314 protein-coding genes, 10 tRNA genes, 3 rRNA genes, 1 other RNA gene, 3 pseudogenes and 2 riboswitches (1 of these 333 running past the window's edge) are annotated in these 332,461 nt (G+C 68.9%); of the genes and pseudogenes, 130 read left to right on the top strand and 201 right to left on the bottom strand.

Features of this window, described 5'->3' with window-relative positions; all coding sequences use genetic code 11:
- From guaB1 to ACU6XJ_RS08135, 3 genes are all read left to right on the top strand, one after another.
- Nucleotides 1-1,192: the 3' portion of a GMP reductase gene (gene guaB1, locus ACU6XJ_RS08125; RefSeq protein WP_476308188.1), read on the top strand. Its footprint begins 251 nt before the window's first position; the window shows 1,192 of its 1,443 coding nt (coding positions 252-1,443); its start codon lies beyond the left edge, outside the window; the stop codon is at nucleotides 1,190-1,192.
- A gap of 203 nt (nucleotides 1,193-1,395) precedes the next feature.
- The gene (locus tag ACU6XJ_RS08130; protein ID WP_476308190.1) at nucleotides 1,396-1,599 is read left to right on the top strand and encodes a cold-shock protein; all 204 of its coding nucleotides are present in this window, start codon (nucleotides 1,396-1,398) and stop codon (nucleotides 1,597-1,599) included.
- Nucleotides 1,600-1,721: 122 nt separating this feature from the next.
- On the top strand, nucleotides 1,722-2,747 hold the full coding sequence (locus ACU6XJ_RS08135; RefSeq protein WP_476308191.1) for a fatty acid desaturase family protein: 1,026 nt from the start codon (nucleotides 1,722-1,724) through the stop codon (nucleotides 2,745-2,747).
- A gap of 55 nt (nucleotides 2,748-2,802) precedes the next feature.
- On the opposite strand, the gene ACU6XJ_RS08140 is transcribed toward ACU6XJ_RS08135, so the two are convergent.
- The 3 genes from ACU6XJ_RS08140 to ACU6XJ_RS08150 all read right to left on the bottom strand — a co-directional run bounded on the left by ACU6XJ_RS08140 (nucleotide 2,803) and on the right by ACU6XJ_RS08150 (nucleotide 6,408).
- Complete coding sequence (locus ACU6XJ_RS08140) at nucleotides 2,803-4,179, bottom strand: PhoH family protein (RefSeq protein ID WP_476308193.1); 1,377 nt, start codon at nucleotides 4,177-4,179, stop codon at nucleotides 2,803-2,805.
- Between the two features lie 343 nt (nucleotides 4,180-4,522).
- Nucleotides 4,523-5,158, bottom strand: coding sequence for a nucleoside/nucleotide kinase family protein (locus ACU6XJ_RS08145; protein WP_476308194.1), 636 nt, complete (start codon nucleotides 5,156-5,158; stop codon nucleotides 4,523-4,525).
- Complete coding sequence (locus tag ACU6XJ_RS08150; protein ID WP_476308196.1) at nucleotides 5,158-6,408, bottom strand: DUF885 domain-containing protein; 1,251 nt, start codon at nucleotides 6,406-6,408, stop codon at nucleotides 5,158-5,160. The genes ACU6XJ_RS08145 and ACU6XJ_RS08150 overlap by 1 nt, the downstream gene beginning before the upstream one ends.
- Before the next feature lie 376 nt (nucleotides 6,409-6,784).
- Here ACU6XJ_RS08150 and ACU6XJ_RS08155 point away from each other — a divergent pair, with 376 nt between their 5' ends.
- The 3 genes from ACU6XJ_RS08155 to ACU6XJ_RS08165 all read left to right on the top strand — a co-directional run bounded on the left by ACU6XJ_RS08155 (nucleotide 6,785) and on the right by ACU6XJ_RS08165 (nucleotide 8,268).
- Nucleotides 6,785-7,075: a hypothetical protein gene (locus tag ACU6XJ_RS08155; RefSeq protein ID WP_476308198.1), complete on the top strand. Its 291-nt coding sequence runs from the start codon at nucleotides 6,785-6,787 to the stop codon at nucleotides 7,073-7,075.
- Between the two features lie 375 nt (nucleotides 7,076-7,450).
- On the top strand, nucleotides 7,451-7,687 hold the full coding sequence (locus tag ACU6XJ_RS08160) for a hypothetical protein (RefSeq protein WP_476308199.1): 237 nt from the start codon (nucleotides 7,451-7,453) through the stop codon (nucleotides 7,685-7,687).
- Between the two features lie 338 nt (nucleotides 7,688-8,025).
- On the top strand, nucleotides 8,026-8,268 hold the full coding sequence (locus ACU6XJ_RS08165; RefSeq protein WP_476308200.1) for a hypothetical protein: 243 nt from the start codon (nucleotides 8,026-8,028) through the stop codon (nucleotides 8,266-8,268).
- 522 nt (nucleotides 8,269-8,790) lie between these two features.
- Here ACU6XJ_RS08165 and ACU6XJ_RS08170 read toward each other — a convergent pair.
- Entirely contained in the window at nucleotides 8,791-9,585 is a 795-nt protein-coding gene (locus tag ACU6XJ_RS08170; RefSeq protein ID WP_476308202.1) for an isoprenyl transferase, read from the bottom strand.
- A 453-nt stretch (nucleotides 9,586-10,038) separates the two neighbouring features.
- On the opposite strand from ACU6XJ_RS08170, the gene trhA reads away from it, so the two are divergent.
- Entirely contained in the window at nucleotides 10,039-10,719 is a 681-nt protein-coding gene (gene trhA, locus ACU6XJ_RS08175) for a PAQR family membrane homeostasis protein TrhA (RefSeq protein ID WP_476308203.1), read from the top strand.
- Between the two features lie 76 nt (nucleotides 10,720-10,795).
- Here trhA and ACU6XJ_RS08180 read toward each other — a convergent pair whose 3' ends face one another.
- Together ACU6XJ_RS08180 and ACU6XJ_RS08185 are read right to left on the bottom strand one after the other, a co-directional pair.
- Complete coding sequence (locus tag ACU6XJ_RS08180) at nucleotides 10,796-11,392, bottom strand: hypothetical protein (RefSeq protein WP_476308205.1); 597 nt, start codon at nucleotides 11,390-11,392, stop codon at nucleotides 10,796-10,798.
- A gap of 105 nt (nucleotides 11,393-11,497) precedes the next feature.
- Complete coding sequence (locus ACU6XJ_RS08185) at nucleotides 11,498-13,513, bottom strand: thioredoxin domain-containing protein (RefSeq protein ID WP_476308206.1); 2,016 nt, start codon at nucleotides 13,511-13,513, stop codon at nucleotides 11,498-11,500.
- Nucleotides 13,514-13,616: 103 nt separating this feature from the next.
- On the opposite strand from ACU6XJ_RS08185, the pseudogene ACU6XJ_RS08190 reads away from it, so the two are divergent.
- Nucleotides 13,617-14,318, top strand: a pseudogene (locus ACU6XJ_RS08190) (metallophosphoesterase); the annotation flags it as partial.
- Nucleotides 14,319-14,402: 84 nt separating this feature from the next.
- On the opposite strand, the gene ACU6XJ_RS08195 reads toward ACU6XJ_RS08190, so the two are convergent.
- Together ACU6XJ_RS08195 and mca are read right to left on the bottom strand one after the other, a co-directional pair.
- Nucleotides 14,403-14,678, bottom strand: a complete 276-nt coding sequence (locus ACU6XJ_RS08195) for a hypothetical protein (protein WP_476308208.1) — start codon at nucleotides 14,676-14,678, stop codon at nucleotides 14,403-14,405.
- A complete protein-coding gene (mca, locus tag ACU6XJ_RS08200) occupies nucleotides 14,675-15,556 on the bottom strand; it encodes a mycothiol conjugate amidase Mca (RefSeq protein ID WP_476313856.1) in 882 nt (293 codons plus the stop codon). The genes ACU6XJ_RS08195 and mca overlap by 4 nt, the downstream gene beginning before the upstream one ends.
- Before the next feature lie 148 nt (nucleotides 15,557-15,704).
- Between mca and ACU6XJ_RS08205 the strand changes: the two genes are divergently transcribed.
- The gene (locus ACU6XJ_RS08205; RefSeq protein WP_476308210.1) at nucleotides 15,705-16,139 is read left to right on the top strand and encodes a DUF4307 domain-containing protein; all 435 of its coding nucleotides are present in this window, start codon (nucleotides 15,705-15,707) and stop codon (nucleotides 16,137-16,139) included.
- A 170-nt stretch (nucleotides 16,140-16,309) separates the two neighbouring features.
- The gene (greA, locus tag ACU6XJ_RS08210) at nucleotides 16,310-16,804 is read left to right on the top strand and encodes a transcription elongation factor GreA (RefSeq protein ID WP_476308212.1); all 495 of its coding nucleotides are present in this window, start codon (nucleotides 16,310-16,312) and stop codon (nucleotides 16,802-16,804) included.
- A 141-nt stretch (nucleotides 16,805-16,945) separates the two neighbouring features.
- On the opposite strand, the gene ACU6XJ_RS08215 is transcribed toward greA, so the two are convergent.
- Complete coding sequence (locus ACU6XJ_RS08215; RefSeq protein WP_476308214.1) at nucleotides 16,946-17,449, bottom strand: Lrp/AsnC family transcriptional regulator; 504 nt, start codon at nucleotides 17,447-17,449, stop codon at nucleotides 16,946-16,948.
- Nucleotides 17,450-17,639: 190 nt separating this feature from the next.
- Between ACU6XJ_RS08215 and hppD the strand changes: the two genes are divergently transcribed.
- Nucleotides 17,640-18,800, top strand: coding sequence for a 4-hydroxyphenylpyruvate dioxygenase (gene hppD / locus ACU6XJ_RS08220; protein ID WP_476313858.1), 1,161 nt, complete (start codon nucleotides 17,640-17,642; stop codon nucleotides 18,798-18,800).
- A gap of 58 nt (nucleotides 18,801-18,858) precedes the next feature.
- Here hppD and ilvA read toward each other — a convergent pair whose 3' ends face one another.
- Complete coding sequence (gene ilvA, locus ACU6XJ_RS08225; RefSeq protein WP_476308215.1) at nucleotides 18,859-20,070, bottom strand: threonine ammonia-lyase; 1,212 nt, start codon at nucleotides 20,068-20,070, stop codon at nucleotides 18,859-18,861.
- Nucleotides 20,071-20,210: 140 nt separating this feature from the next.
- On the opposite strand from ilvA, the gene ACU6XJ_RS08230 reads away from it, so the two are divergent.
- On the top strand, nucleotides 20,211-20,468 hold the full coding sequence (locus ACU6XJ_RS08230; RefSeq protein ID WP_476308217.1) for a hypothetical protein: 258 nt from the start codon (nucleotides 20,211-20,213) through the stop codon (nucleotides 20,466-20,468).
- Nucleotides 20,469-20,542: 74 nt separating this feature from the next.
- Here ACU6XJ_RS08230 and ACU6XJ_RS08235 read toward each other — a convergent pair whose 3' ends face one another.
- The 4 genes from ACU6XJ_RS08235 to ACU6XJ_RS08250 form a co-directional block, all read right to left on the bottom strand.
- On the bottom strand, nucleotides 20,543-21,682 hold the full coding sequence (locus ACU6XJ_RS08235; RefSeq protein WP_476308219.1) for a cystathionine gamma-synthase: 1,140 nt from the start codon (nucleotides 21,680-21,682) through the stop codon (nucleotides 20,543-20,545).
- Between the two features lie 23 nt (nucleotides 21,683-21,705).
- Nucleotides 21,706-22,479 carry a hypothetical protein gene (locus ACU6XJ_RS08240; RefSeq protein WP_476308221.1) on the bottom strand — a complete coding sequence of 258 codons (774 nt, stop codon included), beginning with the start codon at nucleotides 22,477-22,479 and terminating at the stop codon, nucleotides 21,706-21,708.
- A gap of 110 nt (nucleotides 22,480-22,589) precedes the next feature.
- Nucleotides 22,590-23,795, bottom strand: coding sequence for an RDD family protein (locus tag ACU6XJ_RS08245; protein ID WP_476308223.1), 1,206 nt, complete (start codon nucleotides 23,793-23,795; stop codon nucleotides 22,590-22,592).
- 136 nt (nucleotides 23,796-23,931) lie between these two features.
- Complete coding sequence (locus ACU6XJ_RS08250; RefSeq protein ID WP_476308225.1) at nucleotides 23,932-25,311, bottom strand: cystathionine beta-synthase; 1,380 nt, start codon at nucleotides 25,309-25,311, stop codon at nucleotides 23,932-23,934.
- 144 nt (nucleotides 25,312-25,455) lie between these two features.
- Here ACU6XJ_RS08250 and ACU6XJ_RS08255 point away from each other — a divergent pair, with 144 nt between their 5' ends.
- The 3 genes from ACU6XJ_RS08255 (at nucleotide 25,456) to ACU6XJ_RS08265 (ending at nucleotide 29,438) form a co-directional block, all read left to right on the top strand.
- Nucleotides 25,456-27,081, top strand: a complete 1,626-nt coding sequence (locus ACU6XJ_RS08255; RefSeq protein ID WP_476308227.1) for a DUF6119 family protein — start codon at nucleotides 25,456-25,458, stop codon at nucleotides 27,079-27,081.
- Nucleotides 27,082-27,199: 118 nt separating this feature from the next.
- Nucleotides 27,200-28,120, top strand: a complete 921-nt coding sequence (locus ACU6XJ_RS08260; protein ID WP_476313859.1) for an SGNH/GDSL hydrolase family protein — start codon at nucleotides 27,200-27,202, stop codon at nucleotides 28,118-28,120.
- 97 nt (nucleotides 28,121-28,217) lie between these two features.
- Nucleotides 28,218-29,438, top strand: coding sequence for an acetyl-CoA C-acetyltransferase (locus ACU6XJ_RS08265; RefSeq protein WP_476308229.1), 1,221 nt, complete (start codon nucleotides 28,218-28,220; stop codon nucleotides 29,436-29,438).
- Between the two features lie 99 nt (nucleotides 29,439-29,537).
- Here the strand turns inward: ACU6XJ_RS08265 and ACU6XJ_RS08270 are convergent, their stop codons facing one another.
- The 12 genes from ACU6XJ_RS08270 to ACU6XJ_RS08325 form a co-directional block, all read right to left on the bottom strand.
- Complete coding sequence (locus ACU6XJ_RS08270) at nucleotides 29,538-32,537, bottom strand: bifunctional [glutamine synthetase] adenylyltransferase/[glutamine synthetase]-adenylyl-L-tyrosine phosphorylase (RefSeq protein ID WP_476308230.1); 3,000 nt, start codon at nucleotides 32,535-32,537, stop codon at nucleotides 29,538-29,540.
- Complete coding sequence (locus ACU6XJ_RS08275; RefSeq protein ID WP_476308232.1) at nucleotides 32,534-33,280, bottom strand: type 1 glutamine amidotransferase; 747 nt, start codon at nucleotides 33,278-33,280, stop codon at nucleotides 32,534-32,536. The genes ACU6XJ_RS08270 and ACU6XJ_RS08275 overlap by 4 nt, the downstream gene beginning before the upstream one ends.
- Before the next feature lie 24 nt (nucleotides 33,281-33,304).
- Nucleotides 33,305-34,159, bottom strand: coding sequence for a GNAT family N-acetyltransferase (locus ACU6XJ_RS08280; RefSeq protein WP_476308234.1), 855 nt, complete (start codon nucleotides 34,157-34,159; stop codon nucleotides 33,305-33,307).
- Nucleotides 34,160-34,304: 145 nt separating this feature from the next.
- Nucleotides 34,305-34,421, bottom strand: a 5S ribosomal RNA gene (gene rrf, locus ACU6XJ_RS08285).
- 74 nt (nucleotides 34,422-34,495) lie between these two features.
- Nucleotides 34,496-37,607 (bottom strand): 23S ribosomal RNA (locus tag ACU6XJ_RS08290).
- Nucleotides 37,608-37,948: 341 nt separating this feature from the next.
- Nucleotides 37,949-39,465 (bottom strand): 16S ribosomal RNA (locus ACU6XJ_RS08295).
- The 16S, 23S and 5S rRNA genes sit together here, the layout of an rRNA operon.
- A gap of 486 nt (nucleotides 39,466-39,951) precedes the next feature.
- A complete protein-coding gene (locus tag ACU6XJ_RS08300; protein ID WP_476308236.1) occupies nucleotides 39,952-43,875 on the bottom strand; it encodes an FkbM family methyltransferase in 3,924 nt (1,307 codons plus the stop codon).
- A 52-nt stretch (nucleotides 43,876-43,927) separates the two neighbouring features.
- The gene (locus ACU6XJ_RS08305) at nucleotides 43,928-44,707 is read right to left on the bottom strand and encodes a maleylpyruvate isomerase family mycothiol-dependent enzyme (RefSeq protein WP_476308238.1); all 780 of its coding nucleotides are present in this window, start codon (nucleotides 44,705-44,707) and stop codon (nucleotides 43,928-43,930) included.
- A 28-nt stretch (nucleotides 44,708-44,735) separates the two neighbouring features.
- Nucleotides 44,736-46,232, bottom strand: a complete 1,497-nt coding sequence (locus ACU6XJ_RS08310) for an amidase (protein WP_476308240.1) — start codon at nucleotides 46,230-46,232, stop codon at nucleotides 44,736-44,738.
- 112 nt (nucleotides 46,233-46,344) lie between these two features.
- Entirely contained in the window at nucleotides 46,345-47,688 is a 1,344-nt protein-coding gene (gene glnA, locus ACU6XJ_RS08315; RefSeq protein WP_476308241.1) for a type I glutamate--ammonia ligase, read from the bottom strand.
- Between the two features lie 211 nt (nucleotides 47,689-47,899).
- A complete protein-coding gene (locus ACU6XJ_RS08320; protein ID WP_476308243.1) occupies nucleotides 47,900-48,439 on the bottom strand; it encodes a GNAT family N-acetyltransferase in 540 nt (179 codons plus the stop codon).
- Between the two features lie 40 nt (nucleotides 48,440-48,479).
- A complete protein-coding gene (locus ACU6XJ_RS08325) occupies nucleotides 48,480-50,063 on the bottom strand; it encodes an alpha/beta hydrolase (protein ID WP_476313861.1) in 1,584 nt (527 codons plus the stop codon).
- 98 nt (nucleotides 50,064-50,161) lie between these two features.
- Here ACU6XJ_RS08325 and ACU6XJ_RS08330 point away from each other — a divergent pair, with 98 nt between their 5' ends.
- Nucleotides 50,162-51,883, top strand: a complete 1,722-nt coding sequence (locus ACU6XJ_RS08330) for an NAD+ synthase (protein ID WP_476308245.1) — start codon at nucleotides 50,162-50,164, stop codon at nucleotides 51,881-51,883.
- A gap of 56 nt (nucleotides 51,884-51,939) precedes the next feature.
- Here ACU6XJ_RS08330 and ACU6XJ_RS08335 read toward each other — a convergent pair whose 3' ends face one another.
- Entirely contained in the window at nucleotides 51,940-52,344 is a 405-nt protein-coding gene (locus ACU6XJ_RS08335; protein WP_476308247.1) for a DUF4383 domain-containing protein, read from the bottom strand.
- Nucleotides 52,345-52,656: 312 nt separating this feature from the next.
- Between ACU6XJ_RS08335 and panB the strand changes: the two genes are divergently transcribed.
- Nucleotides 52,657-53,532, top strand: a complete 876-nt coding sequence (gene panB / locus ACU6XJ_RS08340) for a 3-methyl-2-oxobutanoate hydroxymethyltransferase (RefSeq protein WP_476308249.1) — start codon at nucleotides 52,657-52,659, stop codon at nucleotides 53,530-53,532.
- A 102-nt stretch (nucleotides 53,533-53,634) separates the two neighbouring features.
- Here the strand turns inward: panB and ACU6XJ_RS08345 are convergent, their stop codons facing one another.
- Complete coding sequence (locus ACU6XJ_RS08345; protein WP_476308251.1) at nucleotides 53,635-54,612, bottom strand: glutathione S-transferase family protein; 978 nt, start codon at nucleotides 54,610-54,612, stop codon at nucleotides 53,635-53,637.
- 198 nt (nucleotides 54,613-54,810) lie between these two features.
- On the opposite strand from ACU6XJ_RS08345, the gene pip reads away from it, so the two are divergent.
- Complete coding sequence (gene pip, locus ACU6XJ_RS08350) at nucleotides 54,811-55,770, top strand: prolyl aminopeptidase (RefSeq protein WP_476308252.1); 960 nt, start codon at nucleotides 54,811-54,813, stop codon at nucleotides 55,768-55,770.
- A gap of 105 nt (nucleotides 55,771-55,875) precedes the next feature.
- Here the strand turns inward: pip and ACU6XJ_RS08355 are convergent, their stop codons facing one another.
- Nucleotides 55,876-56,667, bottom strand: a complete 792-nt coding sequence (locus ACU6XJ_RS08355; RefSeq protein WP_476308254.1) for a Bax inhibitor-1/YccA family protein — start codon at nucleotides 56,665-56,667, stop codon at nucleotides 55,876-55,878.
- 352 nt (nucleotides 56,668-57,019) lie between these two features.
- Here ACU6XJ_RS08355 and ACU6XJ_RS08360 point away from each other — a divergent pair, with 352 nt between their 5' ends.
- Nucleotides 57,020-57,631, top strand: a complete 612-nt coding sequence (locus ACU6XJ_RS08360; protein ID WP_476308256.1) for a class F sortase — start codon at nucleotides 57,020-57,022, stop codon at nucleotides 57,629-57,631.
- Between the two features lie 13 nt (nucleotides 57,632-57,644).
- On the opposite strand, the gene ACU6XJ_RS08365 is transcribed toward ACU6XJ_RS08360, so the two are convergent.
- Nucleotides 57,645-58,682 carry a PQQ-dependent sugar dehydrogenase gene (locus ACU6XJ_RS08365; protein WP_476308258.1) on the bottom strand — a complete coding sequence of 346 codons (1,038 nt, stop codon included), beginning with the start codon at nucleotides 58,680-58,682 and terminating at the stop codon, nucleotides 57,645-57,647.
- A gap of 199 nt (nucleotides 58,683-58,881) precedes the next feature.
- Here ACU6XJ_RS08365 and pqqA point away from each other — a divergent pair, with 199 nt between their 5' ends.
- Entirely contained in the window at nucleotides 58,882-59,016 is a 135-nt protein-coding gene (gene pqqA, locus ACU6XJ_RS08370) for a pyrroloquinoline quinone precursor peptide PqqA (RefSeq protein ID WP_476308260.1), read from the top strand.
- A gap of 86 nt (nucleotides 59,017-59,102) precedes the next feature.
- Nucleotides 59,103-59,402 (top strand): pyrroloquinoline quinone biosynthesis peptide chaperone PqqD, encoded by a 300-nt coding sequence (gene pqqD / locus ACU6XJ_RS08375; protein WP_476308261.1) that lies wholly within the window; start codon nucleotides 59,103-59,105, stop codon nucleotides 59,400-59,402.
- 8 nt (nucleotides 59,403-59,410) lie between these two features.
- Here the strand turns inward: pqqD and ACU6XJ_RS08380 are convergent, their stop codons facing one another.
- The 8 genes from ACU6XJ_RS08380 to ACU6XJ_RS08415 all read right to left on the bottom strand — a co-directional run bounded on the left by ACU6XJ_RS08380 (nucleotide 59,411) and on the right by ACU6XJ_RS08415 (nucleotide 68,097).
- Nucleotides 59,411-60,160, bottom strand: a complete 750-nt coding sequence (locus ACU6XJ_RS08380; RefSeq protein ID WP_476308263.1) for a (2Fe-2S)-binding protein — start codon at nucleotides 60,158-60,160, stop codon at nucleotides 59,411-59,413.
- 70 nt (nucleotides 60,161-60,230) lie between these two features.
- The gene (locus tag ACU6XJ_RS08385; protein WP_476308264.1) at nucleotides 60,231-61,004 is read right to left on the bottom strand and encodes an ABC transporter ATP-binding protein; all 774 of its coding nucleotides are present in this window, start codon (nucleotides 61,002-61,004) and stop codon (nucleotides 60,231-60,233) included.
- A complete protein-coding gene (locus ACU6XJ_RS08390) occupies nucleotides 61,001-62,068 on the bottom strand; it encodes a FecCD family ABC transporter permease (RefSeq protein WP_476308266.1) in 1,068 nt (355 codons plus the stop codon). Before ACU6XJ_RS08390 ends, ACU6XJ_RS08385 begins: the two co-directional genes overlap by 4 nt.
- Nucleotides 62,065-63,258, bottom strand: coding sequence for an ABC transporter substrate-binding protein (locus ACU6XJ_RS08395; RefSeq protein WP_476308267.1), 1,194 nt, complete (start codon nucleotides 63,256-63,258; stop codon nucleotides 62,065-62,067). Before ACU6XJ_RS08395 ends, ACU6XJ_RS08390 begins: the two co-directional genes overlap by 4 nt.
- A 48-nt stretch (nucleotides 63,259-63,306) precedes the next feature.
- A riboswitch (cobalamin riboswitch) is annotated at nucleotides 63,307-63,503 on the bottom strand.
- 213 nt (nucleotides 63,504-63,716) lie between these two features.
- A tRNA-Leu gene (locus ACU6XJ_RS08400) sits at nucleotides 63,717-63,790 on the bottom strand.
- A gap of 168 nt (nucleotides 63,791-63,958) precedes the next feature.
- Nucleotides 63,959-65,092 carry an ATP-grasp domain-containing protein gene (locus ACU6XJ_RS08405; RefSeq protein WP_476308268.1) on the bottom strand — a complete coding sequence of 378 codons (1,134 nt, stop codon included), beginning with the start codon at nucleotides 65,090-65,092 and terminating at the stop codon, nucleotides 63,959-63,961.
- Nucleotides 65,093-65,483: 391 nt separating this feature from the next.
- On the bottom strand, nucleotides 65,484-66,809 hold the full coding sequence (locus tag ACU6XJ_RS08410) for an NAD(P)/FAD-dependent oxidoreductase (protein WP_476308270.1): 1,326 nt from the start codon (nucleotides 66,807-66,809) through the stop codon (nucleotides 65,484-65,486).
- A gap of 568 nt (nucleotides 66,810-67,377) precedes the next feature.
- Complete coding sequence (locus tag ACU6XJ_RS08415; protein ID WP_476308272.1) at nucleotides 67,378-68,097, bottom strand: uracil-DNA glycosylase; 720 nt, start codon at nucleotides 68,095-68,097, stop codon at nucleotides 67,378-67,380.
- A gap of 37 nt (nucleotides 68,098-68,134) precedes the next feature.
- Between ACU6XJ_RS08415 and ACU6XJ_RS08420 the strand changes: the two genes are divergently transcribed.
- The 4 genes from ACU6XJ_RS08420 (at nucleotide 68,135) to ACU6XJ_RS08435 (ending at nucleotide 72,341) form a co-directional block, all read left to right on the top strand.
- Nucleotides 68,135-69,607, top strand: coding sequence for a S10 family peptidase (locus ACU6XJ_RS08420; protein WP_476308274.1), 1,473 nt, complete (start codon nucleotides 68,135-68,137; stop codon nucleotides 69,605-69,607).
- Nucleotides 69,608-69,671: 64 nt separating this feature from the next.
- Nucleotides 69,672-70,727: a GTP 3',8-cyclase MoaA gene (gene moaA, locus ACU6XJ_RS08425; RefSeq protein ID WP_476313863.1), complete on the top strand. Its 1,056-nt coding sequence runs from the start codon at nucleotides 69,672-69,674 to the stop codon at nucleotides 70,725-70,727.
- Nucleotides 70,728-70,729: 2 nt separating this feature from the next.
- The gene (locus tag ACU6XJ_RS08430; RefSeq protein ID WP_476313865.1) at nucleotides 70,730-70,984 is read left to right on the top strand and encodes a MoaD/ThiS family protein; all 255 of its coding nucleotides are present in this window, start codon (nucleotides 70,730-70,732) and stop codon (nucleotides 70,982-70,984) included.
- A 709-nt stretch (nucleotides 70,985-71,693) separates the two neighbouring features.
- Complete coding sequence (locus tag ACU6XJ_RS08435) at nucleotides 71,694-72,341, top strand: transglycosylase family protein (RefSeq protein ID WP_476308276.1); 648 nt, start codon at nucleotides 71,694-71,696, stop codon at nucleotides 72,339-72,341.
- Between the two features lie 660 nt (nucleotides 72,342-73,001).
- Here ACU6XJ_RS08435 and ACU6XJ_RS08440 read toward each other — a convergent pair.
- From ACU6XJ_RS08440 to ACU6XJ_RS08455, 4 genes and pseudogenes are all read right to left on the bottom strand, one after another.
- Nucleotides 73,002-73,905 (bottom strand): annotated as a pseudogene (locus tag ACU6XJ_RS08440) (molybdenum cofactor biosynthesis protein MoaE).
- Nucleotides 73,887-74,363: a cyclic pyranopterin monophosphate synthase MoaC gene (gene moaC, locus ACU6XJ_RS08445; RefSeq protein WP_476308277.1), complete on the bottom strand. Its 477-nt coding sequence runs from the start codon at nucleotides 74,361-74,363 to the stop codon at nucleotides 73,887-73,889. The pseudogene ACU6XJ_RS08440 and the gene moaC overlap by 19 nt, the downstream one beginning before the upstream one ends.
- Nucleotides 74,364-74,367: 4 nt before the next feature.
- On the bottom strand, nucleotides 74,368-75,765 hold the full coding sequence (locus ACU6XJ_RS08450; RefSeq protein WP_476308279.1) for an NAD-dependent malic enzyme: 1,398 nt from the start codon (nucleotides 75,763-75,765) through the stop codon (nucleotides 74,368-74,370).
- Between the two features lie 75 nt (nucleotides 75,766-75,840).
- Entirely contained in the window at nucleotides 75,841-76,020 is a 180-nt protein-coding gene (locus ACU6XJ_RS08455; RefSeq protein ID WP_476308280.1) for a hypothetical protein, read from the bottom strand.
- A 107-nt stretch (nucleotides 76,021-76,127) separates the two neighbouring features.
- Between ACU6XJ_RS08455 and ACU6XJ_RS08460 the strand changes: the two genes are divergently transcribed.
- Nucleotides 76,128-78,377, top strand: a complete 2,250-nt coding sequence (locus ACU6XJ_RS08460) for a helicase-associated domain-containing protein (protein WP_476308281.1) — start codon at nucleotides 76,128-76,130, stop codon at nucleotides 78,375-78,377.
- A 41-nt stretch (nucleotides 78,378-78,418) separates the two neighbouring features.
- Here the strand turns inward: ACU6XJ_RS08460 and ACU6XJ_RS08465 are convergent, their stop codons facing one another.
- Genes ACU6XJ_RS08465 through ACU6XJ_RS08480 form a run of 4 tightly spaced genes read right to left on the bottom strand, consistent with a single transcriptional unit; the run spans nucleotide 78,419 to nucleotide 83,201 of the window.
- Entirely contained in the window at nucleotides 78,419-79,021 is a 603-nt protein-coding gene (locus ACU6XJ_RS08465; RefSeq protein ID WP_476308283.1) for a GTP-binding protein, read from the bottom strand.
- Nucleotides 79,002-79,661: a DUF742 domain-containing protein gene (locus tag ACU6XJ_RS08470; RefSeq protein WP_476308284.1), complete on the bottom strand. Its 660-nt coding sequence runs from the start codon at nucleotides 79,659-79,661 to the stop codon at nucleotides 79,002-79,004. Before ACU6XJ_RS08470 ends, ACU6XJ_RS08465 begins: the two co-directional genes overlap by 20 nt.
- Nucleotides 79,662-79,680: 19 nt before the next feature.
- Entirely contained in the window at nucleotides 79,681-80,100 is a 420-nt protein-coding gene (locus tag ACU6XJ_RS08475; protein WP_476313867.1) for a roadblock/LC7 domain-containing protein, read from the bottom strand.
- A gap of 2 nt (nucleotides 80,101-80,102) precedes the next feature.
- A complete protein-coding gene (locus tag ACU6XJ_RS08480; protein ID WP_476308286.1) occupies nucleotides 80,103-83,201 on the bottom strand; it encodes a sensor histidine kinase in 3,099 nt (1,032 codons plus the stop codon).
- A 528-nt stretch (nucleotides 83,202-83,729) separates the two neighbouring features.
- Between ACU6XJ_RS08480 and ACU6XJ_RS08485 the strand changes: the two genes are divergently transcribed.
- From ACU6XJ_RS08485 to ACU6XJ_RS08495, 3 genes are all read left to right on the top strand, one after another.
- A complete protein-coding gene (locus tag ACU6XJ_RS08485; RefSeq protein ID WP_476308288.1) occupies nucleotides 83,730-84,704 on the top strand; it encodes an ABC transporter substrate-binding protein in 975 nt (324 codons plus the stop codon).
- A gap of 73 nt (nucleotides 84,705-84,777) precedes the next feature.
- On the top strand, nucleotides 84,778-86,439 hold the full coding sequence (locus tag ACU6XJ_RS08490; protein WP_476308289.1) for a DNA repair helicase XPB: 1,662 nt from the start codon (nucleotides 84,778-84,780) through the stop codon (nucleotides 86,437-86,439).
- 198 nt (nucleotides 86,440-86,637) lie between these two features.
- A complete protein-coding gene (locus ACU6XJ_RS08495; RefSeq protein ID WP_476308291.1) occupies nucleotides 86,638-87,246 on the top strand; it encodes a Uma2 family endonuclease in 609 nt (202 codons plus the stop codon).
- Nucleotides 87,247-87,279: 33 nt separating this feature from the next.
- Here the strand turns inward: ACU6XJ_RS08495 and ACU6XJ_RS08500 are convergent, their stop codons facing one another.
- Nucleotides 87,280-88,398, bottom strand: a complete 1,119-nt coding sequence (locus tag ACU6XJ_RS08500) for a CapA family protein (protein WP_476308293.1) — start codon at nucleotides 88,396-88,398, stop codon at nucleotides 87,280-87,282.
- Between the two features lie 111 nt (nucleotides 88,399-88,509).
- Here ACU6XJ_RS08500 and ACU6XJ_RS08505 point away from each other — a divergent pair, with 111 nt between their 5' ends.
- Complete coding sequence (locus ACU6XJ_RS08505) at nucleotides 88,510-88,734, top strand: PspC domain-containing protein (RefSeq protein ID WP_476308295.1); 225 nt, start codon at nucleotides 88,510-88,512, stop codon at nucleotides 88,732-88,734.
- Here ACU6XJ_RS08505 and ACU6XJ_RS08510 read toward each other — a convergent pair.
- The 10 genes from ACU6XJ_RS08510 to ACU6XJ_RS08555 all read right to left on the bottom strand — a co-directional run bounded on the left by ACU6XJ_RS08510 (nucleotide 88,706) and on the right by ACU6XJ_RS08555 (nucleotide 98,860).
- The gene (locus ACU6XJ_RS08510; RefSeq protein WP_476313869.1) at nucleotides 88,706-89,902 is read right to left on the bottom strand and encodes a low temperature requirement protein A; all 1,197 of its coding nucleotides are present in this window, start codon (nucleotides 89,900-89,902) and stop codon (nucleotides 88,706-88,708) included. The genes ACU6XJ_RS08505 and ACU6XJ_RS08510 overlap by 29 nt on opposite strands.
- A 73-nt stretch (nucleotides 89,903-89,975) precedes the next feature.
- Nucleotides 89,976-90,950, bottom strand: a complete 975-nt coding sequence (locus ACU6XJ_RS08515; protein WP_476308297.1) for an AsnC family transcriptional regulator — start codon at nucleotides 90,948-90,950, stop codon at nucleotides 89,976-89,978.
- Nucleotides 90,951-91,205: 255 nt separating this feature from the next.
- Nucleotides 91,206-91,814, bottom strand: coding sequence for a methylthioribulose 1-phosphate dehydratase (mtnB, locus tag ACU6XJ_RS08520; protein ID WP_476308298.1), 609 nt, complete (start codon nucleotides 91,812-91,814; stop codon nucleotides 91,206-91,208).
- Nucleotides 91,811-92,818: an S-methyl-5-thioribose-1-phosphate isomerase gene (gene mtnA / locus ACU6XJ_RS08525; protein ID WP_476308300.1), complete on the bottom strand. Its 1,008-nt coding sequence runs from the start codon at nucleotides 92,816-92,818 to the stop codon at nucleotides 91,811-91,813. The genes mtnB and mtnA overlap by 4 nt, the downstream gene beginning before the upstream one ends.
- Before the next feature lie 10 nt (nucleotides 92,819-92,828).
- On the bottom strand, nucleotides 92,829-93,023 hold the full coding sequence (locus ACU6XJ_RS08530) for a DUF397 domain-containing protein (protein WP_476308302.1): 195 nt from the start codon (nucleotides 93,021-93,023) through the stop codon (nucleotides 92,829-92,831).
- Nucleotides 93,024-93,040: 17 nt separating this feature from the next.
- The gene (locus ACU6XJ_RS08535) at nucleotides 93,041-93,898 is read right to left on the bottom strand and encodes a helix-turn-helix domain-containing protein (protein WP_476308303.1); all 858 of its coding nucleotides are present in this window, start codon (nucleotides 93,896-93,898) and stop codon (nucleotides 93,041-93,043) included.
- A 510-nt stretch (nucleotides 93,899-94,408) separates the two neighbouring features.
- Nucleotides 94,409-96,034 (bottom strand): chaperonin GroEL, encoded by a 1,626-nt coding sequence (groL, locus tag ACU6XJ_RS08540; protein WP_476308304.1) that lies wholly within the window; start codon nucleotides 96,032-96,034, stop codon nucleotides 94,409-94,411.
- 327 nt (nucleotides 96,035-96,361) lie between these two features.
- Nucleotides 96,362-97,678 (bottom strand): serine/threonine-protein kinase, encoded by a 1,317-nt coding sequence (locus ACU6XJ_RS08545; RefSeq protein WP_476308305.1) that lies wholly within the window; start codon nucleotides 97,676-97,678, stop codon nucleotides 96,362-96,364.
- A 161-nt stretch (nucleotides 97,679-97,839) separates the two neighbouring features.
- On the bottom strand, nucleotides 97,840-98,043 hold the full coding sequence (locus tag ACU6XJ_RS08550; protein ID WP_476308307.1) for a cold-shock protein: 204 nt from the start codon (nucleotides 98,041-98,043) through the stop codon (nucleotides 97,840-97,842).
- Nucleotides 98,044-98,176: 133 nt separating this feature from the next.
- Complete coding sequence (locus ACU6XJ_RS08555; RefSeq protein ID WP_476308308.1) at nucleotides 98,177-98,860, bottom strand: TIGR00266 family protein; 684 nt, start codon at nucleotides 98,858-98,860, stop codon at nucleotides 98,177-98,179.
- A gap of 142 nt (nucleotides 98,861-99,002) precedes the next feature.
- On the opposite strand from ACU6XJ_RS08555, the gene moeA reads away from it, so the two are divergent.
- The 4 genes from moeA (at nucleotide 99,003) to pssA (ending at nucleotide 102,872) form a co-directional block, all read left to right on the top strand.
- On the top strand, nucleotides 99,003-100,232 hold the full coding sequence (gene moeA, locus ACU6XJ_RS08560; RefSeq protein ID WP_476308310.1) for a molybdopterin molybdotransferase MoeA: 1,230 nt from the start codon (nucleotides 99,003-99,005) through the stop codon (nucleotides 100,230-100,232).
- A complete protein-coding gene (locus ACU6XJ_RS08565; protein ID WP_476308312.1) occupies nucleotides 100,232-100,804 on the top strand; it encodes an orotate phosphoribosyltransferase in 573 nt (190 codons plus the stop codon). Before moeA ends, ACU6XJ_RS08565 begins: the two co-directional genes overlap by 1 nt.
- Before the next feature lie 401 nt (nucleotides 100,805-101,205).
- Nucleotides 101,206-101,916 (top strand): phosphatidylserine decarboxylase, encoded by a 711-nt coding sequence (locus ACU6XJ_RS08570; protein ID WP_476308314.1) that lies wholly within the window; start codon nucleotides 101,206-101,208, stop codon nucleotides 101,914-101,916.
- Nucleotides 101,916-102,872 (top strand): CDP-diacylglycerol--serine O-phosphatidyltransferase, encoded by a 957-nt coding sequence (gene pssA / locus ACU6XJ_RS08575; protein ID WP_476308316.1) that lies wholly within the window; start codon nucleotides 101,916-101,918, stop codon nucleotides 102,870-102,872. The genes ACU6XJ_RS08570 and pssA overlap by 1 nt, the downstream gene beginning before the upstream one ends.
- A gap of 119 nt (nucleotides 102,873-102,991) precedes the next feature.
- On the opposite strand, the gene ACU6XJ_RS08580 is transcribed toward pssA, so the two are convergent.
- Both ACU6XJ_RS08580 and ACU6XJ_RS08585 read right to left on the bottom strand, forming a co-directional pair.
- Entirely contained in the window at nucleotides 102,992-103,624 is a 633-nt protein-coding gene (locus ACU6XJ_RS08580; RefSeq protein ID WP_476308317.1) for a LytR C-terminal domain-containing protein, read from the bottom strand.
- Between the two features lie 21 nt (nucleotides 103,625-103,645).
- Nucleotides 103,646-103,948, bottom strand: a complete 303-nt coding sequence (locus tag ACU6XJ_RS08585) for a DUF3263 domain-containing protein (RefSeq protein WP_476308318.1) — start codon at nucleotides 103,946-103,948, stop codon at nucleotides 103,646-103,648.
- A gap of 155 nt (nucleotides 103,949-104,103) precedes the next feature.
- Between ACU6XJ_RS08585 and ACU6XJ_RS08590 the strand changes: the two genes are divergently transcribed.
- A complete protein-coding gene (locus ACU6XJ_RS08590; RefSeq protein ID WP_476308320.1) occupies nucleotides 104,104-104,691 on the top strand; it encodes a peptide deformylase in 588 nt (195 codons plus the stop codon).
- 75 nt (nucleotides 104,692-104,766) lie between these two features.
- Here the strand turns inward: ACU6XJ_RS08590 and ACU6XJ_RS08595 are convergent, their stop codons facing one another.
- Nucleotides 104,767-105,609: a PhzF family phenazine biosynthesis isomerase gene (locus ACU6XJ_RS08595; RefSeq protein ID WP_476308322.1), complete on the bottom strand. Its 843-nt coding sequence runs from the start codon at nucleotides 105,607-105,609 to the stop codon at nucleotides 104,767-104,769.
- A 215-nt stretch (nucleotides 105,610-105,824) separates the two neighbouring features.
- Between ACU6XJ_RS08595 and thiC the strand changes: the two genes are divergently transcribed.
- The 4 genes from thiC to ACU6XJ_RS08615 all read left to right on the top strand — a co-directional run bounded on the left by thiC (nucleotide 105,825) and on the right by ACU6XJ_RS08615 (nucleotide 109,663).
- On the top strand, nucleotides 105,825-107,474 hold the full coding sequence (gene thiC / locus ACU6XJ_RS08600; RefSeq protein WP_476308324.1) for a phosphomethylpyrimidine synthase ThiC: 1,650 nt from the start codon (nucleotides 105,825-105,827) through the stop codon (nucleotides 107,472-107,474).
- Entirely contained in the window at nucleotides 107,474-108,322 is an 849-nt protein-coding gene (thiD, locus tag ACU6XJ_RS08605) for a bifunctional hydroxymethylpyrimidine kinase/phosphomethylpyrimidine kinase (protein WP_476308326.1), read from the top strand. The genes thiC and thiD overlap by 1 nt, the downstream gene beginning before the upstream one ends.
- A 14-nt stretch (nucleotides 108,323-108,336) precedes the next feature.
- On the top strand, nucleotides 108,337-109,146 hold the full coding sequence (locus ACU6XJ_RS08610) for an ion transporter (protein ID WP_476308328.1): 810 nt from the start codon (nucleotides 108,337-108,339) through the stop codon (nucleotides 109,144-109,146).
- 109 nt (nucleotides 109,147-109,255) lie between these two features.
- Nucleotides 109,256-109,663 (top strand): DUF1707 SHOCT-like domain-containing protein, encoded by a 408-nt coding sequence (locus ACU6XJ_RS08615; RefSeq protein ID WP_476308329.1) that lies wholly within the window; start codon nucleotides 109,256-109,258, stop codon nucleotides 109,661-109,663.
- 95 nt (nucleotides 109,664-109,758) lie between these two features.
- Here the strand turns inward: ACU6XJ_RS08615 and thiG are convergent, their stop codons facing one another.
- From thiG to thiO, 3 genes are all read right to left on the bottom strand, one after another.
- The gene (gene thiG, locus ACU6XJ_RS08620) at nucleotides 109,759-110,520 is read right to left on the bottom strand and encodes a thiazole synthase (protein WP_476308330.1); all 762 of its coding nucleotides are present in this window, start codon (nucleotides 110,518-110,520) and stop codon (nucleotides 109,759-109,761) included.
- Between the two features lies 1 nt (nucleotide 110,521).
- Nucleotides 110,522-110,722 (bottom strand): sulfur carrier protein ThiS, encoded by a 201-nt coding sequence (gene thiS / locus ACU6XJ_RS08625; RefSeq protein ID WP_476308332.1) that lies wholly within the window; start codon nucleotides 110,720-110,722, stop codon nucleotides 110,522-110,524.
- A complete protein-coding gene (gene thiO / locus ACU6XJ_RS08630) occupies nucleotides 110,722-111,831 on the bottom strand; it encodes a glycine oxidase ThiO (protein ID WP_476308333.1) in 1,110 nt (369 codons plus the stop codon). Before thiO ends, thiS begins: the two co-directional genes overlap by 1 nt.
- A riboswitch (TPP riboswitch) is annotated at nucleotides 111,830-111,940 on the bottom strand. (Overlaps the previous gene by 2 nt.)
- A gap of 127 nt (nucleotides 111,941-112,067) precedes the next feature.
- Here thiO and thiE point away from each other — a divergent pair.
- Nucleotides 112,068-112,754 carry a thiamine phosphate synthase gene (gene thiE / locus ACU6XJ_RS08635; RefSeq protein ID WP_476308334.1) on the top strand — a complete coding sequence of 229 codons (687 nt, stop codon included), beginning with the start codon at nucleotides 112,068-112,070 and terminating at the stop codon, nucleotides 112,752-112,754.
- Nucleotides 112,755-112,780: 26 nt separating this feature from the next.
- On the opposite strand, the gene ACU6XJ_RS08640 is transcribed toward thiE, so the two are convergent.
- Nucleotides 112,781-113,917 (bottom strand): S1 family peptidase, encoded by a 1,137-nt coding sequence (locus ACU6XJ_RS08640; RefSeq protein WP_476308336.1) that lies wholly within the window; start codon nucleotides 113,915-113,917, stop codon nucleotides 112,781-112,783.
- A gap of 330 nt (nucleotides 113,918-114,247) precedes the next feature.
- Nucleotides 114,248-115,009: a GntR family transcriptional regulator gene (locus tag ACU6XJ_RS08645; protein ID WP_476308337.1), complete on the bottom strand. Its 762-nt coding sequence runs from the start codon at nucleotides 115,007-115,009 to the stop codon at nucleotides 114,248-114,250.
- 240 nt (nucleotides 115,010-115,249) lie between these two features.
- Between ACU6XJ_RS08645 and ACU6XJ_RS08650 the strand changes: the two genes are divergently transcribed.
- The 6 genes from ACU6XJ_RS08650 to ACU6XJ_RS08675 all read left to right on the top strand — a co-directional run bounded on the left by ACU6XJ_RS08650 (nucleotide 115,250) and on the right by ACU6XJ_RS08675 (nucleotide 122,080).
- Nucleotides 115,250-116,515 carry a sugar ABC transporter substrate-binding protein gene (locus ACU6XJ_RS08650; protein WP_476308339.1) on the top strand — a complete coding sequence of 422 codons (1,266 nt, stop codon included), beginning with the start codon at nucleotides 115,250-115,252 and terminating at the stop codon, nucleotides 116,513-116,515.
- Nucleotides 116,516-116,528: 13 nt separating this feature from the next.
- Entirely contained in the window at nucleotides 116,529-117,512 is a 984-nt protein-coding gene (locus tag ACU6XJ_RS08655) for a carbohydrate ABC transporter permease (RefSeq protein ID WP_476308340.1), read from the top strand.
- Nucleotides 117,509-118,342: a carbohydrate ABC transporter permease gene (locus ACU6XJ_RS08660; RefSeq protein ID WP_476308342.1), complete on the top strand. Its 834-nt coding sequence runs from the start codon at nucleotides 117,509-117,511 to the stop codon at nucleotides 118,340-118,342. The genes ACU6XJ_RS08655 and ACU6XJ_RS08660 overlap by 4 nt, the downstream gene beginning before the upstream one ends.
- A gap of 7 nt (nucleotides 118,343-118,349) precedes the next feature.
- Entirely contained in the window at nucleotides 118,350-119,807 is a 1,458-nt protein-coding gene (locus ACU6XJ_RS08665; protein WP_476308343.1) for a glycoside hydrolase family 3 N-terminal domain-containing protein, read from the top strand.
- Between the two features lie 28 nt (nucleotides 119,808-119,835).
- Nucleotides 119,836-120,852: an SIS domain-containing protein gene (locus ACU6XJ_RS08670; RefSeq protein ID WP_476308345.1), complete on the top strand. Its 1,017-nt coding sequence runs from the start codon at nucleotides 119,836-119,838 to the stop codon at nucleotides 120,850-120,852.
- Between the two features lie 145 nt (nucleotides 120,853-120,997).
- Nucleotides 120,998-122,080 (top strand): hypothetical protein, encoded by a 1,083-nt coding sequence (locus ACU6XJ_RS08675; protein WP_476308346.1) that lies wholly within the window; start codon nucleotides 120,998-121,000, stop codon nucleotides 122,078-122,080.
- A gap of 93 nt (nucleotides 122,081-122,173) precedes the next feature.
- Here ACU6XJ_RS08675 and nagA read toward each other — a convergent pair whose 3' ends face one another.
- Nucleotides 122,174-123,367 carry an N-acetylglucosamine-6-phosphate deacetylase gene (gene nagA / locus ACU6XJ_RS08680; RefSeq protein WP_476308348.1) on the bottom strand — a complete coding sequence of 398 codons (1,194 nt, stop codon included), beginning with the start codon at nucleotides 123,365-123,367 and terminating at the stop codon, nucleotides 122,174-122,176.
- A 509-nt stretch (nucleotides 123,368-123,876) separates the two neighbouring features.
- Here nagA and ACU6XJ_RS08685 point away from each other — a divergent pair.
- On the top strand, nucleotides 123,877-124,941 hold the full coding sequence (locus ACU6XJ_RS08685; RefSeq protein ID WP_476308350.1) for an N-acetylglucosamine kinase: 1,065 nt from the start codon (nucleotides 123,877-123,879) through the stop codon (nucleotides 124,939-124,941).
- Here the strand turns inward: ACU6XJ_RS08685 and ACU6XJ_RS08690 are convergent.
- Nucleotides 124,850-125,524, bottom strand: coding sequence for a DUF3159 domain-containing protein (locus ACU6XJ_RS08690; RefSeq protein WP_476308352.1), 675 nt, complete (start codon nucleotides 125,522-125,524; stop codon nucleotides 124,850-124,852). The genes ACU6XJ_RS08685 and ACU6XJ_RS08690 overlap by 92 nt on opposite strands.
- 297 nt (nucleotides 125,525-125,821) lie before the next feature.
- On the opposite strand from ACU6XJ_RS08690, the gene ACU6XJ_RS08695 reads away from it, so the two are divergent.
- The 6 genes from ACU6XJ_RS08695 to ACU6XJ_RS08720 are packed head-to-tail and all read left to right on the top strand — an operon-like array spanning nucleotide 125,822 to nucleotide 132,493.
- Entirely contained in the window at nucleotides 125,822-127,009 is a 1,188-nt protein-coding gene (locus ACU6XJ_RS08695) for an ROK family transcriptional regulator (RefSeq protein WP_476308353.1), read from the top strand.
- A 44-nt stretch (nucleotides 127,010-127,053) separates the two neighbouring features.
- On the top strand, nucleotides 127,054-128,385 hold the full coding sequence (locus tag ACU6XJ_RS08700) for an extracellular solute-binding protein (protein ID WP_476308355.1): 1,332 nt from the start codon (nucleotides 127,054-127,056) through the stop codon (nucleotides 128,383-128,385).
- Between the two features lie 8 nt (nucleotides 128,386-128,393).
- Nucleotides 128,394-129,371 (top strand): carbohydrate ABC transporter permease, encoded by a 978-nt coding sequence (locus tag ACU6XJ_RS08705; RefSeq protein WP_476308357.1) that lies wholly within the window; start codon nucleotides 128,394-128,396, stop codon nucleotides 129,369-129,371.
- A complete protein-coding gene (locus tag ACU6XJ_RS08710; RefSeq protein ID WP_476308359.1) occupies nucleotides 129,368-130,195 on the top strand; it encodes a carbohydrate ABC transporter permease in 828 nt (275 codons plus the stop codon). The genes ACU6XJ_RS08705 and ACU6XJ_RS08710 overlap by 4 nt, the downstream gene beginning before the upstream one ends.
- Before the next feature lie 10 nt (nucleotides 130,196-130,205).
- Nucleotides 130,206-131,483 carry a 6-phospho-beta-glucosidase gene (locus ACU6XJ_RS08715; RefSeq protein WP_476308361.1) on the top strand — a complete coding sequence of 426 codons (1,278 nt, stop codon included), beginning with the start codon at nucleotides 130,206-130,208 and terminating at the stop codon, nucleotides 131,481-131,483.
- Complete coding sequence (locus ACU6XJ_RS08720; RefSeq protein WP_476308363.1) at nucleotides 131,480-132,493, top strand: N-acetylglucosamine kinase; 1,014 nt, start codon at nucleotides 131,480-131,482, stop codon at nucleotides 132,491-132,493. The genes ACU6XJ_RS08715 and ACU6XJ_RS08720 overlap by 4 nt, the downstream gene beginning before the upstream one ends.
- Here the strand turns inward: ACU6XJ_RS08720 and ACU6XJ_RS08725 are convergent.
- The 10 genes from ACU6XJ_RS08725 to ACU6XJ_RS08770 all read right to left on the bottom strand — a co-directional run bounded on the left by ACU6XJ_RS08725 (nucleotide 132,481) and on the right by ACU6XJ_RS08770 (nucleotide 139,779).
- Nucleotides 132,481-132,903: a hypothetical protein gene (locus ACU6XJ_RS08725; protein WP_476308365.1), complete on the bottom strand. Its 423-nt coding sequence runs from the start codon at nucleotides 132,901-132,903 to the stop codon at nucleotides 132,481-132,483. The genes ACU6XJ_RS08720 and ACU6XJ_RS08725 overlap by 13 nt on opposite strands.
- A gap of 206 nt (nucleotides 132,904-133,109) precedes the next feature.
- A complete protein-coding gene (locus tag ACU6XJ_RS08730) occupies nucleotides 133,110-133,796 on the bottom strand; it encodes an ESX secretion-associated protein EspG (RefSeq protein WP_476308366.1) in 687 nt (228 codons plus the stop codon).
- A complete protein-coding gene (locus ACU6XJ_RS08735; protein WP_476308368.1) occupies nucleotides 133,796-134,677 on the bottom strand; it encodes a hypothetical protein in 882 nt (293 codons plus the stop codon). Before ACU6XJ_RS08735 ends, ACU6XJ_RS08730 begins: the two co-directional genes overlap by 1 nt.
- 212 nt (nucleotides 134,678-134,889) lie before the next feature.
- Nucleotides 134,890-135,399 carry a hemerythrin domain-containing protein gene (locus tag ACU6XJ_RS08740; protein ID WP_476308370.1) on the bottom strand — a complete coding sequence of 170 codons (510 nt, stop codon included), beginning with the start codon at nucleotides 135,397-135,399 and terminating at the stop codon, nucleotides 134,890-134,892.
- Nucleotides 135,400-135,528: 129 nt separating this feature from the next.
- Nucleotides 135,529-136,455 (bottom strand): ectoine hydroxylase, encoded by a 927-nt coding sequence (gene thpD / locus ACU6XJ_RS08745; RefSeq protein ID WP_476308372.1) that lies wholly within the window; start codon nucleotides 136,453-136,455, stop codon nucleotides 135,529-135,531.
- 27 nt (nucleotides 136,456-136,482) lie between these two features.
- Entirely contained in the window at nucleotides 136,483-136,881 is a 399-nt protein-coding gene (locus tag ACU6XJ_RS08750) for an ectoine synthase (RefSeq protein WP_476308373.1), read from the bottom strand.
- Nucleotides 136,882-136,897: 16 nt separating this feature from the next.
- On the bottom strand, nucleotides 136,898-138,154 hold the full coding sequence (ectB, locus tag ACU6XJ_RS08755; RefSeq protein WP_476308375.1) for a diaminobutyrate--2-oxoglutarate transaminase: 1,257 nt from the start codon (nucleotides 138,152-138,154) through the stop codon (nucleotides 136,898-136,900).
- A gap of 26 nt (nucleotides 138,155-138,180) precedes the next feature.
- Nucleotides 138,181-138,708 carry a diaminobutyrate acetyltransferase gene (gene ectA / locus ACU6XJ_RS08760; RefSeq protein ID WP_476308376.1) on the bottom strand — a complete coding sequence of 176 codons (528 nt, stop codon included), beginning with the start codon at nucleotides 138,706-138,708 and terminating at the stop codon, nucleotides 138,181-138,183.
- Nucleotides 138,709-139,059: 351 nt separating this feature from the next.
- Nucleotides 139,060-139,608 carry a GNAT family N-acetyltransferase gene (locus tag ACU6XJ_RS08765; RefSeq protein WP_476308378.1) on the bottom strand — a complete coding sequence of 183 codons (549 nt, stop codon included), beginning with the start codon at nucleotides 139,606-139,608 and terminating at the stop codon, nucleotides 139,060-139,062.
- 95 nt (nucleotides 139,609-139,703) lie between these two features.
- Nucleotides 139,704-139,779 (bottom strand) — tRNA-Thr (locus ACU6XJ_RS08770).
- A 199-nt stretch (nucleotides 139,780-139,978) separates the two neighbouring features.
- On the opposite strand from ACU6XJ_RS08770, the gene ACU6XJ_RS08775 reads away from it, so the two are divergent.
- The 3 genes from ACU6XJ_RS08775 (at nucleotide 139,979) to otsB (ending at nucleotide 146,059) form a co-directional block, all read left to right on the top strand.
- The gene (locus tag ACU6XJ_RS08775; RefSeq protein ID WP_476308380.1) at nucleotides 139,979-141,439 is read left to right on the top strand and encodes a threonine/serine exporter family protein; all 1,461 of its coding nucleotides are present in this window, start codon (nucleotides 139,979-139,981) and stop codon (nucleotides 141,437-141,439) included.
- Nucleotides 141,440-141,671: 232 nt separating this feature from the next.
- Nucleotides 141,672-143,159, top strand: a complete 1,488-nt coding sequence (locus tag ACU6XJ_RS08780; RefSeq protein WP_476308382.1) for an alpha,alpha-trehalose-phosphate synthase (UDP-forming) — start codon at nucleotides 141,672-141,674, stop codon at nucleotides 143,157-143,159.
- A gap of 359 nt (nucleotides 143,160-143,518) precedes the next feature.
- A complete protein-coding gene (gene otsB / locus ACU6XJ_RS08785) occupies nucleotides 143,519-146,059 on the top strand; it encodes a trehalose-phosphatase (protein WP_476308384.1) in 2,541 nt (846 codons plus the stop codon).
- A gap of 65 nt (nucleotides 146,060-146,124) precedes the next feature.
- Here the strand turns inward: otsB and ACU6XJ_RS08790 are convergent, their stop codons facing one another.
- A complete protein-coding gene (locus ACU6XJ_RS08790; protein ID WP_476308386.1) occupies nucleotides 146,125-147,225 on the bottom strand; it encodes a LacI family DNA-binding transcriptional regulator in 1,101 nt (366 codons plus the stop codon).
- A gap of 291 nt (nucleotides 147,226-147,516) precedes the next feature.
- Here ACU6XJ_RS08790 and ACU6XJ_RS08795 point away from each other — a divergent pair, with 291 nt between their 5' ends.
- From ACU6XJ_RS08795 to ACU6XJ_RS08810, 4 genes are all read left to right on the top strand, one after another.
- Complete coding sequence (locus tag ACU6XJ_RS08795) at nucleotides 147,517-148,623, top strand: ABC transporter ATP-binding protein (protein WP_476308388.1); 1,107 nt, start codon at nucleotides 147,517-147,519, stop codon at nucleotides 148,621-148,623.
- Between the two features lie 188 nt (nucleotides 148,624-148,811).
- Nucleotides 148,812-149,762 (top strand): metal ABC transporter solute-binding protein, Zn/Mn family, encoded by a 951-nt coding sequence (locus ACU6XJ_RS08800; protein ID WP_476308389.1) that lies wholly within the window; start codon nucleotides 148,812-148,814, stop codon nucleotides 149,760-149,762.
- 11 nt (nucleotides 149,763-149,773) lie between these two features.
- Nucleotides 149,774-150,619, top strand: coding sequence for a metal ABC transporter ATP-binding protein (locus ACU6XJ_RS08805; protein ID WP_476308391.1), 846 nt, complete (start codon nucleotides 149,774-149,776; stop codon nucleotides 150,617-150,619).
- Nucleotides 150,616-151,455 (top strand): metal ABC transporter permease, encoded by an 840-nt coding sequence (locus ACU6XJ_RS08810; RefSeq protein ID WP_476308392.1) that lies wholly within the window; start codon nucleotides 150,616-150,618, stop codon nucleotides 151,453-151,455. Before ACU6XJ_RS08805 ends, ACU6XJ_RS08810 begins: the two co-directional genes overlap by 4 nt.
- Here ACU6XJ_RS08810 and ACU6XJ_RS08815 read toward each other — a convergent pair.
- Nucleotides 151,452-152,735, bottom strand: a complete 1,284-nt coding sequence (locus ACU6XJ_RS08815; protein WP_476313871.1) for an alginate O-acetyltransferase AlgX-related protein — start codon at nucleotides 152,733-152,735, stop codon at nucleotides 151,452-151,454. The genes ACU6XJ_RS08810 and ACU6XJ_RS08815 overlap by 4 nt on opposite strands.
- An 84-nt stretch (nucleotides 152,736-152,819) precedes the next feature.
- On the opposite strand from ACU6XJ_RS08815, the gene ACU6XJ_RS08820 reads away from it, so the two are divergent.
- The gene (locus tag ACU6XJ_RS08820; RefSeq protein ID WP_476308393.1) at nucleotides 152,820-153,347 is read left to right on the top strand and encodes an NADAR family protein; all 528 of its coding nucleotides are present in this window, start codon (nucleotides 152,820-152,822) and stop codon (nucleotides 153,345-153,347) included.
- Nucleotides 153,344-153,703 (top strand): MmcQ/YjbR family DNA-binding protein, encoded by a 360-nt coding sequence (locus ACU6XJ_RS08825; RefSeq protein WP_476308395.1) that lies wholly within the window; start codon nucleotides 153,344-153,346, stop codon nucleotides 153,701-153,703. Before ACU6XJ_RS08820 ends, ACU6XJ_RS08825 begins: the two co-directional genes overlap by 4 nt.
- Here ACU6XJ_RS08825 and ACU6XJ_RS08830 read toward each other — a convergent pair.
- From ACU6XJ_RS08830 to ACU6XJ_RS08860, 7 genes are all read right to left on the bottom strand, one after another.
- Nucleotides 153,700-155,133 (bottom strand): MBOAT family O-acyltransferase, encoded by a 1,434-nt coding sequence (locus tag ACU6XJ_RS08830; protein ID WP_476308396.1) that lies wholly within the window; start codon nucleotides 155,131-155,133, stop codon nucleotides 153,700-153,702. The two genes, ACU6XJ_RS08825 and ACU6XJ_RS08830, sit on opposite strands and share 4 nt — an antisense overlap.
- 75 nt (nucleotides 155,134-155,208) lie before the next feature.
- Nucleotides 155,209-156,165 (bottom strand): 23S rRNA (guanosine(2251)-2'-O)-methyltransferase RlmB, encoded by a 957-nt coding sequence (rlmB, locus tag ACU6XJ_RS08835; RefSeq protein ID WP_476308398.1) that lies wholly within the window; start codon nucleotides 156,163-156,165, stop codon nucleotides 155,209-155,211.
- Complete coding sequence (cysS, locus tag ACU6XJ_RS08840; protein ID WP_476308400.1) at nucleotides 156,165-157,565, bottom strand: cysteine--tRNA ligase; 1,401 nt, start codon at nucleotides 157,563-157,565, stop codon at nucleotides 156,165-156,167. Before cysS ends, rlmB begins: the two co-directional genes overlap by 1 nt.
- Nucleotides 157,566-157,656: 91 nt before the next feature.
- Complete coding sequence (locus ACU6XJ_RS08845; protein ID WP_476308402.1) at nucleotides 157,657-158,052, bottom strand: TIGR03618 family F420-dependent PPOX class oxidoreductase; 396 nt, start codon at nucleotides 158,050-158,052, stop codon at nucleotides 157,657-157,659.
- A gap of 46 nt (nucleotides 158,053-158,098) precedes the next feature.
- On the bottom strand, nucleotides 158,099-158,584 hold the full coding sequence (ispF, locus tag ACU6XJ_RS08850) for a 2-C-methyl-D-erythritol 2,4-cyclodiphosphate synthase (RefSeq protein ID WP_476313873.1): 486 nt from the start codon (nucleotides 158,582-158,584) through the stop codon (nucleotides 158,099-158,101).
- Between the two features lie 2 nt (nucleotides 158,585-158,586).
- Nucleotides 158,587-159,279: a 2-C-methyl-D-erythritol 4-phosphate cytidylyltransferase gene (gene ispD / locus ACU6XJ_RS08855; RefSeq protein WP_476308404.1), complete on the bottom strand. Its 693-nt coding sequence runs from the start codon at nucleotides 159,277-159,279 to the stop codon at nucleotides 158,587-158,589.
- A 32-nt stretch (nucleotides 159,280-159,311) separates the two neighbouring features.
- Entirely contained in the window at nucleotides 159,312-159,800 is a 489-nt protein-coding gene (locus ACU6XJ_RS08860) for a CarD family transcriptional regulator (protein ID WP_476308406.1), read from the bottom strand.
- Between the two features lie 324 nt (nucleotides 159,801-160,124).
- On the opposite strand from ACU6XJ_RS08860, the gene ACU6XJ_RS08865 reads away from it, so the two are divergent.
- The 3 genes from ACU6XJ_RS08865 (at nucleotide 160,125) to disA (ending at nucleotide 163,459) form a co-directional block, all read left to right on the top strand.
- Nucleotides 160,125-160,808 carry a copper chaperone PCu(A)C domain-containing protein gene (locus ACU6XJ_RS08865; RefSeq protein ID WP_476313875.1) on the top strand — a complete coding sequence of 228 codons (684 nt, stop codon included), beginning with the start codon at nucleotides 160,125-160,127 and terminating at the stop codon, nucleotides 160,806-160,808.
- A 104-nt stretch (nucleotides 160,809-160,912) separates the two neighbouring features.
- Nucleotides 160,913-162,292, top strand: a complete 1,380-nt coding sequence (gene radA, locus ACU6XJ_RS08870) for a DNA repair protein RadA (protein ID WP_476308407.1) — start codon at nucleotides 160,913-160,915, stop codon at nucleotides 162,290-162,292.
- An 84-nt stretch (nucleotides 162,293-162,376) separates the two neighbouring features.
- A complete protein-coding gene (gene disA, locus ACU6XJ_RS08875; RefSeq protein WP_476308409.1) occupies nucleotides 162,377-163,459 on the top strand; it encodes a DNA integrity scanning diadenylate cyclase DisA in 1,083 nt (360 codons plus the stop codon).
- A gap of 82 nt (nucleotides 163,460-163,541) precedes the next feature.
- Here the strand turns inward: disA and ACU6XJ_RS08880 are convergent, their stop codons facing one another.
- Complete coding sequence (locus ACU6XJ_RS08880; protein ID WP_476308410.1) at nucleotides 163,542-164,243, bottom strand: hypothetical protein; 702 nt, start codon at nucleotides 164,241-164,243, stop codon at nucleotides 163,542-163,544.
- Between the two features lie 199 nt (nucleotides 164,244-164,442).
- Here ACU6XJ_RS08880 and ACU6XJ_RS08885 point away from each other — a divergent pair, with 199 nt between their 5' ends.
- From ACU6XJ_RS08885 to ACU6XJ_RS08905, 5 genes are all read left to right on the top strand, one after another.
- Complete coding sequence (locus ACU6XJ_RS08885; RefSeq protein WP_476308412.1) at nucleotides 164,443-164,967, top strand: beta-class carbonic anhydrase; 525 nt, start codon at nucleotides 164,443-164,445, stop codon at nucleotides 164,965-164,967.
- Between the two features lie 27 nt (nucleotides 164,968-164,994).
- The gene (locus tag ACU6XJ_RS08890; protein WP_476308414.1) at nucleotides 164,995-165,870 is read left to right on the top strand and encodes an HhH-GPD family protein; all 876 of its coding nucleotides are present in this window, start codon (nucleotides 164,995-164,997) and stop codon (nucleotides 165,868-165,870) included.
- On the top strand, nucleotides 165,870-166,397 hold the full coding sequence (locus tag ACU6XJ_RS08895; protein WP_476308416.1) for a 2'-5' RNA ligase family protein: 528 nt from the start codon (nucleotides 165,870-165,872) through the stop codon (nucleotides 166,395-166,397). Before ACU6XJ_RS08890 ends, ACU6XJ_RS08895 begins: the two co-directional genes overlap by 1 nt.
- A gap of 82 nt (nucleotides 166,398-166,479) precedes the next feature.
- Nucleotides 166,480-166,893 carry a nuclear transport factor 2 family protein gene (locus ACU6XJ_RS08900; RefSeq protein WP_476308417.1) on the top strand — a complete coding sequence of 138 codons (414 nt, stop codon included), beginning with the start codon at nucleotides 166,480-166,482 and terminating at the stop codon, nucleotides 166,891-166,893.
- A 9-nt stretch (nucleotides 166,894-166,902) separates the two neighbouring features.
- Entirely contained in the window at nucleotides 166,903-167,220 is a 318-nt protein-coding gene (locus ACU6XJ_RS08905; RefSeq protein ID WP_476308419.1) for an antibiotic biosynthesis monooxygenase family protein, read from the top strand.
- A gap of 481 nt (nucleotides 167,221-167,701) precedes the next feature.
- Here ACU6XJ_RS08905 and ACU6XJ_RS08910 read toward each other — a convergent pair whose 3' ends face one another.
- The 3 genes from ACU6XJ_RS08910 to ACU6XJ_RS08920 all read right to left on the bottom strand — a co-directional run bounded on the left by ACU6XJ_RS08910 (nucleotide 167,702) and on the right by ACU6XJ_RS08920 (nucleotide 172,372).
- On the bottom strand, nucleotides 167,702-168,901 hold the full coding sequence (locus ACU6XJ_RS08910) for a cytochrome P450 (protein WP_476308421.1): 1,200 nt from the start codon (nucleotides 168,899-168,901) through the stop codon (nucleotides 167,702-167,704).
- Nucleotides 168,902-168,941: 40 nt separating this feature from the next.
- Complete coding sequence (locus ACU6XJ_RS08915; protein ID WP_476308422.1) at nucleotides 168,942-169,643, bottom strand: TetR/AcrR family transcriptional regulator; 702 nt, start codon at nucleotides 169,641-169,643, stop codon at nucleotides 168,942-168,944.
- A 170-nt stretch (nucleotides 169,644-169,813) separates the two neighbouring features.
- Nucleotides 169,814-172,372 carry an ATP-dependent Clp protease ATP-binding subunit gene (locus ACU6XJ_RS08920; protein ID WP_476308424.1) on the bottom strand — a complete coding sequence of 853 codons (2,559 nt, stop codon included), beginning with the start codon at nucleotides 172,370-172,372 and terminating at the stop codon, nucleotides 169,814-169,816.
- Nucleotides 172,373-172,777: 405 nt separating this feature from the next.
- Between ACU6XJ_RS08920 and ACU6XJ_RS08925 the strand changes: the two genes are divergently transcribed.
- A complete protein-coding gene (locus tag ACU6XJ_RS08925) occupies nucleotides 172,778-173,596 on the top strand; it encodes a (2Fe-2S)-binding protein (protein ID WP_476308426.1) in 819 nt (272 codons plus the stop codon).
- Here the strand turns inward: ACU6XJ_RS08925 and ACU6XJ_RS08930 are convergent.
- From ACU6XJ_RS08930 to ACU6XJ_RS08940, 3 genes are all read right to left on the bottom strand, one after another.
- Nucleotides 173,593-174,651 carry a FecCD family ABC transporter permease gene (locus ACU6XJ_RS08930; RefSeq protein WP_476308428.1) on the bottom strand — a complete coding sequence of 353 codons (1,059 nt, stop codon included), beginning with the start codon at nucleotides 174,649-174,651 and terminating at the stop codon, nucleotides 173,593-173,595. The genes ACU6XJ_RS08925 and ACU6XJ_RS08930 overlap by 4 nt on opposite strands.
- Complete coding sequence (locus ACU6XJ_RS08935; RefSeq protein ID WP_476308430.1) at nucleotides 174,648-175,664, bottom strand: FecCD family ABC transporter permease; 1,017 nt, start codon at nucleotides 175,662-175,664, stop codon at nucleotides 174,648-174,650. The genes ACU6XJ_RS08930 and ACU6XJ_RS08935 overlap by 4 nt, the downstream gene beginning before the upstream one ends.
- Before the next feature lie 283 nt (nucleotides 175,665-175,947).
- A complete protein-coding gene (locus ACU6XJ_RS08940) occupies nucleotides 175,948-176,301 on the bottom strand; it encodes a histone-like nucleoid-structuring protein Lsr2 (protein WP_476308432.1) in 354 nt (117 codons plus the stop codon).
- A 1,115-nt stretch (nucleotides 176,302-177,416) separates the two neighbouring features.
- Here ACU6XJ_RS08940 and ACU6XJ_RS08945 point away from each other — a divergent pair.
- On the top strand, nucleotides 177,417-178,181 hold the full coding sequence (locus ACU6XJ_RS08945; protein WP_476308434.1) for a class I SAM-dependent methyltransferase: 765 nt from the start codon (nucleotides 177,417-177,419) through the stop codon (nucleotides 178,179-178,181).
- Nucleotides 178,182-178,189: 8 nt separating this feature from the next.
- Here the strand turns inward: ACU6XJ_RS08945 and ACU6XJ_RS08950 are convergent, their stop codons facing one another.
- From ACU6XJ_RS08950 to ACU6XJ_RS08970, 5 genes are all read right to left on the bottom strand, one after another.
- Nucleotides 178,190-178,975, bottom strand: coding sequence for a type III pantothenate kinase (locus tag ACU6XJ_RS08950; protein ID WP_476308436.1), 786 nt, complete (start codon nucleotides 178,973-178,975; stop codon nucleotides 178,190-178,192).
- An 18-nt stretch (nucleotides 178,976-178,993) separates the two neighbouring features.
- On the bottom strand, nucleotides 178,994-179,476 hold the full coding sequence (gene panD / locus ACU6XJ_RS08955; protein ID WP_476308438.1) for an aspartate 1-decarboxylase: 483 nt from the start codon (nucleotides 179,474-179,476) through the stop codon (nucleotides 178,994-178,996).
- 11 nt (nucleotides 179,477-179,487) lie between these two features.
- Entirely contained in the window at nucleotides 179,488-180,468 is a 981-nt protein-coding gene (gene panC, locus ACU6XJ_RS08960; protein WP_476308439.1) for a pantoate--beta-alanine ligase, read from the bottom strand.
- The gene (locus ACU6XJ_RS08965; protein ID WP_476308441.1) at nucleotides 180,465-181,355 is read right to left on the bottom strand and encodes a Rossmann-like and DUF2520 domain-containing protein; all 891 of its coding nucleotides are present in this window, start codon (nucleotides 181,353-181,355) and stop codon (nucleotides 180,465-180,467) included. Before ACU6XJ_RS08965 ends, panC begins: the two co-directional genes overlap by 4 nt.
- Before the next feature lie 119 nt (nucleotides 181,356-181,474).
- Nucleotides 181,475-182,605 (bottom strand): PrsW family intramembrane metalloprotease, encoded by a 1,131-nt coding sequence (locus ACU6XJ_RS08970; RefSeq protein WP_476308443.1) that lies wholly within the window; start codon nucleotides 182,603-182,605, stop codon nucleotides 181,475-181,477.
- A gap of 268 nt (nucleotides 182,606-182,873) precedes the next feature.
- On the opposite strand from ACU6XJ_RS08970, the gene ACU6XJ_RS08975 reads away from it, so the two are divergent.
- From ACU6XJ_RS08975 to ACU6XJ_RS08995, 5 genes are all read left to right on the top strand, one after another.
- The gene (locus ACU6XJ_RS08975) at nucleotides 182,874-183,722 is read left to right on the top strand and encodes an SAM-dependent methyltransferase (RefSeq protein ID WP_476308445.1); all 849 of its coding nucleotides are present in this window, start codon (nucleotides 182,874-182,876) and stop codon (nucleotides 183,720-183,722) included.
- Between the two features lie 61 nt (nucleotides 183,723-183,783).
- Entirely contained in the window at nucleotides 183,784-184,134 is a 351-nt protein-coding gene (locus ACU6XJ_RS08980; RefSeq protein ID WP_476308447.1) for a type II toxin-antitoxin system RelE/ParE family toxin, read from the top strand.
- Nucleotides 184,131-184,430, top strand: coding sequence for a helix-turn-helix domain-containing protein (locus ACU6XJ_RS08985; RefSeq protein WP_476308449.1), 300 nt, complete (start codon nucleotides 184,131-184,133; stop codon nucleotides 184,428-184,430). The genes ACU6XJ_RS08980 and ACU6XJ_RS08985 overlap by 4 nt, the downstream gene beginning before the upstream one ends.
- A gap of 79 nt (nucleotides 184,431-184,509) precedes the next feature.
- Nucleotides 184,510-184,857, top strand: coding sequence for a hypothetical protein (locus ACU6XJ_RS08990; RefSeq protein ID WP_476308451.1), 348 nt, complete (start codon nucleotides 184,510-184,512; stop codon nucleotides 184,855-184,857).
- A gap of 56 nt (nucleotides 184,858-184,913) precedes the next feature.
- The gene (locus tag ACU6XJ_RS08995; RefSeq protein WP_476308453.1) at nucleotides 184,914-185,375 is read left to right on the top strand and encodes a DUF1203 domain-containing protein; all 462 of its coding nucleotides are present in this window, start codon (nucleotides 184,914-184,916) and stop codon (nucleotides 185,373-185,375) included.
- A gap of 12 nt (nucleotides 185,376-185,387) precedes the next feature.
- Here ACU6XJ_RS08995 and ACU6XJ_RS09000 read toward each other — a convergent pair whose 3' ends face one another.
- From ACU6XJ_RS09000 to dacB, 11 genes are all read right to left on the bottom strand, one after another.
- A complete protein-coding gene (locus tag ACU6XJ_RS09000) occupies nucleotides 185,388-186,884 on the bottom strand; it encodes a DUF6779 domain-containing protein (protein WP_476308455.1) in 1,497 nt (498 codons plus the stop codon).
- Nucleotides 186,885-186,920: 36 nt separating this feature from the next.
- Nucleotides 186,921-187,391, bottom strand: coding sequence for a DUF3180 domain-containing protein (locus ACU6XJ_RS09005; protein WP_476308457.1), 471 nt, complete (start codon nucleotides 187,389-187,391; stop codon nucleotides 186,921-186,923).
- A 37-nt stretch (nucleotides 187,392-187,428) separates the two neighbouring features.
- A complete protein-coding gene (gene folK / locus ACU6XJ_RS09010) occupies nucleotides 187,429-187,920 on the bottom strand; it encodes a 2-amino-4-hydroxy-6-hydroxymethyldihydropteridine diphosphokinase (protein ID WP_476308459.1) in 492 nt (163 codons plus the stop codon).
- A complete protein-coding gene (gene folB / locus ACU6XJ_RS09015) occupies nucleotides 187,917-188,339 on the bottom strand; it encodes a dihydroneopterin aldolase (RefSeq protein WP_476308461.1) in 423 nt (140 codons plus the stop codon). The genes folK and folB overlap by 4 nt, the downstream gene beginning before the upstream one ends.
- Complete coding sequence (gene folP, locus ACU6XJ_RS09020; RefSeq protein ID WP_476313877.1) at nucleotides 188,332-189,156, bottom strand: dihydropteroate synthase; 825 nt, start codon at nucleotides 189,154-189,156, stop codon at nucleotides 188,332-188,334. Before folP ends, folB begins: the two co-directional genes overlap by 8 nt.
- Before the next feature lie 39 nt (nucleotides 189,157-189,195).
- Entirely contained in the window at nucleotides 189,196-189,864 is a 669-nt protein-coding gene (folE, locus tag ACU6XJ_RS09025) for a GTP cyclohydrolase I FolE (RefSeq protein ID WP_476308463.1), read from the bottom strand.
- Between the two features lie 25 nt (nucleotides 189,865-189,889).
- Nucleotides 189,890-192,241 (bottom strand): ATP-dependent zinc metalloprotease FtsH, encoded by a 2,352-nt coding sequence (gene ftsH / locus ACU6XJ_RS09030; protein ID WP_476308465.1) that lies wholly within the window; start codon nucleotides 192,239-192,241, stop codon nucleotides 189,890-189,892.
- A gap of 227 nt (nucleotides 192,242-192,468) precedes the next feature.
- Nucleotides 192,469-193,017, bottom strand: a complete 549-nt coding sequence (gene hpt, locus ACU6XJ_RS09035) for a hypoxanthine phosphoribosyltransferase (protein ID WP_476308466.1) — start codon at nucleotides 193,015-193,017, stop codon at nucleotides 192,469-192,471.
- A gap of 45 nt (nucleotides 193,018-193,062) precedes the next feature.
- Nucleotides 193,063-194,043: a tRNA lysidine(34) synthetase TilS gene (gene tilS / locus ACU6XJ_RS09040; RefSeq protein ID WP_476308468.1), complete on the bottom strand. Its 981-nt coding sequence runs from the start codon at nucleotides 194,041-194,043 to the stop codon at nucleotides 193,063-193,065.
- Entirely contained in the window at nucleotides 194,040-195,101 is a 1,062-nt protein-coding gene (locus ACU6XJ_RS09045) for a zinc-dependent metalloprotease (protein ID WP_476308469.1), read from the bottom strand. Before ACU6XJ_RS09045 ends, tilS begins: the two co-directional genes overlap by 4 nt.
- A 46-nt stretch (nucleotides 195,102-195,147) precedes the next feature.
- Nucleotides 195,148-198,045 carry a D-alanyl-D-alanine carboxypeptidase/D-alanyl-D-alanine endopeptidase gene (dacB, locus tag ACU6XJ_RS09050; RefSeq protein WP_476308471.1) on the bottom strand — a complete coding sequence of 966 codons (2,898 nt, stop codon included), beginning with the start codon at nucleotides 198,043-198,045 and terminating at the stop codon, nucleotides 195,148-195,150.
- Nucleotides 198,046-198,220: 175 nt separating this feature from the next.
- Here dacB and ACU6XJ_RS09055 point away from each other — a divergent pair, with 175 nt between their 5' ends.
- On the top strand, nucleotides 198,221-198,727 hold the full coding sequence (locus tag ACU6XJ_RS09055) for an inorganic diphosphatase (RefSeq protein ID WP_476308473.1): 507 nt from the start codon (nucleotides 198,221-198,223) through the stop codon (nucleotides 198,725-198,727).
- A gap of 58 nt (nucleotides 198,728-198,785) precedes the next feature.
- Here ACU6XJ_RS09055 and ACU6XJ_RS09060 read toward each other — a convergent pair whose 3' ends face one another.
- The 3 genes from ACU6XJ_RS09060 to ACU6XJ_RS09070 form a co-directional block, all read right to left on the bottom strand.
- On the bottom strand, nucleotides 198,786-200,462 hold the full coding sequence (locus tag ACU6XJ_RS09060) for an MDR family MFS transporter (RefSeq protein WP_476308475.1): 1,677 nt from the start codon (nucleotides 200,460-200,462) through the stop codon (nucleotides 198,786-198,788).
- Nucleotides 200,459-200,977, bottom strand: a complete 519-nt coding sequence (locus tag ACU6XJ_RS09065; RefSeq protein WP_476308477.1) for a MarR family winged helix-turn-helix transcriptional regulator — start codon at nucleotides 200,975-200,977, stop codon at nucleotides 200,459-200,461. Before ACU6XJ_RS09065 ends, ACU6XJ_RS09060 begins: the two co-directional genes overlap by 4 nt.
- A 165-nt stretch (nucleotides 200,978-201,142) precedes the next feature.
- Entirely contained in the window at nucleotides 201,143-201,943 is an 801-nt protein-coding gene (locus ACU6XJ_RS09070; RefSeq protein ID WP_476308479.1) for a S1 family peptidase, read from the bottom strand.
- Nucleotides 201,944-202,050: 107 nt separating this feature from the next.
- On the opposite strand from ACU6XJ_RS09070, the gene ACU6XJ_RS09075 reads away from it, so the two are divergent.
- The gene (locus ACU6XJ_RS09075; protein ID WP_476308482.1) at nucleotides 202,051-202,764 is read left to right on the top strand and encodes a hypothetical protein; all 714 of its coding nucleotides are present in this window, start codon (nucleotides 202,051-202,053) and stop codon (nucleotides 202,762-202,764) included.
- 152 nt (nucleotides 202,765-202,916) lie between these two features.
- Nucleotides 202,917-203,219, top strand: a complete 303-nt coding sequence (locus ACU6XJ_RS09080; protein WP_476308484.1) for a hypothetical protein — start codon at nucleotides 202,917-202,919, stop codon at nucleotides 203,217-203,219.
- Between the two features lie 70 nt (nucleotides 203,220-203,289).
- Here ACU6XJ_RS09080 and ACU6XJ_RS09085 read toward each other — a convergent pair whose 3' ends face one another.
- The 7 genes from ACU6XJ_RS09085 to ACU6XJ_RS09115 form a co-directional block, all read right to left on the bottom strand.
- A complete protein-coding gene (locus ACU6XJ_RS09085; protein WP_476308486.1) occupies nucleotides 203,290-203,811 on the bottom strand; it encodes a hypothetical protein in 522 nt (173 codons plus the stop codon).
- 140 nt (nucleotides 203,812-203,951) lie between these two features.
- Nucleotides 203,952-204,028: transfer RNA gene (locus tag ACU6XJ_RS09090), tRNA-Thr, on the bottom strand.
- 51 nt (nucleotides 204,029-204,079) lie between these two features.
- Nucleotides 204,080-205,300, bottom strand: a complete 1,221-nt coding sequence (locus ACU6XJ_RS09095; RefSeq protein WP_476313879.1) for a DNA polymerase III subunit delta' — start codon at nucleotides 205,298-205,300, stop codon at nucleotides 204,080-204,082.
- Nucleotides 205,301-205,307: 7 nt separating this feature from the next.
- Complete coding sequence (locus tag ACU6XJ_RS09100; RefSeq protein ID WP_476308487.1) at nucleotides 205,308-207,338, bottom strand: bifunctional MFS transporter/dTMP kinase; 2,031 nt, start codon at nucleotides 207,336-207,338, stop codon at nucleotides 205,308-205,310.
- A gap of 64 nt (nucleotides 207,339-207,402) precedes the next feature.
- Nucleotides 207,403-207,867, bottom strand: coding sequence for a hypothetical protein (locus ACU6XJ_RS09105; protein ID WP_476308489.1), 465 nt, complete (start codon nucleotides 207,865-207,867; stop codon nucleotides 207,403-207,405).
- A 48-nt stretch (nucleotides 207,868-207,915) separates the two neighbouring features.
- On the bottom strand, nucleotides 207,916-210,666 hold the full coding sequence (gene topA / locus ACU6XJ_RS09110; RefSeq protein ID WP_476308491.1) for a type I DNA topoisomerase: 2,751 nt from the start codon (nucleotides 210,664-210,666) through the stop codon (nucleotides 207,916-207,918).
- A 311-nt stretch (nucleotides 210,667-210,977) separates the two neighbouring features.
- Complete coding sequence (locus tag ACU6XJ_RS09115) at nucleotides 210,978-211,508, bottom strand: hypothetical protein (RefSeq protein ID WP_476308493.1); 531 nt, start codon at nucleotides 211,506-211,508, stop codon at nucleotides 210,978-210,980.
- A gap of 158 nt (nucleotides 211,509-211,666) precedes the next feature.
- Here ACU6XJ_RS09115 and ACU6XJ_RS09120 point away from each other — a divergent pair, with 158 nt between their 5' ends.
- Entirely contained in the window at nucleotides 211,667-212,239 is a 573-nt protein-coding gene (locus ACU6XJ_RS09120; RefSeq protein ID WP_476313881.1) for a hypothetical protein, read from the top strand.
- Between the two features lie 526 nt (nucleotides 212,240-212,765).
- On the opposite strand, the gene ACU6XJ_RS09125 is transcribed toward ACU6XJ_RS09120, so the two are convergent.
- Nucleotides 212,766-215,096: a sodium-translocating pyrophosphatase gene (locus tag ACU6XJ_RS09125; RefSeq protein ID WP_476308495.1), complete on the bottom strand. Its 2,331-nt coding sequence runs from the start codon at nucleotides 215,094-215,096 to the stop codon at nucleotides 212,766-212,768.
- 394 nt (nucleotides 215,097-215,490) lie between these two features.
- On the opposite strand from ACU6XJ_RS09125, the gene ACU6XJ_RS09130 reads away from it, so the two are divergent.
- Nucleotides 215,491-217,806 carry a DEAD/DEAH box helicase gene (locus ACU6XJ_RS09130; protein WP_476308498.1) on the top strand — a complete coding sequence of 772 codons (2,316 nt, stop codon included), beginning with the start codon at nucleotides 215,491-215,493 and terminating at the stop codon, nucleotides 217,804-217,806.
- 150 nt (nucleotides 217,807-217,956) lie between these two features.
- On the opposite strand, the gene ACU6XJ_RS09135 is transcribed toward ACU6XJ_RS09130, so the two are convergent.
- The 8 genes from ACU6XJ_RS09135 to ssd form a co-directional block, all read right to left on the bottom strand.
- A complete protein-coding gene (locus tag ACU6XJ_RS09135; protein WP_476308501.1) occupies nucleotides 217,957-218,589 on the bottom strand; it encodes a bifunctional DNA primase/polymerase in 633 nt (210 codons plus the stop codon).
- A gap of 302 nt (nucleotides 218,590-218,891) precedes the next feature.
- Entirely contained in the window at nucleotides 218,892-219,344 is a 453-nt protein-coding gene (locus ACU6XJ_RS09140; RefSeq protein WP_476308504.1) for an Rv3654c family TadE-like protein, read from the bottom strand.
- 3 nt (nucleotides 219,345-219,347) lie between these two features.
- The gene (locus ACU6XJ_RS09145; RefSeq protein ID WP_476308507.1) at nucleotides 219,348-219,707 is read right to left on the bottom strand and encodes a TadE family type IV pilus minor pilin; all 360 of its coding nucleotides are present in this window, start codon (nucleotides 219,705-219,707) and stop codon (nucleotides 219,348-219,350) included.
- The gene (locus ACU6XJ_RS09150; RefSeq protein WP_476308510.1) at nucleotides 219,707-219,898 is read right to left on the bottom strand and encodes a DUF4244 domain-containing protein; all 192 of its coding nucleotides are present in this window, start codon (nucleotides 219,896-219,898) and stop codon (nucleotides 219,707-219,709) included. Before ACU6XJ_RS09150 ends, ACU6XJ_RS09145 begins: the two co-directional genes overlap by 1 nt.
- A 78-nt stretch (nucleotides 219,899-219,976) precedes the next feature.
- Nucleotides 219,977-220,699 carry a type II secretion system F family protein gene (locus tag ACU6XJ_RS09155; protein ID WP_476308513.1) on the bottom strand — a complete coding sequence of 241 codons (723 nt, stop codon included), beginning with the start codon at nucleotides 220,697-220,699 and terminating at the stop codon, nucleotides 219,977-219,979.
- Nucleotides 220,696-221,529 (bottom strand): type II secretion system F family protein, encoded by an 834-nt coding sequence (locus ACU6XJ_RS09160; protein WP_476308516.1) that lies wholly within the window; start codon nucleotides 221,527-221,529, stop codon nucleotides 220,696-220,698. Before ACU6XJ_RS09160 ends, ACU6XJ_RS09155 begins: the two co-directional genes overlap by 4 nt.
- Nucleotides 221,526-222,689 (bottom strand): TadA family conjugal transfer-associated ATPase, encoded by a 1,164-nt coding sequence (locus ACU6XJ_RS09165; protein ID WP_476308518.1) that lies wholly within the window; start codon nucleotides 222,687-222,689, stop codon nucleotides 221,526-221,528. The genes ACU6XJ_RS09160 and ACU6XJ_RS09165 overlap by 4 nt, the downstream gene beginning before the upstream one ends.
- Entirely contained in the window at nucleotides 222,686-223,774 is a 1,089-nt protein-coding gene (ssd, locus tag ACU6XJ_RS09170) for a septum site-determining protein Ssd (protein ID WP_476308521.1), read from the bottom strand. The genes ACU6XJ_RS09165 and ssd overlap by 4 nt, the downstream gene beginning before the upstream one ends.
- Before the next feature lie 498 nt (nucleotides 223,775-224,272).
- Here ssd and ACU6XJ_RS09175 point away from each other — a divergent pair, with 498 nt between their 5' ends.
- The 7 genes from ACU6XJ_RS09175 (at nucleotide 224,273) to ACU6XJ_RS09205 (ending at nucleotide 233,827) form a co-directional block, all read left to right on the top strand.
- Complete coding sequence (locus tag ACU6XJ_RS09175) at nucleotides 224,273-225,112, top strand: HAD family hydrolase (RefSeq protein WP_476308523.1); 840 nt, start codon at nucleotides 224,273-224,275, stop codon at nucleotides 225,110-225,112.
- Nucleotides 225,113-225,745: 633 nt separating this feature from the next.
- The gene (locus ACU6XJ_RS09180; protein WP_476308526.1) at nucleotides 225,746-227,050 is read left to right on the top strand and encodes an ABC transporter substrate-binding protein; all 1,305 of its coding nucleotides are present in this window, start codon (nucleotides 225,746-225,748) and stop codon (nucleotides 227,048-227,050) included.
- A 166-nt stretch (nucleotides 227,051-227,216) separates the two neighbouring features.
- Nucleotides 227,217-228,926 (top strand): glycoside hydrolase family 3 protein, encoded by a 1,710-nt coding sequence (locus tag ACU6XJ_RS09185; RefSeq protein WP_476308529.1) that lies wholly within the window; start codon nucleotides 227,217-227,219, stop codon nucleotides 228,924-228,926.
- On the top strand, nucleotides 228,923-230,179 hold the full coding sequence (locus tag ACU6XJ_RS09190) for an exo-beta-N-acetylmuramidase NamZ family protein (protein WP_476308533.1): 1,257 nt from the start codon (nucleotides 228,923-228,925) through the stop codon (nucleotides 230,177-230,179). The genes ACU6XJ_RS09185 and ACU6XJ_RS09190 overlap by 4 nt, the downstream gene beginning before the upstream one ends.
- Complete coding sequence (locus tag ACU6XJ_RS09195) at nucleotides 230,176-231,915, top strand: serine hydrolase domain-containing protein (protein WP_476308536.1); 1,740 nt, start codon at nucleotides 230,176-230,178, stop codon at nucleotides 231,913-231,915. Before ACU6XJ_RS09190 ends, ACU6XJ_RS09195 begins: the two co-directional genes overlap by 4 nt.
- 107 nt (nucleotides 231,916-232,022) lie before the next feature.
- The gene (locus ACU6XJ_RS09200; RefSeq protein WP_476308538.1) at nucleotides 232,023-232,901 is read left to right on the top strand and encodes a MurR/RpiR family transcriptional regulator; all 879 of its coding nucleotides are present in this window, start codon (nucleotides 232,023-232,025) and stop codon (nucleotides 232,899-232,901) included.
- Nucleotides 232,902-232,906: 5 nt separating this feature from the next.
- Nucleotides 232,907-233,827, top strand: a complete 921-nt coding sequence (locus tag ACU6XJ_RS09205; RefSeq protein ID WP_476308541.1) for an N-acetylmuramic acid 6-phosphate etherase — start codon at nucleotides 232,907-232,909, stop codon at nucleotides 233,825-233,827.
- 91 nt (nucleotides 233,828-233,918) lie between these two features.
- Here ACU6XJ_RS09205 and ACU6XJ_RS09210 read toward each other — a convergent pair whose 3' ends face one another.
- On the bottom strand, nucleotides 233,919-234,671 hold the full coding sequence (locus tag ACU6XJ_RS09210) for a Fic family protein (RefSeq protein ID WP_476308544.1): 753 nt from the start codon (nucleotides 234,669-234,671) through the stop codon (nucleotides 233,919-233,921).
- Nucleotides 234,672-234,793: 122 nt separating this feature from the next.
- Here ACU6XJ_RS09210 and acs point away from each other — a divergent pair, with 122 nt between their 5' ends.
- On the top strand, nucleotides 234,794-236,782 hold the full coding sequence (gene acs, locus ACU6XJ_RS09215; RefSeq protein WP_476308546.1) for an acetate--CoA ligase: 1,989 nt from the start codon (nucleotides 234,794-234,796) through the stop codon (nucleotides 236,780-236,782).
- Nucleotides 236,783-236,821: 39 nt separating this feature from the next.
- Here the strand turns inward: acs and ACU6XJ_RS09220 are convergent, their stop codons facing one another.
- Complete coding sequence (locus ACU6XJ_RS09220; RefSeq protein WP_476308548.1) at nucleotides 236,822-237,301, bottom strand: hypothetical protein; 480 nt, start codon at nucleotides 237,299-237,301, stop codon at nucleotides 236,822-236,824.
- 56 nt (nucleotides 237,302-237,357) lie between these two features.
- The gene (locus tag ACU6XJ_RS09225) at nucleotides 237,358-238,140 is read right to left on the bottom strand and encodes a sulfite exporter TauE/SafE family protein (RefSeq protein ID WP_476308550.1); all 783 of its coding nucleotides are present in this window, start codon (nucleotides 238,138-238,140) and stop codon (nucleotides 237,358-237,360) included.
- Between the two features lie 172 nt (nucleotides 238,141-238,312).
- Here ACU6XJ_RS09225 and nhaA point away from each other — a divergent pair, with 172 nt between their 5' ends.
- The 3 genes from nhaA (at nucleotide 238,313) to ACU6XJ_RS09240 (ending at nucleotide 241,087) form a co-directional block, all read left to right on the top strand.
- Entirely contained in the window at nucleotides 238,313-239,512 is a 1,200-nt protein-coding gene (gene nhaA, locus ACU6XJ_RS09230; protein WP_476308552.1) for a Na+/H+ antiporter NhaA, read from the top strand.
- A gap of 68 nt (nucleotides 239,513-239,580) precedes the next feature.
- Nucleotides 239,581-240,114 carry a phage holin family protein gene (locus ACU6XJ_RS09235; protein ID WP_476308554.1) on the top strand — a complete coding sequence of 178 codons (534 nt, stop codon included), beginning with the start codon at nucleotides 239,581-239,583 and terminating at the stop codon, nucleotides 240,112-240,114.
- 13 nt (nucleotides 240,115-240,127) lie between these two features.
- Complete coding sequence (locus tag ACU6XJ_RS09240) at nucleotides 240,128-241,087, top strand: alpha/beta fold hydrolase (protein ID WP_476308557.1); 960 nt, start codon at nucleotides 240,128-240,130, stop codon at nucleotides 241,085-241,087.
- Here ACU6XJ_RS09240 and ACU6XJ_RS09245 read toward each other — a convergent pair.
- The 4 genes from ACU6XJ_RS09245 to nth are packed head-to-tail and all read right to left on the bottom strand — an operon-like array spanning nucleotide 241,084 to nucleotide 244,324.
- Entirely contained in the window at nucleotides 241,084-242,268 is a 1,185-nt protein-coding gene (locus tag ACU6XJ_RS09245) for a MarP family serine protease (protein WP_476308560.1), read from the bottom strand. The two genes, ACU6XJ_RS09240 and ACU6XJ_RS09245, sit on opposite strands and share 4 nt — an antisense overlap.
- A 21-nt stretch (nucleotides 242,269-242,289) precedes the next feature.
- On the bottom strand, nucleotides 242,290-243,024 hold the full coding sequence (locus tag ACU6XJ_RS09250; RefSeq protein WP_476308563.1) for an NUDIX hydrolase: 735 nt from the start codon (nucleotides 243,022-243,024) through the stop codon (nucleotides 242,290-242,292).
- Nucleotides 243,024-243,629, bottom strand: coding sequence for a TlpA family protein disulfide reductase (locus ACU6XJ_RS09255; protein ID WP_476308565.1), 606 nt, complete (start codon nucleotides 243,627-243,629; stop codon nucleotides 243,024-243,026). Before ACU6XJ_RS09255 ends, ACU6XJ_RS09250 begins: the two co-directional genes overlap by 1 nt.
- Complete coding sequence (nth, locus tag ACU6XJ_RS09260) at nucleotides 243,626-244,324, bottom strand: endonuclease III (RefSeq protein WP_476308567.1); 699 nt, start codon at nucleotides 244,322-244,324, stop codon at nucleotides 243,626-243,628. The genes ACU6XJ_RS09255 and nth overlap by 4 nt, the downstream gene beginning before the upstream one ends.
- Nucleotides 244,325-244,492: 168 nt before the next feature.
- Between nth and ACU6XJ_RS09265 the strand changes: the two genes are divergently transcribed.
- The 3 genes from ACU6XJ_RS09265 (at nucleotide 244,493) to ACU6XJ_RS09275 (ending at nucleotide 247,340) form a co-directional block, all read left to right on the top strand.
- On the top strand, nucleotides 244,493-244,747 hold the full coding sequence (locus ACU6XJ_RS09265; protein WP_476308570.1) for a hypothetical protein: 255 nt from the start codon (nucleotides 244,493-244,495) through the stop codon (nucleotides 244,745-244,747).
- 94 nt (nucleotides 244,748-244,841) lie between these two features.
- Nucleotides 244,842-245,516 (top strand): Crp/Fnr family transcriptional regulator, encoded by a 675-nt coding sequence (locus ACU6XJ_RS09270; RefSeq protein ID WP_476308573.1) that lies wholly within the window; start codon nucleotides 244,842-244,844, stop codon nucleotides 245,514-245,516.
- 540 nt (nucleotides 245,517-246,056) lie between these two features.
- The gene (locus ACU6XJ_RS09275) at nucleotides 246,057-247,340 is read left to right on the top strand and encodes an MFS transporter (RefSeq protein ID WP_476308576.1); all 1,284 of its coding nucleotides are present in this window, start codon (nucleotides 246,057-246,059) and stop codon (nucleotides 247,338-247,340) included.
- 342 nt (nucleotides 247,341-247,682) lie between these two features.
- Here ACU6XJ_RS09275 and ACU6XJ_RS09280 read toward each other — a convergent pair whose 3' ends face one another.
- From ACU6XJ_RS09280 to ACU6XJ_RS09290, 3 genes are read right to left on the bottom strand one after another with little or no spacing between them, the layout of a single operon-like run.
- Nucleotides 247,683-248,396: a YwaF family protein gene (locus tag ACU6XJ_RS09280; protein ID WP_476308578.1), complete on the bottom strand. Its 714-nt coding sequence runs from the start codon at nucleotides 248,394-248,396 to the stop codon at nucleotides 247,683-247,685.
- 17 nt (nucleotides 248,397-248,413) lie between these two features.
- Nucleotides 248,414-249,226, bottom strand: a complete 813-nt coding sequence (locus ACU6XJ_RS09285; protein WP_476308580.1) for an MBL fold metallo-hydrolase — start codon at nucleotides 249,224-249,226, stop codon at nucleotides 248,414-248,416.
- Nucleotides 249,219-250,025: an NUDIX hydrolase gene (locus tag ACU6XJ_RS09290; protein WP_476308582.1), complete on the bottom strand. Its 807-nt coding sequence runs from the start codon at nucleotides 250,023-250,025 to the stop codon at nucleotides 249,219-249,221. The genes ACU6XJ_RS09285 and ACU6XJ_RS09290 overlap by 8 nt, the downstream gene beginning before the upstream one ends.
- A gap of 23 nt (nucleotides 250,026-250,048) precedes the next feature.
- Here ACU6XJ_RS09290 and ACU6XJ_RS09295 point away from each other — a divergent pair, with 23 nt between their 5' ends.
- Both ACU6XJ_RS09295 and ACU6XJ_RS09300 read left to right on the top strand, forming a co-directional pair.
- Nucleotides 250,049-250,957 carry a Gfo/Idh/MocA family protein gene (locus ACU6XJ_RS09295; RefSeq protein WP_476308585.1) on the top strand — a complete coding sequence of 303 codons (909 nt, stop codon included), beginning with the start codon at nucleotides 250,049-250,051 and terminating at the stop codon, nucleotides 250,955-250,957.
- An 80-nt stretch (nucleotides 250,958-251,037) separates the two neighbouring features.
- Nucleotides 251,038-252,267: a tetratricopeptide repeat protein gene (locus ACU6XJ_RS09300; RefSeq protein WP_476308588.1), complete on the top strand. Its 1,230-nt coding sequence runs from the start codon at nucleotides 251,038-251,040 to the stop codon at nucleotides 252,265-252,267.
- Here the strand turns inward: ACU6XJ_RS09300 and ACU6XJ_RS09305 are convergent, their stop codons facing one another.
- Together ACU6XJ_RS09305 and ACU6XJ_RS09310 are read right to left on the bottom strand one after the other, a co-directional pair.
- Nucleotides 252,268-252,723, bottom strand: coding sequence for a RidA family protein (locus ACU6XJ_RS09305; RefSeq protein WP_476308590.1), 456 nt, complete (start codon nucleotides 252,721-252,723; stop codon nucleotides 252,268-252,270).
- A 2-nt stretch (nucleotides 252,724-252,725) separates the two neighbouring features.
- Entirely contained in the window at nucleotides 252,726-252,884 is a 159-nt protein-coding gene (locus ACU6XJ_RS09310; RefSeq protein WP_476308592.1) for a hypothetical protein, read from the bottom strand.
- A gap of 96 nt (nucleotides 252,885-252,980) precedes the next feature.
- Between ACU6XJ_RS09310 and ACU6XJ_RS09315 the strand changes: the two genes are divergently transcribed.
- The 3 genes from ACU6XJ_RS09315 to bagB all read left to right on the top strand — a co-directional run bounded on the left by ACU6XJ_RS09315 (nucleotide 252,981) and on the right by bagB (nucleotide 255,443).
- Nucleotides 252,981-253,232 carry a hypothetical protein gene (locus tag ACU6XJ_RS09315; RefSeq protein WP_476308594.1) on the top strand — a complete coding sequence of 84 codons (252 nt, stop codon included), beginning with the start codon at nucleotides 252,981-252,983 and terminating at the stop codon, nucleotides 253,230-253,232.
- 70 nt (nucleotides 253,233-253,302) lie between these two features.
- A complete protein-coding gene (gene bagA / locus ACU6XJ_RS09320; protein WP_476308597.1) occupies nucleotides 253,303-254,304 on the top strand; it encodes an ATPase BagA in 1,002 nt (333 codons plus the stop codon).
- Nucleotides 254,301-255,443 carry an ATPase BagB gene (gene bagB / locus ACU6XJ_RS09325; RefSeq protein WP_476308600.1) on the top strand — a complete coding sequence of 381 codons (1,143 nt, stop codon included), beginning with the start codon at nucleotides 254,301-254,303 and terminating at the stop codon, nucleotides 255,441-255,443. The genes bagA and bagB overlap by 4 nt, the downstream gene beginning before the upstream one ends.
- 7 nt (nucleotides 255,444-255,450) lie before the next feature.
- Here the strand turns inward: bagB and ACU6XJ_RS09330 are convergent, their stop codons facing one another.
- The gene (locus ACU6XJ_RS09330; RefSeq protein WP_476313883.1) at nucleotides 255,451-255,765 is read right to left on the bottom strand and encodes a WhiB family transcriptional regulator; all 315 of its coding nucleotides are present in this window, start codon (nucleotides 255,763-255,765) and stop codon (nucleotides 255,451-255,453) included.
- Nucleotides 255,766-256,009: 244 nt separating this feature from the next.
- On the opposite strand from ACU6XJ_RS09330, the gene ACU6XJ_RS09335 reads away from it, so the two are divergent.
- Entirely contained in the window at nucleotides 256,010-258,472 is a 2,463-nt protein-coding gene (locus ACU6XJ_RS09335; protein ID WP_476308602.1) for a penicillin-binding protein, read from the top strand.
- A gap of 39 nt (nucleotides 258,473-258,511) precedes the next feature.
- On the opposite strand, the gene ACU6XJ_RS09340 is transcribed toward ACU6XJ_RS09335, so the two are convergent.
- Nucleotides 258,512-258,985 carry a GatB/YqeY domain-containing protein gene (locus tag ACU6XJ_RS09340; protein ID WP_476308605.1) on the bottom strand — a complete coding sequence of 158 codons (474 nt, stop codon included), beginning with the start codon at nucleotides 258,983-258,985 and terminating at the stop codon, nucleotides 258,512-258,514.
- Nucleotides 258,986-259,047: 62 nt separating this feature from the next.
- Here ACU6XJ_RS09340 and ACU6XJ_RS09345 point away from each other — a divergent pair, with 62 nt between their 5' ends.
- The 3 genes from ACU6XJ_RS09345 to ACU6XJ_RS09355 all read left to right on the top strand — a co-directional run bounded on the left by ACU6XJ_RS09345 (nucleotide 259,048) and on the right by ACU6XJ_RS09355 (nucleotide 260,669).
- Nucleotides 259,048-260,004 carry a metallophosphoesterase gene (locus tag ACU6XJ_RS09345; protein ID WP_476308608.1) on the top strand — a complete coding sequence of 319 codons (957 nt, stop codon included), beginning with the start codon at nucleotides 259,048-259,050 and terminating at the stop codon, nucleotides 260,002-260,004.
- 17 nt (nucleotides 260,005-260,021) lie between these two features.
- Nucleotides 260,022-260,095, top strand: a tRNA-Pro gene (locus ACU6XJ_RS09350).
- 139 nt (nucleotides 260,096-260,234) lie between these two features.
- Nucleotides 260,235-260,669 (top strand): nuclear transport factor 2 family protein, encoded by a 435-nt coding sequence (locus ACU6XJ_RS09355; protein WP_476308611.1) that lies wholly within the window; start codon nucleotides 260,235-260,237, stop codon nucleotides 260,667-260,669.
- Here the strand turns inward: ACU6XJ_RS09355 and ACU6XJ_RS09360 are convergent.
- Nucleotides 260,637-260,858, bottom strand: a complete 222-nt coding sequence (locus tag ACU6XJ_RS09360; protein WP_476308613.1) for a DUF2277 domain-containing protein — start codon at nucleotides 260,856-260,858, stop codon at nucleotides 260,637-260,639. The two genes, ACU6XJ_RS09355 and ACU6XJ_RS09360, sit on opposite strands and share 33 nt — an antisense overlap.
- A 97-nt stretch (nucleotides 260,859-260,955) precedes the next feature.
- Here ACU6XJ_RS09360 and ACU6XJ_RS09365 point away from each other — a divergent pair, with 97 nt between their 5' ends.
- Nucleotides 260,956-261,384 carry a nitroreductase family deazaflavin-dependent oxidoreductase gene (locus ACU6XJ_RS09365; RefSeq protein ID WP_476308616.1) on the top strand — a complete coding sequence of 143 codons (429 nt, stop codon included), beginning with the start codon at nucleotides 260,956-260,958 and terminating at the stop codon, nucleotides 261,382-261,384.
- A gap of 36 nt (nucleotides 261,385-261,420) precedes the next feature.
- Nucleotides 261,421-263,280 carry a S9 family peptidase gene (locus ACU6XJ_RS09370; RefSeq protein WP_476308618.1) on the top strand — a complete coding sequence of 620 codons (1,860 nt, stop codon included), beginning with the start codon at nucleotides 261,421-261,423 and terminating at the stop codon, nucleotides 263,278-263,280.
- A 97-nt stretch (nucleotides 263,281-263,377) separates the two neighbouring features.
- Here ACU6XJ_RS09370 and ACU6XJ_RS09375 read toward each other — a convergent pair whose 3' ends face one another.
- Both ACU6XJ_RS09375 and ACU6XJ_RS09380 read right to left on the bottom strand, forming a co-directional pair.
- Nucleotides 263,378-263,860, bottom strand: a complete 483-nt coding sequence (locus tag ACU6XJ_RS09375) for a Dps family protein (protein ID WP_476313885.1) — start codon at nucleotides 263,858-263,860, stop codon at nucleotides 263,378-263,380.
- A gap of 91 nt (nucleotides 263,861-263,951) precedes the next feature.
- Nucleotides 263,952-264,509 carry an NADPH-dependent FMN reductase gene (locus tag ACU6XJ_RS09380; RefSeq protein WP_476313886.1) on the bottom strand — a complete coding sequence of 186 codons (558 nt, stop codon included), beginning with the start codon at nucleotides 264,507-264,509 and terminating at the stop codon, nucleotides 263,952-263,954.
- 139 nt (nucleotides 264,510-264,648) lie between these two features.
- Here ACU6XJ_RS09380 and ACU6XJ_RS09385 point away from each other — a divergent pair.
- Nucleotides 264,649-265,698: pseudogene (locus ACU6XJ_RS09385) on the top strand (alpha/beta hydrolase); the annotation flags it as partial.
- A gap of 519 nt (nucleotides 265,699-266,217) precedes the next feature.
- Here the strand turns inward: ACU6XJ_RS09385 and ACU6XJ_RS09390 are convergent.
- On the bottom strand, nucleotides 266,218-266,787 hold the full coding sequence (locus tag ACU6XJ_RS09390; protein WP_476308621.1) for a Fur family transcriptional regulator: 570 nt from the start codon (nucleotides 266,785-266,787) through the stop codon (nucleotides 266,218-266,220).
- 187 nt (nucleotides 266,788-266,974) lie between these two features.
- Between ACU6XJ_RS09390 and ACU6XJ_RS09395 the strand changes: the two genes are divergently transcribed.
- Nucleotides 266,975-268,156: an MFS transporter gene (locus ACU6XJ_RS09395; protein ID WP_476308624.1), complete on the top strand. Its 1,182-nt coding sequence runs from the start codon at nucleotides 266,975-266,977 to the stop codon at nucleotides 268,154-268,156.
- On the opposite strand, the gene ACU6XJ_RS09400 is transcribed toward ACU6XJ_RS09395, so the two are convergent.
- From ACU6XJ_RS09400 to ACU6XJ_RS09415, 4 genes are all read right to left on the bottom strand, one after another.
- Entirely contained in the window at nucleotides 268,078-268,518 is a 441-nt protein-coding gene (locus ACU6XJ_RS09400; RefSeq protein ID WP_476308627.1) for a VOC family protein, read from the bottom strand. The two genes, ACU6XJ_RS09395 and ACU6XJ_RS09400, sit on opposite strands and share 79 nt — an antisense overlap.
- 126 nt (nucleotides 268,519-268,644) lie before the next feature.
- Nucleotides 268,645-270,123, bottom strand: a complete 1,479-nt coding sequence (locus tag ACU6XJ_RS09405; RefSeq protein ID WP_476308630.1) for a gluconokinase — start codon at nucleotides 270,121-270,123, stop codon at nucleotides 268,645-268,647.
- A 93-nt stretch (nucleotides 270,124-270,216) separates the two neighbouring features.
- Nucleotides 270,217-271,284: an aspartate-semialdehyde dehydrogenase gene (locus ACU6XJ_RS09410; RefSeq protein ID WP_476308632.1), complete on the bottom strand. Its 1,068-nt coding sequence runs from the start codon at nucleotides 271,282-271,284 to the stop codon at nucleotides 270,217-270,219.
- A gap of 5 nt (nucleotides 271,285-271,289) precedes the next feature.
- A complete protein-coding gene (locus tag ACU6XJ_RS09415; RefSeq protein WP_476308634.1) occupies nucleotides 271,290-272,555 on the bottom strand; it encodes an aspartate kinase in 1,266 nt (421 codons plus the stop codon).
- 379 nt (nucleotides 272,556-272,934) lie between these two features.
- On the opposite strand from ACU6XJ_RS09415, the gene ACU6XJ_RS09420 reads away from it, so the two are divergent.
- Both ACU6XJ_RS09420 and ACU6XJ_RS09425 read left to right on the top strand, forming a co-directional pair.
- Nucleotides 272,935-274,008 (top strand): hypothetical protein, encoded by a 1,074-nt coding sequence (locus ACU6XJ_RS09420; protein ID WP_476308637.1) that lies wholly within the window; start codon nucleotides 272,935-272,937, stop codon nucleotides 274,006-274,008.
- An 8-nt stretch (nucleotides 274,009-274,016) separates the two neighbouring features.
- Nucleotides 274,017-274,610: a nitroreductase family protein gene (locus tag ACU6XJ_RS09425; RefSeq protein ID WP_476308639.1), complete on the top strand. Its 594-nt coding sequence runs from the start codon at nucleotides 274,017-274,019 to the stop codon at nucleotides 274,608-274,610.
- On the opposite strand, the gene ACU6XJ_RS09430 is transcribed toward ACU6XJ_RS09425, so the two are convergent.
- The 4 genes from ACU6XJ_RS09430 to ACU6XJ_RS09445 all read right to left on the bottom strand — a co-directional run bounded on the left by ACU6XJ_RS09430 (nucleotide 274,611) and on the right by ACU6XJ_RS09445 (nucleotide 276,122).
- Complete coding sequence (locus ACU6XJ_RS09430) at nucleotides 274,611-274,904, bottom strand: hypothetical protein (RefSeq protein ID WP_476308641.1); 294 nt, start codon at nucleotides 274,902-274,904, stop codon at nucleotides 274,611-274,613.
- Between the two features lie 173 nt (nucleotides 274,905-275,077).
- Nucleotides 275,078-275,407 carry a hypothetical protein gene (locus ACU6XJ_RS09435; RefSeq protein WP_476308644.1) on the bottom strand — a complete coding sequence of 110 codons (330 nt, stop codon included), beginning with the start codon at nucleotides 275,405-275,407 and terminating at the stop codon, nucleotides 275,078-275,080.
- 52 nt (nucleotides 275,408-275,459) lie between these two features.
- A complete protein-coding gene (locus ACU6XJ_RS09440) occupies nucleotides 275,460-275,858 on the bottom strand; it encodes a hypothetical protein (RefSeq protein WP_476308646.1) in 399 nt (132 codons plus the stop codon).
- Nucleotides 275,859-275,900: 42 nt separating this feature from the next.
- Complete coding sequence (locus ACU6XJ_RS09445) at nucleotides 275,901-276,122, bottom strand: hypothetical protein (RefSeq protein ID WP_476308648.1); 222 nt, start codon at nucleotides 276,120-276,122, stop codon at nucleotides 275,901-275,903.
- A gap of 351 nt (nucleotides 276,123-276,473) precedes the next feature.
- On the opposite strand from ACU6XJ_RS09445, the gene leuA reads away from it, so the two are divergent.
- Nucleotides 276,474-278,264 carry a 2-isopropylmalate synthase gene (leuA, locus tag ACU6XJ_RS09450; RefSeq protein WP_476308651.1) on the top strand — a complete coding sequence of 597 codons (1,791 nt, stop codon included), beginning with the start codon at nucleotides 276,474-276,476 and terminating at the stop codon, nucleotides 278,262-278,264.
- A gap of 253 nt (nucleotides 278,265-278,517) precedes the next feature.
- Here the strand turns inward: leuA and ACU6XJ_RS09455 are convergent, their stop codons facing one another.
- Both ACU6XJ_RS09455 and ACU6XJ_RS09460 read right to left on the bottom strand, forming a co-directional pair.
- Nucleotides 278,518-278,724: a DUF397 domain-containing protein gene (locus tag ACU6XJ_RS09455; protein ID WP_476308654.1), complete on the bottom strand. Its 207-nt coding sequence runs from the start codon at nucleotides 278,722-278,724 to the stop codon at nucleotides 278,518-278,520.
- Nucleotides 278,725-278,749: 25 nt separating this feature from the next.
- On the bottom strand, nucleotides 278,750-279,604 hold the full coding sequence (locus ACU6XJ_RS09460; RefSeq protein ID WP_476308656.1) for a helix-turn-helix domain-containing protein: 855 nt from the start codon (nucleotides 279,602-279,604) through the stop codon (nucleotides 278,750-278,752).
- Between the two features lie 211 nt (nucleotides 279,605-279,815).
- Between ACU6XJ_RS09460 and ACU6XJ_RS09465 the strand changes: the two genes are divergently transcribed.
- Nucleotides 279,816-280,067 carry a hypothetical protein gene (locus tag ACU6XJ_RS09465; RefSeq protein WP_476308659.1) on the top strand — a complete coding sequence of 84 codons (252 nt, stop codon included), beginning with the start codon at nucleotides 279,816-279,818 and terminating at the stop codon, nucleotides 280,065-280,067.
- Here the strand turns inward: ACU6XJ_RS09465 and ACU6XJ_RS09470 are convergent.
- The 9 genes from ACU6XJ_RS09470 to ACU6XJ_RS09510 form a co-directional block, all read right to left on the bottom strand.
- Nucleotides 280,045-281,175, bottom strand: coding sequence for an ABC transporter ATP-binding protein (locus ACU6XJ_RS09470; protein WP_476313888.1), 1,131 nt, complete (start codon nucleotides 281,173-281,175; stop codon nucleotides 280,045-280,047). The genes ACU6XJ_RS09465 and ACU6XJ_RS09470 overlap by 23 nt on opposite strands.
- Nucleotides 281,176-281,192: 17 nt before the next feature.
- Nucleotides 281,193-282,191 carry an ABC transporter ATP-binding protein gene (locus tag ACU6XJ_RS09475; RefSeq protein ID WP_476308662.1) on the bottom strand — a complete coding sequence of 333 codons (999 nt, stop codon included), beginning with the start codon at nucleotides 282,189-282,191 and terminating at the stop codon, nucleotides 281,193-281,195.
- 5 nt (nucleotides 282,192-282,196) lie between these two features.
- Nucleotides 282,197-283,126, bottom strand: coding sequence for an ABC transporter permease (locus tag ACU6XJ_RS09480; protein WP_476308664.1), 930 nt, complete (start codon nucleotides 283,124-283,126; stop codon nucleotides 282,197-282,199).
- A 9-nt stretch (nucleotides 283,127-283,135) separates the two neighbouring features.
- The gene (locus ACU6XJ_RS09485; protein ID WP_476308667.1) at nucleotides 283,136-284,146 is read right to left on the bottom strand and encodes an ABC transporter permease; all 1,011 of its coding nucleotides are present in this window, start codon (nucleotides 284,144-284,146) and stop codon (nucleotides 283,136-283,138) included.
- Between the two features lie 23 nt (nucleotides 284,147-284,169).
- Nucleotides 284,170-285,840 (bottom strand): ABC transporter substrate-binding protein, encoded by a 1,671-nt coding sequence (locus tag ACU6XJ_RS09490; RefSeq protein ID WP_476308670.1) that lies wholly within the window; start codon nucleotides 285,838-285,840, stop codon nucleotides 284,170-284,172.
- A gap of 216 nt (nucleotides 285,841-286,056) precedes the next feature.
- The gene (locus tag ACU6XJ_RS09495) at nucleotides 286,057-287,331 is read right to left on the bottom strand and encodes a KamA family radical SAM protein (RefSeq protein ID WP_476308673.1); all 1,275 of its coding nucleotides are present in this window, start codon (nucleotides 287,329-287,331) and stop codon (nucleotides 286,057-286,059) included.
- Between the two features lie 235 nt (nucleotides 287,332-287,566).
- A complete protein-coding gene (recR, locus tag ACU6XJ_RS09500) occupies nucleotides 287,567-288,178 on the bottom strand; it encodes a recombination mediator RecR (RefSeq protein WP_476308675.1) in 612 nt (203 codons plus the stop codon).
- 11 nt (nucleotides 288,179-288,189) lie between these two features.
- A complete protein-coding gene (locus tag ACU6XJ_RS09505; RefSeq protein WP_476308678.1) occupies nucleotides 288,190-288,513 on the bottom strand; it encodes a YbaB/EbfC family nucleoid-associated protein in 324 nt (107 codons plus the stop codon).
- Nucleotides 288,514-288,649: 136 nt separating this feature from the next.
- Nucleotides 288,650-290,863: a DNA polymerase III subunit gamma and tau gene (locus ACU6XJ_RS09510; protein WP_476308681.1), complete on the bottom strand. Its 2,214-nt coding sequence runs from the start codon at nucleotides 290,861-290,863 to the stop codon at nucleotides 288,650-288,652.
- Between the two features lie 149 nt (nucleotides 290,864-291,012).
- On the opposite strand from ACU6XJ_RS09510, the gene ACU6XJ_RS09515 reads away from it, so the two are divergent.
- Both ACU6XJ_RS09515 and ACU6XJ_RS09520 read left to right on the top strand, forming a co-directional pair.
- On the top strand, nucleotides 291,013-291,804 hold the full coding sequence (locus ACU6XJ_RS09515; RefSeq protein ID WP_476308683.1) for a DUF418 domain-containing protein: 792 nt from the start codon (nucleotides 291,013-291,015) through the stop codon (nucleotides 291,802-291,804).
- Nucleotides 291,804-292,199 carry a DUF418 domain-containing protein gene (locus ACU6XJ_RS09520; protein ID WP_476308686.1) on the top strand — a complete coding sequence of 132 codons (396 nt, stop codon included), beginning with the start codon at nucleotides 291,804-291,806 and terminating at the stop codon, nucleotides 292,197-292,199. Before ACU6XJ_RS09515 ends, ACU6XJ_RS09520 begins: the two co-directional genes overlap by 1 nt.
- Nucleotides 292,200-292,207: 8 nt before the next feature.
- Here the strand turns inward: ACU6XJ_RS09520 and ffs are convergent.
- An RNA gene (ffs, locus tag ACU6XJ_RS09525) (signal recognition particle sRNA small type) lies at nucleotides 292,208-292,304 on the bottom strand.
- Nucleotides 292,305-292,445: 141 nt separating this feature from the next.
- Between ffs and ACU6XJ_RS09530 the strand changes: the two genes are divergently transcribed.
- A complete protein-coding gene (locus tag ACU6XJ_RS09530) occupies nucleotides 292,446-293,639 on the top strand; it encodes a DUF418 domain-containing protein (RefSeq protein WP_476308689.1) in 1,194 nt (397 codons plus the stop codon).
- Here the strand turns inward: ACU6XJ_RS09530 and ACU6XJ_RS09535 are convergent.
- Together ACU6XJ_RS09535 and ACU6XJ_RS09540 are read right to left on the bottom strand one after the other, a co-directional pair.
- Nucleotides 293,628-294,212, bottom strand: a complete 585-nt coding sequence (locus ACU6XJ_RS09535) for a hypothetical protein (protein WP_476308693.1) — start codon at nucleotides 294,210-294,212, stop codon at nucleotides 293,628-293,630. The two genes, ACU6XJ_RS09530 and ACU6XJ_RS09535, sit on opposite strands and share 12 nt — an antisense overlap.
- A 268-nt stretch (nucleotides 294,213-294,480) precedes the next feature.
- Nucleotides 294,481-294,663, bottom strand: coding sequence for a hypothetical protein (locus ACU6XJ_RS09540; protein WP_476308696.1), 183 nt, complete (start codon nucleotides 294,661-294,663; stop codon nucleotides 294,481-294,483).
- A gap of 103 nt (nucleotides 294,664-294,766) precedes the next feature.
- Between ACU6XJ_RS09540 and ACU6XJ_RS09545 the strand changes: the two genes are divergently transcribed.
- From ACU6XJ_RS09545 to speB, 3 genes are all read left to right on the top strand, one after another.
- Nucleotides 294,767-295,675 carry a DUF5753 domain-containing protein gene (locus ACU6XJ_RS09545; protein ID WP_476308698.1) on the top strand — a complete coding sequence of 303 codons (909 nt, stop codon included), beginning with the start codon at nucleotides 294,767-294,769 and terminating at the stop codon, nucleotides 295,673-295,675.
- Complete coding sequence (locus ACU6XJ_RS09550) at nucleotides 295,623-295,823, top strand: DUF397 domain-containing protein (protein WP_476308701.1); 201 nt, start codon at nucleotides 295,623-295,625, stop codon at nucleotides 295,821-295,823. The genes ACU6XJ_RS09545 and ACU6XJ_RS09550 overlap by 53 nt, the downstream gene beginning before the upstream one ends.
- A gap of 234 nt (nucleotides 295,824-296,057) precedes the next feature.
- Nucleotides 296,058-297,023 carry an agmatinase gene (gene speB / locus ACU6XJ_RS09555; protein WP_476308704.1) on the top strand — a complete coding sequence of 322 codons (966 nt, stop codon included), beginning with the start codon at nucleotides 296,058-296,060 and terminating at the stop codon, nucleotides 297,021-297,023.
- Here the strand turns inward: speB and ACU6XJ_RS09560 are convergent.
- From ACU6XJ_RS09560 to ACU6XJ_RS09585, 6 genes are all read right to left on the bottom strand, one after another.
- Complete coding sequence (locus ACU6XJ_RS09560) at nucleotides 297,010-297,339, bottom strand: PASTA domain-containing protein (protein ID WP_476308707.1); 330 nt, start codon at nucleotides 297,337-297,339, stop codon at nucleotides 297,010-297,012. The two genes, speB and ACU6XJ_RS09560, sit on opposite strands and share 14 nt — an antisense overlap.
- Nucleotides 297,340-297,452: 113 nt before the next feature.
- Complete coding sequence (locus tag ACU6XJ_RS09565) at nucleotides 297,453-298,016, bottom strand: hypothetical protein (protein WP_476308709.1); 564 nt, start codon at nucleotides 298,014-298,016, stop codon at nucleotides 297,453-297,455.
- A 123-nt stretch (nucleotides 298,017-298,139) separates the two neighbouring features.
- Nucleotides 298,140-298,655, bottom strand: a complete 516-nt coding sequence (locus tag ACU6XJ_RS09570) for a hypothetical protein (protein ID WP_476308712.1) — start codon at nucleotides 298,653-298,655, stop codon at nucleotides 298,140-298,142.
- Nucleotides 298,656-298,690: 35 nt separating this feature from the next.
- Nucleotides 298,691-299,827 (bottom strand): hypothetical protein, encoded by a 1,137-nt coding sequence (locus ACU6XJ_RS09575; protein WP_476308715.1) that lies wholly within the window; start codon nucleotides 299,825-299,827, stop codon nucleotides 298,691-298,693.
- Nucleotides 299,824-300,135, bottom strand: a complete 312-nt coding sequence (locus tag ACU6XJ_RS09580) for a hypothetical protein (protein ID WP_476308718.1) — start codon at nucleotides 300,133-300,135, stop codon at nucleotides 299,824-299,826. The genes ACU6XJ_RS09575 and ACU6XJ_RS09580 overlap by 4 nt, the downstream gene beginning before the upstream one ends.
- Before the next feature lie 11 nt (nucleotides 300,136-300,146).
- Nucleotides 300,147-300,647, bottom strand: coding sequence for a YbaB/EbfC family nucleoid-associated protein (locus ACU6XJ_RS09585; RefSeq protein WP_476308721.1), 501 nt, complete (start codon nucleotides 300,645-300,647; stop codon nucleotides 300,147-300,149).
- Nucleotides 300,648-301,187: 540 nt separating this feature from the next.
- On the opposite strand from ACU6XJ_RS09585, the gene ACU6XJ_RS09590 reads away from it, so the two are divergent.
- Complete coding sequence (locus ACU6XJ_RS09590; RefSeq protein ID WP_476308724.1) at nucleotides 301,188-302,339, top strand: hypothetical protein; 1,152 nt, start codon at nucleotides 301,188-301,190, stop codon at nucleotides 302,337-302,339.
- Here the strand turns inward: ACU6XJ_RS09590 and ACU6XJ_RS09595 are convergent, their stop codons facing one another.
- Nucleotides 302,340-302,969, bottom strand: a complete 630-nt coding sequence (locus ACU6XJ_RS09595) for a TetR family transcriptional regulator (RefSeq protein WP_476308727.1) — start codon at nucleotides 302,967-302,969, stop codon at nucleotides 302,340-302,342.
- Between the two features lie 158 nt (nucleotides 302,970-303,127).
- On the opposite strand from ACU6XJ_RS09595, the gene ACU6XJ_RS09600 reads away from it, so the two are divergent.
- The 4 genes from ACU6XJ_RS09600 to ACU6XJ_RS09615 all read left to right on the top strand — a co-directional run bounded on the left by ACU6XJ_RS09600 (nucleotide 303,128) and on the right by ACU6XJ_RS09615 (nucleotide 306,331).
- On the top strand, nucleotides 303,128-304,717 hold the full coding sequence (locus ACU6XJ_RS09600) for an MFS transporter (protein ID WP_476308730.1): 1,590 nt from the start codon (nucleotides 303,128-303,130) through the stop codon (nucleotides 304,715-304,717).
- 339 nt (nucleotides 304,718-305,056) lie between these two features.
- Nucleotides 305,057-305,146 (top strand) — tRNA-Ser (locus tag ACU6XJ_RS09605).
- A 61-nt stretch (nucleotides 305,147-305,207) separates the two neighbouring features.
- Nucleotides 305,208-305,561: a nucleotide pyrophosphohydrolase gene (locus ACU6XJ_RS09610; RefSeq protein ID WP_476308733.1), complete on the top strand. Its 354-nt coding sequence runs from the start codon at nucleotides 305,208-305,210 to the stop codon at nucleotides 305,559-305,561.
- Nucleotides 305,562-305,572: 11 nt separating this feature from the next.
- Nucleotides 305,573-306,331 (top strand): LamB/YcsF family protein, encoded by a 759-nt coding sequence (locus ACU6XJ_RS09615; protein ID WP_476308738.1) that lies wholly within the window; start codon nucleotides 305,573-305,575, stop codon nucleotides 306,329-306,331.
- On the opposite strand, the gene ACU6XJ_RS09620 is transcribed toward ACU6XJ_RS09615, so the two are convergent.
- The 5 genes from ACU6XJ_RS09620 to ACU6XJ_RS09640 all read right to left on the bottom strand — a co-directional run bounded on the left by ACU6XJ_RS09620 (nucleotide 306,332) and on the right by ACU6XJ_RS09640 (nucleotide 309,737).
- Nucleotides 306,332-308,188 (bottom strand): endonuclease/exonuclease/phosphatase family protein, encoded by a 1,857-nt coding sequence (locus ACU6XJ_RS09620; RefSeq protein ID WP_476313890.1) that lies wholly within the window; start codon nucleotides 308,186-308,188, stop codon nucleotides 306,332-306,334.
- 143 nt (nucleotides 308,189-308,331) lie between these two features.
- Nucleotides 308,332-308,421: transfer RNA gene (locus ACU6XJ_RS09625), tRNA-Ser, on the bottom strand.
- A 44-nt stretch (nucleotides 308,422-308,465) separates the two neighbouring features.
- Nucleotides 308,466-308,678: a CsbD family protein gene (locus ACU6XJ_RS09630; RefSeq protein WP_476308741.1), complete on the bottom strand. Its 213-nt coding sequence runs from the start codon at nucleotides 308,676-308,678 to the stop codon at nucleotides 308,466-308,468.
- Between the two features lie 100 nt (nucleotides 308,679-308,778).
- Nucleotides 308,779-309,222, bottom strand: a complete 444-nt coding sequence (locus ACU6XJ_RS09635) for a nucleoside deaminase (RefSeq protein ID WP_476313892.1) — start codon at nucleotides 309,220-309,222, stop codon at nucleotides 308,779-308,781.
- Nucleotides 309,223-309,248: 26 nt separating this feature from the next.
- Nucleotides 309,249-309,737, bottom strand: coding sequence for a tRNA adenosine deaminase-associated protein (locus tag ACU6XJ_RS09640; RefSeq protein WP_476308744.1), 489 nt, complete (start codon nucleotides 309,735-309,737; stop codon nucleotides 309,249-309,251).
- A gap of 79 nt (nucleotides 309,738-309,816) precedes the next feature.
- Here ACU6XJ_RS09640 and ACU6XJ_RS09645 point away from each other — a divergent pair, with 79 nt between their 5' ends.
- The 3 genes from ACU6XJ_RS09645 (at nucleotide 309,817) to ACU6XJ_RS09655 (ending at nucleotide 313,338) form a co-directional block, all read left to right on the top strand.
- Entirely contained in the window at nucleotides 309,817-311,031 is a 1,215-nt protein-coding gene (locus tag ACU6XJ_RS09645) for a M20 metallopeptidase family protein (protein WP_476308747.1), read from the top strand.
- 76 nt (nucleotides 311,032-311,107) lie between these two features.
- Complete coding sequence (locus ACU6XJ_RS09650; protein ID WP_476313894.1) at nucleotides 311,108-312,085, top strand: prephenate dehydrogenase; 978 nt, start codon at nucleotides 311,108-311,110, stop codon at nucleotides 312,083-312,085.
- Between the two features lie 53 nt (nucleotides 312,086-312,138).
- On the top strand, nucleotides 312,139-313,338 hold the full coding sequence (locus ACU6XJ_RS09655) for a thiolase family protein (RefSeq protein WP_476308750.1): 1,200 nt from the start codon (nucleotides 312,139-312,141) through the stop codon (nucleotides 313,336-313,338).
- Nucleotides 313,339-313,434: 96 nt separating this feature from the next.
- Here the strand turns inward: ACU6XJ_RS09655 and ACU6XJ_RS09660 are convergent, their stop codons facing one another.
- The 9 genes from ACU6XJ_RS09660 to ACU6XJ_RS09700 all read right to left on the bottom strand — a co-directional run bounded on the left by ACU6XJ_RS09660 (nucleotide 313,435) and on the right by ACU6XJ_RS09700 (nucleotide 320,679).
- Nucleotides 313,435-314,052 carry a putative glycolipid-binding domain-containing protein gene (locus tag ACU6XJ_RS09660; protein ID WP_476308752.1) on the bottom strand — a complete coding sequence of 206 codons (618 nt, stop codon included), beginning with the start codon at nucleotides 314,050-314,052 and terminating at the stop codon, nucleotides 313,435-313,437.
- A gap of 187 nt (nucleotides 314,053-314,239) precedes the next feature.
- Complete coding sequence (locus ACU6XJ_RS09665) at nucleotides 314,240-315,325, bottom strand: thioester domain-containing protein (protein ID WP_476308754.1); 1,086 nt, start codon at nucleotides 315,323-315,325, stop codon at nucleotides 314,240-314,242.
- Between the two features lie 628 nt (nucleotides 315,326-315,953).
- Nucleotides 315,954-316,688, bottom strand: a complete 735-nt coding sequence (locus ACU6XJ_RS09670) for a response regulator (RefSeq protein ID WP_476308757.1) — start codon at nucleotides 316,686-316,688, stop codon at nucleotides 315,954-315,956.
- Nucleotides 316,663-317,850, bottom strand: a complete 1,188-nt coding sequence (locus ACU6XJ_RS09675) for a sensor histidine kinase (protein ID WP_476308759.1) — start codon at nucleotides 317,848-317,850, stop codon at nucleotides 316,663-316,665. Before ACU6XJ_RS09675 ends, ACU6XJ_RS09670 begins: the two co-directional genes overlap by 26 nt.
- 83 nt (nucleotides 317,851-317,933) lie before the next feature.
- Nucleotides 317,934-318,416, bottom strand: coding sequence for a hypothetical protein (locus tag ACU6XJ_RS09680; RefSeq protein WP_476308762.1), 483 nt, complete (start codon nucleotides 318,414-318,416; stop codon nucleotides 317,934-317,936).
- Between the two features lie 701 nt (nucleotides 318,417-319,117).
- Entirely contained in the window at nucleotides 319,118-319,651 is a 534-nt protein-coding gene (locus ACU6XJ_RS09685; protein WP_476308764.1) for an SHOCT domain-containing protein, read from the bottom strand.
- Between the two features lie 182 nt (nucleotides 319,652-319,833).
- A tRNA-Arg gene (locus tag ACU6XJ_RS09690) sits at nucleotides 319,834-319,913 on the bottom strand.
- On the bottom strand, nucleotides 319,894-320,274 hold the full coding sequence (locus ACU6XJ_RS09695; RefSeq protein WP_476313896.1) for a very short patch repair endonuclease: 381 nt from the start codon (nucleotides 320,272-320,274) through the stop codon (nucleotides 319,894-319,896). Before ACU6XJ_RS09695 ends, ACU6XJ_RS09690 begins: the two co-directional genes overlap by 20 nt.
- 63 nt (nucleotides 320,275-320,337) lie before the next feature.
- Nucleotides 320,338-320,679, bottom strand: coding sequence for a hypothetical protein (locus ACU6XJ_RS09700; RefSeq protein WP_476308766.1), 342 nt, complete (start codon nucleotides 320,677-320,679; stop codon nucleotides 320,338-320,340).
- 231 nt (nucleotides 320,680-320,910) lie between these two features.
- Here ACU6XJ_RS09700 and ACU6XJ_RS09705 point away from each other — a divergent pair, with 231 nt between their 5' ends.
- On the top strand, nucleotides 320,911-321,954 hold the full coding sequence (locus ACU6XJ_RS09705) for a DNA cytosine methyltransferase (RefSeq protein ID WP_476308769.1): 1,044 nt from the start codon (nucleotides 320,911-320,913) through the stop codon (nucleotides 321,952-321,954).
- Here ACU6XJ_RS09705 and ACU6XJ_RS09710 read toward each other — a convergent pair.
- The 7 genes from ACU6XJ_RS09710 to ACU6XJ_RS09740 all read right to left on the bottom strand — a co-directional run bounded on the left by ACU6XJ_RS09710 (nucleotide 321,924) and on the right by ACU6XJ_RS09740 (nucleotide 328,761).
- Nucleotides 321,924-323,201: an HNH endonuclease gene (locus ACU6XJ_RS09710; RefSeq protein WP_476308771.1), complete on the bottom strand. Its 1,278-nt coding sequence runs from the start codon at nucleotides 323,199-323,201 to the stop codon at nucleotides 321,924-321,926. The two genes, ACU6XJ_RS09705 and ACU6XJ_RS09710, sit on opposite strands and share 31 nt — an antisense overlap.
- 435 nt (nucleotides 323,202-323,636) lie before the next feature.
- A tRNA-Arg gene (locus ACU6XJ_RS09715) sits at nucleotides 323,637-323,709 on the bottom strand.
- A 40-nt stretch (nucleotides 323,710-323,749) separates the two neighbouring features.
- Nucleotides 323,750-323,840, bottom strand: a tRNA-Ser gene (locus tag ACU6XJ_RS09720).
- A gap of 98 nt (nucleotides 323,841-323,938) precedes the next feature.
- A complete protein-coding gene (locus ACU6XJ_RS09725) occupies nucleotides 323,939-324,139 on the bottom strand; it encodes a hypothetical protein (protein WP_476308773.1) in 201 nt (66 codons plus the stop codon).
- Between the two features lie 41 nt (nucleotides 324,140-324,180).
- Nucleotides 324,181-325,842 carry a phosphatidylglycerol lysyltransferase domain-containing protein gene (locus ACU6XJ_RS09730; RefSeq protein ID WP_476308776.1) on the bottom strand — a complete coding sequence of 554 codons (1,662 nt, stop codon included), beginning with the start codon at nucleotides 325,840-325,842 and terminating at the stop codon, nucleotides 324,181-324,183.
- A gap of 86 nt (nucleotides 325,843-325,928) precedes the next feature.
- On the bottom strand, nucleotides 325,929-327,938 hold the full coding sequence (locus tag ACU6XJ_RS09735) for an acetoacetate--CoA ligase (RefSeq protein ID WP_476308779.1): 2,010 nt from the start codon (nucleotides 327,936-327,938) through the stop codon (nucleotides 325,929-325,931).
- Nucleotides 327,939-328,065: 127 nt separating this feature from the next.
- Complete coding sequence (locus tag ACU6XJ_RS09740; RefSeq protein WP_476308783.1) at nucleotides 328,066-328,761, bottom strand: dienelactone hydrolase family protein; 696 nt, start codon at nucleotides 328,759-328,761, stop codon at nucleotides 328,066-328,068.
- Nucleotides 328,762-328,976: 215 nt separating this feature from the next.
- Here ACU6XJ_RS09740 and hisC point away from each other — a divergent pair, with 215 nt between their 5' ends.
- Nucleotides 328,977-330,044, top strand: a complete 1,068-nt coding sequence (hisC, locus tag ACU6XJ_RS09745) for a histidinol-phosphate transaminase (RefSeq protein WP_476308785.1) — start codon at nucleotides 328,977-328,979, stop codon at nucleotides 330,042-330,044.
- Nucleotides 330,045-330,047: 3 nt separating this feature from the next.
- Here the strand turns inward: hisC and ACU6XJ_RS09750 are convergent, their stop codons facing one another.
- From ACU6XJ_RS09750 to ACU6XJ_RS09770, 5 genes are all read right to left on the bottom strand, one after another.
- Nucleotides 330,048-330,518 carry a PIN domain-containing protein gene (locus ACU6XJ_RS09750; RefSeq protein WP_476308788.1) on the bottom strand — a complete coding sequence of 157 codons (471 nt, stop codon included), beginning with the start codon at nucleotides 330,516-330,518 and terminating at the stop codon, nucleotides 330,048-330,050.
- Complete coding sequence (locus tag ACU6XJ_RS09755; RefSeq protein ID WP_476308790.1) at nucleotides 330,515-330,775, bottom strand: hypothetical protein; 261 nt, start codon at nucleotides 330,773-330,775, stop codon at nucleotides 330,515-330,517. The genes ACU6XJ_RS09750 and ACU6XJ_RS09755 overlap by 4 nt, the downstream gene beginning before the upstream one ends.
- Nucleotides 330,772-331,275, bottom strand: coding sequence for a hypothetical protein (locus ACU6XJ_RS09760; RefSeq protein ID WP_476308792.1), 504 nt, complete (start codon nucleotides 331,273-331,275; stop codon nucleotides 330,772-330,774). The genes ACU6XJ_RS09755 and ACU6XJ_RS09760 overlap by 4 nt, the downstream gene beginning before the upstream one ends.
- A 29-nt stretch (nucleotides 331,276-331,304) precedes the next feature.
- Nucleotides 331,305-331,392: transfer RNA gene (locus ACU6XJ_RS09765), tRNA-Ser, on the bottom strand.
- 41 nt (nucleotides 331,393-331,433) lie between these two features.
- Nucleotides 331,434-331,865, bottom strand: a complete 432-nt coding sequence (locus ACU6XJ_RS09770; RefSeq protein ID WP_476313898.1) for a MarR family winged helix-turn-helix transcriptional regulator — start codon at nucleotides 331,863-331,865, stop codon at nucleotides 331,434-331,436.
- Nucleotides 331,866-332,160: 295 nt separating this feature from the next.
- Between ACU6XJ_RS09770 and ACU6XJ_RS09775 the strand changes: the two genes are divergently transcribed.
- Nucleotides 332,161-332,427: a hypothetical protein gene (locus ACU6XJ_RS09775; protein WP_476308794.1), complete on the top strand. Its 267-nt coding sequence runs from the start codon at nucleotides 332,161-332,163 to the stop codon at nucleotides 332,425-332,427.
- The last annotated feature ends 34 nt before the right edge of the window (nucleotides 332,428-332,461 follow it).

The following is a 332,461-nucleotide window of genomic DNA, read 5'->3' on the forward strand; positions in this document are numbered from 1 at the left end:
GATCGTCGCCTGGGTCAAGAACCGGCACCTGGTCTGGGACACCCCACTCGTGCTGCGTCCCGGCGACGCGGTGGCCGACGCGCTCAACCTGCTGCCCAAGCGTGCCCACGACGCGGTCGTCGTGGTCGATGCGGACAACCGCCCGATCGGCATCGTCGACCACGCCGCCTGCACCGGCGTCGACCGCTTCACCCGGCTCGGCGAGATCTGCGAGCGCGAGGTCGCGGTGCTGCCGCTGGACACCCCGCCCGCCAAGGTCTTCGACGAACTGCACGGCCGCCGCGCCCGCATCGCCCTGGGTGTGGAGACCGACGGCCGCCTGGTCGGCGTGCTGACCGAACTGGGCGCTCTGCGCTCGGAGATCTACCAGCCCGCCACCGACGCCGCGGGCAGGCTCCAGGTGGCGGCCGCGATCGGCGTCAACGGTGATGTCGCGGCCAAGGCCGACGCACTGTTGGGGGCGGGCGTCGACGTGCTGGTGGTGGACACCGCGCACGGCCATCAGGAGAAGATGATCAGCGCCCTGCGCGCGGTGCGGTCGGTGCACACCGACGGCGCGCCCGTGGTGGCGGGCAACGTCGTTACGGCGGAGGGGGTGCGCGACCTGGTGGCCGCGGGCGCCGACATCGTCAAGGTCGGCGTAGGCCCAGGTGCCATGTGCACGACGCGCATGCAGACCGGCGTCGGGCGCCCGCAGTTCTCCGCGGTCCTGGAGTGCGCGGCGGCGGCGCGGGAACTCGGCAAGCACATCTGGGCCGACGGCGGCGTCCGGCACCCGCGCGATGTGGCGCTGGCGCTGGCGGCCGGTGCGGGCTCGGTGATGATCGGCTCCTGGTTCGCGGGCACCTACGAGTCACCGGGTGATCTTCGTCACGACGAGGCGGGTCGCCCCTACAAGGAGTCTTTCGGCATGGCGTCCAAGCGTGCGGTGTCGGCCCGCACCCGAGGCGACGACGCGTTCGCCCAAGCCCGCAAGGCCCTGTTCGAGGAGGGCATCTCCACCTCGCGGATGCTGTTGGACCCGCTGCGACCTGGAGTGGAAGACCTGATCGACGGGATCTGCGCGGGGGTCCGATCCGCCTGCACCTACGCGGGAGCACGCACGATGGAGGAGTTCCACCGGCGCGCGGTGGTGGGCATCCAGTCCGCGGCGGGCTTCGCCGAGGGCCGTCCGCTGCCCGCCGGGTGGTGACCATGGTGGGAATTTCCTCGGTGCTGTAGCGTTGTGCTCATTGGTCGTACGTTTTGCCGTGTTGTGTTATCCACGCTCTGCAGAACCTCGGTGCAGGCGTGTTGCTTGTCTTCGCGATAGCTGGAGAAGCCGCCGTCTAGAACCCGGCCATCCGTTCCCCGACAGACGGGGGGCGGGGCAACCAGCTACAAAAGGAGACACCCATGGCAGAGGGAACCGTCAAGTGGTTCAACGGCGAAAAGGGCTTCGGCTTCATCACCCCGGATGGCGGCGACGCTGACGTCTTCGTGCACTACTCGGAGATCTCCGGCGCGGGCTTCCGCAGCCTGGACGAGGGTCAGCGCGTGTCGTTCACCGTCGGCCAGGGCGCCAAGGGCCCGCAGGCCACCGGCGTGCAGGCCATCTGAGCCACGCTAATCGTTTTCACGGTGGGCACCGCGTCCTCTGGACGCGGTGCCCACGTGTTTTCCGGCCGCTTCACCAGGGCTGGCAGTTTGTTTTCCCCAGCCCCTGAAAGGCGGTCGCCATCATGACCGTGATGGAACCAGCCCATCTGACCCAGGGCAGTGATTTCGCCGAGCTCTCCCGCACCATCAAGCAACTCGGCCTGCTCCAGCGGCGTCGTCGCAACTACATTCTCAAATTCACCGTCAACGGCCTGCTGCTCGCCGCGGGCTGCACGGTGTTCGCCCTGGTCGGCTCCTCCTGGTGGCAGATGTTCACCGCGGTGTTCCTCGCCGTCGTGTTCACCCAACTGGCGTTCATCGGCCATGACGCGGGCCACAAGCAGATCTTCCGCGGCAGGCGCGCCAACGACTTCGTCGGCTTCCTGCACAGCGGCATCGTCGGCCTGAGCTACGGCTGGTGGAACGGGCAGCACAACCGGCACCACGCCAACCCCAACCACGAAGACGAGGATCCCGATATCGAGATCCCCGTGCTGGCCTTCAGCGCCAAACAGGCCGCCGAGAAACGCGGCTTCACGCGCTGGATGGCGAAGTACCAGGCGTTCCTGTTCTTCCCGCTGCTGACGCTGGAAGGCCTGAGCCTGCGCGTGTCCAGCGCCAGGACGCTGCTGCGCCGCGAGGTCAAGGCGCTGCGCCTGGAGACGGTGCTGTTCGTGCTGCACATCGCGGTCTACCTCACCGCGGTCTTCCTGGTGCTCTCCCCGTTGCAGGCGGTGGTGTTCATCCTGGTGCACCACGCGGTATGGGGTGTCTACATGGGCTGCGCATTCGCGCCCAACCACAAGGGCATGCCGATGCCGACCGCGCGGGACAAGCTGGACTTCCTGCGCAAGCAGGTGCTGACCTCGCGCAATGTGCGCGGCGGCCCGGTGACCGACTTCGTGCTCGGCGGTCTGAACTACCAGATCGAGCACCATCTGTTCCCCAGCATGCCCAGGGTGAACCTGCGCCGGGCGCAGCCGCTGGTGGAGCAGTTCTGCCGGACGAGGGGCATTCCCTACCTGGAGACCAGCGCCGTGGGCTCCTACGCCCAGGTGCTCTCCCATCTGCACAAGATCGGCGCGCCGCTGCGCGCCCGAACCGCATAGCGAAGGTGGGCGCCCCCACGGACGGGGCGCCCACCTTGGCGCGGAGACTACCGGGTCAGCCCGCGTAATCCCCTTCCAGCATCTCGGTGACGAGCGCCGCGATCGGCGAGCGCTCCGAGCGGGTCAGCGTGACGTGGGCGAACAGCGGATGACCCTTGAGCTTCTCGATCACCGCGGCCACCCCGTCGTGCCTGCCCACCCGCAGGTTGTCCCGCTGGGCCACATCGTGGGTGAGCACCACCCGCGAGTTGGTGCCCAACCGGGACAACACGGTCAGCAGCACGTTGCGTTCCAGCGACTGGGCCTCGTCGACGATCACGAACGCGTCGTGCAGCGAGCGTCCGCGGATGTGAGTGAGCGGGAGCACCTCGAGCATGCCCCGGTCGATCACCTCGTCGATGATGTCCTGGCTGACCAGGGCGCCGAGGGTGTCGAACACCGCCTGCGCCCAGGGCATCATCTTCTCGTTCTCGGTACCCGGCAGGTAGCCGAGCTCCTGGCCGCCGACCGCGTAGACGGGGCGGAACACCACCACCTTGCGGTGCTGGCGGCGCTCCATCACGGCGTCCAACCCGGCGCACAGGGCCAGCGCCGACTTTCCGGTGCCCGCCCTCCCGCCGAGTGAGACGATGCCGATGTCCGGATCGGTCAGCAGGTCCAGCGCGACCCGCTGCTCCGCGGAGCGACCGTGCAGTCCGAAGACGTCCCGATCACCGCGAACCAGCTTGACCTGCTTCTCCGGGGTCACCCTGCCCAGTGCGCTCGCGGTCCCGGCAAGCAGCCGCAGACCGGTGTTGCAGGGCAGTTCTCGTGCCTCGTCCAGATCGATCGTGCCCTCTTTGAAGAGCTGATCGACCAGATCCGGCGTCAGTTCGACGTCCACCATGCCGGTCCAGCCGGATGGCGTGACGTCCTGTGCTCGGTACTCGTCCGCGGCAAGGCCGACCGCACCGGCCTTGACCCGCAGCGGCATGTCCTTGGTGACGAGCGTGACGTCCCTGCCCTCAGCCGCCAGGTTCAGCGAGCAGGCCAGGATCCGCGCGTCGTTGGAGTCGGTGCGAAATCCAGGTGGCAATACCTCCGGGTCGGAGTGGTTGAGCTCGACATGCAGCGTGCCGCCGTGCTCCCCGATCGGTACCGGCGCGTCCAGCCTGCCGTGCCGCACCCGCAGCTCGTCCAGCAGTCGAAGCGCCTCACGTGCGAACCAACCTAGTTCCGGGTGGTGTCGTTTCCCCTCCAGTTCACTCACAACCACGAGCGGCAGTACCACCTCGTGCTCGGAAAAGCGGGTAGCAGCCCATGGATCGGACAAGAGCACCGAAGTGTCCAGCACATACGTACGGACTGCCGGTTTGGAGGCCCGGCGCTTGGTGCTACGGGGGGAGCTGGTGGGACGGCCGGTGGCGCGTCCCTGGGAACGACTCGCACTCACAGCAACTCCCTGCGACCGCGACACCGCAGCCGCTTGTCGGTGGGCCAGGCACCGCCCCGGTTGATGTCGGTTTCCGCCTCGCCTAGCAGGCGAGGAGGAACCCTCCATCGTGAGGGCCGGGTGCCGGCCCCCTCGTGCAGACGTACGACACGACCAGGGCCTCCCGGAGCGAGTCGCCTCCGACACGACCCGCCACTTCGGACGCTACCCGCGGTGAAGGCCGGCGGGCAGGCAGCCACACAGGTGATTCGCCAACTTGTCACCAGTACGCTACGTGCGGCGATCATCCCCACGCTGGGTATTGACAACCTGCCGTCTGGATCACTAGGGCCACCCGACCGGGCTACTCCCCGGCCTCCTCGGGAAGGTCCTCGGCGGAGATCACCAGGTCGGCGCGTCCCCGACCGGGCAAGATCAGCTCCGCGTTGCGTTGATCGGGCCCGTTCGCCCAGGCCACGGCCTGTTCGAGGGTCTTGCCGTGCACCCGGTGCCGACGCACCAGCCGGTCCAGTCGGACGGCCTCGTCAAGATCGACGAACCACACCTCGTCCAGCAGCCCGTGCACCCCTGACCACGGCGGACTGTTCAACAGAAGGTAATTACCCTCGGTGATCACGAGCGGCACTGTGGCGGGTACGGCGACCGCCCCGGCGATCGAATCCTCCAGGTCACGATCGAATATCGGCGCGTAGACCACGGGTTCGTCGGCCCGCCGCAGCCGGGTCAGCAGCGCCAGGTAACCGTGGCCGTCGAAGGTGTCGGGGGCGCCTTTGCGATCCCGGCGGCCCAACCGGACAAGCTCGGCGTCGGCGAGGTGGAAGGCGTCCATACCGACCAGCACCGCCCGCTCCGGTCCCAGCCTGGCCGCCAGCGCGGCGGCCAGGGTGGACTTGCCCGCTCCGGGCGCGCCGGTGATCCCCAGCAGCCGCCGCCCGCCCGCATCCGCCAGCGCCGCGGCCCTGCGCACCAGCCCGCGCATCAGCGCTCGTTGGACAGCGCCCCGGCGGCGATCGGCGAACAGGCCTCGGCCAGTTCGGCCCGGACACCCGAGGGCACCAGCGGCTCGTCCAGCAGCCTGGTGTACCGGCCGATCAGCGACTCGACCGGCGGGCGGGCGTCCAGCCAGCCCTTGAGCAGCCGGTAGCCCTCGACGTAAGTGCTGGTGTAGGCCCGCCACAGCGGATCGGACAGGAACCGCAGCAGCTGCCGGGCCCGCTGGTCGGAGACCAGCAGCCAGCGCTGGAGGTAGGCGACCACCTCGTCGGGGTCGGCGCCGCGGTCGTGCAGCAGCAGGGCGGCGTCCTGCCGCACGGAGAGCAGCTTGGTGGTGGCGCGCTCCAGCCGTTCGGCCAGCTCACCGTCCATCCGCAGGCCGAGGTCGGCCAGGATCTCCTCGGTCCAGGCGCCCCAGCCCGCGCCGACCGAAGCATGCAGCCCGAGGTCGGCGAGGCCCTCGGCCATCAGGCACTGCGGGGTGTTGACCAGGAAGATCGTCTGTTCGGCCTGGCCCTGTCGGCCGACCAGCCCGGCCTCCTTGCGGCAGTGCTCGGTGTGGTGGCCGGGATAGGACTCGTGTGCCACCAGGTGCGGCAGATGCGCCATCCGGTGGCCGAGGTCGGCGTTGATCGCCACCCTGGAGCGGTAGTCGCCGAGGTAGTAGTTGAAGCCGCTCCACGGCTTGTCGGTGACCACCTCGTACTCGACGGTCTCCTGCTCGGGCAGCCCGTACTCGGCGCGCACCCTGTCCCGTAGCGCGCTGGACAGTGCGTGCACGCACGCCTCCAGCCGCTCCGGCGGCACCTCGTCGCGGGTCCGCACGGCCGCCAGCCGGTCCGCCAGCGGACCGTCGCCCGGCAGCAGCCCGCCCAGCTCGGCGTGTGCCTGGCGGTACTCATCCTGGTCCCCCGGTGCGATACGGACCTGGAAGTAGGCCTCGACTTCCGCGACGAAACCGATGTCCTCCCCCGCCAGCTTGCGGCCCGAGCACTCCAGCGCGATCAGGTGGGCGTCGAGGAAGTCATGGCGCTGCGCGCTCAGCTGCGCGCTCGGCAGCTCCGCCCGCAGCGTCCTGGCCCGCTCGGCCAGCTTCGCGGGATCGGGCCGCGGCTCGTTGTCCACCTGCCTGCGCAGCGCGGGGTCACCGGTATAGGCATCGACAAAGCCCTCGACCAGCCGATCGAAGCGCAGTCCCAGCAGGAGGTACTCCCGTACCAGGCGATTCGCGTCCATAACGTGGGAAGGGTACGGGGTGCCCTCGGACGGCCCCGACGCCGTCGGCCAAGTGGTGATCGAGGGACCGACCTGAAGAGGTTCCCTGGCGTCAGCCGACTATTCCTTCTCGATCAGGTGGCGCCACGACGACAAAGTGATCTCGCAGTAGTTGTTATTCCACAGAAATATCGTTCAGGGGACCCGATTTTGAACACAAATGGGTAGGTAGGTAGTCGGCATCACACAATGGTGTTTCTGCGATATCGGAATGACAACGGCGGCGGTAGCTTCGATCGCGTAGCACCACCCGACCACGAACCGGCCACTTTCTCACATCGCACAGTGCCCACAGGCACCGGGGTGGCCCGGAGGAACTACAACAGGAGCGTGAGAAGTGCTTAAGAAGGCAATCGTGACTGCGGCTATCGGACTGCTCGCATTGGCGCCCATGGCGGCTGCCCACGATGGATGGGGCCACCACCACGGCTGGCCTCACGGCCACGGCCACGGTCACCCCCACTGCCACACCGGTGACGGCATCGGCATCCTCAACAACAACGATGCGAACATTGCCAACATCCAGCTGACAGGCAACGACGTCGCGGTTATCGGTGGTGTCCTCAACCTCGACAGCCCTGAGGCCAACAACGCCGTGAACTCTCCGCTCGTCGACCACGGCTGCTAAGCTGCGTATCTCCAAGCAAGTTCTCGTGCCGGGCGGCAGGTTTCCCAACCTGTCGCCCGGTCCGTTTTTGTGATGCGCTCCTTTTGGTCGATGACAATCATTCGATGTGTGGATTGACCTACTGAAAGCGCGGCGCTTCGCACAGTCTCTGGACGCGCTGTGACCACCCTCTGGCAGGTTGATCACTATCAGGTGATCAACTCCGGCACCCGTTCCAGTGGCTAGGTAGCCTTCTTAACTCAATGCGGCGCCGTGATTTTTGGCGGATCGAAGCTGAGCGCTACTTTTCCCGCCATACCCCCGAGCCACCACCGTGACCTTTGCGGTTTCCACGGTGACATACGGGAATCCCGCGCACCCGAGGAGCGAACACACGTGAAGAAGACAGGCTTCATCGCCGCTGCGGCGGCCGGTCTGATGATCGCGGCCCCGCTGGCCATGGCGGACAGCAGCCACAACGACGGCATCAACATCCTCAACGACAACAACGCCAACATCTTGAACATCCAGGCCTGCGGCAACGACATCGCGGTCATCGCACTGATCCTGAACCTCGACAGCCCCGAGGCGAGTGACTGCGTGAACTCCCCGCTGCTGGACCACACCAAGTAGGAGCGGGATCCCGCACCGGGTTTTCCTCCGCGAGGGGCGGCAGGCCGACAGCCTGCCGTCCCTCGTTTTTTGTGTCCGGTCGCAAGCAGGATCACCATCGGGGAATTTCGTGACTATCCGTAAAACAGCTTGCCGATTCGTTCATCAACTTGGATGACCCGCTTGCTTCACTTTCGAGAAAAGCGTTATCGCCTTGGCTATTGCGGACCCCCGGTGACAACCCCGAAATCAGGTCTGGTTAAGTTGTTCGAAGCACCGCCCCCGATACCCGGAAATGAACTTGTTGGGGTCGTGTGCCACGGGAACCCGTGAAAACCCCAAGGGAGTGTGAACACAAAGTGTTGAAGAAGGCAGCCGGCGTTCTCGCCGCTTCCGCGGCCGGCCTGATGATGGCCTCGCCGCTGGCCATGGCCGACACGCACGACAACAACGGCGTCAACGCCATTGACGACAACAACGTGAACGCCGTCAACATCCAGGCGTGCGGCAATGACATCGCTGTCATCGCCGTCATCGCGGATGTCCTGTCGCCCGAGGCCAACAACTGCGTCAACTCGCCTCTGCTGGACCACGCGGGCTGAGTCCGCGTCGCCGTTAGCGGCAACAGCGGGGCGACGGTTTCGGCCGTCGCCCCGCTTTTTGCTGTGCGCCCACCCTTTCGAGTGATCAAATCTGAGAGTTAACTCTTCCGCGCCAATACCGGCTTCTTGACTCGGTGGCAATCATTCAGCTTTCACGGGCTGCACCGACTCGACTCAACCGCCCACCGTCGGTGGGGCGAGTGCGGAATCGTGCGGCGAACCCGTGCGGAGTGTGGAGTTCTGCTCAAGAAGACACCAGGGCTTTCCGCCGCTTCGGCGGACGGTCTGGTGGCCACCTCATCGCCCGCCCTACAACGGCGGTCTGAAGGCGGTGGTGGACAACAATGTGCATGCTGCGCACATTCAGTCGTGCGTCCAGGTCCTCGGCGCCGCCGTGAACATCGCCAACCCGCAGGCACCGGAGTGCGAGAACGCACCGTCCTGGATCATTCGGGCGGCTGAGCGGGTGGCTCAGCCGGAGCGGCAGTGCCCTCCTACTGCTTCGTTGCCGATCCGGGGAAATCAGGAGCCGAAGCGGCGGTGCCGGATCGCGTAGTCCCGCAGCGCTCGCAGGAAGTCCACCTTGCGGAACTCCGGCCAGTAGGCCTCGGTGAACCAGAACTCCGAATGCGCGGACTGCCAGAGCATGAAGCCCGACAGCCGCTGCTCCCCCGAGGTCCTGATCAGCAGGTCGGGATCGGGCTGTCCCGAGGTGTAGAGGTGCTCGGCGATGTGGTCGACATCGAGGACCTCGGCAAGCTCCTCGATGGTCGTTCCCGACTCGGCATGGCTCTGCAGCAGCTTGCGGACCGCGTTGGCGATTTCCTGCCTGCCGCCGTATCCGACAGCGATGTTGACCTGCACCCCCGTCTTTCCGTTGGTGCGCAGCGCCGCGGCCGACAGCCGGGCCGCGGTCTCGGTGGGCAGCAGGTCCAGAGCGCCCACGATGCGCAGCTGCCACGGCGTGCCGGGCTCGGTCAGCTCATCGGCGACATCGGCGATGATGCCCAGCAGCGGGTTGAGCTCCTCGGGCGGCCGGTTGAGGTTGTCCGTTGACAGCAGCCACAGGGTGACCACCTCGACGCCTGCCTCCTGGCACCAGCCCAGCAGGTCCGCGATCTTGCGCCCGCCGATCCGGTGGCCGTCGTTGACATCGGTGAACCCGGCTTCCCGCGCCCAGCGGCGGTTGCCGTCCAGAATCACGCCGATGTGCCGCGGCCGCCGCTGCCCGTCACGCTGGCTTTCCAGCTGCTGGCGCAGCCGCCAGTGGTAGGCGCCGTAGACAAGGCGGGAAAGACGACGACGGAGGCGGCTCACGGCGGCACAGCGTACGCCCACCGGGAAGGTACGGAAAACGTGCCTTACCGCCCGCGGCCGCCCGACGGCTGTCGGCGGGGCGAACGCGAGGGAGCCTGCTCGACAGCCGGTACGGGCCGGGAACACGGCGAGCCATGGCACTCGATACGGATCACGTAGCCGTAATCACATCGACGCGGGTGGCGCAGCCGCGGTCGGCCCGGGAATGGCCCGAGGATGCCGATGCGCAGTTCGACCCTCATCCACCGAGTGACACCGAATCGCCCAGCGGCACTTGGCTTTTCGGTGGCAGGCGGCGGGCTCGGCGGAGTGTTCCCGGCCGGTGTGCGTCCTACGGCGTTCGTCTGCTCGCTGTCGACAGCGGCGCCATCGGCGTCCCAACAGGCGGACGATCTTAGGCCGGAAGGTTGATGGCTGCGGCCTGCCGGGCGAATGTCGACTTAATCTGGTGATGTGCCCGCCGAGACCCTGAACTCGCAAGTCCCGGATGTCCCGGTCAAGCCCAAGCTGCGCGGCTGGATCCACTTCTGGTCCTTCCTCGCCTCGGTCGCCACCGGTGCCACCCTCATCTCGCTGGCCGCCGCCACGGTGTCCGCCAAGGCCGCGCTGGCGACCTCGGTGTACGGCGCGACCGTGCTCGGCCTGTTCGGGGTCAGCGCGCTCTACCACCGCCGCAACTGGGTCTCCCGGTCCGCCCGCATCTGGATGAAGCGCCTCGACCACTCGATGATCTTCGTGTTCATCGCGGGCACCTACACGCCCTTCGCCCTGCTGGCGATGAGTCCCACCACCGGCAAGGCGGTACTCGCCGTGGTGTGGGGCGGCGCCCTGGCCGGAGTGCTGCTCAAGCTGGTCTGGCCCTCCGCGCCCCGCTGGCTGGGCGTGCCGATCTACATCGCCCTCGGTTGGGTGGCCGTGTTCGTCCTGCCCGAACTGCTCGCCAACGCGGGCGTCGCGGCCCTGGTACTGATCATCGCGGGCGGCCTGCTCTACACCGCGGGCGCCGTCTTCTACGCCACCAGCTGGCCGGACCCCTGGCCCAAGATCTTCGGCTACCACGAGTTCTTCCACGCCGCCACGGTCCTGGCCGCCATCTGCCACTACATCGCGATCTGGTTCACCCTCTACCCCTGACCTCCCCGGGCTTAGTGTCCCAAGTCTTTTTCATGACGCCGTTACCCCAGACTTAGGACACCAAGTCGGAGTTCGGCTACGTCAGGTCGGGGCCTTTGGCGCGGAGTTCGTCGACCTTGGTCATGGCCTCGCGGAGTTCGGCGAGCCAGGACTCGGCGTGGGTGCCGACCAGCTTGACCGCCCAGGCCAGTGCCTCGGAGCGGGAGCGGGCGACGCCGGAGGAGACCAGGGTGTCCAGCACCAGCCGCTCGGGCTGGCGGAGCCTGGTCATCACCGGGACCGACATGGCGGTGAACAGCTCCTCGGTGCCGCCGAGGCGGGCGCCCCAGGCCACTTTGCGCGCGTAGCGATGTTCGGCCTGGCGGGCGATTTCGATGCGCTCCTTGCGGGTCTGCTCCCGGAAGCGGGCGATCCGGCCCGATTCCGCGGCGGCCCGCTCGGCCTCGTCGGCGAACTCCTCCTCCAAGGCGGGCAGCTCCCCGATGACGATGATCTCCTCGCGGTCGACCGTCACCTCGGGCCTGCCGGTGAACCAGCCCTCCGGCAGCCTGCCGATCAACCAGGCCGCGGCGTCCTCGGCTCCCGGCTGGTGCTCGACCTGGAGCCAGCCGCCCCTGGCCGGACCGCCGCCGCCCTCGCGGCCGCGGTGTAGATGGGCGAAACGACCATGCATTGCAACCTCCCCGCGTTACAGAAGCAATGGTGCTTACACCATTACACCGCTTACAACGGGCGTCCGGCAGAAGCTGTTCCTTTTCTGTTTCCGCCAGTGGCGAACTCAGCTCAGCTGGTCAAGCAGCTCGCGATCACTGGTCACGGGCCGCTCGCAGACGTAGCCGCGGCAGACATAGGCCGCGGGCGCGCCTTCGATCAGCGTCCGGCCCGTCAGCAGCGGTACGCCCTCGGTGTCCGCGGTGCCGCCGACCACGACCCCGCCGCCGGGCACCAGCCGGCGCGCGACTTTCAGCATGCCGATGGTGTCCGCATGCTCGGGCGGCCCCACCACGGCGACCTGTACCGGCCCGTGCGCCAGCGCCTCCCCCGCCGCCAGCCACCAGCCCGCGAACCGCGGCACCCGGCGGGCCAGCAGCGCGGCACGGCTGATCGCCAGTCGCGCCTGCTCCCGGTACTCCTCCGACCGCTCCGGGCCGGCTAGGGCGCTCGCGGTGAGCAACGCGCTCGCCAACGCGGAGCCGCCGGACGGGCTGGCGTTGTCGGTGACGTCCGCGGGCCGGTTCACCAGCGTTTCGGCGTCGTCGGCCGTGTCGTGGAAGACGCCGGGCTGATCCGGGTCGGCGAAGCGTGCCAAGGCGGTGTCGAGCAGCTCACAGGCTGCGGTCAGCCAGCGCGGTTCGCCGGTGACCTGGTGCAGCACCAGGAACGCCTCGGCGACGCAGCCGTAGTCCTCCAGCACGCCCGCGGCATCGCCGACCACCCCGCCGAGTGAGCTGCGCAGCAGCCTGCCGCCCACGAAATGCCGTGCCAGCAGGAACTCGGCGGCCTCGACGGCGGCGGCCACCCACTCCGGGCGGCCGTGAGCGGTGCCCGCCTCGGCCAGCGCGGCGATCACCATCCCGTTCCAGGAGGCGATGACCTTGTCGTCCCTGGCGGGCTGCGGCCGCTTGGCCCGTGCTGCGAGCAACGCCGACCGCACCCGCTCGAACCGCTCGGCGTCACCGTGGTCGGCAAGGAGCTGGAGTACCGAGGTGCCGTGTTCGAAGGTGCCCTCGGCGGTCACCGAGAACACCTCGGCGGCCCAACGGCCGTCGTCCTCGCCGAGCACCTCGACCAGCTGAGCGGGCGTCCACACGTAGGTCAAGCCCTCCACGCCCTCGGTGTCGGCGTCCAGCGATGCGGCGAACGCCCCCTGTTCGGTACGCAGCTCACGCAGCAGGAACCCCGCGGTCTCGGCGGTGACCTTGGCCGCCATCGCGCTGTCCGCACCGCGGCGGGCCAGGTGCGAGTAGACGCGCAGCAGCTGGGCGTTGTCGTAGAGCATCTTCTCGAAGTGCGGCACGACCCACTGCCCGTCCACGCTGTACCGGGCGAAGCCGCCCGCGAGCTGGTCGTAGATGCCGCCGCGGGCCATGCCGTCGCAGGTGCGCCCGGTGATCTCCAGCGATCGGGCGTCGCCGGTGCGGTGGTGGTGGCGCAGCAGGAACTCCAGCAGCATCGACGGCGGGAACTTCGGCGCACCGCGGAAGCCGCCGCTGTCGGAGTCGAAGTCCTCGGACAACGCGCCGACCGCCTCGGTCAGCGCCTCGGGCGGCAGCTCGCCCTGGGGGAACGGCCGCGCCTGCTCCGCAAGCTGGGCGACGATGGACCTGGCCTGTTCGGCGACCTCGGTGCCGCGCTCCCGCCAGGCCTGCGCGACGCCCGCCAGCAGCTGCGGGAACGAGGGCATGCCGTGCCGCGGCGTCGGCGGGTAGTAGGTGCCGCAGTAGAACGGCTCGCCGTCGGGGGTGAGGAAGCAGGTCATCGGCCAGCCGCCCTGGCCGGTCATGGCCTGGGTGGCCTGCATGTAGACGGCGTCGATGTCCGGGCGTTCCTCGCGGTCCACCTTGATGTTGACGAAGTTGTCGTTCATCACGTTCGCGGTGGCGTCGTCCTCGAAGGACTCGTGCGCCATCACGTGGCACCAGTGGCAGGCCGCGTAGCCGACCGACAGCAGTACCGGCACGTTCCGGCGCCGCGCCTCGTCGAAGGCCTCGGGACACCACGGCCACCAGTCGACCGGATTGTCCGCATGCTGACGCAGATAGGGGCTGGTGGACTGGGCAAGCCGGTTGGACATAAATCAAGTCTCCCGCACAGACTGGTGGGGTGCGTGGTCTTGTACCGACCGACGCGGAGGCGGCCCGGTGATCGCCTCGGCGCTGGATACCCTCGACGATCCCGGCCCATTCGATGTCATCGGCGATGTGCACGGCTGCCGCCGTGAACTCGTCACCATCCTCGGTCTGCTGGGCTACCGGCTCACCGGTGACGGCGTCCACCACCCCGACGGCAGGCGGGTGATCTTCCTCGGCGATCTGGTCGACCGCGGTCCGGACACCCCCGGCGTGCTGCGGCTGGCGATGGGGATGGTCACCGCGGGCACCGCGCTGGCGGTGGCGGGCAACCACGACGACAAGCTGGCCAGGGCGCTGCTCGGCAACAAGGTCCGCATCACCAACGGACTCGAACTGTCACTGCGCCAGCTTGACGCCCAACCGCCCGAGTTCCGGCACGAGGTGCGGGACTTCCTCCGCGCCCTGCCCGACCACCTGCTGCTGGACGGCGGACGGCTCGTGGTGGCCCACGCCGGGCTGCCCGAGGAACTGCACGGCCACGACTCCCCGCGCACCAGGGCCTTCGCGCTGCACGGGCAGCCGACCGGCGAGTACGACGAGAACGGCTACCCCGTGCGCTACCCGTGGGCGCAGGACTACCGCGGTGACGCGGTGGTCCTGTACGGCCACACCGTGGTCCCCGAGTCGGTCTGGGTGAACAACACCCTCTGCCTGGACACCGGCTGCGTCTTCGGCGGCAGCCTCAGCGCCCTGCGCTACCCCGAACGCGAACTCGTCTCGATCCCCGCCGAGCGCACCTGGTACGAGCGCACTCCGCGCCCGGACCTGGTGCCCTAAGTCTGCGATTACCGCGTTATAGAACGGACTTGGGACACCAAGTCGGAGTGTGGACTAGCGGGCGCCCGCGTTGTTGGGCTTGGGGTTGTCCTGCTCGGTGGGCGGCTGCGGGTCCGACTGGGGTTCGGCGGGCTTGTCGAAGCTCTGGGGAACTCGCTTGAGGTGCTTGTTCATCGAGCGCACCAGGAACGCCACCGCGATGAAGAACAGGATGAGCACCAACAGGCCGATCGGCGATGCCTTGCCGAAGTCCTCACCCCGGCCACCGGGGTCGTCCGGCTGGGGTGGCTGGGCCACCACCAGCGCGGTCGTCATCGCATACGGGCTCATGCCCCCACTCTCTCACGCACCCCCGCGAACAGGTCATCCTCGGGCAGGGTCGTGTCCACCGAGGACTTCACCAGCTCGTACTCCTCGGTCGGCCACACATCGCGCTGGACCTCCAGCGGAACGGCGAACCAGCGGCTGGTCGGGTCGATCTGGGTGGCGTGCGCCTTCAACGCCTCGTCCCGAACCTCGAAGTAGTCGGCGCACTCGATCCTGGAGGTGACCCGATCCATCACATCGGCCTTGTCCGGGTCCCAGCTCTTCAGCCACTCGCCGTAGGGCGACTCGATGCCCCTGGCGGTCAGCTCCTCGTGGAAGATGGTGAGCTTGGCGCGGGAGAAGCCGTGCGAGTAGTACAGCTTCAGCGGCTCCCACGCCGGACCCGCCTCCGGATAGCGCGCGGGGTCGCCCGCGGCCTCATAGGCGGCAATCGAGACCTCGTGGCAGCGGATGTGGTCGGGGTGCGGGTAGCCGCCGTTCTCGTCGTAGGTGACCACCACATGCGGCCGGAACTCGCGGATCGCCTCGACCAGCTTGGGCACCGAGACCTCAAGCGGGACAAGGGCGAAGCAGTCCTCCGGCAGCGGGGGCAGCGGCTCGCCCTCGGGGAAGCCGGAGTCGATGAACCCCAGCCAGCGGTGCTGCACGCCCAGGATCTTGGCCGCGTCGGCCATCTCCTGGCGGCGGATTTCGGAGAGGTTCTCGACCACTCCCGGTTTGTCCATCGCGGGATTGAGGATGCTGCCCCGCTCACCCCCGGTGCACGTGACCACCATGACGTCATGGCCCTCGGCCACATAGCGAGCAGTGGTGGCGGCACCCTTGCTTGCCTCGTCGTCGGGGTGTGCGTGCACTGTCATCAGGCGAAGCTTCTCGGCCATATCCGAGTGCATTCCCTCCTCCCCTGGCCGCGGCCCTCGTCGCGGGCTGCCCACACGGCGCGGGGATACTCGTCAGGTAGTCAACCGCTGACTCCCACGTTCCATTCCATTGTCCAGGCAGCACCGACACGTTCCGCGAAGAGGTGACATGAGCACGCAGCTTCCCGCCGGGCGGTACGGCTCGCGGGCCGGGCGGGCCCGGCCGCGGTGGGTCCACCCCGTGCTCGTCACGGTCGTGGTCGCGATCGGCCTGGCGGCGGCCGTGCTGGCCTACCGCAACCTTGGGCCCGCGCCGATCGAGGCCAAGCAGACCGCCTTCGATGTGCTCGGCAACGATTCGGTCAAGGTCACATTCCAGGTCGTCCGGGATGAGCCCGATCGGGCGGCTGTGTGCATCGTTCGATCACGGTCCAGGGACGGCGACGAGACCGGCCGAAAGGAAGTCCTCATTCCACCGGGAGGGAGTTCCGTTGAGCTTTCCACGCTTATGCGGACTTCCAAACGGCCTGTTACCGGTGAGGTCTTCGGCTGCTCATACCAGGTACCGGAATACTTGTCACGTCAGCAGCGGCCAAGCGGGTGAACTAACACCGGCAGAGGTATTTAACATCGTTAATCCGGCCCATTGATGTTGCCGGACGTGTACCCTCGCTTCCAGCACGGTCCCCACGTGGGCCGTGTTTTTCAGTTCCTAGCCCGCCGGCTCAGGAAAGACCGGCTCGAAACCGCGAGCACGGAGGAGACGAGGAGTTGGTGACCGTGAGCGACGCCCAGGTGACCTGGCTGACGCAGGAGGCCTTCGACAGGCTCAAGCATGAGCTTGACGAGCTTATCGGCAAGCGCCCGGTCATCGCCGCGGAACTGCAGGCCCGCCGCGAGGAGGGCGACCTCAAGGAGAATGGCGGATATCACGCCGCCCGAGAGGAGCAGGGCCAGAACGAGGCCCGTATCCGCCAGTTGCAGGAACTGCTGCGGACGGCCAAGGTCGGCGAGGCTCCGAAGGCCAACGGTGTGGCGGCGCCGGGCATGGTCCTCACGGTGAAGTACCACGGAGAAAACGAGACCGAGCAGTTCCTCCTGGCCACCAGGGAAGAGGGCACGCACGGTGGGCTCGAGGTGTACTCGCCCAGTTCTCCGCTGGGGCAGGCGCTACTGGGCGCCAAGGAAGGCGAGAGCCGTGAATACGAGCTGCCCAACGGCAACACCATGTCGGTGAAGCTGGTCAAGGCGGTTCCATACTCGGCGTGAACGACCACAAACGCGCCGTGCCCGGCATTGACGGGCACGGCGCGTTTTTATTTTCAGTTTCCCCGCGCTCTATCCCATTGCTTTCGGCGCTTGCCGCCAATTACCGAAACAACTGCAGGCGAACCCGCGTGGGAATGGGGATCATCCGCGGCGCGGGTCGGAGTCGACCAGGCGTTCGAGCAGCGGCCGGACCCGCGGCGGCACCGGGGTTGACAGCGCGATGGCGGTGGAGGTCCGCTCGACACCCTGCACCCGGACCACCTCGTCGATGACCCGCTGGAGGTCAGCGTTGGACCTGGCCACCATGCGCACCAGCAGGTCGCCCTGGCCGGTGGTGGCGTGCACCTCGCAGACCTCGTCGATCGCCGCCAGCCTGCCCGCCACCTCGCCGCGCCTGCCCTGCGCGATCTCCAGGATCGCGAAAGCCGTCAGCCCGTAGCCCAGTGCGCTGAGATCCAACGCGGGCGGGAACCCCTGTAATGCTCCCCGGCGCACCAGCCGGTCCAATCGGGCCTGCACGGTCCCGCGGGCCACGCCGAGGCGGCGGGAGCACTCGAGGACGCCGAGGCGGGGTTCATCGGTGAGCAGCAGGAGCAGTCGGGCGTCCAGTTCGTCGATCGGCTCTTCGGAGCGGTCGTCAGCCACGTCACATCCTCCTGGTCAGAGTGTCCACCCTGTCGCGCTGAAACGAGGATGCGCTGTACAGATTGCCCAGTCAATTTCGGTACTGTTGCGCACGCTGACCTGCGCTGCTCATCCTGGGCTTACCGAACGCACTGCCGCACGCAGGAGGAGACCGGTGACCAAGGCGATTGACCGCAGTCAACTCGACGATGTGAGCTTCGATCAGCTCAAGCAACTGGTTGGCCTCGTGGACTACGACGAGACCAAGGACCCGTTCCCGGTCAAGGCGATGGATGCCGTGGTGTTCGTGGTCGGCAACGCCACCCAGACCGCGCTCTTCTACCAGACCGCATTCGGCATGGAGCTTGTCGCCTACTCCGGCCCGGAGAACGGCAACCGCGACCACAAGTCGTATGTGCTGAAGTCGGGCTCGGCCCGGTTCGTGGTCAAGGGCGGGGTGCGGCCGGACAGCGAGTTGCTCGACCACCACCGCAAGCACGGCGACGGCGTGGTGGACCTCGCGCTGGAGGTCGCCGATGTGGACAAGTGCATCGAGCACGCCCGCAAGACCGGCGCCACCGTGCTGGACGAGCCGCACGATGTCTCCGATGAGCACGGCACGGTGCGGATGGCGGCCATCGCCGCCTACGGCCAGACCCGGCACACCCTCGTCGACCGCTCCCGGTACCAGGGCGTCTACCTGCCCGGCTACCAGCCGCGGACCGGCAGCTACACCAAGCCCGCGGGCGCGCCCAAGCGCATCTTCCAGGCCGTCGACCACTGCGTCGGCAACGTGGAACTGGGCAAGATGGACGAGTGGGTCGGCTTCTACAACCGCGTCATGGGCTTCGTGAACATGGCGGAGTTCGTCGGTGACGACATCGCCACCGACTACTCGGCGCTGATGAGCAAGGTCGTCGCCAACGGCAACCACCGGGTCAAGTTCCCGCTCAACGAGCCCGCGGTCGCGCAGCGCAAGTCCCAGATCGACGAGTACCTGGAGTTCTACGACGGCCCAGGCGTGCAGCACATCGCGCTGGCCACCGGCGACATCCTGGCCACCGTCGACTTCCTGCGCGCGGCGGGCGTGGAGTTCCTGGACACCCCCGACTCCTACTACGACGACCCCGAGTTGCGGGCCCGCATCGGTCAGGTCAGGGCGCCCATCGAGGAGCTGAAGAAGCGCCGCATCCTGGTCGACCGCGACGAGGACGGCTACCTGTTGCAGATCTTCACCAAGCCCGTCGGCGACCGCCCCACGGTGTTCTACGAGTTCATCGAGCGCCACGGCTCGCTGGGCTTCGGCAAGGGCAACTTCAAGGCCCTGTTCGAGGCCATCGAGCGCGAGCAGGAAGCCCGCGGCAACCTCTGAGACCCCCTGGCGGGACCAGGCCGGGTGAGCGCCCAACGGTGTGCGCTCACCCGGTTTCTCACGTGTGCAGCGCCACGGAGTAGCCGGCCTCGGTCAGGCCCGCGATGAGCTGGGCGCGCTGCTCGGGCCCTCGGGTCTCCAGGTTCAGGTTGACCTCGGCCTCGCCGATGGTCAGCGCGGCCGACAGCCGGGAGTGCTCGACGTCGACCACGTTGGCGCCGTAGTCGCCGACCTTGGTCAGCAGCGCGGCCAACGAGCCGGGGCGGTCGGGGATACGCACCCGCAGCGAGAGGTAGCGGCCCGCCGCGGTCATGCCGTGCTGGATGACGTGCAACAGCAGCAGCGGATCGATGTTGCCGCCGGAGAGCACCGCCACCACCGGGGCCGGGAAGCGGCCCGCGTGCTCCAGCACCGCCGCCACGCCCGCGATGCCCGCGGGCTCGGCCACCAGCTTGGAGCGCTCCAGACACAGCAGCAGCGCCTTCGACAACGACTCCTCGGTCACCGTGACGACCTCGTCGACCAACTCCGCGACGTGGGCGAAGGTCACCCCGCCGGGCTGGAGCACGGCGATGCCGTCGGCCATGGTGGCCACCTCCTCCAGCCGGTCGGGTGCGCCGAGCACCAGCGAGCGGGGCCAGGCCGCGGCCTGCTCGGCTTGGACGCCGACCACCCGGACAGCGGGCTTGAACGCCTTGACCGCGGCGGCCACACCCGAGAGCAGCCCACCGCCGCCCAGCGGGACCAGGATCGTGCCGACCTCGGGTAGCTGCTCCAGGATCTCCAGGCCCACCGTGCCCTGGCCCGCGATCACATCGGGATGGTCGAAGGGGTGGATGAACTCGGCGCCGGTCTCCGCGGCGAAGTCCAGCGCGGCGGTGAGCGTCTCGTCGAACACGCTGCCCGCCAGCCGCACCTGAGCGCCGTAGGAGCGGGTGGCGGTGAGCTTGGGCAGCGGCACCCGCGTCGGCATGAACACCGTGGATGGCGCCTTGAGCAGAGTCGCGGCGAGCGCGACGCCCTGGGCGTGGTTTCCCGCGCTGGCCGCGACCACCCCGGCCTGAAGCTGCTCGGCGGCCAGCCCCGCGATGCGCACGTAGGCGCCGCGGATCTTGAAGGAGCCGGTGCGCTGGAGGTTCTCGCACTTGAGGTGGACCTCACCGCCGTAGCGGCGGTCGAGCACCCTGGAGTGCTCGAGGGGCGTATGGCGGATGACGCCGCTCAGCAGCTTGCGGGCGGCGTGGATCGCGTCGACGTTGACCAGGTCCATGGGGCTGATGGTGCCAGTTCAACCCGAATGGCCCACAACTGTCTCCCGGCCAGGTACTGTAATCATGGGCGAGACACACGCACCGTAGTTGGCGGTGGATCGTTGTCCAGCGTGGAGTCCCCACAGCGCAGGAGGTCGGCATGGCGGAACGCATGCGCGGCGCCGGGCTGCTCTCCCTGATCGGCGGCCTGACCGCGGCCGCGGCGCTGACCGGCGTCGCGATGTTCTCGGTGACGAACGCAGGCTGTCAGGACCCGGGCAGCTATGTCCGCGATGGTGATCGGATTCAGCTGATCGGTGGCTGTATCGACCCCGCCGACCTGCCCGCGCAGCCCGCTCCCCACGGCCCGGCCGACCACGAGCCGATCAGCGGCAAGAACATCAGCTTCACGCCCTGATCCGGCGTCTCTCTTTCATCGTTCAGCGACCCCACTCCCCAGGCGGTACTCGCCTGGGGAGTTTCGGCGCGGTCTCAGCCGAGGGCGGTGAGGAGGTCCTGAAGGAGGTCCTCGCCGTCCTCGATGCCGACGGAGAGGCGGACCAGTTCGGCGGGGACCTGGAGTGCGGAGCCCGCGACGCTGGCGTGGGTCATCTTGCCGGGGTGCTCGATGAGCGACTCGACGCCGCCGAGGGATTCGGCGAGGGTGAACAGCCGGGTCTTGGCGCAGACGTCCAAGGCGGCCTGCTCGCCGCCGTTGACGGTGAAGGAGACCATGCCGCCGAAGCGGCGCATCTGCTTGGCCGCCACCACATGGCCCGCGTCGTCGGGCAGGCCGGGGTAGTAGACCTTGCCGACCCTGGGGTGCGCGCCGAGCGCCTGGGCGATGCGCTCGGCGTTGTCGCAGTGCTTCTCCATGCGCACGGCCAGCGTCTTGACGCCGCGCAGGGTGAGCCAGGAGTCGAACGGGCTCGCGGTGGCGCCCGCCGAGTTCTGCAGGAACGCGAACTGCTCGTCGAGTTCGGCGTCGGCCGTGACCAGCGCCCCGCCGACGACGTCGGAGTGGCCGCCGAGGTATTTGGTGGTGGAGTGGTGCACCACGTCGGCGCCCAGCGCCAGCGGGGTTTGCAGGTACGGCGTGGCGAAGGTGTTGTCCACCACCAGCTTCGCGCCCGCCTCGTGGGCGAGGTCGGCCAGCGCGGCGATGTCGGCGATGCCCAGCAGGGGGTTGGTGGGGGTCTCGCACCAGATCAGCTTCGTGGTGGGCCGGAGAGCCGCCCGCGCCGCGTCCACATCGCCGAGCGCGACCGGGGTGTGCTCGACGCCCCAGAGCCGGAACACCTTGTCGACCAGCCGGAAGGTGCCGCCGTAGGCATCGTCGGGGATGATCACGTGGTCGCCGGGCCGCAGCACCGAACGCAGCAGCACGTCGGTGGCCGCCATGCCGGAGGCGAACGCACGGGCGTGGGTGCCGCCTTCGAGAGCCGCCAGACACTGCTCCAGCGCGGTGCGGGTGGGGTTGCCGGTGCGGGAGTACTCATAACCCTCCCGCAGTCCGCCCACGCCGTCCTGCGCATAGGTGGAGGTCGCGTAGATCGGCACGATCACCGCGCCGGTCGTGGCGTCCGGTTCCTGGCCGACGTGAATAGCCCTGGTGGCAAAGCCGTCACTCATGGGCCCAGCCTACGTAGGACTGCTCACCACTGTTGGGGCGGCTGCTGCTGCCCGTAGCCCTGACCAGGCGGCGGGAAGCCCTGCGGCGGGTACTGCTGCTGAGGCGGCTGCCCGTACTGGCCCGGCGGCGGGAACTGGTCCGGCGGAACCTGCGGACTCTGCGGACCCTGCGGCCCGAACTGGCCGGGCTGCGGCGCGAAGCCGGGGGCCTGCTGCCTGGGCGGCTTGGGCGTGGTGAGGTAGGTGACCGTCTGCGGGAGCAGTGCCAGCACCAGGACCGCCAGCGTCATCAGCAGGCCAAGCGCCTGTAGGAGGTTGACGCCCCGCAGCACGCCGACCGCCAGGCCGACGCCGACGGCCAGCAGCACGATGCCCGCACCCACCACGAGCAGCCAGCGGCCCATGGGCTTGCGCAGAAACACCATGATCGCACCCGTGAACAGGATCAGGCCCGCGATCGGCCCGAGCAACCACATCACCAGCAGCAACGGCTTGTCCAGGAAAACGTCGATGTAGCGGAACCCGCCCAGCGCGGACAGCAACTGGATCAGCCCGACCACGATGCCCAGCCCGGCGGCGGTCATCGCGGTGCCCGCCGATGGCCCGCTCAGCGGCGCCTGGCCGAGTGGCTGCTGCGGGGCGTAGCCCGCGGGTCCGCCCTGTTGCGGATAGCCAGGTGGCGGGCCGAAGCCCTGCGCGCCCGGCGGCGGCGCGAACGGCGGCCCACCCTGCGGCGGCCCGAAGTTCCCCGGTCCCTGCTGTCCCGGTGGCGGGAAGCCAGGCTGTTGTGGTTGCACGACTGTAGAAGCTACCGGCAACCGGCGACAAAGGACCGCTAGTCGAGCGATCGTGGACAAAAGAGAACCGGCACGGCGGGAGGCCGTGCCGGTTCCGGTGCGACTGCGGGTTACTTGGTGGCGATCACCACGGTCTTGGCGACCTTGTCGTGCCAGCCCTGCCGACGCTCGCTGTCGAACAGCGGCGAGAGGTAGCAGGCCAGCATGTAGAGCGGACCGACGCACGGGATGAAACCCGGACCGAACATCGTGCCCCAGCGGGCGAAGGCCTTGCTGTTGCCCGGCACCTGGCCGTGCTCGATGCTCACGACCTTCACGCCGATGACCTGCTTGCCGATCGTGGCGCCCTTGGAGCCGATCAGGAAGATCTCATACGCCGCGGTGAGCACCAGCTGGCCGAGGCCGAGCAGGAAGAAGAGCAGCAAGAAGCTCGGCCCCGCCACCGATTCGCCGCGTTCGATGGACCGGCTGATCTCGGCGGAGCTGGGGGTCAGCGCCGCCGCGATGATGAAGTACAGGATCGCTATCGGGATGCCGATGATGACCGCGTCGATCAGCCGCGCCAGGAACCGCTTGCCCATATCGGCCAGCGGGACGGTGCCGATGCCGGGCAGCATGATCTGCTGGCCGTCACCGGGAGGCGCGTACTGGCCGTACTGCTGCTGGCCGTAGGCGGCGTGTGCACCGGGCTGCTGGCCATAGCCGGGCTGCTGCCCGTACTGCTGCTGCTGACCCCATTGGGCCTGGCCCGGCTGCTGGCCGTAACCCGGCTGCTGCCCATAGGGCTGCTGCTGGCCGGGCTGCTGACCCCACTGCTGCTGGCCGCCCGCCGGCGTGCCGTAGGGCTGCTGCGGCTGGCCGTAAGGCTGCTGAGGCTGTTGGCCCCACTGCTGCTGACCAGGCTGCTGGCCATAACCGGGCTGCTGCTGCCCGTACTGCTGCTGGCCCGGCTGCTGACCCCACTGCGGAGCGCCGGGCTGGCCCTGGGCGGGCGTGCCAGGCTGCTGGCCCCACTGCTGGGGCTGGCCCTGCGGGGTCTGCGGGGCGCCATAGGGAGACTGGCCCGCGGACGGTGTCGCCCCTCCGCCCGGCACGACCTGCGTCCGATCCGAGTCGGCGCCCGCCGGTGCGGCGGGCGTGGACGGCGGGGTCTGACCCGGACGCACCACCTGGGTGCGGTCGGCGTTGTCCGCGGCGCTCTCGCCGGTCGCGCTCGGCGGGGCAGACGGCGTGCCCTGCGGTTCCGACTGGTCGCCGGAATTGGGCGGTGTTGGATTGCCCTGGGGCTCGTTGCTTGGCGGCTGCGGAGCGCTCATCGGGTTTTCAAACCCCCTTGGCTTGGCCCTTGACGGTGTTGCTGGGCAACGCTATCGGATGACCGGTTCGGACCTGTCGGCACCGCGCCGATCAGACCAGTGCTTTTCCGTTCCGTGGTGGGGTGTTCACCCATGGTCAACTCGCCGCCCGACCCGCGATGAAGCCAAGCACGTCCTGCCGGGTGACCACGCCCGCGGGCTTGCCGTCGACCAGCACCATCGCGCCGTCGGCCTTGGCGAGCGCGTCCATGGCCGCCGACACCGACTCGCCGGCGCCGATGGTGGGCAGCGGCGGGGACATGTGCTTCTCCACCCGGTCGGCCAGATGCGCCTGCCCGGTGAACAGCCCTTCCAGCAGATCGCGCTCGTTGACCGCGCCCGCCACCTCGGCCGCCATGACGGGCGGCTCGGCGTTGACCACCGGCATCTGGGAGACGCCGAACTCCCGCAGGATCGACACCGCCTCGGCGACGGTCTCGTTGGGGTGTACGTGCACAAGCTGCGGCAGCGTGCCGTCCTTGCGGCGCAGCACATCGCCGACCGAGGCACCGGAGTGGTCGGGCGAGAGGAAGCCGTAGGAGGCCATCCACGGGTCGGAGAAGACCTTGGACATGTACCCGCGGCCGCCGTCGGGCAGCAGCACCACGATCACGTCGTCGGGCCCGGCGCTGCGCGCGATGTGCAGCGCCGCGGCGGCCGCCATACCGCAGGAGCCGCCGGTCAGCAGGCCCTCCTCCATGGCGAGGCGGCGGGTCAACTCGAAGGACTCCGAGTCGGAGATGGCCACGATCTCGTCGCAGATGCCCCGGTCGTAGGTGTCCGGCCAGAAGTCCTCGCCGACGCCCTCCACCAGGTAGGGGCGGCCGGTGCCGCCGGAGTACACCGAGCCCTCCGGGTCCGCGCCGATGATCTTCACCTTGCCGCCGGAGACCTCCTTGAGGTACCGGCCGGTGCCGCTGATGGTGCCGCCGGTGCCGATGCCCGCAACGAAGTGGGTGATCCGCCCGTCGGTCTGCCGCCAGATCTCCGGCCCGGTCTCGGCGTAGTGGCTCGCCGGGTTGGCCGGGTTGGCGTACTGGTTGGGCTTCCAGGCGCCGGGGATCTCCCGCACCAGCCGATCGGAGACGTTGTAGTAGGAATCGGGGTGCTCCGGTGCGACCGCGGTGGGGCACACCACGACCTCCGCGCCGTAGGCCTTGAGCACGTTGCGCTTGTCCTCGCTGACCTTGTCGGGGCAGACGAACACGCACTTGTAGCCCTTGCGCTGCGCGACGAGCGCCAGCCCGACTCCGGTGTTTCCCGAGGTGGGCTCCACGATGGTGCCGCCGGGCCGGAGCTCTCCGCTCGCCTCGGCCGCCTCGACCATGCGCAACGCGATGCGGTCCTTGACGCTGCCGCCGGGGTTGAAGTACTCGACCTTCGCCAGCACCAGTGGCGCCAGCCCTTCCGCGACCTGGTTCAGCTTCACCAACGGCGTATTGCCGACGAGATCGACAATGTGCTCGGCGTATTCCACGTGGGGTTCCTCCACAGCCCTCGGGATCTGATGACCAGCCTAAACACACTCGGTCGGCGGTAGGTATTCACCCGTGGAGGGGTGTCCGGACGGTGCAGCGGCTTCCTACCTTGGAACCATCCGGCGCGAACGGGGTGCGTGCCCATGCGGCAGCTGACCGTGTACCTGTTCACCAAAGAGGCCACCTCCTTCGACCAGCTGGTGCGGTTCCGGGACACCGACGACCCGCGGCGCCCTGAGCTGCTCGGTGACCTCGGCTTCCCCGCCGAGCTGATCACCCTCCGGCGGCACAGCCTGGCGCCGGACTGGTCGGACTACCTCGACCGCTACTACGAACTGTCCGATCTGCGCACGAGCGCGTTGTCGGCGGTGCTGCTGGCGGAGGTGGACGGCCGGTTCTTCGCGGTGACCTTCGGCCGCGGCGCGAGCCTGCTGCGCACCGAACTGGTCCAGCCGGAATTCGGGCTGCGGGTCACCGCGAACTGGGTGGAGCCGGGCAGCCTCCGGTCGCTGGCCTCCCGCACCATCGACCTGCGCACCAGGCAGCAGACCGTCTCGCTCAACGTGCCGAGCAGGCTGGGCGAGTTCGCCATCGACACCAGCGCCGAATGGGTGCGGATGCTCTCCGGTCACGTGGCCGACCGGGAGTGGGCCACCACGCTGCGCGGCACCGACGGACTGACGCTCCGCGCGGGCAGCGAGTTCGCCGATCTCGGCAGGCTGCCCCGGCTGCTACGGGAGCTGCTGCGCAGGTTCGAGGCCGAGGACTACCGCCGCGATTTCGGCTTCCTGGACGCCAGGACACCGCTGCCGCCGGGCGACTCGCTGGTCGCCCAACTTGATGCCGAGGTGACCGCTCTGCTGCACGCGGGCAGGCACCAGGAGGTCGCATTGGCGGTGCCCGACGCCGAACTCGACCTCGCTCGGGTGTCGAGCTTCCTGGTGCGCACCAGGAACGCGCCGGGCGTGCAGACCGCGAGCATCACCGACCTGGACACCGAGCAGTTCGCCTTCCGGCTGGCCAACACCGCCGATCCACTGTGGCGCATCATGCTCACGGCGGTGGACAGCCGGGGCGAGCCGCTGCATCGGGACCGGCCGCTGCGGGACTACCTCGTCGCCCAGGTCGGCCTCGGCGGCACCCAGTTCACGCTGTCGCTTGGCCGCTGGTTCCGGATCGACGCCGAGTTCCTCGCCAGGGTCGAGGCCACGCTCGCCGAGGTGCCCGATCTGACCGCCGAGCTCGCGCTGCCGCCATGGCACCTCGGCGAGAACGAAGGCGACTACAACATCCGCGCCGCCGACCAGCTCGGCTACCGGCTGATGGACCGGAACACCTTCTCCTTCGGCGGCAATCAGCAGGTGGAGATCTGCGATCTGCTGACCAGCGGGATGCACCTGATCTGCGTGAAGAAGATGAGCAGTTCGGCGACGCTGTCCCACCTGTTCGGCCAGGCGACGGTGTCGGCGCACCTCTACAACCAGGAGCTCGACTACCGCACCAGGGTGCACGACCTGCACGCCGAGAGCTGGCCCGGCGCGGAACGCCCCGATCCGGTCTTCGTCTACGCGATCGGGACGAAGAAGCCACCGCCCCTTGCAGGCGGCCTCTACTTCTTCAGCAAGGTCCACCTGTTCAACCACGTGCGCAACTTCCGCGCCCGCGGGCAACGCGTGGCGCTGGCCCACATCCCGATGGTGCACAAGAGGCACCGCCCTGGGCGTCCGTCTGCCGGTCCGGTGCGCGGTGAACAGCTCCCGCTGATCTAGCCGCCCCATCGGGTGACACTCCGCCCGGTTACCTCGCCGCATGGCTGCCTTCGTAATGTTGGACGCTTGGTCCACACCGAGACGGGCACCATGGGCATGAGGGGGTGGAGAGGTGCGGATGTACAAGACCGCGGCGTTCGCCGCGGGTGCGCTGGGCATGTTGTCGGGGATGACCTGGGGACTGCTGATGGAGCAGTCACGCAGAGCGCGGGTGGTGATCGGGGTTCCCGCCGAAGCGCCGCCGCGTGCCGATGGTGTCTACCTGCCCGACGGAACCGGTCCGCTGCCGCTGGAGGACCCGCGGGCGGGCGGCCGACCGCTGCACTTCGCGGTGCTCGGGGACTCCGCGGCGGCCGGGCTCGGCGTCGACGACCCCGACCAACTGCCGGGGGTGCAGTCGGCGCGGGGGCTCGCCGAGGAGTCCGAGCGGCCGGTGTGGCTGGAGACGGTGGCGGTGAGCGGGTCCACCACGCTGGAGCTCGCGGGCCAGGTCGACGCGGTGCTGCACGGCCCGCTGCCGGACGCCTGCCTGGTGATCATCGGCGCGAATGACGTGACCACGCGGCTGCGGGTGCCGACCTCGGCCGCGTTGCTGGGCTTCCAGGTCCGGCGGCTGCGTGACGCGGGTTGCGGGGTGGTGGTCGGCACCTGCCCGGATCTCGGCGCGATCCAGCCGATTCCGCAGCCGCTGCGGACGGTGGCCCGGCAGTGGAGCCTGGCGCTGGCCAAGGCGCAGCGGGCGGCGGTGATCCAGGCGGGGGCGCATCCGGTGGCGCTGGGCGACCTGCTGTCGCCGGAGTTCCTGGCCAGGCCCAAGGACCTGTTCAGCTCCGACCAATTCCACCCGAACGCGGCTGGCTACGAGGCGGCCGTGTCGGTGCTGCTGCCCGCGCTGTGCAAGGTGGCGGGCGTCTGGGGCGGCGGACCGCTGCCGCGACCGCCGCGGCGCTCCAGGGCCGCCGACGCGCGCAGGCCGCTCTACCGGCTGGCCGGGTACCTGAACCGGATTGTCCGGCGGGCGTCTTTCGCCAGGTATTGACCTCAAGTTACTAAGCGGTAGTTTAGCTCTCGCGGAGCGTTGTTCTCCGACGTAGGCTTTCCTGTCGTCACCCCTATCTCGCTGGAGGAGTCCCGCCATGCCGGAAGCCGTCATCGTCTCTACCGCGCGGTCCCCGATCGGGCGGGCAGGCAAGGGGTCGCTGGTCAACGTGCGGCCCGACGACCTGGCCGCGCAGATGATCACCGCCGCGCTGGCCAAGGTGCCGCAGCTTGATGTGAAGCAGATCGACGACCTGATGCTGGGCTGCGGCCTGCCCGGCGGCGAGCAGGGCTTCAACATGGCGCGGATCGTCGCCGTCCTGATGGGCCACGACGAACTGCCCGGCACCACGGTCACCCGCTACTGCGCCTCCAGCCTCCAGACCACCCGGATGGCGCTGCACGCGATCAAGGCCGGTGAGGGCGATGCCTTCATCAGCGCGGGCGTGGAGACCGTCTCGCGGTATGTCAAGGGCAACTCCGACTCGCTGCCCGACACCCAGAACCCCGTCTTCACCGACGCCGTGGCGCACACCGCCCAGGTCGCCGAGACCGGCGCCGACGCCTGGACCGACCCGCGCCTGGACAGCCGGGTGCCCGACGCCTACATCGCGATGGGCCAGACCGCGGAGAACCTGGCGCTGGCCAAGGGCGTGAGCAGGCAGGAGATGGACGAGTTCGGCGTCCGGTCGCAGAACCTGGCGGAGAAGGCCATCAACGACGGCTTCTGGGCCACCGACATCACCCCGGTGACGCTGCCCGACGGCAGCACCCTGGCCAAGGACGACGGCCCCCGCGCGGGCGTCAGCTACGAGAAGGTGTCCGAGCTCAAGCCGGTGTTCCGCCCCGACGGCCGGGTCACCGCGGGCAACTGCTGTCCGCTCAACGACGGCGCCGCCGCGGTGGTCGTGATGAGCGACACCAAGGCCAAGGAGCTGGGCATCACCCCGCTCGCCCGCATCGTGTCCACCGGCGTCTCCGCACTGTCCCCGGAGATCATGGGCCTCGGCCCGGTGGAGGCCTCCAAGCGCGCACTGGCCAGGGCGGGCATGACCATCGACGACATCGACCTCGTCGAGATCAACGAGGCCTTCGCCGCCCAGGTGATCCCCTCCTACAAGGACCTCGGCATCCCGCTGGACAAGCTCAACGTCAACGGCGGCGCGATCGCCATCGGCCACCCCTTCGGCCAGACCGGCGCCCGCATCACCAGCACCCTGATCAACTCCCTGAAGTGGCACGACAAGCAGTTCGGCCTGGAGACCATGTGCGTCGGCGGCGGCCAGGGCATGGCCATGGTCATCGAGCGCCTCTCCTAGAGCGCTTTTCTCCGGTTTAGCGCCCTAATCCAGGCATGACACCGTCGTGGAACGGGTTCAGGGCGCTAAACATGGGGTCGTGTCCGGTGATCGACCGGCTCAGTCGCCGTAGAAGTTGCGTTCCACTGCTGCTCGGGCTCGGCGGGTGGTGCGGCGGTAGTCGTCGACGAACTCGCCGGGGTCCGCCTGCACCGGGTAGCCCAGCGCCAAGGCGACCGAGGCCAGTTCGCGGCCCGGCCGGGGTAGCTGGTCGCCGGTTTTGCCGCGCACCAACATGATCGCGTTGCGGGCGCGGGAAGCCATGGTCCAGCCCTCGCGCAGCGCGGTGGCGTCGGCCTCGCTGAGCAGGCCCGCCTCCGCCGCCGCGGTCAGACCGTCCAATGTGGACTGTGTGCGCAGGTCGGGTACGGCATGCGCGTGCTCAAGCTGGAGTAGCTGCACCGTCCACTCCACGTCGGCGAGACCGCCGCGGCCCAGCTTGGTGTGCGTGGTCGGATCGGCCCCTCGGGGCAGCCGCTCGGCGTCCACCCTGGCCTTGATCCGGCGGATCTCCCGCACCTTCGCGGGCCCGAGGCCACCGTCGGGATAGCGGATCGGGTCGATGACCGCCTCGAAGCGCCGCCCCAGGTCGGCATCACCCGCGATGGGCCTGGCCCGCAGCAGCGCCTGCGCCTCCCACACCTCCGCCCAGCGGGTGTAGTAGGCCTGGTAGGAGTTCAGCGTGCGCACCAGCGGACCGGACTTGCCCTCCGGCCGCAGATCCGCGTCGACCTGTAGCGGCGGGTCCTGGCTGGGGGCGCCGAGCAGGTTGCGGACCAGTTCGGCCACCGAGGTGGCGAAGCGCACCGCCTCTTGATCCGAGGCACCGTCTTTCGGCTCGCAGACGAACAGCACATCGGCGTCCGAGCCGTAGCCAAGCTCGGAACCGCCCAGCCTGCCCATGGCGATCACCGCGATGGCGGCGGGCTCGGCGCCGGTCTGCCCGCGGACATGGACGATCGCCGCGTCCAGCGCCGACTCCAGCACCGCGACCCACACGCTGGTCAACGCGTGGCAGGTGGCGGGCAGCGGGTTCAAGCCCAGCAGGTCGGCGCAGGCCACCCGCAGCACCTCGTGCCTGCGCAGCGAGCGCGCCGCGGTGACAGCCTTGCGCAGGTCGGTGTGCCGGGCCACCGCCCGGTGCAGCGAGATCGCCACCTCGGCCGGGTCGCGTTCCACCAGGCTGGTGGTGTCGGCCAGCAGCCGCAGCACCTCGGGCGCCCGGATCAGCAACTCGGGCACCAGCTTCGAGGTGCCCAGCAGCAGCGCCAGCCGCTGCGCCACCGCGCCGGAGTCCCGCAGCAGCCGCAGGTACCACGGCGTCTCGGCGAGCGCCTCGGACACCTTGCGGTAGGCGAGCAGCCCCCCGTCGGGGTCGTGGGTGTCCGCGAGCAGGTCAAGCAGCACCGGCAGCAGCGTCGTCTGAATGGCAGCCCGCCGGGACACACCGCTGGTCAACGCCTGTAGGTGCCGGAGCGCCCCATCAGGCGAGACGTAGCCCAGAGCGGCCAGCCGCTCGGTCGCGGACTTCGTGGTGAGCCGCAGCGCCTCCGTCGGAACCCTGGCCACCGCCTCCAGCAGCGGCCGGTAGAACAGCTTCTCGTGCAGCCTGCGCACCCGGTTGCCGTGGTGACGGAAGTCCGCGAGCAGCACCTCGCCGACGCTGTGCCGCGCGTCCGCCCGCAAACCGACCGCCCTGGCCAGCCAGCGCAGCCCGGCGACATCGTCGGCGGCGGGGAAAGTGTGCGTGCGCAGCAGCCGCTGAAGCTGAAGCCGGTGCTCCAGCAGCCGGATGAACCGGTAGGAGTCGGCCAGCCCGGCGGCGTCGGCGCGCCCGACGTAACCGCCCCTGCCCAACGCGGCCAACGCGTCCACAGTGGACTTCACGTGCAGGGTGTCGTCGGTCCTGCCGTGCACAAGCTGGAGTAGCTGGACGGCGAACTCCACGTCCCGCAGCCCGCCGGGACCGAGCTTGAGCTCGCGTTCGCCGAGTCCGCCGGGGATGTGCTGTTCGACGCGGCGGCGCATGGACTGCACGTCCGCGACGAAGTTCTCGCGTTCCGCCGCGGTCCACACCATCGGCGCGACGGCCTCGACGTACTGGCCGCCGAGTTCCTCGTCGCCCGCGGCGACGCGTGCCTTGAGCAGTGCCTGGAACTCCCAGGTCCGCGCCCAGCGGCGGTAGTAGGACAGGTGGCCCTCCAGCGTCCTGACCAGCGCCCCCGCCTTGCCCTCGGGCCGCAGGCCAGCGTCGACCTGGAAACAGGCTTCGCCCGCGATGCGCATGGTGGCCGAGGCCAGCCTGCTGGCCAGCGGAAGCTCGGCATCGGGTTCGGCGACGAACACGATGTCCACATCGCTGACGTAGTTCAGCTCGCAGGCCCCGGACTTGCCCATGGCGATGACCGCCAACCGGCAGGGCAGGTCGTCACCGGACGGGGACACCTCGGTGGTCGCCACCGCCAGCGCGGCGGCCAACGCGGCATCGGCGAGTTCGGAGAGCTTCGCGGTGATCTGCTCGAACGCACACACCGGCAACGACGGCTCGGCGATATGCGCCAGATCGATGGCGGCGATGACCAACAACTGGTTGCGGTAGGCCAGGCGCAGCGCGCGGATGGCCTCGGCGCCGGTGACATTGGAGCGCAGCGCGCCTTCCTCACGCAGCACCCCGACGGCGGCGAGCAGTTCGGCCCGCGGGTCGCGGCCCGCGTCCTCGGCGGGCCGCAGCAGCCGCCAGTCGGCCCGGCCCGCCACCAGGTGGTCGCCCAGCGCGGTGGACGCGCCGAGCACCCCGAGCAGCCTGCCGCGGAGCCCGCGGTCGGTGCGCAGGGCGGCATCCAGCGCGGGCCAGTCCGATTCGATCGCCGTCCGCAACCGGTCAAGCTGCCGCAACGCGAGGTCCGGGTCGGGGCTGTGCGACAGCGCGGTGAGCAGGTCCTCGGTGTCCGCGTCGTGCTCCGGTGGCCACCAGCCGAGCGCGCGAAGCTCGGATTCGGCCCGCGGGTCGGTGAGGCCGAACCTGCTGGGGGACAGGGTGCCGCGGGCGGGATCGGTCACGACAGCACGGGCAGGGTTCGAGCCGACACCGCGGGCGCGAGTTCACCGGAGGCCAGCTTCACGAAGTTGGCCGCGACCGGTCGCCAGGTCTCGGCGAGGTCGATGTGCCACTCCCGAAGGTGCTCCGGGTCGATGTCGCGCGGCCGCGCTGAGGCCGCTATGCCGGGTGCGTCGGCCACCCATTCCAACACCAGCTCAGGTGTGGTCTCGATGTGGAACTGCACCCCGTAGGAACAGGTGCCCGCCCGGAACGCCTGGTTGGCGCAGCGCGGCGACGAGGCGAGCAGCAGCGCGCCGGGCGGCAGGGTGAACTCGTACTCGTGGAACTGGATCACGTCCGGAGTGAGCGGCAGCCCTGCGAACAGCGGGTCGTCCGCGGCGGCATCCCGCTTGGCCACCAGCATCGCGCCCACCTCGGGCTGCTCCGCAGGCCCGGTCCGCCCGCCAAGGGCCTCCGCCAGCAACTGGCCACCGAGGCAGATCCCGAACACCGGCATCCGCCGAGAGTGCGCCACCGCGAGCAGCCTGCGGATGTCGGCCAGCCAGGGATGGCGGTCGTCCTCATCGCAGTTCATCCCGCCGCCAAGGCAGACCACGCCCGCGAAACCGTCGAGCGTGGTCGCCGGGATGTCCGGCGGCTCCACGACCGTGAGCTCGGCACCTGCCTCTCTCAGCCAATCGCCCAGCGGCCCCAACGGATCATCCTGGGAGGGCTGCAAGACGAGTATGGGTGTGGTGGGCACCTGCCAAGCCTATCGGCGCGCTCTCTACGCCGCGTGCAGGCTGATCGACGCGAAATCCTCCACCGGCCGATAGCCGATCTTCTGGTAGATCGCGTTGGACGTGGGGTTATCCAGATCGGTGAACAACACGACGTGCTCAGCACCCCGATCCTTCGCCCACTCCGAGGCTGCCGCGGTCACTGCCGAACCGTAACCACGCCCGCGCTCCTCGGGAGGGGTGTAGACGTAGCCGAGCCGGCAACTCCCCGCGACTACCGCGGTAGGGCTCGCCAGGCTCACCGGCCTGCCGTCCACCTCCCACAGCAGGAACTCCCGTCCCGCTGCCCACCCGGTGCGAACCTGCTCGGCCGCCGCAGGCAGCACCGACTCGTCGGTGTGAATATCTCGCGAGAACTCCCACACGAACTTCTCAAGAACCGTGAAGTCGTCTTGCCCGCCGACCCGGAGGACACCGCCGATCCCAGTGGGCGGCACGAGCTCGCCCAGGCTGTAGAGACGCTGCGACTCCATCTCCACCACACGGCCTCCGGTGCAAGCCGTCCAGGCGGCGGCCATGGCGTCGACAACCGACCTGGGCCCCATCACGCCCGGCACCTCGAGACCCCGCTCGACGATGAACCGCACCAGGGCGTCCACGGCCTCCACCGGAACCGCACTCACCAGCAGGTACGGCCAAGGCGGGAAGCGTTGGGTGACGCCCACCAGGTCGCTGCCGTCGCTGATGCTCAGCAACTGGGGCGCGGGCCTGTCCTCGCTCGGGTTGTTCACGGCCCCGAAGAGCGCGGTCAGCCCCACGGTGTGCCGCAGTGGATTCGCCACCAGCACCGGGCAGGCAAGGTCGAAGAACTCCGGGAGGTTGCCGTGCAGTCGAATCTCCATGGCAGCACGATGCCGAACCGCAGAAGCATCCGCGACCGATTTTCGGTCGGTGCCCGCACAGTGGACGCAGAAATACACGCGAAAAAGCAGAAGGGGTTCTGGGAGCCTTTCGGCTGCAACCAGAACCCCTTCCGTATCAAGTTATGTTCGGCGGTGTCCTACTCTCCCACACCCTGTCGAGTGCAGTACCATCGGCGCTGGAGGGCTTAGCTTCCGGGTTCGGAATGGGACCGGGCGTTTCCCCTCCGCCATAACCACCGAAACTCTTCGAAACAACCAACCACACAAATCGTGGTTGTTGTTTCAGATACCGCACAGTGGACGCGTAGCATGTTTGTGAGCAAGCCCTCGGCCTATTAGTACCCGTCAACTCCACCCCTCACGAGGCTTCCATTTCGGGCCTATCAACCCAGTGGTCTGCTGGGGGCCTTAACCACTCGAAGGTGGTGGGAGACCTCATCTTGGAACGAGCTTCCCGCTTAGATGCTTTCAGCGGTTATCCCTTCCGAACGTAGCCAACCAGCAGTGCTCTTGGCAGAACAACTGGCACACCAGAGGTTCGTCCGTCCCGGTCCTCTCGTACTAGGGACAGCCTTCCTCAAGTCTCCAACGCGCGCGGCGGATAGGGACCGAACTGTCTCGCGACGTTCTAAACCCAGCTCGCGTACCGCTTTAATGGGCGAACAGCCCAACCCTTGGGACCTACTCCAGCCCCAGGATGCGACGAGCCGACATCGAGGTGCCAAACCATGCCGTCGATATGGACTCTTGGGCAAGATCAGCCTGTTATCCCCGGGGTACCTTTTATCCGTTGAGCGACACCGCTTCCACAAGCCAGTGCCGGATCACTAGTCCCGACTTTCGTCCCTGCTCGACCCGTCAGTCTCACAGTCAAGCTCCCTTGTGCACTTACACTCAACACCTGATTGCCAACCAGGATGAGGGAACCTTTGGGCGCCTCCGTTACTCTTTGGGAGGCAACCGCCCCAGTTAAACTACCCACCAGGCACTGTCCCTGAACCAGATCATGGTCCGAGGTTAGACACTCAGAACGACCAGAGTGGTATTTCAACAACGACTCCACAACCACTGGCGTGGCTGCTTCACAGTCTCCCACCTATCCTACACAAGCCGAACCAAGCACCAATACCAAGCTATAGTGAAGGTCCCGGGGTCTTTCCGTCCTGCCGCGCGTAACGAGCATCTTTACTCGTACTGCAATTTCGCCGGGCCTGTGGTTGAGACAGTAGGAAAGTCGTTACGCCATTCGTGCAGGTCGGAACTTACCCGACAAGGAATTTCGCTACCTTAGGATGGTTATAGTTACCACCGCCGTTTACTGGCGCTTAAGTTCTCAGCTTCGCCCCGAAGGACTAACCGGTCCCCTTAACGTTCCAGCACCGGGCAGGCGTCAGTCCGTATACATCGTCTTGCGACTTCGCACGGACCTGTGTTTTTAGTAAACAGTCGCTTTCCCCTGGTCTCTGCGACCAACAACCCCTAGCCCGCAAAGGGGCTTCAAGGCCACTGGTCCCCCTTCTCCCGAAGTTACGGGGGTATTTTGCCGAGTTCCTTAACCACAGTTCACCCGATCGCCTCGGTATTCTCTACCTGACCACCTGTGTCGGTTTGGGGTACGGGCCGCTTGGACACTCGCTAGAGGCTTTTCTCGGCAGCATGGGATCACCCTACTTCGCCTCAATCGGCTATGCATCACGTCTCAGCCTGTATGCAGCACGGATTTGCCTATGCTGCGGCCTACACGCTTACACCAGTACTACCACTCACTGGCGGAGCTACCCTCCTGCGTCACCCCATCGCTTGGCTACTACCGGATCAGATCCCGCGCTCACCCCTCAACCCCCGAAGGAGCCTTGGGGCTTGGGCGGTTAGTATCACCGGCCTCGCCAGGGACGCGTCCACGCGGGTACGGGAATATCAACCCGTTGTCCATCGACTACGCCTGTCGGCCTCGCCTTAGGTCCCGACTTACCCTGGGCGGATTAGCCTGGCCCAGGAACCCTTGGTCATTCGGCGGCAGAGTTTCTCACTCTGCTTTCGCTACTCATGCCTGCATTCTCACTCGCGCAACCTCCACGGTTGGTTCACACCACCGCTTCTCTGGTTGCACGACGCTCCCCTACCCATCCACACCACTGCACCAATCACTCAAGGCAACTGGCGGATGTATGTGTGTGAATGACACGGCTTCGGCGGTGCGCTTAAGCCCCGCTACATTGTCGGCGCAGGACCACTTGACCAGTGAGCTATTACGCACTCTTTAAAGGGTGGCTGCTTCTAAGCCAACCTCCTGGTTGTCTGGGCGACCCCACATCCTTTCCCACTTAGCGCACACTTAGGGGCCTTAGCCGGTGTTCTGGGCTGTTTCCCTCTCGACTACGAAGCTTATCCCCCGCAGTCTCACTGCCGCACTCTCACTTCCCGGTATTCGGAGTTTGGTTGATTTCGGTAAGCTTGTAGGCCCCCTAGACCATCCAGTGCTCTACCCCCGGAAAGAAACATGCGACGCTGCACCTAAATGCATTTCGGGGAGAACCAGCTATCACGGAGTTTGATTGGCCTTTCACCCCTAACCACAGCTCATCCCCCAGGTTTTCAACCCTGGTGGGTTCGGGCCTCCACGAAGTCTTACCTCCGCTTCACCCTGGCCATGGCTAGATCACTCCGCTTCGGGTCTAGAACATGCTACTCAAGCGCCCTATTCAGACTCGCTTTCGCTACGGCTACCCCACACGGGTTAACCTCGCAACATGCCACTAACTCGCAGGCTCATTCTTCAAAAGGCACGCCATCACCCGAAGGCTCTGACGGATTGTAAGCGCACGGTTTCAGGTACTATTTCACTCCCCTCCCGGGGTACTTTTCACCTTTCCCTCACGGTACTTGTCCGCTATCGGTCACTAGGAAGTATTTAGGCTTACCGGGTGGTCCCGGCAGATTCACAGCAAATTTCACGAGCTCGCTGCTACTTGGGAACACGACACGAGAGGTGCTGGATTTTCGGTTACGGGACTCTCACCCACTACGGTCCAGTTTCCCAAACTGGTTCACCTAACCCAACACTTTCTGACTCTCGGCCCGGCTGGTAGACCGGACGAGTCGAATCCCACGACCCCCAATATGCAACCCCTACCAGGTATCACACATATCGGGTTTAGCCTCTTCCGCTTTCGCTCACCACTACTCACGGAATCACGGTTGTTTTCTCTTCCTACGGGTACTGAGATGTTTCACTTCCCCGCGTTCCCCCTCATACCCTATGTGTTCAGGCATGAGTGACACCCCATAACGGGTGCCGGGTTTCCCCATTCGGATATCCTCGGATCTCAGCTCGGTTGGCAGCTCCCCGAGGCCTTTCGCGGCCTCCCACGTCCTTCATCGGCTCCTAGTGCCAAGGCATCCACCGAACGCCCTTAAAAACTTGGCCACAAAGATGCTCGCGTCCACTGTGCAGTTCTCAAACAACAACCACACAAACCCCCACCACCAAGCACTTACACCCCACCAGGAGGGCAGTCTGCTCGCGGAGATTTGGTGACCCATCAAGAGCACACACTGACGCGTGTTCCCTCAGGACCCAACAGCGTATCGACACTCAACCCGCGCCAACCCCAGACAGGGCAGGCAACCGGTCGGCCAGTAGTCCACAATTCCTTGAGCACCCGGCCATCACCACAAACGGATGATCAGACCAGGAACCCCACTCGGTTTCCACGACCGCTGTTGTGCTCGCGGCCAGTACTCGAAGTGGAATCAGTTGCTCCTTAGAAAGGAGGTGATCCAGCCGCACCTTCCGGTACGGCTACCTTGTTACGACTTCGTCCCAATCGCCAGTCCCACCTTCGACAGCTCCTCCCCTTACGGGTTAGGCCACCGGCTTCGGGTGTTACCGACTTTCGTGACGTGACGGGCGGTGTGTACAAGGCCCGGGAACGTATTCACCGCAGCGTTGCTGATCTGCGATTACTAGCGACTCCGACTTCACGGGGTCGAGTTGCAGACCCCGATCCGAACTGAGACCGGCTTTATGGGATTCGCTCCACCTCACGGTTTAGCAGCCCATTGTACCGGCCATTGTAGCATGTGTGAAGCCCTGGACATAAGGGGCATGATGACTTGACGTCATCCCCACCTTCCTCCGAGTTGACCCCGGCAGTCTCCCATGAGTCCCCACCATTACGTGCTGGCAACATGGAACGAGGGTTGCGCTCGTTGCGGGACTTAACCCAACATCTCACGACACGAGCTGACGACAGCCATGCACCACCTGTGCACAGACCACAAGGGGGCCTATATCTCTACAGGTTTCCTGCGCATGTCAAACCCAGGTAAGGTTCTTCGCGTTGCATCGAATTAATCCACATGCTCCGCCGCTTGTGCGGGCCCCCGTCAATTCCTTTGAGTTTTAGCCTTGCGGCCGTACTCCCCAGGCGGGGTGCTTAATGCGTTAGCTGCGGCACGGAGGACGTGGAAGTCCCCCACACCTAGCACCCACCGTTTACGGCGTGGACTACCAGGGTATCTAATCCTGTTTGCTCCCCACGCTTTCGCTCCTCAGCGTCAGTATCGGCCCAGAGACCCGCCTTCGCCACCGGTGTTCCTCCTGATATCTGCGCATTTCACCGCTACACCAGGAATTCCAGTCTCCCCTGCCGAACTCAAGTCTGCCCGTATCGACCGCAAGCCCAGGGTTAAGCCCCAGGTTTTCACGGTCGACGCAACAAACCGCCTACGAGCTCTTTACGCCCAATAATTCCGGACAACGCTCGCACCCTACGTATTACCGCGGCTGCTGGCACGTAGTTAGCCGGTGCTTCTTCTGCAGGTACCGTCACTTGCGCTTCGTCCCTGCTGAAAGAGGTTTACAACCCGAAGGCCGTCATCCCTCACGCGGCGTCGCTGCATCAGGCTTTCGCCCATTGTGCAATATTCCCCACTGCTGCCTCCCGTAGGAGTCTGGGCCGTGTCTCAGTCCCAGTGTGGCCGGTCGCCCTCTCAGGCCGGCTACCCGTCGTCGCCTTGGTAGGCCATTACCCCACCAACAAGCTGATAGGCCGCGGGTCCATCCCATACCGCCGGAACTTTCCACCCTCAACCATGCGGAAGAAGGTCGTATCCGGTATTAGACCTAGTTTCCCAGGCTTATCCCAGAGTACAGGGCAGGTTACCCACGTGTTACTCACCCGTTCGCCGCTCGTGTACCCCGAAGGGCCTTACCGCTCGACTTGCATGTGTTAAGCACGCCGCCAGCGTTCGTCCTGAGCCAGGATCAAACTCTCCAACAATGAATGTAAGGAGAGAAATCATCTAGCAATAATTTCTCAAAGGAACCCACATGGGGTTCAAATATACAAGCTCTACTGGCTATGTATCGACACGCTGTTGAGTTCTCAAAGAACACACGCACACCATTGCTTTGTCGTGATCGACTCGGCGCCGGGGCTGGTGATGCTCAGGCATTCAAGTTTTCGTTTTTTGGTGCGAGCCGAAACGCTACCAGAGGCAGTTTTTCGGGCTTTCACCGGGGGGCACCCACTCTACCAACCTGCTGGCTGGGAGCTTGGTTCGTGTCCCTATCGGCCGCTGGAGCTTACCGGTTCGGTTCTGCGGTGTCAACCCGCTCGACCCGGTCTGAATCCCGCTCGCTAAGTGTTTAGCCTTAGGAGCGTGTTCCTCACCGTCCGGTTTGGGCTTTTCGGCCCGTTCTGTCCGGTGCTCCGTGCGACATGGAGAAAGTTACTCAGCGCCAAAACCGAAGTCAAATCGGCTGGTCAGAGCCTTGCGGCCCGCGGACGCAGCCACAAAACCGCAGGTCGCGCCGTTCCGTTTTCCGCATCGGCAACCAACAGCTCCAAAACTTTTTCTGAAGAAAGCGGCTCGGGACTTCCCAGCGGCACCAGGTCGTATCCCCAGGTGGTGAATTCCCGCAGAACAACGCCGGGATCGGCGCCCATCGCGCGGGTCTTCACCGCGTCGAAGGTGCACACCACATGCGGGCGGTCCCTGCGCAGCAGGCGCACCAGTCCACCCAGCGCGCGGTGCACCGCTCCCGGCACGTCCACGCGCACCACGGAGAGCGGCATGCCTGCCAGTCCGGCGATGGCGTCGAGTTCCTTGTCCAGCCGAACGGCGTTCACTGTCAGCCCCGGAACCTGCTCCTCAACCGAGTCCTCCGGCGGGCTGCCCTCCGCGCCCGGCGGGGTGATCCGCACCCCTCCGGTACCCGCGCTCTCCACCCCGAGTTCGGTGACCGAGTCCCATGCGGCGGCGCCGATCACGGCGAGCCGCTGGCGCACCGCGAGAGGCACGTTGACCTCGACGTTTCGCTCCAGCAGCTGCCTGCTTCTGGCACACGGCTCCACCGCGACCACGGTGCCCGAGGTACCCAGCCTGGTGAGCACCCGCAGGGTGTGGTAGCCGACGTAGGCCCCGATGTCCAGGAACACCCCGCCGGGCTCGACGAGGGAGTCGATCAGCTCCCCGAGTTGGCGTTCCCAGGTGCCGTGCGTTGACAGCCACGGCAGCATCGCGTTGTCCTCGGCGGGCAGCCGGAGCAGGCCTGCGTCGCAGAGAACCATCGAGGTCGATTCCGGCTCGGTGAGCTGGGTCGCCAGGCCGCCTTCGGTGCGTTCGTGCTCCCGCACCACGACCCGGCGCAGCGCGTCGATGGTCTGCACGGCGGTCGCCGCGGCCCGCAGCCCCGACTCCACGCTCTGGTCGCGTTCTCGCAGCGCGGCGGCCATCCGGCTCTCCACCCCGTCGATGCGGTCCAGCGTCTTGGTCAGCGCCTCGGTGAGCCGGTCGATGCGGTTGGCGAGCGTGTCCACCTGCTGTCCGCGCTGGATGGCCTCCTGGGTGAGCAGTTCCTCCAGCGACCTGATCCGTCGGGTGTGCCCGGACAGCTCCGACCGCAGCCGGACCACCCCGTCGTCGGCGGCCACCAGCCGGTCGGCCTGTCCCGCCTGCTGGTCGACCAGCCTGGTCAGCTCGGCCCGCAGCGCCTCAAGCTCGGCTCCGCCGAGACCGCCGGACAGGTTGCGGATGTCCTCCTGCTGCCGCATGAGTTCCACCGCTGCGCGTTCCACCCCGTCCACGACGGAGCTCATCACATCGCGCAGGTGCGCGTCGTAGTGCGCGAGCACCCGCAGCACCGCCTTGCGCAGCGCGGGCGCCCCCGGCGTCCTGCTGTCTGCGTCCACATCCGGCCGCCGCAGCAGCGCGTGCCGCGCCACCATCAGCGGTTTGCGGGGGTCGTCCTGGCCCGCGGGCTTGGCCGCCCGCCTGGCCCGCCAACCCCGGTAGGCCGCCTCCACCCGTTCCCGAAGCTGTCGGGCCGCGGGTTCGACGCCGTGCTGCTCCAGAATCTGCCGTTGTCGTTCCGGTGCCTGTTCGCGCAGGTCATCGAGGTTTTCGGCGATCTCCCGCAGCAGCCGCGCGGCGGCGTCGGCATCGGGTTCGCCGCCACCGTGGCAGGGCACCGGCACCGCCGCGTTGCGCAGCAATTCCGCCGCGACGCCGTGGCTGGCGACCAGCACCGGCACCCCGCGGGCCGCGGCGCGCAGCAGTTCGTGGACCCGCAGGTCCTCCTCCGGCGCCTCGGCGGCGGAGTCCGGCCGGTGCAGCGAGACCAGACAGTCCGCGGCCTCCACCAGCGCCGCCTCCAGTTCGGCCGCGTCCTCCTCGGTGCTCTCGACCAGCGCGATCCGCGTGTCGGTGCAGGTGACCAGGCGCAGCCGCTCGGCGGCCTCCGGATGCTCGGCCGCGCCGCGCACGCCGAGTGCCAGCTGGATGTCGGCGCGGTCCGGGAAGGCCGCGAGGAACGCCGAGACCACGCCGAGGCCGTTGCCCGCGTGCTCCCGCGCGTGGTCCACGATGGACACGAAGGTGGGGGCGTCGCTGAGTCCGAGGCGGGCCAGCGCGGCCTTGCGGGTGGGCAGGTCGACCAAGCCCTCATCGGCCAGCGGCAGCCGCACCACCCGCACCGGCGCCCGCCTGCCGCGTTCGGTGGCGCGCTTGGCGGTTTCCGACAGCACCCACAGTTCCGCGAAGGCATCCGCGTTGGCGCGGAAGGCATGCGGCCCGACGCCGATCACATGCCGGTTCTCCGGCAGCGGCGCATCGGCGGCGCAGTGCAGGACAACGGGGTAGGCGGCCTCCTCCGAACTAGGCACCCCGGAGGACCGGACGGCCTCCCGCAGGGCATCCGCGATGGGGCCGGTACCCAGCACAGCGACACCAAGCTGGTCCACGAGCGCGGGCGTGCGCGGGCCGTCGGCCTTGGTCGGGACCGCGTCGGGATGAAGCAGGCCGGTGGACACACCGACGCCCGCGCACCACTCGCGGAAGCCCGTGGCGTCCTCGCCCAGCGGGTCGGGATAGGCGTGCTGGAGTTTGTCGTCCTCCCGCCACAGCGCGTAGGCCCAGCGGCTCACGCCGTGTGGGCCCGCGGCGAATGCCCAGTCCAGGAAATCCTCGGCGACCTGCTGGGCGTCCTCGTGCGGGGCGGCGAACGCGGTGGGCGGGAGTTCGCCGCCTGCCCGCTCGGCGGCCAGCCATTCCTGGTGGAAGGCGGCGCGCAGGGCGGGGGGCAGCGGGGTTCCGTCGGGCAGCGTGTCGAAGCGGTAGCCGACCTGCTGCTGTCCGCCGAAGCGCACCAGGTCGTTGCGGTAGCCCGCGCACAGTTCGGCGAGCACCGGATGCTGGGACAGCAGGGTGCGGGGGCGGTCGGTGATCGCCGAGGAGAACAGCCAGGGTCGGGCGGCGTCGAAGGCGGTGAAGTGCACGGTGCGCAGCGCGGCGCCGGCCACGGTCAGCCTGCTGCCGCCGTCGGCGCGTTGTTCGCGGTGCAGCGGACGCTGTGCCGCGTTCCACACCGAGAAGCCGATGCCGGGATCACGCAGCACCTGGTGGTCGACCAGCGCGGGCACCCCGTCCAGCAGTTCGCCCGCCCGGGACGGCGCGGAGCGGAGCTGGTCGGCCAGGCCCGCGAGGAACGGTTCGGCGCCGGGTGCGACGGCGAGGAAGCCGGGTTCGAACATGCCCGCGGCCAGCAGTTCCTCGTTGCTGGGGCGCATCCCGTCGCGGGGCAGCGGGGCGAGCACCCTGGGCAGCAGCACGATCGGCCTGCTGCTCATCGCGGTCAGCACCTGCTCGGCCAGCGGTGCGAGGACCAGGACGGCCGGGTCCAGGTAGAGCACGGGTGAGCCGGAGCGAAGCTGGTGTTCCAGGAAGCGGGGCAACAGCACCGTGCACAGCTGCGCCTCGGTGCACGCGGTGGCCAGCATGAGCAATTCGCGGTGCGGCACCCCGATGTCGGCGGGGGTAAGCACACCGGCTTCAGCGCCCTGCTCGCCGTCGACGAGCAGCACGGTGAACTCGGCGCCGGGATGGGCCTTGAGGTAGGACTCCCGCAGCACACGCACCGCGGGCAGGGTGCTGGCGCCCGCGATGGTGCAGGCGGTCAACGCGAGCTTGGGTGCGAGCAGGTTGTCGGCGGCGGGCAATGTGCCGCTGACCACCGGCATTCGCTCGGTGCGCTCACCTGGCGGGCGCACCCCCTCGTAGTGCAGCACCCCGGTTCGCTCGAAGTCCTCGGTGGGCTTCATCACGTCGGGTTCCTCGCGCTGGACGGTCCCGTCGGGGCTGTTCTCGACGGGACTGTCTGTCGCCTGGGGACCGGGGGTGCGCTCGCTCACGACGGGAAACCTATCGAGCGGGAGTCGATCTTCGGCGGCTGCGGGGTCGGGATCAGCCAAAGGCGACCCGTTCCAGCCAGAAGTCCAGCAGCCGCTCATCGCCGAGTACCTCGACCTCGCCGCCGCCGATGGGCCTGCGCCGGTAGAGGATCAGCAGCAGTTGGGTGAGGGGCCCGCGCACGGCGACGGCGCACTTCTCGTGGGCTCGGCGCCAGGCGAGCAGGTCGCCGGTGAGGTCCACCACCCATTCCCCGGCCGCGTCGGTGGCATGGAAGTGCAGGGTTCGGCCGGGGCCGAGCAATTCGCGGCGGTGCGGGTGGAAGTCGAACATCATCGGCAGCGAGCCGAGTTCCATCCATTCGTCCACGCCATCCAAGGCGACCTGCTCGTCGACGGTGAAGTCCCGGCCCAGTGCGAGCACCGCGTCCGCGCGGTGGATCACCGTCTCGTGCGCGAAGCGGCGGGCGAAGAACGCCGAGGCCGTGCCGGGTACCGGGGTCCACACCGGGGCGTCGGGGCCCGCGGCGCGCAGGGTGTCGGCGAGCCGGGCCGCGCCCTCGGTGAGCCAGTCGCCGACCGCGGCGGGGTCGGCGCTGTCGTCGCCGTCGAGCTTGCGGATCTGGTCGTCGGGCAGGAACTCGCGTGCCTTGGTGCGCACGATCTCCTCGGCCCAGCGGTGGCCGCCGCCGATGTGCCGCAGCAGTGCGCCCACGGTCCAACCCGGGCAGGACGGCACCGACGTGCGAAGGTCCGCGCCCGCGAGGGCGTCGCGGAGCAGGTCGGTCTGGGTGACGATCTCGGCGCAGTACCGCTCGAAGCTCAGCCCGCTCATGCGCCCACCGTAGATCGCGGCACCGACATCAGGGCAGGGTCGGCAGGTAGCCCGGTGCCTTGCGGGCCTTGGTGAGCTGCTCGAACGCCGCCGCCAACGCGAGCATCCCGGCATCGGTGCGGTTGGCGCCGAAGAAGGACACCCCGATGGGCAGCGGCCCGGCGAAACCGGCGGGCACCGTCACGTTGGGGTACCCGGCGACGGCCGCGGGGGACGACGAGCCGAGCACGAAGGCATCGCCCGTGGCGTAGTCGGTCTTCCACGCGGGGCTGTTCGTCGGCGCCAGGATGGCGTCCAGCCGGTGCGCGGCAAGGGTTTCGTCGATGGAGGCCTTGGCCGCGTCCGTCGCGGTCTTGCGATGGGCCTGGTAGACGGGGTCGGTGATCGGCGGGGCGGCCAGGGACTGCTCGAACAGCTCCTGGCCGAACTTGGACAGCTCGATCGGGTCGTTGCGGTTGAACTCGATCAGTTGGGCGAGGGTGTCCGGGCCGTCGGGCCGGTTCGCCAGGTAGCGCTCCAGGTCGTGGCGGAACTCGCTGAGCAGCGCCGGGTACTCGTTCTCGGCGATCTTGTCCTGGTACGGCAGGTCCACCTCGACCACGGTGGCGCCGTTGGCCCGCAGAACGTCCACTGTGGAGTTCACCACGCGGTCGACGTCGGGGTCGAGGCCCGCCAGTCGCCATAGGCCGATCCGGGCGCCGCGGAGTGCGTTCGCGGGCTGCGCGTACTCGGCGCGGCCCTGGAGGGCGGCGAGGGTGATCGCCACGTCCACCACGTGCCGGGCCATCGGGCCCGCGGTGTCCTGGTGGGTGGACAGCGGCACCACGCCTTCGCCGCTGACCAGGCCGAGGCTGGGCTTGTGGCCGACGATGCCGTTGGCGCCCGCGGGGCAGACGATCGAACCGTCGGTCTCGGTGCCGATGGTGACCTGCGCGAGGCTCGCCGCCGCCGCGGCGCCCGAGCCGGAGGAGGAGCCGCAGGGGTTGCGGTCCAGCACGTGCGGGTTGTTGGTCTGGCCGCCGATGCCGGACCAGCCCGAGGTGCTTCGGGTGGAGCGGAAGTTGGCCCACTCCGACAGGTTGACCTTGCCGAGGATCACCACGCCCGCCTCGCGCAGCCGCCGAACCAGGGCGGCGTCGGCGGGCGGGCTGCCGGTCAGCGCGCGGGAGCCCGCTGTGGTCGGCATGCCGGCGGTGTCGATGTTGTCCTTGAGCAGCACCGGGATGCCGTCCATCGGGCCGAGCGACCGGCCCGCCTTGCGGCGCCGGTCGCTGGCGGCGGCTTCCTGCCGCGCGGTCTCGCTGACGTGGGTGACGGCCCGCACCTTCGGGTCGACCTCGCGGATCCGCCGCAGGTAGACGTCGGTCAGCCGGACCGCGGTCAGGTCGCCGTCGGTGAACTGGCGCTGGACGGTGGGGATGGTCAGCCGGTCGACGTCGATCTCCTGCGCCTGCGCACCGGCGGGGACCACGGCGGCAGCGGTTAGCACGGCGGCAGCGGACAGCCGCAAGGCGAGTGAGCGCACCCTTCAACAACAGTCGCGCGGACCTTGCGAATCAATCAGCCGTTCGCCCCCAGTGCCGTTAGGTCATGGGGGCTATGTACGCAGTTCTTCCGGACCCCGCGTCGAAGCGCCATCACATGACGGGGAGGTAGGTGCGCAGCTCGTAGGGCGTGACGTGGCGGCGGTAGGCGTCCCATTCGGCGCGCTTGTTGCGCAGGAAGTAGTCGAACACGCCCTCGCCGAGGGTCTCGGCGATGAGTTCGCTGTTCTCCATCTCGCTGAGCGCCTCGGTGAGGTTGTGCGGCAGACCGGTGTAGCCCGCGGCGCGGCGCTCCGGTTCGGTCAGCGACCACACGTCGTCCTCGGCCGCGGGCGGCAGTTCGTAACCTTCCTGCACACCCTTCAGACCTGCCGCGAGGATCACCGCGTAGGCCAGGTAGGGGTTGCAGGCCGAGTCGACGCTGCGCAGCTCGACCCGGCGGGATGAGGCCTTGCCCGGCGAGTACATCGGCACCCTGACCAGCGCGGACCGGTTGGCGTGGCCCCAGCACACCGCGGTGGGCGCCTCGCCGCCGACGATCAGCCGCTTGTAGGAGTTGACCCACTGGTTGGTGACCGCGGACATCTCCCTGGCGTGCTTGAGCAGCCCCGCAACGAAGGCCTTGCCGGTCTTGGACAGCTCATGCGGGTCGGTGTCGTCGTGGAAGGCGTTCTGGTCGCCCTCGAACAGGCTGACGTGGGTGTGCATGCCGGAGCCGGGGTGCTCGGAGAACGGCTTGGGCATGAACGAGGCCCGCACGCCCTGCTTGATCGCCACCTCCTTGACCAGGTACCGGAACGTCATCACGTTGTCGGCCATGGTCAGGGCGTCGGCATAGCGCAGGTCGATCTCCTGCTGTCCGGGTGCGCCCTCGTGGTGGCTGAACTCCACCGAGATGCCCATCGCCTCCAGCGCCTCGATCGCGTGCCGCCGGAAGTGCGGGGCAGCGTCGTGGCTGGCCTGGTCGAAGTAGCCGCCGGAATCCGCGGGCGTCGGCTCGCTACCGTCGTTGGGCAGGTCTTTGAGCAGGAAGAACTCGATCTCGGGGTGCACGTAGCAGGTGAAGCCCGCCTCGCTGGCCTTGGCCAGCGTCCTGCGCAGCACGTGCCGAGGGTCCGCCCAGCACGGTGAGCCGTCGGGCATGGTGATGTCGCAGAACATCCGCGCCGAGTAGTGGTGGCCGTCGGCGGTCTCCCACGGCAGCACCTGGAAGGTGGCCGGGTCCGGCTTGGCCACCACATCGGACTCGTACACCCTGGCGAAGCCCTCGATCGCGGAGCCGTCGAAGCCGATGCCCTCCGAGAACGCTCCTTCGAGCTCCGCGGGCGCGATGGCGACGGACTTGAGGAAACCGAGCACGTCGGTGAACCAGAGCCGGACAAACCGGATATCGCGTTCCTCAAGCGTGCGCAGCACGAACTCCTGCTGGCGATCCATGGGCGCCAAGAGTAGGTGCGGCTCGTTACCGGCATGTTTCATACCGTGCGCGGTCGTGCGAATGTGAAACCCAAACGGCTATTGCGCCGCGCCCGCACCCATCTTCGGCCGGTGCACCGCCGATGTCGAGGCCGCCCCGCTCGAGGGCGTCTCCGCCGGTCGAGTGATGCCGCTGGTCAAAGGGTGCGAATCCGCCGTCGTGTTCCCGGTCTCAGTCGGCGAGCACCGCCATGATGATCACGTCGTGCCACTGCCCGGCCCAGCGCAGGGCGTCCCTGCGCACGCCCTCCCGCACGAAGCCACATTTCTCGTAGACGCGCTGCGCCCTCGGGTTGTAGTCGTAGACCTCCAACTCGACCCGGTGCACCCCCGCCGAGAACGCGTAGTCCACGGCCAGCCGGGTCGCCTCCGTGCCGTAGCCGCGCCCGAACACCTGCGGTCCCGCGAGCGCGATGCGGAACTGTACGGAGAAGTTGTCGGTGTCCAGGTCGCACAGCACGACCTCGCCGAGGAACTTGCCGTCGGAGTCCAGCACCGCCCAGTCCGCGCGGTCTGCGTGCTCCTGCACGCCCGCCAACCGCCGCCGGACAACCTCGGGGTCGAAACGGCGGGTGGTGCCGGTCATCCGCAGCGTCTCCGGATCGTGCAGCATCGCCCACACGCCGTCGAAGTGCTGCTCGCCCAGCGGTTCCAACACGATGCGCTCGCCCTGGATGCGGGAGACGTCGGTGAATGCGGAGATGTCCACCATGGACCCAGTCAACCCGCGTCGCGGCGCGGTCCGCCCATCCCTACTGGGTACAGCGCGGGTCCTGGTCGGGGAGCCGCAGCGTGAGCAGATAGCCGGTGCCGAGGTCGTCGACGCACTTCTTGCCTTGGAGGAACACCGTGTGCTGCTCGCCCTGGAAGGTGAGCAGGCGGGCGCCCAGCGCCTTGGCCAGGTCGACGCCCGCCTCGTACGGGGTGGCCGGATCGCCGGTGGTGGAGATCACCAGCAGCGGCGGCAGGCCCGCGGCCTGCGGGACGTGCGGCAGGCTGGTGGGCGGCGTTGGCCAGAACGAGCAGGCGTCCAGCGCGCCGCCCGGTGTGTTGCCGTCGTCGGCGAACGGCGCGGCCTCGCGGTAGCGGCGGTCGGCCTCGGTGAGCATCGCGCGGTCGGTGATGCGCTGGTCGTCGACGCAGTGCACGGCGACGAACGCGTCGGTGATCGTGGAGTACTTCCCGTCGGCGCCGCGACCGTAGTAGTTGTCGGCGAGTTCCAACAGCTGATCGCCCTCGCCGTCGGCCAGCTGCTCAAGGCCGGTGGCGAGCTGATCCCACAGCTGCTCGGTGTAGAGCGCCTGGAGCACGCCGGTCATCGCGTCGCTGTAGGAGAGTTTGCGGCCGTCGCGGGTGTCGGCGGGCTCGCCGACCAGCGGATCGACCAGGTCGCGGAACCGTTGCACCGCGTCCGCGGGCTGGTCCCCCAGCGGGCAGCCGCCGTCGCCGACGCAGCGTTTCGCGAAGGCCTCGAAGGCCTTCTGGAAGCCGCGGCCCTGCTCGACCGCGCTGTCCACGGCGTTCTCGTCGGGGTCCACCGCCCCGTCGAGCACCATCGCGCGGACGTTGGCGGGGAACATCTCCGCGTACGTGGTGCCCAGCCGGGTGCCGTACGAGTAGCCGACGAAGGTCAGCTTCGCGTCACCCAGCGCGGAGCGGAGCAGGTCGATGTCCTTGGCGGTGTCCCTGGTCCCGACGGTCGCCAGGAAGTCCTTGCCGGTGCGCTCGGCGCATTTCGCGGCGTAGTCGCGGTTCTCCCGCTCGGTCTGCTCGATGCCCGCCGGTGAGGTGTCGGTGTCGATGTCCAGCCGGTCGGCGTCGCGTTCGGCGTCGGTCAGGCAGCGGATCGGCGGTTCGCTGCCGCCGATGCCGCGCGGGTCGAAGCCGACCAGGTCGAACCGGCGGCCCAGTTCGGTGTTGCGGACCAGCGCCGACATCGACGACGCGGCCGCGGTGCCGGAGGCGCCGGGCCCGCCGGGGTTGACCACCAGCGAACCGATGCGGCGGCCCGGTTCCTCGGCCTGCCTGCGCAGCAGGGCCAGCGTCACGGTGGTGCCCGCGGGATTGGCGTAGTCCAGCGGCACGATCAACCGGGCGCACTGGATGTCGCGCCGCGCGAAGGAGACCTTGTCCTCCGCGGTCTTGGCGTAGGGACGGCAGTCGCCCCAGCCAAGCTGCTGTCCGTAGAAGCGCTCCAACCCGGGCGGCACCGCTCCCGCCGGACCGCGTTGTTCGATGCTCACCGGCACCGGTCCCTCGCCGGGTCGCACCGCGGTGCAGCCGGAGAGCACCAGCAGGCAGGCCAGGACACGCGTGACGGTCAACACGCCGGTGATCCTGCCAGTAGGCCGAACGGACACCGTCGAAAGGACCACGTCCGTCACCTTGACCACCTCCGTGACCATTCCGCGGGCGCGGCGGGGAAGATGGCGGTATGCCCCAGTTGCGTCTGGCCATGGCCCAGGTGAACTCCTGCGTCGGCGATCTCATCGGCAACACCGACCTCGTGCTGGAGTGGACGCGGAAAGCCGCGCAGTCCGGCGCGCATCTCGTGGTGTTCCCGGAGATGGTGCTGACCGGCTACCCGGTGGAGGACCTCGCGCTGCGGCGCTCCTTCGCCGAGGCCTCGATGCGGCAGGTGGAGGTGCTGGCCGGGCGGCTCGCCGAGGCGGGCTGCGGGCAGATCGTCGCGGTCGTCGGCTACCTCGCGCTGGACGAGGTCGGCCCGCGCAACGCCGTCGCGGTGCTCCACGAAGGCCGCGTCGTCGCCACCCAGTACAAGCACCACCTGCCCAACTACGGCGTGTTCGACGAGCGCCGCTACTTCCGCTCCGGCGACTCGCTGACCATCCTGCGGCTGTACGGGCTTGAGGTGGGCATGGTCATCTGCGAGGACCTCTGGCAGGACGGCGGCCCGATCGCCGCGCTCGGCAAGGCGGGCGTCGACCTGGTCGTCTCGCCCAACTCCTCCCCCTACGAGCGCAACAAGGACGACGTCCGGCTGCCGCTGGTGGCGGGCCGGGCCCGCGAGGCGGGCGCGCCGCTGGCGTACGCGAACCTGGTCGGCGGGCAGGACGAACTGGTCTTCGACGGTGACTCGCTGGTGGTGGCCGCGGACGGAACCCTGCTGGCCAGGGCCCCGCAGTTCGTCGAGCACCTGCACCTGCTGGACCTCGACCTGCCGGGCGGCGCGCCCACCGAGGCAGGCCTGATCGAGGGCTTCCACGTCTCCAGGCTGACCCTGACCGCCGACACCAGCCCCAGCTTCCAGCCCACACCCGCGGCCGAGCCCGCCGAGCCGCTCTCCGACGAGGCCGAGGTGTGGTCGGCGCTGGTCACGGGGCTGCGGGACTACGTGCACAAGAACGGCTTCCAGTCGGTGGTGCTGGGTCTGTCCGGCGGCATCGACTCCGCGGTGGTGGCCGCGCTCGCGGTGGACGCCCTCGGCGCCGACGCCGTGCACGGGGTGTCCATGCCGTCGGACTACTCTTCCCAGCACTCCCGCGACGACGCCGAGGAGATCGCCCGGCGCACCGGCCTGCACTACCAGGTGCAGCCGATCGCGGACCTGGTGAAGGTGTTCGTCGAGCAGCTTGGCCTGACCGGGCTGGCCGAGGAGAACGTGCAGGCCCGCTGTCGCGGGGTGACGTTGATGGGGCTGTCCAACCAACACGGCCACCTGGTGCTGGCGACCGGCAACAAGACCGAGTTGGCGGTGGGCTACTCCACGATCTACGGCGACGCCGTCGGCGGCTTCGCGCCGATCAAGGACGTGCCGAAGATGCTGGTCTTCCGGCTGGCCAGGTGGCGCAACGCCGAGGCCGAGAAGCACGGCGAGGTGCCGCCCATCCCGGAGAACTCCATCGCCAAGCCCCCATCGGCGGAACTGCGCCCCGACCAACTGGACAGCGATTCGCTGCCGCCTTATGAACTGCTGGACGAGGTGCTGGGCGACTACATCGAGGGCGACAAGGGCTACGCGGACCTCCTCGAAGCGGGCTTCGACCCGCAACTGGTCGAACGCGTCCTGCTGATGGTCGACCGCGCCGAGTACAAGCGCCGCCAGTACCCGCCCGGCACCAAGATCACCTTCAAGGCGTTCGGCCGCGACCGCCGCCTTCCCATCACCAACTCCTGGCGCGAGCGCCAGGCCTGATTTCGGACCGGGTGCCCCGAGTCGTGATCGGCTGGGGCACCAGGTCGGGAAAATCGTCAGGCCGTCGTTGTCGAGCGGGTGCCGACGCCGAGGCCGACCAGGAGCAGCACCGCACCGCTGACGAGGTGCAGGATGTTGTCCGCTCCGTTGATCGCGAGGATGTTGGCCGAGCTGTCACCGATGAACAGGCCGATGATGCCGACCAGCAGATACACCGCGCCAACCAGCGTGTTGATCTGTGCCGACCTGGCGGCGCCCGCGTAGGCCCCGTAGACCAGCAGCGCACCGATGAGCAGGTGCACGACGTTGTGCAGATGGTTCACGCTGAACAGACCGAGCAAGTCACCGCCGGTGTGGCCGGCGAACGCGTGTCCGCCGGAGACGGTGAATCCCAGCAACCCGACGACGATGTAGACCCCGCCGAAGATGTATCCGAGCAACTGATTTGGCGTGCGGGACATGGTTACCTCCCTGCGTGGTGCCTTTGCTCAATTGTTCGCATCCAAGGTCAAAACGGATGTCCTATTTCGCACGCATTACGGTGATTTTTCCGCCGGATACCCCTTCAACCGGTAACGCCCGGTAAGGGATACTCACCCGCTTGGGTTTGCATCATGCAATTACGTCGCTGACCTGCGCCGATGGGTTCGCGCTGTGAGGTCGCTCGCACAACCGCTGCCGCGCTCGGCCGAAAGTGTCACGCTGGATTCAGCACCATCCACCACGAACCCAGGGACCTGCCTGCACAGGCCTTGAGGGAAGGACGGTCGACGATGACTGTGCACGGAGAATCCACCGGCGAGGTAGCCGCCCCGTACGGCACCGGAGCCGCGAAATCGGATGGCACTCCCAAGCGGCGCATCCGCATTCACCACCTGCGTGAGATGAAGGAGCGCGGGGAGATCTTCCCGATGCTCACCGCCTACGACATGTACACCGCGCAGATCTTCGACGAGGTCGGCATCCCGGTGCTGCTCGTCGGCGACTCGGCGTCCAACAACGTCTACGGCCACGAGACCTCGCTGCCGGTGACGGTCGACGAGCTTTTGCCGCTGACCAGGGCGGTTACCCGCTCGGTCAAGCGCGCACTGGTCGTCGCGGACCTGCCGTTCGGCTCGTACCAGCTGTCCCCAGAGCAGGCGCTGGCCACCTCGGTGCGGTTCATGAAGGAGGGCGGCGCGCACGCCGTGAAGCTGGAGGGCGGCCGCCGGTTCGCCCCGCACGTCGAGGCCATCACCGCCGCGGGCATCCCGGTCATGGGCCATATCGGCTTCACCCCGCAGAGCGAGCACAACCTCGGCGGCTACCGCGTCCAGGGCCGCGGCGACACCGGTGACGACATCGTCGCCGACGCGGTCGCGGTTCAGCAGGCGGGCGCGTTCTCGGTGGTCATGGAGATGGTGCCCGCGGAGGTCGCCAAGCGCGTCACCCACGAACTGCGCATCCCCACGGTGGGCATCGGCGCCGGTCCGGACTGCGACGGGCAGGTGCTGGTCTGGCAGGACATGGCGGGCCTGCGCCGCGGCAAGACCCCGCGCTTCGTCAAGCGCTACGCCGATATGGCGGGCGTACTGGCAGGCGCCGCGCAGTCCTTCGCCGACGAGGTACGCGGCGGCGACTTCCCCGGCCCGGAACACTGCTTCCACTGATGTCGTTCCACGGGAGTGCGGCGCATGGCCCATGTGCCGCACTCACCTCATAACAGACCCGTGGCCTGCGCCGATGTTGGGAGTCGGCGCAGGCCGCGTTCGTCATTCCGGCGGGGTGCCGGTGCCGAACGGGGAACCGCCGAGGGTTTCCCGGCCGTGCGGCTGGTGCCACCAGGACAGGTCGGGGCCCGCGGGCACGATGCGGCTGGGGTTGAGCTGCTCGTGGGTGCAGTAGTAGTGCCGCTTGATGTGGTCGAAGTCCACGGTGTCGCCGAAGCCCGGCGTCTGGAACAGGTCGCGGGCGTAGGCCCACAGCACCGGCATCTCGGCGAGCTTGTTGCGGTTGCACTTGAAGTGACCGTGGTAGACGGCGTCGAAGCGGACCAGCGTGGTGAACAGCCGCACATCGGCCTCGGTGATGGCATCGCCGACCAGGTAGCGCCTGCTCTCCAGCCGGGTGCTGAGCACGTCCAGTGCGTTGAACAGATCGCGGAACGCCTCGTCGTAGGCCTCCTGTGATGAGGCGAAACCGCAGCGGTAGACACCGTTGTTCACATCGCGGTAGACGTCGGCGCTGATCGCGTCGATCTCGTCGCGCAGCGGCTCCGGGTAGAGATCGGGCGCACCGTCCCGGTGGAATTCGCGCCACTCCCCCGACAGGTCGAGGGTGATCTGCGGGTAGTCGTTGGTGACGACCAGCCCGGTGGTGGTGTCCACGATGGCGGGCACGGTGACCCGGCCCGCGAAGGACGGATCGGTGGCGAGGTAGGCGTCGGAGAGGAACTCGATGCCCAGCACCGGGTCGCGGTCGTCATCGTCCAGGGTGAACCGCCACCCGCGTTCATCCCGGATGGGGTCCACCACGCCCAACGAGATGGCCTCTTCAAGCCCGAGCAACCTGCGGACGATCACCGAGCGGTGCGCCCATGGGCAGGCCAGGCTCACCACCAGCCGGTATCGCCCCGGCCGAGCCTGGTGACCGGAGGAGCCATCCGCGGTGATCCGGTCGGTGAAGTGGTTGGTCTGACGTTTCCATTCGCCCTTGGCCGAGGTCTCGGCCACGAACTGCGCACGACCCATACGTCGAAAGTAGAGGAGAACCCCGACAATCGCGCGCTGCCTGCTCGCCTGGGACGGAGATTTCGCGGCTTTCCGACGTTAAAGACTCACGCCTGCGTCCGGGTCATCGATATGGCGCGCGTCTCGTCCGACCGGTGGTGCGCCGTACCGGCCACTAGGTGTTTAGCTGCTGTCACATCGGAACAGGGGAGGACACTGATGCGCGCGCTCTACCCGGAGATCGAGCCCCACCAGACCGGCATGCTGGCGGTTGGCGACGGCCAGCAGGTGTACTGGGAGGTCTGCGGCAACCCCGCGGGCAAGCCGGTGGTGTTCCTACACGGCGGTCCGGGCGGTGGCTGCAACGCCAAGCACCGCAGGCTGTTCGATCCCGCCGCCTACCGGATCGTGTTGTTCGACCAGCGCGGCTGCGGCCGCAGCACGCCGCACCTCTCCGACCCGGCCGCGGACCTGGCCACGAACACCACCTGGCACCTGATCTCCGATATCGAGAAGCTGCGCGAGCACCTGGGCATCGACCGCTGGCAGGTCTTCGGCGGCTCCTGGGGCTCCGCTCTCGCCCTGGCCTACGCGCAGACGCATCCCGAGCGGGTGGCCGAACTCGTGTTGCGCGGCATCTTCACGCTGCGTCGCGGCGAACTGGACTGGTTCTACCAGGGCGCGGCCGGGCAGATATTCCCGGAGAAGTGGCATGAGGTGACCAGTCTGCTGACCGAGCAGGAGCGCGGCAACGTGCTGGCGGCCTACCACCGCCGGGTCAACGATCCCGACCCCGAGGTGCGGCTGCCCGCGGCGGTGGCCTGGAGCACCTGGGAAGGATCGACGGTCACGCTGCGCCCCAACGCCGAACTCATCGAGCACTTCGGGGGCGCGGAGTACGCGGTGGCCTTCGCCAGGATCGAGACGCACTACTTCATCAACGGCGGCTTCTTCGAGGAGGGCAGGCTGATCAGGGACGCGGGCAAGCTCGCGGGCATCCCCACCGTGATCGTGCAGGGCCGCTACGACGTGGTGACGCCAGCGGTCTCGGCGTGGGAACTGCACCGGGCGCTGCCGGGCTCCGAGCTGGTGATCGTCGACGACGCCGGGCACTCCGCGGACGAGCCCGGAATCCAGCACCACCTCATCGAGGCCACCGACCGTTTCGCCCGGTCCTAGGAGTATCCGGAGATCGCGCTACTGGCCGAGACGACCGACCGGTGCCTATGACAGCGAAAAGGGGCGCCCCCCACGGGGAGGCGCCCCTTTCCTGCCGATCTCGGATCAGTCGCTGCTGAAGTAACTGAGCAGACGCAGGATCTCCAGGTACAGCCAGACCAGCGTGACGAGCAGGCCGAAGGCGATGTACCAGGCGTACTTCGACGGGGTGCCGGACCGGATGGCCTGGTCGGCGGCGTCGAAGTCGAGCAGGAAGCTGAACGCCGCGATGCCGATGAACAGCAGGCTCACCGCGATGCCAAGCGGGCCGGGCGTCCTGATGCCGATGCCGTCCTGGACGAAGAAGCCTGCGACCAGGTTGACCAGCATCAGCGCGGCGGCACCGATGGTGGCGCCGATGATCCACTTGGTCAGCCTCGGGGTGACCCTGATCGCACCGGTCTTGTAGATCACCAGCATGCCGATGAACACGGCCGCGGTGCCGATGATGGCCTGCGGCACGATGCCGTCGAACTTCTGCGCGAAGATGTAGGAGATGCCGCCGAGCACCACGCCCTCAACGGCGGCGTAGGCCAGCACCAGCGGGGGGCTGGGCTTCTTCTTGAAGATGATGACCATCGCAAGGACAAGGCCGATGATCAGCGCGGGCAGCGCCAAGGCGTACGCGCCGGTGAAGAACGTGAGCGCACCCGTGGCGATGGTCACCGCAAGCGTGATCGCGGTCTTGGTGACCACGTCGTCGATGGTCATCGGCCGGTCGCCGGTCTGCGCCGGTGCCTGACCCGCGTATGGGTCATAGCCCGCGGTCTGGGCACCCGGGTAGTTGTTGAACGTCGCGTAGCCGCTCTGTCCGCCCTGCGGCAGATTGCGGAACGCGGGGTTGCTGGTCGAGCGCACCTCGTCCTCCTGGGAACCATTGAGCGCATTCACCGGGTTAAACGGCCAGACCCCTCGGCCGGTTCCCGCCTCGCGCCTGCAGACTTTACTCCGGATCCTCCGATGGATGCCGTTGGTCTGCTCTGGCGACGATAAGGAGGCGGTTGCTCGCGGGAAGTAACCAACTGGCATCCTCAATCGATGGCAGGATAGGTACAAGGCGGGTTTTGTCGGGTTTGCCCTGACGTTCCGGCTAGATTGGTCCCCTACTGGGGCGAGTCAGTTCACGACCGGGCAAGGTTCCGGCGTTCACGAAGTTTCACGGCTCCCCCGTCCGCTGTCCGGATTGGCGCGAGGAAGGTTCGGAGAAGAGGTGGCGCTGCGATTCCGGGCCTCTGCCGAGGAAGGCAGCGGCCGATCCGGGCCTCTGCTGCTGATCGCGATCGCGATCGGCGTCGGGGTCACCGGCGGAATCCTCGCGACCGACGAGATTCGCGACCGGCAGCAGGCGGTGCTCGCCGCAGCGGGCCCCACCTCCGAGCCTGTTAAGGCCATGCGGACCATCACACTGCCCGGCGGGCGCAAGGCGACGCTGGTCAGGGCGGTGCCGGACGAGGCGGCCAAGGTTCCGATGCCCGCCGAACTGGACCAGGCGAACTGGTGGGGCGTCGAGCCCACCGCCACCGAGGGCGCGACCCTGCTGGCGAGCCGCGCCCACGTCGGCGAGGTGACCGGACCGTTCGCCGAGCTGTACACCGTGCGGCCCGGTCAGCTGATCACGCTCCAGGACGAGAGCGCCCACCAGCGGCTCTACCGCATCGCCGAAGTGCGCGACGTGCCCAAGAGCGATCTGCCGGGGCTGGCGAGCAGCGCGATCAACCGGCGCGGCAGCCACCAGTTGGTGCTGGTCACCTGCGCCCCGCCGGACGCTCCGGGAGGGCCGGTCAACGGCAAGAACAGGGTCGTGATCGCCCAAGCCTCCTGACCGGCCCCGGAACTCACCCGTCGCTGCTGATGATCCGGTCGTCGTCCGCGGTGGGACTGCCCCGGCCGTCCCGGTTGGACGTCAGGAGCCACAGCGTGCCGTCGGGCGCGACCACCGCGTCCCGCAGCCGGCCGTAGGTGCCCTGGTACATCGCCTGCGGGTTGCCGACACTGCCGTCGGAGTTCAGCGGCACCTTCCACAGCCGGGTTCCGCGCAGCGCGGCCACGTAGATGCTGCCCTTGTACACCGCGATCCCGGCGGGCGAGGCCTGCGAGGTAGACCACGTGCGCAGCGGGTTGGTGTAGCGGCTGTCGTTGCAGGGGCCCTCACAGGTCGGCCAGCCGTAGTTGCGGCCGGACTCGATCCGGTTGAGCTCGTCGAGGCGGTTGTTGCCGTGCTCGGAGGCGTACATCCGGCCCGTGGGGTCCCAGGCGATGCCCTGCACGTTGCGGTGGCCGAGGGTGTAGACCAGCGAACTGGCGCCCGGGGCGGGCTTGCCGTCCGGGGTCATGCGCAGGATCTTGCCGCCCAGCGAACTCGGGTTCTGCGCGTTGGACGAGTTGCCCGCGTCGCCGGTGCTGGCGTAGAGGAAGCCGTCCGGGCCGAAGCCGAGGCGGCCGCCGTTGTGGATGCTCGCCTTGGGGATGCCGGTGACGATCGGCTGCGGGGTGCCGCCGAGTGTGGTCCTGGCGATCCGGTTGTCCGAGGACGAGGTGTAGTAGACGAAGATCGTCTTATCGGTCTCGTAGTTGGGGGACACCGCGATGCCGTGCAGCCCGCCCTCGCCGCTCGGGGCGACGCCGGGAATGCGCATGGCCTCGCTGACCTGGCCGTTGCGCACCGACACCACCCGGCCACCGCGTTCGGTGACCAGAGCGCTGCCGTCGGGGAGAAACGCCGCGCTCCAGGGAACGACGAGCTTGGTCGCCACCACCCGTTCCGCGGCTGGGCCGAGATTGTCGGCGGGCACCGCGGAGGCGCTGGGGATTGTTGCCGCGATGGCGGCTGCTGACACAGCTGCGTAGGCGGCCCAATGACGCAGGGAAGTCATTTGCCCTCCTCCAAGCGGTCGCAGGGTACGACCGCGCGGGAAAACGCTATGAAACTGTCAGTACACCGAAACACGCCCGCCAGGACTTCGCTAGGTCCGCTTGGACTAGACCAGTCGGCGCACTCACTCCAACGGGGGTGGCGTGCTGGGAAAACGGTTCTTAGCGTTGGGGCAAAGCCCCTGCCGCTCTGGAGGAATCGTGTCGACACCCACCAAGCCCGCCAACCGCGCCGCCAACGACACCCAGTCGAAGCCCAAGCCGCGCTGGGAGAAGCCCGACTTCGCGACCGTCGAGACCGCCATGGAGATCACCGCCTACGCCGCCCGGCGTTAACGGGCACGCCCATTCAAATGCGCCCTCCGGCGTGCCATCCTGGACGCCCTGTTGTCCTTGACAGACCTTGACACCGAGGGGGCGGGATGGCACCGATCGCCGCGCATACGGTTCCCCGGCTGGCCCCCGGTGTCAGGCTGCGGTACGACCCGGTCCGGGCCTGTCACGTGCTGCTCTACCCGGAGGGCGTGCTGGTGCTGAACCGGACCGCCGCCTCGGTGCTGACGCTGTGCGACGGGGTGCGTTCCGTCGGCACCATCGCCGAGGACCTCGGCGAGTCCTATGAGGACGCCGACCCCGACGAGGTCGCCGACCAGATCCTCGAACTCCTGGACCGGTTGAAGGGCCTCCGCCTCATCGACGCCGCCGAGACCGCCGCCTCCTGAGGGCGGTGTCAGCGGCGGGCGGCGGGCAGGCCGCAGTCTCCGCACATGCCCGCGCCGGGGACGCGGTAGTACAGGCAGCAGTTGCGGCGGCGGAACGCGGTGATGCCCGCGACGTGGTGGAACACGCCGCTGCCCTGGAGCGGCGGCACCGCCAGCAGGGCCTCGGTGAGCTGGATCGCCGGGCCCGCCGGGAACGGGCTCGACTCCAGCATGCGCGTGACGCCCGCCAACGAGGACGCGGCGTTGCCCCACATGAGGTTGTCGGCGAGCCGCACCTCGGCGCGGATGGCGGTCAGCAGGGGGCGGAGGTTGCGGTCGATCACCTGCTCGACGAGCAGGGCCGCGATCCGGTCGCGGTCGGCGCCGGTGAGTTCGGCGGGTGCCCGCGTGCCTGCCCAGGGCAGTTCGGTGCCCGTCAGGGCTTGGGCGTGCAGGGCGACCGAAGCGCCGGGCGCGGCCCGCCAGCGCAGGGACCGCGGGTCGAGGTCCGGCAGTACGCCACGGGCCAGGGCCGCGCCCAGCGCGGGCGAGAAGATCCTGGCGGCGTGGCCCTGGAACAGGATCGAGGCGGCCACCCGGCGTTCGGCGGTGCCCATGCGCCGGGCGAAATCGTCGATCAGCCCGCCCAGCTGGTCACCGGAGTACAGCTCGGCCAGGGTGCCGCCGCGTTCGCCGTCCCGGCGGCGGCCATCGGTGCCGACCTCGAAGAACGAGCCAAGCACGGCGATCTCGCGGAACGCCTCGGCGACCAGACTCACACCGGCACCTCGATCTCGCGGAGCGCCTTGGCGTCCAGGCTCACGCCCGCAGCTTCCACGGCCATCCCGCTCATACTGGCTCCTCACGCAGCCGAAACGAGCCGGTGCCCGCGTCGAAGGCCAGCTCGGGGGTGTCGAAACTGGCGGCGATCAGCCCCCGGTCGGTCAGCTCGGCGGGCGTCCCGCTGTGCAGCGCGCCCGCGCGGTCGACCAGCCAGGCGTGGTCGGCGACGCGCAGCGCCAGTTCCAGGTCGTGGGTGGACACCACGATGGTCAGCCCTTCCTGCCGGGCCAGCCTGCGCAGCAGACCGAGCAGCGCCACCCTGGACGGCGCGTCCAGGTAGGCGCTGGGCTCGTCTAACAACAGCATCCTCGGCTGCTGGGCCAACGCCCGCGCGGTCAGCACCCGCTGGCGCTCGCCGTCTGACAACTCGCCGACCAGCCGGTCGGCCAGCGCGGTCACGCCGACGGCCGTCATCGCCCAGTCGACGACCTGCCAGTCCTGCTCGTCCAGCGCGCCGAACAGCGAGGTGTGCGGGTAGCGGCCAAGCCCGATGAGCTCCCGCACCGAGAGCAGCCCGACGTCGATCCGCTCGGTGAGCACCACCGCGATGCGCCGGGCCCGCTCGGCGGGGCTCAGCCCGTCCAGGGGCTCCCCGGTCAGCAGCGCCCGGCCGCCCAGCGGTCGCTGCAACCCGGCCACCGTGCGCAGCAGCGTCGACTTCCCGGTTCCGTTGGGGCCCAACAGCACGGTGAGCCGCCCGCCGGGCGCCTCCGCGTGCAGGTCGGCCAGCACGGTGCGGCCGGGGTAGCCGACGCCGAGCCCGTCCAGCCGCAGGCTCATGTGACCGCCCCCGCCGCGAGCCGCTTGCTGCGCAGCAGCACGGTGACCACGATCGGCGCGCCCAGCAGCGCGGTGACCACGTTCAGCGGCAGCACCGCACCCCCACCGGGCAGCGCGACGGCGATCGAGCAGGCCAGCGCGATCACCGAGCCCATCAGCAGCGTGGTGGGCACCAGCACCCGGTGGTCGGAGGTGCCGACGGCGATCCTCGCCAGGTGCGGCACGGCGATGCCGAGGAAGGCGACCGGCCCGCAGAACGCGGTCACCGCCCCGGCCAGCAGCGACGAGCTGACCAGCGTCAGCGCCCTTGCCCCGCGCACCGGCAGGCCCATCGTGCGGGCGTAGCTCTCGCCGAGCAGCAAGGCGTTCAGCGGTTTGACCATGAGCAGCCCGATCAGCAGCCCGGCCGCCACCGTCGGCGCGAACACGGCCAGGTCGGACCAGGTGTTTCCGGCGAAGCTGCCCAGCCCCCAGGCCAGGAACTGCTGGGCCCGTTCGGGATTGGTCAGGTTCAGCAGCAGGCTGACCACGGCGCTGGTGGCCGCGCCCACCATCACCCCGATCACCAGCAGCGTCACCGCCGAGCGCACCCAGCGGGAGAGCACCAGCACCCCCGCGAGCACGACACCAGCGCCGAGCGAGGCGGCCAGCACCATGCCGATCCGGCTGGTCGGCGCGAGTCCCGCCGTGAACATGCCGCCGACGCTGACGGTGCCCATGATCGCCAGCGCCACGCCGAGGCTCGCCCCGGCGCTGACCCCCAGCACGTATGGCTCGGCCAGCGCGTTGCGGAACAGGGTCTGCAACTGTAGGCCCGCGACGCCCAGTCCAGCGCCCGCCAGCGCGGCGGTGATCGCCTTGGGCAGCCGGACCGTGCCGATCACGACCTCCCAGCGCGGATCGTGCGTCGGCAGGCCGAACAGCACCCGCACCGTCTCGTCCACCGGGACCGAGACCGAGCCGATCGCGGTGGCCAGTACCAGTCCGATGCCGGTGGCCAGCAGCAGTCCCAGCAGCGTCAGCCTGCGCCGCAGCCGGGTACCGGCAGGCAGGCCGTTGGTCACGGCCGCGGCACCGGGCGGTAGAAGGCGAATTCGTGTCCCGGCGACAGCTCGGGGTGCAGGATGGCGACCAGGTCGCCGAGCACGAGGTCGGGCCTGGTGACGCCGCGCTCGTAGTAGTCGGTGCCGCCCGAGGGCGTGGTGACCTTGGCGTTGGTCCACACCGCACCGGACTTCACGGCGGCCAACTCGGCGTAGCGGCCGTCCTCGGCGATGGCGTCGGCGGTGGTGGCCCAGGTGCGGTCGACCAGCCAGACCGGGGCGGCGCCCGCGGCGGCGAAGACCGTCTCGAAGTCCAGCTTCAGGCTGGCCGTCTCCGGCCGGTCCGCCCACGGGTAGCTGCCGCCCGCGTCGGCCAGCAGCGTGCCGAGGAAGCTGCCGCCCGCAGGCGCGACCCAGGTGCCCTGGAGCATCACGCCGGGGAGCACGGGCGTCTTCTGCGCGCCTTTGGCCTTGGCCGCGGTGCTGTTGTAGTCGCGTTCGATGCGGTCGAAGGTCTCCCGCGCCGTGGCCTCCGAGCCGGTCAGCGCCGCCATGGCCTTGAGCCACTCGGCGCGGCCCAGCGGGGTGGCCTCCAGCCATTCGGCGTTGGGCAGCACGGGGATGCCCGCGTTGCGCAGCGCGCCGTAGCCGGGGTCGTCGAAGCCGCCGGTCATCAGCAGGTCGGGCTTGGCCGCGATCACCTTCTCGGCGTCCAGCTGGTTGGCGGGCGCGTACTCGGCGACCTTGCCCGCGGCGATGCGTTCCCGCACGGCGGGCGAGATCACGAAGCTCGCGCTGGACACGCCGGTCAGCACGTCTACCTTGTCCAACTCGGCCAGCAGCGGGAGGTGGGTGGTGGAGGCGGAGAAGAGGCTGCGGATCGGCGTCTGCACGACCGGGGCGTTCGCCAACTCGGCGGGCAGCGTCGGCTTGGGCGCACCGCAGCGCAGCAGCACGTAGGACTCCGGCTTTCCGCCGGGGTAGGGCTGGTTGACGGTCAGCACCTGGTAGCTGCGGTGGTAGCTGAGGCTGAGGTTGCGGGCATGCCGAAGCTCGGACTTGACCGGGAAGTAGTCGGTCGAGGCATCGAAGGAGGTGATGCAGTCCTGGCCGTTGACCGGTGCGGGCGCGCCTGCGCCGCCCGTGCAGGCGGTCGAGCCGATCAGCACCGCCGCGGCCAGAGCCGCGAGACGCCCCAAGGGTGCCGACATGGTTGCCGCCCTCTCTCGGGGAAGTCCGCCCCGATGTCCGTGGTGAGGAGGCGAGTGGCTCCAGTCTCCTGGCTGCCGGATCGACACGTTCCCGGCCTTCCCATCCCCTCGAGGGGACAGTGGCTGTCGGTGGGTTCGTTCCCCGGTCACAGTGGCGGCACCGCGCCGGATTCACACCGGCTTCCTGGTTGCCATCGCCTGCTTTCATCATCGCATCCCGCTGCGGCGGTAATGCGAAACGGGTAATGCGCGACGCGGTCGAAAGCCCACCAGACCGGACACAAATTGATCACAACAAGATCACAATGTGTATTGGGCGCGACCGTTTGGGCGCGTCGCACAGATCACTTCAGGGTGAGCGCTGGACAACGCAGGAGAGGCCGCCGAGTCGCCTACGCCCAGGCGACTCAGGCAAAACCGCAGGTGAGGCGGGTTCTTCTCTACCGAGACCCGCGCTGTGCCCCCGGACGGATTCGAACCGTCACTTGGACCCTTTTAAGGGGCCTGCCTCTACCGATTGGGCTACGGGGGCGGAGCGCAGCCTAGAGGCTCAAGCCCGCCGAACGGGAGCGAACGCGAAAAATCGCCCCAGCCGGACCAGTGGGAAGGAGTCCATTCGACCGCGGGCGTAACCGCCGACGCCTCGGCGTTACGCCATTCCAGCGCCTGAAGATAATTACGAACTGCGCCCGTCCAACGCTCAGCTTATGTGACTTGTTTCACGAAGTTGTTCGAACTTCGTGGCGACCCAGTCATGCAGCAGGTCGGAGACGTCGGTCCGGTCGGCGCGGTGCTCGAACCAGCGCCAGTCGCAGTTCACGTTCACCTCGAGGAAGACCGGCTTGCCGTCCACGACGAGCAGGTCGAAGGCCGCGACCGACAGCCGCCAGCGCTTGGCCAGCCCGAGTAACTGCTCCCCGAGGAACGGGGGCACCTCGGTGGGTTCGACGCTCACCGCGTCCGGGTCGACCCAGAGCTGGGCCGGATCGTGCTTGACCACCCGGTAGGCGAACAGCTCCTCGCCGATGACGAACACCCTGAGCTCGCCGTCGGACTTCAGGTACTGCTGCACGATGACCGGTGCGGGTTCCGGCGTCTCACTCGCCCTGCGGGCGTCCAGAGGCCGGGGAAACAGGCCCTGTAGCGAGCCGGGCTTGGGTTCGAGCAGGTGGTGGCCGATGGTTTTGACGATGCACCGCCCGCCGCCCGGCCTGCTCCGCCCCGGCCGGGTGGTGACGGCGGTGCGGGGCACGTCCAGTCCGGCCGCGGCGGCGTCGGAAAGCTGGGTGAGCCGGTCCAGGGTGCTGCTCGGCTGGTTGGGGTTGACCTGGGCCCAGTCGGTGCGGCCCGCCAGCCAGTTGACCACCGCCCGCCACTGGTCGATGGCGTAGGCACCGTTCATCGTGCGAGGGTCGACCGGGATGGCGGTGACGTCGAAGTGGCGCCGCCACACCAGCAGCGGCCGCAACAGCCTGCGGTCCAGCTCGAGGATGGGCGCGTCGGTGTAGATCGTGAGATCGAGGTCGAGGCACCGGTCGGCATCGATGCGGGCCATCCTGATGCCGCGCTCGGCCAGCGCGAGGGAGAGCTCGTTCATCTCCATATCGGCCGCCCTGGACAGCACCAGGACGCAGGGCAGCGGATTGCCGCTGGGGTCATCGCCCGACAGGCCCTGCCGGTGCACCTCCTCCTGGAAGTCCAGGCAGGTGTCGGCGGCGCGGAAGAAGTAGTCCTGGCCCTGCAACAGCAGCGGCACGGACTTGGAATTGCTCCCCTGACGCGACGGATCGGGCGGGTGCGGGCCGTCCTCCCGCTCCCGCCCGATCTCAGTCATCAGTCATCCTTCTTGCGAAAGATCTTCTGTGCTCGGGCATACTCTGCCGCGAAGTCGGCGAGCTGACCGTCCTTGAGCTCGCCCTTGCGGATCCGAGCAGCCATTTCCTCGATGGACACCGGGTTCACCTCGTCTCCCCAGCGCTCTCACGCTTTCAGGTGATGATCCCCTATTGCGTCAGACTACGGTAACAGAGCGTCAGAGAACGCATAGCCTGAGGTCATAGGTGAGACAGGTTTTTGTGACCAATTCGACACCTTTGAAGAATATTCGCATCGAATGGCCTAATGCTTTGTGACCACTGAGAGCGACGCTGACCCGCAACCGCCAAGTGGGCTACCCAGAGCCTACTACTCTGTGTAGTCCATCTTTGAGCTCTCAAACACTTCGGTCAGCTGGCAGCGGCCCGGGCGAAGTCCGCCTTGGGGTCGTTGATCTGGCCCAGCGCCACGACCTCGCGCTGGAACAGCAGCGCCAGCATCCAGTCCATCACGATGCGGAACTTGCGGTTGAAGGTCGGCATCCGGCTCACGTGGTAGGCGCGGTGCAACAGCCAGGCCGGGAAGCCCTTGATCTTGATACCGAAGATCTCCGCGACACCCTTGTACAGCCCGAGGCTGGCCACCGAACCCGCGTAGGCGTGCTTGTACGGCTTCAGCTTGGTGGACCGGATGCTCGCCACCACGTTGTCCGCCAGCACGAAGGACTGCCGCACCGCGTGCTGCGCCGACGGGCTGCACGTCGCCTTGGGGTCCTCCTCGACGCGGGTCAGGTCCGGCACCGCCGAGCAGTCACCGGAGGCGAAGGCGTCCAGGCTGCCCTCCACGTTGAGCTGCGCGGTGCAGCGCACCCGGCCCCGCTCGTCCCGCGGCAGATCGGTCTGCGCCAGCACCGGGTTGGCCTTCACACCCGCGGTCCAGACGATGGTGTCGGTGTCGAACTCGGTGCCGTCGTCCAGCACGACGTGGCCGTTCTCCATGGTCTTGACCCTGGTGTCCAGGAAGACCTGGATGCCGCGCTCCTCAAGCCGCTCCACGGTGTAGACGCCCAGCGGCGCGCTCACCTCGGGCATCACCCGGCCCGCGGCCTCAACGAGCACCCAGCGCATGTCCTTCGGCTCGATGTTCTCGTAGTACCTGCTGGCGTAGCGGGCCATGTCCTCAAGCTCGGCCAACGCCTCGATACCGGCGTAGCCGCCGCCGATCACCAGGAAGGTGAGCAGCCGCCTGCGCAGTTCCGGGTCGATGGTGGAGGCGGCGAGGTCCAGCCGCGAGAGCACGTGGTTGCGGAGGTAGATCGCCTCGCCGACGGTCTTGAACGCGATGCCGCGCTCGGCGAGGCCGGGGATCGGCAGCGTGCGGGCGATCGAGCCAAGCGCCACGATCAGCACGTCGTAGCCAAGCTGCTCGACGTGCCCGTCCGGCACCTCGACGGTGGCCACCTTGTCCGCGTGGGAGACCTTGGTGACCCGCCCGGTGAGCACGTGGCAGCGCTTGAGCACCCGGCGCAACGGAACGACGACGTGCCGCGGCTCGATGGAACCGGCGGCGGCTTCCGGCAGGAACGGCTGGTAGGTCATGTGGGGCTGCGGGTCGACCACGGTCACGGAGGCCTCGCCGCGGCGCAGTTTCTTCTGCAGACGCAGGGCCGTGTACATCCCGACATAGCCGCCACCCAGGATCAGGATCCGGGTCGGCTCAGAACGACGTGCTGCCATGGCTTCATCGTCGCACCCATCAATATGCGGGGCTTGCCAACCCGGCCCTGTTGTGACCCCGGTCGCCGGTGTCCTTCACCACGCTGACCTGCTACGGGACGTTGAAGAGCCGGTCGGCGACCTGCACTGGATCAGACCAACTGGACGCCGACGTGCGCATACTCACGGAGTACCCTTCGCCGCTGTGCGATCCATGACCGTTTCCTCCGCGGCGGCAGCTGCGTGTCTTCACCGCGGCTCCGATGACAACAGGAAAAGCAGGACGCCCGCACCCGGACGCACCGCGAGATCGACCACAGCAGCCAATACAACGGATGCGTCCCTGAAATGGGTCCAGGCAGGAGTCCATGCGTCGTACAGCGTCTGAAAGCGAACGGGACGAAGCAATGCAACAGGAGATCATCCGGTGTCGCGTATCGGAGATCGCTCCGCTCGGGCTGCCGCGAGCAACACAGCGGCATCAGGGGCGTCTGCTGCCGCGCCGCCACCGTCGGCCGGTTCCCGTTCGATGTTGACCAAGAGCCGACGGTTGTGGTGGAACGCAGCGGGGCAATCGGTCATTTCCCGGTCATAGCAGCCCAGCGGCGGTGCCCGCCTCTGTGAGGACGGCTTCGACCATCGCGGGGGTCAGCCTTCCGGTGAAGGTGTTCTGCTGACTCACGTGGTAGCAGCCGAAGAGTTCGACCGGCGCGTCTTCGCCGTCGAAGTCGATCGTGTACCTGACGCCGTGGCCGAACTTGGGCCGGGGGCGCGGCACCAGGTAGCCGACACTGCTCAGTACCGGCATCAGGGCCTGCCAGCCGAAGGCGCCTAGGACCACTATCGCCCGCGCCTGCGGGCGGAAGAGGGTGAGTTCCCGGCGGAGCCACTGGGAGCAGGTGTCCCGCTCCTCCACCGTCGGCTTGTTCTCCGGGGGCGCGCAGTGGACCGGCGCCGTGATCCGGGTGCCATAGAGACGGAAGTCGTCGTGGCGGTGCTCGGAGACCGGCTTGTTCGCCAGGCCGACCGCATGCAGGGCGGCGTAGAGGACCTCTCCAGAACGGTCGCCGGTGAACATGCGGCCGGTGCGGTTGGCGCCGTGGGCGGCCGGGGCTAGGCCGACTATCAGCAGCCGAGCGTCCGATGGGCCGAAGCCGGGCACCGGTGCACCCCAGTACTCTTGATCACGGAAAGCGCTTCGCTTCACCCTGGCGACCTCCTCCCGCCACGCGACAAGGCGGGGACATGCGCGGCAGGTGATGAGCTGCTCATCCAGAGCACATAGTTCCCGAGCAATATTCACATTCACCTCCCTCTGATCGGTGACACAACCCTAGGGTTTCCTTATGGATGCGAGCGCACAGCAGGAGAATTCGGCGGAGGACGAGACACCGGAGCCGAAGGACGATCTGGTCACCACGTCCCACACCCTGGTCGTCAATGGCCGCGAGCTGAACTACACGGCCACCGCGGGCAGGCTGGTGCTCCGCGAGGAGATCCTCGCCGATGGCAAGTTCGACGGCTACCAGCCCAAGGCCGAGGTGTTCCTTACTTCTTATGTGCTCGCGGGCTGTGACGCCACCACCCGGCCGGTCACCTTCGCCTTCAACGGCGGCCCCGGCTCGGCCAGCGTGTGGCTGCACCTTGGTCTGATGGGACCGCGGCGGGTGGACAGCGGGGACGCGGGCGATTCGGTGCCGCCGCCGTACCGGCTGCTGGACAACGCCGAGACCCTGCTGACCCACAGCGACCTTGTCTTCATCGACCCGGTGTCCACCGGCTACTCCCGCCCGGTGAAGGGCGTCAAGCCCGCCGACTACCACGGCTACGAGCCCGACATCTCCTCCATCGGCGAGATCATCCGGCTGTGGACCTCGCGCAACGGGCGGTGGATGTCGCCGAAGTTCCTCGCGGGCGAGTCCTACGGCACGCTGCGCGCCGCCGCGCTGGCCGAGCACCTCCAGCACCGGTTCGGCTTCTACCTCAACGGGCTGATGCTGATCTCCTCGGTGCTGAACATGGGCACCATCCGCTTCGCCGACGGCAACGACCTGCCCTATCCGCTCTTCCTGCCCACCTACGCGGCCATCGCGCACTACCACGGGCTGCACGGTGACCGGCCGCTGTCCGAGGTGCTCGCCGAGGCCGAGGAGTTCGCCGAGCGGGAGTACCCGTGGCTGCTCGCCAAGGGCAACCGGCTCACCCCGGCGGAGCGGGCGGGGGCGGTGCGGCGGATCGCGGAGCTCACCAAGCTCAGCGAGGACTACGTCGACCGCGTCAACCTGCGGCCCGAGCACGTCCGCTTCTTCACCGAGCTTCTGCGTGACAAGCGCAAGGTGGTCGGCAGGCTGGACGGCCGGTTCACCGGCTGGGAGGCCGACGCCGCGGGTGAGCACTTCACCGAGGACCCCAGCCTCACGGCGATCATCGGGGCGTACTCGGCCGCGCTGAACCACTACGTCACCCAGGAGCTGGAGTACACCAGCGACCTGCCATACGAGGTGCTCACCGACAAGGTGCGGCCGTGGTCCTACAAGGACTTCGAGGGCACCTCGGTGTCGGTGGCGGACAAGCTGGCGCAGGCGATGCGGCACAACCAGCATCTGAGGGTGCACGTCGGCAGCGGCTACCACGACGGCGCCACCCCGTACTTCGCCGCCGAGCACATCCTGGCCTCGCTCCGCATCCCGGCCGAGCTCCGGCGCAACATCGAGGTCCGGTACTACGAGGCGGGCCACATGATGTACGTGCACGAGCCGAGCAGGCTGCGGCAGGCCGCCGACCTGCGGGCTTTCATCGAATCCGCGACCACTGGATGAGACCTAGGTCCTGCGACGGGACCAAAACGTCCGATGGGCGGTTAGCCTTGACAAGGTGACAGCGGTGAACCTCGGCATCCCCGTCGTGCCCGGCGGGGCGCACCCAACGGCCCATGACCGGCCGGCATCGCCGCTGCTCATCGACCGTTTCGGCCGAGTGGCCACCGATCTGCGCGTCTCCCTCACCGACCGGTGCAATCTGCGGTGCTCCTACTGCATGCCCGCCGAGGGCCTGTCCTGGCTACCCGGCGCGAACGTGCTCACCGATGACGAGCTGATCCGACTGATCGGCATCGCGGTGGTCCGGCTCGGTGTCACCGAGGTGCGGTTCACCGGCGGTGAGCCGCTGCTGCGGCCCGGTCTGGAACGGATCATCGCCGAGACCGCGGCGCTGTCGCCCGCCCCGCAGGTTTCGCTGACAACCAATGGCATCGGCCTGGACCGGCGGGCCGCCGGGCTGGCGGCGGCGGGACTGCGGCGGATCAACGTCTCGCTGGACTCGCTGGACCCGGCGACCTTCCGCGAGATCACCCGCCGGGACCGGCTCGCCGATGTGCTGGCCGGGATGGCCGCCGCCCGCGAGGCCGGGCTGAACCCGGTGAAGGTGAACGCGGTGCTGCTGCGCGGCGTCAACGACGATCAGGCTGCCGAGTTGCTGCGCTTCTGTCTGGCAGGCGACTACCAGCTTCGGTTCATCGAGCAGATGCCGCTGGACCCGCAGCACGGCTGGGACCGCGAGCAGATGATCACCGCCGAGGAGATCCTCGCCCTGCTGCGGCAGGAGTTCGAACTGACTCCGCATCCCAGCGAACGCGGCTCGGCTCCCGCCGAGCGGTGGCTGGTGGACGGCGGACCGGGCAGCGTGGGCATCATCGGCTCGGTGACCCGACCGTTCTGCGGGTCCTGCGACCGCACCCGGCTCACCGCGGACGGCTCGATCCGCTCCTGTCTGTTCTCGCACACCGAGACCGATCTGCGCACGCCCTTGCGCACGGGCGCAGAAGATGAGGACATCGCCGCACGGTGGCGGGATGTCATGTGGGCCAAGGGACCGGGGCACGGCATCGGCGGCACCGGCTTCAGCCAGCCGGACCGGCCGATGAGCGCGATCGGAGGGTGAGCTTGTCGTCGGTGAGCGTCCGCTACTTCGCCGGGGCCAGGGCCGCGGCCGGCGTGACCGAGGAGAACGTGCCGGTGCCCGCGGCGGCAACTGTGGCCGCGCTGTTGGAACTGGTGGCCCAACGGCATGGCGCGGCGCTCGGCAACATCATCCCGGCCTGCAGTTTCCTGCTGGACGGGGTGGCGGTGCGGGACCGGTCGACGCCGGTGCCCGCGGGCTCGCAATTGGACGTACTGCCGCCGTTCGCGGGCGGCTGAGCACTGTCCTCTTAGTACTTGGGGTAGGCCAGTGGACGGCGCGGACCCTGTGGCCCACGACGACCCGGTCGCGGAGGGCGGCTGCCTGCGTTGGCCCGCACGGGCCTCGGCTGAAGAGTCGTCTGCTGCACGTCTTCGATTCGACTCGTTCGACCCGAAGATGGCAACCGGTGATCACCTGCGTCACACGTATTGGTGTACGCCGCACCCGATCAGACCAAGACCCAAAACGCCTGTTCGCACGCATTAGTCTGGATGGCTTATTACCTTGCGCCGCCTGGCGGCGAGCTGTTCGGAGGCTCTGCGTTGATCACGGTGGGCTAGGACACGTGCAACACACCTCACAATGAGTGATGGTGAACCCCTGGAAAACGAACCGGTAACGTAGGGGTGAGCAGCCAAAACCGGGGTGATCGGGGCGTCCCCCACCAGTGTTACTGTGATCACGGTCACACAATTCCGGTTTCCGAATCCCCCGATGGTTACGTACCGTCGCTTCCGGTTGGCCTTCGGGCTGATCGCACAACAACGGGAGGCCGCCGCGTCGGAACCTGTCCAGCGGGCTCCCGAAACATCCCCGAGCGAAACCAACTCGGGACAGGTGAGCGGGACCATGCACCACCCGGTGCGTGGAGTGCAGCCCCGCGCGGTCGCTTGCGGCCGCGTGTGGTCGCACGCTCCAATGCAGACGCAGAGGCGAGAGAGAGTCATGGCTCGACATCTCAAGCACCGCACGTCCAGCATTGCGCGCAACGCTGCCCGTCTGCTCCTCGCAGGCGCCGTGGTGAGCGCACCCCTCGCGTTCTCGGCTCCCGCCCAAGCGGTCCCGGGAAGCACCTGGGACAAGCTGGCGCAGTGCGAGAGTGGCGGTAGGTGGAACGCCAACACCGGTAACGGCTACTACGGAGGGTTGCAGTTTAACCCCCGCACGTGGCGCGCTTACGGCGGGGTCGGCATGCCCCATCAGGCCAGCAGGGCTGAGCAGATCGCGGTCGCCGAGCGAACTCTTGCCGGACAGGGTTGGGGCGCATGGCCCGCCTGTTCCCGCAAGCTCGGCCTGCGTGGCGGTGCCACGGGCGCTGCTCCCAAGCCTGCCCCGAAGGCGGTGAAGGTGGCCCCCAAGAAGGCCACCGCGCCGCAGGTCGCCCCCAAGGCGGAGGCCCGCAAGGCCGCTCCGCAGGCTCCGGTGACGCCGAAGAACGGCGCCGACTACACCGTGGTGCCGGGCGACAGCCTGTCGCAGATCGCACAGGCGCAGGGCATCACAGGCGGCTGGCAGGACATTTTCAACCGCAACAAGGATGTCATCCAGGACCCGAACCTGATCTTCCCGGGTCAGCAGCTCGACATCAAGTGAGCTGCCAGCGTTGAGCAGTCCACCATGGACTGACCAAGCGCAGAATCAAGCAGGCTGCCCCTGTCCACACCGGACAGGGGCAGCCTGCGTTCCACAGCCATGAAGACCACCCCCTTCGAGTGGCCTGCTCAAACCCCAATCGCCCCAAACCCGCATCATGTCGCCCCGCGAGCGCATGATGTCGCCCAAGGGGGGAGATCGGGTGGCACCGTCTACGAGTTTCTCGTTGGCACCGTCCACAATCGACCGACTAGGTTCGATTCGGGGGGCGCTCGATCCGGTTTCTCCCCTGGGGCGACATCATGCGCACCGGGGGCGACATCATGTCGACGCGGGACGACATCATGCGGGTTCCGGGAGATCGGTGTCGCGGTGAGAGTTCAGATCTTGCGGTGTGCCGACATGGGTGATCTGCGGTTATGCGCGCTGGATGGCGCTTGCTTGACCGGGTCGTGGTGTGGTCCCAAGCTGGAGCACGTCAGAGGGGGATCTGGACGTGTGGGACCAACGGCAGGCGGCGAACGATCGGCTTGGGCGAGGCGCCTCCGCGCGGGGACGGTCGGCGGACCGATACTCGACGCCGTTGGTCGCTAGGGTCTGGCGTGATGTGATGAGCTTGGTCCCGCGGAAAACCCCGAGCATTCCGCGGGACCGTCCATCTCAGGGGCAGTTGACCCATTCCTCGGTGCCGTCGGAGAAGACCTGGCGCTTCCAGATCGGCAGGCGGTGCTTGACCTCGTCGACCAGTTGGGCGCAGGCGGTGAACGCCTGGCCGCGGTGGTCGGCGGCCACGGCGCAGGCCAGTGCGACATCGCCGATGGCGAGCAGGCCGATCCGGTGGCTGACGGCGAGCGCACGCACTCCCTCGCTGCGGGCCGCGATCTCGGCGGCGACCTCGGTGATCACCTGATCCGCGCTGGGATGGCCCGAGTACTCCAGCTCGCGCACGGTGCGGCCCCCGTCGTGGTCGCGCACCACGCCGCCGAAGGTCACCACGGCACCCGCCGCGCGGTGGCCGACGATGCGGCCCAGTTCCTCGATGTCCAGCGGGGTCTCCACGACCTCCGCACGCAGCACCTCAGCCATGGTCGCCTCCGCGGAGCTGGTCCACGGCGTGGTCGAGGACCTGCGCCAGCACGCCGAGACCGTCGCGAACGCCGCCGGTGGAGCCGGGGAGGTTCACGATCAGGGTGCGGCCTGCCACGCCTGCCAGGCCGCGGGAGAGCACCGAGGTGGGCACCCCGGGGAGCCCGGAGCGCCGGATGGCGTCCGCCAGGCCGGGGATTTCGAAGTCCAGTACCGACCTGGTGGCCTCCGGCGTCCGGTCGGTGGGGCTGATGCCGGTGCCGCCGGTGGTGATCACCACGTTCGCGCCATCGGCGACGGCCGCGCGCAGCGCCTCGGCGACCGGCTCGCCGTCGGGAACGACGACGGGGTCGGGCACGGCAAAGCCGCGTTCGCGGAGCCAGGCGGCGATGACCGGACCGGTGCGGTCGGGGTAGACACCCGCCGCGGCCCGGTTGGATGCCGTCACGACATGTGCGGTCAGCTCGGACGAGTCCATGTGCCGCCCTTTCCGCCGTCCTTGCGTTCGACCCGGACCCCGTCCAGCACGGCCGCGGGGTCCACCGCCTTGATCATGTCGTGCAGCGTGAGCCCGGCGACGGCCACCGCGGTGAGCGCCTCCATCTCCACGCCGGTGCGGTCGGTGGTCTTGACGGTCGCGGTGATCTCGACGGCGTCCTCGGCGAGCACGAGATCCACGACGACACCCGACAGCGCGATCGGATGGCACAGGGGCACCAGGTCGGGTGTCCGCTTGGCTCCCATGATGCCCGCGATCCGCGCGGTGGCCAGTGCGTCGCCCTTGGGCAGGCCGTCCCTGCGCAGCAGCGAGATCACCTCGGCGGTGGTGCGCACCGTCCCGGTCGCGACCGCGCTGCGTGCCGTCGGCTGTTTGCCGGAGACGTCGACCATCCGCGCGGCGCCCGCCGCGTCGACGTGGGTGAGCTCATCGGCCACCTCGTCAGCCTACGGCGGTGCCACGCGCAGCGACCGAGCGGACCGCCTCGGCGACCGCGGGGGCGACCGCCGAGTCGAACACGCTGGGCACGATGAAGGAGGCGTTGAGCTGTTCGGCCTCCACCACGTCGGCCATCGCGTTGGACGCGGCGAGCAGCATGTCGTCGGTGATGGTGTTGGCGTGCGCGTCGAGCAGGCCGCGGAAGACACCGGGGAAGGCCAGCACGTTGTTGATCTGGTTCGGGTAGTCGCTGCGGCCGGTGGCGACCACCGCGGCGTGCTGCTGGGCCTCCAGCGGGTCGATCTCCGGGTCGGGGTTGGCCAGCGCGAACACGATCGGCTTCGCGGCCATCGTCTCGACCTGCTTCGCGCCGAACAGGTTCGGTGCGGACACGCCGATGAAGACGTCGGCGTCGACCAGCGCCTCGTGCAGTCCGCCGGTGAGGCCCTCGGAGTTGGTGAGCGCCGCGATCTGCTTGCGGTTGTCGTCGAGGTCCTCGCGGCCGGGGTGCACGATGCCGCCGATGTCCACGGCGAGGATGTCATTGGGCTGCTTCTTGAGCAGCAGCCGGATGATGGCCGAGCCCGCGGCGCCGACCCCGCAGACCACGATGCGGCAGTCCGCCATGTCCTTGCCGACCACCCGCAGCGCGTTGCGCAGGGCGCCGAGCACCACGATGGCGGTGCCGTGCTGGTCGTCGTGGAAGACCGGGATGTCCAGCTTCTCCCGCAGCCTGGCCTCGATCTCGAAGCAGCGGGGCGCGGCGATGTCCTCCAGGTTGATGCCGCCGTAGACCGGCGCGATCAGCTCCACCGCGCGGATGATCTCCTCGGTGTCCTGGGTGTCCAGGCAGACCGGCCAGGCGTCCACGCCCGCGAACTTCTTGAACAGCGCGGCCTTGCCCTCCATCACCGGCAGCGCGGCGGCCGGGCCGAGGTTGCCGAGGCCCAGCACCGCGGAGCCGTCGGTGACCACGGCGACGGTATTGCGCTTGATGGTGAGGCGGCGGGCGTCCTCGGGGTTGTTGGCGATGGCCATGCAGACCCGGGCGACACCGGGGGTGTAGGCGCGGGAGAGGTCGTCACGGTTGCGGAGCGCGACCTTGGAGTTGACCTCCAGCTTGCCGCCGAGGTGCACCAGGAAGGTGCGGTCGGAGACCTTCCGCACGATGACGCCGTTGAGCTCGCCCAGCGCGTCGGTGATGTCCTTGGCGTGGTCGGCCGAGAGCGTGTTGCAGGTGATGTCGACAACGACCTTCTCGGCGTGCGACTCGACGACGTCGAAGGCGGTGATCACACCGCCGACGCGGCCGACCGCCGAAGTGAGGTCACCGGCGGCACTGGCCGACGGCGGCGCCTCGACACGCACCGTGATCGAATAGCCGGGACCGGGAACCGGCATCGTTGCCTCCTACCCACCGAATGTGCGGAATCGACAGGGTAGTCCGCTGATCGGGCCGGGCAGACGCGCCCTTGGCTAGCGGTTGATCTCGGTCACCGGGTGCTCGTAGGGCAGGCTGGCCGCCTCGAGGGGGAAGGTGAGGTCGCCGTACGGGGACAGCGCGCCCTGGATCGGGCTGGCCAGCTCGCTGACCGGGTGCTCGCCGTCGGGCAGCTGGGGCCAGGTCGGGTCGGTGCGCTCGGTGCGGGCGGCCACGATTCCTCCTCGATATGTCCTCGGACGGGCCAAAGTGTACGTGAGCAGGCTCGCACGCCGGCTGGGACGGCGGTCTCACTTCGCACCGCTTCGGTACCGTGGAGGGGATGCCCGGTACCTCTCTGGCCGACTGGCTGCGCGACCGCGACGAGCTCACGCTCGCCGGACTGCTGCGCGCCCGGCCGGATCTGGCCACCCCGACACCCGCCGACACCAGTGTGCTGGCGACCCGCGCCGGTATCCGGGCGTCGGTGGCCAAGGCCGCCGAGACGTTGGACGCTTTCACCCTCCAGGTGCTGGAGGCACTGGTCGTCGCGGGTGCGGACAAGGCACCGGCCCCACTCGGCTCGGTCGCGAAGCTGCTCGGCCCGGATGTGCCGTCGCCCGCGGTGCGCGCGGCGGTCGGTCGGTTGACGGCGCTGGCCATCGCCTGGGGTGAGGAGGACGCGCTGAGCGTGGTCCCCGCGGCCAGGGAAGCGGTGCCCGCGTTCCCCGGCGGCCTCGGCCGGGAGAGCGCCGACCTGGCGGGCGCCGACCTGCCCGCCGTGCTGGCCGCGTTGCCGGAGGCCGAGCGCAAGGTGCTGGAGGCCTTGGCGGTCGGCCCGCCCATCGGCCGCACCGTGCAGGCCGGGTCGCCGCTGCCGCCCACCGCCGAGCAGAGCCCGATCCAGCGGCTGCTGGCCAAGAAGCTGCTGCTGCGCAGCGACGCCGAGACCGTTGAGCTGCCAGGACAGCTCGGCATCGCGCTGCGCGGCGATCGTCCACTCGGTCCGGTCGAAGTGGACGAGCCTGCGCCTGCCACCGCGGCCAGGGACCAAGCCAGGGTGAACGCCACCGCTGCGGGTGAGGCGCTGGAGTTATTGCGGCACACCGAGATCCTGCTGCACCTGTTCTCGATGGAGCCGCCGCCGGTGCTGCGTTCCGGCGGGCTCGGCGTCCGCGAGCTGCGCAGGCTGGCCAAGGAGTTCGGCGCCGATGAGCGCCGCGCGGCGCTGGTCGCCGAGCTGGCGGCGGGGGCGGGCCTGATCGCGGACAGCGAGATGTCGGAGTCGGAGTGGGTGCCGACGCACCTGGCCGACAGCTGGCTGGGCAATCCGCCGGAGCACCGGTGGGCGACGTTGGCGAAGGCGTGGCTGGAGCTGCCGCGGCTGCCAGGGCTGGCCGGTTCGCGGGATGAGCGGGACCGGCTGCTGGGCGTCCTTTCGGAGGAGCTGCGCCGCCCGCTGGCCGGTCGGGAGCGGATTCGCATCCTGGAGCTGATCGCGGAGCTACCCGAGGGCACGGCCCTGACCGACCCCGGTGACGTGGCGAAGGTGCTGGCCTGGCGGGCGCCCCGACGCGGCGGCAGGCTGCGGGACGAGGTCGTGTCCTGGACCATCGGCGAGGCCACCCAGCTTGGGGTGCTGGCCCTCGGTGCGCTGTCCACGGCGGGCCGGTCACTGTTGGCCGACGGCGCGGTGGGGGCGGCCAAGCACATGGCCGAGGCCATGCCCGATCCCGTCGACCACGTGTTGGTGCAGGCGGACCTGACGGTGGTCGCGCCCGGTCAGCTGGAGCCGGAACTGGCCACTGAGCTGAACCTGGTCGCCGACGTGGAGTCCGCGGGGTCGGCCACCGTGTACCGCATCTCCGAGACCAGCCTGCGGCGCGCGCTGGACGCGGGCCGCAGCGCGTCAGAGCTGCACGAGATGTTCAAAACCCGTTCTCGCACACCGATTCCGCAGTCGCTGAGCTACCTGATCGACGACGTCGCGCGGCGGCACGGTGTGCTTCGCGGCGGCACCGCGGGCTCGTTCCTGCGGTGTGACGACGAAGTGGTGCTGGCCGAGGTGCTGCGCAACCCGGCGGCCGCGCAACTGGAACTGCGCAAGATCGCGCCGTCGGTGCTGGTCAGTCCGCTGCCGCTGATCGAGGTGCTGAACACGTTGCGGGAGGCCGGTTTCGCGCCTGCCGCCGAGGGCCCCGACGGCCAGGTGATGGATCTGCGGCCGGGCGCGCGGCGGATCCTGCCCAAGGTTCGCCAGAACCGACGCGTCACCCCGACCGAGCCGTCGCAGGAGCAGTTGCTCGCGCTGGTGCGGCAGATCCGCGCCGCTGACCGGGCCGCCAGCGCGCCCCGCGGGTCGGCCGTGTCCGGGGCGGGGGTGTCGGCGACGCTGGCGCTGCTGCAGGATGCGGCCAGCGAGCAGCGCACGGTGTGGCTGGGTTTCGTGGACTCGCACGGCGTCGCCACCCAGCGGATCGTCGCACCGATCAGCGTGACCGGCGGTGTGCTGCAAGGCTTCGACCACACCGCGGGCGAACTCCGGCGCTACCCCCTGCACCGCATCAACTCGGCGGCCCTGGTCGAGGACTGACCCCATCAACTCGGCGGCCTCGGGCAGGTACGGATCGCCTGTCAGCCTGCCGGAACGGACATCCAGGTGCGCATCGCGTGTTCCACCAGCGTGATCAGCGCTTGTTTGGTGGATTCGCGGTGGCGGGCGTCGACGGTGATGACCGGTACCGAGTGGTCGATGGTGAGCGCCTCGCGGACGTCTTCCAGCTCGTGGTGGAGCATGCCGTTGAAGCAGTTCACCGCCACCACGTAGGGCAGTTTGCGGTCGTCGAAGAAGTCGATCGAGGCGAACGCGTCGGCGAGCCTGCGGGTGTCGACCAGGACCACCGCGCCGATGGCGCCCTTGACGAGGTCGTCCCACATGAACCAGAAGCGGTGCTGGCCCGGGGTGCCGAACAGGTACAGGATCAGGTCGCTGTCCAGCGACACTCGGCCGAAGTCCATGGCCACCGTGGTGGTGGTCTTGCCGGGCGTGGCGGACAGGTCGTCGACGCCGACGCTGGCCGCGGTCATGACCGCCTCGGTGGTCAGCGGAACGATCTCCGGCACCGAGCCGACGAACGTGGTCTTGCCGACGCCGAACCCGCCGGCGACCACGATCTTTGCCGACGTCGTGGCGTGACGGGTGTCGGGAGTCGTACCACTAGAGCCTGCGAAGCCCACTGAGCACCCTTTCCAGGAACGCGAGAGACGGTCGGTCCCCAACGACCACCCCGCTCTGGTGCACCGACACCAGGCCCATGCCCGCCATATCGCCGATCAGCACCCGCACGACGCCCAGCGGCAGTCGCATGTGTGCGGCGATTTCGGCGACCGAGCGCGTCTCGGTGCACAACCCACAGATCGAACGATGTTCCGGCAGGGCAGCGGCATCGGCCTCCCGGCCGAGCTCGCTGGTGGAGATCAGGGCCTCGATGGCGAGATCGTAGTCGGGACGGGTGCGGCCACCCGTCATCGCATACGGCCGGACCAGCGTGCCCGAGTCGTCCAAGCCTGCCAGCTCGGACTCGGTGAACTCCTGGCTGGCCGCCCGGTAGCGGTCACGCGGGTCCAGCTCGCCCTGCGGCGTGCGGTAGCTCGCCTCGTACTGGCTGTCGTACCCGTCGTAGCCGTCGTCGTAGCCGTCCTGAGCCAGCGAGGCCTGCATGCCGGTGCCGAAGAGCGTGGACGCTGGGCCGCCGAACAGCCCGGCGCCGAGCGCGGGTGTGCGCTCGTCGAACCGCTCGTCGGAATACTGCTTGTAGCGCTCTTCAGGGTAATGATCACCGACGTCCGCGTTCACCACCGGCTGCTCACCCCCCATCTCTGCTCAGGCCAACACATCACCGACGCACCGCTCCCTGGAGTTGAGCGCGAAGCTCCGGCGTCATCTGCTGGCCGACTCGCTCCACCAGCAAGGTCATTTCATAGGCAATCAGACCGATGTCACAGTTCGGCGCCGCCAACACTGCGAGGCAGGAACCGTCGCTGATCGACATCAGGAACAGGTAACCCCGCTCCATCTCCACCACGGTCTGGGTGACATCACCCGCCTCGAAGCAGCGCGCCGCGCCCTTGGTGAGGCTGACCAGGCCCGAGGAGACCGCAGAAAGCTGCTCGGCGCGGTCCCGTGGCAGTCCCTGCGAGCTGGCAAGGAGGAGACCGTCGGCGGAGACCACCACAGCGTGCGCCGCACCGGGCACCCGGCGGACGAAGTCGGTGATCAACCAGCTGAAGCTGCTGCTTGACGACTGGATAGACACGCTCACTCCCGTTCCTCACTGCCCTGCCCACGCGGCGGACGGGGCGAATCGCCCTGTCCCCGCTCGCCCACCGCCGCGTCGACCATCGCATGTCGACCCCGGCGAAGACCAGACTGGAAATTAGACATCCTGCCGCGCACGTCGTCGGCGGATCTGGTGGTGATGGCACCCACAGCCGCGGGCGGCGTCGCCTGCTGCTTCGGGGTGGCCGAGCCCGGCACCAGGTGCTGCTTGGGCACCCGCTTCGGCAGGCCCGCCGAGGTCAGCTTCGCGGGCTTGGCGGCGGGGGTGCTCAGCGCCTGCGCCGCCCGCCAGCCGTCGTCACCGGGCGAGGTCCACGGGTCAGCCGCGGGCTCGGGCTGCGGGGCCTGGGTGGCGACCGGCTGCGGCGCGGGCGCCGGGGCGGGCTGCCGCGGCTGCGCCTGCGGTTGCGGCTTCGGTGCGACGGGCCTCGGCTGCACGCCGTTGCCGCCGGTCTGCGGTTGGTTCAGCACGCCGTTACCGCCGGTCGGCGGCTGGTTCAGCGCGCCGACGGGGCCGGTGACCGGCGGCTCCTCGGTGTCCATCGACTTGAACCACTGAGAGAGCATCGCTTCGTAGATGGGCAGCCGCTCGGTGGGAGCCTCCACGTACTCCCGACGCGGCGGCGCGCCGACTCCGTTTCCGTTGTCCGAGGTGGCCGGGGCCTGCAGCGGCGCCTCCACCGGTCCGGGCAGGCCTGGCAGGTGCCTGGTCGGCACATCCTGCACCGGCTCGGGCTCCACATCCGCCTGCTGGGAGTGGGTGTCCGTGAACAGCCAGTCGTCATCGTCGGCGGTCCGGGCGGGGGCGGAGCCGACCGGGGCCGGTCGTGGCGGCTCCGGTTCCAGCTCGTAGTCCTGCTCGGGCGCCTGCTCCGCTGGCGTCGCGCACTGGCCGGTGAACTCCTGAGCACCCGCTGGTTCGGGCTGCTCCGGTTGCCGTTCGTCGAGCACGGGTGGGCCATCGACCACGGTGGGAACGTCGGTGACGGTGCTCTCGCCGCGTCCCTGCAGAAGCTGGAACGGCGGGGTGACCGCCTCTTTGCCCGGCCCCAAGGGCATGCCCGTCGGGGTGCCGAACTGGATGCCGGTGGAGGGGCCGCCTCCCGGCTGGTTGAGCAGCGGTGCGGGCACCAGCACGAGTGCGGTGGTACCGCCCGCGACGCCTTCGTTGTTGCGCAGCCGCACCGTGATGTCGTGCCGCTTGGCCAGCCGACCGACCACGTACAGGCCCATTCGGCGGGCCACCGAGACGTCCACCTCGGGCGGGTCGGCCAGGCGCTCGTTGATCTGCGCCAGTTCCGGCTCGGGGATGCCGAAGCCGTTGTCCACGATCTCGATCGCGAGGTCGCCGTCCCGGTTCACCGCGGTGTGGACCTTGATGTCGGTCTGCGGGTCGGAGAACGTGGTGGCGTTGTCCAGCAACTCGGCCACCAGGTGGATGAGGTCGTTGGCGGCGCGGCCCGCGAGTGCGACCTCCGGCACCGCGACGACCTGCACCCTGGCGTACTGCTCGATCTCGGACTTGGCCGCGCCGAGCACCTCGTTGACCGCGATCGGCTTGCCCAGCCGCCGCGTCATCTCGGTGCCGGAAAGCACCAGCAGGTTCTCGCTGTTGCGGCGCATGCGGGTCGCGAGGTGGTCCAGCTCGAAGAGGCTGGCCAACTGATCGGGGTCCTGCTCGTCGCGCTCCAGCCGGTCGATCAGGCCAAGCTGGCGTTCGACCAGCGCCTGACTGCGGCGGGAGAGGTTGACGAACATCGAGTTGATGTTGTCGCGCAGCAGCGCCTGCTCGGCGGCCAGCCGGACCGCTTCGCCGTGCACGGCGTCGAAGGCCCTGGCGACCTCGCCGACCTCCTCCGAGGAGTGGATCGGCACCGGGGCGATGGCGTGCTTGGAGGCCGCGACCGGGTCCGGCGAGGCGAGGATGCCCTCCACCGCCTGCGGCAGCCGGTAGTCGGCGACCTCCAGCGCGGTGGCGCGCAGGGTGCGCAGCGGACGCAGCAGCGAGCGTGCCACCACCAGCATCATGATCAGGCCGATGAGCAGCACCGCGAGCACGATCGACGCACCGATGATGGCGGAGTTGCGGGCACCAGCGGCCAGCGAGTCGGACCGGGCGGTGAGGTCCTTGAGCAGCTGGTCCTCGACCTGGTTGATCCGCACGCTGCGGTTGGTCGCCATCGAGTCCCAGCGGTTGGCGTTCTCGGTCTGCTCCTGCTGCGCCAGACTTCGCTGGATGGCGGTTTCTTCCATGCCGTTGGCGGTGTCGACGCTGGAGCCGGTGAACGTGTCGTCGAACTCCTGCCGCTGCTCGGGGCTGGCGGCGTTGAAGAAGGACTGCTTGGCCGATTCGGTGACGGCCGCGGCCGCGACCAGCTCGTTCGCCTGGGCGGGCGGCAGGCTCTTCTTCTCCAGGGCCACGTAGAGCAGCGCCCTGCGCAGCGAGAGCTGCTCCTGCATCTGGGAGATCGCCGAGGTGGCCAGCTGGATCCTGGCGATCTCGGGGTCGTCGCTGGTGGCGACGGAGAGCTGGCTGAGTTCCAGCAGGGAGGCGACCAGACCGGAGTAGGCGTCCAGCAGCGCGTCCTCGGTGTAGCTCGTGCCGAGCGTCGCCTTGCGCAGCTCCTCGATGCGGCCCAGCTGGGACACCGACTGCCGGTAGCTCTCGGCGACGTTGCCGGGCAGGCCGGGACCGATGCGGTCGACCTCGGAGCGGAACTTGTTGGCCGCGTCGTCGACGCGCTGACGCTGCCGGACGAAGGTGGCGCCACCGGCGGTCACCTCGCCGCCGGGCCGGTCAGCAGGCCTGCCCGCCGCGACGTATCGGGTGGCCTGGTCGCGTTCCTTCTGAAGTTCGTTGGTCAGCTTGGAGGCGCTGGTTTGCAGGCGGGCAGCCTGCGCGAGGTCGGCCAGCCGGTTCGCCTCGTCCACATCCGAGTAGAAGCGCAGGCCGCCCAGGATGAGCGCGGCCACCGTCGGAATGATCATGACCCACAGCAGTTTGGTCCGCAGCCGCCAGTTGCGCAGCCGCCAGCGCTCGGTCGACCCACCCGAGGTGTCCACCATGGGTTGGCTCATCGGCTCTTCAGGATCCGCTGGTCCCTGAGCACCACGCATCAGATCGCTACTCTCCGCAACCAATCGTTCGCCCGATCCGGTCGATCCTGCCCGACTCCCGCTGTCGGCCCAAGACCGTCCGGAGTTCTCCTGCGACCGGCCACTCCTGGCTTCCTACATCCACCACGCCCGTGCCGGCGGGCGTCCCAACTCGACGCGACGCCCAACCGGTAATCGGCCGAATTGCAACACAGTACCTAACGTCCGCGCCATAGTCGCCGTTACGAACCGAGCGCCACATTGCACCTTGACTACCTGTAAAGAAGATCGATAAAGAGGTGATCGGTACCACACTCGGCAGACAATCTACAGCACGGAACGTGTCCGTCTCTCGCTCTGTTCGTCAGCCTTATGGATGGTTACCATCACCGGACTGGCCTGTCGGTCGGCGACGCATCGACGGTGTTCGCGCCGGCGGAGTTGACTGGACCGGCATGCCGATGAGCGAACTTCGGCCCCGATACGCAGCGAAGGACAGAAATGAGCGGTGTGGCCACCAGACGTGCGGTCAGGCTGACGGCGAGCCTCGTAGCCGCCGCGGCGCTGGCCATCTCCTCGACGTCGTGCAGCCTGATCCCCGGCCGCGGGGAGGCGGAGCAGCTGGAGGTCAGCAGCCTGCGGGTCGGCGTGCTGCCCAGCATCGACGCGGCACCGCTCTACATCGCGCAGAACAACCGGATCTTCAACGACGCGGGCCTGTCTGTCGAGCTTGTGACCATGCCCTCCACCGAGGACGCCATCCGCCAAGTGGACGCGGGCACCGTGGACGTCGCGCTGGCGAGCTATGTGGCGATGGTGAAGGCGGTGGCCAACAACCTCGAACTCGAGCTGCAGGGCGAGGCGTACCAGGCGGGACCGAACTCCATGGCGCTGGTCACGCTGAACAAGGAGTACACGACCCCGACGTTCAAGCCGAACCCCCGGATCGCGGTCAACGCGCTCGCGGATGTGGCGACCCTGACGACCACCGCTTCACTGGAGCAGGCGGGCGTGTCAAAGGACCAAATAACCTACATCCCTATGCCATTCGCCAATATGACTGATGCGCTGAAGAATGGAACGGTCGACGCCGCCTGGATGATCGAGCCGTACATTACGAAGATCCGCGTGCAAAATGGTGCTCAGATCGTTATTGACACGGCTCGCGGCGCGACCCAGGATTTCCCGCTCACCGGCTACGTCTCAAGTCGGAAATTCACCGAGTCACGTCCGAAGGCGATGGCGGCTTTCCGTCGGGCGCTTTCCGAGGCTCAGCGCCGGGCCAGCGACCGGATGGCGGTGCAGGCGGTACTCCCCCAATACGCCGATGTGGAGAGCATGGACGCCGCGCTGGTGTCGATCGGCGTCTTCCCCACCACGCTGGACCGGGAGCGCCTCCAGCGGGTCAGTGAGCTGGTGCACATCTACCAGCTCACGCCGGGCCGGATCGAGATCAGACGGATGATGCCGCCGGGTGTCGGCTGAGCTGTCGCCGCTGCCCGGCAGGGTTCTTGGCACACTGGTCGGCACAGCTGTGGAGTAGCAACCCGGGAGACACGTGACCGACGGACCCCTGATCGTTCAGTCTGACAAGACGCTTTTGCTCGAGGTGGACCATCCGGCGGCGGATGACGCGCGGATCGCCATCGCGCCGTTCGCCGAGCTGGAACGCGCTCCCGAGCACGTGCACACCTACCGCGTGACGCCGCTCGCGCTGTGGAACGCCAGAGCGGCGGGCCACGACGCGGAGCAGGTGGTGGACGCGCTGGTGCGCTTCTCCCGCTACCCCGTTCCGCAGCCGCTGCTGGTCGACGTGGTGGACACCATCGGCCGCTTCGGCAGGCTCCAGTTGACCAACCACCCCGCACACGGCCTGGTGCTGGTGTCGCTGGACCGCGCGGTGCTGGTCGAGGTGCTGCGCAACAAGAAGATCACGCCGATGCTGGGCGCACAGCTCGACGACGACACGGTGATCGTGCACCCCTCGGAGCGCGGCAGGCTCAAGCAGGCGCTGCTGAAGGTGGGCTGGCCCGCCGAGGACCTCGCGGGCTACGTCGACGGTGAGCACCACGACATTTCGCTCGCGGAGAACGGCTGGCGCCTGCGCGACTACCAGCGGCAGGCCACCCAGGCGTTCTGGGCGGGCGGCTCGGGTGTGGTGGTGCTGCCCTGCGGCGCAGGCAAGACGATGGTCGGCGCGGCCTGCATGGCAGAGGCGTCGGCCACCACGTTGATCCTGGTCACCAACACCGTGGCGGGCAGGCAGTGGAAGCGCGAACTGATCGCGCGGACCTCGCTGACCGAGGAGGAGATCGGCGAGTACTCCGGCGAGCGCAAGGAGATCCGCCCGGTCACCATCGCGACCTACCAGGTGATCACCCGCAAGAACAAGGGCGAGTACCGCCACCTGGAGTTGTTCGACTCCCGGGACTGGGGCCTGGTCATCTACGACGAGGTACACCTGCTGCCCGCTCCGGTGTTCCGGATGACCGCCGACCTCCAGTCGCGGCGCAGGCTCGGGTTGACCGCGACGCTGGTCAGGGAGGACGGCCGCGAGGGCGATGTGTTCTCGCTGATCGGGCCGAAGCGCTACGACGCGCCGTGGCGGGATATCGAGGCGCAGGGCTGGATCGCGCCCGCGGACTGCACCGAGGTGCGGGTCACGCTGACCGATGCCGAGCGCCTGACCTACGCGACCGCGGAGCCGGAGGAGAAGTACAAGACCTGCTCGACGGCCCGCACCAAGGTGGCGGTGGTCAAGTCGATCCTGGAGCGGCACAAGGGCGAGCCGACGCTGGTCATCGGCGCGTACCTGGACCAGTTGGAGGAGTTGGGCGCCGAGTTGGACGCGCCGATCATCCAGGGCTCCACCAGGAACAAGGAGCGCGAGGTGCTCTTCGACGCGTTCCGCCGCGGTGAGATCCGCACCCTGGTGGTGTCGAAGGTGGCGAACTTCTCCATCGACCTGCCCGAGGCCTCGGTGGCCATCCAGGTGTCGGGCACATTCGGCTCGCGCCAGGAGGAAGCCCAGCGACTTGGACGCGTCCTGCGACCCAAGGGCGACGGTCGGCAGGCGCATTTCTATTCGGTGGTGTCGCGCGACACACTCGACACCGACTATGCCGCGCACCGCCAACGGTTCCTTGCCGAACAGGGTTATGCGTACACGATCGTCGACGCTGATGACCTGCTCGGTCCGAAACTCCCCGAGGTCGGGTAACCCTTTCGGGTAACAATTCGGTATCACGGTCCGGATTGGCCCGCGGCCGCCTCTGTTTCGGGTGGGAGGCAATTCCGCCTCCCGTTTCGAAGGGGGTTGGAGTGTGTACAGATCCGAATGTTTTTCACCTCACCCGGGTGTCTATGCGCCGGGTCCACCGAGGTGGGACGCTGGTAACCACATTGGAGGTGAGCGCCGATGGCCGCACCGGCCCACAACACCGATCCTGAGCACGAGGGTCCCTGGACGACCGACGACCTGTTCGCGATGGAGCACGACACCAGCAGGTTCTACGAGATCGTGGACGGGGCGCTCATCATGAACCCCCCGCCCAACGTGGGTCATCAGGGCACGGAGTACATGCTGGAGTTCGCCCTGCGGTCCGCGGCGGCCAAGGTGCAAGACCGTCCGTTCCGGGTCAAGCACGGAGTCGGCATCTTGTACAGCGAGGAGCGTTGGTTGGTGCCGGATGTCGTTGTGCTTCGATCCGACACCTACAACGGGTCTTCGTGCTGGGTGCAGCCTGAGGACGTTCTGTTGGCGGTTGAGATCGTCTCGCCGGGTTCACGAGCACAAGATCGAACTCTGAAGCCGTTCCTCTACGCCGAGGGGAGGGTGCCCTACTACTGGCGAGTTGAACTGAACAACTTCAGGGGACGGGAGCATCCGCTGCCGGTTGTGATGGTGCACAAGCTCAACGAGAACGATGAGTACGAGCTCATCGCCATCGGTGGGGCGGGACAGACCCTGCGCATCGAGGAGCCGTTTCTGATCGAGTTCGACCCGGCTCAACTGCTGGACGAGTAGTGGATGCGGGGTGCGTGGATCACGCACCCGTCATCAAGGCGCTGGGCGGGTGAGGCCGTCTTCTTTGCCGCCGCGGCTGTTGATGATGCGGTCGGTGCGTTGAAAGGCTTCGGTGCGGCGCTTGGTGGGTTGGGCCTCGGAGAGGTCGATCAGGCGGATCGGGGGGCCGAGCTCGACCAGGGTGGGCACGAACTCCGCTTTGGTGACCTTCCAGCCGGTGCCCTGGCGGGTGAAGGTGAAGCGGGCGATGGCGCCTTCCTCGGTGGTGCCGCGGGGCTGCTCGTGCTTGGCGACGAGGTTGCCGAGGCCGTAGGTCACCCACTTGTCGCCGAACTTCTCGAAGGGCTGCACCACGTGGGCGTGGTGGCCGATGATCAGGTCGATCGCGGGGTCGGCGAGAAGCTGTTTGGCGATGCTGCGCTGCTCGGCGGTGGGCTCGTGCTTGTGCTCGATGCCCCAGTGCAGGCTGGCCAGCACGACCTCGGCGCCCGCCTGGCGGGCCTTGCGGGCCGCGGCCAGCACCTTGGCGGGGTCCAGCTTGTTGGTCAGCCAGGGCTTGTCGGCGGGGATCTCGCGGCCGTTGAAGCCGTAGGTGTAGGAGATGTGGCCGACCTTCACGCCGTTGACCTCGTAGATCAGCGGTTTGGCCGCTTCGGCGGGGTTGCGGGCGGAGCCGGTGTGGTCCAGGCCCGCGGAGTCAAGTGCGTCCAGGGTGCGCTTCACGCCATCGGCGCCCTTGTCCAGGGTGTGGTTGGACGCGGTGGTGCAACTGTCGTATCCGGTGGCGGCCAGCGCCTTGGCGATCTCGGGCGGGGCGCTGAAGTCGGGGTAGCCGGTGAACGGGCCGGTCGGGGGCGCGATCGGCACCTCGAGGTGGCAGATGCCGAGGTCGGCGCCGGAGACCGCGCGTTTGATGCCCGCCAGCAGTGGCCCGAAGTCCCGCTCCGACTCGCTGCCCGCGTCGGCCTCGGCCTGGGCGGTGAGGGCGGGGTGGATCAACACGTCACCGCTGGCGGCGACGGTGAACCGGTCGCGTTGGGCGGGCTGGGCGGTGGGCGCCTTGTCGGGTGTCGTGGGGGCGGGGTCGGCCGACGTGCAGCCCGCCACCAGCGCGAGCACGCCGACGGCCACCGCGAGCAGACGAGAGGTCACCGCGCCATCCTGCACTTTGTCCGATTGGCCCTGTTGAGCTACCCGGGTTTCCGGGTCGGCTCATGGTTCGCCCCAATGCCGGGGGTACCGGCGAGAGCACAGCATAGGTGCATGACAACAGAGCACAAGACACTCCGGCGCAGCCGGGATGACCGGATGGTGAGCGGGGTGTGTGGCGGCGCGGCGAGGCTGCTGGACGTGGACCCGACGCTGGTTCGGCTCGGGTCGGTCGCGTTGACCGTGCTCGGGTTCGGCATCACCGTCGTCGTCTACGTCGCCTGCTGGGCGCTGGTGCCGGAGGAGGAGGTCAGTGCTGTGAGTGGACCTTCCGCCTGATCGCGGCGCGGGCCTCGCGGAAGAGGACCACCTCGACGGCGACCAGTGCCGCGAGCACCCCGACGAGGGCGGTGAGCGCGGCGATGGCGGGCACCAGGGGCACCAGCGGGATCGACAGCAGCAGCACGGCGGCGGTGACCGTTCTCGGGACGTTCCAGGTGCCGAGGTTGCGGAGGCGGAACCCGATCAGCCCGATGAGGTACAGCGCGGGGCCGAGGACCAGCGCCGCCGCGGCGAAGCCTTTGAGCGGGTCGTCGAGGCCGTGGTCGGCGACGTAGAGCGGCACTTTCTTCAGGCCGAGGGCGAGCAGCACGATGCCCGCGACCATGGGCAGGTGCAGGTAGGTGTAGGAGTCGCGGGCCAGGGCCATCCGCTCGACGCCGGACTTCTCGGCCAGCACGTGTTCGCCCACGGGGGCGACCACGTCGAAGTAGAGCCACCACAGTGCGACCGCGGCGAGCAGGCCCAGGACGGCGGCGATCACTATCGGCAGGGTGGTCGGCTTGTCCTGGACGCCGACGCCGATGGACACGATGGACTCGCCGATCGCGATGATGATGATCAGGCCATGGCGTTCGGCGAAGTGGCCGGGGGACTTCAGGCGCCAGCCCGCGGCGCCGATGACCTGGGTGAGCAGGTAGTCGGCTGCCAGCGCGGCGGCGAACAGCGCCAGCCGGTACCAGCCGTCGACGAGCGCGGCGGCCAGCAGCAGCGCGGCGCCGACCCCGGTGGGCCAGAGGAACCGCACGATCTGGCATTTGAGCGTCTCGTCGTTCTGCGCGGCGTGCCAGAACAGGGTCAGGTGCACTCCGCGGACCACGATCATGCAGATCGCGACCACGAGCGGGCCGTGCAGTCCGCCGGGGAGGTCGTGGAAGGTCTCGGGGACGGCGATGGAGAACACCAGCAGCGCGGCCATGGCCACCACGATGAGCAGGCGGAGCAGGCCTTCGTCGGCGCGGACCACGGCGCCCAGCCAGGAGTAGCCGACCCAGCACCACCAGAGCAGGGTCAGGATGAGCAGGCCCTCGAGGACGCCGCGGGCGCTGAGGTGCGCGGCGAGGTAGGCCGTCACCTGGGTCATCGCGAACACGAAGACCAGGTCGAAGAACAGCTCGAACGGGGTTACCCGATGCGTTTCGTCCACATCGACCGGCCGCAGCCGCATTCTGACCACACCGCACTCCCTCACTCAGCGGGCGAACGGGTGAATCCTACGCTTTTGACCTGCGGATACCCGCTCAAATCGAGATGCGGTGACCATCCCGGGACACCCCGGCGCATTTGAGCGTCGCGGTGGTCGGGGCGAGTTCGGTGCGCAGCACCCCGGGCAGCGTGCCGACGGTCTTGGTGAGGAACTCATACAGCGCGAAGTTGTCCGGCATGGCGACCACGGCGAGCATGTTGGTGCTGCCGGACACCGCGCCGACGAAGCGGCAGCCGGGCTGGGCGTGCAGGGCGGCGCCGACGGATTCGATCGACCCGGGGTGCACGGTCAGCCACAGCGCGGCCTCGGCGTCGAACTCCAGCAGCGGCAGGCTGATCTCGGTGTGCAGTTCCACCACCCCGGTGCCCAGCACCTTCTGTAGCCTGCGGCCGACGGTGGCCTCCGAGGCGTAGGTGTGCCGGGCCAGGCTGCGATGGCTGGTTCTGGCGTCCTGCTCGATGAGCGCGATCAGCCGCCGGTCCAGTTGGTCCAGGGCGGCGGTGGGTTCGCCGGTGTCCGCGGGCTCCCCGCCCAGCGCATCGGCCTCGTCGGGGGCGAGCAGCCCGGCGTGCCAGCGGTGCGGCGCGGCGAACAGCATGAGGATCTCGTGGACGCCCAGCACTTCGGGCGCGTGCGCGGCGATCACCGAGTCCAGCCAACGTGCGTTCTGGGCCTTCTCGATGGCGACCAGGCAGGCCACTTCCTGACCGAGGTTGAAGCTCGCCACCCACCAGGTCTCGGGCCGGTCCATGAGGGTGCGGACGAGTTGGGCGCCTTGGCCGTTGTGCACACCGAACCGCACCAGCACCCGCGGTGAGGTGGGTCGGAGGTTGCTGGCGGCGACGACCCTGAGCAGCGCGTCGTCGTAGAGGCGGCGGGCCCGGCGGGCGACGGTGCGTTCCGAGGTTTCCAGCACCTCGCCGAGGCGGGCCCAGCTTGCTCGCGGATTGATCTGCAACCCGCAGATGATCCTGCGGTCCAACTCGTCCAGCGCGACCGATGTGTGCATCGCATCCCAGCGTAATGACGGAAACCAGCACAACCAACCGTCTGTGTTCCGTTCCCGGGGTTCGCGGTGTCAACATCGGCGTGCGCCGTGACTGACATCCGGCGTCGAGGGGACCGGACCGGGGGTTCGCCCCGAACCCACACTGCACAGCGGGTTCGGGGCGGGGTCCCCCATCGTTCGGCGGAGTGAAGGACATCCAGTGGCTGGGACATCCAAGCCGGAGACCGGCGACCCGTTCGGTGACGGCCGCGCCGACTAGCGGCTCAGCAGCACCTCAAGCTGGCAGAGCGCCTCGAGGCATTCGAACCGGTTGCGGGCGGTGTCCAGGTCGGGCCCCCAGACGAACGCGCCGTGGTTCGCGACCAGCAGCACGGGCGGCAGGTCCGTCCGGGTGGCCAGCGCCGTGCCGACCTCGCCCGCGATCCGGGAGACCTCCAGCCAGTTGGTGAAGACCGGCATGCTGATCTTGGTGGGGTCTTCGGTGCCGAGGCCTTTGATGAACTGGAGATCGTGGATCTCCACGGCGCTGCCGCCGTCCCGGGCGGTGCGGGTGGCCAGCACGGTGGCGTAGGGGGTGTGCAGGTGCACCACCGCGCCGCAGTCGGGCCGCTCCCGGTAGATGGCGGTGTGGATGCCGGTGTCGCGGGAGACGGCGGGTCCACCCGGCTCGACGGCGGTGCCGGTGTTGATGTCGACCAGCACGATGTCGGCGGTGGTCAGTTCGCCCTTGCAGCACGCGCTTGGCGTGATCAGCACCCGGTCCGGGTCGCTGGTACGGACCGAGAGGTTGCCGGAGGTGCCCTCCATCCAGCCGCGCTGGTAGAAGAGGTGGGACAGTTCGGTGAGCCGTGCGACAGAGCTCATGACGCCCGCCGAAGCTGCTGGTAGGCGCCGTCTTCGGTGACGATCGCGGTGATCAGGTCGGCCGGGGTGACGTCGAAGGCCGGGTTGTAGACGGGGGTGCCCTCGGGGGCGATCGGCACGTCGGCGATGGCGGTCACCTCGGTGGCCGCGCGCTCCTCGATGACGATGCCGTCACCGGAGGGCAGCGAGGTGTCGATGGTGGAGGCGCCCGCGACGACGAGGAACGGGACGTCGTGGCGCTTGGCTGCCAGCGCCAGGCTGTAGGTGCCGATCTTGTTGGCGGTGTCGCCGTTCACGGCGATCCGGTCGGCGCCGACGATCACGCAGTCCACTTGTCCGGTCGCGATCGCGGCGGGCCCCGCGCTGTCGACGCACAGCCGGTGCGGGATCTTCTCCTCGGCGAGTTCCCACGCGGTGAGCCGGGCGCCCTGCATGAGGGGGCGGGTCTCGCCCGCGAGGACGCTGTCCAGGCGGCCCCGGCCGTGCAGGTCGCGGATGGTGCCGAGCGCGGTGCCCCAGGCGGCGGTGGCCAGGCGTCCGGTGTTGCAGTGGGTCAGGACGCGCAGCTTGTCCTTGGCGCAGAGCTCAAGAAGGAGGTCGGCGGCGTGCCGGGCGGCGCGCTGGTTGGTTTCGACGTCCTCCCAGATGAGGGCGAACGCCTCGGCCAGCACGGCATCGGCGCCTTCGGGAAGCCGCATCAGCGCGCGCTGCACACCGTCGGCGAGGTGCACGGCGGTGGGCCGGGCGGACGCGATCCGCTCGGCGTCGGCGTGGACGGCGGCGGGGTCGGAGTTGACCCGCGCCGAGATCGCCACGCCCAGGGCTCCCGCGATCCCAATGGCGGGCGCTCCCCGCACGGCCAATGTGCGAATCGCGTCGATGACGGCATCGACGCTGTTGAGGCGCATGGTGAGGTGCTTGTGCGGCAACCCCCGCTGGTCGAGCAAGACGACGGCGTCGTCCTCCCAGCGGATGGAAAGCCGGATGTTCGCGGAAGAGTCCACGCCAGCGAGCCTAGCTGCGCTTGAGCTCTCCAACGAACCTTTCCCACGACGCCCTCGAGAAGATCAAAACGCCCGAGATGGGGGCCTTCGAGTCCCGAACGCCGACGCTGTGAGACGTCAGCACCACCTCGACGCAGTCGCCGCCCTGAACGCCGCTTCGGCTTGACTTACGCCATCCTGGGCCGCCAAGGTCCCCAGTCTTCATGGCTGGCTCCTCTGCTCTCACACACCAGAAGCCACCCTATCAATAAAAGCAATCGATGCTTGCGGGTCAAGCGCCTGCCTTGCAACGCGATCAAAAGACGAACGAAACCAATCCAGTTTACGACGCTCATCGCTATAAGCAGCTCCGCCGAAATACTCCATGTAAATCAGATCGAGTTCGGGCTCGGCAAACTCCAACATAATCGTGGAGCCGATCATCAACGGATGAGGACCCACATCAAAGGGTATTATCTGCAAACAAACATGGTCGAGGGATGTCAGCGAAAGCAAGCGTTCCAGCTGCTCACCCATGAGATTCCGATCCGGAACACCGCGCCGGAGCGCCGCCTCGTTGACCACAAAATGAAGGCTAGGCTCAGGTCCGCCCAAAAGCCGCTCCTGGCGTGCAGCTCGAAAGTCGATCACCTGCTGGATCTGGCGAGCTGAGATCTCGCCCGGCTCTACATCGAACAGCGCACGCGTATAACCTTCGGTCTGAAGCAATCCAGGGATGAACTCGGCCTGATAGGTCATCATGCGGACCGCGTCAGCTTCCAATCCCACCATCAGACGGAACCAGTCAGCAACCGAATCTCCATATGAGGCCCACCAATCCGCCCGGGGCTCCGCGGCCTGCTCGGCTAGGCGCTTCAGGGTCTCTGCTGTGTGCGGATCGACGCCGTACATGTCGAGCATGATGTCGACGTAGACACGGTTGATGCCTTGTTGGCCGCTCTCCATCTTGCTGATCGCCGGTTGCTTGACGTACAGCGCTTCGGCAACTTCGGCCGCCGTGAAGCCAGCGTCCTCCCGGAGCTTGCGCAGCCGCAGCCCAAGTTGGCGGCGCAGGGCAAGTGGTTCTGGAGGTATCCCCATCTCGCACCGTTCCATTTATTCCTGGAATTAGGAATACCAGGAATCCGTCAACGACTTATTGAGCATACTGATCGCCTCTGACTTTGCTTGGAGAACACATCGCGCTACTTTCAATTCAGCGCGAGGTTCCGCTCTCACACACCCGCTGCGGGCCGAGCGCGGGTGGTCCCGCTTCCCCGAACGGGACCACCCCCCAATCTTCCCAGGAGCGACCGATGACGGACGTGAGTCACCCATTCGAGGAACAGGGAGGCGAAGAACTGCCCTTGGTCATCCGCGCGCAGATCGCCCGCCAGATGGTCGCCTGGGAGCTGGAACGCCAACAAACAACCCGGCCCGCCGAGAAGACGCCCTGCGTTGGCTCGACTACCTCTACACCATCGCCATCGTCGGATAAATCGATCGGGAAACCGCAACCGTGTTTATGTCCTCCGCGCAAGCGAAAGGGGCCGGTCCGCTGGTGCGGGCCGGCCCCTTTCGGGACTTGCGGTTCCTAGCTGGGGGCGTGGATCAGAAGTCCATGCCGCCCGCGTCGGGAGCGCCGCCTGCGGGAGCCTTGTTGGCTTCCGGCTTCTCGGCGACGACTGCCTCGGTGGTGAGGAACAGCGCCGCGATGGAGGCGGCGTTTTGCAGTGCGGAGCGGGTGACCTTGGCGGGGTCGATGATGCCCGCGGCGATGAGGTCCTTGTACTCGCCGGTGGCGGCGTCCAGGCCCTCGCCCGCCTTGAGGTTCTTGACCTTCTCGACGACGACTCCGCCTTCGAGACCGGCGTTGACCGCGATCTGCTTGAGCGGGGCCTCCAGGGCGACCTTGACGATGTTGGCGCCGGTGGCCTCGTCGCCTTCCAGGCCCAAGCCGCCGAAGGCGGTCTCGGCGGCTTGCAGCAGCGCGACGCCACCACCGGCCACGATGCCCTCTTCCACAGCGGCCTTGGCGTTGCGGACGGCGTCTTCGATGCGGTGCTTGCGTTCCTTGAGCTCGACCTCGGTGGCGGCACCGGCCTTGATCACCGCGACACCGCCCGCCAGCTTGGCCAGGCGCTCCTGCAGCTTCTCGCGGTCGTAGTCGGAGTCGCTCTTGTCGATCTCGGCGCGGATCTGGGCGACCCGGCCCGCGATGGCCTCGCTGTCGCCGGAGCCCTCGACCACGGTGGTCTCGTCCTTGGTGACCACGATCTTGCGGGCGCGGCCCAGCAGGGACAGGTCGGCGTTGTCCAGCTTGAGGCCGACCTCCTCGCTGATGACCTGGCCACCGGTCAGGATCGCCATGTCCTGCAACATCGCCTTACGACGGTCACCGAAACCGGGAGCCTTGACGGCAACCGACTTGAAGGTGCCGCGGATCTTGTTCACGACCAGGGTGGCCAGGGCCTCGCCCTCGACGTCCTCGGCGATGATGACCAGCGGCTTGCCGGACTGCATGACCTTCTCCAGCAGCGGGAGCAGGTCCTTCACAGTGGCGATCTTGGAGCCGAACAGCAGGACGTACGGGTCCTCGAGGACCGCTTCCTGACGCTCGGCGTCGGTCACGAAGTAACCGGAGATGTATCCCTTGTCGAAGCGCATGCCCTCGGTGAGCTCAAGCTCAAGACCCAGGGTGTTGCTCTCCTCGACGGTGATGACACCTTCCTTGCCGACCTTGTCCATCGCCTCGGCGATCAACTCACCGATCGTGGTGTCAGCGGCCGAGATCGAGGCCGTGGCAGCGATCTGCTCCTTGGTCTCGACCTCCTTGGCGGTCTTGAGCAACTGCTCGGCGACAGCCTCGGTGGCCTTCTCGATACCACGCTTCAAAGCCATCGGGTTGGCACCCGCGGCCACGTTGCGCAGACCCTCCCGAACCAGGGCCTGAGCCAGCACCGTGGCGGTGGTGGTGCCGTCACCGGCGACATCGTCGGTCTTCTTGGCGACTTCCTTGACGAGCTCGGCCCCGATCTTCTCCCACGGGTCCTCAAGCTCGATCTCCTTGGCGATCGAGACACCATCGTTGGTGATGGTGGGCGCGCCCCACTTCTTCTCAAGAACGACGTTGCGGCCCTTGGGGCCCAACGTCACCTTGACGGCGTCGGCGAGGGTGTTCATGCCGCGCTCAAGGCCCCGGCGGGCGTCCTCGTCGAACGCAATCATCTTGGCCATGCGGTGTGGTCCTCCGGTGGTAGCCCGGGAGCGGGTGTCCCAGGGCTTGGAATGACTACGGTGCTCGGCCAGGCTCGGTGCCCGCGACGGACGGCCACGACCGGTTGTTACCCGGTGCGAGGCCTCACCGTCCCGACCTGATGCGGCTGGAAACCCGTGATCAGCCCTGCCGTCTTCAACTTCAGCGCGCTGAAGGCGACAGGCCGCTGATCACGCAGCATCCGGGGCCGCGGTTGGCACTCAGCTGTTCCGAGTGCCAATGCCTGTTTAGCACTCTCGGAGGGCGAGTGCAAGCAGAGGCACCCGGAAAGGATCAAGAAAGCCAGGTCACGAGAAGGCGATCGCCAGGATGATGACCAGCAGCACGACGGCCGTTCCGATGAGCACCGGGCCGAGCCACTTCGCGCCCGCTCCGGTGTCGGCGAACGCGGTGGTCTGCACCGGCATCGGCGGCCGCAGGCGCATGGGCTCCGCGGACACCGGCGGCGGGGCGGGCGGCAGCTGCTGCGGCCTCGGGCGGTTCGCGTACGGGCCGGTCGGGTACGGGCCGCTGGGCTGCGACTGCTGCTGGTGCGGCACGCGCTGCGGACCGGTCTGCGGGTTCCACTGCGGCTGCACCGGGTGCGGTCCGCTGACCGGGCCGGGCACCGGCTGGGAGACGCCCGCGCCGCTGTGGCCGCCGCTCACTCCGGCCCTGCCGCTGTGTCCGCCGCTCACGTTGGCCCGGCCGCTGATACTGCCGCCGCCACTGACCGGCGTCGAGGCGTGCGCCGAACCAGGCTGGCGCAGCGGAGGCGGCTGGCTCGGGTTCTGGGCGTTGATCAACGCCGACCGCGCGGCCGAGAGCATCTCCCGGCAGGAGTCGTAACGCTGCTTGGGGTCTTTGGCCATGCCCTTGCGCACGACCGCGTCGATCGCGGACGGCAGCACGACGACCGAGGTCACCGCGGGCGGCTCCAAGGCCAGGTGGCCCTGGATCACCTCGGGCACCTTGCCCTGGAACGGCGGCCGTCCGGTCAGGCAGGCGAAGAGAACGCACGCCAGCGCGTAAAGGTCGGTGCGGCCGTCCACCGGTTCACCGCGCAGGTGCTCGGGGGCGGCGTAGGTGGGCGAGCCGAGGAAGTCGCCGGTCTTGGTGCGGTGACCGGTGGCGCCGCGGCGGGTCAGGCCGAAGTCCGCGACATAGACGTGCTCGCCGCTGGTCTCCTTGTTGGTCACCAGCACGTTGGCGGGCTTGACGTCCAAGTGCACCAGCCCGCGCCCGTGCACCATGTCCAACGCGTCGGCCACCTGGCCGAGCAGGATCAGCGCCCTGGCGGGCGAAATCGGCCCGTCCTTGATCAGACCCGCCAGATCCGAACCGTCCACCAGCCGCATCGCGATGTAGAGCAGCCCGTCGACCTCGCCGAAGTCGTAGAGCGGCACCACATGCGCGTGGTCGATGGCCGAGGTGTTGCGTGCCTCGTCGACAAACCGCTCGCGGAACTCCGGGTCCTCGGTGATGTGCTCGGCGATGACCTTGAGCGCGACCTTGCGCCCCAGCCGGACGTCGGTGGCTCGGTACATCACGCTCATACCGCCGCGGCCCAGCACACGATCGATTCGGTAGTGGCCAAGGCGGCGTCCGGTCAGGTCTTCCGACACGTCCCGCAGCCTAACGCCCGCGCAATTCGCCGTGCGGGCGGTTCGGCTGATTCGCTGTCAAAAAGACTATGGCGGCCCTGCCCGCACACTCCCCTGGGACAAGACCGCCACGATGCGGTTCGAAGCTTTGGATCCGCTGTGCACCTGACGATGCGGGGTGCCTAGACCTTCTGGACGGCGTCGGCCTGGTTGCGGCCGTCTCTGCCCGCCTTCACCTCGAACTGGACCCGATCCCCTTCCGCCAGTGTGCGAAAGCCCTCCATCTGGATAGCCGAGTAATGCACGAAGACATCGGGGCCGCCGTCCTGGGCGATGAAGCCATAGCCCTTTTCGGAGTTGAACCACTTGACCGTGCCGACCGCCACGGCATCCTCCTCGTTCGGTTCATAGCGCCACAGCGCCAAATGCGCACCGCCACGCTACCCGAACTCTCCGTGACCGGAAGGGGGTTAAATCCGAGTGGAGTAGTGCCGATTAGTCCGTTGTTAACACGGAAACTCAACTTCGCGATGCAACCCAGTTGGTCTGCATCCACGCCACCAGCGATCTTGGGTTACGAGTTTGTGTCAATACCTGTCCGGGGCCCGCGAAATCGAATACCAGGCCAGCACCGTTCTTGATCGATTGCGCAGTTCCGTGACTGACCGTGCGAAGACGGGTGTGGACGGTGTCGGTATATGCCACGACATGTCCTGTGTTGACCGTCACCAGCTCGCCGGGACTCAGCGTGACCAGGTCCAATGCGCCGTAACACGACAGCACCAACGCGCCTTGGCCGCCCGCGTGCACCAGGAAACCGCCTTCACCGCCGAACAGGTTGCGAAACCCGGCCCACTGGGTGTCCAAGACCACCGTCGCCGACGAGGCGAGCCATGATCCTTTCGTTACACACCAGTTCTGGACGCCCGCCAGCTCCAGCACATGAAGATCACCCGGCAGATTGGCTGTGACATCGACCCAGCCGCCCTCCGGCGGCGCGGTGAAGGAGGCGACCTGTTTCGGCTCGCCGGAAATCACCGCTTTGGCAAGTGCTTTCAGGAAACCGTCCCGCAGCTTGTTCTCCACCGCGACGCCGTAACTGGTGGCCAGCATGGCGCCGCTGTCCACGAGAACCTGCTCCCCCGGCGCCAGCAGCAACCGCGCGACCCCGAAGGAAGGAGTGTGACGGGTGCGAACCTGCACTGCGGTCTCCTCACAGCGGTACGAAGATCGTTAACGGCTACGTGACAACAACAACTCGGCGACCAATCGGTCGATGAACGCAGTGTGGCACGGAGGCGGCGAGACATCTGGTGGGATAGGGGCTGTGGGAGCACAACGGCACGTGCGGAAGAAGAACTCGACCGGTCGCCGGGTCAGCGTCGAGCAGCACCTGGAGCGGGTGCGCTCCCTGCTGACCCCGACGGCGTCCGAGAGCCGCCCGCTGGGCGAATGCCTCGGCAGAGTGCTGGCGGCGGACGTCGTCTCGACGATCCCGCTGCCGCCGTTCAACAACTCCGCGATGGACGGCTATGCCGTGCGTGCCGTCGACCTCACCGGCGCCACCGACGATGAGCCGGTGACGCTCACGGTGGCCGAGGACATCCCGGCGGGCAGACTCGACATCCCGCCGCTGCTGCCCGGCACGGTGCACCGGATCATGACCGGCGCCCAGGTGCCCTCCGGTGCCGACGCCGTGGTCCAGGTGGAATACACCGACGGCGGGACCGGCGAGGTGCTGGTGTACGAGCCGGTGCGGCTCGGCGCCAACATCCGGCGCGCGGGCGAGGACGTCTCCGCGGGCCAGCGGGTGCTCACCGCGGGCTGCGTGCTGGACGCCTCCCAGCTTGGGCTGGCCGCGGCGGTCGGCGCAGGCGAGCTCACCGTGCGCAAGGCGCCTCGGGTGCTGGTGCTGTCGACCGGCTCCGAACTGGTGGAGCAGGGCCGTCGACTGCAACCCGGCCAGATCTATGAGTCCAACGGCGTGATGCTGGCCGCCGCCGTGACGCAGGCGGGCGGCGAGGCGCGGCTGCTGCGCTTCGTGCCGGACGACACCGACGCCTTCCACGCCGCGCTGGCGCCGCACCTTGACTCCGTCGACCTCGTGATGACCTCCGGCGGGGTCAGCGCGGGGGCCTACGAGGTGGTGAAGGAGGCGCTGGCGGGGACCGGCGTCGAGTTCACCAAGGTCGCCATGCAGCCCGGTATGCCGCAGGGCGCCGGGGTGTACCAGGGCAGCGTTCCGTTCGTGGCGCTGCCGGGCAACCCGGTGAGCGCGCTGGTGTCCTTCGAGGTGTTCGTGCGGCCCGCGCTGCGGGCCGCCGCCGGATATCCGCAGCCGGAACGGCCGAGGTTGACCGCGGTGCTGACCGAGGAACTGCGGGCACCCGCCGGGCGGCGGCAGTACCGGCGGGCCAACCACGATCCCGCGCTGGGCACGGTCACGCCCGTCGGCGGGCAGGGCTCGCACCTGCTCGCGGCGCTGGCGGCGTCGAACTGCCTGCTGGAAATCCCGGAGGAGGTCACCGACCTGCCAGAAGGCGCGGAGGTCACCCTGTTCCGGACGCGGGACTGATGGACCCGACGACGTTGATCCCCGCGCGGCGCGGGCATTTCCAGCTGGAGTCGGGGCACCACGGCGAGCTCTGGCTGGAGCTCGACGCGTTGTTCCTGCGCCCGCGCGCGCTGCAACCGCTGATCAGGACGCTGGCGGAGCGGCTGGCCGAGCACCGGCTGGACGCGGTCTGCGGTCCGCTGCTCGGCGGCGCGTTCGTCGCCCAGCAGCTGGCCATCGAACTGGACGTGGAGTTCTTCTTCAGCAAGCGGCAGGAGACCCGGCCGGGCCTGTACGCGACGCGGTACACCGTGCCGCAGGTGCTGCCGACGCTGGGCAAGCGGACCGCGGTGGTCGACGACGTGATCAGCGCGGGCTCGGCGACCAGGGCGACGGTGGCGGCGCTGCGGGCGGGCAACGCGGTGCCGGTGGCGGTGGGCGCGTTATTCGTCCTCGGCGACACCGCGGCGCCGTGGGCGGCCTCCCAGCGGCTGCCTCTGGAGGCGGCGGGTCGGCTGGACAGCCGCATCTGGCCACCGGAGAAGTGTCCACTCTGCGCGACCGGCCGCCGGTTGGATGTGTTGTTCGGTTAGGCGCGTCAGCCCCATTGGTCGTGCGCGCGATACACCCGATAGTCTCTTTTTGGGCACCAGAATCATGACACTTCGGGCAATTGGACGTGGTCCAGTGACACAGTGCCCGCGAGTTGTGACCTATTGTGACCAACCACTCATCGCTCAGACCTGTTCACGGCCTGTGACAGGAATTACACTCGGAACCACGTGATGAGTCGCCCCCAACGGCGTCTCATCGTCGACACGGGATCGTGAGTCGTCGGGGGACACATGAGCCCGTAACGGGGAGGACCGACTGGGCGCGTCACGCGCGCCCGACGGTCCCGGGTCGGGACCGGTGCGCTCGGGGCACCGGTCCCGACTCGCTTTTTCCGGCGGCGTACGGTGAGGGGCCAATCCCGGAGCACGCACGGAGAACGATGTCCGCGTCACGTCCTTCTGGCCCCAACCACCTGCTCGAGCTCATCCGCGACACGGTGCCGCCGATGAACAAGGCAGGAATCCCCTTCGTCGTCGGCGCCGCCGCGCTGTCGCTGCTGCTGCGGCGCTTCTCCCGCAGGCTCGGCGCGATCGGCTTCGTGCTCACCGCCTGGGTCGCCTGGTTCTTCCGCGAGCCCAAGCGCACCACCCCCAGCCGTCCCGGCGTCGCGGTCGCGGCAGCCGACGGCATGGTGTCGCAGGTCCTCCCGGCCGTGCCGCCCGCCGAACTCGGCCTGCCCCAGGACCGGGAGATGATCCGCGTCAGCGTGTTCCTCTCGGTGTTCGACGTGCACGTGCAGCGGATTCCGGTGGCAGGACTGGTCGACGAAGTGTCCTACCGCCCCGGCAAGTTCCTCTCCGCCGACCTGGACAAGGCCAGCGAGGACAACGAGCGCAACTCGGTGCTGATCACCTCGGTGGACGGCCACCAGCTTGCCGTCGTGCAGATCGCCGGGCTGGTCGCGCGGCGGATCGTCTGCTCGATCACGGCGGGCGAGAAGGTCGCCGCTGGCCAGACCTACGGGCTGATCCGCTTCGGCTCCCGGGTGGACGTCTACCTGCCCGCGGGCAGCCGGGTGCTGGTCGAGCCGGGCCAGCGCACCATCGGCGGTGAGACGGTGCTGGCCGAGCTTCCCTCGGCCACCGTCTGATGCACGCCCGCAACGCCCCCGGCGTCCGCCTGCTGCCCAATGCGATCACGGTGCTGGCGCTGTGCGCCGGGCTATCGTCGGTCCAGTTGATGCTGGCGGGCAACCACATGGGCGCGGTGGCCGCCATCGGCATCGCCGCGATCCTGGACGGCCTGGACGGGCGGCTGGCCCGCATGCTCGACGCCACCAGCAAGATCGGCGCCGAGTTGGACTCGCTGGCCGACGCGGTGTCCTTCGGCGTCGCGCCCGCGCTGGTCCTCTACTCATGGCAGCTTGACGAGCACCGCGTCGGCTGGCTGGTGGCGCTGCTGTTCGTGGTGTGCATGGTGCTGCGGCTGGCCCGGTTCAACACGCTGCTGGAGGACGTCGACCAGCCGCCGTTCACCAAAGAGTTCTTCGTCGGCGTGCCCGCCCCGGCGGGCGCGCTGCTGGCGCTGCTGCCGCTGGTGGTCGTGCTGGAGGTCGGCGAGGGCTGGTGGAGCACCCTGCCCGCGGTCGCGGCGTGGACGGTGGCCGTCGCGGCGCTGGCCATCAGCCGCATCCCGACGCTGTCGGTGAAGAAGGTGTCGGCGCCCCCCGGCGCGGTGGCGCCCCTGCTGATCGCGGTGGCCCTGATCGCCTCCGCCATCGTGATCTTCCCGTTCGCCGCGCTGGCCGTGGCGATGGTGCTGTACCTGGCTCACCTGCCCTACGCGGCGCACCGCTACCGCTGGCTGGCCCGCCACCCCGAGGCGTGGGACGTGCCGCCGCGCGAGCGCCGTGCCATCCGCCGCAGCCACCGCCGCCTCGGCCTGCGCCCCCCGCTGCGCCGCCGGGTCGCGGGCGCGGCGATCAAGATGAAGGCGGTCCGCCTCCCCCGCCGCAATGGCCACGGCCGCCCCCACCCCGACCGCCCCTGGCGCCAAAACTGGCGCAGCCTCGGCCTACGCAAGTCGGACCGCCGCGACAACCGGTAGCTCGGGCTGTCCTCAGTGGACGTGGTTCGGTGTCTTCGCCTTGAAAGATTGGCGGGCCTGCGAACCAAACTCCCCCGGCAAGGCGTATGACGGGGGAGTTTTCGCTGCCGAATCCGGGGCTAGTTTTTACCGGCGGGGCCGCGGTAGTCGTTGGTGACGATGATGATCAGGCCGGGGCTGGAGCCCGCGATGCCGTCGAAGCGGGGTTCGGCGCGCATGTTGAAGTTGGTGGCCAGGGTCTGCGCGGCGGCCTGTTCTTCGGTGCCGGGGCGGAAGTAGACCGTGGTGGTGGGGATTCGGCCCGCGGAGTAGTTGCCGGTTTCGACGACCTGCCAGCCCGCGCCGGAGAGGTCGCTGGCGGCGCGGGCGGCGAGGCCCTTGATGGTGCTGTTGTTGTAGACGCGCACCTGGACGTTCTGGGCCGCGGGGACCGTGCCGTCGCCGGGGCCGTTCGGGCCGCCGGGCTGGTTGGGGTCCGGCGGGGGCGTCGTGGTGACGGGCGGCGGGGTTGTGGTCGTGGTGAACAGCGAACTGGGCACCGGCAGCGACCAGGTGGTGGTCTCGCCATGAGAGGTCTGGGTGGTGCTGGTGGCGGCCGAGTCGCCGGGGGGCTGGGCGGAGTTGCCGTCGCCGGAGCCGCCGCCGGTCAGCGAGACCAGGCCAAGCACAAGGGACACCGCGGCCAGCCCCAACAGGATGACGCCTGCGATGCGCAGCGGTCGGTACTGGTTGGAGGGATCGACGGAGCTCATGGCTGACCTTTCGGCGCTCGCTTAGCTGAGCTCGAAGCCCAGCCTTTTGGCTACGCGCGTCCGCTTCTTTCCGACTCGGACCCTGCGCAGACGCTTGATCAGCATAGGGTCGAACCGGAGGGCGGCCTCGTTGTCGATCAGCCTATTGAGAACCTGGTAGTAGCGCGTCGCCGACAGGCCGAAGATCTCCCGAATGGCTTGTTCCTTCGTGCCCGCGTACTTCCACCACTGCTTCTCGAACGCGAGGATGGCGAGATCGCGATCGGTCAGGCCGGTTGGCTGTTGTTGCTGCTCAACCGGGACCAACGACTCCGCATGGTCCATCGGACTTCCTCGCATCGCAGCGTTGTGCGCTCGGGAGGCCGGGGCGCTTGCCGCGCGACCTCATTCGGACATTCAACCACGGTCGGGGGACACTCCGAAGCGCAACTGGCGATTGCGCGGCGGACCCGCCGGTCTGCCGTCGTTAAGGTGGTCGCATGGCGATTCACCCCATCCGGATCGTGGGCGATCCGGTGTTGCACAACCCCACCCGGCCGGTCGAGAACTTCGACGCAGAGCTCAAGAGTCTAGTCGAAGACATGTTCGAGACAATGGGTGCGGCCAACGGAGTTGGGCTCGCTGCCAACCAGATCGGCGTCGACCTGCGGTTGTTCGTCTACGACTGCCCCGATGACGGCGGCAATCGTTTCCGGGGTGTGGTGGTGAATCCCGTGCTGGAGACCTCGGAGGTGCCCGAGGGCATGCCGGACCCGGTGGACGATTTCGAGGGCTGCCTCTCGGTGCCGGGTGAGGCGTTCCCGACCGGGCGGGCGAACTGGGCCAAGGTGACCGGGGTGGACCCGGACGGCACGCCGATCACCGTGGAGGGCACCGGGTTCTTCGCCCGCTGCCTCCAGCATGAGACCGACCACCTCGACGGGCTGCTCTACCTGGACCGACTGATCGGCCGCAACAAGCGGGAGGCCCGCCGCGCCGTCAAGGCCAACGAGTGGGGCGTGCCCGGCCTGAGCTGGGACCCGGCCACCGCACCTGACCCGTTCCGGGATGAGGACGAGGACGACTAGAGCCGCCTCCAAACCGGCTGTGCGCGGCCGACCTGCGACCCGGGCCACCGCACCAGACCCGTTCCGGGATTAGGACTAGAGGCGCGTCGCCGTCCCGGTCACCCGCACTCGCTCGTCGGCGGGGTCGACATCCACCAGGAGTTCGCTGGGGCTGCCCATGTCCTCGCCTTGGTGCAGCACCAGCCTGGTGGGCTTGGTGATCCGCTCCAACGAACGCAGGTAGCCACCGAACGCCGCGGCGGCGGCACCGGTCGCGGGGTCCTCGACCACGCCGCCGACCGGGAACGGGTCGCGCACGTGGAAGGTGGTCTCATCGGCCCGCCACACCAGTTGCAGCGTGGTCCAGCCCGCTCGTTCCATCAGGTCGCGCAGGCCGTCGAAGTCGTAGTCCAGTTCGGACAGTCGCGCCCGAGTCCGCGCGGCGAGCACGAGGTGCTCGGCGCCCGCGTAGGCCACATGCGAGGGCAGGTCGGGGTCCAGTTCGTCCTCCCGCCAGCCCAGCAGGTCCAGGGTGGCCAGCAGTTCGGCGCGCCCCGCTGGGCGGCTGCGGGTGGGGACGCTGGTCAGGGTGGCGCGCACCAGGCCGTCCTCGCCGCGCGTGGTGCTGACGGGCACCTCGCCCTGGCCGGTGTGCAGCAGGATGTCGCCGGGGCCGTCCCGGTCGGCGAGCGCGACCGCGGCGGCCACCGTGGCGTGGCCGCAGAAGCTGACCTCCGCCGCCGCGCTGAAGTAGCGGATGCGGTAGTCGCGGGCCTTGCCGGTGGGGAACAGGAACGCCGTCTCCGAGTAGCCGAGTTCGGCCGCGAGCGCGCGCATGCGCTCCGGTGACATGCCCTCGGCGTCCGGGACGACGCCCGCGCCGTTGCCGCCCTCGCCCGCCACCGTGAAGGCCGAATAACGCAGCACCTCTGCCGACATCGCCGTCCCCCTTTCCCTCGCCGTGCACAACGCCTGCCGGACGTGGTGTCTTCCCGCACGGTGGCGCGATGGCACGCCGGGCATTAGCCTCGCCTGAAGACAACTGCAGACCACGGGAGCTCGCACCTACAGCGGGCTGAGAGGGCGGCTGGGTAACCGGGGCCGCCGACCGAAGGAACCTGTCCGGGTAATGCCGGCGTAGGGAAGGGAACTCCATGACGGCTCTTGCCGATCGCTCCATCACGCCCAGCGTCACCACCGGCCCCATCAGCGGGTCACGCAAGATCTACGTTGACACCCCTTCCGGCCTGCGGATTCCGCAGCGGCGGGTGGAGCTGACCAACGGTGAGCACCTCGATCTGTACGACACCTCCGGCCCCTACACCGACGACGCCGTGACCATCGACGTGCAGAGCGGCCTGCCGAAGCTGCGGCAGCCGTGGATCGACGAGCGGGAGCCGATCAAAGGCTCGGTGACCCAGCTCACCTACGCCAAGGCCGGGATCATCACCAAGGAGATGGAGTACATCGCCGCCCGCGAGGGCATGGACCCGGAGTTCGTGCGCAGCGAGGTGGCCATCGGGCGGGCCGTGATCTGCGCCAACCGGAACCACCCCGAGATCGAGCCGATGATCATCGGCAAGAAGTTCTGCGTGAAGATCAACGCCAACCTGGGCAACTCCGCAGTCACCTCCTCCATCGAGGAAGAGGTGGAGAAGATGGTGTGGGGCATCCGCTGGGGTGCCGACACGATCATGGACCTGTCCACCGGCAAGCGCATCCACGAGACCCGCGAGTGGATTCTGCGCAACTCGCCGGTTCCGGTCGGAACGGTGCCGATCTACCAGGCGCTGGAGAAGGTCAACGGCGATCCGGCGAAGCTGTCCTGGGAGGTCTACCGGGACACCATCATCGAGCAGTGCGAGCAGGGCGTCGACTACATGACGGTGCACGCGGGCGTGCTGCTGCGCTATGTGCCGCTGACCGCGAAACGCGTCACCGGCATCGTCTCCCGCGGCGGGTCGATCATGGCCGCCTGGTGCCTTGCGCACCACAAGGAGAGCTTCCTCTACACCAACTTCGAGGAGCTTTGCGAGATCCTGCGGCGCTACGACGTGACGTTCTCCCTCGGTGACGGGCTGCGGCCGGGTTCCATCGCGGACGCCAACGACGAGGCGCAGTTCGCCGAGTTGCGCACGCTGGGCGAGTTGACGCACATCGCCCGCGGCCACGACGTGCAGGTGATGATCGAGGGCCCCGGCCACGTGCCGATGCACAAGATCGTGGAGAACGTGGCGATGGAAGAGGAGTTGTGCGGCGAGGCGCCGTTCTACACCCTCGGCCCGCTGGCCACCGACATCGCGCCTGCTTACGACCACATCACCTCGGCCATCGGCGCGGCGATCATCGCGCAGGCGGGCACCGCGATGCTCTGCTACGTCACGCCCAAGGAGCACCTGGGTCTGCCCAACCGGGACGATGTGAAGCAGGGCGTGATCGCGTACAAGATCGCGGCGCACTCGGCGGACCTGGCCAAGGGCCACCCCCGGGCGCAGGAGCGCGACGACGCGTTGTCCAAGGCGCGCTTCGAGTTCCGCTGGACCGACCAGTTCAACCTGTCGCTGGACCCCGACACCGCGCGGGCCTACCACGACGAGACGCTGCCCGCCGAACCCGCGAAGACCGCGCACTTCTGCTCGATGTGCGGGCCCAAGTTCTGCTCGATGAAGATCACGCAGGACATCCGGGACTACGCGGCCGCACGCGGTCTGGACAGCGTCGAGGCGATCGAGGCCGGGATGGCCGAGAAGTCGGAGGAGTTCTCCGCGCAAGGCAACAAGGTCTACCTGCCGATGGCGGACTGATGTTCGAGCTTTCGCTGCCCGCACCGGGGGTCACTCCGGTGCGGGCGTTGACCATCGCCGGTTCCGATTCCGGTGGCGGCGCGGGCCTACAGGCCGATCTGCGCACGTTCCTGGCCTGCGGCGTGCACGGCATGACCGCCATCACCGCGGTCACCGTGCAGAACTCGGTGGGCGTCAGCGGTTTCGTGGAGATCCCGCCGGAGACCGTCGCGGCGCAGATCGAGTCGGTGGCGGGCGATATCGGGGTGAACGCCGCGAAGACCGGCATGCTGGCCTCGGCGGCGATCATCGAGGCCATCGGGGACGCCTGCGACCGGGTGGGCATCGGGCGGCGGGGTTCGGTGCCGTTCGTGGTCGATCCCGTTGCCGCGTCCATGCACGGTGATCCGCTGCTGCACGAGGACGCCATGACGGCGCTGCGCAAGCTGTTCGCGCGGGCCACGCTGGTGACGCCGAACCTGGACGAGGTGCGGCTGCTGGTGGACGTGACGGTGGATTCCCGGTCATCGCAGCGGGAAGCGGCGAAGGCGCTGCACGCGCTGGGCCCGGAGTGGGTGCTGGTCAAGGGCGGGCACCTGCACACCGACCCGGAGTGCGTCGATGTGCTCTACGACGGCGCCGACTTCATCGAACTGCCGGGACCGCGGTATGTCACACCGCACACTCACGGCGGCGGGGACACCATGGCCTCGTCGATCACCTCGGCGCTCGCGCAGGGCGCCTCGGTACCTGACGCGGTGCAGTTCGGGAAACGGTATGTCACCCGAGCGGTGGCAGCGGCCTACCCGTTGGGGTCAGGTGTGGGGCCGGTGTCGTCGTTTTGGCGCGTCAGCGGGGAATCCGTCTGAAAAAGTCTGCGCACATGTGGTCTCGTGCTCGGCTTCGCGCCTTGGTGGACTCCGCCCGCTTCCAGAACTTCATCATCGGCGTCATCGTCGTCAACGCCATCGCGCTCGGTCTGGAAACCTCGCCGACGCTGGTGGCCCGGCACGGCGGGCTGCTCGACGTGGTGGACCGGCTGGCGCTGGCGATCTTCGTCATCGAGTTGGCAGTGCGGTTCTACGCGCACGGTTTGCGCTTCCTGCATGATCCGTGGAACTGGTTCGACCTGGTCATCATCGGCATCGCGGTGGCACCGACGAGCAGCGCGTTCAGCGTGCTGCGCTCGCTGCGGGTGCTGCGCTCGCTGCGGCTGGTGTCGGCGATTCCCAGCATGCGCCGGGTGGTCACGGCCCTGCTCACCGCCGTGCCTGGGATGAGTTCGATCATCGCGCTGCTGGGGTTGGTGATCTACCTGTCCGCGGTGATCGCGACGAAGCTGTTCGGCGCCGCGGCTCCCGAGCAGTTCGGTGGCCTCGGCACCTCGCTGTTCACGCTGTTCCAGGTGATGACCGGTGAAGGCTGGGCGGAGACGGCGGAAAGCCTGATGGTGGTCCAGCCCTGGGCCTGGATCTTCTTCGTGGTCTACATACTGGTGTGCACGTTCATCGTGCTGAACCTGTTCATCGCGGTGGTGGTGAGTGCCATGGAGTCCCAGTTGGCCGACGAGCGGCAGGCCGACGAACTCGCCTTCGAAAACGCCAACCACCAGGCGGTGCTCACCGAGTTGCGCGAGTTGAAGGAGCAGGTCGCGGCGCTGCGGTCGGAACGCGAGGACGCCGTCCGCGTCTGATCCGCCGAACCTGGTGCGCGGAAGTCCCGCCGTGGGTACCTCGGAAGGGACTTCTGCGCGCCAGGCTTTATTTGATACAGTCGTGTTGCAAACTAGGTGGGGGTGGAAGATGAGCAAGGCCGAGGTGCGGGCGTCCGACGCCGACCGGCAAGGCGTGGTGGAGCGGCTGCAAGAAGGGTTCGCCGAGGGCAGCCTGGATGTCACCGAGTACGACCGGCGGTTGCAGTTGGCGCTGCAAGCCACCACGCGGCGGGAACTGGTGCCGTTGACCGAGGATCTGCCGGTGTCGGCGGAGCGGGTCAAGGCCGAGACCAAGGCCAGGGAGCGGCTGGAGTGGCGCAACGAGTGGAGCTACTGGCTCGGCGGCGCCTTCATCATGATCACGATCTGGGCCATCCAGTCGATCACCAGCGGGGACCTGCGCTTCTTCTGGCCGGTGTGGCCGCTGACCATCTGGGGGCTGATTCTCGTCTCCTACCTCTTCTGGCCCGAGAAGCGGCAGGAGTGGAAGCTCTAGCCCTGCGCCAGACGGCGAATCGCGAGCACCAGTCCAGATGGGTGGCCGCATCACAACGGCCGAGCGCGGCCACCCACTCCGAATCGCCGTGCGGGTCAGTCCCGCGACGGGCTTGAGGCCTGCGCCCAGTACCGCTTGGGAATCCGCCCGGCGAGCTTGGCCAGCCGTCCACCGATCACGGCGTGGCGCATGGCAGTCGCCATCCGCTCCGGGTCCTCCGCCCTGGTCACGGCGGTGGCCAGCAGGACGGCGTCACAGCCCAGTTCCATGGCCAGCGCCGCGTCCGATGCGGTGCCGAGGCCCGCGTCCAACACGATCGGCACACCCGCCCTGGCCACGATGAGCTCGATGTTGTGCGGGTTGCGGATGCCCAGGCCGGTGCCGATCGGTGAGCCCAGCGGCATCACCGCGGCGCAGCCGATCTCCTCCAGCCGCAGCGCGAGCACCGGGTCGTCGTTGGTGTAGGCCAGCACCGTGAAGCCGTCGGCCACCAGCTGGTCAGCGGCGTCGAGCAGTTCGACCGGGTCGGGCAGCAGGGTGCGGTCGTCGGCGACCACCTCCAGCTTCACCCAGGAGGTCTCCAGCGCCTCCCTGGCCAGGCGGGCGGTGAGCACGGCCTCGGCGGCGGTGCGACAGCCCGCGGTGTTGGGCAGCGTCTCGACGTTCAAACGCCGCAACAGGTCCAGTACGCCGGTGCCGCCCTCGGCGTCCATGCGCCGCATGGCCACGGTGGTCAGCTCGGTGCCCGATGCGACCAGCGCACGCTCCAGAATGGACAGGTTCGCCGCTCCCCCGGTGCCCATGATCAGGCGGGAGCCGAACTTGCGGTCGGCGATCAGCAGTGGGTCGTCCAGCATGTCAGCCTCCCTGCACGGCGGTCAGCACTTCGACCACGGCGTCATCGGTCACCGGGGTGGACGGCCAGTCCGCCCGCGGCACAAGCTCGTCGTTCACCGCGACGGCCACCCCCGAGGCGGGCACGCCGATCTCGGCCAGCACCTGTGCCAGCGTGATGCCCGGCGCGACCTCGCGGCGGGAACCGTTGAGCCGTATCCACATCAGTCCGAAACCTCCACAGTGAACCTTTCGGGGCCTGCCGCCTCGGCCGCGGCCACCGGCTCGCCGGTGAGCAGGCCGAGCACGGCGTCGGCGGTGACCGGGGCGAGCAGAATGCCGTTGCGGTAGTGGCCGGTGGCCACCAGCAGGCCCGGCTCCAGTTGGCCGATCACCGGCAGGTTGTCCCTGCTGCCGGGACGCAGCCCTGCCACGCTTTCGGCGATGGCGAACTCGGCGAGGCCGGGCATCACGTGCTCGGCGCCGAGCAGCAGATCACGCACGCCTGCCACGGTGACGGCGGTGTCGAAGCCGCGTTCCTGCGAGGTGGCGCCGAGCACCACGCCGTGTTCCCCGCGTGGCACCAGGTAGATCGGGCGGCCTTCCACCAGCGCGCGGACCGTGCGGCGGGGCGGCGGCACCGAGTATCTGGTGCGCTCCAGCCGCAGGATCTCGCCCTTCACCGGACGGATCACCGCCGCCAACGCCGGATGCAGCGCGGCGCTGCCGACACCGGCGGCGATCACCGCCGTGTCGCAGCGCAATTCCCGCCCGGACAGCCGCACCGAACCCGCCGTGACCTGCTCGGCGGGTTCGCCGATCAGCGTCACGCCGTTGCGTTCGCAGGCCCGGCGCAGGGCCGCCAGCAGGGCGCGGTTGTCCACGGAGAAGTCGCCGGGCACGGACAGCCCGCCGCGCACGGCGGGGCCGATACCGGGTTCCACGGCGCGCAGTTGGCGCGGCGTGAGGCGTTCCACGTCACGGCCGAGGCGGGCCAGGAACTCGGCGTGCCGGTCCAGTTCGGCGCGGTCGGCGGGATCGCCCGCGACGACCAGCGTGCCGTCGGTGCGCAAGCCGGGATCGGCGCCCTCGGCGGCGAGTTCCTCGGCGAAGGAGGGCCAGCACCGCACGGCGGCCAGGCCGAGGTCGAGCAGTTCCTCCTCGCCGTGCCAGGCCTCGGTGACCGGGGCGAGCATGCCGCCCGCCACCCAGGACGAGCTTCCGGATTCATCGGGGTCCACGACGGTGGTGGGATGCCCCGCCCGCGCCGTGCGCCAGGCGACGGACAGCCCGATGACGCCGCCACCGACGACCACGACATGCTGACTACACACGATCGACCACCACGCTCCCTGCGCCGGCATGACCCGGATCAGGTTCGACGGTCGGGGTCGGCAGACCCCCTCTCAGCCCGGTCCATTCCGGACTCCCGTGCGGACCCTGCGGCCACTCCACGGCCGCTTCCCCTCCACCGTAACCCAGCGGACCCGCCGAGTGCAGGCCTGTGACCCCGCGCACCGGCGCCGGCCGGCTACATTTGCCGCCAACAGCGTCGTGTGAAGGGAAGGTCATGCCCGGACTCAGCGGGGAGCGGATTCGAACCAGGCTGGCCGATGCCCGGCTCTATCTGTGCACGGGCGCCCGCCGCCGGGAGGGCGACCTCGCCGAGTTCGTCGACGCCGTGCTGGCGGGCGGCGTGGACATCATCCAGCTTCGGGACAAGGGGCCGGACGGTCCGCTGGAGGCCAGGCAGGAGCTTGCCGCGCTGGAGATCATGGCCGAGGCCTGCGCGCGGCACGGTGCGCTGCTGGCGGTGAACGACCGGGCCGATATCGCGGTGGCGGCCGGGGCCGATGTGCTGCACCTCGGTCAGGACGACCTGCCGGTGCCGCTTGCCCGCCGAATCGCGGGCGAGGAGATCGCCATCGGCCGCTCGACGCACGACGCCGCGCAGGCCGACGCGGCCGCGGCGGAGCCGGGGGTGGACTACTTCTGCACCGGTCCGGTGTGGCCGACGCCCACCAAGCCGGGCCGTTCGGCGCCGGGGCTGGACCTGGTGCGGCACACCGTGGCGCAGGGCACCGAGCGGCCGTGGTTCGCCATCGGCGGGATCGACGAGGACCGGTTGGACGAGGTGATCGCCGCGGGCGCTGACCGGATCGTGGTGGTGCGGGTGCTGACCGAGGCCGAGCACCCAGAGGACGTCGCGCGGCGCATCGCCCAGACGCTGCGGCGGGCACCCACCCGGGTTGGGTGAGTGCCCGCCGGTGCGGCGTTGAAGCGTCAGCCGCCGGTGATCAGACGCAGGTTGTAGACCTGAAGCGCCTCGTTGACCGGCTGGAAGAAGGTGGTGCCGCCGCTGGAGCAGTTGCCGGAACCACCGGAGGTCATGCCCTGGGCCTGCGAACCGGCGAGCAGCGAGCCGCCGGAGTCACCAGGCTCGGCGCAGACGTTGGTGCGGATCAGGCCGGACACGGTGCCCTGCGGGTAGCTCACCGAGGCGTTGCGGGCCTGGATGGTGCCGCAGTGCCAGCCGGTGGTGGACCCGGAGCGGCACACCGAGGCGCCGACCGCGGCATCGGTCGAACCGGCGACCGAGACGGTGCTGCCGTTGTACCGGTTGACCAGGCCACGCGGGGTGTTGCCCGCGGCGACCCGAACCCAGGCGTAGTCGTTGCCGGGGAAGCTGGACCCGGCGAAGGTGCCGCTCGGACTGGTGGTGGCCGCACCCTGGCGTCCGCAGTGGCCCGCGGTGACGAAGCCGCCCTCCACCGAGAAGCCGATGGAGCAGCGCGAGCTACCGATGCGGTAGGCGTTGCCGCCGATCACGTCGATGAACGTGCGTGGCTGCTCGGCCGACTCGGTGAACGTCACCTTGGCGGCGTCCACGCCGCTGGCGGCGACGAAGGACCTGGCGATGTCGCCCGCGCCCTTGTGGTTGAGCACCACGACGCGGTTGGCGGCCACGTCGGCGTACCAGCTCGGCACGCTCTGCGGCGCCGACTGGGCCTTGGAGTCCAGCTTGGCGACCGCGGCATCCAGGTCGGAGGTGCTGTAGTCGACCTTGCGGGGCTCCGCGCCTGCTTCGCGCACGGTGGCCTCGTCGGCGGTGTCGACGACGCCGACCACGAGCTTGCCCTTGGCCGCGTCGAAGTACGCGCCGCCGAAGTCGGCGCCGAGCACCTTGGCCAGCGTGGCCTGTGCGGTCGACGCCTTGTGCTCGTCGATCAGCCGGTGCCGAAGCTGCTCGGCGGTCAGGCCGAGGTCGCGCTGGAGCGCGGGGATCATGTCTGCGGAGGCGACAAGCTCGTTCAGCGAACTGCTGTCGATGGTGTCGGACGCGGTGGCCGGCAGCGCGAGGGCCGTTGCCGTACTGGCCGCGAGAACAATGGAACCGGCGATCTTCGATACTCGCCTCATATGGTTTTCTCCATCCGTCATATGCAGGGGGAACCCGTAGAGCACGGCAGGGGTGTGCTCATGGGTCTATTTCGGATGTCGGGGGTGACCGCGCAATTACTTGCCGTCACCCTCGGGTGTCCTCGGAAGGACGTGTCTCACCATACGATGCGATTTATTGAAACGTAACCCTCATAGGTCGCAAACTGTTGCCGCCGATCGTAAGTCCTCGAAACCCCAGCTCATCCTGGTCATAGGAGATCGCAAGAGGACAGGCGGGTTATGGCTTAGAAGAGAAGTTTGCGACCCAACCACGCCAACCCGGCATACCTTCCCAATACCGGAAATCGGTCACGCGCGAGGTGGATTGAGGCTGGCCACGAACTTGTAGCGATCTCCGCGGTAGACCGCTCGCACCCATTCGACCGGCTTGCCTTCCACGTCAAAGGAATGACGAGACAACAGCAACATCGGCATGCCGACATCGGCGCCGAGCAATTCCGCTTCCTCCGGGGTGGCCAATGCGGTCTCTATCGTCTCCTCGCCGTGGCCGAGTTCGACGCCGAACCGGTCGCGCAGCACCTGGTACAGCGAGCCGCCCGCCGCGATGTAGCGGCGAAGCCCCCGGAACCGGCCAAGCGGCAGGTGCGTGGTCTCGATGGCCATCGGCTCGCCGTCGGCAAGGCGCAGCCGCCGCAGCCGCAGCACCCTGGCGCCGGGACGGATGCCCAACCTGCGGGCGAGTTCGGCCTCGCAGGCCTGTTCGCTGGCCTCCAGCAGCCGTGAGGTCGGCTGGCGGCCCTGGGCGCGCATGTCCTCGGTGTAGGACGAAAGCTGGAGTCGCAGCGCCACCTTGGGAGCGGCCGCGAAGGTGCCCTTGCCCTGGACGCGAACCAGTCGCCCCTCCACCGTCAGTTCGGACAGCGCCTGCCGGACTGTGGTGCGGGACACGTCGAACTCCGACGCGAGCGAGCGCTCGGTCGGGATGGGCGATCCCGGCGGCAGTGAGCGGAGCATGTCCAGCAGGTGGCGCTTCAGGCCCCAGTACTTGGGTTCTTTCGCGGCCCTGACCGGCAACGCACCGCCGACATCAGCCGGCTCAGTGTCGAGCATCGTCTCCTCCTCTGGCCACATTCTCCCCTTAACGCTCCAGGATGCACCGGGGCCAGGTTCCAAGGCGATCACGGGCCGTGTCCAGCCCGGAAAACCTGAATCCGTTTTAGCAACGGCTTGGCAACGACCTTGACAGTGCCAGTGACGCGGACCACCCTTCCACCATTGGTCTACACCACTTTGGAGTGGCCAGACGTACCCGCCCGGAACCACAGGCCCGGGTGAGAAATGGGGTTGAGAGTGAGGCGCTGGACAAAGCTGGTGGTCGGGGCCACCGCCATGGTGCTGGCCGCTGCCGGTTGCGGAGGGGGTTCCGAGAGCAGCGGCGGCGGCAAGGAGCTGACCGTCTGGTTGATGACCGGTTCCGCTCCCAAGGAGCTGACCGACCAGCTGAACAAGGAGTTCGAGGACAAGCACGGCGTCAAGGTCAAGTACGAGGTCCAGCAGTGGACCGGCATCGGCAACAAGCTGACGGCAGCGTTGGCCAGCAACAACCCGCCGGACATCGTGGAGCTTGGCTCCACGCACGCGTCTAAGTACGCCTCCGCGGGCACGCTGACCGACCTCACCGGCTCGGCCGAGGACCTTGGCAAGGCCAAGTGGAACCAGGCGCTGACCGAGGCGGGCACCTTCGAGGGCAAGACCTTCGGCGTCCCGTTCTACGGCGGCAACCGCTTCGTGATCTACCGCAAGGACCTGTTCCAGGCGGCGGGCATCACCGCGCCGCCGACCAGCCGCCAGGAGTGGCTGGCGGCCATCGACAAGCTCAAGGCGGCCAACGCGGCCGACCCGCAGTTCCAGGCGCTGTACATGCCCGGCCAGTACTGGTACGCGCTGTCGTCCTTCATCTGGGACGAGGGCGGTGACATCGCCAAGCAGGAGGGCGGCACCTGGAAGGGCGTCCTGGACACCCCGCAGGCCAGGGCGGGCGTGTCGTTCTACAAGCAGCTTGTCGACCAGTCGGGCACCAAGGCGCCCAAGGACGGCACCGAGGCCGAGCCCAAGCAGGCCGATGTCTTCGCCCAGGGCAAGGTCGGCATGTTCATCGGCATGCCCTACGAGGCGACCGGCGCCCTCAAGACCGCGCCCGACCTGAAGGACAAGCTCGGCGCGTTCCCGATTCCGAGCAAGGACGCCGGTAAGAGCGCTCCGGTGTTCCTCGGCGGCTCGGTGCTGTCGATCCCGGCGAGCAGCAAGAACGCCGACAAGGCCAAGGAGTGGATCAAGCTCCTGAACGAGGCCAAGTACCAGGACCAGGTCGCCAAGACCGGCTGGGTGCCCGGTGTCGGCGAGTCGGAGTCGCTCAAGCAGGACCCGATCTTCAGCGTGATGGCCAAGGCCGCCGAGAACGGCAAGAGCACGCCGGTCACCCCGAAGTGGGTGGCGATCGAGGAGGGCCAGAACCCGTTGCTGGACATGCTCACCGCGGTGCTCACCGGGCAGAAGACCGTCGAGCAGGCGACGACCGACACCTCCAACACCATCACCCAGTTGATGTCGCAGTAGCGGAAAACTTCAGATGACAGCGACCGTCAACTCAGCGGCGCCGACGGGGAAGCCCCCGTCGGCGCCGCGCCACGCCGCGGCCAAAAAGCCGCTGCGCAGTCGTTTCAAGGTCGGTAACCAGCTGATTCCCTACCTCATGCTGGCACCGGCGCTGATCGCCATTCTGTGGCTGATCGGCTATCCCGCCGTCAACGTCGTGATCACCAGCTTCCGCAAGCTCGGCCTCGGCGAACTGTTCCGCGGCGAGGTCATCTTCGTCGGCATCGACAACTACCTGACCGTGCTCCGGGACCCGAAGTTCGTGCAGGCCACCATCCGCACGCTGGTGTTCACCGCGGCCTGCGTGGTGGTGACCATCGGCGTCGCGCTGCTGCTGGCCCTGCTCATGCGACAGATCCCCAAGTGGACACGGCTGATCCTCCAGCTCGCGCTGGTGCTGGCCTGGGCGACGCCCTGGGTGGCGGCGGGCACCGTGTTCCTGTGGATCTTCGACCAGCAGTACGGCATCCTCAACAAGACCCTGGTGCTGGCCGGGCTGGACTTCGCGGGCCACTCCTGGTTCGCCAGCGGAACCTCGACGCTGGCCGTGATCGTGCTCTACGTGGCCTGGCAGGCCATCCCGTTCGTCGCGTTCACGCTCTACGCCGGGCTGCTCAGCATCCCCAGGGACCTGTACGAGGCCGCGGGCATCGACGGCGCTAGCCCATGGCAGGCGTTCCGCACGGTCACCTGGCCCTCGCTCAAGCCGATCCTGCTCATCGTGGGCTTCTTGTCGGTGCTGTGGGACTTCAAGCTGTTCACCCAGGTCTGGGTGACCAAGCGCGGCGGCCCGAACGGGGAGAGCACGACCCTGCCGGTGCTGCAATACCTGCGCGGCTTCGCGAGCAGCGACTTCGGCGTCGCCTCCGCGGTGGCGGTGCTGATGATCATCGTGCTGGTCGCGGTGACGGCCCAGTACATCCGCCTGCTGCTGCGTTCCCAGGAGGTGGAGCTGTGAACGTGAAATCGCTGCGACGCACCGTGCTCACCGGCCTCACGCTGGTGATCGCCCTGCTGTTCGCCTTCCCCACCTACTGGATGGTGGCCAGCTCGATCAAGCCGACGATCCAGATCGTGTCGCCCGACTACGACCTGGTGCCGTTCGGCTTCACGCTGGAGCACTACGGCCGGGCGGTGTCCATGCCGGGGTTCGTCCAGTACGCATCGAACAGCATCATCGTGGTGCTCACGGCGGTGGCCTGCTCGCTGGTCGCCGGGCTGATCGCCGCGGTGCCGCTGGCGCGCTTCAGGTTCCGCGGGCGCAAGGGATTCCTGCTGCTGGTGCTCATCGCGTTGATGGCACCGTTCGAGGTGCTGGTGATCCCGATGTACTTGATGATGCGCGACCTCGGGCTGCTCGACCAGCTTCCGGCGGTGATCCTGGTGTACTTCGCGGCCACGCTGCCGTTCACGCTGTGGACGCTGCGGGGCTTCGTCCACGGCATCCCGGTGGACCTGGAGGAATCCGCGATGGTCGACGGCTGCGGCCGATTCGAGGCGTTCCGCAAGGTGACGCTGCCGCTGCTGGGGCCGGGCATCGTGGCCACCTCGGTGTTCGGGTTCATCACCGCCTGGAACGAGTTCCTGATGGCGCTGGTGCTGACCACCGGAGATCAGAGCAAGCAGACACTGCCGGTCTGGCTGTCCTCGTTCCAGACCGCGTTCGGCACCGACTGGGGAGGCACCATGGCGGCGTCCACCCTGTTCACCATCCCGGTGCTGGTCTTCTTCCTGGTCGTGCAGAAGAACCTGGTGTCCGGCGCCACCGCCGGTGCCGTGAAGGGATGACTCGAGAGTGAGCGGAACGGACGCGGACCTGTCGCGACTGGCGGCCGGGGTGCTGCTGCCGGGATTCGACGGCACCACCCCGCCGGACTGGGTGCGGCGCTCGGTCGCCGAGGGTCTCGGCGGGGTGGTGTTGTTCGGGCGCAACGTGGTTGACGACGCCCAGGTGGCCGAGTTGACGGCGACGCTGCGCGCGGAACGGCCGGACGTGGTGATCGGCATCGACGAGGAGGGCGGCGATGTCACCAGGCTCGACGCCGCCCGCGGCTCGGTGGTGCCCGGCAACTACGCGCTGGGCGTCGCGAACGATCTCGCGCTGACCGAGCGGGTGGCCGAGTCCCTCGGCCGCAGGCTCGCGGGCTGCGGGGTCACGCTGAACCTGGCCCCGTCCGCGGACCTCACGCTCACCATCGACGACCCGATCATCGGGGTGCGCTCCTTCGGCAGCGACCCGGTGAACGCGGGACGACAGGTCGCGGCTTTCGTGCGCGGGTTGCAGGCACACGGCGTCGCCGCCTGTGCCAAGCACTTCCCGGGGCACGGGGCCGCGACCGCCGACTCGCACCACGAACTTCCCGTGCTGCCGCGCACGGTGGCCGAACTCACCGATACCGAACTGGTGCCGTTCCGGGCCGCGGTGGAGGCGGGGGTGGCCGCGGTGATGACCGGGCACCTGGTGGTCCGGGAGTGGGGCAGCTACCCGGTGACGCTGAATGCCCGCGCGGTGGAGGGCGCGCTGCGCGAGGAACTGGGCTTCGGCGGCGCGGTGATCACCGACGCGCTGGACATGGGCGCGGTGGCAGGCACCGTTGGCATCGGCCAGGGCGCCGTGCTGGCGCTGCTGGCGGGTGCGGACGCGCTGTGCGTCGGCGGCTCGCACACCGACCCCGGCCATGTCGCCGACCTCGTCGACGCCATCGTGCGCGCGGTGGGATCGGGTGAGCTTCCACTGGAACGACTGCGGGAGGCGGCCGGGCGCTGCCGTGGCCTCGGCGGGCCGATGGTGGCCGACCCGGTCGAGGTGGACACCGGGCTCGGCATGGCGGCGGCCGCCAGGGCGCTGCGCGTGCGGGGCTCGCCGCGGCTGTCGAGGCCGCCGCTGGTGCTGGACATCGAGGTGGCGCCATCAGTGGCCGTCGGGCCGGTGCCGTGGGGTCTTGGGGTCCACCTGAGCGGGCTGGTACCGGGCACGGTGGTGCGGCGGGTCGACGCCAACGTCTCCGCCGAGGAAGTGGCGGCGGAGGCGGCGGGCAGGCCGGTTGTCGCCGTCACGCGTGACGCCCATCGCCATTCCGGGGTGCGCGATCTTGTCCTGTCTCTGGGTAAAATTGGTCTAGACCTAATCCATGTCGAAACGGGCATCCCTGGGCCAGACTTGGGAGCCGCGGCACGGATCGACACCCACGGCGGATCGCAGGTGAGCCTGCGGGCCGCGGCGGAACTGCTGGCAGGCCACATCAGGGAGTAGGAGCGACATGCCGAACCCGGGGCAGCACATGAGGCACGAGATCGACGAGCAGCCCCGGGTATTCGCCCAGCTGCTCGAGCGGCAGGCCGAGATCGGCGAGGTGGCGCAGCGAATCGTCCGGCGCAAGCCGCGGTTCGTGCTGTTGACCGCGCGGGGTTCCTCCGACCACGCCGCGCTGTACGCCAAGTACCTGATCGAGGTGCTGCTGGAGCTGCCCGCGGGCCTGGTCTCGCCGTCCACCGCGACGCTGTACGGCGCCAAGCCCGACCTGACCGATGTGCTGGTGCTGACCGTCAGCCAGAGCGGCGGCTCGCCGGATCTGCTGCGGGTCACCGAGAACGCCCGCGACCAGGGTGCGCTGACGCTGGCCGTCACCAACGTGCCCGGCTCGCCGCTGGACACCGCCGCCGAGCTGTCCATCGATTTGGGCGCCGGGGTCGAGCAGGCGGTGGCCGCCACCAAGAGCTACTCCGCGCAGCTGGTCGCGCTGTACCTGCTGATCGACGCCATCCGCGGCGGCGACGGCAAGGACGCCCGCGCGCTGCCCGACCTGGCGCGGCGCGCGTTGGATGAATCGGCGCCGTTGGTGGAGGAGATCGTGCAGCGGTTCCGGTTCGCGGGCCGGGTGGTGACCACCGGCCGCGGCTACTCCTCGGCGACCGCGGCCGAGGCGGCGTTGAAGCTGGCGGAGACCAGCTACCTGTCGGCGCGGTCCTACAGCGGCGCGGACCTGCTGCACGGCCCGATCGCCGCGCTGGACGCCGAGACCGCGGTGCTGGCGGTGACCAGCAACGGCCGCGGTGGCACCGCCATGCAGGAGGTGCTGGAGGCTGTCGGCGCCCGCGGCCCGGAGATCTGCGCGGTGGGCTCGGCCGCCGGGCTGATGCCCGCCGAACTGTGCATCCCGCTGCCGGACTGCGCCGAGGAACTCGCGCCCGCGCTGGAGATCCTGCCGATTCAGCGGCTCGCGCTCGGGCTGGCGCTGGCCCGCGGCGGCGACCCCGACCGGCCGCGGGGCCTGGCGAAGGTCACCAAAACGCTGTGACCGGAGAGTTCGATTCGACGCGATTCGGACAGAAGTGGTTCAACCACAACAGAATTGTGTGTGATCTGTGAAGAACTCCGGCAACCATGCAACTCGTGGGCAGGCGATCGCCTCTTTATGAGACGTGAGGGTTTTCCTGACCACGATGTTGATCTTGGCGGCGGTTGGTGCGGTGGGCTGCGGGTCGTCGGTCACCCCCGAGTTGCTGGGCCAGCCCGGCATCCGGTTGGGCAAGGACCGGCATGCCATCGAGGCGACCCGGTTCTCGGCGACCGTCGATCCGTGTGCGCCGCTTCGGAACGGTGTGCTCGCTCCGTTCCGGACCGGGCCGGTCGAGCGCGGCGAGAAGGACGTCAAGAGCTGCTACGGCGCCGCTGACTTCGACGGCATGAAGGTCAGGTTGTCGGTCGCGGTGCTCCAGGACTACGGCCAGGCGCAGCGGGTGACCGAGGCGCCGATCGAGATCGGCGGCTTCCGCGCCTACCGCGGCCACTTCGGCGTCAATGACCAGCGGCCCGAACAGTGCAGGGTCCGGCTGCCGATCAGCTTCACCCGTGCCATCGAGTTCGACGCCCAGCGTTGGAACCACGACGAGATCGACGATCTCTGTGCCAGGGTCCGGGACTGGACCGCCGCGGCGGCCCCCGCCCTCCTGGGCGCGCGGCGCACGCTGGGCTTCGCACCCGGCGAGAACGACACCGAGCAAAGCGGCGGCTGTGTGCACTCCGCGCGGCCCGCCCAGTGCCGCGAGCCGGTGGCCGCCCAGCTAGCCAAGGGCGAGCGGAACCTCCAGGCGCAGGGCAACGCCGACCGGGCGTGCGCGATGGCCCGCGGGCCGCTGGGCAGGCTGACCGGCGGCACGATGGTGTTCCGGGTGGAGGACGACACCTGTCACGGCACGACCCCCGACCACACGCTGACCGCCGAGATCCAGCTGAGCGCCCAACCGACCTCGGCCTTCGCGCAGGATCAGGAGGCCAAGCCCGAGGAGGTCTCCGTCGGCGAGCGCAAGGCCCTGCGCCTGCATCCCGGTGACAGCACGGCCCGCGAACTGGCCATCCCGCTGGGCACCGACCCCAACGCCGCGGGCACCCTGCGCATCAGGCTCGCCGCGGGCCATCCCCGCGGGGAGCGCCCCGCGCCGTGGATACGACCGGACACGACCCGCCTGAACGCCACCGACGTGGTCGCCAACCACGTGCTGGGTGAGTACTTCCCCACCACCTGACGTGGGCTGATCGGCTCCCCCGGTCGATCAGCCCACCCCGCGACGAGGTTTGGTGCCCCGACCCCATCGATGGGTTCACGGCGCTGAACGACGTCAGGGGGCCAATACGGATGCGGCCTGCTCCACGACCTCCGGGACGGCGTCCCGGTCGAAGACGAGTCGCCCCGCGACCCAGACCTTGCGGGGTCGCCAGGCCTCGTCCCACCAGACCAGGTCGGCGACGGCGCCGGGTTCGATGCGGCCGAGTCCTGGTTCGCCGAGCACGTCGGCGGGAACCGCGGTCGCCGCGCTGAGGACGGCGGCAGGGGGAACGCCCACCGAGATCATGTTGCGCACGGCGCGGTCCATGGTGAGCGCGCTGCCCGCGATGGTGCCCGCGGGCGAGCGCGGCACGCTGTCCTCGCCGAGGACGATCTCCGCGCCGCCCAGCCGGTAGCAGCCCGGCGGCATGCCCGCGGCGGCCACCGCGTCGGTCACCAGCGCCACCCGCTCGCCCGCGGCGTTGAACACCAGACGGCACACGTCGGCCGAGACGTGCGCCAGGTCGGCGATGAGGCCCAGGGTGTACCGGTCGTCCACCAGCGCGGCGCCGGGCACCCCGGGTTCGCGGTGGGCGAGGCCGCGCTGGGCGTTGAACAGGTGCGTGATCATGCGGGCGCCGGCGTCCCCGGCCTGACGCACCTGCTCGGCCCGCGCGTCGGTGTGGCCGACCGCGACGAGCACACCCGCCTCGGTGAACCGGCGCACGGCGGCCAGCCCGCCGGGCAGTTCCGGAGCGAGGGTCACCTTGCGGAGCGCGGCGGCGACCCGCGCGTCGCCCAGCAGTAGGTCCAGCAGTCCCGGCTCGGGCAGGGCCATCAGCTCCGGGGAGTGGACCCCGGCCCGCACCGGTGAGAGGAACGGTCCCTCGAAGTGCAGGCCGAGCGGCTCGGCGCCCACGCGGTCGGGAAACGCCGCCAGCAGGGCATGGGACTGCCGGAGCAGTTCGGGCACGGGGGTGGTGATCAGGGTGGGCAGGAACCGGGTGACGCCGGTGGCGGGCAGGGCGCCGCAGACCGCGGCCATCGAGGCGGGGTCCGCCGCGGCGAAGTCCAGGCCCGCGAAGCCGTTGATCTGGAGGTCGACCAGCCCAGGGGTGAGGGTGCCCGATTCCAGCACCAGGTCGGCTTGGCCGTCCGCCTGCTGCTCGGTCACCTCGGCGATGCGGCCGGACCGCCACCGGACCACGGTCGATCCGACGATGCGGCCGCGCAGCAGTGCGCGGGAAGCCCTGACGGCGCTGTCCACTGGTCCTCCCGAAAATGGTTTAGACCATTCAAACCCGGAGGGCTGCCACGAGTCCAGTTCGCCACTCGATGCGCCTAGTCGCACGCGTCGCGAAACGCCCACCTCACCGAGGGGCGGGGTGAGGTGGGCGCCGAGCGCGATGTTACGCCGAACGGAGCAGTGATCACGTCGGCCGTAATGGTCTTGTGACGGCGGGTCATGCCCGGTCGGTCCGCGTCGACCGGTTTGTGTACTTCTTCCGCGGCCGGGTGGCGCATACTGGTCAACGGAACAACGGAGCACGCGGGGGTGCTGTGGCCGTCACCGGCGACGTGACCACGTCCGACCGGGATCCGCACACGGTCTGGCGTGTATGTGACATCTCGGACAGGCTGGGCGTGAACGAGTTGAACACCAGGTATCGGGGGCTAGCCCGATGGCGGGGAGCGGCGGCATGATGACGCGCCGACGTAATCCCCTCGCCGCGGAGGCCTCATGAACAGCGCCGCACCTCTCCCCCCGGAGGCGGCATGGCCTACGTGATCGGAGTCGACCTCGGCGCGAGCACCACCCGCGTCCGCCTGGTCGACCTCACCACCGGCGAGGCCCGCAAGGCCAATGCCGCGGGTGGCAACCCCAACGCGCATCCGCCCGACCTCGCCTCGCACCAGCTTCGGGCCGCGATCTCGGAGACCCTGCGCGATGTGGACCCGGCCGAGGTGCGCGCGGGCGTGCTCGGCATGGCGGGCCTGCGCAAACTCTCCGACGCCACGGTGTGGGCGCTCTACGAGCAGGCCTGGCGGGCCACCGGCCTGCGCTGTCAGATGCAGACCGTCAGCGACTGCCAGGTGGCCTTCGCCGCCGGTACCGAGGCGCCCGCGGGCAGCGTGCTGGTGGCGGGCACCGGCTCCATCGCCGCCACCATCAGTAACTGGAACCTGACCGGGACCTTCGGCGGGCACGGCTGGCTGCTCGGCGACGAGGGCTCGGCGTTCTGGCTGGGCCGAGAGGCGCTCCGGGCCACCCTGGCGTGCATGGAAGGCAGCGGCCCGCACAGCCTGCTGTGCTCCGCGGTGGTGTCCAGGGCGACCGGCGAGCACGTCGGGGAGCACTGCGAGGTCGGCGCAGAACGACGCGACGCGCTGCTTGCCAGGATCACCACCGCCGTGCACACCGCGCCGCCGATCCGACTCGCCGAGTACGCGCCGCTGGTCACCTGGTGCACGGCTCGGGCGGACGCGGTGGCGCAGAACATCGTGCGGCGCGGCGTGGCCGCCCTGCTCGAACTGGTGGAATCGGCGCATCAGGACACGAGCGGCCCGCTGGTACTGGGCGGCAGCCTGACCAAGGCGGGAAACGCGCTGGGCGACGAACTGCGCTGCGGCCTGGCCACTCGGGGTTACCTGGTGCGCACGGCCACCGATGCCGCGGCAGGCGCGGCCTGGCTGGCGGCGCGGCCGCTGCTGTCGGAGTGCGAGGCGCTGACGTTGCACTCGCGGCTGTTCAGCTTCGCTCCGGAGCAGGTGCGGGCGTACGGGGGTATCGAATCCCCGGGTGTCCCGCAGGCAGGACTCGCTTCAAAACCCACCAGCTGACGGCGAGGCAGGCCGCGATCAGCGGCCAGGTCAGCGCAACCCTGGCGATTCCCAGCGCCACCACGGCACCGGCCCACCAGAGGGTGCCGAACACGACGATGCGGATCAGGTACTGGCACACCCAGACCCACGACGCCAGGCTGTAGGCGCGGAGCAGATCGGGATCGCGGCGCCAGCGGGTGCGTTGGCCGAGAGCGGCGCCCGCGACCACGCCCAGCAGCGGCCAGCGCAGCAGGATGCTGCCCAGCCAGGCCACCGCGCTGCCCACGTTCGCGGCCAGTTGCACCAGGAAGAAGTCCTCCGGGCGGCCGGTCCAGAGGACCACCGCGACCGCGACCAGCACACCGAGCAGCCCCAGCAGCACCGCCCGCGGCTTCTCGCCGCGACGCATCCGCCAGCCGCCGAGCAGCGCCGCGGTGACCAGCGCGGCGATCGAGCCGATAAGCAGGTCACGGCCGCTGAGCAGCCAGCCGAGCACGAAGGCGACCGGGGGGAGGGTGGCGTCCACCGTGCCCTTGCGTCCGCCGAGCAGCGTCGCCAGCGATTCGCCGTCGGCATGACCTGCCACCCGCTGATCAGTCACGAACATAGCTTTACCTAAGTCGGTCCAAAGGGGTAGCCGCTGTGGGCAATGCGGTCTCGGGCCGGTACTGCCGATCAAGATTGCGCAAGAGTAGGGTCGCCAGGACCGAACGGCCGTATCACGCCGCGATAATGTTGACCTATAGCGTGGACGGGCGTGGCGATAACTCGCAGATAACTAGTGCAATGTAAACAGCTCAACTGTTGACTTCACGTGGCACGATGTACCCGATCGGGAGAACCGTCTGGGAAGTGTACTAATCGGGGTGATCAGTTGCGCGCGGGTAGCCCACGGCTGTTGCGGGAAATCAATGACCGCGCGGCGATAGAGGCCCTTCTCGCCAGGGGTCCGCTAACCCGCGCCGAGTTGGAGCAGCTGATCGGGCTGTCCAAACCGGCCACCGCGCAGTTGCTCGCTCGGCTGGAAGCCACCGGCACCGTGGTGCGCAGCGGACAACGCGGCGGCAGCCGCGGCCCCCGCGCCCAGCTCTGGGCCGTCAACGGCGCGCTGGCCTACGTCGCCGCCGCCGACCTGACCCCCGCCGCGGTCAACGTGGCCATCGCCGACATCACCGGCGCCGTGCTGGCCGAGCACCAGGCCGAGGTGCCAAGGGACAACCAGGCCGAGGCGCTGGACGCCTTCACTTCCGCGGTGACCGAGGCCGCCCGCATCGCGGGCCTGACCACCCGCCAGCTGCACCACCTGGTGGTCGGCTCGCCGGGCGCGGTCGACCCCGGCACCGGCCACCTGCGGTTCGCCCCGCACCTGCCCGTCTGGGAGGGCTTCGACCTGCCAGGCCAGCTCTGCCAACTGCTCGGTGTCGACGTCTCGGTGGAGAACGACGTCAACCTGGTGGCCCTGGAGGAGATGACCGGCGGACGGGCCGCGGACGTGCGTGACTTCGTGCTGATCTGGCTGAGCCACGGACTCGGCGGGGCGGTGGTCATCAACCGCACCCTGCTGCGCGGCGCCACCGGCGGCGCGGGCGAGTTCGACTGGATGCCCGTGCCCGATCTGGCCAAGCAGGACACCGGGATCAGCCGGGACGGTACCCGGCTCGGCAAGCTGCTCAGCTCCCGCTCCATCACCACGCTGGCCAGGGAGCACGGGATCACCACCCGCAACTCCTGGACCGCGGTGAGCAAAGCGCTGACGCTGGGCAAGGACGGCAGGCCGTTCCTGGACGACCTCGCCCGCTGGATCGCCACCGGGGTGGCAGGCGTGATCAGCGTGGTCGACCCGCAGCTTGTGCTGCTGGCGGGCGAGACCGGGCAGGCGGGCGGCACCACGCTGTGCAATCTCGTCTCGGCGGAGTTGGGCAAGCTCATCCAGCCGACGACACCGGTGGAGCCCGCACAGATCACCGGTCAGCCGGTGCGGGCGGGCGCCCTGCACGCCGCACTCGGCGTGGCGCGTGAGCAGGTGTTCGGATTGCCGAGCGCCCCCGCGGAGGTCTATCCGGCCGTGCGAAGTTCAGCCCTGTAACGGCTCCCGCCCCTTCTCCCCCTGCGACCCGTCAGGAGCACGATATGTCTGGCAACTTTACTAATAGATCGCTGCTTGCCGCGGCGGCCGTGTTCACGCTCGCGGCGTGCAGCGCGGGGTCGGGCGACCAGCAACCCGCCGCGGCGCCCGGCGCGAACGAGCAGGTCACCGTCAAGGTCTGGAACCCCTTCACCGACGAACGCGAACTCGGCGCGCTGAACTCGGTGCTCAAGGACTTCGAGAGCAAGCACCCCAACATCAAGATCGAAAGCCTGGGCGCCCAGGACGACGACAAGATCACCCAGGCCATCCGCAGCGGGAACGCTCCGGATGTGGCCATCTCCTTCTCCACCGAGAACCTCGGCCAGTTCTGCGCCAGCGGCGCCTGGCAGGACCTCGGGCCCTACGTCCAGCGCGACAAGGTGGATCTGGACCAGATCCCGCAGGCGGTGCGCACCTACACCGAACACAAGGGCAAGCGCTGCGCGATGCCGCTGCTGACCGACGTGTACGGGCTCTACTACAACAAGGAAATGTTCGCCGCGGCCGGAATCCCCGCGCCGCCGAAGACGATTTCCGAACTGACCGAGGCGGCCAAGAAGCTCACCAAGTTGGCCCCGGACGGTTCCATCGAGGTCGCCGGATTCGTCCCGACCATCGGTTTCTACAACCACCGTCCGCATATCCTCGCCCCGTATTTCGGCGCCGACTGGGAAACCGCCGACGGCAAGTCGACCCTGGATGCCAACCCCGGCTGGCGGGAACTGTTCAGCTGGCAGAAGCAGCTCACCGATTTCTACGGCCACGACAAACTGACCAAGTTCACCGCGGGCGCCGGACAGCAGTACTCCGCCGACAACGCCTTCCACCGCGGCAGGGTCGCGATGATGCTGGACGGCGAGTACCGCACGGCGTTCCTCGGCGCGCAGGCCCCGCAGCTTTCCTACGGCACGGCGCCGTTCCCGGTGCTGGACTCCCGCAGCGACCTCCACGGCGGCGGGTACACCACCGGCACCATCGCCGGACTGCCCAAGGGCGCCAAGAGCCCCGGCGCGGCCTGGGAGGTCGTGAAGTACCTGACCACCGACACCGAGGCGCTGGTCAAGCTGGCCAACGGGCTGAAGAACGTGCCGACCACCAAGGCGGCGCTGGGCAGCGACAAGCTGGAGATGACCGAGCAGTTCAAGACGTTCACCGACATCATCAACAGCCCGCACCTCGCGGGCACGCCCGCGAGCGCCAACGGCGCCCAGCAGATCAAGTTCGTGCAGGACTTCGCCGCCTCCTGGCAGGCGGGCAAGGTCGGCGACCTGAACGCGGGCCTGCGGGACGTGGCCAAGCAGATCAACGACAGCGCAGCCGTCGGCGGCAAGTAGCACCGCCGATGACCGCGACCCTCCAGCGGACCGCCCCGCCGCCCGCCCCGGCGCCGCGGCGGGCGGCCCGCGCCCGCCGCAACCGGCTGGTGGTGCTGGCCTTCCTGAGCCCGGCGATCCTGGGATTCCTGCTGTTCTTCGCCTACCCGCTGATCGCCACGGTGATCTTCTCGTTCACCAGCTACGACCTGATCAACGCCCCGGTGTTCGTCGGCCTGCGCAACTACGAATACCTCTTCGGCGGCGACAAGGTGGTGCGCACCGCGGCGTACAACACCCTGTGGCTGATCGTGGTGCTCACCGTGCTGCGGGTGATCTTCGCGCTCGGCGTCGCCTCGGTGATCGCCCGGCTGCGCAGCGGCGTCGGGCTGATCCGCACGCTGTGCTACCTGCCGTCACTGGCCCCGCCGGTGGCGGCGACGCTGGCGTTCGCGTTCCTGTTCAACCCCGGTGCCGGTCCGGTCAACTCGGTGCTGCGGTGGCTGGGCATCGAGGGTCCGCTGTGGTTCAACGACCCGGCATGGGCCAAACCGGCGCTGACGCTGCTCACCCTGTGGGGCAGCGGCGAGCTGATGATCATCATGCTGGCGGCGCTGCTGGACGTGCCGCACGACCTGTACGAGGCGGCCGAACTGGACGGTGCCGGGTCCGTCGGACGGTTCTGGCACATCACGGTGCCCTGCATCGCTCCGGTGCTGGTGTTCGGCGTGATCAACTCCATCATCTTCGCCCTCCAGTACTTCACGCAGTCGCTGGTGGCGGGCTCGGTCGCCTCCGGCGCGGCGGAGTTCACCGGCAACAGCAGGCTCATCGGCTACCCGGACAACTCCACGCTGACGTTCCCGATGTGGCTGTACCAACAGGGCTTCAAGTACTTCCAGATGGGCTACGCGGCCGCCATGGCGACGGTGTTGTTCATCGTCTCCTTCGCCTGCACCGCGGTGCTGATCCGGCGCATGCGGGTGGCAACCGAGGAGGCCTCATGAGACGCGGCGGAGCGCTGTACTGGATCGCGGTGCACTCACTCGGCATCGCGCTCGCCCTTGGCTTCCTGCTGCCGGTGGTGTTCATCCTGCTGACCGCGGTGATGTCGGACCACCAGTCGCTGACCTCGGAGCTGTGGCCGCGGGAGTGGCACTGGGAGAACTTCGTCACCGTCTTCACCAAGGTGCCGCTGCTGGCCTACCTCGGCAACAGCCTGATGTACTCGCTGCTGGCCACCGCGGGCATGCTGCTGTCGGCGATCCCGGCCGCCTACGCGCTGGCCCGGCTGCGCTGGCGGGGAAGGGCGACGGCGTTCGTGCTGGTGATCGGCACGATGCTGCTGCCGCCGCAGGTGGTCGCGGTGCCGCTGTACGACCTGTGGTCCAGCCTCGGCCTGACCGGCACCCTGGTGCCGCTGATCGTGCCGTATTTCCTCTTCGACGCCTTCTCGGTGTTCCTGCTGCGTCAGTTCTTTCTCACCATCCCGCAGTCCTATGTGGACGCCGCGCGGGTGGACGGCTGCTCGGAGTGGCAGATCCTGCTGCGGGTCGTGGTGCCGATGGCCAAGCCCGGCATCGCCGCGGCCGCGTTGTTCTGCTTCCTCTACACCTGGAACGACTACTTCGGGCCGCTGCTCTACGCGGGCGAGCGGCCCGACAACTGGCCGCTTTCGGTGGCCCTGGCCTCCTTCCGCGGTGCCCATGCCGTGCAGTGGAACCTGACCATGGCGGCGACCGTGCTGGTCCTGCTGCCCGCCGTCGTGTTGTTCCTCTTCGCCCAGCGCTCCTTCGTCAAGGGCATCACGTTCACCGGGATCAAGGGATGAAGGGACTGGCATGAGACTCACCGTTGTCGGTGGCGGTTCGACCTACACGCCCGAGCTTGTCGACGGCATCGCGGGCCGTCGGACCAGCCTGGACGTCAGCGAGATCGTGCTCGTCGATCCCGACGCCGAGCGGCTGGCGGTCATCGGCGCGTTCTGCCGCCGGATGCTGGCCGCCGCCGACCACCCGGCCACCGTGCTCACCACCGCGGACCTGGAGTCCGGTGTGGACGGTGCCGCCGCGGTGCTGCTCCAGCTGCGGGTGGGCGGCCAGCGGGCCCGGCGCTCCGACGAGACGTTCCCCCTGGCCTGCGACTGCCTCGGCCAGGAGACCACCGGCGCCGGCGGGTTGGCCAAGGCGCTGCGCACGGTGCCGGTGGTGCTGGACATCGCCGAGCGGGTGCGCCGCCGTTGCGGTGCCGGCACCCCGATCGTGAACTTCACCAACCCGGTGGGCATCGTGACCAGGGCGCTGCTCCAGGCCGGTCACCAGGCCGTCGGGCTGTGCAATGTGGCGATCACCTTCCAGCGCTGGGTCGCCGAACTGCTGGCCATCCCGCAGCACACGGTGCGACTGGACCACGTCGGGCTCAACCACCTGACCTGGGTGCGCGGCGTCCGGGTGCAGGGCCCCAACGCGACCGCCGACGTGCTGCCCGCGCTGCTCGCCGACCGCGCCGAGGAGCTGGCCAAGCATGTGAAGCTGCCCGCCGACCTGCTGCGGCTGCTCGGCACGGTGCCCTCGTACTACCTGCGGTACTTCTACTGCCACGACGAGGTGGTCGCCGAACAACGCACCGAACCACCGCGCGCCGACCTGGTCGCGGGAGTGGAGAAGGAGCTGCTCGGCATCTACGCCGACCCCGCCGTGCACACCAAGCCCGCGGAGCTCTCCCAGCGCGGCGGCGCCTACTACTCGGAAGCCGCCGTCCAGCTCGTGCATTCCCTGACCAGCGGCGCACCCGCCGAGGAACACGTGGTGAACCTGCCCAACAACGGGACGCTGCCGTTCCTGCCCGACGACGCGGTGATCGAGGTGCCCGCGATGGTCGACGCCGCGGGCGCCCGCGCCCTGCCCGTCCGGCCGTTGGAACCGGCCTACGCCGGGCTGATCGCGCAGGTCACCGCTTATGAGCACCTGGCGTTGGAGGCCGCGCTGCACGGCGGACGAGACCGGGTGGCCCGCGCGCTGCTGGCCCATCCGCTGGTCGGCCAGTACAGCCTGGCGGACCGGCTGACCGACGAGTTGCTGCGGGCCAACGCCGACCACCTGCCCTGGGTGACACGGTGAGCCCGCCGGTCGCGGTGCTGGCCATCGACGGTGGCAACAGCAAGACCGATGTTTTGCTGGTCGCGGGCGACGGGTCGGTGCTCGGGTCGGTGCGCGGCCCCGGCGGCTGTCCGCACGCGGTGGGCGTGCGACGCAGCTTCGAGATCTTCGAGGAGCTCATCCAGGACGCCGCCCGGCAGGCGGGCACCGTGTTCGGCACCGAGCCGATCGCCCTGCACACCGCGGCCTACCTCGCCGGGGCGGACCTGCCCCGGGAGGAGGAGATGCTGCAACAGGCCGCGATCCGCCGCGGCTGGTCGCTGACCACCACCGTCGGCAACGACACCTTCGCGCTGCTGCGCGCGGGCACCGACACCGGGGCGGGGGTGGCCGTGGTGTGCGGCGCGGGCATCAACTGCCTCGGGGTGGCCCCGGACGGCCGGGTGCACCGCTTCCCCGCACTGGGTCGGATCTCCGGGGACTGGGGCGGCGGGGCGTTCCTGGGCAGCGAGGCGCTGTGGTGGGCGGTGCGCGCCGAGGACGGCCGCGGTCCGCGCACCGCGCTGCTGCCCGCGGTGCTGGCGCATTTCGAGGTGGACAGCGCGGCCGTGCTGGTGGAACAGCTGCACTTCGAGGAGATCGGCCGGGACGCGCTGCACGCGTTGTGCCCGCTGCTGTTCGAGGTCGCCGCGCTGGGCGACAAGGTCGCCCGCGAGCTGATCGACCGGATGGTGGAGGAGGTGGCGCTGATGGCCACGGTCAGCCTGCGCAGCCTCGACCTGCTGGCCGAGCCCATCGATGTGCTGCTCGGCGGCGGTGTGCTGACCGGCGCGGGGCCCGAGGTCATCGCCGCCATCGAGGAACGCTGCGTCGCGGTCGCACCGCTGGCCAGGGTCAAGGTGGTCACCGCCCCGCCGGTGCTGGGTGCCGCCCTGCTGGGCATGGACGCCATCGGCGCACCGGAGGAGGCCAAGCAGCGCCTGCGGTCAAGCGTGTCGGCGCCGCTGGTGAACTCGGCTCAGTGCTGCTGAGGCGCCTCGAGGGGTGCCGTGGTGGTGGTGGTCTGCGTCGCCGGGGTGGACACCGGCGGCGCGGTGGTGGCCTCGGCGGGCACCGCGGTCGGGCCGAGCAGGCTGGTGGTCGCGGTGGTGGGCACCGCGGGCGAACTCGGCGCACCCGCGAGGTGCTTCTGCGCCACGGTGATCGTGCCGGGTGTCGGCGTGCTCGATGGCCGCCTGGCGGGAACCGCGATGGTCGGACTGGTCTGGTCGGCGGGCGCCCCTGACGCGGGCTCGCGATGCTGCGGGGCCGTGTGCTGGCCGACGCCGAAGCCCACGACCATGCCGATCACCAGCGCGAGGGAACCCGTCGCCGATAACGCGGGTGCCGACAGCCTGGGCAGACGCCGCTGCTGGGGCGGTACTGTCGACCTGCTCGGCACCGCCACTCCGCTCGGCCTCGTGGAGAAAGTAAGGGAGCGCGGTCGGGGGGCGTGCCGCGCTCAGGGTGTACATCGATTGAGCGGTTCGCGACGCTACGCCGATTGCACCCGATTCACTCGATTGATCCATACCTTTGGGCCATAGCCTTGCGACGCTTGGCCTCATCGGCGGTCTGGACCACCAGACTGAATGGGTTAGACCACCCTCACCCGTACGCCAGCACGCCCAGAAGCCCGTTCAGTTGCGCGGTCATCCGCACGGTATCCGTCCTGGCATAGGTGACGCCCGCCTGGCCGCTCGTCTCGTCGTGCTGGAAGTTGATGTAGCGGCCGTAGGGAGTGTCCAACCAGGACACCGGCGGCATCGGCATCGGCTCGCCCGCGGCGTCGGTGCCGATGACCAGGAACTGGCCGAGGCCGGTGATGTCCTGCTGCGCGGGCGTCTCCGGCGCCTCCTCCACCTGGTGGACCTGCGGCAGCAGCGCCACCGCGGCGGCGGCGATCTCGCCGGGCGACAGGAACGTCACCCGCAGGCCAAGCGGGTCCAGCACCCCGCGCACGGCGTGCTCGTGGTCGGCGGCGAGCCTGCCGGTGAGCAGCGTCCGGCTCTCCAACTCGGTGACGCCCGCGACCGCGATGGTGACCGGGGCGCCCGCCAGCATCCGCAGCGCCCGCCCGACGGTGGGGTCCAACTCGCCGCCGACGGCCAGGCCGCGGTTCTGCAGATCGAGGAGCACCTGCTCGCCGAGCGCGGCCCGCTCGTCCTCCGTGGCGCCGTGATAGGGCACGTCCAGCGGAAAGGGCCTGCCGTGCACCTCGAGGTACTCCCAGAGCACATCCAGCGCGGCGGGGGAGAGGTGGAACCCCGACTGGGTCGGTGCGGCGGGCTGCATCACCGGTTACCCGGGAAACCGCCGATGACGGGCGGGGAGACCAGGTCCGCGCCGAAAACGTCGTCGGCGGGCGCCATCCAGTCCACCCGGGGGGCCGTGGGTCCGCGGCCGCCGACGGCGACCAGCCGGTCGCCCTCGGGAACCATGGCGTTGGCACGCAGGAACATCTCCCCCGGCGTCACCGGGGCGTCGTCGACGTCGTCGACTCGGGTGGGGCGGGTGGGGCCGAAGCCCGCCTCGGGTCCGTAACCCCTGGCGTCGTCCGCCGTGGTCTCGCGAGGGAACGGGGAGGGCGCGCGGTCCACCGGGCGCAGCACGGTGGTGGTCTCCGACGGGGTCTCCGCGGGCACCGGCTCGGGCGGCGCGGGGGTGGTGTCCTCGCCGGTCAGGTAGGGCCGGATGCGGCTGGGCTCGGCCAGGTGCAGGTCGCGCAGGTCGACGGTGAGGTCGGCCGAGTCCTCCACATGCGCCGCGCTGACCATGGCCTCCAGCGGGGACACCGGCTCGGCCTCCGGCCGCACCGCGTCGAAGCGGGCCGTCTCGTCCAACGCGGGCTCGGGCTCTGCCGCGCCCGGCGGCAGCACCCCGGTCTCCGCAAGCTGGATGTCCATTGAGGACAGGTAGTGCGCGGCTTCCCAGTGCGCCCGCTGGCTGTTGGCGTACTTGGCGTGCAGCGCGGTCGCCCTGCGGTGCAGCGTCAGCGGGTCCGGACTGGCCGCGATGACACGCAACTCGTCGGCGAGATCGAAACGCACCGGCTCCGGCATCTGCTCGGCCAGCGGGGTGCCGCCGAAGTTCTCCGCCACCCAGCGGCTGAGCGTGAAGTGATCGAAAGCCAGGTAGTTCGTACCCGAGCCCTGCGACCTCGCGGGCGCGCCCATCGCTGTCCTCCCCCGGATTCCTTACCTGTAGCCCATCGGGACGGTAGCAGCGAAAGTCCACCCACTGGGAGCCCTTGACACAACCACTAAGTCATCGGGTGTTCAGGAAGCGGACACAAACCAGCGGGTCAACCACCCAATTGCCACAGAAACCGGATCAGGATCTACAGAAAGTAGTGATAGCTGGATCACATCCCTTAGTGATCAACTTCTTAGTGATCAACCCGATCCTTGGTGGCGGCAACAACCTGGCGCACCTTGTCGATGTCGCCGCAGCCGCTCTCCATCATCGCGTCCCGCACCCGCTTGAAGGCGGCACCGAGTTCGGCCCGGCGCTTGGCGTCGACGCTGTCTTTGGCTTCGGACAGAATCGTGCGCTCCTCCTCGTCGACGTGGTGGTTGATCGACTGGACCAGTTCCTCCAGCTTCTCGTCCCACTCCTCGTCGCCCGAGTCCCTGGCCTCCAGCAACGCCAACAGCGCCTGGTGCCCCTCGGCGTGCTCCTCCGCACCGTGGTCGACGTCCTCGGCGTCGATGTCCTTCTTCCGCCGCAGCACCGGGTAGACCTCGGACTCCTCGGCCTCGGCATGCGCGACCAGCAGCGCGGACAGCTCATCCAGCGCCTTGCCCCGGTCCTCGTTCATCCGGAGGTTGCGGAACAACGCCTCGAACCGGCGGTGGTCGTCCAGGATCAATTCGATGACATCAGTGTCGACGGACATGGATCTCCCCTAGGTGCTTCGTGGTGGTGCACCTATCCCACACCGGCAGAGGGGAGTTCGCATGATGAAACCCCGCTCAAACCTGTGAGCGGCAACCGGGGTGACACCCTGGCTGCCGCTCACGGGTGTTCAGCGGCTGAGTGGGGTGAAGTCGCGGCCCGCGATGAACGTCGGCCGCGGCGTGGCCGCCGCGAACGGCTTCACCAGGGTGTTCTCCACGCTGTTGAACACCAGGAAGATGTTGGAGCGCGGGAACGGGGTGATGTTGCTGCCAGAGCCGTGCATGGAGTTCGAGTCGAACATCAGCGCACTGCCCGCGGGGCCGGTGAACTGGTCGATGCCGAACTCGGCGGCCAGCTTGGTCAGGCTGTTCTGGTCCGGCACCCCGATCTCCTGCTCCTGCAACGAGGACCGGTAGTGGTCGTCCGGGGTCTCGCCGACGCAGGAGACGAAGGTGCGGTGCGCGCCGGGCATCAGCATCAGCCCGCCGTTGTACGGGTAGTTGTCGGTCAGCGCGATCGACATGCTGACCGCCCGCATCGCGGGCATGCCGTCCTCGGCGTGCCAGGTCTCGAAGTCCGAGTGCCAGTAGAAACCCTTGCCGGTGAAGCCCGGCATGAAGTTGATCCGGCTCTGGTGGATGTAGACCTCGGAGCCGAGGATCTGGCGGGCCCGGTCCAGCACCCGGGGGTCGCGGGCGAGTTCGGCGATGACCTCGCTGATCCGGTGCACCTCGAAGATCGAGCGCACCTCCCGCGAGGTCTTCTCGACGATGACCCGCTCGTCGTTCTTCAGCTCATCGTCCGAGGCGAGGCGCTGAAGCTCGGCCCAGTAGCTCTGCACCTCGGCCGGGCTGAGCAGGCCCTCGATGGTGAGAAAGCCCTTGGCGTCGTAGGACGCGAGCGTGGTCGGGTCGATCGGGCCGCTGTTCACCCCCGGCCACACCGTCGGGTCGGTCCGGCCGATCAGCTCGGGCCGGGCCGAGACGCGGGTGCGGTAGCGGTCCTCGGTACTGCTTCCGGCCATGAATCCGCCTGCGGAGTCCATGACGGTCATCGCGGTGTTCCTCCCCTATCGCAAAGATCAGGACGTGGTCTCTTCCACGACGAGCGGGTAGACGCCGTTCTCGTCGTGGACCTCGCGGCCGGTCACCGGCGGGTTGAAGACGCAGACCATGCGCATGTCGGTCTTGCAGGTAAGCCGGTGCCGCTCGTTGCCGTCGAGCAGGTAGAGGGTGCCCGCGGAGATCGGGTGGACCTGGTCGTTCTCCTTGTCCAGCAGCTCACCCTCGCCCTCGACGCAGTACACCGCCTCGATGTGGTTGGCGTACCACATGTCGTTGACGGTGCCCGCGTACAGCACGGTGTCGTGCACGGAGAAACCGACGCCCTCCTTGGCCAGCACCAAGCGCCTGCTGCGCCAGTTCGGCGTGCGCACGTCGTACTCGGTGTCCTCGATCTCGCTGAGCGAGCGGACGATCACGATGGGCTCCTCTCCCTCAGTTTTTGCAGACCGCGGCCACCGACTCGTCGAGCAGGTGCAGTCCGTGCTCGACCTCCTCGTCGGTCAGCGTGAGCGGCGGCATCAGCTTGACGACCTCGCTGTTCGGGCCCGAGGTCTCCATCAGCAGGCCGCGGTCGAACGCGGCCTTGCAGACCTTGCCCGCCAGGCCCGGGTCGCCGAAGGAAAGCCCGCGTGCCAAGCCGCGGCCCTTCGCGCGCAGTTCCGCCTGCGGGTAGAAGTCGACGATGCCTTGCAGCGCCCGGCCGATGTGCTCGCCCTTGGCCAGGGTGCTCTTCTCCAGCTTGTCGCTGGTCCAGTACTCCCGCAGGGCGGCGGTGGCGGTCACGAAGGACGGGTTCTGACCGCGGAAGGTGCCGTTGTGCTCGCCCGGCGCCCAGATGTCCAGCTCGGGTTTGAACAGGGTCAATGCCAGCGGCAGGCCGTAACCGCCGATGGACTTGGACAGGCAGACGATGTCCGGGGTGATGCCCGCGGCCTCGAAGCTGAAGAACGGGCCGGTTCGGCCGCAGCCCATCTGCACGTCGTCGACGATCAGCAGGATCTCGTGCCGCTTGCACAGCTCCGCGAGGTTGTGCAGCCACTCGACGCGGGCCGCGTTGATGCCGCCCTCGCCCTGCACGGTCTCCACGATCACCGCGGCAGGCTCGTTCAGGCCGGAGCCTGCGTCCTTCAGCAGCCGCTCGAACCACATGAAGTCGGGCATGGTGCCGTCGAAGTAGTTGTCGAACGGCATCGGCGTGGCATGCACCAGCGGAATTCCGGCGCCGCCGCGCTTCATGGAGTTTCCGGTGACCGAGAGCGCGCCCAGGGTCATGCCGTGGAAGGCATTGGTGAAGTTGATGACCGCCTGCCTGCCGGTCACCTTCCGCGCCAGTTTCAGGGCGGATTCCACCGAGTTGGCCCCGGTCGGGCCGGGGAACTGCACCTTGTAGTCCAGTTCGCGCGGTTTGAGCACGACCTCGTTGAAGGTCTCCAGGAATTCGCGTTTGGCCACCGTCGCGGTGTCCAGCGAATGTACGACGCCGTCGCGCTCGAGGTAATCCAGCAATGCGCGTTTCAACACCGGGTTGTTGTGCCCGTAGTTCAGAGCACCGGCACCGGCGAAGAAGTCCAGATAGCGCCTGCCGTTTTCGTCGTGCAACCAGGTTCCGGATGCGTAGTTGAAAACAGTCGGCCAGCTACGGCAATAACTGCGGACTTCAGATTCCAGGTCTTCGAAAACGTTGAACACGAATCCTCGCCTCCGAACGGCCTTGTCTATGCGGGGTCGCTCAGCGGGCCGATACGGTAGAGTTCTTCCGGGTCATGCCCGTCTGGGAACATTTCTCTCTCGAACAGCCCGCGCCGCTCCAATGCGGCGCCGCGGTCGTCGGCCAGTGCCGAGAACAGCCTGATCGACGCGGCATTGTCCCTGGTGATGGTGGTCTCCAGGTAGCGGGCACCGGTATGCGCGAGCAGCTGGTGCAGCAGCCGTGCGGCGATGCCGTGCCCTCGGTGGGCGGCATCCACCGCGATCTGCCACACAACAATGGTGTCGGGCGCTTCCGGACGAATGTAACCGGTCACGAATCCGCCGATTTCCCCGTCAATCCGGGCAACCAGGGACGTCTGGGAAAAGTCGCGACACCACAGTAGATAGGAGTATGAAGAGTTGAGGTCGAGCACGCCTGAGTCTCTGGCGATTCGCCAGAGTTCTTTTCCATCGGCCGGGGTTGGGAAGTCAATTACCAGGTCGGGCGTGAAAACCTGACCGGCGGCCTCGGGGCTTGAGTGCTCGTCGGACATGAAAGGGAACGTAACAGAGCCACTGATGTGTCGCAGCTTTATCCCGGGGTAATCCCGTTAAGAGCCTGTCAACACGCCGGTAATTTAGTGATTGCTACCACAAGTTATAGCGAAAAGGCGACCTTGATGTTATTGCCGGGAAATTTGTCGTGCGGCGAATGTCGCCGGAAACCTGCGATCGACCAGCGGAAATCCCGAGGCCGTTCTCGCCATAACCTATGGCGCCCTTGTCGCCGTCGAACTCATCGCGGAAATGCGGAGCAGCGTTACAGGCCACATTTCGAAAAGGCGCTAGTGACCTTGGTCACCCAATTGTGTTACGCCGGGGTTTCCGGAAGATCGAACGCGGGCTCAGCGCGACTGCCGGACCGCGGCCTGCAGCCGGGCCTTGGCCGGGTCGGTTCCCCGCCCCGCCCTCGCCGGCCGTTCCGAAGCTGGACCCGCCGCGTGCCGTACGAACAACGTCACGGTGACGCTGTCGGTGAAGCCCACCCGCCGCATCAGCCCGGCCGATGCGGCGTTTGTCTGCTCGACGTCGGTGATGATCCGCGAGGCACCGGCCTGGAACAGTGCCGCGCACGAGCGATCCACCAGCTGCCGGGCCAGACCCTGACCCTGGAACGCCGGGTCCACCGCGATCCACTCCAGATAGCCCCAGTCGTCCCGCTCGTCGTAGGACATGGAGCCGAGCACGAAACCCGCTACCCCGTGCTCGCTCTCGGCGACCCAGCAGGCGTCCGGCTGGGCGTCCAGGTGCACGGCCACGCTGGACAGCGACCAGGAGGTGTAGGGCATGGCGGAGACGTCGAACACCCGGTTGCCCAGGTCGAGCACGGCGGCGAGATGTTCCAGGCGCATCGGCACCAGTGCCCGCGCGTCTTGGCCGATCACGACCAGCACTTCCCATCGTCGGACTCGATCACACACCTGACGTGTCACCGAGCGCTGTACGAACTCCCGTCCGACCCCGACCGCTGTCGCAGGTCACAGGGTGTTGGAGCCGGCAAGGGGAATCGAACCCCTAACCTTTCGCTTACAAGGCGAGTGCTCTGCCGATTGAGCTATGCCGGCGCTGTCCACAACGTCTCTCATCGTAAGCCAGAGCGCACCCGAGTTCTCGCACCGGCCGCTGGAAGATCATTCTCGCTGGGTGGAACACCCGGTGTGACTTGCGTCGTCGATGTGACGCCCGAGCACTCCCGTGCGATGGTCGAATTGGAACCGGACCGTTACGCCGCCCGCCGTGGGCGGACTCAACCAGCAAGGAGAGGTGGGCAGAGCCGTGGGTTTCGCCGGTAGGGCCAGAGTCGTCCGGCGTGGTCGCGACCTTCCGGTCGAGACCACGTGGCGGTCGGTGCCCGCCCAGCGAGATCTCGACGTGTCGGACCAGCTGCACGGTCCGGACCTGCCCGACGACTCCCGCATCCACCTCGTGCTCGACCTCGCGCTGCGGGTCGGCGAGGTGCAGATGGCCAGCGGCGCGGGCGCGGCCGATGTGACCGCCACCGTGCTCGCGGTGGCCAACGCCTACGGCCTGCCGCACTGCGAGGTGGACGTCATCTTCACCTCCATCACGGTGTGCTGCCACCGCGGTACCGACGCCGCGCCGATCACGACCCTGCGCGTGGTGCGCAACCGGTCCATGGACTACAGCAGGCTGGCCGCGACCGAGCAGCTACTGCGGCTCATCACCGCGGGCGAGGTCGAGGCGGGTGAGGCCTACGCCGAACTGGAACGGATCACCTCGGCCCGGCACCCCTATCCCCGCTGGGTCGCCACCGCGGCCTGGGCCGCGATGGCCGCCGCCATCGCCGTGCTGATGGGGGCCAAGCTGCCCATCGTGCTGCTCGCGGCGGGCGTCACCGGCGTCATCGACCGGATCGGCAGGCTGCTCAACCAGCGCGGGCTGCCGTTCTTCTTCCAGCAGGTGGTCGGCGGCGCGGTGGCCACCGGGGCGACGCTCGGGCTCTACTCGGCGGGTCTGATCAACCTCCAGGAGTCCTCGCTGGCGGTCGCGGCGGCCATCGTGGTCCTGCTGTCCGGGCTGTCCGTGGTCGGCACCGCCCAGGACGCGATCACCGGCTACAACGTCACCGCCTCCGGCCGGGCCATGGAGATCCTGCTGATGACCAGCGGCCTGGTGGCAGGCGTGGTGCTCGCGGTGCGGTTCGGCGTGGAACTGGGCGTCCAGGACGCCTCGGTGGCCGAACCGCTGCCCGCCACGGTGGCCAAGGTGCCGTTGCAGGCGCTGGCCGGCGGCGCGGCCGCGGCCTTCTTCGCGCTGGCCAGCTATGCCACCCCGCGGCTGTTGGTGGTCTCCGCGACCGCGGGCGCACTCGGCGCCGCCACCTACGCGGCCCTCACCGTCGGCGGTGTGGGGCCGCTGCCCGGCACCGCCGGTGCGGCACTGGTGATCGGCTTCGCGGGCGGGGTCATCTCCCGCCGGTTGAAGATGCCGCCGCTGGTCGTGGCGGTGTCCGGTATGACGCCGCTGCTGCCCGGTCTGGCCACCTACCGCGGCCTGTTCCACCTCGCGGTGGAGGGCAAGGTGTACGAGGGCGTGACGACGCTGATGCTGGCGGTCGGTATCGCCATCGCGCTGGCGGGCGGCGTGGTGCTCGGCGAATGGCTGGCGCAGCCGGTGCGCACCGGAATCGGGCGGTTGGAGCGCCGCTTCACCGGACCCAGGATGGCGGGTCCGCTGCGGCCTGCGCGCAGACGTCTGGACTAAACGCGATCCGCCATGGATAGTTGATTTTGCGCACAAATGTGTGCCTGCGCCGCAATGCGGGTATCAACCGCACATCCGGCCCTGCGGATGAACGCTTCACAAGGCGCCAACCGGGCATGAACGGTCCAGTGTGATCGATGCGACGCCATTAAGCCATGCCGTCGAAATGCCGTTAGCCTCAAAAGCGAATCACCGCGTAGCAGCCCGTGTTCGACAAGGAGGCGTAGACCCGGTGAGCGGCCCCAGTGGGAACATTCGCGGCGGAGTGCAGACGGGAGCCGATTTCATCGTGGTGGCCAACCGGCTGCCCGTTGACCTGGTCTGCGCCGAGGACGGCAGCCAGCGCTGGAAACACAGTCCCGGCGGCCTGGTGACCGCGATGGAGCCCATGCTGCGGGCCCGTAAGGGCGCGTGGGTCGGCTGGCCCGGCGTCTCCGACGTCGCGGTGGACCCGTTCGAGGACGACGGCCTGCACATCCACCCGGTGATGTTGTCCGCCACCGAGGTCGCCGACTACTACGAGGGCTTCTCCAACGCCACGCTCTGGCCGCTCTACCACGACGTCGTCGCGCCGCCGGTGTTCGAACGCCGCTGGTGGGACGCCTACGTCAAGGTCAACCAGCGCTTCGCCGACGCCACCGCCAAGGTCGCCGCCGAGGGCGCCACCGTCTGGGTGCAGGACTACCAGCTCCAGCTGGTGCCCGCGATGCTGCGTGAACAGCGGCCGGACCTGCGGATCGGCTTCTTCCTGCACATCCCCTTCCCGCCGGTGGAGCTGTTCATGCAGCTGCCGTGGCGGGCCGACATCATCCGAGGCCTGCTCGGCGCCGACCTGGTCGGCTTCCACCGCCCCGGCGGCGCGCAGAACTTCCTGTGGCTGGCCCGCAGGCTGGTCGGCCTCGAACCCACCAGGGGCGCCGTCGGCGTGCGGACCAGGCCGGGCGTGGTGCAGGTCGGCGACCGGCCGGTGCGGGTTGGCGCGTTCCCGATCTCGATCGACTCGATGGCGTTGGACCAGCTGGCCAGGCGACGGGACGTGCAGTTGCGGGCCAAACAGCTCCGCGAGGAGCTGGGCAACCCGCAGAAGATCATGCTCGGCGTGGACCGGCTGGACTACACCAAGGGCATCGACGTCCGGCTGACCGCGCTGCGCGAGTTGCTCGGCGAGGGGCGGATCAAGTCCGAGGACGTGGTGATGATCCAGCTCGCCACCCCCAGCCGGGAGCGGGTCGAGCATTACAAGCAGATGCGCGAGGACATCGAGCGCGAAGTCGGCGGCATCAACGGCGAATTCTCCAGGGTCGGTTATCCGGCGGTGCACTATCTGCACCAGTCGGTGGACCGGGCCGAGCTCGCCGCGTTCTACTCCGCGGCGGACGTCATGGTGGTGACTCCGGTGCGCGACGGGATGAACTTGGTATGCAAGGAATACGTGGCCTGCCGGTTCGATCTGGGCGGCGCGCTGGTGCTCTCCGAATTCGCCGGTGCCGCGGCGGAGTTGACCAGTGCATTCCTGGTGAATCCACATGATTTGGACGGCGTGAAGAACGCCTTGGTCGACGCGCTCTCGATAGACCCGGCCGAGGGGCGCAGGCGAATGCGCGCATTGCGCAGGCAGGTGCTCACCCACGATGTCGATCGGTGGGCTAGATCGTTTTTGGAGGCACTCGGCTCGCATATCGCCGACGACGCCGTCGAGACCGAGTCGATCGTTACCTGAATCGCTCCTAGCTGGGAGGTTCCCGGGGTCGGCGAGCCGCCGCCCCGGTGACCGATTCGTCACGTTATGCATTCATGCACGGTCCGGGCGTGGCGACGGAAGCCGAAAACTGTTCGTTTCCAACAAGATCGTAAATACAACAGTAAATCTCAGAATACGGACGCCGGGCAAATTGCCGACCGGGACTCAAGTGTGCCAATAGCGCGTCGTAGTATGCGCGATCTGCATGTCACAACGCCTCCGACGCGCTCGCGAGGAAAGTCACGGAGAAGGTGCCGGGCCGACTCCCGCAAGTGCCTTCGGGACTGGGACACTGCAAGCGTCGCTGTTATCTGGAACACGCATCTCAAGGAGACGGGTTGACCGCCGAAGCCCTGCCCGCGGAGTTGCGCCGCAGCCTGGTCCAACTGGCCAGAACGCCGCGCCTGCTCGTGGCCTGCGACTACGACGGCACGCTCGCACCGATCGTGGAGGATCCGGACAAGGCGTTGCCGCGCACCGAATCTGTCGGTGCGCTGCGAGCCCTTGCCGGTCTGCCCGCCACGACCGCTGCGGTCATTTCGGGCCGGGCACTACGAGATCTGGCCACCCTTTCCCGGCTGCCGTCGGAGGTGAACCTCGTCGGCAGCCACGGTTCCGAGTTCGACGTCGGCTTCATCCACGAACTTCCCCGCGCCGCCACCGAACTGCTGCACCACCTCGGTGAGGAGCTTCGGGTCATCATCGAGGGCGCCGAGGGCGTCGCGCTGGAGACCAAGCCCGCCAGCATCGCGGTGCACGTGCGCCGCGCCGATCCCGAGGTCGGCGAGCGGGTGCTTGACCTGGTCCGCACCGGCCCGGCCCAGCGGGAGGGCGTGCAGGTCACCGAGGGCAAGGCCGTCATCGAGTTGGCCGTCGTGCAGACCGACAAGGGCCACGCGCTGGACGTGCTGCGGCACCAGGTCGGCGCCACCGCGGCCCTGTTCGTCGGCGACGACGTCACCGACGAGAAGGCCTTCGCCCGGCTGCACGGCCCCGACCTCGGCATCAAGGTGGGTGGCGGCAGCACGCTGGCAGGCGCACGCATCGACGACACCGAGGACGTGGCCATCATGCTGGCGTTCCTGGTGGAGGAGCGGCGGCTGTGGCTCTACGGCGAGCAGGCCCCGCCCATCGAGCGGCTGTCCATGCTGGCCAACGAGCGCTCCGTCGCGCTGCTCACCCCGGACGCCCGCCTGACCTGGCTGTGCCACCCCGAGCCCGATTCGGCCGCGGTGTTCTCCGACCTGCTCGGCGGCACCACCGCGGGCCACTTCTCGATCAAGCCGGAGCGCAACGGCCTTCCGCTGGGCCAGCGGTACCTGCCGGGCACCATGACCGTGGAGACCCGCTGGTCGCGGCTGCTCGTCACGGACTACCTCGACCACGCCTGCGACAGCCACCGCACCGACCTGGTGCGGGTCATCTCGGGCAGCACCACGGCGGTCGTGGAGTTCGCGCCGCGGCCGGAGTTCGGCCAGGTGCCGGTCCGGCTGCACCGCGAGCCCGACGGCCTGCGGGTGCTTGGCACCTCCGAGGTGATCGTGCTGCGCTCGCCGGGGGTGGACTGGGAGATCACCTCCGACGGCATGCACGAGACGGCCCGCGCGGTCGTGCAGCCCAGCGGGGACGCCGACTCCTCGGGCGTGATCGTGCTGGAGCTTCGCTGCGGCACAGACGACCTGTCCGCCGCGCCCGTCAGCGAAGCGGACCGCCGCCGCGCCGTGGGCCGGTACTGGTCGGAGTGGCTGAGCGGCCTGTCGCTGCCCGGTGTGGAACGCGACCTGGTCGCCCGCTCCGCGCTGACCTTGCGCGGGCTGTGCCACACCGACACCGGCGGCATCATGGCCGCCGCCACCACCTCGCTGCCCGAGGAGATCGGCGGCGTGCGGAACTGGGACTACCGGTACTGCTGGCTGCGTGACGGCGCGATGACCGCGCAGGCGCTGGTGACCCTGGGCTCCACCGGTGAGGCGGAGGCCTTCCTCGGCTGGCTGCACCGGGTGCTGCAGACCATCCCCGGCCCGGAGCGGCTGCACCCGCTGTACACGCTGGCGGGCACCAACCTCGGCCCGGAGGCCGTGATCGACTCGCTGCCGGGTTACGCCGGTTCGCGGCCGGTCCGCGTCGGCAACCTGGCCAACCAGCAGGTCCAGTTGGACGTGTTCGGCCCGGTGGTGGAGCTGATCGCCACCCTGACCGACACCACCGGCGAGCTGTCGGAGGGCAACTGGGAACTGGTGCACGCGATGGCCGATGCCGTGCAGCGGCGCTGGTTCGAGCCCGACCACGGCATCTGGGAGGAGCGGCACGCGCCGCGCCACCACGTGTACTCCAAGGTCATGTGCTGGGTGACGGTGGACCGCGCGCTGCGGCTGGCCGAGCGCTACGGCAGGGACATCGACCCGAATTGGATCCAGCTCCGCGAGACCATCGCCACCGATGTGCTCAAGAACGGCTGGAACGACGAGGTCGAGTCGTTCACCACCGCCTACGACGGCACCGACCTCGACGCCGCCTCGCTGCACGTCGGGCTGACCGGCCTGATCGACCCGGCCGACGAGCGGTTCCAGTCCACGGTGACCGCCATCGAGGCGGAACTGCGCAGCGGCGCCACGGTCTACCGCTACCGCCGCGACGACGGCCTGCCCGGTGACGAGGGCGGCTTCCACCTCTGCGCGGCGTGGATGATCGAGGCCTACCTGCTCACCGGCCGCCGCACCGAAGCCGAGGAGCTGTTCGAGCAGCTTGTCGACTGCGCGGGCCCCACCGGCCTGCTCCCCGAGGAGTACGACCCGGTGGCCGAACGCTCCCTGGGCAACCACCCCCAGGCGTACAGCCACCTGGGTCTCATCCGCTGCGCCCAACTGCTGGCCAGCTAGCTCTGCCGGAAAGGGCCTTCGGTACGCCACGGCGTACCGAAGGCCCTTTCCTGTTGGCTACCGGTTCAGGGTCCGTACCAGGTTTGGGTGGCGCTCTTCGGCGGGGCCGAGGTGATGCCGGGGATCAGCTCGGTCTCCAAGGTGACGTTGCGGGGGCGGCCGGGGTCGGTGCCGTCCATGAGGAGGCGGCCCGCGGCACGGCCTTTTTCCATCACCGGTTGGCGGACGGTGGTGAGGCCCGCGCGCTCGGCCTCGGTGATGCCGTCGAAGCCGGTCACTGTGATGTCCTGCGGGACGCGCAGGCCGCGGCGGCGGATCTCGGTCATCGCGCCCAGCGCCAGGATGTCGGAGGTGCAGATCAGGGCGGTGATCTCCGGGTCGCGGTCGAGTACCTGGGCGGCGGCGGAGGCGCCGCAGGCCATGGTGTGGTCGAAGCGCTCGGCCACCGGCACCCGGTTCCAGTCGACGCCCGCCGCGGTGAACGCCTCGGCCAGGCCCGCGAGGCGGGCGCGCTGTACGTGGAAGTGCGCGGCACGCTGGCGTTCCAGCGAGACGAAGTCGTCGTTGCGGTCGCGGCCAAGCCGCATGCACACCACGCCGATCCGTCTGTGTCCCAGCTTGATCAGGTGCTCGGCCAGCCGCAGCATCGCGCCGTGGTCGTCGATCTCCACCCTGTCCACACTGGACAGCTGGGGCTGGTCGCAGACCACGGTCGGCACCGGCCGCTGCATCACGGCGGCAAGGTGCGGGTCGTCATCGGGCACCGAGTACACGACGAAGCCGTCGACGCCTGCCCGGTGCACAGCGGCCACGTCCTCCCGCTCGGGGTTGGCGGGCACCAGCAGCAGGCCTTGGCCCGCGTCCTCGCAGGCCAACGCGAGGCCTTCCAGGAAGCCGACGGCGGCGGGATCGCGGAACGCGTAGGAGAGGTTCTCGGTGAGCAGCAGCCCGACCGCCCCGGCCTTGCGGGTGCGCAGCGAGCGCGCCACCGGGTCCGGACCCGGGTATCCCAACCTCCGCGCCGTCTCCAACACCCGCCGTCGCAGTTCAGGGGAAAGTTGATCGGGACGGTTGTAGGCATTGGAGACCGTCGTCCTCGACACCCCTAGCTCAGCGGCAAGGGACGCCAAAGTCGCCGGACGCCGTGAGTTCGCAGGCCGGACCATGGAGCGACCGTAACGGTTCAGAACTTACTGGTGAAGCATTGACGACATCGTTGCCCTAATGAATGTGTATTGAGGCCGGACGGCGGCGAATGATCACCTGTTCGGGCGGCTTTCTGTGGAAGCGGTCCGCGCTGGATTCCAAACCGAGTCACACCAACTAGTGACGCGGCCAACAGGGGCGGGTTACCGTGTCGCGTGGTCTAGACCTTACGGTCGTCGTGCCCTGCGGGGCCTACCGTGAGGTGTGAGTTGGATGGCTCTCCAGCCCAGGTAGCAACTAGGGGAAAACAGATGGCCGAAGTCGCCTACGTCAACGCGTCCCGGGTGTTCGACGGCAGCCCGCCGGTGCGTGCCGTCGACCAGCTTGACCTCACGGTCGCCGACGGGGAGTTCCTGGTGCTCGTCGGGCCGTCCGGTTCCGGCAAGTCCACCGCGCTGCGGATGCTGGCGGGTCTGGAGGACATCGACGAGGGCGCCATCCACATCGGCGGCAAGGACGTCACCAACACCCCGCCCAAGGGCCGCGATATCGCCATGGTGTTCCAGTCCTACGCGCTGTACCCGCATATGACGGTCGCCGAGAACATGGGCTTCGCGCTCAAGCTGCGCGGCGTGCCCAAGGCGCAGATCCGGGAGAAGGTCACCGAGGCCGCCCGCATGCTGGACCTGGAGCGCTACCTGGACCGCAAGCCCAAGGCCCTGTCCGGCGGTCAGCGGCAGCGGGTCGCGATGGGCCGGGCGATCGTCCGCGAGCCCAGCGTGTTCCTGATGGACGAGCCGCTGTCCAACCTCGACGCCAAGCTGCGGGTGGAGACCCGCGCCAACATCGCCGCGCTCCAGCAGCGGCTGGCGACCACCACCATCTACGTGACCCACGACCAGGTCGAGGCCATGACCATGGGCCACCGGGTCGCGGTGCTCAAGGACGGCCTGCTCCAGCAGTGCGACACCCCGCGGGCGCTCTACGACCGGCCCGCCAACGCCTTCGTCGCGGGCTTCATCGGCAGCCCCGCGATGAACCTCAAGACGGTGCCGCTGACCACCGAGGGCATCGCGCTCAACGGCACCACCGTGCAACTGCCGCGGGCGGCGCTGACCGCGGCCACCGAGGAGCGGCTGAGCGAGGTCACCTTCGGGGTGCGCCCGGAGTCGCTGCGGCTGGCCGGGGAAGGCGAGGAGGGCATCGACCTGAAGGTCGGCCTGGTGGAGGAGTTGGGTGCCGACGCCTACGTGTACGGCACCGTGCACATCACCGGCGAGGAGCAGCGCTTCATCGTTCGGGTGGACGGCCGCAAGCCCCCGGTGCTCGGCGAGACGGTGCGGGTGGTGGTCCGCGACGGCCACGATGTGCACCTGTTCCACCCGGAGACCGGACAGCGCCTCTCCTACCAGGCCTGACCCGTTCGAGCTCACCCAGGCGTGTTGCCGGCACAACCGGCGACACGCCTTTGTGCTTTCCGCAACAAGATGGCAACAGCAGGTATCAGCCAGGTCTCCCCCGTGGAGTCGAACAACGATTCGGGCGTATGGTGAATGCGACAACGGTTTCCATTACCTAAAAGCGTCACCACCCGAGGAGTGACCTGATGACCGTGCGTTTCCGGCGGCTTCCCGCGGCGCTGGCCTGCGTGACCACCGCGGCACTCGCCCTGGCGGGCTGCGGCGGCGACAACGCGCAGGCACCCGCCTCGGACAAAATCCAGGTGGTGGCCTCCACCAACGTCTGGGCGAGCGTGGTGCAGGCCGTCGGCGGCGACGCGGTCGAGGTGCGGTCGATCATCAGCGACCCCTCGGGCGACCCGCACTCCTACGAAAGCTCGCCCGCCGACGCGGCCGCGGTGAGCAAGGCGGCGCTGGTCGCGTTCAACGGCGGCGGCTACGACGAGTTCATGACCAAGATCCTCGCAGGCGCGGGCGACAAGCGGACCGTCGAGGCGGCGGCACTGGCCGAGCAGGACAAGCACGCCCCGGCGACCTCTGAGCCCAGCCCGGCCCCCGACGCGCACGATCACGGCAACGAGCACTTCTGGTACGACCTGCACGTGGTGGACGCCTACGCGGGCGAGGTCGCCGCCAAGCTCGGCGAGATCAAGCCCGAGGCCAAGGCCGACTTCCAGCGCGCCGCCGAGGAGTTCGGCACCAAGCTGGACGGGCTGGAGGCCAAGCTCGACGAGATCGGCCAGGCCAGGAAAGGCGCCAAGGTACTGCTGACCGAGCCGGTGGCGGTGGCGCTGATCGAGGATGCCAAGCTCGTCAACGTGACCCCCGAGGCCTTCGCCGAGGCCATCGAGGAGGAGACCGACCCGCCCGCCGCCGCGGTGGCCGAGATCCAGCAGCTGATCAGCGGCAAGGGCGCCCAGGTGCTGATCTACAACCCGCAGACGGAAAGCCCGGTGACCAAGCAGCTTCGGACGAAGGCGGAGGAAAGCAAGCTCCCCCTCGTCGAGATGACCGAGACGCTTCCCGATGGCAAGAACTACCTGGACTGGATGGCCGACCAGATCGCGAAGCTGAACGCGGCTCTCGCCGCAGCCTGAAACGGACGCCGATGATCACCGAGACCAGCGCGACCACCCGCGACGGCCGATGTAGCACCACCCCGGCCGTCCAGCTCAGAGGTGCCCGGCTCAGCTACGGCAGACGGGTGCTGTGGGAGGAACTGGATCTCGACATCGCGCCCGGCGAGTTCCTCGCGGTGCTCGGCCCCAACGGCTCCGGCAAGACCAGCCTCATCCGCGTGCTGCTGGGACTCCAGCCGCTGTCCGCGGGCAACGCCATGATCGGCGGCCGCGAGGTCGGCCGGGGCGCCACCAACCGGCGCATCGGCTATGTGCCGCAGCAGCGCGCGGTGGACCCCACCCTCACCGTCCGCGGCCGCGACCTGGTGGGCCTCGGCCTTGACGGCCACCGCTGGGGCCTGGGCTGGCGCGGTCGCGCCGAGCGCAGGGAGAAGGTCGCCGCGGCCCTGGCCGCGGTCGACGCGGGCGCCTACGCCGAGGCGCCGGTGGGGCTGCTCTCCGGCGGTGAGCAGCAGCGGCTGCGGGTGGCGCAGGCGCTGGTCGGCGACCCCGATGTGCTGCTGTGCGACGAGCCGCTGCTGTCGCTGGACCTGTCGCACCAGCGCATGATCAGCCGCCTGGTGGCCGACCGCTGCCGCGAGCGCGACGCCGCGGTCCTGTTCGTCACGCACGAGATCAACCCGGTGCTGCCGTTGGTGGACCGGGTGCTGTACCTGGTCGACGGGCGCTTCCGGATCGGCACCCCGGACGAGGTGATGACCTCGGAGACGCTGTCCCAGCTCTACCGCACGCCGGTGGAGGTGCTGCGGGTCCGTGGCCGGATCGTCGTCGTCGGCGCCGATGACCGCCCCGACCACCACGTGGAGGGGTCGTGAGCCTCTTCGACGTCACCACCACGCTGGACCTGCTCGGCCTGGACTTCGTGCAGCAGGCGCTGCTCGCCGCGGCGGTGCTCGGCCTGGTGGCCGGGGTGCTGGCGCCGCTGATCGTGGCCAGGCAGATGTCCTTCGCGGTGCACGGCACCGCGGAACTGGCCTTCACCGGCGCCGCCGCCGCGCTGCTGCTGGGCTTGAGCACCGGCGGCGGTGCCCTGATCGGCGCGGTTCTGGCGGCGCTGCTGCTGGGCCTGCTCGCCCTGCGCGGCCGGGAACGCGATTCGGTGATCGGCGCCGTGCTCGCCTTCGGACTGGGCCTCGGCGTGTTGTTCCAGGCGCTCTACAAGGGCCGCACCAGCAACAAGTTCAGCCTGCTGATCGGCCAGATCGTCGGCGTCGACTCGACCGATGTGCTGCTGCTGACCAGCTGCGCGGTGCTGGTGCTGATCGTGATGACGATGATCTACCGCCCACTGCTGTTCGCCAGCGTGGACACCGAGGTCGCCATCGCCCGCGGCGTGCCGGTACGGCTGCTCGGCCCGCTGTTCGCGGTGCTGGTCGGCATCGCCACCGCGCTGGGCGTGCAGACCGTCGGTGCCCTCCTGGTGCTGGCCCTGATGGTCACCCCTGGTGCGGCGGCCGCACGGGTCACCGCGAACCCCGTGCTGGCCACGGTGTTGGCGGTGGTCTTCGCCGAGGTCTCGGTGCTGGGCGGCATCCTGCTCTCGCTGGCACCCGGCCTGCCCGTGAGCGCGTTCGTCACGGCGATCTCGTTCGTGATCTACCTGGCCTGCCGGGTGATCGGCGGAAGCCGGACGCGCACCGTGGCGGTCTAGCGCAGTGGGTGCGTCCGCAGGTCGTTGATCAGCACGTCCACCGCGTCGGGGCGCACCACCAGGTTGAAGCCCGCGGCGAGGTTGCGTTCGGCCATCGCGACCACCACGACCTCGCGGTCCCGCAGCTGCTCGGCGGCCTTGGTGGCCTCGGTGTCCATCATCCCGTAGTGCACCAGCCGCACATCGGTGAAGGCCGCGTTCAGGTAGGGGCCCGCGGCGGCGGTGTAGGAGTCGCCGAGCCAGCCGACCTTCGCGGCCAGCATGCCGGGCACGGCGGGCTGCGTCAGGTGCTGCGGCGCGCGGCTGTAGTCGATGATCGAGGCCGCCGCCTTGTCCGTGCTGCCGTCGGGCTTGAACGAGTACCACAGGTCCTCGTTGGTCTCCGGGTGCTTGATCAGCTTGGACAGGTCGGCCTCCCAGGTCCACTTGCGCTCCCCGGTGATCACCCACCCGCTGGTCGAACCGGGCGCGAGCTGTTCGGCCACCCGCCGGATCATGGTGATGGCGCCGAGGGTCCGCCAGTGCGACTCCTTCGCCGACCACATCGGGAAGCTGTTCTTGCTGTCCGCCTCGGTCAGCAGCTGCCGCAGGTCGATCCCGTTGTTGGCCTTGGCCAGTTCCCAGAAGCGCCTGGTCTGCTCGGCGTGGCAGGTCCGCCCGACGAACCGGTCGGGCAGCTTGTCCGGCACCATGGTCGACTTGTCCGGCGGGATGACCAGCACGAACTTCCGGCCTGAGGACTCCACCGCCGCCCGAAGGCGGTTGAGCTGCCGGAACGACTCCTCATGCGGCTGGGTCGGCCTGCACTTGCCCTCGACGTCCGGCCCGTAGTACAGCCAGCCGTCCTTGCCCTCCACCACCTTCGGGTAAGGCACCGACTTGTCCAGCTCGTCCTGGTTGGCAGGCGGCGCGACCGGGCCCACCGGCCCCCCGCTGCTGCCGCCCGGCACGTCCGGCAGCGCCTCGCCGAAGATCCCCCGGCTGATGCCGTCGGCCGCGGAGACCGCGTCACCGCGGAACACCAGCTGGTCGGTCGCCCACTGCGACAGGGCGGGGAAGAACTGGGCGCCCTTGCTCAGGCTGGGGAACTCGGCGAGCTTGCGGTTCTCGAACTCGCCCGCCCGCGCCCCCAGCCCATAGCTGAGCAGCGGCACCGCGAAGAACAACACCGCGATCACCAGGGCCGTGGTCTGACGCACGCCGTGCCGAGGCCGGTACATGGGGTGCTCGGTCGGCAGCCACGCCTCGTGCACATAGAAATTGGCAGGCTCCTGCGTCATCACCCGAACAAGGTAACCAATTACCGATTTCGCCGAGGTGAGTTCCGCTCATTTCCGTCGGTGCCCGCCGCCACACTGGTGGCCATGACCACCGTGGAGGCACTGATCGCCGCGGAGCGCCGCGGCGAGACACCCGACTACCTGTTCTTCTGGGGGCACCGCGCCCTCGCGCCCGGCTGCCTCAGCCAATGGTGGCCCGCGCCGTTCACCGTGGACGGGGTCCGCTATCCGACCGCCGAGCACTACATGATGGCGGGCAAGGCCCGCCTTTTCGGCGACGGGGAGATCGAGCGGCTGATCACCACGGGCGAGGACCCCGCCGAGGCCAAGCAGCTCGGCAGGCGGGTCCGCGGCTTCGACAAGGCCGTGTGGGTCGAGCACCGGTTCGACCTGGTGGTGCGCGGCAACGAGGCCAAGTTCGGGCAGCACCGCGAACTGGGCGACTACCTGCTCGGCACCGGTGACCGGGTGCTGGTCGAGGCCAGTCCCGAGGACACGGTGTGGGGTATCGGCCTGGCCGAGGACGACCCGCGGTGCGCCCGCGCGGCAAGCTGGCGGGGTGAGAACCTGCTCGGTTTCGCGTTGATGGAAGTCAGGAGCCGAATCGCATGAGCGAGAACCCCTTGGAGCGGTTGCGGCGGCTGTGCCTGGCGCTGCCGGAGACCACCGAGCGGCTCAGCCACGGTGAGCCGACCTGGTTCATCCGGGGCAAGAAGACCTTCGTGACCTACGCCGACCACCACCACGACGACCGCCTGGCGTTCTGGTGCGCCGCCCCGCCCGGGGCGCAGGAGGCGCTGGTCGCCGCGAACTCCGACCGCTTCTTCGTACCGCCCTACGTCGGCGTCCGCGGCTGGCTCGGCGTGCGGCTGGACGTGCCGGTGGACTGGGACGAGATCGCCGAATTGGTCACCGACGCCTACCGCTGTGTGGCGCCCAAACGCCTGATCGCCGAACTCGACGCCTAGAACTGGTAGTAGAGGAACGGGCTGAAGGTGCCGGTGGCCACCAGGATCGCCGCGTAGGCCAGGCCCACCGTCATGACGCTGAGGCGGACCACGGTGGCCGGGGTGCTGCGGACCGACTCCAGGTAGGGGCCGGTGACCGGCTGGGCGGGCAGGACGAAGATCAACGCGGCCACCAGCAGCAGGAGCAGGCGCTGGTTGGTCAACGCGGTGGCGACCACGTCGTTGAGGCCGGTGACGTCGGGGACCAGCATGTGCCACAGCACGTTCAGCGCGGTCTGGATGTCCGGGGCGCGGAAGAAGACCCAGCCGACGATCACGATCAGCAGGGTGCCCGCCCGGCGGGCCCACACCACCCTCGGGTTGGTCGGTGCCCGGTCGAGGCCGAACAGACGCTCGATCACCAGCCAGGCGCCGTGGTATAGGCCCCACACCAGGAACGTCCAGTTGGCGCCGTGCCAGAACCCGGTCAGCACGAACACGATGCCGAGGTTGCGGTACGTCTTCGCCTTGCCCTGCCGGTTGCCGCCGAGCGGGATGTAGACGTAGTCGCGGAACCAGCGCGACAGCGACATATGCCAGCGGCGCCAGAATTCGGTGATGGTGACCGAGGAATAGGGTCGGGCGAAGTTCTCCGGGAGGCGGAAGCCGATCATTCTGGCCAGTCCGATCGCCATATCGGAATAGCCGGAGAAGTCGAAGTACAGCTGCAACGTGTAGCCGATGGCGCCGAGCCAGGCGATGGACCAGGTCATCTGGTCCGCCGGGGTTTGGAAGCAGGCGTCGACCAGCGGCGCCAGCGAGTCCGCGATGACGACCTTCTTGGTCAGGCCGAGCGCGAACCGGGGAAAGCCCGCGGCGATGTCGTCCAGCCGGTGTTCGCGGCGCTGCGGAAGCTGGTCGGCGATTTCCCGGTACCGCACGATGGGGCCCGCCACCAATTGCGGGAACATCGCGATGTAGGTGATGAACGAGACCGGGTTGCGCAGTGCGGGACGTTCACCGCGGTAGATGTCGACCACATAGGAAATGTGGTGGAACGTGTAGAAGGAAATGCCGATCGGCAGGGCCAGTTCGATGACCGGGAATCCCCCGCCGAGCCAGCCCGCGATGGTGTCCGCCTGCTGGGTGGCGAAGCCCGCGTACTTCCACACCACCAGCACGGCCAGATCGAAGCCGATCACGCCCAGCAGCAGGTTGCGGCGGCGCTTGCGGTCCAGCGCCCACTCGTCGGGTTCCAGATGCGACCCGACGAGGTAGTTCACCAGGATGCAGGCCAGCAGCAGGAACGTGGTGCCGCCCGCGCCGCTGGCGTAGAACAGCAGGCTGGCCACCGCGACCACGCCGTTGCGCCAGCTTCTCGGCAGCAGCAGCACGCCCACCAGCACGAGGGGCATGAAGTACCACAGGAAAAGCGGACTCGCGAACGACATGGCTGGACAGGCACCCCCGGAACATCACCGACGGCTGAGCCTAACGAACCCGTCACCCGTCTGGTGGAGGAACCGCTACAGACGTCCTGCCTTTCGGCGGGCGCGGGCGATCTCGGCGAGCACCACGCCCGCGGCGACCGAGGCGTTGAGCGACTCCACCCCGACGGCCATCGGGATGGACACCGTCAGATCGCAGGTGTCCCGCACCAGCCGCGAGATACCCCGACCCTCCGAGCCGACCACCAGCACCATGGGGCCGGTGGCGATCGGGATGTCGTCGGAGGTGGCGGTGCCGTCGGCGTCCAGGCCCGCGATCATCAGGCCCTGCTTGGCGTACTCCTTGAGCTGCCTGGTCAGGTTGGTGGCCTGCGCGATCGGCAGCTTGGCGGCGGTGCCCGCGCTGGTCCGCCAGGCCACCGCGGTCATACCCGCGCTGCGCCGCTGCGGCAGCACAACGCCATGCGCGCCGAAGGCGGCGGCGGAGCGCACCACGGCGCCCAGGTTGCGCGGGTCGGTCACGCCGTCCAGCGCGACCAGCAGCGGCGGCTCGTCCTTCTCCGCGGCATGCGCCAACAGGTCCTCGGGGTGCACGTACTGGAACGGCGGCACCTGGAGGCCGAGGCCCTGGTGCACGGCCTTGTTGGTCAGCCGGTCCAGTTCGCCGCGCGCCACCTCCAGCACGGAGATGCCGCGGTCGGCCGCCAGCCGGACCGCCTCGGCGACCCGCTCGTCGGCGTCGATGCCGATCGCCACGTACAGCGCGGTGGCGGGCACCTGCGCCCGCAGACACTCCACGATCGGGTTGCGGCCCGCGACCAGTTCGGGGGCGTCGCTGTCCTGCTTGCGGCGGGTCCTGACCACATCGGCCTTGGCCGCGCGGCGCTGGGCGGGGTGGCCGGGGCGCATCTCCGCCCGCGGCGTCGGGCCCTTGCCCTCCAGCCCCTTGGACTTCTGGCCGCCGGAGCCCATCACGGCGCCCTTCTTGGTGCCCGTCTTGCGCATCGCGCCGCGGCGCTGGGAATTGCCTGCCATCAGTGACCCTTCAGAGTCCACACTGGACCGTCAGGAGTGTCCTCGACGGCGATGCCCGCGGCCACCAGGCGGTCCCGCACCGCATCGGCCGCCGCGAAGTTCCGGTCCTTGCGCGCCTGCACCCGCTCGTCCAGTAGCTGTGCGACCAGCGCCGACAGCGCCTGCTGGGCGCCTTCGTCGGCTGCCGACCCCTCGGCCCAGGTCTCCGACAGCGGGTCGAGCCCGAGCACGTTCAGCATGGCCCGCACCGATGCCGCCGCCGACCGGGCGGCATCGCGGTCGCCGGCGTCCAGGGCCGTGTTGCCCTCGCGGACGGTGTTGTGCACGGCGGCCAGCGCACCGGGCGTGCCGAGGTCGTCGTCCATGGCGCGCACGAAGTCGGCGCACAGCACGGTGTTCGCGTCGGGGGACGGCGCACCGGCGCGCTCGGTGACCCGGCGCAGGAAGGTCTCGATGCGGCGGAACGCGGCGACCGCCTCGTCCAGCGCTGCCTCGGAGTACTCGATGGCGGAACGGTAGTGCGCGGCGACGAGGTAGTAGCGCAGTTCGACCGCGCGCACCCGCTCCAGCATGGCCGGGATGGACACGGTGTTGCCCAGCGACTTCGACATCTTCTCGCCGGACAGCGTGACCCAGGCGTTGTGCAGCCAGTACCGGGCGAACCGCTCACCCGCCGCCCTGGACTGGGCCTGCTCGTTCTCGTGGTGCGGGAAGATCAGGTCAAGCCCGCCGCCGTGGATGTCGAACTCCGCGCCGAGGTAGGTCGAGGCCATCGCCGAGCACTCGAGGTGCCAGCCGGGCCTGCCCGCGCCCCAGGGGGTCGGCCAGGACGGCTCGCCGGGCTTGGCGCACTTCCACAGCGTGAAGTCCTGCGGGTTCCGCTTGCCCGTCACGCCTGTCTCGCCCTGCTGCATGTCCTCCGGCCGCTGCCCGGACAGGGCGCCGTAGGAGGGAAAGCTGCGCACATCGAAGTAGACGCTGCCGTCGACGGCGTAGGCGTGGCCGCGCTCGATCAACCGCCCCATCAACTCGATCATCTGCGTGATGTGGCCGGTGGCCCGCGGCTCCACCGAAGGCGGCAGGCAGCCGAGCGCGTCGTAGGCGTCCGCGAAGGCGCGCTCGTGGATGGTCGCCCACTCCCACCACGGCTTGCCCGCCTCGGCGGACTTGGTGAGGATCTTGTCGTCGATGTCGGTGACGTTGCGGACCAGCGTGACCGCCAGGCCCTGGTGCGTCAGCCAGCGGCGGAGCACGTCGAAGTTGAGCCCGCTGCGCACGTGCCCGATGTGCGGCACGCCCTGCACCGTCGCACCACAGACATAGATCGACGCCGTACCAGCCTGAAGCGGATGGAACTCCCGCGTACTGCGGGTCGCCGTGTCATAGAGGTGCAAGCTCACGCCCCAAATCGTACGGGCAATCGCCTAGCAGAATTCGCCGACCGTTGCCATCACGCCGGATCAATGTCACCTCTGCGCGATTCGGCACGGATCAACCCACCCCGCGGACGGTCAGCGGGCGGACCCTGATCACGGTCCACCGGCCGTCCGGCGGCGCGTCGAAGCGGGTGCCCCAGTACTGCCGGGCCAGGTCCGTGAGCAGCTTGCCAGCATCGGCCTCGGCGTCCTCCTCGGCGCGGCCGCGGATCTCGGCGTACCGGTAGGGGTCGGCGGAGTCGAAGACGGTGATGCTGACCCTCGGCTCGGTGAGCAGGTTGCGCTGCTTGCGTCGGCCCTGCCGGGTCACGAACACCACATCGTCGCCATCGCGACAGATCCAGATCGGCGCGGAATGCGCACCGCCCGCGTGGTCGACGGTGGCCAACACGGCCACATGGGGCCCGTCGATGAGCTCTCGTGCCAGGTCGGACAGATCGGTGGCCGCCATGACAGACAGCCTAGGTCACCCGATCAGGTGAGGAATGCCCCCGTTTTCACGATTGGGCCGCGCCCATCGGGACCAACAGGGCGGTCGCGACGGCGGCGATGCCCTCGCCGCGGCCGGTGAGGCCGAGTCCGTCGGTGGTGGTGCCGGAGACCGAGACCGGGCCGCCGAGGGCCGAGGACATCGCCTGCTGGGCCTCGTCCCGGCGGGGGCCGATCTTGGGGCGGTTGCCGATCACCTGGACGGCGGCGTTGCCGAGCAACCAGCCCGCGGATTCGATCCGTCGTCGCACCTCGGTCAGCAACTGCACGCCGTGGGCGCCGGACCAGCGGGGGTCGCCGGTGCCGAAGACCGCGCCGAGATCGCCGAGGCCCGCCGCCGACAGGACCGCATCGCACAGCGCGTGTGCTGCGACGTCCCCGTCCGAGTGACCGGCGCAGCCGTCGACGCCGGGGAACAGCAGCCCGGCCATCCAGCACTCGCGGCCAGGCTCCACGGGGTGCACGTCGGTGCCGACACCGACCCTGGGCAGCACGGTCACCGGGTCTCCTCTGGGGTGACGAACAACGTTTCGGCGACCGCGAGGTCGAAGGGAGTGGTGATCTTCATGGCATGAGCATGCCCGGGCACGGTCACCACGGGTTCGCCGAGGCGCTCCACCAGACCGGCGTCATCGGTCGCCGCACCATTGGCGGCGTCGTGGGCGCGTCGCAGCAGATCGACGGTGAAGCCCTGGGGGGTTTGCACGACGCGCAGTTGGGAACGGTCCACAGTGTGTGCGACGACACCCGAGGAGTCGACCTGTTTGATGGTGTCGACCACCGGGAGGACCGGGACCACGGCGGCGGCGCCTGCGCGCAGCGCGGTGACAACGCCGGTGACGACCTCGGCCGGGGTGAAGGCCCGCGCGGCATCGTGGACCAGCGCGAATGCGGCGTCGGGCACCCTGTGCAGGGCAGCGTCCAGCGCCATGCGCACCGAGTCGGTGCGTTCGGCTCCGCCCGTGATGACGTGCACCGCCGGGCCGAAGCGTGCCAACAGCAGCCGCATGGCCTCCGCCTCCGCCGCGGGTGCCGCGACGACGACATGGGAGATGCAGCCAGCACTCAGCAGCCGTCGTACCGCGTGCACCACCAGGGGTACACCGGCTACGGCGACCAAAGCCTTGGGTATGCCTGCACCGAGACGTTCACCGCGCCCGGCTGCGGGCACGAGCGCGACAACACTCATTCGAGCGCCTCGGTGGCAGGCCTACGCCAAGATCAGGATGCGGTGGCCAGGACCTCGTCGAGGAGCGTTTCCGCCTTCTCCTCGTCGGTGCCCTCGGCCAATGCCAGTTCACTCACCAGGATCTGTCGCGCCTTGGCGAGCATGCGCTTCTCACCAGCGGACAGGCCGCGGTCTTTTTCCCGTCGCCAGAGATCGCGCACCACTTCGGCAACCTTGTTCACATCGCCGGAGGCGAGCTTCTCGAGGTTGGCCTTGTACCGCCGGGACCAGTTGGTTGGTTCCTCGGTGTGCGGAGCCCGGAGCACATCGAAGACCCGGTTGAGACCTTCCTGCCCGACCACATCCCGGACACCGACGATTTCGGCGTTGTCGGCGGGAACGCGAACGGTAAGGTCACCCTGCGCGACCTTGAGGACGAGGTACTTCTTTTCCTCGCCCTTGATCACACGAGTCTCGATTGCTTCGATGAGAGCGGCACCGTGGTGCGGGTAGACGACGGTCTCTCCGACCTTGAAAACCATGTGTCCTCTGCCCCTTTCGCTGGACCCATCCTAGCACGTGCGGCAAACGCACTTCGACCGGCTAACGATCCGTAATCGCAGGTCAACGCCTGCGTGAGGGTTGACAAGAGACACCTGGGCATGCATCGCGGCCTCGCACCGAAGACCTGGTACTCCACTGTAGACGGTAGCCGTAACGGTGCGCTGTGAGCTGCGTCGGGCCGAGCGGCCGGGGCGCGTACTCGCAAGTTAAGCTGCCGCGAGTTGTCATGCGGGTCCGTCACCCGCCCCGGAGCGGGGCAATCCTGGCGGACAGGGCAAGGAGGATGTCGCACCGTGAGCAGCATGGTGGTCACTTGGCGCCGAGCCGTCCTGCCGGTTCTGATGGGGCTGACGGTCGCCCTGACAGGCTGCGGCACGAGCCAGGTCTCCGGGACCGACACCCAGGTCGCGGCCGTCAACGGTGCCGCTGGTCAGGCGGGCACCATCGCGGTGCGCGAGGCCCAGCTGGCCTACCCGCCGTCGGGCAAGGCGTACTACTCGCCCGGCGAGGACGCGGTGCTGTTCGTGGCGCTGATCAACGAGGGTGATCTCCCCGACCAGCTGGCCTCGGTGACCAGCCCCGTCGCGGCGCAGGTCACCGTCGAGGGCACCAAGGACCTGCCCGGCCACACCTACGTCAGCACCGAGCGGGTCGAGCAGACCCGTCCCGGCGGGCACGGCGACACCAGCGCGGCGCACCCGACGCCGACCTCGCCGAGCCGTCCGCCCGCGGAGGGCTCCCGGCTGCCGGTGACCAGCGCCTCCCCGACCAGCGCGGCGGCGGGCGGTCCCGGCGAGGCCCGCTTCGGCGTCATCAAGATCGTGCTGAAGGGCCTCAAGCAGCAGGTACACGCGGGCCAGACGATCCCGGTCACGTTCCTGTTCAACAAGGGCGGCGAGCTGCTGCTGAACGTGCCGATCGAGGCGCCGCAGGCGCCGCGCACCGCGACCAGGCACGAGGAGAACAAGGCCGAGGGCGGCCACTGATCTCGAAGCCTCACAGGCGGCGCCGTCGGGAAACCGGCGGCGCCGTTTGTCATCCATGACGCGTGGCGCGCGCCGAATGTGTCGGTGCACGGCCATAGGGTGCGGTGGTGGCGAAGAACACCAGGAGCGGCTTTCACTGCACCGGCTGCGGGCACACCGTGGCCAAGTGGGTCGGCCGCTGCCCGGAATGCCAGGCCTGGGGCACCCTCGAGCAGTCGGCGGCACCCCAGCGCAGCGCGCTGACCAGAGTGGCCGCGGGCGCACCAGCGACACCCGCCCGCCCGATCGCACAGGTGGACCTGGAAAGCGCGCGGGCCAAGCCCACCGCGATCGGTGAGCTGGACCGGGTGCTCGGCGGCGGGCTGGTGCCCGGAGCGGTGGTGCTGCTGGCGGGCGAGCCGGGGGTCGGCAAGTCCACGCTGCTGCTGGCGGTGACGCACCGCTGGGCGGAGCGGGTGGACAACGCCCCCGCCCTCTACGTCACGGGTGAGGAGTCCGCCGGTCAGGTGCGGCTGCGTGCCGAGCGGACCGGGGCCGTGCACGACAACCTCTACCTCGCCGCCGAGAGCGACCTGTCCGCGGTGCTCGGGCACGTGGACGACGTGAAGCCGGGTCTACTGGTGGTCGACTCGGTGCAGACCATGGGCAATCCGGAGGCCGACGGCAGTCCCGGCGGCGTGACCCAGGTCAAGGCCGTCACCACGGCGCTGGTGGCGCTGGCCAAGGAGCGCGGGCTGCCGGTGATCCTGGTCGGCCACGTCACCAAGGACGGCAACGTGGCCGGGCCGCGGGTGCTGGAGCACCTGGTGGACGTGGTGTTGCAGTTCGAGGGCGACCGGCACTCCACGCTGCGGCTGGTGCGCGGTATCAAGAACCGCTTCGGCCCGGCCGACGAGGTGGGCTGCTTCGAGTTGTTCGACGGCGGCATCGCGGGCGTGGCGGACCCGTCGGGGCTGTTCCTCAACCGCCGGGAGCAGGCCGTGCCCGGCACCGCGGTGACCGTGGTGGTGGAGGGCAAGCGGCCGCTGCTCGCCGAGGTGCAGGCGCTGGTCGCGCCGACCAACCTGCCGCAACCGCGGCGCGCGGTGAGCGGACTGGACTCGGCGCGAGTCGCGATGATCCTGGCCGTGCTGGAGCGGCGGGGGCGGATCTCGCTGGCCAACGCCGATGTGTTCAGCGCGACCGTTGGCGGCATGAAGGTCACCGAGCCCGCCGCCGACCTCGCGCTGGCGCTGGCGGTTGCCTCGGCCAGGCTGGACATCGCGATCCCGGCCAACGTGGTCGCGGTCGGCGAGTTGGGGCTGGCGGGCGAGGTACGCCGGGTCAACGGCCTATCGCGGCGGCTGGCCGAGGCGGGACGGCTGGGCTTCGACATCGCGCTGGTGCCGCCGGACCCCGGTCCGATTCCCGCCGGTGTGAAGGCCATGCCGGTGCCGCATGTCGGCGTCGCGCTGAGCCTGCTCCGCGAACTCGGCAGCGGTTGAGGCCTGAACTGCGAAAACCTCTGGATCGGTTCGTAGACTGGGGCCGGAGACCCGCTCGTTGAACCGGAGGAGGCGGAAAGGTCGGTGGTCGGCGAACGCGCGCAGTCGGAACTGCTGCGGTCCACCCTGACGCGGCTGGCACCGGGCACGGCGCTGCGCGACGGCCTGGAGCGGATCCTGCGCGGTCGGACCGGTGGCCTGATCGTGCTCGGTCACGACGACGCGGTGGCCTCGGTCTGCGACGGCGGTTTCCGGCTGGACATCGAGTTCAGCGCCACCCGGGTCCGCGAGCTGTCCAAAATGGATGGCGCCGTGGTGCTGTCAACGGAGGCCGACCGCATTCTGCGGGCCAATGTGCAGCTCGTGCCCGATCCCACCATCCCCACCGAGGAGTCGGGCACCAGGCACCGCACCGCGGAGCGCACCGCGATCCAGACCGGCCACCCGGTCATCTCCGTCAGCGCCTCGATGAGCCTGATCAGCGTCTACGTCGACGGCAGGCGCCATGTGCTGCGCGACTCCGCGACGATCCTCTCGCACGCCAACCAGGCGCTGGCCACGCTGGAGCGCTACAAGGCGCGGCTGGACGAGGTCACCCACGCGCTGTCCGCGTTGGAGATCGAGGACTTCGTCACCCTCAAGGACGTGTTGTCGGTGGTGCAGCGGCTGGAGATGGTGCGGCGCATCTCCGAGGAGATCGCCTGGCACATCGTCGAGTTGGGCGCCGACGGCAGGCTGATCACCCTGCAGCTGGACGAGTTGGTTGGCAACCTCGACACCGACCGCGAGCTGCTGATCAGGGACTACCTCCCCGAACCTGCCGGTGCGCCGGGTGTGCGGGAGGTGGGTGATGGCCTGGACGAACTGGACGGCACCGCTCTGCTGGACCTCGCCGAACTGGCGGGCGTGTTCGGGTTGCCGGGCACGCCCGAATCGCTGGAGAACCAGCTTTCGCCGCGCGGCCACCGCCAGCTTGCGCGGGTGCCTCGCCTGCCGGAGCCGGTGCAGGCGGCGTTGGTGGAGCACTTCGGCTCGTTGCAGGCCCTGCTCGCGGCCACCGCCGACGACCTGCAGATCGTGGAGGGCATCGGTGACGCCAGGGCCCGGGTGGTCCGCGAGGGCCTGTCCCGCCTTGCGGAGTCCTCCATCGTGGAGCGCTACGGCTGACCTGCGGCTGATCAGCACGACCGGTCCGCCCGCCGATGTCGGGCGTCGCGGATCTCCCTGGATCAGGATCTATCCGCCGCGGCTAGGGCACCACGGCGAAGGGGGTGGCGGCGCCGGTGAGGGGGCCGAGTTTGGGCAGTACCACGTAGCTGCCCGGGGTCATCCTGGTGCGCGGGCCGGTGCAGCCGGGCTGCGAGCCGAGGCCGGACCAGGTCACCGACGAGCTGACCTGCTCACCGGGCTGGAGCAGGCGTTCCTCCGAGCGGCTGGGGTCGAAGCAGTCGTCGCTGGACCAGAAGCGCGTGCCGTCGGCGGTGGCGACCACCAGTTCCTGTTCGCCCGCGCTGACGTTGCGGAAACAGGGCACGGTTCCGGTGTTGGTGGTGATCAGCCGGAACACCGGCCGCTGCGCCACCCGGTACTGCGGGGCGCCGACCTCCGCGGTGAGCAGGATGATCGCGTCCGGACACGGTCCTGGCGGCCCCGGCGGCGGTGGCGGCGCGCTTGCCGACTCCGGGTTGGGCGGGGGTGCGCCGGGCAATGCGGTGCCGCTCGCCGTCGGCTCCGCAGAGGTGGTCGGCGCGTCGAAACCGCGGGACAGCAACGCGGCCGAACCCGTCCCATCGGGCTGTGCCGTATCCCGAACCTCCGGCTCGTCCTCGCCGCCCGCGATGGCGGCGACCAGCCAGATGGTGAGGACCAGCACAGCCACTCCGCCGCCCGCCGCGGCGGCGCGTCGACGCAGGTAGACCGACTCCGGGAGAGGTCCTACGGGATCGAACATGGATCAACGTTAATCCCCGATATGACCCAAATGGCCTAACGCCACGGCGACACGAACGGGTCATATCCGGGCGTGACTTGTCTCCAAGAGCCCTTGTCAGTGGCTCTCCAGCACGCTTACATCGTAGGTGGACAGGCTATGTACAGGGGACCCTTTCAGGACGCCGCGATGCGGCGGCCGTGACCATCTAGAAGAGGCCATGACCGCCATTGACGAACTGCTGCAGCGCAACGCGAATTCGGCGCTGCTGGGCACACCGACGATCAACACGCCGGTGCCGAGCCTGCACCTGACGATCGTGACCTGCATGGATGCTCGCATCAAGGTCTTCGACGTCTTCGGCCTCCGACACGGAGAGGCCCACATCCTGCGCAATGCGGGCGGCGTCGTCACCGACGACATCATCCGCTCGGTGGCGATCAGCCAGCGCAAGCTCAAAACCCGCGAGGTCATCGTCATGCAGCACACCCAGTGCGGCCTCGCGACGTTCACCGAGGACGAGTTCAAGGACGAACTGGAAAGCGACACCGGCCTGCGGCCCACCTGGTCGGTGGAGACCTTCCGCGATGTGGAGGCCAGTGTCCGCACCTCGGTGGCCAGGATCCGGCTCAGCCCGTTCCTGTTGCACAGCGACAAGATCCGCGGCTTCGTCTACGACGTGCGCAACGGTTCGCTGACCGAGGTGGACACCACGCCCGCTGAGTTACGCGGTCGCAGCGCCTGACGCGCGGCCTGCCACCATAGGCAGGCCATGACGACTGCGCTTGCTCCCGACGTCCTGCTGGACTGGTTCGACGCCAACGCCAGAGATCTGCCTTGGCGCAGACCGGAAACGACCGGCTGGGGTGTGCTGGTCAGCGAGATCATGCTCCAGCAGACCCCGGTGGCCAGGGTCGAGCCGATCTGGCTGGACTGGATGACCCGCTGGCCGCTGCCGTCCGCACTGGCGGCGGCCAGCCAGGCCGAAGTGCTCCGAGCCTGGGGCAAACTCGGCTACCCCCGCCGGGCGCTGCGGCTGCACGCCGCCGCGACGGCGATCGCGACCGAACACGGTGACGTCGTGCCCGCCGAGGTGGACGTGCTGTTGGCGCTGCCCGGCATCGGTGCCTACACCGCGCGGGCGGTGGCGGCCTTCGCCTACGGCCGTCGCTGCCCGGTGGTGGACACCAACGTGCGCCGGGTGGTGGCCCGCGCCGTGCACGGTGCGGGTGACGCCGGTCCGCCGTCGACGACCCGCGACCTGGCCGATGTCGAGGTGCTGTTGCCACGGTCGCGGGCCGACCGGTATTCGGCCGCGTTGATGGAACTGGGCGCGGTGGTGTGCACGGCACGGGCGCCCCGCTGCGCGGAGTGTCCGGTGCTGGCGGGCTGCGCATGGCACCGGGCGGGCCGTCCCGCCTACGCGGGCCCCGCCAAGGCGGTGCAGCGGTTCGCGGGCACCGACCGCCAGGTGCGGGGCCTGCTGCTGGACGTGCTGCGTGGCACCTCCGGCCCCGTGCCGCGGGCCGCGCTGGACGCGGTCTGGTCGGACGCGGGCCAGCGGGACCGCTGCCTGGACTCGCTGCTGGTGGACGGCCTGGTCGAGCAGACCGCCGACAACCGGTTCGCACTGCCGGGTGAGGCCTGATGGCCGAGGCGCTGGAATTCTTCTTCGACGCCGAGGCCGATGACGCGGTGCGCGCGCTGTGGCAGCGGTTGGAATCGCGTGGTGTGCCGAGCCTCGCCACGACCGGCCACCGGCGGCACCGGCCCCATGTGACCTTCGCGGTGGGCAGCGTGATCCCGAAGGCTTCCCGCGAGGCGTTGCGGGCCGAGTTGCGGCTGCTGCACCTGCCGAGCCTGTGGCTGCACCACCTCGGCGCGTTCAGCACCACCCAGAACGTGTTGATGATCGCGGCGGTGGTGGACACCGAACTGCTCGCCGTGCACTCCGCGGTGCACGATGCGCTGGCGGGCCGGGTGAAGCAGCCCTCGGCCTACTACCTGCCTGGGTCCTGGACCCCGCACTGCACGCTGGCCATGGGTGTTCAGACCGCGGAGCTTGGCGCCGGGTTCGCCGCCTGCCTGCCCTTCGAGCCGATCAGGGCCGCCGTCACCGAGGTCGGCGTGGTGGACACCAAGACCGGTGAGACCGACCCGATCTGGACGGCCTGACCGCGCGGACAGGTCGGGCGGGCCTGAACACGGTGGCCGATCGCCGCCGGCCTGGCCAGGCCCACGGCGGGAGACTCCGGTTGTGAACGATTTCGACGTGCTGACGGGGATGTACGCGGCGGAGGCTCGCTATCTCGCCGCGGGCGGACCCGGCCGGGCGAACTTCGCGACGCTCGCGCCGTACTTCTCCCCCGATGTCGTGCTGCACCAAGCCGATGGGCTGCCCTACGGCGGAACCTGGCGCGGGCATCAGGGCATGGAGCGCTTCTTCCTCGCGATGAGCCGGACCTGGGAGTCGTTCGAGTTGGTCGAGCAGCGGTTCCTGGCCACCGGAAGCCCGCTCGTGGTGTGGACCCTGGTCCGGGCTCGGACCAGGGCGGAAGGCACCGAGTTGGAGTTCCCGATCCTGCAGACGATCACCGTGACGGACGGGCGGATCTCCGAGGTGCATCCCTTCTACTGGGACACCGCCGCGATCGCGGCCGCGGGTACGTAGGCTGGTGGCATGGCAGTGGTGAAGATCAACGCGATCGAGGTCCCCGAGGGCGCGGGCCCGGAGCTGGAGAAGCGGTTCGCGGCTCGGGCCGAGGCGCTGAAGGACTCCCCCGGCTTCCTCGGCTTCGAACTGCTCCGGCCGGTGGCCGGGGAGAACCGGTACTTCGTCTACTCCCGGTGGGAGACCGAGGAGGACTTCAACGCCTGGCGGAACGGCCGTGCGCACGACGCACACGCGGGCGAGCGGAATGCCAACCGGGTGTCCACCGGGGCGAGCCTGCTGGAGTTCGAGGTGGTGCTCAGCACCTCTTCGGACGCCGCGAAGTAGCAGGCTCCCAGCGGAGTGCCGAACGCCGATCCAGCCGGCACCGCGCTGATCCGACCGGCTGTCTCCAGCCTCCCCGGACTACTAAACACCCGGCCCGGCTTGGGACTCCTTACCCCACGCTGACCCGACCGGGCTGCCGCCTTCCCGGATCACCGGACGTCGCCGCCCGCGCCGCGCGACTCTTCGCGCCCACCGCGTTGTCCTGGCTGGCCTCTCGCTGCCTCCACCGCTCTGGACACCACCCGAGCCGGCCATCGTGCTAACCCGACCGGGTTGTCTCCAGGCTGTCTCCAGGATCGCTGGACGTTGGCTGCCTAGCATCGAAACGTGTTGACGCTGAAGGACTTCGCGCTGGCTGCCCTGCACGGGGCCGCGGACGCGCACCCGCTCACTCCGATGGTGCGTGGCCTGGGGGCCGGAGACCCCGTGGATCTCCGGCCCGGACCCGATATCCCGGCTCAGCGCACCGAGTCAGACCCGCTCAGGCGGCCTTGACCTGGAGGGGCAGGCTCTTCGCGCTGGTGATGCCGAGCGAGTCGTAGTAGCGCACCGCCGAGTCGTCAACGACGATGTCGGCGTAGCGCTCCAGCAGCAGCGGCACCGCCACCTTCGCCTCCAGCCTGGCCAGCGGCGCTCCGATGCAGATATGGATGCCGTGACCGAAAGCGATCTGCTTGCCGGTGCGGTGGGGATCGAACCGGTCCGGCTCGGGGAAGTGCCGGTCGTCGCGGTTGGCCGCGGCCAGCCACAGCGTGACGATGTCCCCCTTCTTGATCGCCTGCCCGGCCAGTTCGGTGTCCTCCAGCGGAATCCTGGCCAGCCGCGGGAACGGGCTGCGGAGGCGCAGCACCTCCTCCACGGCAGCGGGCACCAGCGAGGGATCGGCCCGAAGCTCGGCCGCGGCCTCGGGGTTCTCCTGGAGGCACAGCACGGTGTTGCCCAGCATGGCCGTGGTGGTGATGTGGCCTGCGAGCAGCAGCAGCGCCGCGAAGCCCACCATCTCATCATCGGAGAGCCGCTCGCCGTCCGCCTCGACCGTGCACAGCCTGCTGATCAGGTCGTCCTGCGGATTGGCGCGCTTGAGCGCGATCTGCTCCAGCAGGTAATCGGCCATCTCGTGGAATACCGGCTCCATGGCGTCGATGGCCGCGGTGTCGGTGAGGTCCTCCGGCTGCTCGACGTCCAGCAGCGCGTCCGCCCACTCGCGGAACCTGTCGCGGTCCTCGATCGGGACGCCGATCATCTCGGCGATGACGATCACCGGCAGCGGATAGGCGAAGTCCGTCACCAGGTCGAACCGCTCGCGGCCCGCGAGGTCGTCCAGCAGTTCGGTGGCGATCTCCCGGATGCGCGGCTCCAGCCCGGCGATCATGCGCGGGGTGAACGCCTGGCCCACCAGCTTGCGCAGCTTGCGGTGCTCGGGGTCGTCCTTGTTGACGAAGTTGCCCTTGAAGAACCGGTCCCGGCCCGGCATGGGCGGGATGAACTCTTGGAAGTCCGACGAGTACACGGTGGGGTTGGTCAGCACCCGCATGATGTCGTCGTAACCGACGACATGCCAGCTCCGCGCCTTCTCGTCGTAGCTCAGCGGCTTGTCCTTCAGCTGCTCCAGCCAGGCGATGAGCGTGGCACCCCCGTCGGTCATCGACCGCGGCATGGACGTGGTGGTCGCTTCGGTCATGGAATCCCCCTCTGTTCAAGCCCCCCAGCTCAGGGGGCGGCTACTCGCGCAGCAACTCCGCCAGCTGCGCACCGAAATCCGAGAACAACGCGATGATCTTCGGCGCCACCTCGGCCACCGCCGGGTTCCGCTCGGCGTCCGGCGGCTCGAACGTGGCGCGGATGACCGTGGCCAGGCATTCGGCCTTCTGCTCGATCGGGATGTCGAAAGTGGGCACTATCCCCGGGTGGGTCAGGTAGAACCCGGTGGTGATGCAGGCCAATGTGTAGAACTGGGTGTCCACGTCCTGCTCCGTGAGCAGCAGCCCGTGGTCGCGCAGCAGACCGAACTGCTGCCGGGTGGCGGCCAGCTTCATCTCCTGCACTTTGACGCCCTCCGGTTCCTTCACCAGCGAACCGAGCATGTCCAGGTCGCCGGTGAACATCGCCTTCGTGAGCGGTCGCTCCATGGTGATCACGAAGGCGTGCCTGAGCAGTCGGTGCAGCAGGACGTTGCGCGGGTCCTGCCGCATCCAGTCGAGCAACTCGTTGAGGTACCGCAGGGACTCCCGCATCAGAGCGGCCTGGAAAAGCTGCGTCCGGGTCTTGTAGTGCAGGTAGATGGTGCCCTTGCCGACGCCCGCTTCCCTGGCCACGTCCTCGATGGTGGTGCGCTTGTAGCCCCACCGGAGCACCAGCTGCTCGGTGGCATCGAGGATGCGCTCGGCCCTGGCCGACCGCTCCGACCTCGTTTCGTTGTCCATGCGTTCCGCTTCTCCCGACTCGTGACTGGATTTGAAATGTGGTCACGGGTCAACGTTCAAGGTAGACCTGGGTGACCTTCGGGTCAATCGAATATGGTCGCTCGGCTATGCCCAAACACGCAGTGGCCCCCGTGGGAAGTCCACGGGGGCCACTGTCGGTCTTGCGGTGATCAGCCTGCGTCGCGCTCGGCGCCGTTGTCACCCTCACCGGTCGCCGGTCCGGCGGCGACCTCGACCGGTGGGGTGTCGGGCACCCTGGCGGGCTTGGGCTCGCCGCGGAAGGTGAACCGCGCCTTGTCCTCCGGGCCCTCGCCGTTCCAGCCCTCCACATCGCCGATGATGATGTGGCCCGGCTGCAACTCGCCGAAGAGGATCTTCTCGGAGAGCTGGTCCTCGATCTCGCGCTGGATGGTGCGGCGCAGCGGCCGGGCACCCAGCACGGGGTCGAAGCCCCGCTTGGCCAACAGCTTCTTGGCCACGTCGGTCAACTCCAGCGACATGTCCTTGTTCCGCAGCTGAGTCTCCACCCGCCCGATCATCAGGTCGACCATCTCGATGATCTGCGGCTCGGTGAGCTGGTGGAACACGATGATGTCGTCGATACGGTTGAGGAACTCCGGCCGGAAGTGCTTCTTCAGCTCGTCGTTGACCTTGTTCTTCATCCGCTCGTAGTTGGAGCCGGAATCCGCGCCGGTGGTGAAGCCCAGGCCCACCGCCTTGGAGATGTCCTGCGTACCGAGGTTCGAGGTGAAGATGATCACGGTGTTCTTGAAGTCCACCGTGCGGCCCTGGCCATCGGTCAGGCGGCCGTCCTCCAGCACCTGCAGGAGGGTGTTGTAGACCTCCTGGTGCGCCTTCTCGATCTCGTCGAACAGCACCACGGAGAACGGCTTGCGGCGCACCTTCTCGGTGAGCTGGCCGCCCTCCTCGTAGCCCACGTACCCGGGAGGGGCACCGAAGAGCCGCGATGCTGTGTAGCGGTCGTGGAACTCGCCCATGTCGATCTGGATGAGCGCGTCGTCCTCGCCGAACAGGAAGTTCGCCAGCGCCTTGGACAGCTCGGTCTTACCCACACCGGACGGACCGGCGAAGATGAACGAGCCGGACGGGCGCTTGGGGTCCTTCAGACCCGCGCGGGTGCGGCGGATGGCCTGCGAGACCGCCTTGACGGCGTCCTCCTGGCCGATGATCCGCTTGTGCAGCTCGTCCTCCATGCGGAGCAGACGGGTGGTCTCCTCCTCGGTGAGCTTGAACACCGGGATACCGGTCCAGTTCGCCAGCACCTCGGCGATCTGCTCGTCGTCGACCTCGGCGACCACGTCCAGGTCGCCCGCCTTCCACTGCTTCTCCCGCTCGGCCTTCTGGTTGAGCAGGGTCTTCTCCTCGTCCCGCAGCCTGGCGGCACGCTCGAAGTCCTGCGCGTCGATGGCCGATTCCTTCTCCCGGCGCACGTCGGCGATCTTCTCGTCGAACTCGCGCAGGTCCGGCGGGGCGGTCATCCGGCGGATGCGCATCCTGGCACCGGCCTCGTCGATGAGGTCGATGGCCTTGTCCGGCAGGAACCGGTCGTTGATGTACCGGTCGGCCAGGGTGGCCGCGGCCACCAGCGCCGAGTCGGTGATGGAGACGCGGTGGTGCGCCTCGTAGCGGTCCCGCAGGCCCTTGAGGATCTCGATGGTGTGCTCCAGCGAGGGCTCACCCACCTGGATCGGCTGGAACCGGCGCTCCAGCGCGGGGTCCTTCTCCACATGCTTGCGGTACTCGTCGAGCGTGGTCGCACCGATGGTCTGCAGCTCACCGCGGGCCAGCATCGGCTTGAGGATGCTGGCGGCGTCGATCGCGCCCTCGGCGGCACCCGCACCGACCAGCGTGTGCAGCTCGTCGATGAACAGGATGATGTCGCCGCGGGTGCGGATCTCCTTGAGCACCTTCTTCAGGCGCTCTTCGAAGTCACCCCGGTAGCGGGAACCGGCGACCAGCGAACCCAGGTCGAGGGTGTAGAGCTGCTTGTCCTTCAGCGTCTCGGGCACCTCGCCCTTGACCACCATCTGCGCCAGGCCCTCGACCACGGCGGTCTTGCCGACGCCGGGCTCGCCGATGAGCACGGGGTTGTTCTTGGTCCGGCGGGACAGCACCTGCATGACCCGCTCGATCTCCTTCGAGCGCCCGATCACCGGGTCAAGCTTGCCCTCACGCGCGCTGGCGGTCAGGTTCCGGCCGAACTGGTCCAGCACCAGCGAGGAGGACGGCGTGCCCTCACCCCGGCCACCGGCCTCGGCGGGCTCCTTGCCCTGGTAACCCGACAGCAGCTGCAGCACCTGCTGACGCACCCGGTTCAGGTCGGCGCCCAGCTTCACCAGCACCTGCGCCGCGACACCCTCACCCTCGCGGATCAGGCCCAGCAGGATGTGCTCGGTGCCGATGTAGTTGTGACCGAGCTGCAGCGCCTCGCGCAGCGACAGCTCGAGCACCTTCTTGGCCCGCGGCGTGAACGGGATGTGCCCGCTCGGCGCCTGCTGGCCCTGGCCGATGATCTCCTCGACCTGCTGGCGCACGCCTTCAAGAGCGATGCCCAGCGATTCCAGCGCCTTCGCGGCGACACCTTCACCCTCGTGGATCAGACCCAAGAGGATGTGTTCGGTGCCGATGTAGTTGTGGTTGAGCATCCTGGCCTCTTCCTGGGCCAGGACCACCACCCGCCTCGCGCGGTCTGTGAACCTTTCGAACATTCGCACTCCCTGACTGCTGCGCCGGCGGTTCTTCGTGCCGTTAGACGATCTTGACGGGAACGTTCACGACATCGACGTCAACACGTGCTGTCGACGAGCGCGGCACCGTGAGACCACTGTAGTCGTCCGCACGGTCGCTCTCAGGTCACGCTCGCCGCTCGGTGTCCCAACAGCGTATGGACTAATCCGATAACGGCGGTACAGCCAGCAGGATTCCCCGGCGACCTGCTTGTCCGCTCACCGCGAACATAGCCCGCCACCCCACCCGAACCAGTGATCACCGCTACATATTTCACGTCCTGCAAGAGGTTAGGCAAGGCTGACCTATGTCATATAGGATCGATCCAGAACAGGCCGTGAGGAGAACGCCTTGCCACCAGAGACACGCACCGCTGGCGGCCCTCGATGACGTCCTCTCCGGCCGCCCTGCTCAGCGCCCCGCTCACCGAGTCGATCGAGCGCGCGGCAGCCATGAGCCCGTACACCGAACTGACCGCGGGCCTGCCCGACTCCGCGCAGTCCGGCTGGTACCGCTGCGCGGGCCTGCTGGCCGCCCCGGTGCGCTTCGACGAGTGGCGCGGGCACCTGGCCGACTGGCTGACCGCGGCCTACCGATGCCCCGTGCCCGAGCGGACCACGGCCGGGTACGTCCTGTCCTGGTACCTCGCGGTGCCCGCGTTCGTCGGCAGCCTGCTGTTCCACACCGAACGCAGGGTGATCTCCCTTCGGCCCGAGGACCTGGCGTTCCGGCTGGGCGAGGACCGTCCGCACCCGGTCGCCATCGCCGTGCTGGCCGCCGAGTTCGCCTGCCTGCCCGACGACCCGGCCGCGGGCACGCCGGGAAGCACTGTCGTCGCCGACGAGGCCGCGCTGGCCGCGCTGCTACGCGCCCGGTTCGCGGGCCACGCCGCGCACTTCGTCCGGGCCTTCGGCCCCACCTGCCGGTTCGGCCCCCGCACCCTGTGGGCGGCGGCCACCGACGCGCTGGACAGCGCGATGTGGCAGGCCGGGCGGATCTGCGGCGACGAGGGCGCCGCCGTCGCCGATGCCGCGATGCTGCTGCCCGCCGCGCTGCCGCCGTTCACCTCGGCGTCCACCCTGTTCCGCACCGTCGGCGCCGACGGGCGGCCCGAATGGGCCCGCAGCAGGCAAAGCTGCTGCTACCACTACGCGCTCGCCGACCAGGCGCCCTGCGATGGCTGCCCGCGCGCCGCGCGGGGCTAGGCCGTCACCGTTCGGTTGCGACGCGCCAACAGATAAATAAGGTAGGGCGCTCCCAGCACCGCAGTGACGATGCCGACCGGCATCTCGAAGGCGCCGAACGCGGTCCTGGCCATCAGGTCCGCGCCCACCGTCAGCAGCGCGCCGAGCACCGCGGAGGCGAACAGCGGCGGATGGGCGGCCCCGGTGAGCCGCAGCGCGATCTGCGGGACGGCCAGTGCGACGAAGGCCACCGGGCCCGCGGCGGCGGTCGCGATGCCCGCCAGTGCCACCGCGGCGCCGAGCAGCACCAGCCGACTGCCCTCCAGCCGCACGCCGAGGCCGCGCACGGTGTCGTCGTCGAAGTGCAGCGCGCCGAGCAGGTGCCCGCACGCGACGGCGACCGGCAGCAGCAGGCCGAGTGCGATCGCCAACGGCACCACGTGTTCCCAACCGCGGCCGTTGAGGCTGCCCGCCAGCCACACCATGGCGCGGCCCGCGTCGGTCACGTTGCCCGCGCTGAGCAGCCAGTAGGTGAGGTTGGCCAGCAGCAGCGACGCACCGACACCCACCAGCACCAGCCGGTAGCCGTCGATGCCGCCGCGCCAGGCGATGGCGTACACGGCGGCGGCCGCCACCAGGGCACCCAGCAGGCCCGCGACGGGGACGCCGACCTCGGCCAACAGGCCGCCGACTCCGCCCGCGGAACCGCCGAGAACCACCACCGAGACGGCAGCCGCCGCACCGCCCCAGGTCACGCCGAGGATGTCGGGGCTGGCCAGCGGGTTGCGGGCGATCGTCTGGGTGATCGCACCCGAGACGCCGAGTGCGGCGCCCACCAGTACGGCGGTCAGCGACCTCGGCAGCCGAAGCTGCACGACGATGAACTCCGTCGCCTGGTCGGTGGAGGTGAACAGCGCCCGCAGCACATCGGCGGGGGGCACCGGGAACTCGCCGAGTCCGACGTTGACCGCCATCGTCAGCAGCATCGCGGCCAGGCCGATCCCGCAGACCAGCGCGGACCGGGGACGCAGTCGGAAGGAGATGCCGCCGACGCGGACGGCCTTCACCGTGGTCACAGCCGCACCAACTTCCTGCGCCGCACCAGCACCACGAAGAACGGGGCGCCGATGATCGCCAGCATGATGCCGACCTGGAGTTCGCCCGGCCGGGCCACGAACCTGCCGATGACGTCGGCGACCAGCATGAAGATCGCGCCGAGCAGCCCGGAGAACGGCAGCACCCAGCGGTAGTCCGGACCGGTGATGGCCCTGGCCACATGCGGCACGGCGAGCCCGATGAAGCCCAGCGGACCGCAGGCCGCCACCATCGCGCCGGTCAGCAGCGTCACCGCGGCCAGCCCGGTCAGCCTGGTGAGCAGCACCCGCTGGCCCAGCGAGCGGGCGACGTCCTCACCCAGCGACAGCGCGTTGAGACCGGGGCCGTTGAGCAGCGCCAGCACCAGCCCGGCGACTACGAACGGCACCAGCTGGCCGATCAGCGCGGGGTCCCGTCCCGCGATCGCCCCGACCTTCCAGAACCGGTAGATCTCCAGGCTCTGCTGATCCAGCAGCACCAGCCCGGAAGTCAAGGCGTGCAACAGATAACTCAGCGCGGCGCCCGCCAGCGCCAGCGCGACGGGGGTCGGGCCCGCGCTGCCGATGAAGCCGAGCGCGAAAACCAGTGCGCCCGCCAGCAGGGCGCCGAGGAAGCCGAACCACACGTAGCCGTAGAAGCTGCCGATGCCGAAGACGAAGATGCCGAGGACCACGGCGAAGGCGGCGCCATAGGTGACGCCGAGCAGTCCGGGATCGGCGAGCGGGTTTCGGGTGTGGCCCTGCATCAACGCGCCCGCGACGCCGAGGGCGATCCCGGCGGCGATGCCGAGCAGCGTCCTGGGCACCCGCAGGGTTCGGATCACCACATCGTCCTCGGTGAGCCCGGAGCCGGTGACCGCGTCCCACACCGCGGTGGGCGGCATCGACTTGGCGCCGAAGGCGATGCTGGCGAAGGACGCCACCAGCAGGGCCATCAGCAGCAGGCCGAACCAGCCGATTCTGCTGCGTGCTCGGGCCTTCGCCGTGTCGGTCACGTTCCCCCTCAGCCCGTCGCCTGTCGCTGCTCGAAGATTAGGGCAACCTAACCAAGGCGTGCGGGCGGGGCGGGAACGGCAACCGATAACCGGCTGAACACGAGAATTGCCAAATCAGGCAACTTCGACATAAACATTGTCCGTTGTTCGACCACCGGACAGAGTTGGCATATATCCGTTCGCCACAACCGGCCTGAGGCTGTCGCGGGCACAAACACAAGGCGCCCCACCCACTTGGTCTACGCGGGTGGAGCGCCTGAGGTATTGGTCAGCGGTTCGCGACCTACGCCTCGCCGCTGGCGTGGTAAGCGTCCAGAACCTCGGCGGGGATACGACCACGATCCGACACCTTCATCCCACGCTTACGCGCCCAGTCGCGGATTGCCTGGTTCTGCTCCCTATCCGCAGCAGCCGGGCGAGCCGGACGGCCACCACCAGAACGACCTGCCAAACGACGACGACCGCCGGTACGGCGAGCGGCCTCAACAAAGTCGGCAAGCGAGTTGCGCAGCTTCTCCGCGTTGTTTGAGGAAAGGTCGATCTGGTAGGTCACCCCGTCGACCGCGAACTCGACGGTTTCCTCAGCTTCGGACCCGTCGAGGTCATCGACGAGGGTCCGGATGACCTTCTCTGCCATGCGTGTTGTCCCTTCTGAAATCGCCCGTTGCGAGCAGGCAAGAGTAAGTAGCCCACCGGCACCTGGCTGAAGCCTACGTTGCGCACATTAGCGCATAAGAACTGGATTTAGCAGATCCTGCGACCCCGTCGTGTCCAAGACGTCATTCTGAACGTTCTACTCCGAAGAGGGGGTGCGGCTCGATTGCAAGTCACGAACGGCTCAAGAGCCGCATTCACAACAGTGCCGAGTCGGCCGTTTGTCCACATGGTGGTCATCGCGGAAGTGGACATCGGTGTGCGCCTGCGCTTGTAGCGCATGCACCCGATGGCCGAGTTGACACCCCGTGCCGCAATAGCGGGCCTATAGCTCAGTTTTTCGGCAAAGCCCAGGTCAGAGCGACGGTCTGGCTTAGTGGGCGTGGCGGTGACGAGGATATCGCGGACAAATGACATCCCTGGTAGAGGTTCTCGCGGTCCTCCCTTCAACTCCTGGCCAGGCCCGTGGACACCCGGGTAGCCCGTCTCGAAATGGTCTTGTCCGCTACCTTATCCCTCGTGCCGATCACCGGACTTCTTCCCCCAGTCGGGGGGTTGTAAAAAGCACCGGCAGGCGCGCGACAGATCCACTATATGGGCGGCAGCCGGTTGCCCCCGACCCGGCGTCCACACAGAACAATCGGCCTTTCCGCTGCTCACAAGCGGGGCGGGCCGCCCACCGGCCGCGGGTTCACCGACGTGGGAAGCATCACCCCGCGGCGGGACTGACCGCCGGTAAACACACATAAGGTCCCTGCACCGACATTCTTGTGCGGCAGGCACAGGCCTTTGAGACCACAGGTTTTCCAAAAGTGGGCAGGTCGGAACGATTCACGCGGTAACCACCCGACTGCGACCGGCCACCAGCAGGTCAAGCCGCTCCGACCAAGACGAAACGGATTCATCCCCCACGTTGTCGCCTGGTGAGAGCTCCGAGGAGCAAGTAGGCCAAGGCGTCCACGCCGCGCTCCGCCGTTTGTGCGGACGCACCCACACAATGCCTGCGACTGGAAGTGAGTGACAATCATCGTGCTTCCCACTACTCCCGACGAGGGATGCGAGGCCCGCGTGGTGCGCGATACGAACCAAGCCGATGACGTGACTGAGAACGGCGAGGAGGCCTTCGCCCGGCGTTCCCGTTCGTTCGGCAGCATCGCGACTGAATATGCAGACCGCCGTCCCGGTTATCCCGATTCCGCGGTTAAGTGGGCGCTGGCCCCGGTGGCGGGGCGCAGGAACCTCCGGGTACTGGATCTGGGAGCGGGCACCGGAAAACTCACCGAGGTGTTGCTCCGCCTGGACTGCAATGTGATCGCGGTGGAACCGGACGAGCGAATGCGGGCGGAATTCGTGCGCCGGGTGACCGGTGCGGCGGCTTTGGCGGGCAGCGCCGAGGCCATTCCGCTGCCCGACGGGCGGGTGGACGCGGTCCTCGTGGCGCAGGCATTCCACTGGTTCCACAAAGACAAGGCGCTGGCGGAGATCGCGCGAGTGCTCAGTCCTGGCGGCGTGTTGGCCGCGCTGTGGAACACCGACGACGACCGAACGCCCTGGGTGGCCGAATTCAGCGCCCTGTACCGGTCCGTTGGCTACTCGAACCTGCTGGCGGACAATCCACTGCCCGCGGGCGAGAACTTCCCCGAGTGGGAGCGCCAGGTCTTTCCCAACCCGCAGCGGCACACCGTGGACAGTCTGCTCGACGTCATTCGAACGCATTCCAGCACGTTGGCCACCCCGGAACCGCAGCGCAGCGCATTGCTGGACCGGCTGCGTGCCTTCCTGAGCACGCACCAGGAGAACGCGGACAGCCATTTCCACTGGCCGATGGTGACCTTGGTGGAACGCGGCCTACTGCGGGACTGAGACGTCTTTCAGCGCGAGTTGCGCTCGAACACCAGCCGCAGGCCGAGCAGGGTCAAATCCGGAACGTGGTGCGAGATCGTCTCCGACTCGGGCACGATCAGCGGCGCCAACCCGCCGGTGGCCAGCACCGTGATGGGGCCGGGGTGGCTTGCCTCCAGCTCGCCGCTGATCCGCCGGACCAGGCCGTCCACCTGGCCCGCGAAGCCGAACAGGATGCCGGACTGCAGGGACTCCACGGTGTTCTTGCCGATCGCCGAGCGGGGCCGCACCAGCTGGACCTTCACCAGCTGGGCCGCCCTGGCCGCCAACGCGTCCAGCGAGATCTCCACCCCTGGCGCCAGCGCGGCGCCGAGCAGCTCGCCCTTGGCCGAGACCACGTCGATGTTGGTGGAGGTGCCGAAGTCGACCACGACGCAGTTGGTGCTGTAGAGGTGGTGCGCGGCCAGCGCGTTGATCACGCGGTCGGCGCCTGCCTCCTTGGGATTGTCGATCAGCAGCGGCACCCCGGTGCGGACGCCGGGCTCCACCACCACCCTGGGCACGTCCGCCCAGTACCGCACCAGCATGCTCTTGAGCTCCCGCAGCACCGCTGGCACCGTGGACAGCGCCGAGATGCCGGTGACCCCGTCTACGTGCTCACCGAGCAGCCCGCGGACGGTCAGCGCCAGCTCATCGGCGGTCATCCGGGGGTCGGTGCGCATCCGCCAGTCGCTGACCAACTTCGCGTCGTCGCCACGCCCGGTGTACAGGCCCAGCACGATGTTGGTGTTCCCGACGTCGATGGCGAGCAGCACCGAATTCCCCTGTTCTCGTCAGTTCTCGGCGTTGATCAACGCGTCCAGTTTGGCGGCGTCCGCCGTCTCGGCGGCGGGCACCACCGCAGGCGCGATCACCGATCCGCTGATCAGGCCCGACCCCTCGGGGGCGTGCCCTGGATCGGCACCGGCCTCCAGCACCCTGTTCTTCTCGTCGACGAACAGCACCTTGGGCCGATAGGTGCGGGCCTCGGTCTCGTCCATCTGCCCGTAGGAGATGAGGATGACCAGGTCGCCGGGCTGGATCAGGTGGGCCGCGGCACCGTTGATGCCGATCACACCGCTGCCCCGCTCGCCGGGGATCACGTAGGTCTCCAGCCGCGCGCCGTTGGTGATGTCCACGATCGCGATCTGCTCGCCCGAGAGCAGGTCGGCGGCGTCCATCAGGTCCTCGTCCAGGGTGCAGGAGCCCACATAGTGCAGGTCAGCCTGGGTCACCGTGGCACGGTGGATCTTGGACTTGAGCATGGTGCGGAACATTCCAGACCTCCTCATCCGGCCTGTTCGCGGACGTTCGGGGCGGGCGAGTCCGCCCGTGGGGAAGAGAGTGTCTCGGTCGAGTGATATGCCGGTGCTTCCTCGGTGTCGTGCGTCACGTCGCCGAGCAGCACGGCGGCGTTGTCGATCAGCCGGGTGCTGCCGACCTTCGCCGCGACAAGCAGGCGGGCATCTCCCCTGGCGGGCGCCGGGCCCAGCGTCGGGTCACGCAGTTCCAGGTAGTCCAACTCCACCAGCGGGTGCTCGGCCAGCACGGCCTTGGCCGCCGCGAGCACAGCCTCGGCGCCGCCCGCGCCCACGCGCGCGCCCGCGGCCAACGCCGCGGAGAGCGCCACCGCGGCCTCCCGCTGCTCCGTGGTGAGGTACCGGTTGCGGGAGGACAGCGCCATGCCGTCGGGCTCGCGGACGGTCGGGATGCCGACCACCTTGGTCTCGAAGTCGAGTTCGCGGGCCATTCGCTTGATCAGCGTGAGCTGCTGGTAGTCCTTCTCGCCGAAGAACGCGTAGTTCGGCCGCACGATGTTGAACAGCTTCGCCACCACGGTCAGCACGCCCGCGAAATGGCCGGGTCTGCTGGCGCCTTCCAGCTCATCGCCCAGCGGGCCGGGGTGGATGCCGATCTGCGCGTCGTCGCCGTACATCCCCGTGGCGTCGGGAGCGAAGACAAGCTCCACATTCTCCTCGCGACAGGCCGCCAGATCGGCCTCGAGGGTGCGCGGGTAGCGCTCCAGGTCCTCGCCGGGCCCGAACTGCAGCGGGTTGACGAAGATCGACACCACGATGACGTTGTTGCCGAGTCTGCGGGCCCTGCGGATCAGCTCGCGGTGGCCATCGTGCAGCGCCCCCATCGTGGGCACCAGCGTGACCTGGCGGCCGACGCCGCGCAGGGCCCTGGTGACCCTGGCCAGTTCGGCGGGCGAATGGTGCACGGTCAACTCGCCGGGGTTGAACAGCTTGGCGGCGGTCGCGGTCATCGGGCCTCCTCGTCGAGAACCTTGCGCACCTCGGCGGCGGCGTCCGGGCGGAGCAGCCCCGCCGCCAGCGCACGCTCCGCGGTCCGGTCCGCCAGCGCGCGGTAGCCGGGCAGCACATCGGCGGCCCGCTCGCCTAGCACCCGGAGGTGCTTGCCCACGGTGCCTGCGTCTCCCCTGGCCACCGGGCCGGTCAGCGCGCGGTCGCCGTGACGCAGCGAGTTGTCCAGCGCCGCCGACAGCAGCGGCCCGAGCAGCCTGCGCGGGTTGCCGACGCCTGCCGTGGTCAGCAGGTCGGCGGCCTCGTTGACCAGCGTGATCAGGTGATTGGCACCGTGGGCCAGCGCGGCGTGGTACAGCGCACGCGCGGCCTCGGGCACCCGCACCGGCTCGGCGCCGATCTCCACCACGAGCGCCTCGCCGACGTTCCAGGCGACCTCGTCGTCGGCGGTCACCCCGATGCAGCAGTCGGTGAGCCGGTCGAGGTCCTCGGCGCGACCGGTGAAGGTCATCACGGGATGCAACGCCAGCGGCAGCGCGCCCACCTCGGCGGCCGGGGTCAACACGTCGACACCGTGGGCGCCGGAGGTATGCACCACGATCTGGCCGGAACGCAGCGACCCGGTGGCCACCAGGCCGCGGACCAGGCCGGGCAGCACATCGTCCGGGACCGCCAGCAGGACGAGGTCGGCCTTGACCGCGGCCTCGTCGGGCGGCAGCAGCGGAACCCCCGGCAGCAGCGTCTCGGCGCGCCGGAGGGAGTCTTTGGAAACGCCGGTGGTGGCGACGACGGTGTGGCCCGCACGGGCGAGCGCGGCACCCAGAACCGAACCGACCCGGCCCGCGGAGACCACTCCGATACCGAGCCGAGCGGGACGCCCGACACTCATGGTTGCACCCTCCATGCTGTTCCAGTCCCGCCAGGACGCGGGTACCAGACGGCAAACCGAGGGTAACCAGTGCCGCGCGACGCTGGGGCATTCAGGTGATGCGCTTCACCCACGGTCGATCAGCCGCCGTTCCGCTGCGCGGCGCCCAGCGCACCGGGTGAGTTCACCGCGGCCTCCCTGGCCTTGGCCAACTCGGCGAGTAGCCGCTCATGGCGTTCCTGCGCGTCCGGCCCGGCGCTGTCGCGTTCCATCCGGTGGCGCAGGAAGGCGAGTTCGGTCGCGGCCGCCTGGTACCCGGCGACGGCCTTGGCCGCGCCGTCGCCCGCGTATCGCTTGACCACCGCCCGCCAGCCCCGCCTGCCCACCAGGCTGGCCAGCAGCCGCACCTCGCTGCGCGCGATCCAGCCATTGGCCGCCATGGTCGGAAGCTGGCCCGCCACGATGCGCTGCTCGCGGCGGCGCTGCCACACCACCAGCAGCACCATTCCGATGAACAGCGGCACCATGACCAGGAAGTACATGTTGAAGAACGCCCCGACCCCGCCGATGATCGCCGAACCGTTCCACAGCGCGTGCAGCACCACGGCGGTCACATAGCCCGCGATCGGCCCGAACAGCCGCAGCCGCTTGTTCTTGGTCATGATCGTCGCGCCGAGGCCGATGCCGAACATCGTGGTGAACAGCGGATGCGCGAACGGCGTGAGAATGCCGCGCAGCACGAAGACACCGAGGAATCCGCCCGGCCCCGCGGTTTCCGGGGTGCCACCGGCAAAGGCGGAGCCGAAGTAAAGGATGTTCTCGGTGAAGGCGAATCCGGCGGCGGTCATTCCGGCGTAGACGATTCCGTCGACGACCCCGTCGAACTCGTGCCGCCGCCACCACAGCAGCCCGAGCACAAAGGCGCATTTGGTGGCCTCCTCGACCAGCGGCGCGGAGACCACGGCGCTGACGAGCTTGTCGGGGTCCTGTCCCCCAATGAGATCCGCCACCGCCTGCGCGCTGTTGTTCACCAGCAGCGAGGTGATGGTGGCGACGCAGGCGCCCCACATGAACGCGGCCAGCAGCAACTGGGCGGGTTCCGGTTCCCACCGGTCGACCCACATGTACGCGGCCACGACCAGGCCGACCGGCACCAGGGCGGCCAACGCGCCGATGATCACGGCGGGCGCGCCGACCCTGCCGATGAGCAGCCCGAGGACGGCGAGTCCGCAGACGCCGACAACGATCATGCCGATGACGGGGAGCAGCACCGCACGACGACGGGTACGAGCACGCTCCTCATGTGATTGCGGCGGAGGTATCGCAACGGTCACAGAGAGCACCCTACGGCTGCCGTAACGTATTCAAACGCGTGCAGTACCTGTTATTGGTGAACGCCGGTTCTGCTAGCAGACTGGGCTGATTGTGAGTGGCGCTCAAGACTGGGAGCTCGCGTGGCACCGGACCCTCCACGGTCCCGGTGGATTTTCCGCACGCGACGATCCGAAGGCGCAGCATTTCCGCCCCATCCGCCGAGAAATGGCAGAAGCCTTGGCGATTCTGCTGTGCCGCATAGACAACGCACTGGGCAGCCCCGACCCGCTCGACCTCGTCGAGTTAGGCAGCGGCCGGATCTCGGCGGCGCTGCCTCCGCTACTCGCTCCGGCGCACGCGTCCCGCCTGCGCGTCACCGTGGTCTCCGCGCACCCCGGCTCGGCGGCGTCCGGGGAACTCACGCTGCCCGCCGGGATCAACGGCCTGCTGGTGGCCGACGAGTTCCTGACCGCGGTCCCGTCGCCGGTGGTCGGCGTGATCGACGACGAGGTCCGCCGGATCGCCGTCGACGAGCGGGGCGAGGAGACCGTGGGCGCGCCCGCCGACGACCGCGACCTCGACTGGCTCCGACGCTGGTGGCCACTGTGGACACGAGGCGCCCGCGCCGAATGCGGCGGCACCCGCGACCACGCCTGGCGCGAGGCCGTCTCCCGACTCGACCACGGCGTCGCCCTGGCCATCGACCGCGGGCACCTGCTGCCGGACCGCAAGTCGGGCAGGCACGCCACGGGCACCCTCACCGGCCACCGCGACGGCAGGCAGGTGCCACCGGTGCCGGACGGCACCTGCGGCCTCACCGCCAGGGTCGCGCTGGACGCCTGCGCCGCCGCCGTCGGCGACCTGGTCGACCACACCTGCCTGCTCCCCGAGTCCGACGCCCTCCGCGCCCTCGGCCTCGTCACCGAGCGCCCCCTCCGCAACGGCCCACCCACCGGCAACACCCGCCTGGCCACCGCGCGAACCCCCACCACCAACGCCGACCCGCTCTGGCTCGCCCACGCCGTCGGCATCAGCCCCGACGTACTGCCGCGGCAACCCAGCGCGACCATTTAGAGACACACCGTGTTCACGCCGAAGCGATCGAATGTTTGATCTATACCATTCATGGTATGCGGTGGGTACTGTCGAACTGGAGCCTGAAGTACGAGATTGGCTGGAGCAGTTATCCACCAAGCGATTCGCCACAACGGCGTCCTACATCGACCTGTTGGGTGATCAAGGCCCGCTGCTGAGCGAGCCGTACACCAAACAGCTCGACGGCAAGCTGCGAGAACTTCGCTTCCACTTGGAGGGGCCGCCGTGGCGGATCACCTATTGGATCGCTCACGACAGACGGATCGTTCTGCTGACGGTGTTCCGCAAGACCACAATGCGCGAGGGGCGAGAGGTGGACCGGGCCAGACGGGTGTTCGCCGACTGCATCGCCCAGCGGCACACGGTGGATGAAGGGAACGAGGAGTCATGAGCGAGCGAGGCGACGGGGACAAGCTCCGGGATCGCCGGCTGGCTGAGCCAGGAGCGGGAGAGGCATACAAGGCCGCTCGCCTGGCCTTCGAACTCGGCCGGGCGGTCCGGGAACTCCGCGAACAGCAGGGCCTGACCCAGGCCGAGTTGGCTGCCGCGGCGGGGATGACGCAGCCGGGCGTCGCGCGTTTCGAGGCGGGTGGCACGGTACCCACACTTCCCGTCCTGGAGCGCCTCGCGGACGCCCTTGGTGTTCGGCTGGAGGTCCGCCTCGCACCCAAGAACACCGCGGCGTAGCCCAGCCTCCACCCCCTGACCGGGCGAAACACGGGTCTGAACCGCACGGAGCGCCGCTCGGCGGGGTAGGTCTCAAGGCATGCGAGTACTTCGGATCTTTCTGGCGATCGGGTTGTCGGTGTGTGCGGCCGCGTCGGTGTCCAGCGCCGCGGCGCGGGAGGCGCAGAGCGTGTCGTTCTCGCCGCTGGAGGCGGCGGCGGGACGGCTCGTCACCGTGTCGGCCATGCACTGCCCGGTGGGCACCGAGTCGGCGGAAGGCAGCAGTGAGATCACCGACGACTTCCTCTTGGCCCACCCCTACGGCGGACCCCTGATGGGCGAGTTCGCCGTCAAGGACGACGCCAAGCCGGGGAGGTACCTGGTGAAGGTCAAGTGCGGCGAGAAGACCGCGAGCGGCGAGTTCACGGTGATCGACGCCGAGTCCTGAGGCGCGGCGTCGGTAAACCGCCGGCTCCGGCCGAGTGCCGGTCGCAGGCTGGGTTCATGACGATCAGCGGTATCAGGGTGCACGCCATTCCGGCCGAGGTCTGCGAGCAGGCCAGGGCTTTGGCGCGGCAGGGCACCGACGAGCGGTTCGAATGGCATGCCGAGGCCGTAGGCATGCCGTTGCGGTGCTGTCTGCGGATGGCGGTGGCGGGTGAGCCCGCCGTGTTGTTCAGCTACGCCCCGCCGGGCACCGGCGGGCCCTACCGGGAGGTCGGGCCCGTGTTCGTCCACGGTGTGGCTTGCAGCGGCCCCGCGGACGACGGGATTCCGGCGGCGTGGGTGGGCAAGCGCGGCATCGTCCGCGGCTACGACGATGCGGGCCGCATCGTGTTCGGGCTGCCGCACGACGGCGCCGTCGAGGAGTCCATCGAGAAGGCCTTCGCTCAGTCTGACGTGATCATGGTGCAGCACCGCGCCGTCGGTTACGGCTGCTTCCACTTCGCGGTCACGCGGGAGTGACCGCGGCGGGGCTCAGTCCTCGCGGCGGCGCCTGCGGCGGGGGGTGCCCGTGTTGCCGTAGGCGGCGAGCAGATCGCTCACCGAGGTGCCCGCGGCGTGCGCGCCCGTCTGCTCCGACTCCGACACCGCGTGACCGTTGCCGTTGCCCGCGGGCGTGCTGTGCCGCCCGCTGGGTTCCGGACGCTCCGGCGTCCACGAGCCCAGCGGGTTGAAGCTGGTGCCCTCGGGGCGCCTGCGGCGACCGCCGCTGCTGGGCGTCGGATCGGCCTCGGCGGGACGGTCCTGGCCCGAGTAGGGACTGGGGTCGCCGTAGCGGCTGATGACCGCGTCGGGCTCCGGGTCGCGGCGGGGCGGGGTCGGCCGCTGGTTGCCGCCCAGCACCGCGTCCAGCGCCGCGCCGGGAGCGTCGGAGTTCTCCCAGGACGGCGTCCAGTTCTCGTCCAGCACAGTGCCCAGGCCCGGCCCCCGGTCCTGCTCGCGTGGATCGGGCTTGGGCTGCTTGGTCTCCTCGAAGCCCGCGGGCCGGTTCGGCGGCGTGTCCTGCGGCCTTGGTGCGGGCCTCGGCTGGACGCGGGGGCCTGCGCCTTCGGGTCGCTGGGCGCGTACCGGCGGGATGAGTTCGGTGCGCGGCTCGGTGGGGGCCTGCGAGATCGGCTGGGGCCGCTGCTGCCCCGCCAGGCGCTGGCCGCTGGGGTGGGCCTGCTTGCCCAACGGCGCGGGCGGGGTGGCTCTGGTGGGGCCGAAACCGCCGAGCGCCGCGGCGGGGTTGAGGCCCTGCTGCTGCGGTCTGGCGGCGGGCTGCTGCTGAGGCTGAGGGGCCTGTTGCCTGCCGACGGCCTGGTTCTGCTCGGGTTGGGCCGGGCGGGGTGGCACCACGGGCTTCATGGTCGGGCGGGACTGCTGGGCGGCCGCGCCGCGCTGGTCGCCTGCGCCGGGCTTGGCGTTGCCCGCGGGAAGCCTGCGGCGGTCGTTGGTCTGGCTGACCACGCGATCCTCGCCGAGGGCGAGCATCCGCGACTGGTCGGACAGCGAGCGCATCCTGGTGGACTCCGCCCGCAGCGCGACCCGCTCCACCAGCACCTCGCCGCCGAGCAGCGCAGCGAGGTTCTCCCGCAGCGTGCGCAGTTCGGCGCGAAGGTCGTCGAGGTCCACCTGGGTCTGCTCGGCGACCTCGGCCTCCACCCGGCGGCGGGTCTCGGCCTCGACCTCAAGCTCGTATTCGCGGCGGGCGGCGACCTCGCGCTCCAGCTCAAGCTCGTAGATCTCGCGAAGTTCCGCGGCCCGGTCGTCGCCGGAAATCGCCTGGCGCCGGTAGCGGGTGGCCGCGAAAGCGCCTACCAACGCCGCCCAGAGACCGGCCACCACGCCGAAGCGCAACCAGCGGGCGTCATCGCTGAGCACCAGTACGGCCGCCGCGCCGACGGCAAGCAGCAACACGATGATCAGCAGTGCCTGCCCGACACGACGACCACCTGACTGCTCTTCGAAAGAGCCGCTGGGGCCGGTCATGGGCCCTACGGTACCTGGCTTGAAAATGCCTGAAAGCTAGTCGCGACGTCCATGACTCTCCGCTTCGTCCGGATTGCGAGGGGCTTTACAGCAGTACTCCAACCACAACGCGGCCGCGATGAGAGCCGCCGCACAGACCATCCCGATACCGGCTGTAACCGAATCCTGGGCTGCCGCGGCCACCTCGCTCCGCTGGGGGAGGGTGTGTGCGAGCACGCCAAGCCAGCAGCCGAGCATCACCGCTCCGACCAGCGATGACGACTTCGCCAATGCCACCGCGCGGGCCGCGGTGAGCGGCTGGACCGGTCGGTAGCCCTCCTTGTGCTGGATGCGGGAGCGGAGCCCGAAACCCAGCACCGCCTCCACGACCGCGATCAACAGCAGGGTGGTTCCCGCCAGTTCCGGCAGCGGCGGGAGATCGCCGTAGAAGATCCTCACGAGGATGTAGAGGACCACCGCGGAGATCAAACCGGGGAGCAGCAAATCCGTCGCTCGGGTGAACCTCATACACGCTCCTGTGGGTCAGCCGCCCGGTCGGCCGCCGTCACGCCGCCCCCAGACTGAGATCATCCCGGCGTCGACACCCCTGCGTCGACACCGACGCCAGCAGATCACGCACCGGGCCCCGCCCCGGCAGGACCGCGGCGGGCTCGACATCCGACCACGGCAGCAGCACGAAGGCGCGCTCGGCGGCCGCCGGATGCGGCAGCGTCAGCCGCGGATCGTCGGAGCGGACCCCGTCGACTGTGATCAGGTCCACATCCAGGGTGCGCGGCCCCCAGCGGCGCTCCCGCACCCGCTCGGCCCGCTGTTCGAGTTCCTGGCCGCGCCGCAGCCATCCCCAGGCGTCGGTGGCCTCATCCGCCACGATCACCACAGCGTTGAGGAAGTCATCCTGGTCAGTGACACCCCAAGGGCTGGTCTCATAAATCGGGGAAAACGCTTCCACCGCTGGTCCCAGGCCTGTGACGACTGATCGGAGGTGAGCAAGACGATCACCCAGATTGGAGCCTATGGACAAAACGGCTCGGCTCATCGCAGGCCTTCCGGCCACAGCGCGGCGGCATCGGCACGCGACACCAGTCGCCCATTGGCCCGCCGCGAGCGCCGAGCGGTCACCATCACGTCGGAGAAGGCCTGCGCCAGCGGTGCCGACGGCTTGTGCACGGTCACCTCGACGGCGTACAGCCGCTTGTCGACCATGATCTCGTCGGCCAGTTCAGCGGCCACCGTCTCGATCAGCTTGCGCGGTGTTCCGCCCACCACGGCCTCGGCCCGGTCGGCCAGCCAGCTGTAGTCGACGGTGTTGCGCAACTCGTCGGTGGCGGCCGCCGTGCGGGTGTCCAGCCAGACCGTGATGTCCACGACGAAGTCCTGGCCGTTCTGGAGTTCGTGGTCCAGCACGCCGTGTCTGCCGTGCACGCGCACGCCTCTGATGCTGATCCGGTCAGCCACCGGCCGCCTCCATGTTCCGCCGCTCGCCGTGTCGCCAGGCGGCCGCCACCAGCACGGCGTCCCTGGACGGTGCGGCCTCGTGCACCCGCACGCCCCAGGCACCGGCGGCAGCCGCCAGCCCGGACACCACCGCGGTGGCCACTTCGCGTCCATCGGGGGGACGCGGATCGCCGTCCGGACCGGCCAGCAGTGAGCCGAGGAAGCGCTTGCGGGAGGCGCCGACGAGCACCGGGAAACCCAGCGCGACCAGCGTATCCAGGGCGCGCAGCAGCTCCCAGTTGTGCTCGGCGTTCTTGGCGAAGCCGAGACCGGGGTCCAACACGATCGCCTCCGGACGCACGCCGCCCGCGACCGCGGCGTCCACCCGGCGGGACAGTTCCGCCCGCACCTCGGCGACGACGTCGGTATAGGTGGCCAGTGCGTCCATGGTGCGGCTGTGACCGCGCCAGTGCATGAGGATCAGCGGCACGCCTGCCTCGGCGGCCACCGCGATCACCCGCTCGTCGGCGAGACCGCCGGAGACGTCGTTGATCATCACCGCGCCCGCGCCCAGCGCCGCCTCCGCGACCTCCGCGCGCATGGTGTCGACGCTGACCCCGACGCCGTGCGCGGTGAGGTCCTTGACCACGGGCACGACCCTGGCGATCTCCTCGGCGGCGTCCACCCGCGCCGCACCGGGCCGGGTCGACTCGCCGCCGACGTCGATCAGGTCGGCGCCCGCCCTGGCCAGTTCGAGGCCGCGGGCCACCGCCAGATCGTGATCCAGGAACCGGCCGCCGTCGGAGAAGGAGTCCGGCGTGACGTTGAGCACTGCCATCACCACGCAGCGACCGGGGTCCGGCAGCAGGGGATGCACTCAGCGGCCCTTGATCAGGTTCAGCGCCTCCGCACGGGACCGGGCTGAGCTTCTGAGCAGTCCGCGCACCGCTGAGGTGGTGGTCTTGGCGCCGGGCTTGCGGATGCCGCGCATGGCCATGCAGAGGTGCTCGGCCTCCACCACCACGATCACGCCGCGCGGGTCCAGCTTGCGGACGAGCGCGTCGGCGACCTGGGAGGTCAGCCGCTCCTGCACCTGCGGCCTGCGGGCGTACAGGTCGACAAGGCGGGCGATTTTGGACAGCCCGGTGACCCGGCCGTGCTTGTTGGGGATGTACCCGACGTGCGCGACACCGTGGAAGGGCACCAGGTGGTGTTCACAGGTGCTGAACATCGGGATGTCGGTGAGCAGCACGAGTTCCTCGTGGCTCTCCGCGAAGGTCTTGGCCAGCACCGAGTCCGGGTCCGAGTACAGGCCCGCGAACAGTTCCCGGTAAGCCCTGGCCACTCGGGACGGGGTGTCGGCGAGGCCCTCGCGGTCGGGGTCCTCGCCGCAGGCCAGCAGCAGTTCACGCACCGCCGCCTCGGCCCTGGCCTGGTCGAATGCGGGGCGGAACCGCAGCCCCGACGGCGGGGTGTCGCCGTCGAGGCCGCGGTTGGTGCCGTTCTCGTCGTTCGGCTGGGTGAGCTCTCCGACCAACTCGGTCATCCGCTCCTCCCATGGGTCGTGCGAATCAGTTGCCGTCTCCCTTGTCCTTCTCCTTGCCCGCTCGCTCCTCGGGCTCGGCAGACAGCCGCTGCGTCTGGTCCTGGGGATGGGGCTGCTGGCCCTGCTGCTCCCAGCCCGGCACCCAGGGGTTGCCGCCCGCGGGGGTGCCGACCGGACCGGTCGCGGGCGACCAGCCGGGAGGTGCCCCGTAGTACGGCGGGCCGCTCTGCGGCGAGGGCATCTGCTGGGCGGGCGGGTACGGGTAGGGCTGAGGCTCGCCCTGCGGACCCGGCTGCGGCTGCTGGTAGCCGTGCGGGCCGGAACCGTTGGGCCCGGGCGGGCTCGGCTGCGGCCGGTTGCCCGGGACGCCGCCCGGCAGGTCCTGTCCGCCGGGGACCGCGCCGACCGGGGTCGGCTCGGGCTCGTCCTGGACCGGCGGCCACGGCTCGCCGCGTTCCTTGGCCAACTCGCCCGGTGTCTTCACCGGCGGCTTGTCCGAGGGCGTGCGCCCGCCGAAGTCGTTGAACGCGGTGATCCTCGGCCGCTTCTCCACCCGCTCGAAGATCCGCTGCAAATCCTTGCGTTGCAGCGTTTCCCGCTCGATCAGCTCGATGACCAGGTCGTCCAGCACATCGCGGTAGGTGTTGAGGATGTCCCAGGCCTCGGTGTGCGCGGCCTCGATCAGCGCGCGCACCTCCTCGTCGATCTCGTGGGCCACCTCGAGGGAGTAGTCCGGCTGGTGCCCCATGCTGCGGCCGAGGAACGGCTCGCCCTCGTGGCGGCCGTACTTCACGGCACCCAGCCGGGCGCTCATGCCGTACTCCATCACCATCGCCTTGGCGATCTTGGTGGCCTGCTCGATGTCGCTGGAGGCACCGGTGGTGGGCTCGTGGAAGACAAGCTCCTCGGCGGAGCGGCCGCCGAGCGCGAACACCAGGCGGGAGATCATCTCCGAGCGGGTCATCAACTCCTTGTCGTCCTCGGGGACGACGAGTGCGTGCCCACCCGTCCGGCCTCGCGGCAGGATGGTGACCTTGTACACCGGCTCCAGGTCGGGCATCGCCCACGCGGCGAGCGCGTGGCCGCCCTCGTGGTAGGCGGTGATCTTCTTCTCCTTCTCGGAGATGAGCCGCGTCTTGCGGGCCGGGCCGCCGATCACGCGGTCCACCGACTCCTCAAGCGCGGCGGCCGTGATGAGCTGGCCGTTGTGCCGGGCGGTGAGCAGGGCGGCCTCGTTGATCACGTTGGCCAGATCGGCACCGGAGAAGCCCACGGTGCGCTTGGCCAGGCCCCTGAGGTCGGCGTCCGGGCCGAGCGGCTTGCCCTTGGAGTGCACCTTGAGGATCGCCTCGCGGCCGCGGATGTCCGGGGCCGCGACCGGGATCTGCCGGTCGAAGCGGCCGGGACGCAGCAGCGCGGGGTCCAGGATGTCGGGCCGGTTGGTGGCCGCGATGAGGATGATGCCGCCGCGGGCGTCGAAGCCGTCCATCTCGACCAGAAGCTGGTTCAGCGTCTGCTCGCGCTCGTCGTGACCGCCGCCGAGGCCCGCACCGCGGTGGCGGCCGACCGCGTCGATCTCGTCGACGAAGATGATGCAGGGCGCGTTCTGCTTGGCCTGCTCGAACAGGTCGCGGACGCGGGAGGCGCCGACACCGACGAACATCTCCACGAAGTCGGAGCCGGAGATCGAGTAGAACGGCACGGCGGCCTCACCGGCGACGGCCCTGGCGAGCAGGGTCTTACCGGTTCCCGGCGGGCCGTAGAGCAGCACGCCCTTGGGGATCTTGGCGCCCAGTGCCTGGTAGCGGCCGGGGTTCTGGAGGAAGTCCTTGATCTCCTCAAGCTCCTCGACGGCCTCGTCGGCACCCGCGACGTCGCTGAAGGTCGTCTTGGGCATGTCCTTGGACAGCTGTTTGGCCTTGGACTTGCCGAAGTTCAGTACCCGGTTCCCGCCGCCCTGAACGTTGTTCATCATCCACATCAGCACCAGCAGCAGCAGGGCCAGCGGGATGAGGTAGATCAGGATCTGGAAGAAGATCGATTCCTGGGTAACCTCGGTCTGCCAGGTCGGCTTGTTCGGTGCGTCGCGCATCGCCTGCACCACCTGGTCGGTGGCCCCGGCCGGATACTGGGTGAGCAGGCGGTTCTTGCCCTCGACCGGGGGAGCGCCGTCCTTGAGGGTCAGCTTGAGGCGCTGTTCCTTGTCCTCAAGGGTGACTTCCTTGACGTTCCCGGCGGCGAGCTGCTCGAACGCCTTCGACGTGGTCACCTGCTGGTAACCACGCGTGTCATCGAACAATGCGCTGATCGTGAAGTAGATCAGCGCCAGACCCAGAATCCAAAGGAACGGGTTGCGGAGCAGGCGCTTGCGGTCCATTAACTTGCGGCCGACGAGCGGCCTCGACCCTCCCTGACTTGCATGGCGGGCGGCGGCGACCCATCGCCCATTGTTCTGGGCTGGTCACCCCGGTCTGACCAGGGTACCGCCCGCAGCCGGGGTGACTGTTCCCAACTACTGGGCAGCGCTGACTTGCAACGAACCAATGCCTCTTCGGCAACGACTCGGCCCGCACTCATTGTTCCCGCAGGCGGAATCCTTGTGTGTCAGCCGGAGTACATCTTGGGGTCGAGTGTCCCGATATAGGGCAGATCGCGATAGCGCTCGGCGTAGTCCAGGCCATAGCCCACGACGAACTCGTTGGGTATGTCGAAGCCCACATACTTCACCGGGACGTCCACCTTCACCGCGTCCGGCTTGCGCAGCAGCGCGCAGACCTCCAGCGAGGCGGGACGGCGGGAGGCGAGGTTCTTCAGCAGCCAGGACAGCGTCAGGCCGGAGTCGATGATGTCCTCGACGATCAACACGTGCCGACCGGCGATGTCCCGGTCGAGGTCCTTGAGGATGCGCACGACACCGGAGGACGAGGTGGCCGAGCCGTAGGAGGCCACCGCCATGAATTCCAGCTGGACCGGCAGCGGTAAGGCCCTGGCGAAGTCGGTCATGAACATCACCGCGCCCTTGAGCACGCCGATCAGCAGCAGGCCGCCGCTCTGGTCCGCGTAGTCCGCGGCCACCTGCTTGGCGAGTTCGCCGACCTTGTCCTTGATCTCTTGCTCGGAAACGAGCACGGACGCGATCTCGCCCTCGTACACGGCGCGGTGTCCCCTCTGCCTACCGATCTCCTACGTCCGGTGAGCCTACGTCCCGTCGCGGATGCGGAGTCTGCCGCCACCGCGGTAGGCGGCCACCCCACCGGGCAGGGCCACCCCGCCCTGCCCGCGCCAGGCCCCGATCAGCCCGTCGACGGCCCGCAAATGCGCGTCGGTGATTTCACTCACACCACCGGCCCGCAGCCAGTCGCGAAGCACCCTCCGCCGGACGGCGGCGGGCTGCGCGGCCATGGTCTCGACATCCAGTCCGCCCTCCCGCTCGGCTTCCCGGCGCAGCCGCGCGGCGATGGCGTCGAGCGCGTCGTTGTCCTCGCGGAGTTGGGTGGCGGTGCGGGCCAGCGCGGCGGCCACGCCGCCCTGGAGCACCTCCTCCAGCAACGGCAGCACCTCTCGGCGCAGCCGCACCCTGGTGAACGCGGGGTTGGCGTTGTGGGGGTCGTCCCATGGACTCACGCCAAGCGCCTGGCAGGCGCGGACGGTGGTGGCCCGGCCCAGACCAAGCAACGGCCGCGCCCATGGCGGGTCCAGCGGGCGCATCCCGCGCAGTGAGCGCGGCCCGGAGCCGCGGCCCAGGCCAAGCAGCACGGTTTCGGCCTGGTCGTCCATGGTGTGTCCGAGCAGCACCAGCGTGTCCGGTGTCGGTCGGCCCGCGAGCAGGGCGCCGTAGCGGGCGCGGCGGGCCGCGGCCTCGATCCCGCCGGGTCCGGTGACTTCGCAGCGCAGCACCTCAGTGCGGTCGACTCCCAGATCACGCATGTGAGCGGCGGCCCGCTCGGCGATCTCGGCGGAGCCCTGCTGGAGGCCGTGGTCGACGACCAGCCCGTGTACCCGCAGATCCCGCCTGCCCGCGGCGTAGACGGTGGCGGCGGTCAGCGCCAGCGAATCGGCACCGCCGGAACAGGCGACCGCCACCACGTGGTCGGCCAGCAGGCCCTCGGTCTCCGCCTGGCCCAGCAGCCTGCCGACCGCGCCGCGTACCGCGGCCACCGCGGGGTCGGGTCCGCTCACCCGTGCACCCGGCGCAGCCAGCGGTCGGGGTCGCTGATCTCCTCCCGGGACGGGAGGGTGTCCGGGCGCTGCCACACCGCGTTGAACCCGGGCATGCCGACGGACTGCACGACGTGGTCGGTGAACGCGGCGCCCAACTCGTATTGGCGGACCTTGGCGTCCACGCCGAGCACCGCACGCAGCAGCCGGTCGAAGACACCGCCGCCGCGGCGGCGCACGGTGAACCGAGCCCTGATGGTCGCCACGCTGGGCACCACGGCCGGGCCGACGGCGTCCATCACGTGGTCGGCGTGGCCCTCCAGCAATGTCGACAAAGCGACAAGTCGATCAAGAACGACGCGTTCGGCGGGTGATTGCAGAAGCTCGATGAGCGAGACGGGTTCGTTGCTGTCCCCCGGCTGGTTCCGCACCGTCCGCACGGCCTCCACCATGCGGCCGACGGCGCCGAAGACGGATTCATCCATCATCGACAGCAGCCTGCCGACCTCGGCGACGAAGTAGTCGCGCAGCCAGGGCACGGCGGTGAACTGGAGCCGGTGGGTGGCCTCGTGCAGGCAGACCCACATCCGGAAGTCACGCGGGCTGACCCGCAGCGCCTCCTCGGCGGCCACGATGTTCGGGGCGACCAACAGCAGCCTGCCGCCGCGTTCCTCGCCGCCGAACGGATCGTACTGGCCGAGCACCTTGGTGCCGAGGTAGGCCAGCACCACACCCGCTTGGACGCCCGCGGTGCCCGCCAGCAGCGGGTTGGTGCGGCCCGCGCCATCAGGAACAGCCTGGTCGACGAGCGCGGCCAGGCCGGAGGTCGCCGCCCGCACCCAGCCTGAGCGATCGACCACCTCGCCGGGCAGCAGCGGCAGCCCCTCGCCGAGACCGGTCAGGTCTCTGACGTGCGCCTCGGCGGTGGCGGACAGTTCGCGCAGTTCGCTCACGGCCGCTTGGGCGTCCGCCGCGGTCACGGTGGGCCCGGAGGGCATCAGCCGCGCGGCGGTGCCCGCCGCAAGCTGCCAGTCGATGGGCGAGCCGCTGGGCCGATCCCCTACCGGTTGGGCGCTCATGAATTCGACGCTACCTGGCGGGCACCGCTGTTCAACATCATCCGCATCACCGGCAGCCGCAGGTGCGCAACTTGGCGGCCACCGCGTCCAGCGCGGGCCTTGCCTCCGCGGGGTTGGTGCCGTTGGACATCAACGCGAACACCAGCAGCCGCCCGTCGGTGTCGGTCACCACACCCGCCAGGCTGCTCGCGCCGGTGAGGGTGCCGGTCTTGGCCCGCAGCCACCCCCTGGCAGCGGCCGTGGTGGCGTCGGTGTAGCGCTCGTGCAGCGTGCCGGTGCTGCCCGCGGCGACCGGCAGCCCGGACAGCATGGGCCGCAGCTTGGCGCTGCGCTCCTGGTCACCGGCGCCGTCGGTCGCGGTGGCCTGCACCAAGACCTGGCCGAGCAGCGTCGCCGAGACCCGGTTGTCGGTGCTCAGACCGCTGCCGTCGGCGACGACCGCGCCGGTGGTGTCGAAGCCGTTCTCGGCGAGCACCGAGAGCACCGCGGCCGCGCCGCCCGCGAAGGAGGGCTCCTTGCCCTTGGCGATGGCCACCTCGCGGGAGAGCACGTCGGCCAGCACGTTGTCGGAGACCAGCAGCGCCGTCTCGACCAACTGGCGGATGGGCGGTGACTGGACGCTGGCCAGCACCTTCGCGCCCTGGTTCGCCTTGCCCGGTGCGACCGTGTCCACCGCGACCCCTAGCCGCTTGGCCAGTTCCTGGGCGGCGGCCAGCGCGGGCTGGTCGGTGCGGGGCGAGGTGGCCTTCTGCGGGTCCTCCCGGCCACCGTCGAGCATGACGGGTTCGGTGGGCGCCATGTGGCCCTCGGCGATATCGCCAGGCAGCCAGCCGGGGGCCAGCGGCTGCCCGGTGTAGCGGCTGGTGTCCACCAGCACCTTCGTCACCTTCGCCGACTTCAGCTGCGTCACGAGGTCGTCCAGGCGGGCCGGTTCGGCGCCGTAGATCGTGCCTTTGCCCGCGGGCTGCCTGCTCAGCGAGGGGTCACCGCCGCCGACGAGGATCGCCGTGCCCGGTTCTGGGCCTTGGACAACCTTGGTGGTCAGCGTGGCGTTCTGGTCGAGGGCGAGCAGCGCGGCTGCGGTGGTCAGCAGCTTGTTGGTGGAGCCGGGGAGCAGAGCTTGCTCCGCGTTGGCCGCCCACAGTGTCTTGCCGGTGGTGGCGTCAAGGACGACGCCGGTCGCGGTGCCCAGTTGGGCGGCGCCCATCAGCGGGGCGAGCGCGGCGGTGACGCCCGCCTCGGTCGGCACCGGCGCTGCGGAGTTCGGACCGCGCAGGTTCAGCCGGGGCACCTCGGCCGCGGGCGGGGCGGCCGCGGCGAGCCCGACGTCGAGTCCGAGCCAGTCGAGTTGTTCGAGCACCTGCTGCCGGGCGGTGATCGTGGCCAGGCCGAGGGCCAGCACCAGCGCCAGCGACAGCCCGAGCAGCACCCGCCGCGGTCGGCGCCGCGAACGCGTCGGCTGCTCGGCGGCGGGGGTGGCCTCGGGCGGGGATTCGACCGGCGGGTAGTAGGCGGTGGGGGCCTCGGACCGCCGCTGCTGCTGCGGGTGGGCGCGGGCCGGTTCGGGATGGCTCGGCGGCGGGGCGAAGCCACGCGCCGGGGTGGTCGGGCGGTCCAGGATCCGCCGTGGCAGCACGGTGGTCTGGTCGGCGCGGTTGTCGGGGAAACGGGTGGTGGCGGCGTCGACCGGGCGGAACTGGATGGTCTGTTCGACCTCGGCCGGGCGCGCGGGCGGTCTCTCGGCGGGCGGCGGGGACGGCTGCGGGACCGGCCTCAGCCGAGGATCTGTGCGCTCCCGCACCGGCCACCGCAGCTCCGGTTCGGACCGCGCGGTGTCCTTGGCAGGCGGCGCTTCGCGTGACTCCGTCGCACTCTGCCGCGCGATCTCGCCGGTTGTCTCGGACGACTCCGCGGGCACCTTCGCGATGCGCCCGGTCGTCTCGGCGGCCTTCGGCGGCGGGATCTCCCCCGTCGTTTCGGGGGCTTTCGGCGGGGTGATCTCCCCGGTCAGCTCCGCGGGCGTCGGCGGGGTGATCTCGCCGGTGAGCTCGACCGGCTCCGGCTTGTCGACACCCCGGTCCGGCTCGACCCGCGGTGGTTCGGCGATCTCAGCGACCGGTTCGCCTGCGCGAAGCTCGGTGCCCTCGTCCGCCCGATCGACCTGCCTCGGCTCAGCGATTTCGCCGGTCAGCTCCGCTGGTGCGGGCTCATCCACCTCGCTGGGTGGCGGTTCGACGTACGAGGACTGCTCGATCTCACCGGTCAGCTCGGCGGGCTCCGGCTCGTCAACCTCGCTGGGTGATGACTCGACAAACGAGGTCTGCTCGATCTCGCCGGTCAGCTCGGCGGGTGCCTGCTCCTCTGCGTCGCTGGGAGACGGCTCGATGTACGGGGGCTCGATCTCACCGGTCAGCTCCGCGGGCTCCGGCTGCTCGACCTCGCTGGGCGACGGCTCCGCGACCTCGACGGGCGGTTCGACAAGCTCGGGCGCTTCGCTCTCCGCCGCGGGCTCGGGGAGTTCCTCCGCAGGCTCCGCCTCGCCGGGCTCCGCGATCTCGGCGGAGGGTTCCGCCGTCGCGGGCTCATCCGCGGGCACCGGTTCCGAGATCTCGCCGATCGACTCCGCGGGCTCGGCAGGCGGTTCGTCGACGATCTCCGCTGCCTCCGGTGCGGGCTCGGCGGCGACCGGTTCCTCGGTCGCGGGCTCTTCGGCCGAAGGCACCGGGTCCGGTTCGACCGAGTCCGCCGCCGCTTCCGACGACGGCTCAGCGGGCTCGGCGGCGAGGGTGCCGGTTCGGACGCGGTGGTGCTCCCAATCGGGTTCCGGCTCCCGCACATCGGCCGGTTCGACCATCGCGATGACCTGGGTGAGCGCCTCATCCGTTCGAGGGGCAGACGGCGGCGCCGGACGGTCCGGCTCCGCACCCTGGCCAGGCGTCGACACGCGGTACTCCTCCTACGATTACGCGCCGGGGGCGTCCTCCCAAGGGGGCAAGGTCACACCTGGCAACCGCCTCTTGAGGGGTTTTCGGCAAGTTCCGTGGTCCACACTAGATGTCGCGCGCCACCAGTTCGGTGAAGCGCGGAAATGCCTGCAGCGAAGAAGTGCGAGGAAGCGCGTGGAGTTCGACGTCACGATCGAGATTCCCAAGGGGAATCGGAACAAGTACGAGGTGGACCACAAGACTGGTCGTATCCGCCTCGACCGGACGCTGTTCACCGCGACGCAGTACCCGGCCGACTATGGCTTCGTCGAGAACACCCTCGGCGAGGACGATGACCCGCTGGACGCTCTGGTCCTCGTGCAGGAGCCCACTTTCCCCGGCTGCCTGATCCGCTGCCGCGCCATCGGCATGTTCCGCATGACCGATGAGAAGGGCGGCGACGACAAGGTGCTCTGCGTGCCATCGGAGGACCCGCGGCAGGAGCACCTGCGTGACATCCACCACCTGGCGGAGTTCCACCGCCTGGAGATCCAGCACTTCTTCGAGGTCTACAAGGACCTGGAGCCCGGCAAGAGCGTCGAAGGCGCGACCTGGGTCGGTCGCACCGAGGCCGAGGCCGAGATCGCCCGCTCCTACCAGCGCCTCATCGACCTCAAGGAGCGCGGCGAAGAGCTGCACTGACGCTCACCCGCAGACATCACAGCGGCCGCCCGAGACGGGCGGCCGCTGTCGTTTTCGGTCAGTGCACCACAGCGGGACCGGGTTCGGCCGTGGCCAGGTTGGCCTCGGCGTTGCGGCGCTGGATGCCGGACTGGTTGTTCAGCGGCACCTCTCGCAGGAACCAGATCAACGCGAAGCCGACCAGCATGACGATGCCGCCGGTGAGGAACACGGTGTCCATCGCGCTGGCGAAGCCCTCCAGGATCGGGTGCGCCAGTCGCGGGTCGACGTGGCTGAGGAACGACGTGTCGTCCAGCGACGGCGGGGCGCCGCCCTTCAGCGCCTCCAGCAGGCCGCGGTTGGCCGGGTCGGCCAGCACCGCGGGATCGCGGGTCGCCGCGAGGAACTCCGGTGACAGCCGAGCCGCCTGCATCGAGTCCGCGATCCGGTCCGCCACCACCCCGAACAGGATGGACAGGAAGACCGCGGTGCCCGCGGTGCCGCCCATCTGCCGGAAGAAGGTGGCCGACGCGGTGGCCACGCCCATGTCCCGCGGCGGCACGTCGTTCTGCACGGCCAGCACCAGGGTCTGCATGCACAGGCCGAGGCCGATGCCCATCAGCAGCATGTAGAACATGGTCTGCGGCAGCGGCGTGTCCACGCCGATCCGGCTGAAGAGCAGCAGCGCGATCGCCATCACGGCCGTGCCGATCACTGGGAAGACCTTGTACCGGCCGAAGCGGGAGATCAGCTGGCCGCTGGTGACCGAGGCCACGGTGATGCCCAGCATCAGCGGCAGCAGTTGCAGGCCCGCCATGGTGGCCGAGGAGCCCTTGACGATCTGCAGGTACAGCGGCAGCGCGGCGAGCCCGCCGAACATCCCCATGCCCAGGATGAAGTTGAGGATGTTGGCCAGCCGGAACACCGGGCGGGCGAACAGCCTCGGCGGCAGCAGCGCCTCATCGCCCATCCTGCGTTCGACCCAGACGAACAGGGCGATACCGATCACGCCGACCGCGATCAGCCCCAGCGTCCGCGGCGAGCCCCAACCCCAGATCCGACCCTGCTCGGCCACCACCAGCAGCGGAACCACACCCAGGGTCAGCGTCAGCGCGCCGCCCCAGTCGATGCGGTGGTTCACTCGGTGGTGCGGCAGGTTCAGCGCCTTGGTCACCACGGCCAACGCGATCAGACCGATCGGGATGTTGACCAGGAACACCCAGCGCCAGCCCTCGATGCCGAGGAAGCTGTCCAGTCCGGCGAAGGTGCCGCCCGCGACCGGGCCGAGCACGCTGGACAGGCCGAAGACGGCCACGAAGTAGCCCTGGTAGCGGCTGCGCTCCCGCGGCGAGACGATGTCGCCGACGATGGCCAGCGCGAGTGAGAACAGGCCGCCCGCACCGAGTCCCTGCACCGCGCGGAAGGCGGCAAGCTGGTACATCGAGGTGGCCAGCCCGCACAGCACCGAGCCGATCAGGAAGATCGTGATCGCGGTGAGGTAGAAGGGCTTGCGGCCGTAGATGTCGGAGAGCTTGCCGTAGAGCGGCGTGGTGATCGTTCCGGTGATCAGGTAGGCGGTCGTGGCCCAGGCCTGCGAGGTCTGGCCGTGCAGGTGGTCGGCGATCGTGCGCATCGAGGCGGACACGATCGTCTGGTCCAGCGCGGCCAGCAGCAGACCCATCATCAGGCCGGAGAAGACCACCATGATCTGGCGGTGGGTCAGTCCCCCGTTCTCCGTCGCAGCAACGGAGGTCATGCGTTCTCCCTTCCCCAGCGGGTGTTGGCCACCCGGTCGAGCAATTCCGGCAGGTTCGCCTCGTAGGCGTCGGTGAAGCGGCCCAGCAGGCGGGCGAACTCCTCGCGCTCGTCGGGCTGCCAGTCGGCGATCAGCCTGGCGAGGTAGGCGTTGCGTTCCAGCCTGCGCCGGCGGACGAACTGGCTGCCCTTCTCGGTGGCGGCGAGCACGCTGGCCCTGCCGTCCGCCGGGTCGGACTGCCGTTCGACCAAGCCCTCCTTGACGAGGTGGGCGACCTGCCGGCTCACGGTGGACGGGTCCGAGTGCACCAGTTCGGCCAGGACGCTGGACCGGTGCGGCCCGTGTTCGACCAACGCGGCGAGCAGGAAGAACACGCCCCGGTCCATGCCGTACTTGTTGGCCTGCGCCGAGACGCACCCCACCAGCCGGACGACCCTGAGCAGGGTCATCGCGATCTGGTCCGCGGTTTTCAGCTCGGCGGGGGTCACCGCGTCGGCTGCCTGGTCGATGGTCATCGCATCCGTCCGTTAAGTTGCTTGCACCATCCAACTACTTGGTGAATACAAGCATCTATTTTCACGACGCTCCGCGCAAGCCGCTTTCCGGGTGTTCCCGGTCTCATAAGGGACGGCCCGCCGAGCAGTGGACGCTCGGCGGGCCTGGGGAGGAGGAAGCGTGACTTAGGGAAGGACGCCTTCGGTCCGGAGGGTGTGCAGCACCCAATCCCGGTACCGGGAAACGTCGGTGTAGGTCACGCCGTCGATGCCGCAGGTCTGCGCGCCGCCCCTGCCGTCGAGGCCGGTCAGCTCCCAACGGCCCAGCTTGGGGTCCCAGCCGATGGCAGGCCCGCCGGAGTCGCCGTAGCAGGAGCTGGCCTTGGGCGAGACGTCCATGCAGAGCTCGTTGGGCCCGTCGATGTAGGCCTTCGCGCAGTCCTCGTCGGCCGCGATCTTGGTGTCCAGCTGGCGCAGCCACTGCTGGTGCTGACCCTTGCACTCGTCGGTCGGGCAGATCTGGCCCCAGCCGAGCAGCCTGTGCACCGAACCCACCGACGGGGACTGCGCGGCCAGCGGGATCACCGGGTAGGGCACCTTGTCGGCCAGCTTGAGCAGCGCGATGTCGTTGTGCTTGCCGTCGAAGAAGGGGTGCTTGACGAACTTGACCACCTTGGTGTGGGTACCGCCGTTCATCCGGTCATTGGTGCCGACCCGGACGAAGTAGTGGTCCTCCAGCGGCTTCCACAGGCAGTGGGCGGTGGTGACGACCCACTGCGGGGCCACCAGCGCTCCGCCGCACCAGTGCGGCTTCTCGTTGTAGGGCCGCTGGACCGACACCATGAAGGGGTAAGGCTGGTCGGCCTCCTGACCGCCGACGATGCGTGGTTCCACCTCGGCGCCCGCAACCCCCGCGGGCACGACCATGCTCGCCGCGGCCAGCCCCGCGGCGGCGGCACAGCAGGCCAGCGTGGCACGAAGCCTCATCGCCGAGTTCCCTTCGTTGAATGGCTCGATCGGCCCGTCACCGTAGTGGCGATCTTGTGACGACACCTAACTGTGACACCGTTGCAGAACCGAATACACCTGAGCAGGTGACAACGCCGGTTACCGTCCGCACGAATTGCGGGCGAATTCCGCGCAACCGATTGATCACCCGCAGGCGTGACGCCGAAGCGCGGAAAACCTTTCAGCAACAGGACGGTTGCGAAGCGCAGCAAACGCCTTCTCGGCTGCCTACCCGCCAGTATCTTCTGTGTCGAGCGGGAGCGACCAGGGGAGGGGCCGAATTGCTTGGCACATTTATGGGCGTCATTTTCGGCCTCGGTGTTGTATTCACCGGAGCCACCGGGCAGATCGCCACGATGCAAACTCCGGAACAGATGCTTTTCAGCTCTCTCGTCATCCTGATCACGGGCAGTCTGCTCGGTGGTGTCACCTCCCCCCGCACGATCAGCATCTTCTCGTTCTGGTCGGTGCCCTGCGTGACGCTGGCCGCGGGAGTCTGCCTGACCACGGCACCGGAGTACACGGTCCCGCTGCTGTCCTGGACAGCGGCACTGATAGCCATCCGGCGGGTCGCCCTGTTCCTGCGGCCGGAGGCGATCGGACTGCGCCTGCAGCCGTTGTCCCCCATGGTGATCGACCCACTGATCGAGCCGTGCATTCGCCCGGCCGTAAGCAGCGGACAGGCATTCCGTCGCTATTCAAAACACCTGTCCACTATTCCGGCGCCACGACGCCCGGAATATGTCGGTCTGGGCGCACACCGCCGCAACGGATCCCGACAGCCTGATCCCGGCCTCTGAGCAGGTTTCCACTCGATCGGCATTGGGTACGCCTGCGTGCGACCCCGATTTCCAGTCCTGGCCCCCTCGTCGTGATCACCTCAAGCCCACCCCACTACGGTGTCTGGCTTACCAGGACGACAATTCCGCCGAACCCGAGAGGATTTCACTGCATGCTCGCCGTCAGCGACAGTGCCGCAGAAGTCATCAAAACCCTTGTCAGCGCCCACAACGCCGAGGAACAGGGCGGTCTTCGCATCGCACCCGCCGCCGCTTCCGACGGCCAGCCCGCGGACGCCCTCGCCGTCACCGTGGCCACCGCGCCCGACCAGAACGACCAGGTCGTCGACACCGCGGGCGCGCGGGTCTTCCTGGAGCCCCAGGCCGCCGACTACCTCGACGACAAGCTCCTCGACACCCACCAGGACGAGACCGGCCAGATCGCCTTGGCCGTCCGCGCCCAGGACGAGGCGTAACACCGAAGGCAGCCGTTGAGGGCGTTCCCACCAGGGGGACGCCCTCGACTCATTCAGGGACACAGAGCGGTCAGAAGAGCGCCCTGAGCCCGTCCCAGAGTGGCGTCGACAGCCAGTTGACAACGAAGCCGAGGGCGAACGCGGCCAGGAGGAACAGCACCTGCTGCCAGGTGCCGCGCACCTGTTGGCGGTGGAACTGGCGACCGATCATCTGCTCGATCGCCTGCGCCTGCTCACTGTTGACCGAGGCGACCTTTTCGTACCGTTCCGCTTTGGCCTGTACTTCGTCCAGGATCCGGATACGGGTGGAAAGGTCGTCCTCCAGCTCTGCCATCACCCGGCTTGTCTCCGCCATCAGGTCTCGGACCTTGGCGACGCGGTCGGCAGGTGCGGCGTCAACGGTGGGACGTGTCGATCCGCCCTCGAGCCATCCCCACACGGCACCTGTCAGCGCTGCGGCGACGAAGAACAGCAGGAAGTAGACACCACCCGCCCGGTCGCCGAAGACTTCCCCCACGAAGAACCCGATCGCCGTGCCGAACAAACACCCGCCTGCGACCCACCCCAACCAGAGGCGCTTTTTCTTCTCCACTGTCGAATGCGTACCAGTGGCAGAGCTTGGGGGCGCGGTGTCTTGCCGCTCCGACACCGATCCGTTGCCCAGACGCACGCTCAGTCAATCTCCGAAAGCAAGAACCCGCAGGTCAGAAGCTGTGACCTGCGGGTTCCGGGTGGAGCCGCCTAAGGGAATCGAACCCTTGACCTGTTCATTACGAGTGAACCGCTCTGGCCGACTGAGCTAAGGCGGCGTGACGCGGGGCCTAGTGTATCCGGTCTCGCGGTGATCGAGAACGACACCCTCAGCCGTGGTACAGGGTCGACACCATCGCCTCCACGGCGATGCGGGGCTTGACGTTGAGCTCGAGAGATTCGCGGCAGGCGAGCACCGCTTCCAGCCGCCGCAGGGTCGATTCGGGGGTCCAGCTTTGCGCGGCGGTCCTGGCGTCGCCCAGCTTGTCCGGGTGGTTGGGCGGCACCGAGGAACCGGAGATCGTGATCAGCACGTCCCGGTAGAAGCCCGCCAGGTCGACCAGGGCGCGGTCCAGCGCGTCCCGCTGAGTGCGGGTGGCCCGGGACTTCTGCCGCCGCTCCAATTCGCGGATGGCACCGGTCGCACCCCGGGTGGCCGCGGCGGTGCCCTTGCCGGAGCCGCCCGCGCCCAGCGCGGTGCGCAACTCGTCCTTCTCCGTCTCGTCCCGGCTCTCGCTGACCGCGGCCGCCTCCGCCTCGGCGGCCTTCACCAGTTCGTCGGCGCAGGTGAACACATCCGCGACGCGGCGGAGGCCGAGTGGAATCCGCAGCACGGACTCGCGGCGCGCCCGCGCGTCCGGGTCGCGGGCCAGCCTGCGGGCCCGGCCGACGTGGCCGCCGCACACCGACGCCGCCCAGTCCGCGGTGGCGGCGTCGATGCCGTCCCGGAACGTCAACACATTCGCGATAGCCTCGGCCTGCGGGGTGCGCAGGGCGATCACGCGGCAGCGGGAGCGGATGGTCACCGACACGTCCTCGGGGTGGTCCGATGGCGCGCACAGCAGGAACACCGTGCGCGCGGGCGGCTCCTCGACGGCCTTGAGCAACGCGTTGGCCGCGCCCTCGGTGAGCCGGTCGGCGTCCTCGATCAGCACCACCCGCCAGTGGCCCGTGGTCGGCCTGCGGGCGGCGGCCTGCACCAGCGCCCGCATCTCGGCGACCGAGATGGACAGGCCCTCCGGGATGACGATCTTCACGTCGGCGTGCGTGCCCGCCATGACCGTGTGGCAGGCCCCACATTCCCCGCAGCCCCGCAGCGGCCCGCCGACCTCGCACTCCAGCGCGGCGGCGAAGGCACGAGCGGCGACGGAGCGTCCGGAGCCGGGTGGGCCGGTGAACAGCCAGGCGTGCGTCATGGCGCCGGGGATCACCGGGCGCCCCGCGGCGATCTCGGCGGCGGCCACCGCGGCGTCGTGCAGCACCTGGACCGCCGCGGGCTGTCCGACCACACCGGACCACACGCCTCCGGTTGGTGCCTCAGTCACGGTGATCCTCCACTTAGGACACTGGTTGGTCGGCCTCTGCGACAGTATCGGGCATCGGGATGCCGCGGGCGGCGAGCACCGGGCGCAGCGCCCGCCGGACGCGTTCGCCCACTTCGTCGGGTGTGCCCTCGGCTTCCACCACCACGTAGCGGTCCGGGTCGGCGGCGGCCATCTCGGTGAGCAGGCGCTGGATGCGCCAGTGCTGGTCGCCGGTCAATTCGGAAGCGCTGTGCGCGTTGGCCGAATCGCGGTCCAGCAGCACCGTCACATCGGCCCGCAGCCTGCCGGTCGCCCAGTCCACCAGCGTGTCCAGCTCACCGGCCTCGAACTCCGCCGCGGTGCCGAGGTAGGCCAGCGGGCTGTCCACATAACGCTGCATCACGACCACCGCGCCGTCCTCCAGCGCCGGGCGGATGCGGCGCTCAACGACGTCGGCCCGCACCGCGGCACCCACGAGCGCGCCCGCTCTCGGACCGGTCAGCGCGGCCGCCTCCAGCACCCGGCGGAGCTTGGCCTCCTCATGGGACGGGTCGCTGGCCAACACCACCGGCCTGCTGCCCGAGCCCAGCCAGTCGGTGAGCCGGTTGGCCTGGGCCGCGGTGTCGTCGATGCCGCCCTCGATGGCGATCAGCAGCCCGCCGCTGGTGCGGGGCTGCGGTCGCAGGGCGCTGATCAGGTCGGCAAACAGCGGCTTCTGCCGCCGGTCGTCCATCTGCCGGTAGGCCAGCACCCCCAGCAGGGCCGCGAGGAGGCCCGCGCCGAACAGCACCGGCCGGGTGGCGTCCACCCGCAGGCTCTCGCCGAACACCTCGATGGTGTGCGGCTGCACCAGACCCACGATCACCGGCACCAGCGCCATCGACAGCAGCAGGTCGATGCGCACCAGCGACTGCACGAAGGCCACCGTGCGGCCGCGGATGGCGTCCTCCACCTGCGAACCGATGATCGTCAGGCCGGTGAGGAACGCCGCACCCGCGCACCAGCCGACGAGCATCACCGCGGCCAGCGCGATCCACAGGTGCGGGGCCAGCGCGACCAGCAGCAGGGTCAGGCCCGCGCCGACGATCGCCACCCCGAACAGCCGGTTGTGCGGCAGGCGCAGCGCGAACTTCGGTGCGGTGGCCATACCGGTGCCGAGACCGAGGAAGGTCGCGACGAAGAGCATGCCGTAGCTGGCGTCGCCGCCCGCGAGGCTGGCGGAGTAGAGCTTGGCGCAGGCGATCACCGCGCCGCCCGCGGCGAACGCGCCGGTGATGCCGGTGACCAGGCCACGCAGCAGCCGGGAGCCGGACACGAAGCGCACCCCGTCCCGCAGCATGGTGATCAGCCCGTCGCCCTGGGCGTCGACCCGTCTTCCGCGCACGGTGCGCCCGGAGATCTCCGGAATCCGCGCGGCGACGACGATCGCGGTCACCAGGTAGGCCAGGCCGTTGATCACCAGCGCCACGTAGACGGTGCTCGTCGCGCCGTCGGGCAGGTTCAGCACCGGACCGGCCGCGGACAGCGCGGAGAACAGAGCGGCGGCGGTGACCACGCCGACGCCGTAGGTCATCACCAGGCTCAACTGGTTGGCGGTCTCCACCTGGTCGGGGCGCCGCAGCAGGTTGGGGATGGAGGCGTCCTTGGCGGGCCCCCAGAACATCGCGCAGATCTCGATCAGGAAGGTGGCCGCGAACAGCCACCACAGCGAGCCGACGAACGGGATCGACAGCAGCAGCCCGCAGCGCAGCACATCGCAGACCACCATCAGCCTGCGGCGGTCGAACTTGTCGGCCAGCGCGCCCGCCAACGGCGCGAGCAGCATCGCGGGCAGCAGCTTGGTGGCGACCACACCGCCCAGCGCGAAGCTCTGCGCCTGGTAGCCGGTGGTCAGCTTGGTGGCCAGCGCGGACAGCGCGAGCAGCGAGAGCCAGTCGCCGACAGCGCAGATAGAGGTGACCGTCCACAGCCTGCGGAAGGCGGGAATGGCCAGCACGGTGCGAACGCGGTGCACCGTGGAGGCGCTCGTCGCGCCCGCGTCGGTCTCGGTGGTGGCAGTCAACACGTGCCCTTCTGCCTGCGTGGGTGAGGCGCAGTCGCCCGCAAGCCTAACCGCGGCTCCGCCAAGATCAGCGGATCGCGCTGGACAAGCCGTCCACCAGCGCCCTGAGCACCGTGTAGGCGATCAGCCCACCGAGGATCAGGGTGCCGAGGCAGCCGCCCGACCGGTTACGGCAGCCACCCTGCTGGAGGGTTAACGCGGGCACGGTGGGGATCGCCTTGGCCGGCCTGGCCCGAGCCGAGGACCGCGGCGGCGGGTAGCCCGCGGGCCAGGACGGCTGGGGCCGCTGTTGCCGTTGCCTACGCGGCGGCGGGCGATGCCGTTCGATCTCGGCCGCCTGCAACGCGGCGCGCACCGCCTGCGGGTCGATGCGCTCGGGTTCCGGCGGGCGCACCTCGGGGATGCCTGCCACGGGGTGCGGGGCCAGGAACGATTCGCCGGTGATCAGACCGGCAAGCGGATCGGGCAGCACCCGCTCCGGTGGCACGGCCTGGGTGCCGTCAGGCCCGAACAGCGCGTCCGAGCTGTCCATCTCCCAACAGTAGCCGGGTGAACCCGTCGGTAGCAGGTCTCGAATCGGTTACTTGGACGCCGCCGGGCTCTTGGCCTTGCGCTTGGCGGGCGCCTTGGCCCGCTTGGGTGCCGGGCCCTTGGCGCGCTTCTCGGCCAGCAGTTCGGCCGCCCGCTCGTCGGTCAGCGTCTCCACCTCGTCGCTCTTGCGCAGCGACGCGTTGAACTCACCATCGGTGACGTAGGGACCGAAGCGGCCGTCCTTGACCACCATCGGCTTCCCGGAGACCGGATCGTTGCCCAGTTCCTTCAGCGGGGGCGCCGAGGCCGCCGCCTGGCGACCGCGCTTCTTCGGCTCGGCGTAGATCTTCAGCGCCTGCTCCAGCGTGACGGTGAAGATCTCGTCCTCGCCGCCGAGGGACCGCGAATCGGTGCCCTTCTTCAGGTACGGGCCGTAGCGACCGTTCTGCGCGGTGATCTCCTCACCGCTCGCCGGGTCCGCGCCGACCACCCTGGGCAGCGACAGCAGCTTGAGCGCGTCCTCGAGCGTGACCGTGTCCAGCGTCATCGACTTGAACAGCGAACCGGTGCGCGGCTTGGCCGCCTTCTTGCCCTCGGCGGGCTCCGGCAGCACTTCCGTCACGTACGGCCCGAAGCGGCCCTCCTTGGCCACGATCTCGTGGCCGCTGACCGGGTCGGTGCCCAGCGAGCGGCCCTCCATCGGGGTGGAGAACAGCTTCTCGGCGATCTCGACGCTCAGCTCGTCCGGCGGCAGGTCCTCCGGCAGGTTGGCCCGCTCCGAGTCGCCGTTGTCCCCGAGCCGCTCCAGGTAGGGGCCGTAGCGTCCGACGCGCACCGTCACGGTGCGGCCGTCGGGGCCGGTGAACAGCGGGATGGAGTTGACCTCGCGGGCGTCGATCTGCTCGACGCCGCTGCCGACCAGCTTCTTCAGGCCGCCGGTGCGGCCGACCGAGCCGTCGGGGCCGATGTCGCCGCCGAAGTAGAACCCGGACAGCCAGCGGGTGCGGCCCTCGCGGCCGGAGGCGATGCCGTCCAGTTCGTCCTCAAGCGCCGCGGTGAAGTCGTAGTCGACCAGCCGCCCGAAATGCTGCTCCAGCAAGCCGATCACGGCGAAGGCGATCCAGGACGGCACCAGGGCCGAGCCCTTCTTCCACACATAGCCGCGGTTCTGGATGGTGCTGATCGTCGGCGCGTAGGTCGACGGGCGACCGATGCCCAGCTCCTCCATGGCCTTGGTCAGGCTGGCCTCGGTGTAGCGCGGCGGCGGCGAGGTGGAGTGGCCGTCTGCGGTGAGGTCCTGTGCGGTGACGGGCTGGTCCTTGCGCAGCTGGGGCAGCCTGCTCTCCGCGTCGTCGGCCTCACCGCCCGCCTCGGAGTCCACGCTCTCCACATAGGCCTTGAGGAAGCCCGCGAAGGTGATGGTGCGGCCGGAGGCGGAGAAGGTGCACTCCTCGCCGCTCGCGGCGGAGCCGGTGATCCGCACGCTGATCGTGGTGCCCTTGGCGTCGGCCATCTGGGAGGCGATGGTCCGCTGCCAGACCATCTCGTACAGCTTGAACTCGTCGGTCTCCAGCTCACGGGCGACCTCGCCGGGGGTGCGGAAGACCTCGCCCGCGGGCCGGATCGCCTCGTGCGCCTCCTGGGCGTTCTTGACCTTGCTGCTGTACTGGCGCGGCTTCGGCGGCACGTACTCGCCGCCGTACAGCTCGGTGGCCTGCGACCGGGCTGCCGTGACGGCCGTCTCGGACAGCGTCGTGGAGTCGGTACGCATGTAGGTGATGTAGCCGTTCTCGTACAGCCGCTGCGCGGTGCGCATCGTGCGGTCGGAGGAGAACCGCAGCTTGCGGCCCGCCTCCTGCTGCAGCGTCGAGGTGGTGAATGGCGCGTACGGCCTGCGGGTGTAGGGCTTCTCCTCGACGCTGGTGACCTCGAAGGCCGCGTTGCGCAGCGCCTCGGCCAGCCGCCGGGCCTCCGCCTCGTCCAGCAGCCGCACCTCGGCGGGCTTCTTGAGCTGCCCGTCGGGGCCGAAGTCGCGTCCGGTGGCGAGCCTGCTGCCGTCGACGGCGACCATCTTCGCGCCGAACTGCCGCGGCGATGCGTCCTCGCCCGCGTCCATCTTCGCGGTGATGTCCCAGTATTCGGCGGAGGTGAAGCGCATCCGCTCGCGTTCCCGCTCGACCACCATGCGGGTCACCACGGACTGCACCCGGCCCGCCGAGAGCTTCGGCATGACCTTCTTCCACAGCACCGGGCTGACCTCGTAGCCGTAGAGCCGGTCCAGGATGCGGCGGGTCTCCTGCGCGTCGACGAGGTCCTGGTCGAGTTCGCGCGGGTTGTCCGCGGCGGCCCGGATGGCGGGCTCGGTGATCTCGTGGAAGACCATCCGGCGCACCGGCACCTTGGGCTTGAGCGTCTCCATCAGGTGCCAGGCGATGGCCTCGCCCTCACGGTCACCGTCTGTCGCGAGATAGACCTCGTCCACGTCCTTGAGCGCGGCCTTCAACTCGTTGACGGTGGTCTTCTTGTCGGCGGTGACGATGTAGAGCGGCTCGAAGTCGTTGTCGACGTCCACGCCGAGGCGGGCCCAGGGCTGTCCCTTGTATTTGGCGGGCACATCGGCGGCGCCTCGGGGCAGGTCTCGGATGTGGCCGCGGGAGGACTCCACCACGAAGTTGGAGCCGAGGTACGCGGCGATCTTGCGGGCCTTCGTGGGCGACTCGACGATCACCAGTCGTCGGTTGCCGCCGCTGGGCCCGCGGCGCTCACCACCGCCCTTTTTCGTGCCCGCCGTTCCTGCCACGCTCCGCACTACTCCTGTCCGTCAACATCACTCACCGGGTATATCCACCCGTTCAGCCCGCCAGTGTGCACGCCGGTCGGCGACCCGCGCACTCGGGGCTGTCCACGGCCTCTCGCCGAAGCACTGTGGGTCTGTGCTGGTCAGCATGGGCTCCGCGCCAGAGTAACCACGGCAGTCAAGAGGGAAACGCGCCGCGCCGGTCCGAATGTTCCGGCGAACTCCCCTCGGCTGCGCCTGCGACCGGCCTATCGCGGACCGGCTGCACCGAGATACAAACCGCTGCTCAGAGCAACTTTGTTGATTCCAGTATCTCAGCCGGGACGCTCCAGCCTGCGGCATTGTGCCGAGGCGGCATAGGCGTCCGCCAATTTCGCATCGTTTCCGACCGTCCGGCCGAATCGCAGCACGGCCTCGCCGCGTTCGTCGGTGAAGCCCTCGGCGGCCGACATCGCCTCCAGGTGCACCTCCGTCGCGTCCGGACCGGCAGCGTCCAACCTGGCCTTCATCGCTGCCTGTTCCCGCCTGCCGCTCTCCAGCACCCCGATCAGCCGGTGCACCGCCGCCCCGCCGTCGCCGACCGGGGACGGCCCGGCGGCGCGCAGGTCATCGACACCGCGGTCGGCGTCGGCGATCAGCAGCGCGTAGAACTCTGTGACCTGCGCTCCTGCCCGCGCGGGCTCGGCGGTGGGACGGTCGAACGAGGGCTGGGTGTCACGGATCTCCTGCGCGATGTCGCACACCCGGTCCAGCCAGAGCGCGGCGTCGTGCCCGTCGTCCGCGGCACAGGCGGGCAGCAGCAGGGCGGCCGTGATCAACACGCTCGCGCTCAGGACGGAGGGCACTGGAGTCTCCTCGCTGGATTTGATCTCGGCGGAGCGTGCCATGACGTTGCGCCACAGGCCTTGTGCCGTCACCCGGCCGGGAGAAAAGTTCAGCCCCTTGTCGGCGAGTCGGCTCGCGCAAACTCGAACGTCTGTTCTACGCTGGACTGGTGGACCAGATGTCCTTCCTCTCCGCAGAGGTGAGCAGGCCTCAGATCGCGGACCTGGCTGGGCTGCTGTGCGGGCCCGGTCAGGCGGTGAGCTTCGGTCGCGGCACCGCGGCTCGCGTGTCGGTCGTGGTGCAGGAGCCCTGGCGGGCCAGAGCGCTGGCCGCCGCCTGCGCGGTGCGCGGAGTGGAGGCCGAGCTGTCCCGCTCCGAGGAGGGCCACCCGCTGCTGCGAACCGCCTTCCGCAGCGATCTGACCAAGCTCGCGGGCGCCTGGCTGCGCGGCGCGGTGAAGGCCGTCCCCGATGACTTCCGCATGGACGGGGCCACCCTGCACATCTGGGCGCTCACGGCGGGGGCGGGCGGTCCCGGCGGTTACATGTTCGGACTCGACCCGCATGCCCCCGGCACGCATGAGCCGCTGCTGACGGCGCTGTCCAGGGTCGGACTGCCCGGAAAGCTGCTCGGCCCGCGTGCGGGCGGCCCAGGCCTGCGCATCACGGGCAGGCGGCGACTGGCCCAACTGGCCGAACTGGTCGGCCCATCACCCACCGGCGTCGGCCACGAGGTCTGGCCCGCCGCCTGATCTTCCGCGCAGGCGCTCCCGGCGCCGCGCACTGGTTCCGGCACAGGAGCTTTCACGACCAGAAGCCAGGCGGGCCGCGGTCAGCACCGCGCTCGCAGCAGCGGGCCGAGGTTGTCCTCCCCGCACCACCATCTCTGGCCAACGCCGCGTTGCTCGTGCAGCACAACCTCCGGCCGGGCACGGAGATCTTCGCGGATGTCGTCAATGCGCTCTGCGGCGTCGCAGACCGGTCGATCCCGGCGGGAGGTGCGCCCAGAGCACCCCGGCTTGAACCTTGAAGTGCGAAGAGGGGCGGCACGCGGCTGGTCACCGGGCCGCCCCTGCTCGTCCGATCTTCAATCGCTGCTGACGGTCCAGACCAGGGTCACGGCCACCAGCAGGGCGATCGCGATGAGATGACGCCGCATCAGTTCCACCTCGTGACGAAATCCAGCACGAAAAATGGGGCGGACCCACCGGCATTCCTGCCGAGTGGACCCGCCCCCAGTCGCCGTTCCGAGCGGCGACCTCACTCCCGATTAGTTGATCATGCCGAGGTGGCGCCGTTGCTCACGGGGTCCTGAGCGGGCGTGTCATCGGCGATGGCCGTGCTGCGCCGCTTGGAGTTGATGACCGCGGCGACGATCACGGCGACGGCGGCCAGCGCGATCACGGTGCGGATCAGCTGGGAGGCGTTCTCGCCGTAGCTGAGCAGCACGACAGCGGGCGCGATGAGCAGCGACACCAGGTTCATCACCTTGATCAGCGGGTTGATGGCAGGACCGGCGGTGTCCTTGAACGGGTCACCCACCGTGTCACCGATGACGGTCGCGGCATGCGCTTCCGAGCCCTTGCCGCCGTGGTGGCCGTCCTCGACCAGCTTCTTGGCGTTGTCCCACGACCCACCGGAGTTGGCCAGGAAGATCGCCATCAGGGTGCCCGTCGCGATGGCACCGGCCAGGTAGCCCGCGAGCGGGCCGACACCAAGGCCGAAGCCGACCGCGATCGGGGCCAGCACCGCGAGCAGACCCGGCGTGGCGAGCTCACGCAGCGAGTCCTTGGTGCAGATGTCCACGACCTTGCCGTACTCGGGACGGGTGGTGCCGTCCATGATCCCCGGGTTTTCCCGGAACTGGCGGCGCACCTCGTAGACCACCGCGCCCGCGGCCCTGGAGACCGCGTTCACGGCGAGGCCGGAGAACATGAACACCACGGCCGCGCCGATGATGATGCCGACCAGGGTGCTCGGGAAGTAGACGGCGAAGCTCTCCAGCTGGCCGACCCCGAAGTTCACCCCGACATCGCGCAGCGACTCGGTGAACGAGTTCAGGTAGGAGCCGAACAGCGCCGTCGCCGCGAGCACCGCGGTGGCGATCGCGATGCCCTTGGTGATGGCCTTGGTGGTGTTGCCGACCGCGTCCAGCTCGGTCAGGATCGCCACGCCATCGCCGTGCACGTCGCCCGACATCTCCGCGATGCCTTGGGCGTTGTCGCTGACCGGGCCGAAGGTGTCCATCGCGACGATCACGCCGACCGTGGTGAGCAGACCGCAGCCCGCCAGCGCCACCGCGAACAACGCGACGCCCGCGGGTGCGATCAGGAACACGCCGTAGACCGCGCCGCCGATGACCAGCGCCGTGTAGACGGCGGACTCGAAACCGACCGAGATACCCGACAGGATCACCGTCGCCGCACCCGTCAGCGAGGACTTGCCGACGTCCTGCACCGGCTTGTGCTCGGTGCCGGTGAAGTAGCCGGTCAGCCAGAGGATCACGCCTGCCAGCACGATGCCGATGATCACCGAGATGGTGGCGATGGCGGCCGGGCTGCCCGTGTTGTTGCGCAAGGTGTCCGAGACACCCTCCAACTCCGCGAAGGACGTCGGCAGGTAGGCGAATGCCGCCACGCCGCAGGCCACCGCCGAGATCACGGCCGAGATGTAGAAGGAGCGGTTGATCGTGCGCAGGCCGTTCTCGCCGACCCTGGCGCGGGTGATGTAGACACCGATCACCGCGGTGATCACGCCGATGGCGGGCACGATCAGCGGGAACAGCAGACCGTGCACACCGAAGGCCGCGGTGCCCAGGATCAGCGAGGCAACCAGGGTGACGGCGTAGGACTCGAAGAGGTCCGCGGCCATACCGGCGCAGTCGCCCACGTTGTCACCGACGTTGTCGGCGATCGTCGCGGCATTGCGGGGGTCGTCTTCCGGGATGCCCTGCTCCACCTTGCCGACGAGGTCGGCGCCGACGTCAGCGGCCTTGGTGAAGATGCCGCCGCCGACACGCATGAACATGGCGAGCAGGGCGGCGCCGAAGCCGAAGCCCTCCAGCACCTTCGGGGCTTCGCCCGCGTAGACCAGCACCACGAGCGCGGCGCCGAACAGGCCGAGGCCGACGGTCATCATGCCGACGACGCCACCGGTGCGGAAGGCGATCCGCATGGCCTTCTCCCGGCCGCCGGTCTCGTTCGCCGCCGAGGCCACCCGGACGTTCGCCCTGGTGGACAGCCACATACCGAGGTAGCCGATGGTCGCGGAGAACACCGCGCCGACGATGAAGAACAACGATCGGCCGATGCGCTCACCGAGGGTGTCGGCGGGAAGCGCGAAGAGCAGTACGAAAACGACGACGACGAATACGCCGAGCGTGCGGAACTGCCGGTTCAGATAAGCCGCTGCGCCCTCTTGAACCGCCTTGGCGATCTCCTGCATGCGAGAGGTGCCCTGGCCCGCGGCCAGTACCTCTCGAAGCAGGACATAACCGACGGCAAGAGCGGCCAGAGCGACGGCGGCGACCACAGCTACAAGGCCGCGATCGCCCCCGGTGAGCTCCAAGCCCTGCGCCCAGTTTCCCTGGGCGAGGATGAGCCGGGACATCCGTCCTCCTGGTTGATGTGCTTGGGTCAATGCGCCAAGCACAGGCCGCGGAGGCGCATCCGGTAGAACCGGAGCAGAGTCCGCGACCACGCACCGGCGCACGGGTTGGTCTAGTCGCTCGCGGACCTCGACACCGCCATCTCGTCTTCAGTAGCCGACGAGTGTTGGGAGGTAGACCGTGTCAGGCGCCCGTGGACGACGTCATGGGCGGGGAGTCTATTGGCCCCTTGGTGACGTTCACCACCGTGTGACCCGTGGCGCAGTCTGGGGTGAAGTTTATGACTCTCCGTATCGATAAAGCCGGGCTCACCCTGGCTTCTACTCAGAAAAGGGGCACCGCAGGCAGGTGAGGGAGCCTACGTTGAGTGAGCAAGATCACCCGCCAAAAGGGCAGGTGTTACTCCGGCGTGTTCTCGCTGGTGTAGCCGATGGCGAGTCCCCGCTGACCCACGCCAGGGACATCCCGGAGCAGACCGCCCGATACGCGGAGTGGCCGGCCTGGGTCGGCCAGGAGCTTCGGGACGCTCTGCTCGAATGCGGGGTGGAGCGGCCGTGGGCGCATCAGGCCGAGGCCGCCGAGCTTGCCGCGGCGGGTCGGAACGTGGTCGTGTCGACGGGCACCGCGTCGGGCAAATCGCTCTGCTACCAACTGCCGGTGCTGGCGCACCTCCAGGCCGACTCACGGGCCACCGCGCTGTACCTGTGCCCGACCAAGGCCCTCGGCGCCGACCAACTGCGCGCGGTGAGCTCGCTTGGCCTGGACGGCATCCGCCCGGCCTCGTTCGACGGCGACACACCGATGGTGGAGCGGGACTGGGTGCGGGCGCATTCCCGTTGGCTGTTCACCAACCCGGACATGCTGCACCGCGGCATCCTGCCCAACCACGGCCGTTGGGCCACCTTCTTCCGCAGGCTGCGTTATGTGGTGGTCGACGAGTGCCACGCCTACCGGGGGCTGTTCGGCTCGCATGTCGCCCTGCTGCTGCGCAGGCTGCGTCGCATCGCCGAGCGGTACGGATCCGCACCGACGTTCATCCTGGCCTCCGCCACCGTGTCCGACCCGGCTGCCTCGGCGGGCAGGCTCACCGGGGTGGACTGCGTTGCGGTCGCCGAGGACACCTCTCCGCGCGGCGCCCGCACGATCGCGCTGTGGGAGCCGCCGCTACTGGCGGAATTGGCAGGCGAGCACGGGGCTCCGGTGCGGCGCTCGGCCGGTGCGGAATCGGCCCGCATCCTGGCCGATCTGGTACTGGAGGGTGCCCGCAGCCTGGCCTTCATCCGCTCCAGGGTCGGCGCCGAGCTCACCGCGCTCGAGGCCAAGAACATCCTGTCCTCTGTGGACATGAGCCTGGCGGGCCGGGTGGCCGCCTACCGGGCGGGCTATCTGCCGGAGGACCGGCGCAAGCTGGAGCAGGCGCTGTTGTCGGGTCGCCTGCTTGGCGTGGCCGCGACCAACGCCCTGGAGCTCGGAGTGGACATCGCGGGGCTGGATGCCGTTGTGGTGGCGGGCTTTCCCGGCACGCTGGCCTCGTTCTGGCAGCAGGCAGGCCGGGCGGGCCGCTCGGGCGAAGGCGCGCTGGTGGTGTTCGTGGCCAGGGACGATCCGTTGGACACCTACCTCGTGCACCATCCGCATGCGGTGTTCGACAAGCCCATCGAGGCCACCGTCATCGACCCGACCAACCCCTACGTGCTGGCTCCGCAGCTTGCCTGCGCGGCGGCCGAGCTTCCACTGACCGAGGACTGCGTCACGGCCTTGCAGGGCAAGGAGGTGGTGGAGACCCTCGTCGCGGACGGGCTGCTGCGGCGACGGCCGCACGGCTGGTTCTGGACCTCCCGCGAGCGGCCGCACGCCGATGTGGACATCCGGGGCTCGGGCGGAGACCAGATCGCGGTCGTGGAGGCCGAGACCTCCCGCATGCTGGGCACGGTGGACCCCGGCAGGGCGTGCTCGACGGTGCACCCCGGCGCGGTCTACCTGCACCAGGGCAGCACGTATCTGGTGGACGATCTGGATCTGGATCAGGGCATCGCCCTGGTGCACGCGGAGAATCCGGACTGGACGACGACACCGCGGGAGGTCGTGGACATCGCGGTGCTGAACACGCTCGAGGAGCGCGAATTCGACGCCGGTGTGTCGATCAGCCTCGGCGAGGTCGCGGTGACCTCGCAGGTGGTGGGGTACCTCCGCAAACTGCCGACGGGGGCGATCCTGGACCAGGTGCCGCTGGACCTGCCGGAGCGCACCCTGCGGACCAGGGCCGTCTGGTACACGGTGTCCGAGGAGTTGTTGCGTGGCAGCGCACCGGGGGGCGCCGGACTTGATCCGGCGCGCACTCCCGGTGCGCTGCACGCTGCCGAGCACGCAGCGATTGGCCTGCTACCGCTGTTCGCGACCTGCGACCGATGGGACATCGGCGGGGTGTCCACCGCGTTGCACGAAGACACCGGGGAGGCAACGGTCTTCGTGCACGATGGGCATCCTGGGGGAGCCGGTTTCGCCGACCGCGGCTATGCCGCGTTGATCCCTTGGTTGGCCGCGACGCGGGAGGCTGTCGCATCCTGCGAGTGCCCGGCTGGGTGCCCGTCCTGTGTTCAGTCGCCGAAGTGCGGGAACGGCAACGAACCACTGGACAAGGCGGGGGCAGTGGCCCTGCTCGACATCGTGTTGCGGGTGATCGGCCACGACGCCGAGCGATCCACTCTGTAGTTGTTTGTGGGGCCGGGCTTGATGTCGGGGCTCATCGGGCCCGGCCGAGGTGGTGTCCCGTGGAACTCGGTCGCCGGAATCCGCTCTCAGCAGGTGGGTGCGGCCTGCTTCCGGATAGCGCGATCGAGATCCACGAGACACCCCCTGCCGTCAGCGGTCCGCGAGGGCGAGGGCGAGCCTGTCGACGTCGGCGGCGCGGAATGCCGTGACGCGCATGGCTTCACCAAGGGCTTCCTGCACGAGTTCGGGCTCGGGCAGGTGCCAACCGCACAGCTGCGGCTTGACCCTCCAATGGACCACACCGTGCAGGAACGGGGAGGGCGGCAACGGGATGAATCCGCCCTCTCCGTGATGCACGACATCACCGTGGGAGGCCAGCTTCGCGGGCAACTGCTGACCTGCCTTGGTGAGGAACAACCAGCGACCGCCGGGGGTTGCCGCGATGGGCACCGGAACTCCGGCGGCACGAAGTGCGACGGCGGCGAGCCTGCCAAGATCGGCTCCCACCTCGATGGCGTCCACGACGATTCCGGTGGCGAGGAGCAACGAGTAGGGCTTACCGGTCCACCAGTCGGCAACCTGGTCCGCGGTGGCACCCACTCGATTTTCCCAGTCCCGGTCGATCGGGGCTGGCCCTGCTTGCTCAACGCCGTCGCGCCCTACCCAGCGCGTACCGGTCGGATAGGTCCCAGGGAAGACGGGCCACCGCTGCCACGCAAAGCCGATTGCCTCGGCCCGCAGCTCAATGCGGAAAGCGCCGCGCCACCTGTCCGACCAATCCATCGTGCTTTCGCCTCCTTGAAACCCGCGGCACCTGTGCTATCGACAGTCAAGATCTCTGTCGATCAGAGCACCGCGGTCCCTGCGCAGCGCCGTGTGCGCTGCCATGAACAAAGAAACGGCATGAAGGGGTGCGAGCAAAACCTTCCGTCGTTAACTGGCCGTTATGGAGCGACGAGTGAACAGCATTTCTCACGGCGGCTGAAGTCCGGCGATCGGCTTCACGCCCGTGCTGTTCGCACAAGGTCCAGCGGAAATGCCGCTCGCCGTGCCTAACCGACCGCTTGGCGTCCGCTCATCCGCCGTCAATCCGGTCGGCGATCCGGCGGGCCTGCCCTGGCCCGACCGCCTGCCGCGCCGAACGCGGCGAGCGGTCCCTGCGCTCGGGCCTCCACCTCGACCAAGGCGTCCCAGCCCTGGAACCGGCAACTCCGCAGTCGGGTGTGCATCCGGGTCGCCACCCAGCCCGCCCGCGCGCAGGCGCCTGCGACGCCGTCCACGGCCGTGGTCGCCGCCGCCACCGCGGCGAGGTCGGCCGCCGCCTCCGCCCGGTGACGGGTCACGGCCGCCGAGCCGAGATACATCCCCGAGGTGAAGACGGCGAGCACCGCCGCGACCGCGACGGACACCCAGACCGTGGCATAACCGCTTTCCCCGCCCGCCAAACTTCCGCTGCGCCTCAAGTTTTCCGAGGAGAAGCTGCCGGTCTCCCGGAACGTGCACAAGTCCGTGGTGTCCGGGTTCGCGGGTCCGCCCATCGTCTACTCCTGTTCCTCGGCGATGGCGAAGGCCTCCGCGGAGATCCTGATACCCGGCAACAGATCGCCCGCCCCCGTTGTCACCCGGACCGAGACCTCCGCTCCGCTGGTCGACACATCCAGTCGGGCGCCGCGCGGCGCGATCCGCGATACCGCCGCGCCCGCCTGCTCCGCCTGTCCCCTGGCGACCAGCCGGGCCGCTTCCCGCGCCGCATCGGCGCACCGAAGCTGCGCCAGCACCGCGCCGAGGCCCGCCAGCGCCAACAGCAGCACCACCACGAGCGCGCCGAGCGCGATGGCCGCCTCCACAGTCACCGACCCGCGTTCACCGCCGCGAGGGGCGGCCCGGCCGATCGCCGCCATCAGAAGCTCGCCGTCAACGCGCGTTGGATAAGCGAATTCAGCGCCGCCAGAATCGACCCGCCCGTCACCACGTTGTAGAGCACCGCGGCGAAGGCAGCAGCGGCTATCGTCCCCAAGGCGTATTCGGCCGTGGTCATTCCACTGTCTTCGGTGATAACTCCGCCCAGCCGGAGTCTTATCCACCGCGTCATAACTTTCTCCTGTTCCGGCGCCGAGGGCGCCTTTGTCGGTTTCTTCCCGTCACTTATCCGTCTACTGTGGACATTTGTTCACCACCCGTCGAGCAGTTGCCCCGCCAATCCCATGACGACGGGCACCACGCCGAGGCAGAGGAATGCGGGCAGGAAGCACACGGCGAGCGGCGCGGTGATCAACACGGCCGCGCGGCCCGCCCTGGCCTCCGATGCGTCGATGCCCGCCGCCCGCAGGTCGTGCGCGAGTGAATCGGCCGCTCCGGCGAGCGCGGCACCGGAACGGGCCGTGCGCCGGGCGGCCGCCGCCAGCGCCGCCGTGTTCGGATCCCGCAGCGCGGGCTCCCAGGCCGCCACGGGATCGGCGCCGAGCGACAGCAGTTCGGCGACCGCGCGCAGCGGACGTCCGGCCTGATCGGGCAGTTCACCGATGACGGCGATGAGCGCACCGGCCACCGGCATGCCCACCCGCAGGCATACGGCGAGCAGTTCCCAGGCCCCGGCCAGCCGCAGCGGTTCGACGGCCTTCGGCTTGGCTCCGGGACCGTGGCAGCGTTGGCAGAACCGGTAAACGGTCCCGGCCGACACCACAGCCACGATCAGCCCGAGCAGGCTGTCGGAGACGAGCAGCACTCCCCCGGCCACCGCCAACGCGCTGAGGACCGGCAGCAACCCGCTCTCCATTCGGGCCGCGGGCGACCGTGGTCTGCCGAGCAGCAGCCGCAACCGCACTCGGGCAGGCGACTGCGATCCGAGGTGCACCGCGGCGCCGAGCAGGACGAGCGCGGCCGCCTGGTTCATGACGCCACCGCCGTCTCGGTCAGCTTTCTGCTCCACAGCAACCCGACGCTGATCAGCCCGGTGCCGACCGCCAGCAGCACACCGCCGATGGCGGTCTGGCTCAGCACCTGCCATGGCCGGGCGCCGATGAGTTCGCCGAGGCCCACCCCCAGCACCGGGAGCGCGCCGAGCATGGCGGCGCTGGCTCTCGGCCCGGCCATCCTGGCGACCACCGCGCGGTGGAAACGCACCCGGTGCTCGAGGTCGCCGCGCACCGAGTCGAGAAGGTCCGCGAGGCCGATGCCGGTGCGTTCGGCCAGCGTCCAGACGGTCGCCATCCTGCCCAGCGCCGCGGAAAGCTCCGGCCGGGACCGGGCGCAGTTCCGCAGCGCCTCCTCGACGCCGCCGCCCAGTCGCGCAGCCGAGGCCACCGCCGTCAGGATCTCGGCCGCGACGGGTTCGCTGTCGGCCGCCGCTCCTTCGGCCGCGGTCGCGGGATGAGCACCCGACCTCAGCTCGGCCGCGAGCAGTCCCAGCGCCCGGCCGAATCCGGCCATGGCAGCGGCCGCGCGGGCCGCCCGTCGTCGCGCACACCATTGGGATCGGGTGGTGAGGCCGAGGAAGACCGCGGCCGACGCCCCACCGACGCCTGCGAGCACCCACCCGAGACCGCCGAGCGCGACCGCGAGGATCGCGGGCTGCGGCGTCCGCCGTCCCGCGGCCAACGCCCGCCGCCACCCAGACCGAACGCACCCCGGTCGGCTGAGCCCGCGGAGGCGGCTCAACGAGCGGTGTTCCGGCCAGGCGATCACGGCCAGCGCACCGACCAGCAGTGCGGCCCCCGGGGTCATGGCCCGCACCCCCGCCTCGCGTCGATGAGCTCGCGCAGCCGTTCGTAGGCGGGCTGTCTGCCGGTGTCGCGGCGCCAAGCGGGCAGCACCCGGACCAGGCCGGTCGAGGCGTCGATCAGGCCGATCTCGGCCAGGCGGCGTCGTCCGCTGCCGTCGCGCCGCAGGTGCAGCACCACCGAGAGCGCCGCCGCGAGTTGGCTGTGCAGCGCCGGGCGGTCCAGGCCGCCGAGGGCGGCCAGCGCCTCCAGTCGGGCGGGCACCTCGGCGGGGGAGTTCGCGTGCAGGGTGCCAGCCCCGCCGTCGTGGCCGGTGTTCAGCGCGGCCAGCAACTCGCAGACCTCGGCGCCGCGGACCTCGCCGACGACCAGCCGGTCCGGCCGCATGCGCAGCGCCTGGCGCACCAGGTGGCAGAGCGTGATCTCGCCCGCTCCCTCGATGTTGGCCACTCTGCCGACCAGCCGGACGACGTGGGGATGGGACGGGTTCAGCTCACCCGCGTCCTCGATGCAGACGATGCGTTCTCGGTCGGGAACCGCCCCCAGCAGGGCGTTGAGCAGTGTTGTCTTGCCACTTCCCGTGCCGCCGACGACGAGGAAGGCCAATCGGGACTCGACGATCGCGCGCAGCAGGGTGGCCACGTCCTCCTCGAAGGTGCCCAGGCGGCACAGGGCGTCGAGGTCGTGGCTCGCCGGACGCAGGACCCGCAGGGACACACACGTTCCGCCCGCGGCCAGCGGCGGCAGCACCGCGTGGAGCCGCACGGCGACCGCGTCCGCGGTCGGCGGCGGGAGCCAGCCGTCGACGCAGGGCTGGGCATCGTCCAAGCGTCGGCCCGCGGCGAGGGCGAGGCGCTGCGCCAGCCTGCGCACCGCCTCCTCGTCGCGGAAGACCACCGGCTCCTTGCGCAGCCCGGCCTGCCCGTCGGTCCACACCTCGTCGGGGGCGTTGACCAGGACATCGGTCGTGCCGGGTTGACGCAGCAGGGGCTCCAGTACGCCCGCGCCGACGAACTCCTGCTGCACCAGCCGCAGCGTGTCGAGCACCTGAGTGTCGCCCGCGATGCCGGTCTCGCAGCGCACCGCCTCGGCGACGACCGACGCGGTGATCGTGCCGCCGCCGACGGCCAGGCGTTGCCGCACCTTGTCCACGAGCGTGCTCATGCCGCGGCCCCCAGCGGCGCCCGGGCCGTCGCGGCCAGGGCCAGCACGGTGTCCGCGGCCCTGGCGAGCGGGCCTCCGGGCCGCCAGGGCATGCGTCCGGTGTCCACCGCGGCGGCGAGCCGCGGTTCGGGACGCATCACGGCCAGCAGCGGAAGGTCCAGCACCGCCGCGATGTCTTTGGGCGACAGCCCGCCGGGCGATGGCCCGCGCACCACCAGACCCAGCGGCACGCCGGTGGCCAAGACCGCGGCACGCACCGGCTTGGCCGCCGCGCAGGCGCGCAGTTCGGCGGGCAGCACAAGCACCGCCAGGTCCGTCCTGGTCAGCACCGCGACGGCCGAGGGCGACAGCTGCCGCGGCAGGTCGCAGACCACGACCTCACCGGCCCGTCGGCCCGCTTCCAGCACCGGGCCGACGGCTTCCGGAGCGGGCCCCTCGCCGTCCCTGGCGCAGGAGAGCACGGTGAGACTGCCCGCGCGCAGGTTCACCGCGGGCAGGGCGGCATGCAGGCTGCCCGCAGCGACCCTGCCGCCGCGCACGCCGAGATCCGGCCAACGCAGGCCCTCGGTCTGCTCCGCGCCCATCAGCAGGTCCAAGCCGCCGCCCAGCGGATCGCAGTCGACCAGCAGCGCCCCGTGACCCGCGCGAACCGCGGCGACGGCGATGGCAGCGGAGAGCACCGACGCTCCAGCACCACCGCGGGCACCGAGCACGGCGAGCACCCGACCATCCGATCCGTTGGGGCGCTCGACAACCTCGGCGAAGGCGTTGACCAGCCAGGGTTCGGCCTCGGAGATCCCCAGCAGGCGCTCGACGCCGACGTCGACCGCGAGGCGCCACCAGCGGGTGGGCGGTCTGCCCCTGCTGACCACGATCACGCCCGACCGGCGGGGAAGGTCGAGGGCCGCGCAGTCCTCCAGGGCCGCACCGTCCATGACGATCAGCGGTGCGGACGACCAGCGGCCGAGCAGGCCGGTCACATCGGGCACGCGTTCCAGTTCGCAGTCCACCGCAGCCGCGGTGCGCAGCAGTTCCTCGAGCAATTCTGTGTCGCCTACCAGCACGACGGGACGGTTGCCGTCCATGGGCACTCCCCTGCCTCCGGGCCTCGGCGGGCCGCCGGGGCGATGAGGTCCACGCTGCCGGTCCGCGAGGCCGCCGCCAACCGCCGAAGATCAATCTGTGGAGAACCGGGGCTGCTGTGGACAACACGCCGAAAAACCGGGTGGAGCGGCAGGGAAATGTCAGGGGTGCGCGGCACAATCGCGTGCCCGCGCGAAAGAAACCGAACGAGGGGGCGCCGGACCCGAAGAGGAACCGCCGAAGTGCGGATATGGGGCGACCCCCGTCAGGGGGGAGGGACGGGGGTCGCCAAGGAGTTCAGCCCCGGGGGGTCGAGCTGAACCCGTCCGGTCGTACCGGACGGTACATACTGTAGCCCCCACCGCGCCAAAGTTGTCGCTGTTCCGCTCAAGGGACTGCACAACAATTCGCCAACGTTGCTCACACCTTGAGTGCTCCCAGGTGGGAGGCGGTGTCCGGAAGCAGAACCGGCCACCCTTCAACGAGCGGTGGTGCCACCTATGCTTGGCAACGTGATACAGGCCGACGGCGTAGCCAAAACGCCACTTCAGCAGGGTGTTGCGGCGTTTTTCGACCTCGACAAGACCGTGATCGCGAAGTCGAGCACGCTGGCCTTCTCCAGGCCCTTTTTCCAGGAGGGACTGATCAACCGCCGGGCTGTGCTCAAGAGCGCTTATGCACAATTCGTCTTCATGCTGGCAGGGGCCGACGCGGACCAGATGGACCGGATGCGGGCCCATCTGACCTCGCTGTGCACCAACTGGGACGTCGAGCAGGTCCGAGCGATCGTGGAGGAGACCCTGCACGACATCGTGGACCCGCTGGTGTACGCCGAGGCGACCGAGCTGATCACCGAGCACAAGGAACAGGGCCACGACGTGGTCGTGGTGTCGGCCTCCGGTTCGGAGATCGTCCGTCCCATCGCCCAGATGGTCGGCGCGACCGACAGCGTCTCCACCGAGATGGTGGTGGCCGAAGGCCGCTACACAGGTGCGATCGACTTCTACTGCTACGGCGAGAACAAGGCGGGCGCGATCCGCGATCTCGCCGACCGGCACGGTTACCGGTTGGAAAACTGCCACGCGTACTCGGATTCCATCACCGACCTGCCGCTGCTGGAGGCGGTCGGCCACCCGACCGCGGTGAATCCGGACCGGGCACTGCGCAAGGTCGCGGCCCAGCGGGGCTGGCCGATCCTGGCGTTCTCCGATCCGGTATCGCTGCGCGCCCGCATCCCAGCCCCATCGGCCACCGCCATCACCGCGGCCGCCGTCGGCCTCGGTGCGGTGGCCGCGGCGGGTGTCGCCTGGTACGGGCTGCGCCGCCGCAACCGCAAGTAGCAGGCACGTCACACTGGGCCGTCGTAGGGGGGTCACCGCGGCGAAGATCGCGTTTTCCCAGGCGGCACAGCGCAATGGGTGACGGTGCGTCCTGGAACGGTGCACCCGGTCGTGCCCTTGCTGTGACGCCTGACACGCGTTACAAAGGTGGTGCGGACCTCTTCCCGGCCAGGGACAGCGCGAAGAGAAGCGCTGATCCACCCCGGATGAGCTCCGTGCGCGAGCATCAGGCACCCACGCAGAGCACGCCGCGGGAGGCATGTCGTCAAAGGGCTGCGTACCGGGACGCTGGACGCCGAGCCCCGAAAGTACGACACGAGTGCACGCTTGGTAACCCGAACCGCTCGCGCAGGCAGGCGGCGTCTACCGATTTCGGTGGGCGCCGCCAGCGCATTGTTGTCGCCTCACGCACATCTGCCGCACGGTGGGTCAGAATCGTCGAGAACCATCCACAAGGCGATTTCACCGTCAGCCCGGCAGAGCGGACACTTCACGCATTGACCTTGAACTCCTCGGCCCTCTACGGTCCGGCCATCCACGCCGGGTCACTCCGCCTTCACCGGGAATGGCCACCGCAGTCACGGGGAAACAGGGGTTGTGCATGAGCAGTCCAGGTGAGAGGGGGAGGTCGGCGTGCCAGGTGCGCGCACCACGGTCGCGGCGCTGAGCAGCCTCACACTGACCGCCGCGTTAATGACCGGTTGCTCCGTCCTCGGGGGTCAGGAGCCGAAACCGGCGTCCACGGACGAACTGCGGGACGCCGAGATCACCTACCTCTACTTCACCGACGGGCCCGAGGAACAGGTCACCCGCGACCTGATCAACAAGTTCCAGGCCGAGACCGGCGCCAAGGTCAACCTGACCTTCGCGCACAGCAACCAGCTCGACTCGACCCTGCGCTCCCGGCTGGCGGGCAGCGAACCGCCGGATGTCGCGCGGGTGCTCAACGTGCACAGCTACACCGACCAGCTGATCGATCTGCGGCCCTACCTGCAAGACCCGTCGTTCGCCGACGCCTTCCTTGACAACATCAAACCCGCCATCACCACCTCGGACGGCAAGCTGATCGGGATCCCCAGCGACCTGACGGTGAACGGCCCGCTGATCAACGTGGACCTGTTCCGCCAGGCGGGTGTCGCCGCGCCCGCGCCGGGTGAGCGGTGGTCCTGGCCGCAGCTTGTGGACGCCGCGCAGCGGGTGAAGGCCGCGACGAAGACGCCCTACGCGATCGCGATGGACAAGACCGGCCACCGGCTGTCCGGGCTGGTCAACCAGTGGGGCACCACGTTGTTCGACGAGCAGGGCAAACCCGCGCTGGACGTCGGCAAAGCCGCCCAGGCTCTGCAGGCGCTGGCGGACCTGCACACCTCGGGTGCGATGCCGATGCGGTTCTGGATGGGCACCGACCCCGACTACAAGGACGACGCGTTGCCGATCTTCCTGGCGCAGGACACGCCGGTGCTGTTCTCCGGCAACTGGCCGCTGTACCGGCTGGCGAAAGCGACCTCGTTCCGGTGGGCGGCGATTCCCAACCCGAAGATCGAGCGCACCTCGGCCTTCCCCGGCGGGAAGTACATGGCGGCGTTCACGAAGGCACGCAATCCCGCGGCGGCCGCGTATTTCATCGAGTGGATGAACTCCCATGAGCACCAGGCGGAAATCGCGCCGCGCTCGTTGTTCCTGCCCACCCGCAAGGACCTGATCGGTTCGACCATCAAGTACACCCAGCGCGCCGATGACCTGGCGGTGTTCATCGAGGACGCCAAGGGCATCGGGCCCGCCGAGTTCGCCACCAACGCCAGCCCGGCGTTCACCGAGATGTCCGTGGTGCTGGTCCAGCAGTTCACCAGAATGCTCACGGATGGCACCTCGGCGACTGAGGCAGCGGAGACCATTCGCAGGGAAAGCGAACGCGTCTACGCGAAAACGCAGCACTGACACCCGTTAGCGGGTGGCGGAATGCGTTCTCTCGGGCGACTCTGGAGGCATGCTCCGAATGCGGTATCGCGGTCGCGGGCTCACCTCGACGTGGGTGAGCCTGTTGGCCTGCCTTGGCCTGGCCGTGGGCGGAGTGGCGTTTCCCGCCGTCCCTGGGGTGGATCGCATGACCGAAATCGACCGGCTCATCGAGCGCATGACGCTGGAGGACAAGGTCGGCCAGCTGTTCGTCGCCGTCGTGTACGGCAACGCCGCCGACCAGCCCCATCAGGGCAATCAGGATGAATCGGGGGTGGCCACCGCCGCCGAGGTGGTCGCCAGGTACCGACCCGGCGGGGTGATCTACTTCAACTGGGCGGACAACCTGCCCGACCCGCCCGGCATCACGCGGCTGTCCGAAGGTCTGCAACGTGCGGCCAAGGCCAGCGGCTCGGGAATTCCGCTGCTGCTCTCGGTGGACCAGGAACACGGTCTGGTCACCAGGATCGGCCCGCCCGTCACGCAGTTCCCCGGCGCCATGGCGCTGGGCGCGGGTGCGCTCGGGCAGCAGGGCAACCCGGCGGATGCCACCGAGGCCGCCTCGATCAGCGGCGTCGAACTGCGGGCGATGGGCATCAACCAGAACTTCGCGCCGGTCGCGGACGTCAACGTCAACCCGGCGAACCCGGTGATCGGCATCCGTTCCTTCTCCGCCAATCCCGAACTGGCCGCGAGCCTGACCGCCGCCCAGGTCACCGGGTACCAGCGCTCGGTGTCCTCGGCCGCGAAGCACTTCCCCGGCCACGGCGACACCGCCGTCGACAGCCACTCCGACCTGCCGGTGATCAACCACAGCCCGGAGGAGTGGCGGCGGCTGGACGCGCCGCCGTTCGCGGCGGCGATCTCCGCGGGCGTCGAGTCGGTCATGTCGGCGCATATCGTCACGCCCAAGCTGGACGACTCCGGAGAGCCCGCCACGCTGTCGCCCCGCATGCTGACCGGGTTGCTGCGTGAGGAACTCGGCTTCCGCGGGGTGATCGTCACCGACTCGCTGCGCATGGCGGGCGTCCGGCAGAAGCACTCCGACGCCGAGATCCCGGTGCTGGCCCTGCTGGCGGGGGCCGACCAGCTGTTGATGCCACCGCGGCTGGACGTGGCCCGCGACGGGGTGCTGTCGGCGGTCCGGTCCGGTCGGCTGACCGAGCAGCGCATCGATGAGAGCGTGCGGCGGATCCTGGCGCTGAAGCAGAAGCGATCCCCGCTGAGCAGCGACGACGACGCGCTGTCCACAGACCTTGGCCCAGTTGTCCACAGCCCTGTGCACAAAGCTGGGGATAACCCCATCGGCAGGCCGGAACACCGTGCGGCGGCGCAGCGGATCACCGACGCCGCCGTGACCGTGCTCCGCAACGACGGCGGGCTGCTGCCGCTGCGCGCTCCGGGCAGCGTGCTCGTCACGGGCGCGGGCGGCACCGCGGTCGGCGCGCTGGCCGAGCGGCTGGCGGCGCGCGGCGTGCGGACCTCGGCGCTGGGCACCGATGCAGCGCCGACCCAGGCCCAGATCGACGAGGCCGTCCGCGCCGCCGGGCAGCACGACGCGACGATCGTGCTCACCAGCAGGGCGTGGGCGCAGCCGGGTCAGCGGGACCTGGTGCGCGGTCTGACGGCGACCGGGAAGCCGGTGATCGCCACCGCGGTCCGGGATGCCTACGACGCGGGCCATGTCGACGCCACCGCTTGGCTGGCGACCTACGCCACGACCGGACACGCGATGGAATCCGTCGCCAAGCTGGTGCTCGGTGAGCTTGGGCCGCGCGGTCTGCTGCCGGTGGACGTGCCCGCCGCGGACAAGCCGGGCACCAACCGCTACTCCTACGGCCACGGTCTGCGATGGTGAGCATCAGCCGACGGCACGCGCTGGCCATCCCCGCGGTGGCCTCGGCGACGGTGATCGGCGGCAGTGCACCGGCAGGCGCGGCCGCTCGCGACGTGCGCACCGGAGCCGACCTGCTCGCGGCGGGCGGCTGGGCGCGGTTGGCGGGCCGCAACCTCGGGGTGGTGACGAACCCGACCGGCGTGACCTCGGGCCTGGAGCACATCGTCGACTCCATGGTGCGGCACGGCGTGCGGCTTCGTGCGGTGTTCGGCCCCGAACACGGCTTCCGGGGCAGCGCGCAGGCCGGGGAGTCCGAGCCGGAGACCACCGATCCGCGCACCGGGGTCCGGGTCTTCGACGCCTACGGCGCCACGCCGCAGGCCCTGGGCGAGATGTACCGCAAGGCGGGCGTGGACACCGTCGTCTTCGACATCGCCGACGTCGGGGCGCGGTTCTACACCTACATCTGGACGATGTACGGGGCCATGGTGGCCGCCGCCCGGCTGGGTTGCGCGTTCGTCGTGCTGGACCGGCCCAACCCGGTCGGCCGCACGGTGGGTGGCCCGCAGTTGCTGCCCGGCTACGAGTCCGGAGTCGGCCGCAAGCCGATCGTGCTGCGGCACGGGATGACCGTCGGTGAGCTGGCGAAACTGTTCGACGCCGAGTTCCTGCCCGCCGACGCGGGCTCGCGGCTGCCGGAGTTGACGGTGATACGGGCCACCGGCTGGCGGGGCGGTCCACACGCGACCACCGGCCTGACGTGGATCCCGCCGAGCCCGAACATGCCCACCGGTGACACCGCGCTGGTGTATCCGGGCACCTGCCTGTTCGAGGGCACCACGCTGAGCGAGGGCCGCGGCACGACTCGCCCGTTCGAGACCATCGGCGCGCCGGGAATGGACTGGCGGTGGGCGGAGGCGCTCAACTCCGCGGGCCTGCGCGGGGTGCGGTTCCGGGAGACCTACTTCGTGCCGACGCTGGGCAAGCACCAGGGCAAGACCTGCGGCGGTGTGTTCCTGCACGTGACCGACCCCGCCGCGTTCGAGCCGATCGGGGCCGCGGTCACCATGCTGGTCACCGCCCGCCGGATTCACCCCGGCTCCTTCGGCTGGCGGGCGGACAAGGGCGTTGACCTGCTGTTCGGGTCGGACCGCCTGCGGCGGATGGTCGACGCGGGCGCGGAGCCCGCCGAGATCATCGCGAGCTGGTCGGCCGAGACCGCGGCCTTCGACCGGCAGCGCAGGCCGTACCTGCTGTACCAGGGGGGACCATGAACCGGGTGGGGCGTCTGTTGCTGGCCGTGGTGCTCACCGTGACCGTGGGCGCCACCGCCCACGCCGACAGCTACCGACAGGACCAGCTGGAGGACGGCAGGTCCCGGTTCGACCGGCCGCTGGAGGGCTTCGCACCCGCGGACACCAGGCTGCACCCGGCCGCACCGGAGCAGGCCGGGCTGGACCCGGCGCCGATCGCGGCCGGGCTGGCCGAGGTCGCCCGCGGCACCGAGGCGACCCCGGAGCGTCGGCCGCTGGCCGCGGGCGCGGTGACGCTGCTGGCGCACGGCGGGGCCGTGGTGGCCGAGGAGGCGGTCGGTTACGCGGTCCGCTACGCCGACGAGGCGGGCACCGAACTGCCCGCGGCGGAACAGGTGCGGATGCGGCCGGACTCGATCTTCGACCTGGCGTCGGTGTCCAAGCTGTTCACCACGGTCGTGCTGCTGCGCAGGGTGGAGAGCGGCCAGGTCGGCCTGGACCGCCCGGTGGCCGAGTACCTGCCCGACTTCGCCGCGGGTGGCAAGGAACAGGTCACCGTGCGACAGCTGCTCACGCACACCTCGGGCATGCGGCCCTACCTGGAACTCTGGACGCTGCCCGACCGGCCTGCCCGCATCCGGGCCGTGCTCACCGATCCGGTGACCCATCAGCCGGGGTCCAGGGTGGTGTACTCCGACCTCAACATGATCACCGCAGGCCTGATCGCCGAGCAGGTCACCGGCACATCGCTGGATGCGTTGGTGCGCAGCGAGATCACCGAGCCACTCGGCATGGCCGACACCGGCTACAACCCGCCGAAAGCGCAGTTCGACCGGATCGTGGCCACCGAGTACCAGGGTGGCGTGCTGGCCAGGGGGCAGGTGCACGACGGCAACGCCTGGTCGCTCGGCGGCGTCGCGGGCCATGCGGGCGTCTTCGCCACCGCGGGCGACCTCGCCGTCTTCGGGCAGATGTTCCTCAACGGCGGCAGCTACGCGGGTCACCGCGTCCTCGCGGAGAGCACGGTCCGCGAGATGATGGCCAACCAGACCGAGGGTGTGCCCGGCGACGCCCGCGGCCTCGGCTTCGAGGCCAGCCAGATCCGGTACTCCGACGGCCTGACCGGTCAGGCCAGCGCCGGGCACACCGGCTTCACCGGCACCTCCGTCGTGCTCGACCTGCGGTCCCGGTCGCAGGTGATCGTGCTGGCCAACCGGGTGCACCCGAGCCGGACCTGGGCGGGCAACAACCATCCGATGCGGCGCGCCGCCGCTACCGCGCTGGCCAAGGCGCTCGCGGTGCCGCCGACCCAGGGCCGCACCACGTGGTTCTCCACCGGAGTCGACCGGAACGCGACGCTGACCACCCCGCCGCTGCCTGCTTCCGACGGGCCCGTCACGGTCATCTGGCGGACACAGCTTGACCTTCCCGCGCCGGACAGCCTGGCGCTGGAGTCCAGTGTGGATGGCGGCGCGACCTGGCAGCGGGTCGCGGTCCGGGCTCACGGGCCCGGCGCACCGGCGGAAAGTGTCATGGATCTGTCTGGAACCGGACATAGACGGTGGTGGCGAGTGGACGCGGAACTCGCGGGCGCCAAGGACATCCGGCTGCGCTGGATATACCGTTCTGATAGCCAATACACAGGCCGTGGCCTGCACTTGGACGGCATCAAGGTGATCCAGTCCGGGCGACCGCTGCTGGACGACGAGCGGGAAACCGACAGGTTGCATTCGGACGGCTGGATTATCGCAAGATGATGATATGACCCGTCCGGGCGTTTGCGGACGTGAGAAGTAGTCAGTAAGTTTCCCACGTGAGCACGCACGGTAGTGGTTTTGGCGACGCTCCGGATAGCAGCCCGCTGGTGCGGATTCGATCGCTACTGCCCGGACTGGCGAAAGCTGAGCAGCGGGTGGCCAGGGTGGTACTGGCCGATCCGAGCGCCATCGCCCATCGCAGCATCACCGAGGTCGCCGAGGCCGCGGGCACGAGTGAGACCACCGTCACCAGGTTCTGCAAGGCCATCGGCGCCGGCGGGTATCCCGAACTACGCATCGCGCTGGCGGCCGACACCGCCCGCACGTCGGTGCGCATCGAGCGGCAGATCGGCAGCGATATCGGGCCGGGCGACGGCCTCCCCGAGGTGATCGCCAAGGTCGCCTTCGCCGATGCCAGGGCCGTTGAGGAGACCGCGGAGCAACTCGACGCCGCGGTGCTCGAGAAGGCCGTGGACGCCGTCGCGGCGGCGGAACGGATCCTGGTGTACGGCATGGGGGCCAGCGCGTTCGTCGCCGCGGACCTGCAGCAGAAGCTGCACCGCATCGGCCGGGTGTGCTTCGCCTGGACCGACGTGCACATGGCGCTGACCTCCGCCGCGCTGCTCAAGCCCGGCGATGTCACGATCGGCATCTCGCACACCGGGACCACCTCGGAGACCGTCGAGGTGCTGGCGCTGGCCAAGGACCGCGGCATCACCACGATCGCGTTGACCAACTTCCCGCGCTCGGTGATCTCCGATGCCGCCGACCACGTGCTGACCACGGCGGCGCGGGAGACGACCTTCCGCTCCGGCGCGATGTCCAGCCGGATCGCGCAGCTCACCGTGGTGGACTGCCTGTTCATCGGGGTCGCGCAGCGGCATCACGAGACGGTCAGCCAGACCCTGGAGGCCACCTACGAGGCGGTCGAGCCGCACCGGCTCAGCTCCAGGTCGGACGGTCGCAGACGCGGTCGGGACGCCTGATCCCGATGGCTCTCACCGTGCGCCGGGTCTGCGTCGACTCACCGACGGAAAGGCGGAATCCGCGTACGGTCGGCATCGACGAGGCGGACACGCTCGACGTGCTCCGCATGATCAATGCCGAGGACCAGCGGGTTCCGGGGGCGGTCGCCGCGGCGCTGCCCAAGCTTGCCGATGCCGTCGACCTCGCGGTGACCGCGCTGCGCTCCCGCGGCCGGGTGCACTACGTCGGGGCGGGCACCTCGGGGCGGCTGGCCGCGCTGGACGTGGCGGAGTTGGCGCCCACCTACGACATCCCGCGCGACTGGTTCCAGGTGCACCACGCCGGTGGGCCCAGGGCCGTGACGACGGCGGTGGAGGGTGCGGAGGACTGCGCCGAGGACGGTGCCGCGGCGATCGAGCAGAGCGTCGGCGCGGGTGACTTCGTGCTCGGGCTGACCGCTTCCGGGCGCACGCCGTTCGTGCTGGGTGCCCTGGCCGCGGCGAAGGAACGCGGCGCCAAGACCGGGCTGATCTCGGCGAATCCGATGTCGGCCGGGCTGTGCCGGGCGGATGTGGTGATCGTGTTGGACACCGGCCCGGAGGTGATCGCGGGCTCCACCAGGATGAAGGCGGGCACCGCGCAGAAGGTGGCGCTGACCTCGTTCTCCACCGCGGTGATGGTGCGGATGGGGCGGACGTACTCCAACCTGATGATCAACCTGCGCAGCACCAACGCGAAGCTGCGGGGGCGGGCCGTGCGGATCCTGCGGGAGGCCACCGGGCGGGGTTCGGCGGAATGCCTTGCCGCGTTGGAAGGTTCGGGCAACGACGTGCGGACCGCGCTGGTCTGCATGCTGTCCGATGTGGACGGTGCCACGGCCGCCGAGGCGCTCGACCGCAGCGGTGGCGAGGTGCGCAAGGCGCTGGGGTGGCTCTCGCGGTCCTGACCGCCCCTCGCAAGCGAGCGCGCAGGTGATCTGCGGCTTCCACTGGTTCAACAAGGCTGATCGCCCTTCAACCACACCGGAACGCGCGGCGTCAGCTTCCTACGGCTTCGGCGATGCCGATCGCTTCCTTGGCGCCGAGTTCGAAGGCCTCGCAGCAGTAGATGATCCACGCCGCGACCCCGTCGGCCTCACCCGAGGTGAACGCCGCCGCGGCGGTCGCGTACTCCTGCGGCCTGCGCAGGAAGGCGACCTCCGGCACGGCAAGGCCCTTGGGGTCGAGGCCGGAGCCGATCGCGGTCAGCCGGGCAGCGGCGCGGGCCACGACACCGTCGGCGGTGCCGAAGGGCCGCAGCGCCAGCAGTTCCCCGTGCACGACGGCGCAGACCACCGGGCCAGGCATGCCCGCCGAGCCCGCCACGATGCGGGAAAGCAGGTCCAGCCGCGTCGAGACCGCGACGTCCACCCGCGGCCTGCCCAGCAGATCCTGCTCATCACGACCGACCAGGTCGGCCGCGGCCAGCACGTGCAGGCGGGCCAACGCCTGTAGCGGCGCCCGCTCCCAGGTGGTCAGCAGCAGGCCGATGGACTCCGCCACCCGCAGCGCACCGGCCAGCAGCGGGTCGTCCACCTTGCCGTCGGCGGGGATGTCGGTGCTGCCGCCATCCAGCGCGGCAGACGCGCGTGCGGCGCGGACCGAGGCTTCCGCGGAGGTGGTCGGCCAGCCACGGCGGTTGACCGGATGACGATGTACCTCGTCCACCGCGTTGCGGGCGGCCTGCACCGCGTCGGCAACACCGGGAAGATCGAGTAACCGGCGGAGCGGTTCTGCTGCCAGCGGGCTCACGGCGCGCACAGTACCGCTTCGCACCACCCGACTTCATCTTTCGGGCGCCGAGCCTTCATTGGTGTGGACAACCGCACTAGGTTTGCGGTCGAGCCCGTCACCAACCTGGAGGTCTTTCCGCGATGGCTGATTTCGACGGTCAGAGCGCCGCAGCCCTGGACAACCTGCTCAGCGAGGACCGCTCGTTCCCGCCGAGTGCGGAGTTCAGCGCGGCCGCGAACGCGAAGCCTGAGCTCTACAACGAGGCGGCCGCGGACCGGGAGGCGTTCTGGGCCAAGCAGGCCGAGCGGCTGCACTGGGATGCCCGCTGGTCGCAGGTGCTGGACTGGTCGGAGGCACCGTTCGCGAAGTGGTTCGTCGGGGGACGGCTCAACGTCGCGTACAACTGCGTCGACCGCCACGTCGAGTCCGGCCACGGCGAGCAGGTCGCCATCCACTGGGAGGGCGAGCCGGGCGACACCCGCACGATCACCTACGCCGACCTCAAGCGCGAGGTGTCCAAGGCGGCCAACGCATTGGCCTCGCTGGGGTTGACCGCGGGCGACCGGGTCGCGATCTACATGCCGATGATCCCCGAGGCGATCGTGTCGATGCTGGCCTGTGCGCGGCTGGGCATCACGCACAGCGTGGTGTTCGGCGGCTTCTCGGCCGAGGCGCTGCGCTCCCGTATCGAGGATGCGCAGGCCAAGCTGGTGATCACCAGCGACGGCCAGTACCGCCGCGGCAAGCCCGCCCCGCTGAAGGCCGCGGTCGACGAGGCGGTGGCGTCCACACCGAGCATCGACAACGTCCTCGTGGTGCGGCGCACCGGCGGCGACGTCGAGTGGACCGATGGCCGCGACCTGTGGTGGCACGAGGTGGTCGACAGCCAGTCCGAGGAGCACACGCCGGAGGCCTTCGACTCCGAGCACCCGCTCTACATCCTCTACACCTCGGGCACCACCGGTAAGCCCAAGGGCATCCTGCACACCTCCGGCGGCTACCTGACCCAGGCCGCCTACACCCACCACAACGTCTTCGACCACAAGGCGGGCGAGGACGTCTACTGGTGCACCGCCGACATCGGCTGGGTCACCGGGCATTCCTACATCGTCTACGGACCGCTGGCCAACCGCGCCACCCAGGTCGTCTACGAGGGCACGCCCAACACCCCGCACGAGGGCAGGCACTGGGAGATCGTGCAGCGCTACGGCGTGTCGATCTACTACACCGCGCCCACCCTGATCCGCACGTTCATGAAGTGGGGCGCGGAGATCCCCGCCAAGCACGACCTGTCCTCGCTGCGGGTGCTGGGATCGGTCGGCGAGCCGATCAACCCGGAGGCCTGGATGTGGTACCGGGAGCACATCGGCGGCAACCGCGCGCCGATCGTCGACACCTGGTGGCAGACCGAGACCGGCTCGATCATGATCTCCCCGCTGCCCGGCGTGACCGCCACCAAGCCCGGTTCGGCGATGGGCCCGCTGCCCGGCATCTCCGCCAAGGTCGTCGACGACCAGGCCGAGGAGGTCGGCAAGGGCGGCGGCGGGTACCTCGTGCTGGACCAGCCATGGCCGTCGATGCTGCGCGGCATCTGGGGCGACGAGGAGCGGTTCCGGGAGACCTACTGGTCCCGCTTCGCCGACAAGGGCTTCTACTTCGCAGGCGACGGCGCCAAGTACGACAGCGACGGCGCGATCTGGCTGCTCGGGCGGGTGGACGACGTGATGAACGTCTCCGGCCACCGCATCTCCACCACCGAGGTGGAGTCGGCGCTGGTCTCCCATCCCACGGTGGCGGAGGCCGCGGTGGTCGGTGCCACCGATCCCACCACCGGCCAGGGCATCGTGGCGTTCGTGATCCTGCGCGGCGGGGTCGCCGAGGACGAGGCCAAGGGCGCCGACGCCATCAAGGCGCTGCGTGACCACGTGGCCAAGGAGATCGGCCCGATCGCCAAGCCGCGGCAGATCATGGTCGTGCCGGAACTGCCGAAGACCCGCTCCGGCAAGATCATGCGCCGCCTGCTGCGCGATGTCGCGGAGAACCGCGAGATCGGCGACGTGACCACGCTGGCCGACTCATCGGTGATGGACCTGATCAGCTCCGGCCTGGCCAAGAGCACCGAGGACTGAGCACTCCAGTGGCCTGAAGCGCCTGCTTCAGGCCACTGGTCAGCGGCGCCGGAACGGGTTGCCGTTGGCGTCGAGGTAGAGCAGCCAGGCCACCAGTGCGTGGCCGAGGAAGTAGGCCAGGGCCAGGAACACGCCCCACCCGTCGAAGACCGCGAAGATGCCGACCAGGCAGAACACCGCCAGCGTGACCGAGGTGAAGTTCACCACCGGACGCGGCCAGCGGCGGCCCGCGCGCAGTTCGCGTCCGGCGTGGCCGAGGAAACCGCCGACGACGAGGGACAGCAGCAGCGCGCCCGCCGAGTCGACGCCGAAGCTGAGGCCGTTGGCCGCGATGATGGTGATCACCAGTTGCAGCAGGCCCACCCCGATGAGAAGCAGGAACGCGGTGGCCGCCACGACCACCCGCTGGGACGGGCCGAAACTGGGCATCCCGCGGCGGGTGGGCGGCACCGGCGTGTACTGGGGCGGATAAGGGGCCTGCCGGTGATCAGCCTTGGGTTGACGTCCGGGAAACCGCACAGCTACGCCCTCTCCGCTCGACTCAGTCCGCTCCCCTCCAGTAAACACGCGGCGGGTCAACGCGAGCGTCGGCGTACCAGTGAAGGCAGATCGCCCCAAACCGTGCGCAGGGCGAAGACCAGCATCAAGGCGCCGAACAGGACGTCGGACAGCTCCTCGTCCATCCGCACCGACGCCTGCGTGGAGGCCAGCGTGGCCAGGATGCCGCTCAGCCCGATCCAGGCGGCCTCGCGGGGCGAGCCGTTGCCCATCCGTACGTTGCGCACGCCGGAGAGCAGCGAGGTCGGCACCATCATCAGCAGCGAGGTGCCCTTGGCCAACGCGGCGTGCGCCCCGAAGCCGAGTTGCAGCACCGGCACCACCACTGCCCCGCCGCCGATCCCGGTCAGCGCCGCGAGGAAGCCGATCAGCGCGCCGACGGGCAGCAGCAGCGCCAGCCGCCACCAGTCATGGGTGAGGGTGACCCCGGAGTCGCCGGGGTCCAGGAACAGCCTGATCGCGGTGCCCACCAGCACGGCGGCGAACAGCCAACGCAGCACCGGCAGCGACACCCGGTTCAGCACCGCGGTGCCCACCCAGGCACCGGCCAGCGAGCCCACAGCGAGCGGCACGGCCATCCACACGTCCACCTCGCGGTGCAGGGCGTAGCCCAGCACGCCGAACACCGCGAGCGGGCCCAGCGCCATCAGCGAGGTGGCCACCGCCTGCCGCTGGTCGCGGCCGCACCAGGCGGTCAGCGCGGGGACGATCAACACGCCGCCGCCGACACCGAACAGCCCGGACAGGGCACCGGCGGCCACACCGATGACCACGAGCTTCGGCTTCGACGCGGTGCTCATCACGGCTCACCCTAACCGAGCGGTGGTGCCCGTTCAGAGCGCACGGAAAGTGATTACGAGCTCGTTTCCGCTGGCCACACCGATTGGAGTCGTTAAGATCCCATAAAGGTGAGCCGGGAAGTCTGGTCGGCACGAGATTCGCGTACCCGATCAACAGGCCGGAGATTTACCTGTGAACCTGCCCCGCCGCCCGGTCGAGGCCGTCGCCGAGTTCGCCCGCTTCCTGCGCACCGAAACCGTCGGCGGCATGGTCTTGCTCGCCGCCACCGCCATCGCGGTGATCTGGGCGAACTCCCCCGCCGATGGCGTTTACACGGCGATCAGGGACTTCGAGATCGGCCCCGAGGCCCTGCACCTGCGGCTGTCCGTCGGGGACTGGGCCAAGGACGGGCTGCTGGCGCTGTTCTTCTTCGTCGCCGGTCTTGAGCTCAAACGCGAACTGGTCGTCGGCGAGTTGTCCAACCGCAAGGCCGCGACGCTGCCCATCGCGGCCGCCATCGGCGGAATGGTGGTGCCCGCGGCGTTGGCGCTGGCCGTCGGCTGGGGCGCGCCCGGCATCGAACGGGCCTGGGCCGTGCCGGTCGCCACCGACATCGCCTTCGCGCTGGGCGTGCTGGCCATCACCGGCGCAGGCATGCCCAGCAGCGCCCGGATCTTCCTGCTCAGCCTGGCCGTCGTTGACGACCTCGGCGCGATCATCATCATCGCGGTGCTGTTCACCAGCGGGCTGAGCGTGCTGTGGCTGGCCATCTCCGCCGCCTGCTGCGCGCTGTACTTCTGGCTTCAGCGCAAGCGGGTGACCAGTCCGCTGATCTACGTACCGCTGGCGCTGGGAACCTGGGTGGCGGTGCACTCCTCCGGCATCCACGCCACCGTCGCCGGGGTGGCGCTGGGGCTGCTCACCAGGGTGCGCAAGGACCCCTACGAGAAGGAGTCGCCCGCGCTGCGGCTGGAGCACCGCATCCAGCCCTGGTCGGCGGGCCTGGCGGTGCCGATGTTCGCGTTGTTCGCCGCGGGGGTGCCGGTCACCGCGGCCGCCATGCGCGACCTCGGCCGGGACCGCATCGCGCTGGCCATCGTCATCGGCCTTGTCGTCGGCAAGCTGATCGGCATCCTCGGCTCCTCGCTGCTGGTGGTGCGGCTGAAGCTCGCCGTCCGGCCCACCGACATGGGCTGGCGGGACATGACCGCGGTGGCCATGCTCGGCGGCGTGGGGTTCACGGTGAGCCTGCTCATCTCCGACCTGGCGCTCGAAGGTGAAGAGGCGGAACTGGCCAAGGCCGCGGTGTTGATCGCCTCCGCCATCGCCTCGCTGCTGGCCGCCGCCATGCTGATGCGTCGCAGCCGGGCCCGCCGCCAGCAGGACGATTAGCGATGAATGCCAACCGTGTGGCGCGTCTCTAGCACGTCGAACGAGCGCGAGGTTGCGGGCATGGCACGATGACCATCGTGAGCAGCGCGCAGTATCAGAGCAACGGCAACCGCGACGGGGCCGGGCTGCCATCGGTGCCCTCGATCCCGTTGGTCGATGACAACCTGGCGGACAACGCCGGTGGGCAGTCCATCGGCGGCTTGGTCCGGGATGCGACGGCCCACCTGTCCACGCTGGTCCGCTCCGAGGTGGAGCTGGCCAAGCTGGAGGTGAAGGCTGAGCTGCGCAAGGGCATCAAGGGCAGCGTGTTCTTCATCATCGCGCTGACCGTGCTGTTGTTCAGCACCTTCTTCCTGTTCATCGCGCTTGCGGAGCTGCTGGCCGACTTCGGGCTGTACCGCTCGGCGGCCTACGGCATCGTGTTCGGGATGATGCTGCTCACCGCGGGGTTGTTCGCCTTCCTCGGCTACCGGAAGGTGCGCAAGCTGCGCGCCCCGGAACGCACGATCAGCTCCGTGAAGGAGACCGCCGCCCGGCTGAGCCACGTCGGCAACGGACGTGCGGAGGACGCTCCCGAGCGGTCCGGCGCTCACGCGAGCTGATCAGCGCCGACGCATGCGATCCGCACCGGATCCCAGCACGGTCCGCATCCCGGGACCGTGGGCGCACCGCGAGGTCTCGGCCAACGGCATCAGGTTCCACCTCGCCGAGGCGGGCAGCGGGCCGCTCGTGCTGCTGCTGCATGGTTTTCCGGAGTGCTGGCTGGCCTGGCGGCACCAGCTTCCGGTGCTCGCCGCGGCCGGTTTCCGCGCCGTGGCGATCGATCTGCGGGGCTACGGCGATTCCGACAAGCCGCCCCGCGGCTATGACGGCTGGACGCTGGCGGGCGATGTCGCCGGGCTGGTCCGGGCGCTGGGCGAGCGCAAGGCGCATCTGGTCGGCCATGCTTGGGGCGGGCTGATCGCCTGGACCGCGGCGGCCCTGCACACCCGGCTGATCAGCACGGTGACGGCGATCTCCGCGCCCCATCCAATGACCCTGCGCTCCGCGGTGAGCCGTGGCCTTGGCCGCACCGCCATCGCGGCGATGCAGTTGCCAGGCAAGCGGAACCAGGCCCTGTCGGTCGGGGGGCTCTTCACCGCGCAGCTACCGATGCTGCCCGAGCGGACGCTGGTGCGGGACGAGGCCGCGGTGGTGGAGCGGCTGATGCGGGCGTGGAGCTCGCCCGCGTGGGCAGGCACTCAGGACTTCGCCGAGACGGTCGCGCTCAACCGGCGGGCGATGCTGATCCCCGGTGTCGCGCACTGCTCGATGGAGTACCTGCGCTGGGCGCTGCGCGCGCAGTTCCGCGGTGAGGGACGGCGATTCGCGGACCTGCTCGCGGAGCACAGCACAACGCCGGTGCTGCAGTTGCACGGAAAGCTCGACCCTGTCGTGCTGGAGGCGACGGCGGCGGAGTCGCTGCCCTGGCGCGGCCCCGGCTCCCGGTACCGCGTGCTCGCCGACGCGGGCCACTTCCCGCACCACGAGGCGCCGGATGTGGTCAATGGACACCTCGTGGACTTCCTCGGCTAGGACGCGCAGCGGCCCGTCGAGACCGCAGCCGTCAGCGACGGCGCCCTCGCGACATCGGGTGCGACCTCCTCGGCGGTCAACACGAAGCCGGTCTCCGGATCATCCACCGCCGCGCCGAAGACCACGCCGACCACGCGTCCCTCCGGGTCGATCAGCGGTCCGCCGGAGTTGCCGCTCTTGACCTGCGCACGCACCGTGTAGACGTCCCTGGTGACCGGGCGGCGGTCGTAGATGTCCTGGCCGTTGAGCTTGATGCGCTGCCGAATGCGAGACGGCGACGCCCGGTACGGACCGTCCAGCGGGTAGCCGAGCACGATGCCGTCGTCGTTGGACTCGGCGTCGACCTTGGAGAAGCTCAGCGCGTCGGCCTCGAGGTCGGGCACCGACAGGATCGCCACATCGGTGTCCGGGTCGTAGAGCACCACCTTGGCGGGCAACGAGGCCCGGCCGACCTCCACCTCGACCTCGTCGGTGCCCGCGACCACGTGCGCGTTGGTCATCACCCGTTCCCTGGCGATGACGAAGCCGGTGCCCTCCAGCGCCCGGGAGCACTGCGAGGCGCGACCGCGGATCTTGACCACGCTGGGCCGCACCTTCCGCACGATCGGGCTGGCCTGCAACGCCGGGTCCGGCGGGTCCACCTGGGCCTTGGGCGCGGTGCTGAACGGCGCGACGGCGGCCGGGAAGCCGGAGGCGTCCATCAGGTTGCGCAGTTCGCCCGGCAGCGCGCGGGCGAAGGGCGGCATGACGTCGTCGACCGTGCCGAGGATCGCCGACCGGGTGACCGCGGAGGCCAGCCCGGGGAGGGCGGCGACGCTGGTCAGCGGCAGGGCGATCAGCCAGGCCACGATGAACACCACCAGGCCCTGCACGACCGCGCCGCCCGCGTTGTCGATGCCCGCGATCTGCGGGTGGTCGATGCGCTGCCGCACCGAGCGGCCCAGCCAGACGCCGAGGGTCTCGCCGAGCGCGACCAGCAGCACCACGATGGCGACCCCGAAGGCCACCCTGGTCACCGGGTGGTTGAACTCCTTGATCATCAGCGGGGCCAACTGGAGGCCGAGCACCGCGCCGCCGAGCACGCCGAGGAAGGAGGCCAGTGCGGTGAGCATGCCCTGGCGGGCGCCGGACACCGCGGCGAGCACTGCCAGCAGCAGCACCAGCAGGTCAACCCAGTTCACCGACACCTCCGAGCATCGCCATCACCCTTGCACATCGGGCGGTCCGGCAGGCCCGTCGGCACGCCAGACCTGTTCCAGCCCGCGGATGTCCGTGCGGTCCCACGGACGTTCCCACCCGGTCAACGACAGCAGCGTGGACAGCAGACCGGCGGTGAAGCCCCACACCAGCAGCCCCGGCACCGAGAAGGCCGGGATCGACCAGCCGCTGGAGACCTTGACCTGGAAGCGGTTGGCCGGGTCGGCGAGCACCGACAGCGGCACCCTGGACACGGCCGCGGTCTCGCCGGGGTCCACCGGGGCGACCTCGCTGGGCTGCTGCCAGTACGCGAGTACCGGCGTGACCAGGAAGCCCGAGGGCATCAGGTACAGGTCCGGCAGCACCGCGACCGGCAGCACGCCCTCGGGGAGGACGCCTACCTCCTCGGTCGCCTCCCGGAGCGCAGCGGCCACCGGGCCGTCGTCCTCCGGGTCGATGGAACCGCCGGGAAAGGCGACCTGACCCGGGTGGTCGGGCAGGTCGTCGGCCCGCTTGAGCAGCAGCACGTCGGGCCCCGTGCCCGGCCCGGCGCCGTCCTCCCCGAAGAGGATGAGGACAGCGGCCTTGCGCAGCGGGCCGTCGGGCGGCGGCGAGAGCCTGGTGAACGCGCGGGCGTCGAGATCGGCGCTGAGTTCGACGAGTTTGGCCAGCCAGTCGGGTAGATCAACCTCTCGCGGATCCACCAGCGGCCCATGGTGACCGTCCTCATCTGCCGTCATCAGCTACTCCCCACGTACTTACCGACCGTCGCCCGCACCTGTTCAGGGTTGGCGAACACCACCGCGGGCTCGATGCGACGCACCTGCCCGTCCGGGCGGATCACGAAGGAGGCGGGCAGCGTCTTGACGCCGAGGCTGCCGGACAGTGTGCCGTCACCGTCGTAAAGCGAGGGGAAACGCACGCCGAGCCCGGCCAGCATGCCCAACCCCGAGGCCTGATCGCTGCCGGTGAGCACGCCGAGCACGCCGACCTCCTGCTGACTGTCGGCGTAGGCCTGGAGCACCGGAAGCTCCTCCCGGCACGGCGCGCACCACACCGCCCACACGTTGACCAGCACCGTGCGCCCCGCCGTCAGTGCCGCGACGTCGACGGGGCCGCCGTCGCCGAGGCATTCCAGCCGCAGGCCCGCCAGCGAGTCCGGACCGCCCGAAGCTCCCTCGACCCCGGCGCACGGCTGGAGCGCCGCTTTCGCCCGCAGCGCGACCAGATCCGGTGCGGGCGCCTGGGTGGACGGCCCCGGCGACTCCGAACGCGGCCACAGCGCGACGCCCGCCGCCAGCAGCAGCACCGCACCCAGGAGCAGCCATCGCACTCTGGTGTTCAACCGGCGTCCTCCACGGGAATGCCCGCCAGGGTCAGCAGATGGTCCCGCTCCCGGCCCTTGACCAGCTTGGCCGCGACCTCCGGCTCGGTGGGGCCCACGCCGAACGCCGGACAGTCCTTGGCCAGCAGACAGGCACCGCAGGCCGGGCGGCGCGCGTGGCAGACACGGCGGCCGTGGAAGATCACCCGGTGCGAGAGCATGGTCCAGTCCTTGCGCGGGATGAGTTCCCCGATCGCGTGCTCGACCTTCACCGGATCTTCCTCGACCGTCCACCCCCAGCGCCGGACCAGCCTGCCGAAGTGGGTGTCCACCGTGATTCCCGGCACGTTGAAGGCGTTGCCGAGGATGACGTTGGCGGTCTTGCGGCCGACGCCGGGGAGCGTGACGAGGTCGGCGAGCTTCGCGGGCACCTCGCCGTCGAAGCGCTCGACCAGAGCCGCGCCGAGACCCATCAGCGAGTTGGTCTTGTTCCGGTAGAACCCGGTCGGCCGGATCAGCTCCTCAAGCTCGGTCCGGTCCGCGCCCGCGTAGTCCGCCGCGGTGCGGTACCGGGCGAACAGCGCCGGGGTGGTCAGGTTGACCCGCACATCGGTGCACTGGGCGGACAGGATCGTGGCCACGGCCAGCTCGAGCGGGTTGGCGAAGTCCAGTTCGCAGTGCGCGTCCGGGTAGCCGAGTTCCAGCGTGCGGACCATGCGACGCGCCCGACGGACGAGACCTAACCGAGTCTCACCCGTTCGGGCGAGGCTCGCTTTCCTGACCGGGTCGGTCGTCGCTCTGGCTGGCACTCCATCAGGGTACGGGCGTCACTCCAGGACCCCCTTGCGGCGCCACGAACGCGGTACGCCAGGATTACGTCCATCATGACTGCCTGGTTTGTTGCCGTGGTGCCGCTCGTGGTGATGTTCTTCGCGCTGTTCATGGAGCGCGTGGAGAACCGTCTTCGCCATGTGGCGGTGGCAGAGAACGAAGTCGAAGAGTTCCTGGAGCAGGCCCGGCCGGATGAGGTCAGGGCGCTGTTCGGCTCGGGCATCGGCAGGGCGCTTGAGCTGTTCAGGCTGCGTCGAAAAGGACGCGCCAACCGCCTCCGTCCACAACGAGCACGTGGCCGGTCATAGACTGACTCGAAGTGATCGGCGGCGAAAGAGCCGGCGCATGCATGTAGTGCGCCGGTGTTGACAGCGGCCGCTACGTTCCGAATGGAGGGACGAGGTGGACGACACCCTGGCAAGGGCAGGGATCTTCCAGGGCGTGGAACCTGCGGCTGCGGAAGCGTTGACGCAGGCTCTGGAGCCTGTGGACTTTCCCCGTGGGCACGTCATCTTTGCCGAGGGCGAGCCCGGCGACCGGCTGTACATCATTCAGTCCGGCAAGGTGAAGATCGGACGGAAGTCCCCGGACGGCAGGGAGAACCTGCTGGCCATCATGGGCGCGTCGGATATGTTCGGGGAGCTCTCGATCTTTGATCCGGGCCCGCGTACCTCGACGGCCACCACGGTGACCGAGGTGCGGGCGCTCAGCATGGACCGCCCCGCGCTGCGGGAGTGGATCGCCCGCCGCCCGGAGATCGCCGAACAGCTCCTGCGGGTGCTGGCCCGGCGGCTGCGGCGGACGAACAACATGCTCGCGGACCTGATCTTCACCGATGTTCCCGGCCGGGTCGCCAAGGCGCTGCTGCAGTTCGCACAGCGTTTCGGCAGCCAGGAGGCGGGACTGCTGCGGGTCACCCACGACCTGACGCAGGAGGAGATCGCCCAGTTCGTCGGCGCATCCCGGGAAACGGTGAACAAGGCCTTGGCCGACTTCGCCCACCGGGGCTGGCTCCGGCTGGAGGGCAAGAGCGTGCTGATCCTGGACCCCGAGCGGTTGGCTCGGCGCGCTCGCTGAGGCGAGTCGACAGCTGTCGATTAGCGGGACGTTCGAAGTCGGTCGAACGTCCCGCTAGTCGCGTGCGTATACAGGGGTATCTCCTCGCATTCTGCCGAAGGGACGCGGGAGCGGCTTCGCGAACAACACAAGAAGCCGGACGCCACCCCCGACGTGGCGCTCCGGCTTCTTGTGTGGCGTGACCGGTCCCCCGACCGGCCACGCTCCCCCGACCTCCGACGCGTCTCGGCCCCGACCCATCAGCGTCAGAGGAAGTTCAACGGGATATTGAGTTCTTCGGCGACCGTGCCGCAAGCGACTTTCGTCGTTCTGGATTGGTCGCCAGGTCAGCGGAAGGCAACCGTCCGTATAACGACACGATGAAGGCCATCCGACCTGCTCGGCAAGGCCCTTCACTCGGCAGGACGTTCCAAACCGCCGTTACGTTGCATGGCAGCCGGTAAATCTCTCACCAGAGTAGTTGACTACCGGTGAGTCACACCCGATCGGGTGCATCACTGCTCTGACCATGGGTAAGTGAGTCACGGCACCATCAAAAAAATGGTACTTGCGTACCAAATCAGTGAGACTGAGGAGGTGACAGCCACGACCTCGCTAGCCGACTACCGCGCCGCGCTGAGCCTGCGCGCCGCCCGCTGGCCGGTACTGACCTCGGTACTGGCCCGCTTCCCCATCGCCATGTTCGGCATCGCGGAGTTGCTGTACGTGCAGCAGAAGACCGGCTCGTTCGCCGCCGCCGGACTGGTCGGCGCGGCCAGCCTCACGGGTATCGCCGGGGGCTCGGTCGTCCAGGGCCGGATCATCGACCGGCGCGGCCCCAGCCGCCCGCTGCTGGTCGTGGTCGGCCTGCTCACCGTGATCGTGACGGCGTTCATCCTGGCCGTGGAGTTCGGACTGCCGCTGTGGCTGGTGACGGTGCTGGCCTTCCTCAGCGGCGCGCACGAGCCGCAGGTGGGCGCCGCCTCGCGCGCCCTGTGGTCGCGCCTGCTGCCGCCGGGACCCACGCTGGACGCGGCCATCGCCTACGAGGCCATCAGCCTGGAGATCTTCTTCATTCTCGGCCCCGCTGCGGGAGGATTGCTGGCCGTGGCGCCCTGGCCCGGAACCGGTGTGGTGATCGCGGCGGGCTGCCTGATCCTGGGCGGGCTCGGTTTCGCCCTCACGCCCACCGTGCGGGCCTGGCGGGCGCCCGAGCGGCCGCCACAGCGTTCCGGGCTGCTCGGCGCCCTGAGGAGCCCCGGCATGCGGACCTTGACCGTCGCCGGGTTCGGCTTCGGCATCGTGGTGGGCTTCGTGGAGGTGGGCATCCCCGCCGCCGCCGAACACGCCGGGCACCTGGCCTGGAGCGGACTCATCCTCGGCGGGTCGGCGGTGACCTCGGTGCTGTTCGGCATTTTCTACAGCACGCGGCCCTGGCCGCGTCCCATGTGGGCAAGGCTGCCCGCGTTGCTGCTGGGCTACAGCGTGCTGGTGGCGCTGGGCGGGCTGCCAACCTCACTGATCGGGCTGACGGTCGCGATGCTGGTCGCAGGCGCGTTGATCACGCCGCAGGCGACCGCGCACTCCCTCACCATCGACATCGTGGCGTCCAAGGGCACCGCGGTGGAGGCCTTCGGCTGGCTGACCACGTCCATCACGCTGGGGTTGGCCGCTGGGCAGTCGATCGGTGGCGCGGTGGCGGAGATGTCGGGGCCGCGCGTGAGCTTCGCTGTTGCGGGCGGCTGCGGCCTGGTGCTGGCCGCCGTGCTCTGGGCGCGCCGCCGCACGGTCGCGGTCCCGGAAGCCGCTCAGCAGGCACCCGCGGCCGAACTGGTGGCCCGCTAGGGGCCGAGTTTGCGAATCGGCCTCGGGCGCAGCCGCCTCGTCGAGGGGCGGCCGCCCGGCGGGCGGCGCAGCGACAGCCAGGGTCGAGCCGAATAGGGCGACTGCAACTGATGTTCCTGCCAGGACTCCACCCGCGCGCAGCACGTCGCGTCAGTGGAGCTTCGGCCTTCTTCCGCCGAGCTCACACATGCCTCCCCCTCGGGCGCCTCGGCCCCCGGGTCGTCGGTGTTCACGTGCGCGCGTGCCGCCTTTGACCTCGTAGGTTGGACTGACGCGCGCCAGAATAGGGCCGAGCACCGACAGTCATTCGCCGGGGGCTTGATCGCTACAGAGCGAGTCGATCTATGTCGTTTCCGCAGGTCGTCCGCGGGTCCACGGCCAGGTGATGAGAGCCCACACGGCGGTGCCGATGAGGAACTCCACCAACAGGTACCAGGGCCAGTCACCCAACAGATCCAGGATCGAGCCGGTCGGCGGCTTGGCGTTGAGGAACCCGTAGTTGGTGCCCAGCACCCGGTTGAACACGAACATGACCACGCCCCACGCCACCGTGACGGCGAGGGTGAACCGGAAGCCCGCCCAGTTCGGCCGCTTGCCCGCGCCCCAGGTCAGGAAGACCGCGGCCCAGATGATCAGCAGGTGCAGCCCCCAGAAGCTGAGGAACTGGATGTGCGGGTAGTCCGGTCCGGTCAGCGCGGGCGTGATGAGGCCCTGCGCGGTCAGGGTCAGGCCCCAGAAGTAGGTCAGCGAGAACGCCCAGTCCCGCCAGGTCCACAGCGCGACGGCCGCACTCATCCAGGCCAAGTCGCACAGTTGCAGCGGCAGCGAACTGGCGAGGTCGAACTGGCCGGGCAGCACCGCGTAGAGCTGGGTCGGCACGATGAACAGCAGGATCGCCAGCGCGAAGGCCTTGCCGAATCCGCGGATCTCCGCCGTGCCGCGCAGCCGCCTGCCGATCAGCACCAGCGCAACGCACCCGACGGCGAACAGGGCGAGCACGACCCAGTGGGAGATCCCGTAGGCCGCGAACTGCCGGTCGACCGTGAGCTGCGTCACTCCGTGGATCGTAGCTCCTACCGGCCCTGGCGGAGGTACTCCAACTGCGCGAGAACGGACAGCTCCGCGGCGGGCCACAGCACCCGGTCCACATCGGCGTAGACCACCTCGACGACCTGTCGCGCCGAGGCGTCCTGGCCCAGCGTCGCCAGTGCCGCGCTCACCTGCGTCAGCCGCTGCTCGCGGTGCGCGAGGTAGGCCCTGGCCGCATCGCCCGCATCGGCCAGTTCCGGCCCGTGGCCGGGCAGCACCGCGGTGCCCGGCGGCAGGTCGGCGAGGACCTTCAGCGAGTCCAGGTAGTCGCCCAGCTTCCCGTCCGGGTGCGCGACGACCGTGCTGCCGCGGCCGAGCACGGTGTCACCGGTGAGCACCGACCCGTCGGCATCCAGCACGAAGCACAGCGAGTCCGAGGTGTGCCCCGGCGTGCCGAGCACCCTGATCTCCAGTCCCGCCGCGGTGACCACCTGACCGGGCGCCAGACCTTCCGAGCCCAGCCGCAGCGCCGGGTCCAACGCCAGCACCGGCGCCCCGGTGCGCTGCGCGAAGGCCGCGGCACCCTCGGCGTGGTCGGGGTGGCCGTGGGTGAGCAGCACCAGTTCCACCGGCCCCTGCTCGGCCACCCGGGCCAGGTGCGCGGGGTCGTCGGGGCCGGGGTCCACCACGACGCAGGAGTGCGCGTCGGGGGCCCGCAACAGCCAGGTGTTGGTGCCGTCCAGGGTCATCGCGGAGGGGTTCTCCGCGAGCAGCACCGCGGCGGCGGGGGTGACCTGGCGCAGCACTCCGTACGCGGGATGCTCGGCGCGCTCGCCGACAAGGGGTCGGTCACTCATCGTCCAGCACCGCCCGCACCACGTTCCCGTCCCGCACCAGCTTGGGCAGGATCTTGCCGATGGACCGCTCCTCGGCCAGCACCTCGGCCACCGTCCCGAAGGCCGCAAGCTCGCTGAGCGTGACCCAGGTCGGCGGCATGAGCATCCGCCGCCCGGCCTGCCAGTCCTCGATGGCCTGCTGCGGGGGCTGCCAGCCCGAGGCGAGCGCCTCGGAGGTCTGTCCGTCGGCGGCCTGCCCCGCGGGCAGCGCGGCGACGAAGAACCTGGTGTCGTAGCGGCGCGGCTCCCCGGTGGGCGTCACCCAGTTCGCCCACGGCCGCAGCAGGTCGGCCCGCAGCACGAGGTTCTCCCGCGCCAGGAACTGCGCCAGCGAGAACTCCCTGGTCTCCAGCCCGGCCCGCGCCGCGTGGAAGCGGCCCGCGTCGGCGACGACGGAGTGCTCGTCGGGGCCTGCCAGCAGCACGCCGGACTCCTCGAACGTCTCCCGCACCGCGGCGCACAGCAGGGCGCCCGCCAGCGCGGGCGAGCAATCGAACGCCTTCGCCCACCAAGACGGCGGGGGGCCACTCCAGGCCACCGACGTGTCGGCGTCCCTGGGGTCGACGGCGCCGCCGGGGAAGACCGTCATGCCGCCCGCGAAGGGCATGCCCTTCACCCGGTGCTGGAGGAACACCTCCAGCCCGCCCTCGGTGTCCCGCAGCAGCATCACGGTCGCCGCGTCGCGCGGCCGGACGGGCTGCTCGGGTGCCCGCTCGGGTGCCATCGACCCTGGCAGCACCAGTTCCTCGGGAAGCTCCACAGCGGCCAGCCTACGATGGCGTCGTGCCGGACAAGCTGCGCGTCGGACTGGTCGGAGCGGGACCGTGGGCGAGGACCGTGCACGCTCCCGGGCTCGCCGCCCACCCCGGGACCGAGCTCACCGCGGTGTTCGCACGCAGACCCGAGGCGGCCGACGAACTGGCCGCCGCCCACGGCGCGAAGTCCTGCCGCACCCTGGACGAATTGCTGGACGTGGTGGACGCGGTGGCGTTCGCGGTGCCGCCGTCGGTGCAGGCCGAATGGGCCGTGCGGGCGGCGCGGGCGGGCAGGCACCTCATCCTGGAGAAGCCGCTGGCGGACACGCTGGACGCGGCGCGGCAGGTGGCTTCCGCTGTCACCGAGGCGACCGTGGCCGCGCTGGTGATGTTCACCCTCCGGTTCGCGCCGCAGACCGAGGACTGGCTGGCCACGGCCGCGGAGCGCGGCGGGTGGACCGGCGGCTCCTGCCGCTGGATGTCCGGGGCGCTGCTCGGCGGGCCGTATGCGGGTTCCACCTGGCGGCAGGCGGCCCACGGCGCGTTGATGGACGTCGGTCCGCACGGCATCGACCTGTTGGATGCCGCCCTCGGCGAGATCACCGAGGTGCACTGTGCCCGGATCGGCATCGACGGGCTGGTGACCCTGGTGCTCGGCCATGACGGCGGCGCCTTGAGCACGGTCCTGCTGGGCGGCAAGCTGCCGTTGATGCCCAGCGTGCGGGAGTTCGCGATCTACGGCACTGCTGGTGAGCTCACGCTCAGCGGCCGTCCCACCCCGCCCGTCGAGAGCTACGCACTGCTGCTCGACGACCTCACCGCGATGGTCCACAGTGGAATGACCAGCCATCCCTGCGATGTCCACAGAGGACTGCGAGTGCAGCGCGTCCTGGACGCCGCGCTGACTCAGGTTTATCACTCGAACGAGCAGAGATAACCGGAAACCGCTAACGGCGGTGGGTAATTGTCGATCATCCTGATCACAGTCACGCGCCATTTTCGAGTCGAGGAAGACCCATGGCGACACAGCACATCAGGTTGGCGGGGCAGTCCGGGTTGAGCTACCGGATCGACCCCGAGACTCTGCGCGATTACTTCGAGGACCCGCAGGCGGCGCTTGTCGTGTTGCGGAATTCCTTACAGCGCACGCCCCCGGCCGACCCCGACCTCAGACGTCAGTTCCACACCGAGGTCGGCCTGACGGCGAAAACGTTGGGCGAGTTGGACATCGCCGATGAGCACCTGCGCGCGGCGCTGGATCTCGCGCGGCGGCACGGCAGTCCGAGCAGCGTGATCCTGGCGCGCTGCCGGGTCGCCCAGGTCGTGCACTGGCGGGGCAGGCTGTTCGAAGCCGCTGCGGAGTTCGACGAGGTGCTGCGCGCGGCCCGCCGTGAGCCGGAGCTTGGCGAGCGGCTGTTCCTGGTCTACCAGCACGCGGGCAAGTGCCAGTACGAGCTCGGCGACTGGACCGCGGCCCGCGAGCTGTTCACCACCGCCCGGCGGCTGCGCAGGGAGTTCCACGCCCCGCCGGTGGAGATCGCCGCGAGCGACCAGGCGGTGAACGCCGCCGACGCGGCGGCCACCGCGGTGGTCGTGGCCACCGAACTGGACCGGCTGGTCGCCACCGCGCTGCACCGGATCCGGCCGCATGGCGTCGAACTGCTGCGCAGCCACGGCACCGACCACGCCGAGGCGCTGCTGGAGCCGCGCACGCTGCTGCTCGCCGGTCCGGTGCCGATCGAGACCCTGCGCGCGGTGCACCGCTACACCGATCACGATGCCGAGACCGCGATTCCGGCGCTGATCGACCGGCACTGGCTGCATCGCGACGGCGAGCGGGTGGTGCTCACCGACCGGTCCCGTCCGCTGCTGGAGGGGTTGGTCGAGGTGATCGATGTGGTGGTGCGCGAGGTCTGGGGCGAGCCGACCGAGCTGCTGGCGATGGTGGACGAGATCGCAGGCGCCGCCGTCGGGACCTCGCAGGGCCCGATCTACGACGCCTGGGTCGCGGCGGCGCCCTCCGGCAGCGCGGCGGGCCGGGTGTTCGACCGGCTGTGCGCGCTGCGCTACCACCGCCGGGACGCCCACGCGTCGGCGGCGCAGAACTTCGGCACGGCCGGGCTGAGCGAGGAGAGCAGGCAGCTCATCGACGCCAGGGCGGGGCTCACCGCGGCTCGGCCGTACCGCGGGCTGACCGAGGAAACCCGCGCCGCGCTGGTGGACGCGTTGCGCGGGCTTCCCTCGTGATCAGACCTCGACGATCAGTTCCACCTCGACCGGGGCACCCAGCGGCAGTTCGGCGACGCCGACCGCGGACCGCGCGTGCCTGCCCGCCTCCCCGAAGACCTCACCGAGCAGCTCCGAAGCGCCGTTGAGCACCGCGGGCTGGCCGGTGAAGCCCTCCGCGGAGGCCACGAAGCCGACCACCTTCACGATCCGGGAGATCGAGTCAAGGCCGACTACCGAGTCCACCGCGGCCAGCGCGTTCAACGCGCACAGCCGGGCGTGCTCCTTGGCCTCCTCCGGACCGACCTCGTCGCCGACCTTGCCGGTGGCGACCAGCTTGCCCGCCACGATCGGCAGCTGCCCCGAGGTGTAGACGTGCGAGCCGGTCCGGACGGCGGGCACGTAGGCGGCCAGCGGTGCGGCCACCGGCGGAAGCTCAAGGCCGAGCTCGGCCAGCCTCGCCTTCCATTCCCCCATGCTCAGGCCTCCCTCGGCCGCTTCAGGTAGGCGACGAGCTGCTCGCCCGTCGGACCCGGCTGTACCGTGACCAGCTCCCAGCCGTCCTCGCCCCACTGGTCGAGGATCTGCTTGGTCGCGTGGATCAACAGCGGGACGGTCGCGTACTCCCACTTCGTCATGGGTCGCACTCTATTTGATCGCCCTGTCCCATCCGCTGCCCGCACCCATCCAAACGGCGGACTTCGATCGCGTTCATCCGCGCTAACGTGATCTCCGTGGAGACGTGGCGGATTGTGGCGACCTGCCTGCTGACCGGGGCCGGGCTGATCCTGGTTCTGGTCGCGATGGCGCAGGTGCGCGATCGCCGGGGCAGCAGCAGGCCCGAGGTGATGCGCGCCGGGCTGATCGCGCTGGGTGTGCTCGCGGTGGCCGTGTTGATCGTGGCGACCGTGGCCTCCAAGACCGTCGCCTGGGCGCTGGTGGCCGCCTCCATCGGCATCGTGGTGTTCCTGACCACCGTGGACTGAGCTGTGACGCCTGCCGCAGTGTGTGCCGAGGTCACGCTGCGGCACATCGCCGTTCACCTACGCTGATCGCGTGAGGCCAGGAAGTAGCGGCTGGACCGAGGAGCTGACCAGGGCGCGGCTGCACGTGGTCACCGGCAAGGGCGGCACCGGCAAGACCACCGTGGCGGCGGCGCTGGGCATCGCGCTGGCCGCCGAGGGCCGCCGGGTGCTTCTCGTCGAGGTGGAGGGCAGGCAGGGCATCGCCCAGCTCTTCGACACCCCGCCGCTGCCCTACTCCGAGGAACGCGTCGCCTCCGTGCCCGGCGGCGGCGAGCTCCGCGCGCTCGCGGTGGATGCCGAGGCCGCGTTGATGGAGTACCTCGCGATGTTCTACAGCCTGGGTTTCGCCGGGCGCACGCTGCGCAAGATGGGCGCCGTGGAGTTCGCCACCACGCTGGCGCCGGGCCTTCGCGATGTGCTGCTGACCGGCAAGGTCAAGGAGTGCGTGACCCGCACCGAGAACGGCAGGCACGTCTACGACGCCGTGGTGCTGGACGCACCGCCCACCGGCCGGGTCGCCCAGTTCCTTGACGTCACCAGGGCGATGGCGGATCTGGCCAAGGTGGGGCCGATCAGGGCGCAGAGCGACGGCGTGGTGCGGCTGGTGCACTCCGAGGAGACCGCGGTGCACCTGGTGACCCTGCTGGAGGAGATGCCGGTGCGGGAGACCCTGGACGCCATCGCCGAGCTGGAGACGGCGCAGCTGCGGCCGGGCTGCGTGCTGCTCAACCGGGTGCAGCCCGCGCGGCTGCCCGCCAGATCCATTGCCGCCGCCGCGGGCGGCAAGGTGGACCGCGGGCGGATCAGGGACGGCCTGCTCGCCGCGGGCCTCGAGTTGGACGCCGAGGTCATCGAGGGCCTGGTCGACGAGACCGTGGAGCACGCCATCAGGGTGCACAGCGAACAGCAGGCCAAGTCGCTGCTGGCCGAGTCGGATCTGCCGGTGCTGGAGCTGCCGGAGCTGACCGATGGGATCGACCTGGCGGCGCTGTACGAGATGGCCGAACTGCTGTCCGAGGCGGGGGTGCGATGAACCCCCGTGTCCACCGACCCGAACTGATCGACGTCGACGCGCTGCTCGACAACGCCGAGACGCGGGTGATCGTCTGCTGCGGCTCCGGCGGCGTCGGCAAGACCACCACCTCGGCGGCGCTGGCCGTGCGCGCGGCCGAACGGGGCCGCAAGGCCGTGGTGCTGACCATCGACCCGGCCCGCAGGCTGGCCCAGTCGCTTGGCCTGCGCGAGCTGTCCAACACCCCCAAGCGGGTGGCCACCCCCGGCTTCGAGCCCGACGGCGAGCTGTCGGCGATGATGCTGGACATGCGCCGCACCTTCGACGACATGGTGCTGGCGCACGCCGGGACGCAGCGGGCCGAGCAGATCCTGGCCAACCCCTTCTACCAGACGATCTCCAGCTCCTTCTCCGGCACGCAGGAGTACATGGCGATGGAGAAGCTGGGCCAGCTCGCCGCCTCCGGCGAGTGGGACCTGATCATCGTGGACACCCCGCCGAGCCGGTCCGCGCTGGACTTCCTGGACGCCCCGCAGCGGCTGTCCACGGTGCTGGACGGCAGGCTGATCAAGCTGCTCTCGGCACCGGCCAGGGCGGGTGGCCGCGGCATCGCGCGGCTGGTCGGCGCGGGCTTCGGCCTGTTCGCCAAGGCGGTGTCGACCATCGTCGGCGGCCAGCTGCTGTCCGACGCCTCGGCGTTCGTGCAGGCCTTCGACAGCATGTTCGGCGGCTTCCGGGAACGCGCGCTGGCCACCTACCGGCTGCTGCGCTCGCCGGGCACGGCGTTCCTGGTGATCGCGGCACCCGAACCGGACGCGCTGCGGGAGGCGTCCTACTTCGTGGAGCGGCTGGAGAAGGAGCGCATGCCGCTGGTCGGGCTGGTGGTGAACCGCACCCACCCGGTGATCGCAGCGCTGCCCGCGCCCAAGGCGGCCCTGGCCGCCGACGAGTTGGAGCGTGCGGGCAAGGCGACGCTGGCGGCGGCCGTCCTGCGGCTGCACGCCGACAGGGTGGCCGTCGCCGACCGCGAGAAAAGGCTGCTCACCAGGTTCACCAGGGCGCACCCCGGCGTCGCCATCGTCGGCGTTCCCGCGCTGCCCTCCGACGTGCACGATGTCGAAGGGCTACGCGAGATCGGGCGGCGGCTGGCGGGCGAGTGACGCCCGCCTACCCGGCTTCGCAGACCACCTCCGCATCGCGGGTGTGGGTCTGGCGTGCGTCGGCCAGCAGTTCCAGCCAGGAGTCGACATCCGGGCGCTGACGAAGCAGAGCGCGGCGCTCCCGCTCCGTCATACCGCCCCAGACTCCGAACTCGATCCTGTTGTCGAGCGCTTCCGCCAGGCATTCCGTCCGCACCGGGCACGCGAAGCACACGGTCCTGACCTTGCGCTGTTCGGCGCCACGGACGAACAGACTGTCTGGATCCTCATCGCGGCAACGAGCCCGGACCCGCCAGTCATCTGGGTTGAACGGGTTGAACATGTAGTCCCCCACTGCTCCTACCGTTGGTCTCGACCTCGAACCCACCGCCCCCCGGCGTTGGGCCTCCGGTTACTCGATCACCCGATAGGTAATGCAAATTCCCCGGAGAGGTTGTCGAAGACGTTGACGGACTGTAGAGCCATCCGGTTCCCATAGCGAGACCGGGTCATCCAAGAGAAGGTAAAATCCGCAGATCACCCGTCATCACACTTCACCAATATGGGTGACGCGTAGGCTGGGAGCCGTGCGAGTCAGGGACGGGTTGCTGAAGCTGGCCGGCTTTTGTGTGCTGGCCGGAGTACTGCTGGCGGGCATGTTGTTTCCGGCGGTCGGTGCCATGGGTGTGGTGTCCAACCGCGCGAGCGACACGGTCAACAGCATCTCGGCGGATCTGGTGTCCAGTGATCCTCCGCTGCTGACCACGATGCTGGACAAGAACGGCGAGCCGTTCGCCTATCTCTTCGACCAGAACCGCGTGCTCACGCCGCCGGAGAAGATCGCGGACACGATGAAGGCCGCGATCATCGCCATCGAGGACCGCCGGTTCAACGAGCACCAGGGCGTCGACTGGCGCGGCACCATCCGCGCCGCGCTGGCCAACCAGGCCAGCGGCTCCGTACAGCAGGGTGGCTCCACGCTGACCCAGCAGTACGTGAAGAACTACCTGGTGCACGTGGTGGCCAGGGGCGACAAGACCGAGCAGGAGCGCGCCACCGCGCAGACCCCGGCCCGCAAGCTGCGGGAGATCCGGATCGCGCTGCAACTGGAGAAGCAGCTCAGCAAGCCGGACATCCTCGCCCGCTACCTCAACATCGTGCCCTTCGGCAACGGCTCCTACGGCGTCGCCTCCGCCGCACGCACCTACTTCAACACCACGGCGGACAAGCTGACGGTGCCCCAGGCCGCGATGCTCGCGGGCATGGTCAACAGCCCCGAGGGCCTGAACCCGGTCGCCTACCCCGACCGCGCGCTGGCCAGGCGCAACGTCGTGCTGGAGCGGATGGGCGCCGAGGGCATGCTCAGCCGCGACCGCGCGGAGTCGGTGCGCATCTCCCAGGAGCTGTCCAAGGAGCCGCTGGGCATCGTCAGCCCGCTGAACACGCTGCCCAACGGCTGTGTCGGCGCGGGCGACTCCGGCTACTTCTGCAAATACGTGATGGAGTACCTCCAGCGCGCGGGCTTCTCCAAGGACCTGCTCAACCGCGGCGGCTACTTCATCAAGACCACCCTGGACCGCGAGGCACTCGCACACGCCAAGCAGGCCATCGACGCCGAGGTGCCGCCCAAGGCCAACCACGTGGCCAACACCATGTCCATCGTGCAGCCCGGCAAGGACAAGCACCGCGTCGTCGCGATGGCCGCCAACCGCAAGTACGGCCTGAAGCTGAACGAGGCCGAGACGGTGCTGGGTCTGCCCTTCGACCTCCAGCAGCACGGCGCGGGCTCGATCTACAAGATCTTCACCGCCGCCGCGGCCCTGGAGAAGGGCCTCGGCCTCAACACCGTGCTGCCCACCCCCGAGCTGTACGTCTCGAAGGTCTTCAAGGGCGTCGGCCAGAAGAACTGCCCCGCCGCGGGCAACGGCACGAACTGGTACTGCGTCCGCAACGCGGGCGAGTACAAGGACACCCAGATGGACCTGCGCAAGGCGCTGGCCCTCTCGCCCAACGGCGGCTTCGTCAACCTCCTGGAACGCGTCAGCGTCCCCTCCGCGGTGGACATGGCCGCCAAGCTCGGCCTGCGCTCCCTCGAGACCGCCCCTGCGCTGGACGACCGCCGCAAGGGCCCGGACGGCAAGCCCAACCCGCGTCCGATCGGCCAGTTCTACAAGGATGCCAACATCGGCGCGTTCACCCTCGGCCCGACCCCGACCAGTGACCTCGAACTGGCCAACGTCGGCGCCACCCTGGCCAGCGAGGGCACCTGGTGCCCGCCGAGCCCCATCGAGGCCGTGACCGACCGCAACGGCAAGCCCGTCGCGGTCCGCGAGGACCCCTGCGAGCAGGTGGTGGCCCCCGGGCTGGCCAACGCGATGATGGTGGGCCTGTCCGATGACACCAAGAGCGGCACCGGTGCCAGGGCCGCTCAGCAGTTCGGCTTCACCCGGCCGGTGGCCGCCAAGACCGGTACCTCGCAGGAACACAAGTCCGCGGGCTTCCTTGGCTTCAACCAGCAGCTTGCGGCGGCGGTGTTCACCTTCGACGACACCCCGCGCCCACAGCCGCTGTGCGACAGCGGCGGCGACACCCCGCCCTTCCCGTGCCGGGAAGGCAACATCTTCGGTGGAAAGACCCCCGCCCGGACGTGGATGCGCGCCATGACCCCGATCATGGCGGGCCTGCCGGTCGTGGAGATGCCGCCGATCGAGCAGCGCTACGTCGAGGGCGGCCCGGAAGCCCGCGTGCCCAACGTCGTGGGCAAGAACGTGGCCGAGGCCACCTCGATCCTGGAACAGGCCGGGTACAAGGTGCACGCGGTGGACACCAACAGCCCGCGGCCCAAGGGCACCGTGGTCAACCAGTCACCTCGCGGCGGCGCGCTGCCCGGCGAGACCATCACGATCTACGTGAGCACCGGCTTCGTGCCGCCCCCGGAGCCCAGCCCGACACCCGGCGGGCCACCGAGTACCGGCGAACCACCGCCACCGACGGACGCGCCGGGAATCCCGGAACTACCCGGACCGGGCTTCCCCATCCCGACGGGTTAACCGAATGAGGGGCCGGATCAGCCGGCCCCTCATGTCGTTTCAGCTGGTCTGAAGCTTGGCCCGGACCGCGGCGGCGACCCGGCCTCCTTCGGCGCGGCCCGCGATCCTGGTGTTGGCGGCCTTCATGATCTGGCCCATCTGCTTCTGGCTCGGCTGGCCGCCGACCTGCTCGGAGACCTCGTCGATGGCCTCGTTCACCAAGCGCTCGAGTTCGGCGTCGTCCAGCTGGGCGGGCAGGTAGGCGCCGAGGATCTCGCCCTCGGCGCGCTCGGCGGCGGCCTGCTCGGTGCGCCCGGCGCCGTCGAAGGCCTCCGCGGCCTCCTTGCGCTTCTTCACCTCGCGGGTCAGCACCCGCTGGACCTCCTCGTCGGACAGCTCGCGCGCCGACTTCCCGGAGACCTCTTCGGTGGACACCGCGGCCAGCGCCATCCGCAGCGCGCCCGTCGTCACCTTGTCCTGCCCCTTGATCGCCGCGGCCAGGTCAGCCTGCAATCGCGCCTTCAGCTCTGCCATGGCGCCGACCGTACCGCCAGCCGGAAGAAACCTCGCGTCGGTTTCGCCGTACCCTCGACGTCGTGAATACGTTGGGTCGGATCCTGTTGGGCACCGCGGCCGTCGGCACCGCCACCCTGGGCTATGCCGCGGGCATCGAACGTCGCAGGTGGACGCTGCGCAATGCCACCCTGCCGGTGTTGGACGAACACGCCAGTCCGCTGCGCGTGCTGCACATCTCCGACCTGCACATGATGCCCGGTCAGCGCTCCAAGCAGCGCTGGGTGGCCGAGCTGGCCGAACTCGAACCCGATCTGGTGATCAACACCGGTGACAACCTGGCGCACCGCCGGGCCGTGCCCGCCGTGCTGAGGGCGCTCGGCCCGCTGCTGGACCGCCCCGGCTTCTTCGTCTTCGGCAGCAACGACTACTACGCGCCGCGGCCCAAGAACCCCGCCCGCTACCTGGTGCCCAGCAACAAGCGCATCCACGGCATCCCGCTGCCCTGGCAGGACCTCCGCGCCGCGATGACCGAACGCGGCTGGCTGGACCTGACCCACCGCAGGCGCGCCATCACCGTGAACGGGCAGAAAATCATGGCGGCGGGCGTTGACGACCCGCACCTCAAGCGGGACCGCTACGAGGAGATCGCGGGCCGGGCCGACGGCGACGCGGCGCTGCGGCTCGGGGTCACGCACTCGCCGGAGCCGTGGGTGCTCGACTCCTTCGCCAAGGACGGCTACGACCTGGTGATGGCGGGCCACACCCACGGCGGGCAGCTCTGCGTGCCCGGCTACGGCGCGCTGGTCACCAACTGCGGCCTTGACCGCTCCCGCGCCCGCGGCAGCTCACGCTGGGGCGCCCACATGTGGCTGCACGTCTCAGCAGGCCTCGGCACCTCCCCCTACGCCCCGGTCCGCTTCGCCTGCCCCCCGGAAGCCAGCCTGTTGACGCTGGTCCCACGGTCGGCCCCCACCGCCAACGGCCGCTCGGCCTCCGCGGGCAACACCCGATTCGGAACCGGCCAACCGATCCGCTAAGCTTTGCGAGGCTCCACCGGGGTGTGGCGCAGTTTGGTAGCGTGCTTCGTTCGGGACGAAGAGGTCGCAGGTTCAAATCCTGTCACCCCGACCGGTTGACCGGGTGAGGTGTGTTCGCGGAGATCGCGAACCACAGCACCCGGTTTATTTCTTTTGGGGGCCAAGCCCCCAAAACCCAGCCGGAGGGGCTCCGCCCCCCGGACCCCCCGCGGTTGTGTTGAAGTCTCGGTATGAGCGATGACCGCGTTGCTGGATCTGTTGGTACGGGCGCTGAGTCTGAGGGCCTGGTGCTTGCTGTCGCGGATGCTTGGGCTGCCGCGATTGTGGCCAATGATGGCGAGCGCATTGGGCGGTTTATGGGGGATGAGTGGGTGATGGTGTCCGAGACGGGGATTGCGTCGAAGGAGGCTTTTCTCTCACTGGTGGCTAGTGGGGAGTTGACGCACTCGGCCATGGAGCGGGTTGGGGATGCCAGGGTTCGGTTTTATGGGGGGACTTGTTTGGTGTCGGCTCGGGTGACGAACACGGCTCATTACGGCGGGGCGGTGTTCGAGGCGGATGAGTGGACTACCGATGTGTTCGTGTGGCGTGGGGGGCGGTGGGTGTGTGTGCTCAGTCAGACCACGCCGGTTTCAGGCGGTGGGTTGGGTGCCGCGGACCTTTAGGGAGTCCAGGAGGAGTTCGCTGGCCTGGGTGATATCGGCTACCGCTCGGTCGAAGGCTTCGGCGTTGTGGGGGGCGGGTTTGCGGAAGCCCGAGATCTTGCGGACGTACTGGAGGGCGGCGGCTCGGATGTCGTCCTCGGTGACGTCTTCGGCGTAGGGCGGGCGGAGGGTTTTTATGCTTCGGCACATAAGGCCATTGTCCGCACTTGGCGCCCGCGGTGCACGGGTCTGCGGAATATCGGAGTTGGGCCTAGCGTCGGGGGAAGGTGACGAAAGGATAACGACGATGACGCAGGCTCCGGTGGACAGCCCTACGCCGTGGGTGAACGAGCACATTCAGCGGTATGTCGAGACCGATGGCGCGGAGGGCCACGAGTGGCGGGGGACGACGATCCTGCTGCTGACCGTGAAGGGGCGCAAGAGCGGTAAGGAGCGGCGGACGGCGCTGATCTACCGCGAGGATGGCGGGCGGTATGTGTTGGTCGCCTCCAACGGCGGGTCCACCACGCATCCGACCTGGTACCTCAACCTGCGGGCCGATCCCGAGGTTCGGGTGCAGATCAAGGGTGAGGAGTTTCCGGTCAAGGCCCGCGTTGCGGAAGGCGCCGAGCGGGAGCGGCTGTGGAAGCTGATGACCGAGGTCTGGCCGGACTATGACGAGTACCAGACCAAGACCGATCGGGAGATTCCGGTCGTGGTGCTCGAACGCGCATAACTGCGTGTGGACGGCGCGGGGCGTGATGAGCACCGCATGCGGCAGGATCGTGGGGTGACCGAACACCCCAGCGCCGTCGTTCCCGAGCAGCTTTTCGCCGATCCGCGGGCGGAGGCTCGGTGGAGGAGCCGCTTCACCGCACCGCGCACCTCGCTGCCCGAGTGGGCCGAGGACGCGCCGGACCGCTGCCTCTACGTCTCCAACTCCTCGGGGACCTGGGAGCTGTACGCCTGGGATCGCAGCACCGACACGCACCGGCAGGTCACCGACCGGCCCAACGGTACGCACCGGGGCACGCTGAGCCCGGACGGCGAGCAGATCTGGTGGTTCGCCGACACCGACGGCGACGAGTTCGGCAGCTGGGTGATCGAGCCGTTCGCCGGGCTGCCGGTGGACGCGGCGGCCGAGCCCGCGCTGCCTACCACGCATGCGGGTTATCCGGCGGGACTCGCGGTCGGGCGCAAGCTCATCGCGCTGGGCGCCTCCACCGATGACGGCACGACGATCTGGACGGCGCCGCTGGGCGCGCCCGCCTCCGTGATCTACCGCAACGAGCACGACGCCGGGGTTGGCGCGCTGTCCCGGGACGAGCACTTGCTGGCGATCTCCCACTCCGAGCACGGCGACAACCGGCACCCGGCGATCAGGGTGCTGCGGGTGGCCGACGGCTCGATGGTCGGCGAGCGCTGGGACGGGGCGGGCAAGGGTCTCGACGCGCTGGAGTTCAGCCCGGTCACCGGGGACGCGCGGCTGCTTGTCGCGCATGAGCGGCACGGCAAGGAGGAACTGCTGATCTGGGATCTCGCCACCGACGGCGAGACGGAGCTCAGCTTCGACCTGCCTGGCGAGTTCACCGCCGACTGGTACCCCGACGGCAGCGCACTGCTGGTGCTGCACACCTACCAGGCCAGGACCACCCTGCACCGCTACGACATCGCCACCGGCGAGCTGACCACTTTGGACACTCCCGGCGGTTCGGTGGGATCTGCCACGGTGCGCCCGGACGGCACCATCGAGTACAGCTGGTCATCGGCGGAGCAGGCCGGCGTGGTGCGGGCGCTGTACACCGACGGCACCGATCAGGTGCTGCTGGAGCCGAAGGGCCAACTCGCGCCGCCGTCGGTGCCGGTGGTCGACGCGTTCATCCCCACCGACTACGGGCGGGTGCACGCGCTGGTCTCCCGGCCCGAGGACGCGCCGGATGGGCCGCTGCCGACCGTGTTCAGCCTGCACGGCGGTCCGCACGCGGCCAACGAGGACCGCTTCTCCGCCTACCGCGCGGCCTGGCTGGACGCCGGGTTCGCCGTGGTGCACGTCAACTACCGCGGCTCCACCGGCTACGGCTCGGCGTGGCGGGACGCCATCGAGGGGCGCCCTGGGCTGACCGAACTGGAGGACGTCGCCGCCGTGCACGACTGGGCGGTGGACAGCGGCCTCGCCGATCCTCGGCGGTGCGTTGTCGAGGGCGCGTCCTGGGGTGGCTACCTCTGCCTGCTGGCCATCGGCACCCAGCCCGAGCGCTGGGCGGCGGGCGTGGCCGGGGTTCCGGTCGCGGACTACCTGGCGGCGTACGAGGACGAGATGGAGCCGCTGCGGGCCTTCGACCGGGCGTTGTTCGGCGGCTCGCCGGAACAGGTGCCGGACCGGTACCGCGAGTGCTCGCCGCTGACCTACGTGGACCAGGTGCGGGCCCCGGTGCTGATCGTGGCGGGCGAGAACGACCCCCGCTGCCCGATCCGGCAGATCGACAACTACCTCAACCGGCTGGCCGAGCGGGGCTCCCGTTACGAGGTCTACCGCTACGACGCGGGCCACGGCTCCCTGGTGATCGCGGAGACCCTCCGCCAGACCTCGGTGGAGGTCGGCTTCGCCCGCCGAATGCTCGACCTGGCCTGATCGCGAGAATCCCGGCATCCGCCGCAGCGGAGTCGGTCGAAGCCCGGTCGATGACGGCCCCGTGGGCTACGGGGCCGCCGCCGACCGTGGAAGGTCGTCAGCCCTCGATGAGCTGGGCCGCGAACATCCAGCGATGCTCCTCCAGCTTCCGGGTGATGTCGATGAACAGGTCCTGGGTCACCGGGTCGGACTTCTCGGTGGCCTCGACGCGGTCGCGCATCCGCTTCACGAGGGTGTCCAGGCAGCCGACGACCAGCTTCACCACCTCGTGGTCCACCTGCTGACCGGTAGGGAATTCGGGCAGGCCGGACGAGCCCGCGACGGTGGCGGCACGGCCGTCGGGCGACAAGCCAAGGGCGGCGGCGCGCTCGGCGACCTCGTCGGAGAAGGCGCGAGCGGTGTCCACGACCTCATCCAGGTGCAGGTGCAGGTCGCGGAAGTGGCGGCCCACCACGTTCCAGTGCGCCTGCTTGCCGACCAGCGACAGGTCGATCAGGTCGGCCAGCGCCTCCTGCAGGACGGCCCCAACCGCCTTCTGCTCCGCCTTGCCGAGCGGACTGGTGATCTTGCTCTTGTTCAGTGTGGTGGTCACGACAGCTCCCAAGTATCTGGAACAGTTCCAGATTAGGGCTACCCGAAATCGGTCCGGGCTCACCCGCTGATGAGCTGTTTCACACCTTCGACAACGCGAAATCGACGACCTGGTGGCCGATCGCACGGAGGGTGGCCTCGACCTTCTCGTCGCTGCACCCGCCCTCGGCGTCCAGCCGGACCTCGCCGGTGTTCAGCGCCCCACCCAGGGGCGTCGGCCAGCCGCGCAGCGCGTGCACGATGGACCGCAGCGAGTTCAGCGTGGTGACCGCGGCCTGCCAGCCCTGGGCGGTGGCCACGCAGCCCACGGCCCTGCCGTCCAGGTAGGGCCGCTCGTCCTCGCGGAGGTCCTCCACATAGTCGAGCGCGTTTTTGACCAGGCCGGACACCGTTCCGTGGTAGCCGGGCGAGACCAGCACGACGCCGTCGGCCGTGCGCAGCGCCTCGACCATCCTGACCGCGGCCTCCGGGCGCTGCGGCAGCGCCGGATCGTAGAACGGCAGCACCAGGTCGGCGCCGGTGAACGCCACCACCTTCGCGCCCGCCTCCCGCGCACCGTCCAGTGCGAGGTGCAGGGCGCGCTCGGTCTGCGAACCCGAGCGGAGTGAGCCGCCGATACCGACCACGGTGACCGTCATGCCTTCGATCCTCGCATTGCCGGTACGCGGGGTCAGCCCGCACGCCAGGATGGGCATCGGATGATTTTGACCACCCCACGGCTACCTACTCGCAGGTAACATCAGCTTCGGCACGGGCAACGGGAGCACGGAGGGCGCGATGGCGAACGTACTGGAGCGGATCCCGCCGAACTGGCTGGCAACGGGCGCCAAGTTGCTACTCGACCTGCCGAGGCCCGTGCTTCGGCTGATCGCGGGGAAGCCGATCCGCGTCGACGGCTGCGAGTTGGCGCTGGAAGCCCAGGTCATGCTGCGGATGCAAAAACTGGTCGGCGCGGGGATCTCCGGCAACGACCCCGAGGAGGCCCGCAAGCGACTGCGTCAGACCGACGCGTTGATCAGCGGCCCCAGGATCGAGCCGGTGGCGGCCCGTGAGCTTTTCGTACCCACCGACGAGGGCACCGTGCCCGCGCGGCTCTACACCCCGGAGGGATTGGCCACGCCGTCGCCGCTGCTGGTCTTCTACCACGGTGGCGGGTTCATGCTCGGAGACCTGAACACCCATGACAACCTGTGTCGGTTCCTGGCCAAGCACGCCGAGGTACGCGTGCTGTCAGTGGACTACCGGCTGGCGCCCGAGTGCCCATTCCCCGGCGGCGCGACCGATGCCTTCGCCGCGTTCCGGTACGCGGTCAGCCATGCCGACGAGTTGGGTGCCGATCCGAGCCGGATCGCGCTGGGCGGCGACAGCGCGGGCGGCAACCTGTCTGCGGTCACCGCCATCCAGGCCGTCAAGGCAGGCGGACCGAAGCCCGCGTTCCTGCTGTTGTTCTACCCGGCCACCGATGCCACCACGACCTATCGCTCGCAGGAGCTGTTCGCGGACGGCTTCTTCCTCACCAACACCGAGATCGACTGGTTCACCGACAACTACTGCCCGAAGGTCGAGCAGCGGGCCGACGAGCTTGTGTCGCCGCTGCTGGCCAAGGACCTGACGGGGTTGCCGCCCACGTTCCTGGCCACCGGCGGCTTCGATCCGCTGCGCGATGAGGGCGAGGCCTTCGCCAAGCGGCTGGCCGAGGCGGGCGTGCCGGTGGTGCTGCGCCGGTATGAGGACCTCTTCCACGGCTTCGCGAATGTGCTCGGCGCCGGGCGGCGCTGCCGGGAGGCGGTGTTCGAGGCCGTCGGCGCGCTGCGCACCGGCCTGGCGCTGCGGGTGGCCCAGACCGCGAGCGGCAACGGTGACGCACCGGCCAAGCGGACAAGCCGGGCCCGCAAACCCGCGGCTGCCAGGACGGCTCAGCCCGACGCGGTGCCGGCGAAGACCGCGCCCGCGGTGAAGAGCCCCGCAAAGACCGAGCCCCGGACATCCACCGCGGCAAAGCCCACGACGCAGGCGAAGCCCACGCGCGGCGCAGCAACCACCAAGAACGCGGCAGCGAAACCCTCGACGCAGGCCGCTCGGACCCCGGCGAAGCCCGCGTCCGGATCAGCAACGTCCGCCAAGAAGGCCCCCGCCGCCAAGAGCGCGGCGGCGTCCGAACCCAAGGACACGGCGGCCAAAGGCGCCCCGCAAAAGGCGGTGCCGAAGCCGGAGTTCAAGGCGCCGAAAGCAGATCCCGCGGGCTGACAACAGCATTCGAGGGGCGCCGGGAGGCGCTGGTGGCCGCTGGGGGTCGGCTGCCGCGCCTGCCCGGCTGGGAAGCGGGTGTGGGATACCCGCGGGTCCTTACTCGCCCGCTACCGGAGTGGCCCGGGCGACGCGCTCGGCCGTGACCGAACCATGGCCGCCGGGCGCGAACGTCGCCGCGACGCGGTCGCCCCGGTCCTCCTCGCGCCACTGGGTGCCGCCGTCCGCACCGGCAGAGGACTGACAGTCCGAGCACAGCCCCCAGAACACGACCTCGGCCTCGTCGATGGTGAACCCGGCGGTGTCGGTGGGTTCCAGACACGGCGCCGAGCCGTGCACGCAGTCGACGTCCTCGGTCTTCTCGCACCGCCTGCACACCAGGTGGTGGTGGTTGTCGCCGGTGCGGGTCTCGAAGCGGGCCGGGTGGCCCGCGGGTTCGATGCGCCGCAACAGCCCGGTCTCCGTGCAGGCCCGCAGCACGTCGTACACGGCCTGCGTGGACACCGAGCCGAGGCGGGTCCGGACGCCTGCGGCGATCTCATCAGCGGTCGCGTGCGGGTGTCCGGCCAGCCAGTCGAGCACGGCCAGCCGGGGCGCGGTCACCCGGAGACCGACCGAGCGAAGCTGCCGCTGGTGCCCGGTCGGTTCGGGTGTCGTGGTGGGAGTCATGGCTTATCCAGAACAGCACGCTTATTGGAATGAGTCAAGAAAACCATCGACTTGGGTATAACTCGTTCGGATGATCAGTGAGCCTGCCGAAAATGACATGCCTCAACAGGCCGAAACCCGGAAGATGGTCAGGGTGGCCCTCGATCGCTATCGCCAAGTCCTGGCAATACCCGGTGTTCGATCGTTGATGCTGATGGCCATCCTGGCCAGGGTGCCGTACACGGCGGCGGGCATCACGCTCACCTTGCACGTGGTGATCGGCCTCGACCACGGATACGCCGCGGCGGGCTTGGTCGGCGCGGCATCCATGCTCGGCGGCGCATTCGGAGCGACGCTGATCGGCAGGCTCTTCGACCACTGGGGACTGCGCAAGACCCTGATCCTGTGCGGGACCGCCCAGTTGGTGTTCTGGTCCTCGGCAGCGCAGTTGCCGTACGAGGTGCTGCTGCCTGCGGCGTTGTTCAACGGCCTGCTGAACGTGCCCGCGTTCTCGGTGGTCCGCCAGTCGCTGGCCGCGCTGGTGCCGACCGAACAGCGCAGGACCGCCTACTCGATGGACGCCATCTCGGTCGAGATCGCCTTCATCATCGGCCCCGCCGTCGGTGTCGCGCTGGCGACCGGCGTGTCCACCACCGCCGCCACGCTGGCCGTCGGCGCCGGGCTGGTGGGGTCGGCGACCCTGCTGTACCTGATGAACCCGGCGCTGAAGACCGAGGAGGAGAAGAGCCAGGCCAAGCCGCCGCGCCGGGAGTGGCTGACCGGCAGCCTGGTGCTGGTGCTCTTCTGCACCATGGCCTCGGTGGTGGTGATGGCGGGCACCGAGTTGGCGCTGATCGCGAGCCTCGAGCGGTCCGGACAGGTCGGCTGGACCGGGTTGGTGCTCGGCACGTGGTGCGTTGCCTCCGCGCTGGGCGGCCTGATCCACGGTGCGCTGCACCGCTCACTCGCGCTGGTGCCGCTCACCGTCCTGCTGGGACTGCTTGCCGCGCCGGTCGGCATGGTCGGCCCGCTGTGGTGGGCGCTGGCGCTGGCCATCATCCCGGTGGGGCTCATCACCGCACCCGCCATGGCCGCCTCCGGCGAGCGGATCAACCAGTTGGCGCCCGCGAGCGTGCGCGGCGTCGTCAACGGCCTGCACGGCACTTCGGTGACACTCGGGCTGGCCATGGGCACGCCGCTGGTGGGCCTGGTCGTCGACCACGCGCCAAGGCAGTGGAGCTTCGTCGCCGCGCCCGTCGCGGGCGTGGCGATCATCGGCCTCGGCTACCTGGTGCGGTACCTGATGCCCGCTCAACCCGCCGCGGTCGGGTCGGGCCGCCCGTCGGACCCGATGGGCCAGAAGGGGTTGTACGCGACCTCCCAGGAGTGACCGTCCGGGTCGGCGAACGCGCCGGTATACCCGCCCCACACGGCCTTCTCTGCCGGGTGGGTCACGGTGCCGCCCGCGCGGGCGGCGAGTTCCAGCGCCTCGTCCACCTGCTGCTCGGTCTCGACGTTGACCGCGAGCAGCGCGCCGCGGAAGCCGTCCACCTTCGCCGCGGGCAGGCCGGCCAGGTCGGCCAGCGCGGCGGCGGGGTAGAGCGCGAGCCAGGCGCCGGAGGTGCGGAACACCCGCATGCCGTCCTCGGCGGCGACCACCACCTCCCAGCCGAGGTCGCGGTAGAACTTCTCCGACCTGGCCACCTCGGACACCCCGATGGTGACCAGCCCGACGCACGCGCGCAGTGTCATGAGCTGCCTTTCGACGGAACCCCGCTGTCGCCCATCTCTATCAGCCACCCCTGACACCTGCCGTCCGCAGGAGCGTTGGCGACCCGGAAGCTCCGCTATGTGGGGGCTGCTGGTGGTTGAAGCTCCCTAGCGACCCGCGAAGCCGCTGAGCTGGTCGGCCGCGTGGTAGGCCGCGCGGACGACCTCGCGGGCCTGGCGGGCGTGCTCGGCCATCGTAGGGTCGGGGTGCACGGTGCCGTGGGTGGAGATCAGCTCGGCCGCGTCGCGAACGGAGTCGAAGGCGCCGAGGGCGCGCCAGCCCAGCAAGGCCGCGCCGAGACCGGAGCCTTCGGTGTCCTCGGCCAGTTCCAGCGGGGTGTCCAGCGCGGCCGCGATCACCTTGGCCCACACCTCGGACCGGAAGGTGCCGCCGGTGGCGCGCACGGTGTCAACTCCGGTACCGGTGTCCAGCACCGCGTCCCAGACCAGGGCAAGCTGGTTGGCCACGCCCTCCACCATGGCGCGCACGAGGTGCGGCCTGCCGTGTTGACGGCGCAGCCCGACCAGCAGCCCGGTCGGACGCGGGTCCCACCACGGCGCCCGCTCCCCGATCAGATAGGGCAGCGCCAGCAGACCGTCAGCGCCCGGCGGCACCCCGTCGGCCTCCGCCAGCAGATCTCCGATGTCGGCGTCGTCGAAAAGGTCCGACAGCCACTGGGCCACCAACCCGCCGTTGCTGATCGCGCCGCCGAGCACCCACAGGCCGTCGGCCAGCGCGTAGCAGAACAGCCTGCCGTCACCGTCGACGCCGGGCCGGTCCCGCACCACCCGCAGCGCGCCGCTGGTGCCCAGCGAGAGCGCGGCCATACCGGGCAGCACCGCGCCGACACCCAGGTTGGCGGCCGGTCCGTCCCCGAGGCCCGCCACCACGGGCAGGCCGGTCGGCAGCCCGGTGTCCTCGGCGGTCAGCGACAGGACCTCGGTGGACGCCACCAGTTCCGGTAGCTGACCGGCGTTGATGCGGGCGTGCTCCAGCGCGGCGCCGCACCAGTCCAGCGTGGCGGAGTCCAGCAGGCCGGTCCCGGAGGCGAAGGAGTGGTCCATGACGAGCCTGCCGGTCAGCTTGGCCAGCACCCAGTCCTTCAAGCCGCACCAGCGGCGGACCTCGGCGACGGTGTCCGGCTCGTGCTCGGCGAACCACATCAGCTTGGTCAGCGGGGAGAACGAGTGCACCGGAACCCCGGTCGCCTCGTGCAGCTTCGCCGACTCGTCGCTCGCCCGCAGCCGGGCGGCTATCTCGGCGGCCCGGGTGTCGGCCCAGCTCACCGAGGGGGTGAGCGGTGAACCGTCGGCGGCGAGGCCCATCAGCGTGTGCATGCCGCCGGTCAGTGAGATTCCGGCGACCTGGTGGCCGCGTTCCTCGCATTCCCGCACGGCCGAGCGCAGCGCGCCCAGCGCCGCGTCGAGCACCTTGGCCGGGTCCTGGGTGGCCCGGTCCTGATCCTGGCCCTCCAGCGGATAGCCCTGCTCGGTGGCGAAGGAGACCTCCGCGTCACGGGTCGCCGCGACCACCTTGGTCGCGGTCGTTCCCAGGTCCAGCCCCAATATCACGTCGCCGTCGGCCATACCCCGAACGCTACAGACATGCGAAGGGCCCTTCCGCCCCCACAGGCCGGGCGGAAGGGCCCTCGCATCACCAGCAGTGAAATCGCCTGCCGATCAGCTCCACTCCCTGGCGATCCGCTCTGCGATCTCGTAAGTGTTCAACGCCGCACCCTTGCGAAGGTTGTCGCCGCAGACGAAGAAATCCAACGTGTTGGGAAAGTCCAGCGCCTGGCGGATGCGTCCGACGTAGGTCGGGTCGTTGCCGACCACATCGGCGGGCGTCGGGAACTGCTTGTTCGCCGGGTCGTCGACCAGCACGATCGAGGGCTGCGCGTCGAAGATCTTGCGGGCCTGCTCGACGGTGACCTCGCGGTCGAAGGTGGCGTGCACGGCCAGCGAGTGGGTAGTCACCACCGGCACCCGCACACAGGTCGCGGACACCTTCAGCCCCGGGATGCCCAGGATCTTGCGGGACTCGTTGCGGACCTTGAGCTCCTCGGAGGTCCAGCCATCGTCCTTCAGCGAACCGCACCACGGCACCGCGTTGAGCACCAGCGGAGCACCGAACGGCGAATCCGCGATGGACAGCCCGGCCTCCTCCAGCGCCGCGCGGACATCGCCCGCCTTCGCGCCAAGCTCCTTGCCCGCCACCGCGGCGACCTCGGCGTAGAGCCGGTCGATCGCGGCCTGGCCGCCGCCGGAAGCCGCCTGGTAGGAGGCGACCACCAACTCGCGCAGGCCGTACTCGGCGTGCAGCGCACCCAGCGCCGCCATCATCGACAGCGTGGTGCAGTTGGGGTTGGCGATGATGCCGCGCGGCCGGTTGCCGATCTGGTCGGCGTTGCACTCGGGCACCACCAGCGGCACGTCGGCGTCCATCCGGAACGCGCCGGAGTTGTCCACCGCCACCGCGCCGCGCTCCGCGGCGACCGGCGCCCACTGCGCGGAGACCTCGTCGGGCACGTCGAACATCGCGACGTCGACCCCGTCGAACACCTCGGGCGCGAGCGCCTGAACGGTGATCTCCTGGCCGCGCACGGTGATCTTCTTGCCCGCCGAGCGCGGCGAGGCGATCAGCCGCACCTCGCCCCACGGCCACTGCTGCCTGCCGTTGAGGATGTCGATCATCATGGTGCCGACGGCACCGGTGGCGCCCACCAGCGCCAGGGTTGGCTTGGTCATCCCGCTCACCGTCCAGTACCGGCGTAGACGACGGCTTCCTCGTCGCCGCCGAGATCGAATGCGTCGTGCAGGGCGCGTACCGCCTCGTCAAGCTGGGTGTCGCGGCAGAGCACCGAGATGCGGATCTCCGAGGTCGAGATGAGCTCGATGTTCACCCCCGCCTTGGCCAGCGCCTCGCAGAAGGTCGCGGTGACCCCGGGGTGCGAGCGCATGCCCGCGCCGACCAGCGAGACCTTGCCGACGTGGTCGTCGTAGAGCACCTGCTCGAAACCGACCTCGGGACGAGCCGCCTCCAGCGCCTTGACCGCGGTGTGGCCGAGGTCCTTGGGCAGCGTGAAGGTGATGTCGGTGCGGCCGCTCACGGCGTGCGAGACGTTCTGCACCACCATGTCGATGTCGATCTCGGAGTCGGCGATGACCCGGAAGATTCTCGCCGCGACGCCCGGGTGGTCGGGCACACCGACCACGGTGACCTTTGCCTCCGACCGGTCATGTGCGACACCGGTGATCATGGCCTGTTCCACTGCGAGGTCCTCCACGGATCCGGACACGATCGTGCCGGGCTTGTTGGTGTACGACGAACGGACGTGCACGGGCACGTTGTATCTGCGGGCGTATTCCACGCACCGCAGCATCAGCACCTTCGCGCCGCTGGCCGCCATCTCCAGCATCTCCTCGTTGGTGATGCGGTCCAGCCTGCGGGCGTTGGGCACGATGCGCGGGTCGGCTGTGAACACGCCGTCGACGTCGGTGTAGATCTCGCAGACGTCGGCGCCCAAGGCCGCGGCCAGCGCGACCGCGGTGGTGTCCGAGCCGCCGCGGCCCAGCGTGGTGATGTCCTTGGTGTCCTGGCTGACGCCCTGGAAGCCTGCGACCAGCACGATCGAGCCCTCGTCCAGCGCGGTGCGGACCCGGCCGGGGGTGACGTCGATGATGCGGGCCTTGCCGTGCACCGACGTGGTGATCACGCCCGCCTGGGAACCGGAGAAGGACCGCGCCTTGGCGCCGAGGCTGTGGATCGCCATCGCGACCAGCGCGTTGGAGATGCGCTCACCGGCGGTGAGGAGCATGTCCAGTTCGCGCTGAGGCGGGGTCGGCGCCACCTGCTTGGCGAGGTCGAGCAGCTCATCGGTGGTATCGCCCATCGCCGAGCAGACCACAACGACGTCGTTGCCCGCCTTCCGGGTGGCGACGATGCGCTCCGCGACCCTTTTGATGCGATCGGCGCTCTCCAGAGAGGATCCACCGTATTTTTGGACCACGAGCGCCACGTGCTTCAAACCTCCTCGCACCGGCGGTTTTCCACGCGCCGGCGCCTATCGTCGATGCCGGGTCGGTGATGAGCACACTAGCTGACATCTGGTATGCAACTCGCTAAGAATTTGATGCATCTAGCCTGTGAGATCGGACCCCCGGCCAGGCGTGGAGGCGTGTGTGTCACTGACCGAGGCAGCGGACCCCACCCCGGCCCCGCCTGCCCAAATTCAGGCCTCTGAGCAGGTAAAACAGCTCAATTCCTGGTGGGACCGACCGATCAACGCACTGCGTGAGCCGGGGCCTGGCCTCAACCGATCCAGACTGTGGCCGATCCTGGCCCCCGGTGTGGTGTATCTCGCGGTTCGGGCCGTCGGTTTTCTCCTACTCGAATGGATGGCCGGGAGAAACAACGTTCGGGTCGGGTCGGCATTGACCGCCTGGGACGGCCAGTGGTATCTGCATATCGCCGCCTTGGGCTACGAGAAGGTGCCGAGCACGCTGGTCGACGCCTTCGGCAGACGCGGCCCGGAAACCCCGCTGGCGTTCTTTCCCGCCTATCCGACGCTGATCGACTGGGTGTCCTGGCTGCCCGGCGTCGGCCTGATCTCCGGGGCGCTCGCGGTCAGCGCGGTCTCCGGCATCGTCGCCGCCTACGGCATGGCCAGGCTGGGCACCGGCCTTGCGGTCCGCGGCCTGCTCCCCGGCATCAGCCCCGAGCGGGCTGAGCCGATGGGCCTGGCGCTGGTGGCCCTGTTCGCCGCGTCCCCAATGGCGATCGTGTTGATCATGGCCTACTCGGAGGCGCTGTTCTGCGCCTTCGCCGTGTGGGCGTTGGTCGGCCTGCTGGAGCGGCGCTGGCTGCTGGCGGGCACCTGCTGCCTGCTGGCGGGCCTGGTCCGCCCGACGGCGGGCGCGCTGGTACTCGCGGTCGGACTGGCCGCCGTAGTGGCGATCGTGCAGCGCAAAGACGCCTGGCGCCCGTGGGCGGGTGCCCTGCTGGCACCGCTGGGCCTGCTCGGCTACCTCGGCTACGTCGGCTGGCGCACCGGCAGCGCGGACGGCTGGTTCGCCCTCCAGCGGCGGGGCTGGGACTCCCGCTTCGACGGCGGCGCCGCGACCTGGAGGTTCAGCATGGACATCCTCGCCAACGGCCGCTCGGTGCTGGAGACGGCGACGGTGGGCTTCCTCATCGGCGCGCTGGTGCTGCTCGTGGTGGGCATCCGCATGCGCGTGTACTGGCCGCTGCTCGTCTACGCGGCGGGTGTCCTGATCATGGACGTGGGCTCCAACGGCCTGATGAACTCCAAAGCCCGACTGCTGCTGCCCGCGTTCACCCTGCTGCTACCGCTCGCGGTGATCCTCGTCCGGCAGCGCCGCACGGCCGCCATCACCGCGTTGGCGGGCATCACCCTGTTCAGCGCCTGGTTCGGCGCGCATTCCATCGCAGCCTGGCAATACGCGATCTAGGGGTAGACATGGACGTGAAGAAGACCGACGCGAGCGCGCCGCTGCACCCGCTGATCGAGGCGAGGTGGAGCCCGCGGGCCTTCGACGCCGAGTACGAACTCACCGAGCCGCAGCTTCGGGCGCTGCTGGAGGCGGCGCGCTGGGCGCCATCCTCGGGCAACCTTCAGCCCGCGCGCTACTTCGTCGGCCTGCGCGGCGACGAGACGTTCAAGCGGATCTTCGACATCCTGGCGCCCGGCAACCAGACCTGGACCCCTGCGGCGAGCGCCCTGCTGCTCGGGGTCGGCGTCACCGCCGACGAGACGGGCCGCTCGATCTCGCACAGCGAGTACGCCGTCGGTCTGGGCATGGCGCAACTGTCCCTCCAGGCCATCGCCGGGGGCCTGGACGTCCATCAGATGGCGGGCTTCGACGCCGACGCCGCAGCCCGGGTGTTCGACCTGCCCGACCACGCCTACGCGGTGGTGGCCGCCGCGGTCGGCAAGCGCACCGACCCATCGGTGCTCCCGGAGGACCTGGCCTCCCGCGAGATCGCCCCCCGCAAACGCAAGCCGCTGTCAGAGGTCTTCCTCGCAGGCACCTGGGGAAACCCGGCGCTGTAGTCAGGCCATCGGAGCCTGCGGAGGCAGGTAGGGCGGCGGAGGCGGCAAAGGTGCGGGAGCCTGCCGCGGGATCAGGGCGGCAGCGAAGAGGACCGCGCTCGACAGGAACAGCATCGCGGCGGTGATCGCCCTGGGCACCAGCACCATCGAGCACTTGACCGCCCCCGCTTCGGTCACGTGCTCAGCATTCGGCGCCCAAGCCCGTCCGCAGCTCACCTCGGAGGAGCTGAAGAGCCCGGACACGTGGATGCTCACCTCACCGAACCCGGCGATCATCGCGAGCAGCAACAACACGCCGCCAATAACTGGGACAAGGACCCGTTGGGGCGTCATGGACGCGGAGACGACAGGTATCGGCTCGGACAAGGATGGCTCCCTCGATCGTCATTCGGCCGCAGTTGATCAGCATACGAATCGAACGATCTTCGGGAAGGCCTTGCGGCAGAACCGGGGTCGGACTCAGCCCGTCAGCCCAGTTTGCGGATGAGCTTGGCGATGAGGCTGCCGAGGATGAGCCAGAAGAGGGCGGCGAGGCCGTAGTTGATCAGTACCCGGAGCTTCGGGTCCTCGGGGGTGAAGAGGTCGCCGAAGTAGAGGACCAGGGAGTCGGCCCACTCCCTGATCTGCTGGGTGATCACGTTCGACGGGTTGGCGTCGCCGATGACTAGCACGACATAGGCGGCCAGGATCAGGCCGAAGATCGTGCCGATCCAGCGGACGACGCTTGCGATCCAGCCCACTACGCGCGCGCGAGCCACTCGGCCTCCGGCGGTCTTGCGGAGCTGGTGCTGTGCCATGGTTCGAGTGTGGCACGCGCACCAGCCCGCTGACTACTGACGGGTAACTTCGTTAGGTACGCGCTATCCGGCGTATCAGGTAGACCAGCCCGGCCCCGATGCCGAGCCAGGCCAGCGCCGCGAGACCGTCGTTGAACAGGACCCGCAGTTTGAGGCTGTCGGGGGTGAACAGATTGCGAAAGCCCAGCGAGACAGCGCCGGAGAATTCGCGAATGAACTCCGCCACGGCGTTGGCGGGGTTGGCTTCGCCCAGGGTCAGCACGATGTGCGCGGCGAGCACCACCGCGAACAGACCCGTGAAGAAGCGGATGAGCGTGCACACGATTCGCACCCCGCGCCCGCGGTCGGCAACGGGCCGGGCAGCGGTCTGCCGGACGGGAGTGGCCGGGATGGGCGGCTCCGCCGCGTCCATCCGCCTGGTCTCGTCCGGACCGGGCTCATAACCTCTCATGGACATCGAGTGTCCCGGCTCACACGATCTTGTGCATGTCGATCACGTCCGCCAGACGAGTCGCGCGATCAGGCCGGTCACGACGAGCCAGAAGACCGCCGCCAGGCCGAAATTGAGGATGACCTGCAACGCCGGCGTGGTTGTGGTGAACAGGTTGTAGAACCACAGCGCGAAGATGTTGGCCCACTCCGCGACGAACCTGACCAGCGCATTGGCCGGGTTGGCGCCCGCAAGGGCGAAGATGATGTGCGCGACGAGGATCACCGCGATCAGCGCACCAAATCCCCTGATGATCGATGCCGCAGTACTGCGGCCCCCGCGACCTCTCCAAGCAGCCATAGGCGAAGTGTGACAGTGCACTCACTCGATCGCATGACAAGATTCGCTAATGCACGCGTCGACCGGGGGAACCTGGTCGCGGGCCGCGATTCTCACTCTTCGGGACATTGTTTCCATTCGGTGACGCGACCGGATAGCCTCCCCGACGTGGCGTGTGTCCTCCTGCTTCCTCGCCGCGACGGGGTCTGAAAAGACCGGCGTCCCGTCGCGGGGATCAGGGCTGCATTCATGGCCCGCCGGTCGTTCCCGACCAGGCCGAGCAGGAGCCAACCCTTCATGAACACGTCAGATTCCTTCGTATCCGGCTCTCGCGGTGTACGCACGCCCGCGAGACCGGCACCCGAGGGCCAGCCGGGCTGGAACACCCAGCGCGGGTCCTCGATGCCCCACCACCGCTACCGCGCCTTTTCCGATGAGGTCGAGCACATAGCACTGCCCGACCGCACCTGGCCGGAGAAGCGGATCACCACCGCCCCGCAGTGGTGCGCGGTGGACCTCCGCGACGGCAACCAGGCGCTGATCGACCCGATGTCCCCGGGCCGCAAACGCCGGATGTTCGACCTGCTGGTGCGGATGGGCTACAAGGAGATCGAGGTCGGCTTCCCTGCCGCCAGCCAGACCGACTTCGACTTCGTCCGCGAGATCATCGAGGACGAGGCGATCCCGGCGGACGTCTCCATCCAGGTGCTGACCCAGGCGCGGCAGGAGCTGATCGAGCGCACCTTCGAGTCGCTGCGCGGCGTCCCGCGCGCGATCGTGCACCTCTACAACTCCACCTCGATCCTGCAACGGCGGGTGGTGTTCAACAGCGACCGCGCGGGCATCCGCCGGATCGCCACCACCGGCGCGCAGATCGTGGCCGACCAGGCCGCGCTGTACCCGGGCACCGAGTTCCGCTTCGAGTACTCGCCGGAGTCCTACACCGGAACCGAACTGGGGTACGCGGTCGAGGTGTGCAACGCGGTCACCGAGATCTGGCAGCCGACGCCGCAGCGGCCCGCCATCGTGAACCTGCCCGCCACCGTCGAGATGGCCACCCCGAACGTCTACGCGGACTCGATCGAGTGGATGCACCGGAACCTGGACCGCCGCGACTCGGTGGTGCTGAGCCTGCACCCGCACAACGACCGCGGCACCGCGGTGGCCGCCGCCGAACTGGGCTACGCAGCGGGCGCGGACCGGATCGAGGGCTGCCTGTTCGGCAACGGCGAGCGCACCGGCAACGTCTGCCTGGTCACCCTGGGGCTCAACCTGTTCAGCCAGGGCATCGACCCGCAGGTGGACTTCTCCGATATCGACGAGATCCGCCGCACCGTGGAGTACTGCAACCAGCTTCCGGTGAACGAGCGGCACCCCTATGGCGGCGACCTGGTCTACACCGCGTTCTCGGGCAGCCACCAGGACGCGATCAACAAGGGCTTCGACGCGCTCAAGCAGTCCGCCGACGAGGCGGGTGTGGACGTGGACGACCACGTGTGGGAAGTGCCGTACCTGCCGATCGACCCGAAGGACGTCGGCCGCACCTACGAGGCGGTCATCCGGGTCAACTCGCAGTCCGGCAAGGGCGGCGTCGCCTATGTGATGAAGACCGAGTACCACCTGAACCTGCCGCGGCGGCTGCAGATCGACTTCTCGCAGGTCGTCCAGGAGGTCACCGACACCCACGGCGGTGAGATCAGCCCGAAGGAGATCTGGGAGGCCTTCAGCACCGAGTACCTCGACCCGTCCAGCCCGATCCAGCTGGTGCGGCACCGGATCTCCGACGACGGCGGCGGCCACGACGAGATCGCGGCGACGGTGCTGGTGGACGGCGAGGAACACGATGTGCAGGGCACCGGCAACGGCCCGATCGCGGCGTTCGTCGACGCGCTGGCCACGGTGGGCTTCGACGTTCGGGTGCTGGACTACGCCGAGCACGCGTTGAGCTCCGGTGACGACGCCAAGGCCGCCGCCTATGTGGAGTGCGCGGTGGGCGATCGGGTGCTATGGGGAGTTGGGATGGACGGGTCCATCGTCACAGCTTCACTACGCGCAGTGATCTCTGCGATCAACCGTGTGAACCGGTGACTCCATCCGTGGATGGCTTGCCTCGCAACGGGATAACCACTCACTGTCAGTGATCATTTTGGAATGACGCTGGGGCCTGGCGTGATCCGGCCGGGGCGCCGCACTGTCGACGGCGCCCCCGGCCGGAACTCGCTGGGGGCGCCGTCCATCAGGGACTTTCGGTGAAACGACGAATGCCTTGGGTTGTATGCGTGGTCGCGATATTTGACGTTGGCGCTAAGGCGACATCTTCACACTGCGTGACAAATGACTTTCAAGCCATGTCGAAAATGCCGTTCTTCGCAGCGGCCAGAAATACGTTCCAGCCGAGTAGATGGAAGGCCAACATACCCGCTGACGGGTTCTTGGAATCACGGACCGCGACGATATCGCGCACAGCGGCAATCTCCACGCAACTGCCGTTGGGACCGCTGCGGAGGCTCTTTCTCCATACCACAGCAGCACGGTCCAATGTGAACACAGCACTCCCCTTTGTCGGATGACTGCTACATCTCCTTGGCAAGCGCAGCTATTAACCGAGCGCTATCGGTCTTACTCAGGGCTGCTGCTCGCAAGTGGTCGAACGCGATCGTATACGAGCGCACTTCGTTCTCTCGCTCGACGTACAGATCCCCCGCCAAACCCTCGACATACACGACGTCGGGGTCGATGGGATCTGTAAACTCCACGATCTCGAAAGCACCGACCATGCCCAGGTGAGCACCGACGGAGAAGGGGATGACCTGTACAGTCACCTGCGGCATTACGGACATATCGGCTAACGCCTGGAGTTGTTCGCGCATGACTTCGCGGCCGCCCACTTGCCTGCGGAGCACCGCCTCGTCCAATATTGCCCAAAGCCGCAAGGGATTATCACCGGTGAGCACGTCCTGTCGCTTAATGCGCACGGCCACGCGCCGTTCTATCTCCTCGGGAGTAATCTCGATGGACGCATCTCGTATGACAGCTCGTGCGTAACTCTCAGTTTGCAACAAACCGGGCACGAAGAGCGACTGGTACGTGCGAATCGAGGTGGCTTCGGTCTCCATACCGATGAGCACGGAGTACTCGGCGGGCAGCACGTCGCGGTATGCCGCCCACCAACCCTTCTGCTTCGACTCGCGCAGCAGCGTGAGAAGCGCCTCGGTCTCGGCAGGCGTCGCACCGTATAGCTCGACCATGGCCCGAACTTCCAGAATTCGGAAAGGTCCGCGCCCGCTTTCAATGCGAGAAATTTTCGGCTGAGAGCAGTCCAGGTACTCGGCGACCTGCTCGGCCGTCAAACGAGCAGCCTCCCGCAGGCGCCGAAGCTCGAACCCCAGTCGACGCGCCCGAACCGTCGGGCTCTGCTGTGCGTTCATGGTCATACCTTCTTCAAGTCAGCCCGATCGCCGGTACCCCCAAGCGGCGCAGGTACACCCACGCCGTCCCTCTTGGCCTAGATCCTGCTGCATCCACTCCACACTGTGGGCAGCACGGGCACTTATGGACCCGTTTGCCCGATAGAGATAGTGAATATTCACGTCGTACCGTGGATCGACCGCACACGAGACGATTGGGCTGTGAGATCTGATGGCCACAGGCGAGGACCAGTTCCAATGGTGGGTGCCGTGCGCGGACGCCGCCGGGCGTGACCACGACATCGTGGTCACGGCCGACGACGGCCGCGTGGCGTTGGCCTTCCCACCAGGCATGGATCTGACCATGCTCAGTCCGGAAGACGCGGATCACCTGGCCATTGTGCTGCTGGAGGCAGCAGACCTGTCCGGGACGGGTCTGCTGCGCAGCGAACAACTGGTGGCTAGCGATCCAGGACCTCGGTGAGCGAGGCAGGCCCGGCCAGCGAGTCCTGCAGCGCGGTGCCCGGCATCAGGCCGTCCGACACCATCTCGGCCCGCACCTCGTGCGGGCTGATCCGACCGTCCCTGATGTCCTCGGCGTAGTGGCAGGCCACCCGGTGCCCGACCCCGATCTGCCGCAGCGGCGGCCGTTCGGTGTCGCAGCGCTCGGGCTGCTTCCACGGGCAGCGCGTGTGAAAGCGGCAGCCCTGCGGGGGTGCCGCGGGTGAGGGCAGGTCGCCCGCGAGCAGGATGCGCTCGCGCCGGTCCTCCACCTGCGGGTCGGGCACCGGCACCGCGGAGAGCAGCGCCTTGGTGTACGGGTGCAGCGGCTCGACGTAAAGCTCGTCGGAGGACGCCTCCTCCACGATGCCGCCGAGGTACATCACCCCGATCCGGTCCGAGATGTGCCGCACCACCGCGAGGTCGTGCGCGATCACCAGATAGGTCAGGCCGAACTCGCCCTGGAGGTCCTCCAGCAGGTTGATCACCTGCGCCTGCACGGACACGTCCAGCGCGGACACCGGCTCGTCGGCGACGATCAGGTCCGGCCGCACCGACAGCGCCCGCGCGATGCCGATCCGCTGCCGCTGACCGCCGGAGAACTCGTGCGGGTACTTCCGCAGCGAGTTGCCGGGCAGCCCGACCGCCGACAGAAGCTCGCGCAGCCGGGTGCCGGTCGCGGTGCGGCCCTCGTCGAGATCGTGCGCCCGGATGCCCTCCACCAGAATGGACTCCACCGACTGACGAGGGTCCAGGCTGGACAGCGGGTCCTGGAACACCATCTGCATCCGCCGCCGCATCCGGCGCAGGTTCTCCCCGTGCAGCGTGGACAGGTCGGTGCCGTCGAAGACCACCCGGCCGCCGGTGGGCTCGGTGAGCCGCAGCAGCCCGCGGCCCAGCGTCGACTTCCCGCAGCCGGACTCGCCGACGAGGCCGTAGGTCTCACCGCGGCGGATCTGCAAGTCCACCCCGTCGACCGCGTAGACGTAGCCGACCGTGCGGTCCAGCACGATGCCCCGCTTGATCGGGAAGTGCACCTCGAGGTCGTCCACCTCGACCAGGAAGTCCTCGGCGACCGGTGCCGGCGTCACCGCGCTCTCGGTGGCGTTCACGACGAAACCCCCTCGCTGACCTTGCTCGGCTCGCCGACCGGGTTGTGGCACCGCAGCAGCCGTCCGTTGTCCCGCTCCATCACCGGCGTCTCCCGGACGCACACCTCCAGCGCGTTCGGGCAGCGCGGCGCGAAGGCGCAGCCCGTCTCCCAGGGGATGTTGTCCGACACCGAGCCCGTGATGGGCCGCAGCCGCTCCCCTCGGGGCGCGTCCAGCCGCGGGATCGAGGCCAGCAGGCCGTGTGTATAGGGATGCCGCGGCCTGGCGAACAGGTCGTGCCGGTCGGCCCGTTCCACCACCCTGCCGCCGTAGAGCACGTTCACCTCGTCGCAGAGCCCCGCCACCACACCGAGATCGTGCGTGATCATGATCAGCGCGGTGTCGGTGTCAGCGACCAGTTCGGACAGCAGCGCCAGGATCTGCGCCTGGATGGTCACGTCCAGCGCCGTGGTCGGCTCGTCGGCGATGAGCAGCCGCGGACGGCAGGCCAGCGCCATCGCGATCAGCGCACGCTGCCGCATGCCGCCGGAAAGCTGGTGCGGGTATTCGGTGAGCCGCCGCTTCGGGTCGGGGATGCCGACTCGTTGCAGCAGGTCCCCCGCCTCGGTCATGGCCTCCTTGCGGAGCATGCCGCGGTGCCGTTCCAGCACCTCGCTGACCTGCAATCCGATCGGCACCACGGGGTTCAGCGAGGACAGCGGGTCCTGGAACACCATGCCGAGGTCCTTGCCCCGCCGGTCCCGCATCTGGCCGGGCGAGAGGCTGAGCAGTTCGGTGCCGTCGAAGCGCACCGAGCCGGAGACCCGCACCCCGCGCGGCCGCAGCAGTCCCATGATGGCCAGCGAGGTCACCGACTTGCCGCAGCCGGATTCGCCGACCAGTCCGACCGTCTGGCCGGGTGCCACATCGAAGCTCACCGCGTCGACGGCCGTGAACGGCTCCTCGCCCTTGCGCTGGAAGACGACGGTGAGATCACGTACTTCGAGAAGTGCCATTGCCCTCACCGCCGATTCTTCGGGTCGAGTGCCTCGCGCAGCGACTCGCCCATGAGCGTGAAGCCCAGGGCCACCACGATGATCCCGCCCGCGGGCCAGAACGCCAGTTGCGGATGGCTGTCGATGACGATCTGCGCGCTGCCCAGCATCTGGCCCCACTCCGGAATCCGGTCGTCGGGGTTGCCAAGGCCGAGGAACGACAGGCCGGCCGCCTCGATGATCGCCACCGCGAGCACCAGCGTGGACTGCACGATCACCGGTCCGAGCGCGTTGGGCAGCATGTGCCGGAAGACGATGGCGCGCTGTTTGACACCGAGTGCCCGCGCGGCGAGCACGTGGTCGCTGGCCCGCTGCGCGAGCATCGAGCCACGCAGCAGCCGCGCGAAGATCGGCACCTGAACGATCGCCACCGCGATGATCACCGTGTAGAGGCTGGGCCGCGGGAACAGCGCCGCGATCGACACCGCGAGCAGCAGGCCGGGGATGGACAGCATCACGTCGACCAGCCGCATCACCACGGTGTCGACCCAGCCGCCCAACGCACCGGCCAGGGTGCCGAGCACCAGCCCGCCCGCCAGGCCGATCAGGGTGGCCAGCACGCCGACGATCAGCGTCTGCTGGGTGCCCACGATCATCCTGGACAGCAGGTCCCGGCCGAGTTGGTCGCCGCCGAGCGGGTGGCCCGGCTGCGGTTGCGGGATCTCGTTGCGCGCCTTGGACACCTGGTCGATCAGCATCGTGTCGGCGGGGTCGTACGGCGACAGCCAGGGCGCCAGCAGTGCGACCAGCACGAACAGGCAGGTGATGGCGGCGCCGGTGAGGAAGACCGGGTTGCGGCGCAGCCGCCGCCACGCCGATGCGGCGAGGCTGACGCCCTCCTCGCCCGAGGATTCGGCGAGCGAATCCAGCTTGTCCTTGTCAGTGTGCAGAACCATGGCTCCCCCTCACCCCGCCCGGACCCGTGGGTCGATCAACGCATACGACAGGTCGACCACCAGGTTGATCACCACGTAGACCACCGCGGCGCACAGGATCAGCAGTTGCAGCAGCGGATAGTCGCGTCTCTCGAAGGACAGCGCGAGCGCCTGGCCCAGTCCGGGGAACGCGAAGACCTTCTCGGTGAGCACCGCACCGGCCAGCAAAGCACCGGTTTGCAGGCCGATGGTGGTCACGACCGGCAGCATCGCGTTGCGCAGCACGTGCCTGCGCCGGATGACCGGAGTGGAGAGCCCCTTCGACTCCGCGGTGCGCACGTAGTCCTCGTCGAGCACGTCCAGCACCGCGGCCCTGGTGATGCGGAAGATCACCGCGAACGGGATGGTGGCCAGCGCGAGCGCGGGCAGGATGAGGTGCAGGAACGCATCCCACGCGGCATCCCATTCCTGGGTCAGCAGGCCGTCGAGCACGAAGAAGCCGGTGATCCTGGTGGCGTCCAGACCGGGCGTCTGGCGGCCCTCCGTGAACAGCAGCCCCATGTTGATCGCGACCACGTGCTTGAGCACGAAGGCGAGGAAGAAGACCGGCACCGCGACGCCGATCAGCGACCCGGCGATGCCCAGGTTGTCGAACCAACTGCCCTGCTTGCGGGCGGCGAGGTAGCCCAGCGGAATCGCCAGGGCCACCGCGATGACGATGGCGAAGAAGCTCAGTTCCAGTGTGGCGGGGAAGCGTTCCAGGAAGATGTCGATGGCGGTGTCCCCGGGCTGTACCCCGGTGGAGACGCCGAAGTCCCCCGTCGCGGCGCGACCGAGGAACTTCCAGAACTGGATCAGGATCGGCTGGTCCAGTCCGAGCTCGGCGGCTAGCTGCGCCCTCGTCTGCGGAGTCGCGCGTTCGCCCAGGAGGGCCGAGACCGGCCCTCCTGGAAGCGAACGCAGCCAGGCGAAGATGAGAAACGCCAGGACAGCGACTACCACGACGAGTTGGAGCAGCCGCCGCACCATGTAGCGAAGCACGGCAGATACCTCTCGTCACCCGGTCAGCTGGTAAAGCCGACCCGGGCGAACCTTTCGTCCGTCAGCGGGCTGGGGGTCAGGCCGGTGACGTTCTTGGTCACCACGATCGCGGGCGGCGAGTGGGACACCGGGATCGCGGGCAGGTACTCCTCCACGATCTTCTGGTTGACGTCCTTGTACAGCTGCTCGCGCTTGCCGGCGTCCGGCTCGGCGTCGGCGGCCTGGAGTGCCTTCACCAGCTCCTCGCCCCACGGCGATGCCTGGGTCCAGAGCCGGTTGTTGGTGGTGCCGAAGAACGCCGAGAGGAAGTTGTCCGGCGTGCCGTAGTCGCCGGTCCAACCGAGGAAGAACAGGTCGGCCTTGGCCTCGTCCACCTCGTCGAGGTAACCGCCGTTCCAGGGCTTGGTCACCGGCTCCAGCTTCACACCGACGGCCTCGAGGTTGCGGGAGATCGCGCCGAAGAGGTCACGCGGGTTGGGCATGTAGGGCCTGCTGACCTCGCTCGGCCAGTAGAACTTGAGCGTCAGCCCGGTCGCGCCCGCCTCGGCCAGCAGCTGCTTGGCCTTCTCCGGGTCGTAGGCGATCGGCTTCAGATCGGAGTTGTAGCCCTTGAGGGTGTCCGGGTGGAACTGGGTCGCGACCTTCGCGCCCTCCGGAAGCTGGCTCTTGACGATCTCTTCCTTGTTGATCGCGTGCGCCAGCGCCTGGCGGACCTTCACATCGCGCAGCTTCTCGTTGTTCTTCTGCGTGATGCCGACGTAGAAGATGTTGAACGCGGGCCGGACCTCGAGCTTGTAGTCGTTCTTCAGCTGGGCCCAGTCGGCCGGGCTCGGGAAGTCGTAGCCCTGCACCGAACCGGACTGCAACGCCTGCTTGCGCGCGGTCTCGTCCGGGATGATGCGGAAGATCAGCTTGTCCAGCTTGGTCTTCTCGCCCCAGTAGGTGTCGTTGCGCACCAGCTCGACGGTGCCGTTGGCCTTGTCGTACTTGCTGAACTTGAACGGCCCGGTGCCGGTGGGGTGGTCGTTGCTGTAGGCGGGGTAGACGAAGGAGTCACCCTGCGCCTGCACATTGCTGGCCTGGTACTTCTCCATCGCGGTCGGGCTTTGCATGGAGAACGAGGGCAGCGCGAGGATGTCGGGGAACTTGCTGGTGGAGCGGGTCAGCTTGACGACCGCGGTCCGCCCGTCCTTCGCGGTGCAGGACTCGTACAGCGACGGCGTGCTGGTGCCCTTGAAGCCGCCGAAGTTGTCCTGGTAGTAGGTGGTCACCGAGGGGCTGGCCGCGGCGCCGGTCTGGGTGTGCCAGCGGTCGAAGTTCTTGCAGGCGGCCTCGGCGTTGAAGGGCGTGTCGTCGATGAACTTCACGTTCTCCCGCAACGTGAAGGTCCACTCCTTGCCGTCCGGCGTTGGCTCCCACTTCTCGGCCAGCGCGGGCTCGACCTCGGCCGTGCCCGGTTTGAAGGCGACGAGGCCCTCGAAGATCTGTCGCGTCACCCGGAATGTCTCGCCGTCCGTTGCGTAGAACGGGTCGAACACCTCCGGCGCGCCCGCGGCGGCGAAGGTGAAGGTGCCCCCCTGTTTGGCACCCTGCTCACCGCGCTGGGATTCGGCGCAGGCCGACATGCTGACCGCCAACGCCGCCGCGAGACCCAATGGTGCGATCCGGCGCACCACAGCTCGGGAACGAAGCATGGAATTACCCCTCGATGTGTGTCTGAGATCTCCTGGTCGTGATGGCCGACACTAACTCGAGGATGACGCTGTCCGAACGGTTCTCAGGTCACGATCCGGCCACGCGAAGGGGTGAATTTCGCAGCGTAAGGCATCTATTCTATTAAACATTCGCAGCTCAACACTATTGGTGAGGCAAACCTCGCTAAGTAACGGACAGAAGTCGCCGTCCGGGCGTCAGCGTCCGAAAAACGGCTGGTCAGCCACACCAAGCGGTTCCAGCTCGTCCCACCATTCCGCGGAGTCGCTCCAGCGCGCGAAGAAGGGGCGATTGGTCAGCGACTCGTCGCGAGCCTGGAGAAAGCGCAGTGCGATGGCCTTGGTGTTGTCGGGAAGGCGCACTTCGCCGTCGACGGCCACCTTGCCCGGAGTCGCGGACATGACCGGACCGCGTGCGGTTCGGCCGAGTCCGGACAGTTGTGTGACCGCTTCGCGGTAAATGTTTGCGGCCTCCAGCAAAGGAAGGCCGAAGTACCGCCGGGCGCCGGTGTCCCGTTCCACGAACATGTAGTACGGATGGATGCCGAGCTCGACCTGCTTCTGCCACATGGTGGTCCACACCTGCGGCGAATCGTTGACGTAGCGCACCACCGGCGCCTGCGAGCGCAGCTTCGCGCCGGTCTGGACCAACCGCGTGATGGCCTTCTGCGCAAGCTCGGTCTCCAACTCGCGGTGGTGCGAGAAGTGCAGCATGAACGCCACATGCTTGCCCGCGTCCGAGACCTTGGCGAACAGTCGCAGCAGTTCGTCGGCGTCGGGTTCGGCGATGAACCGGTTGGGGTCGAAGGACAACGCCTTGGTGCCGATGCGCACCGAGCGGACGTGCGCGAGTTCGGGTTCCAGCAGCGGTTCGAGGTAGCTGCGGACGAGTTCGGTGCGCATGACCATCGGATCGCCGCCGGTGAAGATCACGTCGGTGATCTCCGGATGCGCCAACAGGTGCTCGCGCATCACCTCGGGACCGGACACCGCGAGCTTGAGGTCGGCGTCGCCGACGAACTGCGCCCAGCGGAAGCAGTAGCCGCAGTAGGAGTGGCAGGTCTGGCCTTGGCGGGGGAACACCAGCATGGTCCGGCGGTACTTGTGTTGCAGGCCCCAGCGCTCGACGCCCTCTTCCCTCGGCACATTCAGCTCAAGCTGCTCGCCCGGATGCGGGTTGAGCTCGGCCCTGACCTTGGCGACCGCCTCCGCAAGCTGCTGCTTGTCGTCCAGCGCCTCCTCCACGAACTTGAAGTGCTCGGGGTCGAGCATGTCGCGGTGCGGGAAGACCAGGCGGTAGATCGGGTCGTCCGGCGCGGCCGACCAGTCGATCAGGTTGTCCACCACGTACTCGCTCACCTTGAACGGGAGCACCTGGGAGACCACCCGGACGTCCCGGGCCAGTTCGGCGTCCGCGCCGCGGTCCAGTACCAGGTCCACGAGACGACGGCCGGAGATCGGTCGAGCTGCCACGCAATCCACCTTCGGGGTAGACGGACTCTGCCAGCCACGGTCACCGGGGGCGGCAGGTTGGTCCAGCCGGGGACGCGACGCTCCGGTGCAGCCGAGGTCTGTACATACTCGCGGATGACGGGTTACGCCGAACAGGTGTAGAAGGGAAAAATCTGTAACGTTAAAGCGAGTTCGGACGATTGGACGCACCACATTCCGGGTAAAACCACCGATTCGGCGGTTGTTGCCGTGTCAATCAAATGGTGCGGCGCCCCGACAGCGCGCGCCCCAGCGTCAGCTCGTCGGCGAACTCCAGGTCCCCGCCCATCGGCAGCCCCGAGGCCAGCCGGGTGACGGTGAGGCCGGGGAAGTCTCGCAATAGCCGGACCAGGTAGGTCGCGGTGGCCTCCCCCTCCGTGTTGGGGTCGGTCGCGATGATCACCTCGGTCACGTCGGGGTCACCCTCGGCGCTGCCGCCCAGCCTCGTCAGCAACTCGCGGATGCGCAGTTGGTCGGGCCCGATCCCGGACAGCGGGTCAAGGGCGCCGCCCAATACGTGGTAGCGGCCCTTGAACTCGCGGGTGCGCTCCACCGCGAGCACGTCCTTGGGCTCCTCGACCACGCAGATCAGCGCGGGGTCGCGCCGGGCGTCGCGGCAGATGCGGCAGCGCTGCTCCTCGGAGACGTTGCCGCAGATCTCGCAGAAGACGACGCCTTCCTTGACCTTTTGCAGCACCTCTTGGAGCCGCCCGATGTCCACCGGGTCGGCGGCCAGCAGGTGGAAGGCGATGCGCTGGGCGCTTTTCGGCCCCACCCCCGGCAGCCTGCCGAGTTCCTCGATCAGGTCCTGGACCGGTCCCTCGTACAACGCGGGTCTGCCTAGAAGCCCGGCAGCATGCCGCCGAGGTCCATGCCGCCACCACCAGCGCCCGCCAGCGGGCCCATCTTCTTGGCGGCGAGTTGCTGGACCTGCGTGCTGGCATCGCGGACCGCGGCCACCACCAGGTCGGCCAGCGTCTCGGTGTCCTCGGGGTCGACGGCCTTGGGGTCGATGGTGACGGCCTTGAGCTCGCCGGTGCCGGTCACGGTCGCGGTGACCAGGCCGCCGCCCGCGCTGCCGGTGACCTCGGCCTCGGCCAGCTCGGCCTGGGCGGCCATCAGCTGCTGCTGCATCTTCTGCGCCTGCGCCACGAGCTGCTGCATGTTCGGTTGCCCACCGGGTCGCACGGCGACTCCTCTCGCTGCCTGCTGGTTCGGTTCCAGCCTATAGACCGCCGCGCCATCGGACCGACGGGATCGCGGTTTAGGGCGAGTGCCGCCGCACCCGCCATGGGAAGTGCTAGGTGATCTTGCTGGCGTCGAACTCCTGGGTGAGGAGGTCGATCGCGATGGCCTCGGGGTCGCGGCTGTCGCCCGGGGCGGCGATGCGGGCTTCGGCGAGCATCTCCTCTTCGTCCACCGGCTCCGGTGGGAGAGGCTCCTCGGGCGGTTCCGGCGGCAGCGGCGGCCCGTCGGAGCTGGCGGCAGATGCGGCGGCAGCAACGGACGGGCGGGTCAGCGGCGGACGGCCTGCGTCGGCGGGCCGAGCCTGCGGCTGTTCGGGCTGGCCCGCGGGGCGGGTCGGCCTGGTCACCTGATGCCGGACGGGCGCGGGAGCGGGGGCGCCGCCGTTTCCGCCCGCGGGGGCAGCTGATCCGGCCCCACCGGACGGTTCGCAGCGGATGCGCCAGTTTCCGCCGAGCACCTCGGTGATGCCCTGGGCGATCACATCGGCGTTGCGGCTCTCGGAAAGCCTGCGCACCAGCGGCGCCGCCGGGTGCACCAGCACGATCTCGTCGCCTTCGACGCTGCGCACGGTGGCGTTGGACAGCATCGCCTCGGTGCTCCGGCTGATCTTGCGGACCACGGCGAGCACCTCTGGCCACACCCGGCGTACCGCGGCGGCGTCGATTCCGCCGACCGCGGCGGGCGCTTCCTGTTGCGGCGCGGGCTGATCCGCGGCAGGCGGCGGCTCGACCGGGACTTCCGGCGCGGCCGGTGGCGCAGCTTCGGGACTGGCCTGCGGCCGAGCGGGCTCGGTCGTCGGTGCTGGCCGCTCGGTCGGAGCGGCGGCACGCGGTTCGGCCGGTGCGGACCGGTCGGGCGCCTGCTCCGATGCCGCGGGTCCTTCCGTCGTGGGTGTGCCGCGCTCGTCGGACGCGGCTCGCTGCGTTGCGGGCGTGCCGCGCTCGGAGGCGGCTCGTTCGGCGGGGGTTTGACTGCGGCGCTGGAAGGTGCGTCCCGCGGTTTCCGCGGGTTCGACAGCAGGCGCTCCCGGCGCGGGCGGCGCGGCGGGGGCGGGCTTGGCCACCGGCTGCGCCACGGGCGCGGGGCCCGCCGGGGCCGGACCGGCCGCTGTGACTCGGCGTTCCAGCCGCTCGACCCGTTGCAGCAGTGCCGATTCGGCGTCGCTGGCCGAGGGCAGCAGCATCCGGGCGCAGAGGAGTTCCAGCAGCAGCCGAGGCGCGGTGGCGCCGCGCATATCGGTCAGTCCGGTGTGGACGATCTCGGCGAAGCGGGAGAGCGTGCCCGCGCCCAGCTTCTCGGCCTGTGCGCTCATCCTGGCCAGTTGGTCGCCCGAGGTGTCGATCAGCCCACGCGCGGCGGCGTCCGGAACGGCCTGCACCAGTACGAGATCACGGAGCCGGTCGAGCAGGTCGGTGGCGAAGCGGCGCGGGTCGTGCCCTGCCTCCACCACCTTGTCGACGGTGCCGAACACGGCGGCGCCGTCACCCGCGGCGAGTGCGTCCACCATGTCGTCGATCAACGCGATGTCGGTGACGCCAAGCAGCGACACCGCCCGCTCGTAGGTGACGCCCTCCGGTCCGGCACCGGCCAAAAGCTGGTCCAGCACACTGAGCGTGTCTCGCCCTGAACCGCCACCCGCCCGGATGACCAGCGGGAACACCGCAGGCTCCACGGTGACCTGCTCTTCTGCGCAGATCCGGTCCACCAGTTCACGCATGGACCCCGGCGGCATCAGCCGGAACGGGTAGTGGTGGGTCCGCGACCGGATGGTGGGCAGCACCTTCTCCGGTTCGGTGGTGGCGAAGATGAAGATCAGGTGCTCCGGCGGCTCTTCCACGATCTTCAGCAGGGCGTTGAAGCCCTGCGTCGTGACCATGTGCGCCTCGTCGATGATGAACACCCGATAGCGGGACTCGGCGGGGGCGTAGAAGGCGCGGTCGCGCAGTTCGCGGGCGTCGTCCACACCGCCGTGGCTGGCCGCGTCGAGTTCCACCACATCCACCGTGCCGGAGCCCTCGGGGGCCAGCGCGATGCAGGAGTTGCAGGTACCGCAGGGGTCGGGGGTGGGGCCCTGTTCGCAGTTGAGCGAGCGCGCCATGATGCGGGCGCTGGAGGTTTTTCCGCAGCCCCGCGGCCCGGAGAACAGATAGGCGTGGTTGACCCGCCCGGCCGCGAGCGCGGTCCTCAGCGGTTGGGTGACGTGTTCCTGCCCGACCAGTTCGGCGAAGCTCGCCGGTCGGTACTTGCGATAGAGAGCCAGCGCCACGGGCCCGACTCTAAGGGGTAGGACCGACAGTTTGCGATGCGGGCTGCCATTGCCGAACTGAACAACGAGCCGACCAAAGCCAGTGCTGCCCGCCCCGGTCGGGGTCATAACGTCGCTCATCTACGGCGTTGCGGAGAGGTGAGCGGGCGATGGTCATCGACAAGGCGGCGCCGGACTCGCTCGGCCCGGTCTGGCCGTTGGCCAGGATCGCGTGGCTAGACGTGCTGCGCGGATTCGCTCTATTGGGCATCCTGATGGTCAACATCACCGTCTTCGCGTTCCTTGACCACCCCGGCGGCCCGGTGGACGAGCTCAACGACCCGGCGTTCCGGGCGATCAGGGTGCTCTTCCACGGCAAGTTCTATGTGTTGTTCTCGTTCCTGTTCGGCTACGGCTTCGCGCTGGCCATGCGCAAGGCCCGCCGCAGCGGAGCGGCGATCAACTCCCCGTGGTGCAGGCGCCTGCTGTTGTTGGCCGCGTTGGGTTTGGCGCACGGCATCCTCGTGTTCCAGTTGGACATCCTGCTCTGCTACGGCGTGCTCGGCTTCCTCCTGCTCGCGGCGCGCGATGTGCGGCCACGGACCGCCGTGCGCATCGCGCTCGGCCTGCTGGCGGCGGTGTTCGTGGTGTACCTGGTCCAGGCGCTGATGGCACTCGGCGGCCCCGCGGACACGGCCGAACTTCAGGAGAGCTACGTCGAGGACGTGGAGGCCTACCAGGGCTACTACGGGCTCGCGGACCTGATCAACCTGCGGATGGGCGACTACTTCTACTTCCTGCCCGACCTGATGCTGGTGTTCTGGCCCAGCGTGCTGGCGATGTTCCTACTGGGTCTGGCGGCGGGCAGGCTGCGGCTGCTGGAGAACACCGAGCAGTGGCCAACCCGCCGTCTGTGGCAGCTACTCGCGGCGGGCGTGGTCATCGGCGCCCGGGCGCCCTAATGCTGGGCTCCATCACCCGCGGCGAGGACTCCACTGCGGAGGCACTGCTGGTCACGGGCTTCGCCGAGGTCACCGCGCCTGCGCTGACCGCGGCCTATGTGTGCGGGCTCATGCTGCTCTGGCGCACCCGGCCGGGCTCGTGGCTGCTGGGCCTGCTCGCCCCGGCAGGACGCCTGGCGCTGAGCAACTACCTCGCGCAGTCGCTGGTCTGTGCGTTCATCTTCACCGGTTACGGCCTGGCGCTGGTCGATGAGGTCTCCGCGAGCGAGCTCATCCCGATGGCCGCCGCCATCTACCTGGCTCAGGTCACCCTCAGCCACGTCTACCTGCGGTTTTACCGGATCGGGCCGGTGGAGTGGCTGCTGCGCTCGTTCACCTATCTGCGCAAGCCCTGACCTGGGAAAATAGGCGGACCCCGCGTACCCGTCAGAGCCCGCTTATCCTTGCTGCCTTCCGGCCCTGGGGAGGTTCACAGGATGGACGCCACGCGAGGTCCGAGTTCAGTGTAGCGGTCCGATACCAAAGTCGCTGCCTGCGGGCGGCCGTATACGAAAGTCTCGTCAAGACCCTTCCAAATGTGGCAGCTTCACGGCCCTGACCTGCGTAGGTTCTTCCCAGCACATTCGATGTAGGGGGAGAGCATGACGGTCAACGAGGTCGCACCGCGGGAATTGGGGCCGGTGCGACCCGCCGCGCGAATCGCCATCCTGGATGTCCTGCGCGGGTTCGCGCTGTTCGGCATCCTGATGGTCAACATCACCCTGTTCGGGTACGGGAACCACGTCGCCGCGATGCCCGACGACGGGCTGAGCAAAGCGGGCGAGTTCGTCATCACCGCGTTCTTCCAGGGCAAGTTCTACGTGTTGTTCTCGTTCCTGTTCGGCTACGGCTTCGCGGTCGCGCTGCGCAGGTCGGAGGAGCGGGGCAAATCCATCCGCGGGCCGTGGGGGCGGCGACTGCTGTTGCTGCTGGTGATGGGTATCGCGCACGGCATCCTGCTGTTCCAAGGCGACATCCTGACCTGCTACGGCATCGTCGGCCTGATCATGCTGGCGGCGCGCAACGTAAGTCCGCGAAAGGCCGTCCGCGTCGCCATCATCCTGATGGCCTACCTGGTCGTGGTGTTCGGACTGCTGTACTGGCTGCTCACCATCGCGGGCCCGCAGCCCGCTGTCGGCGCCGAAGTGGTGGCCCGGGAGTGGGCCGCCTACCGGGGTTCCTTCGGTGACGTGGTGACCGCGCGGGCGACCGACTACGCGCTCTTCCAGCCGGTGCTGGTGCTCGTCTTCTGGCCGAGCGTGCTGGCGATGATGTTCCTCGGCCTGGCCGCGGGCAAGGCCCGCTTCCTGGACAACCCGGACCGCTTCAACTCGGCAACCCTGTGGAAGGTCGCAGGCCTCGGGGTGCTGATCGGCGTCCCCGGCGGGATCTTCGCGGCACTGACCTTCACCGGGATGGGCACCGACGCGATCGGCATCGCCGGCCAGGGCGTCAGCGAGTTGACCGCGCCGTTCCTCACCGCGGCCTACATCAGCGGCCTGATCCTGCTGTGGCGCACCGGCCCCGGCCGCCGCGTCCTGTCCTGGCTGGCCCCAGCGGGCCGGATCGCGCTGACGAACTACCTCAGCCAGTCGCTGATCTGCGCGTTCCTGTTCACCGGCTACGGATTCGGTCTGACCGGCAAGGTGTCCGTGCCCGCCGCGATGCTGATAGTGATCGCGATCTACGTGGTGCAGGTCGCCTGGAGCAACCTCTACCTGCGGCACTTCAGCATCGGCCCGGTGGAGGCGGTGCTGCGCTCCTTCACCTACCTCCGCCGCCAGTCACTGCGCTGAGCCCGCCAGGGCGAAGTTCCGGGCCGTCAGCGCTTCGGCGACCACTGATTTGATGGCAGCGGAACGGTTGTAGAGGAACTCGGTGAAGCGCAGGTCTTCACCGGGTGCGGGCGCGAGCCAGCCGGTCAGCCGGTGCACCGCGACGAGGGAGACCTGGTACCAGGCCTCAAGCTGGTCGACGACATCCTTGGTGAGTTCGGCCGGGTCGTAGGGGAAGCCCTCGTCGGCGGACAGGTCGTCATCGGCCATGTCGAAGGACGTCTCCCAGTCCGGTTCGCCGTCGGTCCACACGGTGGCGTGGCTGAAGAGTTCCGCCTCGATCCATTGGATGCGGGCGATCCTGGTGCCCGCCGAGCAGGCCCGAAGCTGCTCATCCGCGTCACCGAACTCGAAGTGCGGGTCGATCAGCACCGTCCACCCCGTGGCGGTGGCAGCGATCGAGGGCCAACGCGCGCCGAGGCAGTCCGCCTCCGGGAGGGCGAGTCTCCGCTCGCCCAAACTGCCATTGAGCAGTGCGGCAACGGCTTCGGCGTCCCGGTTCTGGACGAGGACGTGGCATCCGGCCTTTCCCATGGCGGACAGCATGCCGCTCACACCCGAATATCAGAAGCTGGTTTGCGCCATCGGGTGGTGAAATCTCGGTTCGGGGTCAGGCTTTAACCCGGTCGGCTGACACGTTTCGGCATGGACGCTCCCGCTCGCGTGCCCCGCACCGCGGCAACCGTCGGCGTCACGGTGAACAAGGTCAGCGGCCGCCACGAGGCCTAGGCCTGAACTGGAACCGGCGGGTGGCGCGCGTCGGGGGAAGTGCGCCACCCGCCGGGGCTTGGAAGGCCGAGTGTTACGAGGAGAGCTTCTTGCTCTCTTCCCAGCACTTCGGGCAAGTAGGCCAGAGCCATTCGAGGTCGACCGGCTTGTGCTCGAGAAGGTTCACCTTCTCACCGGCCAACGTCAGCACCTGCTGAACTGGAATGGCATGCCGGGCCTTCGCCACCGGCACCCACAAGAACGCCCGACCTTCCATGGCTACAGAAAATCAGTTGCTGTGCCCAGCACCCAAGCTCCCTTCGAATGAATGTTCGTCGCGTCATCGAATGATTCGGTCCACTTCCGCCAAGATGGTTTCCATGGTGGAGAGGGCACGCACGGTTCGGGCACGGGAGCTCAGCGCAGCCTTGAAGAAGGCCATGAAGAAAGCGGGCGTGAAGAACAACGACATCATCGAGGCGACCGGTTGGGAGAAGACCAAGGTCAGCAAGTTGATCAACTGCACCCAAGGCTTCAACACGGAAAACGTGTCCGCTGTGTTGGTCGTCTGCGGCGTGGTCGGCTCCGAGCGCGAGCGACTGATGGAACTCTGCCGCCACGCTAACGAACGGGATTGGTGGCAGCGGCACGAGACCGACCTGCCCAGCGACATGCAGAGATTCTTCGACCACGAGTGCTCGGCGGCACAGCACTACTGCTTCCAATGCGTGGTCTTGCCTGGGTTGTTGCAGACCTCGGACTACTTTCGGGCGTTGCTCGAAGCATCACCCATCGTTCCACCCGAATGCCACGAAGAACGTCTCGCCGCGCGCCGCGAACGGCAATCGCTTCTCAACATGCCTCACGCAGGAAACCACACGTTTTTCCTGCATCTGCCCATCCTTCGCGCCGAAGTCGGCGGCAAACAAGTGATGTCGGAGCAGCTTCATCATCTACTGCGTCTCTCCGTGCGGCCGAACATCACGCTGCGAGTGATCACTGACGAAGCGCACGCCGGTAGCGGTGGTCCCTTCCAACTCTTCGAGTACGCCGAGGTTGATCCGGTCGCATACCTGGAGTCCACGATCTCTTCGCTCTTTTTCGAAAAGCCATCCGATGTCGCTGTCTACCGCAGAATCCTGAGGTCATTCGACAACGTCGCCCTTACCGAGAGCGACTCACGCGAGCTGATTAGTAGACTCGCAGGCAGCATGAGCGAGCCTCAGGAGGAACGCGATGTTGCCGACGGACGCCCGTCTGACCTGGCGGAAGAGCACTCGGAGCCCTGAGAGATCGGACTGCGTAGAGCTGGCTCGCTTCAGGGGTGGGGCCGCGATCCGTGACTCGAAGAGCCCTTCCGGACCAACCCTCCTTTTCGCTGCTCAGCCCATGTCTCGGTTCCTGGCGGCGGCAAGGTCCGGTGAATTCAGTCCTTGAAGCTGCCGTCCGACCTCGTCTGGTGCCTTCGGAGTACGTGGTTGCACTGGGGGCAACTTCTCAGCGCGATCCCCCGAACGATGAACCCCGGCCACGCATAGACCAACCACCGCAGTCCCCTGACCAGCGGCGGCATCGTGCACGTCCGACAATCCCGACACCCAGCCACGTCCGCTCCCCCACGTCGCGAAAACTCTTACCGCCCACGCTACCCACCGCCCTACCCTCGATCAGGTGACGAAGCCGACAGGCCCGATCGACAGCAGTCGATCTCCACGCTACGTGGGCGAAGCGACCTACGCCCGCCTCCCGCGCACCGACCAGGTGGACCACACCGACATCACTGTGATCGGCGTCCCCTTCGACGGCGGCACCTCCTACCGCCCCGGCGCCCGCTTCGGCCCCCGCGCGATCCGCGAGGGCAGCCGCCAACTCCGCACCTACCACCCCGCCCTCGACCTCGAGCCCTTCGCCAACCTCCAAGTCGCCGACGGCGGCGACATCGCCCTCAACCCCATCAACCTCCCCGAAGCCGTCGAAACCCTCGAAGCCGCCGCCAACGACATCCTCGACACCGGCTCAGCTCTGGTGACCCTCGGCGGCGACCACACCATCTCCCTTCCGCTCTTGCGTGCCCACGCCCGCCAACACGGCCCGGTAGCCCTCCTCCACTTCGACGCCCACCTCGACACCTGGGACACCTACTTCAAGCAGCCCTACAACCACGGCTCCCCCTTCCGCCGAGCCCACGAAGAATCCCTCCTCGACACCGAAGCCCTCTCCCACATCGGCATCCGAGGCTCCCTCTACGGCCGCAAAGACCTGGAAGACGACCGCCGCATGGGCTTCGGCATCGCAACCTCCGCCGACGTCCTACGCCGAGGCGTAGACGAGATCACCGACATGCTCCGCACCCGAATCGGCGCCCGCCCCACCTACATCTCCATCGACATCGACGTCCTGGACCCCGCCCACGCCCCCGGCACCGGCACCCCCGAAGCAGGCGGCATGACCAGCCGAGAACTCCTGGAAATCCTCCGCGGCCTGGCAGGCCTCAACATCATCGGCGCCGACGTCGTCGAGGTAGCCCCGCCCTACGACCACGCCGAAATCACCTCAATAGCCGCCGCCAACATCTCCTACGACCTGGTCAGCCTCCTGGCCATGAACCTGGACAAACGAGAAGTCACCGCTTCTTAGTCAGCGTCACCACAACCGTGGCATCCTTCGCCACCCGCGTCCCCGGCGCGGGCTCAATACTGAGCACCCGCCAATTGCTGTACTTCAGCGGAATCTTGTCCTCAGGATCAGCCGACGCATAGGTCACCCCGGTAAGCCCCAACTCCTTCAACTCCTCCGCCGCAAGCTGCCCGTTCTTCCCCTCCATCGCAGGCAACTCCACCTCGGCGGCCACCTCCGAACTCGTCGGCGCGGGCTCACTCGACGGCGCAGGCGCGGGCTGCTCCGGCGGCTTCCCCTCACAACCCGACAGCGTCAACGCGACAGCTGCCGCCACGACAGCAAAAAGGTGGCGAGTCACTGGACCTCCCCTGGTCACCCCTCTGCCACCTCATATACCCACCCCGACACCCAACGGCACATCCATCACCCTTCGGAGTGGGGACGCCGCTAAGCGAGCCCGACATCTCGCGCAACGTCGGCCAACAGCGTGTTGATCACCCGGTTGCTGCGCCCCCAATCGACGCCCGAGCCCCGGATCTGGATCGCGATCTGAACCTCCGTACTGCGCGAATCGCCCGCGACCACGGTGGTGATGACGCCCGGATAGGTCAGGATGGACCTCGGCAGCCGCGCCTCGAACAGGCACCCGTCAACCGCCTGCACCACCCGGTTCCACGGAGTTCCGTTGCGGGCCAACGCACACAGCAGGGCGACCATAACCTCACCCACCGGTTTGGCGAACGTCCTGGAACGAGTCTTCCCAGTCCGCACACCAAGCGCCTTGTAAAGCTGATATCCCGCCAAATCACTCGCAACCCCAGCCGCGGCCACCACGGTGCCCGCAGCGCCGCCAACGGCGCCAACCAGGCCAGCACCCGGCCCCAGAAATTCGCGGAGCGACATCGCCTTCGGGGCAAACTGGGCCGCCTGCTCGATCCGCGCCCGCACCCCCGCGATTTCCATCAGCACGTCGAACCGATGTTCCCCGCCCCACTGCATCTCCGAACCCATGCCGCCCCCTCGCGCCGCGCGAACAGCTACGAGTGCTGAGTCGCCCCGCGAACGAGGAACATTGCGCCCTCACCCGCCCCGTTACCCACCCGTTGACGAACCGATTCCCCGCCGCCCGGTCGGTCAGGACTGCTTGAGAATGCGTAGTTCCTCATGGCTGACGTCGAAGCGGAACTCCGACTTGTCGGGCCAAATCAGTGCGTGCTTGTGGGGACTGACCTGAGGTGCGTGCGGCGCCACCTCATGCCAAACCAGTTTGGGCGGCGGATTGTCGGCTGGAGCGCCGAGGCTCGGGCCCGTGTCGACCACGCCGACGTGCGAGGCCGAGTACACCAGCCACGGGTTCTCCGCCGCCATCGCCGCATCAACCAACCCGAGCGCTTGGGCGTTCTCCGGCCCCCGCACGGAGCCCTGCCGAAAAGAACCACTGGCGATCACGCCGCCAGCGACGGTCAGCACGACCCGCATCGCGACTTCGAACGGGATGCGAATGAGGTTCCAGAAGAACCGGCGGATCAGGCGCTGGCCCTTGATCGTGCCGTCGCTGCGCCTGCCGGGCACAAAGAAATCGGGGCCAACATCGCCCAAGTGGATCGCGACCACCGGTTCGCGCCACTGGCCTTCGACCAGGGCGCGCACCAGGGGACGGAATTCAGGATTCGGTGCAACCACGGCTAGATGTCCAGGTTGTCGCGGGTCTCGTCCACGCTGTGGTCGCCGCCGATGCCGCTCTTGTTGAACATCGGCCCGTCCTCGCGCCGTTCCGCGTTGACCTCTTTGCCCACGCCCTTCGCAGCCCCGGCGCCTGCCTTGATACCGACACCGGTAGCCAGCGGACCGACCCCGGCGTGAGTGCCGAAGGCGGTGGTGATCACCCGGCGGCTGGGCATGAACACATCCTGGTCAGCGACCTTGCCGATCAGCGGCATACTCCGTTCGCCCGCCTTGACCGTCTTGCCGATGTTGAGCTTGTTCGCGAACGTCATGGTCTTCTCGGTGAACTTCGCCAGGAACGCCATGAACTCGTCCAGCAGCTTGCCGAATTTGCCCAGGTACCTGGTGACCTTCTGGAAGACACTGGCCGCCTTGGCCACGGACGCGGTCATGGCCGCCGCGACCGAACTGCCGAAGGAGATCACCGACGCGGCCAGCGCGGGCAGCCAGATGGTGATCAGCCAGGACACCAACTCGGAGATGATGGCCTTGATCACCTCTTCGATGACCACCATCACCATCGACCACATCTGGAGAACTTCGGCGACCGAGCCCGCGGCCGAGCCGACACCGCGGATGCCGGTGGAGAACTCCGCCAACACCTTGCGCGCCTCGGCGCCTGCCGCGTCCACCCACTCCTTCAGCGCGCTGTCGCCGGTCTTCTCGAAGTCCTCGGCCAACGCGACGAAGCCCTGCGCCATGCTGACGAAGTTGTCCGAGGCGTGCCCGATGGCCGGACCGTCGCCACTGACCTGATGCAACGCGTCCTGCAACGGCTGGACAAGCTCGAGCAGGATGTTCAGCCCGTTGCTGACCAGCCAGCCGATCGGGTCCATCACGAAGGTGGTCACGTCCATCGCGGCGCCGCTCACGAAGGACGCCCCGTCCCCCACCAGCTTGCCGCCCGCCGCGGCCAGGTCGCCGACATCATCGGCCTGACCAAGCTCCTGGGCGTGCGCGGAGATGGACTTGCCCGCCTTATAGGCATCACCGAGGATCGGCGTCTTTTTGGCCGCACGGTCGGCGTTGGCGCCGAAGCTCTCGTCGTAGTCGGAGGTGCCGAGCGCGTCGGCGATGCTCTGCTTCGGCTCGGTCATGGCGTCCCTCCGAACCTGATCACCGCACCGTCCTCGGCGTTCTGATAGTTGGTGGCGGTGTCGAGCATCCTGTCGGACAGCGTGTCAACGCCCTCCTTCATCGCAGCCAGCAACTCCCGCAGATCACCAAGCCGCTCTGTGTAGGCGCCCTTGGCGAAGGCCCCCATGACGCCCCAGGCCTCATTGGTCACATCGGCCTCATCAACGAGCCTGCCGAACTTGTCGGCCTCGGACTGGTAGTAACCCAGTTGGCTCGCATAGGACTTCAGCGCCGGTATGTAGACGTCGATCTTTTCGGAGCTGGTCATCGGTCCCGCCCTCAGAATCGCGGCTTGTCGCCATAGATGCTGTAGTCGTCGAAGTACTCGTCGTCGTCCCGCGCCGCGGCCCGCTTCGACTCCGGCGCCTGCCGACCGTGATGAGACGTCGTTTCCTGCGTCGCGGTTCCCAACGCTTCGGCCTGCGCCTGCCGAACCTGATCGGCGGTGTTGAGGCCAAACGCCTCACCGACCGTCTCATCCACGATGCCCGCCTGCTTGCGCACAGCCTCGGCAACCGCCTCCCGCAGCGTCGCCATGATCGTGGCGGCCAGCGCGGGCGCGGGCTGACGCACCGCGTCCGGGCTGAGCTGAAGATCCAACACCGCGCCCCCGGCACCCGCGACCACCCGCACAGTGCGGTCCGGCGAGGTCGCGACCGCTTGCAACTCCCCCAGCCGCTCCTGCATATCCCCAACGCCGCTGAACTTCACCTCGGCCTGCTTGATCTTGGCCTGGAACTTCTCGAACTCGGCGGCAAGCCGTTCCAAGTCGGCAGACACAGTCGCTCCTCGATCCGGCACACAGTTGCCCCGACAGCATGCCAGGGGTCCCGGCTACGCGGGCGAAAACCCGAAAACCAGCCGACAGCGGCATAGCGCCCCGACATCAGGTGAGCCTTGGAGATCTCCGGCGAGCAAACATGCTTTTCCCGATTTCCTCAATGCATTGTGCGAACATTCGCCCGGATTGTTCCCCCCTGATCGGGAAGGATAGGGTTATGCACGTATTCTTTGGGCTGCGTGAGAAGCTCCACAGAAGCATCTTCGCGTTTTAGGCTGTGGCATCCTGACATCGCCACCAGCAAGCGGTATCCGGGGGATAAGGTCAAAGTGGACGTCTTAGAGAAAGTTCCTTTACTGGCGGTTTTCCTCGACCGACTGGGATGGTCTCCGGAGAGGCTGGCCAGGGAGATCAATCGGACCTGGGGAGCTGGCACCGTCAGCTCCAAGGCTCCTTACCACTGGTTGAAAGGCGCATTTCCCCGCGGTGAAATGCCATCCGTGGTCGCCGAGCTTCTTTCCGAGCAACTTCGGGAAAGAGTGACAGTCGAGGAACTCTGGCCGGACAAGTTCGCCGAGGAAAGCAGCGGGGGCGAAAAAGAGATCGAGAATTGGGACGCGCCATGGAGTGCGGAAGGAATATGGCGTTGCGCGACCATCTTCACCGCACCCGGCCCACCGCCGGTCGAACCGTTGCCCGATGGTGTGGTCATCGCCGCCGCGGTCGACTGGCTCACCTCGGATCAGCGGCCGTTCCGGCCGCGCACTGGTGGCCAGGATGTCGGCACCAGTGTGGTGGAGACCCTCGAATGCCGGATAACGCAGCTCAGACAACTCGATGACAACTGCGGCGGACCACTCATTCTCGACTGGGTCGTCCAAGACCTGTGGTGGGCCGCGGGACTGGCCAGGGATGGCTCCTACAACAGGGAAAACGGACTGCGCCTTTACCGGGCGGTCGCCGAGCTCGCCCAGTTGGCGGGCTGGCTGGCCGCGGATCTCGGCGACCATCCCCGCAGTGAACGCTATCTGCTCATCGGCCTGCGGGCGGCGCATATCTGCGGTGAACGGCTGCTCGGCGCCTATATCCTGTCCTGCCTCGGTTACAGCGCCGCATGGCTGGGCCGAGGTCAGCATTCGCTGCGGCTGAATCGCATTGCCCGCGATGGAATCCGCGCGGAGGAGCCCGGCATCGTGGCGGCACTCCTCGCCACCAGGCAGGCTCGAGCGCATGCGGCGCTGGGTGAGGAAGTGGCCTGCGGGAACGCGCTCACCGCCGCGGAGAGTCTTTTCGAGGATGGCAGGCGCAACCCTCGGCCCACCTGGGCGAAATGGGTCACCCCAGCGGTGTTCGCGGCGGACGCGGGACGGTCGTGGCTCGAACTGCGCTGGCCCGACTGCGCGGAGAAGGACCTCGCCAGGGGGCTGGAGCTGTTCGACGACGGGCCGCCGCGCGACCGCCTGCTGCACACTCTCTCCCTGGCCGGAGCCCGCTTCTCGCGGGGCGAGGTCGAGGGAGCCGCGGAGGTCGCCCACCGAGGCCTCGACCTCGGACAGCACCTGGCATCGGAGCGGGTCCGCACCCGGCTGCACAAGATGCACCGCGGCTTCAAGTCCGTCGACACCGCGGCGGCCAAGGACATCGCCGAGCGCATCGAGCAGGCTCTCGCCAGGTCGGCGGGCCGCGGGTAATCAGCCCGCGGGGTAGTTCACGCCCTCCTCGATGATGGTGAACACCTCGTCGAGGACGTCAGAGAAACGCTCCGCCCGCAGCGCCTTCGTACTCCATACGTCGAAGGCGCTGCGGTAGGCGTAGGTGAGCGCCCTCGCGGCCACATGCGGCCGCACGTCGGTCGCCGAGTCGACCCCCATCCGCTCGGCCATCGCGCCGATGACCTGGGCATGCTTCTCCTGGCCGCGTTCCAGGCTGCGGCCCAGCACGGCGGGGTTGCTCTCCATCAGGCGCTGGATGTAGTTGAACCGCTCCGCGTCGAAGCCGTATTCGCCGTCCTCGCAGGCCCGCATCACAGTCACCGCGGCCCGGTGCAGCGCCGTCACCACGGGCGAATCCGCGGGCTGTTCGGCAAGCGCGGCCATCAGCGCCTCGTGCTCCTCCTCCTGGTAGGCGAGCACGACGTCCTCTTTGGAGGCGTAGTAGCGGAAGAAGGTCCGTGAGGAGACGTCCACCGCATCGGCGATCTCCTCCACCGTGGTGGCCTCGAATCCCTTCTCCTGGAACAGCCGGAAGGCGGCCTTGGCCAGGTCGTCGCGCGTGCGCTGCTTCTTGCGTTCGCGCCTGCCGAGCTCCCCGGTCGTCTCCATATCCGCAGCGTAGTCGTGCACACGGAGATCACAAGGCTCGTTGTGACGAATTTCCAGGCCAGACAAACGTCGCGTTAAGAAACTCGTCACTTGACAGCAAGTGTCATGTAGTGACAGTTTGACGCCCGGATCGCACACACCGCTGACGGAGGCTTCCGATGTCGAACACGGCGAACATCGCCGAATCCCTTGCCGAACCCGCACCGCCGAAGGCCATGAGCAGCAGGCCCTGGATGGCACTGATCGCCGTCGCCCTCGGCGCGATGGTGGTCAGCCTGGACATGACGATCGTCTCGGTGGCGAACCCGGCGATCGCCGCCGACCTGCACGCGGACCTCGCAGGCCTGCAGTGGGTGACCAACGGCTACCTGCTCGGCCTCGCGGTCACCCTGATCCCCGCGGGCAAGCTGGCCGACATCTTCGGCCGCAAGAAGGTGTTCCTGATCGGCGTCGGAGGCTTCGCCGTCGCCTCCGTGCTGATCGCGTTGTCCGACAGCCTCGCCGCCGTCATCTTCTGGCGCATCGTGCAGGGCATCGCGGGCGCGCTGCTGCAACCCGCGGGCCTGGCGGTGCTGCGCAACGCCTTCCCCGCCGCCCAGCTCAACCGGGCGATCGGAATCTGGGCCGCCACGGCGGGTCTCGCCATCGCGGGCGGTCCGATCGTGGGCGGCCTGCTCGTCGAGCACGTCAACTGGGAGTCGATCTTCTACATCAACGGCCCGATCAGCCTGCTGGCCGTGGTCATCGGGCTCTGGGCGATCAGCGAATCCCGTGACGAAGAGGCCCGCACCCAGGCCTTCGACTGGCTCGGCACGGTGCTGCTGACGGTCGGACTGTTCGCGTTGATCTACGGTTTGATCGAGGCGGAGAAGCACGGCTTCGTCGCCGCGCTGCCGCTGGGGTCCATCGTGATCGCCGCCGTCACGCTGACCGCGTTCGTGTGGTGGGAGCAGCGCGTCCGGTACCCGCTGCTGCCGCTGCGGCTGTTCCGTTCCGTCTCGCTGTCAGCGGCCACCGTGGTGCTGGTGCTGGGTTTCCTCGCCATCTGGGGCACCGTCTTCTTCGTCGCGCTCTACCTGCAGCAGCTACGTGGGATGAGCCCCGTCGACGCCGGACTGCGCATCCTGCCGATGACCGCGATGTTCATGGTGGCCTCGCCCATCGGCAGCTCCCTCACCGCGCGTTTCGGACCTCGGGTGCCACTCGGCCTCGGCATGGTGTTCACCGCCGTCGCCCTGTTCGGGCTGGCCGCGATCGACGTCGACTCGTCCTACCTGGCAATCTGGCCCTGGTTCGTGCTCATCGGCACGGCGTTCGCCTTCCTGCTCACCGCCGCCACCGACGCGATCATCGGGCACGCGCCCGAGCAGCTCGCAGGTGTCGCGGGCGGGTTGCAGCAGACCGCGGTCGAGCTGGGCGGCGTGTTCGGCACCGCGGTGCTCGGCGCGATCGTCTCCGCCACCGTCGGCCGCGTCCTGACCGGCCACTACACGGCGGCAGGCATCGGCGAGCAGCAGGCGGAACAGCTGAGCCACGCCCGCCACGATGTCGCCCAAGGCCTCGCCCCGGTACCCGCAGGCGCCTCCGAAACGCTCGCGGAGGCGGCGCGGTCGGCGGGCAGGCTCGCGTTCATGGACGGCTTCTCCACCGCGATGGCCGTCGGCGGCGTGATCGCCGTGGTGGCGGCGTTCGCCTCGCTACTGGTCCGCCGGGCCCCCGCCCCGGTGGAAGCCGTGTCCGCGCATTGACCCCGCCCCGTGGGTGGCAGCCTGTGACATCGGCTGCCACCATCGAGACCGGGGTGGCCATCGGACCCGGCGACGTGATCCTGCCGAAGACCCCGTCCTCGTTCGACGTGTCAGTGTGGGAGCTGTTCTCGTGGGCGATCGAGGGCGCCTCGGTGGCGCTGCTGCCCGCAGGCGCGAGCCCCGCGAGATCGATGGCCGTGTTCATGCTGGTATTCGCCATGTCACAACGTCAGCAATCGTGTTGTCACCAAGCGGTGTGCTTGCTCACGACGATCAACCAGCACCTAGGCCTACCAGCCGTTTTGGCTGGTCAACCACCCATCCGGTACCCTCCTCGGCGGAGGATTCGCATAGTGGCCTAGTGCGCACGATTGGAAATCGTGTTGGGTGTTAAAGCCCTCGCGGGTTCAAATCCCGCATCCTCCGCCACCAGCGGAAACGCCCGTCGCCCTTTGGCGGCGGGCGTTCTTGTCTCTCTAGGCTGGGGCAGGTGTCGAGCATCCAGGACCTGGCCGCGGCGCAGCGCGCCTTCATCGAAGCGCGCGACTGGCAGCGCTTCCACACCCCACGCAACCTCGCGATGGCCCTGGCCGGGGAGACGGGCGAGTTGGTCACCGAGCTTCAGTGGTTCACCGACGAGCAGGTGCAGAGCGAACTCGCCGACGGCAATCTGCGTGAGCGGCTGGCCGACGAGTGCGCCGATGTGCTGCTCTACCTGATCCGGCTGGCCGAGGTGTGCGGGATCGACCTGCACGAGGCCGCCACCGCCAAGATCGCCCGCAACGAGACCCGCTTTCCCGTCGACAAGGCCAGCGACCTGACGACCTGGTACACCGACCGCTGATGGAGCCCGTTATGCCCGTTCTCGACCTCAACAGCGACCTCGGCGAGGGCTTCGGCATCTGGACGCTCGGCGACGACGAGGCGCTGCTGGACATCGTGACCAGCGCGAACGTCGCCTGTGGTTTCCACGGCGGCGACCCCACCATCCTGCGCCGGGTGTGCGCGCAGGCCGCCGAGCGCGGGGTGGTGGTCGGCGCCCAGGTCGGCTACCGCGACCTCGCGGGTTTCGGCCGCCGCGCCATCGACGTGCCACCCGCCGACTTGACCAACGACGTGCTGTACCAGATCGGCGCCCTCGAGGCCTTCTGCCGCGTGGCGGGCATCCGCGTCAGCTACGTCAAACCCCATGGCGCGCTGTACAACCGCTGCGTCCGCGACGCCGTCCAAGCCGCCGCTGTGGTCGACGCAGTGAAGCGCTACGACCCCGCGCTGCCGCTGCTCGGCCTCCCCGGCTCCCAACTCCTCGCCCTCGCCGAACAGGAAGGCCTCACCACCGTCCCCGAGGCCTTCGCCGACCGCGCCTACACCCCCACCGGCGAGTTGGTCTCCCGTTCGCTGGAGGGCGCGGTTATCCACGACGTGGACGCGGTGACCCGTCGTTCGGTCACCATGGCCACCCAACAGCAGGTCACCGCCATTGACGGCGGCACCGTCCCGGTCCCGGCCCGATCCCTCTGCGTCCATGGCGACACTCCGGGCGCGGTCGCCATGGCCCGCTCGATCCGCGTCGCCCTCTTGGACGCCGGGGTGGACATCACGCCGTTCGTCTGATCAGCAGCCGATTTGCCTGCACAGCTTGTCTTCGACCTGGTCGATGGGGTCGATGCCGCTGCGGGGGCGGAAGCGGATGATCTGGGGGTCGTGGTCGCTGGCCTGGTCGTGGAATTCGGCGTTGGTGTGGACGATGTCGTAGTCGTGGCGGGTCAGGTTGGGGCTGAGCAGGATGTGATCCAGGGCCTGGGAGTTGCCTTCGAAGACGTAGCTGTACTGCTCGCCGGGGGGTAAGTCCGCCATGGGGGACTTCAGGAGGTTGTCGCCCAGCAGGGTGCGGATGGCGGGTGAGAACAGGTAGTCGTTGAGGTCGCCGACCACGAGCGTGGTGGCTTTGGGGTCTACCTCGCGGAGCTTGAGCAGGAAGGCCCTGAGCACGTCGGCCTGGCGTTGGCGCTGGATTTCCGAGACGCGGTTGGGGGGCTGGAAGCGGCCGTGCAGGGCCTGGTCGCCGCCCTTGGAGGTCCAGTGGTTGGCGATTACGAAGACGGTGCGGCCGTGGAAGCGGAACTCGCCGATCAGGGGTTTGCGGCTGGAGTCCCAGGCGGGGTCGGCGGGGGCTACTCGGCCGGGGGACACCGTGAGGGCGGCGCGGCCGCGGTCGCGGACGACGTCCACCGGGGTGGTCGCGGTGCCGCCTGGGCGGTCTACAAAGGACACGAGCTTGGGGTTGAAGAGGAAGGCCACTCGGATGTTGCCGCCGGGTTGGCCGCCGTCCTTGTTGTTCTCGGGGTCGATCTGACGCCACTCGTAGGCGGGGCCGCCCGCGGCGGTGATGGCGTCGGTGAAGCGGCGCAGGGTTTGGTCGGCGGCGACCGTGCCGTCGTTGGTGGGGCCGGTGTTGTCCTGGATCTCCTCCAGCGCAACCACATCGGGGCTTGCCAGGCCGCGGACCACGCCTTCGGCCAGGCGGTCGAGCTTGGCCTGGGTGTCCTTGGCGGAGAGGTTCTCCACGTTGTAGGTGGCCACCGCTAGTTGCATGGGGTGTGGCGGCTTTGTGGTCTCGCGGGCCAGGCCGTTGTCGATGTGCTCGCCTAGGGTGCTTGCCTGGAGGGAGTAGCCGCCGAAGCGGACGTAGTCCAGGGGGCCCGCGGTGATGCCGCGGAGGCGGTCGCCGACGTTGGCCTTGGGGAAGGGGCGCTGGGCGAACGGGATGAGGGATTCGACCTTCAGCCTGCCGGTGTTGGGCTGGTCGTAGCTCAGGTAGGCGGTGCCGCCGCGCGGGGTGGGGTTCTGCTCGGGCTTGGAGGTCACCCACAGGGCGTTGAAGTCGTCCGTCGGGCCGACCACGCGGGCGTCGCGGATCTCCAGCAGCATGTGCTCGCGGGACTCGTAGTAGTCCAACGCGTACTCGCTCGGGCGGAGGGACAGCGGTTCGATGTTGCCGCCCTTGGCGTCCGGGGCGTGCGACGCGGGCACGGTGTCGGGCTTCAACAGTTCGGGGGCGGGCACCGGGTTGCCCGCGGACAGCACCGTCCACTGGGCGCCGGTCAGCTCGGTGATCGACTGTGTCGGCGTGGACTGGGCGTTCTCGCCGCTGCCCAGCGAGTAGTACTCGGCGACCTTGCCGGACACCGTGATCGCGTCACCGGGCTTGACCGTGAGCGTGGTCTTGGGGGTGTAGACGAACAGGCCTTCGCTGGTCGCCGGGTCGCCGTCGGGCTGAGGGTCCTGGAACCAGAAGCCCGGCGATGAGCCGAAGGGGCGGACCGCGGTCACCACGCCGGGCACCGCCGTCACGGCCTTGCCCAGCAGCGGGGACACCCTGGTGGTGCCCTGGATGTCGTGAATCCGCACCGGTTCCTCGGCGCTCGCGGGCACCACGGCCGAGCCGAGCACCACCACCGCGGCCAGCATGGATCTTGAGATCGTCACGTCGGTCCTTCCCCAGAGACACAAGCCGACGCGATCGTCGCGCAGATCGATGAACGGGGAAAGAACCACATGTCTCAATGCGAAACGCCGATCACCGTGGTCGGTGATCGGCGTTTCGGAAATGCTGGCGGTAGCGGTGGGATTTGAACCCACGGAGGGCGTGAACCCTCACGCGCTTTCGAGGCGCGCTCCTTCGGCCGCTCGGACACGCTACCGCCGGTCAGCTTAGCCGACGGTCACGCTCCTATTTCGCCAGGGCTCAGCGGTTGCCCTTGAGGCGGTCCTTCGCGTCGTTGACCACGCCCGCGGCCTTGTCCTTGGCGTCCTCGTAACCGGACTTCACGCCGCCGACAGCCTGGTCCTTGTTGCCGGAAGCCTCGAGTCGCTCGTTGTCGGTGGACTTGCCGAGAGCTTCCTTCACCTTGCCGATGGCTTCCTGCGCCTCAGCCTTCGCCTTGTCGAAAACGCTCACGGTTGGTTCCTTCCGTCCTGCGGTTCCGGTCGGAATACCGGCCGCTCTCGAACCTCGGATGCCCCACCCGGTTGAATCGTTATGCCGAGTGTGACTCAGTTCACTCGTTCGGCCGATGGGCGGCGAAAAAGGCGTCCAGAAGGGCCACGGACTCCTGCTCCAAGACGCCGCCAATGACCTCGGGGCGGTGGTTGAGTCTGCGGTCGCGGACCACGTCCCACAGCGAGCCGACGGCGCCGGTCTTGGGTTCCCACGCGCCGAAGACCAGGCGCGATATTCGCGCCAGGACCAGGGCTCCCGCGCACATCGTGCAGGGTTCGAGGGTCACGGCGAGGGTGCAGCCCGCCAGCCTCCAGCCGTCGCCGAAGGCCTTGGCCGCGGCGCGGAGGGCGAGGACCTCGGCATGGGCGGTGGGATCGGCCGCCGCCTCGCGGGCGTTGTGGGCGGTGGCCAGGACCCGGCCGTCCGGGGCGAGCACCACGGCTCCGATCGGGACGTCGCCGGATCGCCCGGCCTCGCCTGCCGCGTCCAGTGCGGCGCGCATGGCGGCCAGGTCGGCCGGGCTGGGTTTCACGTCAGGAGTTTCTCCAGCTCCGGCCGGAGCACGTCGGCGAACCCACAGCGCTGGGCGATCATCTCCAACTGCTCGTCCGGGAACAGGTCGATCTCGTCGATGATGACCTGCAACTCATCCGGGGGAAGGCCGAGGTCGGCGAGGATCGCGAGGTCACCCGCAGGCCAGACCTCCGCGTCGTCCTCATCCGGCGGCTCAACGCGCAGCAGGTCGAGCACATCGGCCGCCACGTCGTAGTCCAGCGCCGCCGCCGAATCCGACAGCAGCAGATCCACCCCGCCGGGGATCGGTCTGATCAACACGAAGAACTCGTCGTCGACGGCCAACATCGCGAACAGGGCGCCGACGCTACGGACGCGTCGCAACGCCGTGATGGCCGAATCCAGCGTCTGCAGCGCGTCACCATCGAGGGGGACGCACTTCCAACGTCCCTCTTCACGGGTCACCGCCACAGCGAGGCCACGTACCTGCTGCTGCACCGCCATGGGGTAACGGTATGCCCGCGCGCCGAAAGACGAAAGTTTCACCGGAAAGGCGCGCCGTCTGGATGCCAGGATCACCATTATGAGTAACGCCACAGCCACCCCGGGTCTGCCTGAACTCGTCAACGCCGCGCACGCGCTGCAACCACGCACCGTCGCGTTGCGCCGCGCACTGCACCGGCACCCCGAACAGGGGCTGCGGCTGCCGGTCACCCAGGCCGCATTGCTGCACACGCTGCGCGACCTACCGCTGCGCATCACCACCGGCGAGAGCCTGAGCTCGGTGACGGCGGTGTTGGAAGGCGGCCTGCCGGGGCCGACGATCCTGCTGCGGGGCGATATGGACGCGCTGCCGCTGCTGGAGGAGACCGGGCTGGGTTTCGCCTCCGAGGTGCCGGGCACCATGCACGCCTGCGGCCACGATATGCACACCGCGATGCTCGCCTCGGCCGCCCGCCTGCTCTGTGACCTGCGCGAACGGCTGGCGGGGCGGGTGGTGTTCATGTTCCAGCCCGGTGAGGAGGGCTATCACGGCGCGAAGCTGATGCTGGACGAAGGACTGCTGGAGGCGGCGGGCGCACCCGTGGACCGGGCGCTGGCGCTGCACGTGACCTCGCTGCTGCGGTCCGGGCTGCTGCAGAGCCGTCCCGGGCCGATGATGGCCGCCCAGGACGTGCTGCGGGTCGTCGTGCACGGGCGCGGCGGGCACGCCGCGGCTCCGCACAACGCTGTCGACCCGGTACCCGCGGCCGCCGCCATGATCGGCGCGCTGCAGACCATGGTGACCCGCAGGACCAGCGTCTTCGACCCGACGGTGGTCACCATCGGCCAGCTGGTGGCGGGCACCACCTCCAACATCATCCCGGAGACCGCATCCCTCAACGGCACCATCCGCACGCTGTCCGAGCAGACCAGGGCGACGGTGCACGAAGAGATCCGGCGGGTCTGCGAGCACACCGCGCTCGCAGGAGGTTGCACCGCGGCGGTGCGGATCGAGAAGGGTTACCCGGTGCTGGTCAACGACGCCGAGGTCGGGCCCGCGGTGGTGGAACTGGCCCGCAGGACGCTGGGGCCGAACAACGCGGAGCCGATGCCGGACCCGCTGATGGGGGCGGAGGACTTCGCCTACGTGGCGGCCAGGGTGCCCGCGGCGATGGCCTTCCTCGGGGCCTGCCCGCCTAACTCGAGCCCGGAAACGGCGCCCGCCAATCACTCCAACCGGGTGCTTTTCGACGAATCGGCGATGACCAACGGGGTGGCGGTCTACGCGGCATTCGCGCTGACGGGCGGGCGATGACTCGACGAAGGTTGCCCGACCTGACAACAAGATTCAGGGCGGGTTTCGGCTGCCGGCCGGGCCGGAATGAACGATGATGTTTCCCGTGTCTGGAGTCTGTGTCGTCGGCCTGGGTCTTATCGGTGGTTCTGTGCTGCGTGCCGCATCGGCCGCGGGCTATCAAGTCTGGGGAGCGGCCCAGTCCACCGCGGATGGTGCCGCGGCGGTCGCCGACGGCTTCACGGTCAAACCCAGCGTGGAGGACGCGGTGGGCCGGGCCGCCGACGAGGACGCCATCATCGTGATGGCCGTGCCGCTGCCCTCGGTGCCCAGCGTGCTGCACCTGGTCAACGAACTCGCGCCGGAGTGCAAGCTGACCGACGTGGTGAGCGTGAAGGCCCCGGTCGCCGACATGGTGCACCGCTACGCACCCCGCACCCGCTACGTCGGCGGTCACCCGATGGCGGGGACCGAGGGCTCCGGCTGGCGGGCGGGCTCCGTTGAGCTGTTCCGCAAGGCGCCCTGGGTGCTCACCGTGGACAAGGACACCGACATCGAGGTGTGGGCGGGCCTGGCCAAACTCGTCATCGACTGCGGCGCGTACGTGGTGCCCACCTCGGCCACCGAGCACGACCTCGCGGTGGCCCGCATCTCGCACCTGCCGCACATCCTCGCCGCGATCCTGGCCTCGGTGGGTGCCGAGGGCGGCGCGCTGGCTTTGGCGCTGGCCGCGGGCTCGTTCACCGACGGCACCCGCGTCGCGGCCAGTGCTCCCGAACTGGTTCGGGCGATGTGCGAGGGCAACCGCGACTCGCTGCTGGAGGCCTTGGACGACGCGCTGGGCAGGCTGGGCGCCGCCCGCGGCTCGCTGGCCTCCACGGGCGGTCTGCGGGCCACCATCGACGCAGGCCACTGGGCCCGCCGCGAGCTGGAGCAGCTGCGCACCGCACTGACCGAGACCTACCCCATCGACCTGCGGGCCGAGGACGCGCTGGATTCGCTGCGGGAGCTTGGTCAGCTGGGCGGAAGGATCACGGAGATCACAGATATGACGGCAACCGCCAGTTCTTATTAACTTCTGTAACACAGTTTGCGGCGCAGGCCGCGTTGATGAGACACGATGGGCATATGTCCCGTGCGCTGATCCTGGATGCCGCCCGCACGCCGTTCGGCCGCTACCGCGGCGGCCTGTCCGGTGTCCGCGTCGACGACCTCGCCACGCTGCCGGTGACCGAGTTGCTGCGCAGGCACGGCCCGGACGGCACCGGCGCGCTGGACCCGGGAAGCATCGAGGACGTCATCTACGGCAACACCAACGGCGCCGGTGAGGAGAACCGCAACATCGGCCGGATGGTGGCGCTGCTGGCGGGCCTGCCGCCCACCGTGCCCGGTGTCGCGGTAAACCGGCTGTGCGCCTCCGGTGGCGAGAGCATCGTGCAGGCCGCCCGTGCCATCCGTTCGGGTGATGCGGGGCTGCTTGTCGCGGGCGGCGTGGAAGGGATGAGCCGGGCGCCGTTCGTCATGCCGCGGCCCGACCGGGCCATGCCGGACCGGATGGAGGTGGCCTCGACCGCGCTGGGCTGGCGGCTGGTCAACCCCAGGATGCGACCGGAGTGGACGGTGCCGCTCGGGCTCGCCGCCGAGCAGGTGGCGATCGGGCTGGGCATCGGCAGGGAGCAGATGGACCAGTACGCGCTGCGTTCACACCGCAGGGCATCGGCCGCGTGGGACGCGGGCGTGCACAACGGCTTCGCCTTCCCGGTGGCCATCGCCGATGGGAACACCGTGCGCCGGGACGAATCAGTGCGGCCGGACACCAGCATGGGCAAGCTGGCCGCTCTGGCCTCGGCTTTCTCGGCGAACGGCCCGGTAACGGCAGGCAACTCCTCGCCGCTCAACGACGGGGCGGCGGCGCTGCTCGTCGGCGACGAGGCGGCGGCCGCGGCGCTGGGCATCGAGCCGCTGGCGGAGGTGCTGGGCAGCGCGGTGGCCGCCGACGAGCCGCAGCGCTTCACCCTCGCTCCGGTGCCCGCGATCCGCAGGCTGCTCAAGCGACTGGGCGCCACCGCGGAGGACGTCGACCTGTGGGAGATCAACGAGGCTTTCGCCGCGATGGTGCTGTCGGTGTTGAACCAGTTGCCCGAGATCGACCCGGAGCGGGTCAACGTGCACGGCGGCGCGATCGCCTACGGGCATCCGCTGGGCGCCTCGATGCCGCGGGTGGTCGTGGACCTGTGCCGCCACCTCCGAGCCCGCGGCGGCGGCCTCGGGATCGCGGCCGCCTGCGTCGGCGTCGGCCAGGGCATGGCCATCGCCGTACGCGTCTAGGGCGGGCGGCCTGGATATCCAGACCTGGACTTAGTGTTCTAAGTCCGTTTAATGACGCTGTTCCGACCTGACTTAGGACGCTAAGTCCGCTGGGGTCTAGATCCGGCGGGCGATACCCGGGTAGTCCACGACGACGCCGTCGGTGTCGAAGCGGATGTCGGCGCTGAACTCGCCGGAGGTGAAGTTCACCACCGCGCCATCGGCGTCGACGGACACCGTGCGGTAGGTCTGGCGGACCAGTTCCGTGCGCAGGGTTGGCAATTCGACGTAGACCACGGGCAGCTCGTACTCGCCGGGCTCGCGGTGCAGGTTCAGCCGCCGCACCGGCGGCGTGTTGAACAACACGGCGTTGTAGACGTCGACATCCACCGCGCCGTCGAACTCCGCGCGGTGCGCGCCTTGGCCGTGGTCGGCGAACCAGAAGCCGTCGTCGGAGCGCTGGAGGGATAGCTGGCGGTCCTCGCTCGCGGTGGTGGTGCTGATGAGCAGCCTGCTCACCGCGCCCGCCTCGGTCACGAGCAGTTCGAAACCGACGTTGTACGCCTCGGTCTCGCCATCGGCCGCGGCCGCGAGGCGGCCCTTGGCGCGTAGGCGCTCATCGACCAGCAGCCGCACCGATTCCAGGCTCGCGGGCCGCTCCCCGTGCCAGGTCAGCAGGCGTCGCAGCGAGCCTGCGGTGCGGACCTGACCGCTGTTGCTGTCCGAAATGTTCATCTCCACCCGGCAAATTGACGGCAGCGCCGATGACGCAGCGTACCCGAGGACCGAACGGTGCTTCCATTCGTCACTCGGCTTCAACTCTTCTGCAACGAAGCGTGACCGAACGGGTGTAAAGCGAAACCGGGGCCGCCCCCACGGGAGGCGGCCCCGGCTGTTGCTCAGGTACTGCTTTCAGGTGCTATCAGGCGCTGTGGCGACGACGGCGCACCAGGAACAGGGTGGCGGCACCGCCACCGAGCAGCAGCACGCCAAGGCCGATCGCACCGGCAACCTCGGCACCGGTGTTCGGCAGCTCGCCGCCCGGCTTGTTCGGGGCGGTGGTGCTGGGCACCGGGGTGGTGGTCTCCGGACTGGTGGTCGGGACGACGCCCTTCTTCCAGGAGGCCTTCGCGATCGCCTTGCTCAGCACCTCCTTGGGGCTGGCGACGATCATCGACTGGGTGCGGTCCTTCTTGCCGACGAACAGGCGGCCCGCCTGCACGACCGACTTGCCCTTGGCGACGATCTCGGCGGTGCCCGCCTCGGCGCCCTCGGGGACCAGCACGAACAGCTCATCGCCGTTCTTGGCCTTGCTCACCGCGTCCTTGGCCTTGTTCACCAGCTTGACGCCCTTGGGGGCGTCGGCGAGCGCGACCTCGACGGCGTCCCTGGCGGAGGTCGACACGGTGAAGGGGCCGACCAGCTCGCCCGGCTTGCCTGCCTTGGTCTCCGGGAGGATGTCCAGGGCGGGCTTGGGCTGCGGCAGGTCCTTGGCGTTCTTCACGAGGTAGTCGTAGAGCGCCTTGACGGCCGGGGTGTTGTCGGCCAGGTCGACGTCGTTGCTGAAGTGCCAGATCGCGGCCTGGGTAGCGGCCAGGGCCTGGTCCTTGCCGATGACCGGCAGGCCGACCTTTCCGGCCAGCGCCTCGAGGCCCGCGTTGGGGTAGCCGTTGGCCAGCACCCACAGGACCTTGCCCGGGTCGCTGAACTTGCCACCGGGGTACTTCGACCACTCGACCTCGGTGTACTCGGCCTTGGGGTCGACGGCGGTCGGCAGCTCGACGCAGAAGGTCTTGAGGTCCTCGCCATTGCTGGTGCGAAGACCGAAGAGGTAGGTCTCCGCCTGGGTGCCCACGTTCGGCACCGCCTTTGTGAACTTGACGTTCTCACCACGCTCGTTGGTGCCCGTCAACTTCGCGGTGGTGTCCGCGGCGGCAGGCATTGCGCTGAACACCAGCGTTGCCGCAGCGGCGAACAGCACCGCACCGGTGCGCAACCGGGATGCCATAGTTCTCCTTCCCTGCCCAAGGCAGCAGCCCCTGTCGGGGCGAAATCCAACGGATCGTGCTGGCCCGTCACAGGCAGGAGTGCAACCGTGCACACGGTCGTCACCCGAACGGCGTATAACCTGATGTACTTGATCCACTCTGCCAGTGAATGCGCGAACCATACTGTGCCCGCTTTTCCATCCAAAACCGGGGGTCCATTTTCCGATTGCGGAAACCGGCGCCCTCACGAGCTAGATCATCTATGCCCCGGTTCTCCGCGGTAAACGACGGGACGGACCAATGGTTTCGACCCACATCTTCGATACGGCGCCGATACGGACCGATTCGGACGATCCCCTCGCGCCAGCCCTGACCAGCTACTTTCCGCAACCGAGCAGGCTGGGGACAAGCGCGTAGAGTGATCAACAGAGGGAGCCCGGCGGACGGGATGAACGAACCTGTGGTCTGATTCGGTATTAGAAACAAAGGGCCGAGAGCCACATCGGGAAATACCGATTTCTCAGGCCAGGAGAACTACATCGCTCCAGCGGAAGCCGGCGTTACATCTCCGGCCGTAAATACTTTCCACTGTGACTCGCTCGGCCTGTCGGCCCTCTCCGCGCAAGCACAAACAGGTGAATGGTGCGGCTAGTTGGGCGACCGGTCGTACCGACCGCCGCCGATGCCGAACCGGCCGCTGGTCGGCAGCCCGGAGCCGGGCTTGACCAGCCCCGTCTGATAGGCCGCCACCACGCATTGCGCCCGGTCCCGCAGCCCCAGCTTCATCAGGATCCGGCCGAAGTGCGTCTTGACCGTGGCCTCGCCGACAATCAGCTGGTCGGCGATCTCGGCATTGGACATACCGTGTGCGACCAGCACCATGACCTCCCGCTCCCGCGCGGTGAGCTGGGAAAGCTCGTTGGGCGTCGGCACGCAGCGCTCGGGGCGGGAGGCGAACTCGTCAAGCAGCCGTCTGGCCACCGAGGGGTCGAGCCAGGCCTCGCCCGCCGCGGTGACCCGCACCGCGGAGACCAGTTCGTCGGGGGCGGCGTCCTTGAGCAGGAAGCCCGAGGCGCCCGCCCGCAGTGCCGCGTACACGGTCTCGTCGGCGTTGTAGGTGGTCAGGATCAACACCTTGATCGGGGTGTCCGCCTGGTTGAACGAGTCGGCGGTCAGCAGCCTGGTCGCCTCCACGCCGTCCCGGCCGGGCATGCGGATGTCCATCAGCACGACGTCGGGCCGGAGTCCGCGGGCCAGGTCGACGGCCTGAATGCCGTCGTCGGCCTCGCCGACCACCTCGATCTCGGATTCCGCCGCGAGCAGCATGGCGATGCCCGCCCGCACCAGTGGCTGGTCGTCAGCCAACAGCACCCGGATCGTCATGCGAAACCTCCCGCGTTGGCAACAACACGTTAGGTTCTCGGATCGACACCGTCGCTGTCACGCGGAATCCGCCATCCGATGTCGGACCGGATTGCAATTTTCCGCCGACCACGGACATCCGCTCCCGGAGCCCCAGCAGTCCGTGTCCGGCGGACAGCAGTGATTCCTCGCGCCGCCCCTCCCCGTCGTTGGTGATCTCCACGGTCAGCGTGTCGACAGACCACTGGAAGGTCACCGTCGCCCTGGTCCCGGGCCCCGCGTGCTTGGAGGCGTTGTTGAGCGCCTCCTGGATGACCCGGTAGACGGCCAATTCGACGCTCGGGTCGAGTTGGCCAGGGGAGCCCTCGTGTTTCATGGTCACCGAGAGCCCGGTGCGCCGCACGCAGGTGAGCAGTTCCTCGAGGTCGGCGAAGCCCGGCTGCGGCCCGAGTTCGCCGTCGTCGGACTCGTTGGTCCGCAGCAGGCAAAGCAACCTGCGGAGTTCACCCATGGCCTGCTTGCCGGTGCCCTCGATGGTGGCCATCGCAGTGGAGGCGCGTGCCGGGTCCTTCTCCAGCACGCGTTGCGCACCCGCGGCCTGCAGCACCATCACCGTCACCGAATGGGACACGATGTCGTGCAGTTCCCTGGCGATCCTGGTCCGCTCGTCGGCCACCGCCTCCCTGGCCGCCACCTCCCGGCGCTCCTCCAGATCCACGATCTTGTTGCGGCTGCGGCTGATCCACTGGCCGACCAGCCAGACGAACAGGAAAACGACGAGGTAGTTGACCGGCGTGACGTAGAGGACCGCCTCCTTCATCCCCTCGGAGGCGTCCCTCGACTCGTTCACGCCCGCGGCCACCGCCGTGACGGTGGTGGCGGCCAGCGCCAACGCCGCCACTCGCGGACGGCACAGCGACGCCACCGTGAACAGGGCGAGCGCCAGCCCCACCGCCCCGCGGTAGCCGAGGTACGAGATGAAGTGGCCGAGCATCACATGCACCCAGACCAGGGCGAACACCAGGATCGGGGCCTGCCGCCGGAAGACCAGTGGCGCCGCGCCGAGCACGCCGTATCCGACGATCGCCCACTGCGGCATGGTCTCCCGGGGCATATAGCCCAGTGCCCCGGAGAGAATCAGCAGATCGAGCCCGCAGGCCAACACCGCCAACGCGATGCTCAACGCAGGCACCCAAAGCCCTGCCCGTGCTCGATTCATCACTGCTCTCCCCGGCCTTCAGTCACATTGATCGACAATGGTGCGCATCAGCACCAGGGCACCCAATCGCAGATGCCGCCGAGCGCCTGCTTCTTGTCCCTGAATACGCGTCTCTTGACTTCGATGCTGCTCTCGGCCGCTATTTCGGCGGCGAGATAGGCATCACCTGTAGCGGACCCGTTGTGTTGCGGTGCCGTCCAGCTTTCCTGGCGTCCCTGGTCGAGAAGATGGTCCAGCAACTGCTTTGTCGCGGGCGGACCGATGTCCACAAAGGACACCACACCGGTGCTCAGCTTCACGACACAGCCCACCGGCTCGGAACTTTCCAGGCACACCAGCTCGATGGAAAGCGGCGCGATGCGCTCGGCCGTGTCGGCGACGACGGCATCGAACTCGCCCCATGCCGTGGGGTGCAGGGCTTCCTGCGGACTCACCCAGACGGTGTCGGGGGCGAGCAGCAGGCCTGCCGCGAGGCGCTCCTCGCCCCCACGTCGAAAGATTCCCACATCGCGATCTGGAACAGCGGTCATCGTTACCCCCCTCGGGAGATGAATTGCCTGCCGGAAGTCGCAGGCCGCACGGCCGTGATGTCGAAAGCAAGTCCCCCCGGACCCTCGACGCCGCGGCCCCAATGGAAGCAAGCCGCGGCCTGCTTGTCCTCACTTTGACGTGGGATGCCGCAGGTACACCGCGAGTAGTACGCCATTCGGCTCAGCGAAGGCGAAATGGACGCCTTCGGGGCTTGGTGACCTGGATATTTCGGTCCGCTGCCATCGGAAAGACTGTCATCCACCCCCGAAGTCGTAGTTTCGGAATCCACTCCCAAGTGGATGACGGGACAACAACGCCCACAGCATGATCTGTCCACAGCGGTTTCCGCTGGGGTCCGGCGGCGAATCGGCGAGAGCAGGGGGTAGCCGGTTACGCCGCCGTGACGGGGGCAGGGACGCAAGGGGCACCTCGAACTTCGCCCGTCGAGGTAGCTCTTTTGCGGGGGGAAACTCGGCGAGGCGGGGGAGCAACGCCGAGGGGCCGGGCAGGCGGAGGTGTTGGGAGGCCCTCCGTCTGCCTTCTCGCATGCCCCACCACGGCGAAGGCCCCGTGCCGGATGCGCGGGGCCCTCGCATCAGCCTCGCACACCCGTTCGATTCATCCACAGTGTTATCCCCAGGTGTGGATGAATCGAACACCTGATCGACACGGACGCAGCGGCTCGCTACCTACCCGGTGCTCAGTACCTGGCCAGCAGCTGCTCCTTCTTGGCGTTGAACTCGTCCGGGGTCAGCACTCCGCTGTCCCGCAGATCCGCCAACTTACGCAGCTGATCGGCGAGATCCACGGCGCCCGCACCTCCACCGGTCGACCCCGCCTGGTCCGGCCGGGGTTGTGCGAGTCGATGACGCAGGACATCGGCGATCCGCTTGCCCCCGGCCTTGTCCAGCTGGCCGATCTCGGCCTTGTTGCCGGAGGCGAAGATCGTCAACGTGCCGAACATGAACGATGACGACCACTGCACTGAGGAGATCTTGTCGAGTGGAAAGTCCTCGAGCGTCTGCGTGAGTATCGCGTCGTGCACAAAGAACAGCCTGCGGTCGGTGAGCACCACCAGGCCTTGACCCCTGCCGTACTGGCCGGCGCACATCAGCTGGACCTGCTCGCCCTCCCAGAGATGGTGCACCAACCTCTTGATCTCTCGGTTGGCGCCAAGCCTGGTGTTCATCTGGTCCCGCGCGGCCTGGATGTCGGCCCGCAATGTCTCGCCCATGTCGCTTACTTCCTTACTGGTTTCGTACCAGCCTTCAAGCGTCATGGGGCTTTGTGTCAATACAGGGCTACGTCGTGTCACGGGCCGAACCCGATCCCGACAACAACACGGCTCGGTCACTCAGTTGTCACTCGGCAACGTGAGAAGCCCCGTACCGGGATGGGTACGGAGCCTCTGACCTGCGCGCTCGGCAGGACTCGAACCTGCAACTCTTGATCCGTAGTCAAGCGATACGCAGCACGCTAAAAATTGCGTCGTGCGCGAACCTGCGCAACCACGCGCTGAGCGGCTTGGTAAGCGTCCTCGTGCTCCCAAACGACCACCAGTTCCCAACCTGCATCCGCAAGACGCCTCTCCGTGTCCGCGTCTCTAGACGTGTTCTTTTCGATCTTCGACGCCCAGTAGGACGCGTTCGTAGCAGGTGGTTTGTAGTGCTCAGGGCAGCCATGCCAGAAGCAACCACGTATTTCTACAGCGACCTTGGCCGGCCTGAACACGATGTCGACGGTGCGCCGCAGGTCCGCCAGCGGCCGTGTGCAAACCCTGTAGCGCAGTCCAGCAGCATGAAGTACGCGACGCAAAGCCATCTCAGGGCCTGTATCGCGACTGCGGTTGGATTGCATGGATCGCCGAACGGCGATAGACGAAGCCCACGACTCATCCTCCACAACGCAACAGTACCGCTTTCATTTAAGTCCCGAACTCCGGCTCTCCTTCTCCCCGCTGCTGATCGTGGACCTCGCCCAACTGAGGCCGGTGACTTCCATCGCGGTCTCGACGATGCGCCAGAGGGGGCTGTCAGTCCGCACGTAGTACACACGGGCGGAGTCGTCTGGACGCTCTACGTCCAGCATGCCTAACTCGACCAGACGCTCGAGCTCTTGACGGATGTTGCTTGCGCTCGTCTTGCCAAAGCGAGGAGGCTCGGACTGAAAGAATCTGCCCTTCTCGTGCTCCGCTATCCACGCAGCAACCGCCAGCCGGCATCCCCTGCCGAAGAGCCGGTCACTTACGCGTGTCGCGTCCACCACACCAGTATGAGGCAACTAGAATCTGGTAACCAGAAACTAGGTACAGCAGCTCGGCTGACTGTCAGCCCTACACGCTAGCCTGCAGGCTGACACGGCACTTGATCGAGAGAGGCGGCAACCCATGGGGGCACGACGCGAGCAGGCGAATATGCGCCAGCCCCGCGGGCGGTTGCTCTGCTCCGACGACCGGCACGCCGCCCTCTGGCGCAAGGATGCGGGGCGAACTACGTGACAACCTCTGAACTGACTGCAAGCGGCCAGGTACTGCCACGCAGTCGCCAATTGCAGCCTGACCGGCACGATCAAACTGCAAAGATCCGTGTCGCGAGCTTCTTTGCCGGTATCGGCGGATTCGACCTTGGCTTCGAACGTGCGGGCATGGAAACCGTCTGGCAATGCGAAAAAAAGGCATTCTGCCTAGATATCCTCGAAAAACACTGGCCGCTTGTGCCACGAAGCCAAGACATACAGGAGGTTAGGCCCGATGACATCCCGAGCGCGGAGGTCTGGGCGGGGGGCTTCCCCTGCCAGGATGTCAGTCTTGCCCGGATGGGACCTCGCAGTGGGCTCCGAGGCAAGCAATCCGGCCTCTTCTACGACTTTGCAGAACTCATTGGAGAGCGTCGCCCCCCGCTTATCATCCTCGAAAACGTTGCAGCACTTCTCTCTTCCCACAATGGACGGGATTTCGCAATCATCCTACGGACGTTGGCCGAGCTCGGGTATGGCGTCGCTTGGCGAGTGCTTGACAGTCGACACTTCGGCATCCCCCAAAGCAGAAGTCGAGTCTTCATTGTCGGATCTCTTGGAGGACCAGCCAGTGCCGGAAAGGTACTTTTTGAGCCCGAATGCGGCGACCGGGATTCTGAGAAGAGCCGACCGAATGGGACGAAACTTGTTTCCCCCTTTGCGGTCAGCGTTGGAAATCCTAAGCAAGGGTACGTGAAGAAACTCGCTCACTGCCTATACGCTGAGTCGGCTCGACACACAGGGACCGATTGGTCGCGAAACTACGTCTCTTACCCTGACGGGCGAGTGCGACGGCTCACTCCACTCGAAACGGAACGACTTCAAGGTTTCCCCGACGATTGGACTATGCCCACTACCGTAATAGATAACGTCAACACGCTCGATTCTGCCCGGTACCATGCCTGCGGAAACGCCGTATCTGTGCCTGTAGCCGAGTGGCTTGGGCAGCGTATAGTGAGCGAGCTTGGTTCGTCACTTCTGGATACACGTCTTCAGACGAAGGGTACAGCCAGATCTGCATGAAGGCGATTCAGATACTTCTCGCTAGGTCTCATCGTCGGGTCACTGGGTAGCCATGACTCCGGTAGGACAAAGCGGTCTTGGCCCAAGCGTTCCATCGAACCAGCGTCAAGGCGCTCGGACAGCTTAGTGAAACGCAACACGTAGAGGCCATCCTCGAACACAGGAAGTAGGATGGCAGCATCAAAAGCCCAATGGTGATTCTTACATAAAGCGATACCGTTATCAGGAACATCCAGATCGTGCCTGCTCCAGGCAAGTATATGCGCGGCGTCTATGCCGGAAATAATTCCTTCCGAGCCACCAAACATAGCCCCGCAGAAAGCACATCGATTTCTATAGGCGTCTCGCACTGCCATTGAAAACATTCGAGCCTTTGGTCCACGCATACGGGCGAGCCTATACTGGTGAGCAGATCTGACGCTGATCTCAGGTTCGTCGCTGCCCAAGCGGTCCGGTGGCGGCAAGGTGGGGTCCGAAGAGCTGGGTATTGATAGCATCTCCTCCAATGCGGGCAAAGGGTCGTTCTGGGCAGAGTATGACGCAATAGTCGATTCGAGGGTCTTCGATACCCGAGCGACGATTGCCGTCAATTCATTGTCGACAGGGTTGCCACTTGCCATGAAATCTCTGTGTTCTTCCACTGCCGCCCGAACGGCAGGTGGCAGCGCTTCTACCCTCTGATACACCTCTACGACGCGTCGCCATCGCGTTTCGACACCGATTGATTCAGTCTGCTTAAGGTTTTCAAGATCTACAAACGTGGGGTCGATCGTGACTAGGTCGACCGTCGAGGCGAACTCAGTTTCAGGACCAAAACCTACTCGCGACAAGACATAACTTTTTGCTACCGCAACCGGCAGAGCATCGTTTGTCCCGCCATAGTCCCGACGCGGGTCAGGCAGCAACAGCATCGAGGCAATCATTCTGCCGATTTGAAAAGGAGCCTTACGCACAGAACGAAGGCGGGGCTTCCCGCTGGTGGCCGGTTCCAGCTCCAACCCCGTTTTTCGAACGATGCCGTCAGGCCAACGCAGATCAAAGGTCCATCCCTCAAGACTGATTGCCGTGTACGCAGAGTGGCTGCCCACAACTTCATACTCACCGCGCCCGCCCGAGCGCTGGAAAGCGATATGCATCGATGACGCCCGTCCTTCTCGACCAGATTCACTGACAACGAGAGTATCGGTTCGTCTCCCCATCGGGGCGTCGCCGCGCGAACCCATGCCGAAAACCTCACGATCTGTCAACCAAAGGCCACTTTCAGACAGCGGCAACTAGGAGGAAGCGTCATCGTGATCGAGTTCACTGTCACCAGGTCGGCCCTGACAAGGTCGTCGGCTAGCTCACGCAAATCATCGGACGATCGCCCGAGGCCGGGCTCCCTGCTCGACCGCCACGTGACCCCCACTGTGATCGATCGGGCGTTAGCCGAAATAGAGACACAGATCACATGGGATGGCGGGAGCTCCTCTTGCAGCATTGGCTTGCCTCGCAACAGAATGTCGCCGAAATTCGCTCACAACAGCGTAGAGGCAACCAGAGCGCGGACCCTGCGGATGTGCACCAGAACCAAGCAGCGCGCCACTTCCACCCAAGCGTAGAACGACAGCCGACGGCGACCCGAACCAACCGGACGAGGAAGGAACCGTAGTCCGCCGCTGGCGGACTACGGTTCCACTCTGCGCGCTCGGCAGGACTCGAACCTGCAACCTCTTGATCCGTAGTCAAGTGCTCTATCCATTGAGCTACGAGCGCATGTTCTGTTGTGGTCTTCTCTGGGGTGCAGAGCAGACTGCGGAGGCTCCGGGATTTGAACCCGGGAGGGGGTTGAAGCCCCCAACCGCATTAGCAGTGCGGCGCCATAGACCAGACTAGGCGAAGCCTCCCGGGGCCTGCCGTTTCTCCGGTGGCCACCGAGCGGAAAGAGTACACAGGTCGGTAACCCGCAAGCAAAGCGGGGGGTCTCGCCTGGGAAGTGTGCTGGTCAGAGATCAGGTGGTTCGTCGGCGGGGGTTGGTTGGCCGGGGGCGTTGCCGTCGTCGGCGCGTTCGAAATCGCCGCCTACCTCGGAGCCGATCTCGCGGTCTTCGCCGGCGGACGTGCCTTGGCGTTCGAAGTCGTTTTGGCCTGCCGTGTCGGAGCCTCCGTAGTCGGCGCCGGGGCGGGGCTGTTCGCTGGATGTCATGGGTCGACCATCGCCCCGCGGGTGACTGCAGGCAACTCGGGTCAGCGGCGCAGGAGGCGGAGTAGGGCCGGTGGGCGACCGCCGAAACCCTCCGCTTCCAGGCCTGCCAGGGCGATTCTGGGGAGGTCACCGACGGCGGGGAAGACCAGGTAGCGGGGCACCCACTCCGGGCGGAACTTGGCGTTGAAGCGGTACAGGCTTTCGATCTGCCACCAGCGGGAGCCCCAGCGGAGCAGTTTGGCCCAGCCGCGGGCGATGGGGCCCGCGCCGATGCGCTCGCCGCGTTCCAGGGCGGCGCGGAACACCGCGAAGTTCAGCGATACCCGGCGGACGCCCAAGGTGGAGCAGGAACTCAGCAGCTCGGCGATCATGAGCTCGTTGAGGCCGTTGTCGGACACGCTGGAATCGCGGCGCATCAGGTCGAGGGACAGGCCGTCGGTGCCCCAGGACACGAACTGCAGCACGCCGTGGACCTCGTTCTCGCGTTCGGCGGTGACGATCACCGCGTCGGCGTCGGCTGGGTCGCCGAAGCGGGACAGGGCCATGGAGAAGCCTCGTTCGGTTTCGCTGTCGCGCCAGCGGTCGGCCAGTTCCACCAGGCGGCCGCGTTCGTCGTCGGGCAACTCGCCGGTGCGGCGGACCCTGACCTCGTACCCTGCCCGCTTCACGCGGGCCACAGCTTGGCGGACGCCGCGCATGGGGCGGCCTTCGAGGGTGAACGCCGTGGTGTCCACCACCGCCTCATCGCCGATCTCCAGGGCGTCCAGGCCGTGGCGGGTCCAGACGGTGGCGCCGCGCTCGGAGCAGCCCAGCACGGCGGGCACCCAGGCGTGGGTGCGGCATTCCTCCAGGAACGCCTCGATCGCGCCGGGCCAGGCCTCCACGTCGCCCAGCGGGTCGCCGGAGGCCAGCGCCGTGCCTGCCAGTACTCGGTAGCTGACGGCAGCTTTTCCGGTGGGCGAGAACACCACCGACTTGTCGCTGCGGAGCGCGAAGTAGCCGAGGGAGTCGCGTTGGCCGTGGGAGTCGAGCAGATCGCGGATGCGGCGCTCGTCCTCGGCGGTGAGGCGGGGTTTGGGCTCGGCGGAGCGCAGCAGGAAGTACCCACCGACGAGGACCGCTCCCACGCCGAAGGCGATTCCCACCAGTGAGGTGAGGTCGTCCAGCCACGCGACGCGGAACCGGACAGGGCCGGTGATGCCGATGAGGGACGCGGCGGCGTGTTCCAGGCGCTCGAACCACTCGTAGTCCTCGGCGAGGCGGCGGCCGTTCACGCTCAGCAGCACGAAGTTGACCAGCACGCCCGCCACCGCCAGCTGGACGAACAACGCGATGCCGGGCCACTTGCCCGCCACCGGGTCGGGCAGCGCGGAGAAGTGCTTTCTGGTCAGCACCAGCACGACGCACAGCAGCAGGGCGACGCCCCCTGCCACCGGGCCCTGGCCGTGGATCACGTGCAGTACCGCGAGCAGGGCGGCGACGCCGAGGGTGATCTGCCAGGCGCGGCGTTTGCGGCGTCGGATGCCGGAACCGAGCAGGATCAGGCCGACGCCCGCGGTGAGCGCGAAGACGGCGGCCGTCAGGGTGGCTTCGCGGGGTAGGTCGAGCCATTGGGCGAGCGGGCCGCGCCAGTGCCTGCGGGCGGCGGGGAACACCACCGACAGCACCGTGGCAAGGCCGACCAAGCGGGTGAACCAGGCCATGAGTGGCACGGTGGTGGCGCCGCTGAGTCGCCATTTCCGTGCGCTGGTCCGACCGGAGACACCGCTGGCCGTCATTGCTCCCCGTTCTAGCCCGCGGGAAGACTCCGAGCCAGCTCCAGGAAGGGCCGCAGTGCGTCGGGATTGCGCAGCGCGTCCCGGCTCACCGCCCGCTCGGGCGACGTTCCCGCCAAGATCTTCTTGACCGGTACCTCGCACTTCTTGCCGTTGAGCGTGCGGGGCACATCCGACACCGTAATGAATCGGTTCGGGACGTGCCGTGGCGAGAGCTCGGTGCGCAGTTCGGCACGCAGCGCGGGCTCGATATCGGCGAGTTCGACGTTCTCGGCGAGCACCAGGAAGCACAGCAGTTCGCCGTCGGTGCTGCCCGCGCCGGAGGTGTCGATGACCAGCGAGTCCAGCACCTCGTCGTGGCCCTCCACCACGCGGTAGAACTCGCTGGTGCCCATCCGCACCCCGCCGCGGTTGAGCGTGGAGTCGCTGCGCCCGTAGATGACGGCCGAGCCGCGCGAGGTGATCTTGATCCAGTCGCCGTGTCGCCAAATGTCGGGGTAGGTGTCGAAGTAGGCCTCGCGGAGCCTGCTGCCGTCCGGGTCGTTCCAGAAGAACACCGGCATCGACGGCATCGGCTTGGTGATCACCAGTTCGCCGACTTCGTCGGTGACCTCGTTGCCGTCCTCGTCGTAGGCGGCCACCGCGGCGCCGAGCATGCGGCAGGAGATCTCACCCAGCCACACCGGGACGTCGGGGGCCGCGCCGACGAAGGCGGTGCACAGGTCGGTGCCGCCGGACACGCTGGCGATCTGCACGTCCTTGCCGATGGCCTCGCCGATCCAGTGGAAGCCCTCCTCGGTCAGCGGCGACCCGGTGGAGCCGATGGCGCGCAGCGCGGAGAGGTCGAATTCGCGGCCGGGCCGCAGGCCCTTCTTCAGGCAGGACTGGATGTAGGGGGCCGAGGTGCCGAAGTAGGTGACGCGGTGCTCGGCGGCCAGCCGCCACAACGCGTCCAGGCCGGGGTGGGCGGGGTTGCCATCGAAAAGCACGAGCGTGGTGCCTGTCATCAGGCCGGAGATCAGGTAGTTCCACATCATCCAGCCGGTGGTGGTGAACCAGAAGAACACCTCCCCCGGCCCGAAGTCGGAGTGCAGCGCCAGCACCTTCGCGTGCTCCAGCACGATGCCGCCGTGGCCGTGCACGATGCCCTTCGGCAGGCCGGTGGTGCCCGAGGAGTACAGCACCCACAGCGGGTGGTCGAAGGGCACCGCCTCGAAGGCGAGTTCCGCATCGGCGTGCTCGCGGAGCAGCTCCGCCCAGTTCGCGACGGGGTGCGGCTGGTCGGGCAGGCCCGCGCCATTGCCGAGGTAGTCGATCAGCACCGTGGCGCGCAGGCTGGGGATGCCCGCCCGCAACTGCTCCACCACCGGACGCACGTCGAAGGTGCGGCCGCCGTAGTGGTAGCCGTCCACGGCGAAGAGCACCGTCGGCTCGATCTGGCTGAACCGGTCGGAGATCGCCCTGGCGCCGAAGTCGGGCGAGCAGGAGGACCAGACCGCGCCGATGCTCGCCGCGGCCAGCACGGCGACGATGGCGTGCGGGCTGTTGGGTACCAGCGCGACCACGCGGTCGCCGCGGCGGACACCGAAGTCCAGCAGCGCGGCGCGGACCGCGGCGACCTGGGAGCGCAACTGCCCGAAGGTCAGCCGCTCGGAGTGGCCGTCCTCCCGCTCGAAGATCACCGCGAGGTCCTCGTCGGACTTGCCATCGCCGGGGGCGAGCAGGTGCTCGGCGTAGTTCAGGGTGGCGCCGGGAAACCAGCGGGCCCCCGGCATCGAGGCATCGGCCAGCACCCGCTCGGGTTCGGTGTGGAAGCGCAGGCCGAGGAATTCGGCAATGGCGCCGTGGAAGCCCTCGGTGTCGGTGACCGACCACTCCCATAGCGCCGGGTAGTCGGGAAGGTCCACGCCGCGGTGCGTGCTCAGCCAGCCGCGGAACTCCGCCATCCTGCTGTTCGCGACCCGATCGGGATCGGGCTGCCACAACAGCTCAGGGGTGTCCGCGGCGGGCTGGATGTCGGTCATGCCTTGTTTCCTAGCCGATCCACCGGCCGGTGACCAGACTCCGACCGTGCACTGGGCATTGTGTACAGCGGGATCGCTTCTCGGCGGCAGAACGAACGGTGGCAGGCCGCCGAGAGGTGCAATCCGATCAGCGCAGGTGGGAGTCGAGCCAGTTCAGGGTGCGCTGCCATGCCTCGGCCGCCGCCTCCGGGGCGGTGTCGAAGCGGTGATCGGCCTCGGGGTAGATCACCACATCGGTGGCGACCTTGGCGGCGGAGACCGCCTCCCGCAGCTTGCGCACGTCCTCGGCCGGGATGGCCTGGTCCTGCTCGCCGTAGATGCCAAGCCACGGACAGGACAGCTCGCCCGCGACCTCCATCAGCGAGGGCAGCCCGTCGGTGAGCGGCTCCAGGATGCCGCCGCCCGCCACGGTGACCGCCGCGCCGAGCGACCGGCTCGCCGCGACCACGAAGGCCGCCGTGCCGCCGAGGTCGAAGCCGACGATGCCCATCCGGTCGGAGTCGACACCGCGGTCGGCGAGCCAGACGAACGACGCGTCGGAATCGGCCAGCACCGACTCGCCGGACACCTGGCTGACGTGGTGCTCGGCGCCCGCGCCGTCGTCGACGGCATCGGCGCCGGTGCGGTGGTACAGGTGGGGTGCGACGGCCAGCCAGCCCTCTTCGGCGAGGCTGGAGACCAGGCCCCGGACCGCCTCCGTGATGCCTCTGGCCTCGTGCAGCACCACGAGCCCTCCGCGCACGGCATTGTCCGGCTCGCCAACGGTCAGCCGCAGATCGCTGCCGTCCGTGAGCGGGACGGTTTCTGTCCGGATCTTCGTCATACGCTCAACCCAACCACGCTGAGGTAAACCCGAGTCAACGTGACCAACCAGACGGAGCAATCGGCGAAAAACGCCCCCGACCGGGGGCCGGCCACTTGACCTCACACTCTCTCGTCACGACGTGAGAAATGACAAGCCCCGATGTGTTCAATATGACCTACGGTGCTGTTGCGCCCGCGATGAGGCGGCGCGCCGGAACGAGAGTTGGAGCGAGCATGACCGTGCGTACTCGTGTCGATCTCGAGCAGTTGCCCGCGTACATCCCGGGACGGACCGTGGCGGGCGCGATCAAACTGGCGAGCAACGAGGTATCGGACGGTCCGCTGCCCAGCGTGGTGGCGGCCATCGCCGAGGCCGCGACCAACGTCAATCGCTACCCGGACACCGCGGCCACCCGGCTGGTGGATGCCCTTGCGGCACATACCGGTGCGCCTGCCGAGCAGATCGCGGTCGGCTGCGGTTCGGTGACCCTGTGCGAACAGCTCCTTCAGGCCACCTGCACGGCCGAGGACGAGGTGGTCTTCGCCTGGCGGTCCTTCGAGGCCTACCCGCTGCTCGCGCAGGTTGTCGGCACGCCGCAGCGGCGCATTCCGCTCGACGCGGGCCATGCCCACGACCTGGACGCGATGCTCGCCGCGATCACGCCCGCCACCCGGCTGGTGTTCGTGTGCAACCCCAACAACCCCACCGGAACCGTGGTGCGCCGCGCCGAGTTGCAGCGCTTCGTGGACGCCGTGCCCGCCGATGTGCTGGTGGTGCTGGACGAGGCCTACCGCGAGTACGTGACCGATCCCGAGGTGCCGGACGGCATCGAGCTGGCGCGGGCCCAGGCGGCGAAGGGGCGCAACAACATCGCGGTGCTGCGGACCTTCTCCAAGGCCTACGGGCTGGCCGGGCTGCGCGTCGGGTACTGCGTCGCACCGGAACCGGTGGCGCGGGCGCTGCGCAAGGTCTACGTGCCGTTCAGCGTGAACTCGCTGGCGCAGGAGGCAGCCATCGCCTCGCTGGCCGCGAAAGCGGAACTCATGGGGCGCTGCGCGAAGCTGGTCGGCGAGCGGAGCAGGGTGCGCGATGAGCTGCTCTCGCTGGGCTTCGAGGTGCCGGAGACACAGGCCAACTTCGTGTGGCTGGAGCTTGGCGAGCGGACGGATGCCTTCAACGAGCACTGCCTGGACAACAAGGTCGTGGTGCGGGCGTTCGCGGGCGACGGCACCAGGGTCACCATCGGCAGCCGCGAGGAGAACGACGCGTTCCTGACCGCCGCCCGGTCGTTCTCTGGCTGAGCCTCAGAGCTCGGCGTCGGGGTTGCGGAAGTCGATCACCTCGACAGGCAGGCCCGCCTCGGCGACGGCGAGCCAGTGCAGGTCGCCGGTGAGGACGGGCAGGTCGTGGTGCCAGGCGAAGGCCAGGCAGCAGATGTCGGCGAGGGACAGCGAGCGCGGCTTGGTCCTCGGTTTGCGGGCCTGCCGGGCCGCGGTGTCGAACTTCTTGAGCTCGCCGAAGAGCATGGCCTCGGCGACGTCGAGGGGTTCGACCAGCAGACCGGTGGCGCGCAGGTCCTCCGCGACCTCGGCGGCGTCCAGACCGGCGAGCTGTTTGACCTTGTAGACCACCTCGCCGAAGTTCACCGCGGTGATCAGCGAACGGGGCAGCAGGTCGGCGAAGCGCTCGGCCTGTGGTTCGGCGTCGAGCAGTGCCAGGACGAAGGACGCGTCGAGCAGCACGGGGCCCGACGGCACGGTGGCGGCCGGACTCACTCCAGGCTGCCGTCGCTTGCCCGGTCCTCGAGCAGACTGTCCGCCATCGACTCCTCCGTGCGGTGCCGCCGCCTGCCCGCCGCGACCGCGAACTGCAGTCGGGTCAACGCGGCGTGGGGGTCTTCCAGCACGATGCGGCCCGGACCTTCGACCCGCGCCACCAGCTCCTTGACGTCGGGCACTTCAGCCTCGGCGAGCAGCTTCGCGGGCAGCGTTGGCCTGCGTTTGCTGTCCAGGATGAGCCGGTAGGAAGTCACGCTTCCCACGGTACCCCCGAGGTGGGTCGAAGTCGATGCGTCCCACCTTGAAAATTTGTCCCACGATTTGCCTTGGGTGGGAGACTTGGCAACCCGATGGCTTCCCGCCACCACTGCGGGATTCTGTCGCCATCCCGGGGAAAGAGCCAGAGTTCTGACTCCAAGTCGTCACGCCGCGGCGCGTTTCGCCACTCCGGTTCCGCGGAGAACTCGAAGGACAGCTCGTCCGCTCCGGTACGGAACCGCAGCCGGGCGCTGATCCAGGTACCCGACCCAGGACGGTAGGAACTGGTGCGCAGCGAGCGGAGCAGTTCGACCAGCGCGGTGGGAACCGACAGGCTCCGGGCGGCACCGTCCTGGTCGATTTCGGCGAATTCGATTTCCAGGTGGGAGCCGACGGCCCGGCAGTCCAGGCACAGCGCTCCACCGCCGACCTGCGGATCGGCAGCCATCAGCTGCCTGATCGCGGCAAGCACCTCCGGCGGTTTCGATGTGCCCATGATTTTGCGTTTTCCCTGGTCAAGGCAAGTGGCGGAAGCGGAGGGATTCGAACCCCCGGACCCTCTCAGGTCTCTCGCTTTCAAGGCGAGTGCATTAGACCGCTCTGCCACGCTTCCAAGCACGGAATCTTAGTCACGGGCTCCGCCGGTTCGGTAACTCACTCCGCCTGACTCTGCAGGTGGCCGATGACCCGTTCGAAGACCCGCGCCAGCACCAGCTGTTCGGATTCGGTGAGCAGATCGATCAGATGCGCCCGCACGCCCTCGACGTGGGTCGGCGCGGAGGCCTGCAACAGGTCGAATCCGTCCGGGGTGAGGGAGGCGAAGACTCCCCTGCCGTCGCTGACGCACTCGATGCGTTCGACCAGGCCGGCGGTCTCCATCCGGCCGATCTGGTGCGAGAGCCTGCTGCGGGAGGACGCCACCTCGACCGCGAGCTCGCTCATCCGCATCCGGTGGTGGGGCTGTTCGGAGAGCCGGACCAGGATTTCGTAGTCGGCCAGCGAGAGGCCGTGTTTGTCGGCGAGTTCCCGATGCAGCTGGAAGGACAGCATCTGTCCACCGATGATGTAGTTCCGCCAGGCCCGCATCTCCTGGTCGTTCAGCCAACGCGGTTGCGTCTGCACTGCCTCGGTCACCTCACCAGGCTATTCCCTACCGCCCCGTCCCGTCTGCCTTCACTTGGGGTTAACGCATACCTCCCGCTTTGGACACGCAACGCGAGGACGCGAACACAACCTGCCGCCGAAAGGCTCAGCGCTATGCCCTAGCCTGCCCGACAAACCGGATCACGGTCGCGCGCTTGGCAATGGCACGTCCGAACGATCCGCTGCCACCGACCAAACATGGAGGGTGATCGTGCGTAACGCGATCAAGGTTCTCGCTGTGGCCGCAGCTGTCACGGGTCTCGCCGGAGCGGGCGCGGGCATCGCCGGTGCCGCCGAACTGGGCACGCCCGAGCTGCCCAGCCCGCTGGCGCCGAGCCTGCAGGAAGGCCTGAAGGACTTCACCTACGACCCGGGCTGCTCGCTGGCCAGCACCATCGTCAAGGCGACCAGCCTGGACACCACCGACACCCTGTGCGGCCTCGGCGGCGACCACCTGCCCGCCGACCTGCCCGTGCTGTCCCCGCTGGACGCCATCGGCAAGTGAGCTTCGGCGGGGCGGCGCCCGTGGCGCCGCCCCG

This window comes from Actinorectispora metalli, from assembly GCF_056323685.1.

Excerpts from the sequence above, each read along its gene's own strand:
- ACU6XJ_RS08260 (WP_476313859.1), top strand. The coding sequence starts at position 27,200 with ATGTACAAGACCGCGGCGTTCGCCGCGGGTGCGCTGGGCATGTTGTCG.
- ACU6XJ_RS08915 (WP_476308422.1), bottom strand. The coding sequence starts at position 169,643 with ATGGACAACGAAACGAGGTCGGAGCGGTCGGCCAGGGCCGAGCGCATC.
- ACU6XJ_RS08925 (WP_476308426.1), top strand. The coding sequence starts at position 172,778 with ATGACGTCCTCTCCGGCCGCCCTGCTCAGCGCCCCGCTCACCGAGTCG.
- ACU6XJ_RS08495 (WP_476308291.1), top strand. The coding sequence starts at position 86,638 with ATGGCCGCACCGGCCCACAACACCGATCCTGAGCACGAGGGTCCCTGG.
- ACU6XJ_RS08265 (WP_476308229.1), top strand. The coding sequence starts at position 28,218 with ATGCCGGAAGCCGTCATCGTCTCTACCGCGCGGTCCCCGATCGGGCGG.
- ACU6XJ_RS09060 (WP_476308475.1), bottom strand. The coding sequence starts at position 200,462 with ATGACCTCCGTTGCTGCGACGGAGAACGGGGGACTGACCCACCGCCAG.
- ACU6XJ_RS09665 (WP_476308754.1), bottom strand. The coding sequence starts at position 315,325 with ATGGCATCCCGGTTGCGCACCGGTGCGGTGCTGTTCGCCGCTGCGGCA.
- ACU6XJ_RS08615 (WP_476308329.1), top strand. The coding sequence starts at position 109,256 with ATGAGCAAGGCCGAGGTGCGGGCGTCCGACGCCGACCGGCAAGGCGTG.
- ACU6XJ_RS09645 (WP_476308747.1), top strand. The coding sequence starts at position 309,817 with ATGAGTAACGCCACAGCCACCCCGGGTCTGCCTGAACTCGTCAACGCC.
- glnA (WP_476308241.1), bottom strand. The coding sequence starts at position 47,688 with ATGGATCGCCAGCAGGAGTTCGTGCTGCGCACGCTTGAGGAACGCGAT.
- ACU6XJ_RS09440 (WP_476308646.1), bottom strand. The coding sequence starts at position 275,858 with ATGAGAGGTTATGAGCCCGGTCCGGACGAGACCAGGCGGATGGACGCG.
- ACU6XJ_RS09360 (WP_476308613.1), bottom strand. The coding sequence starts at position 260,858 with ATGTGCCGAAGCATAAAAACCCTCCGCCCGCCCTACGCCGAAGACGTC.
- ACU6XJ_RS09145 (WP_476308507.1), bottom strand. The coding sequence starts at position 219,707 with ATGGCGGCGATCGGCCGGGCCGCCCCTCGCGGCGGTGAACGCGGGTCG.
- ACU6XJ_RS08820 (WP_476308393.1), top strand. The coding sequence starts at position 152,820 with ATGACCACCGTGGAGGCACTGATCGCCGCGGAGCGCCGCGGCGAGACA.
- ACU6XJ_RS09460 (WP_476308656.1), bottom strand. The coding sequence starts at position 279,604 with ATGAACGCACAGCAGAGCCCGACGGTTCGGGCGCGTCGACTGGGGTTC.
- ACU6XJ_RS09600 (WP_476308730.1), top strand. The coding sequence starts at position 303,128 with ATGTCGAACACGGCGAACATCGCCGAATCCCTTGCCGAACCCGCACCG.
- ACU6XJ_RS08185 (WP_476308206.1), bottom strand. The coding sequence starts at position 13,513 with ATGTCCAACCGGCTTGCCCAGTCCACCAGCCCCTATCTGCGTCAGCAT.
- nth (WP_476308567.1), bottom strand. The coding sequence starts at position 244,324 with ATGGTCCGCACGCTGGAACTCGGCTACCCGGACGCGCACTGCGAACTG.
- ftsH (WP_476308465.1), bottom strand. The coding sequence starts at position 192,241 with ATGGACCGCAAGCGCCTGCTCCGCAACCCGTTCCTTTGGATTCTGGGT.
- ACU6XJ_RS09005 (WP_476308457.1), bottom strand. The coding sequence starts at position 187,391 with ATGAGGTTCACCCGAGCGACGGATTTGCTGCTCCCCGGTTTGATCTCC.
- ACU6XJ_RS08795 (WP_476308388.1), top strand. The coding sequence starts at position 147,517 with ATGGCCGAAGTCGCCTACGTCAACGCGTCCCGGGTGTTCGACGGCAGC.
- thiG (WP_476308330.1), bottom strand. The coding sequence starts at position 110,520 with ATGCTGGACGACCCACTGCTGATCGCCGACCGCAAGTTCGGCTCCCGC.
- ACU6XJ_RS09540 (WP_476308696.1), bottom strand. The coding sequence starts at position 294,663 with ATGGAAGGTCGGGCGTTCTTGTGGGTGCCGGTGGCGAAGGCCCGGCAT.
- ACU6XJ_RS09330 (WP_476313883.1), bottom strand. The coding sequence starts at position 255,765 with ATGTTCAACCCGTTCAACCCAGATGACTGGCGGGTCCGGGCTCGTTGC.
- ACU6XJ_RS09685 (WP_476308764.1), bottom strand. The coding sequence starts at position 319,651 with ATGGGCGAGACATTGCGGGCCGACATCCAGGCCGCGCGGGACCAGATG.
- hisC (WP_476308785.1), top strand. The coding sequence starts at position 328,977 with ATGACCGTGCGTACTCGTGTCGATCTCGAGCAGTTGCCCGCGTACATC.
- ACU6XJ_RS09185 (WP_476308529.1), top strand. The coding sequence starts at position 227,217 with ATGACCGAAATCGACCGGCTCATCGAGCGCATGACGCTGGAGGACAAG.
- ACU6XJ_RS08410 (WP_476308270.1), bottom strand. The coding sequence starts at position 66,809 with ATGGCAGCACGTCGTTCTGAGCCGACCCGGATCCTGATCCTGGGTGGC.
- ACU6XJ_RS09000 (WP_476308455.1), bottom strand. The coding sequence starts at position 186,884 with ATGACCGGCCCCAGCGGCTCTTTCGAAGAGCAGTCAGGTGGTCGTCGT.
- bagB (WP_476308600.1), top strand. The coding sequence starts at position 254,301 with ATGAACCCCCGTGTCCACCGACCCGAACTGATCGACGTCGACGCGCTG.
- ACU6XJ_RS08640 (WP_476308336.1), bottom strand. The coding sequence starts at position 113,917 with ATGAGGCGAGTATCGAAGATCGCCGGTTCCATTGTTCTCGCGGCCAGT.
- ACU6XJ_RS09670 (WP_476308757.1), bottom strand. The coding sequence starts at position 316,688 with ATGACGATCCGGGTGCTGTTGGCTGACGACCAGCCACTGGTGCGGGCG.
- ACU6XJ_RS08510 (WP_476313869.1), bottom strand. The coding sequence starts at position 89,902 with ATGCGGCTGCGGCCGGTCGATGTGGACGAAACGCATCGGGTAACCCCG.
- thiE (WP_476308334.1), top strand. The coding sequence starts at position 112,068 with ATGCCCGGACTCAGCGGGGAGCGGATTCGAACCAGGCTGGCCGATGCC.
- ACU6XJ_RS09425 (WP_476308639.1), top strand. The coding sequence starts at position 274,017 with ATGGACGTGAAGAAGACCGACGCGAGCGCGCCGCTGCACCCGCTGATC.
- ACU6XJ_RS08345 (WP_476308251.1), bottom strand. The coding sequence starts at position 54,612 with ATGGGTCGTGCGCAGTTCGTGGCCGAGACCTCGGCCAAGGGCGAATGG.
- ACU6XJ_RS08135 (WP_476308191.1), top strand. The coding sequence starts at position 1,722 with ATGACCGTGATGGAACCAGCCCATCTGACCCAGGGCAGTGATTTCGCC.
- ACU6XJ_RS08590 (WP_476308320.1), top strand. The coding sequence starts at position 104,104 with ATGGCGATTCACCCCATCCGGATCGTGGGCGATCCGGTGTTGCACAAC.
- ACU6XJ_RS08940 (WP_476308432.1), bottom strand. The coding sequence starts at position 176,301 with ATGGCAGAGAAGGTCATCCGGACCCTCGTCGATGACCTCGACGGGTCC.
- ACU6XJ_RS08800 (WP_476308389.1), top strand. The coding sequence starts at position 148,812 with ATGACCGTGCGTTTCCGGCGGCTTCCCGCGGCGCTGGCCTGCGTGACC.
- ACU6XJ_RS09695 (WP_476313896.1), bottom strand. The coding sequence starts at position 320,274 with ATGCAATCCAACCGCAGTCGCGATACAGGCCCTGAGATGGCTTTGCGT.
- ACU6XJ_RS08645 (WP_476308337.1), bottom strand. The coding sequence starts at position 115,009 with ATGCTCGACACTGAGCCGGCTGATGTCGGCGGTGCGTTGCCGGTCAGG.
- ACU6XJ_RS09205 (WP_476308541.1), top strand. The coding sequence starts at position 232,907 with ATGGCTCTCACCGTGCGCCGGGTCTGCGTCGACTCACCGACGGAAAGG.
- ACU6XJ_RS09535 (WP_476308693.1), bottom strand. The coding sequence starts at position 294,212 with ATGGGAAAGGCCGGATGCCACGTCCTCGTCCAGAACCGGGACGCCGAA.
- ACU6XJ_RS08805 (WP_476308391.1), top strand. The coding sequence starts at position 149,774 with ATGATCACCGAGACCAGCGCGACCACCCGCGACGGCCGATGTAGCACC.
- ACU6XJ_RS08700 (WP_476308355.1), top strand. The coding sequence starts at position 127,054 with ATGTCTGGCAACTTTACTAATAGATCGCTGCTTGCCGCGGCGGCCGTG.
- ACU6XJ_RS09565 (WP_476308709.1), bottom strand. The coding sequence starts at position 298,016 with ATGGGTTCGGAGATGCAGTGGGGCGGGGAACATCGGTTCGACGTGCTG.
- ACU6XJ_RS09730 (WP_476308776.1), bottom strand. The coding sequence starts at position 325,842 with ATGGCCTGGTTCACCCGCTTGGTCGGCCTTGCCACGGTGCTGTCGGTG.
- ACU6XJ_RS08845 (WP_476308402.1), bottom strand. The coding sequence starts at position 158,052 with ATGGCGGCCACCGATCTGTCCGACCTGGCACGAGAGCTCATCGACGGG.
- mca (WP_476313856.1), bottom strand. The coding sequence starts at position 15,556 with ATGGCCGAGAAGCTTCGCCTGATGACAGTGCACGCACACCCCGACGAC.
- ACU6XJ_RS08255 (WP_476308227.1), top strand. The coding sequence starts at position 25,456 with ATGCGGCAGCTGACCGTGTACCTGTTCACCAAAGAGGCCACCTCCTTC.
- ACU6XJ_RS09400 (WP_476308627.1), bottom strand. The coding sequence starts at position 268,518 with ATGACACTGCGCGCGTGCGTCGGGCTGGTCACCATCGGGGTGTCCGAG.
- pip (WP_476308252.1), top strand. The coding sequence starts at position 54,811 with ATGCGCGCGCTCTACCCGGAGATCGAGCCCCACCAGACCGGCATGCTG.
- ACU6XJ_RS09680 (WP_476308762.1), bottom strand. The coding sequence starts at position 318,416 with ATGACCGCTGTTCCAGATCGCGATGTGGGAATCTTTCGACGTGGGGGC.
- ACU6XJ_RS08735 (WP_476308368.1), bottom strand. The coding sequence starts at position 134,677 with ATGGGCGCGCCCGCGAGGTCGCAGGGCTCGGGTACGAACTACCTGGCT.
- ACU6XJ_RS09725 (WP_476308773.1), bottom strand. The coding sequence starts at position 324,139 with ATGACATCCAGCGAACAGCCCCGCCCCGGCGCCGACTACGGAGGCTCC.
- ACU6XJ_RS08895 (WP_476308416.1), top strand. The coding sequence starts at position 165,870 with ATGGCCGAGGCGCTGGAATTCTTCTTCGACGCCGAGGCCGATGACGCG.
- pssA (WP_476308316.1), top strand. The coding sequence starts at position 101,916 with ATGCACGCCCGCAACGCCCCCGGCGTCCGCCTGCTGCCCAATGCGATC.
- ACU6XJ_RS09265 (WP_476308570.1), top strand. The coding sequence starts at position 244,493 with ATGACTGCCTGGTTTGTTGCCGTGGTGCCGCTCGTGGTGATGTTCTTC.
- ACU6XJ_RS09300 (WP_476308588.1), top strand. The coding sequence starts at position 251,038 with ATGGCGACACAGCACATCAGGTTGGCGGGGCAGTCCGGGTTGAGCTAC.
- ACU6XJ_RS08705 (WP_476308357.1), top strand. The coding sequence starts at position 128,394 with ATGACCGCGACCCTCCAGCGGACCGCCCCGCCGCCCGCCCCGGCGCCG.
- ACU6XJ_RS08470 (WP_476308284.1), bottom strand. The coding sequence starts at position 79,661 with ATGGGGGGTGAGCAGCCGGTGGTGAACGCGGACGTCGGTGATCATTAC.
- ACU6XJ_RS09365 (WP_476308616.1), top strand. The coding sequence starts at position 260,956 with ATGACGCAGGCTCCGGTGGACAGCCCTACGCCGTGGGTGAACGAGCAC.
- thiS (WP_476308332.1), bottom strand. The coding sequence starts at position 110,722 with ATGTGGATACGGCTCAACGGTTCCCGCCGCGAGGTCGCGCCGGGCATC.
- ACU6XJ_RS08920 (WP_476308424.1), bottom strand. The coding sequence starts at position 172,372 with ATGTTCGAAAGGTTCACAGACCGCGCGAGGCGGGTGGTGGTCCTGGCC.
- ACU6XJ_RS09120 (WP_476313881.1), top strand. The coding sequence starts at position 211,667 with ATGTCCTTCCTCTCCGCAGAGGTGAGCAGGCCTCAGATCGCGGACCTG.
- ACU6XJ_RS09195 (WP_476308536.1), top strand. The coding sequence starts at position 230,176 with ATGAACCGGGTGGGGCGTCTGTTGCTGGCCGTGGTGCTCACCGTGACC.
- ACU6XJ_RS09420 (WP_476308637.1), top strand. The coding sequence starts at position 272,935 with ATGGCCGGGAGAAACAACGTTCGGGTCGGGTCGGCATTGACCGCCTGG.
- panD (WP_476308438.1), bottom strand. The coding sequence starts at position 179,476 with ATGTTCCGCACCATGCTCAAGTCCAAGATCCACCGTGCCACGGTGACC.
- ACU6XJ_RS08675 (WP_476308346.1), top strand. The coding sequence starts at position 120,998 with ATGTTGATCTTGGCGGCGGTTGGTGCGGTGGGCTGCGGGTCGTCGGTC.
- ACU6XJ_RS09065 (WP_476308477.1), bottom strand. The coding sequence starts at position 200,977 with ATGACCATCGACCAGGCAGCCGACGCGGTGACCCCCGCCGAGCTGAAA.
- folK (WP_476308459.1), bottom strand. The coding sequence starts at position 187,920 with ATGAGCCGAGCCGTTTTGTCCATAGGCTCCAATCTGGGTGATCGTCTT.
- ACU6XJ_RS09285 (WP_476308580.1), bottom strand. The coding sequence starts at position 249,226 with ATGAGTGACCGACCCCTTGTCGGCGAGCGCGCCGAGCATCCCGCGTAC.
- ACU6XJ_RS09070 (WP_476308479.1), bottom strand. The coding sequence starts at position 201,943 with ATGAGGCTTCGTGCCACGCTGGCCTGCTGTGCCGCCGCCGCGGGGCTG.
- ACU6XJ_RS09355 (WP_476308611.1), top strand. The coding sequence starts at position 260,235 with ATGAGCGATGACCGCGTTGCTGGATCTGTTGGTACGGGCGCTGAGTCT.
- ACU6XJ_RS08180 (WP_476308205.1), bottom strand. The coding sequence starts at position 11,392 with ATGCATGGTCGTTTCGCCCATCTACACCGCGGCCGCGAGGGCGGCGGC.
- ACU6XJ_RS09770 (WP_476313898.1), bottom strand. The coding sequence starts at position 331,865 with ATGCGGGCCTGGCGGAACTACATCATCGGTGGACAGATGCTGTCCTTC.
- ACU6XJ_RS09410 (WP_476308632.1), bottom strand. The coding sequence starts at position 271,284 with ATGACCAAGCCAACCCTGGCGCTGGTGGGCGCCACCGGTGCCGTCGGC.
- ACU6XJ_RS09305 (WP_476308590.1), bottom strand. The coding sequence starts at position 252,723 with ATGGGGGAATGGAAGGCGAGGCTGGCCGAGCTCGGCCTTGAGCTTCCG.
- ACU6XJ_RS08530 (WP_476308302.1), bottom strand. The coding sequence starts at position 93,023 with ATGAAGACTGGGGACCTTGGCGGCCCAGGATGGCGTAAGTCAAGCCGA.
- ACU6XJ_RS08655 (WP_476308340.1), top strand. The coding sequence starts at position 116,529 with ATGACAGCGACCGTCAACTCAGCGGCGCCGACGGGGAAGCCCCCGTCG.
- ACU6XJ_RS09615 (WP_476308738.1), top strand. The coding sequence starts at position 305,573 with ATGCCCGTTCTCGACCTCAACAGCGACCTCGGCGAGGGCTTCGGCATC.
- ACU6XJ_RS09390 (WP_476308621.1), bottom strand. The coding sequence starts at position 266,787 with ATGACTCCCACCACGACACCCGAACCGACCGGGCACCAGCGGCAGCTT.
- ACU6XJ_RS08395 (WP_476308267.1), bottom strand. The coding sequence starts at position 63,258 with ATGTCGGCACCCTTGGGGCGTCTCGCGGCTCTGGCCGCGGCGGTGCTG.
- ACU6XJ_RS09735 (WP_476308779.1), bottom strand. The coding sequence starts at position 327,938 with ATGACCGACATCCAGCCCGCCGCGGACACCCCTGAGCTGTTGTGGCAG.
- ACU6XJ_RS08335 (WP_476308247.1), bottom strand. The coding sequence starts at position 52,344 with ATGTCCCGCACGCCAAATCAGTTGCTCGGATACATCTTCGGCGGGGTC.
- ACU6XJ_RS08990 (WP_476308451.1), top strand. The coding sequence starts at position 184,510 with ATGCGAGTACTTCGGATCTTTCTGGCGATCGGGTTGTCGGTGTGTGCG.
- ACU6XJ_RS08965 (WP_476308441.1), bottom strand. The coding sequence starts at position 181,355 with ATGAGTGTCGGGCGTCCCGCTCGGCTCGGTATCGGAGTGGTCTCCGCG.
- ACU6XJ_RS08205 (WP_476308210.1), top strand. The coding sequence starts at position 15,705 with ATGAGCACGCAGCTTCCCGCCGGGCGGTACGGCTCGCGGGCCGGGCGG.
- ACU6XJ_RS08385 (WP_476308264.1), bottom strand. The coding sequence starts at position 61,004 with ATGAGCCTGCGGCTGGACGGGCTCGGCGTCGGCTACCCCGGCCGCACC.
- ACU6XJ_RS08865 (WP_476313875.1), top strand. The coding sequence starts at position 160,125 with ATGGTGGTCACTTGGCGCCGAGCCGTCCTGCCGGTTCTGATGGGGCTG.
- ACU6XJ_RS09395 (WP_476308624.1), top strand. The coding sequence starts at position 266,975 with ATGCTGATGGCCATCCTGGCCAGGGTGCCGTACACGGCGGCGGGCATC.
- ACU6XJ_RS09620 (WP_476313890.1), bottom strand. The coding sequence starts at position 308,188 with ATGCTGGCCGCGGTGGTGGTGCTCGGCTCGGCCGTGGTGCCCGCGAGC.
- ACU6XJ_RS09240 (WP_476308557.1), top strand. The coding sequence starts at position 240,128 with ATGCGATCCGCACCGGATCCCAGCACGGTCCGCATCCCGGGACCGTGG.
- ACU6XJ_RS08790 (WP_476308386.1), bottom strand. The coding sequence starts at position 147,225 with ATGGTCCGGCCTGCGAACTCACGGCGTCCGGCGACTTTGGCGTCCCTT.
- ACU6XJ_RS09475 (WP_476308662.1), bottom strand. The coding sequence starts at position 282,191 with ATGGCACTTCTCGAAGTACGTGATCTCACCGTCGTCTTCCAGCGCAAG.
- ACU6XJ_RS08910 (WP_476308421.1), bottom strand. The coding sequence starts at position 168,901 with ATGACCGAAGCGACCACCACGTCCATGCCGCGGTCGATGACCGACGGG.
- ACU6XJ_RS08585 (WP_476308318.1), bottom strand. The coding sequence starts at position 103,948 with ATGGACCATGCGGAGTCGTTGGTCCCGGTTGAGCAGCAACAACAGCCA.
- ACU6XJ_RS08860 (WP_476308406.1), bottom strand. The coding sequence starts at position 159,800 with ATGGTTTTCAAGGTCGGAGAGACCGTCGTCTACCCGCACCACGGTGCC.
- ACU6XJ_RS09175 (WP_476308523.1), top strand. The coding sequence starts at position 224,273 with ATGCTTGGCAACGTGATACAGGCCGACGGCGTAGCCAAAACGCCACTT.
- ACU6XJ_RS09520 (WP_476308686.1), top strand. The coding sequence starts at position 291,804 with ATGCTGGGCTCCATCACCCGCGGCGAGGACTCCACTGCGGAGGCACTG.
- ACU6XJ_RS09135 (WP_476308501.1), bottom strand. The coding sequence starts at position 218,589 with ATGGATTGGTCGGACAGGTGGCGCGGCGCTTTCCGCATTGAGCTGCGG.
- ACU6XJ_RS08230 (WP_476308217.1), top strand. The coding sequence starts at position 20,211 with ATGGCGGAACGCATGCGCGGCGCCGGGCTGCTCTCCCTGATCGGCGGC.
- ACU6XJ_RS08305 (WP_476308238.1), bottom strand. The coding sequence starts at position 44,707 with ATGAGCGGGCTGAGCTTCGAGCGGTACTGCGCCGAGATCGTCACCCAG.
- ACU6XJ_RS08670 (WP_476308345.1), top strand. The coding sequence starts at position 119,836 with ATGAGGCACGAGATCGACGAGCAGCCCCGGGTATTCGCCCAGCTGCTC.
- leuA (WP_476308651.1), top strand. The coding sequence starts at position 276,474 with ATGAACACGTCAGATTCCTTCGTATCCGGCTCTCGCGGTGTACGCACG.
- ACU6XJ_RS09640 (WP_476308744.1), bottom strand. The coding sequence starts at position 309,737 with ATGGCGGTGCAGCAGCAGGTACGTGGCCTCGCTGTGGCGGTGACCCGT.
- ACU6XJ_RS09150 (WP_476308510.1), bottom strand. The coding sequence starts at position 219,898 with ATGACGCGGTGGATAAGACTCCGGCTGGGCGGAGTTATCACCGAAGAC.
- ACU6XJ_RS08535 (WP_476308303.1), bottom strand. The coding sequence starts at position 93,898 with ATGGGGATACCTCCAGAACCACTTGCCCTGCGCCGCCAACTTGGGCTG.
- ACU6XJ_RS09575 (WP_476308715.1), bottom strand. The coding sequence starts at position 299,827 with ATGACCGAGCCGAAGCAGAGCATCGCCGACGCGCTCGGCACCTCCGAC.
- ACU6XJ_RS09380 (WP_476313886.1), bottom strand. The coding sequence starts at position 264,509 with ATGACGGTCACCGTGGTCGGTATCGGCGGCTCACTCCGCTCGGGTTCG.
- ACU6XJ_RS08450 (WP_476308279.1), bottom strand. The coding sequence starts at position 75,765 with ATGCCGGTTCCCGGTCCCGGCTATTCGATCACGGTGCGTGTCGAGGCG.
- ACU6XJ_RS08515 (WP_476308297.1), bottom strand. The coding sequence starts at position 90,950 with ATGCACACATCGGTCGCGCTGGACGAGTTGGACCGCAGGATCATCTGC.
- ACU6XJ_RS09140 (WP_476308504.1), bottom strand. The coding sequence starts at position 219,344 with ATGGGCGGACCCGCGAACCCGGACACCACGGACTTGTGCACGTTCCGG.
- panC (WP_476308439.1), bottom strand. The coding sequence starts at position 180,468 with ATGACCGCGACCGCCGCCAAGCTGTTCAACCCCGGCGAGTTGACCGTG.
- ACU6XJ_RS09515 (WP_476308683.1), top strand. The coding sequence starts at position 291,013 with ATGGTCATCGACAAGGCGGCGCCGGACTCGCTCGGCCCGGTCTGGCCG.
- ACU6XJ_RS09435 (WP_476308644.1), bottom strand. The coding sequence starts at position 275,407 with ATGGCACAGCACCAGCTCCGCAAGACCGCCGGAGGCCGAGTGGCTCGC.
- ACU6XJ_RS08885 (WP_476308412.1), top strand. The coding sequence starts at position 164,443 with ATGACCGCCATTGACGAACTGCTGCAGCGCAACGCGAATTCGGCGCTG.
- acs (WP_476308546.1), top strand. The coding sequence starts at position 234,794 with ATGGCTGATTTCGACGGTCAGAGCGCCGCAGCCCTGGACAACCTGCTC.
- ACU6XJ_RS09165 (WP_476308518.1), bottom strand. The coding sequence starts at position 222,689 with ATGAGCACGCTCGTGGACAAGGTGCGGCAACGCCTGGCCGTCGGCGGC.
- ACU6XJ_RS08880 (WP_476308410.1), bottom strand. The coding sequence starts at position 164,243 with ATGTTCGATCCCGTAGGACCTCTCCCGGAGTCGGTCTACCTGCGTCGA.
- ACU6XJ_RS09660 (WP_476308752.1), bottom strand. The coding sequence starts at position 314,052 with ATGAACATTTCGGACAGCAACAGCGGTCAGGTCCGCACCGCAGGCTCG.
- pqqD (WP_476308261.1), top strand. The coding sequence starts at position 59,103 with ATGGCACCGATCGCCGCGCATACGGTTCCCCGGCTGGCCCCCGGTGTC.
- ACU6XJ_RS08565 (WP_476308312.1), top strand. The coding sequence starts at position 100,232 with ATGGACCCGACGACGTTGATCCCCGCGCGGCGCGGGCATTTCCAGCTG.
- ACU6XJ_RS08825 (WP_476308395.1), top strand. The coding sequence starts at position 153,344 with ATGAGCGAGAACCCCTTGGAGCGGTTGCGGCGGCTGTGCCTGGCGCTG.
- ACU6XJ_RS09250 (WP_476308563.1), bottom strand. The coding sequence starts at position 243,024 with ATGACGGCAGATGAGGACGGTCACCATGGGCCGCTGGTGGATCCGCGA.
- ACU6XJ_RS08195 (WP_476308208.1), bottom strand. The coding sequence starts at position 14,678 with ATGAGCCCGTATGCGATGACGACCGCGCTGGTGGTGGCCCAGCCACCC.
- ACU6XJ_RS09650 (WP_476313894.1), top strand. The coding sequence starts at position 311,108 with ATGTTTCCCGTGTCTGGAGTCTGTGTCGTCGGCCTGGGTCTTATCGGT.
- ACU6XJ_RS09080 (WP_476308484.1), top strand. The coding sequence starts at position 202,917 with ATGCTCGCCGTCAGCGACAGTGCCGCAGAAGTCATCAAAACCCTTGTC.
- ACU6XJ_RS09760 (WP_476308792.1), bottom strand. The coding sequence starts at position 331,275 with ATGGGCACATCGAAACCGCCGGAGGTGCTTGCCGCGATCAGGCAGCTG.
- ACU6XJ_RS08480 (WP_476308286.1), bottom strand. The coding sequence starts at position 83,201 with ATGAGCCAACCCATGGTGGACACCTCGGGTGGGTCGACCGAGCGCTGG.
- ACU6XJ_RS09490 (WP_476308670.1), bottom strand. The coding sequence starts at position 285,840 with ATGCTTCGTTCCCGAGCTGTGGTGCGCCGGATCGCACCATTGGGTCTC.
- ACU6XJ_RS09545 (WP_476308698.1), top strand. The coding sequence starts at position 294,767 with ATGGTGGAGAGGGCACGCACGGTTCGGGCACGGGAGCTCAGCGCAGCC.
- rlmB (WP_476308398.1), bottom strand. The coding sequence starts at position 156,165 with ATGGCAGGCAATTCCCAGCGCCGCGGCGCGATGCGCAAGACGGGCACC.
- ACU6XJ_RS08420 (WP_476308274.1), top strand. The coding sequence starts at position 68,135 with ATGGATGCGAGCGCACAGCAGGAGAATTCGGCGGAGGACGAGACACCG.
- ACU6XJ_RS09235 (WP_476308554.1), top strand. The coding sequence starts at position 239,581 with ATGACCATCGTGAGCAGCGCGCAGTATCAGAGCAACGGCAACCGCGAC.
- ACU6XJ_RS09125 (WP_476308495.1), bottom strand. The coding sequence starts at position 215,096 with ATGTCCCGGCTCATCCTCGCCCAGGGAAACTGGGCGCAGGGCTTGGAG.
- ACU6XJ_RS09595 (WP_476308727.1), bottom strand. The coding sequence starts at position 302,969 with ATGGAGACGACCGGGGAGCTCGGCAGGCGCGAACGCAAGAAGCAGCGC.
- folE (WP_476308463.1), bottom strand. The coding sequence starts at position 189,864 with ATGACCGAGTTGGTCGGAGAGCTCACCCAGCCGAACGACGAGAACGGC.
- thiD (WP_476308326.1), top strand. The coding sequence starts at position 107,474 with ATGTTCGAGCTTTCGCTGCCCGCACCGGGGGTCACTCCGGTGCGGGCG.
- panB (WP_476308249.1), top strand. The coding sequence starts at position 52,657 with ATGACTGTGCACGGAGAATCCACCGGCGAGGTAGCCGCCCCGTACGGC.
- ACU6XJ_RS08715 (WP_476308361.1), top strand. The coding sequence starts at position 130,206 with ATGAGACTCACCGTTGTCGGTGGCGGTTCGACCTACACGCCCGAGCTT.
- ACU6XJ_RS08815 (WP_476313871.1), bottom strand. The coding sequence starts at position 152,735 with ATGACGCAGGAGCCTGCCAATTTCTATGTGCACGAGGCGTGGCTGCCG.
- ACU6XJ_RS08740 (WP_476308370.1), bottom strand. The coding sequence starts at position 135,399 with ATGTCCGTCGACACTGATGTCATCGAATTGATCCTGGACGACCACCGC.
- ACU6XJ_RS08435 (WP_476308276.1), top strand. The coding sequence starts at position 71,694 with ATGGCTCGACATCTCAAGCACCGCACGTCCAGCATTGCGCGCAACGCT.
- ACU6XJ_RS09480 (WP_476308664.1), bottom strand. The coding sequence starts at position 283,126 with ATGGTTCTGCACACTGACAAGGACAAGCTGGATTCGCTCGCCGAATCC.
- ACU6XJ_RS08130 (WP_476308190.1), top strand. The coding sequence starts at position 1,396 with ATGGCAGAGGGAACCGTCAAGTGGTTCAACGGCGAAAAGGGCTTCGGC.
- ACU6XJ_RS08830 (WP_476308396.1), bottom strand. The coding sequence starts at position 155,133 with ATGTCGTTCGCGAGTCCGCTTTTCCTGTGGTACTTCATGCCCCTCGTG.
- ACU6XJ_RS09550 (WP_476308701.1), top strand. The coding sequence starts at position 295,623 with ATGTTGCCGACGGACGCCCGTCTGACCTGGCGGAAGAGCACTCGGAGC.
- ispD (WP_476308404.1), bottom strand. The coding sequence starts at position 159,279 with ATGAGTGTTGTCGCGCTCGTGCCCGCAGCCGGGCGCGGTGAACGTCTC.
- ACU6XJ_RS09505 (WP_476308678.1), bottom strand. The coding sequence starts at position 288,513 with ATGCAGCAGCTCGTGGCGCAGGCGCAGAAGATGCAGCAGCAGCTGATG.
- ACU6XJ_RS09580 (WP_476308718.1), bottom strand. The coding sequence starts at position 300,135 with ATGACCAGCTCCGAAAAGATCGACGTCTACATACCGGCGCTGAAGTCC.
- ACU6XJ_RS08330 (WP_476308245.1), top strand. The coding sequence starts at position 50,162 with ATGCCCCAGTTGCGTCTGGCCATGGCCCAGGTGAACTCCTGCGTCGGC.
- ilvA (WP_476308215.1), bottom strand. The coding sequence starts at position 20,070 with ATGGACCTGGTCAACGTCGACGCGATCCACGCCGCCCGCAAGCTGCTG.
- ACU6XJ_RS09275 (WP_476308576.1), top strand. The coding sequence starts at position 246,057 with ATGGTACTTGCGTACCAAATCAGTGAGACTGAGGAGGTGACAGCCACG.
- ACU6XJ_RS08975 (WP_476308445.1), top strand. The coding sequence starts at position 182,874 with ATGGCAGAAGCCTTGGCGATTCTGCTGTGCCGCATAGACAACGCACTG.
- ACU6XJ_RS09370 (WP_476308618.1), top strand. The coding sequence starts at position 261,421 with ATGCGGCAGGATCGTGGGGTGACCGAACACCCCAGCGCCGTCGTTCCC.
- ACU6XJ_RS08365 (WP_476308258.1), bottom strand. The coding sequence starts at position 58,682 with ATGACTTCCCTGCGTCATTGGGCCGCCTACGCAGCTGTGTCAGCAGCC.
- folP (WP_476313877.1), bottom strand. The coding sequence starts at position 189,156 with ATGGCAGTGCTCAACGTCACGCCGGACTCCTTCTCCGACGGCGGCCGG.
- ACU6XJ_RS09310 (WP_476308592.1), bottom strand. The coding sequence starts at position 252,884 with ATGACGAAGTGGGAGTACGCGACCGTCCCGCTGTTGATCCACGCGACC.
- ACU6XJ_RS08580 (WP_476308317.1), bottom strand. The coding sequence starts at position 103,624 with ATGAGCTCCGTCGATCCCTCCAACCAGTACCGACCGCTGCGCATCGCA.
- ACU6XJ_RS08245 (WP_476308223.1), bottom strand. The coding sequence starts at position 23,795 with ATGAGCGCTCCGCAGCCGCCAAGCAACGAGCCCCAGGGCAATCCAACA.
- ectA (WP_476308376.1), bottom strand. The coding sequence starts at position 138,708 with ATGTCCGACGAGCACTCAAGCCCCGAGGCCGCCGGTCAGGTTTTCACG.
- ACU6XJ_RS08460 (WP_476308281.1), top strand. The coding sequence starts at position 76,128 with ATGCCCGGTACCTCTCTGGCCGACTGGCTGCGCGACCGCGACGAGCTC.
- ACU6XJ_RS08995 (WP_476308453.1), top strand. The coding sequence starts at position 184,914 with ATGACGATCAGCGGTATCAGGGTGCACGCCATTCCGGCCGAGGTCTGC.
- ACU6XJ_RS08610 (WP_476308328.1), top strand. The coding sequence starts at position 108,337 with ATGTGGTCTCGTGCTCGGCTTCGCGCCTTGGTGGACTCCGCCCGCTTC.
- ACU6XJ_RS08280 (WP_476308234.1), bottom strand. The coding sequence starts at position 34,159 with ATGGAGATTCGACTGCACGGCAACCTCCCGGAGTTCTTCGACCTTGCC.
- ACU6XJ_RS09155 (WP_476308513.1), bottom strand. The coding sequence starts at position 220,699 with ATGAACCAGGCGGCCGCGCTCGTCCTGCTCGGCGCCGCGGTGCACCTC.
- ACU6XJ_RS08570 (WP_476308314.1), top strand. The coding sequence starts at position 101,206 with ATGTCCGCGTCACGTCCTTCTGGCCCCAACCACCTGCTCGAGCTCATC.
- ACU6XJ_RS09465 (WP_476308659.1), top strand. The coding sequence starts at position 279,816 with ATGGCCACAGGCGAGGACCAGTTCCAATGGTGGGTGCCGTGCGCGGAC.
- ACU6XJ_RS08145 (WP_476308194.1), bottom strand. The coding sequence starts at position 5,158 with ATGCGCGGGCTGGTGCGCAGGGCCGCGGCGCTGGCGGATGCGGGCGGG.
- ACU6XJ_RS08505 (WP_476308295.1), top strand. The coding sequence starts at position 88,510 with ATGACAACAGAGCACAAGACACTCCGGCGCAGCCGGGATGACCGGATG.
- ACU6XJ_RS08905 (WP_476308419.1), top strand. The coding sequence starts at position 166,903 with ATGGCAGTGGTGAAGATCAACGCGATCGAGGTCCCCGAGGGCGCGGGC.
- ACU6XJ_RS09225 (WP_476308550.1), bottom strand. The coding sequence starts at position 238,140 with ATGAGCACCGCGTCGAAGCCGAAGCTCGTGGTCATCGGTGTGGCCGCC.
- groL (WP_476308304.1), bottom strand. The coding sequence starts at position 96,034 with ATGGCCAAGATGATTGCGTTCGACGAGGACGCCCGCCGGGGCCTTGAG.
- ACU6XJ_RS09105 (WP_476308489.1), bottom strand. The coding sequence starts at position 207,867 with ATGGACAGCTCGGACGCGCTGTTCGGGCCTGACGGCACCCAGGCCGTG.
- ACU6XJ_RS09655 (WP_476308750.1), top strand. The coding sequence starts at position 312,139 with ATGTCCCGTGCGCTGATCCTGGATGCCGCCCGCACGCCGTTCGGCCGC.
- ACU6XJ_RS09160 (WP_476308516.1), bottom strand. The coding sequence starts at position 221,529 with ATGACCCCGGGGGCCGCACTGCTGGTCGGTGCGCTGGCCGTGATCGCC.
- ssd (WP_476308521.1), bottom strand. The coding sequence starts at position 223,774 with ATGGACGGCAACCGTCCCGTCGTGCTGGTAGGCGACACAGAATTGCTC.
- ACU6XJ_RS09405 (WP_476308630.1), bottom strand. The coding sequence starts at position 270,123 with ATGGCCGACGGCGACGTGATATTGGGGCTGGACCTGGGAACGACCGCG.
- ACU6XJ_RS08320 (WP_476308243.1), bottom strand. The coding sequence starts at position 48,439 with ATGGTGGACATCTCCGCATTCACCGACGTCTCCCGCATCCAGGGCGAG.
- ACU6XJ_RS08890 (WP_476308414.1), top strand. The coding sequence starts at position 164,995 with ATGACGACTGCGCTTGCTCCCGACGTCCTGCTGGACTGGTTCGACGCC.
- thiC (WP_476308324.1), top strand. The coding sequence starts at position 105,825 with ATGACGGCTCTTGCCGATCGCTCCATCACGCCCAGCGTCACCACCGGC.
- thpD (WP_476308372.1), bottom strand. The coding sequence starts at position 136,455 with ATGACCGTCATGGACTCCGCAGGCGGATTCATGGCCGGAAGCAGTACC.
- ACU6XJ_RS09045 (WP_476308469.1), bottom strand. The coding sequence starts at position 195,101 with ATGAGCGCCCAACCGGTAGGGGATCGGCCCAGCGGCTCGCCCATCGAC.
- ACU6XJ_RS09635 (WP_476313892.1), bottom strand. The coding sequence starts at position 309,222 with ATGCGCGCCGCACTGGACGCGGCAGGCGAGGCCGGGCGATCCGGCGAC.
- ACU6XJ_RS08685 (WP_476308350.1), top strand. The coding sequence starts at position 123,877 with ATGGCCTACGTGATCGGAGTCGACCTCGGCGCGAGCACCACCCGCGTC.
- ACU6XJ_RS08235 (WP_476308219.1), bottom strand. The coding sequence starts at position 21,682 with ATGAGTGACGGCTTTGCCACCAGGGCTATTCACGTCGGCCAGGAACCG.
- ACU6XJ_RS08730 (WP_476308366.1), bottom strand. The coding sequence starts at position 133,796 with ATGCAGCCCGCCGCACCGACCCAGTCGGGGTTCCACCTCTCCCCCGCC.
- ACU6XJ_RS09530 (WP_476308689.1), top strand. The coding sequence starts at position 292,446 with ATGACGGTCAACGAGGTCGCACCGCGGGAATTGGGGCCGGTGCGACCC.
- ACU6XJ_RS08595 (WP_476308322.1), bottom strand. The coding sequence starts at position 105,609 with ATGTCGGCAGAGGTGCTGCGTTATTCGGCCTTCACGGTGGCGGGCGAG.
- ACU6XJ_RS08710 (WP_476308359.1), top strand. The coding sequence starts at position 129,368 with ATGAGACGCGGCGGAGCGCTGTACTGGATCGCGGTGCACTCACTCGGC.
- mtnB (WP_476308298.1), bottom strand. The coding sequence starts at position 91,814 with ATGAGCTCTGTCGCACGGCTCACCGAACTGTCCCACCTCTTCTACCAG.
- ACU6XJ_RS08405 (WP_476308268.1), bottom strand. The coding sequence starts at position 65,092 with ATGACTGAGATCGGGCGGGAGCGGGAGGACGGCCCGCACCCGCCCGAT.
- ACU6XJ_RS09740 (WP_476308783.1), bottom strand. The coding sequence starts at position 328,761 with ATGACGAAGATCCGGACAGAAACCGTCCCGCTCACGGACGGCAGCGAT.
- ACU6XJ_RS08150 (WP_476308196.1), bottom strand. The coding sequence starts at position 6,408 with ATGGACGCGAATCGCCTGGTACGGGAGTACCTCCTGCTGGGACTGCGC.
- ACU6XJ_RS09340 (WP_476308605.1), bottom strand. The coding sequence starts at position 258,985 with ATGGCAGAGCTGAAGGCGCGATTGCAGGCTGACCTGGCCGCGGCGATC.
- ACU6XJ_RS08985 (WP_476308449.1), top strand. The coding sequence starts at position 184,131 with ATGAGCGAGCGAGGCGACGGGGACAAGCTCCGGGATCGCCGGCTGGCT.